Genomic DNA, 354,633 nt, shown 5'->3' on the forward strand with positions numbered 1-354,633 from the left:
AGCCCGTGCGTGACCTCATCATCCAGCACGCCATTGATCAGAGACTCGAGCGCCTCACACGCCACACCTTCAACGATTCCGATCAAGCCACGAAACACTTCATCCCGCTCGTACGTGTTGACATCCAGCGGCGCTATCGATACTGTGCTCACGGAGCTACCCCCTCGGAGATTGGTTTTGGGTGACAACCTACCGTTCTCCGAACAAAGGGTAGCTCCCTGCGTTCTCAGCAAAATTCACGCCCCGGCATTAGACTTCGGTACGGACTCGCAGAGGGAGGACGGCAATCTGCGGCCAGCGAAAAGAAACTGCGTCCGCGCACTCTCATTCGGGACTGGTGCCCCATGCCAATACAGGGTCTTTTGCTCGCATTGATCGCGCTGGCTTTTCCTCTCGTTAGTGGAGCAGCGCCCATCGATCCGGCCATCGATGACGCCCCCGGACCGTTTTGCTACTTCAGCCGACCCAGCACTGTTCTCGGGGTCGCCGATGCCCTGCAGGGCACCCAGGTCACGGGCGAGGGCTGGCTCTGGACGGGGTCGGCTCAGCTCATGTTCTTCGCGGGCGATGACCTCGCACCCCTGCGGCAGCGCATCCAGGTGCTGCGCGAGGGCGCGATACCGATCGTGACCGGCACCAGTCGCATCGGTGACATCGACTACGAGACCACGATGTTCGCCGCAACCCTTGACGGGCGCACCGATAGCAACCTGATCAACTTCGTCCGGGTGCGTCTGTATAATGCCGGGCAGGCAACGACCAGGGCCTCTTTCGCCACGGCAGTCCGCGCGGAGGGGCCCGGCTGTTGCGAACGCATGCGCAGACCGTTCAACGTCTTGTCGGCGCGGTATTCCCTGGGCGATGACTATGCGGCGCGGAACGACGAGCTCATCTACACATTTCCCACGGACCCGTCACCGCGCCGGTTCATCGTACCGGATCGCGAGGGTGCTGGTCCCATCGAGGCGCGCGACGAGGCGATCACGGCAACTACCCCGGTATGTATGGTGCGCTATGATGTGACGCTGGAGCCCGGCGCGGAGCGCGTTCTGGACTTCAGGTTTCCGTATGATCCCATTGCGCTTGTCGACGAGAAGGCCATTGCCGACCTGCGCGAAGCTTCCTTTGAGGCGCTCCTGGACGACACTCTTCGCTGGTGGCGGCGGTTCCTGGACAAGGGCATGCAGATCGAGCTTCCGGAGTCCAAGCCGGTGGATGTCTACAGGGCCAGTCTCGCGTACCTCGCAATCGCCCGCCGGAGGGAGGGCGCGGATTACATCCCCACGGTGAACCGCTTCCAGTACCACTACTTCTGGGTGCGTGACGGAGCGTATATCGTCAACGCGTTCGACTTGGCCGGAAGACATGACTGGGCCCGGCAGGGCCTGGACCACTTTCTGACCTGCCGCCAGGCCAACGGGATCATCTGCCAGCCGCCGCAGTGGGACGGCTACGGCCAGACATTGTGGGCTTTCGGGTCCCACTGGCGGCTTACCGGGGATAACGACTGGGCGCGCCGGATGTACCCATACCTGGCTGACCACGTGCGCGGCGTCTTTGCGGAGGTGGCGAAGGACCCACTGGGGCTCGTACCGAAAGCGCCGCCGTATGACAATGAGGCCATCGACGGCCATTACACCGGCCACAGTTTCTGGCTGCTCACCGGCATGCGCGACATGATCGCAATGGCCGATGCCCTCGGAGAGACGGCGGATGCGGCGCAGTTCCGGCAGTGGCATAACGAATACAGAGAACGCTTCCTGGAACACCTTGGCGCAGTCACCGCGGAGACCGGGGGGTACATTCCGCCGGGGCTGGATGCGTCCGAGGGCTGCGACTGGGACAATCTCATTTCTCTCTACCCGCGGGGCGGAGTGCCGGCCCGGGGCACGCTCGATGTCACTGACCCGAAAGTGAGCACGACCGCGGACACCGTGCGCGAGAAGAAGTACGCCGAAGGACTGCTGACCTACGGCCGGGGCCTGCGCCCGGGCCTGCTGCACCACTATGACACGATGAAGTGCACCGAGGGCCTGGTCGCCATCGGCCGCCAGCGGGATGCGCTGGCCGATTTCTACAGCATCCTGGTGCACACGAGTTCCGCGAATGCGGGGTTCGAGTTCGGCGTCGTGCCCTGGGGAAACCGCGATCCGGGCGGCAACTTTCCGCCCCACGGCTGGTTCGCGGCGGAGTACATCGGGCTGCTGCGGAACATGCTGGTGCGCGAAGAGTCCGGCGATCTGCACCTGCTCAGCGTGGTCTCCCCGGAGTGGCTCAAGCCGGGCAGCCGGTTCAGCGTGCGCTACGCGCCCACGGACTTCGGCGAGATATCCTTCATTGCCCGCGCCCGCGAAGGTGCTCTCGAACTGCGCCTGCGCCACCAGTGGCGGACGCCGCCCGAGCGTATAGTCATCCACCTGCCTTGGTTCGTGGAAGGCCTGTCCGCCGAGGCAGATGGAGAGCCGGTGGTGATCGAAAAACCCGTCATCGGGGAGGGCTCGCAGGTCGTGGTCGGCTCCCAGGCCAGGCGAGTCACCCTCCGCTACCACCGGCCGCTTGACATGCCCAGGCTGAGCTACGACGCCGCGGTGGATGACTGGAAGCGAGAGAACCGTCGCCGATTCGATGAATATGTGCAGTCCGGTGGGAAGCCGGAACCCCTGTGGCGCGAATCGAGCCTGCCCATGACCCGCGCCGATCGCGCCGAGAACTGGGCGGCTCTCGTGGAACGAACCGGGATTGCGTTGGGGTGCACTGCCACCGCAAGCGCTTCCGAGCCCGGCAATCCCCCCGCCGCGGCCTGTGACGGCAATGTGAGCCTGTCCTCGTACTGGGGCGCCACGCCGTACCCGGCCTGGTGGCAGGTGGACCTGGGCGAAGAGCGTCTCATCGACCGCGTGCGCGTAGTAACCTACTGGGACCGCGGTGAAGGCAAGCGCGCCTACCAGTACCGGGTGCTGGTCTCGCCAGATGCAGAGAATTGGGAGACTGTCGCGGACCGCAGCGACAACAGCAAGCCGGCGACAGCCGCAGGTGAGCTGCTCTCTTTTCCGCCGCGGAGAGCGCGATATGTGCGAGTGGAAATGATCCGCAACTCCGCGAACATAGGGGTACACCTTGTAGAGGTCATGGTATTCCCCGCGGTTGAGGCGCCTGTGGCGGACGCGCCAGCGGAAACTCGCCCTGCATGGACTGCCGAGGATCAGACCGGCTCGGCAGCGACAGACATGCCCTCCTGGGGGTATGTGGGTGCCCAGCGGGTCATCCTGAAGGGAGATTCAATCAAGGCGAGCGGAGACCGGATCCGCCTTGTGTTTCGCGGTGGCGCGGAGGGGAGCATTGCTATCGGAGACGTGAGCATCGGCGTGACGGACCCCGTTGATCCAGTGAACGTGAAGACCGGCACCCGCACCCCGGTGACCTTCGGTGCGGCGAACTCCGTGGAACTCGGAGCCGGTCAGGAAATCGCTTCTGACTGGATCAGCTTCCCGCTGGAAGCCGGGAGAGACCACACCGTCACGTTCGCCGTGGACCGACAGGGAGCCACCACGCTGTGGTCGGACGCGAAGACCCTCCGGTTCGAGGGTCCCACCGAGGCCGCGCGGATGGTGCGCTGGTCCAGTGTCTCGCACACCACAACGTACAATCTCTACTTCCTGAGCCGCATCGAAGTGCCGAAGTAATCCATGATGCCGAGCCGGCCACTGCTCCACTACTCGAGGTGCGCGCATGTTTGTCTTGCTGCTCTTGAGCCTGCTGGGATGTCCGTCCCACGCAAAGGACCTTGCGGTCTCCATCTCCGAGCACGAGATCAAACTGCAGACCGGGGACAGGACGTACACCATCGGCGATGACGGGAATATCAGGCCGCTGGGGATGCGGCCGAATATCGCCGGCACCGATGCGACCGGTAAGGGCATTTGGCTCTTGCCCGCGAAGATGACCTCGGCTGCCGTGCTCGCGGACGATGCAGACCGAAAAGTTGTCGCCGCGACCTGGGACCTTACCGAGGGAGCGCCGAAGTACCAGTTGGAGCTTGAGCTCGAGGTCAACGCGGGCAGCCCGGCGCTCACTGTTGCCTCGCGCGTTCGGCGCATGGAGGAGGGCGGCGGCGGGTGCTACTATTTCTGGGCCTTTACGCGGGCGGTCACCCAGTACACCACCCCGACGCATCCCGCGCGAAGTTTCGCGCCGACGCAGTGGGACATTACCCCGCGGGCGCGCTGGATGCTCATCGCCGACCCAAAGGCCGAAATCGGCTACGGTGTCATCAGCGACGGACGAATCGGCCGGGCCCCCGCCAGTGGTCAAGGCATAGCAGAGGGTGAGGTGCCCGGATTCCCGTACCTGCTCTGCACGCCCCGCACGTCATATCTACGCCAAGGGCAGTCGCTTGACGTGCGCTTCATTGTTTTCGACACCCTTTCCGCTGCCCAGGTGCAGGAAGTCTACCGGTCGTCGCAGAGCGCCCAGTCGATCCGCCCGTATTTCGACGGACGTTACTGGGACGCCTCGCTGCAGGACCTCGGTCCGCGGATCCCCGCTCACAACTTGCGGACCGCCGACGGCCTGGCTGTGTCCCTGACCGAAGACGGGCGCATCGCCGGTCTCAGTCTCGACAAGGGTGACAACCCCGCCGGCAGGAAGTCCCTGCTGCCGGTGACTGACTTCCCGATCTCGGGTCTGCTCCTGCGGGATTTCCGCGCCGGTGGCCAACCCGAGCCGGTCGGGGGCAGTGTTACGCGCCTGGCTGATGGCGCAGTTCAGCAACAGGCTCTGGTGCAGGGCATCGAAGTGACCGCGAATTACAGGGCGTTGCAGGACCGCATCTCGATCAACGTCCAACTCCACGACACCACCGGCGAAGACCGCGCGATCAGTGCGTACTTCGCCCTGCCAGTGCGCAAGGATCGCCCCTGGGAGTGGGGCGATTCCATCGAGGCCTCGCGAATCACCCGGAACCCCGATGAATATATCTCAGCTGCCGCCGACACAGGCTACCCGGCAGGTGCGAACGGCACCAATTCCCAGTATCCTTTCGCATCCCTGAGTGGGCCGGCGGAGATTGGGCTTGCGATCCCGCTGGATGAGCCGCGCCAATGCAGGCTGGTCTACAATAGCGAGACAGCCCAGTTCTACGCGGCATTCGATTTGGCGCTTACGGCTGAGACGCGGCAGTTCCCATCGTCGGCCGGCTTCTCACTCTCTATCTTCACCTTTGAGCCTGGCTGGGGGTTCCGGGCCTGCGCCGACAAGTATTACCGGATGTTCCCGCAGTTCTTCGAGAAGCGCGTGCAGCGAGACGGCGGCTGGGTCTGCTGGGGCAACTGCGCCGATGTGCCCGACATCGCCGAGCTAGGCTACGCTTACCACTGGGGGCTCAGGGGCCCGGAAGCCTGCAAGTGGGACAACGACCACGGAATCTACGCCTTCCCGTACATCGAAGCCACCAACATGCACCAGACCATGGAAGAATACGAGACAGCCACCAGTGACGATGTGATCAAGCGCCTGGAGTGGATAGCCGATCCCGCGCGCACCGAGCCGATCCCGAAGTGGAAGTATGATCATCCCTACGCCGCGTACCTGGGGGACCGCGAGGCGGTCCTTCGGCGCAGTGCGACTGCGTACTTGAAGTCGCTCATCTATGACCCCGCGGGTCACATTTACGGGAGCGTAAACAGCGGAGAGTGGGGCTTCCCGGTAGCCAAGTACGTGCCGTGCAATGCCAACCCCGCGATACCCGGCGGGGTGGGCGATTTCTTCCTCAACTTCTGGCTCCCTCGCACGCAGGAGCACATGGAATCCACGGGCGGACGGATTGACGGCATCGCCATGGACAACTTCCACGTGGGTGACACTGCGCTTGGCCGCAGGCGGGAGCAGTTCGCATACAGCACAATCCCGCTCACTTTCGACACATCCACCGGCGAACCGGCGATCTTGAAGAACTTCACGACCTACGAATGGACCCGCGAAGCCGCCCGGCGTCTGCGCCCTCAGGGGAAGTTCATCATCGCCAATACCTGCAGTGCACAGTTCCCCTTCACTTACCAGCTTCTGGACATCCACGGCTACGAGTGGAACATCGGGGGCCTCGCGCCTTTCGCGCGGACCCTCGCGTACCACAAGCCAGTCTGCAGCCTGCCCGTGCAGGAGGCGCACAAGGAAGCATCCTGGATCAAGTGGCACCTGCGCTACGGTTTCATGCCCGGCGGGTATGCGAACTACCAGACCTTGCTCAACCGCGACGCCATGAAGCGGTATACGCCCATTGCCCGGGCGCTGCAGGCAGCCGGATGGGAGCCGATCACTGCCGCCCGCAGCCGCAACCGCTTCGTCGGTATCGAGCGCTTCGGCGATCCCGGCAGGGGCCCGGTATATCTCACGGTGTTCAACCGTTCCGACAGCCCGCTCGCGACACTGGTTACGGTGGACCTCGAACGCCTTGGGCTCTCCGAGAATGCACCGCTTCTGGAGGCAACCACCGGTGAGGCCGCGACGCTCGACGGGAACCGGCTAAACGTGAGCCTGGCGCCGCAGGACGTGCAGGTCTTCCGACTGAAGGAATAGGGCCCGTCGCGCCAGACAGGGGAAAGCGCCTGCGAATCCGCCACGGGGACCATACTGCGCAACAGTCCCATGGATCATGTGATCACTCGTCTGGGGGACAAGGCCGCGGAGGCGGTGGTGCTCGACAAGTAGTCTTCAGGCACGCCTATATCGGCCAGTTCGCGGGGTTCAGCTGGGCCTCGTCCGCCACCGCGACTTCGCGCACTTTTTCGACCAGGTCCGCGGGGAGCGGGCCACGGTCCGCGTATGCCACAGCCGCCTCGAGTTCCTCGATTCGCGATGTTCCCACCAGCGATGTGTGGGCGGCCGGCTGTGCCAGCACGTACCGGTAGGCCATCTCGGGCAGGCTGATGCCGGCCTTGGCGGCCAGCGCCTCCAGCTTGCCTGCGGCCTCTCTCAGAGATGCCAGGGCATCGGGCAAGAGTTGGGCGCGGTGGGTCAGGACGCCCTTGAGCAGCACCGACCGCACCACGATGCCGATGTCCTCCTCCACCGCGGCCGGCAGCACTTTCTCCTCAGGGCGCCGGTCCAGCATGGAGTAAGCAATCTGGACGCAGTCATACCAGCCGCAGCGGATCGCAGCCAGCGCCTCGTCCGGCCCGTACACGCTCACACCCAGATAGCGAATGGCGCCCTGCTGCCTGAAGCCTTCGAGCACCTCGCGGAACTCCGGCGGCACACTCCGCACCGACGGCGCACTGTGCAGCATCATAACATCGATGACATCTGTGGCCAGCGCCGACAGGCTCTCATGCACCGAGCCTGTGATGCGCTGCTTCAGGGCCTCCCCGCAGAGGCCCTCATCGGCGAAGAGCGGGACTTTCGAGGCCAGGACATACTCGTTGCGACGGCTCCGCAGGGACCTGCCGATAATCTCCTCGCTGGCCCCGTACAGCCGCGCGGTGTCGATGTAGTTGATGCCCAGGTCCAGCGCGCGGTTGAGCACACTGGCCGCGGTGGCTTCATCCGGACGGGCATCGATCCCCTTCGGGTCGATGCCGTAGGCCATGCCCAGTTCCACGGTTCCCAACGAGATCTCCGAGACCATCAAATCCGTCTTGCCAAGACGTCGTCGCTTCATATCAGTCTTCCTCTCGCCAATCGAACACGGCGGCCACGAGTTCCTTGGAGTGTTGCCGGGCAAGCTCGTAGGCCTCAATCATGCGGGCCGCCGGAAGCTTGTGGGTGATGAGGCTCTCCAGTTGCAGCGCCCCATTGGACATGAGATCGAAGATGTACTCGAGATTGCGGCGCAGGTTGAACCGCAGGTCCGACGGCGCACACTCCACACGAGGAGATGAGCCCGCACCAATAAGCGTGAGTTGCTTGCCATAGAACCACTGAGCATCGAGGGGATTGAAGTCCGGCGGCGGTTGAGCGCGACCGGGAAATCCCAGCACGCTTACGCGCCCACCACGTCGGGCAAGCTCAACGGCGAGCCGGTACGCGTCCCAGGTATTCGCCGTGAGAATGACCAGATCGGCGCCCGTACTCCCGAACAGCGGAACGAGGTCGCTAGAGGCCAGGTCCTGTGATTGGAAAACCGCGTGGGCGCCCACATTCAAGGCAGCTTCCGCCCGTACGCTGGAATTAGCGATCGCCGCGACTTTCGCTCCCATCGCTCTCGCAAGGCCCGCAGTGGCGAGACCGATGACCCCGAGGCCGATGATTGCCACGTTCTCGCCGGTTTCATACCGCGCCTGACGGAGAGCCGCGAGACCAAGCTGTGTCAAGTACGCGAGCGATGCTTGCTCGGAGCTGACCCCATCCGGCACGGGAACCAGCAGATCGTCGGGCTCCGCAATGAAGGCCGACTGGTGCGGCTTCATCGAGAACACGCGCCGGCCATCGGCGACGATGCGACCCACATTGGAATAGCCCACCGCGCGGGGGTAATCAGGAGCGCCGGGCAGCTCCGTCGAGCGCCCTTCATAGTTCCCCAGGTCAGTGCCCGTGGAAAACGCGGTCACTTCCGTTTTCACGTAGATCTGGCCATCGCGCAGACTGCCGGTCTCCAGCGGCCGATCCTCAAGCCGCAGGTCCCCTGCACCGTATAGAATCGCCTGTTTCACTCATGACCTCCAATCGCAGCGCAGGCCGGCTCCCACCGTCAAAGGGTGGTCGATGCAAAGCACAAGTATGCTGGGCATCGGTGGTAGACCTTCGCCACCCACTCGATCTTCACCTCTCCGCCGCTGCGTTCGAGAGTGAGTCTGCCCCCGAGTCATTGGTCCCCCCGACCGTCTCCCGTCCCCCTAACCGGGAGGTGTCGGCGTTCCAGGGTTGAAATGTCACTCTCGGAAACCTGGTCCAACCGCTACTGCGGGAGACCCGGACAGTTCAGATGACAGGCGAGGTTCAGTCATGGAGACCGTGAAGATCGGAGTGCTGGGTGCGGGACGCGGCGCGGGATTGGCCCGCGCAATACGGTTTGCCCCCAGCGCAGAGTTGGCGGCAATCTGCGATGCGAATGAAGAGCGGCTGGCGAACGCTGCGGCGGCCACCGGGGTCAAGCGCACATTCACTTCATATGAGGCGCTTCTGGATTCCGACGTGGACGCGGTGGTGGTCGCCTCGCCCATGCCGCTGCATGTGGAGCACTCCGTGCAGGCGCTGAAGGCCGGCAAGCATGTGCTGTCGGAAGTCACCGCCGCCACCAGCATGGACCAGTGCTGGGAACTGCTGGAGACTGTGCGCTCCACCGGGCGGAAATACATGATGGCCGAGAACTACTGCTGGTTCCGGCCGTGGTCTGTGGTCATGGGCATGGTCCGCGCGGGGCTGTTCGGCGAGGTTTACTACGGGGAATCCGAGCAAATTCAGGAATTCAAAGGCGGCCTCCCGCCGCTTGAAGACGGGTACACATGGCGCACCGCGGAACTGGCCATGCGCCTTGGGCACCACTACATCACCCACGATCTCGGCCCGCTCTACTGGGCTTTCGGAGAACGCATCAAGAACGTGGTCTGCATGGGTTCAGGCCAACATCACCTTCCCTGGGCGGTCGCGGATGACACCTGCACCGTGTTACTGGAAACACTCCGGGGCCGCCTCATCCGCATTCGCCTGGACTTCTTCTCCGACCGGCCTAATAACTACACCTACTATGGCCTTCAGGGCACCGGCGCGGCATACGAAGGCCCGCGGGCAGCAGGCGAGGAGCACCGCGTCTACGTGCATGGGCGCACCGACCCGGGAACCTGGGAGAGCTTGTGGAACTACGCGGACTACTTGCCCGATGCGTGGAAGAACCTGCCCGAAGAGGCCGTGAACGACAGCTACGACGGCGGGGCCCCGCTGATGATGGAGGAGTTCGCCCGTTGCATCCTCGATGACACGCGCCCGCCGGTGGACGTGGTGGATGCGCTGAATCTCACCGCGCCGGGTCTACTGTCCGAGGTGTCACGATCGAAGGGCGGCGCACCGGTGGAGGTGCCGGAGTTCAAACTGTAGGGCTTGTTGCCCTGTGGTGGGGGCGCGACAACGTTGTCCCGGAAAGGTGCCCCTGCGGCTCGAGAGCCGCGCCGTCACACGCGTCCCGAATGCGCCCTCGCTGACGGTACTGCTCTGTCCAGCCATTGCCGCCTCATGCCGGCTGCTTGCGGCAGGCGCGGAGTGGACCGCAAGGATCTGCGCCCTGCGCCTGCAGAAGGCGTTCTCCGACGGCGAAGGCACCGGCGCTGGAGAAGCTCCGGACCGCCGCCGGGACCATCCGCCGGCAGGTGCGCCGGCTCTGTCCGCCCTTCTGAGCATGACCTGGTGCAACCCGCGCTCCCACTCTTGCGGCTACCGGGGACAGCGTGTATCATCGACCCCGGCTCACACTTCCCTACCGATGTATGGACGGTCCTGTATGCCATCAGTATATCTGCTCCTGCTTGGTCTGTGCGGTTTCGGCCTGGCGTACCGCTTCTACGGCGCCTTCCTGGCGGCCAGAGTCACAGCCCTGGACGCATCCCGCGAGACTCCCGCATTCACCCATCGCGACGGCAAGGACTACCATCCGACCAATCGCTGGATCTTGTTCGGGCACCATTTCGCGGCCATTGCCGGCGCGGGACCGCTTGTGGGACCTGTGCTTGCAGCCCAGTATGGCTACCTGCCAGGCGCCATCTGGATTCTCATCGGCGCCATCTTCGCCGGCGCGGTGCATGACTACATCATCCTGTTCGCTTCGGTGCGCAATCGAGGCGAATCGATCTCGCGCATCGCCGAGCGCTACCTCGGCAAGACCGCCGGATGGTGCGCGGCCTTCGCCACGTTGTTCATCATCATCGTCGCCCTGGCTGGACTGGCGATGGTGGTGATCAATGCCTTGGGCGAGAGTCCCTGGGGGGTTTTCACCATCGCCTGCTCCATCCCCATTGCGCTGCTCATGGGGCAATGGCTCTACAGGATCCGCCCGGGCCGCGTGGCCGAGGCTTCCGCCATCGGTGTGCTGCTGCTATTGCTGGCAGTTGTGGCCGGAGACCCGATCTCCCGCAGCTCCATCGCCTCGTGGTTCACACTGACCAAGTCCCAACTGGAGATAGCGCTACCCACATACGGCTTCATCGCCGCGGTCCTGCCGGTGTGGATGCTCCTGTGCCCGCGCGACTATCTATCAACCTACATGAAGCTGGGGACCGTGGGCCTTCTCGCGATCGGGATTTTCGTAGTCAACCCGCACCTTGCTATCCCGCCAACCACCGAGTACCTGTCCGGTGGCGGACCGGTGGTTCCCGGTCCCGTCTGGCCTTACGTGTGCCTAACCATCGCCTGCGGAGCGATCTCCGGCTTCCACGCCCTCATCGGTTCCGGCACCACGCCGAAGATGATCAGCAACGAGAGGGATGTCCTGCCCATCGGATACGGAGCCATGCTGGTAGAGGGTTTTGTGGGGCTGATGGCTCTCGTGGCAGCCTGCACACTGCTGCCCGAGCACTATTTCACCATCAACGCCGACCCCGCGAAATACCAGGCGTCCGCACAGACCCTGGAGCAGGTCAGTCGCATCGCCCAGGAGGTCGGTGAGGGAACACTGGTAGGCCGCACGGGCGGCTCCGTGACCCTTGCGGTTGGCATGGCCCAGATTTTCCGCAACTTGCCCGGGATGGGTGCGATGATGTCCTACTGGTACCATTTTGCGATCATGTTTGAAGCCCTGTTCATCCTCACCACCATCGACACCGGCACCCGCGTGGCCCGCTTCATCCTGCAGGAAATTGCCGGGCGCGCATACGCCCCACTAAAGAGCGGAACATGGCTGCCGGGTGTGATACTCACCAGCTTCCTGGTCAGTTTCGGCTGGTTCATTCTGGTGCGAGGAGGGACCGTGGCCACCATCTGGCCCATGTTCGGCATCGCCAACCAGTTGCTGGCCGTGGTGGCACTCGCCGTAGGGACGTCGTACATCCTCCGCCACGCCGCGAAAAAAACCTATGCGCTGACGACTTTTCTCCCCTTCACTTTCCTGGCTGTCACCGTGTTCGCGTCAGGTATTCAGTTCAGTCAGAAGATGCTTCTCGGCGCGCAACCCGACTATCTCAAGGGCCTGCTGGCAGTGATGATGATGATCCTCGCGGTGGTCATCTGCTGGGAATGTGCGCGTAATTGGCGCCAACTCCTGTGCGGAAACTGCGCGCCATTGCCGGAGATCGATTCCGACCAGGACCTCCTGCGCCTGGCCGAGGGCACGGAAATCGCGGACTAGAGGCGCGTGGCGAAGGCGGACATCCCGGCAGTGACTGACCGGGACCGTTGAAGCCGAAGGGATGTTGCGCAGGGGCGGAGCGTTTGCCCCTCTTGCAGAGGGGCTCAGAGCACTCCCGACGGAGTGCTGACCCAGCGCGTCCGGGCGACCATATCCGCAAGTTGTCGAAAGGCTCATCGCTTCCAGATGCAACGGTAGTTGAAGCGCCGATTGGGTGCGCTGTCCCCATCGGTGCACAAGGAGATCACGTCCAGCAGGTCTGCAGGGTTGTCGCACCAGTGGAAGTCGAAGATGAACTCGTCGCCGGCCAGGCCGAGCAGAGCCCGTGGCACTGCGAGTTCCAGCGCATTCCCCGCATACCGGTATTCCAGGTGGGCTACGTTCACCCACGGGCCCGCAGGATCGTCGGGACACCAGCGCTTCAGGGTTGTCCTGCGCTTGCTGGACACGTGCCGGTTGATGATGAAATCGTACCCGTGCCAGCCAGTGGATGAATTCTTGTCCGCATCAAGCAGCAGGAGCATCCAGTTTCGGTCGGTGTGGCGCGTCAGGGGTGCCGCTGTCTCGGCATAGAAGAAAACAGTGCCCTCATCCACGGCCACCTTGCTGGTGAGGATGTCGTTGCGTCCGGAGTCATTGGCGTAATGTAGACCGCCATAGCCATTGTAGTTGCGGTGGGCCGTGTCCCCGGCGGTGTCTCGGTACTCAACGCATACGGCTTCCCAGTCACCGAAGTCACCATCTAGGGTTATGTTGTGCAGCCCACTCAGCTCCGGGATCGGGCGCACTCCTTTGTAACGCCGAATGTTCTGGGCCATCTGCATGTAGTAATTATCCGTGTAGCCGCCCTTCATCGGTTGGATGCAGCGATTGAACTCGGGGTTGTACTGGTCTACGAAGAAATAGTCGCTCTGGCGGCGCATGAAGGGGAACTTGGTGCCCCGAGCAGGCGGGTACTTGCCGGCGGTCCACTCGTTCCAGTCATTGATGTACATGAACTGCGGGTTGGCCGACAGAGCTTCCTCCCACCGTTGCTGGAAGTAGATGCCGTATCCTTCCGGATGCTCGACGGTCTTGCCGAGCCACGGGACATATGTCGGCACAGGTAGGTCCTGCTCGTTCAGTTCCGGTTGGCCGTGCTCAACCGTCCAGGACTTACCCACCAGGCTTGACGGGTGCTGCGCGGGGGTTACCGCCGCCTCTTCCCTCATGCCCTCGTGAGTCGACACACGCTCTTCGGGCCTCAGAGCCGCCACTCGCTTGTCGTTCATATCCAGCCCGAAGCTCCAGTTGTCCTCAGTGCCCACAAATCGTTTCCCAGCCCACTCGTAATAGCCCCACCACATGGTGCGGAGGGTGAAGAATTCCTTCACCTCTTTGCTGTAGTCCTTGTAGAACTCGTCGGCATAGTCCGGGTCGCCGTAGTGCGGGTGCTGCGGATCGGTCTTCGCGGACGGGTCATAATGTGGATTGGGGTTCCGCACCCCGCCGCCATTGGCATCCACACTCGGATTGGCGTTGTACAGCAGAAGCGGCTTCCCGTCCCACATGAACCACAGGTCCTTGTACTTCTCCGTCTTGTAGATGCGGTCGTACAGGTCCTGCACTACGGTGATGACCGGTCCATTGAAGGCCCAGAAGCAGAACTGTGGCACCTTGTTCCCCTCGGCCTTCATTTTCTGCATCACCGGGAAGACAACGTCCCACTCGTCCCAGTAACGCACCGCATTGGTCACATCCATCACCAGCACGTCCACCCCGGCGTCCGCGAGCATTGACATGTCCTTGCGGATTACCCACTCATCCTTGCTCAGGAAGTATCCCATCTCCGGTTCGCCCCAGTGGTAGGAGCCTTCCGTCCAGAGGGGATGATTGGCATCGAGACGAGCAGAGGGGTCCTTCGCGAGGATCTTCGCCACATCCGCCGAGTACGGGCTTTTCATCCCGTGGGCAGAGTCGCTGTGCCAGGTGATGTAGAAGATGCCCACCACCCGCCGCTGGTCGGTCTTCACCGGCCCCACCTCATCGAGTGTCGGCATGGTTCGCCCCAGAGCGTCAGTGGCCACCCAGGTGTCTGGGTAGATGTCTCGATAGTAGACATCCTTCTCCTGGCCGAATGAACCGACGGCGGAAACCAATGCAAGAAAGACCGCGAGGGCGGGGATCCCCATGGGCAGCTCCATTCTAGAGGCAACATGACTTGCGTCGCCCCAGGTTTGGTGCATCTTCGACGAGGCGCGCGAAAGACCTCCGATGCTACGCGGCAGGTTGCGGTGAAGCGGGCGTGGAAGAATCACTTGCTGCACCGTCGGAGCGGGTCCGTCAGCCTGTCAGGGAGGACAGAGTACCATGCAACCGGGCACAGTAAACTGCGTAAATGAGTGGTCATACACCGCAGCGAAGGAACACGCCGATCCCTTCAATGAGCTGGCGCTTGATATCCTGGTCTCCGGCCCGCGTGGGCAGGAGTGGCGCGTGCCCGGTTTCTGGTGCGGCGGCAGAAACTGGAAAGCCCGGTTCGCCCCGCCCGAACCGGGTCTCTACAGGCTCCGGAGTATCTGCTCTGACTCGTCGGACACGGGCCTGCACGGTGTCGAGGGTGAGTTGCGGGCTGACCTCTACCGTGGCGAGAACGCGCTCTTGCAGCACGGCCCCCTCAGTGTTCATGACAGCCGCCGGTACCTTGTACACGCCGACGGCAACCCCTTCTTCTGGCTGGCTGACACCTGGTGGATGGGCCTGTGTAAGCGCCTGTCGTGGCCGGAGGGCTTCCAGACACTGCTGGCCGACCGGGTACGCAAGGGCTTCTCGGTGATCCAGATCATCGCAGGCCTCTACCCCGACATGCCGTGGCATGATGAACGAGGCGCCAATGAGTTCGGGTATCCCTGGGAAGAAGACTTCAGCCGAATCGTGCCCGAGTACTGGGACCTGGCGGACCAGCGGATCGCGGCGCTGGTGGAGGCCGGGCTCGTCCCCTGCATCGTTGGCTGCTGGGGATACTTCCTGCCCTGGATGGGTGTAGAGCGTCTCAAGCAGCACTGGCGGTATCTGGTGGCCCGCTACGGGGCCTATCCAGTGGTCTGGTGCCTGGCCGGCGAGGCCACTATGCCCTACTATCTGAGCCAGACCCGCGAGCAGGACATGGCGCTGCAGAAGAGTGGCTGGACCGAGATTGCGGCGTACGTGCGAAACCTGGACCCCTGCCGGCGACCGATCACGATCCACCCGACGAGCGTGGGGCGCGACCAGGTCGAGGACGACAGCCTCCTGGATATCAACTGGCTCCAGACGGGCCACGGCGGACGAGACAGCGTGCCCAATACCGTGAACCTCATGACCAGCGAATATGCCCGGGAGCCGCGTATGCCCGTGATCAACTCGGAGGTCTGTTACGAGGGGATCATGGAATCCTCGCGCGAGGAGATCCAGCGGTTCATGTTCTGGGCCTGCATACTTTCCGGGGCCTGCGGCCATACCTATGGGGCCAATGGCATCTGGCAGGTCAATGAACCAGGGCGGCCGTATGGTCCCTCGCCCCACGGTCTATCATGGGGAGACAGGCCGTGGACCGAGGCGTACCAGTTGCCGGGGTCGGGTCAGATAGGGCTGGGCAAGCAGTTCCTCGCGAGCCTGCCGTGGTGGCGGCTCGAGCCCTGCCCGGAACTTGTGGAGCCCCACTGGACGCCGGAGCGGCACTGGCACCCATTCGCGGCCTGGGTGCCGGGCGAGTTGTGGGTTATCTACGTTCCTACCAACTGGTTCCTTGCGCCGGGGGAGATCCCGGTGGTCAAGCGCCTGGACCCGGCACAGCGTTACCGTGGCTTTTACCTGAACCCGTCCGACGGCAGCCGGCGCGACCTGGGGAGCTTCAGCCCCGATCCGGACGGCAGCTGGCAGGCCCCCATGCCCAACGTTCTGCGGGACTGGGTGCTGGTCGTGGAGCGGGAACCGTAAGGTGTCGCGTCGAACCAATGGAGGGCAGCGATCGCTAAGGAGACACGGATACCCGGCCGGCCCCCTCCAGCACCACCGTCTGCGGATAGAGGCCGGCCGTAAGCGCGACAGCCCCGTCCATCGGTTCGGCGCTGGTTGCGTTGCCCATTGGGTCGAGGAGTAAGACCCGTTGCGCGTCTGTCTCCAGCCGCACAGGTCGGGCGTCTCCGCCAGCCGTGAAGACCGGCACCAGTCGCTGATCGCCCTTCCGGAACTCGTACACGTACAGGCCGTTCCGCTCGGTGAGAGTCCCCGCGAATGTCGCCCCCGCGTAGTAATCCATGAACGCGGCGACCGCTCCGTATGTGAATCGCGGGCACATGAAGTAATCGATGTAGCCCCAGTCGCCGGAGCCCCGAGGCCCGCCGATATCGCGGCTGCAATAAAGGAGCGCTGCCTTGTTGCCGTGGGCCCAGCAGAAGAGCAGCTTCTGAACCGCGGTTGCCGCCGAGTTGCGCTCCATATCCAGCCGCCAGTTGGCGAAACCCATCTCGGTGTTCATGAAGGTCGGCCTGTCATACCCTGACGCCGCATGGACCGCGCGCATGGCCACCATCACCGAGCTGAGATTGTCCACGCCGCCGTGGGAATGGTAGCCCACCGCGTCTACCCAGGGCCTGATTCCCCGCGCTATCATCCCAGTGCGCTCCGGGTCCACGAGACACAGTCCCCCGCTGATGATGGTCGCCTGCGGATACCCCTTGCGCACCGATTCGGCCATCCACTGGTGAGTGTCCACGAATTCCTGCACCGTGCCGCGCCAGAAGTCGGCATTGTCCGGCTCGTTGTATAGCTCGATGAACTCCGAGTGCGGACCATATCGGGCGGCAACGGCTTCAGCGTACTTGCGGACAACCTCCTCCCGTCGCGGATAGCGCCACTTCGGGTCAGTCACCGCCTCATACTGCGGCATGAGGGTCCATCCGGTTTCCAGCGGAAACCCGATCTGCAGGGCCAGCCTGAAACCCCGGGAAGTGAAGCACTCCATGCACTTGTCGGCCAGTGTGAAATCCATCTCTCTGTCGGCGGCAGGCCAGGAGACGGGAAGGTCCGGCCGCACCAGCACCATCCCCAGGCGCGCGGAAAGGTCCGCGTCCATCTCCCTCGCCTCCTGTTCGCTGAGACCCGGAGGATTGGCCGGCCCGAAGTCATTTCGCCAGTGCTGGCGGCCGGGGAAACTGCATGTTCCCACCAGGAGCTCGCCCCTTCGCCACTGTTCACGCCGGTCGAGGTTGGAGGGGCAGACGCTGAAGCTCCTCGCCAACCGCGCCTTGCACACGTCCCCGGAGAAGGCATCCAGCGTCAGCAGGTAAGTGCCCCGGCCGGTTACCCGGACCGCAACGACTTCCGAAGCCGGCACGTTGATCCGGTGCTGCGCAACCGGACGACAGTTCCAGTCCCAGAAGGTGAGAACCGCCCTGTCCCCTGTTCCCTCGGCGCTCACGGTCAATGCGATTTCGTCCCCAGGGCTGACAACCCACTGCCAGTCCTTCGCGGGGGCAATTCTCAGGCCCGGGGCCATGCGGTCCGCATCCTCCACTTTCGCCCAGAGCGCCGGCACTCCTGGCTCCGGGATCGCCGGCGCAGTCGGCTCCAGGTCCACAACCACAGGGGCACCGGTTGCAAGCGCAGACAACCCAGAGCACAGGGCGAGCGCCCAGATGGTCGCGGCAAGAGCCCATTGCGGAACCACTCCGATTGGTCTGGCCCTGGCGCATGGCATTGAGGTGCGATCTCCTCTTCATTGAAGTTCTCAGGTGGTCCACCGGCGTTCTATTGCTCCTCATCTGCTTCGCCTTTCTTTGCGGGCATTCCTTTGGCGGGGAGCAGCGCGCGCCGTGATGAGAAAATGCCTGGAGCGAAGATGCCGGTCTGTTGCCTGATGATGGGCCCCGGGTGCCGTGGGGCGCTGAAGTTCGAACCTTTCGGTGACTGCGCAGGCAGGTGTGGCGGTCTCAGAAGACGCAATCTGTGGGCAGCACAGGAAACACCGAAGGGGGCGCAGGACATGACCAGACGGACGATCGTCGCTGTCATCGCTGTGGGGCTTCTGGGGCGCATTACGCCCGGCCCGGCATGGGCAGACGGGGAGGGCAGCGCCACCATCGCCCCCGATACCCCGGCAGTCGCGGGGACGCGGGACACGTGGACGATCACTTACCGGCCAGGCCCGGAGGGCATTCAGCCCGGCGGCGGACTGCGCCTGGCGCTTTCAGGCTTCCCCATAAGGCTCTTCGCTCTTCCCCAGACAGATCGCCCAACAGACCCCAACTACACAACTGCGCATTGCTCCAACCCGGTAGTCCCCATCACCGTGCGAGTAGTGCGGGATCTACGCCAGGGTTGGCAGGATGTGCAGGAACTTGAGGTGCTGGTGGGCGAACCGGGGCTGGCCCCGGTTGACAGCCTGTCCATCGTCTACGGGGACAGATCCCAAGGGGGCCCGGGCGGGCAGATGCGCCCCCATGAAGGTGACGAGCTGCCCGTGAGGATGTACTCGGACACCGACGGGGACGGAAAGTTCGCGCCCTTGGCCGAGTTCCCGCGCTTGACTCTCGCCGGCGGCACGGCTACCCGGATCGCGGTCTTTGCACCCAGTGACGCGGTGGTTGGCGCCCCGGTGCGCATTGCGGTCTCGGCGCGAGATGATCGGGACCAGTTGGCCACATCGGGGCCACGCGAAGTGCTCCTGACCGGGGCCGGACTGCAGGAACCGGTTTCTATTCGCTTCCCTGAAGGCGAACGCTGCGTGGCGCCGGCGGAGGTAGTCTTCGCAAGCGAAGGCATCCACAAGATCACAGCATCAGCCGGAATCGGCACCGCAACGGCCCCGACCGTCGTCACCGAGTTTTCTGCACAGACGCGTCCCGACGCCGAGGCCGACCCGGAGTTCATCCCGGCCCTGCAGAGCGTCGAAGTTTCGGCTGTCAAAGCAGCCCCCGGCAGCGTTCTCGCGATCAGGCCAGTCTGGCGCAATGCCGGCACCGCCGCAGCATCCCGGGACTACCGGATCAGTTGCCATCTCGAACGCCGTCCGCCGCAGGGCCGAGCGCTGGCCAACTGGGACTATGATCCTGCGCCCCCAACCACGCAGTGGCATCCCGGCGGTGACTACACACAGGAGCGCCTCTGCCCAATCCCCCGGGATATCCCGCCGGGTGAGCATGCGCTGACCCTCGGCATGTACCACAGCCCCGAGCCTGGCAAGTTCGTGGTGCTCGCATCCTTCGAGGTCTGCCGCATCATGGTGGGCCCCGATATGCCCCTCGTCCTGCGAATGCACCCGGGGGAATCCAACCCGGTGCGGGTGCGCGCGAAAGCGCCCCGCTGGAGACTGCTCTGGGGCGATACCCATTGCCACACCGAGAACTCCGTCGACGGCTCCGGTTCTGTCCAAGGGCTGTACTGGTACGCGCGGGATGTCGCGCGGCTGGACTTCTGTGCATGCGCGGACCATGTCGGGCACAGCTACCCCGAAGACCAGTGGCGCCATATCCAGGAAATGGCCAGGAGGTTCTATGAATCGGGCCGGTTCGTGAGCATTCTCGGATATGAATGGTCGAATGCCGAACACGGAGACAAGAATGTCTATTTCGTCCGGGACGACGAACCGATCCGCGTGCCCCGCAGCGGCCAGGCGGAAGACCTCTTCGCCATGCTGCAGGGCGTCAATTGCATCGTAATCCCGCACCACCCGGCTTACCCCGTGGGCTTGCGCGGGACGGACTGGGGTCGCATCGATCCCGCTTTCGTGCCGGTGGTCGAGATGTGTTCCGCCCACGGCAATGGCGAAGTCATGGACAATCCACGCCCGTACGGAGCCAACAAGCCCATGGGACCGTCGCTTCCCGGGGGGTTTGCCCAGGATGCCCTTGCACGGGGGCTTAGGATCGGCTTCATCGCTTCGAGTGACGACCACACTGCCCACGCCGGTCGGGTGGGGTTCCTTGCTGGGGTATACGCGGAATCACTGGATCGAGAGGGCATTTTCGAGGCCCTCCGCAGCCGGCGTTGCTACGCGTCGACAGGAGCTCGCATTCTCCTCGATGTGACCGCGGACGGACAGCCCATGGGAAGCGAGATCACCGCCACCGCGCCGCCGCTCATCCGGGTAAGCGTGCACGGGACAGCGGACCTGGGCGCGGTGGAGATCATCCGCGACGGGCAGGTCTGCCACCGAGTCCGTCCTGAGGGCCCGGACTGCGAGACCGAGTATCGCGCCGACAGCCTGGGATTCCGCGACGGCTACTACTATGCTCGGGTCACCCAGCGCGATGGTGAGATGGCGTGGTCTTCTCCCATCTTCGTACGCAATGCCGGACCGCGCCCCGAATTGGCTCTGGACAACCTGGACATCGAAGACGACAACGCTGTCGCTGTGACCGTTCGCAATGACGGCGCGGTCGCCACCAGTGTCGCGACGATACAGTTCTTCGTGGACCATATGCCTTCCACTCCGGTTGCCCGGGAGGCCGTTCCGGTACCCTCGGGCATCGGCGGCCTCATGAGCCGCCAGGCCGGACTTCAGGTCTGGCGCTGGCCGGTGGACGAGACCTCTCTCAACGTCTTCATCCGATGGGGCGGGGACGACGAATCACGGCAGTGCGAGGGTGAAGTGCGACTGGAAGACGGGCAGGGCTGGATCTGGACGCCTTTCCATGCTGAAAGCTCTGATCTCTACGAGGAACCGCAGCCCGGGGTTATCCGCTGGCGGACGGATGCGGAGGCAGGCACTGGAGATGGATTGAACCTGTGGGTAAAGATCGATCCCCGCAGGCCGACGCGCTTGACCCTGGATGCGAAACGGGGTGGTGCACGTCGTCCGGCGGAGATCTACAGTCGCCTGGGACCGACCCAGTCCTTGCCCCTTGCAATCCCGCTGGTGGAGTACCAACCAGACAGGTTGATCGGAGAAGCCACGCTTCCGGAACTCGCGCCGGGGCAGGAGCGCAGGATCACCATGCCCTGGCGGCCGGAAGGCGCACCCGCCGGCGACCTCATCTGCCGGATCCTGGCTGCTGACGGCAAGGTGGAGGCCGAGGCGCGACTGGTCGGTGCAGGAAAGCGCGATTCCAGCAAGGGTATTGAAGCTCAGGGACGGTGAGACGCGGATAGCCACCAAGGGCCATCAGCCGCCGCCCGACCAGGGCTGGGTCATCGTCGCCCATTGCTTCGTGAGCCTGGATACGGATCATCCAGGCTCACGTGGCCAATCGACTTGAGTAGCAGGTTGTGACTGATCACCCATTCTTCGGCTTCAGGAAGAGCACCTCGGCGCGCTCGATCCATCCGGATCGCAGGTCCATCCGGAACCAGCCTTCACTGTTTTTCTCGTGGAAGCGAGTGGGCGAACGCTTGCCGAACTCCTTCAGGTCGTACTGCGCCCACGTCTCGCCCATGTCCAGCGAGATAATGATGCCGGTATCCAACGGCGACGCCGGGGCGCAGTGCGAGGCCAGTATCACCCCATCCTGGATGATCATCGCGCCGGATTCCACCCCGGGGTTGAACAGGAGCGTATGCTTTGTACGATCTCCGATGTCCGCCGGGTCGCACCGGAAGATTCCCCGGTCGTAAGGCTCTGGGCCGTTTGAGTCGCTGATCCAATAGAGCTGTCCGTCCACGAAGTTGATTCCGCCCGCCTTGTATCGCGAGTTCAGATGGTCGGTGATGATGACCTTCCACTCCCACTGGTCTGTCGCCGCATCGTACGTTCCTCTTAGCCAGTGGCACTCAAGGAACTCTGCCCTGTCTGCGTCCCCGGTGCAGGCATAGAAAGCGTCCTCCGCGGGATTGTAAACAACTGTGTGAAGGTGCCGGCAGCGAATGGGGTTGTCGGGGTTTCCCAGCAGCGTGCCTTCGGGACCGCCTCCTGGAGAGCCATTATCCCGCGTGTACGGGTTCTGGCCGAAGGCATAGGCGAGTTTGACCGTCTGGCCGCCGTCGACAGAGTAGTAGATATTCACTGGCGCGGCGCCCCCCAGCACATTGCAGTAGTTGCCCCAGATCAGCATCTCTTTGCCGTTCACATCGAAGGAATTGGTGCCCGGGAGGGTGTGGAAGTACCAGCCGGGCCGTTCCGGGTCCTTGGGCGTATGCGGCAGGTAGTCGCTCCCATCCACGTCCTTCACGGTTACCTGCTCGCAGCTTCGCAGGTTGTCCGTGCTGACGTACAGTCTCGAACCCGTGGCGAAGACGATGTTCCCGCATTTCAGGATGCAGCTGAAAGTGATGTCGCGCGCATCGGGGAAGTCCAGCACGTGGGGCCAGGTGTGCCCGTTGTCCTCAGACAGCATCACCTTGCCCTCCGTGTACGCAAAGGCCTTGTTGTCCAGCTGGGAATCGATGTACCGGTCTTCCGGCCCCAGCCGGTACCAGAAGTGCTCCGTCTCGCCGATCCTTGTCTCGTGCATAGCGATGCATTCCTCTATCGGTGTAATCGGGACGTTCCCTGTCCAGTGGCTTCCTCGTCTCCTGACCATCACGCACTGCCGGCAGGCTACACCAGGGCGATGTCATGCTCCTTCAGAGCGCGCCAGATGCTGTGCATGAGCCTGCCCTGCACCGTGGGCAGACTGTCGATGTGGTCGGTCCACGCGACAAGCTGGAGGTTCAGACCGTTCGCCGCGAGCTTGCTGAACAGAACCTCGGGCTCGGGGGTATCTAGTACCGAATCTTGAGAGATTGCGGCTTCACGTAGAACCTCGGCAACGGTGTCAAAGTCTGTGTCCGGCGCAACAGCGACGTCCACCACCAGGCGCACCCGGCGATCCCGCTGGCTCGAGACGACCACGTTCTGGGTGTAGAAGACGGAGTTAGGGATGACCACCAGGCGATTGTCCTGGGTCCGAATTGTGGTTGAACGCACGGTGATATCCGCGATGGTGCCGCTCTGTCCGGCCACGTCAACATAGTCGCCGGCGTTGATAGACCGGTCCAGCATGATGATGAGGCCGCAGATGGTGTTCTTCGCAATATCCTGGCTTCCGAAGCCGATGGCGATGCCGAACATCCCGGCGAAAGCGGCGAGGATGCTCAGTTGCATCCCCGCCACCAGAATCGCCAACACGATGCCCCCTGCCAGGAGGCAGTAGTACAGTACACTCCCCACGGCGTGCCGGGTGCCGTGATCCCACCTTTGGGATAGGGCGGCAGATTCCTGCACGCAACGCCGGGCATACCCTGCCGCCCAGGAGGCAACCACCCATACTAGGATCGCTTTGGCGATGGCGAGTATGGATATCTGCGCGCCCTTGACATCAATCAGCGGCTGTGACACCAAGGCAATGAGGTCGTAGAGATGATAGCGACGGACTCCCCAGATGCGAGCGAGCAGCAGGGCACTGAGGAGCACGAAGGCAAGCCGGATGACCTGCTGCATCCATGGTCGGTGGACTAAGCCCGCCGGACCGTGGGGTGTCACCGGGAACCGGGTCATTAGCTCCCGGTTGAGGCGACCATATGCCGGCCACGCAACAGCCACGAACAGAGCGCTGAGCACCAGGGAACGCGCCAGGTAGCTGCTCAGGTTGGCGTAACCCATCGCTGTCATTACAAGCAGAGCCACCGCGGCCAGCGAGACGAATGCGTTGAGCCTCGTCGCCCATTCGGGGAGACCGCAAGCAGCTTGCCCGGAAGCGTTGCCGATGAGCGCCAACGAACCGCGTGCAGAGTTTGTCAGCCAGATGAGGAAGATGACCGCGCCCAGACCGTAGAGCAGTTTCAGCGCGAGCTCCACGTCGGCGTGGGGATAATCGTAAAGGGCGAGGGTGTGGATTACTGGCAGAAGCAGTGCCGAGTAGACCGCGATGGCGTGGGCCGCGGTCGCAGTGCGCCGGGACGTCGCGGCGTCACACCGCAGCAGGCCGAAGCCCTCTTCTCCAGGAGCCAGCACAATGCGCACCAGCGGTCTCGCCGCCGCGTACGCGCACCAGGCAAAGACTAACCCTGTAAGCGACAGCGACCCCGAAGGCGAGAGGGGCAGGGACTGCACTCCCGCGGCCAGCAGCGCGAAAGCAAGGGCGGCACGCACTATCTCAAAGCCACGGGCATAGCGCCAGAGGGTGAGATCGCGCTGCTCCTGTGGCAGCATCTCCAGCCGGCTTCCCATTTCATCCGTGAGACGCCGCCTCAGCCGCCGGAACCCGACCGCCAGCAGCACCCCGGCCAGCCCGAGCCCGGCGAGTTCGGTTATCGGCCACGATGGCGGCGTACCGTCATCGGGCTCGAACTCAGCACCCGGCCAGACCCCTGTGCGCAGGTAGGCGCCGATTGACCGAATCAACCGGCGAAAATCGTCCGCGGCCGTCACAGGCGTCTGGGCGGTGATGCGGACCTCGCTGCGACGCAATAGTCCGCGGGTCTCGGCGACCTCCAGTGCGGCGTCCAGACGGGGAACGATGTCACTCACCAGACGTGCGTTAGCCACAGCCATCTGTGCGGCCGCCTGGAAGTCCGCCTTTGCCTGAGTCGCCAGCGGGATCCCCGATTCCAGGGTGCTCACAAGCGTCCGGTCAAGCCGCAGAGCTCGGGCACGCTCAAGAGCTCGGCTGTATGCGTCTATCTCGGCCCCTACATCCTGCGCGGCCTGTGTGAGTTCGTCGTACAAAGCGTCGAAGCGTTCCTGCCCGGCGATCAACCGCTCCCGCTCCTCACGCCCCTGCGCAGGCCTGACACGCCCCCGACGTATCGCCCACGGGAGATGTACTCCCAGTTTCTCAAGCCTCTTGTTTTCCTTCTCCAGTTCGCGAAGCCGGCGCGCAGCCAAGGCGGCCGTCATGCGCAATTCACTGCGCCACAAGACGACCTTGTGAGTGAGGGCGTCGCTGCTCAATGCGGCTTGCCCGGGTCTTGCTCTTCCGCCATCGGCTTCCGGTCGCGACAGGGATTCCAGGGCCCCGATCACCTCCGCCTGCCGGCGCGAGCGCGTGACCGGTGCCTTGACACGTTCCGAGGGCTCCTCGGCTTCCGGGGTCTGAACCGGGGCCTGCTCCCCCTCCGCAGCCCGGTACATCTCGCTGTCTGAAGATCCCGCCTCGCCTTCTGCCGAGGTCGCTGGCCCTGCATCAGTCGGCTCCGCGACTGCATCCCCATTCGCAGGCCCCGGAGATGCGGAAGAAGGGGCATCCGGCGCGTCGACCTCCTCTGGGGCCGGAGCCGATGAAGTGCCATCCGCGGAGACATCGCGGTTCCCGCCGGGTCCAGGCAACGCATGCATGGAACCTGGAGCTTCGGGCGCTCGGTTCTCATCCTGCGCGATCGCGAGGCCGATCGCTGTCGAGGCCAGCAAAAGGGTCAGAACCGCAGGGAAGATGCTGTTGCCGGGACTCATTCTGATCATGGGCTACATTCCCCGGTGCCGGCGAGGTTACATGCGGATGCCCAATGCTGCCCCTGCCGGGTCGGTGGACACAGACTTTGCTGAGGTTATTTCACCCAAGATTCGATCAGACCTGCCCTGCCTCCTGATAAGAAGCAGCCGATTCCAGTTGGCGGTCTCGTAACTCACTTGTGAACAGGTCACGCCCACAGCGCCCATTCCTCAGCAGTGATTTCCCACCGATAGCGTTGGATACGGCGCGTAGCCAGTTCAACATTCGGGGGCGAATACTCGAGGGCACGCGGCCCGACGAGTGGGGCAACGAGGGAGTGGGCAGGGCTTAGGAACGGGCGGGGCCGCAGGGGACACAGCCCCGCCTGTGATGCTGTCAGAAGGCTTCGTCTGGTTTCCAGACTTCCCAGACGCGGCCCACGAGGTCCGGGCCGGGGCTCAGGGTGGCCTTGCCCGGCTGCCAGCCCGAAGGCGTGGCCTCTCCAGTTTCGCGCACACGCTGGAAAGCCTGCAACTGGCGGATGAGCTCGGACACGTTCCGGCCGACGGAGGGGGTGAGAATCTCCATCGCCTGGATGATCCCATCCGGGTCGATGATGAAGCGCCCGCGGTTGTGCAGGCCCGCTACGGCATCATAGACACCGTACACCCGGCCGATTGCGCCCGTGGGGTCGGCAACCATGGGGTACGGTATGCCGCCTTCCACCATTTTCGACAGTTCGACTTCGTCCCAGATCTTCGCGGTGAAATGCTTGTCGGTGCTCACGGCGAGGACTTCTGCATCCATCCCGGCAATCTCATTGTACTTGACGGCGACCGCCGCCAGCTCCGTCGGTCATACGAAGGTGAATGCAGCGGGGTAGAAACACATCACCACCCACTTCGGGCGGTACTCGGACAGCTTCAGGGTCTTGAACTCGCCACGATGGTACGCAACAGCCTCAAAGTCAGGGGCCTCCTTGCCGATGGTCGCCACTTTCATCGCTGAACTCCTTGCCGGTGCGGCAGCTGCCGCTTCTGTTGCGAGTTCCTTCTCCGCGCCCAGTGGACCGGCCGCGGCTTCGACACAGCCTTTCTTCTTTTCGTCAGCCATAGAACCACATCCTCATGTCGATCTGGGCTGGTAAAAACGACACGACAAGGTGCTAATTCGCCGGGCGAGCGGTTCACTCCTTGCGTGACGCAGGCAGTTGAGGGAACACCGGCTGACCTGGAGCAATAGACAGGGTGCGATCGAAGATGGAGGAGTTGTGCGCGATGTGAGGCGAGACGCCGCCGGAGTTGCGTGAATTGAGTCTCAAATAGGCAGATTCATCGCCACCGCGCGTTTCAGATCTGCGAGGCCAAAGGGCTTCCGCAACATGGGTGCCTGGACCCCGCGTGCCTGTTCGTGCATCTCGCGCTCCGGCAGACCGGTCGTGAGAATTACAGGCACTTCGGACCACTCGGGATCCTTTCGGATGGCCAGATAGAGGTCGCGACCTTTTCCGTCGCCCAGCACAAGATCCAGCAAGACGAGTTCGGGGGGAGGCCCGCACAGAAGGGATAGTGCTTCTCGCAGGCCCGTGGCAACGACAGGAGTGTACCCAAGACTTCTTACGCAGTCGGCCAGAACCGCCAGCTGTACCGTCTCGTTTTCCACGATGAGTATTCTGATATCCATGGCATCCCCCCCGCTAAGAGGGATGGCACAGAAAGGCCCAGAGCACGTTTTTGATTATACCCAGCTTCGGTTTTCGGACCCTCAAGGGTCAATCAGTGGAATCTAAAGCTTGCGCGTACTCACGGGCGCCATGGTGCCGGTGGCCCGCGGATTGCCTGCTCTGCCTCGGCGCGGCAATGATGTGCTACAATGCCAAAGAACCGGCTCCAGTCCAACCGGGCTGGGACACTGCGCCAAGGACATCGACATTACCCGCCATCACATCAGGAGGCATTGCAATACCCCATGACACCCCGAGAGCGTTTCATCGCGGCGCTGGAGCGCAGGCCACTGACAGGCCGCGTGCCCCACTTCGAACTTGTCTTCTTCCTCACCATGGAGGCCTTCGGCAAGGTCCACCCAAGCCACCGCAACTACGGCCAATGGGACCAGATGGAAGAGAAGGAGCGCCGCCTGCACATCGCGGACATGGCCGACCTTTACATCGCCACTGCTGAGCGGTTCGAGCACAGCGCCATCTTCCTGCACCCAAACCCGGGCCGGCTGGAGAGCGTCTTGCAGCTTATCGACGCCGTCCGGGAGCGATCAGGCGACCGGTATTTCCTGATGATGCACGGAGACGCCACCTTCAGCATCCCCGGCGGCGGCGCCATGCAGGAGTTCGCTTACCGCATGGTGGACGACGCCGACGGGCTCAAGGCCCAGGCCGCGGCCATGGTGGATGGGCAACTCGCGCACCTCGAGCGCCTGCGTGCCCATGGAGGGCTTGACGGTCTGGCGCTTTGCGCAGACTACTGCCTCAACACAGGCCCATTCCTGAGCCCGGCTCAGTTCAGCGAGTTCGTGGCGCCGTATCTCGCCAGGCTGATCCAGGGACAGCGCGACATGGGGTTTTACGTGATCAAGCACACCGACGGGAACATCATGCCGATCATCGACCAGCTTGTGCAGTGCAACCCGCACGCGCTCCACTCCATCGACCCGCAGGCCGGCGTGGATATCGCTGAAGTGAAGCGGCTCTACGGCAACCGCCTGTGCATTATCGGGAACGTGAACTGCGGGCTCCTTGACACTGGGACGGAGGAGGAAGTCCGTGAGTCATGCAGGTACGCGCTGCGCCACGGAATGCCCGGCGGAGGGTATATCTTCTCCACCAGCAACTGCATCTACACGGGCATGCGGCTCTCGCGCTATGAGTTGATGCTGGACGTCTGGCGGCAGGAGGGCAATTATTCTTAGGGTCGCGAACGAGCGGCTCACGGCTCCGTGAAGTGACCGATCTTCAGGTTCGCATAGTGGATGTCCTGGGCCACGTGTGGCCAATTGCGGAAGGAACCGAAAGCGATGCCGCGCAGGTCACTGTCGCGGCCCGTAATCGTCTTCTTCAATTGGTCATCCAGAAAAAAGCGCCACGTCGCGCCGTTGCGATGGATGACCAGCCGGTGCCACTTGTTCGGGGCCACGTCCGTGGCCAGCACCTCACCCAGGCCCAGGAGCGTCACGGGCTTGCCCGCACTTTCGCCATTGTCGAACTGCACCAGTGGTAGAAACTCAGCATCCTTGGCGGGCCGCCCGCGCTTGAGCCCGAAGGCAGCTCCCGCGTCGGCTGCTTTGTACTCGCCCTCGTCAGTGGACTTGAAAACCAACTCACCCGTGAGCCGGAAGTCAAACTGCACGGCCCATTGCTTCTGTTCGGGCAGAACCTCATCTGACTCTGACCACACTGCCACATGGGATCGCTGGTCCCGCAGATGCAGTGTCGGCGCCTTCGCGAAACTCCGGCTGACCCGGGCGATGCCGAAAACCTGTCCATCGCGCTCCTGGATCTCGCGCTGCCAGCCGGCTGGGATACTCCCCACCTCCACATCCGCGAAGTCCTCATTGAGGAATGCACCATCGCAGGCGTCTCTGAAGTCATCCTCAGGAAGGTGAATCGCGACCGGCTGATGGATTCCCGCCTGATATGCGGAGTTGTGGATGCGCACCACCAGCAGGTTCTCACCCGGGTTCAGGAATTCCGGCTTGACTTTGACTGTGAAGGGGCGATCCCACAGATCCTCCACCCCCAACTCCTGCCCCGGCATGAACTCCGATTTCAGCGTGTGCTCCCCCACCAGCCTGCCGTTGATGTACACCCAAGCCTGCTCATCAACGCCACCAAACTGAAGCTCAATCGGCTTCCCACCATGTGCGGCCGGGAGCGTGAAGGTGGTGCGGTACCAGCCAAAGCCGATCTGGTTGCCTGCGGGGGTATCTGCCAGGAACGCGGGGACCGTCACGGCGATCCAGTTGTCCGCACCCTCCAGATCCGGCCGGAACCACTCCGCTGCGACGCCTTGATCTTCGAGGTCCCACCGGAAGGTCCACGGTCCCCACGCCTCGGGCGGGAGCAGGTGCTGGTCAAAGCGCCTGTCGGCCACGGTCCGCATCTCCGAAAGGAACTCCCGGGCGCCTGCGATTGTGCGGCTTCCGTCGAAAAAGCCCAGGTTACTGATCTCAAGGCGCGCGCACAATTCGTCGAGTTCATCAGCGACCGCGGCGTAGTGCCTCAGGTCGGGCGGTTCCTGCCCGTCCCGCATCTGCATGAAGAGCTTCGCCGCTTCCACGTACACAACACCGGTCTTGAGCAACGCGACCCGGCGGCGTGTTGTGTCATTGTCGGCAGCCGCCTCGGCACGCTCAAGAATCGCCCGCGCCTTTGCTACGAAACCATGGTCGAACATGCCCTCGTCGTGGATGGCGTGGATCCAGTCGCGCTCCCGGCTGAAATCGGTGTATCGGGCACAGTAATCCCAGAGCAATTGGTGATACGCATAGACGGCCGGCGCGGCCGCTCCATAGTAGCCCCAGATGAAGTCCTGGATTAACGCCTCCACGTCGAGCGTGGGGTCCCACATCAGTTTCCCGAAAACCCAGTTGCGCAGCGCTTCGGCCGGCTTGTCCGACCCTCCCTGCTGGATGAGGATGGCCTCGGCCTGCTGCTCGGAGAAGAACCGAATGTTCTCGGCAATTGCCCGGATGTTGGGCATCGGCGCGTAGGTGTGCCGGTACTGCGACGGGTACATCCACAGTAACATGCGCGGGCTGATCTCTTTCCAGCGCGCCCAGCTCTGACGTTGGGCCACCAGCCGGTTGCTGGGCGTCGGCGGCTCCTCGGCCAGCTTGTCATCGTAGAAAGAGTGGTAGGGCCAGGTGAAGCTTGCGCCCCAGTCCAGGCAGTACCGAACCGCCACATTGGAGCGGGCCTTGATGTCCGCCGTTGGTGGGCGATTAGAGTTCCAGTACGAAATAGTGCTGATGGTGGCGTCCGGGACTTCTTTCTCCACCAACTCGGCGACACGGTTCACGAAGGTCAGCAAGAGCCCGCTCCAGGCGCCTGTCTCGCGTTCCACCGCCATGCAGTTGTCGCACTGGCAGTGGCCGGCCCAGTCCATGGCGGAGACGTCGAGCCTGCGGCGTCTCGGTGCGGCAGGGCGCAGGGCGTCGATGGCGGTCCTGGCCGCAACCTCGGCCACTTCGGGGTTGGAGATGCAGAGCTGGGCGTTCTCCCACTGCCGCTTGCCGCCAACCAGCGAGAAGTATTCGGGATGGGCTTCAAAGTACTTCGCCGGGGGCACCAGCCAGTGGAAGGTGTGGGCGACACCCCCTCCGTGCATGAACCAATACTGGCCGTACTGCGTTGCCCAGCCGCCGTTGAAGCGGTTGCGCAGGCCCCACGGCATCGAGGTGATCTGGAAGTCCAACTCGCGCAGGGGCACGCCCGGCCTGCGGGTTCGGGGTACTATGCGGGCCGACAACGAGGGCTGTCTCACCACGCGGGACTCGCCTTTGGCCCATGTCGGCGCTTCCAGCGCATTGTTCATGTCCCTTACGCGGGCATCCCAGTCTGGACCAGCCATGGGAGTCGCCACGTACCAGCGGACGCCCAGATCTTCTTCCAGCAGTGCGAAAGCCGCGAGCATCGTCCCGACAGGCTCCTCGCCCAGCAGGAAGACGCGCTCGCCTTCCACTGCGATAGCGTAGCCGCCTTCACCCGCCTGGCGCTCCTGTTCACGCGCCGCGTCCGTGACGCGGCTGGTTCGGCCCACGCAGAGTTCCCGTTCCCGGACGGGTTCGGTGTCGGGCGAGACGGGGAAATCCGCGCCGGTGATCTCTCCCAGCCAGAGCCGCAGCTCACTGGCAGCGCGGGTTTCCGCTGCGGTTGCGGTCGCGGGCACCACGATGACATAGTCTGTCTCGCCATCGGTGGAGAGTGTCAGCGTGACCGCCTGGCCCTTTGGGGCAAGGGAGTTGCGCCAGCCGTCCCAGACCTCGGGCGGGTCCGCGAGGTACCTCTGCGCCCAGCCTGGACGGTCTTCCGGTGCGGATGACGCCCAGCTGATCGTGAACATGATCCCGAGGATCGCCGGCACCAGGCTCTGCCATCTCATGTGAGTGCCTCCCTGGGGGCCTTGTCTCATCCCATGCCACCCACGCTGCGGCCACCGTCGATGATGTAATTCGCGCCGGTAATAAAGGCCGCATCATCGGAACACAAGTAGAGAATCAGGTTCACAATCTCCTCCGGCTCAGCGGCTCTGCCCAGTCGCGTCTTCATATTCGCCATCTCCGGGCGTGTCAGCACAGGCCCGGGAGACACGCAGCAAGAGCGAACCCCGTGGGGTGAGCCATACAGGGTGATCGACTTCGTCAGCCCGATCATCGCGCTCTTCGCGGCCCCGTAGTCAAGGCACATGGAGCCGGTCACGCCGTCCACAGAGCCCATATTGATGATGACACCGCGTTTCTGCCGGATCATGTGCCCAAGCACTGCGTGGCAGAAGTACACGGCGCCCTTGAGGTTCACATCAAGGCCCCAGTCCACGATCTCGATGGGGATCTCGTGGAAAGGCTCGGTGCGCCCATGCACACGGGATGACGCGCCGCCCGCGCTGTTCATGAGGATGTCCACACTGCCATAGCGATCCACCGCGGCGTCCACGGAGAACTTCACCTGGTCATAGCAGCGAACATCCACCTGTAACCCGATGGCCTCTCCCCCATCGTCGCAGATGCCCTGCGCTGCGGCCCGGACCGCGCTCTCGTTGACATCAGTGAGTACGACCCGGGCGCCTTCAGCGGCAAGACGCTGCCCGGCCAGCAAGCCCATACCCGATGCTGCACCCGAGATGATTGCGACGCGGTCTTCAAATCTCATCAATGGCTCCTTCTATCTCAACGGCCCCAGAGTGCGACCGCCATCGATCATGTAGTTCGCGCCCGTGATGTATGCCGCTTCGTCTGAAGCGAGGAACGCCACCAGTGCCGCGACTTCCTCCGGTTCACCCCCGCGCCGCAACCAGGTACCATGCGTCCAGTCGCGCCGGGATTCGTCGTAGATTGCTCCCGGCGAGACGCAGTTCACATTGATTCCGTACTCGCCCAGTTCCATCGCCAGTGCCATTGTCAGCGAGATGATCCCGCCTTTGGCTGCGGAGTAAGCCGCCCAGTTCGGCAGGCCCGCTGTTCCGGCGATAGACCCGAAGTTGATGATCTTGCCATAGCGTCGCTGGACCATCCCATCCAGTACGGCCTGAATGCAGATCATGGTGCCGTGCAGGTTCAGGTCGATGACCCATTTCCAGACGTCTTCCTCGGCGTCCTTGAACGGGGAAGTCTTCCCGAGAAGCGCGGCACCGCCACCGGCGTTGTTGACGAGGATGTCCACCTTGCCGAAACGGGCCTCGACATCGGAGACCATCGCGCGCACTTCGGCACTCTTCGTGACGTCCGCTGCGAAAGCCATGGCCTCCCCACCGGACTCGACGATCTGGGCCACGACCTGCGCGGCGCGCTCTCCATTGATGTCATCCACGGCCACTGCGGCGCCTTCCGATGCGAAACGGAGAGCAATCGCCCGGCCGATGCCCCTCCCGGCTCCGGTGATCACGGCCACTTTCCCAGCTAGCCTCATGTCGCTCGTTTCCCTCCCAAGATCAGCCTGCGGCCTGTGGAACCGTCAGAACAACTTTGCCCAGATTCTCGCGGCGTTCCAGGATCGCGTGGGCGGCTTCGGCTTCAGTAATGGGGAGTGTCGCATGGATCACCGGCTTGATCGTCCGTGCCGCAAAGGCATCCCACAGCGCCCGTTCCATGCCCGCAAGTATCTCGGCCTTCATCTCAGGTGTACGGCTTCGCAGCGTGCTCCCGATAAGCCGGATACCCCGCCTGAAGAAACGGTTCACGTCCAGTTCGGTCACCGGGCCGCCCAGTGTGGCGATGATGATCCAGCGGCCACCGACGGCCATCTTCTCGATGCAGCGCCCGAGTTCCGGCCCCGCGATGCAGTCCAGGGCGATGTCCACCGGGTGTTCGTCCATGGCCGCGAGCAGGTCGTCGGTGGTGCGGTTGACCACGAAATCCGCCCCCAGTTCGCGGACGAACCGGGCCTTATCGTCGTTGCTCACCGTGGTCATCACCGCGCCGCCGAGAACTTTCACCATCTGGATCGCAGCCATTCCAAGGCCGCTCGCACCGGCCTGGATGAGGACGGTGTCACCGGCTTTCATGCCGCCTTCGACGCAGATGTTCAGGTAGGCGGTGGCGAAGGCCTCCGGAATTGCCGCGGCCTCAACCATCGAGAGCCCTTCGGGAACCGGAAGCGCCATGGTTGCAGGCACGGCGACCCTTTCCGCATACCCGCCTCCACCCAGAAGGGCGCAGACCTTGTCGCCCGGCTTCCAGCGAGCCCCCTCCGGCGCGTCGCGGACAACACCAGCCACTTCGAGACCCATCCACTCCGGCCAACCCGGCGGCGGCGGATAGTCCCCCGCGCGCTGCATGAGGTCGGCGCGGTTGAGCGCAGCAGCATGCACATCAATGACGATCTCGCCCGGTTGCGGCACGGGATCGGGGACTTTGCTCCACACGAGTGAGCCATCTTCGGCTACGAGCACGGCGTGCATCGTGGTCTCCATTCCGTGTACCCGGCGGCGGCCAGGAGCGTCTCTTGCACCAGGAGTTCGTGATCGTACGAGTAAGGGTTCTCGATCTCCCCTCTAATTACCCGCGCGAATTCGATGAGCTGGTCCTCGTATCGCCCGTTCATCACGCCCACGTCCACCAGATGCGTTCCCGCCGGGTACTCAGCGGTGTCTTCCAGAAGCGTCAGGCGCACGTGCAGCGGGTCAATCCCGTAGTTTCCCGCCGGGCGCTCAAGCGGGCAGATCTCCACTGTGCCCTTGGTTCCGCAAACGATCATCCGCCGATGATTCATGCCGTCGACTTCGGTGATGGCTGCACGCACGGTAGCTGTGGCCCGGGGATACTCGAGCACCGCGAGCCCGTTATCCTTGAGGCCGTCGTCGCGGGTCGATTTCAGGAAAGGCACAACGTTATCCGGCCGGCCAAGCATCGCGATGACCAGGTCCAGCAGGTGGCAGCCGAAGTTGTACATCGCGCCGCCGGCGAACTGGGACAGGAAACTGCGGTAGTGGTCCCCGTCGTACCGGCTCATCACCACGTGGACCTCGAAAGCCTCGCCCAACCAACCCTCGCGCAGTGCCCGAAAGCAGAACTTGATCGCCGGGTTGACCCGGTACATGTAACCAAGCTGTACGGCCAGACCTTTCGCCCTGCAGCCGTCGATGAGCTGCTGGAAGGGCTCCATCGTCTCTCCGCCGGGCTTGTCCACGTGCAGGTGCAGGCCGCGCTCCATGCAACGGAGCGCAGTGGGAATCAGGTCGGGGTTGTTTGTCTCCACCGCGATTGCCTGCAGGTCTGGAGTGTCGAGAAGCTGCTCTTCCGACATGAACTGGATGCCCTCATACGACCGGGGCGAGGGCCAGTCGGGGCTGTCTTCCGTCACCACCCCGACAACGTCAAAGTACTCGGGGAGGCGACGCAGCGCGTCCATGATCCCTGAAGCGTGCTCGTGCCCGATGCCGATCTGTCCGATCTTGATAGGGTTCATCGAATCATGTTCCAGTCGAAAACGATCCCCAGTGGCGGATGGGGTTCCTCGGCCAGGCGTGTATACACCTGCGGCGCGCGTTCCGGCGAAACGATCTCGGAAATGATCGGCCGGACCTGCAGCCGCTTGGCAGCGATGAGTGCGAGAAGCGTGCGGTGGTCGTCCTTCGCGGTCCAGTACCCCGGTGAGGACTCAACTTGAGGGCGCACGAAGGTATGGGCCCCGATGAGCGACACGCCGGTCAGGTGCACATACCGATAGAAATCGATGTTCGCGTCGGGGATTCGCGTGCAGCCCAGGAGACTGATGCGACCTTTCCGCGCCACACAGGTGAGGGCCTGCTGGAGCGCCGCTGCGATGCCGGTGACTTCCACGATCGCGTCGGCGCCTTTGCCGCTGGTCAGCTCCTTGACCTTCTCGGAGAGGTTCTCCTCTTCCGGCGAGAAGGCATGGTCGGCCCCCAGGCGCAGAGCGAGGTCTCGGCGTTTCGGGTCAAGATCGGAGACGATCACCGGAATGGCGCCGTCGATCCTGGCAAGCTGTGCGGCGAAAGTCCCCAGAAGCCCCAGGCCGATCACCATGACAGACTCGCCAAGCTCGACCCGCAGTTTGCGCACTCCCTGCAGGCTCATGGCGGCGATGACCACGAAGGCCGCATCCAGGGATTCGATGCGATCATCGCTCACCAGCGTAAGATCGGCGGCGCTCTGCAGCGCGTGGGAGCGGTGGCCGGTGAAGTTGACCAAGGCCCGGTCACCGACTTTCACGCTGTCGACGCCTTCTCCCAGGGCAATCACGCGACCGACACCGCAGTAGCCTGGATAGTAAGGGAATCCGCCCGAGGTGTTGGGCAGGTTCATCAGGTTCGCCCGTTCGGTGCCGGCGCTGATCACCGTGTAGTCGCTCTCGATGAGAACCTGACCCGCGCCGGGTTCGGGTACGTCGAAGGGCTTGAGTACTGCATTCGCGATGGACTCAAACACGATATAGTGTCCGGTCATGTAAGCCTCTCTTCTTTGTCCTTCCGTCCTGCCGGTCCGAACGATTGCACCGGGTCAGTACAGCACCGGGCCGTTCAACTTCTCCCACGCCAGGTACTCCGGGCATGAATAGATGATGGTGGCCAGGGCATTGAGGCCGTGCCATTTCGCGATGCCGCCGTCATTGCCGGTGACATCCCGCAGGAAGTTCGCTCCGATTTGGTCACGGTACGCGCGGATGCGCGGGTTGTCTTCGAAATCGCGCAGGTACTCGCTGCACAGCACGTACATGTGCCCGTTCGACCATGAGGAATGCCGCGTGGGCCGCCAGAGGGGCTGGCCGGTGATGACGGCGTTGGTCTCGGTCAGGAAGCTGTACAGGCTGCGCAGGGCAAGGGCCATGTGGCCGGCGTCGCTGGAGCGGTTGATCAGGTCGGCAACCCGGGATCCAGGCTGCAGGGCGTTGATGATATTCTGTGCGCCGTAGCCCACATGGCAGCCGCCCTCGGCGAGACACCCCCGGTCATACCAACCATGGCTGATAACCGCCTGCGTGGACGCGGCGATGCAGTTGCGCACCACGGTCTCCGCTTCCGGCAAGGGCACGGCGCCCGTGTAGTCCTCGGCCGCAAGCACCCACCACGCCTGCCCGCTGATTGTCCGTCCATCGTAGACCGAACAGCCCTGGCAGGGCAGCCATTTCGGATCGCAGACATGTCGCGCGAGTATGGCTGCGCGCTTCATGATCCGCTCGGCAAGCGCATCGCCGCCGGGCAGATCCTTGCAGTGGAAGTACAGCTGGCAGGCGAGTTTCAGCACAAAGCCGTCATTCTGCAGGATATCTGCGGTGTTCGTGGAGTGGCCCGCCTTGAGTTCGGGCCATTTCTGCTCCAGCTCATCGTGGCAGCAGTGAACTTTGCCATCCTCCTGCACCATCTTCTCCAGGATGAACAGCACGTCATCCGTGACGATGCGTTCCGCGAACTCGGCCCGGTCGATCTCGCCCAGGGCGCGGAAGACTTTTGCGCAATGCAGGATGCCGAATCCGCCGTCGTGCAAGAGCTCCAGGAACTTGCCGGTGTCGCCGCTGTAGAGCTTGAGCCACTGCGGCCAGGTTTCATCGGCGAAGGGGTCGTAGGTAGAAGGGATCAGGGCCTTCATCCCCACGAAGTGCCCTCCGAAGAGCCGGTCATGGTTGAAGCCCGCGTGGGCGACCTGGAAGCTGGCGAGAGCGTGGGCCCGGCTCTCATCCGGCCGGCGCACATACACTTCCGCAGCGCCGACTCGCCCGCCGCAGAGGGACTTGCCCTCTCGCACGAGATCAGCGATCACGAGCCAGGCTCCAGGATCCAGGGGAAGCTCATCGCTGCTGAGTTCGGCCGGAAGAACACGGGTCGCACCGGAGGGCACGGGCCCGGCCAGCGGAACGGCGAGGTCCACTTTCTTGCCCGAGAATAACTCCCGGAATTGCACCTCGAACCGGTCCCTCTGCGGGTCGAGAGACAGGCCCCTGCCGGCGGAGACCCGCAAGTTCAGGTATAGGTGGAACCGACCGGCGGTCGCGAGTGGGAAGTAGATCGCCCCGGTGGGCTCAATCTGCAGCGCCACCGTAGCCTCGCCATCCGCAGGCGCGATCTGGGGCATGCGGAACATGGCCATATCGGGATCGGGCTTCGGGGACGCGGGACCGCGTGCAGCCACGATCTTCGGGCGAATGCGGGGCGAGTAGCCCTGTTCCGGGAGCGCGTCGGGTGGGACGAAGCCGCTCCGCGCCGGAACGAAAGCGATCACGTCAACGTAAGGCGAGTCATTGCCCGCGCGTGACAGAACAAGGGCATGATCCTTGCCCTGCGCAACAGTCAGCACGGTGGGTTGGCCGTCCCGGGCAGTCTGGCGCCAGTAGAAGGCGCCGTCGTCGCCTGGGTCGGGGCACACGCCTGCCGGAGCAGGACCCGGCTCGCCTTCACCGAAGGGGCCGAAGGCGACAGCTACGGAGCGGTTGTTGTCCCCGGCTCGGGTGCGAAGCCAGAGGTGGTAGTCCCCGGGAGGCAGCGTGCCGTCACCGATATGGTAGGCGATGACACCGGGCTCCGGGACCTCATTCAGCGTGGCGCAGCGTCCACGGCTGGTGCCTTCCCAGACCCCGCGGCCATACCTGCCCGAATTTCCGGGCGCCCAGCCGGGAACGGCCCCGCCCAGGTAGTCCTCGCCCTCAAGGTAGAAAGCATCCTGCGCACACGCCATCGAAACTGCCAGGAGAATGCCCATCAAAGCCAGCGGGTTCATGATCCACCTCGCCATTCGCTGTGATCCGGCTACTTGCCCATCGCCCTCAGGGCTTCAAGCGACCGCTTGCAGACATCGAAGCCTAGACCGTCCGGGCCGCCTTCCTCCACCACGTACCACTCCACCGGCTGGGTGGTCTCGCAGAGCTCAAAGATAGTCGGCCAGTCCGCCTGGCCTTCCCCGATGACGCCGCCCGGGCCTGCGCCGTAGTCCTTCAGATGCACCGACCGCGCCCGTCCGGGGAACTTGCGCAGCGTCCCGATTGGGTCGCCCCCGCCATTTGCGCAGTTGCCGATGTCCATCTGCATGATGACTTCCGGGGCGGTGTTGCTGAAGAGAATGTCCCAGGCGATCTCATCATCCACGATCTCGAAGTCGAAGCCGTGGGCGTGGTAGCCGCTATACATGCCCAGGGGGGCCAGCTTCTCGGCGGCATCATTGAGGATGCCTGCAAGCTCCATGATCGTCTCGCGCGAGGACATGCGGGGCTTGTCAGCGGCCACAATCAGGAACTTGTTACCCAACACCTGGTTCATCTCGATGGTGCGCTGCAGGTTATCTCCCAGCAGCGCAGCGGTGGCCAGATGGAATCCGCAGCAGGCCAGCCCGCTGTCGTCGTACATTTTGCGCATTGCCTCGGGGCTGTGGCCCATCCACTCGAGAACGGAGCCGTCGTACCCCCACGGCTCCGCGCCGACGTAGCCAATCTCGGCCACGGACTTCAGCGTCGCCGCGAGATCCTTCTGCACCTCGCCACGGACCGAGTACAACTGCAAAGCCACCGGTATCTTGCTCATATCGTCTCCTGTGCTCGAGGAATTGGTTGACGCGCGAATATCGTCACACGTCTTGCCCGGTGTTTTCCCTGCCCGGCTGTTCGGGACCTGCCCAGCGCGTGAGGGTGCGCTCGCGAGCGCCAGAACCGGTGGGACGACACGCGGCGGTGAGGAACACATCTGCGTTGAAGACACAACAGGCGCCGCCGTGGAATTGAGGCCGTGCCTGACGGCGATGACGTGACGGTGGTGGCCATGAGACCGCGCTGACATCAGGCACGAGGCGCGATGTGCCGTGCCCTCCTACTCTACCGCCACCACCTGCAGGGCATCGAACCAAGCCTGTCCGGGGCTGAGCAGGCGCAGTGCCGGGCTCTTGCGCCCACCTGGATCGGCAATGAACTCCACAGAGTACTCTCGCCACCGGGTCGTCAGTTCGTGTTCCGCCTGCGCGCCCTGCACTGTATCCAGGGCGAGGCGGAACCGCTGCCCGTCTCGATCGCCGCGCGCCCAGACCGACAGGCGGTACTTCTGGTCCTTGGCCAGCGTCAGGGGGAAAGGCGCGACGCTGATCCCCCTGTCCTCGGCCGGAGTACACAACCGCAGCGATTGTCGCCCATGCACCGCCGTGCGCGGGTCCACAAACCACGAGGCGGCCGGATCGTTCGAGCTGATGTAGCTTCCATCGGGCGTGCCCACGTTGTGCGCTTCCTCGAAGCTGGGGTTGAGGATCAGGTTGCCCGGGTCCAGCGCCGCGAGATCCGCCGGCGGCGGGTCCACCTGGATCCGGTAGGCGCGGGTCCCGAAGCCGTCGATCATGTCATTCCACTTGCCGTCGCTGATCGGGACTCTCCGGTTCTCAAACAGCACTTCCGCTTCCCCGTCACCAACACCCTCCAGCGCCAGGTCAAGCACCAGCGGCTTGTTCTCCACATTCGCGCAGAGCAGCGTCACCGCGCCGCGTTCCCTGAACGCCGCCACGTGCACCTGGGGCGTCCCGCAGGTCACCTTCGGCGCTTCCTCGGGGGATGCCAGCGCCGGCACCAGCTGCGAGAGTTCCAGCATCAGGCGCCGGACTTCGCTCCACAGGTCGGGATTGTTGGGATTGCTCACAGGCGGCCGGCGAATGAAGGGCTGCACGCCCTTGCAGCCGTGAATCAGCGCGAGGTAGGTCATGACGCGCTCTTCCTGACGGGAGGGCTCACGCCTCCACCACTCCCCGCCGCCAAAGGCCTGGGGCACGATCCACAGGGGCAGCGCATCTTGGGTGTCGCTGCGGATCTGCCGGCAGAAGTCCACCACGTTCGTCACCGGCGCATGGGGGATCGGGTACGGGTCGGTCATGATGATGTCCATGCCCTTCACGTAGCGCGCCGCTGCCTGCGATTGGCAGAAAACCATGGTCACCGGATGGCACGGGTCGAGTTCCTTGATGCGCCGGTACGCCGCCTCGCATTCCTCCGGCGTGGCCCAGCCCAGTTCCGGTTCATCTGCCAGGTAGTAGGCCAGCAAGGCCGGATGGTCCTTGAAGGCCGCGATCTCCTCCTCGAGCCACTGCCACTTCTCATCATCCTGCGGCGCGCGCGATGCCCCGCGAATGTCAAGCTGCACCATTACCCCCACTTCAGCGCAGCGGTCCATCATTTGCCGCAGGTTGTCCCGTTCGTTGCGGCGCTCCGCGATGCCCCCGGGCAGGTAGGGCGCGACAGTGTTGAAGCCCAACGGGGCCTCATGACTTGCGACTGACGACGCGATACCGTAGTCGGTATAGCAGGACTGCGGGCAAAAAGGCAGCCCGCGCACGATCAGAGTGTGGGTCGCGTTGTCAATGATTACCGCATTGGGCTGCGGATCGGCGATGAGCATGTCGCAACTCGCCGACCCCAGTTTCTCATCGCCGCGCCACAGCACTGCCGTGATCGCATTGCGTCCCAGAGACAACGCATCAAGCGCCAAGGGGACGCTGGTGGGCCTTCCTGCGACAACCGGGGCTTCAGCGAGCGCACCTTCAGGCCCCCGGACCTCGATACGCAGGCCGTCGCCGGCTTCTTCAGCGACGCGCACCAGAATCGCGCCCTGCTCCCCGGTCAGATAGGGCAAGCGCCCAGGGGTAATCGTGAGCAATCTCGGCACCTCCACCGGCAGCGGTGGCGACACGTAGATAGCCTGCCCGGCCGCCACGAGTTCGAGGTGGCTCGCGTACCGACCTGGCCCCGGCAGCGCGACGGTCAGATTCGCTTTCACTGGACCGTCAGCAAGGCTGACCGCCTGTTCGTCAATGACCTCTGGCTGCACGCCGTCCAGGACCAGCCGCGCACTCAGAGTCTCAGGACCGCCCTCCAGACGCGCCAGTCTCATGCTGACCTTGAGCTTCTCGCCGATCGCCCGGTCGGGCGCATTCAGTTCGGAGATGCGCACCCCGCCCACATCCAGCGGCGACGGCTCGAAAGCGAACTCCGCTGACAGGGTTCGCTCCACCCCGCGCGGGAAGGCATCGTCACGTCCCAGCCACAGGCTCTGGCGGTGTGCGTAGTCGAAGAGCGTGAGCCCCTGTTCTGCGGCGATGGTCAGCTTTCCGAACAGATTCTCGAACTCCATCCGCGTCATCCCGCCAAAGGGGTTGCTGACGCCGCCGAAGGTCAGGGGAATCTGCCCCTCCGCATTGCCGCCCGGGCCACTTGCACGCCATTTCGCCCCCACAAACCAGCCGGTGGCGGGGCGGCAGATGCAGGTCTCGTAGTTCATCGCCTGGTCCCAGGCGTTCTGCGTGAAGGCATAGGCTATGGTAAAGCGGTCGCCTGGTCCGGCAGTCACCGTCTCGGTCCAGGCGATCTTCGGGTCGGTGCAGGTGATGGTCAGCACCCGCGTCTCTCCCCGGGTTTCGAGGGACGCGGACATGCGATCGGCACCCCAGGCCGACTGGCTCCACGCCCACCCGGGCGGGTAGGCGACCACGGGGCTGAGCGTGCCTTCAAGCATGCTCCTTCCGTCGCAGGTGACCACGAGACCTCGGTCCAGGCTCCAGCGCAGAGTCAGATGATCCAGGGGGATTTCCACAGGAGACGTGTCAGCCCAGGAAGGCAGGGCAGTGAGTGCGAGGAGGAAGAGAAGGCAGATTCTGCGCACCATGGCAGGCTCCCTTGCGAACACTGACAGGTTGGTGACACACCGGGACCATTTCGTCCCGCAGCGCCGCAACCCCTCCGCACAACCGCGTTCGGAGATAGAGGGTTCCTGGTCACCTGGCGCTTGCTTGACGGGCGACCTCTTCCGGACTCAGGGCGCGAGCGTACAGCATGAACTCCGCCACGCGTCCCGGGAGACATTCATTGCCGGCGTACAGCGGATTGCAGCCCACACCCACGGCGGCGCTCTGCGTGAAGGGACCGGTGGAGGCGCAGGCTGTGTTTCCGGCCAGTTGCCCGTCCAGATAGAGCATTAGGCTGCCCTCCTGTCTGACCGCGGCCACGTGATACCAGCGGCCCAACTCCACCGGGACACCCGCCATGGGCTGCGTCCAGATCCCCTCGATTCGCGCGACCACCTTGCCATCATCGATGGTGATCCGCAGCGGGTCATCTCCGCCTTGGCACCATCCGCTGACCACCTGGGCGATGCGGCCCTGGGGGTATTCCTCCAGGTAGAACCATGCGGAGGCGCTGTAGTCTCCAGTCGGCCAGTACGCAAAACCGTAGATGAGCTTGCTGTCTCGGCCATTGAGGCCGATCGCGCCGGCCGGGTCTCCATCGCGCTCGGCCGGGAGCAGTTTCTCGGCCCGGACGAGTTGACCGAACAGTGGCTCCGGAGCCCCAGTGAGCGGCGCAGCAACCACGGCTCCGTCTTCGCGAACCTTCAGTGGCACCGGAATCGGTATCCCCTGCGTGGGAGCTCCCGCCTCCACAGTCAGTGTCCGCCAGCCGCCTGAGTTCCTTCGCGAAACCCCGTCGCGTTCGCGGACCACCTGCCAGGCATACAGGCCCGGCTGCAGGTCCACCACCTGGTACGGCACGTCGGGGTGACTGGTGTGAACCACCGGACCGCCAGGTTCCCTACTGATGACGAGGGTCTGCCCCACGTCCACGGGCTGTGGCCGGGCAGGCGGTACCCAGGCAAAGAGCAGTTCGCCTGGCGCGAGTCGCGCACCGTCTGCGGGTTCGGTCAGATGGAATACGCCGGGCCCGGCACCAGTTGCCGGGAGCCAACTGCGGTAGGGATTGCCCGCGGCGCCGGCGCTTGCGAAATCGCACAGGACCACGCGCCTGTCAGGGGGGCCCACCTCCACCAGCAGCCACGGACGGGGGCGCCGATCGCCGATTGGCAGGTCGACGGGGTTCAGGGCCCGCATATCCAGAGCCGGCAGCTCGTGCTCGTCCAGCCGGTTGAAGCGCTGGTCCCAGGCAAGGAGCAGCGGCCCCCTGAAGATGCATGCCCGGCCGACACAGGCGCCCTCGCCTCCCTCGGCCCGCAGCGACATGTCGAAACTCAGCTCAATTCGGTCACCCCTGCGCCATTCGCGTCTCAGTGCGAGCCAGCTCCCGGGGTTCACCCCGGCCACAGGCTCGCCATTGAACCTCACGACACTAGACGCGGACCAGCCGGGGATGCGTAGCCGGAGGGAGAATTCTCGAGGTTCGTCGATGTCGATGGTCAGAGTGATTTCACCATCCAGCGGATATCGGGTCTCCTGCTGAATGGCAACAGGCGTTCCGTCCGCCAGACTGACATGCGCTACGCCCGGACCGTAGAAGCAGACGCGCAGCCCCTCTGTATCACGCAAGACGGCCCATTCGCTGAGCACCCCGAGGATCCGGGGCGCGTTCACCGAGCAGCAGTTGAGTTCCGGCGTACCGGGACGCGCCTGAAAGACGATGTCGTGGGCGCTGGCACGGCGGACGCCATCCATCGGCGTGTTGTACGTCCACCATCGCCCCGAGGGGTGCTGTGCGCCGATGCCGCCGTTGTACGTGGACCGCTCAAGCTCGTCAGCGGCAATCACATCGCCGGTGAGTTGCAGCATGTTCGCGCAGATGGCCATCCAGGCAACGGTGCAACAGGTCTCGATAGCCCCGGCGGCATAGGGGTCGCCGACGGCCTGCTCGCCAGTGGAGAATCCGCCGGTGTTGTGTACATCCAGCCGGCGTATGGAATGCCAGAGGTTAGTGAACGCGGTCTTGTAGCGTTCCTCACCGGTGACACGGTACAACTCCACCAGCCCCTGCAGATCGTGCAGGCTCTCCCAGCGGGGTTTCGGGGTGCGGAAGAACGGGATGCCTGCGAGGCCCTGGCGGAGGTAGTCGCCGGCCTGTTCCCAGTCCTTCTCCACCTCGCGCGCCATGCGCAGGTAGCGTTCTTCTCCGGTTACCCTGTACAGCCGCACCAGGCCGGTAAGTATCGCCATGTTCATCTCCGGGCTGCCGGCGTCGACGACCCGCTTGCCGGTGTCCAGGTAGGTCCCGCAGACGCAGTCGCCGATCCCCCGGGCAATTCGCAGGGCATCGACGTCCCCGGTGTCCTGGTGCCAGTCGAGGAGCGCTGTCAGAATGTGGTAATGCCCCCACAAGTCCCACTGACCCAGAAGGCGCTGCTCCTTCGGCCACGGACCGAGGTAACCGTCCTCCGCCTGGCATGCCCCGAGATCAGCGATCATCTGCCGAATGCTCTGATCCAGTTCGGCGCTTTCCACCATGCGACGCGCCTGGATGGCGGCGATGAGATGCTTGCCTGCGAACTCGCCCGACCACGGCAGCAGATCAGGCTCAGGCTTCCGGTCACGACGGCGCATCATCTCAATGATCCCTGGATTGGCCTCGGGCATCGGGAGCAGCCAATTGCGCAGGTTGGCGTCAACGCGCTCTCCCACCACCCCGGCGAAGTCACATCGCGCTCCGGGTGAGGGTTCGCAGGCCATCTCGCCCTGTGCGTTGAGTGAGGCCGCATAGAGGGCAAGAGCGAAGGGGGTGGTGATCAGCATCTTCAGTCACCTCATTGGAGACAGGGATGTCGGTATCACCTGAGCTCCGAATACAGCCCATTGATTACGCGCCGGCGCGACGGACACCTCCCTGCCGGCTCAGGTATTGGCCTTCTCAGGGGCCAGGCGCAGGTGCGGCAGGGGCCCAAGCGGAACCAGTCGCGACAGAGAAATCGACGAAGAGGAACACAGCAATGAGGGTTCTCGTAACCGGAGCAGCCGGCAGACTGGGGCGCAAGCTGGCGAAGGCGTTGGACGCTGAGCATGACCTGGTGCTGACTGACGTGGCACGGCTGGATGATGCGCGTTTTGTCCCACTGGATGTGACTGACCTTGTGGCGGCGCGCACTGCCGTTGCAGGCTGTGACGCTGTCGTCCACATGGCCATTCTCGACTGGCCACCCTGTAGCGCCCGAGAGGCTCTGCGATACGCCCCCGCGTCCATCCAGGTTCACGCCACCGGGACCTGCAACATGCTGCAAGCCGCACTCGAGGGAGACGTGAAGCGCTTCGTGCATATCAGCTCGGTGAGTGCACTGGACGGCCTGCCGGCCGACACCCACGCGGATTCCCAGACCCGGCACTACAGCAACTCCATCTACGGCCTGACCAAGGGGTTTGGCGAGGACATCTGCCGCATGTTCCACTGCAACTTCGGGCTGCCAATTGCGGTCCTGCGGCTGGGGACGATCTACCTGCCTGAGGGCGATGGGGCCTGGATCGGGAACGTGTTCATCCCGGATGTCACGAAGCAGAATCCCCTGGCGCCGGCGTCGTCGCGTGTGCATGCTGATGACGTGGTCCGCGCCATCGCGCTGGCCCTGCATGTTACCGATCCCGCGTACTCGCTTGTGCACATTGTGGGGGCGGATTCTGGAGGTCGCTGGGACTTGGCAGAAGCCAGACTGGACCTGGGCTGGGAGCCCCGATATGCCTTCGGCCCGGACGGCCTGCCGCGCGCACAACAGGGATGAATTGGCGCCACGTTTTCACCCTCGGGAGCATCAGCTGCCCGACCACACAGCCAGGCCGATCAGGCCGCAGGCGACCACCACAATCCCCGCGTCGACGCGCTTCCAAAGGAGCGCGCCCAGCGCCAGGACGGCCAGCAGCGCCTGGGGGAGAGTACCGCAACTGTTGCGCGCAATCGGGACGGCCGCCGCCACGATAAGCCCGACAACCCCGGGACGCACACCTTTGACAAACGCCATCACCCGCTTGTTTCCCTGCAACCGGGAAAGCCGGTTTGAGGCGAGCACGGTCATCACGAAGGAGGGCAGAAAAATGCAGATGGTCGCCAGTGCCGCGGCCACTACCCCCCCCACTTTGTAGCCCACGAAGCTTGCGGTCACCAGTACCGGGCCTGGGGTCATCTGGCCAAGAGCAACGGCATCCACGAACTCCTGCTGGGTGAGCCAATGGTACCTGTCCACCACGTCCGCTTGCATGAGCGGGATCATCACCAGCCCGCCGCCAAACACAAGGGCCCCCACGCGCAGGCAGACCAGGCAAAGCTGAAAGACCTCGTTCACGGCTGGTCCTCCTCATGTTTCGGCCGATAGATAACCAGCCCGGCGAGACCGGCCGCGAGGATGACGATCGCGGGGTTCGCACCGGCTACTGTGGAGACTCCCGCGGCCAGAGCAATCAACAGGCCTGCCCGGTCTGTGACGTTCTTTGCACCCATCCGCCACGCAGTTGCCAGAATTATGGCCAGCACGGCGGGCCCAACCCCCATGAAGAACCCGGCGACTTGGGGGATCCTGCCGTGGGCGAGGTACAACGGCGTCAGCACCAGCATCAGCACGAACGCGGGCAGGATCAGCGCCACGGTGCTCACGATTGCACCCGGCAGACCTCGCAGCCTGAGCCCGATGTGGGTTGCGCAGTCCACCGCCACCGGTCCAGGGAGCACCTGACCGATCGCGACGCCTTCTGCGAAGTCTTCCTCACTCACATCGTGGGACTTCTCCACCAACTGGTGCTGCATGAGCCCGACAAGAGCCATCGGTCCGCCAAATCCGGTGGCGCCGATGCGCAGGAACTTCGCGGCCAGAGTAGTCAATCTCACCCGATGAGACCTCCGCACGCCGGGCAGTCCACGCGGCGCGCAACGGGAATCCGGCACATCTCCACATCCCACACATCCACCTGAACCAGATCCTCTACCGTGTCGCAGTCGCAGCCCGCAAGTATCTTCAGTGCCGCCGCAACCTGCAGCGAGGCGATTATATTCACCACCGGCGCGATCACACCTGCCGTAGCGGCCGTCTCGCTGGAATCGCGGTCCGGCTCAGTGCAGTAAAGGCAGCACAGGCACGCGTCTCGCCCGGGGCGGATCACCTTGGTCAGCCCGTAGGAGCCGGACACAGCCCCGTAGATGAAGGGGATGTCGGCCTCGCAGGCTGCCCGGTTCAGGGCGAACTTGGCCGCGAAGTTGTCCACTCCGTCGATGATCAGATCCGTGCCAGCGGCCAGTTCGGCGACATTGTCCGAGTCGAGGCGCGCGACAATGGGCTCGATAGCCACCCGGGAGTTGCAGGCTCGGAGCTTCTCTGCAGCCGCATGGACCTTGGGTTGCCCCGCGGCGACATCGGTCTCGTCATAGAGCGACTGTCTCTGAAGGTTGGATAGTTCAACGGTGTCGTGATCGACCAGGCGCACAGACACCCCGGCGCGAACCAGCATGCCGGCCGCGTTGGTGCCAAGCGCGCCCACTCCGGCCACCAGTACAAGCTTGCCACACAGCCCTGCCTGCCCAGCCTCGCCTACCGGCCCGAACAGTATCTGCCGTTCATACCGTTCCATGCCCTGCATTAGCGCCATACGATCCTTCGCCTTTCTTGCCCCGCGAAGCCCATTTACGCCCCAGCGACCGGGGGCACTATTGACACCACGGCGCCGTCCCGCAGTGGCGTGGCAAGACCATCAAGATCGTGGATATCTCGTCCGTCCACGAAAACGCGGACGAAAGACTTCAGTTCACCGGCTTCGTCATACAGCGAGCCCTGCACACCCGGGAATGCGGCCACCAGCTCCATCAAGGCGTCGTTTACGCTGCCGGCGGCAGTCGTGAGGGTCTTCTGGTGGTTCGTGTGCCTGCGCAATGGAGTGGGCAGTTTGATGACTGCGGGCATGGGTGGACCTCCGCTTCAGCTTGCGTCGCCGCAGACGGGGCAGTCCCGGCGGCGGTGGATGGAGTAGACGTCGAAACTCATATCCTCCCCGTCGTACACGAGGAGCCTTCCGGTGAGTGGCTCGCCGTACCCGGTGAGAACCTTCACGGCCTCCAGCGCCGTCAGTGCTCCGAGGCTTCCCGACAGGGCTCCCAGCACACCAAAGCCCATGGGGTCCCACCAGTCCGGAACTTCCGGCACGAGGCACTCCAGGCAGGGCGTGTCGGGCGGCACGATGGCGGTGATCTGCGCTTCCATGCCGTTCATGCCGCTGTCGATCATAGGCTTGCCTTGTCGCCAGCATTCTCGGTTGAGGATCAGGCGTTCGGTGAAATCCGGCGACGTGTCGCAGACGATGTCCACCTGGGACACCCAATCTGCGGCGTTCTCCTCGCTTGCGTTGGCAGCATACGCCACGACTTCAAGGTCCGGGTTGAAGCGCAGCAGCGTCTCCTGAGCCTGGGGGGCCCTCGGTTTGCCAATGCCGTCGCCTCGCATGAGAATCTGGCGGTTCAGATTCGATGGCGTCAGGTCTCCTGCGTGGGCGATGACGAGCTTCCCGATGCCCGCCGCCGCAAGCCAGATCGCAGTCGGGCCACCCAAACCGCCCAGGCGTGTCACCAGAGCCGACGAGTTGCGAAGCTTCGCCTGGGCCTCCACCCCAAACCCTGGAATCTGAATCTGCCGCTTGTACTTCTCCAACTCGAACTCGGTCAGTTCGAACAAAACGATACACTCCCGTCTTCAGCAGCGGTTCGGGCGCTAATCCGGTGCGTGCGAGGGCCTGCTCAAGAGCCCCCACTGAGCCGCACCGAAGGCGAACACGGAGAACACCAGCATGATCAACGCAAGACCCACCGCGGTGTCTACGTCGGACTGCATCAGGCTGAAGATCGCCAGCGGGGCGGTCTGTGTGCGCCCCGGGAAGCTTCCGGCGAACAGCACCGTCGCGCCGAACTCGCCCATCGCCCGGGCCCAGCAGGTGAGAATGCCGGCAAGGATGCCGCTTCTCGCAAGTGGCAGGGTCACCAGCCGGTAGGTCGCCAGGCGACTGTAGCCGAGGGTCCACGCGGCTTCCTCAAGGGAGCGTGGGACCTGCTCGATGGCGGCCTTCGCGATGCGCACCAGAAAGGGCGAAGACACCACGAATTGGGCGATCACGACAGCGGGGAAGGTGAATGAGAGCGGATGCCCGGCGTCAGCCAGGAAATGCCCCAGTATCCCGCGCCGACCCCAGACGAGTATCAGCGCGACACCCATCACGAGCGGCGGCAAGGCGATGGGCAACTCGATCAGCGAGTTCATCAATCGCTTGCCCCGGAAATGAACGCGCGCCAGGCAGAGGGCCGTAGGCAGCCCGAGCAGGATCGCAAAGCCGGTGGACAACACGCTGGCCTGCAAGGTCAGGGCCAACGTTCGCCGGAATTCTTCGATTGCCTCGGGACTAAGGAGGCGCTGCAGCGGGGCGTAGAAGAACAGGCCGGCAAGGGGGCCGACCGCGAGAACCACATACAGCGTCGCGATGCCAACAAGCAGGACCCCGGCCAGGCCTCGATCCAGATGCACGGTGTGTTCGGCAAAGGTAGATATCAGCGTCCGTCTGGCCGGAGACGAGGACAGCTCAAGCTGCTCTGCCCCGCTCTCCCAGTCTCGTTCCGCGCTTCCGATGAGGGCATCCTCCATGCTCTACTGCGGCTCCTGTCGGTGTACCGTATAGCCGTGCTCCTTGAAACTGCTCTGCGCTTCCTCTGCAGTCAGGAACTCAATGAAGGCCTTCGCAGCTTCCGGCTGCTTCGACCATTTGATCACAGCGGCGGGGATGTTCCGGGGCCGGGCGATTCCGGCCGGCAGGGCTACACCCTCCACCTTCTCGGGGTACTGGCGGGGCCAGGCGTCCCACCCGATCACCGCGTCTGCCTCGCCGAGCAGGAGCGTATTCAACACGTCTTCGCAATTGCCGGCGTAGGACACGATGCGCGGCTCGACCTTGTCCCAGAGCCCCTCTGCCTGGAGCATCTGCTGTGCGATGTCGCCGAGGCACACCGCCTTGATGTCCCCGATGACTACTCGCAGGCCATCCCGCGCGAGGTCTTCCAGTCCCTGGATGTCCTTCGGATTCCCCTTCGCCACGCAGATCGTGGGCACGAGATCAACCAGTGGCGTGCGGGTATCCTTCAGCACTGCGCCCTTCGCTTCGGCTTTGTCCATAAAGTCATCCGAGCCCGGGATGTATACGTCTCCGTACTGCTCCTGCGTGAACTGGGTCAGCACAGCACCGGACCCGCCGAAAGTGATGTCGACCTTGACGCCAGAACGCGCCTCGTAGACGCTGGCGAGTTGCTCCAGCGCGGGCTTCGAAGCGGCACCAGCGAAAACCGTGATTGCGTCGGCCGGGCGCTGCATATCTGCGGGGTCGGCGTGCTCAGGCGCGGCTGCAATCACCCGCTCTGCACTCTCCCGGGGAGCCTGACAACCACCGAGCACCGCAATGCCCAGTAGTGAGATTGCTGTGACGACAAGGGCGAGTCGGGCGCGTACCAATGGGGTCCTCCGATCGACACGATCGCGCGCTGTTTGCCCGGTCTGCTGTTGCCGGCTGCCGCGCGGCCTTGCACAGAGAAGTGCGAGCCCTGTCCGCGGCTGCAACAGGTACCGATCCGAAGCGTCCGCGGCGAACCCTGGTCTAATTCCTACTGTAATAATAGGGATTAGCAACGTGCAATGAGGGAAGGAAACAGGAAGAATAGCGCAAGATCACCGTCCGCCCCGGCCGTCCGAACAGACCTGTGCAGTCATAACTGCGCAACCCTGGGCGTCTGCGCATTTCCTACCGCCCGCGCGCGATGGCAAGAAGCAAATCGCCTGCAGACAAGAATGACTTCGGCCAGTGCAAACGTCTTTCGCGCATGCCCGACTGTGCGCTATTATTCCACTGGCGCATATCATGAGGATCCGTACTCGCATCGGCGCTGTACTCAAGTCCTCGTGCCCAAGAGGTCGGATCCCGTCGCAGTCTGGGGGACGCATGCCATGAAAGCTTCTGGCGGATGGGTACTCTTAGCCTCAGCTCTTCTCCTGTCCCAGGTTCAGGCGCAGATCGTTGACGACTTCTCCCAGGGGGGGTGGCGGCTGTTTGAGTCCACCCCGGGGACCATCAAAGCGGAGGCGGGAAGCCTGTATCTGCAGGATGCCGACGGGGAGCCGGCGTGGGTCACTGCAAGCAAGGTGTTCACTGTCGACGTCGACAAGACGCCGTTTTTCGTGGTCGAGGTCGCATCCATCTCGGATGGCGGAACGGTCAAGTTGATCCGGCGCGATCCCTATGACAAGCGGGTCTCGGTTGAGATGGACAGGCCCGGGCTGTATGCGGTGGACATGCGCAGCCAGTATGGGTGGACAGGATCAATTGACATCGAGACATGCCTCTATGCCAATGGTGACGGAGAGAACATTACCTACAGGTACGTAAAGTTCGCAGAGAAGCTGACTGAGGCCGAGCAGGCGCTCATCAAAGAGCGGGAAGCCGGCCCGAACGTCAGGCTTGAGGTGCCCCCGTTCGCCGTGGTACCGCTTTTCAATGCCTGTTCCGTGTACTTCACCAGTCCCAGGCTGGATTCGCTGCAGATGCGGTTCCGCGAGAAGGGCGGCCAATGGCAGCCGGCATTTCCCCCCGCCTACTTTCAAGAAGACGGCATGTACCGTGGCAGTATCGTCAATCTGGCGGAGAACACCACGTACGAACTGGAGCTTTCCGACGGCGAGGGGAACATCCTGGCCAACACCAACTTCACCACGTGGAGTTCCGATGTGCCCATCGCGAAAACGGTGGTGCTGGACGAGGCCAGCTTCGACGGGCACCTGGTGATCACCGACGCGGGATCGCGCGACGGCTGGATCCGGTACACAGCGCGTGAGGGCTTTGTGTTGCGCAATGACCGGCAGGGCCCGCTCATTGAACTCAGGAGAGCAAAGCATGTCATTCTGGACGGCCTGACGTTGCGCGGGGGACTGAAGGAGGCCATCGCCATCGACAAATGCGAGCACGTCCGCATCGCCAACTGCGACATCGCGGGCTGGGGCAGGATCGGTACGCAGCGGTTCGACCTGGACGGCAAGTTCTACACGCAAGCCGGCGAGGCGATCAACTGGGACAGCGCTATCCTCGTCCGCAAGAGCCTCGGCACGGTGGTGGAGCGCTGCTACATCCACGACCCGGTGAACACCGCCAACCCCTGGTACTGCTCGCATCCCGCAGGCCCGCAGGCAGTGGGCATCGACAAGCCTCAGTCTACGGTCATTCGCTATAACGACTTCATCGGCAGCGACCTGCACCGGTGGAACGACGCGATCGAGGGCGCTGGCAATTTCGACCTGAATGGCGGCTTCAACCGGGACGCCGACATCTACGGGAACTTCATGTGCTTCGCTAATGACGACGCCCTCGAGATAGACGGGGGGCAGACCAACGTCCGGGTCTTCCGCAACAGGTTCGAAGGTTGCCTGTGCGGCGTCAGCATCCAGGGGTGCATGTCCAGCCCGTCATACGTATTCCAGAACCTGCTGGTGAACATGGGCGACGAGCGCGGGGTGGGCGGACAGACGATTAAGACCTCCTCTTATGCAAACGGCCCCAGCGCTGTCTCCTTCATCTTCAACAATACGTGCTATGGCGATTCCGGAGACCTCAACCTGCCGGGCAACTTGCGCATTGTCGCGAAGAACAACATTTTCGCCGGAAGGTCTGCCGTGACCGGCCGCAAGCGTTCGCCACAGTCGGAGATCGACTACAACCTGCTGTCCACCGAAGAGGATGTGCGCGACCCCAACAGCATCCACGGCGAACCCGGCTTCACGGACGCCGAAGCGGGCTTGTACGAGCCGACAGGCACATCGAAGGCCGTGGGCAGCGGCACGGAAATACCCAACTTTGCGCCCTCGGCAGACGGCAAAGTGGACATGGGTGCCATTGCTGCCGGTTCCGGCGCGACGCTACCCGAGCGCCCGATCCCTGTGCGGCTGGACCGATACCACCTCCGCTTCTCACCGGATGAAGTACGGGCGGGTAGCACGAAGACCATTGTGACCACGGTGGAAGACCGAGACTTCTCCAGCCCCTTCCGCATCGCCAAGAACGATGCATTCGACTGGTTCGCCGTGACACCGGAGAAAGGCGTCCTGCAGTCCGGGCAGACGGTGCAGCTCTCCGTAACCCTCATCCCGGACAGGATGCAAGCGCGGAAGGTGTACCGGGGAGCTTTCCTCATCAGGCTCCCCAACGGCTTCTCCCGCCCGGTCACGGTGTACGCGAAGACCGACTTTGTGCCTCCTGTCAAGCCGGACAGCAAAGGTGGGGTGCATTCCGCGAGAGTAGGTGGGTTTTGGGGCGGATATGGCAGGAGCCGTCCTCTTGGAGCGAGAATGGAGTTGCGCTCACAAACACCAGTCTCACGGGAGGACGGCCCACATGTCTATTAGCCAGCAGAGCCGCGCAGACCTTCAGTCGCGTATCAGAGAATGGGTGGACCAGCAGGCGTCCGCGGGGGACGTGACGGAGTTGGAGGAGTTCGCTTTGGAAGTCAGCCAGTGTGTGGGGCAGGCGGTGGTGGAGCATGGTCTGAGCCGTGTGGACCCGACAATGGGCTATCGCAAGAGCAGCATTCCATGCGACTGTGGTCGCAAGGCGCGGTTCGTCAATTACCGCGAGCGGACGCTTGGGACGATCTATGGGCCGGTTGTCGTGAAGCGGGCTTACTACCACTGTAAGCACTGCCGAAGGGGTCATGTGCCGTGGGACCGTGATCAGGGGATTAGCACGTTGATGTGGAGCCCGATGGCGAAGTGTCTTGTGGCAGAGACGATTGGTCGGCTGACGTATGGCGAAGGGGTATCGTTGCTGAAGCGGCTGCTTGGCTTCTGCATCGAAGAGAGCGGTTCGGAGCGGGTGATGGATGAAGTGGGCGGGCGTCTGCGCGGGGAGGATGCGGAGTTGATGCAAAGCTACGATGTGGAGCAGATCTCGCCGCTGGTGCAAGACGCCCCACAGCGGCTGTACGTGAGCATGGACGGCGCCAGCGCGCACATTGACGGGGCGTTCCATGAGGTCAAAACGGGGGTGGTGTATGAAGGCCTTACGGGCACGGACGGGATCGATAAGGCGCGCAATATGCGCTACGTGGCGGCCCAGGAGCCTGCGGAGAAATTCGGCCATCGGCTGTACGTGGCGGCGGCCCAGTCGGGGGTCGCCCAGGCTTCGACAGTGGTGGTGATCGGCGACGGGGCGGAGTGGATCTGGAACCTGTCGGCGCACCACTATCCGGGGGCGATTGAGATCGTGGACTATTGGCACGCGTGCGAGCACATCCACGCGCTGGCGAAAGACTACTATGGTGAGGGGGATCTGAATGGCAAACGGTGGGCCAATGACCATTGCCGGTGGCTCAAACAGCGCGGTCCGGGGACTTTGCTGCGGGCTTTGAAACGGATGCAACCGAAGACCGATGCCCAGCGCGAGGCAGTCGCCCGCGAGACACGATACTTCACGAACAACCACCAGCGCATGCAGTACGCCCGTTACCGGGCGGCGGGGTTGATGATTGGCAGCGGGCCGGTGGAGGCGGGCTGTAAGACGGTAGTGGGCGCACGTCTGAAGCGCAGCGGAATGCGCTGGTCGGGCCGAGGTGCCGACGCGGTGCTGGCGGTGCGCTGTGCCCTGCTAAGCGGAGAGCAAAATCGAGTCCTTCGTGTGGCCAAAGCAGCATGAAACGTGAATCTACCTACAAAACTGAGTCGCACCCCGCGATCAGTCGCGACGCGCGGGCATCAGTCTATGCTCCACAGAGACGGGTCCTCCAACTGCGCCATGGTCAGCAGCTTCACGTGGCCGTCAGCAAAGCAGACCTGGCACTTCCCGTGGTGGTACATGCACTCATCTATCAGGGGGTGAGCGGCAGCTCCGAGTGCGGGGATGTTCAAGCGCTCGCCTTCCTCGTTCGGCACCTGTCCGTCCAGAAGCATGAGAGTGCGGGACGGGTCCATGCAGGCATCAAGGGCCCCCGGGGTCACGAAGGTCATCTCGCTGTTCACGCGGTAGGTGGGCAGGTACGGCGGCGCATCGGGACAGTACAGCACCCTCTCGTTGCGCAGGTAGGGGTACACCAGGTCCCACCAGACGATATCCAGTTGCCCCTGCCACTCCGTGGAAAAGCGCCCGCCGGGCATCTTGGTGGTCGCCGGGGGCAGCATGCCGTCCCAGTCGTCCGCGTACATGAACAGCGAGACGCCCACCTGGCGGATGTTCGAGGCGCAGGTCGCCTGCCGGGCCTTGGCGCGCGCGGCGCTGAACACAGGAAACAACAGCGCGGCCAGCACACTGATGATGGCGATGACCACCAGCAACTCGATCAGCATGAAAGCCGCGCGTCCGCGCAGGCGCCTGCTAGAGGCCGCGGAGCACGCCGTTCGTCGACGGTACATTGACGACCACCGCCAGACTCGGCACCGGGACCCATGCAGCTTCGGTCCGGCGCCATCCCGAGTTGTGCCAGCCCGTGACCTTGATCTCAGGCGCGCGCCCCCAGTCGGGTTCGAACGAGAGTGGGCGCTTTCCGGATTCCTCGCGCACCTTCGCCACGACCATAGCCGCGACCTCATCCGGGAGTTCACGGAACGCTATCTCGGCCACGAAGCCCCGACTGCGCAGTATGGCCCATTGTTGGGCGCAGAACAGCGGAACGACAGCGTTCCTGAACCCCAACCTGAGTTCCTCGCCCGAGAGACCGGACAGCTCCGGTCTCGCGTCTATGAGCCGCATCGCTGCGTCGAGGCGTCGATACGAGCCGAGAGTAAGTCGCAGGAAGACTCCGGCATAGTCGCCGGTCGCGCCCAATGCCCCTGCGAACGCCCCGAGGAACCGCCGGTTGTCAGGGGCGGACAGATACCCCGCAACCCGCCATGGCGCCAGCTCAGGGTGGGGAAAGACCACCGATCCGGCCAGCGCGCCGGCTTCTCGCGCACCAGCCAAGGCCTGGGACACATCAACTGGCGTGGCGAAACGCATGGGCTTCCCTACGTCGCCTGCCGCCTGTTCGGGCATCGGTTCGGGCGCCGGTTCCCCGCGCTCCTGGGCCGGAAGCATGGCAGGCCAGCAGACGATGGTGGACTCCACTACGCCCCAGTCATAGCCGAAGGCATCGTGCAGTCTGTCAAGGACAGTCCATACCGGCTCCGCGTTAGCCGTCAAACGGGCTTCGCGTAGTTCCGCGCCGGGGGCGACGCTCAACATCCAGTCGCGCTCCGCGCTTTCTGCGATCCGCGCGACGATGTCAACGACAGTGCCTGTGGCGTCGATCGACACCTCTGCATCGAGAAGTGCGCGCGCGGGAACGACGTCCGGCGGCCAGAGCAACGCGTGAACGGGAAAACCGTTTGGTGGGAGAACATCGGCAGACTGGCACCATGCGCCGGAGTCTGCCATACATGCCACTAGCGCCGCTGTTACCGCAAACCGCAGCATGTGTGCGCCCATGGCGGCGTGTCACCTCCTGCATTGGCTCCGGGTGGGGACGATCTAGGGCCCGTCCCCGCCCCTGAATAGGTCCAATAGCCGCTCCGGCGTTCCGGCGAGAGCCTGTTACCCGCCACCCATCATTCCCTGAACGGTTATGTCCGCCTGCGCCCCCTGGCCAGCGGTCACAGTGACATTCGTCTCACCGCCCATCATGGCATCAGTCTTGGCGACGTACCCACCGGGCCAGACCATGCGGATCTGGTACGTCCCTCCGTTGTCGGTGTCGGCCGCGTACCCGGTGGGCTGTCCGTACTGGTAGAGTTCGACGTGTGCGGAGATCCCTTCGCCGCCGGGCCCCTTCACGGTGCCGTACACCCAGCCGCGGCAGGGCGTGACTTCCACTGGCTTCGAATAGGGGCCCACCTCGTCATCGTTGCGGCTCCCCTCGTCGGCGGGCATGTGCATCCCCTGATCGTCGAACCACCAGCGATCCACGGCCTGGAAAGCTACGGACTCCACCCAAGGGAAGGCGCACCCGACGAACTGGTATGTGTAGGTGCCCGTGACACCGTCTGTGCCGATCAGGTACACACTCCAGCCCCAGCCTCCCTGGCAACTCTCGATCAGGGGTTTGCCGTCCGCACTCACCCACCAACTGGGGTCAATGAAGACCCCGTGCCCCGTCGGCTCCCCTTCTTCCATGATGTCCGCGCTGTCCTTGTCAGTCGACGTGACCAGGTAGTTGAGAGTCTGTCCCCCCGCAATGGTCACGTATCCGCCGACAGTGGCCGCCAATGGGTTCGGACTGGGCCACCACTTCATGTAGGTCTCCGCATACGCCATACTCGCAACCAACAGCACAACCAGAACTCCTACGCTGACTCGGTACATTCCTCTCACCTCTCGCGCCGTGTATGTGGTCAGCAGGTACGACTGTCAGGCGGTGGCTGTGAGGAGGTCGTCCGGCAGGGGGTGCGCGGGGGGGGGGGGGCGACTCGCACCGGCAGGAATCCGTGCCGGGTGCGCTCTTCCGGGCGGGTGTGAACCTGGATCCTGGACCTGAGGGTAATCACTGCGCTTCCCCTCCCCGACCCATTCTCGACGTTGCGAGACGGACCACTTGTGTCAATTATACGAATGGGAGGGGCAAAGTCAAGGCCGTTGTGCGGCCGACCGGTCGGGCCACATGCAAAGCGGCCGTCCCGATGTCTCAGGACGGCCGCTCGTGTTCGCTTCGGTCTGTTGCCGGGCTCTAGCCCAGGTTGTACCACGCCGACAGGCCCGGGTAGATGGCCACGGAACCAAGCTGCTCCTCGATGCGGAGAAGCTCGTTGTACTTGGCGACCCGGTCCATGCGCGACGGCGCGCCGGTCTTGATCTGCCCGGCGTTGGTCCCCACCACGATGTGTGAGATGGTGGTGTCGTCGGTCTCGCCGCTGCGGTGGGATACCACGGCGGTCATCTGCGCGCGCTTGGCCATCTCGATGGCATCCAGCGTCTCGGTGAGCGAGCCGATCTGGTTGACCTTGATCAGGATCGAGTTGATGGCCTTTTCGTCGATGGCGCGCTTCAGGTACTTGGTGTTGGTGACGGTGAGGTCGTCGCCGACGATCTGCACGCGGTCGCCGATGGCGGCGCGCAGCTTCGGCCAGCTCTCCCAGTCATTCTCATCCAGGCCGTCTTCGATGGAAATGATCGGATAGTTGTCCACAAGAGCCGAATAGTAACCGATCATCTCGTCGGAGGTGAGTTCGCGGCCCTCGCCGGACAGCACGTAGCGGCCCTTGGAGGAGTCATAGAACGAACTGGCGGCGGGGTCCAGGGCGATGCGGATCTGGTCGCCGGCGGAATACCCGGCCTTCTCGATGGCCTCCATGATCGCCTTCAGGGCGTCCTCGTTGGACTCGAGGTTCGGCGCGAAGCCACCCTCATCGCCCACGCCGGAAGCCAGCCCGCGCTCCTTGAGAACCTTGGCCAGGGCATGGAACACTTCGGCGCCCCAACGCAGGCACTCGGCGAAGCAGCAGGCGCCTACGGGCATGATCATGAACTCTTGCAGGTCCACGTTGTTCGCGGCATGCTGCCCACCATTGAGAATGTTCATCATCGGCACGGGCAAGGTCTTGGCGTTGACGCCACCGATGTACTGGTACACCGGCAGGTCGAAGGCGTCCGCAGCGGCCTTGGCGACGGCCATGGAGACGCCCAGGATCGCGTTGGCGCCGAGATTGGACTTGTTCTCGGTGCCGTCCATCTCGATCATCATCTTGTCGATAGCGACCTGGTCGGTGGCGTCCCAGCCCACGAGTTCAGGCGCGATCTTCTCATTGACATTGGCCACGGCCTTGAGGCGGCCCTTGCCCAGGTAGCGGCTCTTGTCGCCGTCCACCAGTTCCAGCGCCTCGCGCTCGCCGGTGGATGCGCCAGACGGAACCGCTGCGCGTCCCCGTGCGCCACCCGACAGTTCGACATCCACTTCTACGGTGGGATTGCCGCGCGAGTCCATGATCTCGCGGGCGCGAATGCTCTCGATATACGTCATGCTCTCCACCCTCTTCCGGAAGATTCGGAAAAAGGGGCACGGCGGTAGGGACCTCCGTGCCCCCGCGTGACCGGCTGTTACTCGCCGACTGCGCCCTTGTGGCCGCTGGACTTGATCGCAGCCTGAGCCGCGGCAAGCCGAGCGATGGGCACGCGCAGAGGCGAGCAAGAGACATAGTCCAGGCCGACGCTGTGGCAGAACTCCACGGAATGCGGGTCTCCGCCGTGCTCTCCGCAGATTCCGAGCTCCAATTTGGGGTTGGCAGCGCGGCCTTCCTTGCAGGCCATCTCAACGAGCCTGCCAACGCCTTGGACATCCAGGGTCTCGAAGGGGCTGACCTGGAAGATGCGCTTCGCAACGTAGTCGCCGAAGAACTTGCCCTCCACGTCGTCCCGGCTGAACCCGAATGTGGTCTGGGTCAGGTCGTTGGTGCCGAAGCTGAAGAACTGCGCGATGCCGGCGAGCTTGTCGGCGATGAGACACGCGCGCGGAAGCTCAATCATGGTCCCGATCATGTACTCAACTTCGACGCCCTTCTTCGCCATGACTTCCTGCGCCACACGGTTGGTGTATTCGAAGCAGATCTCCAGCTCGCCCTGCAGGCTGACCAGCGGGATCATGACCTCGGGAATCGGGTTGAAGCCCTTCTTCTTCAGCTCGCAAGCGGCCTCGAAGATGGCCCGGACCTGCATCTCGTAGATCTCGGGGAAGGTGACGCCCAGACGGCAGCCGCGGTGACCGAGCATCGGGTTGGACTCGTGCAGGGCCTCGGTCAACTCCACGATCTCCTTGGGCTTGCGGCCCGTGGCGGCGGCAACTTCGGCGACTGCCTCCTTCTCGCGGGGCAGGAACTCATGCAGCGGCGGGTCGAGAAGGCGGATGATGACGGGCTTGCCGTCCATAGCCTTCAAGATTCCCTTGAAGTCCTTGCGCTGGTGCGGAAGGAGTTCCTTGTTTGCGATTTCCCGGCGTTCCTCAGCGCTGCCGGAAAGGATCATCTTGCGGAAGCTGAGGATACGCTTCTCATCGAAGAACATGTGCTCGGTGCGGGTAAGGCCGATGCCCTGCGCACCCAGGGCGATTGCAAGCTCGCTGTCCTCGGGCGTGTCCGCGTTGGTCCGGACGCCGAGGGTCTTGTACTTGTCGGCCCACTCCATCAGGCGCGCGAAGTAGACGAACAGCGGGTCCTTCTGGGCGGCCTTGTTGCCGCGAAGGCCGCGGATGACCACGGACTCCTGGGGCTCGACGTCGCCCAGCATGACCTCACCCGTGCCACCATCGATGGAGATGAAGTCGCCTTCTTTGACGACGACGTCGCCGGCGCTGAACTGCGCCTTGGAGTAGCTGATTTCGATGCCGCTGCAGCCGACAACACAGGGCTTGCCCATCTGGCGACCCACAACGGCGGCGTGGGAGGTCTTCCCGCCGAAGGAGGTCAGAATGCCCTGGGCGGCGGCCATGCCGCGAATGTCCTCGGGGGATGTCTCGTGGCGGACGAGGATCACTCGCTCGCCCTTTGCTGCCCACTCCTCCGCATGGGCAGCGGAGAAGACGACTTTCCCGGCAGCGGCGCCCGGAGAAGCGTCAACGCCCTTGACGATTGGCGCCGGCTTCTTCTTCGGGTCAAACTGCGGGTGAAGGAGCTGGTCGAGCTGGGACGGCGGAACGAGCATCAGAGCCTGGGCTTCGTCAATGAGCCCCTCGTCGTGCAGGTCGCAGGCGATCTTCACGGCCGCCTGCGCGGTCCGCTTGCCATTGCGGGTCTGCAGCATGTACAGCTTGCCCTTCTCGATGGTGAACTCCATGTCCTGGACGTCCTTGTAGAAGGTCTCCAGGCGCTTGCAGATCTCCACGAACTCATCGTAGCAGGCCTTGTCGATGCGCTCGAGCTCGGCGATCGGCACGGGGGTGCGGATGCCGGCGACAACGTCCTCGCCTTGGGCATTCTGCAGGTATTCGCCGTACAGGACCTTCTCGCCGGTCGCAGGATCGCGGGTGAATGCGACGCCGGTGCCTGAGTCGTCGCCCATATTCCCGAAGACCATCATCTGGACGTTGACCGCAGTGCCCCAGTCGTGGGGGATCTTGTTCATGTTGCGGTAGGCGATTGCGCGATCATTGTCCCAGGACTCGAAGACGGCGCGAACCCCCTCAATGAGCTGGTCCTCGGCGTTGGTCGGGAAGTCCTTGCCCACAACCTTCTTGTAGACGGCCTTCTCCGCCTCAACAACCTTCTTCAGACCAGCAGCAGAGACTTCGGTGTCTTCCTTGACGCCTTCTTCTTTCTTGACCTCGGTCAGGCAGTGCTCGAACAGCTCGCGGTCTACGCCCATGACGACGTTGCCGAACATCATAATGAAGCGGCGGTAGGCATCCCAAACGAAACGCTCGTTGCCGGTGAGCTTGATCATGCCCTCTGCTACGGCGTCATTCATGCCGAGGTTCAGAACGGTGTCCATCATGCCCGGCATGGAGTCGCGGGCGCCGGAGCGAACGGAGACGAGGAGCGGGTTGTCGGGGTTGCCGAACTCCTTGCCGGTCTCCTTCTCGAGCTTGGCCTTCGCCTCGAGGATAGCGTTCTTCAGCTCGGGGGTGAACTTGTGGCCCGCCTTCATGAACTCGATGCACTGCTCGGTGGTGACGGTGAAACCCGGCGGCACGGGCAGACCGGCTCTGGTCATGATGTTGAGGTTGGCGCCCTTGCCACCCAACAGGTACTTGAGCATGCCACCCTCGGCCTTGAGCTGCTCCTCAAGGTCCTTCGTATCATCGCTGAACATGTACACGGGCTTGTACTTCGCCATCAACGTTCCTCCCTGGTATCTCGGGTCTCCACGACCCTGACTGATCTGTTTCACTACAAGCACTTCAGATGTCCAGTTCAACCTTCTCGGTTGACAAGAGCCTCACATAGTTGTCCCGCTCGCTCTTCTGAACCGGCCGGGCCGGGACCGCGAGCACTTCGTGGATCGTGACCTTCATCCCGATGCGCACCGTGATTAGATCTCCGACCCTCACGTCCGCCGATGCCTTCGCCGGTCTTCCATTGATCTCCACAAGCCCTGCATCGCACGCTCGCTTGGCAACAGGACGCCGCGCGATGACCCCGGTGGACTTGAGAAAGAGGTCGAGCCTCACGAAATCATTCCGCCTTAGACCTTTCCCAGAGCACGTCCATCTCCGCGAGGGACATGTCGGACAGGTCTTTCCCCATCTCCCGCGCCTGCTGCTCCACCGAGCGGAATCGAGCCGCGAAACGGTCGCAGGCCATGCGCAGCGCGTCCTCGGCATCCACCTTGAGGAAGCGGGCGACGTTGACGAGGGCGAAGAGGACATCTCCGAACTCACGCGCGATGGCCGACTGGTCGCCCGAGGCCCGGGCTTCGCGCAGTTCGGTGAGTTCCTCATCGACTTTCTGCAGTGGACCGTCGAGGTCAGGCCAGTCGAAGCCCACCTTCGAGGCCTTTTTCTGCATGTCCGCTGCCCGTTTCAACGCGGGTAGTGAGCCCGGGATACCGTCGAGAACAGACTGGCGGGATGCAGATTCCTTCTCCGCGCGCTTCAGCCGCTCCCAGTTGTGAAGGACTTCATCACTTCCGGCCACCTCGGTATCGCCGAAGACGTGGGGGTGGCGGTAGATGAGTTTTTCGTTGATACGGTCGCAGACAGCGCGGATGTCGAAGTTGCCGAGTTCCTCAGCGACCCGGGCGTGGAAGACCACTTGCAGCAGCACATCTCCCAGCTCTGCGCATAGCTTGTCGCTATCGCCGCTGTCTACCGCCTCCACAGCCTCGTAAGCTTCCTCGATCATGTACGGCTTCAGCGTCCGGTGGTCCTGTTCACGGTCCCAGGGACACCCCCCAGGAGCCCTGAGCCGGGCCATGATCTCCACCAGTTCATCAAACTGCTTCATGTACACCCACGGTCCTGTCGCGACTTCGGGCGACCGCCTGTTCGCGGCCGCCCGAACATTTCATGGCACAGTTGTCGCAGGCCTGGTAAGCCCGCACTACCGATGAGGGTCGCGGTCTGGGTTCCGTCTACTCGGACTTGGCCGGCTTGCCCTTCCCACCGGCACGCGGCGCTTCTGCGGCTGGAGCCTTGCCCTTCTCAGCCGGTGCACCCTTGCCGGCCGACGGCGCTCCTTGACTCTCTGGTCCGAAGCTCGGGATGTTCGCCTTGGGCGTGAACATCTCATTCAGGTCGGCGTACTTGGGGTCGACGATGTTGACCGTGGCCTTCTCGCGCAGTTCGGAGAGCAGCTGCTGCGGATCCTTGGCCTGCCGGGACTTGAAGGCCTCTTCGATGCGCGCGCGGTCCTTCTCCAGGGAAGCCTGGGACGCAGGCAGCACCTCGATGAGTTTGACGATATACCAGCGTTCCTCAACCGCAAAGGGCTCGCTGATCTGCCCAGGCTTCATTTTCGCCAGGGTCTGGGCAACGGCCGGTGGGAAAACCTGTTCGCGGGGCATCGGCGGAAGTTCCCCGCCATTGTCGCGGCTCATCGGCGAGACGCTGTGCTGTTTGGCGAGCTTCGCGAAATCGACGCCTTCCTTTTTCAGTTCGGCGGCGATCTTCTCGGCCTCCGCCTTCGTGGCGACCACGATCTCGGCGTACTTGACCCGCTCTGGCTGGCCGAAAGCGGACTTGTACTGTTCGAAGAACTTCTTCAGTTCCGCTTCATCGACCTTGACGTCCTTGGTGCAAAGCATCTGCACCTTCATTTCCATCGCAAGACTCTCGGCGACGTCCTCTTCGGTCATTCCCCTGGACGCCAGCATCTGAGCGAAAGATTCATCGGAGCCGAAACGCTCCTTGATCTCCTTCATGCGCTCGTCGATTTTCTCGGGGGGCAGGGTCATGCCCGACGCGGCAAAGGCATCCTCAATCAGCTGGCGGTTGATCATCCCCAGCAAGGCTTCGCGGCCCTGATCCTTTTCAAGCTTCTCCAGGAACTCGGCCCGAGTGATCTTGGTATCACCCACAACGGCGATCGGTTGCTTCCCACAACCCACGAATCCGGACACGCAAAACACAAACAGCAGGGCGAGACCGCCCAGCCTGAGGCAATGCACGGGCAAGACGAACAACTCCTTTCGCGTGGCTTAGTGCCACATGCGCAGCGTAGCGAATTATAGCACAGGGCAATCACCGCGACAAACAAAACTTCCGGGCGCGGAAACACCCGGAAGTGGAAGCGGTGTTTGGCTGTTTCTGATTAACGGAGTGGCGACAGGCTTAGTTCCCGCTCCGCCATTCCGCGCAGCCGCTGGATCGCCTGTCCGTGTATCTGGCAAATGCGCGACTCTGTTACGTCGAGAATCAGCCCGATCTCCTTGAGCGTCATGCCCTCCTGATAATAAAGCGCGATCACTTGGCGCTCCCGGTCCGGAAGGCGCGTCACCGCGCGGGAGATCACCTTTCGGATAGCCTCCTGCTCAACTCTGATCGCGGGGTCGCCGTAGGTGTCCCAAGGCTCCACGTCCTCGGTCTCTTCATTGCGGTCATCATCGCCGGCGAGAGCTTCTTCAAGGGAGAGCAGCGTTGCCGCGCTGGTTTCGTCCAGGAGATCGCGGTATTCGTCGATGTCCAACCCAAGCGCAGTTGCGATCTCATGTTCAACTGGAGGCCTGCCCAGCTCGTACTCAAGGCGGGCTGCGGTCCGCGCCGCATCACGCGCCCGACGGCGAACACTGCGCGGCGCCCAGTCCTTGGACCGCAGACACTCCATGACCTCCCCACGGATCACCGAACTGGCGTAAGTAGCGAGTTTCGCGCCGCGGGTCGGGTCAAAACGGTCCACTGCCTTGATCAGACCGAGAATGCCGGCGCTGACCAGATCTTCGCGCTCCACGTTCTCCGGAAGGTGCGCCCCGATGCGGCCCACGATGTGATGTACCAGGGAGATGTGCTGGACGATCAGCTGCTCTCGCGTAGCCGGATCCATCGGGATCCCCCCTGATGAGTTGAGACCGACCGCCACCAGCTCCATTCCCATCATCGCCCGCGCAAGGGCGGCGAGAGAGCAGACGACCGGCCGGTGACTATTCGGGCCCGTCTCTTCGATCCGGTACCCATGGACCCTCCCTCTGCAATTCCCATGCCCGAGGCTCGAACTCTTGACCGGCGCTGACCCACTGCCCGCGACGCGCACCAGTTCCAATGCGCCTGGATCGATTCTCGGGCCCCACGGCAAGCGTCCCTGGGCTCTTCAATCCACCCCTCAGTCTGCTGCTGCCCCGCGCGCCGCATCTTACCAATCCAAGTAACAAAAGTCAACAAAAAGACTTATTCTTATTGAAAAACTAATGAAACAGGCAGCAAATGTGTATTTGCCACCTGATCCCCCGGCAGTCCTATTGAAGGCCTTTGGTCCATCCGGGAGCAGGCAGAAGCACCCGGATGCCGGGACCGCCATCGTTCAGGTCGCCGATCATTCCTCCATGCTCTCCCGCCACACGCGCAGCTGTCACCAGGGCGATCCTGTGCCAGGGTACGCAGGCAACTTCGGACGTCTCCGCATTCGCAGAGGACTGCTGCACCTTCACTGTCATCCCGACCATGCCCTCAGGCAGCGTTTCATGCCCCTGTGGGAGAACCGACACAAGAAGCGCATCGCCCGCGGAAGACTGGTTGAACATAGCCTGCAAGCAACAGCGCACCAACTGGCGCAACGCCGACGGCACACCCCAGGCCAGCACTGGGCGCACCGCGTTCCTGAGCCTGGCGTCCAGTTTCACGCCCCGACTCTCCGCGAGACGAGCGATCTCATGGATCGATCGCTCGGCGAGCTCCGTAAGGTCCACCTCGCGGTGCTCCGACCGGATCCACAGGGCGGCGTCGGCGAGGGTGATGAGATCGTCCAGCGCCCAGGCGATGAACTGTGCCTGATCCACGATGATCCCACAGTATCGGCACTTCATGTCCTGACTGTGACTGGTGCCAAGGGTCTCCGCGCACATCTGGATGGCTGTCAGAGGCGAGCGGATCTCGTGGGCCAGTGCGTGAGCGAAGCGACTGTCGATCACGGGAAAGTCGGCCGGAGCCTCACCTGGCACGGGGTGGGACGCTTCGGCGGCTGCTGACATGGGATGGAGCCTTTCTGTGCGAGCCGGACCGGAGCCGATCCGGGGTGATATGTGGGTACCGGCATCAGGTTCGGTATCGGTGCAAGGGGGAGACCGCTTGACTGCGTAACAGGTAAAAAACGCGCTCAGATGGGCAAATGTGACAGACCGCGCCGGCCCGAGGAGGAGCCGACGCGGTCCATGACAGGGGCCGTGGTTCAGAACCCCGGCAGTCCGGCGATGATGCGTGGGATGTCCGCCAGCGTCGGCTTTTCGAAGGCGTGCCGGTTCCAGGACACCAGCCGGTCGGCGCTTCTAAGCTGAACGGTAAGCACTGCGCCGTCCGAAGCTCTCTGGCCCGCGAGCTCGCTCACATCGCAGATGACTTGCGCGGAGTTGGCAGGCGCGGAACAGCGGCCTTCGATCGACTGCGCCACGATGCCCGGCGTCTCTTCCAGGGACACCGAGTAGGTCAACTCGAGTTCCTGCGCAGTGTCGTTGGCCACATGCAGTAGCAGTTCGCCGCCATCGCCGTGCATGAAGGACGCATGCACGGGTTCGCAGGCCCACCGCACATAGTTGCAGGCCAACTTTGGGCGCAGGTAGTAGTCGATCACCGCGTCGGATATCTGCGGCCAGCAGTCGGCCACGTTCCACAGCAGTATCCCGCCACAGTCCCAGTTCGCCTTGCGCTGACGGCAATGCTCGGTCCAAAGTTTGTACGCTTCGCCCTGGCAGATCTGAGAGGCGAGAATGTAGGTCTCCAGGTCCGAAGGCATCTCACCGAAATAGGCGATCACCGAGTCATCCAGCGCCTTGCGCCGAGGCGGGCGGAAATCCAGGTCCTCGTGGACGCCGATGTGGTGGTCCCACACCGCGTTGTCATTGGGCCACAGGTTCGTGGGGCTGGCGAACACCATCATCGTCTCCAGTGCAGGGCAGGACAGGTGCCCGATCTCACTGATGAACCTCGACTTGTCCTGCGTGTAGACCGGGTCCTCAAAGGGCGTTCCGTGGTGCCAGCAGTGGGTGTCGCCCTGGTTCTGGTCCTGCGGGTTCACGGTCGGGTCCGGGCTGTAGGGGCTGGAGGGCACGTAATCACGAGTGCCGTCGAACCGCTCGATTGCGTCTGGCAGAACCTGTCGGACGATGGTGTTCTTGCGCACATCGATATTCTCGCCGAACCATCCCCAGTAGGCGCAGTCGTTTTCATTGTCTCCGGACCATAGCGCCAGGCAGGCGTAATTGCGCAGGCCACGGATGACCGCCTCGGCCTCCTCGGCCATGATTGCCAGGAAGTCAGGGTGGGTCGGGTAGATGGCACACGACATCATGAAGTCCTGGTAGACCATGATGCCCAGCTCGTCAAGCTGCTGGAACCAGGCGTGGGGTTCGTAAACGCCGCCGCCCCAGACTCGCAACATGTTGAGGTTCATGCGTCGCACCATGTCCAGCAGCTCCCGGTGCTTCGCACCCTCGGCGCGAGCGTGGTAGCAATCCGCAGGTGTCCAGTTCATACCCCGTGCGAAGACCTTCACCCCATTGAGCTCGAACACATACGACACCCGCCCCGGGCCCTCCTCTTCTTCCACCAGGCGCACCGTCCGCAGGCCCTGCTTGCGGTGGCGACGGTCCAGTAGCTTGTCTCCGTCGAAGAGACTGACAGTGAGGTCGTACAGGTCAGGATTGCCGATGTCCCACGTCCACCAGAGCCGAGCGTTCTCCACATCGAAGCTTGCCGCGCACTCGTCTCCGTCAAGCGGCGCTTCCCAGCGGAACTCACTATCGCCGCAGACCCCGGACACCTCGACGCGCAGGCCCTCTGCGCTCCCTGAAATGATCTCCACCGACACGTCATGCCGCACCGACGCCCGGGTCCCGTTTTCAGCAAGGGGATTGGCAGGGCTAGGGGTGATGGCGGTCACGCGCAGGAAATCGTCGCTTATGCGAGCGCGCTCAAACGCTTCCAGCCGCAGGGAGCGCCAGATGCCGGCAGTCACGATGCGCGGGGCGATGTCCCAACCGTAGCACTGGTCGATCTTCCGGGCCCACAGGCGCTCGGGGGTGTTCATCGTCGCGTGGGCACCGTCCAGCGGGAGGCCTTTCACGGACTCGATCGGCGAAGCCAGCCGGACTACCAGCTCATTGCGCTTTCCGGGCTGCAATGCGCCGGTAACGTCAAAGCGGCACGGGGTGAACATGTTCGAATGCCGCCCTACCTCTTTCCCATTCAGCCAGACGGTGGCGAATGTATCGAGGCCCTCGCAGACCAGTTCCACGTGCTCGCCGACGAAATCCGGGGGCACCCGGAACTCCCGCCGATACCACCATTCATGCCCTTCGAGTTCATACAGTTTCTTCGTGTTGAACTCGAAGAAGGGGTCCTCAATGTGACCGGCGACCAGCAGATCATAGTGAGCACAACCGGGCACGGTTGCCTTGATCCATGAGATGCCCTGAACCTCATCCGGGCGACCCTGCCCATTCTTGCAGTGCCATAGTTGCCATTCGCCGTCGAGACTGAAAGTGCGAGACATAGAAATCCTCCGAGAACGGGTCTCTGCTTCCAAGAGGGTGTTGCCAAGAGTGCCACCGCTTCCGCAAAGCAGTGCTTATGCGGCAGTCCGGGGTCGGTGCACCTTGCCGCGAAACGCCGAGGTGAGGCCGGCGTTCCTTTCCCCTACCCCCACCACTTCGGCCGGCGGCGGAAGGGCTGTTTGAACTGATTCTTCAACGCCTTGCGCTCCTCGAGGGACACCATGCACGCCCGGATGCACCCGCGCCCACCGCACATCGCCGGGAAGTAACCCGATGGCCTGGGATAGTACTGACCCATGCGCCGCTGCAGTTCCAGCGCTTCCTCGGGCGACAGCGCCTTTTCCCCGCGGCGTATGGCGTCTCCGTCGGGCATGTCCGTCAGGGCATCCGGGGGAAGGAAGGGGTTCACATCCTCCACCGGGCTCACGTAATAGCCGAAGCAGCTCCAGGCGTCAATGTCGCTCCATTCCAGTTCCCGTCCGGCGACTGTGACCTTCACCGTCTTGTCCGCTTTGATCGCGTGGCCCGGGCACTCGCGGACGCAGGCCATACATCTGTTGCAGAGCGCAGGCCCGTCGTAGATCGGGTCGGGCTCCAGTGCGGCGTCGGTGAGCATGAACGCGAACCGCTGCCTGGGGCCAAACTCGGGGGTCAAGAACACTTTGCTGAACCCGATCTCCCCCATGCCGCAGATGAAGGCCGCCAGGCGGAAATGCAGGTAGATATCGGGCGCCGGTTGCCCTTCACGCACCGGGCGCGAGTACTTGACCCTGCGGCCGTAATCGGCGGGTTCATCGGGATCATTGGTGACATCCGAGATGGTGTTGATGCTGCCGTAGTTGCGGATGTTGCTGGCCTCGTATCCGTGGTCTTCGATAAAAGCGGCCAACTGCCGCAGGACGATGGGTGCGTAGACCTCGTTGATGTTCGCATAATTCATCGCCGGGTACTGGTAGAAATGAGTGCCCTCTTCGATACCCCGCAGATCGCCCCGAAAGATGCGGAAACCCAGGCCGATGATGGTCTTGGCTTCCGGGTTGATGAACCGCGGATCATTCTCAGGCGGCGCTCCTTCGAAGCGGTTGATGTCGCCGATTCCCACGAGGTCCGCACCACAGCTTTTCGCGAATCGCTTCACACTCTCGGCGGTCAGCTCCATGTCTGTCTCCTGAACCGGCAGGCGGACGACAAAGATCAAAGGCCCGTGAGATAGAACGCGCAGGCCAAGTTCTCCAAACTCGCGCGGATTCCCTTCAGCAGGGCAAGGAGGTCCGCTGCCGATGCTGAATATGTTCTCCGCGGTTAGCCGGAAGAACGCGCTCACGCCCCTTTGGGGGCGTGCTGTCCGGGGGCGTATCTCCACAGGGGGTGCATGAGATGGGTTGCAAGGAGCACTGCCGCGGGCACCGCGTCCACCTGCTGTTTGTCTTCACCGGTCTGCTGGTCGCACTGGCCGCCAGTTGCGCCGCCCAGGCCCTCCCTCATTCCACGGTCATTTTGAAACAGACGGTGATCGTCGACCCGTCAGGCTCGGCGGATGCGACCCTCACTATCACCTTCAATCCGAAAGACGCCTATCACGATTTGCGCAAGCAGTACCCCAACTTGTACGTACTCTTCCGTGACCTGAACAGCGAGCGCGCGGATTTCGAGGCGGAGCCCAACACCCTGAAAATCGAGGCGGACGATGTCGCGCGCGCCATCAAAATCACGGCGCGGATCATCGGCTTCGCAGCGTGCGTACGGAACCGGTGGACCTTCTCGTTGCTCGACGGTGAGGAAGTGGTCATGCAGGATGGCGGTAAAGTTTTCACGGCCATCGTCATGACCCCGCTGCCCATGGCCACGGTGGTCGCGGTGAGCAGTTATACCCTGCCCCCGGATGCTTCAGATGTCCAGGCCGAGCCGGGGAAACTGAGCTACCGCCTGCCCCACACCCGCATCACCTCGGGCAAACCCGCGGTCGATGTGAAGGTGAAAGCCAAAGAGCGGATCATGTCCGCTCTCTATAAACTCTACGGCAACCCGAAGCTGGGGAATGGGGCTTACTGGGTGGCGAAGACCATTGTCCGCAATACCGGGCAAGAGCCAATCTACGACCTGCGGATCACCTACCGGCTGGGCGAGTACTCAGATGTGCATGTGCCCGAACAGTACTCCATGGTCAGCCCTGGCGGCGCGGTGGTGGACGTCTACTACCCGATGATCCTGTCGAAGGTCACACAGATCAAGACCGAGACCCCGGCTCAGCTACTCGTGAAGGTGGAATACACGGACCCGGACGGCCAGAAACATGAGCAGGAGTTGGCCGAACGCATCGGCATCCTGGGCATCAACCAGTTTCTCACCTCGAACCTGCGCACTGAAGAGCGCGTGGGCGGCTGGATGGATGCCTATAACAACTCGCCGCTGCTGGCCGCGTACGTGACCCGGGTGGACGAAGCGGTGAAGCAGTTCGCGGGGTACGTCAGCGACCTGGCAGGCGGTGTGGCCGCCGCTGCCAGTGACCAGGAAGCCATGAAGTGGCTGGAAGCCGCCTATAACATGCAGTTGTACAACGACATTGTCTACCAGACGCCCTCGGGTTTCTGGACTGAAGCCCACGGCCTCGTGCAGGAGGTCAAGTACCCGCGTGACGTGTTCCGCGATAAGGCCGGCACCTGCGTGGATCTTGCAATCACCTTCGCAGCCCTCGCGGAAACCGTGGGTATCAAGACCGCGCTTATGGTCATCCCCGGCCACGCCTTCTGCGTCGTTGAATTGCCTTCGGGGATGCTGCTACCCGTGGAGAACACGGGCCTCGGGGGCGGCGCAACGCGCATGACCTTCGCCCAGGCGTGCAACGTGGGGTGGGCCAACTTCCAGGATGCCCTGCAGAACAAGCCCTTCTACCTGGTAGATGTACGCGCCCAGCTTGAAGCAGGCTTGCCCAACCCCGAACTACCGCCCGTCTCTGCGGACTTCTTGCAGGAATGTGGCATCCGGCGCTTGACACCGATGACCGGTCCGATGGGGGTTCCTGGCCCGGGGCCGGCATACTTGGGGCCGCCGATCCCCGCCGGACCTGCTGTCGCCGACCGCTGGGATACGTGGACAGACCCGGAGCAGGCCGCGTTCACCGTGCAGGTCCCCACAGGATGGCGGACCACCGGCGGGATGTTCAGGGTGACCGATCGAGAGCATCGCATGCGCATCAACTGCACCGCCCCGGACGGCAGCGTGTTCGTAGTTGCGGGCGACGACCGGCTCCCGGTCTATGTACCGATCACACCGCAGATGGCGAATGGGGGCATAACGGAAGGCAACCTGGTGGACCTGGGCGACGGCACACAGGGAGAGGCCCGGAGCTTCATGACCGGCCAAGAGTTTGCAGTCTGGTACGCACAGGCGAGGCTCGGCGAGCAGTGTGGAGATTTCCAGTGGATCAACCCGCGCGACCTGCCCGAGGCAGCCCAGATACTCAACCAGGCCATGCCCCCAGGCACGCAGGTGCTCCGCTCGGTAGGCGATACCGCCTTCACCTGTCGCATCGCAGGGCTCAATGCCCGGGGCTACTGCCTGTGCATGACCGAGCTGACCCAGGGCCCGCAGCCCCGCTGGCGGGCGGCACAGGTGTTCGGGTTCATCGCAGTCGACGGCAGCGAGGAGATAGGCAAGAAGGTGCTGGACCGCATCGTGACCACGGTCCAACTGCGCGAGCAATGGGGCGGGGCCAATACCGGAGCAATGCAGCAGATGCTCACGGACATCGGGCAGATGGTGACGCGCAGTATGATTGGGCTGAAATGGACGGGGTAGCAGTCGTTGGCCGCATTGGGGGACCGGCATCCAACTCCCGGCCTCACCGGGGGGGGGCTGTACCCAATGCTTTGTCTGCGCAGTCCCGCGCCGAACGAGACGGTCGGCCCACGCGAAGCTTGATGCCGGCCCCCCGGTGCGGCTAACTCCCCGGCGCCCCGCTTACAGCGTCAGCGTCACCTTGTGCAGGCCCCGGGGAGTGTCCGGGTCCAGCCCCTTCTCCAGCGCGATGCTGTAAGCCAGCAATTGCCCGATCACTCCGGCCACCATGGGCGTGCACTCTTCGGGCATCTCCGGGATCGGCAATGCGATCTTCGCGCGCTCCAGCAGCGCATCGTTGTTTGAGATGATCGCAAGTTCCGCCCGGCGCTGTTCCAGAGCATCCACCGTCTCCAGCACCGCGCCGAATGACCGCCCGGTGGGTGCGACCACGAAACATGGGAAGCCCTCCCCCGTAGTCGCGATCGGCCCATGCATGAAATCCGCAGTGCTGAAGGCCGAGGGCACTACGTAACAGCATTCGGCCATCTTCAGTGCCGCTTCTTTTGCGGTGCAGAAGTTGTAGCCTCGCGCCAGCCAGTGACAGGTCTCCATGAACCGGTAGCGCTCGGCCCGATCCGCAATGTCCTCCTGCACTCGCTCGAGAGTCATGTCGATCCAGGCCGGGACCCGCTTGATCTCGTCCGCGATGTCTTTCCGGTCCGCCCAGAGGGCCGCGAGCTGGTGCATCACCGCAAGTGCGGTGGTGTAAGTCTTTGTCGCCGCCACGCTCTTTTCTTCCTGCGCATGGGTGAGCAGGACGTGCTCCGCAGCCTGGCAGATGGGCGAATCCTCGGTGTTCGTGAGTGCGCAAGTGATGGCCCCGCGGCGCCTTCCGGCTTCGAGCACCTCGATCACATCAGTAGCCTTGCCCGACTGAGAAACCCCGAGCACGAACACCTTGGTCAGGTCAATCCGGGTGTCGTAGAGCGTCAAGAGCGACGGCGCAGCGGTTGCCGCGAGCTTCATGGTCACCGCGCCGAACATATATAAGCCGTAGAGGCCCGCGTTGTCGGAAGTCCCCCGCGCCACGATCAGCGCGTATTCGACACCCTCATTGCGCAGGCGGGCGGTGAGTTCCCGGATATTGCCGCCTTCAGCCGCGAGCGTAGCCTCGATGGCCGCCGGCTGTTCGCGGATCTCCCGGATCATCTGGGTTCCAGGTTGCTGCATGGTGCGTCACCTCGAGCGAACGTCAGTGCATCGCAGCCGACCGGGCTGCTTCGTACACGGTCTTCAACGGGACGCCGTGGGCCTTCGCGGCCGCAAGGCAGTCTTCATATTCGGGCGATGCCGTGATGAGCCGGTCGCCGACCTTCCCCAACTTGACCCGGATGGCGCCGAAAGGCGTCTCGACCTTCGCCATCTCCCGGGGCAAACAGCGGCGCTCGCAGGGAATCACCCGCAGGCCGAAGGTGGTCGACTCCTCGAGGATCGCCCGAACCACGTCATCCGTCTTCTCCGGGGCGACCACGGCGGAAAGCTGGGTGGCCGGGCGACTCTTCTTCATCTGAATCGGCGCAAACCATACATCCGCAGCGCCGGCGTCAAAGGCCCTCTCCATCACTCGCGCGAACCACTCTGGATTCATGTCATCCAGATTCGCCTCGATAAGGTTGATCCGATCGCCAATGAGCGCGTGCCAGGGGCCCTCGCCGCCCTCGATTCCGGGCATGAGGCCGCTGCGCTCCCCGACCATCAGCCGCAGCACGTTGGGCACTCCCGGGAACTCCTTGGTGCCGCAGCCGTAACCAATGGACTCGACGGCCATGGGTGGGGCCTGCCCGAAGCGATCGGCGATACCCGTTGCGATCGCAGCTCCGGTGGGAGTTACCGTCTCCCCGTGCACATCCAGCGGGAAAGTGGGGAAACCGCGCATCAGTTCGGCGGTTGCGGGTGCCGGAACGGGCAGTCGTCCATGGGCGCAATCCACGAACCCGTGGGACACCGGCAGCGGCGAGCAGACGATCTCGTCCACCCCCAGCAGCCGAAAACCCACCACGGCGCCGACAATGTCTACGATGGAGTCCAGCCCGCCCAGCTCGTGAAAGTGCACTTCCTCTCGGGTTGAGTTGTGGATCTTCGCCTCCGCATCGGCAATGCGCCACAGGATGGCAGTGGAGCGATCCTTGACTTCCTGTTCCAGCCCTGATGCCTCGATCAGGTCCACCAGTTCGCGGCATGACCGGCCATGGACGTGCTCGTGCTCGTGCTCGTGCTCGTGCTCGTGCTCGTGCTCGTGCTCGTGCTCGTGCTCGTGCTCGTGCTCGTGCTCGTGCTCGTGCTCGTGCTCGTGTTCGTGCTCGTGTTCGTGCTCGTGTTCGTGCTCGTGTTCGTGTTCGTGTTCGTGCTCGTGCTCGTGCTCGTGCTCGTGCTCGTGCTCGTGGTCATGTCGGTGTCCATGATTCTCGTGGTGGTGTTCGTGCTCATCCACCAGCGAGACGATCACCCTGGTGCCATGAATCCCGGAGCGACTCGCCGGAACAGCCTCAACACGCCAGCCCGTCATCTCGATTTTCTGAAGCTCCGCGCGTATGGCGTCGATAGACACGCCGGCATCCACCAGGGCAGCCAGGGTCATGTCCCCGCTAATTCCGGCGAACACATCCAGGTATGCGATCTTCATGAGTCGGGTCTCCTGTATGGGGGCTGCACGGACGGATAACTATGTTAGCACACCACGCCGATGCGGGCTATACTGGCGTATCTGCAGCCGGATCCGGGAGGCTTTCTGTGCGCTTCGGCTTTCACATTACAATCGCAGGGGGCTGGAGGAAGACGATTGAGCGCGCCGTGGAGCGCCGCTGCACTGCACTCCAGGTGTTCACCAGCGCGCCTGTCCAGTGGGACCGTAAGCCTATGGACCTCGCGGGCGCGCAGTGGTTCGCCGAGACTCTCCGCGCCCTGGACATCCAGCCGCTCTTCGTCCATGCCATCTATCTGCTGAACCTTGCCACACCCGCAGCCGTGCTGTGGCGTCGCAGCCGCGACCACCTGACCGATGAGCTTCGCCGGGCGAAGCTCATCGGCGCCCACGGAGTGGTCTTCCACCTGGGGAGCGTTGGCGCAGAAGGCAAGCCCGAGGCAGGTATGCGCAGGGTCGCACGCGCGCTGGATTGGGCGGCGGAACACACTCCGGACGGACCGCAGCTCATTTTGGAGAACAGTTCCGTCCAGGGGAACGTGGTGGGCGGCAGCGTGGAGAGCATCGCTCAGATCATTGACATGTCGCATTGCCAGGACCGCCTGAACGTCTGCATCGACACAGCCCATGCCTTCGCCCAGGGATACCCGGTGCATGACCCGGTGGGTCTCGAGCAGTTCCTGGACCACTGCGACGCCGCTTTCGGACTGGAGCGGCTGGCGCTCATTCACGCCAATGATTCGCGGTCAGAGCTGGGGTCACACGTGGACCGTCATGCACACATCGGGAAGGGTAAAATTGGGCGCGCAGGGTTCCGGGCGATCTTGAATGAGCCGCGGCTCAGGCACTTGCCTTTCATTCTGGAGACGCCGGACCAGGAGGAGTGGCATGCGAAGGATCTGCGGGCATTGCGTTCTGTGGTGGATGCGGCAATCAGACCCGCCTTGCCCAGAATCAGGCCGGTTCCGGAGCAGCCGAAGAACTCGTCCGGCCGGGGCGGCTCGGGTCGCGCAAGAGACGCGCAGGACCGGACTGGGTGAGCCGCGCGAAGACCGCATCGCCACCCAGGCGACGCATGGCCGCTCTTGCAGGGCTGATCACCGGCGGCCGGCGCTTCGGGTCGTGGCCGTCCGAGGCGATGAAGCTCACCAGGTCCTCGCGCAGCAGCTTCTGCGCAATTGTGCGCACCACCCGGCCCTCTTTCCCGCAGATGCTGTCCGCATTCAGCTGCAGCAAAGCGCCGCGCTGAGCGAGCTCGCGGATTATGTCCAGCCGGAGCCGCGCTGCACCGGAACGTTCCGGGTGCGCGATGATCGGGACAAACCCCATCAGCTGCAGGTTGAAGAACAGATCGGGGACGTAATTCGGATAGCTGGAAAAGGGCAGCTCTATCAGCAGGTGCTTGCCTTTGTCCGCCAGCGTCATCACCCGTCCCGCTTCCAGGTGCTTGATGAGGTTGTCGACGCTGCTGATTTCCGCCCCGGGCAAGACGGTGATGTCAATGCCCGCGGCGTGGATGGCGTCATTCAGGACAGCCACGCGCTGGCGGATCAGCTCGGGGGTCACCACGCCTTCGTCCAGGTTCGCATGAGGTGTGGCGATGATCACGCCCACGCCGTCCTTCGCGGCGACACGCGCCATCTCAACGCTGATCTCCAGCGTATCGGGGCCGTCATCAATTCCCGGAAGAATGTGGCAATGGGTGTCTATCATGACCCTGAGGGGGCGGCTGAGATGGGGCTGAAGGGGCGCCCGGGTACTACACGAGCCCGGACGCCCCGCGTCTGTGTCACCAGTTGAGGCTCAGGTTCGCGCGCATGTTCTCGATGGCCGTGTTGATCTGACCAAGCTTGTCGTGGGCCTTGAGGGTCAGGGACATGCGGACAAAGCCCTCGCCGAACTCGCCGTAGACACTGCCGGGAATTGCCAGGACCCGGCAGTCCCGCAGGAGCGCCGTGGCGAAGGTCTCGGACGTGTACCCCGGCGGCACCGGCACCCAGACATAGAAGGCTGCCCGGGGCTTTTCGAGGTTCCAGCCGAGGCTGTTGAGCCCATCGATTAGTGCATTGCGCCGGGCCTGGTATTCGCCCTGCATCTTCGGGACCCATTCCTCGAACCGGTCCAGCGCCGCGACCCCTGCCCGCTGGATGGCCATGAAGGTCCCGCTGTCCACATTGCTCTTGCACTTGGACAGGGCCTCGATGTACGGCTTGCCACCCATCGCCCAACCCACGCGCCAGCCGGTCATGTTGAAGGTTTTCGAGAGAGAATGCATCTCGATAGCAACGTCTTTGGCGCCGTCCACTTCGAGAATGCTGTGGGGTTTGTAGCCGTCGAAGGCGACCTCGGAATAGGCGCAGTCATTGACGATAAGCAACCCGAACTCCTGGGCGAAGGCGACGGCCCGCTCGTAGAACTCCAGTGGCGCCACAGCACCCGTGGGGTTGTTCGGGTAGTTGAGGAACAGGAGCTTCGCGGCCTTTGCGACCGACCGCGGGATGGCGTCGAAGTCGGGCAGAAAGCCATTCTCGGCGCGCAGGGGCATGGGGAACGGCGCCCCGCCGCACCAGGTGGTCTGTACCTTGTAGACCGAGTACGCCGGGTCTGGCACGAGAACCACATCGCTGGGGTCGATATACGCCCAGATGATGTGCACCAGCGCCTCCTTGGAGCCGATGCAGCTCTGGATCTCCCCCTCCGGGCTGACGTCGATTCCGAACCGGCGCTTCGCGAACCTCGCGATGGCGTCCTTGTACTCAGGGGTTCCGTAACCTGTCTCATCATACGGGTGCGTGGAAGGATCCTTCGCAGCCTCGTAGAGAGCGTCGATAACAAACTGCGGCGTGGGCAGGTCGGGGTCGCCGATGCCGAAGTCGATGGGCTCCTTGCCCTCGGAAATCATGCGCGACTTCAGTTCGGCGATGGCGCGGAACGGGTACGGCGGGATGCGCTGCAAGCGCTGTGCAAGCTCCACAGAGTAACCCTCCCAGAATCAACAGGGCAGTCTTGGTTCGGATATTGGGTCGGCGGGAAAGCGGCCGGGGACACTGGCCGCGACACTGACGGCGTCACGCGCCCTTACTGCGCGAGCGCCAGTGGCGCCCGCGGTCCCGACACCTCCCGGGGGTTTGCGCAGTCTGATTGTGGCGAGAGAGGGGGAGCATAGTCCGCCTACTTCACGGCTTGCGCCAGGAGCTCGGGATGCACTTCACCCGAGAAAGCCTCCTCGGCCGGCCCAGTCAGGAAAATGTGATTGTTCTCGGCCCACTCGATGAACAGGTCTCCGCCTAGCAGAGACACCCGCGCCGTGCGGTCCGCAAGGTCATTGAGCACCGCGGCAACTACCGTCGCTGATGCGCCGGTGCCACAGGCAAGCGTAACGCCCGCACCCCGCTCCCACACCCGCATCTGGATATTCTGCCGGTCTTCAATCCTCGCGAACTCGACATTGGTCTTGCGAGGGAAGAGCGGGTGGCACTCAATCACCGGACCGAGTTCACGCACCGGGAAGCTGTCGGCATCATCCACGAAGATCACGCAGTGCGGATTGCCCATGGACACGCAGGTGATCCTCAGGTCGTAGCCATTGACTTGCAGCGGTTCGGCAATCACGGGCTGATCGGCGGGTTCACCGGTCATCGGGATCTCGGACCGCTTCAGTCTGGGTTCGCCCATGTCCACACGGATGAGGGTGACCTTGCCGTCTTCCACCGTGAGAACCGGCTTGATAATCCCCGCGTACGTCTCCACTTCCAGGGATGTTTTTTGCGTCAGCCCGTGCTCATAGACGAACTTCGCGAAGGCCCGCATACCATTGCCGCACATCTCCGCCTCACTGCCGTCGGAGTTGTAGATGCGCATGGCGAAGTCGGCTACGTCCGACGGGCGAACGAGAATGATCCCGTCGCCGCCGATGCCGAAATTGCGGTCGGACAGGACGCGCGAGAGCTCGGGCAGGTCGTAAGCGCTCAGGTCCTGGTTGACGGCGTCGATGTAGATGTAGTCGTTCCCAAGACCGTGGAGCTTGGTGAAACGCATCCGTACCCTCCCGCGACCCGGTCAGGGCGTGTTGGCCGGACCGATGGCAGCGATGGCGCTCTTGTAGACGAGTATGTCCATGTCCTTGACAGACACGATCAGTGTGAACGCATCAAATTGTTTGACCACACCACGCAGGTCCTTGCCATTGAGCAGACTGATGCGAACCGCGGACTTGGCATCCGCCGCGGCTTTGAGGTAGACATCCTGCACAGATCCCTTCGCGGCCAATCTCATACCCCCGTCAGTTGTTCACGCGCCGCTGAAACGGCGAGATTGAGCCCCCCAAGCCAATTGAGCTCCGAGCCGACACAATTCAGCCTCAACCAGGGCGAACTCAGCATCAGTCCGCCACTCCCGCCAGACCGCGCCTTCCTCACGCCGGAACCACGTCAACTGGCGCTTGGCGAACCGGCGCGTCTCGCGCTTGATCGATGCGACGACCTGCGCAAAGCTCTCGCGCGGCCCCGGGAAGTTGAGCCACGCGAGCATCTGACGATAACCCAGAGCCTGAAGGGACGGTAGCGCGGGCTGCAACCCCCGCGCATCGATGGCACGCACTTCGTCCAGCCAGCCGTGGCTCAGCATGCGGTCGACGCGAGCGTCGATCCCTTCGTACAATGCCTCGCGCGGGCGGCTGATTACAAGATAGAGCGCATTATAATGGACCTCCGGAGTCGCGTCAACGCGCCGCTGTTCGCTGATTGCGTTCCCGGTAATCTCCAGCACTTCCAGGGCGCGCACGATGCGCTTGCTGTCAGACGGGCTGATTTCCGCTGCCGCGACTGGATCTGCCGAGGCAAGCCTTGCGTGCATCGCCTCACTGCCCAGTTGCGCCAGTTCGTCCTCAAGCCTGCGTCTCACCACCCGAGATCCTCCAGCCTGCGCCGGCGGGAAGTCGAAATGCCGTAGCAGCGCCCGGATGTACAGGCCCGTTCCACCACAGAGGATCGGCAGATTCCCGCGCCCGTAGATTTCGCGAATCGCCCGCCTCGCGTCTCTCTGGAAATCGGCCACGGTGTACGGCTGGTCCAGGTCCACACAGTCGACGAGATGGAACCGCGCCGCCCGCCGCTCCTCGGACGTCGGTTTCGCGGTTCCCACGTCCAGCCCCCGGTAGATCTGCATGGAATCGGCGGAGACTATTTCCCCGCCGACGCACCTGGCCACGCGGATCGCGGCTTCGGTCTTTCCGGATGCCGTGGGGCCGGCGATGACCAGGAGCGGAATCACCGGAGGCATCAGGTCACGCTTCCCGGATTGCGCCGAAACTGCCGGTCCAGCCGATCCAGCCCGAAGGACACGATGATCGGGTCACCGTGAGGGCAGACGGCTGGAGCCTCGCTCTTCAGGAGATCATCCACGAGCTTCTGCATGGCCGCTTGCCCCATCCTCTCCCCCGCCTTGAGCGCCGCGTGACAGGCGACCGTGGCCCGGAGCTTCTCCCGCCGCCGGTCAAGCGAAGGCGTGGTCTCGGCGTCGGCGAGTTCAGCGATGGCGTTGCGCAGCGTCTCAATGGGGGCCAGTTCCGCCGTGGACGCGGGCACGGAACGCACCAGGAACGCGCCGGGGCCGAAATCCTCCAGTTCGTAGCCCAGCTCACCCAGCCACTGCAGGCTGGCTCGGGCCACTTCCATCTCCCCGGGGGACAGTTGCAGCGTTTCGGGAACCACCAGCAACTGCCGGGTCACCCGCTCCGGTCTCAGGCTCTCCAGGATCACGCGCTCCGCAGCCCGGTGCTGGTCGATAAGCAGCAGACCCTCGGGCGATCGGGCCACGATGTACCGCCCTGCAAGCTGCCCGAGCACCTCCACCTGCCCGCGCTCTGCCGCAAATTCCAGCACAGACTCCGCCGGTCCGCGTTCCGCTGGCAGGGAGATGACAGGGTCGGCGAAAACGCCAAGTCCCTCATCGCGGTCGTCCACTCGGTCCTCGAAGGGATTGACCCTGAGGCGTCGAGCCCGCATGCGCTGGTCCATGTCGCCCAGGGGTGCTCTCCCGGCGGGCAGGCCACCGCCGAACCTGTCCCCGCCGAAAGGCTCTGCTCCCGGCACGCCCAATTTGTCACCCTCTTCCGGGCGGCGATAGACGTGTCGAGTTCCCTGGCTGAGAGACCGGAACCCGGCATCCGCGAGGGCATTCTCCACCGCCGCCTGAACCAGGGAATGTACCGCGCCACCCTCGCGGAACCGCACCTCGATCTTGGTGGGATGCACGTTCGGGTCAACGCGCGTCGGCTCCACGTCGAGGTGCAGTGCACACAGAGCATGGCGACCTGCAGGAAGCAGAAGTCCGTACGCCTCGTCCAGCGCGTGACTCATCTGTCGGCTGCGCACGAATCGACGATTGACGAAAAACATCTGGTGGCTGCGGGTGCTGCGCAGCAAAGTGGGCCTGGAAACAAGCCCGTGAACCCGGACGCCGTCGCGTTCGAGTTCGACATCCAGGAAATCTCGGGCGGCGGCGCTGCCGTATATGGTGGCGATCACCGAACGAAGATCACCAGCGCCCGATGTCGTGAAAAGGACCTCGCCATTGTGAGTGAGCTTGAAGGCAACGTCTGGTCGGGCCATGGCAAGGCGCGAGACCCAGTCGGCGCAATGCCCACGTTCCCGTGCGGTGGTTGAAAGAAACTTGGCGCGGGCCGGAGTATTGAAGAAGAGATCGGCTACCTCAACGGTGGTGCCCGGCGGGCAGCCCACCGGGTGGACTTCGGCGTCGCTCCCGCCCTGGATCGTTACCTCGCAGCCTTCTTCACTGCCCGGTTCGCGGGACACCAGTCGAAACCGGGAGACCGCCGCGATACTGGGGAGCGCTTCGCCCCTGAAACCCATGGTCTGAATGGCGTCCAGGTCATCTGCGTCCGCGATCTTGCTGGTAGCGAAACGCTGCACCGCAAGACGCGCATCCTCGGCGGACATGCCGTGGCCGTCGTCGGTAACGCGGATCAGACCCCGGCCGCCATCCACCAGTTCGACTTCGACCCTCCGCGCTCCGGCATCCACGGAATTCTCCACCAGCTCCTTGACCACGCTGGCAGGACGTTCCACCACCTCACCGGCGGCGATGCGGTTGGCGAGTGCCTCGCTGAGTACCCTTACGTGAGCCATTATCTTTCAGTTGCGCATGCCTACAGGCCCTGCGCTGTTCGCTCGATGAGATCGTCCTGAATATGTCTTGGAAGGGTCACGAAGTACGCGCTCAAGCCGGAAATGCGCACCATCAGGTCCCGGTGGCGCTCCGGATGGGTCTGGGCGTCGCGCAATGTGTCGCTGTCCACGACATTCAGCATCACGTGGGAGCCGCCCTGCTCGAAGTAGGTGCGGATCAGCTGCAGCACCCGCTCCAGGCCGTCGTCACCCGCGACATGATCCGGCGCCAGGGAGATGTTCAGGAAATTGCCATTGGGCGCAAGATGATGCGGCAGCTTCGCGCAGGAGGCGAGGGTCGCGGTGATGCCGAGCTCATTGCAGCCCGGCGTCGGCCCGACGCCCACTGAAAAGTTGGCCCCTGCCCGGCGACCGTCCGGCGTGGCTCCCACGTCTCGCCCCCGGTAATGCTGTTGGTACATGGCCAGTGAGGGCTTGATGCGCCCACCCCGGGCATTACGGTGTTTCGTGGCCTCCGCACAGAAGAACGCGCACAGATCGGCCGCCAATGCATCCACTTCCGCCGAATCATTGCCGAACTTGGGCGCACCGTGTACCAGCAGGGCCCGCAGGTCCTCACTGCCCTCGAAGTCGTCCCGCAGCGCCGAAAGCAACTGTTCAACGCTTACCGAACGGTCCTGGTACACGAGAGTCCGGGCAGCCTGCAGCGAGTCTACCGCGGTGGCCAGACAGCCGGGCCAGCAGGCGCTGAAATTGTACCGCGCTCCACCGGCGTATATGTCGGTACCGGTCCCGATGCAGTCCCGCATCAGGACCGACTGGAACGGCGAGGGCGCCCACTGGGCCTCAAAGCACTCGTGTTCGTTGGCCCGTGAGACCACCTGTTCGATGTCGCGCGCGAGCTCGGCACGGGTCAGCTCCAGCAGGTCACCGAAGGATTCCGGGCGGGTCTCCAGGGCGCGCAGCACGCACTCCGGCAGAGAGGCTCCTCCGGCCACCGTGCGTCCCCATTCAGCTCCCGCAACCACCGCCTCATAGCAGCCGACGATGGCCCAGTCCCAGGATTCCTCCGCCGGGACGCCGATGCTCTCCAAGCCCGCCCGCACCACCGGGTCATTGAAGAACGAGGGCTGCCCAAGGCCCTTCCCGGCCAGCCGCGCGGCGGCCTTCAGGTACTCCTGCGGCGAACCTGGATGCACTCGCACAGATACCGAAGGCTGGAAAGCCTCCAATTCATCGGTGAGCTCAATCATCCACAGCGTGAGTTCGTTGGTGACGTCTCGCCCGTCGGCGTCCACGCCCCCGATGGTGACATTCTGGGACTCGTCGCCCTCCCAGAACTTCAGCCACAGACACGCCAGAAGCTCCCGCGCTTCCTCGCGCGTGATACGCCCGGCCGCGAGGTCATCTCGGTAGAACCGATAGAGATACTGATCCAGCCGGCCAGGTGAGACCGCCACCGAGGGTGACTCCACGTGCAGCAGCAAATGCAGGAACCAGAAGGATTGCACTGCCTCGCGGAAGCTGCGTGCGGGTTGCCAGGGGACGCGCTCGCACGTGTCGGCGATTGTGAGCAGTTCGGCCCGTCGAACAGGGTCGTTTTCGCTTTCAGCGCGGTCGCGGATCTGCCGGGCGTGATGGAGTGCGAAGTCGCGGGCGGCTTCGCAGGTGATCTTCATCGCCCGCCACTCGGAGAGTGCGGATGACCCCCGATCACACGGTCCCATCAGCGCATCTATCCTCGCAACCTGCGCGCAAAGGCCTTCGTCGAGGATGCGCGGATAATCGCAGACCATGTGGCCTTCCCCAAAATGGATGCCCAGTTCGCTCCGGGCCTGGTCGATGGCCGCACTGCGCGCGTCCTGCTCGGGGCTGGTGACCGAGCGTGCGCCTCTCTGCCAGATGTTCCCCCGCTGGCTGCCTGCGATAAGCTCGCCGGGCCGCAGGGCGGTCACCCAGTCCCGGCAGATTCGCGCGAAGGCCTTCGCGCGCCGCAGGACCATCTCTTCGCCCACGGTCTCCCGGTATGAGGCGACGCGGAGTTCCTCCTTGCCCAGGTACTCCTCAGCATCGAATGCGAACCGGAGCACCCGGTGGCCGGAGTCATCGCACATCGACCGCGTGAGGGCCTCGCGCAGTGCACAGACTCGCCGAGTCAATGCCCCGATCTCAGCCGCCATCGCTCACGTCTCCTCCGGTGCATGAACGTTGGCTCCGTTCTCGCGCAGGGCGGCCAGGAGCAGATCGGAACTCAGGGCTCTCGGCGTCACCCCATGCCGCACGCACAGGGCCGCCGCAACCCCCGCCGCTTCCCCCATTGCACGGCAGGTGGCCTCAATGCGGATCGCGGCTTGAGCTTCAAAAGTCGCCGAAATGCAGCGCCCTGCAACCAGCAAGTTGTCGACGCACAGCGGCACCAGGCAGCGGTACGGGATCTCATGGTACTCGCCGGGCCCCAGGCGCTCCAGGGTCACGCCCACGCCCGAAGGGTTGTGGATGTCGATGGGGTAACACGACTTGGCGATCCCATCCTCAAACTTCCGGGCCTGCCGGAAATCCTCGGCGCTGAGCACATACTCGCCCACAATGCGCCGGCTCTCGCGGATGCCCACCATGGGCGCGGTCTGGGCGAGATACGCGTCATCAAAACCATCCAGGTAGCGCCGGCAGAACTCCATGATGCGCGGGATAATCCTGCGACCCTGCACCTGGGCGCGGGTAAGGTCCTCGTCGCGGGCGCCATTGACGTGGGTGATCCGGGGACAGTTGAAGCCAAGCTCGCCGGGCCGTCCGGGAATGGTGAAGAACTGGATATACCCGCCCTCTTCGGCGGTGAACACCCCGTCCTGCTCGGCCTGCTCCATGAGCGCGCCCAGGCCCTTGTCTCCCACGCCACCTTTCGCAAAGCCCCAGCCGAATCGCGGCGGGTGTGCATCGAGACCGCCCTTTTCGCGCAGGAACGCGGCCAGACGTTCCAGGTCCACCCCGCCCACGGTGAATCGCAGGCTGGCCGACTGGTTCAGACCATCTTCCGGCCGTCCGCTCTCGAAGGGGGCCCCTGACAGGTACGCCACGTCGGCATCGCCGGTGCAGTCGATGAACTGCTTCGCTTCCAGTTCCCGCCTGCCCGACTTTCCCGCCACCTCGATGGACCGCAGAGCGCCATTGCGCACGGTCGCGCCGATGATGTACGTATGGTAGGACAGGTCGCACCCTGCCTCGAGCACCATCTCCTCGAGCACGTACTTGAGCAGCTCGGGGTTGAAAAACATGCCCTCATTGTCGCCGGGAAGATCGTTGCAGCGCTGATTGATCTCCTCGCAGATGCCCAGCACCAGCTTCTCGCCGCCGGTGGAATAGCTCATAAGGGGCAATACGAGAGCAGCGGTCTGGCTGCCGCCGAGGAAGCCGAACTGCTCGACGATCAGGGTCTTCACACCGCGCCTGGCCGCCGCAATCGCCGCCACTGAACCCGCAGTTCCCCCGCCGCAGACGATGACATCGTAGGACATGACTGTGTCTCCCACGCTGAGCACTGGCAACGGGAGACAGGATACCGCGACGCGCTGGATTTCACAAGGGCGGTCGCGGATAACCTGAAAAACGGGATTGACAGGGGTTGCCGCGAGTGGGATAACCTCCCGAGACCTGAATCGACACGTCCGGAGGGGTATCCGTGACACGCTACATTGCCGCATATGACACCGAGGCCATTGACCACGAACTCGAAGCCGTCCCGGTTCTCGTGGCCCTGCACCGCAAGTATGAGATCCCTGCGACCTTCTTCATCGTGGGGAAGCTCCTGGAACGCGACGGGCCAAGGTACCGAGAGATCCTGGACGACCCGCTATTCGATGTGCAGTCTCACAGCTACTCCCACCAGATGCTCAAGGACAGCCGCCCCCACGGGCCGGCGGTGAGTCTGGAGCAGATGGACGAGGAAGTGGGCCGGGGCAAGCAACTCGTGGAGGACGTGTTCGAGCGCGAATGTATCGGATTCCGGCCCGGCTGCGGGTTCGAAGGCGGGTTCAGCGGGGTCCCGGACCGGCTGGAGATCCTCCGCAGGCACGGTATTCGGTTCGTCAGCGCCGACCTGCGCGGGCCGCTGGACTCCATCCCGAACCCACTCAAGCAGGCGTACACCCACGAGCCCGACGGGTACCCGGACATCACGGAAATCCCAGGTCATGGGTGGCACGATAATGTGCTGAAGGGCTGGACGGGGCATATCACCTATTTCCCGCCGGTCTACGACTTCGCGATGCCGCCTGGCCAGCCGCGCACGGTGGTGGAAGTCTTCGCGCAAGAGGGCCGCTGGATCGAACACGCACTGGAGACCGGCGCGGAGTACGTCTCGCTCGTGCAGCATCCCTGGTCTATTATGCGCTTTGACGCGGCGATGGCTCCCATCGAACTGCTCCTGGTTCGCGTCAAGCAGCTCGGCATGCCGTGCATGACTTACCTGGACTACTACCGGGAACTCACGGCCTGACTGTCTCCCGGAAGGCCAGAACGAGAGGGTGGCACAATGTCCGACAGTTGGCGGGATTCATACAAGAAGCAAGAGAAGCCCCAGGAAGCGTCCGAACCGGTCGAGGGCTGCGGAGACGAGAAAGAGTGCTCGGGCGATTGCCAGAACTGCCCGGCCGCCGCGACGGCCAGCGATCAGGAACGAGAATTGCACCTGCAGGAGAAGCGCTTGCAGGAGCGGGCATCTCTCATCAAACACACTTATGTTGTGATCAGCGGCAAGGGCGGCGTAGGTAAGAGCACGGTCGCGGCAAGCCTCGCATGGGGATTCGCGCTGCGAGACAAGCGCGTGGGCCTCCTGGACGCCGACCTGCACGGGCCGACGATCCCGATCATGATGGGCCTTTCCGGCCAACGCGTGCAGGGGGTGGGCGGGAGCATCTCCCCCGTGCCGGTGTTCGAGAATCTCATGGTTATGTCCATCGGGTTCTTCACCCAGGGCAAGGACGACCCGGTGATCTGGCGCGGTCCCCTGCGCTCGGGAGTCATACGCCAGTTCGTGTCCGACGTGGACTGGGGGCCGCTGGACTACCTCGTGGCCGACCTGCCGCCAGGAACTGGCGACGAGGCACTGACTGTCGCCCAGATGTTCCCGAATGCCGAGGGCGCGATCATCGTCACGACGCCCCAGGATGTCAGCACCGCCGACTGCCGCAAGGCCGCGAACTTCGTGAAAGCGGTGGACCTGCCCATTGTCGGGATCATCGAGAACATGAGCGGGTTCATATGCCCTCACTGTGGCGAGAAGACCGACATTTTCGGCGCAGGCGGAGGCCAGGCAATGGCCGACCAGCTTGGGGTGCCGCTCCTTGGTCAGGTCCCAATCGTGGCCGATGTGACGCGGCTGTCCGACGAGGGCAGGCCGCTCCTTGGCCCCGACGCTCCGCCGGAAGTCAAGCAGGTGTATGAGAGCATCGTCGAACGGCTGGTGAAGCTGGCCGAGGGCTGAGCGCCGTGGTGGTTGCGGTGGGGTGTCGGGCGGAGGGCACTCCAGTCTTGCTGGTGCTTGACATCATCCGATGGCCGGCCCGAACATGTCTGGATCGTCCGGGTGGGCGCCTTCTCACAGCCCGGGAAGCGGGCGGCAGCCTATAGTCGCGGGTGGAGTGGAGTAAAGCGAAACGCAACCCGTGGTCAGCGCCACATTCGCGTCTCTGAGCCCCGGAATGGGGGCGGCACAACACTGGATCGCCCGACGCATCAGTGGCGCCCCTCTCAGGGGCTCTCGCGCCACACACGGGTTGGCCAGCGGTTGCTTCCCGCTTCGCGGGCTATGAGGCTAAGGCACCGGCCCATCCCTGCAGCACATAGCCAACGAGAGCGATCGGGCCCCGACGCGGAAAACGCGACGACCCCTGGGAGGCAATTGCCGTCGGGACCCGGCTCGCGGTGCGGCCCCCCCCCACCGACCAGACTCGCCGGACGCCTTCAGTGCTTTCCCATCACTTCCAGCCGCACCGACCGGCAGACAGCGCCCAGGATCGGGTCGGCGTCGTCAGTTGCCGCAAGCTGGTCGAAATCGGCGAGCTGCTCAGTGAGAAGCCTGCGCCCGCAGTGCCCGTGGATGCAAGCAGCCAGGTCCATCAGGCCAGGTCCGTGACCGTTTGCTTTGGCGTGCGAGGCATCCAGCAAGGCATCCGCGAACACCTGCATACGCGCCGCCCGCTGCCGCGCAATCTCACGGCCTGCACGGGTATGCGGCCCAGGGCTCACAAGAAGCTGCTCCTTGCGCGGCAGCCATCCCCTCATCTCTTCGAGGGTCGCCGCAAGCGGATGCCCATGTCCGGACCGGATGGTCAGAAAGCGCCAGACCGCGACGATTCCGAAGTTCCCATCTATGAAGTCCGCATCGCCGAGGCACAGGCTCTCAACGGGGCTATCCGGGGTGTTGGAGCCGGAGTGAAGAGATATCGCCTCGCAGACCCGGGCGATGATCCCATCCGGCACACCAAGTTCCCTGAGAATTCGCCCGGCCTCCTGCGCCCCAATCTCAGCATGATCTCTGCCGGCGTCCTTTCGGATATCATGCAGGAGGGATGCCAGCAGCACCACGTCGGGGTCTGCCCGCTCGCGTTCCGCCAGTGTCAGGGCGAGGTCACGCACGCGAAGAGTGTGTTCGTAGGTGTATCCGGGCCAGTGGTACCCTTCCCAGTCGGGGGGCCAACCGATAAGCCGGTCGCGGATGATCCGCTCCAGCTCGGGGACGATATTACGCATGAGGGCGGTCCAGTCTCGCAATGCTGAATGATGTGTAGGAATTCTGCAAAACAGCGCCAGATGTGTCAAGCTTCCGGCACAATGGGTCGGCTTACTTCGGGCCTGCCCCTTGCGCCTCAACCTCCGGGCCGACTACTTTCTCGAACTGCTGCCGGTACAGTTTCGCGTACAGGCCTTTGGCGGCCAGAAGTTCGCTGTGGCGGCCGGATTCCACCACGCGCCCCCGATCCAGAACGATAATGCGGTCCGCGGTGAGGATCGTGGACAGCCGGTGCGCGATGATCACCGCGGTCCGGCCCTTCAGCAGCACTTCCAGCGCCTGCTGGATCAGGTACTCAGACGTTGCGTCGAGGTTACTGGTGGCCTCATCCAGGATCAGGATCCTCGGGTCTTTGAGCAGTGCCCGGGCGATGGCAAGCCGCTGCTTCTCTCCACCGGACAGCCGGAACCCGCGCTCCCCCACGATCGTGTCGTAACCGTCGGACAGCTCTGTGATGAAATCGTGGATGTTCGCGGCCTTCGTGGCCGCCACAATCTCATCGTCTGTGGCCCCCGGACGGGCATAGAGAAGGTTGTCGCGTACGGTGGCATGGAACAAGAACGTGTCCTGGGTCACAGTAGCAATGTGGGAGCGCAGGGTGTCCTGAGTGATGTCCCTCAGGTCTTTCCCGTCGAGTGTGACTTTGCCCTCCGTCGGATCGTAGAATCGCGGGATGAGGTAAGTAACCGTGGTCTTGCCTGCGCCGCTTGGCCCCACAAGGGCTACGCGCTGCCCCGGTTCAATGTCGAAGGACACGTCCTTGAGCGCCCGGCGATCCACCTCCGGGGCCTCACTCTCCAGCGGCTCACCGGTCACGGGCTGCGTGTCCCCCGTCTGTGCCTCCGCACCCGGTGGAATGGGCGGTTTCGGGTACTCGAAGCTCACTTCGTGGAAGCTGATTGCGCCCTTCGTCTCCCGCATCTGAACGGCGTTTGGCGAGTCATCGACCTCGGGTCTCCTGTCCAGATACTCATAGATGCGCTCGAAAACGGCCAGGGCGCCCTGGAGATTGACATACACGTTCGCGAGTTGCCCCACCGGCCGATACAGGTTGGACAGATACGCCACGAAGGCGATGATCGTACCGACGGAAAGTTCGCCTCGTATTGCCTGGTGCCCGCCGTACCAGTAAATGGCTGCAGGACCCAGCACGCTGAACACTGCAAGGCACATGAACAGCCAGCGTCCCGCCATGGCCTGCTTTACGTTGAGTTCCATGACCTGCCGGTTGCGTTCGGTGAACAAGTCGGCGTCGGCGCGGGTTTGGCCGAAGAGCTTGGTGAGCAGGATGCCTCCGATGTTCAGCCGCTCCTCCATGAATGCCACGAGTTCGGCTTGCTGCTCCTGAGTGAGCCGCGAGAGCCGGTGCCTCACTCGCCCTACGTACCTCGTTGGCAGGTAGAAGGTGGGCACCACGACGATGGCAAGCAGCGCCAGCAGCGGGTCCATGGAGATAATCACGATGAGGGTGGCAATGAGGGTGAAGATGTTACCGACGATAGAGACAATGGAGTCGGTCACCACGCCCTGCACCGCAGAAACGTCATTGTTCACCCGCGAGACGATTTCGCCCGCGCGGGTGACCGTGTAGAAGCCCAGCGACTGCCTCTGCAGGTGGCGGTACAGGTGATTGCGCAGGTCGCACATGATGCCCTGACCCACGCGCATGTTCAGGTAATTCTGCAGCACGCTAATGAGGCTGGAGACCACCGTAAGAGCGACGATTGCTCCCACCAGGAGTGATAGCAGCCGTGAGTCCTTGTCGGGGATCGCGTTGTCCAGGATACCCCGCACGCACAGGGGTGGAAGTACGCCGAGACCGGACGTGGCCGCGATGCACAGGATGATGGCGATCCACTGTAGCCAATAGGGCTTGAAGTGCTGGGCAACCCGGCTCAGGCGGGCACGGGTGATCGGCAGGGGCGCCGTCACCTCGCCCACCCCCGTGTGCCGCTGGAGGCCAAAGGTCCTGTGCATTCCCCCCAGCGTTCGCTCTGATCCCATACCGCGCAGCATGTGGTGTTCCGGAACTGTCGTGATTTACGGTTCGTAGACCGGGATGGTCTGCCGTCGACCGGTGCGGATTGCTTCCGCGGCCATAATGGTGGCCGCCGCGCTATTGGCGCCGCTGAAGGCATCGACGAGGGTCGGCGTGTCCTCCTGGATCGCAGCCAGGAAATGCTCGATCTGGGGGTCGTACGGGTGGCCATGCACCGCCAGGTGGGTCAAGTCCGTCTCCTCGGCGTCATGCCCCTCGCCCACGTAGAGCTTGCCGCCGCGCACGGTGCCCTTTGTCCCGTAGACGGCGAGGTTATACAACGGGGCCATAGGCCCCACCGGACCGTACAGAGCCGCCACCTTGGCAACCGCCCCACTCTCGAACCGGAAGACCGCGCACATGCAGTCATTGTGCTTCATAGCCGGGAAGGCGATGGAATTGCCGAAACCGTCCACTTCCACCGCCTCGCTGTCGGCATACCAACGCAGCAGGTCGAAGGGATGTACGCCCCCGCCGACAATGGGCTTCTCGTGCTCCAGGTACCAGTTGATGTTACCGATATTGGGGTCGATTCGCGCCGGATCTGCCTGGCAGAGCAGCCCGTGAATATAGTCGCCCTCGAGATAGAAGATTTCCCCCAGCGTGCCGTTCGCGCAGAGTTCCTTGACCTTAGCAAAGAAGGGGTTGAATCGCAGGATCTGCCCCACGTGGGTCTTGCGGTCACTCTGACGGGCTGCCTGGGTCATGCGGTCAAGGTCTTCCAGGGTATTGCCGATGGGCTTTTCCACGAGCACGTGGCAACCCGCTTCGAGGGCCTCAATGAACGGCTCGGCATGCAGGTGGTCGGGGGTGTGCACCGACACTGCATCCAGATTCTCCTGCTCCAGCATGTCCGCGAGACGGTTGTATCCCTTCGCCTGCGGCGCGCGCTCGCGGGCCTGTGCGACTTTTTCGGGCGAGAAATCACACACTGCGACAAGTTGGGCCCGCGCATTGCTCTGGTAGCCCGACACCCACGCCTGTCCGTTGTGCCCCAAACCAACAACGCCGACGCGCACCGGCTTCATCGCAGTCCTCCTGCAGTTGGTGTTCTGGTTCCATTCCCCATGTCCGGCCCAATTCCTTCATGGTTCAAGGGTTGCTTGCCCCGTGCCTGGACACCGACCTGCGTCTCGTGACCCCTGGAGACACGCCGGTGGCCATCAAAGGGCGTGAAAGCCCGGACGGTGAGCATCTGCATCGCCCGGGCCACGATCGGCCGCGGCAACGCCACGGTCCTGCGAGTGCCTTTTCGCAGTTGACCCCACTGTTCATCCCCGGTTACACTCCACCGCTGTGCCGCATGCCGGGGCGATCTGGAACATTCCCACAGAAACTCGCCGAATGCGGGGAACCCGGCTGCGCATGGTGGGCGTTACACCTATCGACTACTCGTCCGCCATTCGTCGCGGCGGCCAAGGCGCGTCCGTCCATTGTGTGAAACGGACGCGTTCATGGGAGGTGCCCTGAGATAGCACTCGCCATTGAGACCCGGGATCTTACCAAGACCTACGGGGTCGACTCGGACGGGAATCCCGTAGGCCTTCTCGGTCTAACCCTGCAAGTGGAAGAGGGCCAGATTTTTGGCCTCGTCGGCCCGAACGGGTCGGGGAAGACCACCACGCTCAAGCTCCTGCTGGGGCTGATCAGCCCGACATCGGGTGATGCCCGGGTGCTCGGATACCCGATCGGCTCGCCGGATTACAAGGAGCGAGTGGGGTTCGTCCCCGAGGGCCCGTACTTTTACGACCACCTGAACGCCGTCGAGCTGCTGGCCTTCTATGGCGGGCTGTTTGGGCTGGGTGGCCGCGAGCTTGAGATGCGCACCCAGGAACTGCTGGAACTGGTAGGCATGTGGACCCGGCGCCACATCCGCGTGCGTAACTACTCCCGCGGCATGCTGCAGCGTGTCGGCGTCGCCCAGGCGCTGCTCAATGATCCCGACCTGGTTTTCATGGACGAACCCACCGCGGGCCTCGACCCGTCGGCCCAAATGCAGATCCGGGATATCATTGTGCAGATCCGCGAGCGGGGGAAGACCGTATTCCTCTGCTCCCACCTGCTCAAGGAGATGGAGCCCATCTGCGACAACATCGTCATCCTCAACCGCGGCAGACTCGTTGTGACCGGTTCCATGGATGAGGTCCTCGCAGGCACTCAGGGCTTCTACCGGTTGACTGCCGAGAAGGTCAGCCCCGAGGCGGAGGCAGAGATCGCGCGTATCGCCAAGAGCTTCACCCACCATGGCGCGATGCTGGAAGCCCAGTTCGAGACCCAGACCGCGGCGACCGAAGCGGCGGTCATGCTCGACAGGCACGGAGCTGTAGTCACGGGCATGCACCCCGACCGGCGCTCCCTCGAAGAAGTCTTCATCGACGCGGTCAAAGGAGTGGGCTCTACAGATGACTAGCCGCAACATCCTCGCGGATGTCTACTGGTTCATCATCCTGATCATCCTGGCCGGGCTGATCTGGTTCGCGTTCAGCAGCGACCGTATGCAGGCGGTGTATATCGCCTGGGGCGTCATCGGCCTGACGCTGCTGGTCACGGTTGCCCGCAACTTCCCGACTTACCTCTTCGGGCGGCTCATGCCCCCGGTGTGGCGTGTTGCCCGGGCCACTTTCCATGAGGCCTGGCGGCGCCGATTCCTCAATGGCATTCTGGTGTTCGCGCTGCTGATCATCCTCTCGTCGTGGGTCCTGGCGTACCTGCAGCCGGGGGCTGAGCTCAAGATGCTCATCGATATCGGCCTGGGCGCCACCCGGTTCTTCGGGCTGCTCATCGCCATCTTCCTGGGCACCCGCCTGATCGCTGACGAGATCGAGCGTCGCACAATCCACACCCTGCTCGCAAAGCCTGTGACCCGCGCCCAGTTCCTGTTCGGCAAGTTCCTCGGCGGCTACGCCACGGTTTTCGCCAACATGCTGGTCATGGCGATCACCTTCTACATCGTGTTCGCGATCAAGGCCCCGCAGTTCAAGAACATCGACCCGGAGTCCGGCGCGACCGCCTACCACATGGACTTCATGTACGCCAATATCGCTAAGGCGCTGGGGCTGGCCTTCTGTGAGACTGCCGTGTTGGTCGCCCTTGCGGTCACCGCATCCACCGTTTTCTCGTGGATCTTTGCGGCGATCTTCTCCTTCTTCATCTACTTCGTCGGGCAGATGAGCGACTTCTTCCGCCAATTGTCCGACCCCGATCGCGGCGCCAGTGCCGTTGCCCAGGTGCTTCTGGGCACTATCTACCGCGTCCTGCCACATTTTGAGATCTTCGACATCCGCGAGGCCATCCTTCGCGACCAGATTGTGCCCTGGGAAGTGCTCACCAAGCACGGCCTGCAGGGACTCATGTACGTAGTCGTCATCATGCTCATCGGGTACCTGTGTTTCAATGAACGCGAGGTATAGAGGCGCGAAACGCTGCGCCTCATTTGCTTGCCGCGGCCAATTACGCCGGAGTGCGATGCCATGAGACTCAAACAAATGAAGGGTTATCAGGTTGCCGGCTGGGTGCTGGTACTGGCCCTGATGGTCCTACTGCAGCCGATAAGCGACTCGGTCAACCTGGATCGCTTGATGCTGGGTCTGCGCAGCCCTACCCCGGTAACCAAGATTATCGAGTTCGACCCCACCGCGATCACCGGGGTCATCGCGGGGGCGATCCTGGGAGGCTTCCGCGACATCGCCGCCTCGATGCTCTGGTTCAAGACCCAGGAATACTGGGACTCCGGACAAGGCGCGAGCCTGAAGTCCCTCAACCTGATGCGCACCGTGACCCTGCTCGACCCCCACTGGTTGGAGCCCTGGCGCATCACGGGATGGCACCTGTGTTACAACCTGTACGTGGAAACTGAGGATGCCGAGCAACGCGCCGAGTTCCTGCGGCTGGGGATCAACGCCCTCAAGGAGGGCATCTCCTGGAATCCCGACCGCTACGATCTGTACATGGAGCTTGGCTGGACTTTCTTCGACAAGGTCAAGGATTTCCCGGAAGCCGCCAAATGGTTAGGCGCTGCGATCCAGTTTGAGCACCCTGAGTACATTGAGCGCCTCATTGCTCACGGTTGGGAACGCCTGCCTGACATGCCCAAAGCCCTCGACTGGTACGACTTCTGCATCAAGCGCGACCCATCTGACGGCACCGCGCATGGTGCGACACTCACCATTCGCGAGCGTTACATGTGGGCATGGCGGTTCATGGAGGAGAAGAAGTTCGACGCCGCAATTGAGGAAATCAACGAAGCCCTCGCGGTGGCGCCCAACAGCTCCCTGGCGCTGCACATGAAAGGCCACATCTACGAGGCAGCCGGAGAGTATGAGAAGGCGCTGGATGTCTGGGATCTTGCTGCGAAGAACGCTGCCCTGGACTTCCACGCGCGCACCAAGGTCGCTCAGATCAGCCGTATCCTCGGTCGCGAAGTGCCCGAGTATGCCAGCGACATCTACATCGAGCGCGAGAAAGCCAAGGAGCGCCGAGCCACCGGGGCCACCGGACCGGCCGTTCCGAGCAAGCAGGACTTTTAGGCCTGACCGAAGGTGACGTAACACAGGCCGTCGAACAGTCAATCCAAGGGGCGCTGCGAATGCGGCGCCCTTTGCTGTGACCGTTTACCCCCAACTCTCGCCGACCGGTGAACAGTCATGCGCCTGCGCAATGTCACCCTGGAAATGAGTCTCAAACCCTTCAAGGACACCAGCGAAGCCACAGCCCGCATGGTCTGTCGCGACCTGTTCCGGCAATGGTGGCCACTTATCAAGCACGCCGATCAAGTCTCCGTTTTGCTATGGTGCGCGGACGGTTCCGAGATCCTGGAGTACAAGGGCGACCTGACAGAGCCCTTCGAGTGGGCACGGTACATCGGCGGCGCTAATCCCAGGGCTCACGTCCCGAATGACCCCGAGGGCATTGCGCTTCACAGCCGCCCTTACCTGTACATGGACAACCCGCCGGAGTTCACCTACGGCTGGCTCAAGCGTCTGCTGGCCATCATCAAGGAGGAGGGACGCATGGTCACCGGGCGTCCGGTGCGAGTGGGCGAGACCTTTGATCCGGGCCCGGAATTCGCGAAGTCAGCCTTCAAGTACGAGAGGCACCCTGAGATCTGCCTGGGCGAGACCATGGGTGCAAAGAGCTTCGTCTGCTCGTACGCCACCCTCCATGCCGATGCACAGAGTTACGCTGGGTTCCCCGAAGGCATCCCGGAAGGCACGCCCTTTGGAGTATTCCTGGGGCGCCAGGCAAAGCAATTCTGCGACGACCTCGGCTTCGACTACCTGTGGCTCTCCAATGGTTTCGGCTTTGGTCTGGAGCCCTGGGCGTTGCGTGGCGCGGTGTTCGACGGACAATCCTTCAACAGCGCCCGGGTCGATGAGGTGAAGCGGCTCAGTCTGGATTTCTGGAACCTGTTTCGGCGGGAGTGCCCGGACCTTCCCCTGGAGACCCGCGGCACCAATCTCTCCACCGGCATGGACCTGGCCTCCGACGCCGTTCCCCTGCGCGACATCTACGAAGGGGGGTATGGGATGGAGCCGCCGCCGAACTCGCCCTGGGCCGCACTCAACCACGATTTCGGGCTGGAACTGGTGGGATGGATGTCGCATATTGCCGAGATACCCGGCGAGACTTTCCCATTCCGCTTTTACACCCACGATCCGTGGTGGCTCAACAGCCCGTGGCTCGACCGCTATGGCCGCGAGCCACAGGACATCTACATGCCCCTGTCCGTGGCGCGCATTGACGCGTACGGCAACATCTGCAACCCCTCGTCGGTGTTGTTGCTCACAGCCGATGACTCCTATGGCAACCTGCCCGACCAGGTGCCCAATGAGGTTATCCCCCACATTCTCTCAGGGCTGCGCGAAGCCCCTGATGCCGCCGGTCCGCTGGTCTGGGTCTACCCTTTCGATGAGTACCACGACCGCACATTCAGCCGCGACCCGCGGATAGATGAGGTCTTTTTCGGCGACTGGTTTATGCGCGGAGCGGTCAATAGCGGCCTGCCCCTGAACACGGTGATTAGCACCCGCGCCCTGCCCGGCGTGATAGAGAGCAGCCCCGAGCTGCTGGGCGAGAGTATCCTGGTCAGCCCGGTGCCCGACGCCCACAGCGCGTGGGAGGACGCACTTTTCACTCACCTCGGCAACGGCGGCCGTGCGCTCTTGTATGGCCCGGCGACATATGCAAGCAACAACCTGCTTGACCTGCTTGGCATTGACCTCGCCGAACCGCTCAGTGGCGAGTTCGAACTGAACGAGACGCTGAGCGCCGATCTGCTGGTGGACGACTACCCGAAGCGTCTCACCCATCCCGGACTTCTCTCTGCGGGCGGAATCCGCGAAACCCCGCGCAAGGGCTCTGGCGGGCACCACGTGCTCCTGCGACAGGACAATGAAACGCGCGTGGCTGTCGCGCAGCCCCTCGGCCCGGGGGGCACAGGGCAACTGGTCTGGTTGCGTGGAACGGTCTCCTGTGATCCGGCGAAAATGCGAGGCCATCTCCTGGTGCCATTCGACCCATCTGAGCATTTCCCCGCGGAGGCTCTGGCTCGGTTCGCCCTGCGCTTCCTGGGCTATGACCTCATCCAGGATAAGCGCTCGCCGCGGCAGGCCTCGCCGATGCTCACCATCGCCAGACACGCCAATGCGTTCTTCCTATCGGGGTACTGTCCGGACAGCACAGTCCGGCAGATCTTCCGGTTTCCAGCCGGCGCGCCCCTCCTCCTGGGAATGCAGACCTGGCTTGAGGACGGACGCTCCACGTATACCCTGCCGCCAAGCTGGCGTCGCGAATGCCGGGTGTTCGTGGAGCAACAGGCCGGCCTGGTCTCCTGCCGCGAGGAGCATTCGGGCGCCATCGGCATCAAGCGCCGCATGCGACTGTCAGGCCTGGAGAGCGCTACCGTCCGTTTTCTCCCGGAGCCCGGTACCGAGGCGAAGGTCACCTTCCTGCGGGACCCGCAGCACCCGTACGTTCTCGGCGACTACATTGAGCCCGAACTGGTGCATGACTGGCGCGGGCGCTTTCTCGAAGTGCCCAATATCACGGGCGAACTGCTCATCTCCTGGTAGCGGAGGCCGACGAAATGCTGATCCAGCGCCGCAAGCCCCTGACCGCCCGAGTGGGTCTCGTTGCTGTCGGGCATCATGTGTACTGGGACCAGTTTGAGGGGCTTCTCGACGAGTTGATGGGCAAGGTCGCGGTCCTCAGGGGCAAGCTGGAAGCGAACGCCGTGGATGTGTTCGAATTTGGCATGCTGGACAATGCCGAGACCGCGTACGCCGCATTGCCGAAGATCAAGGCAGCCGACCTCGATGTGCTCTTTGTGGACATGGTCACCTATGCCACATCCAGCACTTTCGGCGTGCTCGCGCGCGACCTGGACATGCCGATTGTCCTCGTGGCCCTGCAGCCCCTGGCGGCCATGGACTACGCTCGCGCCAGCACCTATATGCAGCTATGCAACGATGATTTCTGCTCCGTGCCCGAGTTCACCGGCGTCGCAATCCGCATGGGCAAGCCCACGCCGCCCGTAATCCTGGGGATGCTCGAGGGCGACCCGGAAGCCGACGCCGAACTCGCCCGGTGGTGCTCCATTGCCCATGTCCTCCACGATCTGCGCCGCGCGCGCATCGGTCACATGGGGCACGTGCTCGAAGCCATGCTGGACATGCACACCGACCCGACGGCTGTCACCGCGGCTTTCGGTTGCCATGTGGTCCAGTGCGAGCCCGATGAGATCCTGCGCCAGTACAGGACTGCCGACCCGGCAGCAATTGCCGAAAAGGCCGACCTGATCCGGAGATTCTTCGACGCACCCGATCCGGTCTCCGATCCCCTCACCTCGCGCCTGAAGGAGGAGGACCTTCTGATGGCGGCGCGGGTTGCGGTAGCATTGGACCAGTTCGTCGCAGACCGAAACCTGGACGGTCTTGCATACTACTACGAGGCCGACCCGCATTCTGAAATGCGCCACGTCATGTCCAATCTGATCGTGGGCAACTCCCTCCTGTGCGCCGCTGGGTTCCCTATGTGTGGCGAGTTCGACATCAAGACCTGCATCGCCATGCTCATTATGGACCGGCTGAATATCGGCGGGAGTTTCGCCGAGTTCCATCCCATCGATTTCGGGCGGGACACAGTTCTTGTGGGGCACGACGGACCTCACCATATCAATATCGCAGACGGCAAGCCGGTGCTGCGCAGTCTTGAGAAGTACCACGGCAAGCCCGGTTCCGGCGCCGGTGTGGAGTTCCAGATCCGCCGCGGACCCATCACCATGCTGAGCATAGGCGTCAAGGCCGATGGCGCCTTCAAGTTCGTGATCGCCGAAGGCGAATCGGTGGATGGGCCGATTCCGCCCACTGGTAACACCAATACCCACGGCCGTTTCGCGCCCGATGTGCGCACCTTCCTGAAGCGGTGGGTGGCCGAGGGCCCGACCCATCACTTTGCGCTGGGTGTCGGGCACCACGCGGAAAGCATTGTCAGAATCGCGGAGGCGCTGGGCATCGAATACGCAGTGGTCACGCCGTAGCCGTTGAGTGCAGGCAGGCTGCGCGGATCGCTGCCGAGAAACGGGCAAGCGACCGGCCCAGCCAGCCCGGAGGTTCCTTCCATGCGCTTCTTGTTCATGCAGATTGCCGCCTTGCTCGCCTGCGCGGTCGCCCTCGCCGCACCCGCGCCCGAGGTCACCTTTTTCCACCTGTCCGATATCCACTATCCCCACGAACGCGGGCAGAGCCAGGACACTATCAATGCTCTGCCGTGTGGCGAACCCATTGTGCTTGCCCCATACGGGGTGACCGTGCCCCCGGCCAGCTTCGCCATCGCCACCGGGGACCTGAACGAGTTCGGCGGCGGGGACGGTGGCTGGGAGGGCTACCTCAACCTGTGGCGCGACATCCCGCTCCCCGTCTACCACCAGTCAGGCAACCACGACGGAACCTGGGACTGCGCGCGGCCGCGGATCCGGCGCATGCATGGCGGAGTGTACTACGCCTTCGAGGCCGGCGGAGTGAAGCTGATCGGCTTCGACACCGCCACTCCCCAGGACCCGCGGCCATCCATTGGCACCGAGGGTATCCTGTGGCTGGCCCAGGAGCTCAGACAGACCCCGCCCGATCAGCCCATTCTCTTTTTCTGCCACCACCCGCTGGACGGGCGGGAATTCGCCGGCTCGTATGACCGAGCGCGCCTGCTGGAACTGCTCCAGACCCGAAATGTGCTGGCGATCCTCGTGGGCCACGGGCACGGAGTGCGCGCCTGGAAAGTGGCGGGGATGGACATGGTCATGGGCGGCAGCACCTATGGCAAGACCCGGGGCTTCGGCATCGTGTCCGTCTCCAACGGGATGCTCCGGATCTGCCACCAGTACGTGGGCGATGACAAGTCCATGGTCCCGCTCCTGGAGAAGCCTGTCGCACAGACAGCGCCCTTCATTCCCATTGCGGATGTGAACCCGCCGGACGCCAGCATCTTCGCGCCGCACGAGCCCCTGGCCTGGTGGGTGCGGACCGAGCCCGCCGATGCCGCCACCAGCGCGGTCTTCGACATTGACGGCGGCCCGGAATCTCCCATGCGATTTGAGGCCGGACGCTGGATTGCCGAGGTCTTGCGCGAGAATCTTGAGCCCGGCGCGCATGTGATCCGGTTCGAGTTCAGCGGCCCCGGGATGAGCACCACCACGCGCACCCAGTGCTTCTGGATCGACGGCGGTGGGTACCACATCGCCTGGAAGAGTACGCTGTCGGGTTCCTGCCAAAGCACGCCAACGATACATCGCGGTGCAGTCTACGTTGGCTGTAATGACGGGACGGTGTACGCGCTGGATGGCGAGACCGGGGACATCCGCTGGCGCTTCATTACCGGCGGCGAAGTGCGCTCTCAGCCCATGGTGACTTCGGACGGCGATGCGGTCGTCTTCGGCTCCGCGGATGGCCATGTCTACTGCGTGGGTACGGATGGAACCCTGCGCTGGAAACGGGACATCGGCGGTGCGGTCTACGCCACGGTGCTGCTAGTGGGTGATCTGGCGGTCACGGGCTGCAATTCGGGGGATATCGTAGCACTCAACCAGACAACGGGCGCGGTGGCCTGGACCAGCACTGCGCCGGAGTACGCTCTGGAATCCGGGCTCTGTGTCGGGGATGGCCGGGTGTTCGCGGGTGCGTGGGACCGGTTCATCTACGGCCTGGATCTGGGGGATGGGTCGATGAAGTGGCGCACCCCCAGCCACGGCGCCGCCAAGCCGTCCGGAGCGGCGCGTTATTACAGCCCCGCCGATTGCGCCCCGGCGTTTGCGGCCGGCAAGGTCTTCGCCGCGGATCGCGCCTACACGTTGACCGTTCTCGACGCCGCCACGGGCGAGGAAATCGCGTCTCAGGACAAGGTGGGCGCTGTCTCGACGACCCCGGATGGGAGCGCGGTCTACCTGCGCCGCAGTGATGGGAAAGTGGTCCGTCTGAACGCGGATGGAACTGAAGTCTGGACCGCAGAGGCTCCCACGGGTTACGCGCCCTCCCCCGTTGCGCCCTGCGGCAACCAGGTGCTGGTGGCTTCCACGCTCGGCACCCTGACCAGCCTTGATGCAGTCAGCGGTTCTGTCCTGCGCCAGTACAAGGCATTCGCGGATACCTTCGTCTTCGCTTCGCCGGCCTGCGACGGCGCCAGGACGTACGTGGTGGACATGACCGGCACGCTCCTGGCGCTGGACCCACGATGACCCGCGCGTCAGCGAGCTTCCTGCTCCTCTGCGCACCCACACTGGAACAGTTCGCACGCGCTGCGGTCCTCACTGGCCGCCACGCGTTCGCCGGTCTGGTGCGGTTGGACCAGCGTTTCGTAGACGAACGCGCCGATCAGCCCTCCAACCAGCGGGGCGACGATGTAGACCCACCACTCACACCCCCTGGGGCCCGGGATCGCGATGGTTCCCCAGCCGGCGAAATATGACACGATGCGCGGGCCGAGATCCCGCATCGGATTCAGCCCCGCCTGTGTCAGTGGTGCGACAATGCTGATAATGCAGGCGACAACGAACCCGATCAGGAACGGGTGCAGATTGGCCTCGATCGGGGCCAGCTTGTTGCACTTGTCCGTCAGCGCCATGATGAAGAAGAGCAACAACGCGGTGCCGACCATCTCCCCGGTGAAAGCGCCCGCGAGGCTGACCTGCGCCATGGCCTCCCCGTCCGTGCCGTAGACCGCCGGATTCGGGAAGTACTCGCCAAACCACATCGCGGAAAGCTGGCTCCCATCCCTCCCGCGCACAATCCCCTTGTCCTGCTCAAAACGCGCGCAAGTTGGCCCGAACATCCCGAGCAGTAGCAGCGACGCCAGGATACCTCCGGCCATCTGCGCACTAACGTATGGCAGCACCTTCCTGCCGGGGAACTCATGTCCCCGAAAGATCGCCATCGCCACGGTGACCGCCGGATTCAGGTGCGCGCCACTTACCGCGCCCACCGCGTAGGTGGACAGGCCGATGGCGAAGCCCCAGACCGTTGCCACTTGCCACAGGCCTTGATGCGCACCCGTCAGGACAGCAACCGCCACCGCCCCCGTGCCGAAGAAGACCAACAGGAACGACCCTGCAAGCTCGCCCAGCATCTCCCCGCGCAGCGATGGGCGTCTCACTCGCGCCCACTCCCCAACAGGGCCTCAGCCACCCTCACGATTTCCTCCGCGGCGGCGATCACCGCGGGGTGATCCAGGGGGGCATGGTCCCCGGGGAGCGACGCTACATCGAACCCCGCCGCTTCCAGAACCTCATCTACCCGCACAGTGGCGTGGACGCTTCCGCCTTTCTCTCGGACCAGGTAGTTCGCGCAACCTTTGTCGCATGACTCCACCGCGATGACGTAGTCAATCATCAGGAAGACCACATCCTCGTGGACGTTGGCATAGAGCGCGGGAGCACACCCGAGATGCGCGCGTTCCGGCCCCAGGCGCTGGTGCGCAAGGTAGCTAGCCTGCCGGCCGATGGTCGTCAGGTTCGTTTCCAGGCCCAGGCAGGGCTGGATGCAGACTGAATTGGGCATGATGTGCCTCCACCGGGACTGAGCGCTGTTCAACTGACGCGCCGTTCTGTTCCTGCAAGAGCCTGTCAACCGTCTCCAGGATGGCGTCCGCGACCGCGCGCACCGCCGCCAGTCCCCTTTCGCCCAGCTCCTCCCGCTTCTCGCCCAGGAGAGAGATTCTGTGCCGCGTCAGGATGCGCCCGGCGTAGATGGTCTCGGCCACCTCGAGCTGTTTGCCTTCAGCCAGTTTCGTGGCGCAGCGCGGGCCACAGCCGTCAATCACCACCAGGGGGTGGCTGCCGGCTGCTTCCAGCACCTCAGGCACGTCGCCTGTGAGGGGCCCGCTGCCGATCAGGATAACGCTCTCCGGCCTCTCGTCTCTGACCGTGTACACTGCGCGGCGAATCACCGTGGATACTGTCTGGCCGATGCCGCAACATCCGAGAATGGCGACCCTGGGGTGCTGATCCGGCATGGTCTCCTCCTGGTGTGCGATGGCTATCTACTCGTAAGCGCCTGCTATCGCGACGGTTCATCTTGTCATGAGCGCACGCCCAGGTCTCCGATCAGGGCAGGTTCTTCCACAGGTCGTGCGGCGCGATGGTCTGCTCGTACTTCAACCACTTGGCGTGGCCGTCAAAGAAGAGCAGGTTGCTACCGCCCTGGTGACGGTCCTGAACGGGCCAGACCGGAGGGAAGGTGTGCGTGTGGTAGGCAGGGCACACCCGACACGTTGCCTTCTCGGACTCACCCAACATGATGAGCTGGGATGGCCGATGTATGCTGCTGAGGGCGTATACGCCGCCGAAAGGCAGACCCGTATAGTTGGGGTCCGCTGGGTTCAGGGTGAAGCCGTCGCAAAGATAGCCGTAACTGCCCACGAAACTGTGGCCCCCCACCGCGCCGCGATGCGACGGGCAGACAAACACTTGGTTGTTCTTCACGTACGGCGCGATCGTCTCGAACCAGTAGTGGTAGACAGTGCCGGAGGGGTCCGTGAAGTCACGGAAACAGTGTGGAAGCACCATCTCATCGTAGTCTTGCGAGTACATGATGCTCGCCGTGCCAAGCTGCTTCAGGTTATTGAGACAGGCCGTTGAGCGCGCTTTCTCCCGGGCCTGACCAAAGACGGGGAACAGCATGGCTGCGAGAACCGCGATGATCGCGATGACAACAAGCAGCTCGATGAGCGTGAACCCTGATCTCGACATTTCTGTCACCCCGTCAGATCTGTGGTGCTCAAGTCTGTTTTCTTAGCCATGTTTCATGGCAATTATTCTTGCCATAATGAGGCAAACAAAATAACGATCGGTATCAGGTCTGATCAAAATACCTGGCAACGGCCTGCTCTAAGCGCTCCTCGGAGATGCCCTTGCCGGAGCTCACGATCTCGTCACCCACTAGCACGGCGGGCGGCATGAGTGCTCCGAACCGGGCGACCTCGGGAGAGTCAATGGGGTACTTCTGGACGCAGACTTGGCCGGGGTACCGCAATGCGACCTTTCGGGCAATGCGTTCGGCGCTGATGCACCGCGAGCAGGGCATCACTGCCCCGAGTTCCTGCACCCCGTAGATCAGCCGGATCTCCAGGCAAGGCTCTTCGCCACGCGAGGCGTGTGCACCGCCCTCGCCGGTTTCTCCGGTCTCAGGGGCCTTTGTCGGCTGTCTGGCCTCACAGGCCACCCGCGGTATATTCAGGTGTGGGGCGCATGAGAGGGCGACTTCAGGTGGGCAGTGGCGGATCTGCCAGCAGGGAATCAGGTCAAGAAGCCGGCGGATCGCCGTGACCGTCAAACCCTCGTCGTGGATCATGTCACGGATGCAACGAAGCCAATGGAGGTCCTGCTCGGAGTACAGGCGCTGGCGGTTGCCGCCCACCCGTGCCGGCTCGATGATGCCGGCCTCCTCATAGCCCCGGATTGTCCTGGGGCTGAGGCCCACAAGCTGCGCGGCCACATTGAGCGGATACATCGGCCGGCCTTCAGGCATCTTGGCTGCCATTATCCCTGGTAATAATTTTCAACATGATGAGTGAAAGCATAGAGCTGCGCTCTGCTGCTGTCAATGGACAGGCTGTGACGGAACTAGGAAAAGACGGGGAAGTCTCTGCGAGGCTTCTCGCCGTCTTCCGAGAGATACTTCCACCCGTCGAAGAAGGCCTCCTGTCCCCCATTCCCCGGTCCGACGAGTCCGATCTGCCCCGTGCCCACAACTGCCTGCCGCGCGCCGTCACGCTTCGGGTCTGCGTATTGCACGAACCACGCTTCGAGGCTTGCACGCAACTCGGCCAGCACCGCTGCACAGCTATCGTCGTGCAGGAGATTGGTCCGCTCATCCGGGTCCTCGGCCAGGTGATAGAGTTCGTGGGGCCCATACGGATACCGGTGGATATACTTCCACTCACGCGTCCGCACCATCCTCGCCGGCCCATACTCGTCGTAAACCACCACTCGCTCATCACCCTCGAAGCACTCACCACGCAGCAGCGGCGCGAAACTTCTGCCCGGCAGCGCGGCAGCGTCAGGGTTCTCCAGGCCGACGTACTCCAGCAGCGTAGGCATGAAATCGTAGTGGCTCAGAAGGTGGTCACACACTATGCCCTGCGGAACGCGGCCAGGATGACTGATGAGCGCAGGCACCTTCACGGAAGTGTCGAACAGGTTCAGGGGCATGGAGGCGTTGCCCTTGCCGTACAGGCCGTGATGCCCCATGTTCATCCCATTGTCGCTGGTAAAGAAGATCAGGGTTTTCTCGCGCAGCCCCTCGCGTTCCAGCCAGTCCAACACGCGCCCCACGTTCAGGTCCATCGCAGTGACCGCTGCAAAATACCCGCTCAACACAGACCGCCGGCTGTGTTCATCCCAGCCCCCCGGGGCGGAGTTGATCTGCCACGGGTGCATCGGTTCGAAGGGAATTGAGTCGAAGGCGCAGTTGGCATGGTACTCGTCGTAAATGTCGTGCGGGTGCTCATCGCGCCCCCAGGGGCTGTGGGGCGCAGTAAAATGGAGACTCAGGTAGAAGGGAGCTTCCTGTCCTCGCTGGGCGTCAAGAAAGCCCAAGGCGGTGTCGGTGATGGCGTCGCTGATGTACCGGGGCTCTTCGTAGACTTCCCCATCGTGGATCATCGGCGCGTTGTAGTACGAACTGCCGCCGCGGGCGTGAACTTCCCAGAAACTGAAGCCCTTCTGCGGGTGGTGGGAATCGCCCACGTGCCACTTGCCGCTGATCCCGCAGGTGTACCCAGCCTGCGCCAGGAAGTCGGTGTATGCCGGCTGTCCTGCAAGGTATTCGATCAATGCCCCTTCGCGCTCCGGCTCCGTGGTAGAGTTCCCGGCACGTATCCAATCATGGACCCCGTGTTGTGAAGGGATGCGTCCGGTGAGAAGCGACGCCCGTGCAGGAGAGCAGACCGGAGACACGCAGAAGAAGTTGCTGAACCGCACACCCGTGGCAGCGATCCGGTCCAGGTTGGGCGTTCGAATCTCAGGGTTTCCGGCGCAGCCCATGGCCCACGCGCCTTGATCATCGGTGAGAATCACGATCACGTTCGGCCGGTTCGAGTCGGAACTGGGCATTGCGTCCTCCATCGTCACCCACAGATTGCCGCCTACACACCGCGCGCACCGCGAATATCTTGGGCCGCGGGCGGATGAGTTATGTAGAGTCAGTAATCGGCGTCCTCATCCTCCGGAGCGGCCACCGGCTCTCCATCGTCCACGTACTCGTCGGTCTGGCCGATCGGCAGGATCACCGGGAGCACCATGGGCCGCCGGCCGGTCAGGGCGTTGATACGACGCCCCACCACCGAGCGCAGGCGGTCATACAGCTCTTCCGGGTCTACTTTCCCCTGCTCCGCCATCTCCTCATACGCCAAAAGCACCACGTCTTTGAGTTCGTTGATGATCTCATCGGCTTCATTCATGTAGACGAAGCCTCGCGAGTAGATCTCGGGCCCGCCCAGCAGTTCGCCGGTTTCCGCGTCCAGGGCGACAACCGGCAGCACAATGCCGCTTTCAGCCAGTGCCTGGCGGTCTGCGATCACCACGTCGCCCACGTCACCGACGCCGAGACCGTCCACGTTCACCGAGCCCGCGGGAACATTCCGCCACCGCACTGCTTTGCCCCGGCGGAACTCGTAGGAGTTGCCGGCGTCCATCAGCAGCACGTTCTCCTCCGGCACCCCCATCTCAACCGCCAGCCGTTTGCCGAGCACCAGATGCCTATAGTTTCCGTGGATCGGGATGACATATCGGGGCCGGGTGAGGCTCAGCATGAGCTTGATCTCCTCGCGGCCCCCGTGGCCGGATACGTGGACGCCCTGGTCGGGACCGTAGATGACCTGCGCCCCAGCGCGGAAGAGATTGTCAACGTTGCGCAGGATCATGTCCTCATTGCCCGGGATCATGCTGGCCGACAGGATCACGGTGTCCCCCTCGCCGATCTTCACCCACTTGTGGTCGCCGGAAGCCATCCGCGTGAGCGCGCTGAAGGGCTCCCCCTGGCTGCCTGTGGCGAGAATTGTGACCTCCCTGGGCAGCATCTCCGCGGCGATGTCGATGGGGATTTCCGAACCCGGCGGGATGTCCAGCAGACCGAGCGCACGCGCGGTCTCAATGTTGCGCGCCATGCTGCGCCCGGAAACTGCCACGCGTCTCCCGCACGCCGCGGACTGCTGGAAGACCTGCTCGATTCGCGCGATATGTGAAGCAAAACTGGTGACGATGACCCGGCCCTCGGCCTCGGAAAACAGCCGCGCGAAAGTCTGAGCGACCTCGCTCTCGGACCCGGCGAACCCGGGTTTCTCCACGTTGGTGCAATCCACGAGCAGCGCCAGCGGATCCTGCTGACCGAAAGACGCGAGGGTGTGAAAATCAGGTCCCAGACCGCCCACCGGGGTCTGGTCGAACTTGAAGTCTCCCGTGTGCACCACGAGTCCCTGGTCGGTATGGATCCCCAATCCGCAGCCATCGCGCACCGAGTGGTTCACACGCACCACGTCGATCTCGAAGCTGCCGATCTGAACCCGCTCCCCGTCCTGCATAGGGATGAGCTCTGTGCCGTCCTGGGGGCTGAACTCCGAGAGCCGGTTGCCCAGAAGTCCGAGGGTGAGCGGTGTTCCCCAGACCAGGGCCGGCATCTGCTCCAGCAAGAAAGGCAGGCCGCCCGTGTGGTCCTCGTGCCCGTGGGTGAGGATTACGCCTGCGACGCGCTCGGCGTTCTCGAGCACGTAGGTCATGTCGGGGATAATCAGGTCGATACCCGGTGTGTCATCGCCGGGGAACATGAGGCCGCAGTCGACGATAAGAATCTCGTCTCGCTGCTCGAACAGCGTCATGTTCTTGCCCATGCGGCCGATGCCGCCGAGAGAGATAATGCGCAAGGGAGACTGGCTGTTGTTGGATGCCATTGCAGGCTTGCCTCGGTTGGCGCGTCTGCGCCGGAGTGTGTATTTGTGGCACTTCCATTGAGGGAGACCGGGCGTGCGACTGCCCCACGACGCGGGTTCCTACTTCGCGGCCTGCTCCAGAATGCCCCGGAGCCGGCGCATGTCTTCGAGGAGCGTGGGGCGTAGTGACGGCTGGTGGAGCGCGGCGGCTGGATGGTAGAGCGGAACGAACAGCATTCCGGTGATCTCTCGGGGCTTGCCGTGTTCCCGCCGGATGGAAGCGTGCGGGTCAATGAGCGCGTGCATGGCAGACCGCCCCAGGGTACACACCACGCGCGGGTTGATCACCGCGATCTGCCCCACGAGCCAGTCACTGCAGGCCTCAACCTCCTCCGGCCGAGGGTCGCGGTTCCCCGGAGGTCGGCACTTTACAATATTCGTGATGAACACGTCCTGACGGTCGATGCCGGCTTCAGACAGGAGCTCATTGAGGAACTGCCCCGCAGCCCCCACAAAGGGCCTTCCCTGGATGTCCTCCTGTTCACCGGGGCCTTCGCCGACGAAAACAACCCGCGCTTCTTCGGGCCCTTCACCGGGGACCGCGTTCCTGCGTCTCCGACAGAGGGCGCAACGGGTGCAGACGCGGATTTCCTCGGCAAGCTCCGTCAGCACACGACGTCTCCCCCGACCCAATGGGTGCGAGGGATCCCGTCGAGCAAGATGCGCCCTCGCACCATCGTCACTGGCCGCGAGCTAGACGAGCCCGAGGTCCTCGCAGGCCTTCCGCAACACCGCAGTGTCTTTCTCGCTCGCCGGCACCACCGGCAGCCGCACGCCGCCGGTATCGAACCCGCAGATCTCCAATCCGCGCTTGACACACGCCGGGTTACCGGATGCCTGGAAACATGCGTCGCATATGTCCAGCAGCTTGTGGTGCAGCATCCAGGCCTTCTGTGTGTCCTTGGCGTGAAAGGCGGCGATCATCTCGGCTACATCGGGGCCGGCGAGGTGCGAGATGACGCTGATCACGCCGTGGCAGCCAACTGCAAGCATGGGAAGGGTGAACTCGTCAGACCCGGAGTAGACGCGGAAACCTTCGGGCATCCCCTGGCAGATACGGCTGATCTGCACGAGGTCACCGGAGGCTTCCTTCACCGCTACCACATTCGGCAGGTCATGGGCCAGACGCAGGACGGTAGAGGCTTCGATGTTCTTCCCCGTGCGCCCGGGCACATTGTACAACACCACGGGCAGGTCTGTGGCTTCAGCACAGGCCTTGAAATGTTGGTACATCCCTTCCTGCGAAGGCTTATTGTAATAGGGGCCGACCAGCATTACGCCGTCGAGAACTCCGAGTTCGGTGGCCTCGCGGGTGAGTGCGACGGAAGAAGCGGTGTCATTGCCGCCGGTGCCGCCAACGACGGTTGCCCGGTTGCCGACAGCCTCGCGGACGACCTTGAACAGATCCAGCTTCTCCTGTTTGGAGAGCGTAGGGGACTCACCGGTGGTCCCGGCGACGACAAGGCCGTCCGAGCGCTCGTTCACGAGCTTCAGAGCGAGTTCGGCGGTGCGGTCGTAGTCGACACTCAGGTCATCCGCCTTGAACGGAGTGACCATCGCGGTGAGGAGGTACCCGAGATCAGTCATCTACAGTGCTCCCTGGTCAGGTTTTCGGAATCAACGGTGGGAATGGACTTCGCCGTCCATTCCCACCAGACCTTCCGGGCTGCTACCCGGTTTATCGCTTCTTGTCGCGGAAGTACGCCTTTCCGCGCCCGGCCTCGAAATCGCTCATCTCATCGTCGACACCGGCCTTCTCGGTCGTGGAAGCCCCTGAAGCAGCTGGTCCCGACGGAGTCCCTCCTGCGGAGCGCGGGCCACGATCCCTGCCACCACTGCCTCCGCGGCTGGGGCCACGATCTCTTCCGCCGCCCGATCGCGGGCCACGATCCCTGCTCCCGCCGCCGCTGCTGCCCTGTCCAGGTTCACGCGGCAGGAGCTCCTTTCGGCTCAGGCGGATCTTGCCCTCATCGTCGATCTCGATGACCTTGACCGTCATCTCGTCGCCGACTTTGCAGATGTCCTCGGTCCGGTCCACGTGCTCCCACGCGAGGTGGGAGATGTGTACGAGGCCGTCGCGTCCGGGGATAATCTCAACGAACGCCCCGAATGGGGTAATGCTGGAAACCCTTCCGGTGAAGACTTCGCCAACTTCAACGTCGCGGGTCATGTCCGAGATGCGCTTACGCGCGGCCTCGGTCTTCTCCTTGTCCTCGCCGCAGATGAGAACCGTACCGTCGTCCTCCACATCGATCTCCACTTCGTACTCCGCCTGAATCTCACGGATCATGCGGCCGCCGGGACCGATCAGCAGACCGATACGCTCCACTGGAATGGTGATGGAGATCATGCGCGGCGCGTATGCGGACAGTTCCTCGCGCGGATACGGGAGAGTCAGCGCCATGGTGTCGAGGATCTTCAGCCGCGCTTCGCGTGCCATATCCAGCGCCTGGAAGCAGACCTCGAGGGGCAGGTAGGGCAGCTTGGTGTCAACCTGGATCGCGTTGACGCCGTTACGAGTGCCGGCCACCTTGAAGTCCATGTGGCCGAGGAAGTCCTCGATCGCCTGCATGTCCACGAACACCCGGTAGTTCTCGGGGTCGCGCAGGACCAGCCCGATAGCGATGCCGGCAACGGGCGCCTTGATCGGCACACCGGCATCCATGAGCGAAAGGGTGCTGGCGCAGGCGCTGGCCATGGAGGTTGATGCGTCGCCGCCGAAGACCTCGGAGACGCAACGGACGGTGTACGGGAACTCGTCCTCGGGCGGCAAGACCGCTTCAATGGCTTTGCCCGCAAGCGCACCATGACCAACCTCGCGCCGCCCGGGCGCGCGCAGCCCGCGGACCTCGCCCACCGAAAACGGGGGGAAATTGTAGTGATGCGAAAAGCGAGTGTACTCCTCTTCGCCTTCGAGTGTTCGGATCATCCGCTGGTCGCGACGCGCGCCCAGAGTGGTGAGCGTCAGAACCTGAGTATCGCCGCGCTCGAACAGGCCGGACCCGTGGGTGCGAGCGGTCAGGCCCACGTCGCATGTCAGCTCGCGAATTTCATCGAACGCCCGGCCGTCTGCGCGACGCCCTTCGTCGATGACGATCTGCTGCAGACGATCCTTCTGAATCTTCTCGATCACATAGTCGATGTCGGCAGTCTTGCCCTTCAGCTCGTCGGCGATGCTTTCCAGGATTTCCTTGCGGATCGCCTTAGCCACGGCATTACGCTCAGCCTTGTCGTTGATCTCCACCGTGGCGCGGATGCGGTCCTCGAAGCCGTTCTTGATAAACTCGCAGACGGCGGCGTCCGGCTCCCACATCGGGAAGTCGGCCTTGGGCGCCCCGGCGATCTCGCGGAACTGTTCGATCAGATCAAGAACGGGTTGGGCTGCGTCGAAAGCCATCAGCAGGGCTTCTCGGATGGTGCTCTCCGGCACCTCCACGCCCTCCATCTCCAGCTCGACCACGCCGTCCCGGGTGATGGCTGCAAGCAAATCAAACTCGCCCGCGCCTCTGATCTCATGGGCCGGGTTGACCACCAGTTCGCCATCTACTCGACCGATGTTCACGCCGGCGAAGGGGCCATTGAACGGGATGCGGGAGATGTGCAGGGCCGCGGCCGCGCCGATCATGGAGACTACGCTGACCGAACCTTCGGGGGCCACGGACAGCGGGTTCACGATCACCTGCACGTCATTGCGCAGGCCCTCGGGTAGTAGAGGGCGAATCGGGCGGTCCACGGAGCGGCCGATGATGACGGCCTCGTCCGAGGGCTTGCCCTCGCGCTTGAAGAACCCGCCGGGAATGCGGCCGACGGAATACATCTTCTCTTCGAAGTCGACCCTCAACGGCAGGAATGGGAGATCAGTGGGTTCGTCGGTGACACACACGGTGACGAGAATCTGCGTTTCGCCATAGGACGCCAGAACAGCAGCGTCTGCCTGCTTCGCAAGCCTGCCCGTCTCGAGAGTGAGCGTGCGGCCTGCGAACTCGGTACTGACTCTGTGTACCATTTACTCTTGTCCTCCTGGGACATGCCGGGGACCAGCGAGACCTGCGAGGAAGCAGGGAAAACAGGGGGTGGTGGCCTGCGTTCTCCGGACACCTGTCCGGGTTCCACGGTCTGCGCCCTTGTCACTGTCAGGCGCGGATACATCTACGCCCCATGGGAGTGCAGCGTTTCACGCGCTCCCGGGGCTGTTCCAGCCCCTGCTTTCCCTGATTCCCCGTCGGCTACCCCGTCGCCACGGCTTCGATTTCGGGCCGAAAGGCCCGTTGTTACGCGCTTCGTCAAAGACCGGGCCGCGCAGTTGTCGCCGCGCGGCCCGGAAAACGCCTTACCTGCGGATACCGAGGTCAGCGATGAGGCTGCGGTACCTGTCGATGTTCTTGTTCTGCAGGTAGTTCAGCAATCGGCGGCGCTGCCCCACGAGCTTCAGCAGCCCGCGCCTGGAATGGTGGTCCTTCTTGTGGGTCCTGAGATGGTCGGTGAGATACTGGATGCGTCCGGTGAGGAGCGCGATCTGCACTTCGGGCGAACCGGTGTCACTCTCGTGCTGCTTGTACTTCTCGATGATGGCCTTCTTGTCGTCTGTTGTCAGCGCCACGTCAACGTCTCCTGAATCCCTGTTACGTGGGCGTTCGCGGTCCAAACACACCCACGCCGGCGCAACCTTATCAAGTCTGCCCTTGACCGCGCTCTCCGCCGGAAACAGCGAGACAGCCCAGTCAGGGGACCTGCGCCGGTAGCCAGATGATACCACACCTACGACCGGGTGTAAAGGACACGAGGTCGGTTCAACGGTCTACGCCGGTGCCGCCCGCCCCAGTGGAGCGCGGACCCGTGTCTGGGCGGGCATTGGATTTTGCACTCGCCGTCGCCCCCGGTAGGACAGGCAATCCTGCCTGTTCGCCGTTGCCGTTGCCATCCGATGCCCGAAGAGCGAGGGATCGGATCGGTAACGGCAGGTTTTTCGATGTCAATCGGCTGCCCCCCAGTAGCCCCGTGCGTTGCCGTGAACCGGGTACAAACACCTCAGAGCGCCCCGGTCACGAAGCGCCATTCAGTCTGCCGGTTCGTCCCCCGATACGGGCCTCCGCGCCTCACCCTACTCCCCTGGGAAGCCTTCTCGCCGCAGTCTCTCTCCCACCGCACGCAGGACGGGCTCGTCCTCCGGGTCCAGCGAGCCATCCGCCAGCGGCGCGGTGTTCAGGAGCAGATTGTAGCCGTTCTCCCGCGCGTAACGGATCGTCTCCCAGACTTCCTCCTCGGTCTTGTGCTGGCCCGCATCTGCCTGGGTGTAGCCCCAGCCCTTGCCCATGGTGGTGCAGATCTCCCCAGGCTTGCCCGAGGTCTCCACGGCCTTATGCTCCGGGGCGAAGAAGTCCTCGGTGCCCAGAAGCCCCTGCTTGTAGGACACCAGCACCTGCGGCTGGAGACTGTGGATGTGGTCGTACAGCTCCTGGCAGCGGAACTTCTCCCGGTCTCCGGATAGCGGCACCGCGATGCCGTCCAGCCAGATCGCAGCCACCGGCCCGTAATTGGTGAGCAACTCGGTGATCTGCGCGGTCATGAATTCCAGGTAGATCTGCAGATCGTGGGCTTCTCCTGTGGCATAGGAGGGTTCCGGCGGGTCATACTCAGGCCGGGCCGCGCCGCCCCACTCGTCGTTGTTGGGTGCGTGCGGATGACGCCAGTCGCGACCGTGGGAATAGTACAGGCAAAGCCCCAGCCCCGCGTCGGCGCACGCTTCGGCAAGCTCGGCCACCAGGTCTCGACCGCAGGCATTCAGTGTGTTGAAGGGAGTATAGTCGGTGGCGAACAGGCAGAAGCTGTCATGGTGGCGCGTGGTGAGGTTCACATATTTCATGCCGCAATCCACTGCGAAATCTGCGATGTACCTCGCGTCGAAACCTTCGGCGGTGAAGTCGTCCATGAGCTTCTGGTACTCATGCACCGGGATCTTCTCTCGATACTGGACCCACTCGTGCCGCCCCAGCAATGAATACAGGCCATAATGCAGGAAAAGCCCGTATCTCGCCTGGCGGAACCACTGCACGGCTGCCTGGCGCGGATCAACTGCATACAGGTCCTCGTATCCAGCCAGATAAGGCGGAACGCTTGGCATCGTGAGCCTCCGTTATCGGATGCCGACCATTACGGCCGGCGCCCTGTCGCGACCCCGAAGGAACCAAATCGCGGCGACATCGGTCCAGGAAGGCGGAATCCAGGTCGAGACGACACCGGGTAAGGTGCCGGATGACGTCAAGGATACCACAAGTGGCGACGACGCGAACACGGGTCTCTTGTCGGCGCAGGAGGATTTGCCGGTCCGCGCAGGCAATACTCCAGCATACCAGCGGGAGGGAATTCGGCGATGTCCATAGAGATCAGGGCCCTGCGCCGAGATGAACTTGACGTCCATGACCAGCTTATCTTCGACGCCTATCGCGAATACAGTCGTGATGGGCAGGATCGCCGCTGGTGGCTGGATGTGGCTCGGCACGATCCGTACTACTCGCCCGAACAGACCCAGGTGCTCATCGCTGACGGCGTCATGGTCGCGAGCGTCACCGCATACTGGCGCGAGATGTACTGCGCCGGGACCACCGCGCGAGTGGGCGCCATCGGCAGCGTCGCCACCCATCCCGACCATCGCAAGCGAGGATATGTGCGCACGCTCCTGAACGCCTCCTGCGAGTGGATGCGCGACAACCAGTTTGACTTCAGCTTCCTGTTCGGGCGCGAGGAGGTCTACGGGGGCAGCGGCTGGCGCATGTTCTCGGCCTTCGGGGCATCGGTAGACGCCCATCTTCCCGCCGAAGCACCGGCACAAGTGCGCCAGGCCGAGTTCCCGGCTGACATCCCGGTGCTGCAGGCGGTCTATGACTCCTTCAACGCCGGCCTGACGGGCACCTTCGTCCGCTCCACTGATTACTGGGCGAGCCGGGTCACCTGCGGCTATTTCCGGGACAACACCCGCTCGTTCTTCATCGTCGAGAGAGACGGCGATCCCATAGGGTATTTCCGCTCCGACAGCGAAAGCTCAGTAACGGAGTTGGGCTGGAAGCGCAATGTCGAGGGTGCCGGGCCGGACACGGTCGGGACAATCCTCTGCCAGTGGCCGGACCGCGAAGTGCGGTTCGGTTGCTGGAACCGCGACTTGCAGGCAGCCCTCGACCCGTACCTGTGGGCTCCCAGCCAGGCGGTAATGCGCGAGAAATCGTCAGCCATCCACCTGAACGAGACCAACAGGGGGCTGTGGAAGTACATTGGCCCGGGACGTGGCGAGTTCCCGCAGGTCACGGATACGGAAAGCATGATCGCCTTCCTGCACGCCCAAGATTACACATTCTGGAGCGGCGTGGACAACTTCTGAATACAGCCCACCAGCCGCCGTCGGAGTCGAGAGCCAATGATGCCCAACCGACACAGTACCCCATCTGCAGCCGACCTCCTGGTCATCCTGGCGACCTCCGCCCTGCTTTCGGCGTGTGCCATTGCGTCCGCGGAGCCCACCCTCGCCAACCCGGGCTTCGAAGACGGACAGGCGGGGTGGGACGCCGCCCTGTTCCAGCGCCATGAGGGCCTGGTGGTTATCGACCGCCAGAAAGGTCGCGGGGGCAATGTGAGCCTGCGCATCGGCAACCGTCGCGGGACGGAGAATGCGGAACTGGCGCAGACCATCGAGGGCATCGAGCCCGGTACCGGCTACGAAGCAACTGTCTGGGTGGTGAGTGACGGAGCTTCGACGCCGATTCTCGCCGGCCTGCGCCTTGAGTTCCTGGACGCCGACGGCAAGTTGGTCTCCAGACGGCAGACTCGCCGTGCAGTGGGCAGCCAGGACTGGCAGGAACTGCGCCTGAACGCCACTGCCGGACTGGATGCCCGCAAGGTCCGGCTGCGGCTGCAGGTGTTCGGCCAGGGCACGATCTGGTTCGACGATGTGCGCCTGAAGACCCTTGGGCCCCCGTCGGGGCTGGTGATCGAACCCGAACGCCAGCGCATCGATGCCGGGCGCGGCGCGAGGGTCAGGGTCACCGCACGACTGCCCCAACCGTGGCAGGGCGAAAGTGCTCCGCCCTTCAAGGTCTCAGCAAACCGCCTTCCCGACGGCGCCGCCCACTCGCCGGACATTCAGGTGAATCAGACCGCGCCCGACCGTTTCGACATTAGCTTCGAATTGCCTAGTGTCACAGCGGGTGGCTACCGAATCACCTGCGCTCTCCCCGACGGCAAGGGTCTCGCGCAGAGTATGGTTTACGTGCCTGCACCGAACCGAAAGCCCGCGGGACTCAGCGATGACGGGATCATCATGGCGGATAAGGAGCGGTTCTTCCCCATTGGCCTGTGCCACGTTGGAGTGCGCAGTTATCCCGAAGTAGCTCGGCAGGGGTTCAACTGTGTGCAGGGAGCGGCCTCTCTAGACCCCGCGGCCCTGGGATCCGCTCTCAAGGCCGCGCAGGACGCCGGCCTCCTGGTGGATGTGCCCCTCTACGCGGGTGGTCAGGTCCGCGCGAATCTTCCGGCTTCCGCCGAGCGCATAAGGCGCTACGCTCAGCACCCGGCGGTGCTGAGCTGGAAGCTGCTGGACCAGCCGGAGCACCATGGTGCAGTGGCTGACGAGGTCCCCGAGGCCGCCACGAAGCTCAAGGCGCTGGACGGCCGGCATCCATTCGCCCTGTCAGTCGCGGAACAGGCGGGATTCCACCTGTGGGCGGGATTCTGCGACGTCCTGCAGGTGCCGGGCTACGTGGAGTCCGGGCAGCCCCTCGCATCCGTGGGCGAGCGCGTTGCCGCAGCGAAGGGAGTCCTCGAGCCCTGGCAGAACCTCACCGTACTCCTGTCCGCCGGGTGGCGTACCGACCCGGAGACCCAGCCTTCCTTCGCTCAGGCCCGGACAATGCTCTACCTTGCGTTGATCAACGGGGCACGCGGGGTCTTCTGGTATGCGTACAAAGATCCGGGCTGGTCCCTGGCCCAGACGCCTCTTTGGGAACGTTTCAAGGAAATCAATGAGGAGACCAGGCAGCTGTCCGGTCCATTGCTGGGGGGGACAAAGGTGGAAGGCCCCTCCCTCGAACCCGCAGACTCCGGGGTCCAGATGCTCGCCGTGGACTACGGCGGCAAGCGCTATGTGCTCCTTGCCAACCCAACCAATGAGAAGGTGCGGGTAACTGTGGACACTGGCCTGCGGCTGGATGCCGCCCCGTGCCTGCGCGGGCGCCCGGCGGAGGTCCAGGATGGCAAGGTCGTCCTCGAACTGCCGGGCCCGGGAGCCGAAACCCTTGTGCTGCAGGAGCCGGCGGCCACTCCGGCCGGGAGCGAGAAACAGGCGCAACCCTGATCCGGGGCCCGACCCTGTTCGCGGCGCACCTGGCGCCCCTGGTCAGGGCGGCGAAAGCGTCCCGGGGGCCGCCTACGTGACAGGGGCCGGCATTTCCACGATGTTCACCGCGGCAGCGTCGAGATCATTGCCGCAGGTAAAGACGATCACCTGGTGTGTCTCGGCGGCTGACTTCAGCGCGTCAACAGCCGCCTTGCGCCGATCCGGGTCGAAGTTCACCAGAGGGTCATCCAGCAGAAGCGGCGGTCCTCCCTGGGGCCATAACATATCCACCAGCGCCAGGCGCGCCGCGAGGAATACCTGTTCGCGGGTGGCGCAACTCAGTCCCCCGTGCTGACCGCGGCGTCCAGGGCCAAGCCCGATCTGCCGGTCGCTGCCGGGACAGGTAACCACCGGCCCCATCTCATTGTCCAGTTCGACCTGGCAATATCTGTCCTTTGTGAGCTGGGCCAGCAGTTCTCCCATCCGCGGCGCGATGTTCTCGGTAACCGATGACAAAACGTCATTGGTGGCCTGCTCAATCACTTCGCGGGCCAGAGTGTAGACGGCCAGACGTTCCTCCAGCAGCCCCAGTTTCTCGCGCAGCCGGCTGAGCCTGCCTTCGAGTTGCGCCACGGAATCCTGGTCGTGATGCGAGACTTCAAGCACTGCCTCGCATCTCAGGCGGGTTGCATCCACCGTTTTTCGCTCTTCCTTCAGGCGGGCGATTTTCGTCTGGAGTTCCTGGTACTCTGTCGGAGACAGAACCGCGAGGGCGAGCTCCGGCCTCTTCAGTTCTTCCGTGATTCCGCGCAACTCAACAGCCAGTTCACCCCGGCGCCGCTCCAGTTCTTCCAACGTCTGCTCACCCAGTTCACCCCGCAGCTGGTCCTGCCTGCTGTGCAGGAGCCGCAGCGCCTTGCTCCGCGACTGAGCCTCCTCAACCAGCCTGGCCACGGAATCCAGCCCGGTGGTGCTCAGTGCCTGATCGAGTTTCTCCTGGAGCGCGCGGACGATGGCCTCTCGCTCATTGATGCGTTCCTCGAGTACCGCAATGCTGCTGCGTTCGCTTTCCAGTGCTGCTTCCAGACCGATGCGCTGCCGTTCGTTTTCCGCGATTTCTTCGGCCACTGCGTCCAGGTCCTCGCTGCCCACCAGGGCGATAGCCTGGGCAAGCTGGGTCTCCAGCCTTTGCGCAAGCTGCATCGCAGCCTCCTGCGCCGCCTTGTACTGCGCGAGACGCTCGGGCAACTCGCGCCACCCTTCCGGCGCTCGGAGGGAGAACCCGATGGCCGCCAACACCAGGCCGGCCACTGCGCCGGCCAGGTAGGCCGGCGCCAGAGTGCTCAGCGCGATGCCAGCAATAGCGACAATAGCCCCGGCGATGATCAACGCTTTCCTGGGTGCGATCTGGCGCGCTCCTTCGGCGATCTGCCGGGCGCAATCTGCCGCCTGGCGTGCGTTTTCGGCGGCTTCCGTACGCGCGTGAACCAGGTCTGCCCGGAGCCGCCGCGCCTGATCAATCTGCTCGCGTGACACCGTGCTCTGCGGCAATCGCGCAAGCTCCCCCTCGAGACGCTTGCGGTTATCCTCCATGGCGCGCAAGTCCGCGCGGTCTCGCTCCAGTTCCTCCTGGCGCTCCTTTATGCGCGTGGCCCAACTGCTTACCTCGACCGCAAGGGTCTCATCAACAGTGGGCCGGTCGGCCAATCCGCGTTCAAGGGTCGCGATGTCTCCCTGCAGTTGGGTGATCCGCTCCACCCGTTTTTCGATGACGTCCGCCTGCTTGCGCAGCTCGCTGGCCTGTCGCTCCAGTTCCAGCGCCTTCGCCACCCGCTTCTCGAGTGCCTCGGCCTCGGCGAGCTCGCTTTCGAGTGCCTCGGCCTTGATGTTTGCTTCCTCGAGTTCGAGCCGCGCCCGGCTAGCCCTGTCGTAATCTTCCACCGCACGGTCAAGCTCTTCGGCCGTCCGGGCGATTTCGTCCTCCACTTGCTTGAGCGCACCCATGTTTCGCGAGGGCCTGTGGCGCCCGAGTTCCAGGTTCCCGATGGCCCTGTCCAGAGCCCTCAGGATTGCCTGGACCTGGGCGCCTTCTGCCCCGCCGGTGAGGTTCTGCTGCAATGATTCCTGGAGTTTCTGCCCGGCGATGACCTGCGCCCACTGCTGCTGCTGCAGACATGCCGTGGCCACGTACAACTCGTGACTGTCCACTCCGCTGATCTCGGTGATCTTCGCCGCTATTTTCTTTTCGTCAGTGATTCTGGTGCCGTCGGGCAGTGTCAGCACGCCCTCGCGTGCCTCGAAGTCCTTGGTCAACAGGTATTCTTCTCCATTGACGCTGATGACCCCGCTGAGTACTGGTGCGGCTTCAGCGCGCCAGGACTTGACTCCATTCAGCGCGGTGGGCGCCAGGGCGGGCTTATCGAAAAGCAGCGAGATGATTGCCGCCTGCAGGGTGCTCTTGCCGGCCTCGTTGGGCCCGCGCACCACGTTGAGCCCCGGCGCGAAATCCGCCGAAAAGTCATCCAGGCCGCGGAACCGTTGGACGCGGATGCGTTCTAGGATCATGGTAGCACATCCTTGCCCTGGAACAGCGCCAGCGCCAGTTGCATGGCTTTCGTGGCCACCTTCTTGGCCTCCGTGTCCTCCCGTGCGTCCGCCTGCTTGATCCGCTCCTGAAAAAGACTCACAGCTCGTGCGGCGATCATCTGCGACCGCGCGCTGTGCGGGTCCAGCTCGCTGATCACTGGCACCGTCGCATCTTTGATGCGCAGCCGGAAAAACCCCGGTTCAAGCTCCTCCTGCAATCGCGCCAGATCCAGTGTGAAACCGTCAGGGGCCAGGCCGCTGATTTCCACGTCCAGCAAGAGGTTCTCGTCGGACATGGCCCGGATCGCTTCGTAAACCGCTTGCTCATCCGGCTGCAGTTCCGGGTTTAGCTCCAGCTTCTCGGTGCGCAAGACCCCGGTGCGCTCTCGCCGGATGCGAACCCCATTCGCCCCCAGCGTCACAAGATACACCCCACCGGGGTCCCGCTGTGCGACGTTCACAACCTCCGTGGCGCCCGGGAAATGAGCCGGTACACCTCCGGCGCTGTAGTCACCGGCATCGTGCCAATGGCCCAGTGCGACGTAATCCATGCCGCACCCGGCGATCTCATCGCTCTCGATGCGCCAGGCTTCAGTCTCGTTCAGACCGGGGATTACCACAGCGCCGTGAGCCAGGGCGACATTGAACCGCGCTGAGGGGTCCGGCGCCAAGCCTGCCAGCGGAGAGTGCCTGGCGACATTGCAGGGCTGCGGGTTGCCATGAAACGCCACCGAACCATCCGGCAGACGCACCGAGCCTGGCTCTCGCCACACATGCACGCCCTCCTGGTTGAGTTCAGGCCGGTGCCAGATGCTGGATGGCCCCAGACAGTCGTGGTTGCCGGGCAGGATGAAACAGGGGATCGGAGGGGCGACGTCGCGCAGGCTACGCAGGCCGTCCAGCATTGCCGCGAAGGTACGCTCCGACGGCCGGGGGTTGTAGAACAGATCGCCGACGATGCAGACCGCGGCCACTTTTTCGACCCGCGCAACCTCCAGGGCCCGAGCGTAAGCATCGATGAGCAGTCGCTGGTGCCTGCCCACCCGATCACCGAAAGCCTCACCGGAACCGCCGAGATGGCAGTCGGCCATATGCAAAATAGTGACGTCCATAAACACGTCTCCCGGCCCTGAGTGTGGAGTACATCCGTGTAAGCAAAGCGCGGATCTCGGGGCATCGTTCACGACGCGCCGCGGTCAGGCCGCTGTCTACCACATTCTACCACAACGCGGCGCACCGGTCCCGGCGGTCGAGACCCGGTGCGCCGTGATGGTCATCCCCGAAAGGCACTACGACATGTCGATCTTCACATCATCCGCCACACCGCCCAGGAGGGTGTAGTCCGTGGGTACGGTCTGCAGGATGGAGCCCGGGACGAACCGGCTCACCGGGCCATGCGCCACGAGCCGAGCGATGAACCGCTGCCAGGACATGGGTGTCCCGGGACCGCACATGCCGTCCAGCCAGAAACTCCGGTGCTTCGCGCCGAGAATATCCGCCGGGGCGATGCTCGCAGCCTTGGGCGGCACCCAGCTCCAGTCGCCGCCGAAGGAATGGAGGGCGTTCTGCATAATCGTCATCGGCGTGAGTTCCACGATCTGCGCCGTGGCTTTCTTCCACTCGGTCAGATTCGGGTAGTTGTGCCCGAGGCTGGATTCCCAGAACGCGATGTGTCCGCACCAGCCAATCCCGCCGTAGCAGCAGTCCGCGCCGCCGGTATCGGCGATCATCTTCGAGTAGTCGTTGATATTCGCAGTGTTCGGGAAGTGAATGTTCTCTTCCTTCGGCCGCAGCTTCTTGTTGATTCTGCCGAAGAAGTTGGCCATCATCGCTGTGGCGAAGCTGCCCTCCCAGTCGGGCGGCGCCGTCTGACCATTCTCGTCGGCGTACTCGTCCATATTGAACGTGATGAGGTGTGAGCAATCAATGCCCAGTTCATTGATGATCCGGGCGGCGATGGCGTACTGCGGAACGGGACCCACGGGCAGAATGAGCACACACGGCCGGGCTTCCTCGCGTGCCTGGACGATGCGCGTCACGATATCCATCGCGAAGGCGGCGTAGAACTCCTCGGTGGTCTCGATGATCCTGATCTTGAAGTCCTTGTTGTCGTGCTTCGTGATCTGACTGCGCTTGATCGCCCGGACCCTCGCACACGCTTTCGGGTCCTGGAAGTCGATGAACTGCGCGAGAGCAGGCATGAAGGCCATGCTCCATCCCTCCTTCGGGTGATTGCATCAGACTTTCGGCAGGTATGTTACTTCCGCGCCGGCATGCGGGTTCCCTTCCGTCTTTCAAAAGCAAGACCTTTCTATTCGCCGGTTGGTCGCGTATGATGCAGCGGCAGCCCGCGATTCCATTCTGAGCCGGAGCCACCACCATGGCAGATACCAACCCGATGCAGTTGTTCCAGCAGGAAGCGCCGGCAGTCGCTGCCGGTTTCGACGCGCTGATCCAGAGTCTCATCGGCTACGAGGGCCTCGACGGACGCACGAAGCAACTGATCTATATTGCCCTGAAAGCAGCCGCGGGCGACGCCACCGCGGTCGGGTTCCATGCTCCCATGGCGAAGCTCGCCGGCGCCACCCGGGACGAGGTGAAGGGCGCGGTGCTGATGACCCTGACCACTTGCGGGCTGCGGGGTGTCACGACCTGCCTGCAGGCCGCCCTGGATGGCTACGATGACGGCAATACGCCGAGCTGAACCTTCAATGCCTTAGAAAGGTCGCGTTTTCGGGGAGGAGATCGGCCGGCGGCCGGCGAAATCCAGGCAGTCGGACCGACCACCAAATACTGCCGGCACGGGACGGAGAGTGGCCAACTTGCCGCAGGACCAGTCCACACTGGGCGTCGTCGAGACCGGGAGACTCCCTTTCGCTGATGCCCTGGAGTTGCAGTCCGCCGCTGTAGCCGCCCGGAGCCGGGGCGACATCGGCGACACGCTCATCGTCACCGAACACGACCCGGTGGTCACCGCCGGCCGCGCAACGTTGCCCGACGAGCTGGAGCAAGCGGCACGTCTCTCGGCGTTCGGGCTCAAAGTGGTTCCAGTAAGCCGGGGCGGACGCATGACCTACCACGGACCCGGACAGCTCGTGGGGTACCCGATCGTTGACCTGCGTGCCCGCGACCTCGGCCTGCACGCGTATGTCCAAACCCTCGAGGAAGCCCTGGTGGACGCGCTGACACAACTGGGGCTGGAGGCGCGCTCGAGGGCCGGGCTGCGCGGTGTCTGGATCGAGGACCGCAAGACGGCGTCAATAGGCGTCGCCGTGAGGCGCTGGATCTCCTACCACGGGTTTGCGATCAATGTCGACTGCGATTTGGAGGTCTTCAGCACCTTCGTCCCGTGCGGCATTCAGGGCGTGCAGATGACCAACCTTGAGCGCGAACTGGGCTCGCCCGTGGACCGCAACCAACTACAGCAGTTAGTTGTCGAAGCATTGAAGACGCGGTTCGGCTACGAGACGGTGCGTCATCTGCCAGTCAGCGCGATTACCATCCAGGCGTGACGCCGTCCCCACCAATGACGCCGCCGTGACCTGCCGCGTAACCAACCCGTTCAACGGTGCATTCCATGGCCTACGACGAACGCGAGCGCATCGAACGTGCGTACGGACGAATTGCGGCTGTCCAGGCCTTGCCGGCTGCGGTGGGTATTCATCTGGGCATGGCGATCGTGTGTTTTTCGGCTGTCTATACCGGCTGGCAGAGCACAATCGTCACCATGCCTCAGTGGGCGGTGATGCTCCTGGTTGGCGTGGGGCTCATCTACTGTGGTCTGCGTCGAGGTGCCGCGACGGCGGTGCGCTGCCATGTAAGAATGCTCCTCGCCCTCGGCGGACTAATGGCCTTCCAGCTTTGCTACGAGCCCCAGCTTGCCAACATCCCACGGTTCGGAGAGGAGCTGCCCGAGGTATTTACCTCCACCTATCCGAGCATCGCCATCGTTGGTGCCACCGTCATGCTGGTCTCCTGGCTGCTCTACGTCGGCGGTGGGGGCCAGTTACCGCTGGGAGTTATCCCCCTGCGCAACTCGGTGGGCATTGCGGTGTCCCTGGTCGCGGGGATCGCGCTGTTCTGCTACTTCATGCTTCACGGCCCCCATGACCTTTTCTTCGCTGAGGCCCTGCGGCCAATGCTGCGCGCAGCCCAAGCCGGAATCATCGCCGGGGTACTGCTCAGCGTCGGTGGCGGACCCGGAATTCACCGCATCCCTCATCTATACATCGGGCTGACACTCGTCCTTGCATTCCTGCGGAACCTGGCGTTCCCCATGCAGTAGATGCTCGCGGAAGGGAGCACTACGAAGCGCGACATGAGTGAAAACACGGCGCCCCACGCAAAGAGCCCCGCGAGCGGCATGGGCCGGCTCGAACTGGCCGTCCTCGTCCTGATCGCCCTGTCGTGCTCGCAGATCGGCTACGTAGGCCACCCGCGGTACGGACCTTTCATCGCCGTGGCCGACGTCTTCTGCGCAGGCGTGTTCCTGGTATGGTTGGCAGTCTCCCTGCACCGCCGTGGCCTGAGAGGGCTGCCTTGGCCGTGCGAACCGATCCTCGCCTGGATCGCCGTGGGTGCGCTGTCCATATCCGTCGCCGCCACGGACGCCACCGGTGCCATCTCCCTGTCGGGCGTGAAGAGCGGAATCATCGAGATCGCCCAACTTGCCCTGTATTTCGTGGGCGCATTCATGATCTTCGTGGATGTTCTGAAGGACCGCGCCCGACTGCGCCGAGCGCTCGTGGTTCTCCTCGGTGCGACGTCAGTGATCGTTCTGTGGGGGCTTTTCCACTACATCACCCAGAGTGACGTAACCCAGGTAAAGGCCTCTTTTGGGAACCGCAATGTTTACAGCGCGTTCTTGGTAATGGTTGTGCCGCTCCTGTTCGGGTTCTTCATTTACGACCGTTCCAGGGGTTTCAAGGCCTGGGTGGTCTGCCTCTTTGGGATCGCGGCTCTGACCATGCTGGGCCCGCCGCACGTCTGGATCATGACGGGCCTCGTAGCCTGGGTGGGGTTCCTGCGCGGGCGGCTGTACAGAACCGCGCTGGTCCCGGCACTCGTGGCCTTCACGGTGCTGGTCACCCTGGCTATCCCGCGGAACCGCACGGCCAATGTGACGGATCTGCTGGACCCCTTCGAACGCGAGGATCTGTACAAGCTGGAAGCCACAATGGACCTGCCCGAAGACGGCGAAGGGCCGGAAGACCCGGAAGCCGCCGAGATGCAACCGGAACCCGAGGTGCTAATCGTCAAGAAACGCTGGCTCGAGTGGCAGCCAGCACTTGCAATGATGTCGGATAACATCGCCCTCGGCGTGGGCGCGGGCAGTTTCCAGCGCCGCATCGGCGAGGCGATCTACTACGGCAGTCTGCCGAACGTGAAAAAGTCGGAGCCGGACACCAACAACCTGTATCTTGTCGTTGGGGCGTCCATGGGCTTCGGAGGGCTGGTCGCACTGATCGCGGCCCTTGCGTGGCACTGGCGCAGGGCAACGCGCTTGTGGCTGCGGGCCGGGGAGAGACAAGAGCTTGGACTGGCAATCGGCCTGCCGGCGTCTGTAATGGGGATTGCGATAGCAAACCTTTTCACCAGTCTCTTCGTCAGAGGCGTATGTATCATCTGGGCATTGGTGTTCGCCATCATCGTTGTGGCGACCGCGCATGGGAGCCAAGAGTCTTCCGACGATGCCCGGCAAGGCTAAGCAGGACCGGGAGGAACAGTCATGACTCGCAGGACCGCAGCTGGAATCGTCATCGCTTTGCTGGTACTCGGGGTATCAGCGGCCTGGTCGGCCGACATCGTTGTCGAGGGTGAGAGCTACAACAGCATCAAGGCATCCATGGTCAAGACGGCTGACAGCACCGCATCCAAAGGCTACTGCGTTGCCATACCGCTGCGCAGACCTCACGCCACCACCGAAACGGGACCTGGAGACGACGGCCACGCGGCCTACAAGATCAGGGTCCAGAGCGCTGGAACCTACCAGTTGTGGGTGCGCGCTCATTGGCACGATGCCTGCGGCAACTCCTTCTTCGTTCTTGTGGACAGCACAAGCGTGAACAAGGCGACCCCGTATGTCACGGACCAGACGTTCGGCAAGTGGCATTGGGTCGCCGGCCCGACTATCCGCCTGAGCGAAGGCGTTCACACGATCCGCTTCCAGAACCGGGAAGACGGGGCGAAGTTGGACCAGTGGATGCTGACAACCAAACCAAAGAACCGCTGGGTCCCGGTGCGCGTACAGGACGAGACCCGCGAAGCTATCGTCAAGTAACCGGGATACCGCCGGCCAATCTTAGCACCGCATCGACATCCGGCGGCTGATGACGAAGCACCTCTTTGCCTGTCTTCGAGCCCCTTGCGCCCGGGATCACGGGCGCGAGGGGTTTGCTGCAAGAGGCCGATAGGTTTCGGAACGCGAAGAACGACGCACCTAAGGAACGTCGGGAACATATGACCCATTCTCGCTGCACAGCAATTGCCGGCATTGTAGGACTGGCGCTGTTCATCGTTCCCCAACTCGCCCTGGCCTGGGAAGTCGCAGACAGCGAAGGCCAAGGCGCATTCGCGATGGGCCTGCAGTTCACCGTCCAGGACCCCGCGCGCCTGGAATTGCGGGTCATGTTCGGCGCGGACAAACCCGAAAACCCGAAGAGCTATCATCTCCTCACAGTCCATCGGGGCAAAGCCTTTTTCTCCCGCGTGGACAACGGGGCTGAGACTGCTCTCGGGCTTCCCGGCGACCTGCCCGCCATGCAGTCGGGAGACGAATTGGAACTCTATCTCCACCGCAGCGCGTGGCGCATGGCCTGCATCATTGGTGGACGGGTGGTCACTCGCGCCTTCGACAGCACTCCTGGTGGGCCTGTGATCGCTTACGAAGCGCCTGCGGGTGTTCAGGTCCAGGATGCCTGGGTTCAGCCGGTCGGGGAGATCGAGGCAGACGATACTTTCGAGCGCACGGAAGAAGAAGAGGCTGAGCAGGCCAAGTGGGAAACCCTCAGCGGCAAGTGGGAGCTCATCAGTCTGCGAGAAGATCGCCAGGCCGGGCAGATGCAGGCCGACAAGACCACCAATGCTTTCAGCTACTTCGGCACTTCTGAGGGCCCCGGTCTCGCACGCCTCGGGGACTGGTTCTGGCGCAACTGCGAGTATTCTCTGGCTGCCCGTTCACGCGGCGCCGACACCGTTTTCGGGCTGGCATTCTACGTGCAGGACGCCGAGAACTATCTGCTGCTTCGTTGGGACAACCGCTTCACCGCTGCTCCGGGTGGGGCGTATCTGCGTCTGGACGCCGTGGTGGACGGAAGGGTCGAGACCTTGGCCCAGCGCCCCGGCGGGCATTTCCCCGACCAGTGGTACCAACTGACCGTGCGCGTCTGCGACGAACGTATCTTCTGCTACGTCGACGGCCAGTTCATGCTTGAGGGCGCCTCTCCCCTCTTCGGCCAGGGCCCCGTCGGTCTGTATGTCGAGGGCAAGGACGGTGCGTGGTTCGATGACGTGCACGTCCATGACTGGAGTAACCTTGTGGAAGAGTTTGAAGCCGATGAGCCCGGCAAGTGGGTGACTTCGGCGGGGAACTGGACCATAGCCAACGGCCGGGCAACACCTGCCGCCCAAGGCGTCAATCGCCTGTCGACGGGCCCCGCGGACTGGTCGGACTACACGGTAACCGCGCGGGTAGAAGGATCGGCGGCGGCCTGGGGCCTGTCGGTGGGTCACACCGGTCCGGTCGCCAGTTTCCTGTTTCGCTGGTCCGCGCCAGGCAAGGCGCAGATCGTGAAGATATCCGAAGACGGCAGCGAGTCCGTCCTCGCGGAGGCTCCAATCGCCGAGGGCCTTCCCCCTCAATACACCGCCGGCGTGGTGGTGGAAGCCGGATACATTGCCGGCCTGCTTGACGGGCGGCGAGTGGTGGACTGCATCTCGCCACAGACCCTTGCGGGTGGGGTGGGCCTGTACGCCAGGACCCCGGAAAATGCCAGGTTCGAAAGTCTGCGCGTTGAACCTCTGCCGGAGCGCACCCTGGCCCGCATCACCAAGGAGTTCACGGACGAGAAGGAACACTTCGAGATGGTGGAGTGGGCCAGCACGCGGCACAATTGGATCAAGCCGGAGGACAATGCGAACCCGCCGGTCTGGTGGACAAAAGGCGACTACTACGGGCCGCTGGAAGTCCGCATTGCGCTGCAGCAGATCGGCCAGACTGAGGGCACGCTTGAGTTGAAGCTCACCCCGGACCGCGGCGCTGAAGCCCCTGAATACCGGGTCACAATCGCCGGGAGAAAAGGTTCGCAGCTACTCACGGTCGTGCTCCTCCGGGGCGAAACGAAACTCGCTTCCGGCGAGTTCACTGCTGCCGGCGCTGAGAGCCAGATTTCCGTCGAGCGCCGGGGCAGTTTTCTCACTGTCTCGGCCGACAGCAAGCCGGTTATCGAGTACCGACTGCCTGACGGCGAGCAGTGACAGGCGCGCAATCTGGCGGAAAAACACTCCTCTGCGTTTGGAGAGTCGGCGCGAGGACAACCCTAACTGAGGACGGGCTGAGAGCCATGAAACCAAAGTGCCCGCTCGCATATCGCTGTCTGCTGGTGACGGCGTTCAGTCTCATCGCGGCTCATGCGGTCGCACAGGCATCTCTGAACCAGGGTATCCTCCAGTTCCAGGAAGCCCGATATGAGGCAGCCGCGGCGACACTTACGGAAGTGGCGACCCAGGAGCCGGAAAACATCGCCGCCCGCTACTGGCTGGGACGCGCCCAACTGGAGGCCGGACGATATGGGCCGGCCGAGCAGGCTCTGTCCTCGGTAGTGCGGGATATGCCCGAGTCTACCGAAGCCCGATACTGGTACGCCCTGGTGCTCGCGCGTTCAGGCCGGATCTCCGAGGCGCGCACGGAGCTTGAGGCGATCATCGCAGCCAATCCGGACGAGACCCGGGCAGCCGAAGCACTGGCTGCCCTCCCCGAATCTGCCCCTATCGTAGCAAACGGTCGCTCCGCCTCTGCTCCAACCAGCCTCGACGGCATCCGTTTGGCTCTGAATCCCGGTGGCCTGAACGTGGACATCGGCTCCGTAGACCTGCTTTCGTACAACGTGGCCGACTACACCTTCAGCAGCGCACCCACTGACTGGCTTGCGCGCGGCGGCATCTGGGCAATTACCAACCGGTGGACCTGCAGTCCACAGTGGTCCTGGCTGGGAGGATACGCCGAGGACGGAATTGCGTCCCTGTGGAACAAGCGAGAGTTTGCGGGAGACGTAACCGTTGAGGCCTATCTGAGCTTCAAGATGGGCCTGGGCGCGGTCCACTCATACAAGAACCCCACGGACCTCAACATCTCTATCCACGCCGACGGCGCTAACCCGTCCAGCGGATACTCCTTCATGGTCGGCGCGGACCGCAATCACGACAGTCGAATCATGAAGGGAACGCAGGTTCTCGCATCCAGCAGCGCACCCGCCGCCCTCCTGCCCATTTTCGAAGATGGGTACCCCTCGACGTACGAGTTCCACCGCAAATGGTGGGCCCTGCGTGCGCGCAAGGCCGACGACAAGCTTCAGCTCTTCCTGGACGGGAAACTCATCGTGGAAGCCCGCGACCCCGAGCCACTGGAAAGCGGCCGCGTCGCCCTGTGGACCTACGACAAAGGCATTATCATATCGCGCTGCAAGATATACTACGAGTCTGAGAAGGCAGACCGCAGCCCGATCCCCGGCGAGGAGGCAATCCAGCGCGCCAAGACCCAGGTTGCGCCGCGACTGTTCACCCTCGCATCATCGACCCACCCTTCCGTGCAGAACGATTTCGAGCAAGACCTGGGCGACTGGCGTCCGCGGTCCGAGCAAGACGGGACAGTACTGCGCATCGTTGCTCCCGGTGCGGGAGAACGCGGTCACTGCCTGGCACTCACTAACCCGGTTTCAGGCGGGACATTCGGCACCCGGATCATTCCGGGTGATTTCCTGGTTGATGATTTGCCACGCCTGTCCTTCGACTACCGCCTGCCTGCTGACGGGTCGGCGAAGGTGAACTTTTACCTCACCGCCAATGGCCGCCAATATGAACTGGTCTTCTCCGGGCCCAATGGAGGCACGCCCTTCGCGACCCGAATCGGCGCCATCCCCAACGTTCAGACCGACGGCGAGTGGCACCATGCCGAGGTTGACTTGCTGGGCGCGCTCCGGCAGGCTCTCAACGAATCCGGCGCGGTGCGCGCCCGGGACCTCTGGATAGGAAACCAGTGCGAAGACGGCTACCTGATGGCGGGCTTCGGGGGCAATTACCTCGGCACCACTTTCTACCTGGACAACTTCGTGCTGGACAAGCCCGGCGGCCAGACGCTGAAGCTGCAGATCACACCCGTGTCCGGCGTCAAGCCTACTGGCTACAGCATCTCCCTGGACGACAGCCCGACCGGCGATGCCCCCTGCGAGGTGTCGCAGACCCAGGCGAATTTCGAGAAGACTCTGGAAAACGCTCCTGTGCAGTACGCCCACATTCGCGCAAAGCTCCCGGATGATTCCTGGTCAGAGCCGGTCCATTTCCGGGCGCGGACGGACACCGTTGCGCCCCGTGTGGTGTCGGTGGCACCCGAGCCCGGCTCGTCTGTCCCGGACGGCCCTATCGTGGTCACGCTGGACGACCAGGGCTGCAGCGGAATCGAGCCCGAGTCGCTGAGGGTCAATTTCGCCGGGCGCGAACTGTCTCCCGGCAAGCCTGGAGTAAGCTTCGACCCGGCGAGCCAGACTATCTCCCTGGACGCCCGGGTACTCGTCGAGAACCCGAAGGACGGCCAGCAGGTGAGCGTCAGACTCACGGCGGCCAAAGACCGCGCAGGCAATGCAGCGGCCCCCCTGGCGCCTTGGGACTACACTGTCGATTTCGCGGCGGACAAGACTGCGCCACCCGTGCCGTCAGTGTTCATCGGCGACCAGTCCGAGGCCATCTGGGCGGACTTCGAGGACTCCCTGGGTGGGTTCACCACCTACGGCGGGTCCAGCGGCGCAGAACTGGCGCTGGATGACTCCACCGCAGCATCCGGGAAACGCAGCCTGCGAGTGTTCAACCCCACTGAGGGCGGTCGGTACGGGATCATACGCCGGGGGACTTTCGACGCCGGCAAGTACCGAATCGTGAGCTTCGACTACAAGGTGCCCTCCCGCCTGCGCGTGGACCTCGCAGTCTATGTGAACGGAGACATGAAGGGCATCAAGTTCAAGGACAACGACAACAACCTGGGCATGATCGGCGCGGTCCCCAACGTGATCGATGATAACGAGTGGCACCATGCGGAGTTCAACCTGTACGAGATGCTCCGCAAGGATGACCCCACCGCGGCAGGCTATGTGGTGGATCAGCTTGTCATCGCCGACTGGAACTGGCGCGCAAATGTGGAAGGCCAGGTGTTCCATCTCGACAACTTCCGCATCGTTCCCGTTGTGAGTGGTGCGGGCGGCTTGCCGGTGCGCTGGTTCGCGCCGGATGTGAGCGGCATCGCCGGCATCGCGTGGGCGATCGGCGGCGCCGAACCCAGCGTGCCTGACCAGGTCTTGCTGACAGGGCTCCAAGGCGTTATCCCCGATGCGGGTAACCGCGACGGGTGGCTGCACACACGGGTGCGCGATGGCGCGGGGAATTGGAGCCCGGTGCAGACCCAGCGCCTGATCACCGACGACCAGCAACCCCAGGCAGCAATCGCAGCTCCCAAGGAAGGCGTACGCGCGGCACAGTCCACGGTGGAGATCAAGCTGACAGATGAGGGGCCGGCGGGCATCGATCCCGGCAGTGTGGTCCTGTCCGTGGCCGGGCAGGACTACACCGTGAAGAAGCTGGGCGTAGGTGGGCTGAGCTTCGACTCCAGCACTGGCAAGCTGGTTTGGAACTGCGAGGCGGTCACGCCTCGCCCGGTTGTGCTGCCCGACGGCAAGCCGGTGCCGGTGGTGCTCAAGTCTGCGAAGGACTACGCGGGCAACCCGGTAACACAGCTTCCTTCCTGGACCTGGATCATGGACTACACGCTGGACAAGTCCGCGCCGGTCGTGACCGAACTCAACTCCACCACCCACCGAACCTTCCTCACCAACACCTTCGAGGACGGTCTGCACGACTGGCGGACCACCAGCGGATCATCCGGGGCCGTGGTCACCGTGGACACCACCACGGCTGCCACGGGCAAGGCATCCGTCAAGGTGGCCCAGCGGGCGGCGGGAGCCAACATGGGGTGTTTCGTCACCCGCGAGCCCTTCGCAGCGGAGAACTTCCCGATCGTGAGCTTCGCTTACCGTCTGCCGGCGGCGGTGAAGATCGACTTGATGGCGCGGATGGAGAACGGGAACGAGTACGCGATCTCGATCACCGACAATCCCACCGGCGCGGTGGGGCGCTTCCCGAACATCATAGCGGACGACAAGTGGCACACCACGTCGGTGGACATCGCCGACATCCTGCGTAAGCGAGAGACCAAGGGGTCACTGAAGGTCGTCGCCTTGTACTTCGTGGACCGCAACAACATGGACAACCCCGCGGGTGTTGCGGCATGGTTTGACGACTTCACCATCGGTGCAGTGGGTACACGCACCCCGGTCCTGCGCTGGAAGGCTACGGACACCACGGGCATCGCGGGTTACAGCTACACGCTAGACCGCCAGCCCGGTACGGTGCCTGACGAGACTTCCGAAGGCGCCGCCCAGTCTTTCCGGGACTCGTCCCCAAGCCTCGCAAAGGGCCGGTGGTACTTCCATGTGCGCGCGAAAGACGGCGCGGGCAACTGGGGCCCGGCGACCCACTACGCACTGATGCACCTGACCGCTGATTGACGAAGGCGGACGGCATGGGCAACCCGGCGAACCCGGGGAAACCAACCGCGATGGACTACGCCGCGCTCGGCAGCATACTTCTGCTGGGCGCGGCTGTTCGACTCTGGGGCATCCGCTGGGGCCTGCCCGACGAGACCCACCTCTTCTCGTATCACCCTGACGAGTTCCACTCTCTGCGAGGCGCGCTGTCCCTGGCGACAGGAGATCCGAACCCGCACTTCTTCAATTACGGCAGCCTTTACCTGTATCTTGTGGCCATCGCCTGTAACTGGCACGCGGCTGTTGTCGGCGGCGCGGACCTGCTGACAGCCCTGCTCAAGGGCAACACCGCTCACACGGAGATGGCCGCATGGGTACTGGACGCCCGGTTAGTCGTAGTCCTGTGCGCGCTTGCGACAGTGTACGTGACCTGGCTCGCGGGCAGGCAACTGGGCGGCAACCGCGGGGGGCTCATCGCGGCAGGGCTCATGAGCGTCATGCCGCTCCATGCGCTCAACTCCCACTACGCGACGGTTGATGTGCCGCAGTCTCTCTTCATCCTCCTGTGCCTGCATTTCGCGGTCCGACTGGTGACCCGCATCACTCTGCGCGACTGCATCTGGGCCGGAGTCGCGGCCGGTCTTGCGGCCAGTGTCAAGTACAATGGCGCACTGGTGTTTGTGGCTCCGGTGCTGGCGGTTCTAGTGTCGCCGAGAGACGCTGAGGCGGATGCGCCGCCGGTCTGGGAGTCGATTGCGGCCATGCTCGCAGCGGCATTGGGGGCCTTCGCGCTCACTTCCCCGTATGTGTTCCTCGCGTGGCCCGAAGCCTGTGAGCATATCCGGTACGAAATCGAGCACATGCGCGTGGGCGAATCGCCCTGGCAGGAGATGTACCCCAACGGCTGGCTCTTCCACCTGCATGTCACCGTGTTTCTGGCGGCCCTCGCACTGCTCCTGTGCCGGGGCCGAACACGCGCAGCGGTGGCGCCCGCTGCGGCCTTCGCACTCCTGTGGTTCCTCATGATCGGCGCGGCAGGCGTGCGCTATGCCCGATACGAAATGCCCCTCGAAGTCTGCGCGCCTGTACTCGCGGCGGGGCTTGCGAGCTGGTTTGCGAAACACCGGACGGTGGTGTCCGTCGCCCTTGTCGCGGCCTTCGCACTGAGCCTGTTCCTGTCCATCAACCGCTGCCTGGTCCTCAGCGCCCCCGATCCGCGCGACCGAATGCTGGAGATCATCAACACACAAGTTCCCGAGCACGAGACCCTTGCCCTGATCTGGGAACCGTGGTTCAATGTCGCCCCGGTAGATTACTGCAACGGGGGCGCGGCTCTGCGGTCCAATCCCCTGTTCGCGCGGTTCAAGCGGCCTGTGCGAAAACTGCTCATCGTTGGCTTGGACGCGGGGAAGCTCGAGGAAGCGCGGCCCTTCGCGGTTCTCACCAGCGACTTCGACCTGCCGGCCCGGGCAGCTCGGGTAAGCAAGGGCCACGAGGCGATCCAGCGCGCCCTGGCCGCGCGCAAGCTGACCGAGATCGGCCCGCAGCCCATGGGTCTCATCGAGATTCCACCAGCACGCGACAAGTCAGACATGCACTACGCCGACCCGACTCAACAACTGTGGGTCTTGCGCCACAGACCGGCATCTTCGGGCGACGAATAGACGCGGCGCGCCGCCCTGACCTGCACGACAATCCACATGACGGGAGAGTCAACACAGATGGCGAAACTGGCGATCAACGGCGGACCGAAACTGCGCACCGAACCCTTCGTCGGCTGGCCCCCGAAGGATGAGGGGTTCCTGACGGCACTCAAAGATGTCCTGGATAGTGGTGTCTGGGGCGTGAGCGGTCCGAAGAACAAAGAGCTTTGCGAGAAGTTCGCGGCCTTCCAGCATGCGAAGTTCGCCGTGGGTTCGCCCAATGGTACGAAGGCGCTGGAGCTGGCGCTGATCGGCTGCGATGTCAGCTACGGTGATGAGGTGATCGTGCCCCCGTACACGTTTATCGCTTCGGCAAGCTCGGTTATCTCCGTGGGTGCGGTGCCGGTGTTTGCGGATATTGACCGCGACACATTCTGCCTGGACCCGGCAGCGGTAGAAGCGGCCATCACTCCGTACACAAAGGCCATCATCGCCGTGCACATCGCCGGGATGCCCTGCGATATGAACGCTCTCAAGGCCATCGCAGCGAAACACGGACTGGTCATCATCGAGGACTGCGCACAGGCCCATGGCGCCGAGTATGAGGGCCGGCGTGTCGGGGCTATCGGCGATGCTGGAGCGTTTTCCTTCCAGTCTTCGAAGAACGTGACCTCCGGCGAGGGCGGCATGACCGTCACCGATCGACAGGATGTGTGGGAGAAGGCCTGGAGCTACCACAATATCGGCCGGGTACCCGACGGCGGCTGGTATGACCACCGGGTCTTCGGCACCAATCTGCGCATGACCGAGTTTCAGGCAGCCCTGATCCTGCGCGGCCTCGAGCTTCTGCCCGAGCACATGGACCGCCGCGACGAGTGTGCCTTCCACTTGCGCAAGCGGCTGGATGAAATCGAGGGAGTGGGATATCAGGCATTCCCCGCGGGCGCCACGCGTTGCGCATGGCACCTGTTCATCTTCACCTACGACCGCGAGGCCATGCAGGGCGTATCCCGAGATCGGTTCATCGAAGCCCTCGGAGCCGAGGGCATTCCGATCAGCCGCGGATACAACCCGCTGTACACCGAAGGCATGTTCCGCAAAGGCTGGGACCGCACGAAGCCGCCGTTCTCGCCCAGCGTCTACAGCGGAGATGTGGATTACGACAAGGTCAGCTGCCCCAACTGCGAGTTCGTGTGCTATGACGGTTCGTTCTGGACTTCCCAGAGCGTCCTGCTTGGAACCACCAAGGACATGGACGACATAGCGGACGCCATCATCAAGGTGAAGGAGAACCTTGGCGAACTGCAGTAGGCAGACAACCGGCGGCCAACTGTCGCGCCGCACGATGAGGTACGCAGCAGGACCGGTGGTCTCGGTCCTGCTGCTTGTGCTCGTGTGCGGTCTCGCGTGCGCGGGACGGCTCGAGAAGGTGCTTGAGCGCGGCCCCTTCCCGCACCTGAAGGGCGCTGTGCTGCGCCAGGTCACCGGCAATGCCACTGCGGGCGCCTGGTCTGAACCGGCGCCGGGGGACTGGGACGGCGACGGCGACATCGACATTATCGCGGGCAGTGGATATGGCGACCTCTTGTACTTCGAACGCCGCGCTGACGGGTTCCTGTCCGAACCCGTACAGATGCTCCCGGAGCGTTTCTCCCTGATCTACGAGCCGCCGGCGGTGGACCCGGTATCGCCCCAGGTAGTTGATTGGGACGGCGACGGCGCCCCGGATATTCTCATTGGCATGCGTAGCCGGATCTACCTGTGCAGGCGGCAGGGGATCGGACTTGCGCCACCGCAGGAACTCTTATGCGGCCCGGAAAGTGTGGGCGACGCTGTGCGGCGCCTGACTGGATCGCGGGGTCATCTCGCGCCCTGCGCGGCGGACCTCGACCGCGACGGTGACCTGGACCTCCTGCTTTCCGGGGAGGACGGGACAGTCTGGTACTTGGCCAATGAGGGCTCCGCGTCTGCGCCAAAGCTTGCCGCCCCGGGAAAGCTCTCTGTGGGGGGACAGGTACCCGCTTTCCGGACCTCCGTGCGCCTTTGCATCGGTGACTGGAATGCGGATGGCTACTCGGACCTGTTCCTGGCGCCTTCCGGTGGCGGTATTCTGCTGTCTGAGGGGTCTCCGAGCGGCCTCGGTCCGGCTCGGACATTCTGGGGTTCCTCGCCTGAGACCGGGGGCAAGGAGACCGAAGAAACCTCGAACCTGTGCCCATCCTTTTGCAACTGGTACGGCCCCGAACGCGGCCCGCGCCTTCTGGTGGGAGATCGCCGCGGGTACTTCGCGATCATCGGCCCAGCGCAGGGCGGCGGGAAGCTGGAAGGCTTCGCGCAGGGGGTGCGGCCACCCATCGACGTTGGCCGATGCGCATCGCCATGCCCCGTGGACTGGGACGGGGACGGCGACCTGGACCTCGTAGTCGGTGGCGAGGACGGATTCTTACAGCTGTTCACCCGAGTCGAGGTCTCGCCGCCACTTTTCGCCGCAGGAAAGAGGGTCGCGGGGAGTCTGGGCTCTCTGCGCGCCGCTCCACGCGGGGGTATCCCCGGCCACCTGCGCTACGCCTGGCCCTGCATCACGGACGCCGACACCGACGGCGACTCGGATCTGATCCTGGGGCAGGCTTCAGGTCATACCACCCTCTGGACCAACTCCAGCGGCTTTGGCAAGTCTCAGGAGATCACCGTGGTGGGGCAGGCGCTTGCCATGTCGGGCATGAGCACCGTGCATGCGATGGACTATGACATGGATGGAGATACCGACCTGTTCATCGGGACCCGTCTCATACCGGGTTCCGTGGTTGCGTCGCAGCTATCGCCCGAGACTGTCTTGTACCTTGAGAACGTGGCCGGGCGCAAGGCGGCGCCACGCTTCGTAAAAGCGGTTCGCATCGATGCCAGCATTGTCCATCCGTCGCGCGAGGACGCCACGCGCGACGCGGACATCTTGGGTGTCACAGCGCTGCAACCAGTACAATGGCACGCGAACGGAGCGCTGGAATACCTGCTGACCACGCGCTTTGGCGCTTTCTTGTTTCAGTCAGGCGCCGGGCGGAATGCATACCCCAGGCTCGAGCTGTCCACTCCCATGACCGGGATTCCGGCGCCCCTGGTGCCCTCGTCTTGGAGTTCCGTGGCCTGCAGACTTACTGGAGGTCTGCCCGGCATCGTCTGCGGGCTGGAAGAGACCGGCTGGGTTGCCTGGTACGATCGATCTCAGTTGGCGAACGGCAGCTGACGGATCGGATCACTCCCAGCCGGCCCGCACCCATTTCACCAGATCATCGGGCAATGGCGGGTCGGCGGTGGCGAGGAACCCCGCGCTCTGCCCGAATGCCTGGTAGAGCCCAATCGCAGGCCCCAAGTCCCCGTCAGTCACCTGCCCCCCCAACCAGACAGGACGCGGCGCAATGCCCGCAATAAGCGTGGGCAGGTCCACATTCCCTCCCTCGACGGAACAGGCGCAGGCTTCGGTCAGTTCTGCCTCCCCTGGCACAATGACCACGCGAGCGATCCCGGGTTCGATTACAGCCGCGGCCAGGGCGGGCAAGGCGGTGGCCCCGAAAGCCACGCAGACCACCCGTCCGGGAATGACGTCGGAGCGATTTTCCAGGAACCGGGCCAGGGACACGATGTCATAGGCGCCGGCAGCCCAGGCGTTCCCGGCCGGCAGGTGCCAGGCCCCGGCCAGTTCCCCCGTGCCCCTGGGGTCAGCCAGGCAGACCACTATCCCCGCGTCAGCCAGGCCGGTGATGACCCGCCAGTGATATCCCGCCGCATCCGCCTTCCCCACATCATCGAGCAGGATCACCGCTGGGCCGGCCGATGGCTCCATATCCGCCGCCGGGGCCAGGCGCAGCAACACCGCAGGGACAGGAATCTCCGGCTCGGTGGTGATGACCATCGGCTCGACCCGGTACTCTTCGATATCGAAATCGCCCGAGCCTGGCTCAGCGCGGCCCGGAACGATGCCTCGGCCCCCCGCAACAATCCGTCCCACTGCGTCTCGCAGTTGGCTGACCACTTCGGCACCTTCGTCCGGACCGGTGACATTCGCCAGGCTCGGCAACACAACCGATTGCGGCCCGTTATCCGCGCCAAATGCCCCAAGGGCCGCCGCCGCGCGGTATTCGGCAAGTGCCCGGCGGGCCTGCCCGGGCTGCAGCACCACGAAACGTTCGCGAATACGGATGATGTTCTCGAAATCTTCGGACAGGCCGGCGGTGATCTCCAGGTCATCCAGGTCGCCGCCGTACGCGGATTCGCCGGAGAGCGCGGCCCCCAGCCTGATGGCCATTGTTTTCCCCGCCAGAGTGCCATCGGATGCGCCTCGTGCTTCGATTTGGTCATCCACGAACAGCAGGATGCTGCGTTCGTCGGGGTAATATGCCCCCGCGACATAATGCCATAGGCCGTCATCCAGACGCCGGCGTCCCACCAGCGTCTCACCGGGCGCGGAAGACCGCGTCAGCGTCAGGCGCCCGCCGCTATCCAGCCCGAGCACAAGGTCCGGCGGCGCGTTAGGCGACTCGCCGGCAGCAATGATGGTCCGCGCTTGTGTGGCACGCGGCGATCGGAGCCAGAAGCTCACGGCGAACCCGGCGGAGCCATCCGCAAGATAGACCGCTGGTGGCAGTGCCACGTTTCCGCCGCCCCGGAAAGAGAGCGCGAGCCCCACACCCCCCGGGCCTTCGACGTATCTCACACCCGATGCGGACCCGTGTAATCCCGAGGGGCCGCGGTCCAGCACCCGCCCGGCGCTGTCCTCATCGAACAACCACGCAGCCACGGTATCCGGCGCACACAGAGCCATCGCCGGTAGAAAGACCGCTATGAGTCCTAATAGCCGCATCGCCGGAGTCTCCTGACTCTACAAGGGCTGTCTTGTGATTTGCTCCGGTATCGTAGTATGCTGGTGGCCAGCCGGTCAATTCCGTCGCCCTGAGTGGCCCTCTATGTTCCCGTTCCGCGACAACATCCCATCCCGCACCGTCCCACTGGTCACCCAGGTGCTCATCTGGACGAACCTGCTCGTGTTCGCCTGGCAGGCATCCATGGGGCAACAGATGGTCGAATTCATCCGACAATTTGGCCTTGTGCCCGCGGTGGTTACGGGCCAGGCTCCGCCAGGGCCACTGGGCATTATTCTGCCGTTCTTCATCTCCATGTTCCTGCACGGTGGATGGTTCCACGTTCTGGGCAACGTCTGGTTCCTCTACCTGTTCGGCGACAACGTTGAAGACAGGCTGGGGCACGGTCGGTTCCTGTGGTTCTACGTGGTCGCCGGGCTGGTAGCCGGCATTGTCCACGTGTTGTTGAACCCGGCAAGCACCGTTCCCACCGTCGGCGCCAGCGGCGCAATTGCCGGTGTGCTCGGGGCCTACCTGGTGATGTACCCCCGGGCGCGTGTGGCGACCTTGCTGTGGCTGGGTTTCTTCATCGACGTCGTGGAATTGCCCGCCGTCACGTTTCTCGGCTTCTGGTTCATCGTGCAGATCATCGAGGGCCTGATCGCCTTGCCCATGATGGATATGGGCGGAGTAGCCTGGTGGGCCCACATCGGGGGGTTCGCAACCGGCTTTGTCTTCGCCCGACTTCTCTGCCGCGAGTGCATGCTGGAGCGACATCCCGTCGATCCGCGACCATACCAGCGATAGTGCCGAACAAGCTCTGTCAGGACCGATGATGGAGAGTGATCAAGCCTTGGACATCAACACGCTCATCTGGGTGTTTCTTATCGGCAGCATTCTGTACCCCATGGTACAGCAAAGGATGCTGGAGGCCGCCCGGCTGCGCCTGTTCGGGAAGCTCGAGCAAGAGCGCAAGTCGCGAGTGATAACGCTGATTCACCGTCAGGAAAGCCTCAGTTTCCTCGGGCTGCCGCTCATGCGGTTCATCAATATCGAGGACTCCGAGAGTGTCCTGAGAGCCATCCGCATGACTCCCGACGAGATGCCCATCGACATTATCCTGCATACGCCGGGCGGCATGGTCCTGGCTGCCGGGCAGATCGCCCATGCCCTGCGCCGGCATCCCGCTCGCGTAACTGCTTTCGTACCGCACTATGCCATGTCGGGCGGCACTCTGATCGCCCTGGCCTGCGATGAGATCATCATGGACCCCGATGCGGTGCTCGGTCCAGTGGACCCCCAGATCGGAGGCCAACCGGCGGCATCGATCCTGCAGGTCCTGGAGCAGAAGCCGATCAATGATGTAGACGATCAGACCATCATCCTCGCAGACATGGCGCGCAAGGCCGTGAACCAGGTGCGCGAGTGTATCGCAGACCATCTGTTGGCAAACGTCTCGCCGGACAAGGCCGAGGATATCGCAGTGCGCCTCACCGACGGCCGCTGGACCCACGATTTCCCTATCACCGTGGACGAAGCGCGGAGTATGGGGCTCAACGTGAGCACGGACCTGCCCGGTGCCATCCATGAGATGATGGACCTGTACCCCCAGCCCCAGCGCGGGAGGCCTTCGGTGGAGTACGTGCCCATGCCGTACCACACACCTCAGAGTGAAGCGCCTTTTGGCGACCGCAACAAGGGCTGATCATCTGCAGAGACGGGTACACGCGGAGGAGCGTCAGTGGCTCCACAACTGATTATCCACAACGCCTGCGTTGCAATCTGCGATGAGGCCAATTCAATCGTGTCCGCCGTGGCTGTCTGGCGAGACCGCATCTTCGCGGTGGGCAGTGACGCGGACATCCTGAGCCTGGCCGGCAAGGGCACGCGTGTCATCGATCTCGACGGACGCTTCGTCTGCCCGGGGTTCACGGACTGCCACGTTCACCTGTCCGGTTGGGCTGTGCTTGCGAGTGGGATCGAGGTCCATCTGGACGGTCTGAACTCGCTGGAGGAAACTCTGGCGAGGATAGCCGCCCACATTCCCCAGGTGCAGCCTGGCGCGTGGCTGCGGGGCCGGGGCTGGGATCGCAATCGCTGGGCTGGGTGCCCATGGCCCACGGCGCGCGACCTGGATGCAGTCACAGGACCGGTTCCGGCGGCCCTGCCCTCCCACGATGGACACTCGGTCTGGGCCAACTCCGCGGCCTTGGCGCTGGCTGGAATCGACCGCTCCACGCCGGACCCCGAAGGCGGCCGCATCAACCGTCTGCCCAATGGTGAACCCTCAGGTATCTTCGAGGAATCCGCTGCCTGGATGATGCGCGCTAAGGTGCCCGACTACACTCGCGAAGAGCTTGTGGCAGCACTGAAGGCCGCTCTGCCACAGGCCGCCGCGCTGGGCATCACCGCCGTACACAACCTCGAGGCTCGCAACTCACGGCATGCAATCCAGGTCCTTGCCGACGAAGGCGCGCTGCCCCTGCGAATCACCCATTACGTGGCCCCCGAATCCCTGGACGCCCTCGCGGAGCTCGGGGTGCGCAACGGTCTGGGCAATGACTGGGTGCGCTTTGGCGGCGTGAAAACCTTCATGGATGGCGCTCTCGGCTCTCAGACAGCAGCCATGCTGGAGCCGTATGAGGGCAGCGATAATCGCGGGTACACCACCCAGTCGCCCGAAGAACTTGCGGACTTGGTCCGTCGCGCCAATGCCAGCGGGATTGCCCTGGCGCTGCACGCTATCGGCGACCGGGCCGTCCGCCTGGCACTGGACGCTTTCGAGCGTTGCGCCGAATACCCCCTGGGCAAGCCGCGGCACCGTCTGGAGCATGCGCAGCATGTGCACCCGGACGACTGGGCGCGCATGGCTCGGCTGGGTCTGATCGCCTCCATGCAGCCCGCCCACATGCTGGCCGATATCCCCACCTGCGAGCGCCAGTTGGGGGCGCGCAGCCGCTGGGCCTTCGCCCTGCGCTCGTTGCTGGAGGCGGGCGTCACGCTTGCCTTCGGCTCCGACGCACCCGTGGAGATCATCGATCCGCTGCGCGGGTTCCAGTCCGCGCTACTGCGGCAGGACTGGGACGGCAACCCGCCCGGTGGCTGGTATCCGGAGCAACGCCTGACAGCGACTGAAGCACTGCGGGCTTACACCATCGACGCCGCACGAGCGGGATGCGCGGAGCGGACAAACGGCTCCCTGACGCCCGGCAAACTCGCGGATTTCATCGTCGTGTCCCGAAATCTGCTGGGATGTCCCCCGGAGGAGCTGGCGGAGGCGCGCGTTCTCGCCACCTGTGTCGGAGGTCAACCGACCCATGACCCTGAGGGGCTTTTCGCAGGCTGAAGCATCTCATCCATCGTCGTGACCTCCTCCGTCGCGCCCTCATCTCCCCCATTCTAAAGTTTGCATATGACCTGTTTGATTTCTGGCGGCGTCGGGTATGATTAAGTTGTAGCGGCGAAGGCGAGTTCCTTGACAGTTTTTCGGAGAGCCGGGATCCAGGCAGGCATCTATCGGGACGTTTGATGAAGGAAACTGGGCAGATGCCGGAGCGAGTGGTGGATGAGGCCGCGGTGGACTTGAGGATGGACCTGGCAGGCGGCCGTAGTTTGTTGAACTCGCGAACTGGCGGTGGGGTCTCGGCTCTCTTAACATATAGACGCAGCGAACAGGCAGAGCATAGGCTCTGCCTGTTCGCATTTTGGGGGCATTGTCCTGTTCCCCGGAAGGTGCGCGGTGCCGCTGCGCCGAATTGCCGCGTCTACAGGAGGCGCCAACAGCATGAACTCAAGAGACCGCATCCTCGCCGCGATTGAGCTGCGCCAGCCCGACCGTGTTCCCGTCATGTGCCAGCTCAGCATCGGACACTATTTCGTGCAGCTCGGCGTTGACCCGGCTGAATACTGGCTGGACAACGAGACCATTGCCAACTGCTACCTTGCCCTTGCCGAGCGCTACGGATTCGACGGCATCCTCATCAATCTGCCCGGCCGCAGCCCCGATGTGCGTCAGTTCGTGGAGCGCATCGAGACCACCACGGACGGCCAGGTGATCCACTACAAAGACGGTTCCAGGTGCGTCTGCCCGACCGACGATCTGCCAGTGCATGTTGAGGGCCCTAAGCTGCCGCTTGATCAGATCGATGTGGACAAGCTCTACTACGAAGACCCACACACGCCCGGAGGGCTGAAATACCCCTTCTATTATGACCTCGAACCCAAGGCTGAGACCTTCCCGGAGTCGGTGTTCGCCATCATCGACCGAGTGCTGGAGGCGGTCAATGGCCGGTTGAGCGTCCACTCCGAGGTCTTCTCTCCCTTCACACAGCTCATGGAGCGTTTGGGGTATCAGAACGGGCTCATGGCGCTCTTAGAGGACCCTGGTAAGTGCAAGGCCATCCTCCAGCGCTTTGCCGAAGGCGCGGCAGATCTTGCCCGCCGCCAGGCAGCACGCGGCGTGGATGCGGTGCTCATTTCTTCGGCCTTCGCGGGCGGCGGATTCGTCTCGAAGAGCATGTACCAGGAGTTCGTGCTGCCATACGAGCGTATCGTGGCCACCGCAATCCGGGAGAGCGGGGTCAAAGCATACACGCACACTTGCGGAGCCATCGGCGACCGACTGGAGCTCATGGCGGAGACGGGTATCCACGGCATCGACACCATGGACCCGCCACCGCTCGGGGACACGGACCTCGCCGATGCGAAGAAGCGCGTCGGAGACCGAATCTTCCTCAAGGGGAACATCGACTCAGTGAACGTGCTGCTGCGAGGTTCCGTAGACAGAGTGCGCGAAAACGCCCGGGAGCGCATTGACATGGCGGCCGCCGGCGGGGGCTACATCCTCAGCTCCGCCTGCTCCGTAGCCCCGCGCGTTCCGGCCGAAAACCTCATGGTCTTGCGCGAGGTAGCCGAAGAGTACGGGCGGTACTGAGGACGGCAGTGAATAGAGGATAGTGAATGGCGAATGGATCGCTGCCTCTCACGATCCGCTGTCCCCCCACCGCTTTTCCATTCACCATTCACTATTCGCCGCCGTTCATCACCACCGGTAATACCGGAAGGGGTCATCCACAGACTCCGGCGCGTCCACGTAGTAGCTATCCAGCCACGGGGCAGTCGCAGTGATGCGCGGCGTCCCCATGATGCCGCCAGACAGGTACGTGTCCCGAACCTTGACCACCAGCAGGTTCTCGCCTTCTCGCCGCAGCAGGTCGCCGTCCAGTGGGTATTCCCGCGGGAAACTCCAGTAATCGTCGGGCCGGCTCTGCTTCGTCACCTCGCCCAGGAACTCACCGTTCAGCCAGACCCATGATTCGTCGTCAATTCCGCCGAGACGCAAAACGAGGTCCTCCCGGCCCAGGTTCTCCGGCACCCGAAATCGCAGACGATACCAGAAGACGCCGTCATAGTTCTCAAGGCCAGGGGTGAGTTTATCGAATGCGCCAGGCACGGCGATGGGTGCCCAGTCCGTGTCGGCGAAGCCCTCTTCCTGCCACCCCAACTCCTGCCCCTTGTCCTCGCGGTCGACTCGTCCTTTCCAGTCCGCGGGGAGAACCCAGTCGTACAACTCCGCCGGCTTCGTGGCGCGTTCCAGGAGCGGGCAGCTTGCCTGCGCGCCGAGATTCTGCAGGAGGCGTGATACCAGGTACACGTTGCGGCGGTGGGTCGTCCGCAGGTACGGCTTGCTGGCCCAATCGAACATCCAAGGAGCCGCCTGGCAGAGTACCACACGCCCCTGGCCTTTCTCGATGACGGCCAGCGCGCTGTTGCCCTGTTCACTCACGCCAGTCAGGGCCGCGATTTCCGGCCGCGTCTTCCAGTGCAACTCCGCATCAGACAGAGCGGTGTACTCGGGCCGCGTCATGTCAGGCATGCGCGAAGACACTTCCGCTCTCTTTTCGATCCCGAGCCCTTCCGGCAGCACGACCGGTATCTCATCCTCGCCGAGGCCCAGACACAGCAGCCGCAGGCCGTTCTCGACCGCGTCTTCCAGACCACCAATCTCGCCTGCGCCGGGCCCAACGACCAGCAGGGAATCCGCAGGCGGCGCCGTGGCATTGCAGGGCCGTGCGTTCACGCCAAGATCTGCGAGCAGGGCCGCTCCCTCTTTCCCACCGGCGTAGAACACCGGTCGCGACGGAGCGGCCTGAGCACCCAGAAGGTACCCCACCAGGTTCGCAAGCAGTCGCTGCGCCGCAGGTTCGGCACTGGTCCTGGCAGTGACATCGAGCTGACAGAAGATCATTCGTCCGTTGCCCTCGGAGTACTCCAGAAGCGGGGCATACTGCAGGTCGAAGCCGCAGTCCACGATTGGCACGAAGTTGCCCACGGGTGGCTTCTCGATGAGCACCGAGGCCACATTGCCCCGGTTTCCGCAGCGCCAGACCCGCGTGTTGATGAACCCCATCCAGTTCCAGCGCGGGTCGGACGGCTCGACACCCGGCGTCTCGAGATGCGGCGGGACGAGGGTTGCGGAGCCGCGCCAGTCGGCCAGATTCGCCTCGCCCAGGCCCGCCAGCGCCGGGTGATTCCGCGCCCGGATGAAAGCTTTACGCTCGCCGTGAATGTTCGCTCGGAAGCCAAAACGACTCACGAGTGTATCATAGCCCTGCTCCAGGACCAGCACCTTCAGGCCTTCACGAACCCTCGCGAGATCGGGCGCAGGACCGTCCAGCGTAAGTGCCTGCCGCCCGATGATGAGCAGGTCATAGTCGCCCAGATCCGTGTCGGCAGCTACCTGCTCGAAAGCGATGCCCGCAGCCTTGAGTTCGGCCGCGCTGTCCCCCTCGGGGTCAAACAGCGCGATGCGCGCGTCACTCGCGGGTGTCGGACAACCAGGCAGGACGTGAATGTCCAGGCCATCGCTCTGGAGAAGCCGGCCATCGACCCGGAACTCGGCGGCAAGGCGAAGGGAGCCGGGGGCGAGTGTCGGCGGCAAGGCGGCGGAGATCGGCACAAGCCGTTTGCCTCCCGCAGGCACCGACACGGCCCCTTCGCCCTGTGCGACATCTTTCCCCAGCGACCACCTGTACTGGCACTCCACGTCCTGCCGGGTGTCGTTGAGGATCACCAGTTGCTTCTCGACCGTCTCTCCGGCCAGGAAGTTGTGGCCCTTCTCCGTGAACCCTTCAGGGCCGCCGCCAATATACGCGCACAGCGGCATGTTCCATCGCAGGAATGCCTTACCCAGCACCGATGGCCTGCGCGATTCCGGATCAGCCGCGTCGATGTACTGCCCGCCTGGGAGCAGCCTGTCCGGCACGATCCCCGGTTCCTGCAGCCTCTCGTATTTCGTTGCAAGCTCGATTACCCGGTCGCTCCTGCCCGGCGCGGGTTCCCACAGCCCGCCCTGGTCCCACGGGAGCATTGCCGAGACGCCCCAGGTGCGGTGCGCGCGCCAGTTGTCAGCGGCGAACATTGCCTGGATTTCCAGGTAGTTCTCGGTCTGCCGGCTCATGTGCTGGTTGAGGTATGCCCAGGGGAAAGGCTTTCCCCGGGACCACAGGTCCTCCTCATGAGCCATGGAGCGTACTTTGGTGGGGGTCATCTCGTAAGCGCGCTCACCGACGTAAGGCGCGGCGTATTCGGAATCCCATATCCACTGGTACGCCTCCGTGCGCCAGATGAAGGCCGGACCCCGGTAGCTGGACCAGGACGAGATATGTGGCAGGCCCCATTCCACGAAGAACAGGGGCTTCACGCCAACCGTGCCCCAGTGCTCCAGCCAGTCCGAGCGCTCCTGCAGCGGCGCCCAGTTGAGGTAGATGTTCACCGTGTGCATGTCGCCGAGGTTTCCCGACTGATGGTGATAGATGGGCCGCGTCGGATCGATCTTCCGGGCGATCTCCTGGGCCATCAGCGCTTCCTGCCGAATCCTGCGCGGAGCCGCGCCCTCAACATCGGGGCTTTCGGGGCTGTAGATGCCGTCGATCTTCAGCGGGTTCTGGTCTCCGTAGTACCCCGTCGCGTTGTGGTTCATGGCATACATGACCATGCCGGGGTGGTTCCGGACGCGCCGGATCAGCCAGTCGGTGAGTCGCTCATAGGCGGCCCCCGTCTCGGGCTCTTCTGGGTTCATACGGAAGTCCCGCACGTGAGGCAGGGAGAATGAACACAGGACTCCCGCTCGGTCACAGGCCTCAAGCAGGCCGTCCATGTATCCCACAGACCCCGGCTTGAAGTGGTAGTTTCCGGTGATCAGAAAGTTGAACCCGTACTCCTTCATGCGCTCGAGCGTCGCCATGCAGCCTTCGAAAGACGCGAGATTGGCGCCACGGTTGATGTTGTTGGTGTGCAGGGCGCGCAAATGAATGGGCTTGCCATTGAGTATGAAGTCGCGGCCGTCGATCCAGAACTCCCGGAAGCCGAAGCGCACCGGGAGGGCTTCGTCGATCAACTCGCCGGAATCGCCCAGCAGACTCACCCGAACGTCGTAAAGGTTCTGCGGTGTGTCCACGTCCCAGAGCTTCGGGCTGTCCCAGGGGGCCTCACATGTCAGACGGCCCCCCGCGTTCTCAGCGAACTCGGGAGCAGATGTGATCTCCTTCACGACTTCATCGCCATCCATTACTACCGCACGCAGCTGCGCGGCGCCTGTCCATTCGCCGTCGACCATCGCTTCGATCCGAAGCTTCTTCTGGCGGAAGGACGTGACAACACCGATATCACCCAGCCTTACCCCGGGTGCTTCCGCGTAGAGGTACACATCTCCCGTCAGGCCGCGGAGATCCACTCGCGCTTCGCTGCTGATGATGCGGTCAGGCGCCATGAAGACCTGGGATTCGGTCTCCAGAGGGCGCGCGGTCACGAGCACCGCAAAATCCTGGACAACTCCCGGGCGCACCAGATGGGTGATGTCCACTCGCCCACCGGGGAACCAGACTTCTCCCGCGGCCTGGCCGTCCACGAATACCCTCGCGTGGGTCTGGACCATGCCGAAGTCCACTGTGATGCGTCGCCCGGTCCAGGTCTGCGGGACACTGATGGTGCGGCGATACCAGGCCTGATCGAAGGTCGCGAGATCGACGTGATCCGCGACCCAGTCGGACAGGAGCGCGGACTGGGCATCGCCGGTCTCGCTGCGGGGCCAGATGCCCGGCACCTTGAACCAGCCCCAGCCCTGGTTGCCCCCGGGCACGGCATCACCCGCCGGCTCGGACACGGGCAAGAAGCGCCACAGGTCATTGAGGCAGACGCGAGCGCGTGTTGGCGTCTCTTGCTTCCATGCAGTCTCCATGTTCCACAGGTTCGCGACGCCCTCCGGCGCGGGCACGTCTTCCTTCGCCCGGGACCGAAGGCGCGAGACGGTGATCCGGATGTCGTCGAACTCCACGCTGCCCGATACGCCGAACATTGCCGGTCCGAGGCTAAGCGTTGCCGCGCCCTCCGGGATCTTGAACTCGCGCTGGTAGTCCACCCAGTCTGTGCTTCCAACCGCATGGAACACATTGGGCCAGGGGTCGAGGTGCTTACCGCCGGCATCCTGCCATTCCATGGTGAGGCGAGCGTCCTTCCAGCCCTCATCGCCCAGCACCACGTCGGTCACACGCATGCGCGTAGTCACTATGAGGCGCGCCCAGTCGGGATCGAGGGCAATCCGCTGGTTCACGCTGCCGTACCGGTCGAGCAGGATCCACGTATTGCCGCCTTCCCGCCGGACGTGGTCGACGCTCATGTTCGCCCAGTTGTCCGGGCGCCCATCGCCGTTGGCATCCAGTTCGAAGTCGCCGTTGAGCACGAGGTTCTGCGCAGGCTGTGCGCAGGCAGGTTGAGCAAACAGCGAAAGACCTGCCGCGGCATGCATTACCAACGCCAGAAGTGTGAACGCACTGTGATGAGCATGTCTCATATCAGGCCACCATCCGTGAGCACGCGGATCATTGATCGCCGCCTGCAGGGCTACCTCATTTGAAGGACATTCAACGTCCGTTGCCGCTTGTCCTGCCACCGCCTGACAGAGAGAGAACCTGCCCGAAGGCACAGGGTAGAACAAGATATGGCCCATATACTGCCACAGATATGCTATAGTAGCGCCGCAGCCTGATGCGGGCGGGTTGCGGGGCGAGCCCGGTTCTGCAGGACACGGGGGGGTAGGGGGGCCATCACGCGTCTTCCAGGATACGCGGAATGGCCGACAGCAGACAGCCGTGTCTCGAAGAAAGCGCGCACCTCGCTGAGCCGGCATGCTGGAGAGCCGCGATGTGCTTCGCGGGCCTCGCGGCATTGCTCCTTGCCCTCTGCGCTCTTGCGAACCTCCTTGTCGACCCCGCAGCACGGTGGGGCAGTCCTCTGGGCCTGGAACCCGCCACACTGCGCGGTGACCGCAAGGTCGTTGAGCGCTTGCGCACTCATCGTGACCCGATCGATGCGTTGGTCCTCGGGTCGTCCCACTCATTCTCCCTGCAAGCCGAAGACTTGAGCGTCGCCACGGGACTGCGAGCCTTCAACGCAGCCAGCGCCGGCGCGCGCGTTGAGACGATGTGCGCAGTGCTGCGCTACGTGGCCACGGAAACCGGGCAATGGCCTCGTCTCTTGATCGTCGGCGCCGATGTCGGTAGCTTCTATGGCGAACTGGACACCGATGTCGCTCTCACGCGCGAGCTCGGCGCACACGTTCCATATTCCCTGTCCACCTGGGACCGTCTTGCCCTGCGAGGCCGCGCGATCCGCTCATTATTCGAGAGCGTCACACTGAAAGCCAGCCTGCGATCCATACAGAAATGGCTCGCCCGGCGGGACTCGGCCATGCAGGCGGTGCTGCTCGCGGAGGCGGGCGAAGGTCGTGGACCGGCCGCTGCCCCGCTGGATCCGGATGTCGTTGAGCGGCGCACCCGGCACAGGGCTGCGGAGTATGGAGAGCGCTACCAGGCAAAATCTCTGGACCCGCGCCGCGTACGCTGGTTCAGTGATCTGGTGCGCGAGGCGGCTGGGAACGGCAGTGAAGTGATCCTCTACCTGACCCCACTCAGCCCACGGGTCGACGCCGGGGCAAGACGGACGAGTAACTACGCTCATCTCCTCAGCGAGACATGGGGGCTGCTTCGTAGCCTGGCTCGTAGTGACCCGCGGGTCACTGCTGTCGACTGTTCCACCATCGACAACTTCGGCGGCCGCGCCGATTGGTTCGTTGACGGGGTCCACGGTACCCGGGACAACGGCCGCGCCATCATCCGGCACTGTCTCGCAAGGGCCGGTTGGCACAGCCCCGATCGCAGAGTACGTAACCGCGAGCTCATACGACGCCAGTCCAGGGAATAGGCGAGGTCCGGGTTGCTCTTCAACAGCCACGTGTTCATCTTCGCGTTCTTACCGGTCACTCTGACCGGCTGGTGGATGCTCCGCAGGCACACCGACGCGCGTCTGGCCTGGCTCACCCTCATGTCGTATCTCTTCTACGCCTACTGGGACTGGCGCTTCGTCTCCCTCATGCTCGTGTCCACGGTGATCGACTACACCGCAGGTCTGGGCCTCTCGCGCAGCGACAGCCCGGCGGTGAGGAAGCGCTGGCTCATCGCGTCTCTGGTGGCGAACCTGGGTCTTCTAGGATTCTTCAAGTACAGCGGCTTCTTCCTCGGGTCCGTCTCCGCCGTGTGCCGGGCAGCCGGGATCGACTGGGCTCTACCGACGCTCAATATCATCCTCCCAGCCGGCATCTCCTTCTACACATTCCAGTCAATGTCATACACCATCGACTTGTACCGGGGCGTCGTGCAGCCTGCGAAAAGCTTCCTGCATTTCGCGCTTTATGTCAGCATGTACCCGCAGCTTATCGCGGGGCCAATCGTGCGATACTCGTACATCGAAGACCAGCTTGCCGAGCTCAAGCCGCGCCTTCCCGCTATCGACCTGTGGCGTGGCATCTTCTTCTTTGTCTGGGGCCTGTCGCTCAAAGTGCTCGTGGCCGATATGGTCGCCTCTTACTCCGACCGGTTCCTCGCGGCCCACGAGACCATTGCTTTCCCCACCGCGTGGCTGGCGATGCTCGGGTATGCTTACCAGATCCTCTTCGACTTCGACGGTTACAGCTGCATGGCGGTGGGACTGGCGTTCATGCTGGGGTTCCGCATGCCGCAGAACTTCGACTCGCCCTATAAGGCCTCCAACCCATCCGACTTCTGGCGCCGTTGGCATATCACGCTGTCCGAATGGCTGCGGGACTACCTGTACTTCTCCCTGGGCGGCTCGCGACACGGTCTCGGCAGGACCGTGCGCAACCTGTTCCTGACCATGTTTCTCGGAGGGCTGTGGCACGGCGCGGGCTGGACTTTCGTCGCCTGGGGGCTCCTCCATGGCGCGTTACTCGGAGGTTACCACGCGCTGCGTTCTGTGAACCTGTGGCCGAGCAGTCGCGCCATTGGCCGGGCGATCACGTTCACCGGCGTGCTCTTTGGTTGGGTGCTGTTCCGTTCCGACGACTTTGGTATGGTCGGGAACATTCTCTCGGGCATGGTCGGCCTTCATGGGATGGAGTCCGAGCACATCCACCTGCGCTTCTACGGTATGCTGGCGCTGTGTTTCGTGTGGACCAACTGGGGCCCGAATGCCTGGGACCTGCGCATGACACCCCGGCGTCTGACGGCCTTCGCTCTTGCGCTCGCCTTCGTGGCGTCGGTGCTGATGCTGGCGAAACCCTCGCCTTTCCTGTATTTCCGCTTCTGAGGCTGGGTGTGCGGGGCTTTGCCGGCCGGGCGGTGCGAGCCTCCGCACGTGCAAGCGATAGCCGTGCTTGCAGCAGGTGCCGCCATCGCCCCGGCGAAACACCTCGTGTCGCAGCCCATTATCCTGCGCAGGTGATCCCAAAATGACATCGCGCGAGCGGTTTCACGAGACCTTCCGCTACGGCAAGCCCGACCGCGTGTTCTTCATGCCCCAGTGGGCCTTCAACGAGACCCGGCAGCGGTGGGTGCGCGAGGGCATGCCGCAGGACCAGCACTACAACACGCACTTCGGCTTCGACCGCATGGAGACCATCCCCATCAACAACGCCCCGTGGCCCCCGCCGGAAGTCAGAGTGGTGGAGCAGGGCGAACACTGGACCATCTATGAGGACGAGTTCGGCGGACGTACGAAGCGCTGGCATGACCGGGAGATCGGTATGTCCCAGTGGATCACCTACCCTATCCGCGGCAGGCGCGAGTGGGACGAGTGGAAAAAGCGCCTGGACCCCGAGGCGCCGGTGCGTTACCCGGAATACTGGGAAGACCTGAAGCGCTGCTACGCCGGGCGGGACTATCCGCTGGGCATTCACGCCGGGTCCTTCTACGGCTGGATCCGCAACTGGGTGGGGATGGAACACCTGGCACTATGGTATGCCGACTGCCCGGACCTGGTGCACGAGATGACCGAATACGTGGCCGACTTCGTCCTGCGTCTCATCGAGCGCGCCGTCAATGACATCCCGGACCTCGATTACGCGCTGATGTGGGAAGACATGTGCCACAAGACCGGTCCGCTTATCTCTCCGGCCATGTTCCGCGAGTACATGCTGGAGCCGATGAAGCGCGTGACCAAGCTCCTGCACCAAGCCGGAATCGACATCATCATGGTAGACAGTGACGGCAAAGTGGACGAACTCCTGCCTTTGTGGCTGGAGGCCGGGGTGAACCTTCACTACCCCCTGGAAGTGGCCGCCGACTGCGACGCCCAACGATACCGGGACCTGTACGGGAAGGAGATCCTGCTCATCGGGAACATCGACAAGCGGGTCCTTCGCGAGGGGAACTCGAAGGCGGATATCGAGCGGGAGGTCATGTCAAAGGTGCCCAGACTGGTGGCCGAGGGTGGCTTCTCACCGTGGGTGGACCACTCAGTCCCGCCTGACGTGCCCTACGAAAACTTCAGGTATTACATCGACCTGGTCACCGAGGTCTGCACGCGGCCCAGGGGGTAGCCGGCCGATCTGCGGAAATTGCAGGGGCGCGCCATCATGTTTGGCACGCCCCCACGGAGCTTACTCCAATTGTACTCCCCTACCTGAGCGGCTCCAGGATCGCCATAGCTTTCCGAATGTCCTCGATCTGCTTCGGGCCGCTGATCTCGCGCTCGATGGTCAGGTGGCCGCTGAACCCCATGGACTTGAGCTTCGGGATCAGCACCGGGAAGTTCACCCGGCCTTCGCCCATAGGCATCTCCTTCCCCAGGTTCACGCCGTCCGTGGGGTACTCCCCGTCCTTGCAGTGGGTGCCCTTGACATACTGGCCGAACACGTCCAGCGCATCCACCGGGTTGGCCTTACCGTACATGAGCAGATTGGCGGGGTCGAGATTGATCCCCAGGTTGTCGGTGCCGATGTCCTGGATGGTGCGCAGCAGGGTGATGGGGGTCTCCTGCCCCGTCTCGAACCAGAACTCGACGCCATTGGCCTTGCACGCGCGGGCAACGGTCTGCAAGGCGATGATAGTGCCCTTGTAGAGAATATCGCCCGGCCAGTCGGGAATGAACCCGACATGGGTGGTTATGGACGGGACACCGATGCGCGCCGCCATCTCAGCCGCTCTGCAGAGAGCATCCACCCGCATGGCGCGGTACTCCGGCGGCACCAGACCGATGGTTATCGGCCCCTCGGTAAAGTTCCAGACCGCCGGCCCGGGCAACCCGGCCCAGAGCGTGGAGATCTCTATCCCATAGGCATCCGCAGACTGCTTCAGCGCATCGGCCATCTCGGCCGTGCCGGACGGCGGCCATTGCACTTGCGCGGAATTGAGGCCGAAATCGGCCACCTTCTTCATCAGCTCATCCGGGTTATTCCCCAGGTGAGTCATGACGCCCAGCTTCAACTTCTCGGACATTGCGAACACCTCAGATGGAGTGGTATTTGAGCCACCGGGCAGGCTCCGGCACATGGGGGACTGTCCGTCACACCACCCGCAGCCGGTTCCAGCGTATCTCGCTAACGCAGTCGACCACGCACCAGTGCACGGTGATCAGCGTCCCATCATGCAGCAGGTGAGGGGATGGCTGTCCGAACTTGAAGGAACTCATCTCGTGGATCATGATCTTCTCATCTTGCCGGGCGGCGCCGCTGGCTGCCGCGCCAACACCCCACAGAACGATCTCATCTTCTGTCTCCCAGGTCTCCCCCACCAGGCGTGCCAACCGAGCACGTACACCCGGTTCATCGTATCGATAGTTATAGGTGAAGACCACGCGATCCGGCTCCAACACCGCCGGGCAGCAGCTCTGGCCGTTGAACCCTGTGGGCTTGCAGGGCTGCCAGGAGTACCCACCGTCTTCGGACAGTGCATACTGGTTGGGTATGTCGCGGCCCTGGAGTTTGTCGTGAGCCCAGGCAACCGCGAGCAGGCGTCCCGGCTCGAGTTCCGCGATGCGCACTTCCCAGAACACCAGGCGCTGATGGGGGTCGCGGAACACGGTGGCCATCTGAGACCACGTCCGGCCCTGATCCGAGGAAATGAGCGCAATGCACATATCGCCATTGGGCAGGCTGCCGTCCCACGCCATCCAGGTGGACATGGGAACGATCCAGCGGCCATCGGACAGGATGACCACCGGCGCTTGGGCTTCGAATGGCCCTGGAATCGGTGTAGGGACCACTTCGATGTCACTCCAGGTGCGCCCGCCGTCCGAGGAGAAAGCCTGGACGACCTCCATCGGCAGCAACCCGCCAGTCTCTTCATTGGCAATGGCGGCTTCTGGATCGGATCGATCGAACCGGGTGCCGAAGGCGATCATGCGCCCATCTGGCGAAGCAGTCACCTTGAGGCAGTCCGAAGTCGGCTTGTCTGGACCGGTGCCCGGATAAAGGCGCCCCTCGAGCTCCCAGGTCCTCCCAAGGTCCATCGATCGGGCCAGCCGGCAGTGAGCATCCGCCGCCTCGAAAGCACTGCCCATCTGGTACGAACACAGCAGCTCATCCCCGGGCAGTTGCGCAAGCCACGGGAAGTACGCGTGCTCGGACCTCAAATGCGGGCGCGGATTTCGCACCACGACGCCCGTATCGATGATCTCCAGGCGAGCCATCTTGTCTGCCTCCATCGGGTCTCTCGCCGTCGCACGGGACAGGCTTCGATGCAGCGCCCTTTTCAGCCGCTACTTGACGTCCAGCAGTTCCACCTCGAAGGTCAGCGTGGCATTCGGGGGGATGAGCCCGCCCGCGCCCTGCTCGCCGTATGCCAGGTCCGGCGGAATCACAAGCTTGCGCTTGCCACCGACCTTCATGCCCATAACTCCCTCGTCCCAGCCCTGAATGACCTCGCCCATGCCGATGGTGAAAGAGAAGGGTTCATTGCGGTCCAGCGAGCTGTCGAACTTCGTGCCGTCGTCCAGGGTCCCGGTGTAGTGGACGACAACCGTCTTCCCCTTCTCGGGCGACGCGCCGTCTCCCACTTTGATGTCCGTGTACTTCAGACCGGACTCAGTGGTGGTCATTTCGCCCTCCGCGTCGGTCTTCGCTTCATCAGCCGGCTTGTCCGCAGGTTCTTCCCTGGCTTCTTCGGCGGCCGTTTCGGCGGCGAGCTCAGAGCTCTCCGGGGCCAGCGATGGGTCGCTCATAGGCTGACCCTCCGCGGCAGTGTCGGCCTTCTTCTCCGGGCACCCGGCGAGCACGATAACGGCAAGAATTGCGACGGCGAGCAACAGCATGCGCACGCTCAAGACACACACCTCCAGGTTGTGTAGCGGGCGGCAATGCGCCCGATTCAGCTGTAGTAACTCCGGTATCGCTCCAGCGCATTGCAGATGGCTTCAATGTTCTCAAGCGGCACGTCGGGAGCGCACTCGGCCAGGAGCCACAGGCCACCCTCAGGGGCCCCAAGCCTCTCCACGCACTCCCGAACGTGAGCGTCGATCTCTGCGGGCTTCCAGAAGGGGAACTTCTGGCGATCGAGGTCCAGGTTCACGCAGACCTTTCCCTTGCACTCGCGCACCAGGTTGTCCAGGCCGTTCGCACCGACCTGGGGATTGAGCACGTTCACCCCGCACTCGATCAGGTCCTTGATGATGGGCACGATGTGTCCGTCGGTGTGCATGTACACCTTGGTGCCGGCCTCCCGGCAGAGCCCATAGATCGCCGCGTAGCAGGGCTTCAGATACCTGCGCCATTTCTCGGGGCTGATGGGCAGGGCGTCCTGCAGGCCGAGATCATCGCCGAAGTAGAGCATGGCGGGCTTGTCGGCCAGGCGCTTGCGAGTCTCGGCGAGGTTGTACTCGAGCACAATGTCAATGAGCTTCTGGAGCTCCGGCGGCTCCTCGGCGAAGTCGATCATCATCTCTTCGTACCCGCGCAGGTACGTGAGCCGCAGGAACATGAACCCATGGGGCGTTCCGTCGCTCTCGGAGGGGGCCTTGAACTCATTCACCATCTCGCGCTTCGGCAGGGGATGGCCGGTGACGAAGGCCTCCATACCGTCGCGGACATTGCACCAGACCGAGCCCCAGATGTCCACGTGGTCACCCTCGGCGTAAGTCCCGCCAACGGCGTCGAAATCGCGCTCGCCCTTCTTTGTCTCGCCGAAGATGATGGGATGTCGCGCAACAAGATCCTCCAGCGCCTCGCGGTACTTCATCCAGGTGGCCGGAAGCAGGCTGACGGCAACGGGGATGAACTCCGGGTAATCGAAGTTCATTGCCTTGATGCGGTCGTCGGAGACGCTCATCTTGCCCTATATCGACTCCTGTTCGCGGGGTGGGACCAACCCGCGCAGTTTACTCTGCCGGACGCACGAACGCAACCTGCCCCGCATTGGTTCCGACGGCAGCCGTGACGCCGTCCGGCGTCTCCAGCACCGCCATCTCAACCGGCAGCCCCTTGAGTTGCCCTCTCGCGGTGAAGTCGCCTTTCGCCGAAAACTGCGCCAGCGAACCGTCACGGCATCCGGCGAGGACCACCGGACCCCTCGGCCCGGAGAAGCATCGAACCGCAACCGGCGGCGCGGGCGTGCGCCTGGCCCAGCGGCGTTCGAGCCTGCTGTCCAGCACCAGCACAAGCCCGGAACCTGTGGCTGCCGCGGTTTCCATCTGGCCGTCGCCATCCAGGTCGAAAACGTCTATGTCGGGCAGCATACCAGCCGGAGCTTTCTCGCCGGGCCCGATATGTGCGCAGTACAGCGGCTTGCCATCGGCGTCCCACATCACGACGCGGTTCCAGACACCGTTGATGGCTGAGACCACTTCCAGCGCCCCGTCCGCGTTCATGTCAGTCACCACGGTGCGCGGCCGGTTCTGCGCCGTCCAGCCGCCCACGAAAGTGTGTCCGGCGGGGATACTCTGGTAACCCCTGCGAGTCTGGGTGAGAGTGGCGCTGTTCACAACGGCCATCTCCTCACCGTCATTGGGCCAGCGGGCGATAAGCAAGTCGCGCGACCCGTCCTCACGGGGCACCATGCTGAATCGCCACCCGGGGCCCCAGAACACCGGCAGGCGCTTCACCAGCTGACCGTTCTCGTCGAGGATTTCCAGCGTACAGGCGCTGCCCACGAACGCCCGGCTCTTGCCGGCGTCGAAAACCCCGGTATGCAGGCCGTAGATGCCCGGGTGTGCGGACTTGAACCAGTACTGTTTAGCGGCTTCGTAAACCGCCTGATCCATGACCGACGTGAACTCCCACTTGCGCTCACCGTCGGGGGTAAAGGCGATCACCTGCTCGTTCTCGCACCCGGCCAGGAGCAGGTTGTGTTCGGCCCACCAGCGTAGAACCCGGACTTTTGCGCCGGCATCCATAGTGCGGACCACAGCGCCATTCGGCGCGAGCACAGTGACGGACTTGCCGCTTGCCACTGCGAGAAGCGGCCCTGCGAGGGCCGGGATCGGTTCAATGTCGGCAACCGATTCGGGCAGGTCCGCAGTCACCACGTCCAACGCGGCAAGCTCAGACGACGGCGCCGAATCCCGCATCCAGTTGGGCTTTCCCGAGGCGCGGGCGGCTTCCAGCACCCCCTGCAGGTCATCCCGAACCGAATTGAGCGCATGAGCTGCCGGCACGAGGCCTGACAGATTGTGGCTGCCTGCGCCCAGAGCAACCGTTCGCGGCTCTCTCGCATCCCCGGCGGCCAGTCTCAGGGTGACCGGCTGCTCGGCCGCCACGGATAACTCGCCAGTTGCGAAGTCCCAGCTCACGTCCGCGGGAGTGTCTGACTCGATTAGCCCATTGGCCAATTCCCCCAGGACCCTGCGCCCAATCAGTCCTTCACTGGACAGCAGCGTGAAGCCATCCACAAGTCCACCCGGCGCGACTTGGACCAGCGCAGGCTCCGGCAGTGCCAGCGCGCATGCCCGCTCATTGACCTGGATACAGTCGATCTTCCGATCTTCACCCGCAATGCCCAGCAGGTAGAAGGCGGATCGCCGTTGGCCTGCATTCACTGGGCCGCGCCAGACCATCTCCGTGACTCCGCCCGGGATGGCCTCACCAGTCCAGGAGGGGTGCAATTCGCAGGTGGTCGGCTCCGGTACGTCGGGCGCGCCGTCGGGACGGATGCGCAGGCCCTTGAAACCCACATACAGCCCGGATGAGCGGGGCTCGGCACCAATCACTTCCACCCGCACCGTGTGCTTACCCGCAGCCAGTGAAACACGCCCCAGCGGGACCCGGGCATCCTGGACGGCCGGCGCGAAGTGGTTGTAGTCGGCGACCCGGACCTCCCCGTCCAGTGCCATGCGCACGTGTCCGCGGTCCTGGTAATTGAGCAGGTCGGCGAACACGAAACCCGTCACCGGCTCGCCAAGCTCGAAGTCCACCTCCAGCCAGTGGCCGGGCGCCTTCGCTTTGAGCAGAATGATGTCCAGGCTGTCCAGTCGCGAAGTGCCTTCGGTGCCCGGCGGCAGACTGCGGTAATCGCTGCGCAGAGCCGGGAAATCCAGCCAGCCCGGGGGCAGTTCGCGTTTGCCGCTACCCTTGAAGCGCAGGGCACCATCCTGCGCCGACCAAACACCGCCCACCGGCTCCCAACTGGTGCGCACTTCCATATTCTCGGTGTCGGTGCGGAAGGCCAGGTCGTCGATGAACAGCGCCCATTTTCCAACCTTCTGAACAATCCCCCGGGTCCACGTGCAGTACGGGGTGCGCGGGGTCTGGGTGACTGCAAGGGCAACATCGCCCAGGACGCCGGCATGCAGGAGTGCGCAGTCCATGGCCACCACCGGCTCGACCATGCCGTCCGCGCTGGTGAGGACCTGGTTGTGGTAGCCGGTGAAGGTGCGCAGGCCACCAAGTCGGTGCTCGAGCAACGCGAAAGTGTGGTACGGGTTGCGGCCGCCACCATTGAATCCGTCGAGCATAATGAGGTCGCCCGATGCGTCCAGGGCCGTGCGGAAGCTGCCCCAAAGGAAAGACTGCTCCAATGGGATCCCGCTGTGCCGGTTGGCCCACATGGGCTGGGGCATGGTTTGGATGGTCCAGCGGTTCAGCAACTCCGCAGGCTCACGGGGCGACAATTCGGGGCCCGGCCAGAAGGACTGCCCCAGGCGAAACACGTTCGTGTCCAGCCCGGTACGGTTCAGATAGAACAGCCAGCGTCCATCGCCCGTGAGATAAGCCGACTTTGTGAGCCACGCGAGCGATGCAGTGTTCAGGTAAGGGTCGGGGGTCATCCCGGTGTACAGGACGTCCTGGGTGCGGAGAGCCTTCTGAAGCTGCCCTGATTCCAACCCGCGACGGTCGCCGCTCAGGAGCATGTAGCTCAGAATCGGTTCGTAGTAGGTGTTGTACCAGAAGAGGTGATCGTTGTTCGCGGCCAGCCAATCGTGCTTCTCGAGGGTCGAGAAGTACTGATGCGCGGCTTCGACACAGCGGTCCCAGATCGGGCTGGGGTAGTCCTTCTGGAAGTACCGGCCCAGGCAGTACAGGGACACCGCCGACCAGTCTCCGTGTCGGTCGCCCACATAGGCAGGCGGCGCAGTACGCCCGTAGACGCCCTCGCCCACCCGATGCTTGAGTTGGCGGCTGAAGGCGTTGGTGATCTTCAGCCGTTCCTCGTCGGTGAATACCGGGCTTTCCTCGATCAGGTCCCACAGGAGAATCATGAAGTGCCCGCCGTAATGGTACGGCCCGGCCAGCGGGTCATTCTTGTTCTCGATTAGTTCCTGGTCCAGCCGGTCGATCTCCGACAGCGCCTGGGCGTCAGGAAAGGACAGCCGCACGACCTCGCGAGCGTGGAAGGGGTCGCCGGTCATGGCGTATAGCGCCATGCGCTTGCTGATGCTGTTCCAGCCAAAGTACCCCGTATTGCCGTATCCCCGCGAGGCTTCCCAGATCGGCACCGCCTTGATGTCGTCGGGTATCTGCGTCCCTTCGGGGAGCTTCACGTCCAGCGTCCAGCCCAGCGACAGGTCATTGCCGCCCTGGTGGGCTGCCTTCAGGCGCGCAACCAGCGCCGTTGCGGCGGCATCAACGCCCGCTGCATCGCTCCCGCCCACGATCACCGCGTTCATGCCATTGCCCGAAGGACTATGCACCGTGCGCAATTCATAGCCGCCCTCGCCCGGGTATTTCAGGTCTGTCAGGCTATAGAAGCGATCATACAGGTGGCTGATGGCGCGGTTCGTAGAGCGGTTACCCAGCAGGATTGCGTGTCCCTTCAGTGGGAAGGCTGCCTCCGGGCCCTCGTCGGAGAGCACGGGCAGCGACGCGCCGGTAAGCTGGCGGACGGCCTCCTGGATCGCAGATGCTGCAGCAGCGTACTCGCCTGTCTCGGGCACGATGATAACGCAGGACGACTGCCCCCCGCGGGCGATAGGCGTCTCCAGGTGCAGGTCCTTGAGAGTCTCATAGATCGGGGGAACCGGCTCCGGAATCGGGGCCGGAACCGCGGAAGCTTCGGCGCCAGACACGAGCGTCACCTCGTCGATCACAACCGCGGGCGTGGGCGCGGCGTGGGTGTACAGGTACAGGCGCACGGAAGTGGTGCCCTCGGGGGCGACCATGGTAACAGATACCGGCCGGGCGGCTCCCGGTTCCGCGGCATTCAGGCCGGCCTGCACGAACTTGTCGCCCGGCAGGAACCGCATCTGCAGATTCGCGCCGGCTGAAGAGCGCCCCCCAACCCCGCGCACCATCGCCGTCGCCCGGTACGCGATGCCGCCTTCAGCGGGGACATTCTGGTAGACGCCGATCTCGGCCGCCGCGTCCCGGTCGTCCAGCAGCAGTGCGCCTTTGGCACCGGGCTTCTCGGGGCCCAGCGTGCGGTCGGGTCCGGTCCCGCCATAGAGCATCCAGCCTTCGGGGACGCCGCCTTCCGAGAAGCCCTGGTCGAAAGAGGCATTCACCAGCGCAACCGGCACCGGCGCGCAGAGCGCAGTTGCCGCAAGCAGAGACGGCGCGAACACAATCAGCAGTCGCAGCATGGGCTCACCCCTGTGGTCCGGGAAGCTAACCAGCGTACCGCCACCACGAACGCACCCGCGGTCTCAGTCCACCAGCCCGGCGATTCGGAAGAAGTTGGTGATGAACTTCTCCCCGTCCGGATAGGCGTCGGTCCAGTTCTCGGCATGGAACTGCGCGCCGTACAGGGGTCGCTCCGCATGGCGGATGCACTGAAGCTCGCAGTTGTCATTGCGCGCAAGATGCACGAACCCCGGCGGCAGCTTCTTGATCTCACAATAGTGGGACTCAGGCACCTTGAACCGCTTGCCGAGGCCATCGAAGATCGGGTCGCGCTGGAGCACCTCAATGGGCTGGACACCGGTCTCCGTGAAGTACCCGGGATGATACGAGGGGACCAGGTCGGGCTCTCCGGGCTTGAGCTTGCGCATCGGCTCATCCTTGAAAGCCGCCAGCTTGCGCACGTCCCGGCTGAACACCCAACCGATGAGTTGGTGGCCACCGCAGGCCCCGAGCACCGGGATGTCCACATTGTGCAGCACGTCGCTGATTCCGAAGGTGTCCCTCACCGGGACCTTCTCCCACCCGTAGCCAAATCCCGTGATAAACATTGCCCGGAACCCGTGGCGGATCACGAAAGCAGGAGTCACTTCCGCGTAGTGGGCAATCAGCGCGGGGCAGCCGGTGATTCGCTCGAAACGCATCTTGTTGTCCCAGGCAGGACATCCGCGGCGGTAGTCTTCGTCCCTGGCCATGCTGGCGATGAGTATCATGCTGGTTCCTCCTGTCTACCGGTGTTCCGGCCGGAAGATCTGATTCTCGGGCACGCGCATGGCATCCAGAAGGCCTTCGGCGTAGTCCGTTCGAGCGACTTTTGTGATGTCGTGGGCGTCGCTCCCCACTGAGAATATCGCTCCGGCGTCCTTCAGCCGCTCCACGAAGTCGATATAGGCCGCCTGGAAGCCCTTTGACATGGGCGGATAGTAGAAGATGGCGTCCACGTTCAGCTCAATGGCGCAGCGGTTCTTCGCGCTGGCGGTGGCCCAGGCGTCGATGTGCGAGTCCGGGATGGTGGCGATCAGTTCCTCCCACCATTCCGGCGGGCGAGCGGCGACTTCATTGCGCCCGAACCAGAAGGGGTGAACGAGTACATCCAGCAGCGGGTTCTCCAGGGTCTTCATGAAATGCCGGTGCTGGATGTCCAGAACCAGCTTCATGTCCAGGCTGTCTGTGTAGGTGGAGTGGATGCCGCCGATGACCACCTCGAAACCCCAGTCATCGTGGATCTGTTGGTTGTAGGCGAACTCTCCGTCGCATCCCTGGAAGTTGAGCTCGACACCGAAGAACAGGTCGATCCCGGTCTCAACCTTCGAGATGTCCTCGCGGATGAAACGGAATGCGGGCAGTTGTCCCAGGTGGTTGAGGTGGTCCGTGATGGCCATAGAGGTAATGCCGCATTCCTCGGCCTTGCGGACGATGTTGGGGATTGTGAGGGTCTCATTCCCGCAACGCTGGTAGTAGGTGTGCACGTGATAGTCCATTCCGGTTCGCATATCTGGGTCTCCAGTGAGTTGCCGGCAGGGCCGGCATGTTCGGATGCATGCATTCCCCGACCGGGACGGTCGGCCTGCGCGAGATCACCCGGCATCCCTGCTGCACGGGTGCCACACCAGTCCGCCTGGTGTGCTTCACAGCGAGCGTTCGTCCAGCAGGCACTGCTTCGGCTCCGCCGGAAGCAGTGGCACCCGGTCATTGCAGCGCCTTTCGGGCCTCGTCGTCCGTCGGGAGCGCATCCGCTTCGTCCGTCAGGCAGATCAGGTCCAGGCGCGGGTTCATCGCCGCCGTGCCCGAACCCTCGCGGGCGTAGATGCGGAAAGTGAAGGGCCCCGCGGGCAGGTTGAAGGTGATTGGCGAACCTGGCGGCGCCGTGGTCGAGCCACCACCGGCTCCCGTCCAGTGCCACTTGCGCTCGTTCATGCCGCAGTTGCCCAGCACCTGTCTCCCGGTAAGAGTCACCGGTTCGCCGGGCAGCACAATGCCGAAGGATTCATCCGCGCCGCTGGGGTACCTCACCCGGGCCCAGAGCGTCCAGTTGCCCTGGTGGGGGATGTCCACGGTGTACTGGGCGTACCACTCGTTGATCTCCCCCAGCGTGGGCCTGCCGGTGCAGAGGAGGACATCCCCGAAAGCATCCGGTTCGCTCACGCCGACCTGCGACCCAAGCGCCATCTTCCCCTGGAAGGCTTCGGTACTGTCTGCGCGCACAAAGATCGCGGTATGCGGCCGGGTCATCATCTCGCCCTGTTGCAGCACCTCGGTCAAACGCTCCGGCGACAAGTCGGGGCAGATCAGCGCCGCCCGCCGCGCGTTCACGGGCACTTTCAGCTTCCCGTTCGCAACCTCGCAAGGAATTGCGTCGCCGGCCAAGGATATGACACTCACTTCCGCCGGGTCCAGGTCCAGCGCCAGGAAACCGTCGCGAAAGGCGTGCCAGAGGGTGGCCACCGATCCCGTGCCGAAGCTCCCGACGCAGGCCCGGGCTTCGCGCCCGCCGCCAACGCCCTCAACGGGCCTGACCTCGGGGAAATGGCGCTCCCCCTGCCAGACGATGAGGGCGAAGTCCCGATCCATCTCCCGCAGCTTCTTGCAGGTCTCGATGTCCACCTGCCGGTTCATGCGCAGGTCCTCATAGGTGCGAAAGATCTCGAGGATCTCAGGGGTAAGCTGGTGGGCTTCCATACTGCGGAAATCTGTCTGCAGGGACACTGGGGCGTCGTACCCCAGCGACTTGCACATGAGGTACTCCATTTCGTCCAGTTGCAGGCCGTCGTACTGGGCGGTCACGAGTAGATCCTTCGGCCCGATGAGCTGCCCTGTCACAATGCCCCCGCGGCTGGGCAGGAGAGTAGGTTTCTCGCAGCCCATGGCTCGGTACTCTTCGGCCTCCTTCTCGCTAAGCCGCACCGTGTAACTGCGCACGCCCTTGGGCCAGATACCGAACCATCCCAGTTCCCCGGGCATCATGTCCGCGTGGACGCTGAGCATGTAGCGCACGGACACATTGATGTGGTCGCGCACCGTGGGCCAGACTTTGGGTGGTTTCCCGCCCGAAATCGCGCCGAAGAGAGTGTTCAGGTAATGATCCACCGTGGAACTGCGCGCGAAGGAGTGCCACAGCGGGTGAGTCATCACGGTGCCCATATGGATGATCGGGCGCTTCGTGAACCGTTTCATGGCCTGTTCCTGGAAATTGGACACATAGTAGTTGAAGCGCCGGGTGTCTACGTCCTCTCCCCCGTCGAAGTACACCATGTCGAAGCCGCACTCGTTGAAGATGCTCGACATGCGCCCCATGGTCTCATCGATCAGGTCCGTCTCCTGGTCCACGATGTAACCATTGATGCACCCATCCACGCCGTAGTGGACTGCAGCGTCGCCTGCGTGGTGAGATGCCGGGGTGGTTCCCCATGCGCCGCGCCTGCAGCCGCTGAAAGTATCCCAGACACCATCGGGCCCCACGGCCTCGTACTGGATGATCTCGTCGCCGATCACCACCTCGCGATGCTTGTCCACGCCGCCTTCCCAATACTTGCTTGCAGTCGCAGAACTGCCGGCCCAGTCCTTCAGGTTCGCACCTGGATCGACCTTGATCTCAGTCTGATCCGCAGTGATATCCTGGGCCAGTCGGGTCTCGAACTTGCGCCAGAATCGTTTGTCGGGCACGGGGGTTACGTAGGCGTCGGTTTTGGAGACCTTGGACGCAAAACAGTGCATGCCCGCGAGAATGCCGTTCTCATGGAGCTTGTCGACTACTCCCTTCAGGCCGGCGATGCCATTGGGGTATGCATTCTCGCGGAAGGTATAGTGTCCCACGTCCTTGCACCAGGCGCTGGAACTGAGCATCACCTGGCGGATTCCCGCGCGGTTGCAGTAATCGATGGCCTTGTCCACGTCCTTTTCGCCGAAGGACAGGAAGAAGTAGGACCCGCGCACGCGATCGGTGTCTTTGACAGGCGTGCCGTCCGCATCTTCATTAGTGAGCAGGCCGAAGGCGCGCGAGGCGTCCCGCGCCACCTGCTTGAACCGCGGGGTGGGGCAGGCGATAAGCGCAACCGCCGCGCCCTCGAACCTGGGGCCGGGGGAGTCCTGCAGTTGCGCCTCAAGCATGGGCGGCTTGCTCCCGGCGCCATGGCAATCCGGGAGCCGGTTGGCGGCCATGACGCACAGGGATGTGTCTTGATCCCACGCGCAGTTGAGCCTGCGGCCCAGATTCTCCGTGATGGCGGCCGGCACCCGAAGAAGCGTGATCTGCTCCGGTCGGGTTCCCTCGATTGCCGCTAGCCTGAAGACGATCCAGTCGCGTGCCGGGGCGATCTCGTACACGAGTACCGTGTCCACGTCTTCGAACTCCACCCTCATGCCCCCGGGCATGGCAGTGACTGATTTCGGGTTTCGGGTCTGCCCATCAACCCGCGCCGCGCAGACGAACTTGCCCGCCCCGACGTCGCAGCACTCCCGGCCCGTGGACTTCTCCACGATGGTGGTCCATGCGCCGGCGTCATTGATCCCAATCCGGACGGCGGGCGTGTCCACCACCACCCCGGCCCCGGCGGCGCTCAGTGTGAAGAAGAGCATCAGGTTGAGGAGAACGATTCGCATTCCGGGTCCTCCACGAGCTCAAGGTCTCCGGGATCGCATGCGGCAGCGGTGCCCCCGGGTCAGTCATCATCAGCGCCGAGCAGGATATTGGCGAGTGCCAAACCGTGCATTACAACCGCGTCCAGTATTTCAACAGGCCGCCCACGTTCGCCTGGCACCTCGTAGTTGAAGGGACCCTCAAAGCCAATTTGGCCGAAGGCGTCCATGACCTGATTCCAGTCCACCTTGCTGCCGTAACTGTACGGCAGGCGGTGCTGGTCACCGGAGCCGTCATTGTCGGCGATGTGCGTCGCCACCAGAAGGTCGCCGGCTTCCCGCACGGCGCGGGGGACGTCCCAGCCCTCGAGGATCGCGTGGCCGGTATCCAGGCAGATGCCCAGGGCAGGCGAGCCGATCTCCGCGATGAACGTCCGCAGGCCGGTGATGTCTCCGGACCAGGTGATGGCGCCATCCGGTCCGGTGGTGCGGATTCCGTTCTCGAGGGCCAGGCACACTCCGGCGCGCTCAGCCGCGGCAGCAAGGGTCGACACCGCCTCGAGACGCACGTCGTTCTGGCGCTTCACGTCGTCCAGCGTATGCCGCTGGCCGAACCCGCCCGGATGCAAGACGCCATAGGTGATGCCCAGTTCCGAAAGCACATCCAGATCGCGCAGCACCGTGTCCTGGTCCTTGCGACGGCGCTCATCGTCCAGGCTCGCGATGTCCACAGTGATGGTGATGTGAGCCTGATCCATCTCGATGCCCAGTTCCTCCACCAGTTCGGCGAGAGCAGGGAGGCGTTCCTCGCGATCCGGGGCATCCCGGAGCACTTCGAGATGTTCGGTGGACAGTTCCACCCCGAGGTAGCCGATGTTTGCCAGGCGCGAGATGGCGTCCTCCGGCGACAACTCCCAATAAACGCTGGTCCACATGGACGGGTACATGGACTCACTCCTGGGCGGCGCGAGAGCAAAGGCGCCTTCGTGTGTTTGGTGATTCGTGGAGACTGATTCCCCTCCCCCGTCAGCAAACCTCCCGCAAAGGCGAAAGCCACCCTTTGTGGGTGGCTTTCGATGGTCGGCGTGAGCGCGCGGTCTACTGGTAGACTTCGAAGTTCACCACAATGTCGCCCATCTGGATTTCATCGCCCGGGCGGAGGGTGACCGGGCTGGCGATGCGCTCGCCATTGAGGTATGTCCCGTTGACACTGCCGAGGTCCACAAGCACCCAGCCATCATCCGTCTCATCGATCCGCGCGTGATGGGGCGAGGCCTTGGGGTCGGCAAGACGCAGATCGCAGTCGCGATCGCTGCCCATCACGAAGGAACTGGTGCTTATGGGGATGTCCGGCGCTTCGGGGGCCGTGAGATACGCCCAACCGGCATTGGCGGGCGCGGCTGCCAGAGGTGCTGCTTCACGGGGCGCGCGCTGGGCGGCCATGATACCCACCACTGCAGCAAGCCCCACCAGGAGCACCGCGAGGGCGATCAACCCGATGATCACCGCGGACGCGGGCGAGCCCTGCTGCTTTTCTGTCTTCTCTGCCGGCGTCTCTTCAGTAGGCGCGGGCTCTTCTTCTTCCTCGGGCTGATCGTACGCTTCAACATCGCCGCCGGAGAAAGGCGAGCGGTAATCGCTCAGGGGTGCCACCGGAGCGACCGCGCGCTCGTCAGGGGCTTCCGTCTCCTCGGTCGCGCGCTCAAAGCCCTCTTCATCGTCGGCGGTCACCGGCACTTCCGGCACCGCGCTGTCTGACGTGTATGGGCGCGCGGTCCGTGGTCTCACGCGCTCACGGGGGCGAGGGGCGCTCTCGGTGATGTCCTCCCGTTCAGGGCGGGTCCGCTCCTGCGTGGTCTCCCGGCGACTAGTCTCTTCGGCCGGAGCAGTACGCGCTGGCCGTGCAACGGGCTCCTCTTCGGGCTCAGCCTTCTCTTCCTCCTGGCCGAGAAGGCTGCGCAAAGCTTCATTCTCCAGTTCAGCGGGGCTCGAATCCTCGGCCTGCTGGGCCACCTCGCTCACGGAGCCGTCTGAGCCATTTGTGCGTGTCACACCGGGCCCAGGAGGGTTGCTCTCGTCCAGAAGTTGCGCATAGGCGACCGCAGTGCAAGCCATCGGCGCTAGAAGCAGGAGTATGATCAGACGGTGCATGGTCATGGGTCGCTCCCATCCAATTCGGCGGGTGGTTCAAGGAGGAGCATTCGAGTCGATTCCTCCAACAGGTACAATATCACGAACGATGCAGGGGTCAAGAGCGTTCCCGCCCTTCCCCGACTCCCACGTCACTCCAGCACCACGTAGCCTATCGCGAATTCGACCTTCCGGCCCCAGTTTCTCGCCACACCCGGCTTCAGGTCGGCAAGTGGCACCGCCAACCGCCATCGCCCGTCTCCCGTGTCTTCAGCGACCAGAGCCGTCACTTCCCCGGTGGAAGACCACAACTGGGCTTTTGCCGGCGCCCGTTCGAGGGCCACTCTGATCTCCAGTGTGCCCACGGCCACTTGCTCCGGGGACATCTGGAGCGCAATCACCGTACGCGTGCCCACCCGGAATCCTTGGCTTGAGGGCACCTCCTCCGCCGTGGTGACGGGTAACTCGGGCACAGTGGAATACCCGTGGAACGCCCGCAGGTCCCCGCCGCCGAGGATGTTGTTGAGGGTGCGCATCCGCAAGCCGTGGGTCTGGGTCGGCGCACTGCCCTCGGGAGCGGGAGCGGTCAGGCAATTGATGGAGTCCGGACCGGCGCCCCAAAAGGCGTACCAGAAGAGTTTCACCTGGTCCGGCGTTCGCGGGCCTTTCCGCAGCCACCACGACAGCGCGCGGCAGTACAGGTTGGGCAGGTACTCCTCGAACGGATGCCAGCCCACTTCGGTCTGCCAGACGCCCTCACACAGCCCGGTGGCAACGTATCGGTCCCAGAGGGTCACCATGGAGTCAAGACCGCTGTAGTGCACGTCGAGGATATCTGTCCACTGCCAGGCCTGGAACTCGTCCATCAGCTGCATGTACTGCTCTACTGGATCGCTGCAGGGCCATCCGCCGAAGACCACCTTGCAGCCGTGCCCGCGGATGATCCTGGCCGCAGGGATGTAGACATTCGTGAAGAAGTCCCGGTCGCTGTCGCCCTTCCAAAAGCCAGCCTTGGTGGTTGGCTCGTTCCAGACCTGGAAGTACTTGAGGTTGTACGGCTCCGCCTTGTACCGGGACACTACCGTATCCACGAAGTTCTCCCAGTGTTCCAGCCGGGGGACGTTTGGGTTAGCCTCTTTCCCGGCCCAGCGTGCCGTGTATGCGAGGATCGGCAGAATCTCACAGCCGGCAGTGTGTGCGTTGAGGACCATGCTGTCGTAGCGCTCGAAGCGCCAGTCGTCGTTGGCCGGCTCAATCTCGTTCCAGGAAAAATCGTGGCGCCCCCAGCCGACCCCGAGTTCTCTCCACAGTGGGCTGCCGGGCGGATTGACGGCACCGGCGAAGTCACTCAAGCGGGGCTGGGCACCGGTCTGGGCGATGGAAGCTGGTGCCGAGAGGATACAGGCCATGGAGATAACTGCAAGTCGGCGGATGAGCATACTCATGTGGAACCTCCCGCGGAACTCGTGTGCCCGCGGGAGGTCAGTTCGCTCGGAGATTGCATGTGCCCTGCATCTCAGACGGCCACAGACTGGATCTTGTAACCCACGCCGGGGACGGTGACGATGATCTCCGGGTGCTTGCGGTCGATCTCCAGCTTCCCGCGCAGCCGCCCGATGTGCACGTCCAGTGTGCGGGTGCGTATGCCATCGGGATACTGCCAGACTTCCCACAAGAGTTCTCGGGATGGGATCACTTCATGAGGCCGGGAGGCCAAGGCGCACAGGAGGTCGAACTCCTTGGGCGTCAGATCTACGTTCTGACCGCGACAGGTCACAGTCCTGCGGTCTTTTCGGATGTAGACCGGTGGGACCGCCAGCTCCCGGGCGCCATCCTGCTGCGGGTACTCGTTCACCCGGCGCAGGATTGCGCGAATCCGCGCCACCAGTTCGCCGCGGTGGAAGGGCTTGACCACGTAGTCGTCCGCGCCCAACTCCAGGCCCACGATGCGGTCGACTTCCGAATGTCGGGCGGTGAGCATCACGATTGGCACCGCACTGCGGCTGCGCAATTGCCGGCAGACGTCGAGGCCGTCCATATCGGGCAGGCACAGATCGAGCAGGATGATGTCCGGCGAACCGGCGGTGCAGGCTTCCAGAGCAGAGCCGCCGCTTGTGACGATCTGGGCGGTGAGCCCGGCGTCGGCCAGGGCATCACTCAGGGCCTGGTGGAGATATGCTTCGTCTTCGACAACCAGGGCAGTACGGTTCATGCGGGACTCTCACTTTCCGGCGATTAGCGCGCACAGGTGCGAAGGAGGGCCACAGTGTCCAGTATGACTGCAGGCGCGTTCTTTACGGGTGAAAGGGCGCTTGTGGTGCGCACCTTCGATGTTGGGACTCCCGGACCCGGCGAGGTTCTCATTGACGTTGCCGCTGCGGGCGTCTGTGGCAGCGACTTGCACCAATGGGCCGGCCGCTGGAATCGCCCCGAGTTTGTCCCTGGACACGAGGTCTCGGGAGTGATCTCCCAGATCGGCCCCGGAGTGCAGAACTTGACACCCGGCGACGCCGTGACGGTGGAACCTTTCATCTACTGCGGTCGCTGTCGTTACTGTCTGGCGGGCCGGTATTTCCACTGCCGAGACATGGCGTTTCTCACGCTTCACGCGCACGGCGGCTTCGCTCAGCGCATGATTGCTCCCGACTATGCTGTCTATCGGCTTCCAGACGGGCTGAGTTTAGACACAGGTGCCCTCTGCGAGCCCTGTGCGGTGGCAGTTCACGGTGCAAGACTGGGCAGCGTCTGTCCAGATGACGATGTTCTAGTCATCGGCGCGGGCACCATCGGTCTCATGAGCGTTGCCGCGGCGAAACATCTGGGAGCGCGCCGGATCGCGGCCATCTGCCGATATGAGCACCAGGCAAAGGCGGCGCGAAGCCTGGGCGCGGATGTGACGCTCGCTCCGGATCAGGCTACACTCGAAGGTGTTTCGTCGGTGTTTCCGGACGGCCCCGACGTGGTGATGGAGGCCGTAGGGAGCTCGGGGCGAGGGCTTCCGCAGGCGCTGGCAGTCGCGGGGAAGATGGCGCGGATCGTACTCATGGGCGGCAATACAGGGCCGATAAACGACATCGACATGGCGCCGGTCATCACGAAGGAGCTTGTCATCTACGGTTCGGGCTGCTACAGTCAAGTGGGTCTGCGACGAGACTTCGAGGTTGCCCTGGATGTGCTCGCGGGCAATCCCGAGGCTTTCCGCGACCTGATCACGCACCGCTTCCCTCTCTCGCGCGTGCAAGAAGCTTTCGAAACAGCTTACGACAAGGGGAGAACCGGGGCCATCAAAGTACTGGTGGAGCCGGGAAGACCAGAGGATGCCGGTGGACCACAAGACTGATACCCTCCAGTTCCGCGCCGCAACCGACCAGGACTTGCCCGCGGTTGCCGACGTCATCCGCAGCGCTTGGGCGCCGGTTGCCGAACTGGTGGGCATGACGCCCGAGAAAGCCCCCTCTTTCGCCGCGTACGTCACCGCCGACAGTCTGCGCACATACCTGCGCGAGAGGGCGATGACGATGTTCATCATGCTTGTCGGCGATGAGATCGTGGCCTGCGGAGCGTTGTCGCTAGACCCCGATGAACCCAATGTCGGGGTGCTGAACCGCATCGCCGTGCGCCCTGAACTCCAAGGCAGGGGCTATGGAACGGCGATGGTGAGATTCCTCGAGGAAGAGCTGAAGCGCCGCGGTGCTAACACTATTCGCCTGGGGCACGTGACCGCGAACACGCCCCTGCACGATTTCTACCACCGTATGGGCTACCACACCATCGGCAAACGCATCTCCGACGGCTGGGGCATCGAGATCACCTACAAGGAAAAGCGCCTCAACGGGGCGCCAGGAGTCCGGCCATGAACCCCACCGGCAGCATTTCGGTCTCGGGACTGACCATCCCGATCCTGCGCTTCCAGACAGTCGTGGTGGGTTCGGGCGCCGCCGGCCTCAACTGCGCCGACGCCCTGCACAGGCTGGGGGTCACCGATATCGCGGTCATCACCTCGAAACTCGGCGGCGGCACCTCCGCGAACTCCGGATCAGACAAGCAGACCTACTACAAGATGGGGGTCTTTGGCGACGTCCCTGACAGCCCCATGGACTTCGCCCGCACCCTTACCGCCGGGGGCATGTGCCACGGTGACATCGCATATATCGAGGGGCTGGGCTCCCTGCCGGCATTCTTCAACCTGGCGCGGCTCGGGGTAGGCTTTCCCTTCAACCGCTACGGCGCATTCGTGGGTTACAAGACAGACCACGACCCGCGCCAGCGAGCCACGTCCGCCGGGCCGAAGACCTCGATGCAGATGGTGGAACGCTGCCTGAGTCAGGTGAGAGCCAACGGGACGCCGATTCTCGACGGATACGACGTGATTCGCCTGCTGACGCTGCCCGGTTCGGGAGGCGAGGGATCACCGGACCGCGTTGTGGGCCTTCTGGCCATCGACAAGTCGAGAATCCGGGAGAGCAACCACGGCCTGTGCCTGATCTTCGCCCGGAACACCGTACTGGCAACCGGCGGCCCCGGGGACCTGTACCGAACCTCCGTCTACCCCCCGGGGCAAGTGGGCAGTCATGGTCTTGCGCTGGAAGTGGGCTGCCGGGCCAATAACCTGACGGAATCCCAGTTCGGCCTGGCATCCACCGGGTTCCGCTGGAACCTCTCGGGGACATACCAGCAGGCGATCCCATGCTACTTCAGCACCGATGCGGACGGCGGCGATGAGCGGTTTTTCCTGAACGAATACTTCCTGACCATGCGCCAGGAAGCCACGAATATCTTCCTGAAGGGCTACCAGTGGCCCTTCCACGCCGAGCGCCTGCAGGATTATGGCTCGTCCATCGTGGACATCGCCGTCCACAATGAGATGGCCCAGGGCCGCAACGTGTATATGGATTTCACCCGCAATCCCGTGGCCGACCAGGGCCTGGAGCCTTTCTCCCTGGAGAATCTCGAGCCGGAAGCCCGCGAGTACCTTGAGCGGTCCGGCGCCCTGCAGAACACGCCGCTTGATCGCCTGGCCTACATGAATCCGCTGGCCATCGACATCTATACTGAGCATGGCGTGGACCTGCGCCAGCCTCTCAAGGTGGCGGTCTGCGCCCAGCACTGCAACGGTGGTCTCACGGTGGACTGCTGGTGGCGCACTAATGTGCCCGGCCTGCTGGCAATTGGCGAGGTCGCCGGCACCCACGGTGTGCGTCCGGGCGGCAGCGCCCTGAACTCCGGCCAGGTCGGCGGCTGGCGTGCGGCCCAGTGGATCGCCCATGAGATGCGCTCCCTCCCAATGAGTGCACCCCATGGCGGCGACGAAGTACGGGAGCAGATTGAGGCGGAGATTGCTGAGATCCGGCGGAACCTGCAGGCTGGGCAAGATGCGCCAGGCGTGGGCAAGGTCCGGGGTGAAATCCAGGACCGGATGACGCGCTGTGCCGGGTTCATCCGCAGCGCTAAGGCTGCCGAGACCGCACTGGCGGAGGCCGTCGCGCAGGAGCGCAGTCTCGCACGCACCGGGCAAAGACTGGGTAACCCGGAGCAGCTGGTCGCGGCCATCGAGAACGAACACTTGTGCAGGACCCAGGTAGCCTTCCTGACCGCGCTGAAGGCCCTTCTCGACGCCGGAGGCGGCTCACGCGGCGCCTACGTGGTGCTGGACGAACAGGGCGACCGGGTTGTCGAGACACGCCGCGGGCGGGAAATGCCCCACCGCGGCGAGAACCTGGCCATGCGCGGGGAGATTCTTGAGGTGGAGCTCGACCCAGCCGGCGGCTTCCGCACTTTCGTGACTCCCGTGCGCCCTCTGCCCGAGGACGATTCATGGTACGAGAACACCTGGCGGGCCTGGCGCGACGGCGAAGTATTCCAGGATTAGTGATGTCTCGGCGTCAGGAGCCGGAACCGACACCCAAATCAGCGTAACCCGGAGCACTCATACCCCATGACAAAGCATGCCGCGCTCCCTATCGTTCTGGCCTGCTTTCTCGCATCGGCCGCCTGCGCCGCACCTCCGGCCAAGGCAGTCGCGCATTATGAGAGAGGTCTTCAGCTCAAGCGAGCCAACAAGATGGCCGAATCGGCAGCCGAGTTACGGGCGGCGATTGCGGCTTACCCGAAGTATATGCAGGCCCACTACGCCTTGGGCTGGGTCTACCGGGCGCTTGGCAAGCCCGACGCAGCCATTGAAGCTTTCCGTGAGGTGATCCGTCTCGAGCCGCACAGCCCCGAAGCGGTGGAATCGGCCCGGGCGATCCAGCGCATCCGCCTCGGGACCGCACCGGCGACCAGTCCTCCCACCGCCATCGCCTTCGCCTCCGCAAGACAGGGCAACACAGATATCTATGTGATGGACCTTACCGGTCAGAACCTGCGCAGGGTCACGGAGGACCCGGCGGTGGATGACTCCCCGGCATGGTCTCCCGATGGCCGACGGCTTGCTTTTGTGTCCGAACGGGACGGCAACCGGGAAGTGTACGTGTGCGATGCCAGCGGCGGCAATCTGCAGCGCATCACCGACAATGCCGCTGTCGATGACCACCCGGTCTGGTCGCCTGACGGGCTCCGGCTCGCCTTTGAGTCCAACCGCAGCGGAAACATGGACGTGTATGTAGTGGCGGTGGACGGGACCGGCCTGCAGCAGATCACGTTCTCCCCGGCCGATGACTGGATGGGTGACTGGGATCCACGGGGCGCCCGAATCGCGATCCTCAGCGCGCGCGATCAGGTGAGCAAGGTCTACATCATAAACACGGACGGCTCCTTCCCGCGCCGGCTGGTGGAGAACACGGTGCCCGAGGGGCGGCCCGTGTGGTCGGCAGACGGGCGGTTTGTCTACTTCACGTGGAACTTCGACCGCAACTACCAGGTCTGCCGGGCTGACGTGGACGGCCGCGGCCTGGCCAATGTCACCCGCAGCCCCTTCGACGAGCGCCTCTGCGACGTGTCCGCAGATGGCGGACGGGTTCTGGTGACATCAAACCGCGACAGCGATGAGGAATTGTACGTCATCGAGATGGCTACAGGCGCGGCCAGACGCATAACTTTCAACCCCGGTGCCGACCGGCACGGAGTATTCCAGCCCCCGATCGGAAGCGGGCAGTAGCGCTCAGTCCTGTTCGTGCTTCGCGCAGGGGGCAGACGACACGGCGGAGTACCTGCATCATGGACGATCCAAAGAGCCAGTGCCGTGTGCTGCTTCCGTCCGACCCGTTCTACGACACGATCTGGCACGTCGGCATACGCGAGGCGTTCAGGCGGCCCGAACTGGCTGACCTGTATTCCTGCGCCCGAGAGGAGAACGTGTTTCTCGCTGCACCCCATCTCGAGCCGATCCACCAGAATCTGTCGCGTGCATCGCTGGTCATTGCCGACATCACAACGCGAGATGCCAGCGTCATGTACCTGGTCGGGTATGCCCGGGGGCTGGGGAAGCATCTCATGCTGGTGGGCAAACAGGGCGTCGCGACGCCGTTTTCCGAAGAGCGGGTGCCCATGGTCGCCTACGATCTCGAGACCGACTGGGACCTGAGCGATTTCGCGTCACGCCTGGTGGCGGCCGTCTCCGCCCTGCCCCTGGCCGCGACCAACTCGCAGCTGGCGAGCATACGGCTGTCCCTGGAGCACCCGAACGCGGAGGCCCGGCGCGAGGCCGCAATGATGCTGGGCAGCGCGAAGGACGTCCGTGCCATTCCCGCGCTCATCGTGGCCATGGGCGACGAAAACGCCAGCGTCCGTGCCGCTGCGTCCTGGGCATTGCGGGAGATCGGAGACCCGGTCAGCGCCGGCCTGCTCACCGAAATGCTGCATGACGAGCGCGTTCCCGTGCGACGCGCGGCTGTCTGGACCCTGCGCGAGATCGGAAGCGACTCGGCATCCACCGCCCTCCTGGACGCCCTGCGGGACCCGGCGCCTGATGTGCGCGAAGTTGCCGCCTGGGCGTTCAAGGAACTCCGGGAACCCCAGGCGGTGCCGGCGCTCATTGAGCTCATGGACGACGAGAGTCAGCCAGTGCGACGGGCTGCGGCCGAAGCCCTCTCGGAACAGGCAGATCATCGTGCGGTGCCGGTGCTGTTGGACGCCCTGGCAAGCCCCGATCCTCAGTTGCGAGCCGCGGCCGCTCGGGGTCTGGGAGGCTTGGGGGACGTCAGCGCAATACCCGCCCTGGCCGAACTGGCGCGCGACCCGAAGTGGTCTGTGAGACAGGCTGCAGCCCGGGCGCTGGGCCGTCTCGGGCGCGCCGATGTCGTGCCACATCTCGCAGCATTTATCAGCGACCCCGAAGAAGACGTGCGCTGGGCGGCAGTTGAGGCGCTGGCAGAGATTGGCGGCCCGGAGGCGCGAAAGATGCTTCAGGCGGCTGCGCAGGACGAAAACCAGACCGACCTTGTGCGCGCTGTGGCGCGAGAGGCCCTGGAACGCAATGATTGAGCCCCACCTGCGCCAGTGCTTCCGGGCAGGTGAGAGGGAGAAGACACCATTCATGCGCACCCCTCCGACCCCGTGGATTACCCTACTCCTTTCAGTCCTGATCGCGGGCGCCTGCATCGCAGCCCCTGTGAAGGTCGCCGAGATAGAGGTCTCCGGCAACGAAATCATCGCCGAAGAGACGATCCGGAAGGCTTTCCCCGCCGGTCTTCTTGTGGGACGCTTCGTGGACGATCTGGCCGGGATTCTGGCCACCACTCGCACCCAGGTGATGAGACTGGGGTATTTCAAGGACGTGCGGGTAACTGCGGAGGAAGGCGCTGACGGCCAGCGCGTCCGGGTCCAGGTCACCGAACTGCCCCGGATCGAGAACGTGATCTTCAAAGGCAACACTCTCCTGTCCGAGGAGCAGCTCAGGAACATTGTGCGCACGGTGCCCGGAGCCTTCCTTGACGACACCCTCGTGCGCCGGGATCTGCAGCGCATTGTGGAGGCTTACGAGGACATCGGGGCTGCCGCCGACGCCGTTTACGCCTTTCTCGAAGATGAGAAGACCGTGCTTTTCGGAGTACTCGAGGCGGTGTTCGGGGGTATCACCTTCCAGGGGCTGAAGGTCGTCACTGAGGCCGAGGCGCGCAGAGAGTTGGGGCTTGAGCTTGAGTCCGTGGTGACTGTCGCGAGCATACAGGACGGCATGTCACGATTGCGCGAGACCGGCTGGTTCGCCTCCCTGGACTACCAGACTCGCTTGGAGCGCCCGGGCGTCCAACCGCCGAAGCTCTTTCTCGATGTGCGGGTCACAGAAGCGCCTGGCATCTTCCCTGACCGGATCGGAAAGCTCAAGCCCGGAGTGACCGCGCAGCAGGTTCGTGCGATCGTGAGGCCACCCCAGGTGGAAATCGGTTTCGCAGTGGAGCTGAAATGGGATTCGGCGCCGCCGCAACTACAATCGCCAGACAAGCCCTTGGAGGAGCTCAGACGCGACGCGGAGGCAGAGACAGCAGGGGTTGCGCAGATCAGAGCCTATGCCCGTGCACTCGAGGCCGCTGGGGAGCGAGACGCCGCTGCGGCCCAGTTCAACCGGGCCGCTGAGCGTGCGAGGGCCGTCGTGGAGGCAGCTCCCGGAGATGTGCGGGTGCGCGTGGCGCTGGTGTTCGCACTGCGGGATGCCGGCATGGGCGAGGAGGCTCTGGCCGAGGCCCGGCGGTGTGTGGAGCAGGCGCCGGAAGACTGGCAGGCACAGCTGGCCCTGACAACAACAGCGGCGGACCGCATTCTCAAATTGCCGCGAGTTGGTGCTGAGGCCGACGCAGGCCAGGCGCGGCGCGCCGGTCTGAGGGCAACCGCGCAGATCATGCCCTGGCCCGGCACCCGGCAGGCGGCTCTGGCAGCCGTTGGAGCACAGGCAGACGACGAGGAATCTGCGCTAGTGGAAGACGCCGCGCGGGCGCTGGAAAAAGCACAGAGCCTCGCGCCTGGCGAGAAACTGCCCGCCATTTGCGTCCTGGACAGGGTCCAGAGGGTCATGGCCGCGCTGGCCAGGGCAGGCGTGGCGCCCCCCGAACTTTGGGCTGCCTTTGACAAAGACCGCGCCGAACGTCTCCCGGCCCTGCGCGTGCCGGCCGAGAGCGACCCAGAGATGGCTGTGTTCGTGGCTCTGATCGCCAACGCCCGCGCTGTGATCGCGATGCTGTCCGGTTCCCAGGGTGATCCCGCAACGCCGGTGGAGATGAAGGCGCTAATGGACGAACTGACAGCAATCGCCACGAAATGGCCGCAATCCTTGCGGACATCAGGGGGCATCCTGGGCATGGCGCATCTCATGTCGGGTGACTTCGACAAGGCACGCGCCATCTTCGAGGAAATGATCCAGCAGAATCCTGACGAGCGGGAGCCCTACAACGCCCTGATGGCCGTGGCTTTCAGTGCCCGGGACTGGGAGGCTCTGGCGGCGGCTGTGCGCAGGCGACTGGAGCGGTCTCAGGATGCGATCGATTATGTCATCCTGGGCAAGACCGCGATGCTCCTGGGCAAGGACGACGAGGCGCTGGGCCACTTCGAAAAGGCCGCCGAGCTGTTTCCGGATGACCCGCTGGGCCACAATGCCAAGGCGGGTTGGCTGGTCCACCTGGGTCGGGACGACGCTCTAGCCACGCGGCATGTGGACAGGGCCCTGGAGCTTGCCCCGGACAGCGGCTATGCCCATGCCCTGAAAGCCGCGCTCGCCCTGATCGCGAACAAGCCCGAGGACGCTGTCGTTCGGCTGACATCAGCCCTCAAATCGGCCCCGACGTGTGAATTGGCGAACGCCCTGAGAGACAACCTGTTTACCGTTGAGACGGTTGAGGGGGAGTAACTGCAGGCCAGATGAGCCGCGCCTCCACCCGCGTTGACAACGCGAATCAGCTTCACTTATAATTCGGTTACCGGCCGTTTCTCCCGGGAGGGAAATCCATTGTCCTGCGCAACGAAGAACTTCGGAATCATCGGTCTCGGTGTGTGGGGAGAAACCCACCTCATCGCCTATTCGCACTCGCCGCTGGCTAATCTGGCTTGCATTTGTGACAAGAATGAGAAGGTGCTCGCTGCTCGCAAGGAGGAGTACTCGGTTCCCTGCGCCACAACCGACTACCGCGAACTCCTGGCGAATGACGAGATCGACGCCGTTTCCGTGGTGACCCCGGACTTCCTGCACAGGGAGATCGCCGTGGCCGCCTGCGAAGCGGGCAAACATGTGCTGCTCGAGAAGCCCATGGCGACCACTGTCGAGGATGCGCAAGCCATCGCTGATGCTGCCAAGGCCAATGGCGTCACCCTCATGGTGGACTTCCATAATCGCTGGAATACTGCGATCTACAACGTAAAGACGGCCATCGACAGGGGCGAACTGGGCGAGCCTCAGATGATGACGCTTCGGCTCAATGACACCATCTATGTCCCCACCGGAATGCTCTCGTGGGGTGGCGACTCCACGGTCATCTGGTTCCTGGGGTCCCATTCGGTGGACATGGTCCGCTGGTTGTTCCAGGATGAGATTGCGCGGGTGTATTCGGTATCGCGCAGCCGGGTGCTCGCGGGCCGCGGCATCAACACTCCCGATTTCTTCCACACCATCTGTGAACTCAGGGGTGGCGGTGTCGCCCACATCGAGAACTGCTGGATCATATCCGACGCGATGCCCACAGTCTTCGATTTCAAGATGGAAATGGTTGGGTCCGAGGGGACTATGTTCGTAGACGTCAGCTCCAACCGGATGTGCCAGGAATTCTCCAGCCGCCCTGTACTACCGGTATCTTCCACTCCCGGCGCGGTGTATCCGGATGTAATCGGCCGCACGAATATTCACGGCAAGCCGGGCGGCTTTGCGGTGGAGAGCATTCTGCATTTCGTCGACTGCATCGCCAACGGGCGCACGCCCCTTGTCGGCCCGGAGGACGGTGTGGAGAACACCCGGGTTCTCGTAGCGATCCATGAATCGGCAAGCATGGGACGCCCGGTCGATCTGTAGTACAGGCAACCACCTGGTGGGGACGGCCCTCCGGGGCCGCGACGGGCAGGTGACAGACGCAGCAGCGTAGCAGAGCCCGACCTCGCGGGCAAATCGGGGTCGGTACATCATCGGATTGCCACTGGCCGGAGCGCAGAGGTGGCGGCATAGAGCCATCGGGGCGCACTGCCGGGGGAAGGTTGAGTCTGTGAAGATACTGCTCTGCACAATCGCCTACTGCAAGAACCTGCTGGAACACGCCCTCAGCGCCGCTCGCGATCTCGGCTTCGACGGCGTTGAGGTGTGGGGGCGCGAGCCGCATGTGCCCGAGAAGTTCGACGAGAACCGCATGCGTGCCATCGTCAAGCTCATCGAGGCAAGCGGGGTCACCCCGTACGTGTTCGGCTCCTACCTGCGTTTCGGAGCCACTCGGAACGATAGTGACGTTGAGCTCAGCGACGTGCTGCATCTGGCTCACTGGCTCAAGACACCGATTGTTCGAGTATGGGCGTCGGATGTTCCCTCCGCGAAGGCCACGGACGACATCTGGGAACGCACGGTGACCGAAGCGCGCGAGGCCAGCGTCAGGGCGGACAAGCTCGGTATGACGCTGGTAGTTGAGATGCATGGGGGGACCCTTGCCGATACTTCGGCGGGTGCCTTGCGCCTGATCGAGGAAGTCGGCATGCCCAACCTTCGTCTAAACTACCAGATCGCATCTCACAATGACGGTCAGACCCCGGAGGAGCGGCTACAGACGGTTCTCCCGTGGGTGGCGCACGTCCACGCCCAGAACATGGCCTACCTGCCTTCGGCGGAGAACGAGAAAATCAAACGCTCCCCTCTGTCGGCGGGAGTCGCCAGCTATCCGCGGCTCCTGGGCATCCTGAAGAACGCCGGTTACCAGGGCCACATCGCGATAGAGTTTGCCCATGATGAAGGGGCCGGTAAGGCGGCTTCCCTGGCCAACGACCTCCATTTCCTGCGGGCCCTGATCTGAGGCAGCGTGGTCGGCAGCAGCCGATTGGTCACAGGGAGACGCATACATGAGACGATACGTCTGGTTCGGGCTGGTCGCGCTTGCGGTGGTGCTGATGGCCCTTGGCCTGGGACGCGGTGAATGGGCGGACGTGCTGCAGCAGGCAGATACCCTTTGCACGGCCTGCATTGGGCTGACGGAGGGCCAATGATCGTGCCTGCTTCAAGAATGCGCGCTCCACGTGGGCGCAGTATCCGCCTGTGAACCGGGGAGTTCCTGTTCCCATGAGCCATGACGTTGAGCGAAAGACCGCCCGGACGGTTGGCCATTGGCTGCTTCACAACCGATTCGCGATCCAGGTCGCTTCCCTCATCTTCGCCAATTCCTATCTCCTTCGCCACTGGAAGGGCTTCTGCTACCCGGCACTCAACTGCTGGGCGTGCCCGGGGGCAAACTTCGCCTGCCCCATCGGCGTGCTCCAGAATGCTTCGAGCAACGCGTCCTACACCTTGGCCGGAGCGGGGATCCGCGGACTGTGGAGTGCCCTTCCGCTGTATGCGATGGGCACGCTGCTGCTGTTCAGTGCTCTTTTCGGGCGAATGATGTGCGGTTGGCTGTGTCCTTTTGGCTGGTTCCAGGAGATGGTCGGGCGTTTGTACCGTAGGAAGGCTCTTGTCCCGGCAGCCTTGACATACGTGCGATTCGCTGTTCTTGCGAGCCTTGTCATCGTAATCCCGTACTATACTCACCAGCCGTGGTTCTCGAAGCTCTGTCCCATGGGCGCGCTCGAGGGCGGGCTGCTGCAGCCGCTGTTCAACCCGGATCTGCGCCCGATGATGCAGGAGTGGTGGTGGTTCAAACAGGTCTTGCTGGTGGGCACCGTCGCCACCATGCTCTTTTGGAAGCGTCCGTTCTGCGCGGTCATCTGCCCGCTGGGAGCCATCTTCTCGCTCTTCCAGCGGGTGAGTGCGTGGGAAATCCGCTTCGAGGAAGAGAATTGCGTCAACTGCATGTGGTGTGTTCGGCACTGCCCGCAGGGCATTGATCCCCGTAAGGACGTCAACGGGCACCGCTGCATCGGCTGTCTGGAGTGCCAGAAATGCCCATTCGGAGCCATCACTTCGGTTCCACGGTGGGCGCCGAAGAGTTGTTCGGTCTGCTCCCAGAATGCGGAAACGGAATGCTGATGGCACGCGAGCAACTGACGCGAGAATACGTCCGCGAGCACACGACCCGCGTTCTGCGTCCGGGCGAGAAAGGCCGGCCGGATGTGCGTCTGGTGTCGCTGAACGGGCGCCAGGTAGTGGTCAAAGACTACGCCGTCAACGGCACTCTGTTCAAACGCGTGCTCGGGGCCTACCTTGTGTGGCGTGAACGGATGGCGCTTGAGCGGGCAGCCGATCTTGATGGAGTCCCGCACCTTGCGGCTGATCTCGGCCCGTACGCGCTGGTAACCGAGTATATGGACGCCGTGGAGGTTACGTCAGCGCCCCCACAACTGCTGGATGAGGCGTTCTTCGAGCGCCTCAGTCAACTCATCGGCGGGCTCCACAGCCGAGGGATCGTCCACGGGGACCTCAAGAACCTGGGCAATATCCTGGTCACGGCTGACGGGCGGCCAAGGCTGGTGGATCTCACATCGGCCTTCATTACAGGCTCGAACCCGTGCACCGCGCTTCTTTTCCCCTTCTTGAGCGATGACGATCATAAGGCCATTCTGAAGCTGAAGAAGCGATGCGCACCCCATCTTCTGAGCGCTGAGGAAGAAGCAACGCTCGAGCACCGTTCCTCGATTGAACGGGGTTTCAGGTGGGTAAGAAAGTATGTCAGATATGCAGTGAAGGTGTTTGCCACGCCTGAACACGAGAGGAATTCGATACGTCTAAAATAAAGTCTCTAAGCCAGACCGCCAACTGCATCACACGCCCGGGAACAAGAGGGTACAGTGGGGTTGTTCAGGGGAATGAGTCCTGATGCTCTTGTCGCGGTCGCAAACTGCGAGGTAGAACATCGTGCGGCTGTTCGCAGACAAGGAACAGAAGAAGCAGCGAGCCAAGCGCGACGAATTCGAACGCCTGGCAAAGAAGTACCATCGTGATGTCTTCAACGCCGCTCTGCGGATGACGGGCAGCTACGCTGATGCCGAAGATCTCACCCAGGAGGCTATTCTCAAGGCATACGTAGCCTTCGACCAGTTCGCACTGGGGACCAACTTCCGGGCGTGGCTGCTGCGGATACTGACCAACACCCACATCAACCGCTACCGGAGGGCCTGTCGCACCCCGGAGACGGTGGCGTGGGAAGACCTGACGGACGGCGGCGCGCGACGCATTCCCCAAGAACGCTCTCTGGACCCGCTCCCGGAAGAGCAAGTCCTGTGGGACATCCCGGATGACACCATTGGACCGGCACTCCTTGCGCTTCCCGAGGAGTTCCGGGAGGCCGTGATCCTGTCGGACATGCACGAATTGTCCTACAAAGAGATCGCCGACGCGCTCAAGATACCTCTGGGCACGGTGCGCAGTCGGATATTCCGCGGCCGTCGCCTCCTGAGGGAGTCACTGGCGGAGTACGCCAGGGAAAACGGCATGATCTAGGTCTGGAACATGAGCGAGCACTGCCCCATCACAGAGGAACAGGTCGGTTGCCTGGTAGACGGTGAGTTGACCGGGCAAGAGCAGCGCCGGGTGGCTGCGCATGTCTCGGTCTGCGAGCATTGCAGCTCCCTTGCGGGGCGGATCCTTGCGGGGAAGCGTTTCCTGAGCGCCTCCTCCCCCGAGGTAGACCCTCCCGCCGGATCCTGGGATCGCCTGGTGGCTGCAATGGATGACGCCGACTCGATAGCCCGGGCCATGCAGCCACAGAAGACCCGTTCCCTGGACTGGCGCTCCGTGCCGGCGCTTGCCACCTGCGGCCTGCTGCTCATCGTCTCGGCTCTCGCGTGGCGGTCTCAGAATCTGGAACCCGCGGGAATGGGCCCGATTTTCGTGCGACAGCACCTTGCGGCGGAGTCGTCTTTTTTCAGAGCGACTTCCGCTCCCGGCAATGTCTATGACGTTGTGACGTCGCGTCCCGGGAATCCCAACTGGGTACCCATCGCACGGCGGCTTTTCCCGATGGGCGGCAAGTTCGTGGATCACACGCTCTATCGGGTGGACGACCGGGCAAAAATCTCGGAGTTTCAGTTCCCCGCTGACCTCTTCGACCGCAGCGGTCTGGAACCGGTGAGCTACGGGAGCGCGCAATACTGGGTCCGCGCGGAACGCGGGGGGTCAGTGGTGGCATGGGAGACGTCGGGTCTCATGCATGTGCTGGTAGCTCGTACGGACGCCACCGATCTTCTGGGACTGGCCGCCCATCACCGTTCGCACAGCAGTACCGACCCGGCCCTTTGATGGGCACGCAATAGAGAAATCCAGCGAAAACCCTGCGCCTGCCCTGATATTTGGGCAGGCGTCTTGCTTCCACCGGTGCGGACGCCACTGCCCTACCTCCGACGCTCTCTCCAGACCCGCGTCGAAGTCACGTAAAGTCGCCGTAGCACCACCAGCAGGCTGAGCAGGTACACCACGCCGGTAATGTGGACAAGGGGCGGAAACTGGACACGCGCCAGTTGGGCGAAGACGTCCGCGAGGGCGAGGCTTGTCAGGGAGAGCAGCACCAGGTCCGCTGTGACGGCGTTCCAGTTCGTCGCCCGAGATGTCCACAGACGCAGGACCGCAAAGGCCATGGCGATCCCGATCGCCAGGCCCGCAAGCCACCCCGGCCCGGCGCCGATGGCCTCTCCGCCGACCAGTTGCGAGACATAGCCGCGCCCGAGCATCGCTCCCAGAGCGGGGCAGACAATGAACGCGAGAATCACTCGCGGGAAGACTTTCATCCATCAGACCTCTTTACCAGGATATGACAGCCAGCGGTGCAGCCACGCATAGGCCATGTCGCGTACAGGAGACGGAAAGTCGTGGGGGCCGGGGTAGTGGTAGAACAGCGCTCGATCCGCCACGCCCAGATCCGACCACACGCGGCGGGCTTCGGTGTATGTGAACACCATGTCCTCGTAGGTCTCCCCATCCTCATCCGAGCTCATCGCCAGAACGGGTCGCGGGGCGATAAGGGAAATGAACTCCCAGAACTCGAAGGGCAGCGGCAGGCTCTCGTCCACCAGCCACGGACGCAGCTTGTTGATATATGTGTACCAGCTGTCCAGGGGTCGCGCCCAGTGTATTCCCGGCCCCGTGCGCCAGGCCATGACACCCCCGTTGGCCGCCACGCAGGATACCCGCTCATCAAAGGCGGCGATGAAGATGGAATGGTGACCACCGAAGGAGTGCCCGATGGTTGCGATGCGTGAGCAATCTGCTTCGGGCACGGTGTGCAGGAAATCGATGCCTCGCATGGCATCCCAGATGTTCTTGCCCACCGCAGACCATTCCGGGTTGGCTTCGTAGAAAGGCCGGGTATGATACGGCGGCCAGCCCGGGTAGATGCGCTCGCCGTCGGTGAGGAAGTCCGGCGCGAACACCACGTAGCCGCGTTGCGCAAGCTCGTGCGCGTAGGAGCGCGATAGCTCGGGCGGCGTATGCGGCGCGGTTCCCCAGACACCGGAGATCCTGTCCTTGCCGGAACCTCGGGTGGTTGGATGGATGCAGAAGGCCACTGGACGCGGGGCATCCATTCCGTCCGGGATCATCAGATAGGCGGGCACGTATTCCCCCGGCTGGGTCTGGAAGAGCACCTTGCGCCGCACGTAGCCTTCGCACTGCACTTCGCCCACGGTGCGGGGATCGAGCGGCGGGATCTCCTCCGGGAATGGCCCGAGTATTTCCAGGATGCGCTTCTTGAGTTGCTCGCGCTGCGCGGACCAGTCTGCGGGGTCAATAAGCACCAGAATCGGCCTCCCTGTCATTTACGCGGAGGATTGGGCGCTGCCGGCGGTGAATCCGGTGTCACCAATACATGCTCCGGGGGTCCGCCATGAACGGTGTCTTCTTCAACTGGGACGAAATCGGCTGGACTGAAACCGACGCACTGTCCGCGCGAAAAGTAGTCACGCTGGAAAACGTGATGTTCGTGCTGTTCCGCCTGCGCAAAGGCGCCGACGCTCCGCCGCACAGTCACCCGCACGAACAGCTTTCCACAATGCTGAGCGGGCGGATCATCGCCCACATCGGCGATGAGCAGCTGGAACTGGGGCCAATGCAGGGCTACCGCGTCCCGGCGAATGTGCCCCATAAGGTGACGGTGCTGGAGGACGCGCTGATTCTCGACGCCTTCAGCCCTATCCGCCGGGAGTTCCTGACCTGATCCTTCAGCCCGATTCAACTATACGGTTCCACGCCACATCCTGCAAGTCATCGGGATCGTACGGCGCACGCGTGAAGGAGAACCGCCCGTGCACTCGAATAAACTGGTCCGAATTGCTCTCGCTTGCCTACTGGCGGCCTCCGCCATCACAGCCGTCTGTGCGGAAACCTGGCGCGTGGACAATGTGCTGGGCGATGACGCCAATGACGGCATCCACCGGCCGTTCCGGACCATCGCCCGGGCGCTGGAAAGTCTGGGGCACTCGGACACATTGTCACTGACAGCGAACCCGGAGCCGTATCGCGAATCCTTGCCGATCAAGAAGGGGGGAACGCCGCAGGCCCCGACAATCATCGAGGGCAACGGTGCGACACTGAGCGGGGCGGACATTGCTCCGAAGGACGGCTGGACCGAGGCCGATGGCATCTACCGGCTGGAGCAGAAGACCGAAGTGAAGTTCCTGTTCGGCCCCGGCATCTGCTACCGGAAGGCGGCGAACGCGAAAGTTGAGGCGCCGGAGCAGTGGTTCTGGGAGGCGGGAACGCTGTACTTCCGCCCGGCTGAGGGAAGGACGCCCGCGGACTACGAGTTGCGCATGAGCGTGCGCATCTCGGGGCTCATGACGACCGGTGCCTGCCAGGTGATCATTCGCAATCTGCGCTGCGAGAACTTCTGGAACGACGGCTTCAACATTCATGGCGGGAGCGCGCCGCTGTGGTTTGAGAACATCGCTGCGGAGTGGAACGGCGACGAAGGCTTCAGCGCCCACGAGAACTGCGAGTGCTACGTGCGAGGCGCGGTGCTTTCACATAACCAGTGCCACGGTATCGCAGATGGGCTCCTTGCCCGCACCCACTTCTCAGGCCTGACGGTGCGCGACAACGTACTCAAGGGCATTCTTTTCCTTGGCGGATTCCACTCGGTGATCGACAGCGAGGTGTCGGGCAGCCCGGAGAACATTGCGCTGGCCGCCCCGAGCACCAGCCTGCTCAATGCCCCGCTCCTTGCGGCCAACCCATTGCGAGAAAGCGTGACCAACCTGCGCAACGTCGTGGTGCGATCAGGCCCCGGGCAGACGGGGATCGCCATCGCCGGATCCGCCACTGGTGTGGTTGAGCACTGCCTGATCGAGGGAGGACGCTTCGGCGTGAGGGTCGCTCCGGGCGGGCACGTCTACCTGACTAACAGCGTGGTCGCCGGGGCATCGGAAGCGGAAGTCTGGTCGGAGGGGAACTTCGGGGGCGACTACAACCTGCTGCACCCCGGGCGACTGTTCGTGGCGGGAAAGCGCTATGGTCCGGAGCAGTTTGACGCATATCGCGCAGATACCGGTAACGACGCCCACTCTATTCTGGGGGCACCGAAGTTCATTCCGGGGACGCCCTGGGCAAGCCGGGCATCCGTCGCTGCCGGGCGGGCCTACGATACCGGTGGGTATGGAGGTGCGGACATCGGGCCCGTGGCGCCGGGTCCGAAGCCGGCGGAGTCCGCGGACATCCTGCCCCTGGGAGCAGAGCGAACCGCTGCGGGGGGTGTCTTGTACCGGTATGATTTCGAGATGGACAACCCTTGGTCGAGGGTCTACCCCGATCCGGACAGGACCTCCGAGGGTGCGGTCATTCAAGGATCGGCGGAGCTTTCCGATGCCCAGGCGCATAGCGGGAAGAGGTCGGTGAACCTGCGGGTGCAACTGCCTGCGGCGCCTCCGGCGCGCTGGCTGATCAAGCTTTTCTCCACTCGCCTGCACTTTGAGAAACCCGTGACGCGCATGAGTTTCTGGGTGTACGGTGATGGTTCCGGGCTGGCGTTCCGGCCCAGAGTGCGCGACGCTTCGGGCGAAGCCTTCTACGGACCGGTGCAGACGCTGGACTGGGAAGGCTGGCGGCAGGTGAACTGGGACCTGGCTACGACCCCGCCGTCACCCATTTCGATGGGCGATGGGAACAAGCTGCAAGACGGCCCGCCCATGGAGATCGTAGTGGAGTTCACGCCGAAACTCGGCCCGGGACCGACCGAATTGTCGGTGTACGTGGACGATCTGGAAGTGGAACTTGCGCCATAGCGGGCAGACCGCAGGCCGCATCGCAGAACGGAGCAAGAAGCAATGACAGGCATCGAACGCACTCTCGCAGCCCTGAACTTCGAGCCCGCTGACCGCGCCCCGGTTGCGGGCGGCCTGCTCCAGAATGCGCGGTATCTTGCGGCGAAGGCCGGGGTTGCGGAGTTCTGGCAGGCGCCAAGAAAGACGCTGTTCGAGGGCTTCCGGCGCATGGGTTGCGATGCAATTCTCGGGCCTGTGATGCCCAAGCCGCCCGAAGAGACCACGCGGGATGCCTGGGGCCGGGAGACATCCTTCAGCTTAAGGCACGCGAAGCCGGAGATTACTACGCCGGAGGGGGTCGCCGAGTATGCTCGCTCGGCACCGACGGCTGAGCAGGTACGACAGGGCTTCGACTTCCAGGCAGCATACCAGGACTTTGTCGAGGTGTCTGTGGAGACGCAGCGCGAAGCCGGCGACATGCTGGTGATTCCGCACACGCTGGGATACGCGCCGCAGTTCCCGACCTCGGACGGCGTGTACACCTACGAGGCCTTCCTGATGGCCTGTGCGCTCTATCCGGAGGACATGGCGCGGCTGTTCGCGGTGTGGGGCGAGTCAGCACGCTGCCGCTATGAGGCCACGGCAGCGGCTATCCTGGAGCATGATCTCCCGCGCATCATCTGGACGGGCCAGGACATCTGCGATGCCAAGGGCCCGGTCTTGTCTCCGGCGTTGCTCGAGCGGCTCTACTTTCCGGTGCTGTCGCGCGCTTTCGATCCCCTCAAGCAGGCGGGGATCCGCATCGTCTGGCATGCGGACGCGAACTACCGGCAGATCATCCCGCGGATGATTGAACTCGGCGTGGACGGCTTCCAGGGCCTGTATGAAACGCCCGATGGCGTGCGACTGGAGGACCTGGCGCGCATGCGCAGCCGCGACGGCAATCCGCTGGTCCTCTTCGGCAGCGTCTCGACCGCATGGGTCCTGCCGCATGGAGGGCCCGAGGATGTGCGGCGGGAAGTGGAGCGATGCATTGAAGCGGTTGGAAGGCAGGGCGGACTGCTGATCGCGCCCTCTTCGTCCATCGGGCCGGAAGTGCCCTGGGAGAATGTGGATGCGATGTACGAGCGGGCGCTGGAAGGCTGACAGGAAGCCCGCAGAACCAGAGGAACGCGGACGAAGACGCCCGCGTCACGCGCAAGGCTGCGGCGGACAGGAGCAGCTGATTCGCGACTTGCACATATCACAGGTAGGCGAGGCCCGGAGATGCCCGAAGCGCACGACGTCCTGATCCTCACCGACAACCCTGGATGCGGCACCGCCGCTGACCTGGAGATACTCTACCCGGACCGGCTGAAGCGCCTGGATTTCCGCAAAGAGAAGCACGGGGTCTCGGTCTTGCGCCAGTACCGCGCCGTGGTGGTGCAGGTGAACCACGGCGTGAACCTGCCGAAGCTCAAGTTCGATGCCCTGGACAGCTACGCACGCGGCGGCGGCCAGGTGATCTGCTGCCTGTTCGAGTATGCGGCGGCCCGTGGACTGCAGCTGAGCAAGACCCACGTCTGCGACCGCATGCGGCCCGGCATCCGCATCGAGGCGGAGTGTGATGTGACAAAGGGCTTCGCGGTGGGCGACGAAACATGGTGGTTTGGCACCGTCTCCAGCGCACCCGACAATCTGTATGAGAACCAGATGGTGCAGCGGCAACTTTTCGGAGTGAGCGAAACGGGAGACTGCCGAATACTGGCCACCTCCACGGTCAACGGCGGCGCGGTGATGGTTGAGGAACGCATCGGCAGAGGCCGGATCGTGGCCATGGACCTGCTGTCTCCGGGCAGGCCGTATTACAATTCCCACGGGAGCACCAACAAGTACCTGTTCGCGGGGAACATCATCGGAGGCTCGGTGCGGTACGGGAAGCAGTATCCCAAGCGCTGGAGCTACGACGAGTTCGTGGAGCAGATGCGCTTGCTGGCCGACCGGTTTCCAGAACTTCGCATGGTCAACGACGGCCCTTGCAGCAATGGCGGGCCAATGTGGAGCTTCGAACTGGGCGATCCAGGAAAGCCCACAATTTACCTGGGCGCGGCTGTGCACGGCTGGGAATGGGAGAACGCTTTCGGCCTGCTAAGGCTGACGGAGCTCCTATGCGATTCGCCCGGGATCGAGGGGCTGGACACGCGCGACCTGCATTTCCGGATCATGCCGATCCAGAACCCGGCGGGGTACGATGCCTTCATCCGTCAGAATGCGCGCGGTGTTGACCTGAACCGCAATTTCGATGTGGCTTGGGAAGAGCTTCCGGTGGTCCAGGACGTGGCTACTCCGTGGGACTACAACTACAAGGGCACGCGCCCGGCGTCGGAGCCGGAAACCCGGGCGATCCAGGGGATCATCGACCGGCATCGGCCAGTCTGCGCCATCGACTTTCACACGGCGGACTACATCATGCTTCTGCCCCACAAGGGCGATGATGCGCTGTGCGGGGCGATCCAGGCGAACATCCAGCGGCGCCTGAAGGACCGGTATCTCGCGCAAGCACCGTACAATGGTCCGTACCAGCAGGTGAATATGGACCGCAAGTCCGAGCGCGAGAAAATGCCGTACCTGGTCTGCTATGCGGCGGAACGCGGTGCAGCGGCGGCGTTCCTGATCGAGATGTCCGGTAATCGCGACGACGTGCACGCGATGGTGATGAACACAGACACGGTGGTCGAGATCTGCCTGGCCTCAGTGCAGGAATGCCTGGGCTACCTCGCCAGAAAGTGAGAGCAATGCAAGAGAGGATGACTATGAGAGAGACCCCGCGGGTGCTGGCGATTGTGGCGCATCCGGACGACGAATGCTGGTGCACGGGCACACTGGCAGCCCAGGTCGATGCCGGCCTGGACGTACACCTCGCGGTGGTCTGCAACGGTAACATGGGGGGCATGCCGGAGCGAAGCCCCGAAGAGCGGGTCGTGGTTCGAGAGAAGGAAGTGCGTGCCGCCGCGGAGATCATCGGATGCCGGCTGACACTTATGGACGTCGGCGATGACGAAATGATGGAGCGGTATACCAGCGACTACTCCCGGCTCGAACAGGATGTGCGCGAAGTGATCCGGTCCGTGGACCCGCACCTGCTTATCGTCCCGCATCCCCAGGACTACCACCAACACCACCGCGCTGTATGCGAGGTCGCCCTGAACGCATCGGCGAATGCAGGGAATCCCAGCATTCCGGGAAGGTACCCGCCCGCGTCTCGGGTGCCGGCGACTTTGTTCATGCAGCCGCTTCCGCCCACTGTGTTCGAGCCCCACATCTACTCAGATATCTCGGGCACCTTCGAGCGCAAGATCGAGGCTTTGCGCTGCCACTCAAGCCAGTACATCTTCCTGCAGGGCCACCACCGCACGAACCTGGAGACCCTGGTCATATCCGCATGCACTCTTCACGGGGCGGCGTGCGCCGTCGCTTACGCGGAAGCTTTCGTGCTGTGCAACCGGCTGAACCGCCCGACCACTATCCAGCAGTTGGCGGAGTTCTTCCCGCCACGCAAGTGAGGGACGAGCATGAAGGGCGTCGTCTTCCTGGGCAACCGGCAGCTCGAGGTGCGCGAATTCCCGGTGCCCGCACCCGGGCACGGGGAGGTGCTCGTCAAGGTCATCGCCAGCGGGATTTGCGGGTCGGATCTCCACGTGTACCGGGGCGTCCACGTGCCCGGTCAGATCGCGGGACATGAGCCGGCGGGCATCGTGGAGGCACTCGGGCCCGGGGTGCGCCGAGTCAAAGTGGGCGATCGAGTGAGCGTCCATCACCACGAGGGCTGCGGCGTCTGCCGGCATTGCGCACAGGGCGAGACGGTAGCCTGTTCGACCCGGCATCTCTGCTACGGGGTCAACCGGCCTGGGTCTTTCGCGGAGTACATGGCGGCGGCGGAAGCCAACTGCATCCCGATCCCGGACCGGGCAACTTGCGAAGACGGGGCTTTCATGGCCTGCGTCGGAGCGACGGCCTATGCAGCTTTGAGGCGGCTCGAGGTAACGCCCCACGAGAGCCTGGCGGTGTTCGGCCTGGGCCCAGTGGGACTGAGTTGCGTGATCGTGGGCAAGGCGATGGGGCTGAGGGTCATCGGCAGCGACGTCTCGCCTGCTCGTCTGGAGATCGCGCGGAACTGCGGAGCGGACAGCGTCGTGGACGCGCGCCGTGAGGACCCAGTGGACGCGATCCGCGAATTCAGCCGGGTCGCGGGATATCCCTGGCAGGACGGAATCGACTATGTGGTTGAGACCTCAGGAAGCACGGCGGCGCGGGAATGCATGTTGCCGAGTATCAAGCGCGGAGGCAAAATCGCCGTCGTTGGGGTGGGGTCCACGGAGAAGGTCATCAACCCAAGCGACATCCACGGCAAGGCGGCCACGATCGTCGGATCGGTCGTGTTCCCGCTGGGTTGGAGCTGGGACTTCGCACGATTCATCGCCGCGAGCGGCCTGAGCTTCGGGCCTGCGGTGACGCACCGCTTCAGCCTGGACCAGGCCGAGGAGGCTCTGCGTGTGGCGGATGAAGGCCTGGGCGGGAAGGTGATCTTCGCGCCCCACGGGGTGTGAAGCGCCAATTCATCGACCGCTACACCAGCGCCAACTCAAGGACCTGCTCCACGTGTTCCACAAACACGAACTGCAGGTCCTTGCGCACTTCCGCAGGCACTTCGTCGAGGTCCTCGAGATCTTTGCGGTTCTCCTCGGGCAACGCCACGGTCTTGACACCTGCGCGGTGTGCAGCCAGCACCTTCTCCCGGACTCCACCGATGGGCAGAGCGCGCCCGTGGAGAGTGATCTCGCCGGTCATTGCCACATCGCAGCGCACAGGCCTTGACTGGAGCGCGGACATGAGCGCTGTGCAGATGGCAAGACCCGCGCTGGGCCCCTCTTTCGGAACAGCGCCCTCAGGCACATGGACGTGGATGTCGTGCTTCGTGAAGTAATCTTCAGGCAGTCCAAGCTCGGTGCTTCGCGTGCGTGCGTACCCCACGGCCGTCTGCCCCGACTCCTTCATCACGGTGCCCAGTTGGCCCGTGAGGACCAGGGCGCCGTTGCCAGGCACGACGCAGACCTCGATGCTGATGATGTCACCGCCATGCGGGGTGTATGACAGCCCGGTGGCGATGCCGATGCGGTGTTCGGTGCCGCAGCGGTCGCCCCGGTGTATCTCGGGCCCCAGCATCTCGCGAATCTTCGCGGGGTCAGCGGTGATGGATGGGTTGTCTCCAGCGGCCACCAGGCGCGCGGTCTTTCGACACACCGCAGCGATCTGGCGCTCAAGATTGCGGACTCCCGCCTCGCGCGTGTAGCTGTTGATGAGGGTGCGCAGGCCGGACACCGGAAAGCGCAGGTGTGTGCCCTTGATTCCATGCTCGGCCCGCTGCTTCTTCACCAGGAAATGCCGGGCGATCTCCAGCTTCTCGTTCTCGGTGTAGCCCGGGAACTCGATGACTTCCATGCGGTCGCGCAGCGCAGGGGGGATGGGCTCCAGAAGATTCCCGGTGGCGATGAACATGATGTTGGACAGGTCATAGGCGACCTCGAGGTAGTGGTCGCGGAAAGACCCGTTCTGCTCGGGGTCGAGGACTTCCAGGAGTGCGGAACTCGGGTCGCCCCGGAAATCCGCCCCGACCTTGTCGATCTCGTCGATCATGAAGACAGGGTTGTTGCTGCGCACGCGGCGCAGGGCCTGGATAATCTTGCCCGGCAATGCGCCCACGTAGGTGCGGCGGTGGCCCCGGATTTCGGCCTCGTCGTGTACGCCACCGAGGGACACACGGATGAACTCGCGCCCCATGGACCGCGCGATGGACCGTCCGATCGAGGTCTTCCCCACTCCCGGTGGTCCCATGAAGCAAAGGATCGGCCCGCGCACGTGCTGCACCAGCGAGCGGACCGCGAGGAACTCCAGCACTCGCTCCTTGACTTTCTTCAGGCCGTAGTGGTCCTGGTCGAGGATCGCCTGAGCTCGGTTGATGTCGATCTCATCAAGGGTCTGGGTGGACCACGGCAGTTCCAAAAGCCAGTCGAGGTAGGTTCGGATCACCGAGACTTCGGGCGATGCGGGGGGCATCTGCTCCAGCCGCTCAAGCTCCTCGAAGGCTTTTTCCATGGCCTCCTCCGAGAGCTCGGAGGCCGCGACGCGTTCCCGGTACTCATCGGTGTCGTTGTATCCGCCGCCAGTCTCACCGAGTTCGTCCTGAATTGCGCGCATCTGCTCGCGCAGATAGTGCTCGCGCTGACTGTCTTCCATCTCCGTCCGCACTCGCGCATGGAGGTCACGTTCCAGGCGCAGGATGGATAGCTCGCTAGCGATAATGAGCTGAACGAGGTCGAGGCGCGCGGACACGTCGAAGGTGGCCAGCACTTCCTGTTTGGTGGTGGTGTCCACATTGAGGTACGCGACGATCGTGTCGGCAAGCCTGCCGGGCTCGTCGACGTTCATCGCCATGACGAGGGCTTCGGGCGGGATGTTCCCGCTGAGCTCCGTAGCCTCTTCGAACGCGGAGATGAGGCTGCGCATCTTCGCTTTGGTCTCAATGCTCGGGCTTGAAGACTCGGTTACAGCGTGCGCTCGAGCCCGGAGGAACCTGCCGGACCAGCGCACCTTGTCCACCTGCATCCGCTGCAGGCCCTCGAGCACCACTCGCAGAGTGCCGTCCGGCAGTTCGAGGACTTGCACGGCGCGGGCGAGGGTGCCGACAGAATAAAGGTCCTCGGGACCCGGATCCTCAAGTTCGGAGTCCAGCTGGGTTAGCGCGAGCAGAGGCTCGCCGGTCTCGCGCGCAGCCTGAATCGCGCGGATCGTCATATCTCGAGCGGCGCCAAGGGGCAGCACGAGCCCCGGAAAAACGACAACATCGCGCACCGGAAGCACGATATGCCCGCCCGCGTCCGGATCGCGCCGCCTTCGGGTTCGTCTGATGGGTTCGTCATTGCGTCGGCTCATTGTGTGGCCCAGCCACCCTGATGTCATAACACCGAATGGCGGAACACGCCAGACCGGTGCAGTTAGCATTGCGCCCGCTGGAATCAGCGGGCGGTGTGGATACTCCGGCGCCTGCGGAGGAAGTCAGGCGGACTTCTGTTCGCCCTCGGCCCGCCGCACCAGTATGGGCAGTCTTCCCTCTTCGACGCACTCCCGCGTGATCCTGCAAGCGCTGACGTTGCGCTCCGAGGGTACTTCGTACATCACGTCGAGCATAATCTTCTCGATGATGCTGCGCAGTGCGCGGGCACCGGTCTTGCGCTGGTAAGCCTGTTCGGCAATTGCATCCAGGGCGTCGTCGTCGAACTTGAGCTCCACATCATCCAGCATGCGCAGCATCTTGCTGTATTGACGCACCAGAGCATTGCGCGGCTCGACGAGGATCCGTCGGAGCGACTCCACGCTGTGTGACTGAAGGGTCGCCAGTACGGGCAGTCGCCCGATGAACTCGGGAATCATGCCGAACTGGATGAGGTCCTGCGGCATGACCTGCGCGAGCAGGTCGTCATCCTCCTGGTCGGTCGGCACGTGGGCAGCGGCCTGGAAACCCATGGTTCGGTTATGGGTCCGGGCACGGATGATGTCCACGAGCCCATCGAACACGCCGCCGCAGATGAACATGATCTTGCTGGTGTTGACCTGGATGTACTCCTGCTGCGGGTGCTTGCGGCCGCCCTGCGGAGGCACGTTGGCGACGGTGCCCTCCAGAATCTTCAGCAACGCCTGCTGGACGCCCTCGCCGGAGACGTCTCGGGTAATCGAAGGGTTGTCACCCTTGGAGGCGATCTTGTCGATCTCGTCGATATAGATGATTCCGCGCTCGGCCTTTTCGATGTCGTGGTCGGCCGCGATCACCAGTTGCAGCAGGATGTTTTCGACGTCCTCGCCGACATAGCCGGCTTCGGTCACGCTGGTTGCGTCCGCGATGGTAAAAGGGACGTCCAGCATCTGTGCGAGAGTGCGTGCGATGAGGGTCTTGCCTGAGCCCGTGGGCCCCATGAGCAGAATGTTGGTCTTGTCCAGCTCGACGTCATCGTCGCCCAGGTCATTGAGCATCGCGCGCTTGTAGTGGTTGTAGACGGCGACAGACAGGACCCGCTTGGCCTGCTCCTGCCCCACCACGTACTGGTCGAGGTACTCCTTTATCGCTTTGGGGACTGGGACCTGGCCGGCGTCGGCGGTCTCATGCAACGATTGCTGTGCCTTGCTCCGCAGAATCTGGTTGCACAGGCCTACGCAGTCGGCACAGATGTAGACTCCCGGCCCGGCGATGAGCTGCTTAACTTCGGTCGGGCGTTCACGTCCGCAGAAACTGCAGCGCAGGCGCCGATCGTTCCCGTCTCCGGCTGCGTTCATCCGGATCTGTCTCCCGTTCCTTCGGTGCTTGACTGCACGGGTGTGTTAGCTGTATGCCCCGCCTGCTTCACTCAGTGGGTGTCGGCTGCTTCTGCGCCACGTGGTCCACAACGCCATACGCCATGGCTTCGGTGGCCGTCATGTACTTGTCGCGATCAGTGTCGCGCTCGATGGTCTCCAGCGGTTGGCCGGTATGCCTGGCGAGTATCTCGTTGAGCCACCGGCGCACGCGGATGATCTCCTCAGCCTGAATCTGTATGTCTGAGGCCTGTCCCTGGAAGCCACCCAGCGGCTGATGAATGAGCACCCGGGAGTACGGCAGGGCATAGCGGTGCCCGGGCTCGCCCGCTGCCAGGAGGACCGCGGCCATACTGGCGGCCTGCCCGATGCACCAGGTGTGGACCTGCGGCGAGATGTACTGCATCGTGTCATAGATTGCGAGCCCTGCGGTGATCAGGCCGCCGGGGGAGTTGATGTACATCGAGATCGGCTCGGTCGGGTCGTCGCCCTGCAGGTACAGAAGCTGGGCCACGATCAGGCTGGCAATCTGGTCGTCGATGGGCGTGCCGATGAAGACGATGCGCTCGCGCAGCAATCGGGAGTAGATATCATACGCGCGCTCGCCGCGTGCGGTCTGTTCGATGACGGTTGGTGGGTACAACATTTCGTGCCTCACGCCTCCTCTTGCTGGATGTCGGCCTCCGCGTCAGTTGCGGTCTCTCCAGCGACTTCGGCCGCGGGTTCGGCGGCCGTCTCTCTCGCGGCTTCAGGCGCTTCCTCGGCCGGCTCTTCGGGTGCCGACAGCGTCAGCAGTTCCTTGCGCATGGCAGCGTACTCTTCAGCGGTGACTTCGCGCACGGTCGCGGCGCCGATCAAGGAATCGAACACCGCGCGGCGCTGAATACGGGTCTTCACCATGTCCGTGAGGTCATCCTGCAAGTCGGCCGCCTGCTTCAGGAAGGACAGCTCAAGGTCGTGTTCCTCTGCATACCGTGCAAGTTCGGCCTCAATCTCGTCCTCGGTGGGTTCCGGCTGCTGCTTGGCCAGTTCATCGAGAATTGCGTCCAGTGTGAGCAAATGCCTGGCGCGCCGCTCCTGGCCTGCTTCAAACTGCTCATCGGAGACGCCGACGGCGTTGATAAACTCCTGGATCTCCATGCCCATCTCGTCGAGTTCTTCGCCGAGCTCGCCGAGCTGCCGCCGGACCATCCCGTCAACCATCACCTGGGGCAGTTCCACGGTGCAACGCTCAAGGAGAGCCTTGACGACCTGGTTCTCCATCTCCTGACGGGCCTTGTCAGCGAGCCGTTCCGAAATCTGGCGGATTACCTCGGTACGGAGATCCTCGAATGTACTGAACTTCTCGCTGTCCAGTGACTGAGCGAATTCATCATCCAGATCGGGGAGCTTGCGCTCGCGGAGAGCGTCAATCTCCACCGTGATGTGAGCGTTCTTACCCGCGAGGTCCGCTTCTTCGTAGTCCTCGGGATATGTGATGTCCATCTCCACCGACTCGCCCACTTCTTTGCCGAGAATTTGCTCGTCGATTGGTGGGAAACGGTCTTTCTCACCCACCACCAGCGTTTCCTCGATGCCCGTTATCGGGTTGTCCTCACCCTCCACGCGGATCGTTAGTTCCAGGTCCACGACGTCTCCTGTCTGGACGGTGGTGCGCTCGACGGTGATCTCTTCGGCATTCGCGGCACGCAGCTGCTCGATGACTTCGGCGACCTGTTCCTCGCTGGGTTCCACTTGCGGCCGGATGAGTTCAAGGTCGGACAGATCCGCGAGGGTGACGCGCGGTCCCACCGTGGCGGTGAACTCAAGCTCCGCGGGCTCGCCTTCCTGCAGATCCAGCTCTTCGAGGTCCGGAAGCTCGGGCTCGCCGATGACCTCCAGCTCCTCGAGGGTTTTCTCGAGGTGCTCCTGGAGCAGCTCGTACCATGCTGAACTTCGGATGGCGCCTTCGCCGACCTGACGCTTGAGCAATGCGCGGGGGGCTTTGCCCGGGCGGAAACCGCGGATCTGTCCGCGCGCGCTCAGCTCCGCGTAGACCTTGTCGAAGGACGCCGTGACCTCGCCGGCATCAAAGCCTAGTGTGATCTTGATCTGGCAGTCCGGCAGGTTCTCCGTACGTACGTTCACCTGGAATCTCTCCCACTGTCACTTGGGCTTCTGTTGCCCGCGGGGCTGGTGCTCTGGCCCTGAAGGACCCCGTCCAACACACAAACGCCGTCCGGTGAAACCACCAGACGACGCGGTGTCAAGCCTGCAATCTGGTACTGCGTGCCGATGCTGCCGTGCCCGGCGTGCGCAAGGTCGGGAATGGGCAACGGCGGGATCGGGAGGACGGATCTGGTGGGCGCGGGGAGATTCGAACTCCCACGGGTCTCCCCACATGATCCTAAGTCATGCATGTCTGCCGTTCCATCACGCGCCCCAGCCGACCGCCCCGCGGCCTATGAAAGTATTTGGTGGGTCGTGGAGGACTCGAACCTCCGACCTTGGCATTAAGAGTGCCCTGCTCTACCGGCTGAGCTAACGACCCACGGTCCGGAACGGCGGAATGGCAGTTTACGCAGGAGTTGCGCTCGTTGTCAAGCCCAATCCGTGCCGCCCGCCGCACCGGGCGAGTCTGGCGCGCCCGGGAGGATTTGAACCCCCGACCCACGGATCCGAAGTCCGTTGCTCTATTCCACTGAGCTACGGGCGCACCCAAGTGAGGCCAAACAGACGACGACCGCGTCTGCGGTAATTCATTGGGGTGGGCGATGGGATTCGAACCCACGACCGCCGGAGCCACAGTCCGGTGCTCTGCCAGTTGAGCTACACCCACCATCGAAATTGTCAACCGCTGGCGCGCCCGGCCCGGTTCGAACGGGCGACCCGCGGCTTAGAAGGCCGCTGCTCTATCCGCTGAGCTACGGGCGCACACTGGTAACCCACGTTCAGCCCGGCCGGGCAGCATGTCTGGAGCGGGCGACGAGATTCGAACTCGCGACATTCAGCTTGGAAGGCTGACGCTCTACCAACTGAGCTACACCCGCTCGGTCCTTGGCCGGGATCTGGTCGGGGCGGCCGGACTTGAACCGGCGACCTTCTGGTCCCAAACCAGACGCGCTAGCCAAACTGCGCCACGCCCCGCGGGACGAACCTAACCGAGTTCAGTATAGCTGATACCCGATTCGCCGGTCAAGCCTCCAGGTGCTTCGTCTCCACCCGTTGCCCCAGGCTACCAGCCGCCACCCGAACCCTCGGAGATCACGCGAACGTTGTCTGCCCGCGGGCCCTTCGGGTGCTCCACGATGTCGAACTCCACCTCGGCGTTCTCCGCAAGGCTCCTGTAGCCTTCTCCTGCGATTCCGCTGTAGTGGACGAACACGTCCTCCCCGTTCTCCTGCTCGATGAAACCGAATCCCTTGGCGTCGTTGAACCACTTGACCTTGCCGATCGGCATGAACGATAAGCCCTCCCGAGGCGTTTGACCGTCGCCGGGAGAGCCGAGCCTGACTCCCCCGGGACGCTGCGGCCGAAAAAACGGAAAACCGGAGACAGAGCCGGTACAGCCGTCCCGGCTGCGTCTTCCGGTCATCAACGGCGCGAGTATAGCAAAGCGCTGCGGCAAGTGTCAAGCATTCATGCGCACTTGCCAGGACCATCGGTCTTGTGGAATTTGTGCCTTCCGGGGCCGAATTGGGGCCGCGCAAGCCCCTCGCTTTGAGCCCTTACCCCACACCCCGCGGAGCGAGCGACAGGCCGTTCCCCGCGCACCCCGGGTCCGGCCAGTCCTGGCTTGTGACCCATTCCCGGGGCCGGGATCCTCGGGCTGCCGTGGGAGGATAGAGGCTCACGGCTCCACCCGAAGCCTCACAGTGCACGGCACGACCCCAACACCGCGGGCACCGGACGCCGGCCACACACACGAGGCAGGCACGCCTCCCACAAGACCCGTGGGGCGAAAGCGCGCGGTTGTGTTGACAAGCCGGCGGTGGACCAATATACTGTCTCAACCGTGAGGGCTGAGGTGTCCTGGGCCTTGGACCGCCGCCAGCTGGTGCCGGCGGCTGTTTTTGTTGTGGTTGCATTTCTGGACGGGACTGCCCGCGCGGTGCGCGGAACGCAACTGCGCATCAACGCGTCCTGCGGATCAGTAAGCGCCGCGGGGCAGTTATGGTGTTTGCATGTTTGAGTCATTGACCGATCGGCTGCAGGGAGCCTTCAAGCGCCTGAGCGGCCGCGGAAAACTGGGGCAGAAGGAAGTCCGCGAAGGGCTCAAGGAGATCCGTCTTGCGCTCCTGGAAGCGGACGTCCACTACCAGGTGGTCAAAGACTTCGTCCGCGACGTCCAGAATAAGGCGCTGGGCGAGGACATTCTCAGGGGGCTCAACCCCACCCAGCAGATCGTGAAAATCGTGCACGAGGAACTGGTGCATCTCCTGGGCGACCAGGCCGTGCCCGTGAAGGATGCTCCGAAGCCGCCCACAGTCATCATGCTCTGCGGTCTGCAGGGCTCGGGTAAGACCACCACCAGCGGCAAGCTCGCGGACTATTATAAGAGGCATGGGCGCAGGCCCCTGCTGTGTGCGACCGACGTCTACCGCCCCGCGGCCATCGAGCAGCTGCGGCAGGTTGCGGCCCAGGTGGGCGTGGACGTCTATACAATGGGCGAGAATGACCCCGTCGATATCGCCCGGGCCGCGTACAAACATGCGGTCTCAGCCGGCTACAATCCGCTTATCATCGACACTGCGGGTCGCCTGCAGGTCGATGAGGAGATGATGGACGAAGCAGCGAACATCGAGCAGAGTTTCGATGAGGTCGAGACCCTGCTCGTGGTTGACGCCATGACCGGTCAGGACGCGGTCAACATCGCCCAGGGCTTCGCGAACAAACTGAAGCTTGACGGCGTGATCTTGACCAAACTCGACAGTGACACCCGTGGCGGCGCGGCACTTTCGGTGCGTGGCGTAACCGGGGTGCCCATCAAGTTTGTGACCGTCAGTGAGCGCCTGGATGGGCTCGAGGTCTTCTACCCGGATCGCATGGCCCAGCGCATCCTGGGCATGGGCGACGTGCTCACCCTCATCGAACGCGCCCAGCGGGTAGTAGACGGGGACGAGGCCCAGAAGCTTCAGCAGAAACTGATGCGGGCGGAGTTCGACCTCGAGGACTTCCGCCAGCACCTGCAGCGGGTCCGCAGCATGGGCCCCCTGGATCAGATCATCAAGATGCTGCCCGGTGCGTCACAGTTGGCCGGCATGATGCCCGACGAGGTGGACGAGAAGGAACTCGACACCGTCGACGCGATTATCAACTCCATGACGAAACAGGAGCGGTCCTACCCGGAGTTGATCAACGCCAGCCGCAAGCGGCGCATCGCCCGGGGCAGTGGTACTACGGTGCAGGACGTGAATATCGTCCTCAAAGAGTATAAGCAGTTGTCGCAGATGATGTCGAGCATGGCAAAGGGCAAGGGCTTCAACATTGGCGGCCTGCGCATAGGTCCGATGAAGTAGCCGCCACCAGGCGGGTAACGCGAAGGGAGATCACAGGTCTTGGCGACTCGAATTCGTCTCAAGAGGTACGGTTCGAAACACTCGGCTCATTACCGCGTCGCGGTGATGGACCAAAAGCGGCCGCGTGATGGACGCGCTATCGAGGAGATCGGGTATTACGACCCGAACACCGATCCGGCGACCATCCAGATTCAGCAGGACCGCGCGCAGTACTGGCTCTCCGTGGGCGCTCAGCCCAGTGAGACCGTGCAGAAGCTGTTCGCAAAGATGGGCATTGCCAAGCCCGGCAAGGCCGTCGCGGAAGAGCCGCCTGCCGAGAGCTAACCGAACCGAACCGCCGGACGCAGCCGCCCCACAATGGGGGCCATGCGCCCGGCTTCGATCCATCACTGGGTTCGGCGGCCTGCGGTCGGCGATCCGCGGAACAAATGCTGGAGGCTGCCTGTGAAGGAACTTGTTGAGTACCTAGTCAGGTCACTTGTGGATGACCCCGACCAAGTCGTGGTCACCGCTGTTGACCAGGGGCATACAAAGGTGTACCGGGTCGAGGTCGCTGAAGGCGATCTCGGGCAGGTCATCGGCCGCCAGGGGCGAATCGCCAACGCCCTGCGCACCATACTCAGCACCGTCCGCACGTCGGACGGAACCCGGCACACTTTGGAAATCGTTTCCTGACGCCCCGCGTTCCAACCCACGCGGCGACGTGTCAGCACGGCTGCGAATATCGGCGTGCCCCAGCGGCGCGCTTCCTGGAGGCCAGGCAATGGATAGTGTAATCATCCGGCGCAATGTGTTCCTGCGCGCGATTGTGACCGAGAAACTGCGCACGGACCTGCAAAACGAGTTGCAGAATGCCGCCGACGAGATCGACCAGCACATCGCCGAGATTGACGCCCAGACCCGACACTATGTGACCGATCTGCAGCGCACCGACCTGCAGCAGGCCATGGCGCTGCGCAAGCGCATCGAGGCCGAGAAGCGCAATCAGCAAGAACAACGCGACGCCCTGCTCGAGCGTAAGGCACAGGTCGCAGAGCTGCAGGACGGCACGGAAGTGCTGCGAGGCACGCTGGAGAGCTACGTTGAGCTCAAGGTCGGCGACAACCTCGCCGAGGTCCTGGGCGGCGTAGAAATCGTTACGAAGGACAATGAAGTCGTGGAGATTCGGCAGCGCCAGATTGTCGAAGAAGAGAATGCGGCGCCGGTTACGCCCATCATCACGCCCGGATCAGACCGCTGAGGGATAGCGGAGCGGACCAATGATTACCGTTGGCGAGATTGTGGCGGCGCACGGCCTGAACGGGCAGGTCCGCATCGTTCTCCATACCGACTTCCCGGAGCGTTTTACCCAGATGGAATCCATCTGGGTAACGCGGCCCAATGGCGAGCGTGCACGCCGCAAGATACTTGACGTCAGCACGCACTCAACCAAGCCGCTATTGATCCTGAAGCTCGAGGGTATCTGGAACCGAGACACGGCGATGGCCTTTGTCGGTTCCATGCTGGAGATCGACGACGATGAGGCGATGCCGCTCCCCGAGGGCGTGTACTATGAGCACGATCTCATCGGGCTGCAGGTGTTCACCACAGATGGCCGCGATCTTGGGCCTCTGACTGAAGTCCTGCGAACCGGGGCGAATGACGTCTACGTGACCCCAACCTGTCTCATCCCCGCCATTCCCCAGGTGGTGCGGGAAGTGAACCTTGATCAGCGACGCATGGTCGTCGAGCCCATGCCGGGGATGATCGACGAGGACGAATAATGCACATCGACGTGGTCACGATCTTCCCGGAGTTTTTCGATGCTCCGCTGGCGTTGAGTATTCCAGGGCGAGCACAGAACGCCGGCATCGTGAGCATACGGGCGCACAACCTGCGCGACTATGCCGATGACGCTCACCGGACCGTGGATGACGCGCCGTACGGTGGCGGCCCGGGGATGGTGATGAAGCCCGAGCCGCTCTTCAGGGCCGTCGAGAACCTGAAAGGCAGCGCGGCGGTCCCGGTTGTCTGTTTCACGCCCCAGGGCGAGACACTGACGCAGCGGGTTGTGGAGCGCCTCTCGAAGCACCCACGGCTCATTCTGCTCTGCGGCCGCTATGAGGGCTTCGACGAGCGGGTGCGCGAGGCGTTGGTCACGGATGAAGTCTCCCTCGGGGACTTCGTACTCAGCGGCGGAGAGCTGCCGGCCCTGGTGCTCATTGACGCACTCGTCCGCCTTCTTCCGGGAGCGCTGGGGAATGAGCAGTCGCCCCAGGAGGATTCCTTCTCCTGCGGGCTTTTGGAGCATCCGCATTACACGCGGCCTCCGGAATATCGCGGCATGCGTGTCCCGGATGATCTTCTGAATGGAGATCACGCCCGAGTGGCTCGCTGGAGACGGCGGGAGGCGCTCAGGCGTACCTTGCAGCGACGGCCCGACGTGCTGGCCACTGCTGATCTAACGAGCGAAGACCACCGATTACTTTCGGAACTGATGACCGAGATGCCCGGGGAGCACACCGGAGCGCCGGACGCCGAGTGAGGGAGTCAAGATGCAGGAGATACTCAACAGCGTAACTCAGAAGTACATGAAGAAGCGGGTCCCCGAGTTCAACATCGGCGACACCGTCCGCGTGATGGTGAAGGTCCGTGAGGGCGATTCCGACGAGAAGACACGCTTGCAGGCATACGAGGGCGTTGTCATCGCCCGGGCCGGCGGGGGCATCAACGAGATGTTCACCGTCAGGCGCGTCACCCACGGCGTGGGCATCGAGCGCACCTTCCCGGTGCACTCGCCCAACGTAGATGACATTCTGGTCGTCCGACACGGCCGGGTCCGCCGCGCCAAGCTGTACTACCTGCGCTCTCGCGTGGGCAAGAAGGCCCGTGTCAAGGAGCAGTCCCGGGACACCGTGCACGCCCGGCAGGAAGCCGCGCGCGCATTGGCTGACAGGTATGCCGCTGAAGATGCCGCTGAGGCCGCGGCAGCCGCCGCTGCCGAAGCAGCCGCAAAAGCAGCTGAGTCGGCCGAGACCGAACAATCCTGACGCCGATCTGACGCCGGCCCGGACCGAAGGGACACTGCATGAATGTCTATGCGTTCGAGAACACGTGGCACGTAATCGCCCTTATCGGCGGCCTGGTGCTGGCCCGCGCGGCAGTGTCGCACCTGGAGTCGATGCGGTCTCACCGTGCCGCGATTCTGGAGTTTATCGACTCGGCGCTAATTGCGGTCCTGCTTGTCTTCTGCATTCTGCGGCCCTTCGTGATCCAGGCGTTCTTCATTCCCAGCGGCTCCATGGAGAACACGCTGCAAGAGAACGATCGGATACTCGTCAACAAGTTCATCTACTACTTCCGCGAGCCCCGGGTGGGCGACATCGTGGTTTTCGACGCCCCGCCTCAAGCCTCGGATGTGAAGCGGGACTTCATCAAGCGAGTCGTGGGCGTTCCGGGCGATCGGATTGCGGTGAAGAACCACAAACTGTACCGCAACGGGAAGCCGGTAGATGAGCCGTTCATCAAGGAGCCGCCCTTGTATGTGTGGCCCCCCGGCGCCGAAGAGGGCGCCGAGGTGGTTGTCCCTGAGGGGCACGTCCTGGTTTTCGGCGACAATCGCAATGACTCCAACGACGGGCACCGCTGGGAGATCATGCGCCCGGACGGTACCTGGGAGCCGGCCCCATTCCTGCCCCGGCCCAATGTGCTGGGCAAGGCGATGCTGATCTTCTGGCCGCCCCACCGCGTGGGTCTGCTGGACTGATGCTGTTGGGCGAACTATGAGTGTTGTGTGCGGGCGATCCGGTTGCGGGTCGCCCTGCGTTTTCTGATGGGCCGGAATCCGGACTGGGACCGGCCAAGGATGAGGTGCGGCGTGCAGGAGAGGAACCTGGAGGGCATCACCGCGCTCGTAACGGGTGGGGCAAAACGCATAGGCCGCGCCATCGCCCTCAAGCTGGCCGATCATGGCGCCAACGTGATCGTGCATTACAATGTTTCGGAGCAGGAAGCCGGCCACACCTGCCAGGAGATCTTGCGACGCGGTTCGCAAGCTTGGCCCCTGCAGGCGGATCTGTCGCAACCTGACGTCTGCCGGGACCTGGCGACAAGGGCAGCCGGCATCGCACAGCCCGTTCAGATTCTGGTCAACAACGCATCGGTCTTCACCCCCGGACGGCTCGCCGATTTGTCGCCCGAGGAGTTTGACCGCAACATGCATGTTCACGCACTGGCGCCCCTGGTCCTTACACGGTGGCTTGCCGAGAACCTGCCCGACGATGCCGAGGGTAGAGTGGTGAATCTCCTCGACGCCTACATCGGGACCTATCAATTCCAGCACGCAGCGTACAACTTGAGCAAGCGGGTGCTCCTGGACCTGACTCGGATGATGGCGGTGGAGTTCGCCCCTCGATTGACGGTGAACGCGGTGGCTCCTGGGGTCACGCTACCAGGACAGGATGGCACCGGCACGGGGGAGAGAGCTCTGGTCGAGGGCAGTCCGCTCCGCGCAGGCGCGAAACCCGGGGATATTTCGGATGCCGTGCTGTATCTCATCAATGCCCGGTTGGTGACCGGCCAGGTCCTTTATGTCGACGGAGGCGGTCATCTCGTCGGCGGGACCTGGGCGGACCAGGCATGACGCGCGAGGGGGGTACATGGACCAAGCCCTGGATCTCGCGCTCTGCGCCCTGGTCGTCATCGGTCACTTGGTTCTACTTGGCACCGTCAGCAATCGGTGGCTGCTTCGGATACGCGACCAGTTACTCAAGCCCACGATCTTCGTGGCCCACACGCTGGCGTGGCTTGCGCTTCCCTGGGTCTGCATTTCTGCGATCGGATGGCGCGACCTGGACCAGGCACTGCTGTTCCAGTTGGAGGGCCGCTCGCCGCTCTGGGCCATTTGGGTCTGGATAGCGGTCCTGGCGCCGGTTGTGGGGCTGGTGCTACAGTCGATCCCGGAGCCGCGCGACTGGCTGTACACCCGTCTCCTGAGATCGGAAAGCCGCATTACGCCCATCGACCGAGCCGCATTGCGCACCTGGAAAGCCCGCGCTATCGCCCGTTGGGACATGGCGCGTGTTGAGACGGTCAACCTGGAGCTGGCTCTGCCCCACCTCCCGTGGGCATTCGATGGCTTCCGGATCGCACATCTGTCCGACCTGCACTATGATGCGGAGCTGTCCCAGGTCATACTGCAGGTGGCTCTCGAGCAGGTCCGGCAGGCGAGGCCCAACTTGATCGTGCTCACCGGGGACTCGGTGGTGACGACGGAAGCCATCGACGACTGCGCGCAGTATGTGGCGCTGCTGCGGCAGATCGCGCCGGTTGTGGCGGTCCTGGGCAACCATGACGAATGGGCCGACGCGGGAGCGCTCACGTCGGCATTCCAGAAACAGGGCGTGACTGTACTTCGCGACCGCGGGCTGCGTCTCGAGCGTGGCGGGAGCTCGATCTGGCTTGCGGGCGCCGGGGACTTCTGGTCGCCCGGCCAGCATCTCCCGACGGCCTTCGTGGGCAGGCGCGAGGGCGAATTCTGCATCCTGTTAGCCCATAACCCTGACCATATCACCGAGGCCGCCCGCGCAGGAGTGGACCTGCAGTTGTCGGGGCATACTCATGGTGGACAGATCGCGATCCCTGTGGTCGGGCCATTGGTTGCGCCATCGCGACACGGCAGGCTGTACAGCCGCGGGCTGCACCTGCGAAACGAAACGCTGCTCTACGTGAATCGCGGGCTGGCGACCCATCCGCCGGTCCGCATCGGCAGCATGCCCGAAGTCACCATCATCACCCTGCGGCCCATTTCGGACTGAGGCTGTCAAGCAACAATGCCGAAGCACAAGGACGGGAAACAATCGGATGGCGTCGTCGCGAGCAATCGCAGAGCATTCCACGACTATTTCGTGGATGACCGCTACGAGGCCGGGCTGGTTCTTGAGGGCTGCGAGGTCAAATCCCTGCGCGCTCACCATGTGAGCATCCAGGAGGCCTACGCGACGGTTGCCAATGGCGAGGTCTGGGTCCACGGGATGCGAATCTCGCCGTACGCGCCTGCCCGCGACAATCCGGAGCCGACACGAGACCGCAAGCTGTTGCTCAAGCGGCAGGAGATCCGCAAGCTCGAGCGTGCAGTGCGGGAGAAGGGCTACACCCTCATCCCACTGAAGATATACTTCAATGCCCGCGGGCTGGCGAAGCTCCAACTCGGACTGTGCCGAGGCAAGCGGCAGTACGACAAGCGCGAAGCCATCGCTGAGAGAGAGTTCAAGGTGCGGACGGAACGCGCACTGTCCGAGCGGGAGCGGGGACGGTCGCGTTGATTCGCTGCCATTCTGAAGGGACTACGGAATATGCCCCGCGTGCTCATTGCCGACGACGACCCCGGTGTGTGTGAGGCCATCCGGGCGCAGCTTGCGCTTGCAGACATCGATGCCGAGATCGCGCGCGACGGTCGCCAGACTCTCACAATGCTCTGCGAGCGAACCGTCGCGCGGAGGCCGTATGACGTGCTCATTCTCGACCTGGTCATGCCGGACATCGACGGCTGGCAGGTGCTCAAGGCCGTGAAGAACAACCCCCTGTGGTCATCGATGAAGGTGATCGTGGTGAGTGGCTACGCGGACTCGACCGAGGACCTGATGAAGATCATCGAGTATGATGGCGTGTACGTGGAAAAGCGCGCGGGCTTCGCCGAAGACGTGACCCAGGTTGTGGAGCGCGTGCTCGAGGACTGATGGCCGGCCGCCCCGTCGCGGGGAAGCTAATCTCCTGCCCCGGGTACACCCATGCGACAGCCCACAGGGCGTTCGCATGTCTTCATAAGCGCCTACCCCCGCTGCTTTGCCTGCTCAATGCGCTCGAGGATGCCGGTGGTGGAGATGCCTTCCACCGGGGGGATCAGCGCAATCTCGATGCCGTGACTTTCGGCCATGCGTCGCTCGTCCTGGTCCAGCGTGTCGAGGGTGTAGTCGCCGCCTTTTGCCCAGACGGTGGGGCGCAGTTCGTCCAGCAGGCCAACGACGCGCTTCTCGTCGAACAGGACAATCCAGGACACACTTGCCAGCCCGGACATGGTTAGCGCGCGCTCCTGCTCGTTCATGATGGGGCGCGTGGGGCCCTTGAGGCTGCGCACGGAAGCGTCGGAATTGAGCGCGAGCACCAGCATGTCGCCCAGTTCCCGGGCCTGCGCGAGATAGACCACGTGGCCGGGATGCAGGAGATCGAAGCAGCCGTTGGTGAAGACCACGCGCTCACCCCGGGCTTTGGCCTCCTCAATGATCCTGCGAACTTCATCCCTGCTACGCAGCTTCGACACATCCATCGGCGGTCCTCCACGAGATCGGCAGGTGTGACTGCCGGGGCGTTTTGCTGTCGGGCTTGACCAGACGTGCCCGAAACCTGCACAATAGGCGAAGTTTCCCGGGTACGGTTCCGCGTGATGGCGCGTGGCAGCTCGGCGCCTCTTTTCGCGTAAGCACGCAGGCCTTCCCGGAGCATCGACTGCGGCTTCCATTCTACCGTCGCCGAGACGACGCGTCCAGCGTACCCCTCTCGCATGATGTCAGATACCACACACGAAGGTCAGCGGATCACCGTCCGTGCCCTGATTCTCGGGCTCGTCACGGTAGTCGGTTTCACCGTCGCCGGCTGCTTCTCGGTGCTGTTGCGGTACGAAATCATCGGCACCGGCTATCTGCCCCGGGGCGCGCTGGCGCTGCTGATGGTCTTCGTGATTCTCAATGGTCTCGTCGGTCTGGTGTCGCGCCGCCTGAAACTCAGCCGCAACGAGATGCTTCTGATCTTCATCATGCTCCTTGCGATGGCGGCAATTCCCGGCCAGGAGTACGCTCAGCATTTCTACCTCAATATCCTCGGGATTGTCTACTACACCACCCCTGATATCGCGAAGCCCGAGATCTATCTTGACGATCTGAACCCCGCGCTGGTGCCCAGCGTGGACCGGGAGTCGCCGGAGATCAACTGGGCATTCGAAGGCGTGCCGCCCGGAAGCTCGGTTCCGTACAGAGCGTGGCTCCGCCCGCTACTGGTCTGGACCCCCTATTTCTTTGCGCTCTACTGGATGCTGCTGTGCGGTGCAGCAATTCTCGCTGCCCGCTGGGAGGACCACGAAAAGCTGCTCTACCCCCTGATGCAGGTGCCGAACGAGATGACGGAGTCGGGCAAGGGGTTCGTCAGTTCCCTGATGCGCGACAAGATGATGTGGATCTGCTTCGCAATCTGCTGTGTGCTGTACATCATCAAGGGACTGCACAGCTACTTCCCGACGATCCCTGACATAAACCTGCAGCAGACCACCCAGCGTCTCGTAGCCGGCGGGCCCGGCGTGGTATTCAACAATGTGGCGCTGCACATCTATCCTGAGATGATCGGCATCGCCTACCTGCTCACCAGCGAGGTGGGCTTCAGCCTCTGGTTCTTCTACATCTTCCGGCTGATCCAGGCGTTCTTCCGCAATCTCATCGGAATCCAGACCAACCATTACCCGTTCTTCGAGTACCAGACGGCAGGCGGTTATATCGTCCTGGCGCTGGCATTGCTGTGGTCGGCGCGCAGGCACATCGCCCACGTCTTCGGAGTCGCCTTCGGCCTGCGCCGAGAGCGCGAGGAGGACCGCGGACAGCCGTACCGGCTGGCGGCCATCGGCTTCGTGGTCTCTTTCGCGGTCATCCTGCTGTGGGCCCAACAGATCGGCATGTCCATGCTCTGGGCGGTGGTCCTGTTCGCTCTCATTCCACTCATCGGCATGGTGGTGGCCCGGGTTATCTGCGAGGCTGGAATGTTTATCTACTCCAGCCCGTTCCGGCTCAATGAGATGATATTCCGGGTCGCCGGTTCCCAGCGGATCGGCGCCGAGAACATCACCCTCATGACTGCCGCCAGTTGGGTGCAAGTGCGCAGCACCGCAACCCAGTTCATGCCCCAGGCCTTCCAGGGGCTGAAGCTGAGCTCTCTCGCGAACATGGACCGCGGCAAGATGCTGTTGATCATGGGACTGGCCGTGGCCGTCGCGATCCTCACTTCACACGTCGTCTGCCCCTACGTCATCTACACGTGGAGCGTTCCGAAGCTCGGCTGGTGGCCCAGCGGCAGCTCACTGGGCACTACCAAGAACCTGGTATCCTTCATCCTCAACCCTTCCGAGATGCGTATCGGCGATTGGGCGTCCATGGCCGGCGGCGGGCTGACTACCGTCTTCCTGGTGTTCATGCGCCAGCGGTTCCTCTGGTGGCCCTTCCATCCCGCCGGCTTTATCGCCTGGCTTGGCTGGCCTGTGGAACGTTACTGGATGTCGATCCTGCTTGGCTGGCTGACGAAAACGGTGGTCCTGCGCTTCTTCGGTTTCAAAGCTTTCGCCTCTTTGAGGCCGGCGGCGTTCGGTTTCATCCTGGGCATCTGCTTCATCCTGACCTTCTGGCTGGTCTTCCACTTCTTCATCGAAGGCCCGCCGTTGCTAATCGAGTAACCGCGGTGGCGTAGGTCTCCTGGCGCCACTGGCCATTCGGCAATGCGGGACGACGGGAAGATGAGTAAGACCCGTGCCTAACCAGATCGAGCAACAACATCCCCGACCCCTGGTGGATGACGGCGACGAACGAGTGAGCATTTGCGACGTCGAACGCCGGGCAGGGATGAACTGGATTACATGGGACGGCATTCTTGCCAGTCTCTACGTCTCCCTCACCGGCGGCGTATTCCTCACCGGCTTCGCTCTTCTCGTGGGCGCAAGCGAAGTGGCTATTGGCGTCCTGTCCGGCCTCCCCAGACTGTCCCAGCTCATGCAGCCCTTGGGCGCGTATTTCGTGGAACGCCTCCACATGCGCAAGCGCATCAGCGTCTGGGTGTTCGGCCCGGCACGAATGCTGTGGTTGCTGGTGATCCTCCTGCCTCTCATGGGCTACCACGGCGGCCCGTCACGCGTGGCGATGATCGTCCTCTTTGTGGTAGCAATCGGCTCTGCGCTCTTGTCAGGCTTCGCGGCGTGCAGTTGGCTGGCGTGGATGGCCGACCTCATCCCCGAGCCTGTGCGCGGCAGTTTTTTCGGCCGCCGCACAATGCTCGCCGGGGCCATCGGCGCGGTGGTCTGCTACCTGGCCGGGCGGTACATCGACGCCTGGAAGGAGGCCCACGGAGATCAGGACGCCCTGGGCTTCCTGATTCTCTTCGGGGTCGCCGCAGTTCTCGGGCTCGCCAGCTGGTACACTTTGATACGCTGTCCGGAACCGGAGATCGATGAAGAGCCCGAGGAAGAAGCGCGGCCTTTCATGCAAACCCTCGTGGATGCGTGGGGGAACGCCAACTTCCGGCAGCTTGTGTACTCCATCGCCACCCTCACTTTCGGTGTCTGGGTGGCAGGCCCTTTTTTCAGCGTATACATGATCGAAAACCTGAAGCTGCCCTACTCGCTCATGAACATCCTGGGCGCATTCAGTTCGGTGGGCAGCCTGATGATGGTACGCTTCTGGGGGGCGTTGAGCGATCATTTCGGTAATCGTCCCGTGATGCTCACCTGTATGCTGGGCGTCGCAATAGTCCCGCTCCTTTGGCTGCCGTGCGCGACGGGGACCTGGTGGCCGCTGATCATCGCACATTTCGCCGGCGGGGCAACGTGGTCGGGTATCTACCTGGCCCAGATGAACCTGGTCTTCAAACTCACCCCGCATTACCACAAGGCAGTCTATATCGGGATTTTCTACGCGCTGACCAATCTGCCGTCCCTCCTCTCCCCCATCCTGGGCGGCTACTTCCTTGAGCTCACCGAAGACATGTCGATCCAGATTGGGTCCTGGACGTTCATCAATCACCATTTCGTCTTCCTGGCGTCCAGCCTGATCCGGTTCATGGCGGTGCCGCTGTTCCACAGGGTCAAGGAGCCCCGAGCGAAGAAAGTGACCCATATGATGCGGGTCCTCAGCCACATTCGCAGCATGAACCCGGCCATCGGCCTGCATTACACTGTGGTGTTCATGGGCGCCGCATCGTCCGGCACGCGCAAGGCGGCGAAGGCCGTCCGGCGCACAGCGGACCGGTTGATCCACGGCACAGGGGAGCCTCCGGAAGGCGCCGATACGTGAGTTGCCGCACGCGAGCGGTCTGTGGTGGCCATCCGGTGGGCCCCTCCGAACGGCAACACCCCCAGTTCGGCCGCCCTTCCCTCCTTGACCGCCATCACCCCTTGGGCTTATACTCGCCCCGTTCGACACAGGTCTCAATAGAAGGCTGTGACGGGGAGGAGTAGGGGACCCGCAGACGGTTGAGAGAGCCGGTGACCAGGTGAAAGTGCCGGCCCGGATGCCCCCCGAAAGTCGCCCCTGAGCTGCGCGGCTGAACGGTTCAACTGCTAAGTCACGCCGGGTACGCCCGATATCGCGTCCAAGAGCCATCCCTGCGCGGGTGGAAACTGGGTGGTACCGCGGGAGCCATCGGCCTCTCGTCCCATTGGGATGAGAGGCCGTTCTTGTTTGCCGCGGACCCGCCGAAGGAGTCTGAGCATGGCGTTTGAGATGGAGAAGGCGTACGAACCACAGAATATCGAACGGCGCATCTACCAGTACTGGATGGACGAGAGGGTGTTTGACGCCAATGTCAACCCCGACAAGCCATCGTATTGCATCGTGATCCCTCCCCCCAATGTCACCGGCATCCTGCACATGGGCCATGCGCTGGACAACACCATCCAGGACCTGCTTATTCGCTGGAAGCGCATGAGCGGTTTCGAGGCCCTGTGGTTGCCCGGAACCGACCATGCGGGAATCGCCACCCAGAATGTGACTGAGCGCCTTCTTGCAGAAGAGGGAATAACCCGGCACGATCTCGGCCGCGAGGAGTTCGTGAAGCGCACCTGGCAGGTCAAGGAGAAACACCACTCACACATCGTGGAGCAGCTCAAGCGTTTCGGCTCATCCCTGGACTGGCGGCGCGAGCGGTTCACCATGGACGAGGGGCTCTCCCGGGCGGTGCGCGAAGCATTCGTGCTGCTCTGGGAGCAGGGCCTCATCTACCGTGGCGATTACATGGTCAACTGGTGCCCGCGTTGCGCCACTGGGCTGTCGGACCTTGAGGTGGAGGACACTGAAACTGCGGGGCACCTGTGGCGCATCCGCTACACCGAACCGGGCGGCGGCCCCGGTCTGGTGATCGCCACCACTCGCCCTGAAACCATGCTGGGCGATACCGCGGTAGCCGTGCACCCCGATGATGAACGCTACAAACATCTCGTGGGCAAGACCCTTATCCTCCCGCTGATGGGCCGGGAGATCCCGGTGATCGCCGACGACTACCTGGACATGGAGTTCGGCACCGGTGCCCTCAAGGTGACTCCGGCGCATGACCCCAATGACCTGGAGATCGCGCGCAGGCACAATCTGCCCGAGGTGGTTGTGATCGGCAAGGACGGCCGCATGACCGCCGAGGCCGGCCAGTACGCGGGCATGGAGCGCTACGAGTGCCGCAAGCAGGTGGTGGCGGACCTGGAGGCCCTCGGGCTCCTGGAAGGCGTCGAGGAGCACAACCATACCATCCCCCACTGCAGCCGGTGCAGCACAGTGCTGGAGCCCCTGGTGTCCACCCAGTGGTTCGTGCGCATGCGTCCCCTGGCGGACAAAGGCCTGAGAGCGGTAGCGGACGGCAGAGTGCGGTTCGTGCCTGAGCGCTGGACTAAGGTGTACCGCGACTGGCTGGAGAACATTCGCGACTGGCCGATCTCGCGGCAGCTGTGGTGGGGCCACCCGATCCCCGTATGGTACTGCGACGACTGCGGCGAGATGATCTGCTCCCGTGAGGACCCGACCCGGTGCGACAAGTGCGGGAGCACCAATCTGCGGCAGGACGAGGACGTGCTGGACACCTGGTTCAGCTCACAGCTCTGGCCCTTCTCGACTCTCGGGTGGCCCGACAAGACGCCGGAACTGGACTACTTCTTCCCCACCAGCGTGCTCGTGACGGCTTACGACATTATCTACTTCTGGGTCGCCCGGATGATCATGGCGGCCCTGCAGCTTACCGACAACATCCCCTTCCACGACGTGTTCATCCACGGACTGGTGCGCGACGAGAAGGGCCGAAAGATCAGCAAGAGCCTGGGCAACAACATTGATCCCATCGAGCTGATCGACAACTACGGCGCAGACGCAATGCGCTTCGCCCTGACCCAGCTCATCACCCACGGCCAGGACCTGAGCCTGGTGGAAGACCGGTTCGTGGGCGCGCGCAATTTCGGTAACAAGCTCTGGAACGCCTCGCGCTTCGTACTTATGAACCTGGAGAGCGCGCCGGCAGATGCGCAGATCGACCCGGCGCTGCTGACCACCGCAGATCGCTGGATTCTCAGCCGGCATCAGAAAGCCCTGGCCGAGGTGAATCGGCGGCTTGACCGGTATGATCTGGCCGAAGCCGCCGGCACGTTGTACGAACACGTGTGGAACGAGTTCTGCGACTGGTACGTGGAGCTTGCGAAGATCGCCCTGTATTCCGACGACCCGGCGCGCAAGCAGCACACCCAGGCCATGCTGTCGGACCTGCTGTCCAGCATCCTGCGGGCACTGCATCCTTTCATGCCCTTCATCACCGAGGAGATCTGGCAACGCTGGCGACCCCAGGACGGGCCGATCGCGCTGCAGGCATACCCGCTTGCGGATGACGCCCTGGTGGACGACGGGATCGAGGCAAAGATGGCGCTGATGCAGGAAGTGCTCAGTGGGGTTCGGTCGATGCGCGGCGATTTCGGGATCCCCCGCGGGACGAAGGCTGCGGTGACGCTGATTGCGCAGGATCAAACCATCGCCGAGACCCTCGCGCCCGAAGGCCCGGCCTTCCGACTCCTTGCGGATGTGTCCGAGTTGACGGTGCTGACCGCTCCCGCGCAGGCTCCTGGCGGGACCGTGCCTGGCATGGCAGCGGGAGTTGAGCTGTACCTGCACCTCGGGGACGCGGTAGACGTCGCGGCGGAACTGGCCCGGATCGACAAGCAGGTGGCGGCCGCTGAGAAGGACATCCAGCGGGCCGAGGGCAAATTGGGGAACGAAAAGTTCACCGCCAACGCGCCCGAAGCGGTGGTGGCGAAGGAGCGCGCGATCCTCGAGGAAGCCAGGGCGACACTGGGCAAGCTGAAGGCCCAGAGAGCGGCCCTGGAGGCCCTTGAGCAGTAGAGGCCCGGCGAAATGGGGGTTGTGAGAATCCGGCCGGAAGGCAAGCCAGCCAAGCCTGCACGTCCCGCGAAAGCCCGGGCTAACGGCAACGCGGACGCGGGACGGATCATGCTGATCCTTGCGGCCGGAATCGCTTTCGGCCACGTGCAGGCCGTGTGCGATGTATTCCTGCGTCGCGCTTGCGGCTGGATACCTGCGCCCGATGACATGGCCACCGTGGCTCTGGACGCGGCCCCCGGCTGGGTGCTGGCCGTGGATCAGACGCGACAGGCGGCCACGGTCCTGGGGCTCATCTGTTTCGGGTTGCTCGCCGGGCGAGACGGCTGGCAGCGGCTGGGCGCGATACTGTTGGCCCTGGGGACGTGGCGATTGACGGCCACCCTTTCCCTGCGGCTCATGGCAGGTTGGCCGGCGACCTTCGGCGGGCGGGAACTGCTCACCGCATACCCGAGCCCGGTATTCGCGCCCGTATGGATGCTGGTGTTGATTGCGCTGGGACTGATTGCTCTGGGCCTGGGCGCGCTGAAGCTGTCGCGGCATGGGAAGGGCTGAGGCGCACGCGCAAGTGGACGGGCAGGATTGCATGTCCCACCGTTGGCGACGACGCGAGGCGGATGGTCGAGACGCCGGCCAGTGCTACCCCTCCGCCTTCACCGCGTGGAAAGCCACGTCCCGGGTGAACGCGGGGGCGACGATGGGCATGTTCCCGTCCACGCACTCGCCGATCTGATTCAGGATCACCTTGCCGGCGCGGGTATCCCACCAGTCGATGCTGTAGGTGCCGTCTGTCAGCCCGCGCAGGATGCTCCGGGCACCTGAGATCTCTCCCGGAATGATCCCCTCGCGGTCGTTGTACCACGTGCTCTGCCGGTCGTGGAACCAGCCGATCACCCGGTCATCGGTGCGCAGGCCCAGCAGGTCGATGTCGGCGAAGGACGGGTCCTTGCAGCCGGTGAAGGTGTATCGGCCGATGCTGATCCAGTCCGCTCCGGTGTTCTCGAACTCGATCACATGCTCGCCCGCCGGGATGGTCACCTCATAGTCTTTGTCATAGCGGCTCTGCCAGATGCCCCACTGTTCGTAGTACTTCGTCTCCTGCCACTCACCCTCGCCCGGACCGGTTGTGAACTCCTTCTGGAAGACTTCTTCCCCATCCACCCGGATGTGGAGCACCGCGTTCGCGCTGACCGAGGCCACGCGGAAGATGAGCCTGCCCTGGCTCGGATAGGTCACGTGAAATCGCAGCGGCCGTTTGATGTCCTTCTTGCTGTCCGAGAACAGCGTCGCGGCGAAGTCCGCGTTGTGCTCCACCGTCCCGTCAGGGCGAATCGCGTAGTCCGTGTGACTGCTGGGCCCCCACCCCAGGAGCGGCTGCACAGTTATGTCCGTCCAGGGCGTCTCGCCGCTGGAAGGCACGCGCACCGGCTCGGCATCCAGGAACTCGAACCGGCACTTGTTCCACGGCACACTGTTCACGAAAGCCTTGATGGACGTGAACTCGTGATACAGGTTCTTCGGGTGAACGTACCCGTCCCAGTACCAGATGGCGGCGGTGCCGAAGCTGCGGGTCATGACGCTGGCCCACATGCCGTTGTGCAGGCTGGTGCCCAGCCCCTTCGGGTCGTGATCGGAGTCGCTGCGCTTCCAATCGATGCCGAACTCGCCCACCATGAAGGGCTTCTGCCAGTTGGTGGTGTACTCGCGCCCCAGGGACGCGATGTGCGGTGTTGTGGAGTGCCGGGTGTCGTCGCTGCCGTAGGTGTGGGCCTGGGTGTAGTCAAGCTCGGGGATCCGCCAGACCTCATCGTAGCCGTAGGTTGTGGTCACGAGATGCCCGTAGGGGTCGTTGGCTTCGAACCACTTGGCCATCTCATCCACCCAAGGCGCGGGAGCGCGCACCTCGTTCCAGAACTCCCAGGACAGGATGTGTGTATCCCAGCCCCAACGGGCCACGTAGTAACGTAAGCGCTGCTGATACAGCTTCCGTGCTTGCTCGTTTGTCCAGAAGTCCGCAGGCTTCTCGCAAGGGCCGCCGTTGGCCACGTTGTACGGGTTCCACTGCCAGCACTGGGTGTTGAAGTAGTCCGCCGCCTCCTGAAGTTCGCCGTGATACCCCAGGGCGAGCATACAGTAGATCCCGTTACGGCGGGCGCTCTCCATGACCCAATCCAACCGCCAGGCATTGTCGAGGCTGTACTTGCCCAGGCCGTAGTAGTATCCCTGCCGGTGGCCCTGGTTGGTCCATTCCAGCCCCATATTCCAGCGCACCAGCCAGATGCGCGCATAGTTGCCGCCCGACTTGCCCAGACTGGAAAACCACGTATCGTACATCCGTGTATTGTCCACGCCTGTCCAGCAGACATTCTCACCCACCGCGAAGTAGGGCTCCCCGCTGTCGAACTCCAGGTAGTGGGGCGCTTCCGGTGCGCGCCGGATGAAGCCCGGATCGGCAGACGCGTCGCAGTCGAACACCACCGGCTCGCTGGTCACGGTTCCGGTGCGATCCTTCACCGTCACCCGCACTGTGTAACGGTCCGCCGCTGGTGGTGCGAATCGCACCTTCCAGGAGGGCTCGCCCACCTTGCGCAGGAACTCGCCCCCGCCGCCGGTCTCAACCCATTCATAGGCCTGGTAGTAGAACCCCGGAACCCGCACGGTTCGCCCCTCGTCTCCTGTGAACACCGCGGTCACGTCAATGTCTTCGGGGTCGAAGGGGTTGTCGAAGGTCGCGTCCAGGTCCAGGTCGATCTCCACCAAGTTCAGGTCCTTCGGGCGCTCGGGGCTGATGGTCATTCCGCGCAAAGCCAGGGGCTTTGCGGACTTCAGTTCCACCGCCACAGAGGCGTTCATGTCAACGATGGTCTGCTCGTAGGTAGCAAGGCGCGCGGCATCGAAGGGCCGAAGAGTGACGCCGAACCGGTAGGTCTTCCCCGCCTTGAGGCCCTTGGTCTCGCGCACCTGGAACTGCGCCTGGAAGGCATTGGTGTTGAACTTGCGATTGTCCTGGAAGCTCACTCCCGTGATACCCTCACCGTCGGGCTCGATGAGCAGGCCCACGTCGCCCGGCAGCAGCCATGCGCACCATTTGATCGGATTAGCGGAAGCGATGTGGTATGGGTCAGGAAGCGTCGCCGGCAGCGCATGGCGCAGGATCGCGGAGTTCCTGTGGAGGTACAGGGAGCCTTGCCCGGCGTTCCCATCGGTGGGCAGGTCAATGGTGACCACCACTAATTCGGTATCCAGGTCCGCTGACGGGGTCAGTTCGCAGGCGATCCGCCAGCCATCGCCCGCCGGCTCGATGCGCTCGCGGAAGGCGCAGGGCTTGCCGTCGCAGTCCAGTTGTCCCTCGAAGAGCCACACGCCTTCGGCATGCGCTTCCACTTCGCGGACGCCGGAATCGTTCCCCAGCACCGCGTACGCACCGTTCCAGCCGGGCTTCACAATGCGCATCTGCACCTGCTGGCCCACGCCTTGACCGTCAAGAGTGATCCTCGTGACATTGCCCTCCGGCCCGGGCTCGATTGCGAGTTGGGCGCCGGCAATGCTGAGCGTGACTGCAAGGGCGAAAGAGAGTGCAGCGGTTCGCATGGTGGTGGTCTCCTTCGAGACGCGTGGGACGGGCACGAGTCGTGCGCCACACCATGCCCGGCACAGTGTGCTTGCGCAAGCAGCGCTGCTACCCGGAAGGACGCGGCGACCCGAGCACAGTGCTCAGCCGATCTCTGGCCCGGCAATTGCGTAGACGAGACTCGTGTCACCGGGGCAGGTGTTCGTGCCACGGAACTGCCGGATGAGATGGCGCTGTTTCTCGAAACCGAACTGGCCGACCATCTCCAGGACATGACTGTTGGCAAGCGAAATGTCCAGGAAGACCGGCTTTCCTGCGCGTGCGGCAAGGGCCGCCTGAAGCAGGGCCAGCGCTGCATCGGGTCCCGTCGCGCACCATGGGCCGATGCTGTCAGCGTGCATGCCGCGCCGGCCAAGGGTATAGCCGGCTACCTCTCCCCTGTTCAGACAGACGAAAGCGGGTGCCCCGGGATCGGCAAGCAGTGCGCGGATGACCCGGCTGCGGTCTGCTCCGAAGGCAAGGAAGTCCAAAGCCAGCACTGCGTCCAGATACGCTTCTGTGAGCGGTGCGACACAGTCCGGCACCGGGCAATCCGGCGCAATCGCCTGCCGGCGCTCGATCAGGTACTCATCCCTGAATCCGATGGTGTCATACAACTGCTTGCCCATGGGCGTCGCATCGAGCTTTACAGCATCCACACCACAGCTCTCGAGGTAGTCGATGCAGGCATTCAACAGCGCGGTGCCGATGCCTTTGCGCCGCATGTCCGGATGCACGAGAACCATGCCCACCCAGCCGAAACGGTTGTCGTAGTTGATGGTGATTGCAGTGCCCGCGTCGACACCCTCATGCTGGGCCACGAAACATCCTTCGGGCTCCCAGGCGACGAATCGCTCCCAGTCATCGGGGAGCTGGTTCCAGCCGGCCAGGTTCTTCAGCTCCATGCCGAAGGGGATGTCTTCGCGGGTGAAGGTACGGATGGTCACGGGGCTGGCGGTCATGGATCGATCTCCTGAAGGTGTGATGGGCAGCAAAGACCGACCAGACGGAACTGTTTGGACCACCACGCAGACCACTCGGGTCTCATCGCGCCAGCTGCTTCATCCAGCTTTCCTGTATAGACAGCAATTCCGCGGACTGGTCCTCCGTGAGGTACTCCGGCGCGGGCTGCGAGAGAATCTCGCGCACCCTCGCCCGGGCGCGGTCAGTCTGGGTCTGCGAGCCGGCGGTCTGCCACTCCTCGCGCCTGCCGCAGAACCCGAGAGCAGGCATGAGGAGTTCGTCCCGGAAGTGGTTGAGTGTGTGGTCATGACCCAGGTAATCTGCGGAATGGCCGATGGACGTGATCACGTCCTGCGCGATGGTCTCTTCACTCACCTCGATGCCTCGCCATGCCCGGAGCACCGCGCCCGCAATCTCGTTGCAGATCACGCCCTGCTCCGGTGACACGGTTCGCTGGGACTCAAGTTGCCCCACGCCCCAGATGATGTTCACGCCGCCAAGAGCGTTGAGAAGAGCGACCTGACCGAACTCCGCGGCAGCCTGGGCATCGGCGATCATGCTCTCGGTGCTGGCCCAGGAGGCGCTGGGCAGGCCGTGGAAGGCCGCCAGTTGGGCCCCCGCCATACCCAGAAGCCCGTTCTCCGGCGCGCCGGTGCGAGTGATGGCCCGCCGCATGTCCAGCGTGTGCGAGAAACCCAGGTTGAACACCACGGGCCGCCCGGGTTCGAGGAGCTGCAGGATCACCACGCCGCTGAGTGCTTCTGCGTTGGCAAGGGCAAGGGTGCCGGCCAGAGTCACCGGGGAGGTGGAACCCGCAGTGGGCTCGGCATTGATCATCATAGGCGCGCCGTAGCCTGAGCTCTTGATGAACAGCTCCAGTGCCGGCTGGGACCAGTGCAGCGGACTGATGATGGTATAGCCGAAACTGGTGATTGGGCGCTCGCGGAAGGCCACGCCGCCCAGGAGCACCGAGGCCATCTCCAGAATCGCCAATGCACCGTCCGGCGTGTAGATGCATGGGCGCAGGTGCTTGCGAGTATTCTCGGCGAGCAGGCGAAAACCCACGAAATCCCGACTCCACGGGGGATACTCGGAGATCGTGGGTGCAACGGCGGAAAAGACGTTCTCGAGGTGATCAGTGACCCGGGTCCAAGCCACGAAGTCCGGCTCGGTGAGCGGCCTGAATCCCGACTCGTCCATGATGTGCAGGGCGTTCCCCGTCCAGAACATGGGTTGCGCACCGGGGCCCACCGATGCATGGGAGCCGTCCACCGCCCACAAGTCGAAGCGCGTGGGTGCAAGCTCCAACATTTCTGCGATGAGGGGCTCGGGTATACGGACCACATCCGCGTCAATACCCGGGGTGCAGCCGCCCTTGAGGAGAAGTTCCTGGACGCGGGGCACGGCCACCTTGATGCCGGTCTGCGCGAGGATCCGTAGCGAAGCGTCATTGATCTGCACGATCTGGTCTCGGTTTAGCAGCAAGACAGGTACCTCCAGGCGGTGGTTCAGCGCCATCTCATGTACTACAAAGGTGCCGGACGCGGGCGGCGGCGCGTTCAGTTCTCGAAGTACGGTTTCAGCATGATGTAGTTGAGCGCCGTCTGCGTTCCCGGCTCAGCATCCGCGTCCGTGAAAGTCACTGTGAACGAAGGCGCGGTGGCCCGGAAACGGATATGGTGCAGGTTGATCCGCGCCAGACCGTCATTCTCCTTCTTCGTGCCGGAGTTGCGCCTGTCCACAAAGACGTAGGACTGCTCCGGGATGATCTCCGCGCCGTCGCCCAGGATCGCGCTAAGTTTGTGCTGCTTCGGTTCAACTCTGCGCTCCACCATGTCTTTGTAGTCTGCGGTCACGAACTGGAGCGTGTAGATCTTGCCCGGCGTCAGCCCCACAGCGGTCTGAGAAAGGGTGTTGGCCTGCCCCTCGCCCCGGGTGAAGACACAGAAGCTGTCGCCCGTACCGCTGGGAGCGCCCCAGCGTGCCTGACTGCCTTTCCCGTACCCGGGGAAGCTGTCGGCCCGCAGCCCCTCGGGAGGGTCTGCGGTCCAGTTCTCCAGGCCATTCAGGAAGTCGCAGTTCCTCAGGTGTCCCGGCGAGTAGGTATACCCGTACGCCTTCGAGAGCATCTCCGTCTCGCCCTCGACACAGTAGTGGCGCAGCAACGCGAAAGACCAGCGGTAAAGCTCCTCGTCGTCATAGTAGCTTCCCCAATAGCCCGTCATACCCAGGTTCGCAAACGCTGGATGGTTGGCCACCAGGTTCAGCTGCATATCGAGGTAGTACTTGTAGTCCACCTCGGGGTTCACGTCCAGGGAGATGATGGGGATCTGGTTGAAGTTGCCGAAGATCATCCCCGTGCCGGCAGCCACATTTGGAAAATACTCGGCGAACCGCTCCATAGTGTCGACAACGCGGTCCTTGAGATAACTGACGGCGTCCTCCTCAGTGGGCCGGCTGTGGCAATAGGCTTCGAAAAGCAAACGCCCCCGTCCTCGTGAGGCGTTCAGTGATGCGCTGATAAAGTCATTGTGCATCCCAGGCAGCCCGGGTTTGCCGACAATCCAGGTGTAGATCAGCCGGTTTTCGGGGTTCTCCAGGAGGCGCAACGCCTGAGTGTAGTGTGCCAGGCCGGGACGGGCGAAGAACTGTTCGTCAGCGGTGAACCCGTCGTACCAGGGTGCGGTCATGCCGGGGCTATTCGACATGCGCTCCACCAGATCCGCGGCGTCCTTGGGGTTAGTGGTACCCACGTTGGCCAGCCACTTCAACCCCATTTTGCGCACGTCCGGGCGGTGCTCTTCGGGGATATTGCCGCCGTTGAGCGTGGTCACGGCCTTGAAGATGTGCTTCACGTGGAAGTCCCAGTCATACTTTCCGTTCTGCGGAATCTGACTGTTGGCGCAGGCAGGATAGTTGAATATCTCGGCGATAGATCGGACCACGATCCTCCCACCAGAAGCCGCTCCGCTGACCGTGAGATCGTGCGTCCCCCGGGGCAATTCGCGGAAGGCTTCCTGCCGGTCGGTGGTCGCAGTGATAACGGTGTCTCCAGCGCCAAGGACGACGCTCAGCCCTGGGTCATCGGCTTCAGTCTCGGCCTTGATGAATACCCAGCCGTCTCGGACGGTGCTGAACCGGAACCGCTGCTCGTCTGCGGTGGCCTGCAACGGCCGCGCCAGGACTTCGGTCACCAGGTTGTTCAGCCTGCGGTGGCCTGAGACATCCACATCGGGGACTTCCACCAATGTGATGACGTGAGAGGTGTCGAAGACCTTGTCCCCCGTAGCGCGGTCTACCACAGCCACGTCTAGCCGGTGGTCTCCAGCGGCCAGCCCCGACAGGTCGACGCTGTTGCGGTTCTGCTCAAGCGGATAGGTCCGAACCGTCTCGCCATCGATGGTGTAGATGCAGTCGTAGTCTGCAGGAGCACGATCCAGCAGGCCGAAGAAGTGGAAGGTCATTTTGGGATCGGCCAGAGGGATCTTGTTGAGCAGGGGTTCCCAGGCCACAAGCCGCGGCTGGTTCTGTTCGAGCAGCATCGGTGACGCCGAGCTGCCGGCAAGCGCCGCCTCGCTGATGGCCTCCAGCTTCACCTGGGCGAACCGTATCTCGCCAACATAATCGATGGCGAAGATCGCCACCCCGTACACGCCACCCTTGCTTTCTTGAAGCACGAATGTCTGCTCCAGGTACTGCCAGCCGTCGGTGTTCTCGGGGAACGACCGGATGCCATGCTCCTTATACCAGCCGTTATCGTGGACGATGATGCCGCAGTGACGGCTCTTGAAGCCCGTGGTCTTCACATACGCGCTCATCTTGTACGTCTCGCCTGCGATGAGCTGCTGGTCATGCTGGCGGCAGGTGGAGCTGATCCCTTTGAGGCCGTCCGGGTTGGTGAACACCAGGGCTCCAGTATTGCCGGGCCCGCCGGTGGGGTCGTAAGCAGTGTTGCTTCCGCCCTTTTCCCAGAACATGGGGAAGCTGAGTTGTTCGGCCTCGAAGGCGCCGTTGATCAGCAGATTCTCGCCGGGTTTGACCGCCGCGAAGCCAATGCTCACGGATAGAATAAGTGTCGACAGGAGAGATGTCTTCAGCATGTGGTTCTCCTTCTGTGCGGAGTCGGGCCAGTATGGATCGCCAGGCGGTATTTCCGCTTCGCAGCGACGCTCCCCTTCGAACCTGCAAACAAACGCCCTCAGTTTGATCCGACCCAGATGTAGTCAATCCGGCACGTGCCGGTGAGTTCGGCGCCGTCCGAGAAGTCCAGCCGAAGCTGCTTGAGCTTGCCCGTCCAACCCGCAACATCGCTCATGTCCACCGTGTACACGCGAGGGGCCGTGTCATTGGGGACGACCGCGAAGGTCTTGCTGTTGGCATCCTGCCATACGGGGGCTCTATTGGTGGTGAACCGGAACCGCATGCGGGTCGCCGGAGTGTGATTCTGGAAGCGGATAGTGATGTGGGCGTTGCCCGTCAGGTCGACAGCGAGATCGTCTGCGGACATCAGGTGCGCATCGGTGCTGTTCTCCATGGCAACGAGATAGTAGCCCCCGGCGACATACTTCACCGGATGGGACGTCGTGGACCAGTTCGGGTGCGCCCACTCCCGGAACTGGGTGCCGAGGTTGGCCTCGCTCCAGCCTTCCTTGTCCAGCGGCGCATTGAACTCCCAGGCCTTCGCCACCGCCTTTCCAGGCTGCAGGACGTGGACCGTCACCATATCACTCAGCCACAATTCCCCGTCATCCGCCACGAGGCGCAGCAGGTAGTCTCCCGGTGAGGAGAACGCGGCATCAGTCTCTGCTGCCGTCGGGTCCTGGAATGTCACCGTGCCGGCCGCTTCCAGAACTTCCCAGCGCACCCGCAGCGGGTCGGGTCCGGAGCGCCGGTCATCCCGAACGCTGCCCCTCAGGTGAACGCTGGTCGCGTCAGTAGAGATATCCGGCCCCGCATCCACCTCGGGCGCGGCATTATGCGGCATTGCCCGGTCGGCTTCCGCGATGGTGTCGTAGCGGGTATTGTCTCGCAGTTCCCAGCGCGTGGTCTTGGGCGCTTCGTTGATGAAGAACTCCACCCCCGGCAGCAGCACATAGCCATTGTCGCGAACCACGCCAGTACTGCAGCAGATGTCGGGGTCCGGGCTCCTCCCCCAGATGAAGATCTCGGCCGGCCCCAGCTTGAGGGCCGTGTTGTTGGTGAAGAACCGCGAGTTCGCGATCTCAACATTGCGTGTCTGGGGCGAACGCAACCCCAGCATCTCAATGGCCGCCCCGGCATTGTTCTGGAAAGTGCAGTGATCGATGAGACAGCCGTCGCCGGAGTTCTCAAAGTCGATTCCGCCCTCGTCATGCGACCCGGAATCGGGCTGATTGCGCCAAGTGCAGTTGCGGATGATCAGGCCCCGCGGATCGCCCAGCATGATGCCCATGGTGCCCGCCGACGCATGGTAGCCTGCGGCGTCGAACACGCTGTTCTGAAGGTAGGTGCGCCGGATTCGGACCAGGAAGGGGTGCGGCGATGTGTTGAGCACGTAGTTGTCGTGGCAGTAAAGCCGGTCGAGGACGATATCGTCACCCACGACGAAGAAGCCGCTTGAGGTCTGGAACATTTCGCAGTCGCGCATCACGATACCCTGGGCGGGCGCGCCTGAGAGCCCAAACCCGGCCGAGGTTGAGAGCGCGTCGCCCCGCGCGCCGGAACGGTCCAGCCATTCGGGGATGCCGTGGGCATTGGGCCGGTAGAGCCCCTCAATGTGGTGGGCGATGCAGTCCTCAATGAGCAGCCCGCTATGCCCGGGCTCGGTGTAATGCGCAATCATGCCCTTCCCGGCATAGCAGACAACCAGGCTGCTCACCCGGAGCCAATCGGGGTCTTTGAGAAGCACGCACCGGTCGCCGATGTCCCAGTTGCGGCGGATAATGGGTCGTGGACCCTCCCCGTAAGCGCCAATGACAGCCCAGTTGTCCGGCGCCCCATCCGCGGAGACAGAGAGCTCTTCGGTGAAGATGCTGCCCCGCTTGAGGAGCACTCTGTCGCCGGGGCCAAGAGTGATGCCATTGATCTTCGAAAAGTCCTTCCACGGTTGCGCTTCGGCAAGCCCCGTGTTCGCGTTATCGCCGTCCACACTGTCTATATACCAGGTCCTACCGCCATGGCTGGGAGGGTCCATTCGCGCCTTCCGCATTGCCTCATCGTCGTCCGGAGGCAGGAAGACGAGCGGACGCCTGACGATGACTGACGATGCGCCTTCCGCCGTGAGCCGGATCACCGCTTCATCATTGGTCTCCTGGTCAGCCACGATCTGCCACTGAACTGTCTCCGTTGCGCCGGGCGCCAGAGTGCCAAGTTCGTGGGTGATGTCATCAAGGCATCGGACTGTATCGGGCACCTCCAGCCGGATCGACACGCCGGGCACTGCCTGGCTGAGATTCTGCACCACCGCCGTCAATATCTCAGGGGTCCCAGCCCGCAGGATCGCCCGTTCCTGGGTCACGTGGACCACCCGAACAGTCGGCTGCCTGGGGTTATCAATGCGGACCTCATCCACAAGCATCCCCGGGCCGCCTATGGTCAGTGGGCTGCTGGTTGGCCGGCAGAGCCCTCTTCGCGAAATATAGGTCTGCGTGCCGTTGACATCCATTGATAGCGTCATCCCGTCCCAGTGTACGATGATCCGGTACCATTCCCGCGCCCGGATCGGCACTTGCGTGCGGACCCTCGGCTCCCAGCCGCCCAGATTCACGAAGAACGCCAGGTCGCTCCCCTCATTCGGCGGGTCCACGCGCAGCATGAACTCCCCCTCTTTGCCGACGATGGTCGGCATTCCTCTGGGAACTTCCTCAAAGTAGACGCGGCAGTCGAGATGGAACCCCGGCGCTATCTGCAGGGCGGGGCTGTCCGGCACGCGCAGCGGTTCGGCAAGTGACCCCAGCGCTTGCCCAACCTGGCCGGGGACAAAAGTCGCGCCTGCTGCCGTGCCGTGGTGACCATGGCCGGACACATCCTCCAGATCTCCATCGAAGGGCCAGAAAGCCTCGGCGGTGGAAGCTCCGGCAGGGTTCTCGATCCGCACATCCTCGATGGCGCCCGCAAATTGGCCAAATTGAAGCCTTCCGTGGGTGGTGCGCGGGTTCCCGGTGCGCTCGCGCTGGTAGAGTGTGCCGTTTACCTCCAGCGACAGCCTTTGTCCGTCCCAACCGGCGACCAGGTGGTGCCACTGCCCGACCTGCGGAGCAGTTGCGGCCTGCACCCGCGGCTCCCAGTTGCCGTCGAGATACACGAAAAACGAGAAGCGCCCGCCTTCCCCGGGCGGATCAACCCGAAGCATGTACTCCTGGTCCTTGACCACGAGATACTGGGTGCCGAGGTACTGGCCGTCGGGCCTCACCCAGCACTCGATTCGCAGGCCGGGTGCGAGGCGCAGACTGGGGGCGTCGGGCACGGAGGCACGAACTTCGGTGGCATCAAGGGCCTGTCCATCTCGCCCTTCAACGAACCGCGTTTCCACCGCGTAAGCGTCATTGCCGTGCCCGCTGTGATCCGTTAGGTCGCCGTCAAAGGGCCACGTTGCGACCGCATCGCCACCCGGTTGCGCCATGGAGCCCAGAGGAAGCCACAGCGCCAGTGTCGCAGCGACCACAAGAGCAAGACGGTGCAGGTCAGCACTCAGCCTCCCGCAGGATACGGGGGGGTTCGTAAGAGGTCGCATGGGTCGTCTCCCGTTGTAGACCGCCCGGACCGTGTCCAACAGTCAGGGCTATCAGTGTCGTGAGCTTCGCGCTGCTGCCGTGCAGTCAACGCGGACCTCCATGTCTGGCCGGTAACCTTCTCGCAGCTGTGGGCGCCCTCCTCCGAGGTATGTGCAGATCCGCGCGCGCACACCCCGGAACCCAAGGGTTGGACTCGATCTGGTGGATGATGACCCGTCATCCGATCGCCGCCCCGAAGGTGTCCGCGACTTCCGGTCCTGAGTCTTGCATCACAGCCCGCGAAGCGGACGGTAGCCTGTAGCCACGGGCCAAGCGGAGCGAAGCGAAACGGAACCCGTGGATTCCGGCCCCATCGTGAGACTGAGCCCCCGAATGGGGGCGGCACATCAGTGGACCATCAGGCGGAGTTGTGTCGCCTCTTTCAGGGGCTCTTGGGCTTTTTCCGGCGGTGTTGTCCAGGGGCTGCGTCCCGCTTCGCAGGATGTGAGGCTGCGGCAACGGTCTGGGGCATTGCGGCGCGTAGTCGACGGGGAGATCGCACCCGGCTAGTACAGCCCCACCCAATTCTTGCGCAAACCTTCGGAACCAATCCGCGCTTGACGCCAGGCGCGTCGGCCTGATATACTGGCATCCGTCGGTGGGCCAGTGGCGCAGGGGGAGCGCGTCTCCTTGGCATGGAGAAGGTCGGGGGTTCGAATCCCCCCTGGTCCACCAGATAACTCCAGAATCCAGGCAGCGCGGTCCCCCAGGCCGCGCTGCTTTCCGTTCTGCCGGAGGTTTGAGCGAGCCGTGAAGGTGAATTGGAGCCGGAGAGGAATATTCCTGTGTTTGGCCTGTCTGGCGGCGCTGTCCGGACGCACCGGCGTTGCCGCCGAGGGCGAACTGCGCACGGATGTTGTGGCTGTGGTGTTCTCGGCGGCAGGTGCCGGTCGCTTCAGCATCACCGTTTCGTACCCGACCACGGTCAGCCGCGAGCAGGCCGAGGCGGACTTGGCCACCATGCAGCAGGCGACGGGATGGCGCTTTGCCGCGCCCGAGGTTACCACGGAACAGGGACTCACTCAGGTCTCCGCGATCCTGTTCGATAGCCCGTCCGCCAAGGGCAGCCCGGTCTGGCCGGTTGTCTTGGCCCTCAAGCGTTACAACCGGGTGACCGTGCTCCTGGCAGGCATAGGCGGTACTGGAATCGAGGGCGATATCAACGGGAAGTTCGTGCGCGGAACCTGGAGCGGAGGTGGCGGCGTGTGGTGCTGCGACCTGACCGTAGTCGACCGCAGCTTCCACTCGATGGAGGAACTGCGTCGCGGCGCTGGTCAACAGGTCTCAGGGAACAGTTCTGAGCCGTTGCAAAGGCGCCGCAGTTGGGTTATTCTCGCAGTATTCGCCGTGCTCGTGGGTGCGCTGTGTTATGTGATCATTGCGCGGAGATCCAGGGCCTGAGTGGGGCCAGACCACGTCCCACCTGACGAAGGAGGCGTTCCGATTGGGCGTTTGGACCATGCAGATGTGGGAAGATGTTATGCGCGCCGGAGCGGAGGTGAAGGCGTCCGATATCTTTTGGAAGCCCGGCGGCGCTCCGCGGGCGAAAATCAAGGGCGTCGTTGAACTCGCCCCGGGAGGCCCATGGCCGGACATCGAGCCCGAGGACACAGAGTTCATCGCCAAGTCTCTCATGCTGCGCGAGGGCGACTGGGAACGCTTCCTCGACTTCCCCGAAAAAGACATCGGCAAGACCATCGAGGGCGTCTGCCGCCTGCGTATCAACATCTACCGCGAGCGTGGGAATGTCTGCTCCGTCATGCGGATCATCCCCCTGGAAATCCTCACTTGCGACGAGTTGGACCACCCGCCGGTCCTCAAGGACATCGCCATGCGCCCTCAGGGCATGATCTTGGTCACCGGCCCCACGGGCTGTGGCAAGTCCACCACCCTCGCCGCGATGATCGACCACATCAACCGCAATCGCAAGGCGAACATTATCACGGTTGAGGACCCCATCGAGTACGTTCACAAGGACCGCAACTCCATTGTTAGCCAGCGAGAGGTCGGGATCGACACCCGCGAGTTCCAGGATGCCCTCAAGTACGCAATGCGTCAGGCGCCCGACGTGATCCTTATCGGGGAAATGCGCGACGTCACCACTATGGGCGTGGCGATGCAAGCAGCGGAAACCGGCCACCTCGTGTTCTCAACGGTTCACACCACGAGCGCCGCCGAGACGCTGGAACGTATCGTCAATATGTTCCCACCCCATGACAAACAGCAGATCTGTATGCGCCTGAGCCGCACGCTGCAAGGGGTCATCTCCCAGGCCCTGGTGCCGCGCAAGGAAGGCACGGGTCGGATCGCCGCGATGGAGATCATGGTGGTCACCCCGACCATCCAGAAGTTCATCGAAGAGGGCAAGCCCTCCGAGATGTACGACGCCATCGTTGAGGGCTCCCACTGGGGCATGATGACAAAGAATCAGTCTCTTCTCTACCTGTACCGCGACGGGATCATCTCCGCGGATACGGCGATGTTCTACGCCGGGAACCGCACTGAAATGCGGCAGATGATCAGGCGGCTCGACGGCGAGCGGGCGGATGCCGAAGCTGCAGCACGCAAGAAGGCAGAGGAGGAAGCCCGCCTGCGCAGGGCAAGGCAGCGCGCGGCCGGTCCGGTCCGTCCGGGTCAGCCCGGCGGTGGCACAGAAGATGGCGCGCCGCCGCCACCGCCGCCGTCCAGTGAATAGGCCGTACACAGCGCTTCAATGGCCCCGCAGGGCCTGCTCAGGAGGTCAACCGCATGCTCGATTACACTCTGCGCGACCTGTTCGCAATGATGCCCGAGCTGAATGCTTCGGACCTGCACATTCGGGCGTTCGAGCCACCCATCATGCGGGTTCACGGCGACCTGCAGCGGCTTGATCATCTCGCGGTCATGACACCCGACGACACGCGCGAGCTCATGTACGGTATCATGTCCGACGCCCAGCGGGAGCGGTTCGAGGAATCCTGGGTATTGGACATGGCTTACGAGATGGAGGGGATCGCCCGCTTCCGCGTCAACGTCTTCTATCAGCAGCATGCCGTGGGCGCGGTCATGCGAATGATCCCCATCAAGATCCAGACCATCGATGAACTCGGGCTGCCCCAGGTCCTCAAAGAGTTCGCCATGCTTCCCCGCGGACTGGTCCTGGTCACCGGCCCCACCGGCTCGGGGAAATCTACTACCCTGGCGGCGATGGTGGACCACATCAACCGCAATCGCCGGGCCCACATCGTCACCATCGAAGACCCCATCGAGTTCGTGCACGAAGATAATATGTGTGCGGTGGAGCAGCGCGAGGTCGGGCAAGATACCACGAGCTTCAACGAAGCGCTGCGCCATGTCATGCGCGCAACGCCCGACGTGATTCTCGTTGGTGAGATGCGCGACCTGGAAACTATCCAACTTGCCATCACCGCTGCGGAAACCGGCCACCTTGTGTTCGGAACCCTGCATACCACCGACGCAATGCAGACTGTCGACCGCGCGGTTGACGTCTTTCCGCCCCAGCAGCAGCAGCAAATCCGCACTCAGCTCTCGGTCACGCTCGCCGGTGTCGTCTGTCAGACGCTCCTGCCCCGCAAGGAAGGCGGCGGCCGCATTCCCGGCTTTGAGGTCATGAAGGGCACGCCGGCCATCCACGCTGTTATCCGAGAGGGCAAGACGCACATGCTGTACAACCTCATCCTGGCGGGTGCCGAGGACTCCATGGTCTGTCTTGACCAGTACCTGGCTGACCTGGTGAAGAACGAGTACGTCAGCTTCGAGGCCGCCTTGGCAAAGTCGTCGTACCCGAATGAGTTCACGAAACGCTGCGGCGAATACGCGGTCATCCCCGAGGACGAGGACCTGCCATTGGTCGGGTACGCGGACGAGCCACCACAGGCGCCCGAGGGCGGCTATGTACATGGCCAGCCACAGACCGGGCAATAGCCCGCGGCAATCAGCCGTTCACCTTTTCGTCCGGAGGCAACGACAATGCCCGCGATGGACTTAGTCAAGCTGCTGGAATTCAGCGTTCGCCAGGAGGCGTCCGACCTTATTCTCAAGGCCGGACAGCCGCCGATCTTCCGCATACACGGCGACCTGGTTCGCATGAAAGTCGATCCCCTGTCCGCAGACGACGTGCGCGCCACCTGCTACCAGATCCTCGACGCCGAACAGATCAACATCTTCGAGGAATCCCTGGAACTCGACTTCGCGTACGAACTGAAGGAAGTCTCGCGATTCCGTGGCAACATGATGGTCCAGCGAGGTCGCGTCACCGGCATCTACCGGACGATCCCGACCACCATCCGCACCATGGAAGATCTGGGCTTGCCCGAGATCTGCAAGCGTCTGGCAGATCAGCCGCGCGGTCTCGTTCTGGTCACTGGGCCCACCGGTTCAGGAAAGACAACCACGCTTGCCGCGATGATCGACTACATCAACAGCCGCCAGCCAGTGCACATCCTCACCGTCGAAGACCCTATCGAATATGTACACCCGTGCAAGCGGGCACTGGTGAACCAGCGCGAAGTCCATGTGGACACTGAGAGCTTCGCCAGCGCGCTCAAGTACGCCCTGCGACAGGATCCTGATGTGATCCTCATCGGGGAGATGCGCGACCTGGAGACAATCCATCTTGCTATCACTGCGGCGGAAACGGGCCACCTTGTGTTCGGGACGCTGCACACCACCGACGCTGTCCAGACTGTGGACCGTATCATCGACGTCTTCCCTCCCTACCAGCAGCAGCAAGTGCGCATGCAGTTGTCGGTCAACCTGGTGGGTGTACTTTCCCAGGCGCTCGTGAAAACTCGGGATCTCAATGGCCGCGTCGCCGCGTTTGAGACCATGGAGGCGCTCCCCTCGATCCGCAACATGATCCGTGAGGGCAAGACGCACCAGATCGGTTCCGCGATTCAGACCGGTTCCCGCCGCGGGATGTATAGCCTCGACCAGTCCTTGGTGACCTTGGTCAAGAAGGGCATTGCGGACGAGGACAGTGCGCGGTCCAAGGCTGCTAACGTGGACGCATTCGACGAACTCATGGCGGAAGACACCGTCATTGAGGGCGCAACCACGCTCGAGGCTGGAAAGGGACCGCGAACCGCAACCGCGGACGCTCGCGAGAGAGTGACCAGGGCCGAGTTCCAGCGCCGTCTGCAGCAACGACGCGGCGGCGGCGGTGGAGGTCAGACCACCTGACGCCAATCTGCGCAACCCACAGAGGAAGGTAGATGCAGAAGCAACGCCCCCAACCCCCAAATCAGAAGGCCGTCATCGACTGGGGCGACCTCATAGCCCGCCACAGCGCCACTCTGGTGAAGCTCGGCGGGCTTGGCGTTCTGGTCTGCCTGGGCTATTACTTCTACGCGATCTACGGCGGCGACCTGCTCAGCAGCCCCGATGTGGGTCGCGCATATTATCTCGTCAGCACCTTCGGACAGGCGCTCACCATTTCGGCTTTCGTTTTCGCCCTCGGTCTGGTGCTCCTCACCCTCGATGAACTCGCATACTCCGTACTGGTCGCCATCGGCGGCCTCGGGCTTATGTTCGGTATCCCGTTCATGGTTGCGAGCAACCTCGGAAATGTTACCGGCGACCTTCAGAGGGTAACGGAGCGTATGTCGCGATCGGGTTCGGAAGCCGGAACTGCCGTTCTCTTCGTGGTCGCCCTGCGCATCCTGTACGAGCTCTACGTGCAGATCAAGGAGGCGCCTGAGCGCAGGCGAAAGAGGCTCGAAAAAGAGGAGAGCGAGGATAGCGGGGTCCTCAAGAAGCACAAGACAATCAAGCCCCCCACCGCTTTCAGCCCCTGCTGGGAGCTTCCTTTCTGTCATGAGCGCATCCGCGAAGTCTGCCCGGCGTACAAGGCGCGGAGGCCCTGCTGGCGCTTCGGCTCAGGGTGCAACTGCGACCCGCGACTCATCGAGCGCCTGATCCGGGCCGGCTCCCCCGCCAAGGGCCCACAGAGTGATATCCAGAAGGCCCGCGAAGGCGCCTATATCCGCTCAGACCTGGAAGCGGATATCCCATCCATCGACAAAGTGCAGCGCACCATCCCTTGCGTCAAGTGCCCCATTTTCACAGAGCACCAGCGCCTCAAGTTCAAGGTCGTCATCCCGATGGCAGTCCTGGCCACGGTGGTCGTCATGGGCGTCCTGTACACTCCCATCACGGCGGCTTGGGATGTGGTTGCGCAGAAGATCGTGAACATCGCTGCGAACGTCGCTCTCGGGGAAGTAAAGGCGCAGGACTGGTTTGGCTATCTGCAGGATGACGTCATTCGCGTCTCCTTCTTCATTCTGCTATCGCTTCTCGCCTTGTCCTATGTCCTCAAGTATACGGAGTGGATCGTCCTGCAGAAGAAGTGGCTGTAGGCCCAAGACCGTCCTTTATGTATACGATTCGAGAACACCGACGAGAACGGGGACTGCGCACATGCGCAGTCCCCGCGTGATTCACAGCACAGCTTCCCGCCCCGGGGTTCGTCAGTCCGTGATCAACAGTCGCACGAAGCTGGAGCCCTGGAAGAGCGTGTTCAGGATTCCGGAGAATGTCATGCGAGACACTTGCGGGATGTAGATGATATCGCCATCCTGCAACAATGGGTTGCCCTTCTGGTCGCCCCTGAGCGCGGTTCGCAGCGGACTGATCTCTGCTGCTCCGAGCCGGCCGTCGGGCAGCTTGCGGACGAGAATCGCGCGGTTGGGCGCTCCCTGACGCTCGATCCACCCCCCGGCCTCCCCGAGTACGTCCACTAGCCGGTCGCCCTTCTTGAAAGTGTAGTTCCCGGGGTTCTTCACGAGGCCGAGGATCGTGACACGGTGCATTGATTCCGAGACGATGATCAAGTCTCCATCCTGCAGAAGGGGATCGACCGGAACCTCGGACCCACGATCGATCATCGACATATCGATGAACTGCTGCTCCCCATTGCGCACAAGTTTCACGCAGTCGGTGGCTGCCGTGCTCGTGAAACCGCCCGCCTGGGCAATTGCCTGGGACAGTCTGGCGCCGGACCGCAGCGTATAGTGTCCCTCCCGCGCCACCTGCCCAAGCACGGCGACTTCCGGCAACTGGAGACTTCCCACGACCACAGTGTCGCCATCTTCCAGAAGCAGGTTCTGCTCGTCGCTCCGGTCGCTTTGAATCCGCGCCAGATCAACCTCGATGGTCTTCCCACCGCGCAGGATCGTAGCTTTGTCTGCGCGCGCTGTTTCCGAGATTCCCTCCGCAAGCGCGATCGCGTCAAGGACTCGGGCTCCCGGTTGGAACGGGAAGCGACCGGGGCGGTTGAGATGCCCTACCACTGAGACCCGGTAGTCTGCAGCAGGCACCACAAGGGTGTCGCCAGGCTTCAGTTTCGGGTCAATCGCCCCCGCTTCCCCCTGAAGAATGGGTCGAAGATCAACCTCAGTCCTGCTGCCGTCCTTGCTGGTGATAGACGCCTTGTCCAGAGCAGCGGTGTCCTTCACTCCGAGCGCGCGCGCCAGGGCCCACGAGACTCGCCCCTCACCGATCAACGTATAGGTGCCCGGCTGCTGCACCGCGCCGGCGACGGTCACGGGGTCGAGAGCGTTGACGACGATGGTGTCGCCCGAGAGAATGACCGGGTCGGCATCGCTGCCGGGTCGCGCCATCGCTGCCGCAACGTCAATGGTGGTCAGGGTGCCATCGGCCCGCATGAGTGTAGCCGTTCCAACCCCAGGTACGCTGAGACCAGCCGCACGTGCCACGGCCGCAGAGAACCGCTCTCCTCGCCCTACGGGATAGCGCCCCGGCGTTGTGACCGCACCGAGAATGGCAACGTCGCCCTGGGTGCGCGTGGGCACAAAGAGCACATCGCCTTTGGCCAGCAACAGGTTATCACCCGCACCGGATAGCAGTTCCAGCACGTTGACTTCAACTTGCGTGCCGTCAGCCCGCCGCAGCACCGCTCGCTCCGGTTCGGCGTCGCTGGTCGCGCCGCCGCCCTTGGCGTAAAGATCGGACAGGCGGTCGCCCGTATGCACCGAATACAGCCCCGGATTGCGCACTGCGCCAACCACGGCGGCGAAACCGCGCAAGGAAGTTCCGACCACCAAGGTGTCTCCGCCACGCACCGGAACGTTCGCTGCCGGGTCATTGCGCACGAAAATCCCGTCCAAGTCCACGGCCAGCACGGTGCCGTCTTCGCGCATCAGGGTCGCAGTCGCGGCGTCCGCATTCGCGGCGAGCCCGCCGGCGCCGGCGATGACATCAGACACACGCGACCCTGTATACACCCGAACCTTGCTGGGGGTTGTGACCTGCCCAAGCACCGCGACCTCGGCCCGCTCTTCAGCACTCAGAATCACTGTGTCTCCATCGAGCATGGTAACGTTCGCATCCGGATCGAGGCGATCCAGCACCGCGTCCAGGTCGATCTCAACTGTCTCACCCGATCGCCGCACCAGCTTCGCGGGCTTGAGCGGCTTGTTGGTATTGGCGCCGCCCGCAGCTGCCAGGGCATCGGACAGCTTCGAGCCCGGCGGCAGTTCCACGTACCCGGGCCTGGCCAGTTCGCCAAGAAGCGTCACGCCCACGGTCTTTGTCTCAACGAAGAGCGTGTCGCCGTCGAGCAGCACGAGGTTCCGCACGGAGTCAGGCGCATTCATCGCGTCCGCGATCGGGACCTCAACCGTGGTGCCATCAGGCCGCAAGACGCTTACCGACTGGGCTCGAGATCCCGCTGCAAGGCCACCCGATGCAGCCAACGCGTCGGATACTCTGGCTCCCACAAGCAGACGCCGGTGCCCCGGGACAGCGACCTCGCCCAGCACCGCGACCTGCAGGTCTGCGGTTTCCACCAGGATGGTGTCACCCTCACGAAGCACGATGTTGGCCGCATTGCTGGCGTCGCGCAGGATCGCACGCAGATCCACATTCTCTACGGTTCCGTCGGCCCGCATGAGCTTTGCAGACTGAGCGCGTGAGCCGGGAGCAAGCCCACCGGCAGTTGCCAGGGCGTCCGACACCCGAGCCCCGGGCCGCAAGCCCACATGTGCGGGCTGCGCTACCTCACCCAGCACCGCCACACGGATCTGCGCGGTGTCGATGACGATGATGTCGCCGTCCTCAAGCAACGGATTGGCCCCGGGCGCGTCGCCGGACATCGCCAGTGACGGGTCGACCAAGAGGGTCTCCCCGCGCATCCGGATTACTTTCGCCTGGTTGCGGTCCGCATTCGCAGTCAGACCGCCGGCGGCCGCGAGGGCATCGGCGAACCGGTTCCCGCGGCGCATGGCGTACCGGTTGGGCTGCGCAACGGCGCCCAGGACCGATACATTCAGGGCAGCGCTTCGAACCACCAGGGTATCGCCGTCGCGCAGGGAAATGTTGAACTCGGGCTTGCGATCGATCAGCACGGCGTCGAGATCGATGGACACCAGCGTCCCATCGTCGCGCATGAGGTCGGCCACATTGGAGGTCTCACTTGTCAGACCCGCGATCGCGATGAGATCTACCAGCTTTCGTGCTTCGCCCAAGGGGTAACGCCCCGGCTGTCGCACCGCTCCGAGAACGGCAACCTGGCCCCGGTCCAGCGTGCGAACGAGCAACGTGTCGCCGGGAGCAAGGGCTATATCCGCGCCGGGGTTCTTCTCGTCGAGCACCCCGCGCAGGTCGACTGGGATCACCGACCCGTCCTGCCGGACGATCGACGCTTCAGCGCGACGCGGATCGCCCAGCAAGCCGCCACTCGCCGCGATAGCCGCGGAAACGCGCGTTCCCGGCAAGAGTGTATGACGCCCTGGCGTCTGCACTGTGCCCAGGACCGTGTAGTCAGGCAGGTCGGGAATAAAGAGGGTGTCGCCCGACGCAAGGACAAGATCAGCAGCGCCCTGCTGCCCGCTGAGGACCTGATCGAGAGCGACCTTGAGAATGGTTCCATCCGCCCGCAGGAGTGATGCAGCCGATGGGTCTCCAACCGCCGTAATCCCGCCGGCCATGCCCACGGCGTCTGACAACCGCGTCACCTTGTCGCGGTTGAGCGTCTTGACTCCTGGCTCATTCACCTGCCCAAGCACCGCGATGGTCTGCGGAACCGCCACGGGAACGAGGATCGCGTCGCCGTCAACGAGGCGCAGGTTTGCCGGATCGTTGATATCTTCGGCGATTCGGCGCAGATCGATGACCGTCGTCTCGCTCCCGGCGCGTGTAAACTTGGCCTGGGACGGGTCAGCGGTGGGCAGGTAGCCGCCCGCCAGCGCCAGGGCATCGTGCAGCCGCAAGCCCTTTTCAGGAATCCGGAACATACCGGGCGTCTGCACAGCTCCCAGGACCGCGACCCGCTCCTCGCGGCGTTCATACACGATAAGGGTGGACCCACCAACGACCGGCGTACGCGGCGCAGCAGGGTCCACGGACATCTCAGCGTCGAGGTTCACGGTGGTGCGCTCCCCTGCGGGGCTGATCAGGAGCGCATTGGACATATCCGCGGTCGGGGACGCACCGCCCGCACTGGCAAGCGCCTGCTGGACGGTGAAAGGTTCGCGCATCACGTAGGAGCCCGGGTTCTTGACAGCACCGACCACAAACACCCGGTCCTCGCGATACTCCACGATATCCACCGACACTACGGGGTTGCGCAGTTCCTTGAGTAGCGCCTGGCGTAATTCGCCTGCGAGCCTTCCTGGGGTCTTCCCGGCAGCCGAAATCTCGCCCGCGTAGGGGTGCATGAACTTGCCGTCGGGACGGATCTGCACCCCGGTCATTGAGAACTCGGGGTGGTTCCAGACGGTGACGGCGATGGTATCGCCGGTCCGCAGGACGTAGGCGTTATTGACCAGATCCGCAGCCGGCGCGACAGTCGCTACCGCCGCCCCGAGCAGAACGGCGATCAGGCCCAGGCGTATCATTGCATGCTCCTCGTTCGTGCGTCTTTGAGCGTCATCCGGACCACGGTCCGAATGGAGGTCAGCCGCCGGCTTGCCGATACCATTCGACCACGCGCTCGAGACCTTCGCGCGTGCCCACTTGCGGGTCGTACCCGAAGGCTTCGCGGGCAGCCGAGATATCCGCTAGCGAATGCTTCACGTCGCCGGCCCTTGCCTCCGCATAAATCGGTTCGATGTTCGTCCCGATGATGTCATTGAGGTGCGCCAGCAGTTCGTTCAGGCTGATCCGGGCCCCGCAGGCAATGTTGAAGGCTTGTCCAGACCCTCCCGGCGATGTGGCCGCGCGGATATTAGCCTGGATTACATTGGCCACGTAAGTGAAATCCCGCGACTGCTCGCCGTCACCGAAGATAGTCGGGCGCTCGCCCTTGAGCAGGAGTGTGACGAACAAGGGGATCACTGCCGCATACTGCGAGGTGGGGTCCTGACGCGGCCCAAAAACGTTGAAGTACCGCAAGCAGACTGTCTCAAGTCCGTACACGTGAGTGAAGGACGCCGCATACGCCTCATCTGCAAGCTTCGAAGCGGCGTATGGCGAGATCGGCAGCGGTCGCATGCCCTCGTGTTTCGGCAGTTCGGGATTGGAGCCGTACACCGATGACGAGGAGGCGATGACTACTCGCTTCACACCCGCGTCCCTGGCAGCGATAAGCACATTCAGGGTGCCATTCACATTCGCTTCCGTGGTGGACACAGGGTCTTTGACCGAGCGCGGAACCGAGGGCAGCGCAGCCTGATGGAGGACATAATCGGCGCCTTCGAAGGCCGGGCGAATCGCCTCCAGGTCCCGGATGTCCTCCTCGAAAAGGGCAATGCTCTCTTCGATGTCGGAGAGATTCTCGCGGCGTCCCGTGGCGAAATTGTCGAGCACCCGCACGGTATCGCCGGCTTCGAGCAATGCCCGGGTGATATTGGAGCCGATGAACCCGGCGCCGCCTGTGACGAGGAAAGTTGCCATCGAGACCCCCTGGATGACCGTGATCTGGACTGCGGGAGCGACGTTGGGCCAACAGAAAACGGCGGGACGATCGCTCAGGCGAGTGTGAACGGTTGGTTCGTTTGCAGGGACCGGTCGGCGGCGGCGAGCATCTCCACTACCCGAACACCGTCCCACGCATCGTTCACCGGGCGCTGGCCCGACTCGATGCAGTGGATGAGACTGGCGCACTCGGCCTGCAGAGGCTGGGTGTCGCTGTAACCGATTGGTTCACTTTCAGACTCTATGTTACTTAGATCGGTTCCGATGCCGGACGCCGAGAAATGCACCTTCTGCCCAGCCGCCATGTCGTCCCAGATGACCATGCCGGACGAGCCGACGATCACAACCTTGCGTACGCTCTCCGGATGCAACCAGGACACATGCACGTGCAAGGAGACACCGTCTTCATACAGGCCATCCATGAACACGATATCTTCGATATCCGGCTGGATATAGCAGTGTCCGACGGCCCGCACAGTTCGAGGCACCCGCTGGAGCCAGTAGCTTGCGATGGACAGGTCGTGAGGCGCGAAGCTCCAAAGCACGTTCTCCTCCCGCCGCACACGACCGAGCTTGAGGCGCTGGAAGTGCAAGTGACGCAGCGTTCCCAGACGCCCAGAATCGATGAGTTCTCGAATCGCCTGGACTGGCCCGCTGTGCTCCATCAGGTGCCCGACCATGACCGTCAGGCCCCTCTTGTCCGCGAGTTCTGCCAGTGCGCGGGCGTCGGCCGGGTCAAGACACATGGGTTTCTCAACGAACACGTGCTTCCCTGCCAGCAGCGCCTGCCGCGCGATCTCATAGTGAGTCGACGGCGGCGTGGCGATGGACACCAAATCCACGGACGGGTCCGCCACAAGGTCTTCGAAGCTCGCAAAGCCCCTCGCGGACGGGTACTGCTCCAGTATCTGGTCGAGACGCGAAACATCGGACCGCGCAACCGCGGCCAAACGCGCGCCCTCGGTTTCATTCCAGACACGCAGCAGGTTCTTTCCCCAGGCCCCGCAACCGACGCATCCCACACGGATCATGGCTTGCTGACCCCCTGGGCTTCAGCCAGGTTGATGACACCCGCACCCTCGACGGAACAATAGCGCTTCGCGGCGAAACCGTGCTCTGCCAGTTCGGCAATGAGCGCCTCGCAGGCATCATCCTGGGCAAGAATCATGCAGCAGCCTCCCAGACCCGCGCCGGCGATCTGCGCGCCGAGAATGCCCGGCTGCCTCCGCGCGATGTCCACAATCAGGTCGATCTCTCGAGTGCTGCAGGCGTACTTGCCGGGCTGAAGGTGGATCTGAGCGCGGGCGATGCGCTCCGGCTCGCCGCTGCGCAGGTCAGCGATGAGTGCGTCGAAGTAATCGTCGCCCACATCATACTCCCAGGGCACTTCACGAAGCTGATCGTCGTGAGCGACGACCCGGTCGCCGTCGTGGGAGATGAACCACAGTCGGCCGAATCCCTCAGCGTCGCCGGAGCGCAGGTGCTCAATGCACCGCTTGGCGCGCTCCACTTCCGCGAGCCCGTAGAGAACCACGCCGCGGATGTTCAGGACGACTTCTTCATCGCCCAGCGTGTTCAGAAGGTCCTTGATTTTCCTGGTGAACTCGGCGTCGAAGGGCCCATAGCGCTCCAGTAACCCTTTCCGCGTGATCTCGACAGGAAGCTGCTTGAGAACCTCGTACAGATCCGCGAGGCTGATGCCCAGGTTGTCAGGGCGGACGTCCCGCAGATGGTGGATTGATGGCGCGAATTCGGGCATCAGCTGGCGAATAATCGCCTCGCCCGCTACGTACTCCAACACACGCTTGTTGTAGGTGTATCGGGCGCCCTGGTTTTTCTTTGCCTGCACTCCGGAATTGCAGACCACAACCGACTTCCCCTCGAAGAACGAGAGGAACTCGTTGATCTCAAAGGGGAAAAAGCCCACATGGGCGACTTGCCCCCGACGACAGCACTTGATGGCAGCGTGGTCCGCCGCGCCGCCTCGAGTGCCCACGAACCACTCGCCCTCACCGCACAGGTCCACCATGATGTTCGGCCGCACCGGCAGGTGGTTCACGGCCACGAGCACCTCGGCCGCCCCAACCACTACCGCAGAAGACGAACTCAGCCCCGACCCTACCGGAATCGTCCCGTGGGTGACGATGTCCGCCCCGAGCAAAGGGGTGCCTCGGAAGCGCTCCTGCAGCCTCAATGCCGCCGCGCGCACGTAGTGAGACCAGTCCCCGCTGCTCACCAGCGCCAGCGTCTTTGGGCTGTTTACACACGACAGCCAGTCCGACCAGTCCAGTGAGGCAATATCGCGCGAGATGGAAAACTCCCGGCGTTCGAAGACCGCGTCTAGGGTGTTGGCAAGCGTGATGTGGTCATCTCGGCGGGGTGCGGCGACCATGATGATCTCGTCGCTGATGGCGATGACGTTCGTGTTGCCGCCCCGGTGATCGATGTGTCGCCCCATCAGGTTCACTCGTCCGGGCGACCGCACGATGAAAGCTTCGCGGTCCTCGCCATGCAGCCGGATGAACTCATCGAGCGCTGCCAGGAACTCCCCGCGTTTGGTTTCGTGCAAGTCCGGTGCCGGCCCGTAGATGGTCTCGAAGAGCGCTCGCACATCCGGGCCGTTCTCGGCGAGAATGCGCCGCCATTCGCCGGCGGGACGAAGCGCTCCACTGGTCTCAATATCTTCAGGTTCCACGTATTCCTCGTCCCCCTGGCCGCCGAGACGCAGTTTGCGTTCGATCTCGGCCAACTCTTCGGGGGTGTTGAAGCCCATGGAATCGTCGGGGTTATCAACACAGACCGTGCGCACCCGAAATCGGGGACGGCCATTCTTGATGCGCGAGGACGCCATGTACTTGATGCAGTCAGTGAGGTACTCCTCGCCCTGAGCGTTGTCGGAATTCAGCGACTCCAGCGCCTCGTAGAGTGCCGCCGCGCGGAACAGGTAGCCTGAGAGGTTGGCCTCGGTGGCTCCAGCCTCCACGTCCGCCGCTGCCACGGACGTGGGCTCTCCATCCGTCCAGAGGGTGATCGTCGTACTTGCGCGCAGGGGTGCCAACAAAGCCCGCATCTCGTCCGCGGTCAGTGTCTCGCCGCTTGCGGAGCGGGTGAAAAGCTCGCCGCAGGCCTTGCGGGCCTTCTGGTCCGAGCTGAAGCGGCGCCGGATGCACTCCAGCACCGTTTCGGGCGACAACCGAGCGTCGTTGGCTTCGCACAGCGCCTCGAGTTCCGCCACGACGCTGGACAGCGCGATCTCGCTGGTCTCGACGATGGCAGCCGCGTTTCCGTCACCATCGTACACGACTCGTCCCGAGGTTGGGTTGTCTTCCTTGCGGCCAACGAGGAACACCAGGTCGCTGTCGGTCTCCCGCATGGTGTCGGCCAGGCGGTGAATGATGTGGGGGGCTACTAGCCGGTCGCCGACAACGACGAATACCAGGCCGTCATAGCCCGTGTCCTGGAGCATCCTGACGCCGCAGCGAGCTGCGTTGCCGGTTCCGCGGGGTTCGGGCTGGTAGGCGAAACTCACATTGGGCACGCGCGCGCCCACCGTTTGGAGAACCTGCTCACCCAGTGCGCCCACAACAATGATGTGGTGGTTGATCCCGCAGGCCTCGTAGTTCGCCAGGGCCCGCAGGATAATGGGGACCCCGCCAACCTCGAAGCAGACCTTGTGCTTTGAGTCGTTGCGCATCCGAGTACCCCGGCCACCGGCCAGGATCACAGAAACAACACGACTCTCAGGCGAAGACTCCATGCAGAGAGACCCCGATTGCTTCAAAGATTACAGGCACACAAATATGGCGGTGCTACAGACCCCACACCGTGAGGAGATGCGGTGCGCCCGCGTTTGCGTACCGCGGCGACACCATGAGATTACCATGATCCACCCACCTTGGCAAGCGTACCCAACCCTGCCACCGGGTCCGGGCAGGTATTCCGGGGCCCGAGGCCGAACAAGCCGCAGGCAACTCAAGAGCCGTGCCCGGCAAGCGGGCCGAACCCAGGGAGGAAGTAGAGTGGGCCGTGCGATCAAGCGACTTCTCGACATCATCGGCGCATCTTTGGGCCTGGTGATTCTCTCCCCCGTCATCGCCCTGGTGGCTCTGGCGATATGGCTCAACATGGGAACTCCTGTGGTCTTCCGGCAAGTGCGCCCGGGCTACAAGGGCCGGCTCTTCACCATCTACAAATTCCGCACCATGCGGAATGCTACTGGGCCGGACGGCAGGCCGCTCCCGGACGAACAACGCCTGACCACGCTGGGCAAGATCATCCGAAAGACTAGCATGGATGAGCTTCCCCAGTTGGTGAATGTGATCAAGGGCGAGATGTCCTTCGTGGGCCCCAGGCCGCTGCTGACTGCCTATCTGGAGCGCTACAGCCCTGAACAGGCGCGACGGCATGACGTCCCGCCGGGCATTACCGGCTGGGCTCAGGTCAACGGTCGGAACGCCATATCCTGGGAGCAGAAATTCGAGTACGATGTGTGGTATGTGGACAATTGGAGTCTCCTCCTCGACCTGCGCATACTCGCTCTCACTCTCCTGAAGGTGGTTCGTCCCGAAGGCATCTCCCAAGCCGGATCAGCGACCATGGAGGAGTTCATGGGCTCGCCGGCAACTTCAGAGAACGGCGAATCAGATCAAGCGCAGACCAAAGACGCATAGAGATTGGAGATTGGCGCAGCCGACCATTGGAGGTTTCATGCGATGGCTGATGTCGTGGTGCTTGGAGCAGGCGGACTTGGCGTCGAAGTTGCCGAGGCTGTACAAGCAGCAATAGATGACGGAGCGGACTTCAATCTGCTGGGATTCCTGGACGACCGGGATGAACTGCAGGGCACCCAGATCATTGGGCTACCCATTGTGGGCAAGGGGGACTGGATCGCGGGGCATCCTCAAGTCCGCGTCATTCCCGGCATCGGCCACCCCCGCAGCCGCTTCCGGGCCGTCCAGCGGCTCACGGCAATCGGGGCAACCTGGGAGACGGTGGTCCACCCGGCCGCCCAATTCTCCCGCTCTGCAACCATTGGGACAGGTTCCGTGGTCCTCGCCGGGGCCATCGTCTCAGCGCGCGTCGTGATGGGTGACTTCACCCTCCTGTACTACCTGGCATCCGCCGCCCATGACACAGTGATGCAGGACTTCGCCTCCGCAATGCCCCAGGCGGCTCTCTCGGGATCGGTGACCGTGGGCACGGGGACATTCATTGGAGTGCACGCGGCGGTGAGACAAGGCGTGAGAGTAGGCGAGTGGACCATCCTCGGCGCGGGCGCGGTGGCTGTGAAGGATGTGCCGCCGCTATGCGTGGCCATGGGTGTACCGGCGGCTCCACGGAAAACTTACGACACGCCTGACGAGATGCCGGGGATCTGAGCGCTCCTGCGGCCATCCCTGCTGCTTACTCCGGGGTCGGCAACCCGCGCGATTTCAGAAGGGCAACATACTCGTCGAAGAGGTTCTGCCAGATCACTTCCGGACGGAATGAGCGCAGGACGCGCTCGCGCCCCTGCCGGGCATGGGTGGAAGCGAGTTCTTCGTCGTCCAGGTAAGCACGGATCGCCTTCGCCAACGCCTCCGAGTTCCGCGGCGGAACCAATGTGCCTGTCACCCCGTCCGCGATGGCATCCATGCACCCGGACACCTGCGTGCCCACCGCTGGGACTTCCATCGCCGAGGCCTCAACAAACACGTTCCCAAAACCTTCGCGGTACGTCGGGACCGCGAGGATGTCCATGGCCGCATAGTAGGGGGGCATGTCGTTGACGTGGCCCGTGAGGTGGACGCGCGGATCTTTTTCCAGGACCTCGCGGGTCTCGGCCGGCGCCGGATCGCCTGCCTCGAACGGCCCGACAACAAGCAGGTGCAAATCCGCGTAGTCCTCGCGCAGACTTCGCCACGCATCCACGAGTTCCACGATACCCTTGTCGCGGACGATACGCCCCACGAACCCGAGAACCCGCGCCTTCGGCGGAATCCCGTACTCCTGCCGCAACTGCCGTGCTCTGTGCTCGATTTCCGGGGTGCGCGTGAAACGGTCGGTGTCCAGCCCGTTGCTGCTGCCTTCGCCCAGCACCTTGCCCTTGCCCTGCGGAAACAGATTGAGTTCGCGGCACAATCTGAGCAGGCTGGGGCTGATGCACAGGACGCGATGGGCCAGTCGTGCGGCAATCTTCTCGCAGAGCGTGAGAATCGCGCGCAGCCGCCCCGATGTGGTCTCCAGGCGCAGGCCGCGGATATTGTAGATTCGGCACGGCACACCCGCGAGCCATGCCCCGAGGGTGACCAATAACCCGGCTTTCGGTGTTCCCGCATTCACGAGATGCGGCCGGACCTTGCGCAGCGCCCGCACGATCCCTGCAAGGCTTTTCAAGTCCGCCAGCGGGGAGATCTCGCGCTGCATGGGAACATCGAGCAGCGTTGCACCTTCTCGCTCGCAAAACTGTCGGGCGGTGTCGTCGCCGGAGCACAGGAAGTAGACATCGAAGCCCCGCTCGCGCATGTATGCAAGCTGACCGCGCATGAGGCTGGTGCTGATGGATGAGGTCACAGCGACTACGAGCCTGGGGCGTTCGGGCATAAGGAGCGGTTACTCTCCTCGGGAGGCTTCGAACTCGCTGCGGGTGTAGAACTCGGCGTCTCGGTCTTCGTTGGCCTTGATCACCTGAGCCGGAACGCCACCCACGATCACATGGTCCGGCGTATCCTTGACCACCGCCGAATTGGCGGCGACCAGATTCCCCGCCCCGATGGAGACCCCGCATTTCACGGTGGAGTGGGCAGCAAGCCAGGTGCCCCTGCCCACCCGCACAGGCCGGGCAATGCTTCCGCCCTGACGCACCGAACCATTCTTGAAGGTGTGCTGCAGCGTGCTGATCACGACGTATGGGGCGATGACGACTTCGTCCTCAAGCGTGAGCCCTGCCATGCAGTTGAGCCACGATCCGCGAGCAATGTACACGTCATTGCCAATCACGAGATTGTGGGTGTTCAGGAGCGTCACCTGCGACCCCAGCGTCAGGTTGCGCCCGCACTTGCGGATGAATGGCCGGGCAAGCATCCCTCGGAGCTTCAACGACAGGCGGTTGTCGGGCCACCAGTTGGTGAGCAGCCCGACAAGCCAGATCGGGAGCGCCCAGCGCAACTGGAGCATCAATTCACGCATCTGCGTCTCTCCTCGGCGGCCTGCCGGAGCAATCCGAGCAGGCGTCTGCGCTTCTCGGACAGCACGTCAGAAACATAGTCCTCACTAGTCCGTACACTCCGCTCGGAGTATTGGGTGAGCAGGTCCGGCCGCCTTTGAATCTCCCAAAGCATCTGTCCGAGACGCACGAAGTCGCCTGCGGGGAACTTCTGTTCCGCGGGGAGCAGTTCGGCGATCCCGCCCACATCGGAACCCAAAGCCGGGAGCCCCCGTGACATCGCCTCGATCATTGCGCGCGGCATGCCCTCGGTGGCCGATGTCATCACAAATAGGTGGGAGTCATCCAGGAGACGCAAGAGCTCTTCACGGTCCGACAGGTGCCCGAGGAACTCCACTCGGTCCGCGATGCCCAGGTCAGTCGCGAGGGCTTCCAGGCTCGCGCGCAGACTGCCGTCGCCCGCGAGGCGCAAGCGCAGATCAGCCCCTAACCGAGTAGCCTCGGCCACCCCTCGCAGCAGGACATCATGACACTTTACGGGGACCAGGCTCGCAACCAGCACCAGGTCCAGCGGGCGGCACGGGGCCTCGAACGTGCGGGCGGGCCGCAGCCACGACCGCGGCAGGCGGATGCTGGAGATGCTGTCGGTCACTGTCTGCGGACCCGCCGGATACTTGCGCTGAAGGTGCTCGCGGCTGACATAGCTACCCACTACGCATGCGGAGGGGATAGTGCGCATATTGACAGCGCTCCACTTACCCACAAGACTGGCCAGAAATCCGTGCTGCCCGGCCTGCAGAGCCGCCTCGGGGTCGCCAATCATCTCGAACATCACCGGCCGGCCGACGCGCCGCGCGATTCTGCAGGCGTGCAGGCCGGTGTAAGAAGGCACCCGCACGCAGACGGCGTCCGCGGCCCGTATGGCCGGCTCAAGAATTGGGCCGAAGATCGCACCCGAGCGCAGCGTCAAGCGGATTCCACCCACATTGGGCAGGGGCAGGAACTGCACCCCATCACCATCAGAACGCCGGGCGTGTTCAGGCAATTCGCCCTCAACAACCCGCGCTGCGACGACCACCTCCTCGAAAACGGCCCGGTAGTCGTCGAAGAAAGACCGATCGAAACAGTAGGTGTCATAGACGCCGTCGGCAGCGCCGAAGTACTTGTGATCCGTTGCAACGAGGATCCGCACAATCGCCTCCTGGTTGGCATCGGGTCTGCGGCGTGGTTCCCGTTGCGGGCCCACATCGCATCCCGACTTCCGTCGAGTTCAGCCGCCTCCGCGCGTATCGTGAGCCGATGCGCGAACCCCCTCAGCGGGAAGGCTCTCGGGCTCCGCACCGGTCCTGTCAGTCTGGGCTACGCGACGCTGCACCGGACGGAACACCATCGCGAAGATGAGAGCTCCCAGGAACGGCCAGAAGGCGGTGCGATTGATCACGAGGGTCATGGAGTTCAGCAGCGACCACACCAGCAGAGTCGTGGTCTGCCAGGTTCCGTCGTAGCGGTCGAGGCGGATAGCCCTGCGCCAGAGGGTCCACAGCAGCCAGATGCCCATCAGGGTCCCGACCACGCCGTATGACATTCCCCACTCCACGAAGGTGTTGTGGGAGGAGCGCCGAAAGAGCATCGCTCCGGCCCCTGGCGTCATAGCCACGATCCGCGCACCGAGTGCACGGTCAACCCCACCAGAACCCACGCCGCGCATGAAGACCACATCGTTTGAGGTCATCACGTCCCACCCGGCCGCCCAAATGCTTGCCCGGCCGCCCAGGGAAGATAGATCCCCGCGCTCGAACCGGGATGCGCTGGTACCGAAAAGCCCCAGCGTAGGAGCCACCAGCTCGGCCATCATGAGCACCATGCCGGCAGATATGAGCATGAAGATCGCCATCATTCGGTACCGCGGATGGCGCGACGACACCCATGCGATGCCGCCCAGCAGCGACAGAATGGCGCCCCGGGAGGCGCTTATCAGCGTCTCCACGGCGAGCCCACCCGCGAATGCGACCCAACTTATGCCCCTGCGGCGCCGGCGCCGTCTCGTGGCCGCAGGCGGCGTGGTCGCGAGCATCACCGCAACGATGGTGGCAAGACCGGTCTGCGCGCCGATCTGGTTGCGGTTGGTGATCACGTTGCCCCGCCCATCGCGGGCTTCCATGAACGTCAGGCCTCGAGCGCGGCCGGGCAAAGGAAGCGTCAGGACCACTAGAAGGCTGGTGCTGATGAGCACCGATACCACGAAAGTGCGCATGAAAATCCCGCGCAGGCGGTCATCGCGCACCAGAACGCCGATGGGCAGGGCGATGAGTGTACCCCCCGCCACCAGCAGTCCCCGGTTGCGCTCGGCCGGGTCCACCCACCACAGACCGGCCAGCACCAGAAGCGCGCACAGTGTGACCGGTAGTTGCTGGAGAAGGTTGCGCTGCCGCGGCCAGTCGATCATCCCCACAATCACCGCAGGGATGTACAGACCGAGGTACATGAAGTCCTCAATCCCGAGGCGTTTGTGCACCTGGAGAATGAGCCACAACGGGCGCACCCCGGAAGCTAGAGCAGCTATCAAAATGACGATTAGTCGCACGGCCAGTGCTCTCCATCGGCCGGCGCGGATGCAGGCGGCCGTCTTGTCACTCGGTGGTGCCCTTCTCCCAGATGCCGGTCATCGCCTGGGCGCATGTTTCCAGGGAGAAGGGACTGGCGTCGAACCGGGCGAGAGCGGCAGCTCGGTCCGGCTGGTGGGACATCAGAGCGTCGCGCGCGGCCTCGGCCCAGACCCGATCCGGCTGTGCCAGCGGCAGGCAGCGCACCAGTTCGAAATGGGTGGCGATCTCCTGGCACCCCGGCAGATCACTGGCAATCACCGGAATACCCGCCGCGCAAGCTTCCAGTACGGCTCCCGGCAAGCCCTCGCGACGCGAGGGCAAAAAGGCGAGATCCGCGGCGCACAGAATGCGGGATACATCCGAGCGCTCTCCCGTGAAAACAACCCGGTCTTGCAGTCCGGCAGCATTCACGGTACCGCGCGCAAGTTCCTCCTCGCGACCGCCGGGCTTCCCGACCAGCAGCAAGTATGCATCAGGCTGCATGTCTGCCAGTTCCACGAAGATCGACGCCAGCCGTCCCTGGTTCTTCGCTTCGCAGAAGCGGCCCACGTGGACACACACGCGAGCGTCCAGCGGTAGACCGAACTCGGCGCAGACGCCGGCGCGATCTGGCGGCGAACGGTAAGCGGTGATGTCCAGTCCGTTGTAGACAACCCGGCACCGCGGATCGTTTCGCCAGTCCGCACGCCACGAGCCGACCAACGCCCCCTCGCTCACGGCCAGAATATCTGTGGCGTATTGATCCAGCAGCCTGCGCATAAGAGCTCTCTGGGCGTTGCGCAGCAGACCGTCCTGGTGCGCGTCACCCATAGAACGGAAATGCGCAATGCGCACCGGTATGCGCTGTCTCGCGGCCAGCATGAGTATGAAGCCCGAGAACAGGTGCAGATGTGAATGGACTACAGTGTACCCACCGGACCGCACGATCGCGCCGAAACGCGCCGGGAAGCCGACACTCTTCAGCGAGCAGGGGATGACCTTCCCGCCGAGAGCCTGGATCTCACCATCCAATTGACCCTTCGCCCCGGACGTCACGAGGAAGTCCATCTGGAACCGTGAGCGATCCACGTGGCGCATGACTTCCAGAGTGCGCATTTCTGCGCCACCGCGGTCCATCCGCGAGAAAACGTGAAGAACACGGACAGGATTAGCCACGAGCGCCCTCGCGCTCCGACATGGCCGGCCCGATCACCGGGAGATTGCTGTACACTGCCATTTGCATCAGACTCCCGGGGCTTTGCGCCAACTTCAGTGTGATAGGAACCGCGCCCCCCTGAACTGTGCCGAACCTGCTGAGATCGTGAAGCCTGCTGGCGGAGCGGTCAGCCCATGTAACCCAGATCGCGGAGCCGCCCTTCTATAGCCTCAATGTCCTCTTCCGACAGGTTATCCTTCGCGCTGACGTCGGAACTGACCCACTCCGGCTCGGTGTGCGGCAGGTCCAGCACATCGCGCACCGTCTGAAGCATCTCGCTGATGGCTGTGGGGAGCTCGCCGATCCGCGCCGCTGCCGCGGCGTTTGCTCCGACTATTCCCTCCATCTGGTGGGTGCCCTGCCAGCCTTCCTTCTTGAAGACCAGCTGCCGGGCTGTCTCCTCGTAGGACAGCACGAGGTCTGCGTCGGCTCCCATGGGTCCAGTCACATAGCCCGGTGCCGGAAAGCACACCGCGAAGGGCACGTCAGGTCCCTCGGCGCCGTACAGATCCAGACCGTCATAGACCTCGAAAAGCGGCTCATCGCTGTCCGGGAAACGCAGTTCCCTGAGGGCAGCGATAATCGCCGGCTTCAGCTTCGCCAGAGCATCTCGATTCTCCTCGTAGTCCACGGACCAGTATGCCTCGCCGAACGCTCCGGGCCAGCGAATGAGCACGCTGTCGGAAGTCTGTTCCACCCGGAATAGACTCCTCAACGGGGACGCCGCGAGCCTCTGCTTTAGCCTTTCGTAGGTCGCAGATGGGGCCGCCGCACGCAATGCCCCTGCGAGAACTCCCGCCCACGAGCGCAGCATGCGTCTCGCGCTGCGCCTCGCTGCCGGACGGACCAGTTGCAGGCCATCGGCACCATTCTCGGGCAGAGGGAAGCGGGTGTTGATGCGCCCGGTGTTGATGAGCCCGCGGCATGGCGTCTGACCGTGGTCGGAAAGGAGCAGGATGGGCGTCTCCGGCCCGACGCACTGCTCGACGCGCCCGACCAGGCGGTCGGCGTGAATGTAGGCATCCTCCACCGGGTCGCCAACCTCGCCTGGATGTTCCCACTTTCGCGCCTGCAGGTACGCATGCTGAATATGGTCGGTGTAGTTTTCCACCACGAAGAAGACATCAACAGGGTGATGCTCCAGAAGGTAGGCGGATGCGTCCTCCAGCCATCGGGCCTGCTGCGCAAGAGTCGCCCGCCGCCGTGACGGGTGTACCTTGGTCAGCGAGACCAGATCGGTCTTTCCGCAGGCATTGGTAACCTGCTCGTACAGGTCGGGGCTGGAGAACATGGTCGGACCGTATTCCGGCGTGCCCATGATGCCGGAGATCATCCAGCCATCCAGGGGCTCGGGCGGGTAGGTGAAGGGAAGGCACAGCAGGCCGACAGAGAGTCCGCGGCGGTTGAAGTCCTTCCAGAAGGGCGCAACCCGGCTGTCCGATCGGCAGACTGGGCGCCAGCGGCGGTGGGTAGGGTCATACGACTGCATGGCGAGGATCCCGTGCTCCCGCGGTTCCACGCCCGTGTACATGCTGGTCCAGGCAACTGAGGTGACGGGGGGAATGGTGGAGCGCAGGCCCCCTCGGGCACCGGCCGAGGTGATTCGCTCGATGTTCGGAAGCTTCCCAGACTCCATCAGTGGGAGAGCCTGGTCCCAGGTCGCGCCGTCCAGGCCGATGATGGCCAGACGGCAGCGTTGCTTGCTCATGCGGACTTCCTCTCTCGCGCCAGCATTGGCCGGACGATCTTCGCCAGCCTGACGCCGATGGCGAGCATCGGGAGTGCGAACAGGGCGAAGGCCGTGAAAGCCCCCCAAGGCGGGGCGATACCGCGTGGCGCCAGGTAGGCCAGCGCAAGTCCGACCAGGAACGCCGGCCACAGCCCAATCGTTGTCACATTGTACGGCAGAATCCGGTACAGGCGCCAGACCCGCACCACTCGCCACAGATTTACCCCTGCCAGGGCGGCGGCCACGATGGCGGAGGCGGCAATCAGCCGGTAGCGCGGCACCCACGCGACGAACAGGCCCATCATGGCGATTGCGAAAGCGATGTGGTCCAGGGACATGATCCATGGTCGACCGGTCATGGTCAGGATCGAACCCACCGAGCCGGTGGCCGAATTGGCCAGCTGCCCCGCGCAGACCAGAACCAGAGCGTTGGAGCCTTTCACGAACTCGTCACCGAAAAGCCCCATGAATACCTGCGGCCAGCAGATGATCGCACCGAAGACCCACATGGCCAGATACGTTGCCATAGCGGTTGAGCCGATGAAGGTCTTCCTCAGGCCCGGTATGTCCCCCTTTGCGTGCAGTGCCGAGATGGTCGGCGAAAAGACAGTCTGCACCACTGCCAGCGGGAAGACCAGCATGTTCGCGCCACGCCAGGCCGCCGAATAGATCCCCAGTTCCGCCTTGGTCAGCAGCTTGCCAAGCACCAGGATGTCCACACCGCCGCCCCCGAAAGAGAAGATGCTGTAAAGGAGCATTGGCAACCCAAAGCTCAGAAGAGCTGCCCAAGGGATGCGGCTGCGGACATCAGCAGTGCGGGCGAGAACAGTGCGCCGGATGAAATGCCAGCCCACGACACACCCGAAGGCGGCGGCTCCTGTGTGCACCCAGGCCATTGCCTCGAAGCTGGGGCGCAAGATACCGACAGCGACGATGCCGGCAAGCAGGGCACCGGGCGCCAGAATCGACCCGACCGCGAGCATCTCCACGATGCGCTGCACACCCCGCAGCGCATTGACAATGATGTACTGCACCACCGCGAAAGGCATGGCGATGGCAAGGATTCGGATGGGAGGGGCCAGTTCCGGGATGCCGTACGCGTTTTGCGCTATCGTGGGCGCCAGCAGAGCGATGGCGATGGCCATGACCAGCGCGATGGCCCCATTCAGGAGGGTCGCGCCATATACCGTGCCCTTGAGTTCCTCTTTCTGCCCCAATGCGTCATAGTGTGCGACGTACTTCAGGACGCTCCAGCTCAGGCAGCTCTCGGCAACCTTCTCCCCCATCGTCTCGACGGTCAACGCCAGGCTGAACACACCGAAACGCTCGGCCCCAAGCACACGGGACATTGCCACACCCACTCCGAAACGCAGGAGCCGCTGAATGACTCTGCCGACGAACACGAGCGCTGACCCATGCAGCAGACTGCGTAGGCTGGTATGGTCGGCAGGTAGCTGGTCGCTGTGTGTGCTCAAAATTCGCTCCGTCGCGGCGGGTCGGGTTCAATGCGACCCCGTGGCGCCTGTGTGTCGGGCCGGCCCCCAGGCAAGCGGTCGGTCAACGTACTCCTGAGGTGCAGCCGCCCCCTCACTGCCACCGGCCGGCTGAGAACCTGCCGCGGGGCATCTCGGGGGCGGTTTTCGCGCCAATAATGCTGAAGTCGCGCTAGTCTTCGTCGCCGTAGTACTCGGAATAGTAGTAAGAACCGTAATAGTAGTACGAGCCCGGCGCCTGCTTCGCCTTGTTGATGACAACTCCCGGCAGGAAGTGCCCCTCGCGCTTGAACAACTCCACGAGCCGTTTCAGCGTTGGCCGTTTTGTGCTCTCGAGATCGACCACGATCACCGCGGCGTCGGCGATGCGCGTGAGAACCATGGCGTCCGCCAGAATACTGCCCGGCGGCGTGTCTAGAATCACCAGGTCGCACATGCCCTTGAGGCGCTGGACAAGATCCCGCATCGCGGTCGAGTCCAGGAGTTCACCGGGATTGGGCGGTATCGGACCGCTGGTGATCACGCGCAGGTTCGGGTAGTCAGTCTCATGCAGCACATCCTCAATGGGCAGGCCGTCCACCAGGCAACTGGTCAGTCCGGTGGTGTTGTCGAAGTCGAAGATTCGGTGCTGGCTGGGGCGGCGCAGGTCGGCGTCTACGAGAATCACTCGTTGCCCGCCTTCTGCGCACGCGATGGCGGTGTTCACAGACACCGTGGATTTGCCCTCCCCCATCGCGACGCTCGTCATCACCAGGGACGAGATGGCCCGGTTGACCGAACTGAACCGCAGCGCGGAGCGGATCATCCGGAAAGCCTCGGCGAAAGGCGACTTACCCATCGGGGAGCTCAAGAGAATGTTCTCGCGTCCGGTCTGTCGGAAGATCACCGCCAGCGTGGATACCCCGAGATGCTCCTCCATCTCCTGAACCGATGCGTATGTGTTGTCCAGGTAGTTGACAAGAAGCGCCACGCCAAGGGCGACGAGGAAGCCGAAGAAGATAGCAAATAGCAGGTTCTTCTTCTTGCTAGGGCTGACCTTTGGGGCCGGCGAGTCCGCGGCTTGGATCACCGTGGCGCTCGGGATCTCGACCATCTCGGCAAGCTGCAGGTCCTGGAGCTTCGCCATCAGAGCGAGATAGCGGTTCTCAGCAACACGCACGGAACGCTCGAGCTCGGCAGCCCGTCGTTGGTCGTCCGGGAGCCGACCTATCGCTGCCTGTGCTTCAGCAAGCCCTCGTCGTACCGCACTGGCTCTCTGCCGATTGGCCGCCAGTTCCACTTCCGCCAAGGTCAGTCGTTTCAGGATTTCGGCGTTGACCGGGTCGACGCGGGATTCCGTGCTGATCACCCGGTCCACCTGGCTCTCGAGCTGTTTGCGCACCGCGGCGATTTCCTTGTCGACGGCAGTGACTTTCTGGCTCGTCGGCGCGTAGTCGGTGATGAGTGCCGCCCGTTCGGCCTCGAGTGCCAGTAGCTTACCGCGGAGCGTATCCAGTGCCGGATTCCGTTCCAGCGTCTCGGCATCCTTGACGAAGCCATCTCCGCGGCCCAGCCTGGCCCGGAGTGCCTGCACCTCTGCCTGCGTCGCCGCGACCTGCGCGTCCGCGCGATTGGCTTCCTCCGACTGGCGCTGCGCATCCTCCACAAGACTCGTCACAGCCTCATCGACGGAGGTGATCCCGGCGCCCTGCCGGAACGCAGTGAGGTCCGCTTCGGCTTGAGCGAGTTCCGCACGAACCTCCTCTGCCTGTTTCTCAATGAACTCTCGGCCCTGGCTCGCAGTCTGACGGTTGCGCCGCAGCGTGAGTTCCACGTATTCCTGGGCGATACCGTTTGCAATCTTGGGCGCCATGAGTGGATCGGGTGCGCGCGCCGAGACGGTGATGATATCGGTTCCGGGGATGGTCTCGACAATGACGCCTGGCATCTCGGTCTCTGGGTCGATGCCCAGTTTTTCAAGGGCGGGTTTCAACACAAGAGCGCTGCGGATGAGTTCAATCTGTGTCTCGACGGTCCGAGCCTGCGCCATGCCCGTGATCCCGGTGAGCACGTCAGAAGCTCCCCCGCCCGAGCTCCCGAACCGGCTGGCTTCCACAAGAAGCTTGGCCCGCGCCCCATAGATGGGCGTGGCCGTGAAGGTCATCACTGTAATGAGGGCAATGATGGCGAGGTAGACGCCGATGAACCACCAGCGCCTGCGGTAGAGGATCAAGATGTAATCGCGTAGCCCGACTTCACTTTCCTCGTAGAAATCGGCGGGTCTCGCTGTATCCACGTATCGTGCTCCTGTGATTGCTCGCGAGCTGCGGGCGGAAGCGTGGTTGGCGTATTATACACACGGTCGTTGCGGAACTGCAAGCCGCCCCCGGACGGCCCAGGAGCATCAGTTCTGCGGGATGCGTGCCGGCTGGGGCCGGAGTCGTATTTGGCGTGCCCTTCGCCCTGAGCCGTTGCCTCACAGCCCGCGGAGCGGGCGGCAGCCTGTAGCCGGGGCGGAAGCTCCCGAATTGCCGCCCCGCGATGCGCCCTGAGCACCCGAGGGGGGTGGGCGACAGGCCGTTCTCCCCGCACCCGGTTCGGCTTCCTCTCCGGGGCTTGTGGCCCATTCCTGGGACCTGACAGCACACCGCACGGGCCCAACACCGTGGACACCGGACGCAGGCCACACGCGGCAGGCACGTATTCCGCAGAACCGACGAGCCTGCCGAACGGCCAGGACCGGCCGGGCTGCCGAATGGGAGGAAGTTGGGTCGACGCGTACCTACTCTGCGCTAATACCCGCCTTCTCCGGAGACGCAGTACCAGTGAAACGAGCTCCCGTGGCTGCCGCGAGCACACGCAGCAGACGCTCATCATCGCAATCAAGGACAGCGGCACGTAACTCCGAGAGTGCTTCCTGGACCTGCGGGAACACGGGTGCCTTGCCATTCACCTGAACGCGCTGAACCCCGGGCACCCGGGTCGGCACCAGTTCTTCGTATGGATTGACCAGACGTTCGTGGAGTTTTTCACCAGGCCGAAGACCAATGAACTCGATAGCACCCGGCGCATCAGGGTCCTTACCGTACATCTGGAGTATGGTTCGCGCAATGTCCACGATCTTGATTGGCTCACCCATATCCAGGACGAACACCTCTCCACCCTCACCCACGGCACCCGCCTGAAGTACGAGAAAGGAGGCCTCCTCGATTGTCATGAAGTAACGATCCGCTTCGGGATCGGTTACGGTGAGCGGCTTGCCTGCTTCCGCCAGGGCACGGAAAATCGGCACCACACTTCCCGCGCTTCCGAGAACATTACCGAAACGCACGGCCACGAACTTCGTCTTGCAGGAACCGTTCATGCCCGCGACGATGCGCTCTCCCATGGCCTTCGTCGCGCCCATGACGCTGGTCGGCTCGGTCGCCTTGTCGGTGGAGATCAACACGAAGCGCTCTACGCCGTAGCGGCACGAGAGGTCGGCGATCGTCGCCGTCCCCAGGACATTGTTGTTGACTGCCTCGAGGGGGTTGCATTCCATCAGGAAAACGTGCTTGTGTGCAGCTGCGTGGAAAACCACTTCGGGCTTCCAGCGTCGGAGAACGGCCTCGACTGCAATGGGGTCTGTAACATTGCAGATGACGGGCTCGAAGGCGATTTCCGGGAAGCTGTCCACAAGCTCGTAATAGATGCGGTGAATGCGGTTCTCGCCGCGCCCCAGCAGGATAACTCGCCCCGGTTGATAGCGGCACAACTGTCGACAGATCTCGCTGCCGATGCTGCCGCCGGCGCCGGTCACCAGGACGGTGCGCCCGGCGATGTAGTCATTGGGCAGCGCGAGGCTGAAGCAACTTGGTTCTCGCCCGATGAGGTCGCCCACGTCGATGTCACGCACGCGCCCCGGCATCTGCCCCGGCGCGAGCTCCAAGAGCCGTGGCATGATACTTACCCTGACACCAATGTGAGCACCTGCCCGCACAAGGCGCTCAACTTTCGCATCAGCCTCTTCCCCCCGGCTTCTCGCTACCAAGACCTCATCCAAGTCATAGCGGCTCGCGAGCTTCTCCAGGTCGTCGACCGTACCCAGGATGCGCAGTCCACCCGCGAGCATACCGGTCAGAGAAGGGTCATCGTCAAGCAGCCCGATGATCTCGTAGGGGCTCGCCGGATCGCTTGCGGCTTCTCGGGCGAGATTGTTGCGGGCACGGCCGCTTCCGTACACCACAGCCCGGCTCTTGCCCTCCGGCTTGCCGCTGCGGAACACGAACCGGGACCGCAGTACGCGCCAACCGAAGCGGCTTGCACCGATGAGCATCGTCGTGATGCCCCAGGAGATGATCAAGACGCTGATCGGATACAGGTCGTGGTGGATAAACAAAGTCAGACCGGCAACGGCCCCAAAGGTTAGCCCCACGCTCAGGATGATCGTGACGGCGGCGTCTATCGATGCGTACTCCCAAATGCGGTTGTACAGCCCCAGCGCGAAAGAGACCGCGAGCAGAAGCAGGGTCATCCAGGGGGCCGTCATCTGCCACAAGGCCCAGTACGGCTCCGGTATCGAGCCGTCAAAACGCAAGACCAACGCGAGCATGACGCTGAGATTCAGGATGCACGCGTCCATCAGGGCCAGGACCACTCGCATGACCCTGGGCTTGAATCGGCCGTTCTTCACGTCGTCAGGACTCCCTTTGCCTGGCCCCGGTGCCAAGACTGCGGCCTCCGGTGGCACGCTGTCTGTTGGAGCAGGGCTTGACAACCTGGCGCCGTCACAGCAGGTCCTGTGGGATGCCCGTCATCGCTGTGCAAACTTCGCCCGCCGTGACCAGACCCGATTGCTGCCGGCACTTGGTTCTGCGGTAAGACTTCGCCGTTCACTTAGACAAAAAAGACGGCCAACCGTACCGTCGGCATCAGCATTGCCCAAGGCAAGTTCGAGCACACGCCAAAACGGCCTCGCTGAAGTCTCGAGCACCGGCCTCGACCCGTCCTGTCTGGTCTGCCCGCCGGCCTGAACCCTCCTTGCAGTTTACCACAGGTCCGCGTTGCACCCAAGACCTACTTGGCATTCACAGGGCCAAGGTCAGCGAATGCTCTTTCAGCCATGTCCGATGTCTTCGGTATTCCGGCATAATACCCGCCACCAGCGCCCAGTACTCCCTGGAGTGGTTCGGCTGCAGCAGGTGGCACAGCTCGTGCACGATCAGGTAGTCCATCACTTCGGGCGGCGCCATGACTAGTCGATAGCTGATACTTATATTGCCATTTCTTCCACAGCTTCCCCATCTTGTTTTCATATCCTTCACGGTAACCTTCGCCGGCGACACCCCCAGTCTGCGCGCGAACTCGGGCAGTCGCTGCCGAACGACCTTGAGCGCCTCATCGCCGAGCCATTGGCGCAGGAGGCCTCGCGCGGTCTGTCCAACCCTGTCCTCGCCCACGGTCTCGGGGACCGCGATAGTCATCTCCCCCTCGGCGACGCGGACAGTGCCCCGGCGCTGGGGTGTCCGGCAGATCACCAGGCGCACAGGCTCACCCAGTATGCGCAACTCCTGGCCTGTCTCCAGCGGACCGGCGGCGGGTGAGGTGTTCTGGACATGGCTCACCCGCGCGCGTACCCAGTCGGCATGCTGGAGCACGAAGCGGTCAATGTCCGCCAGGGGAACGCCATTGGGCGCCCGCACCTCTACTTCAGAGCGCGAGTTGACGTGCAGCGCCATCCTGCGTCTCCGCGGGTTCCTGCGAACGATGAATTCGATGGTGCCCAGTGGGTCCTGCACTCGCCGCCTTGGGGCCTCGCACGTCCGCGCTCCCGACAACTGCGCCCGCAGCCAGTCGGCTACCTGGGCCAGGAACTTTTCACAGTCTGCATCTGAGGCAACGGACGGGGCGCGCACCACCACGCGGCCGTCCAGATGAACTGCGACCTCGAAGCGTCTGCGCCGGGCGTTCCGGATGATCTCATACTCAATGGTATCCTGACCAAGACGATACTTTGGCAACTGGGCACTCCTTTTCCGATGGCCGGCGGTTCCGACTTGACTGCTACGTGCCGGCGGGGAGTCTGCCGCCGACTACGAACTCCAGTTCCACCAGCGCCGCTTGCACGCTGAGCCGGGCCAACAGGTGTTCCTTCAGCGCCCTGATGAGCGCCACCCGCTCTTTGAGAACGTCCACCATATTCAGCTGCATCTGGTTGTACCGCAAGGTCACATGATCCACGGCCCGCTGGTGAGCTGGAATGATCTCCGTGCGCAGCAGCCGCTCGTGTTCCATTGCCAGATTGAGTCGTGCGAGCGCAACTGCCACGTCTTCCCGGACCTGGGCTTCCAATGCGCTCAGGGAAGCCCGTGACCGGCGCAGTTCCGCACGGGCTTTCGCGCGCATGGCCCGGTTGTCGTCGGCCACCGGTAGCTCCACAGAGAGCGCCAGCCCGAAGAGCGACGAACTGTCGGGATCCCGCGTATATGCCGGCCCCAGGCTTACGGCGCTCCAGGTGCTGCGTCGCTCCAGCGCCAGGTCGGCTTCTGAGACCCGCACCCCGAGCCGTGCAGCCCGCAGGTCCGGGCGGTGTGCCAGAGCGTAACCGACAAGCTCCGCTCCGTCCAGGCGGGTATCGGGCAGGTCCGGCAGATCGCCCGCGATCTCCATGCCAACGTCCGGCCCGAGACCCAGTATCCGCCGCAGACCTGCCAGAGCCACCCGCACGGCAGCATCTGATTCAGCGAGATCCATCGCAGCGCGGCTCACGTCAGCATCGGCATGAGACCGCTCCAACTCCGTGGTATAACCGTACTCATAGCGCGCGTATATCTGGTCGCGAAGCTCGCGAACCGCTGCCAGCAGCGTCTCCGACTGTTCTCGCGCCGCGCTGAGAATCACGCACTGGTCGTGGGCCCGCCGCGCATCAGACACCGTGTTGAGGATCGCGGACGATACCTGTGCCACAGTGCGCTCATACCCGACCCGTGACACGCCCTTGCGTGGCGGCACGAGCCAGAGATCCGCCAGGTTCCAGAGCGCCTCGATTTCGAGTTCGTTGCCGCGCTGGTGCTCGGGGAACTGCAGCGACAAATCCACAACCGGGTTGGAGTACAGCCGTGCCTGCGTCAGCTCTGCTTCCGCAATCCCCAGTTCCTGAAGCTGGGCGCGCAGTTCAGCATTGTTGAGCAGAGCGACCGTTACCGCTTCATACCGCGTGATTCCGTCGGCCAGCGCATCCGCCACCAGCCGCTCAGCGTCCGGCATCCGGACGAGTGCCTCCGGGTCATCGATGGCCTGCGCGGGCGAAGGAGCCTTCTCATCGGCCAGGGCAGACACGAGACACAGCCAGATGGCACAGGCGGCCAGGATCGCCCGGATTGCATTGCCACGAGCTGACTTGCGCCGCTCCATCACTCTCCACCCCTCTCACTGAAGTGTCTCCACGGCTCTTCGGGGTTTGTCGGCATCACGTTGATGATGGTGAACATCCCGCCGTGCCCCATGACTCCCATCGGGACGTCGGCGTGCGCGTTGACGATGTGGTGCAACTTGTGGCAGTGCAGGCGCCAGAGCCCCGGATTCCACGCCACGAACTCCACGTCTCGGGTGCTGCCGGGAGGCACGTCCACGGTGTTTCCAGGCCATTGCGCGGATTCCGGGATAGGCCCGCCCTCGGTGCCCACCACCTTCCACGTGTAGCCGTGGATGTGGATGGGGTGCGAGTCCATGCTCATGTTGCCGAAACGAATGCGGACGCGCTCGCCCTGTCGCAGGTCGATGCGCTGTATGTCCGGCGCAGCCATCCCGTTGAAGGTGAACCAGTTGAAGTCCATGGTTACCAGGTCCGGGTTGGGGTTGCCGGGGCGGAAAGCCCACTCCTGCATCATGATGCAGATCTGCCGGTCGGGCCGGTTTGTATACTCTCTCGGGTGCACCACGAGAAAGCCCGCAAGACCGTAGCTGTCCTGCTTCATCATATTGAAGCCGGAGTGATACAGGAAAGTCCCATTCTGGTACAGCGTGAACTCGTAGACCCGCATGCCGCCCGGCGGTGTAGGGGCTTCGGTCAGTCCTCCTGCGCCATCCATCGCGTTGGGCAACTCAATCCCGTGCCAATGGATCGACGTCGGCTCCGGGAGTTCATTATGCAACATCACCCGGATGCGGTCGCCTTCGGTGCATTCGATGGTTGGTCCGGGCGAACTGCCGTTGTACCCCCAGACGCGCACACGGTGTCGGAAGTAGTGGCCATGGAGTTGCCCGGTGAATCGGTTGAACTCCCTGACGAGACTCATATCCATGGGGTTGCCTGACGTCATGTCGTACTCGATGGGCTGCGCGAAGAGGTGGAACACCTTCACATCGCCGTCCATCTCGTACCCGAGCGCCGGAACGTTCAGTGTCTCCACGACGCCCATCTGCATGCCGGTGTGTGGCGCGCGCGAGGGCACAAAGCCTTCACGCGCCCAGGTGGCGGCAGGCGGCATCTGCATGCTCGCGCCCTCGCCCATTTGCATGTCACCGTGGGGCATCTCCCCCGCTTGACCCATCTCGTGCCCTTCGTGCCCCCCATGCCCTGCCATCTGTGCAGAGCCCGTCGCGGCAATCAGCGCAAGCGCGATCGCCACAACCCCGCAGGACGAACTCCGTCTCTGTCCATACAGCATCTTTCCAGCACCTCCTCAGATGCAACCGCTGGACGCTGCTTTTGCCTGCCGGGGCCCTGCGCAGCGCCGGTCAGCCTGTCACGAACTCCGCCAGCAACTTCGCGCAGTTCTCCATCGCGCCCAGGTGTCCGATCTCGTACCCGTGGCTATTCTGGGTCGGGAACCCGATGCATCCCGCGCGGCCCACCAGCCCGTACTTGCTGGACACCGTGGCGTCGCTGCCGAAAGACCGCACCAGCATGGGCTGGTGCCCTCCGCAGCAGTTGTCCGCCAGCTTCGAAAGCTGGTCGGCCATCCCCTTGTGCAACACGAAGACTGCATCCTTGTAGAAAATCACCGGGTGGTCAGTCATCCGGATGTCGTACTCCGGCGCGATGGGCGCGATCTCCACGGCGATGTGGGTGTCCACCGGCAGGCTATGGCAAACGTACGCGCCGCCCATGATCCCGGTCTCCTCGGAGCCGGTGATGCCCAAATAAACATCGCTCTTCGGCTTCTTGCGGCCCTGCCGGATGCGGTCGGCCGTGCGCAGGAGCACGGCGACGGACGCCTTGTCATCCAGCGCATACCCGGCCACGCAGTCGCCGATATACAGCGGCGTCTTGCGTGCCCGCGCAACGCACGCCCGGGTGCCGAGGCCCACTCCTTTCGCCGCAAGTTCCTTGCGGTCCAGTTTGCAGTCGAGGTAACACATCTCCCATGTGAGGGCCTTGGTCTTCGCATCGTTGATCAGCGGCGACAGATGACTGGAATGGGTGCTCCCCACGCAGAGAATCCCCGTGATCACCTCCTCGCCCAGCACATCGAAGGGCCCTTCGCCATAGGACCACGGTACGCAACCGCCAAGGGGATCCAGCCAAATCTTCCCGTCTTCATCGATTTTCCGCACGATGGTGCCAATTTCATCCTTATGCGCGGTCAGGATCACCGCACCATCCGCGCTTTCGCCCTTGATCTTGCCGATGAGGTTCCCGTTGGCATCCATCCAGGCTTCGTCACAGCGCTCCTCCAACAGGGGCAGGCACAGGCGATCCATCTCGCCCTCGTCGCCTGATGGCGAGTGGGTCACAAGGAGGGCGTCGAGCAGCGTCTTCAGCTTCGCGTGCATGTCGCGAACCTCGCTATCGTTGGTACATATCGGCCGCCTGCTACAGGTTGACGGGCTGTCCGATCTCGGCCGATTCCACCATTGCCGCCAGGGCTTTCGTGATCATCAGCCCGTCGTGGCCGGTGATGAGCGGCTCTTCATCCCGCAAAAGGCAGTTGACAAAATGCACCAGCGCGTCGTACACGAACCCCCGCGGCTCACCCGCAACTTCTCCGGAAAGAAACCCCGGCGTCTTCATCTGTGCCGGCGTGGCCACCGTGTGCACTGGCATGTTCGGGTCCACGTTCACATACCCTGCGGTGCAAATGAGTTGGAACTTGCTGTCTACGATGTTGGGCATCGACTCAGGTAGAATCCAGCACGACTCGAAATTGCCCACGCAGCCGTTCTCGAACTCCACGGTGGCCTGGTAGAAGTCGGGCGTGTCGATCCCCATCCCCTTGAGTACCTGCGAACGGCAGACCGCGAACACCCGCTTCGCCTCACTCCTGAAGTACCACCGGGCGATGTCATACCGGTGACAGATGAGCCAGAAAGGCAGGCGCGTTGAACCGGACCACGACAGCATCTTCGTGGGCACATAGAGGGTGTTGTTCAGGCGTGCATAGGCGTACAGCGGTTCGCCCAGTTCGCCGCGGTCCAGCATTTCCTTGGTGGACCAGAACAACGGCTGCCAGCGATTACTCCAGTTGATCATCAGCCGCTTGCCTGACGCCCGCCAGGCGTCCACCATGGCCTGCGCGTCCTCAACCGAAGTCGCCATGGGCTTCTCCAGCAGCACATGCTTGCCCGCCTGCAATGCGGCGACAGTGGATTCCCGGTGCAGGTGATCGGGCAGGGCGATGGAAACGGCGTCGATGGAGTCATCCTCCAGCAACGCACTCCAATCGGTGAGCGCGTGTCGGGCGCCGTACTTGAGGGCAGTGGCTCGCGCCCGGTTCTCGTCAACATCGCAGACGGAGACCAGCTCGGCATTGGGCAAGGATGCCACGATCTTCACGTGCGATTCGCCCTGAATGCCGCACCCGATGACCCCGTACCTGATCCTGCCTGGCGCAAATCCGCGTGACATGACGATCACCCTTTCGAAGAGAGACAGAGCCCTCGAGCCGCTGGCCCCGGCGCGGCCTACAGGCGCGGGCCCACGCGAGGCGCCACATGAGATAAGACAGTTCCCTGGAGGCCCACCGGTTCCCTCCAGCGTCACAGGCAGTTAGGGAACTGTGTTATAATCGCGCCCATGCAGAACACGTACTTCATCGAAACCATGGGCTGTCAGATGAACGAGCGCGATTCGGAGACCATCGCCGGCGTGCTCGAATCCCTGGGCTTGCACGCCGTGGATTCTCCGGCGGATGCCCGCGTCATCGTGCTGAACACCTGTGCGGTGCGGGAGAAGCCCGTCCACAAGGTCTTCTCGCGCCTTGGAGACCTCCGGCGGCAGAAACGCGAGAACCCGGGGACTATCATCGTGGTCGCCGGTTGCGTGGCGCAGACCTCGCAGAACGAACTCCGGACGCGTGCGCCTTTCGTTGATCTGATCCTCGGGCCAAGGAGCATCGCCGGGCTCGCGGAAGCCGTGCGCGAAGCCTCCGGCCAGCAACGGGTCCTGGCGGATGATGCGGAGATTATCCCCGAAGGTTTGCCTTTCACGCGCGCCGAAAGCGTGAATGCCTTCGTGAATGTGGGCTACGGCTGTGATAATTTCTGCGCCTACTGCATCGTGCCGTTCGCCCGTGGCCGTGAGCAGAGTCGAGCGCCTGAGGACGTGGTTGCGGAGGTGGCCGACGCGGTGGGTTCCGGGCGGCCGGAGGTGACCCTCCTGGGGCAGAACGTGAATAGTTACCGGGGGTGCGCTGCGACCGGACAGACCGTGAGTTTTCCCGAACTGCTGCGCCTCGTGGACGCGGTGGACGGCCTGCGCCGTCTGCGCTTCACGACCTCACATCCGAAGGACCTCTCCCCCGCCTTGCTCCAGGCGATGGCCGAACTACCCACCGTCTGCGAGCACCTGCACCTGCCCATCCAGTCCGGGGACGATGAGGTACTCGAGCGCATGGGAAGGGGATACACGCTAGCGCACTATCTCGAGATCGTGCACCAGGCGCGGGAGCTGATCCCCGGTATAGCGCTCACCACCGATGTGATGGTGGGCTTCCCGGGTGAGACCCCGGAGCAGTTCGAACGCACTCTGTCGGCCTTTGAAGAGATCCGCTACGATCAGGCCTTCATGTTCATGTACAACGATCGGCCCGGCACGCGCGCGGCCGGCTTCCCCGACAAGGTGGACGAGGGGGTGAAGCTGGAGCGACTGCAACGGCTGGTAGAACTGCAGAACGTGATCAGCCGAGCGAAGAACGAGCAAGAACTGGGGCGCATCGTCGAGGTGCTGGTGGAGGGACCAGACGACAAGTCACCCGGCTACCTTCGCGGGCGTACGCGGACCAACAAGCTCGTGATCTTCCCGTCGCCGGCAATTCCCGCCGGGAGCTTCGTCAACGTCCTGACCCGCGAGGCATTCCTCTGGGGTTTCAAGGGCGAGCCCGCCTGAGCGTAGGCAAAACGCCAAGGGGAGCTGCCTTGGCCTCTCCCCGTCACACCCCCGCGGCGAGGCGGTCCACCAGTTGCTGCATGGCGTCCACAACAGCCGGCGAGAACTGGGTGCCCCGTCCCGTGTCCAGTTGGGACAGGGCCTCTTCCGTGCTCAGAGCCGCACGGTACGGCCGGTCTGAGGTCATGGCGTCGAAAGCATCGGCGGCCATGATGATATGGGTCAGGTCAGACAACTGGCTGCTCATCAGGCCCTCGGGATACCCCTTCCCATCGTACCGCTCGTGATGGTGAAGCACCAGGGGCAGTGCGTCCTGCAGGAAATGCGCCGGTGCGAGCACTTCCGCGCCGATGACCGGGTGCATGCGAATCGCCGACCACTCTTCGGGGGTGAGGCTGCCGGGCTTATGCAGCACGGCGTCGGGGATCGCAATCTTCCCTACATCATGCAGCCCCGCCGCCAGTTCCAGAGTCTCTGCGTCGCCGGGGGATAACCCGAGATGCTCGGCCACGTGTCTGCAGATGCCGGCCACTCGCTGCGAATGGCCGTGGGTATAGGGGTCCCGGGCCTCGAGGGTTCGCGCCATGGCCTTGACCGTGCCAAGATATGCGCGCTGCAGGCTCTCCACCAGGTTCGCATTGCGCAGCAGCAGTCCACACTGAGCGGAGAGCACGGAGAGAAGCTGAAAGTCGCCCCGAGCGAAGGGCTCGGCGTTCCCGAAACGCCCCACCGCAACCGCGCCGCAGTTCCGGTTCCCATCCCACAGCGGAAACGCCAGCGCTTCAGCCATGCCTGGCGCCGTGCGCACTTCGCGCAACGAGACCTGACGCACTGCCCCACTGAGAGGGTGGCGGGATCCCAGCGCTGTGTAAAGAATGGGCGCGTCGCTTTCGGCGGCCAGTCGCAGCAAGTGACCGTCGGACACTTCCGTATCCCCCGCCGCGTCCAGGGCCCCGTCGCCCACGGTGAAAGCCACCAACTTGCCGTCGCGCACAACCCCAAGATACGCGATATCGCTTCTTGTCTGGCACGCCGCCGTGGTAGTGGTGACCCTCAGCATTTCCCACGGGTCCTCCACCTGCCGCGCATCCTGGCTGAGGCGGAACAACTCGGACAGCTCCTGCTCCCGGGATCGCGCGCGCTCTTCATCCCGGCGTCGCAACGCAAAGTGGACCGCCTTGAGCAGGTCCTGTTCGGTGAAGGGCTTGGGCAGGTAGTCCACCGCACCTGTCCTGGCTGCCCCTCGCGCCGTCTCCAACGAGGTATCGCCCGTGATCAGGATACAGCTTGTGGACGGAAACAGTTCGCGGACCGACTGAACCAGATCGAGCCCGTTCATCCCCGGCATCTGGACATCTGTAACCAGCAATTCAGCGGGCTGGTCGCGCAGCACCGCAAGAACGCGTTCACCGGTGGAGGCCGGGACGACCCGGAAGCCGTTCCTTGCCAGAGCGTCGCCAATCAACTCGCGCATGGTCGGATCGTCATCGGCGACGATCGCACGCAACTCCGGTGCAACATCCGAGAGCATCCCGGGAGACTCCTGTCGGGCATGGTCTAGCACGAAGTCTGCATCGGCAGCGGGTGAGGGAACTTGAGGAACGGGCGGGCAAGGCAAATGCGCCGACCGGGACGGTCGGCCTACGCGGCATCGTTGGACGGAGGTGACGCCCCCGACAGCCTCCGGGCCAGGAGAATCGCTCCCGCCTTGCTCAGGGGTTGGTTGGCATTGCCGCAGTCGGGCGCCTGCACGCATGAGGGGCAACCATCCTCACACGGACACGCCGCGATAGTCTCCGCCGTCGCCGCCATCAGTTCGCCAAGCCGCTCGTACCCGGTCTCGCAGATACCCACGCCGCCGGGATAGCTGTCCCACATGAAGACAGTCGGATCGGCGACATCCGGGTGCCCCAGGTTCGATGAACCGGCCACGTCGTGGGGATCGCACAAAGCCACCAGCGGGAGAAGCTGGATGATCGCGTGCTCAAGGGCATGAATCGTGCCCATCAGGTCGTAACCGGCGGACTGAATGGCCTCCACATCCGCCCGGCTGAGCGTAATCCACGCGCCCACGGTCTCATAGGAGGACGGCGGCAAGTCAAGGTCCTCGCGCCCCAGCTCCCGTTCCGTGATTTGCTCGCGCTTGGTGAATCCCAGCACGGCAGATTTCACCTGCAGACGCCCCAGTTTCGCCGTTGCCCCGCCGGGCAGGCTGCGCGCGTCTTCCTCCTCGTCGATTCGCACGTCACCAGCGGTCAGCGGGACCGTGTAGTAGCGCGCGTCCGTGGGAACTACGGTCGCCACCCGTTTCTCCAGGTCAAGCGTCTCCACGAGATACGTCTGCCCCGCGTGCAGATAGATCGCCCCCGGATGCACCAGACGGAAGGCCGATGCATCATCCATCGTGCCCAGCAGTATGTCCTCTTGCCCCGCGCGGCGCAGGACGATGTCGTACCCCGGCCCTCCTGCGCTGCGGATGTTGATCTCCCGTGCGGGATAGGTCGTCGGGTCGATCCAGTACCACGAGCCGCGAAGTGTCACGTAACGGTGTTCGGCGAGAATCTCCAGGATCGCGTCCATTTCCGGCCCGAACAACTCGCGGTCCCGTTCACTAATCGCCAGTTCGTACGCCGCGCACAGCAGGTGCCCGCCCAGGATGAACCGGTTGAAGGGGTCGATGATCGCCCGCTCCGAGGTGTTCTCCAGGATGTACTCAGGATGCCGCATGAGGTACTGGTGTATGCCGCCGGGCATACCGATGAGCACCGCCAGCGCATCCTGCTTGCCTCGTCCAGCGCGCCCGGCCTGCTGGCGAGTGGAAGCGACGCTGCCGGGGTATCCTGCGAGGATCGCCGCATCCAGGCCGCCGATGTCCACTCCGAGCTCCAGAGCGGTGGTGGACGTGACCGCCAGTAGGTCGCCGTCGAACAGGCGCTGCTCGATGGCGCGGCGCTCCGAGGGCAGATAGCCGCCACGGTAGGCCAGGATCTTATCGGCCAGCTCCGAGCCCTCGAGGCGCTGACGGACGTAGCGCAGGATCAACTCGGCCTGCACTCGGGCGAGAGTGAAGCAGATCGTGCGCACATCCCGCCGCATGAGACGGATCAGCAGATCCGCGGCCTCCAGGTTCGCGCTGCGGCGCCTCGCGGTCTTCCGGTCGAGCACCGGAGGGTTCCACAGGACGAAAGTGCGGTTGCCCTGAGGCGCCCCGTCGTCGTCTACTAGCGAGAAATCCAGGCCCGTCAGAGCGTCACACAGGCCCTTGGGATTGGCGATGGTCGCCGAGCAGCACACGAACTGCGGGTCCGAGCCGTAGTGCCGAGCGATTCGCCTGAGGCGCCGAATCACATTGGCCGTGTGGCTGCCGAACACTCCCCGGTAGACGTGCACCTCATCCAGCACAACCAGACACAGGTGGCGGAAGAAGTCGGCCCAGGTGTGGTGGTAGGGCAGGATGCCCACATGGAGCATGTCCGGGTTCGTGAGAACCACGTGGCATTCTCGCTTGATCCGCCGGCGAATTGAAGGTGGGGTGTCGCCATCGTAGGTCTCGGCGGTGAAAGTGCGGCCGGCACCGAACCCCTCCAGCTTGCGCAACTGGTCCTGCGCGAGTGCTTTCGTGGGGTATACCACCAGCGTCCGACTTGTGGCCGACTCACTCAGGCGCTGGGCCATGGGCACAGTGTAGCAGAGGGTCTTTCCGCTGGCCGTCGAGGAGACCACAACGACATGCTCACCATCGAGGATTCGGTCTATTGCCTCCGCCTGATGAGACCAGAGTTGCTGGATGCCCAGTTCGCGGAGACAGTCGCGAACAGACGGTTGCAACTCGTGGCGGAGTTCCCGGAAACGCGCAGGATGTCCCGGCAGATGCCGCACGTGCTCGATCTGCCCGGAGTACTCGGGGGACTGTGTGAGGTCGTGGATGAATGCGGCGAAGTCCACGGAGCCCAGGCTCCTTGCCGCCGACTGTGGAATTGCGGAGATGAGGCGGGTCCGCGGCTACCCGTTGTAGATATTCATGGCCCGCTCGATGCCCTCCGAGACCCAGCACTCCAGGGCTTCGCAGGCGCGCTCGACCATGTCCTCGACGGTCTTGCGCTCAGTAGGCCGGAAGTCCGACAGGACCCAGTCCCTCGCGCTGATCCCGGCCGGCGGGAGCCCTATGCCCAAACGAACGCGCTGGATCTCGCTCGTACCGAGATGACTGACGATAGAGCGGATTCCCTTATGTCCGGCGTCGCTGCCACCACGGCGCAGCCGGATGATTCCCAGGTCCAGGGCGATATCATCGTACACGACAATGAGATCAGCATGTTCGATCTTGAAGAACTGAGCGATCCGCCGCACGGAATCGCCGCTGTCATTCATGTAAGTCTGCGGCTTGGCGATGATCGTGTCCGTCCCTTTGATGCTTCCACGGCCGTAGATAGCGCGTAACCTGCGCCGGCCAAGGTCAATGCCATGCCGGGCGCCCAGCGCGTCGGCAACGAGAAACCCCGCATTGTGGCGGGTGTTCTGATAGCTCGGGCCTGGGTTACCCAGACAGGCGATAAGCTTCATAGAGACGATGACTCCGCCGGAGCAGCAGACAGCAGGTACGAAAGGGGTGCGGCGCGGAGCCGGAGCCCGGCCGCACCCTCCGGGTAACGGTCTCGACGCCTACTCGGACCCTCCAGAGGCGCGGTCTTGCGCATCGTCCTCGACTTCCGCGATGCTCTCGATCTCGCCCTCGACAGCCTCCATTCCCTCGTCCTCGGACACCATCTTCGCCGGCGGTACACAGGTCGCCACGGGTGTGTCGGCATCGGCGAGGACCTCGACACCTTCAGGCACATCGAGCTGGGACACTGTGCGGGTCTCGTGTAGCTGCATTCCCTCAATGCTGAGCACCAGACTCTCCGGGATTCTCAGAGGCATGCACGAGACCTCGACCTCATGCAGGATCTGGTCGATAACGGCTCCATCCGCCTGGGCCGGCGAGGATCCCTCGAGATGGATAGGGACTGAAACGTTGACCTTCTCGCGGAGAGAGATCCACTGGAAGTCCACGCTCTCGGGAATTCGCGTGAGGGGATGTCGCTGCATGCTCTTGATGAGTGCCGCGGTGCCTTGCGGGTCCGAATAGCCCTCGATCTGAAGGTCGAAGACCACATTGCCGCCCGCGTGCCTGGCGAGAATCCGTTCCAGTTTGTCCCGTGATACCGTGAGTTTCATCGCGTCGCGGCCCTGCCCGTAGGCGACTGCCGGGATGAAACCATCGCGCCGCAGTTGGCGGGCTGCGCCTTTGCCCTTTTCCTCGCGGAGGTGGGCGGCCAGAACGATCTGCTCCATGCTTGCTCCTCCTAAGACATCCTGTCCGACGGTCGCGCCGGACAGAACATGCTCTGCCTGTTCAGCTTCGGCCCGCCACCGGGCCCGAAGATTCCATCACTCCGACAATCACGACGCTGCCGCGAGCACCGATCGGGCTCAGGCAGCAGCGACGCTCAGGTCCCTTGTTAGAACAGCCGTTTCTGCGACGGCGCATTGTGGCCGATGGTCGCGCTCACAGACTGACTAAGGTGGATGCGCTCGATGGCCTCGGCCAGCAGCGGCGCCACACTGAGGACTATCATTTTATCGAGACGCCGCGCACCGTCCAGCGGTATGGTATCCGTGACCACGACCGTGTCGATCTCATCTCCGCTCAGGCGCTCAATCGCCGGTCCGGACAGCACCGGGTGGGTCGCCGCCGCGTGCACTTCCACAGCACCCCGCGCCCGCAACTCGCGCGCGCCGTTCACCATGGTGCCGGCGGTGTCCATCATATCATCGAGCATAATCGCCCGCTTGCCCTGGAGATTGCCGATGACCTCGATGATCTCGGACTCATTGGGCTCCGGGCGGCGCTTGGCGATAATCGCCAGCGAACTGTTCAGATCGTCAGCCATGGAACGCACGTCATCCACGCCGCCCACGTCCGGAGATACGATAACGGTATCTTCCCCGGTCAGCCCGGCATTACGGAAGTGTTCTGCCATGATCCTGCGCGCTGGAAGGTGGTCCACCGGAATGTCAAAGAAGCCCTGGATCTGGTCAGTGTGCAGGTCCACGGCGAGAACCCGGTCAGCGCCCGCACTGGTAATCAGGTTCGCGACCAGCTTGGCCGTGATGGGCTCCCTGCCCCTGGCCTTGCGGTCCTGGCGCGAGTAGCCATAATACGGCAAGACGGCAACGATCCGGGCAGCCGAGCCCCGCCGAAACGCGTCGAGCATGACCAGAAGCTCAACGAGATGTTCGTTCACCGGCGGACAGGTGGGCTGCACCAGGAAGACGTCGGCCCCGCGCACGCTGTCATTGATCTTGACCTGGACCTCGCCGTCCGAAAACCGGCCGACCTCCATATCACCCAAAGGCTGGCCAAGGATCTGGGCGATGCGGCGGCCTAGTTCGGGGCTGGCATTGCCCGAGAAGATTTTCAGCGGACCGTACTGCACGGATGGCCACCCCTGTGTCCTGTCATGAAGCTGCGCGCGCCGGACCGGCATGGGGCGCTGCCGGGCGTCCATGGCCTCGCGCGGCAAGTGCGGCAAGAGTTGTCGACGGCTGATCCCCCGCTGCAGATCAGTCATTGGCTGGGGCGGCAGGATTCGAACCTGCGAGTGCGGGATCCAAAGTCCCGTGCCTTACCGCTTGGCGACGCCCCAGCGAGAGCGCCCCATGTCACCGTGGACTGTCAGCGCGTCGACCGGCTGATCAAGGCTTCCACAGTGGCGATGTGACTCGGTTTGTCCACATCGAACCCCACTTCAGGGTAGGGCGAGATCACCGCGGCCACCTGAGCACCTAGAATAGTACCGGCGCGCGCCAGAATCTGCGCCATGGACAGCCGCCCAGCGATGAACCGGAAAACGAAGCCCCAGCCCAGGAGCGCTGACAACGCCAGGGGGTTCTTGCGCATGGAGAACGCTCTTTCGAGCTGTTGCCCTTGCTCCTCCAGGAACTCCCGACGCATGACGGCGATGTTACCGCCCGTGAAAACGCCGTCGAGCAGCCGGAAGTACGTCCGCCTGCCACCGGGCAACATCCGCTCACAGTCGCGTTTGGCCACTACAGAATATACGATTGCGGCGTCCAAATGCAAGACCTGCCCGAGGAAATGGTCGACCGATTCCGCGCTCAGCAGCGGCAGGTCGCCCGTCACAATCAACATGCGCTCAGGCCGGCCGAGAGCCTGAAGGCCGCAACGCAGGCTGTCCACGATTGTCTCGCCCCGGCACTCAACCGCCCGTTCGCCCACGTGTTGGATTAGCGGCGAGTTCTCGGCGCAGACCACACAGACCTCACCGACGAGCCGCGCCCCATCCAGGCCTTCCAGTACCCGGTCGATAATTGGCCGCCCGCCCACCTCGATCAACCCCTTGGCTGACGCACCGGTGGCCTTCGCAAGCCCCGTCGACATATGACCTGCCGCCAGTACGACTACGGGTGTCTTCTCAGACATGCGGACCCTCCATGAACTCGTAGCCGGCCGGAACAGTGCGAGCCGCAACCGCCCAGTATCCCTGTTTTCGCAGGGATTCCGCAAGACGCCCCGCATGTACGTCGTCATCCGCCAGACCGAACACCGCCGAGCCCGAGCCCGTCATCAGTGCTCCGCACGCCCCGAATCCGGCCATGCAGTCGATCAGCCGCGGGATCGCCGGGCAACTCGCGCCCACGCTGCGGCTGAAACCGTTGATCAGCAGGGACGCCAATTCCCCGGGGGCAGCGCCTGCCTCGAGGGCCGCAAGCACCGCGTCCATGCCCGCGCCACTCGTGAAATCATCGGGGGTGAGGCCCGCGTAGGCATCTCTCGTCGAGACCGACTCCCCCGGCCGCGCGATGACCAGCGAGTAGCCGCGGGCCATCCTGCGCGTCTCCACACGTTCACCCCTGCCGGTACACAGTGCAAGCCCGCCGTAAAGAAAAAGCACCGTATCCGAGCCGAGTTCCGCAGCCATGCTCTCCAGCTCCTGCGCCGAGCCCAGCCCGGTGAGGCGCTGCAGGGCGACGAGAACCGCCACGGCGTCGGAACTTCCACCACCCAGACCGCTGCCCGCCGGGATACGCTTGTCCAGCCGTATCAGGATTCCCTGCGGCCCGCCCAGCGCTTCCCGGAACAGTTCCGCAGCCCGCCAACAGATATTGTCAGGCCCGTCCGGGGCCTCCCACTCACCGCAATTCTCAACTCTCAGCCCGTCCCCTGTGATCTCAACGGTGAGCAGGTCGCACAGCGAGACGGTCTGGGTCACGGTGCGCAGTTCGTGGAAGCCGTCCGGGCGCTTGCCCAATATCTCCAGTCCCCAGTTGATCTTCGCGTAGGCGCGCAGCGTGACGCGGGTCACTGGCCGGCCTCCAGTCTGGCAAGGGCATTCCCCAGCGCCGCGAACTCGTCGAAATCCAGGGTCTCTCCCCGGCGCTGGCCGTCGATCTCCGCGGCAGCCAGTATCTCGTCAACACCGTCTCGATCAAGCCCGGGGATGCCCGCAGTCGCGAGGGCTTTGCGCAGGGTCTTGCGGCGGTAACCAAACCCCGCACGTACCACCCGGAAGAAGGCCCTGGCATCGCCAATGCTTTCAGGCGGCTCCTGTCTCGGCTGGAGCGCCAACGCCTCGGAATCCACCCCCGGACGAGGCATGAAAACTGACGGCGGCAGGGACGCGACGGTCTCGATACGCTCCACGAAGAACCGGCAGTAGACCGTGAGTGAGCTGTAATCGTCAGTCCCCGGCGCGGCGCGCAGACGGTCTGCTACCTCTTTCTGCACCGTAACTACGATCCCAATGAATGCCGGACGCGTCTCCAGCAGGCGCTCCAGAATTGGCGTGGTGATGTAATACGGCAGGTTCCCCACTGCAACCGCGGGACGCCCGGTATCGATTGGCGCGTCGAGAAAGTCACCAATGTGCAGCGCGACATTGGGGTAAGAGGCCAGCAGTTCCCCCAGCGGCCCGGCCAGCTTCGGGTCCTTCTCCCACGCTTCGAGAGGCAGGCCTGATTCCGCAAGGGGAAGCGTGATCGCGCCCAGCCCCGGGCCGATCTCGAGAAGTGCCTCAGGCTCGAAAGCCAGGGCGGCGTTGGCGATCTTCCGGGCAAGGTTCTCGTCCAGCAAGAAGTTCTGCCCCAGCGACTTGACCGCGCGGAGACCATACCTGTGGCACAGGTCCTTTGTCCGGGCGGTCAGCGACGTCTGCTCGGTGGCTCCCAGCGGTTGGTCGTCATGAGCGCTCCGGGCCAATGTGATCCTCACAGTCCCGGCGACAGAGTGCCGGTGCGTGCCTACGGTTCTGCGGGCCGAATGCTGAGACGTCCGGAAGCGGAAGCGACCGCCCCTGATGAGTAGGCGCGGATGATGTCACTTCGCCGTAGCACTCCCAACAGCCTGCGGGGGTTCTCCGGGTCCACAACCGGCAGCCGGCCGACTTCACCCGCCGCCGGCGCCGCCAGGGCCTCGCGAAGGCTCTGGTCCGGGTAGCAGACCATGACATCACGGGTGGCGGCCTCCCCGACCGTCTTCCGCTTCAGTCCCTGGCGGGCCGCGCGTTCGAGGTCGGACAGGGTGATGATCCCCGACAGGAGGCCGTCGCGATCCACTACCGGGAATCCGTGATGCCCTGTGCGTTGGAACTCGTCCACCAGCCGCTCCAGGGGCATCGACTCGGGCACCGTATCGACCTCGACAGTCATCACCTGGCGCACAGTGACGGTCGCCATCGGGTCAATAGGGGTAGTGGCCTTGAGGTCGATCCCTCGGCGCAGCAGATTGATACTGTAGATGTCCTCGCGCATGAGGTACTCGGAAACCATGGCGCTAACAACGATGGAGGCCATCAGGGGGATGATCACCCGATAGTCGGCAGTCATCTCAAACAAGATGAGCACAGAGCTTACGGGGGCGTGGGCGGCTCCGGTGAACACGGCACCCATGCCGGTGATGGCATACGGCCCCGGATTGATGTTCATCCCGGGGAGCACCAGCGAAGCGACCTGCCCGATGAACGAACCCAGCACTGCCCCGATGTAGAGACAGGGCGCGAAGACCCCTCCTGAGCCGCCGGACCCGATTGTGATAGACGTCGCCACGCTCTTCAGGACGACAAGGGCCGCGCAGGTCAGCAGGGGCAACTCGGTGCGCAGGACAGGCTCGATGGTCTCATACCCAACTCCAAAGATGCGGGGGAAGTAGACGCCCATGACCCCAACCAGCAGACCACCCAGCGCCGGTCGGCTCCACGGCGGGATGCGAATGGCATCGAAGACATCCGTTGTGGCATATAGTAGACGTTTGAAACCGACGCCAACCACTGCCGAGACGACCCCGAGGATCGCGAAGATCGGCAGTTCGGCCCAGCCTGTGGGGGCATGCGCCGGGACTCGGAAAGCGGGAAAGTCTCCAATAGCGCTGCGCGAAAACGCGGTGGCAACCACAGCTGAAAGCACCACGAGCGAGAATGAGCGTACCCCGAAATCGCGCAAAATCACTTCTGAGGCGAACAGCGAGCCGCCGATGGGTGCGTTGAAGGTCGCCGCCACTCCGGCCGCCGACCCGCACGCGGCCAGCAGACGCACCCGTTCTCGCGGCATCCGGAGAGCCTGCCCGAGGGCGGAGGCCAGGGAGGCGCCGATCTGCACAATCGGCCCTTCACGGCCTGCTGACCCGCCCGAACCGATACAGATGGAAGACGCGAGGGCCTTGACGACACTCACCCGCGCCCGGATCTTGCCGCCATACTGGGCGACGGCGAGCATCACATCGGGTATCCCGCTGCCCCTGGCTTCCTCGGCGATGTAGAAGACCAGCAGGCCAACGAAGAGCCCGCCGATTGCGGGCAACGGAGCCACGCGCCACTCACCAAGAGCCGGCAGGAAGCTGTCTGCAGCCCCAAACAGCAGGTCGTGATTGACGCGGATCATCCAGCGAAAAACAACCGCGCCAGCCCCTGCCGCGAGGCCGACGATAACGGCCAGGGCAACGGAGGTCGGAGTGCGGGTTGCGAGACGCTGTCTGGAAGTGTCGCGGTTGGGGCTCATGGCTGGTCACGCGGGTGCGTAAGCATGGTGAGACCGGTGAGAGGCCGGCCTGGGATGTGCTTACTCTACCCCGTGAGCGCCGATGAAGCAAGCGCCTGGGCCCTTTGTGAGGGCCGGCCCTGTGGCACTCATGAACTGGAGCGTATTGCCTCGATCGCGGCTTCCATGAGCTCAACCACCCATGGTTCCGGCTCCCGGGCCGCCGCCCTCCGAAGAGGCTCGAGAGCGCTCGGATGCGCATCCTGCCGCAGAACCTGGGCCGCAGCGGCGCGTGTCTCGGCTAACGGGTGCTGCAGCAGCAGGGCAATCTGCTCACGCAGACCGGAGTTCATTACGGACGCGAGCACCGAGCTCGCCACCATGCGCACGTTTGCATCCGGGTCCTCAAGCGCCTTTGCCAGACGCGGGCCATCGTCCTCGGTAGCCAGCCGCCTCATCGCGCCGATTGCACCCACGCGGATGCGAGGGTTATCGTCATCGAGGGCAGCCAGCACGGCGCTGCGTGCCCGCGGATCCCCGATGCGCCCCAGTGCGCGCAGGATGTCTGCCCGGGCTTCGGCGGATCCGCGTTGTAGCCCCGACAGCAGCGCGTCCACCGCGGGCGAACCGATCTGCGACAGCGCCCAGCACGCAGCATAGCGCGCATCGGCATCATCAGATATCGCCTGATTGGACAATCGGTCCAGAGCGGAATCCCCGAACACGATGAGCGAATCCGCTGCCGCCTGACAGACATCCTCGTGCTCGTCTTGCAGCAATCGCAGCAGCGCATCCAGCGCATCCGGATTGCCCGGGGCCTCGCGCAGAGCAGTGGCCACAGCCAGACGCACCGCCGCCTCCCTGTGCTGGGCGTACGTCAGCAGCAGGGGCACATCGGTTCCCGACAGCCCTTGGAGCGCTCTGGTTGCGGCGGCGCGTACCCGCTCATCGGGGTCGTCCACCTTGGATACCAGGGCGAGGGCTGTATCACCGCCGATCCATCCCAGATAGTCCGCGGCTTCACCGCGTATCTCGTCGTCCTGGGACTGGAGCGCCTCGCGGAGCCGCTCCAGGCCGACGGCATGGCCCATATGCGCCAGAGCACCAGCTGCTGCCACGCCCAGGAGAGACCCCTGCTCCCTTTTCAGAATGCCCTCCAGGACCTCAACTGCTTCGGTGATCTCAGCCGAACCCAATGACCTGCAGATTGCGGCCTGAGTCCGGTGGTCGCGACTGGACTTGAGTTTCTGCAGGAGCACGTGAACGCCCTGATCACCCATGCCGGCCAGAACGTCGGCCGCGGCCTGGCGGACGTCCTTATCATCATCGTCCAGCAGAGCCGACAAAGGCCCTATGGCCTCCCCGCCGATCCTCCCCAGCGCCACCGCAGCAGCCCTCCGTACCGGAGCGTCCGGATCCCGTGCCTTGCGGACCAGAGACCTGAGCGACTGGCTGCTGCCCACATCGCCCAGGACAAGCGCAGCCGTGCGCCGCACCTGTTCATCGCTGTCGCTCAGCAACTCGTCCACAATGCCGGGGGCGCTGCGAGAGATGTCCGCGGCCACCGCAACCAGCTGCGCATCCGGCTCACCACGGGGGCGGGTCGCCATCCGCACGAGGATCGGAATCGCGTCCACGGCATGCCGAAGCAATCCGGCACGGATGGCTTCGGAAAGCTCGGGCTTGTCGGTGACGGATTCGCGAGCCAGTGCGGTGAGGGCGTCGTGGGTGCCGATGGCCGCCAGCGCTTCGGCTGCCGCGCGATTGATAGCCGGCGACGTGTCCTGCATGCGCTGCTGGAGGGTCGGGACCGCCTCGTTCCGACCGTATCGCCCGGCCATGCGCACGGCGGCCAGGCGCATCTCTTCGTCTCCGTCCCGCGCGTACTGGGTGAGGGTATAGACCGGGTCAACCGTCATCGCGTGAAGCGTCCGCAGGATACCGTCGTCCACTCGTTCATCCTGCTCACGCATACGCAGGAGGGTGGGTGCCACGGCGGGCCCGCCGATCTTGCCCAGCGCTTCCGCAGCAGCCTGTCGGACCTCAGCTTCGCGGTCCCCAAGCCTGCCCACCAGCGGGTCGATGACGCCGGATATGCCCAGGTCACCCATGACCCGCGCCGCTGCGGCGCGCATAGCAGTGTCTTCCGAACGCAGTTTGCGCTCCAAGGCCTGAAGCGCGCCCTTCTCAAGCATCACCAGGGCGCGGGCAGCGTGTTCTCGCACTGCTTCGTTCGGATCTGTGAGCATATCCGCCAATGATGGCGCGATGCTGGAACCGAACCGGGGCACCGCGTAACTCAGGGCATCGCGGATTTCGGGGCTGTCGGAACCTACGCAGCCGGCGATAGGGCGGATTCCCCGTGGGTCCTGAAGGTCGGCGAGGGCCCGAATCGCGGCACCGACCACGCCCGTGTCCGTGTCCTGGAGACGCTCAATGATGTCCGGGACCACGGACACATCGCCAATTCGTGCAAGACCGTTCAGGGCCAGGGTACGGACGTTGGGCTTTCGGTGGGTCAGTGACCTGCGCAGCGCGGCAGCAGCTACCATTCCCATCTGCCCGAGGATATCGGCCGCGACGCGCGTGATGCCCTCATCCGGGCTTTCCAGCAGAGCGACTACATCGGGCAAGGCGGCTTCGCGGAGCCTGGCGAGGGCCGTTGCGATACGGTCCACGGCAACACGCCCGGGGGCCGCTTTCAGGCGTTCGACAAGCGCCCCAACAGCCGGTCGCCCCACGGCCTGGATACCACGCATCGCTTCGGTGCGCACTTCCGAGGCCTCGTCAAATAGCCCATCGACCAGCGGGCCCACTGCCTCGTCCCCACCAATGAGGGTCAGCACCCGCATCTGAGCAGCGCGCGCCACGGTCCCGCCAGTCTCCGCCAACTGCGCCAGGGGCTCGATGCAGGGGGTGCCGATTCCCACCAAGGCGTAGACCACGTCATCGCGAATGGCGCCGTCCGGGGTGATGAGGCGCTTGAGGAGGGCGTCTGCAGCAGGTGCGCCGATCCGGCCCAGCGCGTCGATGGCTGCGCGGGAAACGGCGGGATCCGGATCATCGATGGCGCTGAGCAGGTGTGGCGCGGCCGTTGCGGCATGAAGCAGCCCCAGCGCCCGGGCAGCTTCGGCCCGAACCGGAGCGTGCGAATCCCGGATGCGTCCCACCAGATGGGGGACCGCTTGCTCGTCGCCGATTCCTCCCAGCGCCCTGGCAGCTCCGGCCCTGGCATCCGGGCCACCCGCCCGCAGAACCTCGAGCAGCTCGGGGAGCAGTCCCGCCCCGGTAGCCGCGAGCACGTCGCCGGCGGCAAGGCAGCCTGGACCGTGGTCGCCCGAAAGCACTTCCAGGGCCGCAGCAGCAGCCCTCTCGCCCATGGCGCTGAGACTCTCGGCGGCCGCGCTCCTGACCTGGGCCTCCGGGTCGCTCAACAGCGGAACCAGGTCAGGGATGGCCGCACTGCCTGCGACCCGCGCCAGCCCCCGGACGGCTGCAGCGCGGGTCGTGGCGAACTGGGAGCCCAGACATTCACGCAGTACGGGCCCAGCGGCTTCCCCACTGGCCGAAAGCGCCGATAGAATGCGCTCGTCCACACTCCCGCTGTCGTCCACCAGGCGGGGCAGGAGGAGTTCGTATGCGACCTCCTGCATGTTGCCGAGAGCTTCGGTGGCTGCTGCTGTGACCACCGGGTCGTTGAAGTACAGGGCGTCGATCAGCACTTCAGCGGCCTGCGGGGTTCCCATGAGACCCAGGGCTTCACACGCGGCGACGCGCACGGGCTCGCGCAGGTCGTCAAGAACCGAGGCGATATGTTCGACGTAGGCCAAGTGTCGAGAGCGCCCCAGCGTCTCAAGCACCCCGAGTACAACATTGAGGTCCTCGTAAGTCAACAGCGATGCAACGGTGTCGAGGACCTCCGTGCCATGCATCGCCAGAGCCTCGCACACCCGGGATCGGCGCAAGGGATCGGGTTCCCGCAGGCCGTCCATTAGCAGTTCGCCGGCAGAGGGGCCAATGAGAGCCAATGCCCGCGCCGCTTCGTACCGCACCTGCCGATCATCGTCTGTGACCGCACGCGCCAGGGCAGCGCAAGCGATGTCGTTCCGCATCGGCCCCAGGGCGCGCACCGCAACCAGCCGCGCCGCAACGGAGGTCCTGTCGAGCAACGCCGCCACCGGTTCGGCAGCCACATCGCGCAATTGCACGAGCAGGTCGGTCACAAATGCGGCCAGAGGGGCATCAGGTCCCGCGAGAGCCTCTACGAGCGTGGGAACCGCAGCTTCCCGGAAGCTGCAGATCGCCGCAGCCCGTGCTTCCCGCAATGCCTCGGTCTCATCCAGAATCCCATCGATCAGGCCTCGCAGTGCGGGCTCGTACCTGAACTTCTGCACCGCGAGGACCGCCGCCGCGCGAACTTCCTCATTCTCATCGTGCAGGTATTCCGACGCCGACGGAGCTACCCGCGGGTCTCCGATGAGCACCAGAGTGCGCAGGCAGGCGGCGCGCACCTCGCCGCTGGTCTCGCTGAGTCCCTGGACCAGCCGGTCCACCGAAGCTGTACCGATAGCCACCAGCACGTCGGCGGCGGAATAGCGCAGGTCAGGATCATCGCCGGCGAGCACGTCGAATACGGCCGGAACCGCCTGCGCCCCGAACGCCACCAGACTCGCACTCGCGGCCGCCTGGACCGCGCGGTCCAGATCGCCGGCTGCCCTGGCAAGCATGGGAATGGCGCCTGGATCCGGAAGCAGGCCAAGGGCGGTAGCCGCCGCAGCCCGGATGGAGGGCACCGGACCTGCCAGCAGGGAGCGCACAGTCTCGAGCCCCGTCTCTCCGGCAGATCGCAGACCCTCCAGTGCCGGCTGATCCCCGCCCGAATCGGGCTCGACCCGGACCAACAGAGCCTCAATGCCTGGCTGCCCAATGGACGCCAGCGCAGTCGCGGCAGTGCAGGCCACAGCGCGGTCCCGGTCCCCCAGCATGCCGGTGAGGCGAGCTATGGCAACAGTGGGGCTGATCTCGGGCAGCAAGCGGCAGATACGGGCTCGAATGTCTGGCTCGGGATCATCCAGCAAGCCCGCAAGCGCCTCGGCGTCCCCGGCCCTGCCGGCCAGCGCCAGGACTTCCACGGCACCGAACCGCGTCTCGCCGACGGGGGACCCGAGTTGGTCTCGGACCAAGTCCAGTGCCGAGTCTCCCAACGCAACCAGGCATTCGGCAAGGCGCGGAAGGTGCGTCTCGTCGCGATAGGCAAGCCCCGGCAGCAGCGCCCGCGCGCCCTCCTCGCCCAGCGATCGGAGAACCCGGACCACCTCGGCGCGCACATCAGCGGATGCATCCACGGCCATCCGCGCGCAGACGTCCAGACGGTCCTCGCAGTCCAGCAGGTCCAGGATACGCAGGCCTCGCACCCGCTCAGTCTCGAGCTCAGCTTCGAGCAGATCCCGTGCAACCCTCTCCACGTCGCCCCCAAGAGCCCGGGCGATCGCCGCAACCCGGCTGTCTCGACGCCATTCGGCGAGCTGCAACGCATCCAGGACTGCGGGGACCGCGGGTGCACCGATGGTTGCAACGGCCTCGTGACGCGCCGCGGCAGAAGCGGGCGTGTCCGCGTCCAGACCGTCCAGGAGAGCCGGCACGCTCTCCACACTGCCCAGCCGAGCCAGAGCGTTCGCCGCGGCCACTCGCACGAGCTCCGTATCATCACTCAAACGCTCAGCGATGACGGGTGCGTCCGAGGCCTCGTCTTGCCCCGCCAGCAAATTCAGAGCCCGCAGGCGGACCGCCGCGGATTCGTCCACCAGGGCCTCGCAGATCACGGCCCGTGATGCCGGGTAGAGATCGGCCAGCACGCGCGTTGCCCGGGCAATGCCCCTCTCACTGCCTGCCCGGAATGCAGATGCGGCCGGAGGTATCGCTCTCTCGCCGGCCGCCAGCAAGCAGTTCGCCGCCGCATCCGCGACGCTGTCTTCGGAGTCGTCCATGGCCCGGGCCAGAAGGATCAGGTCGCCGTCCGTTCCGGCTAGCGCCAGCGCCCTGAGGCATCGCTCCCGGTGTACCGGAGAGTCGGCGCCGACGCCCCGGCGCAGCACATCCAGCGCTTCCTCCGCCGGCAGTCCGAACACCCGGGCAACTACCGGATCAAGCCGGCCCTGCTGATCGAGCAGCCGCTGGATCAGCGCGGGATGAGCGACAGGCCCCAGTTCGCGCAGGGCACCAGACGCGGCCTCGACCACGGGCTCCCAGGGGTCGGCCAGCAGATCAGCCAAGCGATGAGCCAGGGGCTCGTCCGGCCAGTTCAGGCTGGCGTGGATTGCCTCGACGCGCACATCGGGGTCCGGATCGCCCAGCGCACCGAGCACGGCGTCTCGGTCTTTGTCCCGGGCGATGATGTGCAGGAGTCGCAGTGTCTCGCGTCGCGCAACCGGGTCAGGATCGACCACCTTGGCCGCTGCCTGGTCGAGAGCGGTCTCGCTCTGCACAGCCAGTGCGGCCACCGCGTGTCGCCGCAGGGCCTCATCCGGCGAACTGAGATCAGCCAGTAGCGGACTTGCGTGTTCCGGCGGCAACTGGGCCAATGCCAGGGCCGCGGCAAGACGGACGCGCTCGTCGGTATCCGAGGTCCGCAGGTACAGTCCGTGGGCCGCGCGCTCAAGCCGCATGTCGTGCAGCGTGCGCGCGGCCAGGAGCCGGCGTTCGGGGGAAGGATCGTCCAGCAATGAGACAATGGCGTCCTCCACGACCTCGCCTAGACTCGCCAGGGCCGCCGCAAGCGCCGGGGAACCGGCCCATGCCGGGTTCTCCATCTTCTCGATGAGCGTCGGCACGGCCACCTGCCCAAAGGAGCACAGCGCGGCGAGGCGGGCATCCCGCGCTGCTGGTGTATCGTCGTCGATACCCTCCAGCAGCACGGGGACGGCGTCGGCGTGCCCGATCTTCTGGATCGCCCGGGCCGCCGCTACCCGCACCGTCTCGGCCGTGTCGCGCACGCGCCGGGTGAGATGCTCCCCCAGTCCATCGGGCTGGATGTCCGCGAGCACCTCGATCGCCCGGCTGCGTGCCCAGGGGCTGGCATCGTCCCAACCGGCCGCGGGCGCTGCATTGGCCACATCGATGAGCGCCTGAGCCGCAGGCAAGCCAATCTGCCGCAGGCAATCCGCGGCGGGTTCGTGCAGGTCGCTTCGGTCAGACACAAGCGCATCGACAAGCGGCTTGACCGCACTTCGGCCGGAAGCCACAAGCACCTCGCCTGCCGCCTGTCGGACGCGACTGTCGGGGTCGGCAAGCAAGCCGGTCACAATGGGCAGCGCGTGAGTGGAGCCCAGAGCTCCCAGACAGCGGATGGCCTTCGCCCGGCCATCCCCATCGGCCTGCATTAGCGCGCGCTCCAGATGCTCGTTGGCCAGTTCCCCGAATGCGCGCAGGACTTCGAGGAGCGCCGGGATGGGAGCTTTCTCCGGACTCGCCTGGGCAGCGACGAGCTCACTCAGCGCGGGTTCCCCCAGGGACACAAGCGCCTTGGTGACTCGCTCGCGCACCCCCGTATGCGGGTCGTCGATGGATCGCACCAGCGGCGCAACAGCTCCGAGCATCTCCAACCCCGACGCCGCCGCATAGCGCACTCGCGGGTCGTCGTCGGCCATTGCCAGCGCGAGGGGCTCCACTGCCGCCTGGGTCCCGATGCGAGCGACCGCGGAGGCCGAGGCGACTCGCGCCTGCACGCCGCCCTCCAGGAGCGTGACAGACAGTTGGCCCAGTGCGGGTCCGCCGATCTGCACCAGGAGCTCGCCACAACGGCCCCGCACCATCTCGGCGTCTGAATCCAGTCCTTCGCAGAGAAGCGGAATCGCTTGGCCAGTATGCTCCAGGAGCATCTCCGCCGCCGGCCCGGCAATCTTCGGGTCGTCCCCTAGACGGCTGACCAGGGCCGGCAGCACTTCGCTGGCGCCCATCCGCCGCACGACTTCCAGGGCGGCCGCAGCGCGCGCGGGTTCCGCCGCCCCAACCAGCTCCACAAGTGCAGGCCGCACCACGTCACCCAGTCGGCGCAGGGTCTCCGGTACCCGCAGCCGCATCAACTCATTCGGGCTTTCGAGCTGGTCCAGCAGCGGCCCCACCGACGCCTGCCCGAAGGCAACAAGTGCCTCCACGGAAGCCCCCGCGAGCTCCTCGTCGACGTCGTCTAGCACTTCGACCAGCGGCTTGACCGCCTCCGGGTCCCGGATCTGCTCAAGCACCCGAACAAGTTGGGCTCGGCGAGGCTGCGCGGCATCTGATAGTGCATCCAGCAGAACACCCACCGCTCCAGGTCCTACCGCCACCAGGCACCGGGACGCGATATCTCGCGCTGCAGGGTCCTCGCCCGTGAGCGCACCCAGCAAGTCCGGCGCGATCAGAGCGCCCAGAGTGCGGCAGCAGTCAACCAGGAGTTCCTGGACACGCGGGCTTGGGTCGGAGAGCAGCCCGGGTAGCAGTGACCCGAGCCTGTCCTGGTCGGCCGACCAGATCGCGCGCACCGCACCGGCCCGCAGAGCCGGGTCGTCGGAGGCCAGCAGCGTCTCGAACAGCTCAAGGGCAGGGCTGCCGGGGAGCTCGAAGACCTCGGGAAGCCAGGGCGGCACCGGAGCGGTATCCAGTTCGTGCCGGCGGATAGCCGCCCCGGCCGCATCAATTCCGAAGACATCAAGTGCCCGGAACGCTGAGTGAGCCACAATCCGATCCGGGTCTGCGAAGGCATCCACTAGAGGTGCCAGTGCCTGCGGGTCGCCGATCTTCAGGAGCGCCGCCACGGCCTCGACCCTCAGCGCCCCCACCGGAGCGGAGAGCAGTTCGAGCAACGCCGGGAGCGCAGTGGGTTCGCCGATGTCTCCCAGGAGGCGTGCAGCCAGGGCGCGGGCTTTCTCCGGCCCTTCCATGCAGAGGGTCGCAAGCGGCTCCACTGACGGACCGCCGACCTCTGCAAGAACCTGGCATGCCGCCTCGCTGAATCCGGGCTGTTCCGACCCCACGCGCCTCACGAGCCCGCCCATGCAGTGCTCGTAGTGGGTGCGCGCGAAAGCCTGCGCTGCCTGGCCTGCGGGGGGATCGGCCGCCAGGAGGTCCAGCACGCGCGGCGCGGACTTTTCGGGCCCGGTGGCAGAAAGAACCTGGATGAGAGCGGCCTGGTGCGCCGGTGTAGCGCCGGAGAGAGCTTCGATCAGGCCGTCCACGGCGACTTCGCCCATTTCTGTCAGAAGCTCGCGAGCGAAGCAACCTTCCGGCGACGCAGCCTCTGCCAGGGCGGCGGCCAATGCCGGAACCGCTTCTGGTCCGAACCCCAGCAGGGCCCGGGAGGCCGCCTGCTGGTCCGCGCCGTCACAGGTGGCCGCAACGCGCAGCAGCCCCGGAACGGCCCGAGGGTCGCCGACGTGCTCCAGACAGCGGACCACCGTAACGCGCACAGACTCGGCAGAATCTGTCAGCGCCGAGATCAGCGCATTCACAGCGTCGCTCGTGCCGATCCGCGCAAGACAGGTAGCCGCCGATTGCCGCACGCTGGGGTCGCTGGACCCCGCGAGCACATCCGCAACCGGCGCAACGGCAACGTCTCCGAAGGCGCTGGCTGCCCACGCTCCGCACTTGCGGACGTCCCGGTTCTCGTCCCTCAGGAGCGCCACGACCTGCGGGAGCGAACTCGGCCCCAATTCCACGAGCGCATCCAGGGCCCGGGTGCGCAGCGCTTCGCTTTCGTCCAGTAGCAGTTGGACCAGCGCGGGCACCGCGGCGTTACCTAGCCGGACCACAGCCGCGAGCGCATCCTGCGCGACAGCCTCATCAGGATCGGCCAAGAGCCTGCAGATACCGGGGATGCTGACGTCGTCCGGGATTGCGGCGAGCACACGAGCTGCTCTTGCGCGAACCGACGCGTCGGCAGCGGTCAGGAGGGACCGGAAGTCATCCAGCGATTCATCGCCCATCACCCGGATCACGTGGAGGAGGGCGAGCAAATCGCGATCGTCGTCGATGCGGCAGGTCTCCACCAACAGGCGCGCGGCGTCCTGTCCGAAGACCTGAATACTCTCGGCTGCCGCAACCACAACCGACGGTTCGGGATCACGCGTGAGCGCCGCCATGGCCTCAAGCGCACGCGGATCAGCGATTGCCCCCAACGCAATCACCGCAGCAGTGCGCACTTGCACATCAACGTCCGTGAGCGCGCCCAGCAGTCCGTCGACCGCTTCCGGTGGATGCAAGCGCCCCAGAATGTGCGCACCCCACATGCGGACGCGGGGATCATCGCTGCCCAGTGCGGCAATCGCCGGGGATACTGCGGCCGGGCCGGCCTCAACGGCAAGATCAGCCGCAATTGGCGCCAGCGTCTCATTGTCCAGTAGGCCGAAGAGCAGGGGCATCGCGGCGTCGCCGAAGGAGAGCAGCAAGTCAGCCGGCGCCCTGCCAAGTTCGGAGTCGGCGAGGAGCGCGGTCACGAAGGGCAGGCACTCGGGATCGCGCAGGCGGTCGAGCACCTGCAGGCCCGCCAATTTCCAGCCCCTGCCCGCAGTGGGCAGTGCGTCACAGATGCCAAGGGTGGCCTCCTGCCCCAGGGCCACGAGCGCGTCCGCAACTCCGGAAACCGGACTGCCGGCTGAATCCGTCAGTGCTGCGAGCAGCGGCGTCAGGGCTCGGGTGCCGAATGAACTGATGGCCTCAGAGGCCGCCGAAGTCACCTCGGGAACACTGTCGGAGAGGGATCCGACCAGCCAGGCCAGAGCGTCGTCGGAGCCGATGTTCCGCAGCGCCTGGATGCTCGCGATCCGGACCGACGGATCCGGGTCGCCGAGAAGCCGCGCAAGATCCGGCGCGGCAGGTTCCCATTCCAGACTGCCCAGGGCCCAGGCAGCTTCCTCACGCACCCGTGCATCAGAAGCGGTCAACCGCGATATCAGGGCGGGGACGGCGGCCTCGCCAATAAGAACAAGGGTACCGGAGGCGAGCCTGCGCTCCCTGGCATCGCCTGCTCCCATGAGAGCCGCGACGGGTTCAACCGCTTCGGCAGCAAAGTCCGCAAGCGCCGACTGAGCCGCTTGCCACACTCTCTCGTCCTCATCCGCGAGCAGAGACAGCAGCGGCTCGACTGCCTGGTCAGCTGGGAAGGCACACAGTCCGCGGATCGCACCGATCCGGCAGGAAGGCTCCTGCGAAACGGTGGCGTCCAGCAGCGCCGCAAGTGCCGGTGCGCCGAAGGACGCCAGGGCACCCGCGATAGCCTGAGCGCCGCGGCAGTCGGGGTCACACAGGCGCCCAACGAGGGTTGGGATCGCGCGTTCGTCACCCAGCGAGGACAGACACGCACTTGCGGCGGCACGGACTGCCTCGCTCTCGTCCGAAAGCGCTGTGGCCACGGCCGGAAGCGCTTCAACGTAAGCCAGCTCGGCCAAAGTCGCGATGGCATCCGCGCGGACTTCCGGGCTCTGGTGTTCCACCAGCGGCAGTACCGAAGCCCCTGCTTCGGGCATCGCCAGTTTGCGCAGGGCGTCGAGACAGACGGCGATCAGTTCGGTGTCCGCTGCCCCGAGCAGCGGCGTAAGGGCTTCGAGAGAAGCAGAAACTGGAATGCGTGAGAGCACCGCGATCGCACGGAAACGCAGGGCATCCTGATCCGAGCCTAGCAGACGGGACACCGGCTTCACCGCAGCCTCGCCCAGGGAGGCCAGAGCATCCTGAGACGCGGCGACCAGCGCGGGGTCGTCCTCCTCCATCACTTCAATGAGCGGGCCGCATGCCGACGCTCCGGCTGTCTCCACGAGCAGGGGCGCGGCTGCGGCGCGGTGCACCGCGTCCACCGGGTACTCGCCGCGCCACATTGCCGATGCCAGCGCCGCGGCCTGCCGGCGGAACACAGCAAATTGCGGATCACCCGAGCCGGCCACTGCGTCGCTAAGGGCCTCGATCGCCTTCTCGCCGTCGCCCCCCGCTGCGAACCCAAGGCCGGAAGCGATCAGCGCTTGCAATCGGCGACGCGCGACCACGGTGTCCGGGTCGGAATCATCAAGCGCAGCCCGCGTGGCCTGGCGACGCAGTTCGAGCCACTCGAAGCGTAAGTGAGGCACGCGTCCGCGCACTTCGAGGCCCAGGAGTGGAACCGTTGCTTTCAAGTCGGCCAGCAACTCTTCGAACTGCTCCTCCGTGCGTACTGCCTCCTGCACCCGAAGACGCCACAGGAGAGAATCCAGGGGAATGAACCCGGCGGCGGGCCAGTCCACGATTGCAGCCAGTAGAGCGCGCCTTTCCGCGGACGCCCCCACGCTGATCTCTTCAGACATACTCCCACTGGCGAGGGCTTCCCACTGCAACGGCTCGATCCGCTCGATGCCCGCTGCGCTTGCCCGGGCCGAGATACTGCGCATGGCGGCCACGAGACGGTGCAGGTTTCCGCGAGCGCGGGCCGAGGCCATCGGGACGACCGAGGGCGCGAAAGGAGTCAGGCCTCGAGCGGCAGAGGCCAGCACGCGCTCCACCACCGCGTCTGCCGGTTCGCTCATAGGGAAGTAGACAAGTCCGGCATGTGACACAGCATCGAGGGACGGATCCAGGTGTTGGGGCCTCAGTTCGACGATGAGAAGCGTGTGGCGCCAGTTCCGCTGCGCCGCGTGCACCAGTGCGATCGCCGCGTCGACAAGCGTGCTGTCCGGGGCTCCGTCCACACAGGCTTCCAGGCCTGACAGGCCGAGCACGAAGCCACGCTCTGTCGAAGCCACGGTAGCGTCGGCGACGCTGAATAGCTCAAGGAGTGCGTCGATCCCCGACGTCGCAGGTACCGGAATTGCTCGAAGGTCCGGGTTCAGCTCAAAGAGCCGATCCGTGCCGTGGCTTACCAGCGCGTGGAGTGAGAAGTAACGGTCGAGGTGCAGATGCAGACCCGGGTCACCCCCGAGTCTCGCCGCCTGGATCAGTGACCCCAGCAGCCACGTCTTGCCACGCCCTGCATCGGCAACCAGAGCCATGGGCGTGCAGAAGCCGCCCCGAGCACGGGCCAGCGCCTGGTCAAAATGCCCGCACTCCACCGGCCAGAGCAACTCAGCCACGTCACGGCTGAGCTGTCCGGCGGCCTCGCCCGGGTTGCGGTACTCCCTGTCTGCCGACATGTGATCTTGCCCCGAAGGTCATCGACGGAATGGCCTGCCCGGCGCGAACGTCCCCCTAGTTGCCTGGAAGGCCCAGCCATGAGTGCGAATCGGGCGGTGGGTGGAAATAGACTCACTCGGCCACCCAATGACATTGAGACTAGTCAATATTTTATCAAGAAATGCTCAAGTTGCGCAACATCTGTAGTGCAAAACATACCGGCTAAGGTGGCGGGCGTCAGAAACTCTATGGAGGACTGCCGCGCACCACGAGAGAAAGGACACCTCTCAGTGGACAGCTGGACGCCCCCGTCGGTTGCGCCGGGAGATGGTGATTTTGCGACAATTCATCACCGTTGTCATCTTGCTGGTTCTTGCATCCTGCCTCGGCGCACAGTCAGTGGACTTTGCGCCCGACCTCAACTCTCTGGATGCCTGGGAGGTCTCCGGTGGCCAATGGACGGCGACTGACGGTCTGCTGAAGCAGAGCTCCTGGTGGTACTCGGAGTCCGACTGGGCTTCAACCGCACACGCATTCCTGAAGGAGCCGGTGCTTGCGGACTTTGATGTGAGCTTCGAGTTCCGGGTTGAGCCCGGCGGTGGCGGAGTGGGTGCCGCCCAGTTTCTTTTCCGTTCCAGTAGCAACAGAGCATACTACCTCATCCAGTTCAGTAGCAAGGCCGGAGGAGTATATCTGGTCCGGAATGATCCCGGCGTCCATTGGCGCAATATCCGCAGAGCGTCCATGGTGCAGATGCCCAGGGGGGAATGGCACCGGATCCGGGTCAAGGCAGAGGGGCCCGGGATCACCATCTGGGTAAATGGGGCCGAAGCTCTTCAGGCGGAAGATGACGCTGCCTTGAGCGGCCGCATCGGGTTCGGTACCAGCCAGGCCGTCGCCGGCTTCCGGAACATCACTATCAAGGGCACCCGGGGCGAACTTGACACGCCCTGGCAGAACACGGGAGGGAAGCACATGCCACCTAGTTTCAGGGTCATCTGTGAGGACGCCGGGGCCGGCGGTTACGAGGCATTCCCGGACATCTGCCGATGCGCAAACGGTGACCTGTTGTGCGTCTTCTATGCCGGGTACGACCACGTTTCGTTTCCCCGAGACGACCTGCCAAAGGGCGCGAGGGTCAGTGCGGTCCGATCCACCGACGAGGGCGAGACCTGGAGTCCAGCCTTCGTGGTTGCGGACACTCCCTGGGACGACCGCGACCCCCACATCGCCTGCCTGAAAGACGGGACGCTGATCTGCAACTGGTTCACCTACTACGGGAACTGGCAGCCGCCTGACTCGGACAAGCCGGGCCACTACAAGGAACTCTGGACCTGCTTCTCCACCGACAACGGCCTCACGTGGAGCGAGCCGCATCTCGTCCCGAACACCGCCGGGCAGTACTGGGGTTGCTCGGCGCCAGTGCGGGAACTGTCCGACGGCACCCTCATCTGGCCCATCTACCGCGAATACCAGCAGCCTTTGCGCAACTGGACCGCGGTGATGCATTCCAGCGACGGTGGCAAGACCTGGACCGATCCTGTGTGGGTAGACGAGACCAATGACGACAATGACGAGCCGGATATCTGCGAAATGCCCGATGGCCGTCTCCTGTGCGTCATGCGGGCAAACCCCGGCGACAGCATGTGGTACTCGTGGTCTGAGGACAAGGGCAGGACGTGGACACGCTCCGAGAAAATCGGGTTTCCGGGGCATGCGCCGTACCTGTTTCTCACCAGCAAGGACATACTGCTCCTCGGGCATCGCCTGCCCAATACGGCCCTCAACTACAGTCTGGACTACGGCAGAACCTGGAGTCCGTCCATGCAGGTGGATGCCACCATTGGCTCTTACCCGAGCATGGTGGAGTTGAAAGACGGGACGATCCTCTTCGTCTACTACGAGGAGGGACCGGGCTCATCCATCCGGGCCCAGAAACTCTGGGCCACAAAGGACGGCGTCGAGCAGCTGGAGTGGTGAGTGGGGACAAAAACCCCTGAATCGTGAAAGGAGTGCGGCGACGGGCGCCGAATCACTAACTGGCGCGGGAACTCCGCGATGCGATTCCGAAAGCATAAAGAGCAGGGGGCGTTCACATTATGCGCAGGAACAGGCTCTTGTCCTTTGCTGTCGTCATCGCCGTGGTCCTTGGCATCATCGCACCGGAAGCCTTGGCCCAGCCCGAGCGGAGGCCCAGACTCAGGGCCGTGAAGGGGGTCGTGCTCGTAGGCGAGCTCGACGACCACAACCTGGCACAGGTGAAGCGGGCGCTGGCAAGCATCAAACTCGCCTTCGCCTTGAAGGGAAGCGCCGGTCCGGGCTGGGGTATGAACCTGGTACTTCGGCAGTGCGCCGATGAGGAAATTCCCGAACTGGTGAAGCAGTACAACACACGTGACGTGGCTTTCGTGCTGCCCATCACCCAGCGCACCATCGAGGCCCTGCAATCAAGGAATCCCCGTGAGGCCGGTTTTATGGTGCAGGTGCCGAAGCAACACATGTCGGCTCTTCAGAAGATCGCTGCAAAGGCCCCGCCCGGCGAGAAGATTCAGACGATTGACCTTACCAAAGAGGATTGGCAACCCTTGGTGGCTCCGCCGGAAGTCGGCTGGACGCTGCCTGGCGGGGGCGTCATCCAGTTCGCCGCAGACCGCGCCGGAGCGTCCTCTGATTTCGCTTCGAGCCTGCCCATCGGTTTCACCGACAACCCCTATGCCACATTCATCAACCCCGGTACGGGGCAGAAGATCCCGGGGGCCATCGGCCCATTCCTGCCCATGGCCTCGGTATCGGGGATCATTGCCGGGCTTATGACTATCGTTGAGAACACGAGTTGGGAGGAGTTCTCCACAGGCATGAGTGACCTGTGGGACGCTATTGTCGGCGAAGAGGGACAGGATCGCTCGTGGGACGAGATCCTGTGCGATGTCATCGGGGCCCTGGTCAATATGGGCGGCAATATGTGGGACAGCGACGGCAAGTTCGATGACTATGCCACCATGATCACTGAGGGCTGGAACGATTTCGTCGACTTCTTCAACAACGATGTCCTGCCGTTCTTCGGGACCTGGTTCCAGGACGACTTCAGCAATCCCGACCTCTTCGGCTTCAGGCCGGACGAGGAGTTCGACCTCTTCGATCAGGGCCGCATTTTTGACTTCCTGATAAGGCCCAAGCCATGGGAAGTAGCTCTGGAGTGACGGCAGGGCGAGGTGAGCGCGGAAGCTCGGGCCGGGACCAGGCCCGAGCTTCTTCATGACTCCGGGACGTCCTTCGGGTCACTCCGGCAAGATCGCCACTGCCCTCGCCGCGACCACGTTCAGCGCCAAATCCCATCCACGCGCCGATGAGTCTCAGACCGACCTGTCAGCAGGGATTCGCCCCTGTGGCGTCGAAACACCCGCCATTCAGTTGAGCATGGGAAAGGCGCCACATGGTACCAGGCACGTTCACGCTGACAGTCCTCAACATACCGGACATCGACCGCGGTGTGGGGTTGGCGATCATCCTCCAGACCCCCTGCGGCCGCACTGTCCTCTACGACACGGGGACAGGATACCCCCAGGGCGACGGCTGGCAGGGCGACTGCAATACCGGTCGGGACCAGATCGCCCCCTTCCTGGCAGCGCGGGGCATCGAGGCCCTCGACGCAGTGATCATCAGCCACGCTCACTACGATCATTTCGGCGGGCTGCTCTGGTTGGCGGACCGGGTGCCCATCAACCTGCTGATCGATTCAGGCTACGATTTCACGGGCCCGCGCGACACTCACTACAACCGGGAGCTTGCCGACTACACGGACCTGCGCGAAGGATTTCGGCAACGCCCGGGCGCGTACCGTGCAGTGCTCGCGGGCGATAGGCTGGAACTGGATGATGAGCTTCAGATTGAGGTCATCGCGCCACCGGCGGGGTACTTCCACGAGTCCCATCCCGAGACACGGCCGGCGCAGAACCCGCCAGCTCATTACATGCTCAACAGCAATTCGCTCATGTTGCGCATCCGTCACGGGGACCTGATATTCCTCCTGCCGGGCGACATCGAGAAAGACGATCAGGCGCGGTTCTTGATCCCTTCCGTCCCGCCGGGCACGCTGGCGTGCGACCTGCTGGTCGCCCCCGGACATGGGCTGCACACCGCGCCGGAGTTCGTGGAAGCCACCCGACCGAAAGTCACCATAGTCAGCCTCTTCCGGCGCTGGATCGGCAGCTGCACCGCGCTCGATGGCTTCCGCAGAGTGGGTTCCCAGGTGTTCGTCACCGGCCTGAATGGCACGGTGAACGTGATCTCAGACGGGCAATCAATGCGGGTGGAGACGGAGACCAGGTGATTAATGCACCAACACAGCGTGTCCCCGAAGGGAGGCACACCATGCGTTTGGCGGCGCTCCTCCTCGTCCTGACTTGCGCCACGCTTTTCGCTGAGGACCTCACGCGGGTAGACTTCGAGACCGCGCCTGAGACCGATCTGTTCACTCACACCTGGGGCGACAAGCCGGTGGAGGTTCTCCACAACGGCCGGATCGCCGATGGCGGCTTGGACGGCCCAGCGGCGAACCTCAAGCTGCAGTTCGGACCGGAAACACCCAATAAGCTGTCCTACTGGAACGTGGACCTACCGGATGCAGTCCCGATTTTCGAAGGCCTCCGCGAGATCTCCTTCCGGGTGCGCACCAATGTCCCGGTGAGCATCAAGATCCCCATCAGCCCTTTCGGGTTCATCTACCACGGTCCCGGCGTACAGCCATCCGAAGAGTGGCAGACAGTAGGGCTGACCGGCGTCTACGACCAACTCATGGCCTGGTGCGCCCGCGGCAATAAGGACGGCAATCAGGGCTTCGTGCCCGCAGTGATCGTGGCCATCAGCACCGCGCCGGACGTGCTCGCCGATGTGACCGTGGACGACGTCACGGTCTCGGGTGTCGACGGCACGCGAGAGCGAATGGGCGCGGAACTCAAAGCGCGGCGGTTCCGCAGGGTGCGCGCAAGCGTAGTCACCCTCCCGTGGAGCGACCAGGGCCGCAGCCTTGAGACCGTCCTCGACCGTCTCGATGAAGCGGCGCTGGCGGGGTCCGACATCGTCTGCCTGCCCATGGAGTGCGTAAAGACTGAGGGTGAGCCAATCCCGGGGCCGATTACCGATGCCATCGCGGCGAAAGCCCGCGAGCATTCCATGTACGTCATCGGGAACATCCGGGAGCGCGAAGAAGACCGCGTGTATGTAACCAGCTTCCTGTGCGACCGTAAGGGCGAGATTATCGGCAAGTACCGCAAGAGTCACAAGATGCCCGACGAGGATATGGACCTGGGCGATGACCTTCCGGTGTTCGACACCGACATCGGGAAGGTGGCCATGCGCGTCGGCAGCGACCGCTACTTCGCTGACATCGACCACGTCTATACGGTCAAAGGCGCTCGCATGATCTTCTGGAGCCAGATGCCCGAACCCGTAGAAGACGAGTACCTGCAGGACTTCCCCAGCCAGGGCCGAGCGCAGGACTACAATGTTTTCATCGCCTGTGCGCGATACTCGCGGGATGAACCCGGCTGGATCACCAACTTCTTCCCGCCGTACCGTGGCTGTCCCATTGGGCGCTCGTATATCATCAACCGCGAGGGCCAGCGCATCGCCAGCACTACCCGCAAGGGCACTGTGGCGACCGCTGTGATCCCGGCCGGCGAACTTCAGGGCGCCGGGCGCGGCCGGAATACGAACCCGGCCTTCAGCGTTCTCACCGAACCCGTCCAGATGCCGGAACCCCGCGAGTGGGCAAAGCGGAAAATCCGCGTGACCTGTATCGAGAACCACGTGGGCTTCGAAGACCTGCTCAACAAGCTGGACCAGGCCGGCGCGATGGGCAGCGACCTCGTCTGCACGTATGAGTTCGTCTGGGTGCCCGTGCATGGCGACGCCCCCACGCCGGAGCGGATCGCGGAACTCGAAGCGACAGCCCGTGAACGCTGCCGGAAAGTGGCCGAGAAAGCCGACCAGTGGAACATGTACGTGCTGCTGTGCGGCGTCGTCGAGAAGCGCGAGATCAACGAGGGTATCCTCTACGGTCGCGACGGCCGGGAAGTCGGGCGATACCGCAAGATCGCGACCACCTATCCCGAGCAGGTTCCGGGTACCGAGACGCCCATCCTGGAGACGGATTTCGGCCGCATCGGAGTGCGCATCTGCGCGGACAACTACATGGTCGAACTCGACCGCTCCTACGGGGTAAAGGGCGCGGACATCATGGTCTTCAGCACCCAGGACTGGGGGCCTGACGCCATCCACCGGAACCTGAGGGAAATCTCGCGCTGCATGGACGCCCAGATGTTCCACGTACAGGCCACCCACTCGACGTCGGAGGTCGCACACCGCAGCATGATCGTGGACCCATCCGGGAACATCGTGGCCGGCAACCGGTATATGGCCCCCGGACTGGTCTCCGCGGAGATCGACCTGGACAATGATCGCCCGCGCCGATATGTGCGCAACTGGACGGAACACAAGCCCGGCGGCTACCTGCCCGAGTACCAGTCCACCGAAGTGCCCGAAGTGCGCAATGACCTGAAAGAGACGATCCTGCGGCAGCGGCGGCCCGAACTGTACCAGGCGCTCAGAGCGCCGTCCGAATGATACGCCGGGGAGACGGCGAGGTGAACCGATGAGCGACCTGATACTGCGCGATACCCCGGAACTCAGGAGCCCGGTGATGATCCTCGGCTTCACGGGTTGGATGAACGGGGGGAACGTCTCCATCGGCACGGTGGATCATCTCGTGCGTCAGACAAGGGCTCGCAGACTGGCGGAAATCGACCCGCTGGAGTTTTACGTGCTCAACTTCCCGGTGGCAACTCTCCCGACGGTGGGCCAGAGCCCTGAGCAGAGTGGCTTGTCGGGAATGGAGATCGCCGCGATCTTCCGCCCGCATACGGAGATCGAGGACGGCGTGGTCAAGCGCTTTGTGCCCGAGACCAACGTGTTCCGCTACTCCACCGAACCCGAACTCATCCTGTTCTACGGCGAGGAGCCCCACATCCGCTGGCGCAGTTACTCAGATTGCGTGATGGAGGTAGCACGGCGCTTCAATGTGCGGGAGATCTTCTTTGTTGGCAGCGTTGCAGGGCCAGTCCCACACACCCGCGAACCCCGGGTGCGCTGCTCCACCGCACGTGAAGAGTACAAGGAGCGATTCGCAGGCCAGGACGTGAGCTTCACCGACTACTCCGGCCCTGCAAGCCTGGTGACCTACCTCACCATTCGTGCGGACGAGATGGGCATCCCCCTGCGCAGCATCGTGGTGGATGTGCCCATGTACCCAACGGTGCAGATGAACATCTATCCCCGCAGCATCCTGCGCGTCGTGAGGCTCCTGTCCGATCTGTTGAACCTGCGTATCGACGCCTCCAGCCTGGAACAAGCGGTGGACAGTGTGCGAGAGCAGATCGACAAGGTGGTCGCAGGAGACCCGGAACTTCGGCAACTCGTGGACAGGATGGAGACGGTCTACGATACTGAGGTCGGGGGTGATGATGAGGATCTGCTGCGGCGGCTCCTGGAGGGCATGGGGCCGGACGGGAGCCCGGATGAGCAACCGCCCGAAGAGGGGTAACAGGGATCCTCGGGCAATCAGCGAGCCGGAGCCAGCAGGTAGACCCTCATATGCGCGGTAGGAGGGAACCAGAAGTCCGGCGAGTAGCCGAAAGGCGGCGCGAAGGTCTCCACCACCCGGTAACCCATCCTCCCGTCCAGCAGCGCCCGTACGTACCGTACCCCCTCGGGGAAGGGCACCTGGCCGGTCTCGATGGCGGTCAGGCTGTCGGTGTCGATGACGATCCAGTCGGGACGGCGCTCCGCAAGGGCTTCGGGGGTCAGCCTCCGCGCGGCACGTTGAGCCTCCTGCCGTAACTCCGCCAGCACTCTGCGATGCTGGCCCATCCACTCTTCCCAGTCGTGCTTGACCTGCCTGTGATACCAGTTGAACAAAGGCGCGACCGGGGTTTCGGTGGGATGCACCAGGTGCGGCTGCCCGGCCATGGGGATCCTGCAGGCAAGCAGGCCGGCCGGAACCTTGATGCCAACGGGAGAGTAGTATTCGACCACCTGCCCCTGCGCTCCGTGCTGCTCCAGCCATTGTTCCATTCGATTTCGCGGGTCCAGATCGAACAGGCGTACCGAGATCACCGAGAAAGCCCCGAGGTGCATTAGCGAGGCCAAGACGAGCACCGCAAGAGCAACCTTCGGCCAGGAGCGTTTTGAGGAGGCCATCGCGCCGCAGACTGCCGTCGCTCCGAAAGCGGACAAGACCGCACCCGCCGTCAGAGAGTTGCGTACGTCCCCGGTCGGGCTTACCGTAAAGTACACGATCACGAGCAACGCCCACGGCACCACAGCGAGTGCAAGACGCTTCAGGAGCGGCCTTCGGGCACGCAAGCACGCGATCGCCCCGGCACCCCCCAGCACCGCCCAAGGCCAGCCACCCCACGAGCGTGCCCAGCGGTCGGGGGTCATCCACCACTGGTAGTCTGGAATCGCGTGCACGGCCCGCTTGGCTGCGGTGGGGTTCGTGAGGTTCTGCCTCCAGTACGTGCGAGCGTCCGTCACTATCTCCGGGCAACCCACCAGCACACCGGCCACGAAAGCGCCGGCTCCCAGGGCCCAGCACCTCAGTAACCCACTCCAGCCGGGACGCTCCGGGAACATCACCAGCGGCGTGATGCCCAGGGCCAACACCAGCAACCCCGCCACCGGTTTCGTCGTCGCCGCGAGGCCCGCGAGAAACGCCGCCGCCGCATACCAGCGCAGGTTGCCCTGTCGCACCGACAGATACAACGCGCCAACGCTGAGGACGGACCAGAAGAACAGGGGGGAATCAATCGTGGCGAAGTGCGATGTGACGATGCGCACCGGCAGGGCAACCAGAACCAGTGCCGCAAGGCATGCAGCCGCCAAGCCTGCCGCGTCGGCGAAAACCAGAAAAAGGACCACGACCGCCAGACCGCTCTGCACCGCGCTGAGCGTCCGCAGGCGCAGAACCATTCCCGCGTGGACCTCCGGCCGAGTAGACACCCCGCCCAGGTCGGCGTCGTCCGAACCCGCATGGGCGCGCAGGTAGGGCGTCACAAGGGCCCCGGCCAACCTGCGGTGATGGGTGCCGTAGTGGTAATTCCGCCCGCCTTCAGTTTCGAGCAGCAGATCCCCCGGCCGCGTCAGTTCGTCCGGGTTCCACCGCAGCGGCAGACCCCAGTCGATCCCCAGAAAACTTATACCAACACTGCAAGCGAGGATCAGCACACTGATCCCCGCAAGGGTCCACTTCATTCACTGTCCCCCGGCAAGATTCTCTGCACCAGCACTCTGGTCAGCGTCAACCCACGATCTTCCCGATGCCCACCAGGTCCGTCCGGTGCTTCTGGATATCCTCGCCTCCGCTGATGATGAAACGGCCGTCGGGCATGCGTCGGATGTTCATACCCACCACCGGGATCGGCAATTCGCCGGCGTCGGCATAGACGCCGGTCGTCTGGTCGAACCGCAGGATCCGGTCGGTGAACCCCTCGGGGCGCATGGACGCCGCCGGCCAGGTGACGAACCCGCCCAGGATATACACCTGTCCCCCGCAGCCGATGGCCTCCCAGCCCCGCGCCGCACAGGGAGCATCGGGGAGGCGCTGCCAGCGGTCTTTCACGGTGTCGTAGACCAGCGCATCGTCGGAGTTCGCCATTCCTTCGGGCATCTGCCGGTAGCCGCCGAACACGTAGATGAAATCACCAACCGCAGCCGCCGCGCAGAGGGTCCGGCCGGAACCCGGCATGGGCCGCGATGTCCTCCAGCCCTGTTCGGGGTGCTCAGTGTCCAGGATGAGGATGTCATTGTGGACCTTGCCCTTGAACCCACTGTCCGCTGCCCCGCCGATGACATACAGCTTGCTGCCGATGGCCACGCTGGCGGGATAGATACGGGGTTCGGGCACCGACGGTCCCCATACCCAGTGGTATTGTTTGCCCACCTTCCGGCAGACCATGGTGTAATCATAGTCCTTCTGCCCGTCGCTCCCCGAGACCACGTACAACCGGTCGTTGATGGCCAGTCCGCCGCCATACGAGACCGCAAAGGGCATCGCAGGGCCCGCCGACCAGCTATCCTCTCGCGGATCGTAGATGTCGAGGTGATCCGTCCAGATCTTCTTCTCACCGTCAACCCAGTAGGTGCCCCCGGCGGAGAGCAACTTGCCATGAACGAAGCCCGTCACCTGCCCGCCCTTGCCGATGGGCATTTTCGCGGCGGGCTCCCAGACGAACCTCGGAGCACCCCAGACCGTGACCGCAAGCGGCAACAGGAAGGCCGAGGAAACCAGGACTCTCGTGGCTCGCATGCCAATACCTCCGAACTAAGTGTGCCGGCCGATGCAGGTCTGCTCGGCGCGGTCGGTAATGCCGCCACTCTGCGCTACCCGAACCATACGCCGTAACGCAGGAAGATTCCTCCAAGTGCCGCGCCCAGCGAGCCCCACAGTGCGCCGGCAACCAGGAAATGTCCCAGCGCGAAGCCCAGGAACCCGGGGAGCGCCGCGAGATACGCCTGGTGCCCGCCATAGCGCAGAAGGATGGACTTGATCACCCAGACGATGAAGAAAGGCCCCCAGATTAGCTGCCCGTAGGAACACGACATCGCGTAGCCCAGGGGGTGGAAGGGCCAGCCGAAGAACCGCACCCGCATGATGCTCAAGAATGCGATGAGCGCGCCGCCACCCACTGTGGCCACAATGCGCGGTGTATCCGGCGGCGTGGGCAACTGGATTGCTCGCCAAAGGCCGGCGTATTCGGCCTGGGCCGTCGTGGCTCCCCAGATCCCGCCGCGCAAGCCCACCGCCCCTTCCTCGTAGTATGGAACGAAATGGAAGTAGAACGACGACAGCGCTCCCACCGCCACCGCGCCCATCAGTAGCCAGAACGTGCTGGACTTTCGGACTCCGCCACCCTCGCCCAGTGTCAGGCTCTCGATTCCGTAGCCCGAAATGCTGGGGAAGTATCCGCGTGACAGCAGTATCAACAACGTGAATACCGTGGGAGAGCGAAAGTTCGGGCCGATGCCCACCCAGGAACGGGAGTTCACGAAATACCGGATCGCCTTGTGCGCGAGCCCGTAGGGGAATGCCCACACCAGCGGGACGCCGGTTTCAGCCCGCAGGCGGCCGTACACCACCGACACTATCACCAGGACTGTGAAGTACACGAGGGTGAGTACGACGTTCATCCCCGCTGCCGTCCCGAAAATGATGAGCCCGATGAAGCCTGCCACTGCCCCAACCAGTGCCCATTTGTAGGTGTTCAGCGGCCGTCCGTGCTTGTCTGGGGTTGGGTCGAACCACGCGCGCCAGGCAAGCGCGAAAGAATGCCGGGCCTTCCAGAAAAGAATAACACCTAGCACCAGGTAAGCGCCGATCCCTTGCTCCTGGCTGAAGGGCGCACCCGGCAGGCGATATCCCGACGCCGACATGATCACGCCCTGAATCTTGTTGAACAGGTGGAAGAACCAGATTGAAAAAGACAGTTCCGTAGAAATCAGGTAGCCCAGGCCGATGAGCTCCGGGCGCAGGTCGGCGGTGAAAGGACGCAGGGCATTCCAAGGCGCACCTGTGAGCGCAGTTCCCAGGTCCACCCGCAGTCCACCGCTGGGGCCGCCGAAGAACACACCCCGCACGATATTCACCGCGTTCAGCACGAACGCAAGTCCTATGCCGATCCAGGTGGCCTTCGACCGAAAGAACGGGACATCACTGTATTCCGGGTCCACGATCTGCAGCGGAAGACGCACCAGGGGGAACACCAGGCGCTCCTCCTCCACCCACGGCTCGCTGAACAGGATCATCAGGCTGAAAAGCGTGCCCCCGAATATGAGAAAAAACGCGGTCCAGGCGATCATCGGGATACGCCAGGCATCCCACGGGACGTGGCCTGTTGGCGAGCTTTCATACAGCCACTTGTGGACCTGCGGGTCATCCGGCGCCAGCCAGGATGGGATGAATTGGGCCAACTCCTCCAGGGGCGCGGCGGGGCTCGTGTAATAGAACGGCGCGCTAACGCAACCGATGAGGAATCGGCCAATGCCGCAGCCCATCATGGTGGTGGCCACGGTCACAAAGAGGAAGATGGTGATCAGTTCAGGGATGCTCAGAGCCCGGATGCGCCGCGTCCTGTTCAAGACCCCATTGACGATGAGTAGGAGAACCAGCGCTCCTACTCCCGGGATGGATGGGACCGCTTCGGTCCCCTGACACGCGAGGGCGATGATTTCGGACTGCCGTACCCAGTATCCGCTTAGCCAGGTGAGGACAAGGGCGATTGCGACGGCTCGGAAGGTGATCCCAGTGCGGACCGGCGCGCTCGCGGCTTCAAAGCTCCCCTCGAAGTGCGGCCGGTCTGCTGCGATGTCGTGTGTTTTCAAGTCTCGATACCGGCTCCTGTTCTCGACGGCCGGGCCGTCTGGCGTGAACGCGCAAGAATACGCGCCCTTCTGAACGTGCAGAAGGGCCCGCAGGTGAAGCGACGTGCAGCATTGTTCGCCGTGAGTATCCCAGGCACCTTCACGCTTGAAGGGAACCCAAACGACACCTTACCACGGCATGAAGGCCACAACCCGGCCGGTGAGGAAATGGATTGCATGCGTATCTGTGCTGCAGCGGACATCCACTACCCGCGCTTCGGGACCGACTGGGCCCGGGCATTGGCGCGCCGTATGTGCGAAGCCGAACCGGATGTGATCATCCTGGCCGGTGACGTTTCCGCCGGGCCGGACTACCGTTATCGCCAGATCCTCAGTTTCTTCGAGACCTGCGCCTGCCCGAAGCTATTCGTCCCCGGCAACCACGACTTGTGGAGCGACGCCGAGGAGCCCGACACTCCCTGGCGCTACTCCGACGGCCTGCGCGTACTGGTGGAGGACTGTGGCTTCCATTACCTGCCCGGCGCGCCCTTCGTGCTGGGAAATGTGGGTTTCGCCGGGACCATCGGTTGGTGGGACTACGCCTACCGACAGATCGCGCCGCCATATGACGGCTTGCGCGTCACGCCGCTCGCCGCTCGGGTCGAAGAGGAAGCCACGAAGCTGGTGCCTATACCCGGGCGAGGCCTCGTCCCCTGGGAGGAACTCACCGAGACCGACTACGACGGTAAGGCCCTGGTGTGGCAGGACCGTGACGGCGCGCAACAGAGCATCATCTGGAACGACGTGGTCCACGTGGGCTGGGGCATACCGGATACGGATGTCGCCCGGCGATGCGCGAACGAACTGGCTGCCGACCTTGCGGCTCTGGGTCCCGATGTCAGGACCCTGGTGGGCGTCACGCATTTCGTGCCCTTCGCGGACCTCCTGATTGAGCACCAGTCGGACGTGCAAGCCGCATTCTGTCGCGCATTCATGGGATCACCATTGCTGGGCGAGACGCTTGAGCGCGACCCGCGCACCCGCCTGGTGCTCTGTGGCCACCAACATCGCCAGGATGTAACCTCCCGCGGCAGAATGGTTCTGGCCGACTGCGGCGTAGCGCGGGATGATGACGGCCCCCTGCTCATCACCCTCACCGAGGTATAGTCGAGATGACCGGTCGACAGCGCGTTCTGGCGGCACTCAACCACACGGAGCCCGACCGTACTCCGATCTTCGAGAAGCTCATCAAGTCCCCCATCGCCGACGAAATCCTGGGCAGGCCCTGCGCCGCCACCAATTTCGCGCATCAGATGGAGCGTCTCGCGGATGGCGACTGGGAGGGCCTCCAGCGCCAGAGCGCGGCGGATCTCGTCGACCTTGCGCAGATACTGGGCTTCGACATGGTGCGGCTGTACCCCAATTCCCTGCCGCCTGCACCGGAACACCGCCCGCGCCGGATTGCCCCGGATACGTGGCAGTTCGGCTCCACCATCACCGAGATCCTGCCGAGCGGCTGGCTGCGGTCGTATCCGGTCAATCCCGCCCCGCCGGTACCCGAGGACGAGCAAGAGCGCCAACTGGAAATGTCCATCGAAGCGGAACCGGTCGAGCCCGCCTACGAGGACCGCCACTTCCTACTCTTCCGGCATGCCAAGCAAATCATGCGGGAGCGCGGCCTGGACCTGGCAATCTTCACCCAGGTCTACGGGATATACGTCTCCTCCCTCCCAGTTCCCGTCTTGCGATGGTTTCCGGAGCACCCCGAGCGGGTCCACCGCTTCTATCGACAGCGACACATTCCCGCGCTGGCCGCCTGCCGCCGGCTCATCGCCGAAGGCGCCGACATCATCGGCCTGGGCGGAGACCTGGCAAGCGATCTCGGACCCATGGTCTCCCCTGCTCATTACCGCGAGTTCATCATGCCGCTCATCCGCGAGCAGGCCGATCTATGCCACTCCCTGGGCGCTTTCTGCAGCAATGCCTCGGACGGAGACCTGTGGGCCATCGCCGATGACTTCCTGCTCGGGACCAACGTAGACGGTTTTGAGGAGATCGACTTCGCGGCGGGGATGAACCTGCGGCGCCTCAAGGAGCGTTACGGACACCGCATCACGATGATCGGGAACATCGATATCCGACACACGCTGACATCCGGCACCCCCGAGCAGGTTCGCCGGCACACCCGCGATTGCCTCGATGCCGGCCTTGGCAACGGCGGCCACGTGATCATGAGCAGCAACTGCATCCACGAGGGCTGCAAACTGAACCTGTTCCTGGAGCACATCCGCGCCTATCGCGAATACTGGGGGCTGGAAAACCTGGAGCTGTAAAGCGGAGCGGCTTTACCGATCGCGCGAAGCGACCAGAGCCGCGATCTCGCGCAGGGCGTTGAGGGCCTGGGCGTCACCCTCGATCCCGGCCAGGGCAGCCCGCGAGCGTTCCACATGCTCCCAGGCAATTTCCTGCGCACGCGCCTTGCCCCCCGCTGTCTCTACGGCATCCGCGAGGGCTGCCAGGGCCGATTGCAGTTCGTCTTCCATCAATTCGCGTGACCCAATGTCTTCAATGATCCGGCGCACATCGTGCCCATTCGAGCTGCTCAGCGCCGCAACGATGGGCAGGCTGAACTGTCCGGTGAGTACGTCGCGTCCTGCGTCCTTGCCGATCTCTCGCGCCTGCCCGAAAACGTCCAGCAGGTCGTCGGCAATTTGGAACGCGAGCCCGAGGTTGATGCCATACTCGCGCATTTTCAGGCAGTCCGGCTCGGGTGCACCGACGCTCATGGCCCCCAGCTGACACGCTGCCCCGAACAGTCCCGCCGTCTTCCCCCGGGCGATGTCCAGACAGTCTGCCTCGGTCAGTTGGAAGGGGTCAACACGCGCAAATGCGGCCTCAGAACTGGCCATGTCATCGACAACATGGGCCATAATATCGACGTAAGCCCAGTCGCGAATGTTGGTGAGCTTGCGGTATGCGCGGGCCGCCAGGTAATCGCCGACAAGGACAGCGATGCGGTTCCCAAAGAGCTGCCTGACTGCCGGCTTTCCGCGGCGAAGGTCGGCCTCATCCACCACGTCATCGTGCATGAGGCTAGCAAGATGCAGCACTTCGAGACCCACCGCTACGTCCAGAGAAGCCGCGTTCGGTTCGCCGAAAACCTTCGCACTGAGCAGCGTGACAAGCGGGCGCAGGCGCTTGCCCCCGGCCTCAACCGCAGACAGCGCTGCGCGGGAGATTTGGTCGCACCCGTCGCCACAGATGTCGCGGAGCGCGGCTTCGACCTGGTCGGCGTGGGAGGCAACCAGAGTCCGGTATTCGCCGAAGGGATCTACGGGCGAGATGCCGACTCCGGAAATTGGCTGGTCCATTCAGGGCGTCCGTTCCGGCTCAGAATCGCTTGCGATATGCGACAGGCAGAACGAGAGGATCTCCAGCTGGCTCGTCATGTCGAAGCTGCGCACGACGATGCCGGGGGGCAACGACACCTGCACTGGCGCGAGATTCAGCACGCAGCGGACCCCGGCGGCCACCACTGCGTCCACCACTTCCTGCGCCGCGGCACCCGGAACGGCCACAATCGCGATGTCAACCCCCAATTCCGGGACCAGTTCGGGCAACCGCGACATGGGCAGGATCGGCTGGTCATTGAGCATCTGGCCGACCTTGTCGGGGCTGGCATCGAACACCCCCACCACCCGAAAGCCCCGGGGCTCGAATCCCGGGTAGCCCACCAGCGCTGACCCGAGGTTCCCGGCTCCCACCACGATGACGCGCCGATCCCTCAGAAGCCCCAGAATCCGAGTAAGTTCCTCGTGCAATTGCGGCACCCGATAGCCAAGTCCGCGCCGACCGAAGTCGCCGAAATATGACAGGTCCTTGCGGACCTGCGCGGCATTCACGTTAGCGATGGCCGCGATCTCCCAGGAGGAAACGGTCGGCCTGCCCTCGCGCTCCAGCCGGCGCAGAATTGCTCGGTAGGTGGAGAGCCGCTGTACGGTGGCCTCGGGGATGTCGAATTGCCAGGGCATGTGTTCAACCCGCGGTTCCGATTGTTGTGGGAACTCAGCGGACCATGAGCACGGTGCGCGCGGCTTCGATCAACATTTCCGGGAACAGGAAGAGCAGGAGTGTTCCTGCGGCCATGAAGACGATCACCGGCAAGACGCCGACAGGAGCAGTACCCGGTCGTTCGCCCGGACGCTGGTCGAAATACATCAGCCGCGCGATATTCATGTAATAGTACAGCGAGATCACACTGTTTACGATGCCAACCACCGCAAGCCAGGCCCACTGCCGCGACTTGATGGCTGCGGCGAATATGTAGAGCTTGCCCAGGAACCCGGCAGTAGGCGGGATGCCGGTCAACGAAAGCAGGAAGATAAAGGTCAGGATCGCCAGCGCAGGCGCGGTCTTGGCCAAGCCGGCGAAGCTCTCGATCGCAGCGTTACCCGTGTGCCGCTCCAGGGCAATCGCGACCGCAAACAGCCCGAGGTTCATGAACAGATAAGCAGCCAGATAGATAAGCAGGCCGGGCATTCCCCACAGCTCATCCGGGCCCACGACCACCGCGATCAGCATGTACCCCGCATGGGCGATGCTGGAGTAAGCCAGCATGCGCTTGATGTCGGTCTGGCGGATTGCGAGAAGATTGCCCACAAACATCGTCAGGCAGGCGAGCACCGCGATGATCATCTGCCAAGGCAACTCGAAGCCCGGAGAGAGGGTAAACAACACTCGCGTGAGCACAGCGAGACCCCCGGCCTTCGGCGCCACCGAGAACAGCGCGGTCACCGGTGTGGGAGAGCCCTCGTAGACATCTGGCGCCCAGGCGTGGAAGGGAACCATGCTGACCTTGTAGCCAAATCCCACCAGCATGAGCACCAGGCCAAGCGCCGCGGGTAACGCAAGCCCGGCGCCCGGAACGGGCTTCATCATGCTGCCGGCCGCCACGAGCAGGTTCGTGGAACCTCCCGCCGCATACACGAGCGTCATCCCGTACAGCATGACCCCACTGGCCGCCGCGCCATAGATGAAATACTTCATCCCCGCTTCATTGGACTTCGGGTCCTTCTTATTCCAGGCGGCGAGCAGGTATGATGTCAGACTGACCAACTCGAAGCTCAGGTAGATCAGAACCAGGTCGGTGGCACCGGCAAGCAGACTCACTCCCAACACCAGGAACACGACCAGGGAGAAGAACTCGCCATACGCCGGGCTTCGGCGGAAGAAGTCCACCGACAGGACGATGATGATCGCCCCGGCGAGCATCGCGAAGGCCTTGATGAAAAGGGACAGGCCATCAATGGCGAAGCTGCCGTGGAACTCGGTGGACGGCGCGCCTCCCCACAGGTCGAGCACGGGCTTCAGGCAGACCAGAAGACCCACCGCTGCCAGGACCGGCACCGCGGCGCGGCGTCTTGCCGGCAGAATCAGGTCCGCGCACAAGACGAGTATGCCCAGTACGCAGAGCCAGATTTCCGGCGCGAAGGATTGGAGGTTAGTGTATGGCATAGTCCGCCTGACGAAGCGGCGCGCCTAGCCGATGGGCAGGCCGCCGGTCATTACAAGATCAACCGCAATGCGCAACTGTTCCAGCAGCCCGGACATCGATGTGTTGATGACCCCGACCACCGGAGACGGATACAGACCCACCACCAGCATGATGATAGCCAGCGGGACGGTCGCCGCAAGCTCCCCGCCGTCCATATCGGGCAGGGCTTGCCATTGCTGGTTGAGTTCGCCCAAGAACACTCGCTGGATCAGCATCAGGAAGAACGCCGCCGTAATCACAACGCCCAGCAGCGAAAGCCCGGTCATCACCGGATAGGTGCCGAAAGCGCCCAGGAAGACCATGAACTCGCTCACAAATCCCGCGAGACCCGGCAGGCCCAGACTGGCGAAACAGGCCACCATCATCATGCCCGTATACACCGGCATCTGCCGCGCCAGCCCGCCAAAAGCGTCCATGTCCCGGGTATGCGCCCGGTCGTAGATCACACCGACCAGGAAAAACAGCGCACCGGTGATAATCCCGTGGTTGAACATCTGCAGCACCGCACCGTTCAGGGCGGTGATGCGGTTGGTCACGAGGTCGCTGGCCTCCGCCGACGCAACTGCTGCCGCGATGCCCAGCATCACGTACCCCATGTGGTTCACCGACGAGTACGCGATGAGTTTCTTGATATCCTTCTGAGCCATCGCGCACAGAGCGCCGTAGATAACGCTGATGACCGCCAGCACCGCAATATACATGGCGAAGCGCTGACATTCCTGCGGCACGATGGGCAGACTCACCCGGACGAAACCGTAGGTCCCCATCTTCAGCAGCACACCGGCCAGGATGACGCTGCCCGCAGTGGGCGCTTCTACATGTGCGTCCGGCAACCACGTGTGGAAGGGGAAGAGCGGCACTTTGATGGCGAACCCCAGGAACAGGCCCCAGAAGACGAAAGCGCCCCAGACTGCTCCCTTCGTCGCCATCGGGTTCTGCTTCGCGAGTTCCAGCATGTCGAAGGTGTGGGGCTCGGAGAAGAAGTAGAGCACCAGGATCGCCAGGAGCATCGCAAGGCTACCGACGAGGGTATACAGGAAGAACTTGATGGCCGCATACTCGCGCCGCGGGCCGCCCCAGATGCCGATCAGGAAGTACATCGGGACGAGGCTAACTTCCCAGAAAACGTAGAACAGGAAAAAGTCCAGGGCGCAGAAAACGCCGAGCATGCCGGTGAGCAGGAGCATGAAGAAGGCCATGTACTCCTTGACGCGGTGGGTGATGCGCCAGGAGTAGATCACGCTAAGCAGGCTCAGCAGCGTGGTGAGTAGAATCAAGGGCACGGAGAGGCCGTCCACACCCAGGTGATAGTTGACGTGGAGCGCCTGGATCCACGGCACATTGACCTCCAACTGCATCCCGGGCACGCGCGAGGCGAACATACCCCACATCGCCAGGGAGACCAGGAAGGTCAATGCGGAGAAGATCGTGGCAGTCCAGCGGATCGCCGCCACATGGCGCTCCCTGTCCAGCAGCATGATGATGATCATGCCGACCAGGGGCAGGAAGATAAGCACACTCAGAATGTGTGACATGAGGCACGGCCTCCGGATTGGCTCTCAACGGATTGCGCGGTGACCACAAAGCGCGAAACCGGCGGCCTGGTCAGCCTCCCAGCGCGCGCCGAATCAGATCCATAATCACTTCATTGTGCAGAACGAACAGGGCCAGGAACAGCACAGCCGCGATCCCCCAGGCGAACAGCACGAACCCCGACACGTACTCCTGCACCCGGCCCACCTGCAGGCGGCTACCGAACTCTCCGACCCACCGGCTCATGTACCCTGCAAGGTTCACCAGGCCATCGACAATAACCACGTCAAAGAACCACGAGCCCATGCTGAACACCCAGCGCGTCAGCCAGCCGACGGCATTCACAGCGCCGTCCACCACGTATGTATCCACGAGGCGGCATCCCCGGGCGAGAGCGAAAGTCAGGCCCACGGGCACTGCAGCGTAGATCTCGTCAAAGTAGAACTTGTTCGCGACCAACTGGTACCAGGGGTGCAGGGGACGGCGCAGCGTGTCTGGAATCACCACCTCAAGCTGGTAGCGACTTTCCAGGATCCGCGCCCGAAGGCAATCCAGTGCCGGCGCCACGCCGGGCAGATTGCCCAGACCGCAGGGGATCTCGGGCAGCCAGACCGTCTTGCCTTGGCGGTACTCCTCGAAGCTAGGCCAGCGCGGCCATGTGATGGCCTCCAGCGGAATCAGCTTCCAAAGGTAAATCACGGCCGCGAGAAACAGGCCGCCCACCGCCATGAGGGTGGATATCCCGATGACGGCCCAGTTCGTCCCGCCCTCATGCATGCCACCTGCGTCGGCCCCGTGAGCGGACAGGTGCGCCGCCTCGTGCGGGACGAAATGCACGAATTGGTGGAACAGGTTGCCGGCCACCCAGGGCGTACCCACCCATCCGAGAAGCAGCGCGAAGACGGCCAGGATCACCAGCGGGACGGTCATCAACTTCGGGCTCTCATGGGCGTGCTCCGCAGCCTCGCGGGGCCGGCCGCTGAATGTCATAAAGCACAGGCGGCCCATATAAAACGCGGTCAGCAGCGCACCCAACTCGAGCCCCCAGAAGAAGACCCAGGTCCCGCCCTCACCCGCGGAGTTCCACGCCGCCAGCATAATCTCGTCCTTCGAGAAGAAGCCGGCGAACAGCGGGAAACCAGCAAGCGCCAGCGTTCCAACCCAGAACGTGAAGTAGGTTACCGGCATTTTCCGGGCCAATCCGCCCATTTTCCGCATGTCTTGTTCGTCGTGACAGCCGTGGATGACGCTGCCGGAACCCAGGAAGAGCAGGGACTTGAAAAACGCGTGGGTAATGAGATGGAACACGCCCGCAGTGAATCCCGCCACACCCAGACCCAGCGCGACCATCATGTACCCAAGCTGGGAGATGGTGGAGTACGCCAGCACGCGCTTAATGTCATTCTGAACCACGCCCATGGTTGCGGCCATGAGCGCAGTAATCAGGCCGATGACGGAAACGATGGTGAGCGCCGGTGCCCCGAACAGGACCGGCTCAGTAAGCGACGAGTAGAAGAGCGGGAACAGACGGGCGACCATGAACACGCCGGCCGCAACCATCGTGGCGGCGTGAATCAGGGCACTCACCGGAGTGGGGCCCTCCATGGCGTCCGGGAGCCACACGTGCAGCGGGAACTGGGCGCTCTTGCCAACTGCGCCGCAGAACAGGAACAGGGCCGCAACTCCCGCAAGCCAGGCGGGGATCGCTCCGGCGTTCACCTGCTCGAAGGTCTCAGCGAAGAGCAGACTGGGCACGTGGAAGAAGAGAATCAGAATGCCGATAGCGAAGCCCACGTCACCGATGCGGGTGGTGATGAAGGCCTTGTTCGCAGCGTCTGATGCACTCTTCCGCTCAAACCAGAACCCGATGAGCAGGTACGAGCACAGCCCCACCAGCTCCCAGCCGGCGTAGAGCATCAGGAAATTGTTGGCGATGCAGATCAGGAACATCGATCCGCAGAAGAGACACAGGTACGCGAAGAAGCGGCTGAACCGTGGGTCGCCGTGCATGTAGCCGATACTGTAAATCTGGATGCAGGTGGCCACGATGCTGACCATCACCAGCATCACGGCGCTCAGCGGATCCACCATGTATCCGACATGGATGGCGAACTTCCCCACCTGCGCCCATTCCACGGCCCGATCGATGGGGGCCCCCCCCAGGATCAGGTCCGTCAGGCAGCCCAGCGAGAAGGGGATCGTGGCGGCAATGCCCGTAACCCCGACCCAGCCCACCTTCTCGCCGATGCGACGGGTCAGGGCGCTGCCGAAGAACATCAGCACCGCACAGGCCACGAATGGGATTATGGGTATCAGCCAGGCAAGTTCAAGCATAGCGCTCTGGTTTGCGGGCGGCAATGAGCCGCCGGGATTACCACTTCATGTCCGAGGCCTGGTCCGGGTTGGTGATTCCCCGATTGCGGTACAGACAGATGATGATCGCCAGCCCCACGGCGACTTCGCAGGCCGCGAGGGTCATGACGATCAGCGCGAACACCTGGCCGCCAAAGGCCGGACCTGACACAGGCGCCAGGAACCGCCCAATCGCCACCAGATTGATATTCGCAGCGTTCAGCATCAACTCGACCCCGAGCAGCACCGCGACGGCATGGCGCCGGACCATGACGGCGAACAGGCCCATGCAGAATAGCAGGGACGCGAATACCAGGTAGTGCGTGAGGCCGACGTCGGGCAATGTCACTCGCCCTCGCCCCCCTCAACCGGGTCGCTGCGCTTCTCGTCATCCGGATCGCGGCGAGCAATCACAACAGACCCGATCAACGCCACCAGCAGCACCACCGACGCCACCTCGAAAGGCAGCAGGTAGGCGTCCAGAAACATCTCGCCGATGCGCTGGACGTCGGTGCCTAACCCTCGCCCGGGCAGCTCAGGCCGCAGGGGCTTCCACTGGTGGAACCACGCGGCTTCGGCAAGAGCGGCGACGGTGACCACGAATAACCCACCTGCGGCGAGTACTCCGGCGATCACGTGCTGCATCCCGCTGTAGTAGTACAGGACCACGTTGGTCTGCGGCTCGTACTTCACCGGCAGGCGTTTGGATATCCACCGCGGTAGACGGTCGCGTGCCGCCGTGTCTTCCATGAGCATGACGCCGAACAGGATCAGCACCGCGATGGCCCCGGCGTAGACCAGGATCTGCAGCGCGAACAGCACGTGAGCGCCCATGAGCGCGAAAGCCCCGGCAACACCGAACAGCGTGGGCAGCAGCCACAAGGCGGCATGCATCACCCTTCGGGCCAGGATCACACCCAGCGCGCAGCCCAGCGTGAACAGGGCCACCAGCAGGAACCCCAATTGTTCGAGCCAGTCGTTTGCGGTCATTGCGGCTCCGTCCCGGCTTCAGATCCGGCGATCTCCGGCCGGCACACAGTCTGCACGCGCTGCACGTCCTCGAACTCAAGGCCGCGCGCGGTCAAGGTGTCCAGGTCGCGGATCAGCGCGCGCGGGTCGTACTCGGACTGCTCATAGTCGGTGGTCATCGTGATGGCGTCGAAGGGACACGCCTCTACGCACAGGTGACAGAACATGCACAGGCCGATGTCGATGTAGAACTCGGTCGGCTTGCGCTCCTTGCCCTTGCCCTCGCCCACGATGTGGATGCACTTGTCCGGACAGACGCGCACGCAACTCATGCAGGCGGTGCACCGTAGCTGGCCGGTTTCGCGGTCGGTGATCAGCGCGAAATCCCCGCGATACCCGGGCCGCGGCTTGTAGTCCTCCGCCGGGTTCCGGTGCGGGTACTGAACGGTAACCTTGGGCCGCCAGAAGGTGATCAGCGTCACCCACAGGCCCTTGAGGATGCTCAGGGCCGTGCCGGCGATCTCAGCGGCCAGTCCGATCCGCGCAGGTTGTGAGTTCTCAGGTCGCGTCATGGGTTTGTCCGTTTTCCGGTGTCACGTCTTGGTCAAATGCCGCTGCGGCGCGAGAGTTCAGTTCAGCAACTCGCAGAACTGTTCAACGGTCAGACCGGACTGCCGGATGATACTGCGCAAGGTGCCCGGCTTCAGGTCTTTGCCGCCGTGTACCGGGACGGGCACCACTCTGCCATTCTCCGGGTGCTGCATGATTCTGTGCTCGCCCGTCTGCCGTCGTACGACGTAGCCGGGCCGCAAAAGCGCCTTCACCGTGTCCTCCCCCGAGACTACCGGCAGCTTAGGCAACCGCCTTCGCCTCGGTGACCGTGCCCTTGCGGACAATTGCCTGCAACACGCCCGCAACATCGATGGTGAAGGACTCGGCGTCCGGCGGGATGGGCTTCCCATCCTCCTGCAGCAGAGCGAGAAATCCTTCGATCATGTCACGCGCCATGTACAGGGCTTCCTCGACGTCGTCGCCCTGGGTGGTTGCGTCCAGAGCCGGGACGTAGACGGAGAAGCCGCCGTCCTCCTCACGCAGCAGAACCACTGTATAGGTGCGCTCCATCCTCATGGCCTCCTCGACACCGGCACTCGGGCTCGCCGATCTTACGCCCCCGGGATCAGGGCCACGCAGGCGGTGGTGATCGCAAGCGCCACGAACCCCGCGGGCACCATGAACTTCCACGACAGCGACATCATCTGGTCAGGGCGCATACGCGGCAGTGTCCAGCGCACCCACAGCACGAAGAAGATGAGCAGAGCGGCCTTCGCAAACAGCCAGACGATGCCCGGGATGATGGTGTCCGCCGGGCCGAAGGGCGAGAGCCAGCCGCCCAGGAACACCACGGCCACGACCACCGAGATCAGCAGGATATTGGCGTACTCGCCCAGGAAAAACAGGGCGAACTTCATGCCCGAATATTCCGTATGGTAGCCTGCCACAAGCTCGCTCTCGGCTTCGGGCAGGTCGAAAGGCTGCCTGGCCACTTCCGCGAACATGGCGATGATGAAAAGGAGCGCCGGCAGCCACAGCCACGGCCGGAAGATATTCCAGGCGATGATCCCGGCGCTCTGGCGATTCACGATCTCTCCGAAACTCAGAGACTCCGACACCAGCACCACGCACAGCAGCGACAGCAGTAGCGGGATCTCGTAACTGAGCATCTGCGCGCCCGCACGGACCGCGCCGATGAGCGACCACTTGTTGTTCGAACCCCACCCGCCCATGAGCATAGCGATGACCGTGATGCCGCTGACGCCCAGCAGGTACAGGACACCCACGTTCTGGTCCAGCACCGCTGCCACGACCACGTCCTTGTCCCACGGAATGACCGCCCATGCCATGAGCGAGACGGTGAAGAACAGCACCGGCGCGATGGCGTGGAGGATCTTGTCCGCCCCGATGGGCACGATGTCCTCTTTCAGCAGGAGCTTGATCGCGTCCATGGGCGTCTGGAACAGGCCGATCGGGCCGACGCGGGTGGGCCCCACGCGCGCCTGAATGTACCCGGCCACCTTGCGTTCGAGATACACCAGCACCAGGGCAGCGAACATCATGACGGCGATAGCGAAGACGGCTCCGGCGCACCAGGCCAGAATCTCAACCAGCAGGCGCGCCCAGTCCTCGGGCATGCCCCACGAGGTGAGCAGACCGTTGAGCCACTCGTTGATTGCGGTCAGGATTGATCGGAGCATCATGGTCCTACCTGGTGCTGGATCCGTCGGTTGTTGGCACTACCCGTTAGGGGAGTTCATCTGTGCCAAACGCAAGTACGAAAGCGACGTCCTGAGCGTCCGTCCCAAGCCCGTCGCGCAGCAGTTTCCACACCATTTCCTGTTTCTCGCGCTCGGAAAGACCGTTGAACTGTTTCGAGACGATCTTCACATGCGCCCTTCCCATGTAGCCTTCCGACACATCGATAGTGTCAGTCGGGAAACTCGCCCTGAGTACGCTCTCGACACGCGGGCCCAAGCCTGCGAAGTCGACCTTCCTGCCCCCTGCCATGTGATTCACCTCTTCTCGCCGTGCACTGCGATTCACGTGCAGCGTTGGGTCTTCAGCCACTCATAGACCGTCTCAATGGCGTCAACGGTGTCAGTAGCGTAACCGTGGTCGGTGATGGGGTCCGGTCGATAGCGCAAGGATGGGCGCCATCGCTTCACGCACTTACCCCATGCCGCACGAAGGTCCAGATCATTCTGCATCCGATGTGGCAGGTCACATGCCCGGAGGAGCAGTTCGAGATCGTGGGATCGAGCACCCGAGAGGTCCGGTCCCTTGCCGCTCTTCTTGCGATACTCGAGCACCTGTGACCAAGTCTGAGTCTTTGTCTTGCGCACCGCGTCGGTTCGATCGATGATGTACGCTTTCAGCAGACACTCTACGGCGTAGCCAGCCAGGTAGACGGCCGCCACCAAGTGCCGGTAGTTGGCGTCGGAGCGGTTCGGCTCCCAAGCCGGTTGCTCCAGCAGTTCACGCGCATCCGACAATCTGCGGGGCGCTGCCTTGATCAACTCGGAGATGCCGTCATACTCGAGCATACGCCTGACTCTCCTGAGCCATCTACTTGTCAATATCCCCCAGCATGATGTCCAGGCTGGCGATGGCAACCACGGTGTCGGCGATGTATCCGCCGCGCATGAGCACCGGCAGCGGTTGCAGGTTGAAGTACGAAGGCGGCCGCCAGCGAACGCGCACCGGCTTCTCCGAACCGTCCGACACCAGGTAGCAGCCCACCTCGCCCCGCGGGCCCTCGATGCGCTCGTACACATGGCCCGGCTCGGGCTTGATAGCCCGCGGCACGCTCACATTGACCTCGCCCGCCGGCAACTTCGCGATGGCCTGCTCCAGGATCCGAAGGCTCTGGCGCATCTCCTCGCACCGCACGAGATGCCGGGCCATGGCGTCGCCGCCCTGGAACACCGGCACATCGAAGTCGAACTCGGGGTACACACTGTAGCCCAGGACCTTGCGCAGGTCATGGCTGACACCGCAAGCCCGCAGACAGGGCCCGGACATACCCATGCGGATTGCCTCGGCGGCGCTGATCGACGCCACCTTCTCCATGCGCGCCCGGAAAATGCGGTTGCGCGTGAGCAGATTGTCATACTCCTGCAGACGCGCCGGGAAGTACTGGATGAAACTCCGCAGGCCGTCCACGAAGTCGCACGCCAGGTCGTTGCGCAGACCGCCGATCCGGAAGTAGTGATACAACAGGCGCTGGCCGGTGGTGTTCTCGAGAAGGTCGATGAGCAACTCGCGATCCCGGAAACAGTGCAGGTAGACCGTGGTGGCACCCACGTCCAGCCCCATGGCCGTAAAGTACATGAGGTGGCTGGCGATGCGCTGCACCTCGGCCATGATGACGCGGATGTACTCGCAGCGCTCCGTCACCTGAATGCCCAGAAGCTTCTCCACCGCCCGCACGAAAGCAAACTCATTGTTGATAGCGCTCAGGTAATCGTAGCGGTCGGTGTAGGGCACATACTGGCGCCACGTGAGGGCTTCGCCGATCTTCTCCAGCGAGCTGTGCAGATAACCGACATCTGGGTCCGCGTCAACGACCAGTTCGCCGTCAACCGTCAGCACCACGCGCAGCACCCCGTGGGTGCTGGGATGCTGTGGCCCCATGTTGATGACCAGTTCTTCGGTTTGCCCTGCGGGTCGGTCTGCCATAGTTCGGTGGGCCGTCGGCATCAGGCCCGCTCGTCACCCTTCTTGTTGAGAATGACGGCGGGCTCTTCATGCAACGGATCCCGGCTCAGCCACGGATGATCCTGCGGGTACTCGTAATCCTTACGCAGCGGAAAGCCCTTCCAGCCTTCGGGCAGGAGCAGATGGCGCGGGTCCGGATGCCCTTCCACGCCGATCCCGTACATCTCCAGCATCTCGCGCTCCGGCCACGACGCTCCCGGCCAAATGTCCGTCACCGTCTGCACCGATGCCCCGCGCCGGGGAAGCTTCGCACTCACCCGGACGATCATCGGCGAACCGATCATCGACAAGTGATAGACGACCTCAAGGTCATCGCCGTGGTCAACACCGAACAGGTCGATCAGATACTCCAGCGGCTCGGGACGCTCAAGGCCCAGGTACTCAAGGGCCCCGCGCAGGTCTTCCGGCGCAAGCGTGATTTCCACCGCGCCGTCAGGCCCAATGGCCGCGGCGTCGGCGAAACGCTCGGAGATGTCCCGGGGCAGCTCAGTCATGCACGATTCCTCGTTCAGCAGTGGGCCTTCTTACCGGTCATGCGCGCGATATCCACGCGAACCACGGTCACGCCATCTAGCGCTGGGTCGGGCACCGGCGCCATCCCCTGCACATACTGCGCAACGAGGATGTCCAGTGCGCGCTGCTTCTCCGCGCGATCCGTCACGAACTCAGCCGTGCCGAAAACCAGTGCGCTGCGGTATCGGAACCCAATCCCGCAGGGGTTTTCGGACGGCAGCAGTTCAACGTTCGCTTCGAACTCCACGCACACTCGTGGGTCGTGCTTCAGGGCCTCAAGCTTCCGGCCTTCCCCCGCGCTGTGCAGATAGAGACAACCGTCACCGAGACCGAAGGACATGGGCACGATGTAGGGCCCATCCTCGCAACACATGCCAACCCGACAGACCTGGCTCGCCCGGATGATCTCCAGGATCTCGTCCGGGTCGATGATTTCCCGGTCGGCTCGGCGCATCTTCGGGTCAATCACCCGGATACCCTTCCATCCCCGGCCGGATGCCGTGACGCACCGGTTCGTCGGCGATGGACTCCCCTCGGATCTTGTCGTGCAGCTTCAAAAGGCCTTCAATCAGCGACTCCGGCCGCGGCGGGCAACCCGGCACATAGATGTCCACCGGGATGATCCGATCAACGCCCTTGACCACGCTGTAGGCTTCCTGGTAGAACCGGCCGCCACTCACCGCACAGTTGCCCAGTGCCATAACCCATTTCGGCTCGGGCATCTGGTGATACAGTCGCTCGATAACAGGCGCCATTTTCACCGTGACCGTTCCGGCGACGATCATGCAGTCGGCCTGCCTTGGCGTGGGGCGCATGATGATCCCGAACCGGTCCAGATCATATCGTGGTGCAGCAGTGGCGATCATCTCAATGGCGCAGCAAGCAAGCCCGAACTGCAGCGGCCAGAGCGAACACGCCTTGCCGGTGTTCAGCACCTTGTCCACGATACTGATGAACTTGATGGATAGCGGGCCCTCCTTGTGATCACGGGCGCCTCTGCGCAGGGGCTCTTCGGTAATGGCCTTGATTATGTCCACCGCAGATCCCCCTTCTTCCAGACATAGGCCAGCCCCACCAGCAGAATGGCCACGAAGATACCCATCTCCCCGGCAGGCAGAGCGCCCAGCATGTCGGGCTTGCTGAGTGCCTTGAACACGGTGGCCCAGGGAAACAGGAAGATAGTCTCGATCTCGAAGATCACGAAGACGATGGCGATGACGTAATAGCGGACGAAAAACCGGCTCCACGCGGGCCCGATGGGCGGGATGCCGCACTCGTACACCATCCGCTTCTCGTCATACTGATCCGCGGGGCGCAGGATCATAGCGAAAACGAGAGTGATCGCCGCGAAGACGAATCCCGCCACGAGGAAGACGGCTACAGGGCCGTAGATGAGTGCCATAGGGACGCTTCGGAAGCCGTGTCGTGATAGATGCAAGCCGGGAAGGCTCGGGCAGGGCTGCGAACAGGAGAGCACAAGAAAAACGTCGCGGCGCCGGGGGGCAACCGCAACGGGCCTGCCTTACTGAGTATAGCCTTCAGCGAAGCGCCAAGTCAAGGAAAGGCGTTGGGGGCCCAAGCGATTTGAGGCGGGCCGAGTTCACAGGTCCCGTTTCACCCCGCTCCAAACCACCCGCAGCTGCAGGCTGCCGCCCGATTCGTGGGCTCTGGGGCAAATCGGCCACCAGCAAAATGCGGTCGGGCCGGCGGTCAGATCACGCGCGAGTGACTACAGGACTAGAAGGCACCCTGTGGCGCCTGGCTCGCCGCTTCTCCCACCACGCGCATCGTCTCCTCCTGGCGCTGTCGGACGAAACCCATGGCAGCCGCCAAGTACTCGAGAGACTCATCCCGGTCGGTCGCGAAAGCCACCAGTGGACGCGCGATATCCTCCCCGGTGGCGTCATCGATCTCGAATATCCAGTCGCTCAGGCCCACATCGCGCCACATCTGGCCCTTGCAGGTGTCTGTAGGCTGGCGCAGGTGGATTGCCGGCGTTCCATTGGCCGCAGCCATGATCGGCGAGTGCATCTCGAAACTCACAACGCCCAATGCCCGGGCGTAGACCGAAGTCGCCTCGTCCGGCAGCCAATAGTCTTCTCGCCAGACAACTCGCGTCTTCACGTCCTCCGGGAGCGGGTCCACGAGCGACTCCTTGGCAACCCGCATCTCGTGGATCATCTCCGGACATGCCAGCACCTTCAGCCCGGTCTCCCGAACGAAGAGAATCAGCGCCTCCCGCAGCCTGGCATGGTCGGCTTCTTGGAACTCCGCGGAGATAGCCGCCTTTCGCAGATCCTCCTGCGTCGGCTCCCGGTGGTGAATCTGGTAGTAGGGGGTGTATCTCAGTCGCGGGATCGCGGCCACAAACCGGCCCTCTTCGAGGCCGCTGGCAGCGAGATATGCCGCAGCCCGATCCTCATCCCGCAGGTGGAAGCCAAAGGCACCATCAGGCGCGAACTCCAGCACCGGGGGCGTTGCACCGGATTTGCGCACCGTCTCCAGCGATATGGTATCCCGGCAGTACACGAACCGCGCGCAGCTCAACAGGTCCCGCAGTTCGTCGTTCACGCCGCTCACAGTCACCCCGTAGATGCCGTATGGCTTTCCGGTGAGCTTGCGCCATCCTTCCAGATCCTTAGCACAAACAACACTGGGACCGGAGCCGTGCAGCAGCAGTGTCGCCCGGTCGAATGCGGCGCGCAGTTCCGGCGTCGAGGGCTCACCGGCCTTGTCAAGGGTCCCTTTCACGATCTGCACTCGAGGGAAGCCCGCGCGCAGCATGGGCTCCACGCCGCGGTCGATATTGCAGGGCCAGAGCATCACCTGTGCATGCGGCAGGTGCTTCTCAAGGAGCCGCAGCACACCCGGAGAATGGGCGATGTCGCCGATGTTCACAGTCTGCCACGAGGACCGCAGCAGAATGCAGGGGCCGTCCGCCGCCTGAATCATATCGCCTGTCACCGCCGTAAGCGCGCAGCCAGCCCCGACCGCGGCCAGATTCCGCATGAGTTCCCGCCTTGTCATGCTCTTCCATCCAAGGTGTGCGCCGGCACCCCTGCATGCCTACAACATGCCCTTTGTCGAGGGGACGTCGGTCTTGCGAGGGTCTAGCCCCTTCGCCTCATCCAGTGCCCTGGCGAAGGACTTGAAGGCGCCCTCCAGAATGTGATGCCCATTGCGCCCTGACTGCTGGATCAAGTGCAGTGACATGCCAGCGTTGGCGGTGAGCGCTACGAAGAACTCGCGCACCAACTCGGTGTCGAAATCCCCCACCTTCGCCGTGGGAAGGTCCAGTTCATACACGAGATAGGCCCTGCCCCCAAAGTCGATATAAGCATGCACCAGCGCCTCGTCCATGGGGCAGCTTCCCCGACCATAACGCACCAGGCCCCGCTTGTCCCCCACCGCCTGGGCCAGCGCTTGCCCGAGCACTATGCCCACGTCCTCCACCGTGTGGTGAGCGTCTATGTGCAGATCGCCCTCGGCCTTGAGGATGATGTCAATAAGCCCGTGCTTGGCCACATGACTGAGCATGTGGTCGAAGAACCCCACGCCGGTGTTGATGTCGTACTCGCCGGAGCCGTCGAGGTCGATCTTCACGGTGATCTGGGTCTCCGATGTCCGGCGGGTGATCTCGGCAGTTCGCATGATAAAGCCTCCTCGCATCTGTAACGGCAGCTTGCGGCAGACGACGAGCGGCCGGGCATTGGGGGACTGGCCTCCGAGTCTGCGCCCGTGCGAACTCGGTTCTTGTGCCCAATGCGACGGGTGCGGCACCAGGCCCCGCCTGGTGTGCTTCACAGCAAGCACTTCTTTGGGAAGCAGTGCTTGGCCCCTATCCGTCGTTCAACCTGCGTCGCACCGCCTCCGCATGGGCCTGCAGACCCTCGCCCTGGGCAAGCTCGATAACGTCTGGGCCGATGCGCTCAAACCCGTGCCGGTTCGCGTAGACAACCGATGACACCTTCAGGAAGTCGTTGACCGAAAGCGGCGCCGAAAACCGCGCGGTGCCATACGTCGGCAAGACGTGGCTCGGGCCGGCGGCGTAATCGCCAATGGGCACAGGCGCATTCTCGCCCAGGAAAATGCATCCCGCGTTCTCAATGCACTCCAGCACATCGAATGGGTCGCGCACCAGAATCTGCAGGTGTTCGGGTGCGATGTCGTTCGCGATCCGCGCCGAATGCTCAATGGACTTCGTCAGCACGATGAAACTGTGTTCGGACAGGGATTCCCGGGTCAGTTCTGAGCGCTCAAGGCTGGCGATCTGTCTCTCCATCTCCGCGAGTGTCCTGGATGCGAGGTTTTCACTGGGGGTGAGCAGGATCACCGTGTTATCGCCGGTGTGCTCGGCCTGTGTAAGCAGGTCGGCAGCCACCAGATCCGGCCGCGCGAAATCATCGGCGATGATCAGCGACTCGCTGGGCCCGGCGATGGAATCGATGCCCGCGATGCCGAAGGCGTATTTCTTGGCCACCGACACCCACGGGTTCCCGGGGCCCACGATTTTGACCACTGGCGCGACCGTCTGCGTGCCGAAAGCCAGCGCCGCGATGGCCTGCGCACCACCCATGCGGTATGCCTCGTGCACACCACACTCGGCGGCGGCCACGAGCATGGTCGGGTCCACGCTGCCGTCTGGTCGGGGCGGCGTGGCAAAGACGATTCGCGGCACTCCGGCCACCTGCGCCGGGATTGCACTCATCAGCAGCGACGAGGGCAGGGGCGCCGCCTTGGCCGGAACGTACAGACCGGCCGAGCGCACCGCCGTCACATGATGGCCCAGAATGAGCCCATCGAAGGTCTCCAGCCAACTCTGCTCCTTCGCGCGCTCCTGGAAAGCGCGCACATTCGCCAGCGCGTTCCGGAAGGCCCGCACCCAGGCGTCGGGGACCTGCTGGTAAGCGGCGTGGAACTCATCCGGCCCGATGGTGATCTGGTCGACGCTGAACCCCGGGCAGTCCAGGCGACGAGTAAGCTCCACCAGTGCCTCGTCCCCGCGGTCCTTCACGTCCGCCATGATCCGCCGGACTTCTTCTTCAAGCTGGGGTGACACCTCGCCGAGGCTCCGCGTGCGCAGCGCCTGGAGTTCGGCGACCGGGCCCTCACGGGCATCAAGTATGCGGATCAGAGTCATGCCTTAGTCCTTGCGTACTGCAGGTGATTACTGCCCGTACAGGTGGCGGCGCGACCGCGCCTCAGCCCCCCGCGGCGGCGTCTACAAGCTCCGGTGAATCGTCTTCGCGCACCGTCATGATGCCCGGCACCTGCCGGACACGGGTCGGGAAATCCCCGCAGCAACTCACGCGGAAATTGGAGCCCAGGAATACGCAGCGCTCCTCGCCGCGCCCTGTGAGGTGCAGATATACCTCCTGCGGCCCCCTGTACTGTTCCAGCACCTTCCGCAATTCCGCCAGGTTTGCCTCGGACGCCAACGGCGCGTCCATCTCCAGGTGTAGTCGCGGAGCCTTGTAGACCTGCGGCGGCGGCGCGGAAACAATCTCTTCCATCTTCTTGCGGCCCTCCGCCGCGAGTTCCAGGCGGCGCTGCGAGATCTTCCGCGCCTTATCAAGGGGCCGCGCCCCTTCACACTGGAGCTTCACGGTCTCCTGGTCACCCGAGTCCCCGTTGCCCTGTCCCCCGCCCCGTGCCGCGGTGCGCTCCACCTTCACGTCCATGATCACCAGCGCATCCTGGACAATCACATCCTTTACCTGCTCCCAGACGCGGGGGAAGATGGTGACCTCCACCTTGTCTGCGAGGCTCTCCAGCGCCACAAAGGCCATGCTGTCGCCATTTCGCGTGCGGTGGTGCTTCACTTCGCTGATGACCCCGCCCACGGTAAGCTCGGTGCCGTCGGCGAACTCCGCCAGGTCCTCGATGCGCGCCGAGACGCAACGCTCAAGCTTTTCCTCGTTCTTTACCAGCGGGTGGTTGGACAGGTACAGCCCCAGCAGGGATTTCTCCAGCTCAAGCACATACTCTTCCGGGAACGGCGGGACATCCGGCAGGACGTCAGCGCCACCTGCGTCCTCTTCATCATCGCCGAAAAGCGACGTCTGCCCCACGGCCCGATCGGCCTCACATTTCAGGCCTGCCGCCCACGCCTGCTCAAGGCCCGCGACGAGGCGCGCGCGGTCGCCGAAGGCATCCAGCGCCCCGGCTTCAATGAGGGTCCTGATTGTTGCCTTGGGTACTCCGGCGCATGCCACCCGCCGGCAGAGGTCCCACAGGTCCCTGAAAGGTCCGTTTTCCTCGCGCTCCTGCACGATCGCCGTAGCCGGGCTCATCCCCACTCCCTTGACTGCGGCCAGTCCGAAAACCACCGCACCGTCGGCCACCGAGAAATCCGCGAAACTGCGGTTCACATCGGGTGGCAGGACCTTGATCCCGCTGCGGCGGCATTCTGTAACGTACTTCGCAATCTCCTTGCTCTCGCCAATGACCGTCGACAATTGGGCGGCCAGGAATTCGGGCGGGAAATTGGCCTTCAAATACGCTGTCCAATACGCAACCAGCGCGTAGGCGGCGCTGTGCGACTTGTTGAAGCCATACCGGGAGAATGTCTCCATGCGACTGAAGATGCTACGGGTCACGTCCTCAGGAATGCCGTTGGCGATGCAGCCCTGAATGAACAGGGGCTTCATCTTCTCCATCTTGTCAGCCTGTTTCTTGGCCATGGCGCGCATGATGATCTCTGCCTGGGGCATGCTGAAACCCGCCAGGTCGGTGGCGATGCGCATGACCTGCTCCTGGTAGAGGATGACCCCATAGGTCTGGCTCAGGATCGGCTCCAGGAGCGGCGTCGGGTAGATGGGCCTGCCGTGGCGACCGGCGATAAAATCCGGCGCCGAGTCCATCGGTCCAGGCCGGTAGAGGGCAACCAGCGGCACGAGGTGGTTGAACTGATCCGGACGCAGGTCCCTTAGAAGCTGGCGCATACCCTCGCTTTCGAGCTGGAATACCGCAGCAGTATCCCCGCGAGACAGCAGCTCGTAGGTCTTCGCATCATCCCGTGGGACCCGCAGCATGTCAATCTTGATGCCCCGCGACCGCTCCACCGTCCGCACAGTGTTCTCGATGATCGTCAGGGTCTTCAGACCCAGGAAGTCCATCTTCACGATGCCCACGTCCACGCACGGGTCCATCGAGTACTGGGTGGTGATCGTCCCGTCCTTCTCGCCCCGGAGCGGGACGTAGTCGGTCAGTGGGCCGTCGGAGATCACCACCGCCGCCGCATGAACGCCCGCGTGGCGGGTGATGCCCTCGATTTTCATCGCCGTGGACAACAGATTGGCGATTTCTGGGTCCTCGTCCGCCTTGGCCTTCAGTTCCGGCACCGTCTCCAGTGCTTCGGGAATGCTCTTGTCTCCCGGCTGGAGCTTCGCGATCTCGTCCACCTTCGCCAGATCGATCCCCAGCACCCGACCGCAATCGCGGATGGCGGCCTTCGCTTGCATGGTGTTGAAGGTGATCACCTGGGCCACGTGATCGCGCCCGTATTTCTCCTTGACGTAGTCGATGATTTCCTCCCGCGCGCGGTCCGGGAAGTCCAGATCGATGTCAGGCGGGCTCGCGCGCTCCGGGTTGAGCATTCGCTCGAAGATGAGCCCCTGTTCCAGCGGGTCGATCTCACTGATGCCCAGAAGATAGGCGACTATGCTCCCCGTAGCTGATCCCCGTCCCGGCCCCACGAAAATGTTCCGCCGTTTCGCCTCCCAGATGAAGTCGCCGACAATCAGGAAGTAGCCCGAGTACCGGCACTGCTCGATGATCCCGAGCTCGTAGTCAAGGCGCGCTCGGGCGGTGCCGTCGTCGTCAGGGTAGCGCACGGGTATCTGCTGCTCGCAGACCTTCCGCAGGTAGGAGTGGACCGTCTCGCCCTCGGGGATGGGATACGCCGGGAGCATAAGCTTGCCCAGCGTGAGTTCCAGGTTGCAGCGCTCAGCAACCTCAACCGAACGATGCACCGCTTCGGGGTGGTCCGGGAAGATCTCCAGCATCTCCTCCTCGGACTTCATGAAAAACTCCTGGGGCTCGTACCGCATCCGATTTTCGTCATCGCGCAGAGAACCGGTCTGAATGCACAGAAGGGTGTCATGGGCTTCCGCATCTTCCTTGCGGGTGTAGTGGACATCGTTCGTTGCCACTACCGGCAGCCCGATCTCGTCCGCGATCTGGAAGATTCCCGCGTTCATCACCTGCTCTTCGGGAATCAGATGGTTCATCACTTCCAGGTACACATTCTCGCGCCCAAAGACATCAATCAGCGCCTCCGCCTGGCGCTTCGCCTGTTCCATGTCCCCCTCGGTGATGGCGCGGCTCACAAAACCTTGCAGGCAAGCCGTGAGCACGATGAGCCCCTCCGAGTACCGCGACAGGAGCTCCATGTCAACCCGGGGCTTGTAGTAGAATCCTTCGAGATTTGCATCCGTCACCAGGCGCATGAGGTTCTGGTAGCCCCCATGGTCCTTCGCCAGAAGCACCAGGTGGCTCATCTGCCGGTCGCACGCCTCGCGGTCGAAACGGGTGCGCGATGCGCAGTACACCTCGCAGCCGATAATCGGCTTGATCTTCGCCTCCACGCAGGCCTTGTAGAACTCGATGGCCCCGTACATCACACCGTGGTCGGTGAGGGCCACGGCGGACATTTCGAGTTCCTTGGCGCGCGCGACCAGTTCCTTGATGCGACAGGCGCCGTCCAGGAGGCTGTACTCGCTGTGAACGTGGAGGTGGACGAATTGTGAGGGCATCTTCGTTCCGCGGTTCTTGCACCCCAGGCGAGGGCTGCCCGGATCGGCTTCCAGACTGGTGCGCAGGGGTGCTCTAAGCCGGGAAACCGGAGATCAACCCGGACTGCCGCCCGTCCAACGGGTGCCGGTGGTATAGGTGTGCGTTCGTGAAACGCCGCCCGCAGGCGGTGTGGGTCCCACACAGTTGAGGAGTATCCGGACGCCAGAAAAGGCGTTCCGAAAACGATTGGGCCCGACCGCTGTGGCCGGCCGGGCCCTCGATCTCTACTGAGCCGGCGTTTCGGCCGGCGTCTCGGGCGAGGCTCCTGGGGAGCCCTTCGGGCTATCAGCCGAAGGTTTCTCCGCCGCTTCCTTTTCCCCACTCTCAGCGGCTTTCGCTTCGCTCTCGTCGGCTTCTGCGGCAGGGGTTACGACTCCGCCCTTCAGGAGCGTGCCGAACTGGTTGAAAATCTCGCTGAGCTGGTCAAGCTCAGCCAGGACCACGGTCCCGGCCTCGCGCTGAATAGCTTCCCGTGCTCCGCGCACTCCATCCAGAGCCCGTTCCAGCATGACCAGGCTGCGGTGGTTCGCAATTGTGCCGATGAACGCATCAACTTTCGCGGCCGCCTTCTTGTAGTCGCCGCTATCCACCAGCTTCTTGGTCGCCTCCAGGTCGCGTGCAAGATCGGGGATGACTGGGGCGTCCTGGGTGTCAAGAGCGATATCGAGTGCAGCCAGCAGGGAGGCCGAAGCGACGTCCGCCTCAATGCCCACCGTGGTCGCGGTCAGCGCCCGCGAAGCGCGCTCCAGGTATGACCGGATCTCCCCCGCGGGCGTCTCTCCCTGCATCGCGATGACCACGAACTGGAGCCGCTTGAGCAGCGCTGAGGCCGTGTCGTACTCGTTGGAGTTGACCGCGCGGCGGATGTCCACCAGAAGTTCGCGAGCCACGCCGAAATCTTGCTGCAGAGGTGAGGGTCCCTTGGAGACCGCCTCGATCGCCTCCCGGCGCGCCATCTCCTTGGCCAGGGAGGTCAGAGTGTCGCCCGTCTTCTCCTGCGCCTCAAGAATCCCTTCCAGCACCTTCTTGTGCTCGGGACTCATATAGTCCTTGAGCAGCGCCTGGGCCTTCTCCTGGGGCGTGGGCAGAGGGCCTTGCTTACAGCCGCTCAGGGCAGCCAGCAAAACCAGCAGGATGAGGCAGATCAGGAACCTTGGCAATGCGGGAGGCCTCCTCACGGCCCGCACGCTGCCTGCGCATGCGTTCCGGGAAGCTGATTTCGTTCGGCGCTATCTGCCCTGCGCAAGCGGAAACGAGGACCAGAAAGACACCCCTGAGACGGGGCGATTATACGACATTGCCGGGGTGAAGGCAAGCAAGGCTCATCCCTCTCCCGGGCCTGTTCGGTGTGCAGGTTTTCAGGCGAAACATGGACACGCACAGTCTCGGCCCCGGCCCATCCACCTGCGCCCGGCGACGGAGATGTCTGCCCTATTCCTTCTTGTCCTCAGCGCCGGAACCGTTCTCCGTAATCGCTGCTATCGCCTGCTTGGCGGCGCTGGCGACCTTGTCGTCATCATCTTTTGCCGCGGCCTGCAGAGCCTCCAGCGCTGCCACGTCGCCAAGCTGCCCAAGTGCCTCGCACGCCCCTCGGCGCACATTGGACTTGGGGTCCTTCAGAGCCGCGATTAGCGCGGGCACTGCTTCCTTCTTGACCCCAATTTCGCCCAGCGACAGGGCCGCATGAAGTCGTACACTCCATTCCGGGTCGTTCTCGAGCGCCGCCACGAGATAAGGAATGCAGGTGCGGCTCTTGACCTGGCCAAAGCCCTTGGCCGCAGTCAGGCGAGTCACCCAGTCACTGTCCTGGAGCATAGTGCACACGTGCTTCACTACCCGGCTGGAGCCAATGCTGCATAGCCCCTGCACTGCTGCGCAACGCACCGAGGCCTCTGGGTGCTTGAGCATCTTCGCAAGGTGCGGGATCACGGACTCCTTGCCAACTCTGCCCAGTGCGATAGCCGCGTAATGGGCTACACGCTCGTTTTCATCACCCAGAGCCACCAGCAGAGCATCCCGGGCACGCTCGTCTCCAATCTCCCCCAGAATCTCAGCACAATACCGGCGCACCACGTAGTTGGGGCTCTGCATCGCCTCGAGGAGCGCCGGAACCGCTTTCGGACCCACCTGCGCCAGGGAGCGCGCGGCCGCTCTGCGCACGTCTTCGCTTGGCGATTCCAGTGTCTCGATCAGCGGCGAGATGGCGACGGTCCCGCGGATCTTTCCCAAGGCTTCCGCCGCCGCTCTGGCAAGGTCGACATTGTCGGAACTCAAGACCCCGATCAGGGGCTGGATCGCCTTCTTGCTTCGCAAAGCCCCCAGCGCCGTGACAACGGCGCGCTGGACTTCGACATTTGCGTCGGATAGCCGGGCAACAAGCTCCGCGGCGACGGACTCGTCCCCGATGCTCCCGAGAGCTTCTGCAGCCCACTTGCGCGCGGACTGTTCTTTACCAATCAGGGCGTCCAGGAGGGCGCTCACTGCCGGCCCACCGATGTTAGTCAACGCTTCCGCGGCGGCCTCCTGCGCATTCTTACTGGAGTCGCTCAGGGCCGCGATAAGGGCATCAATAGCATCCTGATTCCGGATCGCTCCCAGCGCCTGGGCTGCGGCCATACGCACCTTGTAGTCCTTGTGACCGAGCGCCTTGATCAGCGGCGGCACGGCGGCGGACCCCATCGCGGCGATTTCGTCGATCACCTCGTCGCGCGAGGACGAACCGCGGGATTTGAGCTTTGCGACCAGATCGAGTGCTTCTCGGTTGGGGGATGCCATTTCTCGCCCTCCCCGGCGGCGCGCGGCCGCTGGTGGGTTGCGTGGTGGGATCGGGATGTCCGACCGGACCCTCTCCGCAGGAACCGGGCCGTCCGGCCAAGGACAATCTCAGTGTAACTGGTCGTCAAACAGCGACCTTCATTCGTAGAAAATCAGCAAGAAAAGACGGAATATTCCATTTCTAGACGGATGCGCCCCGCACTGGGTGCGGGGCGCATGGGTTACCGGGTACGGTCTCGCATGCGCTCCGGGTCCCTGCAGACCATCATGGACCCGAAAGGGCAGCCTGACCGATGACCTGCCGCTACTGGACCGGACCCGCGGACTGCAAACCGGTCTCGATCTTCTCTGTCTTGGGCGCCTCAGGCTCATCCTCATCTGTCTTCTTTTTCTTAGCCTCGGTGGCGCTCTTCTTGCTGCGGGCGTCGGCCTTCTTCTCGCTGTCCTTCGCTTTGCCTTCGGACTTCTTCGCGCTCTTCTTCTCTATCTTGGCGTCCTCGGGCTTGTCCGCCTCAGTTTCCTCGTCATCAGCCTTGGCCTCCTCGGCCTCGGCCTTCTTCTCTTCGCTGGCTTCGGGCTTCGCACCGGTGGCAGCGGCTTCCGCCTCAGCCACTCCGCCGGAACCGGCGAGTTCGAGGATGCGGGCATTGACCTTGTCGTTGAACTCGTCGCGCTCTTCCTCCAGGGCCTTCACTTCTTCCGCCAGCTTGTCGGCACGTTCCTGCAGTTCCGCAGCCTTGTCCTTATACTGGTCGAGTTCGTCGATAACCTTCTTCAGGTCGGCCTCGCGCGACAGAGCATACTGAGCCTTGTCGGTATCGCGGGCGCTGTTGGCCATGGCGGCCATTTCGCTCCACTTATCCCGCGCAGCCGCAAGCTGCTTGTAGGCGTTCTCAACATCGCCCTTCTTGGCGAACTCGGAGGCCTTCTCGATGTTCTGGCGGATCGTCTGTTCCTGAGTCTGGTAGGTGATTTCGCGCTGGGCACGAGCTTCCTTTTCGGCCTTGATACGCTCCTGGCTGATCTTGATGCCCCCGAAAATGGCGATCAGGGCGATGACCAGAATGAACAGTATCCAGGCAACGGGACCGCAGCTCGACGATGACTTGGGAGCGACGCGTTCGATCTCTATGTCGAGTTCCTCCTCGTCTACTACGTCGGATTTCGGCCTCGGGGCGGCTTTCTTGGGTTTGGGCTCCACCGCGGGCTTCGGCTCTTCAGCCTTCGGCTCATCGCCGTCCTGAATCTCGTCTTTCTTGTCCTCAGACATGGAGAATCTCGCTCCCCACCGACAGAGGTTGTCGGAAATGGAAATCCACCCAGCGGCAATGAAGTATACGGAAATCGCGACGCCAAGTCAAGAAAACGTCCTGCCGTCCGAGCTTGAATGCTGCGCAACTCGCGTGGTATAATCTCTGACCTACACTGTGATTGAGGAGCAAGGGACGATGGCCGGTCATTCAAAATGGGCAAACCGGGTGCATCGAAAGACCCGGCAGGATGCCAAGAGAAGCAGCATTTTCAGCAAGCTCTCCAGGGAAATCATCGTCGCGGCGCGCGAGGGTGGCGGCAACCCCGAAACCAACTTGCGCCTGCGCTACGCCATCGATGCCGCCCGTGAAGCGTCCATGCCCAACGAAAACGTGGAAAATGCCATTCGGCGCGGCACCGGCGAGGTCGAGGGAGTGACCTACGAGAACGTGACCTACGAGGGGTACGGCCCCGGAGGCACGGCCCTGATGATCTCCTGCCTCACCGACAATTCCCAGCGCACTGTCTCCGAACTGCGCAACATCCTCAAGAAGAAGGACAGCAGTCTTGGCGAACCGGGCTCAGTGAGCTGGGTCTTCGAGCAGAAGGGAGTCATCATCGTCCCCAAGGCCGGCGTCGAAGAGGAAGAGCTGTTCATGGCAGCCATCGACGCGGGTGCCGAGGACATGCTCACCGAAGACGACGACGTATTCGAGATTCGCACACCCGCGAAAGAACTGCACCAGGTAGCCACCGCTCTAGCCGAGCAGGGCATTGAATACGAGCGCGCCGAGATCACCATGATCCCCACCAGCACCTGCCAGGTTCCTGACGAGCTCGCCGGCAAGCTCTTCGCGCTGCTGGACCAGTTGAACGACCACGACGATGTCCAGCGCGTCTACGCGAACTTCGAGGTGTCCGATGCGGCCCTGGAAGCCTACGACCAGGGATAGCGCCATGCCGCAAAGCCGGATGTGGAGGTAAACAGCCCGTTCTTCGCGAACGGGCTGTTTCGCAGGCCCTCACAGAGGGGCCGCCAGTGCGAACAGCAGCCCCTTTGGGCGAACAGGAGCGACTATGCCCGACATCTCCGTGAACTTCTGCGGCATCAAACTCCGTAACCCCATCGTCGCGGCCCCAGCGGGAATCACAGAGAACGCCGACCGACTGAAGCGGTGCGAGGATGCAGGCTGCGGAGCCGCCGTCATCAAGAGCTATTTCGAGTACGAACCGGCACGACATTCCCCCAGCCCGCGTTTCAAGGTCCTGCGCCACCAGCTTGGCAAAGACCGCACATTCTCCCTGTACTCCTTTGAACAGGCAAATGTGCACGGTCTCGACGAGTTCGGCGAACAGATCCGCATTGCTACTGAGCAGTGCGAGATGCCCATCTTCTCCAGCCTAAACTGCAACACTGCCGAGCGCTGGGAAGAGGGAGCGCGCATCTCCGAACAGGCCGGCGCGAAACTCATCGAGCTCAATGTCTCCTGCCCTCATGGCACCCATATCATGGCCCACTCGCCGATGCTCGAGACCATGCGCCTGGCCGTGGATGCCGCTCGCGCAGGCGCACCGAATACACCCGTCGTGCCCAAGATCACCGGGCAGCTGGACAATCCCCTCGCGGTCATCCTCGCCATGGAGCAAGCCGGCGCTCATGCCGTCGTCATGTTCAACCGCTTCACAGGCCTGGACATCGACGTAGAGACCGAAGAGCCGGTCATGCACAAAGGCTACGCCGGCCACGGCGGTCCCTACTCCATTCACTACGTCCTGCGCTGGATTTCCGAAGTCTATCCCTTGCTCGGCATCCCCATCGCATCCAGCGGTGGCGTCACGAACGGCGCTGATGTCGCAAAATGCATCCTCGCAGGCGCAACCACCGTCCAGGTCTGCACCGCGATCGTGATGCACGGCTACGGTATCGTGGGCAAGATCCTGAGCGAGTTCGAGGCCTGGATGGAGCGCAAGGGCCATGCAAATCTCGACGAGATACGGGGCTCTATCTGCTCAAAGGTCAGGAGCAACGACCAGATTGAGCGAGCGCAGGTAGTCGTGGCCAAGATCGATGCCGACCTCTGCGTGAACTGCGGAAGATGCGCTACAGTTTGCATTTACGATGCGGCCCAACGCGGCGTGCCGAAGCATACCATTGACGAGGCCCTCTGCGTGGGCTGTGGCCTGTGCAGCGAACTGTGTCCGGTGACGGCGATTTCCATGGTCCCGTTGCCCGAGCCCCGCACCTTCGCGCTCGGCGTGAAGTAGACTCGCGAAGAATCGCGGGAGGCGCCGGGCATGTCCGGCAGAAACACCTGGATCGGCATAGATATCGGCGGCACCAAGACGGCGGTGGTCCTCGGAGACGAGACCGCCGCCACCCTCGCTATTGTGAGTTTCCCCACCGACCACAGTTCCGGCCCGCAAGCGAACCTGGAACGCATCGCCACCATCATCCAGCGCATTCAGTCGGATCAATCATTTCCGCCCCCGTCGGCCATTGGCATCAGCTGCGGAGGGCCCCTCGACAGCAAAGCCGGGGTCATCCTTGGCCCACCTAATCTGCCCGGCTGGGATGAGGTGCCCGTCGTCGAGTTCTTTCGCGAGCGCTTCGGCTTGCCGACTCACCTGGAGAACGACGCCAACGCGGGAGCCATTGCGGAGTGGCAGTTCGGTGCGGGAAAAGGCTGCCGGAACCTGATCTTCATCACCGCGGGAACGGGCCTGGGGTGCGGCCTCATTCTGGACGGGCGTCTCTATTCCGGCACCAACGACATGGCCGGAGAAGCGGGGCATATTCGCCTGCGCCCCGATGGCCCTGAGGGATATGGCAAAGCAGGCTCGTTTGAGGGTTTCTGCAGCGGCGCCGGAATCGCGCGCCTTGCAGCCGGGCACATTCAGCGGGCCCGGCAGGAGGGGCGACCGACGCTCCTCGCGAACCTGGGCGAAGCCGTCACGGCGCGTCACGTGGGTGAAGCGGCGGTCGGCGGTGATGCGATCGCTCGGGAGATCCTGGCCGAAGCTGGCGAGCGCCTGGGCGAGGGCCTGGCGATCCTGGTGGACATCCTGAACCCCGAGGTCATCGTGCTGGGCAGCCTCGCGGTGCGCCTGGGCGACCTGTACCTGGGCCCCGCGCGCGAGGTTGTTGCCCGGGAGGGTCTCGCGCGCTCCGCGCAGGCATGTCGCATCGTCCCGGCACAATTGGGCGAACGCACCGGCGAAGTCGCGGCGCTGTGCGTGGCGATGGGCTTGGGGAGACACTGAGGAATGTTCTCGGGTCTGAAGCGAGCCACCAGGCCCCTTGACCGCGTGTGGCCGGGCGTCTCGCCCGCCGCCTTTCAGCGTTTGTAACCCGCCTAACCGCAATCATCCACTGGAGGACATTCCCATGATCACCGCCGAGCAGGTCAAGCAGTGCGCGCTGGAATCGGGCGCCGATCTAGTGGGCATCGGCGACATGTCCCGTTTTGAGGGAGCCCCCACGGACTGCGACCCGCGCTATATCTTCCCGGAAGCGAAGTCCATCATCGGCCTCGGGTTCCGGGTGCATCGCGGCCTGTACCGGGGCATTGAGGAAGGCACGTTCTTCGCAGCCCTGCCGTCGATGGGTTACGCGAACATCAATGACGTGTACGCGCCCATCTGCCTGCGCGAAGTGGGCGACTTCATCGAGGACAGCGGGTACGAGGCGGTGCTCTACCAGAACACTGCCGTCCGCTATGGAGCCAACCGCGGTGTGCCCATACGGGAGGGCTTCCCGCGCCCCGACGTTTTCCTGCATTTCCGCATCGCCGCTTACATCTGCGGCATGGGCGAAATCGGCTGGAGCAAAGTCTTCATCACCCCGCGCTTCGGACCACGCCAGCGGTTCGCCTTCATCATCACCGACGCCGAACTCGAGCCCGACCCGCTGGTGCCGCCCGGAACCCTCTGCGACCGCTGCAAGCAGTGCGCGCGTGACTGCCCGGTGGGAGCGATCAGCGAGGACAAGGCGGTCACCATCAACATCGGCGGGTATGAAATCCAGTGGGGCGAGCTCGATGTGGACCGCTGCAGCGCCGGGTTCCAGTCGGCCACCCGCGAGTACAACCCCTTCCTGCCCGAGAAAGCCGCGGACGGCATCGACCTGTTGCGCACCATGCCACCCGGGCCCGAGCGCAATGCGGCCATGGCGGAGTACGGCGGGGCGTGGGGCGTCGGTCGCGGCACACCGTACAGCGCCGCGGGCTGGGAGAGCTACCATCATCCGGGCGCGATCTGCGGCGCGCGAGGTTGCCAACGCGCGTGCTTCATCCATCTCGAGGAGCGCGGCGTCCTGGAGAACAAGTTCCACCGCCCCTTCCGCCTGAGGAAGCCGTGGAAGCTGGAGACTAATGCGGAGTACACTCCGGCAACGAAGCAGACGCTGGAAGACGGGGAAAGTTGAGATCGTCATCAACCACGTGCGCGAAGGGGCGACGGACACTCTCCGCCGCCCCTTGCGTTCACGTCTCAGTTGCCGGCGCTCTCTGCTCAGACCCCCTCGGGCCGCTCGGACCGTTCCTCCATCACCAGTAGGCGGTTCACCGCGTTGAGATACGCCTTGGCGCTCGCTTCCACCACGTCGGTGCTTGCAGCCTTGCCGATGGCCTCGCGCCCGTTGCGCTTCACCCTCACAGTCGCCTCACCCAGAGCGTCCTTACCCATACTCACGCTGCGCAAGGAGTAATCCTCCAGGGTCAACTCGACGCCGGTTATACGCTCGATGGCCTTGCAGGAGGCGTCCACGGGGCCGTTGCCGCAGGCCGCATCCTGGAAGATCTGGCCCTCCCGCTCCAGCTTCACCGTGGCGGTGGGCATGGTCTGCGGGCCTGATGTGGTCTGCAGGCTTACCAGAGTCCAGACCGCCGGCATGGTGTCGGTGGCCTCGCGCATGATCATCTCGAGGTCTTCGTCGTACACCTGCTTCTTGGTGTCAGCAATGCGCACGAACCGCTCGTAGATCTCACTCATCTGCTCGTCGGTGACTTCGTAACCCAGGTCCTCAAGGCGCTTGCGCAGGCCATGCTTGCCCGACCGGCGGCCCAGGGTCAGTACGCTCTCGGACACGCCCACGTCCTCAGGCCGCATGATCTCATAGGTCTGGCGGTTCATGATGACCCCGTGCTGGTGGATCCCCGCCTCATGTGCGAAGGCGTTCTCACCGACGATGGCCTTGTTGCGCTGGACGATGAAACCGGTGAGATTGCTCACCATGCGCGATGTCTTCATCAGCTCGCGCGTTACGATCCCCGTCTCGCAGTTGAGAATGTCGGCACGAGTCTTGATCGCCATGACGATCTCTTCCAATGAGGCGTTGCCGGCACGCTCACCCATGCCGTTGATCGTGCACTCCACCTGTCCGGCTCCCGCCATGACAGCGGCGAGGGAGTTGGCAACCGACATTCCCAGGTCGTCATGGTTGTGCACGCTGATGACCGCCTGGTGGATGTTCGGCACATTCTCAAACAGGTACTTGATGGTCTCGTGGATCTCCCACGGAGTGGTGTATCCCACGGTGTCCGGGATGTTCACGGTGGTGGCCCCGGCCTCAATGACTGCCTCCACAACGTCGCGCAGGTAGTCCAGGTCGGTACGCATGGCGTCTTCGGCGCTGAACTCCACGTTGGGGCACGCCTGCTTCGCATACTCGACAGCGTGTACTGCGCGCTTGAGAATCTCGGGCTTCGTGCTCTGGAACTTGCTCTCGATATGCAGGTTGCTGGTACCGATGAAGGTGTGAATGCGCGGCTTCTTGGCGAACTGCAACGCACCCCAGGCCGCGTCGATGTCCTTCTCCACCGCTCGGCACAGACCGGCGACCTCGGGGCCTTCGACCTCCTGCGCCACGCGCTTGACGGCCTCGAAGTCCTCGGGCGAGGAGATCGGGAACCCAGCCTCGATGACGTCCACATTCAGCTTCGCCAGCTGGTGGGCGATGGTGATCTTTTCGGACAGGCTCAGGCTCGCCCCGGGCGACTGCTCTCCGTCCCTCAAGGTTGTATCGAAAATGCAGATCTTCCTGGACATGGATTGTCTCATCCTTTGTGTTTGTAGTTACGGGCACGACGTTCGCGGCGCTGAGTTCGCCCCCTACCGGGGGCCACGCAGGATGAGAAGTGCGCGGACTCCAGGCGTGATTGCGCGCATCGCCCGGCGCGGGGACCGCCCTGCGATGTGTGATGACATTGCCGTCTGACTGTCCGTGGTGTTAGCCATGAGAATCGAAAATGCCCCTCATCATCCAGGCCAAGCATGATGCTCAACCTGTGAGACGGGGGGCCCAAGGCTCCTCGCGGTACCACTCACATTGGCCGCAAACGCGGCCCACTCGGTCCGTACGGGAAACGCGATGGTTTCCGATACGGCCTTCCTTCTAACGGTGGAAGCTCCGGCGGTCCCTACTGGCCTCACACAAGAGGTGTTCAGTCCGCGACTCAGGGGCGAGCTTCAACGCGCTTCGGATAGCCGCCTTCCAGCCAGGGAGCGAACTCGCTCACGAGCGGCCTCTCTGTCATCCTCCCCGCGCCTACTGTTCCCCGTCACAGTCTTTGCCACGGCCGTATTTTCAGTAAGTATAGAGTGGGGCGGCCAGTTCGTCAAGGAGAGACAGCGAGTGGTTGGGCCCGGGTGCATTCCGCGAGAGTAGGTGGGTTTTTGGGTGGATATGGCAGGAGCCGTCCTCTTGGAGCGAGAATGGAGTTGCGCTCACAAACACCAGTCTCACGGGAGGACGGCCCACATGTCGATTAGCCAACAGAGCCGCGCAGACCTTCAGTCGCGTATCCCAGAATGGATGGACCAGCAGCCGTCGGCGGGGGACGTGACGGAGTTGGAAGAGTTCGCTTTGGAGGTCAGTCAGTGTGTGGAGCAGGCGGTGGTGGAGCATGGGCTGAACCGTGCGGACCCGACAAAGGTCTATCGCAAGAGCAGCATTCCGTGCGAGTGTGGTAACAAGGCGCGGTTCGTCAACTACCGGGACCGGACGATAGGGACGATCTATGGTGCGGTTGCGGTGCAGCGGGCTTACTACCATTGTAAGCATTGCGGAAAGGGTCATGTGTCGTGGGACCGTGAGCAGCGGCTTAACCCGCCCTATGCACAAACAAATCTGGAGGAGGCGAAGCGGCAGGGACCCCGGAATAGCCTGGTAGCGAACCATAAAGCCGTTCCCGGAGGTCCCTGCCGTGAATGCACCGTGCTCCATGCAGACCGCAGGCTCCTTCCGCGATGATCGAGAAATCCGCCTGGATTTTGACCGTGCCGGATCACGTCCGATGCCGGTCTCATCGCCCTGCGCGAGTTCGATGAGCGCATCGGCTTTACCGACTGCATCGCCCGCTGCCTGCGCGACCGGCGCCATTCCTCGTACGTTCGCCACGACCTCAAGCAGCTCATCATCCAACGCCTGCACGGCATTATCGGCGGGTGCGAAGATCAGAATGACGCCCAGCGCCTGCGCTGCGCCCAGACCGACCCCGTGCCCTACAAGCTCTTCAAGGTGGGGGCGCTCATCAGGCACAGCACCCGCCGCTTCTGGCTGCACCTGGCGTCCGGCTGGCCCCACGAAGACCTGGTGCGAAGCGCCTTGCGCGACGTGGGGCAACTCTCGGTACCCACTCGCCCCCTCGCCGCATTTGGTCCTTCCCTGGCCCCGATGACCTTCCCGCTTCTCATCTCAACCGGGTGACGATCCGGCAGCGTGAGCGCGCCTGCTGCATGGAGAGGAGGGGCCCAACGAGCCTTTTCTTGACACAGGCAAACCCGCTCGCACCTGCTTTGTGGCACCATCCATATCGACACCCCGACGGATGCACCATCGAGACCACCAGACAACCACGCTCCACGCCATCTCGCGAGAGTCTGTGCATAGGGATGGCTAAGACGCTGTACGGAAAATGGGGGGCACTTCAACCTGAGCGCCGCAGCGTCCGAACCCGATGCATGGAGTTCGGGGGACACACATAACCCAGACGTAAGCTATGTATAGTGTCCCCCGATCTGGGGGGCTCTCTTCTGCGACGTCCCCGCCAACCTTGGGCTTGTCTACAGGGGCGCGTCAGGGCACCCACTCGTAAACATAGTCTACCCGCCAGCGCATCCAGCCCCCCGCGCCGCCGACCCACAGGCGCCAAGTGGCGCCCGGTGCACCTTGATAGGCCTGGAATTTCAACTGCGCAGCGGCCGGTTCAGTGGATCCCCCATCTGTAGACACCCCCTCCTCGGTCAGGAAGCTGCCCGCACCGAACACGGTGGTGGTCCGGGCACCTTCGCCCTCCGGAAATGCGACGCTTTGTGCCGTGATGCGCATAGAATACTCCCGACCGGGCACGATCGTAGTTGGGGGGGCACTCCAGGAATGGAGGCAGTGGTACAACATGCGGCGGTCTGGTTCGCCCACGAGCCTGTTGTAGTTCCTTGCATCGGTGGAGCCGTCGCTGATTGCGATCTCATGCCAGGGCCGTTCCTGCTGAGAGCTCTCCACCTCGCGCCGGGCCAGGCGCCAGACACCGTGCGCGGTGGCTTCGTCCTTCGCAGGCTCTTGCACATCGGGCTGTTCCGGCGGCAGTTCCTTCTTCTTCACGCGGCCGCTGGCTGTGGCGCTGCACAGCGTCTTGCCATCTTCGCTCATCAGCGTGACGGTTACACTGGCCGGCCCCTCGGTGGCGAACTGCATCGGGGCGCTTGCCTCGTAGTTCCTGACTACCTGCCCGCTGCAAGACCATACATAACGCGCGCCTTTGGGCGGGTAGTCGGCCTTGGCATCGAACACCATCTGCCGCCCCACAGTGACCTCGAAGGGGTTGGGGGAGATGCTGATACTGCAGGCGTATGGGCTCCATGCGATGTCGGACATAACCTGCTTGCCGCTGGGATACTTCAGGGCCTTTTCCACCGACTGCATGCCCATGGCGATGTACTGCTCGGTCGCGGCGGCCGGGAACATGACCTCGGTTTGTCCCGGGGTGATGCTGAGCATCGCTTTGCCCTCGAACTGCTTGAGGTCGGCCTGGGGGATGTCGAAGTACAGCTCGGCGATGAGCTGATCCGTATTGTTCTTCGTCTTGCCGAACACCCTGTACGACGACAGGCAATCGTTCAGGGGTAGCGTGCAGCCCGTCTCGGGCAGCTTCCACGATAGCCGCGTGGGTTGGCCCGGCTGCTTGGTCATGGTGACACCCGTCGGGGGATTGAGCCGGTAGGCAATCAGCCGGGCATCGGTCTGCGGCGCGCCCTGCTGGCCGGTCGCCGTGCAGATGACTGCCACGGGGAGATAGGTCTTGAACGTCGGGCTGTCGACCCACGCGCCCCGCAGGGCCATGCCGCCTTTCATTGAGCGCATGTCTGCCGTGGTCCGACCGGAGGGCAGCCTCTCGTTCTCTCTGGCCGTGCTGGGGCGGATGGCCACGTACTCCTCTGTCTCCTCGGGCCAATCGCGTCGAATAACCAATGTGCCCCCGGGAGAGCGCGGAACATTGAGCACAAGCAGGGACAGAGACAGCGGGGAGGACGCGCGCAGATCCGATGCCCCCAGCGGTAGCGTGGCCGTACGGCTCCCCATCGTGGCCTCAGCCATCCGGTCGAGGTCGCGGTTCCCAAGGGCCCAGCCGGTGCTCGCACGTACACCGGCTACGGTCAGCGGGTCCCGAAGCGCACGGTCGGCGGCGATGACACTGTAACAGAAGTTGCGGAAACGTTGGGCCAGAGCATCATCCGGTATGGTGTCGGTGACATACTCGCGCAGTGCGGAGACGCCATAGCTGTAAGCCAGGTAGTGCGTCCACGGCCACAGGTAGTAGCCACGTCGGGCGGGTATGTTGGCCTCTTCGCCGGGCCCTTGTCTGACCAGCCCGTTGCGCAAGGTGGGAAACACAAGCGGCCAGGCGTACTCGCGAAAGGCAGTCACGTGAGGAAAGACCTGGGTCTCCATGGCCACACACACGCTGTCTTCCGAGCCGACGAACCGCCGTTCGGTCCATCCCTGGCTGGCGCAGATGAGGTGGAACAACTCGTGCGCGATGGTCGCCTCCACTCTCCCGTCGGTCGCTCCCTCGCCCGCCAGCAAATTGGCGTTCAGGTGAATCGCTCCGTTGTAGGTCTCGCCAACCACCGTCCCTTCCCAGGGGCGGATGACGACGTCGGTCGGCCCTGCTGGTACTGGCATCTGATGGAGTTCATACCACCGCTCAGCGTACTGAAGGCGCTCCATGACCATAAGGACGTTCACGGGCAAACGGACCGCCTTTGGTCGCAGAAGACTGGCGAGAGGATCGGGGGCGCCGAAGGGCACGCCTGTAATAGTCTCTGGGGCAAGAACGTCTGGGCCGAGCAGGTTGTAGAGCTCCTGGTTCCCGAGAATCGCCATGACAGCGGGTTGAGCTGGCCAGGCATTCTCCGGCCAATAGACGTTGAACCTGCCCACAGGCAGCGGACCGGCCAGGCCCTTGCGCAGGTAGGCCTCGTGGGCCGCAGTCAGGATTCGACTGCCAGCGTAGGCGCCGCCCGCTACCCCGACGACGATCCCAAGGCCCGGCACCCCCACGACCACAAGGCCCACTGCATTCGCGGTGTAGCCTCCGCTCAGAGCGCCGACGAGGGCACTGAGGAGCTTCATCGCCTGTTCGGCCGTCAAGTACGGTGTGAGCGGAGCGACGAGTCGATCGCCCGTTCCCGTGACATAGAGCCCACCCACGACGGCCAGAACCGATAGCCACCCCACGGCGCTGAAATGCTTCACCTCGGTCGTCAGCAGGCCCGCCTCGGGGTCATAGCGGAAGCGTGGCGCCCCATACACGCCCGGGGCCAACTGATGGAGGGCCAAGACATCGTCAGGCTTAAGGCCTGCGGGCACGGGGAAAGACAACTGCACCGGCTTGGTCATGAGGCCGGTTCCGGTGCGAGTGATGTCATAGAGCCGCGCGCCGGCGATGGCCTCCCCGGTGGTGACGGTAATCGTCTCTTTGGCGGCCAGCGCCCCCGGCGGGAAGACCATCGTCACGGCGCCGGGAGCTTCGACCTTGCCGCCGGCGGGCCCGACCACGGTCTGCGCCAAACGCTTGCCCGCCGGCACCGGGGGCAGCGGGTTCGCCGCGGGCGCCGGCGGTGCCTCGGACTCGGGGGGCAGGGGATCCAGCCCGCTCGGCAGGCTCAGGTCCTCGTCGGGGCTAGCGTCGCCGGTGTCCGGGCTGGCGGTGGTCGGCAGCGTCCCCACCCCGCCCAGTAACTCGTAACTGCTCAATACGAGGTCCAGCGCGGCCGTGCGTTTGCTGTCTGGTGGTCCGCACACTATGAGGGAGTGGATGGTGCCTCGGTCGAAGACATCCAGGTTCCAGAGCATCTTTTCGCTGGTTCTTGACCGGCCCCAGACCAGCAACGCCGGCGCCCCTCCCAGGGTCATGCGCATAGCTTGTCGGGGCTCGCGTAGACCATCTAGTTCCACCTCCTCTGCAATGCGTTGCGCGTCCTCGAGTGCGCCGCTGTACGTTACCCCCTGTGCGGCCACGATGATGGACTCCTGCCCCGTCTGGGACGGAGTAAGGAGCAGTGCACTGTCGTCACTCGAGCGGGACTCCTGCCACCCCGCCGGGACGCGAAAGCGGTAGGTACCGTTAGGGTGTGTGAACCATTTGCCGCCGTCTGTCGTCGCCACCGGTGGAGGCGTCGTTCCTGTTCCCGACGGCAGGGGGGCGTTCCCCGGATTGACCGGATGCGGATCTGCGCCGCGATCCGCCGGGCCGTATACCTCCACCTCGTACATGTGCAGGTAGGTCCGCTCGCCGAGTTGGACGCGCACGTGGCGCCCCCGGGCGTCCTTCAGCGCCAACCGCAGTACCGCGAAGGTCGTGCCATCGTGTTGGTAGACCCTGCGCCACTGCTTGCCATCATCGGACAACAGCACCTGCGCCGTGCGGGCGCGGGCTGCCACATCGGGCGCGGCGTCGAGCACCCGGTTGTGAAGGTGAACCTCACCGATCGCCACTACCGCTCCCAGGTCAACCTGCCACCACGGCTGGTCTTCCAGATTGGTGTGGAACAAGGACTGCAGGTCGTTGTCGGGAGCGATGACGCCGTCCACACCGTTGGCCGCCACGGTGGCGACCCCGGTGCCGCCATAGACGCTGCTCTGGGTAGCAGGACGATGCAGGGCGAGGTTCGTAGCGTCGGGCTGGTCTGCCGGGGGATCAGCGGAGCCCACGGCCGGCCAAAGGAGCAAGACACACAACACGGCGAGACGTTGCATGGCGAACCTCCAGGAAGGGATGGCCCCACACTCTGAGGCACGCTATTCTTTTCAATATTCACCTTCGGGGAGCCCATACCTTTCGCCGGAAGAGTCCGCACCGAAGTCTAGTGCCGGGGCGTGGATTTTACTGAGACCGCCGGGAGCGACCCTTTGTTCGGAGAACGGTAGGTCACCACCCAAACCAATCTCCGAAGGGGTAGCTCCGTGAGCACAGTATCGATAGCGCCGTTGAATGTCAACGCGTACGAGGGGCTTGAGCGCTTCGTCGAAGACTGGCAGGCTGGGGAGCCGGAAGCCGTCGCCAGCCTGCGGACGGATTTCGACGCGTCCATCGCATATCTCAGACCGCTCAAGGTGAAGCATCCCCGGCGCTATCGCACGACCAACGCGATGGGAGGCGGGGTGATGAGACCCTTGCGCCGCACCCTGGACCGCGCCACGGCGTATCACAGTGACACAGGCGCCAACGTGGGGGTGTTCCTGGTGATCGCAAGGCTCAACGCCAAGCAACGCGGCAAGGCCTGGGTACACGAGACCGACGATCTTATAGCTATGCTACACAATACCGGGCCTTAGATTTCCGTACAGGCCCGATTGCCACCCGCTTGGCCACAGCACGGCACACGCTTGAGTGGTGTGGAGAGAAGGTCCTGGGAAGGGATACGGGGAATAGCTCCATCGCACGTCGCCGCTGAGTGGCGGGATATCATCTGCGTCAGCCCCCCGGGGGGGATTCCACATGGACCGTCGTCGCGTCGTGGTTCTCTCTGCACTGCTGGGTGTGCATCTGTGTGCCGTCGGTCTCGCGCAGGAGCAGGGGCTGGACCGACCAGCCGTTGCCGCCGTGCAGTCTGCGCTCGCCGGTGGCGATACTGAACAGGTCGCCCGTCTGTTCGTTGAAGGCGCCGTCTGTCGGCAAGGGCTTGATACGCCCCAGCCGAAGGCCGAGCTTCTCGAGAAGCTGGGTGAGGCCGCGACGCCGGAGGTGGAGACCAGCTTCACGGACCTCCGCCCGGTCGGCACCGATTGGCTTGTGGCGTCGACCGCCGGCGTCGAGGGGGACGAGACGCTGCCGAAAGCTGTCGCGATCTGCGAGGCCTGGAACGTCAGCGATTGGGGACTCACTCATGTGCAGTTCTCCGGGCCCGGGGAAGCGCCTGATGCCAAACCCGAGCAGATCACCGAACTCCTCAAACGAATGGCCGCGGCACGCCGAGCCGGGAACGCCGACGACTGGTTTGCGCCCTGGGACTCGGAAGCGACCGTGTTCCTGGATCGGTGGGGCAAGGTGCAGCCTCTCAGCGCCTACGAGACCGCGTTGCGGGATGAGCTGGCCCGTACGGGACCGCAATCAGACTACGATATCGCGCCCGGCGAACCCGTCTTCGAGGGGACGCTCTGCGTCGTTGCCGCCTTTGAAACCCGGCTAAACTCTGACCCGAAGGCGTGCCTGTTCGTGTTCGTTCACGGTCCCGATGGCTGGCGTATCGTCCATATGCTCGCCGAACAAGGCCGACCCACTGTGCCTGTGCCATCCATCGACCCGCAGGCGAAGGGTACCCCGCAGGGCAAGCCGCCCACGTCGAAGTCGTTCCGCAGGCTTCCGCTGCCGCTGCCAAAGTCGCGCCGGAACCGGCCGTATATCCAGGGGGACGTCCTCGTGTGGCAGGACAGTATGATCCGCGACGAGGACTATGACGTCTGGGGCTTCCACGTCCCGACTCAGGGCCTGTATCTGATCAACGCACCCGAACCCGTGTCGAACCAGACGTCCCCCGTCATCAACGACATCCGCGGCTATGTGGCCTGGACAGACGACGGTACAAAGCTCTCAGGCGTTGACCTGTACGGGCTGCACCTGCAGAAGGCGACCCCTATCCCGTGGGGCGCAAGTTTCGCACCGGCCAAGCACCCCGAGAGGATTTTCGTCAATGGATTTGAGCTTCCGCGGCCCCGGTCTGACGCACTCACTGCAGAGCCCGGCGACCAGGGGCAGCAGCGCATGAGCGGCTGGAGCATCGTCTACGTCTCGAAGCCTGAGAAGGGCTACCAGCACCTGCGCTGGGCCAGCCTCCGGCGGTTTCCACTCCAGAGCAAACAGATCACCGGGCCACGAGCGATCGAGCCTTCGGACCCCGACGTCTGCGGCCGCTGGGTGGTCTGGCAGGACCGGCGCAACGGCGACTGGGACATCTACGCCCTGGACCTCACGTCCGGTCGCGAGTTCCCGGTCTGCGTTGCGCCAGGGGACCAGGTTGCCCCCCGTGTCGACGGGAGAATCGTGGTCTGGCAAGACGGACGACGCGATCCTGGAAGATGTCGTGGCACGGCGCCGCCACGAACAGAGAGCCCGCAGGACCCATTCCCGGTGCGGCTGCCGAGTGACGAGAAACCGAAGCCGTCTGAGTTGGCGCACAACAATGACGCGCCATGGTGCGTATTGGCCGCCGACCTCACCACTGGGGAGACGATGTTCGTCGGCGGCGAATTTGGGCCTGCCGTAGAGCCCGACATCGACGGCCCGGTCATCGTCTGGCGTGAGCGCATCCTTGGCGACTGGGACATCATGATGCTGCACCTTGCCCTGCCGCTGCCGCTCATGGTGACGTGTGACGTGTTACCTGATTACCAGCCATCCGTGTGGGGGGATCGCATCGCGTGGGTCACGCGCGAGGGCGCAAGTGAGTCCATCAATCTGCTCTGGTGGGTGGTGCCCGCGGACAACGGAATCACGGCATCCTTCGCCGGCAGTCTGTTGGGTAAGCTGGTTGCTCTGCCGGGCAGCGACCTGTACCACCGGGCAAGTTGCTGGCATGTCGCCACGACGAGGGATTTCCGTCTCGTTGATCGAGACGCAATCGCACGTGACGGACTGAAGCCCTGCCCCGCCTGCCATCCGCCGGAGCAGTAGGCACGTACGCCTGGTTGCGATGAGGCGTGTGTGCCTATGCGGTTGCTGGACGCCGTTGGGCATGTCTGGACAGACCAAGTACCAATACCCGAGGAGGATGTATGCCGCGCCATAAGCCGGGTCACTTACGTGCGTGCCTTCTCTGCATCGCGGTGATTGCAGCAGACTGTCTCTGTGGACTCGCCTGGTGCGAACTGCCGGCAGGCGTCGCATCCGAGACCGTTGCGCAACTGAAGGCCCAGATGACTGACGTCTTCTTGCCAAGTACGGACGGAGCGGTCCACAATGCGCGATTTGCCCCGGGCTACGACAGCCACAACTTCGCCTGGGCGATCGCGCTGAACACCGGCGCACCTTCGCAGCATGTGGAAGGTTATCTGCTACGGCGGGCTGTTCTTGTGGAGCTACTACGGACCCAAGGTTTCCTGGTCCCAGGCGATACTCTCGGCATCTGTATGTTCTCCAACCAGATCCACGCCGGTGGCACGACTGCATTCTCTATCGTCTCTGACGAGTTCAGCCGGCAGCAGAGCGCTGTGACGGGTTCGCTTCCGGGTGCGCCCCGAGCCACACAAACCGCCGATAGCGTCCATGCCGACGCCGTCCGAGCGTGCTATCGCTGGCTGGCCGATTGCCGACGCTCGGGCATGCGTCATCTTGCGTTCTTGCTCTTGACCGATCCATCACTATCTGGCGCGCTTATCGCTTACGATGTGGCGTCACGACCGGCTGAGCTCGGCCTTCCACCGGTATCCGTGCGCAAAGTCGCCATAACCACTCCCACTGGCACACGAGGGCAAGTCTCACCCGTACGGCTTGCAGCGGTATGGGCTGTTTTCGATTCGAAGGAGGATGCGGCAGCAGACAGGCTCTGTCCTGACGGTGCGGAGCAAGGACGACAGAACGCGCTGAAGCAACTCGCGCATGCTCGCGGCTATATCCGCGGCCGCCTGGTCGATGCGAGCGGCAATCCTACCTCAGCCGAATGGGTCACCGCCGGCCGCGGTTTGACCGTCGCGTCATCCGCTCGAGACGGCACGTATTGCATAGAAGTCCCCAGTTTGGGCAACTACATCGTGCGCCCCCTGTCGCCGGATCGCGTTGCAATACCACACGCACACTCGGTCGCAATCTCCGAGGCAGAACCGGATGCATCCCAGGTGAACTTCGTGCTTCGGCCCTCCACCGGCCAACGCGTCGTTGGTATGGTCGCAGCCTCACCGGGCCCCGGATGCGATTGGCGAGGGCTTCGCCCCGCGAGCCGGGCGGTGATCAGCGTGCGGGATCGCTCCGGCGCGCCAGTGATCGATGATTTCCGTACCGACCGCTTCGGGGTGTTCTCACTACACGGCCTGCAACCATCCGACTACGTCCTCACGGCGACAAAAGGTGAACACAAGGCCACAAGTACGCTGCACGTCCCTGCCAACGGCATGTCCGCGATCATGCCCCTCGTTGTCCTCGAGCAGGGCCCCGGGTTGGCGGAACGTCTAGGTCACCTGGTGTCCTCGCTTCTCCCAGTGGTGCGGGTCTGGCTCCCAGGACTGGCCATATTGCTCGCGTTCCTGGCACTGGTCGCTTCTGCAGTCAGTGGTAGGACAGTCATTGTTGCCCCAACCACCCAGAATGGTCATCCCCCGTCGTGCGTCCGGGTTGACATATTTCGCCCGCATAGGCTATTGGATGCAAGCGGCGAGCCGGTTGCAGTGGCTCGTCGACACGCTTTCGGGCCGGTCGTGCTACACATTACGCACCCGGGTGCGCGTCTGATCGGTCCGGACGGCGCCCCCGCAAAGGGCCGCCGCGCTGCCATCAGGACTCGGATGACTATCCGGGCCGGAGAAGCCAGTTGGATTGTCACTCCTGCGCGCGCTCCGTCCAAGATCGGCCAAGGAGTTGCCAAGAAAGTGCTTGTTGGCTCTTCGGCGACCGCGTCGAGGCGGTCCCAGATGGAGCTGTTCTCGCAACCCGAACAAGCAGCGCACGTACCCTACGTCTATCTTCGGCAGGTACAGGATACGCCGGGGCCAAGCGCGACCCACGAAGTCCACGAGGTGCCCGAAGGACCGCACGCTTCGGCGCCACCGAATCCTGCCGAGACGCCGCCAGCCGCCGAACCGAGGCCTGCCGGTTCAGACAAGTCAAACAGGCGCAAGAAAGTGGTGCGCCTTGGTAACGACGACCGACTCGATTGGGAGCCCTAATCTCAGCATACGAGGGAGACACATCCCGAACACGGGAAGCCATGCCTAACGATCCCGCACTCCGAATTGAGGACCGTTCCGGCACCTTCCGTCTTCCCGCGGGCGGCAGCCGCGTGGTCGTGATTGTGGATAGCGCAGCGGAAGCGATCGGGCTGCATGAACTGGCGATGGGAGTCGTGACAGAACTGGGGGCGCGGCACTGCGCCGCCGTCTACGACCTTGGCACGCAGAAGGGCGCGTCTCCCGATGCCTGGTTGGGAGGTGCCCGCGCGGTACGGGGTGCGAAGACGGACGACCCACTTCGCGTACTGGGACCGACGCTGGACGCCATCTCTCGCGACGCGAGACTGCATGGTTGCGAGCCAGTCGTCGTCGCAGCTGGCCCTATCTGGGACTTGGCCGACTATGCTGCTTACGACCGCCCGGTGCGGATCATCACGCTTCCGGGAATCGGTGTCCTGCCTCCGGGATGTCCGGATGCGTTTACAATTGACTGCAGCGGCGAACCCGAGAAAGCCGCGAGGTCGCTGCTACACGTGCCCATTGAGATCATGATCGGTCAGCCGGGTTTCATGCCCTATCAATGGGATAACCCGGAGTATGCCCTGGAGATGGGTCGCGACGGCGCCGTGCTGGTTTGGCGATGCGGCGCCGAGCCCGCCGACATCACGGTCGACTATCTCTCTGATCGCGCCGATGATCCGCTGACTGCTCACATCATACACTCCGACGGTTCAGTCAAGACGGTGGCACTCTCGTCCGAGCCCCTGCAACCACCCCCTTTGGACGGTCAGTCAACGGTCCTCGGTCACCTGTCGGAACGGGAATTCTCAGCACTGAGAGAGGCCCGGTCAGGGAGGCCCTTCATCTGCCCGCGGTGTGGTCACGAGCACCCCGCAGGTTGTCTGCGCTGCCAGCGTGATATGCGCACGGGGAGTGCCGAGGGCTCTCCCGTCTTCGAGTGCATCTCCCGGGCCAGCGGTCTCGTGCTGTTCGTCGAGCACCGCGAGCAGAGTGTTCGGGTCTTCGAAGCGGCGAGCCGCATGACTCGAGTTGAGCGCCGCTGCGTGGTGGACGCCGGACCGCCGGCCGTCTGTTACCGGTACGACGAGACCGCTCGCCGCTGGACACGCGAGCCATTCATACAGTACCACCACGTTCCGCCGGTGACCTTCCTGGCGATGAGCGAGGGGGGCTGAGCAATGCCGAGAAACGAACGCACGGAGGGTGACCGGCCGGAATGTGCTGGCCGCTCCCCAAAGTCAGTCACGCGGTACGTCAACGTCGGGCAGTACCTGTACGGGAAGCTGCGTGCAGAAGACTCTGAGTACGGTCGTGAGGGGTTCCAGGTCATTGCCTGTACGCCCGGCTTTCTCGAGGAGCCACAGATTGCCGGCATCTCCGCGCACCTCCTTGGACCAGTGCCACTTGCGGGTGAGCCGCATCGGCTATTTGCGGTTCTGGGCAAGGGTGACACGCGCAGAGTTCTCGTCGGGCAGGTGTCTTTCGCCCGGTACCGTGACAGCGCAGGACGCGAGGACCAATTCGTGGCCCATCTGCTCATCATCGACGCTAAGGACTTCGAGAGGGAACTCGCTGGCAATCCCTTCTACATCCTCGACGGCGGATTCGCGTTCGCGTCGGAAATCGAGGATGCCATCGAGCGTCGTGAGAAAGCAAGAGACAGCGTCAAGTTGCCAGTAGAGCTGACCCGTGACCTGGGTTCGGAAGACATCAAACTGTGGGACGAGACAGACGCAACCTCCCGGAAGGCGCTGGCACATCTGGCGGTGTGCGAGCACTGGCCCCATGCCGTCGACGACCGGGGCGAACCGAAGCCAGAAGCTATCAGGGCCGAGTTCCTCGGGACGCCAGGAGAGATCGAAGCGACGCTGAGGGGTATCTTTGCCCTGCTCTCAGCCGAGATCCGCATGACCTGCACCTTCAATACCGGAGCGGCGAGAACCACGTTGCCGGAGTTCGGTTTGTGGGCTTGCGGTCTCCGCCAGAAGGAGCCGAAGCAGGAACGCGTGGCACGAGTGGACTGTGCTGCACGAAGCGTGGAGGGGGTTCCGCAGACCGCATCCATCCCCGAGAACTACGGCCTTTGGTTGGTGGACCGAGTGGACACCAATGCGACATTCACTCACGTCCTCAGTGAGCGGACAGATGCGGTAAAGGCGTTTCGACTGGTGGATGGGAAGGGAGAGGGCTACTCGGATTCGGACGACTGGAGCCTCATAGAGTCAGTTATAGGCACCGACGGCGCTGGCCGCTCAGAGGTCCGCGCCCGGATTGTGGCAAGGGCGGCCACACGGATCATGTCGTTGAAGCCTCCCAGACTCGACCAGAAAACCATCGAGCAGCACCTGGATATGGGTCTCCGCAAGGTGTTGGCCCTGCTCCACGGCCCAGCGAGCGGGTTGAATGATTTCTGCATGGAGCTACGGGTCAAGCAGGGCGGGGAGTTTGGGCGTCGCGATATCGGCGACTGGGAGCGCATCGTCGCCGGCCTCGGTGACAGCCACCGCATGAAGGTCCTGAGAGAGGCGTTCTTGGCTGCCCGGGATCCCCGCAGGAAGCGCGTTAGGTTGGCCCAGTCCCTAAAGGATCAGGTTGAGCAGGAGGGGGTAGATGGGTACGGGAAGACGGCGAAGGACATTTGGCGTCTCCGACTGGCCGATCCCGCTCAGCTATACGTCCCGGGGTACGCCGCGGTCCTTCTGGACGAGGTCGGCGCTGATCTGACCGAGCCCAGGAACCACGAGCGTCTGTGCGCCCTCATTCGCGAGATCCTCAAGGCCGCGCCCAGAGCGCCCTCCCGGGTTGCGGACCTGTCCGCTCTGCAAGCTCTCCGAACCGTGGACTGGCATAGCGTGGTCGGGCTCCTTGCAGTGCGTGAGCTGTATGACCTGGAGAACACCGAGACGACCTTTGAGTTGAGGGAGGCCGTTAAAGAAAGGTTGGGACGCGTCCGGACTTTTGTCGGTGGGCTAGTGCTGGCTCTTGCTGCCGTCCCCGTCGCGACCTGCCTCCGCAGGTTCCTCCTGACTGAAGACGTGGGCTCATCGCGGCTCTTTGGGAATCTACCGAGACCTCAGGCAGCCTTTATCCTCGAAGCCGCTACGTTGCTCTTCAGCCTATGCATCGCGCTCATCGTGTGGGTACTACGCGGGCCCAACATCGGCGACACGGCGATGAGTCTTGCTCTGGACGTTGGGGAGTCACTGCGGAGCGTGAGGGACGACTTCTCTGGCTGGGTCACGGGGCTGTTCAGCTCCCGAAGCCGCGGGAAGGGCGCCTGACTATGCCGACCAAGCAAGTCCTCTGCCCATTCCACGTTGGCCATGTGCAGCCCGCGCTGCGGGCTGACGGTTACTACTGCCCGGGGGCGCCGAATGGCTGCGGCCGGAAGTTGCCCGGTGAGTACGTCGAGAACCCACGCAGGCCCGCCATGATCGCAGCCGTGGGGTATCCTGGCCATGGTAAGACCGTCTACTTCTCGGTCCTGATGGGTGTCTTCACCGACACCAGCATGCAGAACCTGGGGACAGGCTTCTTCAGCAAGACCCTGAACCCCGAGAGTGCCCAGCGCATGCTTGACAGCGCCAGGATGCTCAGGGATGGACGACTGCCGCCTCCGACCACCTACACCTTCGAGCATCCTACCGTAGTGCGCGTGAGCAACATGAGCATGGTGGGCACGCGGGACCTGCTGTTCTACGACGTCAGCGGCGAGGCCTTCGAACGATGGGGCCGTTCCGGGCAACCGGATGAACGGATCGTCCGCTACTTCACTCTGGCGGACACGCTTCTGGTGATGTTCAGCCCCACCGCGCAGACAGGCACCCGGAATCCGTGGGAGCTGATCGACTCATACGTGGGGGACGTCAGTTCCCGTCCCGGCGGCGCAGACAGCCTGAAGAGCAAGCGCGTGGTGCTCATGTACACCCGGGGCGACGAGATGATCACTGCTCTCCACAAGGTCGGATTCGGCGATGTCGCGAACTACCTGACCGCGGAGCCCGGGCCAATTGACGACGACTACGGTAGCATTCTGCAGTACATCTCCGGCCGTCTGGCCGAGTTCACCTGCGCTCACATACCGGGCGGCCTGAACTTCCACAATCTGTGCGCTGACCACTTCGCGGCGGTGCACTACAGCATTGTGTCTGCTCTCGGGAGTGCACCAATCCAGGTATCCGGCGGCAACGCTTCCGGTATACGACAGGTGCAGTTCACCGAGCCGCGTCGGATCGCCGACCCACTCATTCTCGGGCTGCCTCGTTGAGGGAATTGCGTGTCCATGCTCTTCCGTAGGCCAATGACGAGACCACAACCGGAATGCCATGGCCCGTCCGATGCGCGGCTGGTCGGACCTGCATCGGTTCTGTTCCTGCGCGTTGAAATCGCGGCCAAGTCCTGCTGGATGCAAGCACTGCCGCTGCGCAAGACGCAGCTCGAATGGTACGCTGGCTCCACTGGAGCGCTGGGGAACGCGTGGTACTGTGAGACGCAACTGCTCCCGGCCGAGGGAAACAGAATCCCGTGGCGGGCCACCCCCGA

Annotated in this window: 252 protein-coding genes, 9 tRNA genes and 1 other annotated feature; of the genes, 101 read left to right on the top strand and 160 right to left on the bottom strand. The window is 63.7% G+C overall.

Annotated features, from left to right (window positions below; genetic code table 11):
* Positions 1-152, bottom strand: a 152-nt coding sequence (locus tag HPY44_14580; GenBank protein NSW57237.1) for a hypothetical protein, incomplete at its 3' end; no start/stop codon positions are given.
* Positions 153-344: 192 nt separating this feature from the next.
* Here HPY44_14580 and HPY44_14585 point away from each other — a divergent pair.
* Positions 345-3,683: a discoidin domain-containing protein gene (locus HPY44_14585; GenBank protein ID NSW57238.1), complete on the top strand. Its 3,339-nt coding sequence runs from the start codon at positions 345-347 to the stop codon at positions 3,681-3,683.
* A 46-nt stretch (positions 3,684-3,729) separates the two neighbouring features.
* The gene (locus HPY44_14590) at positions 3,730-6,573 is read left to right on the top strand and encodes a hypothetical protein (GenBank protein NSW57239.1); all 2,844 of its coding nucleotides are present in this window, start codon (positions 3,730-3,732) and stop codon (positions 6,571-6,573) included.
* Between the two features lie 145 nt (positions 6,574-6,718).
* Here the strand turns inward: HPY44_14590 and HPY44_14595 are convergent, their stop codons facing one another.
* Together HPY44_14595 and HPY44_14600 are read right to left on the bottom strand one after the other, a co-directional pair.
* The gene (locus HPY44_14595; GenBank protein NSW57240.1) at positions 6,719-7,654 is read right to left on the bottom strand and encodes an aldo/keto reductase; all 936 of its coding nucleotides are present in this window, start codon (positions 7,652-7,654) and stop codon (positions 6,719-6,721) included.
* Position 7,655: 1 nt separating this feature from the next.
* On the bottom strand, positions 7,656-8,645 hold the full coding sequence (locus HPY44_14600; protein ID NSW57241.1) for a zinc-binding alcohol dehydrogenase: 990 nt from the start codon (positions 8,643-8,645) through the stop codon (positions 7,656-7,658).
* A gap of 292 nt (positions 8,646-8,937) precedes the next feature.
* On the opposite strand from HPY44_14600, the gene HPY44_14605 reads away from it, so the two are divergent.
* The gene (locus tag HPY44_14605) at positions 8,938-10,026 is read left to right on the top strand and encodes a Gfo/Idh/MocA family oxidoreductase (protein ID NSW57242.1); all 1,089 of its coding nucleotides are present in this window, start codon (positions 8,938-8,940) and stop codon (positions 10,024-10,026) included.
* A gap of 400 nt (positions 10,027-10,426) precedes the next feature.
* Positions 10,427-12,265, top strand: a complete 1,839-nt coding sequence (locus HPY44_14610; GenBank protein NSW57243.1) for a carbon starvation protein A — start codon at positions 10,427-10,429, stop codon at positions 12,263-12,265.
* A gap of 173 nt (positions 12,266-12,438) precedes the next feature.
* Here HPY44_14610 and HPY44_14615 read toward each other — a convergent pair whose 3' ends face one another.
* Positions 12,439-14,436: a hypothetical protein gene (locus tag HPY44_14615; GenBank protein NSW57244.1), complete on the bottom strand. Its 1,998-nt coding sequence runs from the start codon at positions 14,434-14,436 to the stop codon at positions 12,439-12,441.
* A gap of 178 nt (positions 14,437-14,614) precedes the next feature.
* On the opposite strand from HPY44_14615, the gene HPY44_14620 reads away from it, so the two are divergent.
* Positions 14,615-16,222 (top strand): DUF4038 domain-containing protein, encoded by a 1,608-nt coding sequence (locus HPY44_14620; protein NSW57245.1) that lies wholly within the window; start codon positions 14,615-14,617, stop codon positions 16,220-16,222.
* 34 nt (positions 16,223-16,256) lie between these two features.
* On the opposite strand, the gene HPY44_14625 is transcribed toward HPY44_14620, so the two are convergent.
* Positions 16,257-17,984, bottom strand: a complete 1,728-nt coding sequence (locus HPY44_14625; protein ID NSW57246.1) for a hypothetical protein — start codon at positions 17,982-17,984, stop codon at positions 16,257-16,259.
* A gap of 285 nt (positions 17,985-18,269) precedes the next feature.
* On the opposite strand from HPY44_14625, the gene HPY44_14630 reads away from it, so the two are divergent.
* Positions 18,270-21,365: a CehA/McbA family metallohydrolase gene (locus tag HPY44_14630; protein NSW57247.1), complete on the top strand. Its 3,096-nt coding sequence runs from the start codon at positions 18,270-18,272 to the stop codon at positions 21,363-21,365.
* Positions 21,366-21,501: 136 nt separating this feature from the next.
* Here the strand turns inward: HPY44_14630 and HPY44_14635 are convergent, their stop codons facing one another.
* The 4 genes from HPY44_14635 to HPY44_14650 all read right to left on the bottom strand — a co-directional run bounded on the left by HPY44_14635 (position 21,502) and on the right by HPY44_14650 (position 27,255).
* A complete protein-coding gene (locus HPY44_14635; protein NSW57248.1) occupies positions 21,502-22,674 on the bottom strand; it encodes a hypothetical protein in 1,173 nt (390 codons plus the stop codon).
* Positions 22,675-22,760: 86 nt separating this feature from the next.
* Positions 22,761-25,601, bottom strand: a complete 2,841-nt coding sequence (locus tag HPY44_14640; GenBank protein ID NSW57249.1) for a mechanosensitive ion channel — start codon at positions 25,599-25,601, stop codon at positions 22,761-22,763.
* Positions 25,602-25,968: 367 nt separating this feature from the next.
* Positions 25,969-26,685 (bottom strand): peroxiredoxin, encoded by a 717-nt coding sequence (locus tag HPY44_14645; protein NSW57250.1) that lies wholly within the window; start codon positions 26,683-26,685, stop codon positions 25,969-25,971.
* Between the two features lie 204 nt (positions 26,686-26,889).
* A complete protein-coding gene (locus HPY44_14650; protein NSW57251.1) occupies positions 26,890-27,255 on the bottom strand; it encodes a response regulator in 366 nt (121 codons plus the stop codon).
* Between the two features lie 285 nt (positions 27,256-27,540).
* Here HPY44_14650 and HPY44_14655 point away from each other — a divergent pair, with 285 nt between their 5' ends.
* Positions 27,541-28,494 carry a hypothetical protein gene (locus HPY44_14655; protein ID NSW57252.1) on the top strand — a complete coding sequence of 318 codons (954 nt, stop codon included), beginning with the start codon at positions 27,541-27,543 and terminating at the stop codon, positions 28,492-28,494.
* Positions 28,495-28,511: 17 nt separating this feature from the next.
* On the opposite strand, the gene HPY44_14660 is transcribed toward HPY44_14655, so the two are convergent.
* From HPY44_14660 to HPY44_14705, 10 genes are all read right to left on the bottom strand, one after another.
* Positions 28,512-31,685 (bottom strand): DUF4838 domain-containing protein, encoded by a 3,174-nt coding sequence (locus HPY44_14660; protein NSW57253.1) that lies wholly within the window; start codon positions 31,683-31,685, stop codon positions 28,512-28,514.
* 26 nt (positions 31,686-31,711) lie between these two features.
* Positions 31,712-32,452, bottom strand: a complete 741-nt coding sequence (locus HPY44_14665) for an SDR family oxidoreductase (GenBank protein ID NSW57254.1) — start codon at positions 32,450-32,452, stop codon at positions 31,712-31,714.
* Positions 32,453-32,464: 12 nt separating this feature from the next.
* Entirely contained in the window at positions 32,465-33,208 is a 744-nt protein-coding gene (locus tag HPY44_14670; protein NSW57255.1) for an SDR family oxidoreductase, read from the bottom strand.
* A 22-nt stretch (positions 33,209-33,230) separates the two neighbouring features.
* Positions 33,231-34,199, bottom strand: coding sequence for an NAD(P)H-quinone oxidoreductase (locus tag HPY44_14675; GenBank protein NSW57256.1), 969 nt, complete (start codon positions 34,197-34,199; stop codon positions 33,231-33,233).
* Complete coding sequence (locus HPY44_14680; GenBank protein NSW57257.1) at positions 34,181-35,206, bottom strand: Gfo/Idh/MocA family oxidoreductase; 1,026 nt, start codon at positions 35,204-35,206, stop codon at positions 34,181-34,183. The genes HPY44_14675 and HPY44_14680 overlap by 19 nt, the downstream gene beginning before the upstream one ends.
* A complete protein-coding gene (locus HPY44_14685; GenBank protein NSW57258.1) occupies positions 35,203-36,207 on the bottom strand; it encodes a zinc-binding alcohol dehydrogenase in 1,005 nt (334 codons plus the stop codon). Before HPY44_14685 ends, HPY44_14680 begins: the two co-directional genes overlap by 4 nt.
* Before the next feature lie 54 nt (positions 36,208-36,261).
* A complete protein-coding gene (locus HPY44_14690; protein NSW57259.1) occupies positions 36,262-38,487 on the bottom strand; it encodes a hypothetical protein in 2,226 nt (741 codons plus the stop codon).
* 14 nt (positions 38,488-38,501) lie between these two features.
* The gene (locus tag HPY44_14695) at positions 38,502-39,269 is read right to left on the bottom strand and encodes a sugar phosphate isomerase/epimerase (protein ID NSW57260.1); all 768 of its coding nucleotides are present in this window, start codon (positions 39,267-39,269) and stop codon (positions 38,502-38,504) included.
* 282 nt (positions 39,270-39,551) lie between these two features.
* Entirely contained in the window at positions 39,552-42,377 is a 2,826-nt protein-coding gene (locus HPY44_14700) for a hypothetical protein (protein ID NSW57261.1), read from the bottom strand.
* A gap of 109 nt (positions 42,378-42,486) precedes the next feature.
* Complete coding sequence (locus HPY44_14705; GenBank protein NSW57262.1) at positions 42,487-45,219, bottom strand: glycoside hydrolase family 127 protein; 2,733 nt, start codon at positions 45,217-45,219, stop codon at positions 42,487-42,489.
* Positions 45,220-45,413: 194 nt separating this feature from the next.
* Here HPY44_14705 and HPY44_14710 point away from each other — a divergent pair, with 194 nt between their 5' ends.
* Positions 45,414-46,193, top strand: a complete 780-nt coding sequence (locus HPY44_14710) for an NAD(P)-dependent oxidoreductase (protein NSW57263.1) — start codon at positions 45,414-45,416, stop codon at positions 46,191-46,193.
* A 30-nt stretch (positions 46,194-46,223) separates the two neighbouring features.
* On the opposite strand, the gene HPY44_14715 is transcribed toward HPY44_14710, so the two are convergent.
* From HPY44_14715 to modA, 7 genes are read right to left on the bottom strand one after another with little or no spacing between them, the layout of a single operon-like run.
* The gene (locus tag HPY44_14715; GenBank protein ID NSW57264.1) at positions 46,224-46,751 is read right to left on the bottom strand and encodes a chromate transporter; all 528 of its coding nucleotides are present in this window, start codon (positions 46,749-46,751) and stop codon (positions 46,224-46,226) included.
* Positions 46,748-47,290, bottom strand: a complete 543-nt coding sequence (locus tag HPY44_14720) for a chromate transporter (protein ID NSW57265.1) — start codon at positions 47,288-47,290, stop codon at positions 46,748-46,750. Before HPY44_14720 ends, HPY44_14715 begins: the two co-directional genes overlap by 4 nt.
* Positions 47,287-48,045: a ThiF family adenylyltransferase gene (locus HPY44_14725; protein ID NSW57266.1), complete on the bottom strand. Its 759-nt coding sequence runs from the start codon at positions 48,043-48,045 to the stop codon at positions 47,287-47,289. The genes HPY44_14720 and HPY44_14725 overlap by 4 nt, the downstream gene beginning before the upstream one ends.
* A gap of 35 nt (positions 48,046-48,080) precedes the next feature.
* Entirely contained in the window at positions 48,081-48,356 is a 276-nt protein-coding gene (locus HPY44_14730) for a MoaD/ThiS family protein (protein NSW57267.1), read from the bottom strand.
* A gap of 15 nt (positions 48,357-48,371) precedes the next feature.
* On the bottom strand, positions 48,372-49,121 hold the full coding sequence (locus HPY44_14735; protein ID NSW57268.1) for a HesA/MoeB/ThiF family protein: 750 nt from the start codon (positions 49,119-49,121) through the stop codon (positions 48,372-48,374).
* Positions 49,122-49,157: 36 nt separating this feature from the next.
* A complete protein-coding gene (gene modB / locus HPY44_14740; protein ID NSW57269.1) occupies positions 49,158-50,078 on the bottom strand; it encodes a molybdate ABC transporter permease subunit in 921 nt (306 codons plus the stop codon).
* A 3-nt stretch (positions 50,079-50,081) separates the two neighbouring features.
* On the bottom strand, positions 50,082-50,936 hold the full coding sequence (gene modA, locus HPY44_14745) for a molybdate ABC transporter substrate-binding protein (protein ID NSW57270.1): 855 nt from the start codon (positions 50,934-50,936) through the stop codon (positions 50,082-50,084).
* A 489-nt stretch (positions 50,937-51,425) separates the two neighbouring features.
* Between modA and HPY44_14750 the strand changes: the two genes are divergently transcribed.
* Both HPY44_14750 and HPY44_14755 read left to right on the top strand, forming a co-directional pair.
* On the top strand, positions 51,426-53,870 hold the full coding sequence (locus tag HPY44_14750; protein ID NSW57271.1) for a right-handed parallel beta-helix repeat-containing protein: 2,445 nt from the start codon (positions 51,426-51,428) through the stop codon (positions 53,868-53,870).
* Positions 53,860-55,155, top strand: a complete 1,296-nt coding sequence (locus tag HPY44_14755) for an ISKra4 family transposase (GenBank protein ID NSW57272.1) — start codon at positions 53,860-53,862, stop codon at positions 55,153-55,155. The genes HPY44_14750 and HPY44_14755 overlap by 11 nt, the downstream gene beginning before the upstream one ends.
* A gap of 59 nt (positions 55,156-55,214) precedes the next feature.
* Here the strand turns inward: HPY44_14755 and HPY44_14760 are convergent, their stop codons facing one another.
* The 12 genes from HPY44_14760 to HPY44_14815 form a co-directional block, all read right to left on the bottom strand.
* Positions 55,215-55,802: a DUF1559 domain-containing protein gene (locus HPY44_14760; protein ID NSW57273.1), complete on the bottom strand. Its 588-nt coding sequence runs from the start codon at positions 55,800-55,802 to the stop codon at positions 55,215-55,217.
* A 28-nt stretch (positions 55,803-55,830) separates the two neighbouring features.
* Positions 55,831-56,919, bottom strand: a complete 1,089-nt coding sequence (locus tag HPY44_14765) for a hypothetical protein (GenBank protein ID NSW57274.1) — start codon at positions 56,917-56,919, stop codon at positions 55,831-55,833.
* 105 nt (positions 56,920-57,024) lie between these two features.
* Positions 57,025-57,792, bottom strand: a complete 768-nt coding sequence (locus tag HPY44_14770; GenBank protein NSW57275.1) for a carboxypeptidase regulatory-like domain-containing protein — start codon at positions 57,790-57,792, stop codon at positions 57,025-57,027.
* A 361-nt stretch (positions 57,793-58,153) separates the two neighbouring features.
* Positions 58,154-59,443, bottom strand: a complete 1,290-nt coding sequence (eno, locus tag HPY44_14775; GenBank protein NSW57276.1) for a phosphopyruvate hydratase — start codon at positions 59,441-59,443, stop codon at positions 58,154-58,156.
* A gap of 77 nt (positions 59,444-59,520) precedes the next feature.
* A complete protein-coding gene (locus tag HPY44_14780) occupies positions 59,521-62,247 on the bottom strand; it encodes a pyruvate, phosphate dikinase (protein NSW57277.1) in 2,727 nt (908 codons plus the stop codon).
* 64 nt (positions 62,248-62,311) lie between these two features.
* The gene (locus HPY44_14785; protein ID NSW57278.1) at positions 62,312-62,581 is read right to left on the bottom strand and encodes an RNA-binding S4 domain-containing protein; all 270 of its coding nucleotides are present in this window, start codon (positions 62,579-62,581) and stop codon (positions 62,312-62,314) included.
* Positions 62,582-62,585: 4 nt separating this feature from the next.
* Positions 62,586-63,356 (bottom strand): nucleoside triphosphate pyrophosphohydrolase, encoded by a 771-nt coding sequence (gene mazG / locus HPY44_14790; GenBank protein ID NSW57279.1) that lies wholly within the window; start codon positions 63,354-63,356, stop codon positions 62,586-62,588.
* Between the two features lie 127 nt (positions 63,357-63,483).
* The gene (locus HPY44_14795; protein ID NSW57280.1) at positions 63,484-64,524 is read right to left on the bottom strand and encodes a peptidyl-prolyl cis-trans isomerase; all 1,041 of its coding nucleotides are present in this window, start codon (positions 64,522-64,524) and stop codon (positions 63,484-63,486) included.
* A gap of 137 nt (positions 64,525-64,661) precedes the next feature.
* The gene (locus HPY44_14800) at positions 64,662-65,390 is read right to left on the bottom strand and encodes a FliA/WhiG family RNA polymerase sigma factor (GenBank protein ID NSW57281.1); all 729 of its coding nucleotides are present in this window, start codon (positions 65,388-65,390) and stop codon (positions 64,662-64,664) included.
* A gap of 409 nt (positions 65,391-65,799) precedes the next feature.
* Positions 65,800-66,531 carry a HAMP domain-containing histidine kinase gene (locus HPY44_14805; GenBank protein NSW57282.1) on the bottom strand — a complete coding sequence of 244 codons (732 nt, stop codon included), beginning with the start codon at positions 66,529-66,531 and terminating at the stop codon, positions 65,800-65,802.
* A gap of 197 nt (positions 66,532-66,728) precedes the next feature.
* Positions 66,729-69,047: a hypothetical protein gene (locus HPY44_14810; GenBank protein ID NSW57283.1), complete on the bottom strand. Its 2,319-nt coding sequence runs from the start codon at positions 69,045-69,047 to the stop codon at positions 66,729-66,731.
* Between the two features lie 143 nt (positions 69,048-69,190).
* Complete coding sequence (locus HPY44_14815) at positions 69,191-70,207, bottom strand: (4Fe-4S)-binding protein (GenBank protein NSW57284.1); 1,017 nt, start codon at positions 70,205-70,207, stop codon at positions 69,191-69,193.
* Positions 70,208-70,425: 218 nt separating this feature from the next.
* Between HPY44_14815 and HPY44_14820 the strand changes: the two genes are divergently transcribed.
* Positions 70,426-72,846 carry a hypothetical protein gene (locus HPY44_14820; protein ID NSW57285.1) on the top strand — a complete coding sequence of 807 codons (2,421 nt, stop codon included), beginning with the start codon at positions 70,426-70,428 and terminating at the stop codon, positions 72,844-72,846.
* A gap of 162 nt (positions 72,847-73,008) precedes the next feature.
* On the opposite strand, the gene HPY44_14825 is transcribed toward HPY44_14820, so the two are convergent.
* Both HPY44_14825 and larC read right to left on the bottom strand, forming a co-directional pair.
* A complete protein-coding gene (locus HPY44_14825; protein ID NSW57286.1) occupies positions 73,009-74,058 on the bottom strand; it encodes an SIS domain-containing protein in 1,050 nt (349 codons plus the stop codon).
* A gap of 22 nt (positions 74,059-74,080) precedes the next feature.
* Positions 74,081-75,511 carry a nickel pincer cofactor biosynthesis protein LarC gene (larC, locus tag HPY44_14830; GenBank protein NSW57287.1) on the bottom strand — a complete coding sequence of 477 codons (1,431 nt, stop codon included), beginning with the start codon at positions 75,509-75,511 and terminating at the stop codon, positions 74,081-74,083.
* Between the two features lie 107 nt (positions 75,512-75,618).
* Here larC and HPY44_14835 point away from each other — a divergent pair, with 107 nt between their 5' ends.
* Positions 75,619-76,569, top strand: coding sequence for a deoxyribonuclease IV (locus tag HPY44_14835; GenBank protein ID NSW57288.1), 951 nt, complete (start codon positions 75,619-75,621; stop codon positions 76,567-76,569).
* On the opposite strand, the gene HPY44_14840 is transcribed toward HPY44_14835, so the two are convergent.
* From HPY44_14840 to HPY44_14875, 8 genes are all read right to left on the bottom strand, one after another.
* Positions 76,484-77,170, bottom strand: coding sequence for a hypothetical protein (locus HPY44_14840; protein NSW57289.1), 687 nt, complete (start codon positions 77,168-77,170; stop codon positions 76,484-76,486). The genes HPY44_14835 and HPY44_14840 overlap by 86 nt on opposite strands.
* A gap of 148 nt (positions 77,171-77,318) precedes the next feature.
* Positions 77,319-78,503 carry an LL-diaminopimelate aminotransferase gene (locus HPY44_14845; GenBank protein ID NSW57290.1) on the bottom strand — a complete coding sequence of 395 codons (1,185 nt, stop codon included), beginning with the start codon at positions 78,501-78,503 and terminating at the stop codon, positions 77,319-77,321.
* 197 nt (positions 78,504-78,700) lie between these two features.
* Entirely contained in the window at positions 78,701-79,567 is an 867-nt protein-coding gene (locus tag HPY44_14850; protein ID NSW57291.1) for a diaminopimelate epimerase, read from the bottom strand.
* Positions 79,568-79,588: 21 nt separating this feature from the next.
* Positions 79,589-79,798 (bottom strand): RNA chaperone Hfq, encoded by a 210-nt coding sequence (locus HPY44_14855; GenBank protein ID NSW57292.1) that lies wholly within the window; start codon positions 79,796-79,798, stop codon positions 79,589-79,591.
* 21 nt (positions 79,799-79,819) lie between these two features.
* On the bottom strand, positions 79,820-80,809 hold the full coding sequence (gene miaA, locus HPY44_14860) for a tRNA (adenosine(37)-N6)-dimethylallyltransferase MiaA (GenBank protein NSW57293.1): 990 nt from the start codon (positions 80,807-80,809) through the stop codon (positions 79,820-79,822).
* Complete coding sequence (mutL, locus tag HPY44_14865) at positions 80,809-82,677, bottom strand: DNA mismatch repair endonuclease MutL (GenBank protein ID NSW57294.1); 1,869 nt, start codon at positions 82,675-82,677, stop codon at positions 80,809-80,811. The genes miaA and mutL overlap by 1 nt, the downstream gene beginning before the upstream one ends.
* Before the next feature lie 20 nt (positions 82,678-82,697).
* Complete coding sequence (locus HPY44_14870) at positions 82,698-84,857, bottom strand: hypothetical protein (protein NSW57295.1); 2,160 nt, start codon at positions 84,855-84,857, stop codon at positions 82,698-82,700.
* A gap of 3 nt (positions 84,858-84,860) precedes the next feature.
* A complete protein-coding gene (locus HPY44_14875; GenBank protein NSW57296.1) occupies positions 84,861-86,189 on the bottom strand; it encodes an FAD-dependent oxidoreductase in 1,329 nt (442 codons plus the stop codon).
* Between the two features lie 164 nt (positions 86,190-86,353).
* Between HPY44_14875 and HPY44_14880 the strand changes: the two genes are divergently transcribed.
* The gene (locus HPY44_14880; protein ID NSW57297.1) at positions 86,354-87,169 is read left to right on the top strand and encodes a polysaccharide deacetylase family protein; all 816 of its coding nucleotides are present in this window, start codon (positions 86,354-86,356) and stop codon (positions 87,167-87,169) included.
* Positions 87,170-87,205: 36 nt separating this feature from the next.
* Positions 87,206-88,156 (top strand): Mrp/NBP35 family ATP-binding protein, encoded by a 951-nt coding sequence (locus HPY44_14885; protein ID NSW57298.1) that lies wholly within the window; start codon positions 87,206-87,208, stop codon positions 88,154-88,156.
* 479 nt (positions 88,157-88,635) lie between these two features.
* Here HPY44_14885 and HPY44_14890 read toward each other — a convergent pair whose 3' ends face one another.
* The 3 genes from HPY44_14890 to HPY44_14900 all read right to left on the bottom strand — a co-directional run bounded on the left by HPY44_14890 (position 88,636) and on the right by HPY44_14900 (position 92,530).
* A complete protein-coding gene (locus HPY44_14890; GenBank protein NSW57299.1) occupies positions 88,636-89,424 on the bottom strand; it encodes an HD domain-containing protein in 789 nt (262 codons plus the stop codon).
* Positions 89,425-89,515: 91 nt separating this feature from the next.
* Positions 89,516-91,396, bottom strand: coding sequence for an ABC transporter ATP-binding protein (locus tag HPY44_14895; GenBank protein NSW57300.1), 1,881 nt, complete (start codon positions 91,394-91,396; stop codon positions 89,516-89,518).
* Positions 91,397-91,504: 108 nt separating this feature from the next.
* Entirely contained in the window at positions 91,505-92,530 is a 1,026-nt protein-coding gene (locus HPY44_14900) for a Gfo/Idh/MocA family oxidoreductase (protein ID NSW57301.1), read from the bottom strand.
* Between the two features lie 536 nt (positions 92,531-93,066).
* On the opposite strand from HPY44_14900, the gene HPY44_14905 reads away from it, so the two are divergent.
* The 6 genes from HPY44_14905 to HPY44_14930 all read left to right on the top strand — a co-directional run bounded on the left by HPY44_14905 (position 93,067) and on the right by HPY44_14930 (position 102,225).
* On the top strand, positions 93,067-93,912 hold the full coding sequence (locus HPY44_14905) for an ABC transporter ATP-binding protein (protein ID NSW57302.1): 846 nt from the start codon (positions 93,067-93,069) through the stop codon (positions 93,910-93,912).
* Positions 93,905-94,912 (top strand): ABC transporter permease subunit, encoded by a 1,008-nt coding sequence (locus tag HPY44_14910; protein ID NSW57303.1) that lies wholly within the window; start codon positions 93,905-93,907, stop codon positions 94,910-94,912. Before HPY44_14905 ends, HPY44_14910 begins: the two co-directional genes overlap by 8 nt.
* A gap of 60 nt (positions 94,913-94,972) precedes the next feature.
* Entirely contained in the window at positions 94,973-96,028 is a 1,056-nt protein-coding gene (locus tag HPY44_14915; protein NSW57304.1) for a tetratricopeptide repeat protein, read from the top strand.
* Positions 96,029-96,145: 117 nt separating this feature from the next.
* A complete protein-coding gene (locus tag HPY44_14920; GenBank protein NSW57305.1) occupies positions 96,146-98,572 on the top strand; it encodes a hypothetical protein in 2,427 nt (808 codons plus the stop codon).
* Positions 98,573-98,586: 14 nt separating this feature from the next.
* On the top strand, positions 98,587-100,038 hold the full coding sequence (locus HPY44_14925; protein ID NSW57306.1) for an L-fucose/L-arabinose isomerase family protein: 1,452 nt from the start codon (positions 98,587-98,589) through the stop codon (positions 100,036-100,038).
* 81 nt (positions 100,039-100,119) lie between these two features.
* Positions 100,120-102,225, top strand: a complete 2,106-nt coding sequence (locus HPY44_14930) for a PQQ-binding-like beta-propeller repeat protein (GenBank protein NSW57307.1) — start codon at positions 100,120-100,122, stop codon at positions 102,223-102,225.
* 8 nt (positions 102,226-102,233) lie between these two features.
* Here the strand turns inward: HPY44_14930 and HPY44_14935 are convergent, their stop codons facing one another.
* The 12 genes from HPY44_14935 to HPY44_14990 form a co-directional block, all read right to left on the bottom strand.
* Complete coding sequence (locus HPY44_14935) at positions 102,234-103,139, bottom strand: aquaporin (protein NSW57308.1); 906 nt, start codon at positions 103,137-103,139, stop codon at positions 102,234-102,236.
* Positions 103,136-103,543 carry a hypothetical protein gene (locus tag HPY44_14940; protein NSW57309.1) on the bottom strand — a complete coding sequence of 136 codons (408 nt, stop codon included), beginning with the start codon at positions 103,541-103,543 and terminating at the stop codon, positions 103,136-103,138. Before HPY44_14940 ends, HPY44_14935 begins: the two co-directional genes overlap by 4 nt.
* On the bottom strand, positions 103,470-103,997 hold the full coding sequence (locus tag HPY44_14945; protein NSW57310.1) for a hypothetical protein: 528 nt from the start codon (positions 103,995-103,997) through the stop codon (positions 103,470-103,472). Before HPY44_14945 ends, HPY44_14940 begins: the two co-directional genes overlap by 74 nt.
* A gap of 91 nt (positions 103,998-104,088) precedes the next feature.
* Entirely contained in the window at positions 104,089-104,733 is a 645-nt protein-coding gene (locus tag HPY44_14950) for a DUF1559 domain-containing protein (protein ID NSW57311.1), read from the bottom strand.
* Between the two features lie 103 nt (positions 104,734-104,836).
* Positions 104,837-105,493, bottom strand: coding sequence for a MerR family transcriptional regulator (locus tag HPY44_14955; GenBank protein NSW57312.1), 657 nt, complete (start codon positions 105,491-105,493; stop codon positions 104,837-104,839).
* 113 nt (positions 105,494-105,606) lie between these two features.
* Positions 105,607-107,097 (bottom strand): sulfatase-like hydrolase/transferase, encoded by a 1,491-nt coding sequence (locus HPY44_14960; protein ID NSW57313.1) that lies wholly within the window; start codon positions 107,095-107,097, stop codon positions 105,607-105,609.
* 89 nt (positions 107,098-107,186) lie between these two features.
* Positions 107,187-108,929: a ribonuclease J gene (locus tag HPY44_14965; protein ID NSW57314.1), complete on the bottom strand. Its 1,743-nt coding sequence runs from the start codon at positions 108,927-108,929 to the stop codon at positions 107,187-107,189.
* 99 nt (positions 108,930-109,028) lie between these two features.
* Positions 109,029-109,580 carry a uracil-DNA glycosylase gene (locus tag HPY44_14970; protein ID NSW57315.1) on the bottom strand — a complete coding sequence of 184 codons (552 nt, stop codon included), beginning with the start codon at positions 109,578-109,580 and terminating at the stop codon, positions 109,029-109,031.
* Between the two features lie 81 nt (positions 109,581-109,661).
* Positions 109,662-110,555, bottom strand: coding sequence for a 4-hydroxy-tetrahydrodipicolinate synthase (gene dapA, locus HPY44_14975; protein NSW57316.1), 894 nt, complete (start codon positions 110,553-110,555; stop codon positions 109,662-109,664).
* Positions 110,556-110,646: 91 nt separating this feature from the next.
* Entirely contained in the window at positions 110,647-112,974 is a 2,328-nt protein-coding gene (gene pnp, locus HPY44_14980; GenBank protein NSW57317.1) for a polyribonucleotide nucleotidyltransferase, read from the bottom strand.
* 324 nt (positions 112,975-113,298) lie between these two features.
* Positions 113,299-113,568 carry a 30S ribosomal protein S15 gene (gene rpsO / locus HPY44_14985; GenBank protein NSW57318.1) on the bottom strand — a complete coding sequence of 90 codons (270 nt, stop codon included), beginning with the start codon at positions 113,566-113,568 and terminating at the stop codon, positions 113,299-113,301.
* A gap of 501 nt (positions 113,569-114,069) precedes the next feature.
* Positions 114,070-115,089, bottom strand: a complete 1,020-nt coding sequence (locus HPY44_14990; protein NSW57319.1) for an alpha-L-fucosidase — start codon at positions 115,087-115,089, stop codon at positions 114,070-114,072.
* A 249-nt stretch (positions 115,090-115,338) separates the two neighbouring features.
* Between HPY44_14990 and HPY44_14995 the strand changes: the two genes are divergently transcribed.
* Positions 115,339-116,340 (top strand): GNAT family N-acetyltransferase, encoded by a 1,002-nt coding sequence (locus tag HPY44_14995; protein ID NSW57320.1) that lies wholly within the window; start codon positions 115,339-115,341, stop codon positions 116,338-116,340.
* Positions 116,341-116,376: 36 nt separating this feature from the next.
* The gene (locus HPY44_15000; GenBank protein NSW57321.1) at positions 116,377-118,308 is read left to right on the top strand and encodes a carbohydrate binding domain-containing protein; all 1,932 of its coding nucleotides are present in this window, start codon (positions 116,377-116,379) and stop codon (positions 118,306-118,308) included.
* Positions 118,309-118,380: 72 nt separating this feature from the next.
* Here HPY44_15000 and HPY44_15005 read toward each other — a convergent pair whose 3' ends face one another.
* The 3 genes from HPY44_15005 to HPY44_15015 form a co-directional block, all read right to left on the bottom strand.
* Positions 118,381-120,855 carry an AAA family ATPase gene (locus HPY44_15005; protein NSW57322.1) on the bottom strand — a complete coding sequence of 825 codons (2,475 nt, stop codon included), beginning with the start codon at positions 120,853-120,855 and terminating at the stop codon, positions 118,381-118,383.
* Complete coding sequence (locus HPY44_15010) at positions 120,852-121,988, bottom strand: DNA repair exonuclease (protein NSW57323.1); 1,137 nt, start codon at positions 121,986-121,988, stop codon at positions 120,852-120,854. The genes HPY44_15005 and HPY44_15010 overlap by 4 nt, the downstream gene beginning before the upstream one ends.
* A gap of 177 nt (positions 121,989-122,165) precedes the next feature.
* Positions 122,166-123,086 carry a hypothetical protein gene (locus HPY44_15015; protein ID NSW57324.1) on the bottom strand — a complete coding sequence of 307 codons (921 nt, stop codon included), beginning with the start codon at positions 123,084-123,086 and terminating at the stop codon, positions 122,166-122,168.
* Positions 123,087-123,256: 170 nt separating this feature from the next.
* Between HPY44_15015 and HPY44_15020 the strand changes: the two genes are divergently transcribed.
* From HPY44_15020 to HPY44_15065, 10 genes are all read left to right on the top strand, one after another.
* Entirely contained in the window at positions 123,257-123,580 is a 324-nt protein-coding gene (locus tag HPY44_15020; GenBank protein NSW57325.1) for a carboxymuconolactone decarboxylase family protein, read from the top strand.
* A gap of 118 nt (positions 123,581-123,698) precedes the next feature.
* Positions 123,699-124,388 (top strand): lipoyl(octanoyl) transferase LipB, encoded by a 690-nt coding sequence (gene lipB, locus HPY44_15025; protein ID NSW57326.1) that lies wholly within the window; start codon positions 123,699-123,701, stop codon positions 124,386-124,388.
* A 65-nt stretch (positions 124,389-124,453) separates the two neighbouring features.
* Positions 124,454-125,161 carry a hypothetical protein gene (locus HPY44_15030; protein NSW57327.1) on the top strand — a complete coding sequence of 236 codons (708 nt, stop codon included), beginning with the start codon at positions 124,454-124,456 and terminating at the stop codon, positions 125,159-125,161.
* A gap of 33 nt (positions 125,162-125,194) precedes the next feature.
* A complete protein-coding gene (locus HPY44_15035) occupies positions 125,195-126,583 on the top strand; it encodes a hypothetical protein (GenBank protein NSW57328.1) in 1,389 nt (462 codons plus the stop codon).
* 21 nt (positions 126,584-126,604) lie between these two features.
* Positions 126,605-127,156, top strand: coding sequence for a hypothetical protein (locus HPY44_15040; GenBank protein ID NSW57329.1), 552 nt, complete (start codon positions 126,605-126,607; stop codon positions 127,154-127,156).
* Positions 127,157-127,335: 179 nt separating this feature from the next.
* A complete protein-coding gene (locus tag HPY44_15045) occupies positions 127,336-129,351 on the top strand; it encodes a hypothetical protein (protein ID NSW57330.1) in 2,016 nt (671 codons plus the stop codon).
* Positions 129,352-129,437: 86 nt separating this feature from the next.
* Complete coding sequence (locus HPY44_15050) at positions 129,438-133,703, top strand: tetratricopeptide repeat protein (GenBank protein ID NSW57331.1); 4,266 nt, start codon at positions 129,438-129,440, stop codon at positions 133,701-133,703.
* A gap of 14 nt (positions 133,704-133,717) precedes the next feature.
* On the top strand, positions 133,718-135,346 hold the full coding sequence (locus HPY44_15055) for a glycosyltransferase family 39 protein (GenBank protein NSW57332.1): 1,629 nt from the start codon (positions 133,718-133,720) through the stop codon (positions 135,344-135,346).
* A gap of 57 nt (positions 135,347-135,403) precedes the next feature.
* The gene (locus HPY44_15060; protein ID NSW57333.1) at positions 135,404-136,636 is read left to right on the top strand and encodes a DegT/DnrJ/EryC1/StrS family aminotransferase; all 1,233 of its coding nucleotides are present in this window, start codon (positions 135,404-135,406) and stop codon (positions 136,634-136,636) included.
* The gene (locus tag HPY44_15065; GenBank protein ID NSW57334.1) at positions 136,620-138,566 is read left to right on the top strand and encodes a VCBS repeat-containing protein; all 1,947 of its coding nucleotides are present in this window, start codon (positions 136,620-136,622) and stop codon (positions 138,564-138,566) included. Before HPY44_15060 ends, HPY44_15065 begins: the two co-directional genes overlap by 17 nt.
* A 9-nt stretch (positions 138,567-138,575) precedes the next feature.
* Here HPY44_15065 and HPY44_15070 read toward each other — a convergent pair whose 3' ends face one another.
* Complete coding sequence (locus HPY44_15070; GenBank protein ID NSW57335.1) at positions 138,576-140,180, bottom strand: hypothetical protein; 1,605 nt, start codon at positions 140,178-140,180, stop codon at positions 138,576-138,578.
* A gap of 103 nt (positions 140,181-140,283) precedes the next feature.
* Between HPY44_15070 and HPY44_15075 the strand changes: the two genes are divergently transcribed.
* From HPY44_15075 to HPY44_15090, 4 genes are all read left to right on the top strand, one after another.
* A complete protein-coding gene (locus HPY44_15075; GenBank protein ID NSW57336.1) occupies positions 140,284-140,985 on the top strand; it encodes a rhomboid family intramembrane serine protease in 702 nt (233 codons plus the stop codon).
* Between the two features lie 46 nt (positions 140,986-141,031).
* A complete protein-coding gene (locus HPY44_15080) occupies positions 141,032-141,883 on the top strand; it encodes a hypothetical protein (GenBank protein ID NSW57337.1) in 852 nt (283 codons plus the stop codon).
* A 36-nt stretch (positions 141,884-141,919) separates the two neighbouring features.
* On the top strand, positions 141,920-143,524 hold the full coding sequence (locus HPY44_15085; protein ID NSW57338.1) for an amidohydrolase: 1,605 nt from the start codon (positions 141,920-141,922) through the stop codon (positions 143,522-143,524).
* 438 nt (positions 143,525-143,962) lie between these two features.
* Positions 143,963-145,111 (top strand): hypothetical protein, encoded by a 1,149-nt coding sequence (locus HPY44_15090; protein NSW57339.1) that lies wholly within the window; start codon positions 143,963-143,965, stop codon positions 145,109-145,111.
* A gap of 108 nt (positions 145,112-145,219) precedes the next feature.
* Here the strand turns inward: HPY44_15090 and HPY44_15095 are convergent, their stop codons facing one another.
* A complete protein-coding gene (locus HPY44_15095; GenBank protein ID NSW57340.1) occupies positions 145,220-150,028 on the bottom strand; it encodes a beta galactosidase jelly roll domain-containing protein in 4,809 nt (1,602 codons plus the stop codon).
* A 278-nt stretch (positions 150,029-150,306) separates the two neighbouring features.
* Here HPY44_15095 and HPY44_15100 point away from each other — a divergent pair, with 278 nt between their 5' ends.
* The 3 genes from HPY44_15100 (at position 150,307) to HPY44_15110 (ending at position 154,069) form a co-directional block, all read left to right on the top strand.
* A complete protein-coding gene (locus HPY44_15100) occupies positions 150,307-151,437 on the top strand; it encodes a hypothetical protein (protein NSW57341.1) in 1,131 nt (376 codons plus the stop codon).
* Positions 151,438-151,449: 12 nt separating this feature from the next.
* On the top strand, positions 151,450-152,838 hold the full coding sequence (locus HPY44_15105) for an MBOAT family protein (GenBank protein ID NSW57342.1): 1,389 nt from the start codon (positions 151,450-151,452) through the stop codon (positions 152,836-152,838).
* 142 nt (positions 152,839-152,980) lie between these two features.
* Entirely contained in the window at positions 152,981-154,069 is a 1,089-nt protein-coding gene (locus HPY44_15110) for a hypothetical protein (GenBank protein NSW57343.1), read from the top strand.
* A 79-nt stretch (positions 154,070-154,148) separates the two neighbouring features.
* On the opposite strand, the gene HPY44_15115 is transcribed toward HPY44_15110, so the two are convergent.
* From HPY44_15115 to HPY44_15170, 12 genes are all read right to left on the bottom strand, one after another.
* Positions 154,149-154,967 carry a sugar phosphate isomerase/epimerase gene (locus tag HPY44_15115; GenBank protein NSW57344.1) on the bottom strand — a complete coding sequence of 273 codons (819 nt, stop codon included), beginning with the start codon at positions 154,965-154,967 and terminating at the stop codon, positions 154,149-154,151.
* A 67-nt stretch (positions 154,968-155,034) separates the two neighbouring features.
* Positions 155,035-156,159, bottom strand: a complete 1,125-nt coding sequence (locus tag HPY44_15120; GenBank protein ID NSW57345.1) for an exo-alpha-sialidase — start codon at positions 156,157-156,159, stop codon at positions 155,035-155,037.
* 69 nt (positions 156,160-156,228) lie between these two features.
* The gene (locus HPY44_15125) at positions 156,229-156,780 is read right to left on the bottom strand and encodes an FKBP-type peptidyl-prolyl cis-trans isomerase (protein NSW57346.1); all 552 of its coding nucleotides are present in this window, start codon (positions 156,778-156,780) and stop codon (positions 156,229-156,231) included.
* 56 nt (positions 156,781-156,836) lie between these two features.
* Positions 156,837-157,793 carry a hypothetical protein gene (locus HPY44_15130; protein NSW57347.1) on the bottom strand — a complete coding sequence of 319 codons (957 nt, stop codon included), beginning with the start codon at positions 157,791-157,793 and terminating at the stop codon, positions 156,837-156,839.
* Positions 157,794-157,842: 49 nt separating this feature from the next.
* Positions 157,843-162,477, bottom strand: a complete 4,635-nt coding sequence (locus tag HPY44_15135; protein NSW57348.1) for a hypothetical protein — start codon at positions 162,475-162,477, stop codon at positions 157,843-157,845.
* Positions 162,478-162,540: 63 nt separating this feature from the next.
* Positions 162,541-163,227 (bottom strand): gamma-glutamyl-gamma-aminobutyrate hydrolase family protein, encoded by a 687-nt coding sequence (locus tag HPY44_15140; GenBank protein NSW57349.1) that lies wholly within the window; start codon positions 163,225-163,227, stop codon positions 162,541-162,543.
* A 15-nt stretch (positions 163,228-163,242) separates the two neighbouring features.
* A complete protein-coding gene (locus HPY44_15145) occupies positions 163,243-164,007 on the bottom strand; it encodes a PHP domain-containing protein (GenBank protein NSW57350.1) in 765 nt (254 codons plus the stop codon).
* A gap of 196 nt (positions 164,008-164,203) precedes the next feature.
* Entirely contained in the window at positions 164,204-167,113 is a 2,910-nt protein-coding gene (locus HPY44_15150) for a hypothetical protein (GenBank protein NSW57351.1), read from the bottom strand.
* Positions 167,114-167,172: 59 nt separating this feature from the next.
* Positions 167,173-168,036 carry a sugar phosphate isomerase/epimerase gene (locus HPY44_15155; protein ID NSW57352.1) on the bottom strand — a complete coding sequence of 288 codons (864 nt, stop codon included), beginning with the start codon at positions 168,034-168,036 and terminating at the stop codon, positions 167,173-167,175.
* Between the two features lie 151 nt (positions 168,037-168,187).
* On the bottom strand, positions 168,188-169,246 hold the full coding sequence (locus HPY44_15160) for an FHA domain-containing protein (GenBank protein NSW57353.1): 1,059 nt from the start codon (positions 169,244-169,246) through the stop codon (positions 168,188-168,190).
* A 125-nt stretch (positions 169,247-169,371) separates the two neighbouring features.
* Positions 169,372-170,664, bottom strand: coding sequence for a hypothetical protein (locus tag HPY44_15165; GenBank protein NSW57354.1), 1,293 nt, complete (start codon positions 170,662-170,664; stop codon positions 169,372-169,374).
* A 71-nt stretch (positions 170,665-170,735) separates the two neighbouring features.
* Positions 170,736-171,431, bottom strand: a complete 696-nt coding sequence (locus tag HPY44_15170; GenBank protein ID NSW57355.1) for a response regulator transcription factor — start codon at positions 171,429-171,431, stop codon at positions 170,736-170,738.
* A gap of 54 nt (positions 171,432-171,485) precedes the next feature.
* Between HPY44_15170 and HPY44_15175 the strand changes: the two genes are divergently transcribed.
* The 13 genes from HPY44_15175 to HPY44_15235 all read left to right on the top strand — a co-directional run bounded on the left by HPY44_15175 (position 171,486) and on the right by HPY44_15235 (position 185,498).
* Positions 171,486-172,559 (top strand): alcohol dehydrogenase catalytic domain-containing protein, encoded by a 1,074-nt coding sequence (locus HPY44_15175; protein NSW57356.1) that lies wholly within the window; start codon positions 171,486-171,488, stop codon positions 172,557-172,559.
* The gene (locus tag HPY44_15180) at positions 172,543-173,076 is read left to right on the top strand and encodes a GNAT family N-acetyltransferase (protein ID NSW57357.1); all 534 of its coding nucleotides are present in this window, start codon (positions 172,543-172,545) and stop codon (positions 173,074-173,076) included. Before HPY44_15175 ends, HPY44_15180 begins: the two co-directional genes overlap by 17 nt.
* A complete protein-coding gene (locus HPY44_15185; GenBank protein ID NSW57358.1) occupies positions 173,073-175,088 on the top strand; it encodes an FAD-binding protein in 2,016 nt (671 codons plus the stop codon). Before HPY44_15180 ends, HPY44_15185 begins: the two co-directional genes overlap by 4 nt.
* 66 nt (positions 175,089-175,154) lie before the next feature.
* Entirely contained in the window at positions 175,155-176,315 is a 1,161-nt protein-coding gene (locus HPY44_15190; protein ID NSW57359.1) for a PD40 domain-containing protein, read from the top strand.
* Between the two features lie 59 nt (positions 176,316-176,374).
* Positions 176,375-177,640: a HEAT repeat domain-containing protein gene (locus HPY44_15195; GenBank protein ID NSW57360.1), complete on the top strand. Its 1,266-nt coding sequence runs from the start codon at positions 176,375-176,377 to the stop codon at positions 177,638-177,640.
* Positions 177,641-177,692: 52 nt separating this feature from the next.
* Positions 177,693-179,993 (top strand): hypothetical protein, encoded by a 2,301-nt coding sequence (locus HPY44_15200; protein ID NSW57361.1) that lies wholly within the window; start codon positions 177,693-177,695, stop codon positions 179,991-179,993.
* A 99-nt stretch (positions 179,994-180,092) separates the two neighbouring features.
* Entirely contained in the window at positions 180,093-181,145 is a 1,053-nt protein-coding gene (locus HPY44_15205; protein ID NSW57362.1) for a Gfo/Idh/MocA family oxidoreductase, read from the top strand.
* Between the two features lie 187 nt (positions 181,146-181,332).
* The gene (locus tag HPY44_15210) at positions 181,333-182,124 is read left to right on the top strand and encodes a sugar phosphate isomerase/epimerase (protein NSW57363.1); all 792 of its coding nucleotides are present in this window, start codon (positions 181,333-181,335) and stop codon (positions 182,122-182,124) included.
* A 46-nt stretch (positions 182,125-182,170) separates the two neighbouring features.
* Complete coding sequence (locus HPY44_15215; protein NSW57364.1) at positions 182,171-182,314, top strand: hypothetical protein; 144 nt, start codon at positions 182,171-182,173, stop codon at positions 182,312-182,314.
* 73 nt (positions 182,315-182,387) lie between these two features.
* Complete coding sequence (locus tag HPY44_15220; protein ID NSW57365.1) at positions 182,388-183,290, top strand: 4Fe-4S binding protein; 903 nt, start codon at positions 182,388-182,390, stop codon at positions 183,288-183,290.
* Positions 183,290-183,994: a hypothetical protein gene (locus HPY44_15225; GenBank protein NSW57366.1), complete on the top strand. Its 705-nt coding sequence runs from the start codon at positions 183,290-183,292 to the stop codon at positions 183,992-183,994. Before HPY44_15220 ends, HPY44_15225 begins: the two co-directional genes overlap by 1 nt.
* 121 nt (positions 183,995-184,115) lie before the next feature.
* A complete protein-coding gene (locus HPY44_15230; protein ID NSW57367.1) occupies positions 184,116-184,700 on the top strand; it encodes a sigma-70 family RNA polymerase sigma factor in 585 nt (194 codons plus the stop codon).
* 9 nt (positions 184,701-184,709) lie between these two features.
* Complete coding sequence (locus HPY44_15235; protein ID NSW57368.1) at positions 184,710-185,498, top strand: zf-HC2 domain-containing protein; 789 nt, start codon at positions 184,710-184,712, stop codon at positions 185,496-185,498.
* Between the two features lie 92 nt (positions 185,499-185,590).
* Here HPY44_15235 and HPY44_15240 read toward each other — a convergent pair whose 3' ends face one another.
* A complete protein-coding gene (locus HPY44_15240; protein NSW57369.1) occupies positions 185,591-185,983 on the bottom strand; it encodes a hypothetical protein in 393 nt (130 codons plus the stop codon).
* A 3-nt stretch (positions 185,984-185,986) separates the two neighbouring features.
* Complete coding sequence (locus HPY44_15245; GenBank protein ID NSW57370.1) at positions 185,987-186,988, bottom strand: dienelactone hydrolase family protein; 1,002 nt, start codon at positions 186,986-186,988, stop codon at positions 185,987-185,989.
* Positions 186,989-187,077: 89 nt separating this feature from the next.
* Here HPY44_15245 and HPY44_15250 point away from each other — a divergent pair, with 89 nt between their 5' ends.
* The 6 genes from HPY44_15250 to HPY44_15275 all read left to right on the top strand — a co-directional run bounded on the left by HPY44_15250 (position 187,078) and on the right by HPY44_15275 (position 194,034).
* Entirely contained in the window at positions 187,078-187,407 is a 330-nt protein-coding gene (locus HPY44_15250; GenBank protein ID NSW57371.1) for a cupin domain-containing protein, read from the top strand.
* A gap of 88 nt (positions 187,408-187,495) precedes the next feature.
* Positions 187,496-189,469 (top strand): right-handed parallel beta-helix repeat-containing protein, encoded by a 1,974-nt coding sequence (locus tag HPY44_15255; protein NSW57372.1) that lies wholly within the window; start codon positions 187,496-187,498, stop codon positions 189,467-189,469.
* A 42-nt stretch (positions 189,470-189,511) separates the two neighbouring features.
* Positions 189,512-190,594, top strand: a complete 1,083-nt coding sequence (locus HPY44_15260) for a hypothetical protein (protein NSW57373.1) — start codon at positions 189,512-189,514, stop codon at positions 190,592-190,594.
* A 120-nt stretch (positions 190,595-190,714) separates the two neighbouring features.
* Positions 190,715-192,217: a hypothetical protein gene (locus HPY44_15265; protein NSW57374.1), complete on the top strand. Its 1,503-nt coding sequence runs from the start codon at positions 190,715-190,717 to the stop codon at positions 192,215-192,217.
* A 23-nt stretch (positions 192,218-192,240) separates the two neighbouring features.
* Positions 192,241-192,990, top strand: coding sequence for a PIG-L family deacetylase (locus HPY44_15270; GenBank protein ID NSW57375.1), 750 nt, complete (start codon positions 192,241-192,243; stop codon positions 192,988-192,990).
* A gap of 9 nt (positions 192,991-192,999) precedes the next feature.
* Positions 193,000-194,034, top strand: a complete 1,035-nt coding sequence (locus HPY44_15275) for an alcohol dehydrogenase catalytic domain-containing protein (protein NSW57376.1) — start codon at positions 193,000-193,002, stop codon at positions 194,032-194,034.
* 19 nt (positions 194,035-194,053) lie between these two features.
* On the opposite strand, the gene lon is transcribed toward HPY44_15275, so the two are convergent.
* From lon to HPY44_15335, 12 genes are all read right to left on the bottom strand, one after another.
* Positions 194,054-196,417, bottom strand: coding sequence for an endopeptidase La (gene lon / locus HPY44_15280; GenBank protein NSW57377.1), 2,364 nt, complete (start codon positions 196,415-196,417; stop codon positions 194,054-194,056).
* Between the two features lie 123 nt (positions 196,418-196,540).
* A complete protein-coding gene (clpX, locus tag HPY44_15285) occupies positions 196,541-197,812 on the bottom strand; it encodes an ATP-dependent Clp protease ATP-binding subunit ClpX (protein NSW57378.1) in 1,272 nt (423 codons plus the stop codon).
* 67 nt (positions 197,813-197,879) lie between these two features.
* Entirely contained in the window at positions 197,880-198,476 is a 597-nt protein-coding gene (locus HPY44_15290; GenBank protein NSW57379.1) for an ATP-dependent Clp protease proteolytic subunit, read from the bottom strand.
* 8 nt (positions 198,477-198,484) lie between these two features.
* On the bottom strand, positions 198,485-199,957 hold the full coding sequence (tig, locus tag HPY44_15295; protein ID NSW57380.1) for a trigger factor: 1,473 nt from the start codon (positions 199,955-199,957) through the stop codon (positions 198,485-198,487).
* Positions 199,958-200,168: 211 nt separating this feature from the next.
* Positions 200,169-200,252, bottom strand: a tRNA-Leu gene (locus tag HPY44_15300).
* 32 nt (positions 200,253-200,284) lie between these two features.
* Positions 200,285-200,360: transfer RNA gene (locus HPY44_15305), tRNA-Lys, on the bottom strand.
* An 88-nt stretch (positions 200,361-200,448) separates the two neighbouring features.
* A tRNA-Arg gene (locus HPY44_15310) sits at positions 200,449-200,525 on the bottom strand.
* Between the two features lie 47 nt (positions 200,526-200,572).
* Positions 200,573-200,648, bottom strand: a tRNA-His gene (locus HPY44_15315).
* Between the two features lie 19 nt (positions 200,649-200,667).
* Positions 200,668-200,743 (bottom strand) — tRNA-Arg (locus tag HPY44_15320).
* A gap of 40 nt (positions 200,744-200,783) precedes the next feature.
* Positions 200,784-200,859, bottom strand: a tRNA-Gly gene (locus HPY44_15325).
* Between the two features lie 19 nt (positions 200,860-200,878).
* A tRNA-Pro gene (locus HPY44_15330) sits at positions 200,879-200,956 on the bottom strand.
* 88 nt (positions 200,957-201,044) lie between these two features.
* Positions 201,045-201,269: a cold shock domain-containing protein gene (locus HPY44_15335; GenBank protein NSW57381.1), complete on the bottom strand. Its 225-nt coding sequence runs from the start codon at positions 201,267-201,269 to the stop codon at positions 201,045-201,047.
* 724 nt (positions 201,270-201,993) lie between these two features.
* Here HPY44_15335 and ffh point away from each other — a divergent pair.
* The 12 genes from ffh to HPY44_15395 all read left to right on the top strand — a co-directional run bounded on the left by ffh (position 201,994) and on the right by HPY44_15395 (position 210,044).
* Complete coding sequence (gene ffh, locus HPY44_15340; protein NSW57382.1) at positions 201,994-203,328, top strand: signal recognition particle protein; 1,335 nt, start codon at positions 201,994-201,996, stop codon at positions 203,326-203,328.
* A gap of 39 nt (positions 203,329-203,367) precedes the next feature.
* On the top strand, positions 203,368-203,652 hold the full coding sequence (gene rpsP / locus HPY44_15345; protein ID NSW57383.1) for a 30S ribosomal protein S16: 285 nt from the start codon (positions 203,368-203,370) through the stop codon (positions 203,650-203,652).
* A gap of 42 nt (positions 203,653-203,694) precedes the next feature.
* On the top strand, positions 203,695-204,003 hold the full coding sequence (locus tag HPY44_15350) for a KH domain-containing protein (GenBank protein ID NSW57384.1): 309 nt from the start codon (positions 203,695-203,697) through the stop codon (positions 204,001-204,003).
* A gap of 88 nt (positions 204,004-204,091) precedes the next feature.
* Positions 204,092-204,568, top strand: a complete 477-nt coding sequence (locus HPY44_15355) for a YlqD family protein (protein NSW57385.1) — start codon at positions 204,092-204,094, stop codon at positions 204,566-204,568.
* Between the two features lie 19 nt (positions 204,569-204,587).
* A complete protein-coding gene (gene rimM, locus HPY44_15360; protein NSW57386.1) occupies positions 204,588-205,091 on the top strand; it encodes a 16S rRNA processing protein RimM in 504 nt (167 codons plus the stop codon).
* Complete coding sequence (gene trmD, locus HPY44_15365; protein ID NSW57387.1) at positions 205,091-205,852, top strand: tRNA (guanosine(37)-N1)-methyltransferase TrmD; 762 nt, start codon at positions 205,091-205,093, stop codon at positions 205,850-205,852. Before rimM ends, trmD begins: the two co-directional genes overlap by 1 nt.
* Positions 205,853-205,862: 10 nt before the next feature.
* Entirely contained in the window at positions 205,863-206,357 is a 495-nt protein-coding gene (gene rplS / locus HPY44_15370; protein ID NSW57388.1) for a 50S ribosomal protein L19, read from the top strand.
* A 131-nt stretch (positions 206,358-206,488) separates the two neighbouring features.
* A complete protein-coding gene (gene lepB / locus HPY44_15375) occupies positions 206,489-207,073 on the top strand; it encodes a signal peptidase I (GenBank protein NSW57389.1) in 585 nt (194 codons plus the stop codon).
* A 111-nt stretch (positions 207,074-207,184) separates the two neighbouring features.
* Positions 207,185-207,949, top strand: a complete 765-nt coding sequence (locus tag HPY44_15380) for an SDR family oxidoreductase (GenBank protein ID NSW57390.1) — start codon at positions 207,185-207,187, stop codon at positions 207,947-207,949.
* A 16-nt stretch (positions 207,950-207,965) separates the two neighbouring features.
* Entirely contained in the window at positions 207,966-209,123 is a 1,158-nt protein-coding gene (locus tag HPY44_15385; GenBank protein NSW57391.1) for a metallophosphoesterase, read from the top strand.
* A 15-nt stretch (positions 209,124-209,138) separates the two neighbouring features.
* On the top strand, positions 209,139-209,630 hold the full coding sequence (smpB, locus tag HPY44_15390) for an SsrA-binding protein SmpB (GenBank protein NSW57392.1): 492 nt from the start codon (positions 209,139-209,141) through the stop codon (positions 209,628-209,630).
* A gap of 30 nt (positions 209,631-209,660) precedes the next feature.
* Positions 209,661-210,044, top strand: coding sequence for a response regulator (locus HPY44_15395; protein NSW57393.1), 384 nt, complete (start codon positions 209,661-209,663; stop codon positions 210,042-210,044).
* A 92-nt stretch (positions 210,045-210,136) separates the two neighbouring features.
* Here HPY44_15395 and HPY44_15400 read toward each other — a convergent pair whose 3' ends face one another.
* Positions 210,137-210,631 (bottom strand): adenylyltransferase/cytidyltransferase family protein, encoded by a 495-nt coding sequence (locus HPY44_15400; protein ID NSW57394.1) that lies wholly within the window; start codon positions 210,629-210,631, stop codon positions 210,137-210,139.
* Between the two features lie 234 nt (positions 210,632-210,865).
* On the opposite strand from HPY44_15400, the gene HPY44_15405 reads away from it, so the two are divergent.
* From HPY44_15405 to HPY44_15420, 4 genes are all read left to right on the top strand, one after another.
* Positions 210,866-212,794, top strand: a complete 1,929-nt coding sequence (locus tag HPY44_15405; protein ID NSW57395.1) for a hypothetical protein — start codon at positions 210,866-210,868, stop codon at positions 212,792-212,794.
* Positions 212,795-212,867: 73 nt separating this feature from the next.
* Positions 212,868-214,403 (top strand): MFS transporter, encoded by a 1,536-nt coding sequence (locus HPY44_15410; GenBank protein ID NSW57396.1) that lies wholly within the window; start codon positions 212,868-212,870, stop codon positions 214,401-214,403.
* 138 nt (positions 214,404-214,541) lie between these two features.
* Positions 214,542-214,770, top strand: a binding site (T-box leader).
* A gap of 50 nt (positions 214,771-214,820) precedes the next feature.
* Positions 214,821-217,475, top strand: coding sequence for a valine--tRNA ligase (locus tag HPY44_15415; GenBank protein NSW57397.1), 2,655 nt, complete (start codon positions 214,821-214,823; stop codon positions 217,473-217,475).
* A 12-nt stretch (positions 217,476-217,487) separates the two neighbouring features.
* Positions 217,488-218,027 (top strand): hypothetical protein, encoded by a 540-nt coding sequence (locus HPY44_15420; GenBank protein ID NSW57398.1) that lies wholly within the window; start codon positions 217,488-217,490, stop codon positions 218,025-218,027.
* An 84-nt stretch (positions 218,028-218,111) separates the two neighbouring features.
* On the opposite strand, the gene HPY44_15425 is transcribed toward HPY44_15420, so the two are convergent.
* The 5 genes from HPY44_15425 to HPY44_15445 all read right to left on the bottom strand — a co-directional run bounded on the left by HPY44_15425 (position 218,112) and on the right by HPY44_15445 (position 229,756).
* Positions 218,112-221,063 carry a DUF5060 domain-containing protein gene (locus HPY44_15425; GenBank protein NSW57399.1) on the bottom strand — a complete coding sequence of 984 codons (2,952 nt, stop codon included), beginning with the start codon at positions 221,061-221,063 and terminating at the stop codon, positions 218,112-218,114.
* A gap of 123 nt (positions 221,064-221,186) precedes the next feature.
* A complete protein-coding gene (locus HPY44_15430) occupies positions 221,187-222,044 on the bottom strand; it encodes a GNAT family N-acetyltransferase (protein NSW57400.1) in 858 nt (285 codons plus the stop codon).
* Positions 222,045-222,126: 82 nt separating this feature from the next.
* Positions 222,127-223,530, bottom strand: a complete 1,404-nt coding sequence (locus HPY44_15435; GenBank protein NSW57401.1) for a trimethylamine methyltransferase family protein — start codon at positions 223,528-223,530, stop codon at positions 222,127-222,129.
* A 74-nt stretch (positions 223,531-223,604) separates the two neighbouring features.
* Positions 223,605-226,145 carry a hypothetical protein gene (locus tag HPY44_15440; GenBank protein ID NSW57402.1) on the bottom strand — a complete coding sequence of 847 codons (2,541 nt, stop codon included), beginning with the start codon at positions 226,143-226,145 and terminating at the stop codon, positions 223,605-223,607.
* A 98-nt stretch (positions 226,146-226,243) separates the two neighbouring features.
* Entirely contained in the window at positions 226,244-229,756 is a 3,513-nt protein-coding gene (locus tag HPY44_15445) for a right-handed parallel beta-helix repeat-containing protein (GenBank protein ID NSW57403.1), read from the bottom strand.
* 640 nt (positions 229,757-230,396) lie between these two features.
* Here HPY44_15445 and HPY44_15450 point away from each other — a divergent pair.
* From HPY44_15450 to HPY44_15475, 6 genes are all read left to right on the top strand, one after another.
* Positions 230,397-230,471: transfer RNA gene (locus HPY44_15450), tRNA-Ala, on the top strand.
* A 114-nt stretch (positions 230,472-230,585) separates the two neighbouring features.
* On the top strand, positions 230,586-231,197 hold the full coding sequence (locus HPY44_15455) for a hypothetical protein (protein NSW57404.1): 612 nt from the start codon (positions 230,586-230,588) through the stop codon (positions 231,195-231,197).
* A 58-nt stretch (positions 231,198-231,255) separates the two neighbouring features.
* Complete coding sequence (locus tag HPY44_15460) at positions 231,256-232,491, top strand: PilT/PilU family type 4a pilus ATPase (GenBank protein NSW57405.1); 1,236 nt, start codon at positions 231,256-231,258, stop codon at positions 232,489-232,491.
* Positions 232,492-232,544: 53 nt separating this feature from the next.
* Positions 232,545-233,720, top strand: coding sequence for a type IV pilus twitching motility protein PilT (locus HPY44_15465; GenBank protein NSW57406.1), 1,176 nt, complete (start codon positions 232,545-232,547; stop codon positions 233,718-233,720).
* A gap of 54 nt (positions 233,721-233,774) precedes the next feature.
* A complete protein-coding gene (locus HPY44_15470; protein ID NSW57407.1) occupies positions 233,775-234,977 on the top strand; it encodes a type IV pilus twitching motility protein PilT in 1,203 nt (400 codons plus the stop codon).
* Between the two features lie 32 nt (positions 234,978-235,009).
* Positions 235,010-236,152, top strand: coding sequence for a hypothetical protein (locus HPY44_15475; protein ID NSW57408.1), 1,143 nt, complete (start codon positions 235,010-235,012; stop codon positions 236,150-236,152).
* Positions 236,153-236,263: 111 nt separating this feature from the next.
* On the opposite strand, the gene HPY44_15480 is transcribed toward HPY44_15475, so the two are convergent.
* From HPY44_15480 to HPY44_15495, 4 genes are all read right to left on the bottom strand, one after another.
* A complete protein-coding gene (locus tag HPY44_15480) occupies positions 236,264-240,652 on the bottom strand; it encodes an SLBB domain-containing protein (GenBank protein NSW57409.1) in 4,389 nt (1,462 codons plus the stop codon).
* Positions 240,653-240,710: 58 nt separating this feature from the next.
* On the bottom strand, positions 240,711-241,649 hold the full coding sequence (locus HPY44_15485) for an SDR family oxidoreductase (protein NSW57410.1): 939 nt from the start codon (positions 241,647-241,649) through the stop codon (positions 240,711-240,713).
* A 74-nt stretch (positions 241,650-241,723) separates the two neighbouring features.
* Positions 241,724-242,701 carry a Gfo/Idh/MocA family oxidoreductase gene (locus HPY44_15490; protein NSW57411.1) on the bottom strand — a complete coding sequence of 326 codons (978 nt, stop codon included), beginning with the start codon at positions 242,699-242,701 and terminating at the stop codon, positions 241,724-241,726.
* The gene (locus HPY44_15495; GenBank protein ID NSW57412.1) at positions 242,698-245,364 is read right to left on the bottom strand and encodes an NTP transferase domain-containing protein; all 2,667 of its coding nucleotides are present in this window, start codon (positions 245,362-245,364) and stop codon (positions 242,698-242,700) included. Before HPY44_15495 ends, HPY44_15490 begins: the two co-directional genes overlap by 4 nt.
* Before the next feature lie 187 nt (positions 245,365-245,551).
* Here HPY44_15495 and HPY44_15500 point away from each other — a divergent pair, with 187 nt between their 5' ends.
* Together HPY44_15500 and HPY44_15505 are read left to right on the top strand one after the other, a co-directional pair.
* Complete coding sequence (locus tag HPY44_15500; GenBank protein ID NSW57413.1) at positions 245,552-246,340, top strand: sugar transferase; 789 nt, start codon at positions 245,552-245,554, stop codon at positions 246,338-246,340.
* A 42-nt stretch (positions 246,341-246,382) separates the two neighbouring features.
* Positions 246,383-247,048, top strand: coding sequence for an acetyltransferase (locus HPY44_15505; GenBank protein NSW57414.1), 666 nt, complete (start codon positions 246,383-246,385; stop codon positions 247,046-247,048).
* 25 nt (positions 247,049-247,073) lie between these two features.
* Here the strand turns inward: HPY44_15505 and HPY44_15510 are convergent, their stop codons facing one another.
* The 14 genes from HPY44_15510 to HPY44_15575 all read right to left on the bottom strand — a co-directional run bounded on the left by HPY44_15510 (position 247,074) and on the right by HPY44_15575 (position 266,644).
* On the bottom strand, positions 247,074-248,252 hold the full coding sequence (locus tag HPY44_15510) for a glycosyltransferase family 4 protein (GenBank protein NSW57415.1): 1,179 nt from the start codon (positions 248,250-248,252) through the stop codon (positions 247,074-247,076).
* Between the two features lie 9 nt (positions 248,253-248,261).
* Entirely contained in the window at positions 248,262-248,837 is a 576-nt protein-coding gene (locus tag HPY44_15515; GenBank protein ID NSW57416.1) for an acyltransferase, read from the bottom strand.
* A complete protein-coding gene (locus tag HPY44_15520) occupies positions 248,825-250,006 on the bottom strand; it encodes a glycosyltransferase (protein NSW57417.1) in 1,182 nt (393 codons plus the stop codon). Before HPY44_15520 ends, HPY44_15515 begins: the two co-directional genes overlap by 13 nt.
* 78 nt (positions 250,007-250,084) lie before the next feature.
* Positions 250,085-251,398: an O-antigen ligase family protein gene (locus HPY44_15525; protein NSW57418.1), complete on the bottom strand. Its 1,314-nt coding sequence runs from the start codon at positions 251,396-251,398 to the stop codon at positions 250,085-250,087.
* Positions 251,399-251,444: 46 nt separating this feature from the next.
* Positions 251,445-252,515 (bottom strand): glycosyltransferase, encoded by a 1,071-nt coding sequence (locus HPY44_15530; GenBank protein NSW57419.1) that lies wholly within the window; start codon positions 252,513-252,515, stop codon positions 251,445-251,447.
* 227 nt (positions 252,516-252,742) lie between these two features.
* Positions 252,743-254,323, bottom strand: a complete 1,581-nt coding sequence (locus tag HPY44_15535) for an alkaline phosphatase family protein (protein ID NSW57420.1) — start codon at positions 254,321-254,323, stop codon at positions 252,743-252,745.
* The gene (locus HPY44_15540; GenBank protein NSW57421.1) at positions 254,320-255,819 is read right to left on the bottom strand and encodes a flippase; all 1,500 of its coding nucleotides are present in this window, start codon (positions 255,817-255,819) and stop codon (positions 254,320-254,322) included. The genes HPY44_15535 and HPY44_15540 overlap by 4 nt, the downstream gene beginning before the upstream one ends.
* A gap of 190 nt (positions 255,820-256,009) precedes the next feature.
* Entirely contained in the window at positions 256,010-258,112 is a 2,103-nt protein-coding gene (locus HPY44_15545; GenBank protein NSW57422.1) for a polysaccharide biosynthesis tyrosine autokinase, read from the bottom strand.
* 486 nt (positions 258,113-258,598) lie between these two features.
* Positions 258,599-260,488: a polysaccharide biosynthesis protein gene (locus HPY44_15550; protein ID NSW57423.1), complete on the bottom strand. Its 1,890-nt coding sequence runs from the start codon at positions 260,486-260,488 to the stop codon at positions 258,599-258,601.
* A gap of 394 nt (positions 260,489-260,882) precedes the next feature.
* Positions 260,883-261,815: a M48 family metallopeptidase gene (locus tag HPY44_15555; GenBank protein NSW57424.1), complete on the bottom strand. Its 933-nt coding sequence runs from the start codon at positions 261,813-261,815 to the stop codon at positions 260,883-260,885.
* 43 nt (positions 261,816-261,858) lie between these two features.
* Entirely contained in the window at positions 261,859-263,208 is a 1,350-nt protein-coding gene (locus HPY44_15560) for a TolC family protein (protein NSW57425.1), read from the bottom strand.
* Complete coding sequence (locus HPY44_15565; protein NSW57426.1) at positions 263,208-264,464, bottom strand: multicopper oxidase domain-containing protein; 1,257 nt, start codon at positions 264,462-264,464, stop codon at positions 263,208-263,210. Before HPY44_15565 ends, HPY44_15560 begins: the two co-directional genes overlap by 1 nt.
* A 70-nt stretch (positions 264,465-264,534) precedes the next feature.
* Complete coding sequence (locus HPY44_15570) at positions 264,535-265,572, bottom strand: M42 family peptidase (protein ID NSW57427.1); 1,038 nt, start codon at positions 265,570-265,572, stop codon at positions 264,535-264,537.
* Positions 265,573-265,612: 40 nt separating this feature from the next.
* Positions 265,613-266,644, bottom strand: a complete 1,032-nt coding sequence (locus tag HPY44_15575; protein NSW57428.1) for a Gfo/Idh/MocA family oxidoreductase — start codon at positions 266,642-266,644, stop codon at positions 265,613-265,615.
* Between the two features lie 168 nt (positions 266,645-266,812).
* Between HPY44_15575 and miaB the strand changes: the two genes are divergently transcribed.
* Entirely contained in the window at positions 266,813-268,123 is a 1,311-nt protein-coding gene (gene miaB, locus HPY44_15580; GenBank protein NSW57429.1) for a tRNA (N6-isopentenyl adenosine(37)-C2)-methylthiotransferase MiaB, read from the top strand.
* 43 nt (positions 268,124-268,166) lie between these two features.
* On the opposite strand, the gene HPY44_15585 is transcribed toward miaB, so the two are convergent.
* The 11 genes from HPY44_15585 to HPY44_15635 form a co-directional block, all read right to left on the bottom strand.
* Entirely contained in the window at positions 268,167-269,654 is a 1,488-nt protein-coding gene (locus tag HPY44_15585; protein NSW57430.1) for a response regulator, read from the bottom strand.
* A gap of 110 nt (positions 269,655-269,764) precedes the next feature.
* Positions 269,765-272,068: a DEAD/DEAH box helicase gene (locus tag HPY44_15590; GenBank protein NSW57431.1), complete on the bottom strand. Its 2,304-nt coding sequence runs from the start codon at positions 272,066-272,068 to the stop codon at positions 269,765-269,767.
* A gap of 57 nt (positions 272,069-272,125) precedes the next feature.
* Entirely contained in the window at positions 272,126-272,686 is a 561-nt protein-coding gene (locus HPY44_15595; GenBank protein ID NSW57432.1) for an aminoacyl-tRNA hydrolase, read from the bottom strand.
* Positions 272,687-272,785: 99 nt separating this feature from the next.
* The gene (locus tag HPY44_15600) at positions 272,786-273,457 is read right to left on the bottom strand and encodes a 50S ribosomal protein L25 (GenBank protein NSW57433.1); all 672 of its coding nucleotides are present in this window, start codon (positions 273,455-273,457) and stop codon (positions 272,786-272,788) included.
* A gap of 167 nt (positions 273,458-273,624) precedes the next feature.
* The gene (locus tag HPY44_15605) at positions 273,625-274,674 is read right to left on the bottom strand and encodes a ribose-phosphate pyrophosphokinase (protein NSW57434.1); all 1,050 of its coding nucleotides are present in this window, start codon (positions 274,672-274,674) and stop codon (positions 273,625-273,627) included.
* A 63-nt stretch (positions 274,675-274,737) separates the two neighbouring features.
* Positions 274,738-274,812: transfer RNA gene (locus tag HPY44_15610), tRNA-Gln, on the bottom strand.
* A 29-nt stretch (positions 274,813-274,841) separates the two neighbouring features.
* A complete protein-coding gene (locus HPY44_15615) occupies positions 274,842-275,609 on the bottom strand; it encodes an NTP transferase domain-containing protein (protein ID NSW57435.1) in 768 nt (255 codons plus the stop codon).
* Positions 275,602-276,492, bottom strand: coding sequence for a 4-(cytidine 5'-diphospho)-2-C-methyl-D-erythritol kinase (ispE, locus tag HPY44_15620; protein ID NSW57436.1), 891 nt, complete (start codon positions 276,490-276,492; stop codon positions 275,602-275,604). The genes HPY44_15615 and ispE overlap by 8 nt, the downstream gene beginning before the upstream one ends.
* The gene (gene rsmA, locus HPY44_15625) at positions 276,489-277,385 is read right to left on the bottom strand and encodes a ribosomal RNA small subunit methyltransferase A (GenBank protein NSW57437.1); all 897 of its coding nucleotides are present in this window, start codon (positions 277,383-277,385) and stop codon (positions 276,489-276,491) included. The genes ispE and rsmA overlap by 4 nt, the downstream gene beginning before the upstream one ends.
* 41 nt (positions 277,386-277,426) lie before the next feature.
* Positions 277,427-279,178 (bottom strand): chloride channel protein, encoded by a 1,752-nt coding sequence (locus HPY44_15630; protein ID NSW57438.1) that lies wholly within the window; start codon positions 279,176-279,178, stop codon positions 277,427-277,429.
* Between the two features lie 128 nt (positions 279,179-279,306).
* Entirely contained in the window at positions 279,307-292,284 is a 12,978-nt protein-coding gene (locus tag HPY44_15635; protein NSW57439.1) for a HEAT repeat domain-containing protein, read from the bottom strand.
* Between the two features lie 316 nt (positions 292,285-292,600).
* Between HPY44_15635 and HPY44_15640 the strand changes: the two genes are divergently transcribed.
* The 5 genes from HPY44_15640 to HPY44_15660 all read left to right on the top strand — a co-directional run bounded on the left by HPY44_15640 (position 292,601) and on the right by HPY44_15660 (position 299,864).
* Positions 292,601-294,244: an exo-alpha-sialidase gene (locus HPY44_15640; protein NSW57440.1), complete on the top strand. Its 1,644-nt coding sequence runs from the start codon at positions 292,601-292,603 to the stop codon at positions 294,242-294,244.
* 119 nt (positions 294,245-294,363) lie between these two features.
* Positions 294,364-295,464 (top strand): hypothetical protein, encoded by a 1,101-nt coding sequence (locus HPY44_15645; GenBank protein ID NSW57441.1) that lies wholly within the window; start codon positions 294,364-294,366, stop codon positions 295,462-295,464.
* A 233-nt stretch (positions 295,465-295,697) separates the two neighbouring features.
* The gene (locus HPY44_15650; protein NSW57442.1) at positions 295,698-296,594 is read left to right on the top strand and encodes an MBL fold metallo-hydrolase; all 897 of its coding nucleotides are present in this window, start codon (positions 295,698-295,700) and stop codon (positions 296,592-296,594) included.
* 41 nt (positions 296,595-296,635) lie between these two features.
* The gene (locus HPY44_15655; GenBank protein ID NSW57443.1) at positions 296,636-298,888 is read left to right on the top strand and encodes a carbon-nitrogen hydrolase family protein; all 2,253 of its coding nucleotides are present in this window, start codon (positions 296,636-296,638) and stop codon (positions 298,886-298,888) included.
* A gap of 28 nt (positions 298,889-298,916) precedes the next feature.
* Positions 298,917-299,864: a PAC2 family protein gene (locus HPY44_15660; GenBank protein NSW57444.1), complete on the top strand. Its 948-nt coding sequence runs from the start codon at positions 298,917-298,919 to the stop codon at positions 299,862-299,864.
* A 17-nt stretch (positions 299,865-299,881) separates the two neighbouring features.
* Here the strand turns inward: HPY44_15660 and HPY44_15665 are convergent, their stop codons facing one another.
* The 3 genes from HPY44_15665 to HPY44_15675 all read right to left on the bottom strand — a co-directional run bounded on the left by HPY44_15665 (position 299,882) and on the right by HPY44_15675 (position 304,699).
* A complete protein-coding gene (locus HPY44_15665; GenBank protein ID NSW57445.1) occupies positions 299,882-301,573 on the bottom strand; it encodes a glycosyltransferase family 39 protein in 1,692 nt (563 codons plus the stop codon).
* Positions 301,574-301,619: 46 nt separating this feature from the next.
* A complete protein-coding gene (locus tag HPY44_15670; GenBank protein NSW57446.1) occupies positions 301,620-302,627 on the bottom strand; it encodes a hypothetical protein in 1,008 nt (335 codons plus the stop codon).
* Positions 302,628-302,701: 74 nt separating this feature from the next.
* A complete protein-coding gene (locus tag HPY44_15675; GenBank protein ID NSW57447.1) occupies positions 302,702-304,699 on the bottom strand; it encodes a hypothetical protein in 1,998 nt (665 codons plus the stop codon).
* Positions 304,700-304,915: 216 nt separating this feature from the next.
* Between HPY44_15675 and HPY44_15680 the strand changes: the two genes are divergently transcribed.
* A complete protein-coding gene (locus tag HPY44_15680) occupies positions 304,916-305,845 on the top strand; it encodes a metallophosphoesterase (GenBank protein NSW57448.1) in 930 nt (309 codons plus the stop codon).
* 5 nt (positions 305,846-305,850) lie between these two features.
* On the top strand, positions 305,851-307,011 hold the full coding sequence (locus HPY44_15685; protein NSW57449.1) for a hypothetical protein: 1,161 nt from the start codon (positions 305,851-305,853) through the stop codon (positions 307,009-307,011).
* 12 nt (positions 307,012-307,023) lie between these two features.
* Here the strand turns inward: HPY44_15685 and HPY44_15690 are convergent, their stop codons facing one another.
* The 25 genes from HPY44_15690 to HPY44_15810 form a co-directional block, all read right to left on the bottom strand.
* Positions 307,024-308,049, bottom strand: a complete 1,026-nt coding sequence (locus HPY44_15690; GenBank protein ID NSW57450.1) for a polyprenyl synthetase family protein — start codon at positions 308,047-308,049, stop codon at positions 307,024-307,026.
* Complete coding sequence (locus tag HPY44_15695) at positions 308,050-308,709, bottom strand: redox-sensing transcriptional repressor Rex (GenBank protein NSW57451.1); 660 nt, start codon at positions 308,707-308,709, stop codon at positions 308,050-308,052.
* A 34-nt stretch (positions 308,710-308,743) separates the two neighbouring features.
* Positions 308,744-310,192: an NADH-quinone oxidoreductase subunit N gene (locus tag HPY44_15700; protein ID NSW57452.1), complete on the bottom strand. Its 1,449-nt coding sequence runs from the start codon at positions 310,190-310,192 to the stop codon at positions 308,744-308,746.
* Positions 310,193-310,216: 24 nt separating this feature from the next.
* Positions 310,217-311,767, bottom strand: coding sequence for an NADH-quinone oxidoreductase subunit M (locus tag HPY44_15705; protein NSW57453.1), 1,551 nt, complete (start codon positions 311,765-311,767; stop codon positions 310,217-310,219).
* A 70-nt stretch (positions 311,768-311,837) separates the two neighbouring features.
* Positions 311,838-314,099, bottom strand: coding sequence for an NADH-quinone oxidoreductase subunit L (gene nuoL, locus HPY44_15710; GenBank protein NSW57454.1), 2,262 nt, complete (start codon positions 314,097-314,099; stop codon positions 311,838-311,840).
* Positions 314,100-314,136: 37 nt separating this feature from the next.
* Positions 314,137-314,466, bottom strand: coding sequence for an NADH-quinone oxidoreductase subunit NuoK (gene nuoK / locus HPY44_15715; protein NSW57455.1), 330 nt, complete (start codon positions 314,464-314,466; stop codon positions 314,137-314,139).
* Complete coding sequence (locus HPY44_15720) at positions 314,463-315,107, bottom strand: NADH-quinone oxidoreductase subunit J (GenBank protein ID NSW57456.1); 645 nt, start codon at positions 315,105-315,107, stop codon at positions 314,463-314,465. The genes nuoK and HPY44_15720 overlap by 4 nt, the downstream gene beginning before the upstream one ends.
* A complete protein-coding gene (locus HPY44_15725) occupies positions 315,104-315,658 on the bottom strand; it encodes an NADH-quinone oxidoreductase subunit I (GenBank protein ID NSW57457.1) in 555 nt (184 codons plus the stop codon). Before HPY44_15725 ends, HPY44_15720 begins: the two co-directional genes overlap by 4 nt.
* A gap of 57 nt (positions 315,659-315,715) precedes the next feature.
* Positions 315,716-315,946 (bottom strand): type II toxin-antitoxin system HicA family toxin, encoded by a 231-nt coding sequence (locus HPY44_15730; protein NSW57458.1) that lies wholly within the window; start codon positions 315,944-315,946, stop codon positions 315,716-315,718.
* Positions 315,939-316,208, bottom strand: coding sequence for a type II toxin-antitoxin system HicB family antitoxin (locus HPY44_15735; GenBank protein NSW57459.1), 270 nt, complete (start codon positions 316,206-316,208; stop codon positions 315,939-315,941). Before HPY44_15735 ends, HPY44_15730 begins: the two co-directional genes overlap by 8 nt.
* Positions 316,209-316,249: 41 nt before the next feature.
* The gene (gene nuoH / locus HPY44_15740) at positions 316,250-317,341 is read right to left on the bottom strand and encodes an NADH-quinone oxidoreductase subunit NuoH (GenBank protein ID NSW57460.1); all 1,092 of its coding nucleotides are present in this window, start codon (positions 317,339-317,341) and stop codon (positions 316,250-316,252) included.
* 43 nt (positions 317,342-317,384) lie between these two features.
* Positions 317,385-317,648, bottom strand: a complete 264-nt coding sequence (locus tag HPY44_15745; protein NSW57461.1) for a hypothetical protein — start codon at positions 317,646-317,648, stop codon at positions 317,385-317,387.
* A gap of 32 nt (positions 317,649-317,680) precedes the next feature.
* Entirely contained in the window at positions 317,681-318,184 is a 504-nt protein-coding gene (locus tag HPY44_15750; GenBank protein ID NSW57462.1) for a hypothetical protein, read from the bottom strand.
* A gap of 22 nt (positions 318,185-318,206) precedes the next feature.
* Positions 318,207-319,319, bottom strand: a complete 1,113-nt coding sequence (locus HPY44_15755; GenBank protein ID NSW57463.1) for an NADH-quinone oxidoreductase subunit D — start codon at positions 319,317-319,319, stop codon at positions 318,207-318,209.
* A gap of 20 nt (positions 319,320-319,339) precedes the next feature.
* On the bottom strand, positions 319,340-319,852 hold the full coding sequence (locus tag HPY44_15760) for an NADH-quinone oxidoreductase subunit C (protein NSW57464.1): 513 nt from the start codon (positions 319,850-319,852) through the stop codon (positions 319,340-319,342).
* Between the two features lie 14 nt (positions 319,853-319,866).
* A complete protein-coding gene (locus HPY44_15765; GenBank protein NSW57465.1) occupies positions 319,867-320,340 on the bottom strand; it encodes a pyridoxamine 5'-phosphate oxidase family protein in 474 nt (157 codons plus the stop codon).
* Positions 320,333-320,929, bottom strand: a complete 597-nt coding sequence (locus HPY44_15770; GenBank protein ID NSW57466.1) for an NADH-quinone oxidoreductase subunit B — start codon at positions 320,927-320,929, stop codon at positions 320,333-320,335. The genes HPY44_15765 and HPY44_15770 overlap by 8 nt, the downstream gene beginning before the upstream one ends.
* Complete coding sequence (locus tag HPY44_15775; protein ID NSW57467.1) at positions 320,899-321,273, bottom strand: NADH-quinone oxidoreductase subunit A; 375 nt, start codon at positions 321,271-321,273, stop codon at positions 320,899-320,901. The genes HPY44_15770 and HPY44_15775 overlap by 31 nt, the downstream gene beginning before the upstream one ends.
* A 335-nt stretch (positions 321,274-321,608) precedes the next feature.
* A complete protein-coding gene (locus HPY44_15780) occupies positions 321,609-322,823 on the bottom strand; it encodes a polysaccharide pyruvyl transferase family protein (protein ID NSW57468.1) in 1,215 nt (404 codons plus the stop codon).
* A 114-nt stretch (positions 322,824-322,937) separates the two neighbouring features.
* Positions 322,938-323,522, bottom strand: coding sequence for an imidazoleglycerol-phosphate dehydratase HisB (gene hisB, locus HPY44_15785; protein ID NSW57469.1), 585 nt, complete (start codon positions 323,520-323,522; stop codon positions 322,938-322,940).
* Positions 323,523-323,709: 187 nt separating this feature from the next.
* A complete protein-coding gene (gene hisD / locus HPY44_15790) occupies positions 323,710-325,011 on the bottom strand; it encodes a histidinol dehydrogenase (GenBank protein NSW57470.1) in 1,302 nt (433 codons plus the stop codon).
* Between the two features lie 61 nt (positions 325,012-325,072).
* A complete protein-coding gene (locus HPY44_15795) occupies positions 325,073-328,627 on the bottom strand; it encodes a DNA polymerase III subunit alpha (protein NSW57471.1) in 3,555 nt (1,184 codons plus the stop codon).
* Positions 328,628-328,891: 264 nt separating this feature from the next.
* Complete coding sequence (locus HPY44_15800; GenBank protein NSW57472.1) at positions 328,892-329,827, bottom strand: hypothetical protein; 936 nt, start codon at positions 329,825-329,827, stop codon at positions 328,892-328,894.
* A gap of 271 nt (positions 329,828-330,098) precedes the next feature.
* A complete protein-coding gene (locus HPY44_15805; protein ID NSW57473.1) occupies positions 330,099-331,442 on the bottom strand; it encodes a HEAT repeat domain-containing protein in 1,344 nt (447 codons plus the stop codon).
* A gap of 304 nt (positions 331,443-331,746) precedes the next feature.
* The gene (locus HPY44_15810; GenBank protein ID NSW57474.1) at positions 331,747-332,712 is read right to left on the bottom strand and encodes a hypothetical protein; all 966 of its coding nucleotides are present in this window, start codon (positions 332,710-332,712) and stop codon (positions 331,747-331,749) included.
* A gap of 178 nt (positions 332,713-332,890) precedes the next feature.
* Here HPY44_15810 and HPY44_15815 point away from each other — a divergent pair, with 178 nt between their 5' ends.
* The 4 genes from HPY44_15815 (at position 332,891) to HPY44_15830 (ending at position 337,116) form a co-directional block, all read left to right on the top strand.
* The gene (locus tag HPY44_15815) at positions 332,891-333,646 is read left to right on the top strand and encodes a YebC/PmpR family DNA-binding transcriptional regulator (GenBank protein ID NSW57475.1); all 756 of its coding nucleotides are present in this window, start codon (positions 332,891-332,893) and stop codon (positions 333,644-333,646) included.
* A 124-nt stretch (positions 333,647-333,770) separates the two neighbouring features.
* Positions 333,771-334,958, top strand: coding sequence for a 4Fe-4S binding protein (locus HPY44_15820; GenBank protein NSW57476.1), 1,188 nt, complete (start codon positions 333,771-333,773; stop codon positions 334,956-334,958).
* Positions 334,959-334,988: 30 nt separating this feature from the next.
* Complete coding sequence (locus HPY44_15825) at positions 334,989-335,954, top strand: ROK family protein (protein NSW57477.1); 966 nt, start codon at positions 334,989-334,991, stop codon at positions 335,952-335,954.
* Positions 335,955-336,078: 124 nt separating this feature from the next.
* A complete protein-coding gene (locus tag HPY44_15830; GenBank protein ID NSW57478.1) occupies positions 336,079-337,116 on the top strand; it encodes a (4Fe-4S)-binding protein in 1,038 nt (345 codons plus the stop codon).
* An 86-nt stretch (positions 337,117-337,202) separates the two neighbouring features.
* Here the strand turns inward: HPY44_15830 and HPY44_15835 are convergent, their stop codons facing one another.
* On the bottom strand, positions 337,203-338,738 hold the full coding sequence (locus HPY44_15835; protein ID NSW57479.1) for a 2-isopropylmalate synthase: 1,536 nt from the start codon (positions 338,736-338,738) through the stop codon (positions 337,203-337,205).
* Between the two features lie 712 nt (positions 338,739-339,450).
* On the opposite strand from HPY44_15835, the gene HPY44_15840 reads away from it, so the two are divergent.
* Together HPY44_15840 and HPY44_15845 are read left to right on the top strand one after the other, a co-directional pair.
* On the top strand, positions 339,451-339,942 hold the full coding sequence (locus HPY44_15840) for a hypothetical protein (protein NSW57480.1): 492 nt from the start codon (positions 339,451-339,453) through the stop codon (positions 339,940-339,942).
* Between the two features lie 33 nt (positions 339,943-339,975).
* Entirely contained in the window at positions 339,976-340,398 is a 423-nt protein-coding gene (locus HPY44_15845; protein NSW57481.1) for a transposase, read from the top strand.
* Between the two features lie 369 nt (positions 340,399-340,767).
* Here HPY44_15845 and HPY44_15850 read toward each other — a convergent pair whose 3' ends face one another.
* Complete coding sequence (locus HPY44_15850) at positions 340,768-344,949, bottom strand: discoidin domain-containing protein (protein NSW57482.1); 4,182 nt, start codon at positions 344,947-344,949, stop codon at positions 340,768-340,770.
* 207 nt (positions 344,950-345,156) lie between these two features.
* Between HPY44_15850 and HPY44_15855 the strand changes: the two genes are divergently transcribed.
* From HPY44_15855 to HPY44_15865, 3 genes are all read left to right on the top strand, one after another.
* Positions 345,157-345,528: a hypothetical protein gene (locus HPY44_15855; protein NSW57483.1), complete on the top strand. Its 372-nt coding sequence runs from the start codon at positions 345,157-345,159 to the stop codon at positions 345,526-345,528.
* Positions 345,529-345,691: 163 nt separating this feature from the next.
* Complete coding sequence (locus HPY44_15860) at positions 345,692-347,863, top strand: hypothetical protein (GenBank protein ID NSW57484.1); 2,172 nt, start codon at positions 345,692-345,694, stop codon at positions 347,861-347,863.
* A gap of 2,245 nt (positions 347,864-350,108) precedes the next feature.
* On the top strand, positions 350,109-351,266 hold the full coding sequence (locus tag HPY44_15865; GenBank protein ID NSW57485.1) for a hypothetical protein: 1,158 nt from the start codon (positions 350,109-350,111) through the stop codon (positions 351,264-351,266).
* Positions 351,267-351,329: 63 nt separating this feature from the next.
* On the opposite strand, the gene HPY44_15870 is transcribed toward HPY44_15865, so the two are convergent.
* A complete protein-coding gene (locus HPY44_15870) occupies positions 351,330-351,512 on the bottom strand; it encodes a hypothetical protein (protein NSW57486.1) in 183 nt (60 codons plus the stop codon).
* Between the two features lie 102 nt (positions 351,513-351,614).
* Between HPY44_15870 and HPY44_15875 the strand changes: the two genes are divergently transcribed.
* Complete coding sequence (locus HPY44_15875; GenBank protein NSW57487.1) at positions 351,615-353,372, top strand: hypothetical protein; 1,758 nt, start codon at positions 351,615-351,617, stop codon at positions 353,370-353,372.
* A 2-nt stretch (positions 353,373-353,374) separates the two neighbouring features.
* Positions 353,375-354,358 carry a hypothetical protein gene (locus HPY44_15880; GenBank protein ID NSW57488.1) on the top strand — a complete coding sequence of 328 codons (984 nt, stop codon included), beginning with the start codon at positions 353,375-353,377 and terminating at the stop codon, positions 354,356-354,358.
* Positions 354,359-354,633 lie beyond the last annotated feature (275 nt).

This window comes from Armatimonadota bacterium (assembly GCA_013314775.1).
Classification (GTDB): domain Bacteria; phylum Armatimonadota; class Zipacnadia; order Zipacnadales; family JABUFB01; genus JABUFB01.

What these genes read in the sequence shown, in the direction of transcription:
- HPY44_15530 (NSW57419.1), bottom strand. Translation starts at nt 252,515, where the DNA reads ATGCGCACTCTGGAAGTCATGCGCCACGTGGATCGCTCACGGTTCCAG.
- HPY44_15490 (NSW57411.1), bottom strand. Translation starts at nt 242,701, where the DNA reads ATGATCCGTGTGGGATGCGTCGGTTGCGGGGCCTGGGGAAAGAACCTG.
- HPY44_14850 (NSW57291.1), bottom strand. Translation starts at nt 79,567, where the DNA reads ATGCGTTTCACCAAGCTCCACGGTCTTGGGAACGACTACATCTACATC.
- HPY44_15615 (NSW57435.1), bottom strand. Translation starts at nt 275,609, where the DNA reads ATGTCTGAGAAGACACCCGTAGTCGTACTGGCGGCAGGTCATATGTCG.
- HPY44_15595 (NSW57432.1), bottom strand. Translation starts at nt 272,686, where the DNA reads ATGAAGCTTATCGCCTGTCTGGGTAACCCAGGCCCGAGCTATCAGAAC.
- HPY44_15445 (NSW57403.1), bottom strand. Translation starts at nt 229,756, where the DNA reads ATGCGACCTCTTACGAACCCCCCCGTATCCTGCGGGAGGCTGAGTGCT.
- HPY44_15815 (NSW57475.1), top strand. Translation starts at nt 332,891, where the DNA reads ATGGCCGGTCATTCAAAATGGGCAAACCGGGTGCATCGAAAGACCCGG.
- HPY44_15750 (NSW57462.1), bottom strand. Translation starts at nt 318,184, where the DNA reads ATGCTCGAGTATGACGGCATCTCCGAGTTGATCAAGGCAGCGCCCCGC.
- HPY44_15270 (NSW57375.1), top strand. Translation starts at nt 192,241, where the DNA reads ATGAGAGAGACCCCGCGGGTGCTGGCGATTGTGGCGCATCCGGACGAC.
- HPY44_15045 (NSW57330.1), top strand. Translation starts at nt 127,336, where the DNA reads ATGACCCATTCTCGCTGCACAGCAATTGCCGGCATTGTAGGACTGGCG.
- HPY44_15645 (NSW57441.1), top strand. Translation starts at nt 294,364, where the DNA reads ATGCGCAGGAACAGGCTCTTGTCCTTTGCTGTCGTCATCGCCGTGGTC.
- HPY44_15090 (NSW57339.1), top strand. Translation starts at nt 143,963, where the DNA reads ATGAACTCAAGAGACCGCATCCTCGCCGCGATTGAGCTGCGCCAGCCC.
- HPY44_14695 (NSW57260.1), bottom strand. Translation starts at nt 39,269, where the DNA reads ATGAGCAAGATACCGGTGGCTTTGCAGTTGTACTCGGTCCGTGGCGAG.
- HPY44_14725 (NSW57266.1), bottom strand. Translation starts at nt 48,045, where the DNA reads ATGGCGCTAATGCAGGGCATGGAACGGTATGAACGGCAGATACTGTTC.
- HPY44_15385 (NSW57391.1), top strand. Translation starts at nt 207,966, where the DNA reads ATGGACCAAGCCCTGGATCTCGCGCTCTGCGCCCTGGTCGTCATCGGT.
- HPY44_14670 (NSW57255.1), bottom strand. Translation starts at nt 33,208, where the DNA reads ATGAGGCTAGCTGGGAAAGTGGCCGTGATCACCGGAGCCGGGAGGGGC.
- HPY44_15095 (NSW57340.1), bottom strand. Translation starts at nt 150,028, where the DNA reads ATGAGACATGCTCATCACAGTGCGTTCACACTTCTGGCGTTGGTAATG.
- HPY44_15690 (NSW57450.1), bottom strand. Translation starts at nt 308,049, where the DNA reads ATGGACCAGCCAATTTCCGGAGTCGGCATCTCGCCCGTAGATCCCTTC.
- HPY44_15835 (NSW57479.1), bottom strand. Translation starts at nt 338,738, where the DNA reads ATGTCCAGGAAGATCTGCATTTTCGATACAACCTTGAGGGACGGAGAG.
- HPY44_15125 (NSW57346.1), bottom strand. Translation starts at nt 156,780, where the DNA reads ATGCTGTTGCTCGCCGTCGCAATTCTTGCCGTTATCGTGCTCGCCGGG.
- HPY44_14760 (NSW57273.1), bottom strand. Translation starts at nt 55,802, where the DNA reads ATGCTGATCGAGTTGCTGGTGGTCATCGCCATCATCAGTGTGCTGGCC.
- HPY44_15755 (NSW57463.1), bottom strand. Translation starts at nt 319,319, where the DNA reads ATGGCAGACCGACCCGCAGGGCAAACCGAAGAACTGGTCATCAACATG.
- HPY44_14675 (NSW57256.1), bottom strand. Translation starts at nt 34,199, where the DNA reads ATGCACGCCGTGCTCGTAGCCGAAGATGGCTCACTCGTGTGGAGCAAA.
- HPY44_15795 (NSW57471.1), bottom strand. Translation starts at nt 328,627, where the DNA reads ATGCCCTCACAATTCGTCCACCTCCACGTTCACAGCGAGTACAGCCTC.
- HPY44_15460 (NSW57405.1), top strand. Translation starts at nt 231,256, where the DNA reads ATGCAGATGTGGGAAGATGTTATGCGCGCCGGAGCGGAGGTGAAGGCG.
- HPY44_15820 (NSW57476.1), top strand. Translation starts at nt 333,771, where the DNA reads ATGCCCGACATCTCCGTGAACTTCTGCGGCATCAAACTCCGTAACCCC.
- HPY44_14755 (NSW57272.1), top strand. Translation starts at nt 53,860, where the DNA reads ATGTCTATTAGCCAGCAGAGCCGCGCAGACCTTCAGTCGCGTATCAGA.
- HPY44_15425 (NSW57399.1), bottom strand. Translation starts at nt 221,063, where the DNA reads ATGCGAACCGCTGCACTCTCTTTCGCCCTTGCAGTCACGCTCAGCATT.
- HPY44_15810 (NSW57474.1), bottom strand. Translation starts at nt 332,712, where the DNA reads ATGTCTGAGGACAAGAAAGACGAGATTCAGGACGGCGATGAGCCGAAG.
- HPY44_14770 (NSW57275.1), bottom strand. Translation starts at nt 57,792, where the DNA reads ATGTACCGAGTCAGCGTAGGAGTTCTGGTTGTGCTGTTGGTTGCGAGT.
- pnp (NSW57317.1), bottom strand. Translation starts at nt 112,974, where the DNA reads ATGGTACACAGAGTCAGTACCGAGTTCGCAGGCCGCACGCTCACTCTC.
- HPY44_14595 (NSW57240.1), bottom strand. Translation starts at nt 7,654, where the DNA reads ATGAAGCGACGACGTCTTGGCAAGACGGATTTGATGGTCTCGGAGATC.
- HPY44_15475 (NSW57408.1), top strand. Translation starts at nt 235,010, where the DNA reads ATGCAGAAGCAACGCCCCCAACCCCCAAATCAGAAGGCCGTCATCGAC.
- HPY44_15200 (NSW57361.1), top strand. Translation starts at nt 177,693, where the DNA reads ATGCGCACCCCTCCGACCCCGTGGATTACCCTACTCCTTTCAGTCCTG.
- modB (NSW57269.1), bottom strand. Translation starts at nt 50,078, where the DNA reads ATGGAGGATGCCCTCATCGGAAGCGCGGAACGAGACTGGGAGAGCGGG.
- HPY44_15500 (NSW57413.1), top strand. Translation starts at nt 245,552, where the DNA reads ATGATCCACCCACCTTGGCAAGCGTACCCAACCCTGCCACCGGGTCCG.
- mazG (NSW57279.1), bottom strand. Translation starts at nt 63,356, where the DNA reads ATGAAGCAGTTTGATGAACTGGTGGAGATCATGGCCCGGCTCAGGGCT.
- HPY44_15405 (NSW57395.1), top strand. Translation starts at nt 210,866, where the DNA reads ATGATGTCAGATACCACACACGAAGGTCAGCGGATCACCGTCCGTGCC.
- HPY44_15515 (NSW57416.1), bottom strand. Translation starts at nt 248,837, where the DNA reads ATGCGTGAATTGATGCTCCAGTTGCGCTGGGCGCTCCCGATCTGGCTT.
- HPY44_15860 (NSW57484.1), top strand. Translation starts at nt 345,692, where the DNA reads ATGGACCGTCGTCGCGTCGTGGTTCTCTCTGCACTGCTGGGTGTGCAT.
- HPY44_14605 (NSW57242.1), top strand. Translation starts at nt 8,938, where the DNA reads ATGGAGACCGTGAAGATCGGAGTGCTGGGTGCGGGACGCGGCGCGGGA.
- HPY44_15510 (NSW57415.1), bottom strand. Translation starts at nt 248,252, where the DNA reads ATGCCCGAACGCCCCAGGCTCGTAGTCGCTGTGACCTCATCCATCAGC.
- HPY44_15605 (NSW57434.1), bottom strand. Translation starts at nt 274,674, where the DNA reads ATGGACGCCCGGCAGCGCCCCATGCCGGTCCGGCGCGCGCAGCTTCAT.
- HPY44_15260 (NSW57373.1), top strand. Translation starts at nt 189,512, where the DNA reads ATGACAGGCATCGAACGCACTCTCGCAGCCCTGAACTTCGAGCCCGCT.
- HPY44_15020 (NSW57325.1), top strand. Translation starts at nt 123,257, where the DNA reads ATGGCAGATACCAACCCGATGCAGTTGTTCCAGCAGGAAGCGCCGGCA.
- miaB (NSW57429.1), top strand. Translation starts at nt 266,813, where the DNA reads ATGCAGAACACGTACTTCATCGAAACCATGGGCTGTCAGATGAACGAG.
- HPY44_15485 (NSW57410.1), bottom strand. Translation starts at nt 241,649, where the DNA reads ATGGCAACTTTCCTCGTCACAGGCGGCGCCGGGTTCATCGGCTCCAAT.
- rimM (NSW57386.1), top strand. Translation starts at nt 204,588, where the DNA reads ATGATTACCGTTGGCGAGATTGTGGCGGCGCACGGCCTGAACGGGCAG.
- clpX (NSW57378.1), bottom strand. Translation starts at nt 197,812, where the DNA reads ATGAACGCAGCCGGAGACGGGAACGATCGGCGCCTGCGCTGCAGTTTC.
- HPY44_14705 (NSW57262.1), bottom strand. Translation starts at nt 45,219, where the DNA reads ATGCTGATCACCACCCCCTTCGCTCTTGCCCTCTATGCGGCCTCACTC.
- HPY44_14710 (NSW57263.1), top strand. Translation starts at nt 45,414, where the DNA reads ATGAGGGTTCTCGTAACCGGAGCAGCCGGCAGACTGGGGCGCAAGCTG.
- HPY44_15250 (NSW57371.1), top strand. Translation starts at nt 187,078, where the DNA reads ATGAACGGTGTCTTCTTCAACTGGGACGAAATCGGCTGGACTGAAACC.
- HPY44_15575 (NSW57428.1), bottom strand. Translation starts at nt 266,644, where the DNA reads ATGTCACGCGGATTTGCGCCAGGCAGGATCAGGTACGGGGTCATCGGG.
- HPY44_15115 (NSW57344.1), bottom strand. Translation starts at nt 154,967, where the DNA reads ATGTCCGAGAAGTTGAAGCTGGGCGTCATGACTCACCTGGGGAATAAC.
- HPY44_14640 (NSW57249.1), bottom strand. Translation starts at nt 25,601, where the DNA reads ATGATCAGAATGAGTCCCGGCAACAGCATCTTCCCTGCGGTTCTGACC.
- HPY44_15535 (NSW57420.1), bottom strand. Translation starts at nt 254,323, where the DNA reads ATGAGCAAGCAACGCTGCCGTCTGGCCATCATCGGCCTGGACGGCGCG.
- HPY44_15155 (NSW57352.1), bottom strand. Translation starts at nt 168,036, where the DNA reads ATGTACCCGTCCATGTGGACCAGCGTTTATTGGGAGTTGTCGCCGGAG.
- HPY44_15430 (NSW57400.1), bottom strand. Translation starts at nt 222,044, where the DNA reads ATGACCGCCAGCCCCGTGACCATCCGTACCTTCACCCGCGAAGACATC.
- HPY44_15220 (NSW57365.1), top strand. Translation starts at nt 182,388, where the DNA reads ATGAGCCATGACGTTGAGCGAAAGACCGCCCGGACGGTTGGCCATTGG.
- HPY44_15880 (NSW57488.1), top strand. Translation starts at nt 353,375, where the DNA reads ATGCCGACCAAGCAAGTCCTCTGCCCATTCCACGTTGGCCATGTGCAG.
- HPY44_15505 (NSW57414.1), top strand. Translation starts at nt 246,383, where the DNA reads ATGGCTGATGTCGTGGTGCTTGGAGCAGGCGGACTTGGCGTCGAAGTT.
- HPY44_14915 (NSW57304.1), top strand. Translation starts at nt 94,973, where the DNA reads ATGAGACTCAAACAAATGAAGGGTTATCAGGTTGCCGGCTGGGTGCTG.
- HPY44_14995 (NSW57320.1), top strand. Translation starts at nt 115,339, where the DNA reads ATGTCCATAGAGATCAGGGCCCTGCGCCGAGATGAACTTGACGTCCAT.
- HPY44_15850 (NSW57482.1), bottom strand. Translation starts at nt 344,949, where the DNA reads ATGCAACGTCTCGCCGTGTTGTGTGTCTTGCTCCTTTGGCCGGCCGTG.
- HPY44_14765 (NSW57274.1), bottom strand. Translation starts at nt 56,919, where the DNA reads ATGGGCGCACACATGCTGCGGTTTGCGGTAACAGCGGCGCTAGTGGCA.
- HPY44_14750 (NSW57271.1), top strand. Translation starts at nt 51,426, where the DNA reads ATGAAAGCTTCTGGCGGATGGGTACTCTTAGCCTCAGCTCTTCTCCTG.
- HPY44_15130 (NSW57347.1), bottom strand. Translation starts at nt 157,793, where the DNA reads ATGAGCGTCTCCGACGACCGCATCAAGGCAATGAACTTCGATTACCCG.
- HPY44_15865 (NSW57485.1), top strand. Translation starts at nt 350,109, where the DNA reads ATGCCTAACGATCCCGCACTCCGAATTGAGGACCGTTCCGGCACCTTC.
- HPY44_14875 (NSW57296.1), bottom strand. Translation starts at nt 86,189, where the DNA reads ATGTCCTACGATGTCATCGTCTGCGGCGGGGGAACTGCGGGTTCAGTG.
- HPY44_14955 (NSW57312.1), bottom strand. Translation starts at nt 105,493, where the DNA reads ATGTATCCGCTCAATGTGGCCGCGCAGCTTGTGGGCCTCAGCCCCAGG.
- HPY44_15700 (NSW57452.1), bottom strand. Translation starts at nt 310,192, where the DNA reads ATGCCATACACTAACCTCCAATCCTTCGCGCCGGAAATCTGGCTCTGC.
- HPY44_15235 (NSW57368.1), top strand. Translation starts at nt 184,710, where the DNA reads ATGAGCGAGCACTGCCCCATCACAGAGGAACAGGTCGGTTGCCTGGTA.
- HPY44_15720 (NSW57456.1), bottom strand. Translation starts at nt 315,107, where the DNA reads ATGACCGCAAACGACTGGCTCGAACAATTGGGGTTCCTGCTGGTGGCC.
- eno (NSW57276.1), bottom strand. Translation starts at nt 59,443, where the DNA reads ATGACGTATATCGAGAGCATTCGCGCCCGCGAGATCATGGACTCGCGC.
- HPY44_14990 (NSW57319.1), bottom strand. Translation starts at nt 115,089, where the DNA reads ATGCCAAGCGTTCCGCCTTATCTGGCTGGATACGAGGACCTGTATGCA.
- HPY44_15050 (NSW57331.1), top strand. Translation starts at nt 129,438, where the DNA reads ATGAAACCAAAGTGCCCGCTCGCATATCGCTGTCTGCTGGTGACGGCG.
- HPY44_15135 (NSW57348.1), bottom strand. Translation starts at nt 162,477, where the DNA reads ATGCTGCGACTGCTGATTGTGTTCGCGCCGTCTCTGCTTGCGGCAACT.
- HPY44_14825 (NSW57286.1), bottom strand. Translation starts at nt 74,058, where the DNA reads ATGCAGCAACCTGGAACCCAGATGATCCGGGAGATCCGCGAACAGCCG.
- hisD (NSW57470.1), bottom strand. Translation starts at nt 325,011, where the DNA reads ATGACTCTGATCCGCATACTTGATGCCCGTGAGGGCCCGGTCGCCGAA.
- HPY44_14780 (NSW57277.1), bottom strand. Translation starts at nt 62,247, where the DNA reads ATGGCGAAGTACAAGCCCGTGTACATGTTCAGCGATGATACGAAGGAC.
- HPY44_15650 (NSW57442.1), top strand. Translation starts at nt 295,698, where the DNA reads ATGGTACCAGGCACGTTCACGCTGACAGTCCTCAACATACCGGACATC.
- HPY44_14730 (NSW57267.1), bottom strand. Translation starts at nt 48,356, where the DNA reads ATGCCCGCAGTCATCAAACTGCCCACTCCATTGCGCAGGCACACGAAC.
- HPY44_14665 (NSW57254.1), bottom strand. Translation starts at nt 32,452, where the DNA reads ATGAGATTTGAAGACCGCGTCGCAATCATCTCGGGTGCAGCATCGGGT.
- HPY44_15495 (NSW57412.1), bottom strand. Translation starts at nt 245,364, where the DNA reads ATGCGCAACGACTCAAAGCACAAGGTCTGCTTCGAGGTTGGCGGGGTC.
- HPY44_14945 (NSW57310.1), bottom strand. Translation starts at nt 103,997, where the DNA reads ATGCCGGATCAGCACCCCAGGGTCGCCATTCTCGGATGTTGCGGCATC.
- HPY44_14620 (NSW57245.1), top strand. Translation starts at nt 14,615, where the DNA reads ATGCAACCGGGCACAGTAAACTGCGTAAATGAGTGGTCATACACCGCA.
- trmD (NSW57387.1), top strand. Translation starts at nt 205,091, where the DNA reads ATGCACATCGACGTGGTCACGATCTTCCCGGAGTTTTTCGATGCTCCG.
- nuoL (NSW57454.1), bottom strand. Translation starts at nt 314,099, where the DNA reads ATGCTTGAACTTGCCTGGCTGATACCCATAATCCCATTCGTGGCCTGT.
- HPY44_15725 (NSW57457.1), bottom strand. Translation starts at nt 315,658, where the DNA reads ATGACGCGACCTGAGAACTCACAACCTGCGCGGATCGGACTGGCCGCT.
- HPY44_14800 (NSW57281.1), bottom strand. Translation starts at nt 65,390, where the DNA reads ATGGATCCGGCTACGCGAGAGCAGCTGATCGTCCAGCACATCTCCCTG.
- HPY44_14950 (NSW57311.1), bottom strand. Translation starts at nt 104,733, where the DNA reads ATGTCGAGATCAGGGTTCACGCTCATCGAGCTGCTTGTTGTCATCGCG.
- HPY44_14660 (NSW57253.1), bottom strand. Translation starts at nt 31,685, where the DNA reads ATGAGATGGCAGAGCCTGGTGCCGGCGATCCTCGGGATCATGTTCACG.
- HPY44_15480 (NSW57409.1), bottom strand. Translation starts at nt 240,652, where the DNA reads ATGATACGCCTGGGCCTGATCGCCGTTCTGCTCGGGGCGGCGGTAGCG.
- HPY44_14655 (NSW57252.1), top strand. Translation starts at nt 27,541, where the DNA reads ATGACACCCCGAGAGCGTTTCATCGCGGCGCTGGAGCGCAGGCCACTG.
- HPY44_14870 (NSW57295.1), bottom strand. Translation starts at nt 84,857, where the DNA reads ATGGCGGCTGAGATCGGGGCATTGACTCGGCGAGTCTGTGCACTGCGC.
- HPY44_15470 (NSW57407.1), top strand. Translation starts at nt 233,775, where the DNA reads ATGGACTTAGTCAAGCTGCTGGAATTCAGCGTTCGCCAGGAGGCGTCC.
- HPY44_15440 (NSW57402.1), bottom strand. Translation starts at nt 226,145, where the DNA reads ATGCTGAAGACATCTCTCCTGTCGACACTTATTCTATCCGTGAGCATT.
- HPY44_15705 (NSW57453.1), bottom strand. Translation starts at nt 311,767, where the DNA reads ATGTCACACATTCTGAGTGTGCTTATCTTCCTGCCCCTGGTCGGCATG.
- HPY44_15240 (NSW57369.1), bottom strand. Translation starts at nt 185,983, where the DNA reads ATGAAAGTCTTCCCGCGAGTGATTCTCGCGTTCATTGTCTGCCCCGCT.
- HPY44_14910 (NSW57303.1), top strand. Translation starts at nt 93,905, where the DNA reads ATGACTAGCCGCAACATCCTCGCGGATGTCTACTGGTTCATCATCCTG.
- HPY44_15040 (NSW57329.1), top strand. Translation starts at nt 126,605, where the DNA reads ATGACTCGCAGGACCGCAGCTGGAATCGTCATCGCTTTGCTGGTACTC.
- HPY44_14625 (NSW57246.1), bottom strand. Translation starts at nt 17,984, where the DNA reads ATGCCATGCGCCAGGGCCAGACCAATCGGAGTGGTTCCGCAATGGGCT.
- HPY44_14805 (NSW57282.1), bottom strand. Translation starts at nt 66,531, where the DNA reads ATGTCAGCAGCCGCCGAAGCGTCCCACCCCGTGCCAGGTGAGGCTCCG.
- lon (NSW57377.1), bottom strand. Translation starts at nt 196,417, where the DNA reads ATGAGCCGACGCAATGACGAACCCATCAGACGAACCCGAAGGCGGCGC.
- HPY44_15165 (NSW57354.1), bottom strand. Translation starts at nt 170,664, where the DNA reads ATGAGTATGCTCATCCGCCGACTTGCAGTTATCTCCATGGCCTGTATC.
- HPY44_15565 (NSW57426.1), bottom strand. Translation starts at nt 264,464, where the DNA reads ATGCTGTATGGACAGAGACGGAGTTCGTCCTGCGGGGTTGTGGCGATC.
- hisB (NSW57469.1), bottom strand. Translation starts at nt 323,522, where the DNA reads ATGCGAACTGCCGAGATCACCCGCCGGACATCGGAGACCCAGATCACC.
- HPY44_15265 (NSW57374.1), top strand. Translation starts at nt 190,715, where the DNA reads ATGCCCGAAGCGCACGACGTCCTGATCCTCACCGACAACCCTGGATGC.
- HPY44_14610 (NSW57243.1), top strand. Translation starts at nt 10,427, where the DNA reads ATGCCATCAGTATATCTGCTCCTGCTTGGTCTGTGCGGTTTCGGCCTG.
- HPY44_15600 (NSW57433.1), bottom strand. Translation starts at nt 273,457, where the DNA reads ATGGAGCAGATCGTTCTGGCCGCCCACCTCCGCGAGGAAAAGGGCAAA.
- HPY44_15015 (NSW57324.1), bottom strand. Translation starts at nt 123,086, where the DNA reads ATGGCCTTCATGCCTGCTCTCGCGCAGTTCATCGACTTCCAGGACCCG.
- HPY44_14690 (NSW57259.1), bottom strand. Translation starts at nt 38,487, where the DNA reads ATGGCGAGGTGGATCATGAACCCGCTGGCTTTGATGGGCATTCTCCTG.
- rplS (NSW57388.1), top strand. Translation starts at nt 205,863, where the DNA reads ATGCAGGAGATACTCAACAGCGTAACTCAGAAGTACATGAAGAAGCGG.
- HPY44_14810 (NSW57283.1), bottom strand. Translation starts at nt 69,047, where the DNA reads ATGTCTCGCACTTTCAGTCTCGACGGCGAATGGCAACTATGGCACTGC.
- HPY44_14615 (NSW57244.1), bottom strand. Translation starts at nt 14,436, where the DNA reads ATGGGGATCCCCGCCCTCGCGGTCTTTCTTGCATTGGTTTCCGCCGTC.
- HPY44_15635 (NSW57439.1), bottom strand. Translation starts at nt 292,284, where the DNA reads ATGTCGGCAGACAGGGAGTACCGCAACCCGGGCGAGGCCGCCGGACAG.
- HPY44_15655 (NSW57443.1), top strand. Translation starts at nt 296,636, where the DNA reads ATGCGTTTGGCGGCGCTCCTCCTCGTCCTGACTTGCGCCACGCTTTTC.
- HPY44_14925 (NSW57306.1), top strand. Translation starts at nt 98,587, where the DNA reads ATGCTGATCCAGCGCCGCAAGCCCCTGACCGCCCGAGTGGGTCTCGTT.
- HPY44_15195 (NSW57360.1), top strand. Translation starts at nt 176,375, where the DNA reads ATGGACGATCCAAAGAGCCAGTGCCGTGTGCTGCTTCCGTCCGACCCG.
- HPY44_15830 (NSW57478.1), top strand. Translation starts at nt 336,079, where the DNA reads ATGATCACCGCCGAGCAGGTCAAGCAGTGCGCGCTGGAATCGGGCGCC.
- HPY44_14900 (NSW57301.1), bottom strand. Translation starts at nt 92,530, where the DNA reads ATGAAGCCGGTGCGCGTCGGCGTTGTTGGTTTGGGGCACAACGGACAG.
- HPY44_15805 (NSW57473.1), bottom strand. Translation starts at nt 331,442, where the DNA reads ATGGCATCCCCCAACCGAGAAGCACTCGATCTGGTCGCAAAGCTCAAA.
- HPY44_15560 (NSW57425.1), bottom strand. Translation starts at nt 263,208, where the DNA reads ATGGAGCGGCGCAAGTCAGCTCGTGGCAATGCAATCCGGGCGATCCTG.
- HPY44_15290 (NSW57379.1), bottom strand. Translation starts at nt 198,476, where the DNA reads ATGTTGTACCCACCAACCGTCATCGAACAGACCGCACGCGGCGAGCGC.
- HPY44_15775 (NSW57467.1), bottom strand. Translation starts at nt 321,273, where the DNA reads ATGGCACTCATCTACGGCCCTGTAGCCGTCTTCCTCGTGGCGGGATTC.
- HPY44_14680 (NSW57257.1), bottom strand. Translation starts at nt 35,206, where the DNA reads ATGAACCCTATCAAGATCGGACAGATCGGCATCGGGCACGAGCACGCT.
- HPY44_15465 (NSW57406.1), top strand. Translation starts at nt 232,545, where the DNA reads ATGCTCGATTACACTCTGCGCGACCTGTTCGCAATGATGCCCGAGCTG.
- HPY44_15005 (NSW57322.1), bottom strand. Translation starts at nt 120,855, where the DNA reads ATGATCCTAGAACGCATCCGCGTCCAACGGTTCCGCGGCCTGGATGAC.
- HPY44_15420 (NSW57398.1), top strand. Translation starts at nt 217,488, where the DNA reads ATGGGGGTTGTGAGAATCCGGCCGGAAGGCAAGCCAGCCAAGCCTGCA.
- HPY44_15060 (NSW57333.1), top strand. Translation starts at nt 135,404, where the DNA reads ATGGCGAAACTGGCGATCAACGGCGGACCGAAACTGCGCACCGAACCC.
- HPY44_15035 (NSW57328.1), top strand. Translation starts at nt 125,195, where the DNA reads ATGAGTGAAAACACGGCGCCCCACGCAAAGAGCCCCGCGAGCGGCATG.
- HPY44_15745 (NSW57461.1), bottom strand. Translation starts at nt 317,648, where the DNA reads ATGGCAGGGGGCAGGAAGGTCGACTTCGCAGGCTTGGGCCCGCGTGTC.
- HPY44_14885 (NSW57298.1), top strand. Translation starts at nt 87,206, where the DNA reads ATGTCCGACAGTTGGCGGGATTCATACAAGAAGCAAGAGAAGCCCCAG.
- HPY44_14630 (NSW57247.1), top strand. Translation starts at nt 18,270, where the DNA reads ATGACCAGACGGACGATCGTCGCTGTCATCGCTGTGGGGCTTCTGGGG.
- HPY44_15275 (NSW57376.1), top strand. Translation starts at nt 193,000, where the DNA reads ATGAAGGGCGTCGTCTTCCTGGGCAACCGGCAGCTCGAGGTGCGCGAA.
- HPY44_14930 (NSW57307.1), top strand. Translation starts at nt 100,120, where the DNA reads ATGCGCTTCTTGTTCATGCAGATTGCCGCCTTGCTCGCCTGCGCGGTC.
- HPY44_15825 (NSW57477.1), top strand. Translation starts at nt 334,989, where the DNA reads ATGTCCGGCAGAAACACCTGGATCGGCATAGATATCGGCGGCACCAAG.
- HPY44_15000 (NSW57321.1), top strand. Translation starts at nt 116,377, where the DNA reads ATGATGCCCAACCGACACAGTACCCCATCTGCAGCCGACCTCCTGGTC.
- HPY44_15010 (NSW57323.1), bottom strand. Translation starts at nt 121,988, where the DNA reads ATGGACGTCACTATTTTGCATATGGCCGACTGCCATCTCGGCGGTTCC.
- dapA (NSW57316.1), bottom strand. Translation starts at nt 110,555, where the DNA reads ATGACTGATCTCGGGTACCTCCTCACCGCGATGGTCACTCCGTTCAAG.
- ffh (NSW57382.1), top strand. Translation starts at nt 201,994, where the DNA reads ATGTTTGAGTCATTGACCGATCGGCTGCAGGGAGCCTTCAAGCGCCTG.
- HPY44_15670 (NSW57446.1), bottom strand. Translation starts at nt 302,627, where the DNA reads ATGCGAGCCACGAGAGTCCTGGTTTCCTCGGCCTTCCTGTTGCCGCTT.
- smpB (NSW57392.1), top strand. Translation starts at nt 209,139, where the DNA reads ATGCCGAAGCACAAGGACGGGAAACAATCGGATGGCGTCGTCGCGAGC.
- nuoH (NSW57460.1), bottom strand. Translation starts at nt 317,341, where the DNA reads ATGATGCTCCGATCAATCCTGACCGCAATCAACGAGTGGCTCAACGGT.
- HPY44_14635 (NSW57248.1), bottom strand. Translation starts at nt 22,674, where the DNA reads ATGCACGAGACAAGGATCGGCGAGACGGAGCACTTCTGGTACCGGCTG.
- HPY44_15030 (NSW57327.1), top strand. Translation starts at nt 124,454, where the DNA reads ATGGCCTACGACGAACGCGAGCGCATCGAACGTGCGTACGGACGAATT.
- HPY44_15335 (NSW57381.1), bottom strand. Translation starts at nt 201,269, where the DNA reads ATGCCGATCGGCAAGGTCAAGTGGTTCAACGACGCCAAGGGATTCGGT.
- HPY44_15760 (NSW57464.1), bottom strand. Translation starts at nt 319,852, where the DNA reads ATGACTGAGCTGCCCCGGGACATCTCCGAGCGTTTCGCCGACGCCGCG.
- HPY44_15170 (NSW57355.1), bottom strand. Translation starts at nt 171,431, where the DNA reads ATGAACCGTACTGCCCTGGTTGTCGAAGACGAAGCATATCTCCACCAG.
- HPY44_15665 (NSW57445.1), bottom strand. Translation starts at nt 301,573, where the DNA reads ATGAAGTGGACCCTTGCGGGGATCAGTGTGCTGATCCTCGCTTGCAGT.
- HPY44_15695 (NSW57451.1), bottom strand. Translation starts at nt 308,709, where the DNA reads ATGCCCTGGCAATTCGACATCCCCGAGGCCACCGTACAGCGGCTCTCC.
- HPY44_14965 (NSW57314.1), bottom strand. Translation starts at nt 108,929, where the DNA reads ATGGCATCCAACAACAGCCAGTCTCCCTTGCGCATTATCTCTCTCGGC.
- HPY44_15870 (NSW57486.1), bottom strand. Translation starts at nt 351,512, where the DNA reads ATGCGGCTCACCCGCAAGTGGCACTGGTCCAAGGAGGTGCGCGGAGAT.
- HPY44_15215 (NSW57364.1), top strand. Translation starts at nt 182,171, where the DNA reads ATGAGACGATACGTCTGGTTCGGGCTGGTCGCGCTTGCGGTGGTGCTG.
- HPY44_15780 (NSW57468.1), bottom strand. Translation starts at nt 322,823, where the DNA reads ATGATTCAGGCGGCGGACGGCCCCTGCATTCTGCTGCGGTCCTCGTGG.
- HPY44_15120 (NSW57345.1), bottom strand. Translation starts at nt 156,159, where the DNA reads ATGGCTCGCCTGGAGATCATCGATACGGGCGTCGTGGTGCGAAATCCG.
- HPY44_15685 (NSW57449.1), top strand. Translation starts at nt 305,851, where the DNA reads ATGACCGGTCGACAGCGCGTTCTGGCGGCACTCAACCACACGGAGCCC.
- HPY44_15415 (NSW57397.1), top strand. Translation starts at nt 214,821, where the DNA reads ATGGCGTTTGAGATGGAGAAGGCGTACGAACCACAGAATATCGAACGG.
- HPY44_15395 (NSW57393.1), top strand. Translation starts at nt 209,661, where the DNA reads ATGCCCCGCGTGCTCATTGCCGACGACGACCCCGGTGTGTGTGAGGCC.
- HPY44_14650 (NSW57251.1), bottom strand. Translation starts at nt 27,255, where the DNA reads ATGGATATCAGAATACTCATCGTGGAAAACGAGACGGTACAGCTGGCG.
- HPY44_15100 (NSW57341.1), top strand. Translation starts at nt 150,307, where the DNA reads ATGGCCGACAGCAGACAGCCGTGTCTCGAAGAAAGCGCGCACCTCGCT.
- HPY44_15585 (NSW57430.1), bottom strand. Translation starts at nt 269,654, where the DNA reads ATGCTCTCGGATGTTGCACCGGAGTTGCGTGCGATCGTCGCCGATGAC.
- lepB (NSW57389.1), top strand. Translation starts at nt 206,489, where the DNA reads ATGCGGTCTCACCGTGCCGCGATTCTGGAGTTTATCGACTCGGCGCTA.
- HPY44_15355 (NSW57385.1), top strand. Translation starts at nt 204,092, where the DNA reads ATGGATAGTGTAATCATCCGGCGCAATGTGTTCCTGCGCGCGATTGTG.
- HPY44_14840 (NSW57289.1), bottom strand. Translation starts at nt 77,170, where the DNA reads ATGGCGCGTGTCGCCGCGAAGGACGGCGTGGGCGTGATCATCGCCACA.
- HPY44_15185 (NSW57358.1), top strand. Translation starts at nt 173,073, where the DNA reads ATGAACCCCACCGGCAGCATTTCGGTCTCGGGACTGACCATCCCGATC.
- HPY44_15150 (NSW57351.1), bottom strand. Translation starts at nt 167,113, where the DNA reads ATGCGAATCGTTCTCCTCAACCTGATGCTCTTCTTCACACTGAGCGCC.
- HPY44_15225 (NSW57366.1), top strand. Translation starts at nt 183,290, where the DNA reads ATGGCACGCGAGCAACTGACGCGAGAATACGTCCGCGAGCACACGACC.
- HPY44_15840 (NSW57480.1), top strand. Translation starts at nt 339,451, where the DNA reads ATGTCGATTAGCCAACAGAGCCGCGCAGACCTTCAGTCGCGTATCCCA.
- HPY44_15630 (NSW57438.1), bottom strand. Translation starts at nt 279,178, where the DNA reads ATGAGCCCCAACCGCGACACTTCCAGACAGCGTCTCGCAACCCGCACT.
- HPY44_15400 (NSW57394.1), bottom strand. Translation starts at nt 210,631, where the DNA reads ATGGATGTGTCGAAGCTGCGTAGCAGGGATGAAGTTCGCAGGATCATT.
- HPY44_15570 (NSW57427.1), bottom strand. Translation starts at nt 265,572, where the DNA reads ATGCACGCGAAGCTGAAGACGCTGCTCGACGCCCTCCTTGTGACCCAC.
- HPY44_15145 (NSW57350.1), bottom strand. Translation starts at nt 164,007, where the DNA reads ATGCGAACCGGAATGGACTATCACGTGCACACCTACTACCAGCGTTGC.
- HPY44_15190 (NSW57359.1), top strand. Translation starts at nt 175,155, where the DNA reads ATGACAAAGCATGCCGCGCTCCCTATCGTTCTGGCCTGCTTTCTCGCA.
- HPY44_14685 (NSW57258.1), bottom strand. Translation starts at nt 36,207, where the DNA reads ATGACCGGACACTATATCGTGTTTGAGTCCATCGCGAATGCAGTACTC.
- HPY44_14920 (NSW57305.1), top strand. Translation starts at nt 96,146, where the DNA reads ATGCGCCTGCGCAATGTCACCCTGGAAATGAGTCTCAAACCCTTCAAG.
- HPY44_14700 (NSW57261.1), bottom strand. Translation starts at nt 42,377, where the DNA reads ATGGTGCGCAGAATCTGCCTTCTCTTCCTCCTCGCACTCACTGCCCTG.
- HPY44_15070 (NSW57335.1), bottom strand. Translation starts at nt 140,180, where the DNA reads ATGCGGCTATTAGGACTCATAGCGGTCTTTCTACCGGCGATGGCTCTG.
- HPY44_15140 (NSW57349.1), bottom strand. Translation starts at nt 163,227, where the DNA reads ATGATACTCATCGCCAGCATGGCCAGGGACGAAGACTACCGCCGCGGA.
- HPY44_15660 (NSW57444.1), top strand. Translation starts at nt 298,917, where the DNA reads ATGAGCGACCTGATACTGCGCGATACCCCGGAACTCAGGAGCCCGGTG.
- HPY44_15735 (NSW57459.1), bottom strand. Translation starts at nt 316,208, where the DNA reads ATGGAGCGCACCTATACAGTGGTTCTGCTGCGTGAGGAGGACGGCGGC.
- HPY44_15075 (NSW57336.1), top strand. Translation starts at nt 140,284, where the DNA reads ATGTTCCCGTTCCGCGACAACATCCCATCCCGCACCGTCCCACTGGTC.
- HPY44_15350 (NSW57384.1), top strand. Translation starts at nt 203,695, where the DNA reads ATGCGCCCGGCTTCGATCCATCACTGGGTTCGGCGGCCTGCGGTCGGC.
- HPY44_15680 (NSW57448.1), top strand. Translation starts at nt 304,916, where the DNA reads ATGCGTATCTGTGCTGCAGCGGACATCCACTACCCGCGCTTCGGGACC.
- miaA (NSW57293.1), bottom strand. Translation starts at nt 80,809, where the DNA reads ATGCCTCCGGTGATTCCGCTCCTGGTCATCGCCGGCCCCACGGCATCC.
- HPY44_14585 (NSW57238.1), top strand. Translation starts at nt 345, where the DNA reads ATGCCAATACAGGGTCTTTTGCTCGCATTGATCGCGCTGGCTTTTCCT.
- HPY44_14890 (NSW57299.1), bottom strand. Translation starts at nt 89,424, where the DNA reads ATGCGTAATATCGTCCCCGAGCTGGAGCGGATCATCCGCGACCGGCTT.
- HPY44_14820 (NSW57285.1), top strand. Translation starts at nt 70,426, where the DNA reads ATGGGTTGCAAGGAGCACTGCCGCGGGCACCGCGTCCACCTGCTGTTT.
- HPY44_15110 (NSW57343.1), top strand. Translation starts at nt 152,981, where the DNA reads ATGACATCGCGCGAGCGGTTTCACGAGACCTTCCGCTACGGCAAGCCC.
- larC (NSW57287.1), bottom strand. Translation starts at nt 75,511, where the DNA reads ATGAAGATCGCATACCTGGATGTGTTCGCCGGAATTAGCGGGGACATG.
- mutL (NSW57294.1), bottom strand. Translation starts at nt 82,677, where the DNA reads ATGGCTCACGTAAGGGTACTCAGCGAGGCACTCGCCAACCGCATCGCC.
- HPY44_15160 (NSW57353.1), bottom strand. Translation starts at nt 169,246, where the DNA reads ATGACCATGCACCGTCTGATCATACTCCTGCTTCTAGCGCCGATGGCT.
- HPY44_14960 (NSW57313.1), bottom strand. Translation starts at nt 107,097, where the DNA reads ATGCCCAGTTCCGACTCGAACCGGCCGAACGTGATCGTGATTCTCACC.
- HPY44_15055 (NSW57332.1), top strand. Translation starts at nt 133,718, where the DNA reads ATGGGCAACCCGGCGAACCCGGGGAAACCAACCGCGATGGACTACGCC.
- HPY44_14815 (NSW57284.1), bottom strand. Translation starts at nt 70,207, where the DNA reads ATGGAGCTGACCGCCGAGAGTGTGAAGCGATTCGCGAAAAGCTGTGGT.
- HPY44_14940 (NSW57309.1), bottom strand. Translation starts at nt 103,543, where the DNA reads ATGCCCAATTCAGTCTGCATCCAGCCCTGCCTGGGCCTGGAAACGAAC.
- HPY44_14590 (NSW57239.1), top strand. Translation starts at nt 3,730, where the DNA reads ATGTTTGTCTTGCTGCTCTTGAGCCTGCTGGGATGTCCGTCCCACGCA.